Below are 438,724 nucleotides of genomic sequence, written 5' to 3' on the forward strand. Positions count from 1 at the left end.
CATATTCGAACCTTGCTTGTTCTGTTTTAGCACTTATTAACGAACAATGTCGAGACTCGCTAGAACAAATGTTTGAAAAAGCCCTGTGGCTGGCCTACGTTTGAGTCAAAGAACAACCACTTCTGTAGTTGATCAGCAGGGTCTGACATTTCAGGCCGGAAGTTCCCGGCAGCCGCAGCCACGGCGGCCGGGCGGAACGGAAAGGCGTTGGCGAACATGGCAGCACAAGCCACTGGCGGCAGGGCCACCCAGCGGGGCCCGCAGGCGGCCCGGCCACCCAAAAGCCTCACCGTCCGGCAAAAGAAGATCCTGGAAACGATCCAGCGCTCGGTCACGGACAACGGCTATCCGCCCTCGATGCGCGAGATCGGCGACACCGTCGGCCTGGCGAGCCTCTCCAGCGTCACCCACCAGCTCTCCCAGCTGGAAAAACTTGGCTACCTGCGGCGCGACCCCAAGCGCCCCCGCGCCATGGAAGTCCTGATGCCACTGACCCTCGACGAGGGAACCACAAAGAGTTCAGGGGCTGAGAAGTCCGGCGGCCTGCGCACGGTCGGCGGATTGTCCGTGTCCGAACTGGCCAGCGCCACCGACACCGCCATGGTGCCGCTGGTGGGCCGCATCGCCGCCGGCGGGCCCATCCTGGCCGACCAGGTCGTCGAGGACGTGATGCCGCTGCCCCGCCAACTCGTGGGCCACGGCGAGCTCTTTATGCTCAAGGTCGCGGGGGACTCGATGATTGACGCGGCCATCTGCGACGGTGACTGGGTGGTGGTGCGCCAGCAGGGCGACGCCGTCAACGGTGACATCGTCGCCGCGCTGCTGGACGACGAAGCGACGGTCAAGACGTTCCGCCAGCGCGACGGCCACACGTGGCTGCTGCCGCAGAACACCCAGTACGAGCCCATCCTCGGCGATCACGCCGTCATCATGGGCAAAGTCGTCTCGGTGCTGCGCTCCCTTTAGGACCGGTCAGCCGGCACGCCAACAGCTGCGAACAGGGCCCCGCTCACATCGGACGGGGCCTTTGGCGTTCCCGCCGGGCTACGTGGCGGGCTGCCTGGATTCCTTGGCGAGCCGCTCCAGGGCCGCGAGGGCGATCGCGGGGTCGGTGGTGGGCCAGAACGGCGGCAGGGCGGCGCGGAGGAATCCCCCGTAGCGCTCGGTGGAGAGCCGCGAGTCGAGCACTGCCACCACGCCCCGGTCCGTCGTGGTGCGGATCAGGCGGCCGGCGCCCTGGGCCAACCGGATGGCGGCGTGGGTCGCGGACACGCTCATGAAACCGTTGCCGCCGGCCTGGGCCACCGCACGGGACCGTGCCGTCATCAGCGGATCGTCGGGCCGCGGGAACGGGATCCGGTCGATCACGACGAGACGACACGACGTCCCCGGCACGTCGACACCCTGCCACAGCGACATGGTGCCGAAGAGGCAGGTGTCCGGTTCGTCGGCGAACTGTTTCACCAGCGCCGTCATGGTCGAATCCCCCTGGCAGAGGATGCTCAGGTCCAGCCGCGGCCGCAGGGCCTCGGCTGCGTCCTCGGCGGCGCGCCGGGACGAGAACAGGCACAGGGCACCGCCGCCGGAGGCCCGGATCAGCTTCTCGAGCTCGTCGAGGGCCTCCGGGGACGTGCCGCGGCCGGGTTTGGGCAGGTGCTTGGCCACGTAGAGGATGCCCTGTTTCGGGTACTCGAAGGGCGAGCCGACGTCGACCCCGGTCCAGCTCGGGGCACCCGGTCCGACCAGGCCCAGGCCGGCGGCGGCCGGTTCGAAGGCGGACCCGATGGCCAGGGTCGCCGAGGTCAGGATCACGGTGTGGTCCGCGAACAGGCCCTCGCGGAGCCGTCCGGCGACGCTGAGCGGGGCGATGTTGATCAGGGCCGGCGCGGATTCGTCGGGCTGGGAGTAACCCTGCTGCGGATCGAAGGTGCTGTTGCGGGAGAACCAGACCACCTCGCGGTTTTCGCGGGCGGCGAGCAGCCGTTCGCAGAGCTCCAGGATCACCATAAGGCGGGAGCGCGCGAGCTGGCGGCCGCCGTCGGCGGTGTTGGCGCTGTCCCCCTTGGAGTCCGAGAGCGCCGCGCGGCAGGCGTCCCGCAACTGGTCCACGCAGTCCAGCTGTTCGCTGTTCAGGCCGTTGGGCATGAGACCGCTGGGGACCCCTTCAATGGCAAGTTCGAGGTTGGACGCGGCATTGTTCAGGGCGTCCACGGTGATGCCCGTGTTTTTCCGGGCCCCGGACGCGGCGACGTGCACCATCGCGACGGAGAGCTGGCCGGACACGGCGCCCGTCACCCGGTCCTGCAGCTCGTGGGCTTCATCGACCACCACAACGTCGTACTCCGGCAGGACCGCGAGGCCCTCGAAGGCGCTGACGGCCAACATGGCGTGGTTGGTGACGACGACGTCGGCATCCGCGGCGTTCTGCCGGGCCAGTTCGCTGAAGCATTCGGCCGCCAGGGGGCACTTCTGCGCGCCCAGACACTCCATTGAGGTGACGGAGACCTGCCGCCAGGCACGGTCCGTGACCCCGGGCAGGAGTTCGTCCCGGTCCCCCGTTACGGTGTCCTCGGCCCATTCGCGCAGCCGGACGACCTCCTTGCCGAGCTGGGACGACGGGCCGCCCATCGCCGCGGCGAAATGCGGGACGGACGTGTCCTCGCCGAGCGAGAAGAGCTGGCCCTCAGAGGGCTCCTCGGAGGGGAAGCCGCCTTCGAGCTTGTGGCGGCACACATAGTTGGACCGGCCCTTGACGAGGGCGACCTTGACGGGCCGTTCCAGCGCCGGGGTGATGGTCTTCAGCAGCCGGGGAAGGTCCCGGCCGACGATCTGGGTCTGCAGGGCCAGCGTGGCGGTGGAGACCAGGGTGGGCTTGTCGCTGACGAGCGAATGGGCGATGAGCGGGATCAGGTAGGCCAGGGACTTGCCGGTTCCGGTCCCGGCCTGGACCAGCAGGTGGTCGCCGCTGTCAATCGCGTGCGCCACCTGCCGGGCCATCTCGTGCTGGCCGACGCGGCTCTGGCCGCCCATGCCGGACACGGCGCGGTCGAGCAGTTCGATGACGAACTCCCCGCCGGCCGGGCCGCGTGGTCCCGCCGAAGGCTCTTCGCCGGGTTCTGTCCCCGCGGCTTCAGTCATTGCTGATGAACGAATCCAGTTCAGCGGCGAATCCTTCGCGCACCATCACGACGGCGCGGGTGCCCGCTTCCTCGTGGTCGAGGCTGAGGATTTCGGCGTCGGTCTCGTGCAGCTTGCTGAGCAGGTCCCCGCGGTTGTACGGGATCATCAGTTCGAGCTTCACGCTGGGCCGCGGGATGCCCTCGCTGATGGCCTTGAGCAGTTCCGGGATGCCCTCGCCGGTACGTGCCGACACCACCACGTGGCGCGGCTCGCGCTGCTTGAGCCGTTCGATCACGAAGGGATCCGCGGCGTCGGCCTTGTTCAGGACGATGATTTCCGGGACCTTGCGGGCGTCGACCTCGCTGAACACCTTGCGGACCGCGGCGATCTGGCCTTCCGGATCCGGGTGGGAGACGTCCACGACGTGCAGGATCAGGTCCGCGTCGGCGACTTCCTCCAGGGTGGAGCGGAAAGCCTCCACGAGCTGGGTGGGGAGTGACCGGACGAAGCCCACGGTATCGGCCAGGGTGTAACCGAGCCCGTCCGAGGTCTCGGCCTTGCGGACCGTCGGGTCCAGCGTGGCGAACAGGGCGTTCTCCACCAGCACACCGGCGTCGGTCAGCCGGTTCAGCAGCGAGGACTTGCCGGCGTTGGTGTACCCGGCGATCGCCACGGACGGCACGGAATTACGACGGCGGTTGGCGCGTTTGGTCTCCCGGGCCGGCTTCATCGCGGCGATTTCACGCCGCAGCTTGGCCATCCGGGTGCGGATCCGGCGGCGGTCCAGTTCGATTTTGGTTTCACCGGGACCACGCGAGCCCATGCCGGCACCGGCGCCGCCCACCTGGCCACCGGCCTGGCGGGACATCGAGTCACCCCAGCCGCGCAGGCGCGGGAGCAGGTATTCGAGCTGGGCCAGTTCCACCTGGGCCTTGCCCTCGCGGCTCTTGGCGTGCTGGGCGAAGATGTCCAGGATCAGGGCCGTGCGGTCGATGACCTTGACCTTGACGATGTCTTCCAGGCTGCGCCGCTGGGACGGTGCCAGTTCGGCGTCGACGACGACGGTGTCGGCGCCGGTGGACATCACGATGTCCTTGAGTTCCTGGGCCTTTCCGGAGCCGAGGAAGGTCCCGGGGTCGGGCTTGGCGCGGCGCTGCACGATTCCGTCGAGGACCTCCGAGCCGGCGGTCTCGGCGAGAGCGGCGAGTTCGCGGAGCGAGTTCTCGGCATCGGCGAGGGTGCCTTCGGTCCAGAGACCGGCCAGCACAACACGCTCGAGGCGCAGCTGCCGGTATTCGACTTCGGTGACGTCTTCCAGTTCCGTGGACAGCCCGGCGGTACGGCGCAGCGCGTGCCGTTCCTCGAGGTCCTGCTGGTCGCCGTCGTAGTTGCTGTGTTCCTCGCCCTGCCGGGAAATCGCCTGCGCCTTGCCAAGCACCGACGTGGACTCGCCGGCGGCGGGGACTGCCTTCCGGGCAGGGGTGTCCTTGGAGAGGATCCGGTCGATGACAGCTTGGATTTCCGCAGGACTCATGTCCTGGGCTGCTGAATCGGGTCCGGTGTTGGGCTGACTGGTCATGGTCTCCTTCAGAGGTTCGGCAGTTTCAGAATAGTGCCGATCGGTGTTGTCTGGGGCGGTATTCGCGCTGGGCTGACGACTATTCGTCAAATGGGGGCTCCTGGAATGCCCGCGGCAGCGGTGCCGGGGCTGGGCGGGCTCCCGCGAGGGAGCGGTGAGAAAGGGAGGGAACAGGCGTGGTGAGGCCTTGAGGAGGGAGAAACTTTCCGCCAGGCCGGGCTCCATGAGCACTGCCAGACTCCAAGTAGAGGCGCCAGGGGCTGGGTCCTTTTCAGGATCATCGCGGGGTGGCGCACTGAGCGGAAGGTAACTACCTGCGTCGCTGCGGGGACGGGAGTTAACCCGTGCCGGCTACTTGAAGTTCAAGAACATGTATTTAACACTAGCAGACGGCCCTGCTGCCAGACGGTCCATCGGCCTGCGGCCCGACGCCGCGGTTTCGCCTACGGCCCGGGGTCCAACTAATCTGGGCAGTTATGGAGTCTGCACACTATTTCAGCGCCCAGCCGGCCGGGCCGTTCACCCGCAAGCCTCTGACCGTGGAGCTTGCTGGTGAGACCCGGCACCTGCAGACGTCCTCGGGCATCTTCAGCCCGGACGGCATCGACAAGGGCACGGCCGTGCTGCTTGCCGAGGCACCCGCCCCGGCCCCGCAGGGAACGCTGCTGGATATCGGCTGCGGCTGGGGTCCGATCGCCCTGACCCTGGCCCTCCGGGCTCCGCACGCCCGGGTCTACGCCGTGGACGTCAACGAACGGTGCGTGACCCTGACCAACGAGAACGCCGCGCTGTTGGGGCTGGGCAATGTCACGGCCAGCACGCCCGACGCCGTCGACCCCGGGCTCCGCTTCGACACGATCTGGTCCAACCCTCCCATCCGGATCGGCAAGGACGAGCTGCATGCCCTGCTGCTGCTGTGGCTGCCGCGGCTGGCGCCCGGCGGCTCCGCGTGGCTGGTGGTGCAGAAGAACCTGGGGTCGGATTCCCTGCAGCGCTGGCTCGCCGCGGAACTGGACAGCAGCTTCACGGTGACGCGCGAGAGCACCTCGAAGTCTTTCCGCATCCTTCGGGTCAGGAAAGCGTCCCAGTAGCGACGATCACCGCAGGGCCGCTGAGCTCGACGTGCTCGTGGCCCTCCGCCCCGAGGAAGAACTTCACTCCGACGACGCCGCCCGGGACGTGGACGCTCCACACGTCCGGGGCGCCCTGGCCGGCCCAGTGGCGGATCGCGACGGCGGCCGCGCAGGCGCCGGTGCCGCAGGACTGGGTCTCCCCCACTCCCCGCTCATGTACGCGCATGGTGATGGTTCCGACGCCGTCGTGGACCAGCGGCTCGGACGGGACGACGAACTCGACGTTGGTGCCGCGGGGCGGCGTGGGGTCCACGTGGGGTGGGGTGAACAGCTGCGTGGCTTCCAGCTCGGCCAGCTCGGCCAGCGCCACGACGGTATGCGGGTTCCCCATGCTGACGGACAGGGCGGGCCGTGCGACCTCGAGGCCCGTTGCGCTGACCAGCGAATCCATGGCCCGTGCGGTGGCCTCGCCGGGGAAGATGAACTCCCAAGGGCCCATGTCGACGGCGTAGCCGGCGGCGGTGCGGACGATCGTTTTGGCGCCGCCCCGGGTGCCGATGGTCAGCGATTCGCCGGCGGGCAGCTCGACCAGACCCTCGGCGATCAGGAAGTGCACAAAGACGCGGACGCCGTTGCCGCACATCTCGGAGAGCGAGCCGTCGCCGTTGCGGTAATCCATGAACCATGCGGCGTCCGGGTGTTCCGTCAGCAGCTCCTGGCCCTCCGGTAGCAGCCGGGACGGGACGGCGCGGATCAGTCCGTCGCCACCGATGCCGCGGTGCCGGTCACAGAGTGCCGCGACCTGTTCGGGCGTCACTGCCAGGGTGCCGTTGGGGTCCGCCAGGAGCACGAAGTCGTTCCCGGTGCCGTGGCCTTTGGAAAACTTGAGTCCGCTCAGGGCTGCAGTGTCACCGGTGGAGTTGCGGTCAGCGGCCAGGGCCAGGGTTTCATCCATGCTCCAAGGTTACCGTTCCGGGCCGGGCCGCCGGCTGACCGCCCCGGCAAGCCGCCCCGGCAGGCCACTGCCTCAGGGGTCTTTCAGCCGGCGAGGCAGAGGGCGGCGGCCCTGGCCACGAGGTCCGGGTCCTGCCAGTCGAGCCAGTGGATCCGGGGGTCGGCACGGAACCAGGTCAGCTGCCGGCGGGCGAACTGCCGGGTCGCGACGATGGTCTCCTCCGCAGCCTGCGCCACGTCGGATTCGCCGTCGAGGAACCTGAGGAACTGGGCGTAGCCGAGCGCGCGCGGGGCCGTCCGGCCGAGCCGGAGCCCGGCGGCGTCGAGGGTCCGGACCTCCTCGAGCAGCCCGCGTTCCACCATGGCGTGGACCCGGCGGGCGAGCCGTTCCCGGAGCTCCCCGCGGTCCACCTCAAGCCCGATCTGCACCGCGGGCCGGACGTACTCGCGGGTGGGCATGAAGGAGCTGAAGGGCCTTCCGGTCAGCTCGAACACCTCGAGCGCGCGGATGATCCGGCGCGCGTCGCCGAGCCGGCCGGCGGAGACCGGGTCCACGCCTTCCAGCCGGGCGCGCAGCGGCGCCGCCCCGACGGCTTCCAGTTCCGCCTCGAGCCGGTGCCTGATGGCCGGGTCCGTGCCCGGGAATTCCAGCACGTCCAGGGCGGCACGGACGTAGAGCCCGGAGCCTCCGGCCAGGATGGCGCGTTTTCCGCGGGCGTGGATGTCGGCGATGAGCGCACGGGCCTGCTGCTGGAAGTCCGAGACGCTCGCTTCCTCGGTCACGTCCAGGATGTCCAGGAGGTGGTGCGGCACTCCCCTGCGTTCAGCCTCGGTGATCTTGGCGGTACCTATGTCCATGCCGCGGTAGAACTGCATGGAATCGGCGTTGATGACCTCGCCGCCGAGCTCCAGTGCCAGCGCGACGGCGAGGTCGGACTTGCCGGAACCGGTCGGCCCGACGACGGCGATGACCGGCAGCGCCGGTCCCGCACTGTCCTGGGCTATGCCGGCCTGGGCTGCACCGGGCTGGGCTGCACCGGGCTGGGCTGCACCGGGCTGGGCTGCACCGGTGCGGGCCGCGCCGGCCGGTCCTGCGCTGGCCGGTCCTGCGCTGGCCAGGGCTGCGCCGACCCCCGTGGCCTGGGCTTGGCCCGCCGGGGCGTCCTGCGGGTCCGCCACGGGCTAGCGGCCGCGGACGGGAAGGCTGGGCATGCCCAGGGACACTCCCGTGGTTCCGGCCGCGGATCCCGGAACGGGTGCCCCGCAGGAGTCGGCCTGGGACCTGTCCCAGGCGTCACCGGCCCGGGAGCGGCGAAGGCTGTAGTCGTCCGCCGACGCCGGGTCGGCCACGAGGTGGAACGAGGCAGCCTCGGTGATGGTCACGGTGACCAGGTCGCCGGGGCGGGGCGTCGCGGCACCGGCCGGCACGGAGAAGTGGACCAGGCGCTGGTCCTGGGACCGTCCGGAGAGCCGGTGGGTTTCCCCGGCTTTGCGCCCGGACTGGGCCGTGACCATGACCTCCACGCGCCGGCCGAGCTGGCGGGCGTTCTCCTCGGCGGCGATCCTGTCCTGCAGCGCGGTGAGGCGTTCGAAGCGTTCCTGCACCACGGCCTTGGGGAGCTGGTCCGGGAGCTCGGCGGCGGGGGTGCCCGGCCGCTTGGAGTACTGGAAAGTGAAGGCGGTGGCGAAGCGGGACTTCTCCACGACGTCGAGTGTGGCCTGGAAGTCCTCCTCGGTTTCACCGGGGAACCCGACGATGATGTCCGTGGAGATGGCGGCGTGCGGGATCTTCTCGCGGACTTTGTCCAGGATGCCGAGGAACTTGGTCGAGCGGTAGGACCGCTTCATGTCCTTGAGGACCTTGTCCGAACCGGACTGCAGGGGCATGTGCAGCTGCGGCATAACGTTGGGGGTCTCGGCCATGGCGTCGATGACGTCATCGGTGAAGGCTGCGGGGTGCGGGCTCGTGAACCGGACGCGTTCCAATCCGGGGATGTCCCCGCAGGCGCGGAGCAGTTTGGAGAAGGCCTGCCGGTCGCCGAATTCGACGCCGTAGGAGTTCACGTTCTGGCCCAGCAGTGTTACTTCGATCGCGCCGTCGGCGACGAGGGCCTGGATCTCGGCCAGGATGTCGCCGGGACGCCGGTCCTTTTCCTTCCCGCGCAGGGCCGGGACGATGCAGAACGTGCAGGTGTTGTTGCAGCCGACGGAGATTGACACCCAGCCGGAATAGACCGAGTCCCGCTTGGTCGGCAGGGTGGAGGGGAAGACGTCGAGGGACTCGAGGATTTCGAGCTGGGCTTCCTTGTTGTGCCGGGCCCGTTCCAGCAGGGCCGGCAGGGCGCCGACGTTATGGGTGCCGAAGACGGCGTCCACCCACGGAGCCTTCTTCAGGATGGTGTCGCGGTCCTTCTGCGCCAGGCAGCCCCCGACGGCGATCTGCATTCCGGGGTTGGCGGCCTTGGCCGGCGCCAGCATGCCGAGGTTGCCGTAGAGCTTGTTGTCGGCGTTTTCCCGCACCGCACACGTGTTGAACACCACGACGTCGGCCAGTTCCCCGGCGGCGGGGACGTACCCGGCGGCTTCGAGCATCCCGGACATGCGCTCGGAGTCGTGCACGTTCATCTGGCAGCCGAAAGTCCGCACCTGGTAGGTGCGGGGCTGCTGCGGGGCGGTGGGCTGCGCCCCGGGCCCCGGGGTGGACGTGGCGTCCGTGGAAGGGGTGGTGCCGGCTGCTGGGGAGGGAATGGTCAAACTCACGTGTTAAGGGTACCGGGTCGGCACGGCGGCGGGGCGTCCTCAGGAATCAGCCGGGGACCCGGCCTCCGAACCGGCCACGGCGTCGTCGAGGACTTCGCCTACGATCCGGAAGGCCTGGGACGGCTGGTAGCCCTTGCGGGCGAGCATGGACGCGAGCCGGCGCGTGGTTTTGTCCCGCTCGGCGCGGTCCTCGAACCCGGTCACGCCCCGGAGTTTGCGCTGGACGAGTTCGCGGGCTGCGGATTCCTCGTCCTCGTCGCTGAGCTGTGCCAGGGCGTCGGCGGCAGCTTCCGTGCCGATGCCCTTTTCGGCGAGTTCCCGCCGCAGCGCACCCTTGGCGAGTTTGCGGCTCTGCGCACGGGACCGCACCCACATCTCGGCGAAGTCGGCGTCGTCGATCAGCTTTACTTCCTCGAAGCGGTCCAGCACGGCTTCGGCGACGTCGTCCGGGACGTTGCGCTCGGCCAGTTTGCGGGCGAGCTGCAGCCGGCTTTTGGGCGAGTTTGTCAGCTGCCGCAGGACAATGGCCCGCGCGACAGCGGCAGGGTCCGCGTCCCGGTCCAGTTCGGCGGCAGGACCCGCCCGGCGGGCGCCGTCCCCGGGCCGGTCTGCATCGTCAACGCCGGGGGCAGGATTCCTTGACGGGAATCCTGCCCCTTTGCGCCGTCGGCCGTTAGAAGCCGTCAACGGCCTTCAGCTTCGGTTCTGCTTCGGTTTCGGCGGGGGCCTTGACGCCGACGCCGAGCTTTTCCTTGATGAGCCGCTCCAGCTCGGCAGCCAGTTCGGGGTTGTCGCGCAGGAAACGGCGGGAGTTCTCCATGCCCTGGCCCAGCTGGTCACCGTCGTAGGTGAACCAGGAGCCGGACTTCTTGATGATGCCGTGCTCGACACCCATGTCGATGATGCCGCCTTCGCGCGAGATGCCCTGGCCGTAAATGATGTCGAACTCGGCGATCTTGAAGGGCGGGGCCATCTTGTTCTTGACGATTTTGGCCTTCGTGCGGTTTCCGACGGAGTCAGCGCCCTCCTTGAGGGTCTGGATCCGGCGGACGTCGATGCGGATCGAGGCGTAGAACTTCAGGGCCTTGCCACCGGTGGTGGTTTCCGGGGAGCCGAAGAAGACGCCGATCTTCTCGCGCAGCTGGTTGATGAAGATGGCCGTGGTCTTGGTCTGGCTCAGGCGGCCGGTGATCTTACGGAGCGCCTGGCTCATCAGGCGGGCCTGCAGGCCGACGTGGCTGTCGCCCATGTCGCCTTCGATTTCCGCGCGGGGAACGAGAGCGGCAACGGAGTCAATGACAATGACGTCCAGGGAACCGGAGCCGATCAGCATGTCCATGATCTCCAGGGCCTGCTCGCCGGTGTCCGGCTGGGAGACCAGCAGGGCGTCGGTGTCGACGCCGAGCCGGGCGGCGTACTCGGGATCGAGGGCGTGCTCGGCGTCGATGAAGGCAGCGATGCCGCCCAGGCGCTGGGCACTGGCGACCGCGTGCAGGGCCACCGTGGTCTTACCGGAGGATTCCGGTCCGTAGATTTCCACGACGCGGCCGCGGGGCAGGCCGCCAATGCCCAGGGCGATGTCCAGTGCGATGGAACCGGTCGGAATGACCTCGATGGGCGCACGGACCTCATCGCCAAGGCGCATGACGGAGCCTTTGCCGAACTGCTTGTCAATCTGGGCCAGCGCTGCGTCAAGCGCTTTCTGGCGATCCGGGGCTGCGGCCATGGTTCACACCTCTAATACTTTCTCGCTGTGGAGTGGCCGTTCCGGCCCTGTGTCGTGATCGGTTGTTGTGATCAGTGTCTGTGATCGGTTTTTCTGTCACTACTGAAGCTACTGGCACCCACCGACAGAGTTGCCTGCATACCCCGCCTATGTGGAAAAAGCACTAAAAAAAGCATAGTCCTACCCGAACAGATATTCGAACAATCAGTGCGGCGTGTCAGGCGCCGGCTGCCGGCAGGGCGCTGGAACGCCGCCGGCCGGAGCCGCTGCCGGGGCCTGGGTCAGCGGGGTTTGACGTCGCGGCCCAGCCGCCGCTCGGGCGGGACATCCTGGACCTCGCACAGCGCGAGCCACACCTGCCGGGGCGGCACCCCGGCGCTCAGTGCCTGGTCTGCTGTCCGGCCGCCGACCCCCGCAAGGACCAGGGAGCTGCTGAGGACCCGGGAATACCCTGCCCCGAATTCGTCGTCCATGAGCCGCCAAAAGTCACTGATTCGCACCCTTCGAGTCTCTCACGGCACGGGAGGACTCTAGAATGGTTGCCATGAGCAACCCCGCCGAAGGCCCTGGGATCCCCGGCGGCGCTGACGATTCCACCGAAACGGCACTGACCGCCGTCGAGCACCAGCTGAGCCTGCTCTGGCGGCGCGCCCGGTCGATCTCGCACCATCTCTCCCGCCAGGTTCACCCGGACATGGAACCGGCGGCCTACGGGCTGCTTTCCGTGATCCGCAAACAGGGGCCCATGCGGCTGACCGAGCTGGCCTCCAGCATCGGCGTCGGAAAGCCCTCGGTCAGCCGTCAGATCGCTTTCCTGGAGCGCCTCGGCCTGGTCTCCAAGGAAGCCGACCCGCTCGACGGACGTGCCCAGATCATCCGGCTGACGCCCACGGGCGAAGAGCGGATGCACGAGGTGCAGGACGCGCGGCGCGAAGTCTTCCGGGAACGGCTTGGCGAGTGGCCGCTGGAGGAACTGCAGACCCTGTCCCGCTACATCGCCAAACTCAACGCCACCTACGAGCGTGACGGCTTCCCCCGGGACGAACCGCAGTAGCCCTGCAGTTCCGCCGAGGCCGGCCGCCGGCAGGCGTCACCGGCAGGCGTCACCGGCAGGCGTCACCGGCAGGCAAATACAGCGCACGCAAAAGACCCCGGCACACCGCCGGGGTCTTTTGTCGAATAGTGGGTGGCGGGGCTAACGTGCCCCGGAGAGGAGGCCCTTGGCCAATTCCTCGTTCAGGTCGGAGTTCAGCTCACGGTCCAGGTCACGGCCGTAGCGCTGGGCAAACTCCTGCGGGACGGTGTCCGGAACCGCAACTCCCTCGGCGACGGCGACTCGGTCGCTGACTTCGCGGAGCATGATGGAGAGCGGAACATCGAGGGCCGAGCAGATCGAGGAGAGCAGCTCCGAGGAGGCTTCCTTCTGGCCGCGTTCCACTTCACTCAGGTAGCCCAGGGAAACACGGGCACTGTGCGAGACTTCGCGGAGGGTACGGCCTTGGCGTTGGCGGACATCGCGGAGCACATCACCGATTTCGTGACGAAGTACAACCATCTTGCGCTCCTTCTGTTCGCTCTTAGCCTGATCGGCGAGGCCCACATCCTTCCAGCGGACAACGCCGTTAACGGATACGGGCTGCTTTACCATCTGTATCGCCTTGCTCCCTCTTTGTGTCGAGCCCGCTGGTCAAAGCGGACACTGATGATGCTTTCATCCTAGGCGCCTCCCTTATTCGGAAGCGACACAATGTAACAACTATTAGGAATCAAGTTTTGTTCCCGGCAACTTTACGCCCGGTAGCTTGCGGACGCCAGAGCCTCCAGCAGGCGTTCCAGGGCGGCGGCGCAGGCCTGCCCGCGGATCTCCGGCCGGTTCCCCTCGAAGCTGTACCCGTACGACGTCGAGCCGTCCGCGGTGGCGACGCCGATATAGACGGAGCCCACGTCCTTGCCGCCGTGCGGCTCGGGGCCGGCGACGCCGGTGGTGGCGACGCCGATGTCGGCGCCGCAGATCCTGCGGGCGCCCTCGGCCATGGCCTTGGCGACCTGGCCGTCGACGGCACCGACGGTGTCCAGCAGCTCCCTGGGCACCCCGAGAACGTCGGCCTTGACCGAGTTCTGGTACGACACCACCCCGCCCTGGAGCATCCCGGACGCGCCGGGAGTGTCGGCGAGCACGGCGGCGACCATGCCCGCGGTGAGGGATTCGGCCGTGGCGACGGTCAGGCCGCGGCCGATCGCCCCGGTGACGGCCTCTTCGGCCAGGTGATGCAGGTTGATCGGACGGTGGGGATCGGTCATGACTTGCCCTCCTGGATCTTCTGTTGCTGTGCCCGCTTGCCGCTGGCGCGCAGCTTCAGGGCCTCGATGACGTATTCGCCGCCGGTCCAGACCGTGATGGCCAGGGCCACCATCATGACCGCAAATGCCACGACGCCGAGCCACGGCGCAATCGAGGCCAGCGGGAGGATGTACAGGAAGATGGCCACGGTCTGGATGACGGTCTTGAGCTTCCCGCCGCGCGACGCCGGGATCACGCCGTAGCGGATGACGAAGAAGCGCAGGGCGGTGACACCCCACTCACGGACGAGGATCAGGATGGTGACCCACCAGGGCAGCTCCCCCAGCAGCGAGAGCATCACGAGGGCCGAACCGATCAGCAGTTTGTCCGCGATGGGGTCCGCGATCTTGCCGAAGTCGGTGACGAGGCCGCGGCTGCGGGCGATGTCGCCGTCGAGCTTGTCCGTGTAGATGGCGACGGCGAAGGTCGCCGCGGCGATCCAGCGCCAGACACCGTTCTGGGCGACCAGCCCCGGTGCGTCCAGCAGGAGGAACCAGACGAAGAACGGCACCATCACAATCCGCAGCATCGTCAGGATGTTGGGCAGGTTCCAGATCCGGGACGCGGATCCGGTGCTGTTGGCTTCGGCGCTAGTCACCTTCCTAGGCTACCGTCCGGTGAGCGACCAGGCGTCCTCGGAACCCCCGTCGTCGTCGTCCGGGCCGCCGGAGCCGCCGTTGGCGCCGTCGGCGCCGTCTGCGCCGTCGTAATACTGTGTGTTCTGGCCGCGACGGTCCAGGTCCGCGGCGACGAGGTCCTCCGCGTAGCCGCCCTGGGCGACGTTCGCGTTGGCGTTCTCGCTCAGCGCCGCGGTCTGGGAATCGGCGATGGCGGGCACCTCCATGCCCTTCATGGCCGCGAGAACGGTCGCCAGATCATCCGGTTTGACCAGCACGTCGCGGGCCTTGGAGCCCTCGGAGGGGCCCACCACGCCGCGGGATTCAAGCAGGTCCATGAGCCGTCCGGCCTTCGCGAAGCCGACCCGCAGTTTGCGCTGCAGCATCGAGGTGGACCCGAACTGGGTCGTGACCACGAGCTCGGTGGCCTGCAGCAGGACCTCGAGGTCGTCGCCGATGTCGTCGTCGATCTGCTTCTTCGGCGCCTCGGGGGCGACGTCGTCGCGGTACTCGGCCTTGAGCTGGCCCTTGACGTGCTCGACGACCTTGTGGATTTCGGATTCGGTGACCCAGGCGCCCTGGACACGCATGGCCTTCGAGGCGCCCATCGGCAGGAAGAGCGCGTCGCCCTGGCCGATCAGTTTCTCGGCGCCCGGCTGGTCCAGGACCACGCGGGAGTCGGTGACGGAGGAGGTCGCGAACGCCATCCTCGAGGGCACATTGGCCTTGATCAGGCCGGTGACGACGTCGACCGAGGGCCGCTGGGTGGCGAGCACCAGGTGGATGCCGGCGGCCCGGGCCAGCTGCGTGATGCGGACAATCGAGTCCTCGACGTCCCGCGGGGCGACCATCATCAGGTCCGCGAGCTCGTCGACGATCACCAGCAGGTACGGGTACGGCCGGATGACCCGTTTGGACCCCTCGGGCGGGTGGACCTTGCCGGCGCGGACGGCCTTGTTGAAGTCGTCGATGTGCTTGAAGCCGTAGTTGGCGAGGTCGTCGTAGCGGGCATCCATCTCGCGGACCACCCACTGCAGGGCCTCGGCGGCCTTTTTGGGGTTGGTGATGATCGGGGTGATCAGGTGCGGGACACCCTCGTAGGCGGTGAGTTCCACGCGCTTGGGGTCCACCATGACCATGCGGACCTCGTCGGGGGTGGCGCGCATCAGGATGGAGGTGATCATGGCGTTCACGAACGCCGACTTGCCGGCACCGGTGGCACCCGCCACCAGAAGGTGCGGCATCTTGGCGAGGTTCGCGACGACGTAGCCGCCCTCGACGTCCTTGCCGACGCCGATCACCATGGGGTGCTCGGTCCGCCGGGCGTTCTGGCTGCGGAGCACGTCGCCCAGGGACACGGTCTCGCGGTCCGTGTTGGGGATCTCGATGCCGATCGCGGACCGGCCGGGGATGGGGCTCAGGATGCGGACGTCCGAGCTGGCGACGGCGTAGGAGATGTTCTTGGACAGGGCGGTGACACGTTCGACCTTGGTGCCCGGAGAGAGTTCGATCTCGTAGCGGGTCACGGTGGGGCCGCGGCTGAACCCGGTGACCTGCGCCTCGACGTTGAACTGGTTCAGCGTTTCGGTCAGTGAGGCGACAATGGCGTCGTTGGCTTCGGTGCGTTCCTTGGGGATGGAGCCCGGTGTCAGCACGTCCGACGGCGGCAGCGTGTACGTCACGTCGCCCGCGAGCGACAGCTGTTCGGTGCGCTGCGGAATCGGGGTGGGCAGCGGTACCGGGACGACGGGTTTGGAGGGGACCTGCGCGGCGGCCGCCACCGCGGCGGCCCCGGGTGCGGGGGCTGCCGGGTTCAGCGAACCGGCGGCGACCATGCCCGGGGTGACGAGCGGGATCGCCTCGGTGGAGTTGTCCCCGGCCGCTCCGGCGGCGCTGCCCAGCCCCTGGGCGGCCTTGATCTTCTCGACGGCGAGCTCGGCCTGGGTGGGACGGCGCACTCCCGGCGCGACGGACCTGGAACCGGTTTTGGCGCCACCGGCGGCGCGGGCGGCTTCGGCTTCCTCGTCGGCGATGAGGGCCCGTTCGAAGGCCTCGTCGCCGACGTAGCCTTCCAGCCCGGCGTCCTCGTCCTGGTCCTTGCCGAAGAGGCGGCGGCGCTTCTTTTTGGCCGGGGCCGGGGTGTCGTTTTCGTAGAGGTAGCTGCGGTCGTGGCCGTCGGTGCTGGCGTCGTGGTCCTGCAGGTCGATGCCCATGAGGTGCTCGTAGGCGCCGCGCAGCCGGCCCGGGATGGCGCCGAACGGCGTGGCGGTGACGATCAGCAGTGAGGTGAAGGCGAGCACGCCGTACACGGCCAGCGGGACGGCCGGGTGGATGGCGGCCAGCGGGGCGGCGGCGAGGTAGCCGAGCATGCCGCCGGCCTGGCGCAGCCCGTCGAATCCCTCGGCGACGCTCGGTTCCCCGCCGATGACGTGGGCCAGGCCGGTGCCGGCGAAGGTCATGATCAGGAAGCCGATCCCGATCCGGTTGTTGCCGCGGCCGTCGACGGGCTGGCGGAACAGCCGGAAGGCGCAGACAATCAGCATGAGCGGCAGCAGCAGCGACATCCAGCCGAAGGTGCCGTTGACGATTCCGTAGACCATGTCCGGGAACCAGCCCTGGAAGCCCCACCAGGCGAAAGTGGCGACGAAGACTCCGAGCGCGAGGTTGAACAGGGCTGCGCCGTCGCGGCGGTCCTCGGGGGCGAGGTCGCTGACGTCGTAGCCGATCCGGCGGATTCCCGCCCCGACGACGTGGGCAACGCCCACCCAGGCCCCGGCCACAACCCGGACCAGCCAGGGCTGTTTGGGTTCGACGGCGGCCAGCTGGCGGGTGCGCGCGGTACCCGTTGCTCCGGAGGGCTTGCCGGTTTTGGACGCAGCCGGGCCGGAGCCCCGAGCCGAAGAGCTGCCTGATTTACCGCTGGGGTTTCCTCTAGGCGCGGAGGAAGTACGTGTCGCCATACCCGCTACGGTACCTGACTCCGGCCCGAAAACCGCGGATTTCCGGGCCTCCGCGGGGACCATGTTGCCGGCCGGAGACGCAAGAACGGCCCTCCCGGTCCGCCGCGAGCAGTAGCCTGCGGCAGGCCGGGAAGGCCGTCATGGTTTGAAGCAAGGTGCCCGGGCCACCGGGGCCTGGAGACCCGGAGCTTTAGGCCTCCAGAACCACCGGGATGATCAGGGGCTTGCGGCGGAGCTTGCGGTTGACCCAGGTGCCGACCACCCGGCGGACAACCTGCTGCAGCTGGTGCGTGGTGTGGTCCGAGCGGTTGAGCACGGCTTCTTCCAGGGCGGCGTTGATCTTGGGGATGATCTCGTCGAAGACGGAGTCGTCCTCGGCCACGCCGCGGGCGTGGATCTCGGGGCCGGAGACGACCTTGCCGGTGGCGCGGTGGATCACCGTGATGATGGAGATGAAGCCTTCATCGCCGAGCGTCTGGCGGTCCTTCAGGTCCGCTTCCGTGACTTCGCCGACACTGGAGCCGTCGACGTAGACGAAACCGACCTCGACCTGGCCGACGATGTCGGCCTGGTGGTCCCGGAGGTCGATGACGGTGCCGTTGTCCGCAAGGAGGATGCTTTCCTCGGGGACGCCGGAGTCCAGGGCGATCTTGCCGTTGGCGATCAGGTGGCGGGTTTCGCCGTGCACCGGCATCGCGTTGAGCGGTTCCAGGATGTTGTAGCAGTACAGCAGCTCGCCGGCGGCGGCGTGGCCGGAGACGTGCACCTTGGCGTTGCCCTTGTGGATCACGTCGGCGCCGAGCTTGAGCAGGCCGTTGATGATGCGGAACACGGCGTTCTCGTTGCCCGGGATGAGGCTGGAGGCGAGGATGACGGTGTCGCCCTGGCCGACGACGACGCGGTGGTCACCGTTGGCCATGCGGGACAGGGCCGCCATCGGCTCGCCCTGCGAACCGGTGGACATCAGCACCACGCGGTTGTCCGGCAGGTTGTCGATGTTCTTGATGTCGACCAGGATGCCCGGGGGAACCTCAAGGTAGCCGAGCTTCTCGGCGATGGCCATGTTCCGGACCATCGAGCGGCCGACGAAAGCCACCTTGCGGTTGTGGTTGGCCGCGGCGTCGAGGACCTGCTGGACGCGGTGGACGTGCGAGGAGAAGGACGCGACGATCAGCCGCTTGGAGGCCTGGCCGAAGAGCCGGTCCAGCGTGGGTCCGATTTCCTTCTCGGCGGTGGTGAAGCCCGGCACGTCGGCGTTAGTGGAGTCCGACATGAACAGGTCCACGCCTTCTTCGCCCAGCTTGGCGAAGTGGCGGAGGTCGGTGATCCGGCCGTCCAGCGGAAGCTGGTCCATCTTGAAGTCGCCGGTGTGCAGCACGGTGCCGCCGGAGGTGCGGAGGAACACGGCGAGGGCGTCGGGGATCGAGTGGTTGACGGCGACGAATTCGCATTCGAACGGTCCGAACTTCTGGACCTGTCCCTCGGTGACGGTCTGGGTGACCGGCTTGATCCGGTGTTCCAGCAGCTTCGCCTCGATGAGGGCCAGCGTCAGCCGGGAGCCCACCAGGGGAATGTCGGCGCGCAGGCGCAGCAGGTACGGGACGGCGCCGATGTGGTCCTCGTGGCCGTGGGTCAGAACGACGGCGACGATGTCATCGAGGCGGTTCTGGATGTAGGAGAAATCGGGCAGGATCAGGTCCACGCCGGGCTGGGTTTCCTCCGGGAAGAGGACGCCGCAGTCGACAATAAGCAGCTTGCCGTCGATTTCGAAAACGGTCATGTTGCGGCCGATCTCCCCCAGGCCGCCGAGCGGAACGATCCGCAGGGTGTCCTTGAGCAGTTTCGGCGGCGTGACAAGGCCGGGAAGGGCGGTTTGGGTCATAATGCACTACTTTCCAGGCGGTGACCGGCCTGGTCTCTACTCATCAGAAGGAACACCTGATCAGGAAAAGACCATGCCGGCTTCCGCCAAGTCCTCGCGGATGGTTTCGATCTCAGCTTCGTCCGGCTCCACGAGGGGCAATCGGACAACCGAGTTGGGCAGGACTCCCTGCCACTTAAGAACTTGCTTCGCAGCAACAGCACCCTGAATGTGGGTCATCACTGCACGGACCAGAGGGTCCAGTTCGAAATGTATGGTGCGGGCGGTGGCGAAGTCGCCCGCAAGTGCGGCATCGATCATGGCGCGGAACTGCCGCGACGCGACGTGCGCGGAGACGCTGACGAGCCCGACGGCGCCCGCTGCCATCCACGGCAGGGTCAGCCCGTCGTCGCCGGAGTACACGTCCAGGTCCGTGTTCGCGAGGACCCGGGTCACGGCGGCGAAGTCGGCCTTGGCATCCTTGAGCGCCACGATGTTCGGGTGGTCCGCGAGCCGGATCATGGTTTCGGGCAGGATCGGCACGCAGGAACGGCCCGGGATGTCGTAGACCATCACCGGAAGATCGGCGGCGTCGGCGACGGCTTCGATGTGCGCCTGGATGCCCGCCTGGCTCGGCTTGTTGTAGTACGGGGTGACGATCAGCTGGCCGTGCGCTCCGGCTTTGGCGGCGCGCTTGGCCATTTCGATCGAGTGGGACGTGTGGTTGGTGCCGGTTCCGGCGATGACCTTGGCCCGGTCCCCGACGGCCTCCACGATAACGCGGAAGAGCTTTTCCTTTTCGTCGTCTTCCAGCGTGGAGGTCTCCCCCGTGGTGCCGGAAATGACGAGGGCGTCGTTGCCGTCGTCGACGAGCTTGTTGGCCAGCTCGGCGTTCTGCTGGTAGTCGACCTCACCGTCGGAAGTGAAAGGCGTGACCATGGCGGTCACGAGGGTTCCGAACGTGTAAGAGCGGGTATCAGAGTCAGCCATATGAAAAACGTTACCCTGTCCCCGGCGTGAACCGACAATGGCGGCAACGTGATGAAGATCAAACCCGGCCCCGCTGCCTCATCCGGCGGCCGGCCCGCGGGAGGAAGGGGCAGGGCGATTCCGGGCCGGGCGTTCCCGGGCATAGCGGTCCAGGGCGCTGTAGTGCAGGGTCGCGGTCAGCACTTCCGTCCCCGTGCCGGCCGCCTGCCGGATGGGAAGTCCGTCCGGTCCCCAGAAACCGCTGCCGCCCGCCGAAGGACCGGATTCGGTGGTGCCGCCGAGGTTGGCCAGCACGCTGAACATCCGGTTGTCCATGGCCCGCGCTCCCAGGTGCAGGGCCAGCCGGTGGTCCTCGCCGGCGGTGTAGAGGGCCGAGACGGCATAGATGTCCGCACCGGCTGCCGCGGCGTCTCCGGCGTGAACCGGGCGGGCGGCGTCCAGGCAGATGGCAAGCGCGATCCTCCAGTCGTCCAGGTCCAGGATGACCGCCTGGTCTCCGGCGCGGAAGACCTGCTGCTCCGGGCCGTGGAGCGACACCTTGAAGCCGGCGTCCAGCCCGCCGTTGGGATGCAGCGCGAGCGAGGCCAGCCGGGGCGTGCCGTCCGCTTCCCGGAACGGGGCGCCGACGACCGCGGTGATCCCGGTGCGCCGGCAGATTTCCCGCAGTCCGTCCAGCCGCGGGTCCGCGGCGGTCACCCACCGCTCCGGGTCCGCCAGCCCCGTGAGGTCATAGCCGGTCAGGGACAGCTCGGGGAACACCACGAGCCGGGCGCCGTGGTCATCCGCGTCTTCGATGAGCCGGATATGTTCGGCAACGTTGGCGGGAATGCCGCCGTCGAGGGCCGTGTACTGGATGGCGGAGAGCGTCAGCGCGGTGGTCACCCTGCCATCCTAGGCACCGTGCCGCGCCAACGGCAGGCCGCCCGGGAGGAGGAGGAGGAGGAGGAGGACGAGGAGGACGACAGGCCGCAGCCGCTGCGTCAGGCCGCCGGGGCATCACCGCCCGGCGGGGCGGTGCAGTAGCGGCCCACCGCGGTTTCGCGCAGGGACTCGGCCCAGGCCGCGAGGCGCTGCGCGGCCCGCACGTAATGGAACAGCTCGGTGGGGGTCAGGGATTCGAGGTCGGTCTCGGCGAGCCGGCGGGCAAGTTCGGCCCCCGGGGCCTGCGCGGACAGGACGGTGCCTTCGCGCTGCCATTGGACGTCCTCGGCGGCTTCGCCGGCCACCAACTGCCGGAAGAGGAAGTCCACGACGCCGGGGCTCAGCGCCTTGAGGACACCGGACCCCGCGTCCGGGACGCGCTGCTCCCGACTGGTGGAGCGGCGCGTCCCGGATGCGGGGAAGACGGGCTCTGGTGTGTTGTTCATGGGCCCATGCTATTCGAACATATATTCGAATACAAGAGGGCCGCAGCCCCACAGCTTAGGGCAGGCTGCCGCACAGGCGGATATGAGACGATCGAGATATGACCCCGCGCGGAACAGCCTCCTCAGCCAGGACCGCCCGGGGCCGGGCCGGGAGCAGGACCGGAGCCGGTAAAACCGGCAGCCCCGGAGCACGACTGTCGGGCATCGACGCCGCCCGCGGGCTGGCCCTGCTGGGCATGATGGCCACGCACGTCTTTCCCACCTTCGAGTCCAATGCCCAGCTCTCCCCCACCTGGGTGGGGCTCGTGTTTTCCGGACGGGCCTCGGCCTTGTTCGCCGTCCTCGCCGGAATCGGGCTGGCCCTGTCCACCGGCAAGCAGCAGCCGCTGCAGGGTCCGCAGCTGTGGGCGGCCCGCCGGGGCATCGCTCTCCGGGCACTGGTGATCGGCGCCGTCGGGCTCTCCCTGGGCGGGCTCGAAGTGAACATCGCCATCATCCTGGTCCACTACGCCGTGTTGTTCCTGTGCGTGCTGCCGTTCCTCGGCCTGGACGTCAAACACCTGCTGGTGCTGGCCGCCGGCTGGGTGCTCGTGAGCCCGGCGCTCGCCTTCCTGCTGCGGCCCTGGCTCCTCGTGGCCCAACCGCCGCTGCAGCTCGGCCACAACCCCAAGTGGGAGGATCTGTCCACCCCCGACGTGCTACTCGGGGACCTGTTCCTGACCGGCTACTACCCGGTCCTCCAGTGGATCACCTATCTGCTGATCGGCCTCGCAATCGGCCGGCTGGCCCTCACGGCCGCCGCGGTCCCGGTCCTGCTGGTGGCGGTGGGAACCGCGGTGGCGGTCCTGGCCAAGTGGTTCAGCGTGGTGATGATGGAGGACTGGGGCGGCCGGGCGGCGCTGCAGGAGACCCTGCTCGATCCCTCGTATCCGCTGGAGAGCCTCCTGCAGGTCAACCTGGCCGGTGTGGACCAGACCGGCTCCGCCTGGTGGCTCGCCTCCAGCGCCCCGCATTCGGGCACCACGCTGGATCTGCTGCACACTTCCGGGGTGGCGGCCGTCGTCGTCGGCGTCTTCCTGCTGCTGGGCCGGCTGGTCCAGCGGATCGGGCTGGACGTGCTGCTCCCGCTGCGCGGTGCCGGCGCCCTGACCCTGAGCTTCTACACGGCCCACCTGTGCGTGATGGCCGCGCTGTACGGCCAGCCGCTGCCGTCCGGGTGGACGGTCGAGGGCGTCTACTGGGCGCAGGCCGTGGCGATCCTGGTCCTGGGCGGAATTTTCGCGGCCCTGGCGTGGCGGGGGCCGCTGGAGTGGGTGGCGCACGCCGCCAACCAGCTCGGCCGCTACCAGCCGGCCCGCATCCGGTAGTTCAGCCGGCGCCGGCCCGCGTCCGGCAGCCCGCTATCTGCGGCTCAAGCCTGGCGGGATCCCGTGCGGTACAGCCGGACGGCGTCGCGCATCGAGGCGCGCGCCCGCTTGCGGTCGCCCGCGGCGTCATAGGCGCAGCTCAGCCGGAACCAGGAGCGCCAGTCCTCCGGCGCAGCTTCCGTCTCAGCCCGGTACTTCTCGAATTCCAGGTCCGCGGCTTCGCGGATGATCCTTCCGGCGGGGGTGCGCGGCAGGTTGTCCTCCGGCAGGCCGCCCTCGGCTTCGAGGATTTTCGCCAGCTTCTCGGTGCGGGCGCCGAAGAGCAGCTCGCGGACCAGGGCCCACGCTCCGATCACCGGCAGGAGCAGGTACGCCACGCCGAGGGCCTGGGCCACCGGGTTGGCGTCCGTCATCAGCAGCACCGCGCGCTGGAAGGACACCACGAGGTAGAAGACCAGCAGGAGGGTGACGGCGCCGACCCAGATCTTGGTGCGGTTGGCTTTGAACGCGGTCAGGACGTTGGCCACGGCGCTCAAAGCCCCAGGTCCAGGTAGCCGTCCAGGCCCACGGTGAGGCCCGGCCGGGAGGCGATGTTGCGCACACCCAGCAGCACTCCGGGCATAAACGAGGCGCGGTCGAAGGAGTCGTGCCGGAGGGTCAGCTGCTCCCCCGGCCCGCCCAGCAGGACTTCCTGGTGCGCCACGAGGCCGCGGAGCCGGATACTGTGGACCCGGACGCCGTCGACCTCGCAGCCGCGGGCGCCGGCGAGCTCGCTTGTGGTGGCGTCGGGGCTGGCCGGGAGGCCGGCGGCGGCACGTTCGGCGGCGATCAGCTGTGCGGTGCGCACGGCCGTTCCGGACGGGGCGTCCACCTTCTCCGGGTGGTGCAGTTCGATGATTTCCACCGATTCGAAATAGCGCGAGGCCTTGGCCGCGAACGCGGAGGCCAGGACCGAGCCGAGGGCGAAGTTCGGTGCGATCAGGACTCCGACGCCGGCCTGGCCGGCGAGGAGCTCCTCGAGCCTGGCCAGCCTGTCGGCGTCCCAGCCGGTGGTCCCGACGACGGCGTGCATGCCGTGTTCGACGGCGAAGCGGACGTTCGCCTCGGTGCTCTCGGGGACCGTCAGGTCCACCACGATCCGGGCTCCGGCGTCGACGAGGGTGTCCAGGGAGTCGTTCCGGCCCAGCGCGGCGACAAGTTTCAGGTCCGCGGCGGCCTCGACGGCGGCCACCGCTTCGGCGCCCATGCGCCCGTTCGCGCCCAGCACGGCGACTGCGAGTTGTTCGGTCATGCCCTCAACCCTACCGCCGGGGCGGGTGCCGGCCGGAACCGGCGGCCCTGCGTTACAGGCCCGCCGCGGGCGCTGATTCCCGTGTTTAGGGCCCGGGTTTGTTGGGCCGGATCAGGCGCCCGCACCGACCCACTCGACGGTGCCGTCGGTGAAGAACTGTTCCTTCCAGATCGGAACCTGGGCCTTGACCCGGTCCACGAGTTCCGAACAGACCGCGAAGGCCTGGCCCCGGTGCGCGGCGGAGACGGCGCAGACCAGGGCGGGGTCACCGATCTCCAGCATCCCGATCCGGTGGGCCACCCAGATCCGCACCGGCTGGGCCGGAACACTGCCGGTTTCGCCGGCCGTCCCGGCGGCCGTCCCGCCGGATCCTGCGGCGGCCTGTTCGGCGACGAGCTGCGCGACGACGTCGGCCATCACCTGGTGCGCCGTCGGGTGCGCGCTGTAGCTGAGCCGCTGGACCGGTTTGCCGCCGTCGTGGTTCCGGACCACGCCGCTGAAGCTGACCACGGCGCCCGCAGTGTCGGATTCGACCGCGGCGATGGCCTGGTCCACGGAAATGGGGTCGGCGCTGAGCACCGCGTTCACCACGTCAAAGGTCGAGTCAGTGGCCATGGCTGCCCTCCAGCTGGTCGCAGAGGTGCCCGAGGATGGGATCCAGCACGCTGAGGCCGTCCATCACACCCTTCGGGGATCCGGGGAGGTTGACGATGAAGGTCTGGCCTGCGGCGCCGGCGTGGCCGCGGCTGAGCATCGCCAGCGGCGTCTTGGCGGTCCCGGCCCCGCGGATGCCTTCCATGATGCCCGGAATCTCCCGGTCCAGCAGGGGCAGGGTCTGTTCCGGAGTGGCGTCGGTGGGGCTGAGGCCGGTGCCGCCGCTGGTGATGATGACGGCCGGCGCCTGGGTCAGGAGCGCGCGCAGGGCGGCGCCCACGGCCTCGCCGTCCGGGACGACGAGGGCCGGGTAGGTCTCGAAGCCGTGTTCGGTGAGCCAGTCGATGATGACGGGTCCGGTCAGGTCCTCATAGACGCCGGCCGCGGCCCGGGTGGAGGCAATCACGACGCCGGCCTTGCGCCCCGTGGCTTCGCCGTGCCGGTGTGGTTCGGGCATGCTCATCGTGTCCAGTCCCCGCTCTTGCCGCCGCTTTTGGCCAGCACTTTGATATCCGTCAGCACCGCGTGTTTGTCCACGGCCTTAATCATGTCGTACACGCTCAGTGCGGCCACCGAGGCCGCGGTCAGCGCTTCCATCTCGACGCCGGTGAGCCCTCGGGTCTTGACCGTGGCGAAGACGGTGACCGTGTCGGTGTCGAGCTCGAAGTCGACCGTGACTTTGGCGATCGGCAGCGGGTGGCATAGCGGGATCAGCTCCGCGGTCCTTTTGGCTGCCATGATGCCGGCGACCCGGGCGACGGCGAGGGCATCGCCCTTGGGCAGGTCGCCCGCGCCGAGCAGGGCCAGGACCTCGGCGGTGCTGCGGACCGTGGCGGTGGCGGTGGCCTCGCGGGTGCTCTCCGCCTTGTTGGACACGTCCACCATCTGGGCGGTGCCGTCCTGCCGGAGGTGGGTCAGGCCTGGGGTTCCCGTTGCGGGGTTTTCTTCGTTCACAGCATCCATACTTCCACCTCGGAGCCCTCGGCGAGCGCGGCAATTCCTTCCGGGACCTGGATCAGGGCATTGGAGTGCGCCAGGGCGCTGACGAGGTGCGAGCCGGCTCCGCCTTCCAGCCGGACCGTGCCGTCGGGAAGGACGGTGCCGCGCCGGACCTGGTGCTTGCCGGCCGGGGACGCCAGCGCCTCGGCCAGCCGTGCCCTGACCACCGGGCGGGGCGCCGGCGAGCCGAAGAGGCTGCCGAGCGCGGGCCGGAGGAACATCTCGAAGGAGACGAGGCAGCTCACGGGGTTCCCCGGGAAGCCGAGGACCGGGACGCCGTCGAAGGTTCCGATCCCCTGCGGGCCGCCGGGCTGCATCGCGACGCCGAAGAAGTCGACGTTGTGGCCCTCCATCGCCTGCCGGACCACCTCGTAGGCGCCCTTGCTGACACCGCCGGTGGTCACGATCAGGTCCACGTCCGCCGCGTGCCGGCGCAGCAGGCCGGCGAGTTCCTCCGGGCGGTCGGTCGAGATCCCGGTCCGGGTGACGTGGAGGCCGGCCTGGCGCATGGAGGATTCCAGCAGCGTGGCGTTGGAGTCGTAGATCTTGCCCGGCCCCAGGGGGCTGCCCGGTTCCACGACCTCGTCGCCGGTGGTGGCCAGCAGGATCCGCAGCACCCGGTAGACGGGGACCTCGGTGAAGCCCAGGGCGGCCAGCAGTCCCAGCTGTCCGGGTCCCAGGTGGGTTCCGGCGGCCAGGGCCAGCTCCCCGGTGCGGATGTCGCTGCCTGCGTCGCGGATGAAGTTCCTGGCCGGAACGGCCGGCAGCCGGACCGTGGCCGGCACGCCGGGCGCGGGGAAGACCGCGGGCAGTGCCTGTTCAATCGGTACGACGGCGTCCGCCCCGGGCGGCAGCATGGCGCCGGTCATGATCGGGGCGGCTGTCCCGTGGGCCAGTTCAGGGGGTGCGGCACCGGCCGGCACGGGGGCGACCACGCGCAGTTCGGTGCCGCCTTCGGGCACGTCGGCGCTGCGGATGGCGAAGCCGTCCATCTGCGAATTCGCGAACGGGGGCAGGTCCAGCGGCGCCACGACGTCCGCGGCGAGTCCCCGGCCCAGTGCCGCGAGGAGCGGGAGCACTTCGATCCGGTCCGGGCTCCGGAGCGGGGCCAGCAGCTGGCGGACGGACTCGCGGTGCGCTTCCACGGTGACGTGCCGTGTCTGGGTGCGGTGCATGCGTTGGTGACCCCTCGTCGTGAGCCATTGGCGTGGCTCGCCGGCCCGGCTCCCCGGCCCGGCGTGGTGGCCGGCCGGTTAGGACTTCACGTCAACTCTAACTGTGTGAAAGCCGGTGGCCCCGTTGGGCACCACCGGGGCGCGTTCCTCCACCTGCGCGGCACCGTTGAGGTCCGTGGCGCGGACCTGGACCTCGTACTGGCCGGGCGTCAGCGGCAGCTCGAGTTTCCACTGGTACCAGGTGTCCCGGGAGATCCCGGGGGCCAGCTCGGCCTCCTGCCACGCGCCGCGGTTGACCCGGAGCTCCACCCGGCCGATCCCGATGTGCTGGGCCCAGGCGACGCCGCCGAAAGCCACCGTCCCGGCGTTCACCGGGCGGCCGTCCCGGGGCACATCGATCCGGGAGGAGGTCTTGATGGGTCCCCGCTCGCTCCAGCCGCGGGGTGTCCAGTAGCCGACGTCGTCCGCGAAGCGCGTCACCTTGAGCTCGGTGACCCACTTGGTCGCCGAGACGTAGCCGTAGAGGCCGGGAACGATCAGCCGGGCCGGGAAGCCGTGCTCCAGCGGCAGCGGTTCGCCGTTCATCCCGACGGCCAGGAGCGCGTCCCGGTTGTCCGTCAGCACCTCGAGCGGGGTGCCGGCGGTCCAGCCGTCCGCGCTGCGGGACAGGACCATGTCCGCGCCGTCCTTCGGGCCGGCGAGGGCCAGGAGGTCCCGGACCGGCCAGCCGAGCCAGCGGGCGTTGCCGATCAGGTCCCCGCCCACCACGTTGGAGACGCAGGCGATGGTGACGTGCCGTTCGACCAGCGGTTTGGCCAGCAGCGTGGCGAAGTCCAGGGAGATCTCGCGCTCCACGAGGCCGGTGACCTTCAGGGTCCACTGGCCCGGGTCCACCACCGGGACGCGCAGGGCGGTGTCGATCCGGTAAAAGTCCTTGTTGGGGGTCACCAGCGGGCCCACCCCGTCCAGCCGGACCTCGGCTCCGGCCGGGATCGGCGGGGCCGGCGACACGGGGACGGGGAGCGCGAGTTTGCTGCGCACTTCATTCACGACGGCGGCGGCTCCCCGGAATGTCGCGGCGAGCACAGCGGCGGCCGCGGCGACGGCGGCAGTTCCGCCGAGCGCCTGCAGGAAACGGCGGCGGGACGGTGGCGGCGCCGTGGGGCCGGGTCCGCCGCGCGGCGGTCCGGCGCCAAGTCCTGCCTCACGTCCGGCGTCGGGCCCGGCATCAAGTCCGGTTCCGAGCCCGGCTTCGGGCCCCGCTTCGGGTCCGGCGTCAGGCCCGGCGTCGGTCTGCCACTCCCCCAGCTTGCCTATCAGCCAGCGCAAAAGGATCATGCCCACGGCGGCGGCGAGCAGCGGGGCCGGGATCGCGCCCCCGGTGAGTTCGGACCGGCCCAGGACGGCAGCCAGTCCCGCCGCCCCAAAGACGGCAATGACGGCCACCCCGGCGAAGCGGCGCCGCAGCTCCACGATCCCGGACAGGGCAGCCAGCGCGGCGATGAGGAGCCCCATGCCGACCAGCAGCGCGGCCTTATCCGCCGTGCCGAACAGGGAAATGGCCCAGTCCTTCACACCCGGCGGGACCACATCGATCACGGCGCCGCCGACAGCGGTCACCGGGGAGAGCGAGGGGCTCAGCAGTCCTGCCGCGAGTTCCCCCAAAGCAAGTCCCGTCCCGACGGCCACGACACCGGCGGCAGCCGCCCAGCCGGTCGCTTGCCGGTCCGTCATCCGCGGCACAGGGGTTTGCGGGCCGGGGCCTGTTAGTGTGCCCGGCTGCCCGTGCTGGGAGGTGTTCACTCCTCCAGCATAGGTTCGCCAGCACAGGTTCGCGCCGTCCCGCCCGTATGACCAAGGCGTGGCCAACGGCACCGGGAACGCAACCGGACGCAACGGAACCCCCACGACGCAATCCCGGGGCCAACAGGAGTGATGCCGGCGCCGAGGTGGCGTAGCCTGACTTTATGAGTGTTCAGCTTGGTATGCCCCAGCCCCGCGCGGAGGACAGTTCCGGCGCGGGCACCTCCGGCCCGCAGCCGTCCGGTCGCCCCGCCGGAATGCCCGCCGGCCTGGTCGACCGCTACGGCCGCCGTGCCACGGACATGCGGCTGTCCCTGACGGACAAATGCAATCTGCGCTGCACCTACTGCATGCCCGCCGAGGGCCTGGAGTGGCTGTCCAAGCAGGCGGTGATGTCCGCGGCGGAAATTGTCCGGATCGTCCGGATCGGCGTTGACATGCTGGGCGTGCGCGAGCTGCGGCTCACCGGCGGTGAACCGCTGGTCCGGGCCGACCTGCTGGACATCATTTCGGCGCTCCGCCAGGCCCACCCCGACCTTCCGATCTCCATGACCACCAACGCCGTCGGACTCGACAAGAAGGCCGCCGGACTCAAGGCCGCCGGACTGTCCCGGATCAACGTCTCGCTGGACTCCCTCCACGAGGAAACGTTCACCCAGCTGACCCGCCGCCCGTTCCTGAACAAGGTCCTGGCCGGCGTCGACGCCGCCTGGGCCGCCGGGCTGGGCCCCGTGAAACTCAACGCCGTGCTGATGCGCGGCATCAACGACGCCGAGTCCCCTGCCCTGCTGGCCTGGGCGCTGGACCGCGGCTATGAGCTGCGGTTCATCGAGCAGATGCCGCTCGACGCCGACCACGGCTGGACCCGCCGGAACATGATCACCGCCGCGGAGATCCGTGAGCTGCTCTCGGTCGACTACGTGCTGAGCGCCGACCCGCGGGACCGCGACGGCGCGCCGGCCGAACGCTTCGAGGTCCGGGCCCGCGTGCCCGGCACGGCCGAGGCGACCGGACCCCTGCTGGGAACCGTGGGGATCATCGCCTCCGTGACCGAACCGTTCTGCTCCGATTGCCGCCGCACCCGCATCACGGCCGAGGGCAAGATCATGAGCTGCCTGTTCTCCCGCGAGGAAGTGGACCTGCTGGGGCTGCTCCGCGACGGCGCCAGCGACGAACAGCTCGCCGAGCGCTGGCAGGACGCCATGTGGATCAAGCCCAAGGCCCACGGCATGGACCACGTCGGACTGGACGCCCCGGACTTCGTCCAGCCGGACCGCAGCATGAGCGCCATCGGAGGCTGAACCACCCGTGAACGTACGTTATTTCGCTGCCGCGCGCGCTGCCGCCGGCGTCGACGAGGAACGCTTTGAGCTCCCCGCGGGAGCCACCGTCGCCGCGCTGCTGGAGGCGATCCTCGCCGTCGAGCGCCAGGAACCCCCGGCCGGAACGCCGCCGCTGGCGCGCCTGCTGTCCCGGAGCAGCTTCCTGCTCAACGAGGTGGCCGTGCGGAACCGTGCGGCGGCGCTGAAGCCGGACGACGTCGTCGACGTGCTGCCGCCGTTCGCCGGCGGTTAGGCGGTATCAGCCGGCACTGCCGCGGTGCCAAGGGCCAGGCCCAGCAGCGCACCCCGGCTCCGGACCCCGCAAGCGGCAAAGATGAGCTTGAACTGGTCCTGCACGGTGTAGGGGCGGATCCGCAGGGCCGTCGCGAGTTCCGCCGTGTTGAGTCCGGCCGCGGCGAGGCCCAGGAGCCGGTGCTGCTGCGGGGTGAGGGCAAAGCAACGGGCGAACACCTCCAGCCGTTCCACCGCCGGGCATTCCTGGATGGTCACCGCGAGCGGAGGGGATGCCCCCGGCCGCCCGGTGTCCATCCGGGTGGAGCGCAGCAGCGCCCAGGCGCCGAGGCCGACGGGGACACGCGACATGGCCGGGTGGGAGTCCACGCCGGCTTCGCGCGCCAGCAGCTGGGCGGCGACATTGAGCACCTCCGCCGGAATGCCCTCATACGGCCGGGGGCCGCGCTGCAGCAGCCCTAGCCAGTCGCTCGCCGAGGCCGTCTGTCCCACGACGGCCAGCCCCTCGTCCAGGGTCAGCACCGCCTGGGGTGGCAGGGGCTTCCGCACGGCCTGCCACGCGGGACCGCTCCCTTCCGCCTCCCGTCGGCACTGTGCCGCGCGGCTCCGGCGAAGGCCGGCAGCCAGCAGCGGCGCCGCGGTGGCGACATAGTCGGTCTCCGGCTCCGAGAAGGTTCCGTCCTCCGCTGCCCGCCACAGGTCCAGCCAGCCCCAGCAGCCGTGTTTGTCGGCGAAGACCGTGGAGAGCACGTCCGTGACCCCGTAGCGGACCAGCAGCCCGTTCCACAGCGGACTGCGCTCCGGACGGCCGCCCGTGGCCATCAGCAGGGTCGTGGCCGGCCGGGCCTGTCCCATCAGGGCCGTCCAGCGGCACTCGGGCGTCAGATACTTGAGCCGGATCAGCTCCGGCAGCTCTTCCGGGCAGGGAATCCGGGCCATCGGGGAGGTGCCGGTGGCCGATCCGGGGTCCGCCAAGGGCCAGGCGAAGGCGCTGAACGGCACCATCCGGCCCAGCTCGGCCAGCACTCCCCGACGCAGTTCCCTGTCGTCGGGCACGTCCCGGCAGAGTTGCCCGATGCGTTCCAGACTCCGGCTCAGCGCCCAGCTGGTGGTCATGAATTCAGTATGCCCCCCGCCAGATTTCTGGGATACCGCCCGCTTCCCGGCCGCGCCTACCGTGGAATATCCCTGCAGGCAGGGAGCCGGCAGCTCATAGGAAACGGAAGGACTGAGTGCGATGTTCACCCTGCAGATAGAACACGAAATCACGGATTTTGACCTGTGGAAGTCAGCGTTCGACCGCGATCCGGTGAACCGTGCGGCGTCGGGGGTCACCGCGCACCGGATCAGCCGCCCGGTGGACGATCCGCACTACGTGGTGGTCGAACTCGATTTCGAGCGCCGCGCCCAGGCGGAAGCGCTCCTGGCGAACCTGCACGCGAAGGTCTGGAATTCCGCCGCCGCGGCCCCCGCGCTCCGGGGTGCCCCGAAGACCCGGATCCTGGAATCCGCCGCCTGACACACCGGCGGGCGGCCATCCGCGGCTGGATTGCGGCTGCTACGCGACCGCCAGCGCCTCCCGCACCGTGTCAGCGACGGCGGCAGCGCCCGCCGCGCCCATGATGATCGTGTAGTGGTTGACGTCCGGGATCTCGCGGACGGTCAGGGCCGGCAGCTTTTCCGCCCAGGCATCCAGATAACCGGGCCCGTACAGGCCGCCGGGTTCGTCCAGCAGGCCGCGGGGCGCCCGCAGCACCAGGGTCTCCACCGCCAGCTCGTCCAGGGCCTTCAGGAGGGAGGGGCCGCGGTGCAGTTCGGCGGTGTCGTCCGCCATCGCCTGGTACCGGGTGGCCGGCCGGAGCACGGGTTCCTCGCCGGTGAGGTCGTAGTCCACGTAGTCCTCCACCAGCGGACCCCAGTCCGCGCTGAAGGCCGGATGCTGCTTCCAGTAGCTGCGGTAGGCCTCCCGGCTGGGGAAGGTGGCGTTCAGCCGCTCGGCCGCCGGCCCCAGCACGGTGGCGATGACCTGCTCGTCACTGAGTTCGGCCGGCACCTGCAGCGGCAGTCCGCCGTCGACCAGCACGAGGGACCGCACGCGCTCCGGGAACAGGTTCGCGAGCACCACGGACACGAAGGCGCCCATCGAATGGCCCACCACGACCACCGGCCCGCCGCTGAGTGCGCCCAGCACGGCCGCGAGGTCTTCGGCGTGCGAGGGCATCCCGTACGGCGCTGGCAGGGCGTTGCTGCGGCCCCGGCCCCGCAGGTCCGGGGCGATGATCCGAACCTCCGGCAGGGCCTCGGCCAGCGCCGGCCAGGCCTTGTGCGACGCCGTCACCCCGTGTACGGCGAGGATGGTCAGCGCCGCCGGGTCCTCGGGACCCCAGAGGGCGGTGTGCAGGGTTCCGCCACGGACCTGGACCTCGGTGGTCCGGTAACCGGAGGTGCTGGCTGGATTGGTCATGGGGCTTTCCCTTCCAGGGGCTCAGTGGGTCTGGCGGCGGGGCCGGAAGCGGGGCCGGGTCCGGGGGCGGGGGCCGGCGCGGGGGCGAGCGCGCGTTCGATGAACTGCATCATTTCCTCAAAGACTTCCTCCGGGACGTCCGGCCGGGCACCCTGCGCGGGAACAGCGCCTTCCTCATCCCACAGCACCCAGCGCATGCCGATCAGCTCGCCGATGCCCATCAGGGCCCAGGCCGCGACAGTGGGATCCATGTCCCGGACCTCCCCGCTGAGCTGCGCGGCTTTGAGCCCTTCGATGTAGCCGTTGACGATCCGGGTGTAGTGCAGCCGCAGGGCCCCGGGCGAGACGAACTCGGCCTGCCGGATGATCCGGTACAGCGCGGGGTGTTCCGCAGTGAACCTGAAGAAGGCCCGGAATCCGGCACGTTCGGCCTCGAGCCGGGTGCCGGCAGAGCCGGCGGCTTCCGCCATGGCGTGACGGACGCGCCGGTTCAGGTCCTCGACGACCTCATCGAAAATCGCCTGCTTGCCCTCGAAGTAGAGGTAGAAGGTGCCGAGGCCGACGCCGGCCTCCTCGGTGATTTTCACGATCGAGGCCTCGTGGTAGCCCACCGAGGCGAACACCGTCTCGGCTGCCTGCAGCAGCTTGGCCCGGGTCCGGGTGCCCCTCGCGGTGCGCGGCGCGGCGCTCACCGCCGGCCCCCGTCCGCGGGCAGGGACGCGACCTTGCCGTCGGGTCGTCCCGCCCGACCGCGCCCGTCCAGTTGCTGCCGCAGCCGGCCGCGCAGCACCTTGTTCAGCGCAGTGCGCGGCAGCGCCCCGACGGTCTCGATCCGTCCGGGAACCTTGAACCGCGCCAGCCGGGCCGCGCAGTGTTCCAGGAGTTCCTGTTCATCGGTGGCCATGCCGGGCCGGATCACCACAAAGGCGACGCCGGTTTCGCCCCAGCGCTCGTCCTCCACCCCGACGACGGCGGCCTGCGCCACCGCCGGATGGGCCAGCAGCGCCGCCTCGACCTCGGCCGGGGCGACGTTTTCGCCGCCGGAGATGAAGATGTCCTTGAGCCGGTCGACGACCTTGATGTAGCCCTCGGCGTCGCGCTCCACCAGGTCGCCGGTGCGCAGCCAGTCCCCGACGAGGACGGCGGCCGTCGCGGCGGGGTCGCGGAAGTAGCCGGCGAAGACCCCCGGGCCGCCCACCAGCAGTTCCCCGGAGGCGGCACCGTCCAGAATGTCCCCGGTCACCGGGTCGGCGACCGCGACGGCCACATGCGGGTACGGTTTGCCCGAGTACCCCACCATCCGGGCGGCATCCTCGTTGGCCAGGCAGAGCACGTTCGGCGACGCCTCGGTCAGCCCGTAGCCCTGGCTCAACGCCACTCCCCTGCGGTGCCAGATCCGCAGCAGGGGCGCCGGCATCGGCGCCCCGCCCACCACGGCGTGGCGGAGGCTGCCGAGCTCGGCGGTGGCGAAGTCCGGGTGTTCGGCGAGCATCAGATACTGGGTGGGGACGCCCATCAGCATGGTGACCCGGCGCTCCGCGATCAGCTGCAGCACCCGGCCGGGCTCGAAGCCGCGTTCCAGCACGACGGTCGCGCCGGTCCACCAGGCCAGCAGCGGCTGGATATTCCAGCCGCCAACGTGGAACTGCGGCAGCACGGCCAGCACAACGTCGGTGCTGCCCAGATCCATCGTCCGGGACAGTGAGAGGTTGGTCCAGAAGCAGTTGGCATGGGTCAGCACGGCGGCCTTGCTGGCCCCCTCGGTGCCGGAGGTGAAGATCATCAGCAGGGGGTCGTCGTCGCGCACTTCCCGCGGCGCTTCGAGCAGACGCATTTCAGGCCCGCGTATTTCAGGCCCGCGGACGTACACCCCCGCGGCGCCCGCATCGGGCACCGCGGCGGCCAGCACCCGGGACGGCGGGGGCACGGACTTTTCGATGCCGCCCGGGCCCAGCGCGGCGGTCCGGGGCCGGTGCGCCAGCAGGGTGCAGGCGCCCGCGGCGAGGGACTCCAGCTCGTCCTCCACAAGCAGCAGCTGGGGATCGGCGAGCTCAAGCTGCGCGGCGAGTTCCCGGGGTGAGAGCCGCCAGGACAGCGGGACGAGGACCAGCCCCGCCTTGGCGCAGGCGAAGAACACCACGACGTGGTCCGAGCTGTTGCCGGTCAGGGTCGCGATCCGGTCCCCCGTCACGTAGCCGGCAGCCGCCAGGCCGACGGCGAGGCCGGCCGCCCGGCGTTCCAGTTCGCCGTAGCTCAGCGTGCAGCCGCGGTCATCGACGGCGATCCGATGCAGGGTGGCGAGGCTGCGGTCGGTGGTCCAGCGGCCCAGGGTGTGCAGTCCGTCAGCGGGGGTCATGCCGATTCCTCCAGAATCTCGCGGGACGTCGCGGTGCTCTCATGCCCGGTCCTGTCCGGACCGGTCCTGTCCGGACCGGTGCTGTCATTGCCGGTGCCGTCGTGTCCGGTGGACCGGCCGCGCCGGTTGCGGCGCTGGGCGAGCCGCTTCGCGGCGCCCGTCAGGCCGCCCGGCAGGAAGAGCACCACGAGGATGAACAGGGTGCCCAGGATGAACAAGGGCTCCGACAACGGTATCCGCAGGATGTCCGGCAGCGCATCGATGGCGTCGGAGTTCGCGAGGGTCGTGAGGCGCTGGTCCAGGATGGTGTAAAAGATGCCGCCGATCACGGCGCCCCAGCGGGAGCCGACGCCGCCCAGGACCACCATAACGAGCAGGGTGATGGTCAGGTCGGCGGAGATGGCCCGCGGGACGGCGCCGCTCTGCAGGAGCAGGAACACCATGCCGATGATGCTGACCAGAACGGCGGAGACCACGAAAATCAGCAGCTTCACGAGGTACGGCTGCAGGCCCAGGACGCGGACGCGGAGTTCGTTCTCGCGGACCGCGGCGGCGAGGTGTCCGGCGCGGGAGGACTCCACCCAGGTGACCACAACGAAGACCACCACCAGCACCGCCAGCGCCAGCCAGTAAAGGTTCCGGGTGTTGACCACCCCGACGAGGAAGTCGGGCAGGTTGTCCGTGCGCAGCGTCAGGCCTTCGTCTCCGCCGGTGGTGCCGTCCGGGTTGCGCCCCACGATCACCGATCCGGCCTGGGCGAACGCGAGCGTGACCATGGCGAAGGGGATGCCGCTGACCCGCAGGCTGATGCTGCCCACCACGTGGGCCAGCACAATCACGACCAGCAGGGTCAGGCCCATCGCGGGCAGCAGCGGGATGTCCAGGTTCTGCAGGATGATCGCCAGCCCGTAGACGCCGGCGCCGAAGTAGAGGGCATGGCCGAAGGAGAGCAGTCCGGCGACGCCGAGCAGCAGGTGGTAGGTCAGGGCCGCGGCGGCCATCAGCATGCACATTGCCAGCAGCTGCAGGGATCCCGGGGTGTAGGTGGGTCCGGGCAGCACCCCGGGCAGGGACAGGTTGAGCAGCGGCAGCAGGATCAGGAGCACGAATCCGGCGAGCCCTGCGGCGGCGCCGGCGGCCGTCCGGCGGGTCAGGCGGGGATGGGGACCGGCCGGCGGTGTGGAACCGGCGGCAGCCGCTGTCCGGCGGGGCCCCGCGGGGTTCCCGGACCCGCCGTCCGCGGCTGTGGTGCTGGCGGCTGTGCTGTTGCTGTCTGTGCCGGCGGCGGCGGTGCCGTTCGTGTCGGCGGCGTCGGTATCGGTGGTCATGAGGTTCTCCCGAGCAGGCCGGAGGGACGGAACAGCAGCACGAGCGCCAGGGCCAGCACGACGACGAAGTCGCCGGTGCCGCCGAGGTAGAAGTTGGCGAACTGCTGCAGGACGGCGACCGCGACGGCGGCAATGGCCGCGCCGGTCAGCGAGCCCAGTCCGCCGATCACGGTGACGATGAAGGCGAAGATCAGCAGCGAACCGCCCAGCATCGGCGAAACGTAGCCGAAGTAGTGCGAGGCCAGGACCCCGCCGAGGCCCGCGGCGGCCCCGCCGATCGTGAAGACGAGGGTGAAGGCCTTCCGGACGTCGATGCCAAGGGCCGTCACCATGGACCGGTTCTCGACGCCGGCCCGGATGATCATGCCGTAGCGGGTGTTCTTCAGGAAGAACACCATGGCGAGCAGCACCAGGACGGCGGCGATGATGCAGACAAACCGGTCGTTCGGGACACGGGCGCCCAGGATCTCAGTGGTGTCCTTGAACCAGGCAGGTCCCTGGATGAACACCGGGTCGGTGCCCCAGATGCCGTCGAAGAGGGCGACCGCGGCGAGCGACAGGCCCAGGGTGATGAGGAGCTGCTCGATGTGCCGCTGGTACAGCCGGCGGATCAGCACGAACTCGGTGAAGGCGGCAAAGGCGGCTCCGGCCGCGGCCCCGACCAGCAGGGAGAGCAGGAACGTCCACCAGTCGTCCGAGCCGGCACGGCGGGCGACTTCCCAGCCGGCGAAGGCCCCGAGGGTCAGGAAGGCGCCGTGCGCGAAGTTCAGCACACCCATCAGGCCGTAGATCAGGGACAGCCCGGCGGCGACGAGGAAATACAGGGCGCCAAGGCCCAGGCCGGTGAAAAGGAGCAGGACGACGGTGCTCACAGGGCGGCACCTTTCCCTGAGGTTTCCCGGGCTGTGTTATCCCGGGCGGGGCTGTCCCCGGCGGGGCCCTCGGCGGAGACACCCAGCAGCCGCTGGGTCAGCTCGGCGTCGTCGAGGAATTTCAGGGCGCTGCCCGTGTGGACCACGCGGCCGCCGGAGAGGACAACTGCGCCTTCGGCGAGCTGGCGCACAACGTGCAGGTTCTGCTCGACCAGGAGGATGGGGACGGTCTTCGCTGCTTCGGCGAGGGTCTCGGCGACCTCGGCGACGATTTTCGGGGCCAGGCCCTTGGTGGGTTCGTCGACGAGCAGGATCTTGTTCGTGTTCAGCAGCGCGCGGGCCAGCGAGACCATCTGCTGCTGGCCGCCGGAGAGGGTCCCGGCCATCTGGGCGGACCGGGCCAGCAGGTCCGGGAAGAGCTCCTCGACGAGCTGGCGCCGGGGTGCGTCGTCGCGTTCGGCGAGCCGGAGGTTCTCCGCCACGGTGAGCTTGGAGAACACTTCGCGGTCCTCGGGCACGTAGCCCACGCCGCTGCGGATGATCTTGAACGTCGGCTCCTTCTCGATCCGCACGCCGCCGAGCTCCACGGTTCCGGTGCGGTCGATCAGGCCGATGATGGCTTTGATGGTGCTGGTCTTTCCGACGCCGTTGCGGCCCAGCAGCGCGGTGATGCCGGTGGCAGGGACGGTGAAGGTGACATCCTCCACGACCTGCTGACCGGCGATATGGGCGTTGAGTCCCTCAATCCTGAGGATGGGTCGGGCGTCCGCTGCGGCGGTCATACGGGCTCTCCAAGGTAGGCACTCTGGACGGTCGGGTCCGACATCACGGCCTCCGGGCTGTCCAGGGCGAGCAGGCTGCCGTGGTGCATCACGGCCACCCGGTCCACGAGGCCCAGGACCACGTCCATGTGGTGCTCCACCATCATCACGGTGCAGCCGCGGTCCCGGTGCATTCCCCGGATGATCGCGGTGAGGGACGGGACGTCCCCCGACGCCACCCCGGCCATGGGCTCGTCCAGGAGGACGACGGCGGGATCCGTCGCCAGCAGGACGGCGATCTCCACCTTGCGCTTCTCGCCGTGCGAGAGGTCCCCCGCCGCCGTAGTGAGCTGGCCGGTGAGCCCGACCTCCGCGATGGTGCCGCGGGCAATCCGGGTGGCCTCGTCGGAGGCGGAGGGGAAGCGCAGGATGCTGAAGCTGCCGCCGAGTTTCGCCTGGGCGGCGAGCCGGACATTTTCCAGCACGCTGAGCCGGGGAAACAGGTTGGAGGTCTGGAAGGTCCGTCCCAGCCCTGCCTTGGCCCTGCGGTGGACCGGCGCGGACGTGATCTCCTTGCCGTTCAGCGTGATGCTGCCCGTGGTCGGCCGCATCACGCCGGAAATCAGGTTGAACAAGGTGGTCTTGCCGGCACCGTTGGGGCCGATGACGCCGACCATTTCGCTGGTGCCGACCGCGAAGCTCACATCCTGGAGGATACGGGCACCGCCGATCTGCAGACCAAGGCCGTCCACCGCAAGGGCGGGCAGGGCTGGGGAATTCATTCGGATCCTTTGTGTCTCGCTGGGGCCGTGGGGGTGATGCGCGGCGCTGTGCTGTCTTGTCCGGAAGATGTCCTGTGGTTTCCGGACCTGCCCGGCACAGCGCCGCGCCGGGTTACTTCTTTTCCGGCGGGGCGATGGTGTCGCCCGCAACCACCTTGATGAGCTCGGGGGCCCAGCTGCCGCCCGTCTGGACGAGCTTGACCTGGTACATGTCCTGGACCAGGGCGTGGTCCGAAGCGCGGACCGTTTCTTTGCCCTTGGGGCCGTCGAAGCTGAAGCCCTCGAGCGCCTTGACCATGGCGTCGGCGTCGGAGCCGCCTTCCTTGATGGCCTGGACGATCATCTGGCCGGCCACGAAGCCGTCAGGGGTGAAGAGGTCCGCCTTCTGTCCGGCCTTCTCGACCGCGGCGATCATCTTCTTCTCCACCTCGGTGCCCGCGGCGCCCGGGAAGTAGTGGTTCAGGAAGCTGATCTTGGAGGTCGCCTCACCGTAGGCGCCGAAGGTGGCGGCGTCGCCGAGCCCGGTGACGACCGGGGCGGCGTCAAAGGCGCCCTGCTGGCTCAGGGTCTGCCACATGGTGCCGGACGTGGCCCCGGCCCATGCTACGAAGACCATGTCCGGCTTCGCGTCGATGAGCTGGCGGGCAAAGGGGGTGAGCTCCTGTCCGTCCGGCACCAGGACGGCCTCCACGGTGGCGCCCTTGCCTCCGAGGACGGCCTTGACGGCGGCAACGTTGCCCTGGCCGAAGGCGTTGTCCTGCGCGAAGACGACGACCTTCTTGCCGTTGGTGTCGATGAACGAACCGGCCGTGGCGACGTCCTGCAGGCTCTGGCGGCCCGAACGGAACGTGTACTTGTTGATGCCCTGGATCGCGTCGGTGGCCGCCGGCCCGGAGATGTACAGGACCTTGTTCTGCGCGGCCTGTTCCGCCAGCTTGAGCGCGATGCCGGAGCTGACCGTGCCACCGATGATCTTGTAGCCCTTGCCGATCATGTCCTTGGCGGCCGTCACGGCCTTGTCCGGATCCCCGCCGTCGTCGGCGTAGGTGAGGTTGATCTTGGCACCGTTCACGGCGCCGGTCCCGCCGGTCGCGTGGTCGATGCCCGCCTGCAGGCCCTCGTAGTAGGTGGCACCGTAGGCCGCCAGCGGTCCGGTCTTGGAGTAGATGATGCCGACGTCGACCGGCTCGGCGGCTTTGGTGCTGCCCGACTCGGCCGGCGCTGCGGTGCCGGCAGTGGGGGCACAGGCGCTGAGGGCGAGCCCGGTGGCCATCACGGCGGCCATCAGGAACTTCTTTGTATCCTTCACGGGATGCCTTTCGTTGAAACTCCCGCGGAAGCTGAGCAGGAGATCTGAGCAGGAGAGCTGACTGGAACTGCGCTGAACCTGAAAGGTGATTCAGATTACGGCAAATCTATGGTTCGGCTCACAGTGTGTCAACGGATTTCAAGGGCGGCTTTACAACGTTATGGCAACGGTTTGGGGCGCGACGTGGGGCAGTCCATGGCTGTGCGGGAGCGTCCGGCGGCGCGTCGGATCAGCTGCGGGAGCGTGTGTCGCTACGTGGGATCAGCTGCGGGAGCGTCAGGCGGGGACGGCGGTGTCCTGGGTTACGCGCCGGCAGACCGTGGTCATAAACGGCGTGAATTCGCTCGCGGAACCCAGCCGGAGTCCGGCCGTGTGCGTCAGCACGCCGTCGTCGACCCGGAAGGTATGCCGGGAGGTGCCGCGCTCGCTGCGCCGTTCCATGGTGAGCGTGCCCTCCTGCCAGTTGGCGCGCGCGGGCGCTTCCGGGGGCAGTCCCATGCTGTTGACGTGGTACCAGAGGGTGTCCGGGCGGTCCGGGTCCATGGTGAAGACCCCGTGACCCTCAAAGCGGGTGCCGTCGGCTTCCGTGTGCCGGTAGCTGTGGGTGACGGCCAGTCCGGCGGCTGCGCGGGCGAATGTCAGTTCGACGGCGGCGGCCCGCGCCGGCCCCCACGGCGTGGCCTCCCACCGCGTGGTGCCGGTCCAATGCCCGAGGAACGCCTCAAGCGCCTCGTGTGCACTGCCTGGCAGCGGCCGGTCCATATTTTCCTTCCAGGGGTTCCTTCCAGATAGGGTCCTCCCGAGTGACCCGTCCCCATCATCACGCGGCGCCGCCTGCCCTGTCTAGGTGCGCGCAGGCCACCCGGGCGAATGCAGGCCCAGTTCAGCGGCCTGCAGGCCCGATTCAGCGGCCTGCGGGGCCGGTCCTCAGAGGCCGAAGGTCTCGGTTTCCTCGAAGGGGCCCACCACCGTGACGGTCCGCGGGGCGGCGGCGAGTTCGCGGGCGAGTTCCTGGACTTCGGCGGCGGTGACGGCCTTGATCTGGCGCAGCGTCTCGTCGATGTCCTGGTATTCACCGGAGACAAGTTCGGCCCGGCCTAGCCGGGACATCCGGGAGCCGGTGTCCTCCAGGGCCAGGACGATTCCGCCGCAGAGCTGTCCGACGGCCTTGCGGAGTTCCTCCTCGGAGATGCCGCCCCCGGCCAGGTTGTCCAGTTCGGCGCCGAGCAGTTCAAGGACCTGCCGGACCTTCGACGGCGTGCAGCCGGCATACATGCCGAAGTAGCCGGCGTCGGCGTAGGAGGAGGCGAAGGAGTACGTCGAGTACACCAGTCCGCGCTTCTCGCGGACCTCCTGGAACAGCCGGGAGGACATGCCGCCGCCGAGCACGGCGTTGAGCACGCTCATGACGAAGCGGCGGTCGTCGGTGGCGACGATGGTGGGGCAGCCCATGATGATGTTGGCCTGCTCCACCGGGCGCTTGACGACGTGCAGGCCTGCGGTGCCGGTGATGGCGGCACGGTCGGTGGAGCGGCGCTGCACGGGGGCTGCGTCGGGTTCAAGGCTCCAGCCGGCGGAGTGCAGGGCGTCGACGACGAGGCCGCAGACGACGTCGTGGTCCAGTCCCCCGGCGGCGGTGATGACGAGCTCGTCCGGGCGGTAGTAGCGGCGGTAGTGGTCCCAGACGGAGTCGCGGGCGACGGCCCGGATGGCGTCCGGGGTTCCGCCGATCGGCCGGCCCAGCGGGTGGGTGCCCAGCACGGCGGCGACGAAGTGTTCGTGGGCGACGTCGGTGGGGTCGTCGCTGTCCATGGCGATCTCCTCGAGGATGACGTCGCGTTCCTGCTCCATCTCCTGCGGGTCCAGCACGGCGCCGGTGATCATGTCCGCGATAACGTCGATGGCCATCGGGAGGTCGGTGTCCAGTACCCGGGCGAAGTAGCAGGTGCTTTCCTTCGCCGTGGCGGCGTTGGATTCCCCGCCGACTTCGTCGAAGGCCGAGGCGATCTCGAGGGCGGTGCGCCGCTTGGTGCCTTTGAACAGCAGGTGCTCCAGGAAGTGGGTGGAGCCGTGCTGTCCGGGGGCCTCGTCGCGGGAGCCGACGCCGACCCAGAATCCGATGGTGGCCGAGCGCTGGCCCGGCATCGCTTCAGTGAGCACGCGGACGCCGCCGGGCAGGACCGAACGGCGCACCTCGGAACCGCCGTCGGCGCCGTGGATCAGGGTGTCAGCGTGCTGGTTCTGCTCTAGCGGCAGGGGGACGACAGTCATCAAGGCCTTTCAGTAAACACGTGCCAAATCTGCCTGCAATCGTACCAGCGGCACACCGCCCCTCTCGTCGGGCGGCGGCATCGGGGAGCCACTGACGACGGCGGCCGGCATCGCCGCCGCCGTTAACGGCGGCGGGGCCGGTGGATGATCCACCGGCCCCGCCCCTTGATTCAGCTCAGACTACTCTGCGGTCTCCAGGGAGACCTCAGCGTTGTCGGCGTTCTCTGCGCCGGCCTCGTCAGCCACAACGGGTGACAGGGAGAGCTTGCCGCGGTCATCGATCTTGGTGATTTCCACCTGGATCTTCTGGCCGACGGAGACGACGTCATCGACGTTGTCCACGCGCTTGCCGCCGGCGATCTTGCGCAGCTCGGAGATGTGCAGCAGACCGTCCTTGCCCGGAGTCAGGGAAACGAAGGCGCCGAAGGTCGTGGTCTTGACGACCGTGCCCAGGTAGCGCTCGCCGATTTCCGGGATCTGCGGGTTGGCGATGGCGTTGATCGCGGACCGTGCTGCGTCGGCAGACGGGCCGTTCGTGGCGCCAATGTAGACAGTTCCGTCGTCCTCGATCGAGATGTCGGCTCCGGTGTCTTCCTGGATCTGGTTGATCATCTTGCCCTTCGGGCCGATGACCTCGCCGATCTTGTCTACCGGGATCTTGACCGCGATGACGCGCGGCGCGAACTCGGAGAGCTCGTCCGGGGTGTCGATCGCGGAGTTCAGGACGTCCAGGATGTGCAGGCGGGCTTCGCGGGCCTGCTTCAGGGCGGCTGCCAGGACGGAGGCCGGGATGCCGTCGAGCTTCGTGTCCAGCTGGATGGCCGTGACGAACTCAGCGGTACCGGCGACCTTGAAGTCCATGTCACCGAAGGCATCTTCGGCGCCGAGGATATCGGTCAGGGCGGCGTAACGGGTCTGGCCGTCGACCTGGTCGGAGACCAGGCCCATGGCGATACCGGCAACGGCGGCCTTCAGCGGCACACCTGCGTTGAGCAGGGACAGCGTGGAGGCGCAGACGGAACCCATCGACGTCGAACCGTTGGAGCTGAGAGCCTCAGACACCTGGCGGATGGCGTAGGGGAATTCCTCGCGGGACGGCAGCACCGGCATGATGGCGCGCTCGGCGAGGGCGCCGTGGCCGATTTCGCGGCGCTTCGGGGAACCGACGCGGCCGGTCTCGCCGGTGGAGTACGGCGGGAAGTTGTAGTTGTGCATGTAGCGCTTGCGTGTCACGGGAGACAGCGAGTCGATCTGCTGTTCCATCTTGAGCATGTTCAGCGTGGTGACACCCATGATCTGGGTTTCGCCGCGCTCGAAGATGGCCGAGCCGTGGACGCGGGGCAGAACCTCAACCTCGGCAGTGAGCTGGCGGATGTCCGTCAGGCCGCGGCCGTCGATGCGGATCTGGTCCGTGAGGATGCGCTGGCGCACAACGTGCTTGGTGACGGAGCGGAAGGCTGCGGACAGCTCCTTCTCGCGGCCTTCGAACTGGCCGGTCAGGGAAGAGGTGACCTCGTCCTTGAGCTCGTCGGAGGCGGTGTCGCGCTCCTGCTTGTCGGCGATCTGGAAGACAGCGGCCAGCTTCTCGGCGGCAGCGGACTCAACAGCGGCGTAGACGTCGTCCTGGTAATCCAGGAAGACCGGGAACTCGACGGTCGGCTTGGCGGCGCGGGCCGCCAGGTCGGACTGCGCCTCGCAAAGGGCCTTGATGAACGGCTTGGCAGCCTCGAGGCCTTCGGAGACAACTTCTTCGGTCGGGGCGGTGGCGCCCTGTTCCTTGATGAGGTTCCAGGAATTGTCGGTGGCTTCAGCTTCAACCATCATGATGGCGACGTCGTCGTTCTTGACGCGGCCGGCGACGACCATGTTGAAGACGGCGTTCTCAAGCTGGGAGTGCTTCGGGAACGCAACCCACTGCGGGCCGTGCTCGTCCTGGACGAGGGCAACGCGGACGCCGCCGATCGGGCCGGAGAAGGGCAGGCCGGAGAGCTGGGTAGACATCGAGGAAGCGTTGATCGCGACCACGTCGTAGAGCTCGTCCGGGTTGATGGACAGCACGGTGACGACGATCTGGACCTCGTTGCGCAGGCCCTTGACGAAGGCGGGGCGCAGCGGGCGGTCCATCAGGCGGCAGGCCAGGATGGCTTCAGTGGAGGGACGGCCTTCGCGGCGGAAGAACGAGCCCGGGATGCGGCCGGCGGCGTACATGCGCTCTTCGACGTCAACGGTCAGCGGGAAGAAGTCGAAACCTTCACGCGGGTGCTTGCCGGCGGTGGTGGCGGACAGCAGCGCGGTCTCTTCGTCGATGTAGACCATCGCTGCGCCGGCTGCCTGCTTGGCAAGGCGGCCGGTTTCAAAGCGGATTACACGCTTGCCGAAGCGTCCATTGTCAATGACTGCTTCTGAGAACTGGATTTCGGGACCCTCCATAGAGAGTCACCTCCGTTTCATGGTTCACGGAGTCCAGCCGCATCAACCCAGTCCAGCATCTGTCGGCTGGCCTGCACTGCACCCGGTCATCGATCGAGACCCACGGGCTAAGGCTTCATTCCTTGAAGCCGTTCCCGGAGATCACTACCGAAGACCGCGAATGCGTGATGCGGTTGATCCTCCTGTTGAGTTTTGTGTGAAGAAGGCGGCCCTTTCCGTCACGGAAGGGGCCGCCCCTTAAAGCTGACTAGCGGCGCAGGCCGAGACGCTCGATGAGCGCACGGTAGCGGGTGATGTCAGTGTTCTTGAGGTAGGTCAGCATGCGCTTGCGACGACCGACCATGGCCAGCAGACCGCGCTGGGTGTGGTAATCGTGCTTGTGCACCTTCATGTGCTCAGTGAGATCCTTGATCCGCTGAGTCAGGACTGCAACCTGGACCTCCGGCGAACCGGTGTCGCCCTCGGACGTTGCGAAATCCTTGATGATGGACTGCTTTACAGCGGCTTCAAGTGCCACGATAACTCCTAGAGATGTGCCGTGAGGCCCGAATCAGTAACTCACTGCCGGGGGTGCCGCGCCGGAGATTCCTCCTCCGAAGAGGGGTTGCCCGTACACAACAAGAGCCAGCCGCCACGGACTGCAGCCGGATCCAACGTTTAGTTTACCGGCACGCCGCTAATCTTGTCGAAACGGCCGGTCCTGTTCCCCGGAAGGGCCCTGCGCCAGCCGTTCGCGGATGGCGGCCATCCCGCGGTACAGCTCCGCGAAGGATGTGCTCAGCGGGGACAGCCCGATCCGGATGCCGTGCGGTGCGCGGAAATCCGGAATGACGTCCTGCTCCCACAGCGCCGCGGTCATCTCCCGGAACGCCGGGTGGTCGACCGTGATGTGGCTGCCCCGCAGTTCCGGGTCCCGCGGCGTCGAGAGTTCCACACCCGCCGGGGCGAGCCAGGCGTCGTGGAGTTCGACGGCGAACGCGGTCAGCAGCCGGGACTTCTCCCGCACGGCGGCCATGCCCACCTCCTCCAGCAGGTCCAGGGTGCCGCGCATGGCGAGCATCCCGAAGATCGCGGGGGTGCCGCTGAGGAAACCGCGGATTCCCGCCGCGGCCTCATAGCCGGGCCCCATTTCGAAGGCGTCCTTGCGGCCCATCCAGCCCCAGATCGGCTGCTGGAGTCCCGGCAGGTGCCGGGCGTTGACGTAGGCGAACGCGGGTGAGCCCGGTCCCCCGTTGAGGTACTTGTAGGTGCAGCCGGCGGCGAAGTCGACGTCGGCGGCGTCCAGGGCGATCTCCACCGACCCGGCGGAATGGCACAGGTCCCACACGACCAGCCCGCCGGCGTCGTGCACGGCCGCGGTGATGCCGGGCAGGTCCGCGAGGAACCCGGAACGGTAGGCGATCTGGCTCAGGACCACGACGGCGGTGGCCGGGCCGGTGGCGGCCCGCACCTGCTCGACGGTCACGCCGGAGGAGGGATCGGCGTCGATCCAGCGCAGCGTGAGGCCCTCCTCGCGGGCGATGCCCTCGACGAGGTACCGGTCAGTGGGGAAATTGTCCGTGTCCAGCACGATCTCGGTGCGTGCCGGGTCCGTGACCGCGGCCAGCGCGGCCCGAATCAGCTTGTACAGGACCACCGTGGTGGAGTCGGCGATGATGGTCTGCCCCGCAGCGGCGCCGAGGACGGCCCTGCCGAGCTGGTCGCCGATGGCCTGCGGCAGTTCCAGCCACTCCTCGTCCCAGCCGCGGATCAGCCGCCCGCCCCAGCTGTCCTGGATGAAGCTGCTGATGTCCGTGACGGCGCGCTTGAGCGGGCGGCCCAGGGAGTTGCCGTCCAGGTACGACAGCGCGGTGTCGGCGCCGACGAAGTGATCGCGGTAGGCGGCCAGCGGGTCGGCGGCGTCAAGATCGCGGGCGCGCTGCAGCAGGGCTGTGTCGCTGCCGGCGGCGGCCCGTGCCGCGGGCCCCGCGGTTTCCGGCTGAAGGGCGCTCACTGGCCGATCTCCGTCCGGACGGCGAAGAGCTCCGGGAAGAAGGTCAGTTCCAGGGCCTTCTGCAGGAAGGCGGCGCCGCTGGAGCCGCCGGTGCCGGACTTCATGCCGATGGTGCGCTGCACCGTGCGCAGGTGCCGGAATCGCCAGAGCTGGAAGTTGTCCTCGAGGTCCACGAGTTCCTCGCAGGCCTCGTAGGCGCCCCAGTTGTCCGCGGCGTTCTCGTAGATGTACTTGAAGACCGGGACCAGCTCGGCGCAGAACTCGTGCGCCTGGGTGACGTCCCGCTCCAGCAGCGAGGCGGGCACGTCGAAGCCCTGGCGCTTGAGGTAGGCGAGGAAGTCGTCGTAGATGCTCGGGGCTTCGAGGAGCTCCAGCAGCATCGCGTGGGCCTCGGGGTCGGATTCGAAGACCGGCAGCATTTTGCGGTTCTTGTTGCCGAGCAGGAATTCGACCGCGCGGTACTGGCTGGACTGGAATCCGGAGGAATTGCCCAGGAAGCCGCGGAACTGCGAGTACTCGGTGGGGGTGAGGGTGGCCAGCACGGACCACTGCTCGGTGAGGGTTTTCTGGATGTGCTTGACCCGGGCGATGGCTTTCAGGGCCGAGCCGAGATCGTCGGAGCGGAGCCAGGCGGCGGCGCTGCGGAGCTCGTGCAGGACCAGCTTGAGCCACAGTTCCGTGGTCTGGTGCTGAATGATGAACAGCATCTCATCGTGGTGCTCCGGGGCGCTGACCGGCTGCTGGGCGCTCAGGAGCGTCGGCAGCTGCAGGTAGGACGCGTAGCTCATCTTTGAGCTGAAGTCCCGGACAATATCCTTGTCCAGCTCCCTGGTGTTTTTCTCAATCGTCACGTTTATTGCCTTCCTTGCCCAATGGCGGTGCATCAGTGCGCGGAGCCGCCGGCGAAACCGCCCGCACGGACCGCGGATTAGCCGCGCGGTTCAGCGCGGCGGTTCGGCGCAGCGACTTAACCTGGCGGTTCAGCGCGCGAACAGAATGTTGTGGGCCTGGACCACGTCCAGGCGCATCTGGTCCACCAACGCTTCAGGGCCACGGTACGCCACCATCCCCCGCAGCCGGGCGACGAATTCCACTACTACTGTCTGGCCGTACAGATCGAAGTCCTCGACAGCCTCTTCCGGGCGGTCGATCACGTGCGCCTCCACCTGCCGGCTGACGCCGTCGAAGGTGGGGTTGGAGCCCACGGAGATGGCCGCGGGCCAGCGCGTACCGGCCTGGTCGACGAGCCAGCCGGCGTAAATGCCGTCGGCCGGGATGTAGCCGCTCGCGTTGGGGGCGAGGTTGGCGGTCGGGAAGCCGAGGTCGCGGCCGCGCGCGGCGCCGTGGACCACCTCGCCGCGCATCCGGTGCGACCTGCCCAGGACGGCGGCCGCCGTGGCGACGTCGCCCTCGCGCAGTGCCTCGCGCACCCAGGTGGAGGAACAGCGGCGGTCCGTGCCGCCGTCGTCGTGCGCATCGCCGTGCAACGGGAAGCCTTCGGAGCCGAACTCGCTGATGACCAGGACCTCGAAGCCGAGCTTCCGGCCGAGTTCCTGCATGGTGTTCAGGTCCCCGGAGTTGCCCCGGCCGAACCGGGCGTCGTGGCCGATCACGACATGGCTGGCCTTGAGGGCACCGACCAGGACGTCGGCGACGAATTCTTCGGGGGTGAGGCTGGCCAGTTCGAGGGAGTACTTCATGACCAGCACGGCGTCGAGGCCGAGTTCGCCGAGCGCGACCAGCTTGTCTTCGAGGCCCATGATGAGCTCCGGGGCGGATTCGGGGCGGTGGACCTGCGCCGGATGCGGGTCGAAGGTGATGGCGACGGCCCGGGCGTGGTTCAGGCGCGCGATGCGGATCAGCTGCGAGAGCACCTGCTGGTGGCCGCGGTGGACACCGTCGAAGTTGCCGAAGGTAACGACGGAAGGACCGAAGTCCGCCGGGACTTCGGACGGATCGTTCCAGATGTGGACCATCAACCTCGCCTTTTGCTGCCTGCCGTGTGCACCTCCGGAGAATCCTGCCGGCTCCGGAACTCTCCTAGATTACCCGCAAACGCGGTCCGGCACCGACGGGCGCCGCCGGCCTCGGGCAGGGTCCTTTCGCGTCCGGGGCACCCGGACTACGATGCAAGGGCAACCCGTCCGGCGGCGCCTGCGCGAACGCCGCTTTCCAGCGAGGCCCGCACCGAGCTGCGGCTGAAGGAGAACCCCATGACCGAGCTCCACGACATCCTGCGGCAGATCCCGGTAGAGCAGATTGCCGGCATGCTCGGCACCGACCGGCAGACCGCCCAGGCCGCAGTGGAAGCTGCCGTGCCCACGCTGCTGGCCGGCATGCAGAACAATGCACAGGCCTCCGACGGCGCCGCCTCGCTGGAGTCGGCGCTCGGCCAGCACCAGGACGGGCTGCTGGAGGGCGGGGTCGATGCCTCGCAGGTGGACACCGCGGACGGTGAAAAGATCGTGAGCCACGTCTTCGGCGGGCAGCAGGATCAGGTCGCCAGCCAGCTGGCCGGAGCGTCCCAGCTCGGCGGCGTGGGCGGCGACCTGATCAAGAAGCTGCTGCCGATCCTGGCCCCGATCGTGATGTCCTACCTTGCGAACAAGGTCCTCGGGGGCCGCGGGCAGTCGTCCGGGGCCGGCGGCGCGGGCGGGTCCGGCCAGGCCGGGGGCATCGACCTCGGCGCAATTTTGGGCGGGATCCTGGGCGGCGCCGGTGGCGCTGCCGCCGGCGGTGGCGCTGGCGGGATGGGCGGGCTTGGCGATCTGCTGGGCGGGCTGCTCGGCGGCGGCCAGCCGTCGTCGCCGGCAGCGGTTTCTACTGCGGTTCCGGATGAGCGGGACGCAACGCTGGAGCCGAAGGCCCACCCGCAGGGCCGACCCACCGGCGGCCCGCCGCGCCCCGGTGAAGTGATCGACGTCGATCTCCCGGAGAGCCGGCCGGTGTAGCGGAAAAATGACGATGGCGGGTCCGGCGGGATCCTGGGCGACCTGTTCGGGAAGAAGTAGGCCGGAACAATGAACCGGAGGATCAACGACGCCGGGCGGCCCACCCTCATCACCGATGTTCCCTATGCGGTCCCGGCGACGTGCCGGTCAACGGTTCGCTGCGACGTGCCGGTCAACGAGGCGGGGCGTGATGCACTGTGGTATGGCTCGCGGCTCGGTGGTTCCGCCAGTGCAGCAACACGGCGGCCAGGATCAGTGGAACGTGGATACCCGGGAGATTCCGCGCAAACCACTGTGGCAGGTAAATGTCGGTGACGGAGCCCGTCTCGTCGCCCAGGTCCCTGGCCACTGCAGTGAGCGGGCAGTGGAAGCCGTTGGCGGCAAAGACCAGGGTTTCGGCGGTGACGACGCCCGCGGCCAGGCCCACCCTCCGGTCCGTGCGGCCCCGGGCACCGGCATACAGAACGTAGACCATGCAGGCCTCGATCGTGAACCAGGCGAAGGTGTGGAATGCTTTCACGGCCCGCAGCAGGGACGCACGTTCGGCCTCCGCCAGCTCCCCTGGGGCTTTCAGTGCTGCCATGCGACCAGCGTAGCCGCCGTCCGCCGTCGTCCGGTCAGAGGCTTTCGGCCCGCCCGGTCCCAGCTCCCCCGGCGGTCAACCGCGCGAGCCAGGCGTCGAGCTGGCGGGGATGGCGGAACAGGATCGGGGGAGGCAATGCTGGATCCGATTGGATACTGCGCATCACCTGCAGTTTCCGTGTGAACGACCGGAAATGCCACCGGATGATCGAGTCCTGGATGAAAAGCCGGGCAAGGGGTTCCTGGTTGCCGTTGCAGACCGGTTCCCGGGCCACGGCGGGCCGCAGCGTGCATACCCAGGCTCACTCCAGCCGGAAATAGCGGTTTCGCCGTGGCACCTGGCGCGGATCGACGTGCGGAGGCGGGATGAACCACGGGACGCCGTTGCGCAGCTGAATGGTCCACTGTTCCTTGTGGATTACGTGATGGTGATGCGAGCAGAGCAGCGTTCCGTTGCCTGCCCCTGTGCTACCGCCGCGGGACCAGTAGCTGATGTGGTGGGCCTCGCACCACGGCGCCGGGATGGTGCACTGGGGAAAGGCGCAGCCCTGGTCCCGCGCCGCGATGGCCTTGCGGATGTGCGGCGGGAAGACCCGCGAGGCGCGACCGATGTCCAGGATCCGGCCTTGTCCGCCCAGCACAACCGGGATGATGTCGGCGTCGCAGGCGATCTTGCGCACGGTCGACGCCGTGACAGGGCCGGTGAACATCATTGTCCCGGCGTTGGAGCCCGGGGCGCGGGTCTCCGTGTCGGCGCCGCAGAGCCGTTCCAGCAGGTCACGGTAGTCGACTGTGACCATCACCTGCGGGCGCAGCCCTCCCGCGGCGGGCAGGTCCCCGGCGGCGAGGGCCGCTTTGCAGCCACCGACGAGGCCGTCGAGGAGCCGCTGCGGCCGGGTGCGCTGATCCAGCCGTTCCGCTGCAGCCGGGTCGTCCGCATCGCCGTCGACGGCGGAACTATCCCCGGGCCCGGTTTGGGAGGCGGCATCCTTGCTGGCGTCGGGCCCGGATGCGATGCCGACCCGCGGGTTGGTGGCGGTGTTCATGACAGTGAGCAGGTGCTCGAACTGGTCGGTCGTGGCGAAGATTTCCACATGCTGCAGTCCGCGGTGTGCCCGTCGTATGAAGGCGCCCTGGCGGTGGCGCAGCTCCTGCTCGTCGGGTTCCTCGCCGTCCTGGTCCAAGGCGTCCGTCCAGCGTTTGGCGATCCTGGTCAGGAAGTCCGGGTCGTTCTCAACCGCTGTCCGGGTGAGGGCGTGCTCCATCCGGGCGGCATCTTCCGGTGCGGACACGTGCCGAATCCTGTCCAGGGAAAGGCTGACAATGGTCGCCGCCCGTGAGGCGACGTCCCCGGCGGCGACCGCAGCCGCGAGTTCTTCTTTTGCGGCCGGCAGCGGCTGGCCCAACAGGCCCGCGCGCGGCAGGACGTCGGCGGCGAGGGCCAGACGGCGTCGGGCTTCCGGGGCACTGATCCGCAACCGCGCCCGCAGGAATTCCGCGGTGTTCCGGTACCCGTCGTCCACCCATCCCGGGCAAGGAGCAGCGCCTTCCGGCTCGTTCCAGATCGGGTCGGACGGAGTACTTTTCGGCGCACCCGCCTCCGTATTCCAGCCAGTCAACCAGCCGGCAGGCGCGTTGGAACCAAACTTCGCGGCGGCAGTCCTGGCTCCAGCCGCTGCCTGGCTTCGGGTCCGGTCGACCGCCGCCGCGGCCACAAGCTGGAAGTAATCGACCATGCGGGACAGCTCCTCCACGCGGTCAGCGAAGTCCGCGGCTTCTGCCACTCCGAACAGCGCCGCGTCAGGCTCAGCCGTCCCGTTGCAGGAGCGGAGCAGGGCAAGCGCCGCATCAAGGGCACGGTCCACGCACTCGGGAGGAACGGACTCGAGCCGGGGAAAGCCGGGAAGGATCACGCCGTGAGGCCGGGTGGCCTGCAGCGGGATGAAATCTTCGCTGGCTTCCATAGATAAATTCCACCACGAGGCTGTGACATTTTCGGGGCCTGGGTCTTTGGAGACTTCTCGGGGTACTGCCGGACACGCTGCACTGCTACGGCTGCCGGGGAGCTACCCGACGCCGCCCAGTTCCAGCCGCGTATACCCGGATAGGCCCCACATGCGGACAGCTGGAGTTCTTGCCTGGGAGTTCCGCTCGGGGAGCCCTCTACGGCACTCTTCCCGCCGGATCGCTCGGTGGCGCACTCCCGGATTTAGTGTTGCGCCCGGCGGTGGCTACGCTCGCGCTAAATAGGTCTTTTCCTGCTTCATGTAACCAAAGTGGGCGTGCCGGAAACTACCAGAATGAACGGCACACCAGCCTTCGGAAATCGATTAGGGACAAAAATAAACATGAACTACCGGGCCAGTTCTGTCAGAAACGCAACACTCACTGCTCTTGCGTTAGGTCTTACTCTTTCTGCCTGTGCCCCTGCCAATCAAGAAGCAGCCCCGTCAGCATCTCCCTTCACCTCGGTCACCGCGACTGAGACCGTCACTTCCACAGCCACAGCAGCCCCTACCGCAGCCGCAACGCCGACACCCAGCCCTACGGCAGTGGGAGGGCCAACGGTGGCTCCCGTGGTTCCAGTGGCTCCAGCCCCTGAGCCAGTCGCCCCGAAACTGGCAACCTTCACTTTCCCTGACGGGCACATTTCCTTTGCGCACCCTGCCAACTGGACCATCAAAACCCAGCAAGGTCCGTACCTTGACTATGTGAATGAAACAGACAAGGCAAAGTCAGTAGAAGCTCACATCTACGATGAAAAAGGCAACAAGGTTTCAGTGATCGCAAGCGGTGGATATGGCGGCGGTGCAGCAGGACCATCCTTGCTGACAGTTCTGGACACTCAGCAGGTCCCGAATTTCCCGGCTAGGGATGGTGACACGGTTTTTGCCTTCATTAAGTATGAGAATCCTGTTGACCACTCAGTCTTCTACCGCATGGGCAACATGAGCGCAGAGTTTGTCACTAATGGCGAGGGTACCTCCGGGAGCTATGTTCGCATTGTAGAAAATGGTGCATCCGAAGCATATGTTGAATTTGACAGTCCTGCATTCAACTCTCTGGAGAGTGCAAAAGCATGGATGAAAACCGAGCAATACAGCCAGCTCAAAGCAATGCTGACCAGTATGCGCTACGTCTAGCCCGGGGCATTTTTTGTCACGATCTCCGCGGCTGCAGCTGTGCCGCCCCGGCGACTGGCTCAGGGGCCATCGGCCGGCCGGGCGGAGCACACTCCGGCCGGTACGGGCAGTGCCGTGGGAAACTGGGGGCATGGACAGCCCTGTTGCCCCGACCTCCAGCCCGGCACTGCCCCACGTCGCGCGGCCCGGCGAACCTCAGCCTCCCGCCGCACAAACCGAGCTCCCTATCGAGCTGCGCCGGCCCCACGGTCCCCGTGACCCCGGTGACGCCTGGGTTGAAGGCGACCGCGGCCGGTTCTGGGGCCGCTTTGGCTCGGCGGGCCTCCTCGTCCACGACTCCGCCAAGGGCATCCTGCTCCAGCACCGGGCCCTGTGGAGCGATCAGGGCGGCACCTGGGGGCTCCCGGGCGGAGCCCTGCACCAGGGCGAAGAGGCAGTCCACGGCGCCCTTCGCGAGGCAAAGGAAGAAGCTGCCGTCCCGCCGGAAAACGTCCGCGTCCTGTTCACCTCGGTCTTCGACGTCGGCTACTGGACCTACACGACGGTCGCTGTCGAGGTCGTGGACGCGTTTGAACCGGAGATCAGCGACCCGGAGAGCCTGGAGCTGCAGTGGGTTCCGGTTGCGCTCGTCGGCGACAAGGAACTGCATCCCGGCTTCGGAGCGGCCTGGCCGGTCCTGCGCGAAAGGCTGTTGGGGCTCGACGCCGGAACGGACTAAGCTCCCGACGCCGGCCCGGGCGGCGGGCAGCATCAGTTGCAGCCAGCACAGGTGGCCGGAGCAACAGCGGCATTCCGCTCTGGAACTGTCCGTCCTAAGGTTCGGTTATGACGACCGAAAATCACACCCCACCCCCTGTCCGGCAACTGCGCCTCGTCGTCGAGACGGAGGACTACGACGCCGCCCTGACGTTCTACCGGGACGTGCTGGGACTCGTGGAACGTGAAGTGGTTCCCAGCGAGGGCGACGCACGCATCACGATCCTCGAAGCTGGCCGCGCCACCCTGGAGCTTTCCAACCCGGCGCAGGTCAAGTACATCGACCAGGTGGAAGCCGGCGGGCAGCCAAGCGCCAGGATCCGAGTCGCCTTCGAGGTTGACGATACGGAAGAAGCCACGCGGGACCTCGTGGAGGCCGGCGGCACGCTCATCGCGGAACCACGGGAAACGCCGTGGCGCTCGGTGAACTCACGGCTCACCGGCCCGGACGGGCTGCAGATCACACTGTTCCAGGAACTGGACCGGCCAGCTGGCTAGGGCGCTCAGGCCTTCTTCGGGGCGGGACGGCGGCGGTACAGCCAGATGAGGCCCAGGATCGGCAGCAGCAGCGGGATAAAAGCGTAACCGCGGCCAAACAGGGACCAGACCGTCTCATGCGGGAAGTTGACCGAGTCGAACAGGCTGAGCGCCCCGACCACCAGCACGCCCACCAGTTCCACCAGCACCGCCGCAACCGAGACCTTGAACCAGGTGCGACCGGACTTGGCGAGCGACACTGTCGCCACCAAATAGACGACGGCGGCGAAGGCCGACAGCAGGTACGCCAACGGCGCTTCGGAGAACTTGGTGAGGATCTGGAATCCCGCCCGGGCCGTTGCGGAAATCGCGAACACCGCGTAAACAGCGATCAGCAGCCGGCCGGGGCCGGTGTTGCGGGTGTCATTTGCCGGGGCCAGCGCCGCAGCCGGAGCCGCGTCCACAGGAGCACCCGCCGCCGGGGCCGCCGTCGTTCCGATGTCCTCGTGCGAAGGTTTCGCCGTCACGTTTTCTGCCTCTTCCACGTCAGTACCAAATCTGATTCATTCGGGCCGCCATCACCAGGGCGGTGACGCCGACGGCGGCCAGCACAAAGTTGCTCCAGCGGGTGCGTTCCAGGATGGCCCAGTACACCGCGCCGACCGGCAGCAGGAGGGCCGTCAGCAGGTAACCCCAAAACTCCCACGGCTCCCCCGCCATCTGCTCCCCGCCCGCGACCCGGACGATCGACCCGACCAGGTACACCAGCAGGGACAATTCGACGGCGGCCACCGAGAGGATCGTCGTGTCGTTCGGGGCCTTCTTGAGGATGCCGGCGCCCAGGCAGATGACGGTGGAGACCAGCCCGACGACCAGGATGATGTAGAAATACGCGTCCACTACTGTCCGGCCTGCTGTTCCGCCGTCGGCTGCTTGGGCGGGCGCTTCTCGTTGTCCGGCGCGAACACCAGCACCGGTTTGGCGTAGCTGCCCTTGTCCGCGAGCAGGGCCACGAGCGTCCCGTCCGGGGCGAAGCCTGCGGCCGGGTTCTCCGGCGTCGCTGCGCCCGGGGTACCGGCGGCCGCCCCGGCGGCGATCCTGCGGCCGAAGGAGATCTCGGTGGTCTCCTCGTCGCTGAGTTCGCGGTTGGGCATGAGTGCCCGGGCGGCCTGGGACATTTCCAGCACGTCCAGCTCTTCGGCGAGCTGCTCCAGGGTGTGGGCCTGGTCCAGTGTGTACGGGCCCACCTGGGTGCGGCGCAGCGCCGTCAGGTGACCGCCGACGCCGAGCGCGTCGCCGAGGTCGCGGGCCAGGGCCCGGATGTAGGTGCCGGAGGAGCATTCCACGGTGACGTCCACGTCCAGGGCCTCGCCGTCGCGCACCGGACGGAACCCGTGGACCTCGAAGCGGTGGATGGTGACCGGCCGTGCGGCCAGCTTGACCTCTTCGCCGGAGCGGACCCGGGCGTAGGCGCGTTCTCCGTTGACCTTGATGGCGCTGACGCTGCTCGGAATCTGCTGGATCTCACCGGTCAGCGCGGCGACGCCGGCCCGGACGGCTTCCTCGGTGACCGCTGCGGCGCTGTGCGTCGCGGTGACCTCACCTTCGGCGTCGTCGGTGACCGTGGATTCGCCCAGGCGGATGGTGGCCGTATAGGTCTTGGAGGTGCCCACAATGTAGGTGAGCAGCCGTGTGGCCTTGTTGATGCCGACCACCAGAACGCCCGTGGCCATCGGATCCAGCGTTCCGGCGTGGCCCACTTTTCGGGTACCGGCGAGCCGCCGCATCCGTCCAACCACATCGTGGCTGGTCCAGCCTTGCGGCTTGTCCACTATTACCAGTCCAGAAAGCACGCTCCCCAGTATATCTGCGCCAGTTAGGATGGCAGACATGCCCGAGCTTGCCCCCCACGTCCGCGACGTTCCCATCAACCAGATCCGCGAAATCACCGAAGCCGCCTGGGGCACCCCCGGTGCGATCGTGCTGAGCATCGGCGAACCGGGCTTTGCCGTCCCGCGCCATATCCTCGAAGCCGGGATGGCCTGCCTGGACCGCGACGAAACGAACTACACACCCAACGCCGGCATTCCGGCCCTGCGCGAGGCCTTCGCGGCCAGGTTCCGGGAGCACAACGCGACGCCGGTCGGCACGGACCGCGTCTACGTCGTCGACGGCGCCCAGCAGGGCCTGCACTTCGCGATGAGCCTGCTGCTCTCCCCCGGAGATGAAATCCTGATCCCCAATCCGGGCTACCCGACGTTCGCCATGACCAGCAGCCTGCTGCACGCCGTCCCGGTGCGGTACCCGCTGTATCCCGAGCATGACTTCCAGCCCCGGATCGCGGACATCGAGGAGCTCATCACACCGCGGACCAAGGTGCTGATCCTGAATTCGCCGTCCAATCCGCTCGGTGCCGTCCTGGGCGAGGAGCTAACCCGCAGCCTCGTGGCCCTGGCCGTCCGGCACGATCTGTGGATCATTTCCGACGAATGCTACGAGGCGTTCACGTACGACGTCCCGCATGTGAGCCCCGCCCGCTTCGACAGCGATGTCCCGGGGGAAGCTCGCGTGTTCACCTCGCTCACGCTCTCCAAGACCTACGGCCTGACCGGGCTGCGGATCGGCGCCCTGATCTGCCCGCCCGGCCTGGAACAGAAGATGAACAACGTGATGGAGGCCATCGTCTCCTGTGTCGCCGCGCCCTCCCAGTACGCGGCGCTGGCCGCGCTGACCGGCCCGCAGGACTACGTCAGTCACGCCCACGCGCACTACCGGGCCAACCGCGACGCCGCCTCCGCCGTCCTGGCCGCCAAGGGGATCCCGTTCCTCACCGCGCAGGGGGCCTTCTACCTCTGGGCGGATGTGTCCCACGCCAGCGGCGGGGATGTGCGGTCCTGGGTCCGGCGCTTTCTGGCCGATTCCGGAGTGTCCTTCGCCCCCGGCACCGCGTTCGGCTCGATCGGCGAGGGCTGGATCCGGATTGCCCTCTGCAGCAGCCACGCTGACCTCGTCGAAGGCCTCGGCCGGCTCCCGGCGCGGATCGCGGCGGAGGGCTGACAGCCCGGGCACAGGGTCCCTGTCCCCTACCGCCGTGGCACTGCAACGCCTAACCTGAGCGCAACGCGCGGTCTTCGCGTGCGTCACGGGGCGTGCCGTTCCGGGACTGGTGTGTCGGGGTTCCGTCAGGGAGGTTCACATGTGGTGGCAGGACTTGTTATGGGGCATCTGGAACGGGCTCACGGCATGGATTGTGCTGATCGCGCACGTCTTCGGCCAGTGGAGTGAATTCCCGTTCTACAACTCGGCCCGCACCGGAAACTGGTACGACTTCGGCTTCCTGCTGGGGGTCGGCTCGCCCTTCCTGGGCGGCCTGGGCGCCCAAGGCGCGCGGAGCCGGCGCCGCTGAAGACCTGGCCCCGCGGGCTAGCCCCGCGCCGCCGCCCGCGCCGGGCCGGACGGCCTCACAGCATGATCTCTTCCTCCGGCGACAACTGTGCCGAGGGCCTGTGGGCGAACGACAGCTTGAGGATAAAGTGGGCCTCGGAGCAGTTCTGCGCGATGATGGCCCCTGCCTCACCGGCCAGCTTCACGCCAAACTGCAGCTCCAGGTGCTCCGCGCCGACTTCCTTCAAGACCTCCGCCGCCGCGTTGGCCGCCGGCCGGATGGCGGCGAGGGCATCTTCCAGCCGCCGCCCGGCGTCGGTGATTCCCTGCTCGTTCCGCGCGGGGCGCTCCACGCCGAAGCTGTCATCGGCCACTTCGACCAGCACCGTCCCGGAACCTACTTCGTAGCGCAGTATCTCGGTCATTGCTACCTCCAGTTCGCCCGCGGGACGGTCACGGTTTGGCCGCCGCCAGGGCACCGTCGAGCCATTGGCGCAGGGCCGCCGCCGGCGGAGCACCCGCCTGCCGGGCCACCACCTTGCCGTCCCGGATAAGCAGCATGGTCGGAATGGCCTGGATGTCGAAGCGCCGTGAGAGCGCCGGTGACTTGTCGACGTCGACCTTGACGAGCTTGACCCGGCCGGCCCGCTCGTGGGCCAGCTTGTCCAGCACGGGGCTGACCATGCGGCAGGGCCCGCACCAGGCTGCCCAGAAATCGATCAGGGCGGGCGTTGAGGACTGTTCGGCGATGACCGCGAAGTCGGCGTCGCCGGCCTCGACAATCCAGGGCAGGTCGGCGCGGCAGTTGCCGCAGCGCGGATGGCCGGCCGCCGCCGTCGGAATCCGGTTGGTTTTCCCGCACTGGGGGCATGCGATCAGGCTGGAGCCCACCGACCGCCGCCTTCCCGAGTCCCCGCAGTCATGGTTCCATACGACGCCCCCGCGCGGAGCGGGCATAGAGTCCAAAGTCCCCGGCCAGGCCGTGGATCCCGGCCGGAGCCGCCGTCGTCAGTATTCAACGCGGTCCGGGTTATCGTGCCAGGCCTGGAAGGGAACGTCCGACGCCGGGACGGCCGTTTGGCGGACCGGCATCAGGTCCGGCCGGGTGCCGTCGAAATACTGATAGAACAGCGCATCGTCGAAACCGGCGGCCGCAGCCGCGTGGCGGTCCGCGGCGAAGTGGACCTGGTCAACGCGGGCCCAGAGGGCGGCGGCGAGGCACAGCGGGCACGGTTCGCAGCTGGCATAGAGCACGGCGCCGCTGAGATCGAAAGTGGCGGACGCGGCGGCGGCCGTGCGGATGGCCACCACCTCGGCGTGGGCTGTGGGATCGTTGTCGCGCGTGACCTGGTTGACGCCCTCGTGGACCCGCCCGTCGGGAGTCACCACCAGCGCCCCGAACGGTCCGCCGCCCGCGGCCACATTGGCGGCCGCGAGCCGGATGGCCTGATCCAGGAAGCGGTTGATGTCGGAAGCTGAGGGTGCCGTGACCATGGTCCGATCATAGCCAGCAACTCCGTCCGCAGTGGCAGATCCGTGGCCGCCGCGCAGGCATCGACTTTGCGTCGCCGAAGGCTTAATATCCGCTTGGGGGCCGTGAATACGCCAGCTACCTTAACACCGGTCTCAAGGGTCTCAACGATGTGGATTCCTCATCACTCGCCCCGGGAGCCAACCATGAGAAAGAAATTGTCATTGCTCGCCACGGCCGCCACCGCCGCCGTGTTCCTCGCGGCCGGGTCAACTGCCGGCGCAGCCCCGGACGGCCCATCGGGTGGGGACACCGGGGACGCGGCACCGGTTCTGCTCATCGGCGGGCTGGTGGGCCCGCTGCATGTCAACGCCGGCCGCGACGGCTCCGTCACGGTGAGCGAATCCTTTGCGGGCCGGCTGACCAGGGTCGACTCCGACGGGAACCGCGACGTCCTCTACGAATCCCCTGACTGGAGCGTTGCGGGCAACGACCGGCGGGATGATCGGACGTATTTCCTGGAGAGCCAGGGCGCCGGACCCCATCCGGCCGAGCTGGCCGGCCACGTCCGCATCATCGACGAGGACGGGAGCCAGCGGACCCTGGGCGATTTCGCCGCCCTGGAATCGGGGGAGAACTCCGACGGCGAGACCCGGTACGGCTTCCGTGACCTGCCGGAAGGCTGCGAGGCCGAGCTGCCGGCCAACATGCCGGCCAGTTACAAGGGTGAAGTTGATTCACACCCGTACGGTATTGCCGTTACCGACCGGACCATCTACGTCGCCGATGCCGGGGCGAACAGTGTGGTCTCGGTTGATACCCGGAGCGGCAAGACCGAGACCGTGGCTGTGCTGCCGCCGCGGCCCTACAAGATCACCCCGGAAGCTGCGGCCTCCAACGGGCTGCCCGACTGCGTCGTGGGAACGACGTATGACTTCGAGTCCGTCCCGACCGATGTCGCCGTCGGGCGGGATGGCTGGCTGTATGTCACGTCGCTCCCCGGCGGGCCTGAGGATCCTGCGCTGGGAGCCCGCGGGGCGATCTTCAAAGTGGACCCCGACGACGACGAGGTGGACCTCGTGGCCGATGACATCATGACGCCCACGGGACTTGCCCTCGGCGAGGACGGCGAGCTCTATGTCGCCTCGCTGTTCGGCGAGGGTGTGCTCCGGATCGACCCTGAATCGGGCGACCAGACGGTGGTCCTCGAGGCCGGATTCGCCGCCGACGTCGACCTCCGCGGCGACACCCTGTACGCCACGGTCAACGCCCTGCCCGGACCCGACGGTGAGCCAAACGGCCAGGTGATGTACCTGGACCTGCGGGACGGGCACCATGACGGCGGCTGACTCCTGACAGGACAGCCCTGTTGCCACACAGAAACGGCCGGCCCCTTACCGGGGCCGGCCGTTTCCGTGCAGAACTTCATTGTTTCAGGACTGCGCTGTCGCTTGCTGCGTGCCGCTGTTACTTGTTGCTGTCCTCGTCGACGTCGTCTTCGTTGGTGAGGTCCTGGTCCTCTTCGTCGAAGTCGTCCTCGTCGAGCTCCACGTCCTGCGGAGTGTCGCTCTTGTAGGGGTCGGCGTCACCGGCGTGCTTGGCGCTGGCGGCCAGTGCGGCCACCTCGGCGTCACGTTTCTTTGCAGCCCGGAGCAGTTCCTCCAGGTTGGAGGCGTTGACCGGGATCTGGTCCGCCACGAACTCCAGCGTCGGGGTCAGCCGGACGGTGACGTTCCGCCCGACTTCCTGCCGGAGCACGCCCTTGGCTTTCTCAAGCCCTTTGGCGGCCTCGGCCTGGACCAGCTGGTCACCGAACACGGTGTAGTAGACCGTGGCGTGCTGCAGATCATTGGTCACACGCGCATCGGTAACAGTGACGCCCTCAAGCCGGGGATCCTTGACCCTGCGGCCCAGGGCCTCAGCAACAACAACCTTAATCCGCTGCGCCAACTTGGCAGCCCGTGCGGGATCAGCCATTTCCACTCCTAAAAATTTGGATGTACGACGGCGCAATGGCGGTCTGTGTACACACGTTGGGTTTTAATGCCACGCGCCTAAGGCGAGTCTACGACGGACCCGTTGGGTTTTTTCCGGCGGCCTGGGAGTGGCATCGGGCCTGCCGAAGCTGGGCGGCGAAGGATCGCAGATCCTTTGCCGCCCAGCGAAGGGGCGGGGCCGCCGGAAAAAATCCAACGACCCCGCACCTTGTCACGCTAGGACACTTTAGACGCGCGGCTTTTCGCGCATCTCGAAGGTCTCGATGATGTCACCTTCGTTGATGTCGTTGAACGAGCCAAGACCGATACCACACTCGAAGTCCGTGCGGACCTCGGTGGCGTCGTCCTTGAAGCGCTTGAGCGTCTCAACCGTGAGGTTGTCACCGATAACCTTGCCGTCGCGGCTGACACGGGCCTTCGCGTTGCGTCGGATAACACCCGAGCGCACGATCGAGCCTGCAATGTTGCCGAACTTGGAGGAACGGAACACTTCGCGGACCTCGGCGGTGCCAAGCTGGACCTCTTCGTACTCCGGCTTGAGCATGCCCTTGAGGGCTGCCTCAATGTCATCAATTGCTGCGTAGATGACGGAGTAGAAGCGCATGTCCACGCCTTCGCGGTCTGCCAGTTCGGCAACACGCTCGGCGGGCTTGACGTTGAAGCCGATGATGACGGCGCTGTCGACCGTAGCCAGGTTGACGTCGTTCTGCGTGATCGCACCGACACCGCGGTGGATAACGCGGAGCTGGACACCCTCGCCGACGTCGATCTTGAGCAGCGCGTCTTCGAGGGCTTCCACGGCACCGGACACGTCACCCTTGAGGATGAGGTTGAGGGTGTCGATCTTGCCATCGGCGACGGCCTGGTCGAAGTCTTCCAGGCTGATGCGCTTGCGGCGCTTGGCCAGTGCGGCGTTGCGGTCCGCAGCTTCACGCTTCTCGGCGATCTGGCGGGCGGTGCGCTCGTCGGCGGTCACGAAGAACGTGTCGCCGGCGCGCGGGACGTTGGACAGACCCAGTACCTGCACGGGGCGGGACGGGCCGGCCTCGGTCAGGGAACTGCCGTCGTCGTCGAACATCGCACGGACACGGCCGTGGGCCGTGCCTGCCACGATGGTGTCGCCGATGTGCAGGGTGCCGGACTGAACCAGGACGGTAGCGACCGCGCCGCGGCCCTTGTCCAGGTTGGCTTCAATCGCGATACCGCGGGCGTCCTTGTTCGGGTTGGCGCGCATGTCCAGGGCAGCGTCTGCGGTAAGCAGGACGGCCTCGAGCAGTTCGTCGATGTTCAGGTTCTGGCGGGCAGAAACCTCCACGAACATGGTGTCGCCACCGTACTCTTCCGGAACCAGTCCGTACTCGGTCAGCTGGCCGCGGACCTTCTCCGGGTTGGCGCCTTCCTTGTCGATCTTGTTCACGGCCACGACGATCGGCACGTTGGCCGCCTGCGCGTGGTTGAGGGCTTCAATGGTCTGCGGCATAACGCCGTCGTCCGCTGCGACCACGAGGATGGCGATGTCGGTGACCTTCGCACCACGGGCACGCATGGCGGTGAACGCCTCGTGGCCCGGAGTATCGATGAAGGTGATCTTGCGATCGATACCCTCGTGAGCGTGGGTGACCTGGTAGGCACCGATGTGCTGCGTGATGCCGCCGTGCTCGCCCGCCATAACGTCGGACTTGCGGATGGCATCAAGCAGGCGGGTCTTACCGTGGTCAACGTGACCCATGACGGTGACAACCGGAGGACGTGCCTCGAGTTCCTCATCGCCTTCGGCTTCCAGCTCGGCGTCGAAGTCGATGTCGAAGCCCGAGAGCAGGTCGCGCTCCTCGTCCTCCGGGGACACAACCTGGAGCTTGTAGCCAAGCTCCTCGCCAAGCAGGGCGAAGGTCTCTTCATCCAGCGACTGCGTGGCGGTAGCCATTTCGCCGAGGTGGAAGAGCACGGTCACCAGTGCTGCGGGGTTCGCCTCGATCTTGTCGGCAAAGTCCGTGATGGACGAGCCACGGCGAAGCCTGACTACGGTGTTGCCGTCGCCGCGGGGCACACTGACGCCACCCAGCGACGGAGCACTCATCTGCTCGAGTTCCTGGCGCTTGGCACGCTTCGACTTGCGCTGCTTGCCGCGGCCTGCACCGCCCTTACCGAAGGCACCCTGGGTGCCACCGCGACCGCGGCCACCCTTGCCGAAGCCACCGCCGGCCGGAGCGCCGCCACCGGCACCGGGAGCACCGGTACCTGGAGCGCCACCCGGACGGCCCGGACCACGGGCTCCGCCGCCGGGACGGCCTGCACCAGCGGGGGCGGGACGTTCGGTGCGGTTCGGCATCATGCCGGGAGTCGGACGGTTGCCGCCGGCCCCTGCCGGACGGCCAGCGCCCGCTGCGCCGGCCGGACGCGGTGCGCCCGGACGTGCACCCGGAGCGCCGCCGGTGCGGGGAGCACCCGGACGGGGACCACCAGCGCCTGCTGCGGGACGGGGGCCGCCGGGGCGTTCGCCCTCGGTGCGGCTTCCGCCCGGACGCGGCATGCCCTGGGAAGGAGCGAACGGGTTGTTACCCGGACGCGAGGGACGTTCGTTGTCGCCGCCGCGGCCACGGGGCATGCCCTGGGACGTAGCGAACGGGTTGTTGCCGGGACGGGGACCGCCCGGGCGGGGTGCCGAGCCACCCTGGCGTGCCGGAGCAGCCGGGGTTTCAGCCTTGGGGGCCGGACGCGCGCCGGGCTTGGCGCCCGTCGAGGGCGCAGCCGGAGCCTGGGCGGCGGGAGCCGCCGGAGCGGCCGGTGCTGCCGGTGCCGAGGCAGCTGCCGGGGCGGCACTGGCTGCCGGAGCAGCTGCTGCCGGAGCCGGAGCTTCAGTCTTGGTTACTGCAGCCGCCGGCGCTGTGGGTGCAGCCGGAGCCGGCGCGGGCGCCGGACGGTTTGCCGAGGGGCTGGCGGGTGCCTTGGGGGCGGACGCAGGCGCTTCGGACTTCGAAGCTGCTGCTGCGTCGGGGAACGCGTTGCGGAGTTTCCTCACAACGGGGGCCTCAATGGTGGAAGAGGCAGAGCGAACGAATTCGCCCAGTTCCTGCAGTTTGGTTACTGCATCTTTGGAAGTAATACCGAGCTCTTTAGCAAGCTCATGTACGCGGACCTTGGCCACATTTCTCCTGTCTCGGTCCGCACCGAGCCAGGCACGAACCGTCTACTTCTTACTGCGGACCTCCGCCGCGAGTGCAGCTGAAAGGTCCATTGCAGAGCGCAACAAAGTTGTCATCGTTGCGCACTCATCGCTGGGAACTCATCGGGTTTCCATCAGTTTTCTGACCCGCTTTCAGGTTGGACGGTTGTTGCTGCGGCCACCGGGGTGTCCACGGCTTGCGTGCCCGCCAGGATCCGGCGTTCGACGTCGGCTGTTCCGGTAGCGCCGTTAAGGGCGCGACCGAACGCTCGACGTTTGACCGCCAGTGCCAGGCACTTTTCGCTGGGGTGCAGCCATGCACCCCGGCCAGCCATCCGGCTTCGTTCATCCACTACGACGGCGGATGAACCGCTGCCGTCGGCGACGAGCCGGAGTAGCTCTGACCGCGACCCCTTTTTCCGGCATCCGATGCAGGTACGCTGCGGCTGATTCTCGAGGTGTTGCACGTGTGCCACTTACGAGTATCTTCCTGCCAGTACATATCTGCCGGTCCCAGGCATCCGGAACCGGTCTGGCCAAGGGTTGTCTTCAACACCTTCGCCGGACGCAAAACCCGGACGCGTGAGGGACACGCGGATACCGGCCGTCAGGCGCGGTCATGTCTATTCTAGCCCCTCAATTGCCCGGGCCCCGAACTTGCGGGGACACGGACGCTGACGGGCAGGCCCGAACCAGGGCCTTGTGTTGCGGCCCTCTTGCCGGGGGCCACCGAATTGGAAGCTATTTGTCGCGGCTGACCGCGGCGTCCGAGACGATGTCGATGCGCCAGCCGGTGAGCTTGGCGGCGAGGCGGGCGTTCTGGCCTTCCTTGCCGATGGCGAGGGAGAGCTGGTAATCCGGGACCACGACGCGGGCCGAGCGGGTTGCCTCGTCCGTGATGGTAACCGAGTTCACCCGCGACGGGGAGAGGGCGCTTGCGATGAAGGTCGCCGGATCGTCGCTGTAATCGACAATGTCGATTTTTTCGTCGTTCAGTTCGTTCATGACCGCACGGACGCGCGAACCCATTTCGCCGATGCAGGCGCCCTTGGCGTTGATGCCGGGGTTGTTGGCCTTGACCGCCATCTTGGTGCGGTGCCCGGCTTCACGGGCGAGGGCGACGATTTCCACGGAGCGGTCCGCGATTTCCGGAACTTCCATTTCGAAGAGCTTCCGCACGAGGCCCGGGTGTGACCGGGACAGCGTGATGGAGGGTCCCTTGGTGCCGCGGTGCACGTCGATCACGAATGCGCGGAGCCGGTTGCCGTGGATGTACTTCTCCCCCGGCACCTGCTCGGGCGGCGGCAGCAGCGCCTCCACCGAGCCCAGGTTGACCTGGATCATGTGCGGGTTGTTGCCCTGCTGGATCGTGCCGGCCACCAGCTCGCCCTCACGGCCCTTGAACTCGCCGAGGACGTTGTCGTCCTCGACATCGCGCAGGCGCTGCAGGATGATCTGCCGTGCGGTGCTGGCGGCGATGCGGCCAAAGCCGGCGGGGGTGTCCTCGAATTCGCCGATGGGGGCGCCGTCGTCGTCGATCTCCGTGGCCCAGATCGTCACGTGCCCGCTCTTGCGGTCCAGTTCGGCCCGGGCCTTCTCGAAGGCTCCCGGCGTCTTGTGGTAGGCCACCAGCAGGGCCTGCTCGATGGTCGGAATCAGGAGATCCAGCGGGATTTCACGCTCACGCTCCAGGAGTCTCAGTGCGCTCATGTCAATATCCATTAGGCCTCCTCAGAAGGTCCATTGTTTGCGTTCTCCAGGCCTGCCTCTTCGAGGTGGCTGAACTCTATTTCGACTTTTCCGCTGCGAATCTTGTCGAAAGGAAGCTTGACGGGCTCGCCCTGCTTGGGCTTCATGCCCTTCTTTACGGCGATTTCCGGGACCAGGGTGACACCGTCGTCGTCGACGGACTGAACCCGGCCGGTGACGTTCTCGCCCTGCAGGACATTGACCTTGACCATCCGGCCGCGGGCACGGTGCCAGTGCCGCTCTTCGGTGAGGGGACGGCCGACGCCGGGCGAGGAAACCTCGAGCTCGTAAGGGCGCGCGTCGGTGCTGGGATCGTTGTCCAGGATGTCGGAGAGGGTCTTGGAGATCTCCGCGATGACGTCGAGACCGACGCCGCCGGTTTCCTCCTGCGGCAGGTCCACCACAACGTGGACGACGCGGTTGGCTCCGGCGACGTGAATGGAAACGTCCTCCAGGTACAGCCGGTTGGCCAGGACTTCGGGTTCGAGGAGGGCATGCAGCCGCTCGGCCTCAAAGTTGTGAGCGGGTGCGGCTTCAGCCTTACCCGTCCCGGTCCGGTCTGCTGAAGTCGTGGCTTCTGCGTTGGTCATGATGCCGGCCGCCTCCCGTTAGATGATGTTGTTGTACTAGCCTAGCGATTTTACAGTCACCGTGGTGCACCGAGTTCCTGGCCGGCATGACAACATGGTCTGTTGTGGAAGACGACAGCGGGGAAAAGCAGCGGTGGAAGCTCATTCCCCGCATCGCGTTGCTGGCCTGCCTCGCCCTCGTCATCGTGAGCCTCGGGATCGCGTTGAGTCCCGGACGTCCCGAGGAGCCTGCCGAGCCGCCGTTTTCGGAACAGGCGAGGTCCGCCGCGCTGGCTGAGGCGATGCGGCTGCGGGCCGCCGGTGAGGAACTGGGCGGGTCCACGTCCGGCGACGCGACGCCCGCCGTGGCGCGGACTGTGAGTTTGCTGACAAGCCAGGCCCGGGCCCTCCTGCTGCCGGGCCAGGACGAGCCGGACTCTATTCTCCCGGCGGGTCCGGCCTCCCCGTCGGATGGCCCGTCTACAGCTCCTTCGGCCGTTCCGTCTGCTGCCCGGTCTGGCGCTGAGTCTGGAGCTGCGACTGCAGCTCCGCTGCCCTCTTCGGCGGCCGCGCTGGCAACCGCGCTGGCGGACAGCGCCGCCCAACGGCTCGCCGACGCTGCCGTGGCCGACGGCGGGATGGCCCGCCTGCTCGCCGCTGTCGGGACCGCCCAACTCCTGCAGGCGTCCTCCCTCGCGGCGGCTGCCGGTGCGCCGGCCCCGGTGGTGCCCGACCCTGCCGCACCCCAGCTCTCCGGCGCGTGCCCGAGCGCTGCGGCATCGGAGTCGTCTTCCCCTGCCGGCGCGTCGGCCACGTCCGCCGTTTCGGCGGCTCCGGCAGCGTCGGCGGGACCGGTAGCCTCGGCGGGAGCTGAGGCCAATGCCGCCACCCTGCCCGGAGCGCTGGCGGCGACCTTCAGGACCGAGCTGGAGACGGTGTACGGCTACCAGGTGGCCCTGACCCGGCTGGGTGGCACTGCGGCCGCCCGGGCGTCAGAACAGCTCGCCCAGCATGAGGCCCTCGCCGCCGGTGCGGAAACCCTGAGCCGGGTGCATTGCGCCCCCGTGCCGCAGCGCGAAGCCGGGTACACCATGGAGCAGGATTTCCTGGCCTCGCCTGCCGCCGGTCTCGGCGGGTTGGAGGCCTCGGCGCTGCCGGTCTACGGCGACCTGGTGGCCCTAGGCGAGGGCCAGACCCGTCAATGGGCGATCGCCGGCCTCGTCGGTGCCGCACGCCGGTCCGCCGTTTGGGGTGCAGAGACAGGAGCCCTTCCCGGCCTGGCGGCAGACCCGGCGGGCTTCCCCGAGCTGCCTTCCCTGAGCCCCTAGCCTGCTGCCTGCGGGTAGACCGGGTACGTGGACCGGGTACCAGGAACCGCGGCGGCGAGGACGCGCTTACTTAGGCTCGTCATACTGGCTGGCCGTGGGCGCCGGTGCTTTGCTGTAGTCATGGACAGTCAAGCCGCCCCAATCCAGCACGACAACGAGCCGCACCGCAACGACATCGCGCACCGCCTCAACTGGCTGCGTGCGGGTGTGCTGGGCGCCAACGACGGCATCGTCTCCGTCGCCGCGATTGTGGTCGGCGTCGCCGGCGTCACCACCGAGTCCGGCCCCATCCTCATCGCCGGTACCGCCGGCGTGGTCGGTGGCGCGATCTCGATGGCCCTGGGCGAATACGTCTCGGTGAGCAGCCAGAAGGACAGCCAGCGGGCCCTGATCGAGAAGGAACGCCGGGAACTGGAGGAACAGCCCGAAGAGGAGCTCGAGGAACTAGCAGCGATCTACCAGGGCAAGGGCCTCAGCGCGGACACCGCCCGGACAGTGGCCAAGGAACTCACCGCCCACGATGCCCTCGGCGCCCACCTGTCCGCGGAACTGCACATCGACGAGACGGACATTGTCAGTCCGTGGAACGCCGCGTTCGCCTCGGCAGCGGCGTTCCTGGCCGGCGCAGTCCTCCCGATGCTTGCCATCCTGCTGCCGCCGGAGAACATCCGTGTTCCGCTGACCTTCGTGGCCGTGCTGGTCGCCCTGGCCCTGACCGGGGCCGTCGGGGCATGGATCGGTGGCGGCTCGAAGATGAAGGCCGCCGTGCGCGTGGTGATCGGCGGCGCCGCGGCGCTCATCGCGACCTTCCTGATCGGTAGCTGGCTCGGAGCCAGCGGCATCACCATCTGATAAGCCTGATGCGCCGGCAGGCTGCTGCCCGGCCGGCCAGGTAGGCCCGCCGGAATCAGCAGTACCGGAGCGCCCCAGCAACTACGCTGGATCCGATGAGTGAGCCAGCAGACATCCCGATCCCGCCCGACCTCAGCCGCCGCTACGGCGGCAGCGCAGCCGGCCGCGACTGGCTTGCCTCCCTGCCCCGGCTGGTCCGGCACTGCCTGGACCAGTGGCAACTCGAGCTGGACCTCGCCCCCGGCGCGATGCCGTGGAACGGCCACGGGGCCATCGTGGTCCCGGTCCGGCTCCGCACCAACCCCAGCACCGGTCTCGGCGATGGAAGCCTGGGTGCTGCACGCCGGGTCGCCGTCCTGAAGATCGCCTATCCGCACAACGAAGCGCTCGTGGAACCGCGGGCCCTCGCCCTGTGGGACGGGCACGGAGCGGTCCGGCTGCTGGCCAGCGACACCGGTGCGGGCGCACTGCTGCTGGAGCGCCTGGATGCCGTCTGCTCCCTTCAGGACGTGCCCCTGGCCGAGGCGGTCCCGGTGTGGGGCGCACTGGTCCGTCAGCTGAGCCTGGTCCCGGACGGTCGGCCGGAATGGCAGGATTTCGACCACGTGGCGGCCCGGGCCGAGCAGTGGAGTGATGAGTTGCCGGAGAGCTGGGAACGGCTGGGCCGGCCCTTCCCGCGCTGGCTGCTGGAAGCCGCGCTGGAGGTCTGCCAGACCCGCGGGGCCGTCGGGCGGCGCTCCGGGCGGGATGTCCTGGTCCATACCGACCTGCACTATCTGAACATCCTGTCCCGGCTCCCCGCGGCGGAACCGGCGAGCGGCGGCAGTGAACCGGCCGGCGGCTGGGCCGCGATCGATCCGCAGCCCATGATCGGCGAGGCGGAATTTGCGGTGGCACCGTTGCTGTGGAACCGGATCCGTGAGCTGTCGCGGGCGGATCCGGAACGGGGCCTGCGGGAGCGCTGCCGCGACTTCAGCATGGCCGCCGGGCTCGACGCCGAGGTGGCCCGGCAGTGGAGCCTGGCCCGCGAGGTCGAGAACGCGCTCTGGTACGCCTCTAAGCCCCGGCACGAAGGCGACCTCGCCCGGTCGCTCTGGGTGGCCAGCACGCTCACGGGCCGCACGCTCCCGGAGCTCCCCGCGCCCCACGCGCTGCCGGCACCGGGGGAAGCCGCCAGCTAGCTCCTCTGTGCGCGGACCGCCGCCACGGCGTCCCGGACGGCGGCGACGGCGACTGCCACGTCGGCGTCGTCCGTGCTCCAGTTGCTGACGGAGATCCTGAGGATGTCGCGGTCCCGCCAGCGCGACCCGGACATCCAGACCCGGCCGTCGGCGATGATCCGCGCCGTCACCGCACGGGTCGTGGCGTCGTCGCCAAAGGCCAGCGAGACCTGGGTGTAGTCGACGTCGTTGAGCACCTCGACCCCGTCCAGCGCGGAGAGCTGCTCCGCCAGTTGCCGGGCGCGCAGCACCAGCCCGCGGACTTGGGCGACGACGCCGTCCCGGCCCAGTGATTTCAGCGCCGCCCACACCGGAACCCCGCGGGCCCGGCGGGAGAGCTCCGGCACCGACTCGAAGGGGTCTGCGCTGCCGGCATCCTGGATCAGGTAGCTGGTGTGCAGGCCCATGGCCGCCCGCAGCGCCCGGGCATCCCGGACCACAGCGACCCCGCAGTCGTAGGGCACGTTGAGGGTCTTGTGCGCGTCGGTGCCCCAGGAATCGGCGCCCTGCAGCCCGGCGGTCAGCGCGGCGAGCTCCGGGACGGCGGCGGCCCAGAGCCCGAACGCGCCGTCCACATGGACCCAGGCGCCGCGTGCCTTGGCGATGGCGATGGCCTCCACGAACGGATCAAAGGCTCCGGAGTGCAGGTTTCCGGCCTGCAGGCAGACCAGCAGCGGGGCCGGGCCGGGTCCGGCGGCGGACGCCTGGTCAACGGCGCTGGCCAGGGCCCGGTCCAGCTCCCAGGGGTTGATGCGGCCCTGCCGGTCCGCGGGGACCACGGTGGGCCGCCCCAGCCCCAGATACCGCAGGCCGAGGTCGATCGAGTCGTGCCGTTCCTGGCCCACGAAGCAGCGGATCAGCGGGGCGCCGAAGAGGCCGTCGCCGTCGAGGTCCCAGCCGGCGTCAGCCATCAGCCGCCATCGGGCGGCCGCGAGCCCGGCGAAGTTGGCCATCGTGGCGCCGGTGGCAAAACCGACATCGGATTCTTTGGGAAGCCCCAGCAGCTCCAGCAGCCACTGGCCGGCGGCCTCCTCGATGGCCGCCGTCGCCGGGGTGGCCAAGCGGAGCACGGCGTTCTGGTCCCAGGCGCTGACCAGCCAGTCCGCGGCCAGCGCTGCCGGCAGCGTGCCGCCGATGACCCAGCCGAAGAACCGTCCGGAGGGCATGGCCATCAGCCCGGGTTCGGCCTTCGTGGCGAGGTAGTCCACCACCTCCGCCGCCGGCGTTCCTTCCCGGGGCAACGGACCGCCGAAGTCGGCTGCGAGGTCCGCGGCCGTCTTGCGCGGGCCCACGTGCCGTGTTTCCTGGCTCTCCAGCCACTGGCGGGCGTGCCGCGCCGCAGCCTCCAGGGCATCGCTGTAGCGTTCTTCAGGTGCTGACATAGCTGCATGCTACGCCCGCGGCCAAGGGACGGGCAGGGCCTAATGGAGGGCAGCGTTCCTGGAAAGGGGACCGTTCCAGGGAGGGCAACTTTCCAGGACGGACGCCGGGGACCGTGTCCGGCGGCCGGCGCGTATCAGGCGAAGCTCTCCTGCCAGATGTCCGAGCCGAGCTTGATGATCAGGGCACCCACCACGGCGAGGAACACGATGCGGATGAACTTGTTCCCCTGCCTGACGGCGGTCCGGGCCCCGAGGTAGCCGCCGGCCATATTCGCCAGGCCCAGGACCAGCCCGAGGCCCCACAGCACGGCACCATGCGGCACAAAGAACAGCAGGGCCCCTGCGTTGGTGGCCATGTTCACGATCTTGGCTTTGGCGCTTGCTTCGAGGAAGGCGTACCCCATCGCCGAGACAAGCGCGATGATCAGGAAGGACCCGGTGCCGGGGCCGATCAGTCCGTCATAGAACCCGATCACGCCGCCGATCAGGCACGCCAGCACATAGTGCCGGTGGCCGTTGTGCCGCAGCCGGGTCAGCTCCCCCACGTTCGGGCGGAAGGCCGTGAACAGCGCGACGGCGACAAGGGCCACCACGATGATGGGCTTGAACACGCTCGCCGGGAGGTTCGCGGCGAGCACCGCCCCGCCGAAGCTGCCGGCCATGGCTATCACCGCCATGGGCAGCGCGGTCCGCAGATCCGGCCGGACCCGTCCGTAATAGGTGACGGCGCTGGTCGTGGTGCCGAAAATCGACCCCATCTTGTTCGTCGCCAGCGCCTGCACCGGGCTGATGCCCGGTACCAGCAGCATCGCCGGGAGCTGGATCAGTCCCCCGCCGCCGACGACGGCATCGACCCAGCCCGCGGCGAAACCGGCGACCACGATCAGGATCAGTGTGCTGAGCTCGATCGACTCGAGTCCGGAGACCACGCCTGGGACGGACTGCGGTTAGCTGTTGCGGACGGCGGCGACCACGTAGTCGACAGCCTTCTCAACGGCGATGTTTTCGGCGTTGCCGCTGCGGCGGTCCTTGATCTCGACGACACCGTCCACGAGCCCGCGCCCGACGGCGAGGATGGTCGGCACGCCGACGAGCTCGGCGTCGCCGAACTTCACGCCCGGGGACACCTTGGGACGGTCGTCATAGATCACGTCGAGGCCGGCGGCCTCCAGTTCGAAAGCCAGCTTCTCCGCGGCGGCGAAGATCTCCTCGCCGCGGCCGACAGCCACCACGTGGACATCGGCCGGGGCGACGGCACGCGGCCAGATCAGGCCCTTGTCGTCGTGGTTGGATTCGGCCAGGGCCGCGACAGCGCGGGTGACGCCGACGCCGTAGGAACCCATGGTGACCACGACCTGCTTGCCGTTCTGGTCCAGGACCTTGAGCTCCAGGGCTTCGGCGTATTTGCGGCCGAGCTGGAAGATATGGCCCATTTCGATACCGCGGGCGGTTGCCAGCGGGCCGGATCCGTCGGGGGCCTCGTCGCCGGCGCGCACGTCGGTGCACTCGATGACGCCGTCCCAGCCGAAGTCGCGTCCGGCGACCAGACCGAAAACGTGCTTGCCGGCCTCGTTGGCGCCGGTGACCCAGGCGGAACCGCTGACGACGCGCGGGTCCACCAGGTAGAGGAGCTTGGCGGCCCCCTCGGTGCCCAGCAGGGGCGCGTCCAGGGACAGGCCGGGGCCGAGGTAGCCCTTGACGATGAGGGGCTGCTTCTTGAGGTCCTCGTCGCTGGCGGCCTCGAGGATGATTTCGCCGGCGATCGGCAGGAAGGACCCGATGTTCGCTTCCACGCGCTTGAGGTCGACGCCGCGGTCGCCCGGCAGGCCGATGACGACGATCTGGCGTTCGCCGGTCGGCAGGGTGACGGCGAGAACGACGTTCTTGAGCGTGTCAGCGGCCGTCCAGGCGCCGCCGTCGGCCTCGGCGCGGGGCACCAGGACGTTGGCGGCGTCCACCAGGGTCTCGATCGTGGGGGTGTCCGGGGTGTCCCGGACCTCGGCGGCCGGGGCGTTGCTGAAGTCGATGTCCGCGGGGACCACGGTGGTGACCGCCTCGACGTTGGCGGCGTAGCCGCCGGCGGAGCGCACGAAGGTGTCCTCGCCGATCTCGGTGGGGTGCAGGAATTCCTCGCTCTTGGAGCCGCCCATGGCCCCGGCGGTCGCGGCAACCGGGATGACCTCGAGGCCGAGGCGCTCGAAGATCTTCAGGTAGGCGCCGCGGTGCGCCGCGTAGCTGGCGTCCAGGCCGGCGTCGTCGACGTCGAAGGAGTAGGAATCCTTCATGATGAACTCGCGGCCGCGCAGCAGGCCTGCCCGGGGACGTGCCTCGTCGCGGTACTTGTTCTGGATCTGGTAGATGCTCAGCGGCAGGTCCTTGTAGGAGGAGTACAGGTCCTTGACCAGCAGGGTGAACATTTCCTCGTGGGTGGGCGCCAGCAGGTAGTCGTTGCCCTTGCGGTCCTTGAGCCGGAAGATGCCCTCGCCGTACTCGGTCCAGCGGTTGGTGACCTCGTAGGGTTCCTTGGGCAGCAGCGCCGGGAAGTGCACTTCCTGGGCGCCGATGGCGGCCATTTCCTCACGGATGACCGTCTCCACCTTGCGCAGCACACTCAGCCCCAGCGGAAGCCACGTGTAGATGCCCGGCGCAGCACGGCGGATGTAACCGGCGCGGACCAGGAGCCGGTGGCTGGCCACCTCGGCGTCGGCGGGATCTTCACGCAGGGTGCGCAGGAACAGCTTGGAGAGTCGAAGGACCACTGGGTATCTATCCGTTTCTGGGAAGGTGCGGGCAAAGCAGCAAAGCTGTGAATCAGTAGCACCGGAGAAACCGGCACACGCGTACGTACTAATCTACCGTCAGCCCGGACACGGAAGAGCCACGCCATAACTGACGGAAGCCCCTGGCCGTCTCCGGCTGGTCATCCTGTCATGGCGTGGCTCTGCGGCCCCAGCACCGCCAACGAATTGGCCGTGAGTTCCGTTGTGTTGCCCTCAAGGGCGTCTGCATCCCCGGCTGCTGCTCCCGCGGAAACACGTGCCCATGCGACACGGTTAGCTCGAACCTATGTGACCCGCGGCACTAAAACAAGAGTCCGCATCCAGATATTTTTCCCGTGATGCCGGTGTTACTGCTGGTTCAGAAGAGCACTGGAGTGAAATGAGCGATGCCCCTGCTGAAGCTTTGCCTAAAACAGCACGGTGGCAAACGTGCCGACCTGGCGGAAGCCGACCCGCTCGTAGGTGGCACGGGCCCGGGTGTTGAAATTGTTCACGTATAGGCTCGTGACCGGGGCGAGAGTCTGGGCCAGGACAACGGCGGCGGCCATGTACCCAGCGCTGAGGCCGTGGCCGCGGAACTCCGGGTTCATCCAGACCCCCTGGACCTGCGTCACCTCAGGAGTAACCGCACCGAGCTCGGCTTTGAAGACCACTTCGCGTGCGGGGTTCAGGTGGACCATGGAGTGGCCTTCGCGGATGAGGCCCTTGACCCGGCGGCTGTAGTACTCCCGGCCGCCAAGGTACGGCGAATAGCCCACTTCCTCTTCGAACATCGCCGCGCAGGCGGGGAGGATCTTGTCGAAGTCCGCCAGCTGGCCGAAGCCCAGCTGCGGGTTCGGGGCCACGGCGGGAGGCCCGGAGATCGTCATCAGCGGCTGGTCGTCGCGGATCTCATGGGCCGTCTGACCGAATTGTTCCAGCCCGGAGTACAGTGCCAGGACCGTCTCGGCCGGGCCGAAGATCGAGGCGTACCGGCGCCCGGATCGGTGCGCGGCCGCGGCCACGGCACCGGTGAGTCCGGGGTCCAGCTGCACCGGGACCAGGTTCGCACCGGCCCAGCAGGCACCGAGGAGGGTGTCGCCGTCGAACACGCCCAGAATGCTGGCGCCGCCGGTGGTGGGTGCCGCGGAACCGGCGGTGGCCAGATGCGACAGGATAAAGACATTCGCGACGTCGTCCTGCCGCGCCAGGTCCACCAGCTGGGATGTGTCCGAGCCCCCCAGGGTCCGGACCGCGACGCCGGGAGCGGCGCCGTCCTTACGAGACGCTAACCACGGGGCTACCCTTGACAGCATCTTCGCCATCGGCCTCCCCCATCTCTTCAGCGATACGCATGGCCTCTTCGATCAGTGTCTCAACAATCTGGTCCTCGGGCACAGTCTTGATGACCTCGCCCCTGACAAAGATCTGTCCCTTGCCGTTGCCCGAGGCGACGCCGAGGTCGGCTTCGCGGGCTTCGCCCGGTCCGTTGACGACGCAGCCCATCACGGCAACGCGCAGCGGGATCTCCATGCCTTCGAGTCCTGCCGTGACCTGCTCGGCCAGGGTGTACACGTCCACCTGGGCGCGGCCGCAGGACGGACAGGAGACGATCTCGAGTTTGCGCGGGCGCAGGTTCAGCGACTGCAGGATCTGGTTGCCGACCTTGATTTCCTCCACCGGCGGGGCGGAGAGGGACACGCGGATGGTGTCACCGATGCCGCGGGACAGCAGGGCGCCGAAGGCCGTGGCCGACTTGATGGTGCCCTGGAAGGCGGGGCCGGCCTCGGTGACGCCGAGGTGCAGCGGCCAGTCGCCCTGTTCGGCGAGCATCTCGTAGGCGGCGACCATGATGACCGGGTCATTGTGCTTGACCGAGATCTTGAAGTCGTTGAAGCCGTGCTCCTCGAACAGCGACGCTTCCCAGACCGCGGACTCCACGAGGGCCTCCGGGGTGGCCTTGCCGTACTTCTTCAGGATTCCGGGCTCCAGCGATCCGGCGTTGATGCCGATCCGGATGGACGTGCCGTGGTCCTTGGCCGCGCGGGCGATTTCCTTGACCTGGTCATCGAATTTGCGGATATTGCCGGGGTTCACCCGGACGGCCGCGCAGCCTGCCTCGATCGCGGCGAAGACGTACTTGGGCTGGAAGTGGATGTCCGCGATCACGGGGATCTGGGACTTCCGGGCGATGATCGGGAGGGCCTCGGCGTCGTCCGCGGACGGGCAGGCGACCCGCACAATGTCACAGCCGGAGGCCGTGAGCTCGGCGATCTGCTGCAGGGTGGCGTTGATGTCCGTGGTGGGCGTTGTGGTCATCGACTGCACGCTGATCGGCGAATCGGAGCCGACGCCGACCGAACCCACCTTGATCTGGCGGGTCTTGCGGCGCGGGGCGAGGACGGGGGGCGGTGCTGACGGCATTCCCAGGCTGACCGAGGTCACATGGACTCCTTGTATCGAAGTAGGTCTGGCGGGGACGGCTAGGCGGCGTGGCCGGCCAGAAGGCCGGTCAGGGGTGCCCAGACCGTCGTGCGGGTGCCGGAGATGGCCCCGGCGGCGTTGAAGGGATCCTGCTTGAGGACCTCGTTCAGGGCCTGCTCGTCGGCAGCCTTGAAGATCAGCAAGGCACCGGCGCCGTCACCGTAGGGGCCGCTGGCGAGCAGCGTTCCGTCCTGGGCCAGTCCAGCGGTCCATTCGCGGTGCGCCGGGCGGGTGGCGTCGCGGACTTCGGAGGATTCGGCATCGTATACGTACTCAACAGCAAAAACAGTCATATAGATACACTATCGCCCCGTCGGCCTGCTACCCATCCGGGCGGCCGCCCGGGCGGCGTCAGCCGAGGAAGAACACTTTGGCCAGGGCGGCGACGCCGGCCGCCCACAGCAGGGAGGTGAGGGTGCCAATGATGAACCGCTCCGCGGCGACCGGCGTCTCCTTCAGCTCGGCGAAGCGGCCCAGTCCCTTGATCGCAATGACGTAGGCGATGGCGACCGGTTCGCCGGCGAGGACCGCGACGCAGACTGCCAGGCGCTCCAGCACGCCGATGATCGCGCCTCCGCGCAGGATCCTGACGCTGCTGACCGAAAGGGCCGCAGCGCCCGCCTCCGGGGCAGCCGCGCCTGGCGCGCCGGCGGCGGATGCGGTGCCGGTCGTGACAACGGGATCAACGGTGACGTCCGCCGCGGGGTCGTTTGCCGGGTCAGTGGCTCCGGCACCTGCGTCCTGCCGGTCATCGATGGTCCGGGCGAGCCGGAAGACCAGGGCCGTCACCGGCCATCCGACGAAACCGGCGGTGAGCAGGGTCAGGGTGATCCAGAGCGCGTCCACCGGTCTCCTTCCGTGCTGTCCCGGGGGCGGGTATCCGGGTGCTGGTGCCCGCCCGTGTCCGGGGTTCGGTCCGCGGGCCGCCCGCGGGCGTCGTCGTTGGCGGCGATGACTCCGTGGGCGAAGGCCAGCAGCATTTCCGCCGCAGGCCTCGCAGCCCATTCTTCCTGCCAGCCGGAGCGCAGCAGCGCGCGGCTCACCGACTGTTCCGTGATTCCCAGTTCCTGGGCCGCGATTTTCTGGGTGCCGTGCGTGCCGGCATGGCCGTGCTGCACCGAGCGCAGCACGTCAACGACCTTCCACTGGGCGGCCGTCCGGTCCTGGACCAGCCGTCCGATCAGCCGCAGCACCGCCTCGGCGTTGGCACAGGCGCGCGCGCCGGCGGACCCGGCGGGCGAGGGAGCAGCCTCTCCCCTGCGCAGACCGCCGGAGACGACGGCGATGGGCACGTGCGCGGCGCCGGACTTGGCCTTCTCGACGGCCACGCGCGCCGCCACGAAGGCGGGCCCGGATCCTTCCCGCGGACTGGCCGGCAGCGGCTGGTCCACCGCCCCTACCCCGATTCCCACGTACCAGCGTCCGCTGCGCAGGGCATGGAGTGCGATGTCAACGACTTCGTCCGGGCGTTCCACGACTCCCTGGACTTCGTCGCCGACGGACCGCTCGAAGCGCCCGGCAGTGGAGAGCCCGGCCAGCTCCGCCAGGAGTTCCGGGACACGGTCGACGTCGGCGCTGCTGCCGCGCTGGTCGATGGTCATCACGTACATAGCCCCACCCTAAAGGGCTGATCCGGCAGAATCAATCACTTTCAACTGATTACTAAAAATAAGCCAAAATAAGCTGATAATGATGAATCAGCGATATCCGGTTTGCCGGCGACCCAGGCGGCCGGGGTCGTCGGGGCGGGTGTCCGGCCATCCGGCGGCAACTCCGGGGCTGGCGCGGGTACCGGCCGTCCGGGGGCACTTTGGCACGAAAACTCAGGGCACAGCACGAAAACTCAAGGAACGGTAGTCCATCTCGACGCCGGACCGCGGCAAAGTGCCTCCGGACTGCAGAGCGATGCCGGGCGACGCCGGGTGGAACGGCGGTCACGCCCAGGGCGCTGAACCTCAGGGGGGCATTTCCGCAGGCCCGCAGGCGGCCGCGTCAGCCGAAGAGGTTGACCGGCTTGACGATGTCCGCGTAGATCAGCAGGGCGCCCATGCCCATCAGCAGCACCGCCACCACGTAGGTGACCGGGAGCAGCTTGGCGATATCGAACGCGCCGGGGTCCGGGCGGCCGAAGAGCTTGGCGATCCTGCGGCGGGCCCCTTCGTACAGCGCGCCGGCCACATGGCCGCCGTCGAGCGGCAGCAGCGGAATGAGGTTGAAGACGGCCAGCGCGAAGTTCAGTCCGGCCAGCAGCCCCACCAGGGTGGCCACCCGGGACTGCATCGGCACCTGCTCCATCGCGGCGACCTCCCCGGCCACGCGGCCCACCCCGACCACGCTGATGGGCCCGTTGGGGTCGCGCGGTGCTTCGCTGAACGCTGCCTCCGCCACGCCGGCCACCCGGGCCGGCAGGTTCAGAACGACGCCGGCGATCTGCTTGATGTTCTCGCCCGCCATCGGCAGGACGGTCGACGCCGGCTGCGGCACGAGCGCTGTCTGCGCCCCGATGCCCAGGAAGCCGACGTCCTGGTAGAGGAGGGTGCCGTCGGCGCTCTTGGCCTGGCGGCCGTCGTCGCCCACCACGGGACGCGCGGAGAGGACCGGGGTGACGGTGGTGGTGACCGGGACGCCGTCGCGCTCCACCGTGATGCTGACCTGCCGGTCCGCGGAGGCGCGGATCCAGCCGGTGAGTTCATCCCAGTTGGTCACGGCCTTGCCGTCGAAGGAGGTGATGACATCATTGGGCAGCAGGCCCGCGGCGGCGGCAGGCGTGAGCCGGCAGTCGGCGGAGTCCGGGTCCACGGTTTCGCCGGCCTTGACCTGGCATTTGGAGACGTCGGCGATGGTGGTGGTCTGGGTGGCGATGCCGAAGCCCATCAGCAGCACGGCCGTCAGCCCGAGTCCGATGAGCATGTTCATGGCCGGCCCGCCGAGCATCACCACGATCTTCTTCCAGACCGGCAGCCTGTAGAACACCCGGTCCGCGTCGGCGGGGCCGACTTCCTCGTGCGCCAGCGAGCGGGCGTCCGAGGCGAGGGACTGGAACATCCCGGTGCTGGAGGTGCGCACGGTGCCGTCGTCCTTGTTCGGCGGGTACATGCCGATCATGGACACGAAGCCGCCCAGCGGGATGGCCTTGAACCCGTATTCGGTCTCGCCCTTCTTGCGGGACCAGAGCGTGGGCCCGAAGCCGATCATGTACTTGGTGACCCGGACCCTGAACAGCTTGGCCGGCAGCAGGTGGCCCACCTCGTGCAGGGCAATGGACACGGCGATGCCGATCGCCACGAAGACGACACCGAGGATAAAGAGGAGGACGGGACTCATGCTTGGATCTGCTGCTTCCTAGACGCTTCTGACGGCTAAACGTTCGTGTGTGCGGGCGCGTGCCCATCTTTCAGCATCCAGCACGGACTCCACCGTCAGCCCGGAGGACCCTGTGTGTTCGCTGAGCACTGCTTCGATGGTATCGACGATGTCGGTGAACCGGATCCGGCCGGCGTGGAAGGCCGTCACGGCTTCCTCGTTCGCGGCGTTGAAGACGGCCGGGTAGGTGCTCCCCTGCCGGGCGGCATGCTTTGCCAGTCCGACGGCGGGGAACGCCCCGGTGTCCAGCGGCTCGAAGGTCCAGCTGGTGGCCTGGGTCCAGTCGCACGGCCGGGCCGAGCCGGGGACGCGGTCCGGCCAGCCCAGGCCCAGGGCGATCGGCAGGCGCATGTCCGGCGGCGAGGCCTGGGCGATCGTGGAACCGTCGATGAACTGGACCATCGAGTGGACCACGGACTGCGGGTGGACGACGACGTCGATCTTCTCCAGCGGGATGTCGAAGAGCAGGTGCGCCTCGATGACTTCCAGGCCCTTGTTGACCAGGCTGGCGGAGTTGGTGGTGACCATCAGGCCCATGTCCCAGGTGGGGTGGGCGAGGGCGTCCTGCGGGGACACCCCGTGCAGCTCATCCCGGGTCATGCCGCGGAACGGGCCCCCGGAGGCTGTGAGGATCAGCCGGTCCACCTCGGCCGCGGTGCCCGAGCGCAGGCACTGGGCGATGGCGGAGTGTTCGGAATCCACCGGGACGATCTGGCCCTCGCGGGCCGCGGCCTTGACCAGGGCGCCGCCGACAATCAGGGATTCCTTGTTGGCCAGGGCCAGGGTCGCGCCGGATTTGAGCGCGGCCAGGGTGGGCGCCAGGCCGATGGAGCCGGTGATGCCGTTGAGCACCACGTCGGCCTCGATCTCCGCGATCCGGGTGGACGCGTCAGGGCCGGTGATGATCTCGGGACGGTAGCCGGTCACGCCGGCCGCGCCGGCGGCGTCGTCGATCAGCGTCTGGAGGGCGCCGGCGTCGCCGGATGCCACGCCGATGGCCCGGGCCCGGGTGTGGACGGCCTGCTTGGCGAGGAGCTCAGGGTTGCCGCCGCCCGCGCTGAGCGCCACGACCTCGAAAAGGTGCGGGGCGCCGTCGACGACGTCAATCGCCTGCGTGCCGATGGAACCGGTGGACCCGAGGAGGACGATCTTGCGCGGCTGCATGGTTCCAGTATCCCGCACCGCGTTCGGTGCTCGGGTTGCCGTGGGCGCGGCCCAGCCCGGCCGTCCGGGGGCACATTGCGCCGGGACGCGCCGTCGGATGGCCGGAAACCCCTCGTTGGCGCCTCAAAGCCGCCCCGGACGGAGGCCGGACCGGTGACGGATGTTGCCCCACATTGACGCCGCGAGGCGCAGGCGTAACGTGGGGATCGTGGAGTGGACGGCCTGGTTTGACGCGCCGGAGTACGAGTTCGCCCGGCAGGTGCTGCAGCGCGGCATCGCCGCCATCTACTTCGTGGCCTTCCTGTCCTCGCTCAACCAGTTTCCGGCCCTCCTCGGCGAGCGCGGGCTGTTGCCGGTGCCGGAGTTCCTGGCACGCACCAGCCGCCTGCGTCGGCCCACCCTGTTCAGCTGGCGCTACTCGGACCGGCTGCTGCGGGCCGTCTGCTGGGGCGGCCTGGCGATTGCCGCCACGATCGTGCTGGGCCTGCCGCAGCTGGGCCCGCCGTGGGTTCCCATGCTGGCGTTCCTGGCGCTGTGGCTGCTGTACATGTCGATCGTCAACGTGGGGCAAACGTTCTATGGCTTCGGCTGGGAAATGCTGTTGCTCGAGGCCGGGTTCATTGTGGCCTTCCTTGGCTCCAACCAGACTCCCCCGCCGCGGACCATCCTGATCCTGCTGGCCTGGCTGGTGTTCCGCCTTGAGTTTGGTGCGGGCATGATCAAGATCCGCGGCGGCCAGGAGTGGCGTGACCTGACAGCCCTGTACTACCACCACGAGACCCAGCCGATGCCGGGGCCGCTCAGCCGGCAGGCGCACCTGCTGCCCAAGGCGTGGCACCGGGTGGAGGTCCTGGGCAACCATTTCGCCCAGCTGGTGGTGCCGTTCTTCCTCTTTGCCCCGCAGCCGCTGGCCAGCGTGGCCGCCGGAATCATCATCTTCACGCAATTCTGGCTGGTGGCGAGCGGGAACTTCGCCTGGCTCAACTGGATGGCAATCCTGCTCGCCTTCGCCGCCGTCAGCGACCCGGTGGCGCATGCCCTGGTCCCGGCGATCCCGCTCGACTGGCACCCTGCGACAGGCACAGCTGCGGAAACCGCCGCTGGAGGCGCTGCCGGCGTCTCCGGCGCGGCGACAAGCGCGGCCGGCAGCCAGGCGCCGGTCGCGTGGCTCGTGGTGGTCCTGGTCGCCACCGTGCTGCTCGTGGTGCTCAGCTACCGCCCGGTCGAGAACCTGTTCTCCCACTACCAGCTGATGAACGCCGCCTTCAACCGCTGGCAGCTGGGGAACACCTATGGCGCCTTCGGCACGGTCACGAAGCAGCGGATCGAAATCGCCGTTGAAGGGACGCTCGCCGCGGAGCCCGACGACACTGCGGACTGGCGGGAGTACGGCTTCCGCGGAAAGCCCGGAGACGTCCGCCGGATCCCGCGCCAGTGGGCGCCCTACCACCTGCGCCTCGACTGGCTGATGTGGTTCCTGCCGCTGCGCACCGTGCACGAGCAGTGGTTCTACGCCTTCCTGGCCAAGCTCCTGGAGGCCGACCGCCCCACCCTGCGCCTGTTGCGGCATGATCCGTTCGACGGCGGCCGGCCCCGCTGGGTGCGGGCGCGCAGCTACCTGTACCGCTTCGCCACCCGGAAGGAATTCCGCGCCACGGGCCAGCGCTGGATCCGGATCCCGCTGGGCGAGTCCATTCCGCCGCTGTCCCTGCCCCCGGAAGGGTGAGAACCGGACGACTGAGAGCAGGACGGATTTGAGCCGTTGGACGCGGACGGCCGGAATGGTAGTCACCATTCCGGCCATCCGGATCGAATCAGTGGAGCACCCTGCCTACACGGACAGCTCGTCCTTCACCGGCGCGGCCTCCAACGCGGCCTGACGGCGGCGAAGCCACCAAGAGCCCACGAAGATCAGGGCCATGGAGACGTACACGACCACCGCGAACGGCGAGGAGAACAGCGCCGTGGGGTCGTTCTGGGAGAGCTGCAGCGAGCGCCGCAACTGCACCTCGAACATCGGCCCGAGGATCATCGCGACCACCAGGGGCGCCACGGGGTAGCCGTAGCGGCGCATGAAGTAGCCCAGGATGCCCACCACCAGCAGGATCCCGACGTCGGCCGCGGCGAAGTTCACCGAGAAGGCGCCCAGTGCCGCGAAGACCAGGATGCCCGCGTAGAGGTAGGGCCGCGGAATCTGCAGGATCTTCACCCAGAGGCCGACCAGCGGCAGGTTCAGCACCAGCAACATCAGGTTCCCCACGTACAGGGAGGCGATCAGGGTCCACACCAGCGCGCCCTGGTTCTCGAAGAGCAGGGGCCCGGGCTGGATCTGGTAGCGCTGGAACGCGGTGAGCATCATGGCAGCGGTCGCCGTCGTCGGAATTCCGAGCGTCAGCAGCGGGACCAGGACGCCGGCGGCAGCGGCGTTGTTCGCCGCTTCCGGACCGGCCACGCCCTCGATGGCGCCCTTGCCGAACTGTGCTTTGTTCTGGCCCTTGGCCAGTTTCCGCTCCGCGGCGTAGGACAGGAAGGTGGACACGTCCGCGCCACCCGCCGGGACCGTGCCGATGGGGAAGCCGATGAAGGTGCCCCGCAGCCACGGCTTCCAGGACCGCTTCCAGTCCTCCTTGGACAGCCAGGCGTTCTTGCCCTTGCTGACCGGGATAACCTCGACCGGCCCGTGCCGCAGCTTCGAGGCCACATACAGGGCCTCCCCAAGGGCGAAGAGGCCCACGGCCACCAGGACCATGTCGACGCCGTCGACCAGGGTGGGGTTGTCGAAGGTGAAGCGCTGTTGTGCGGTGCTGTCGTCGATGCCGATCATCCCGATGAACAGCCCCAGGCCCAGTGACGCGAGGCCGCGCAGCACCGAGGCGCCCAGCAGGGCACCGACGGTGAGGAACGCGACGATCATGAGTGCCACGTAGTCCACGGGCCCCAGGCCGACGGCGAGTTCCGCAACGACCGGCGCCAGGAAGGTCAGCAGCACCGTGGCGATGGTGCCGGCGACGAACGAGCCGATCGCCGCCGTCGCCAGGGCCGCCGCGCCGCGGCCGGCCTTGGCCATTTTGTTGCCCTCCAGCGCCGTGACGATCGAGGATGACTCGCCCGGCGTGTTGAGCAGGATGGAGGTGGTCGAGCCGCCGTACATGCCGCCGTAATAGATGCCGGCGAACACGATCAGGGCGGCCGCGGGATCCAGCGCGTAGGTGATGGGCATCAGCAGCGCCACCGTCATCGCCGGACCGATGCCGGGAAGCACGCCGACGGCGGTGCCGACGAAGACGCCGCCCAGGGCGTACAGCAGGTAGACCGGCTGCAGCGCCGTCGAGAAGCCCTCGAGGAGCATCATGAAGCTATCCATTGAAGAACGGCACCCCCTCAAGCAGCGGGCCCGGCGGCAGGGAGACGCCCAGCAGCCCGCCGAAGACGTACTGCAGCACGAGCGCCAGCACCACGGAAATGATGACCGCCTTCCAGAGCGGCTTGGCCTCAAGGGTCCAGGCCGCACCGCTGAACAGCACGGCGGCGGCAACGGGCCAGCCGGCCGGTTCGATCAGGAAGATGTGGAGCACCACGAAGCCCGCGAGTTTCGCGAGGGCCAGCCAGTCGGTCTTGGCGTTAACGTCGAGGTCTTCGCTTTCCTCGGCCTGGCCCACCTTGCCGCGGAACACCTGGGCGACGATGCCGCTGCCAACGAGCACCAGCATGGTGCACACGATGTAGGGGAAGGCCCGCGGGCCGATGCCGGTCTCCGACGGCGGGATCGGAATGGACCCCGCCGTCAGGAGGCCCGCTGCGCCCACGCTCACGAACACCAGGGCGAAGAGGATCTCCCCCGTGGGCCGTTTGGCGGGCGTGCTGACTTGGGTGGACATTGTTACTTGACCAGGCCGATCTCAGTCAGCGTGGTCTTGACCTTGGTGATGTCCTCGGTCAGGAAGGTCTTGAACTCGTCGCCGGCAAGGAAGGCGTCGTCCCAGTTGTTCTTGGCCAGGGTGGCCTTCCAGGCCTCGGTGGCGTGCAGTTTGGTGACGACCTCGGTCAGCTTCGCCTTCTGCGCCTCGTCGATGGAACCCGGTGCCACAACGCCGCGCCAGTTGGTCAGGACGACGTCGATGCCCTGGTCCTTCAGCGGCTTGACGCCGGGCAGGGCCGGTGCCTCGGAGGTGCCGGAGACGGCGAGCGCCCGGACCTTGCCGGCCTTGACCTGCTCGGCGTACTCGCCCACGCCGGAGATGCCGGCCTGGACCTTGTTCCCGAGCAGGGCGGCGATCGATTCGCCGCCTCCGGAGTAGCCGATGTAGTTCAGCTTGTCGGATTCGACACCCTGGGACTTCAGGATCTGGCCGGCCAGGATGTGGTCCGCGCCGCCGGCCGAGCCGCCGGTGATCGCCACGCCCTTGCCGTTGGCCTTGATGTCATCCACGAGGTCCTGGACGGACTGGTACTTGGACGACGCCGGGACGACCAGGACCAGCGGCTCTTCGGTCAGGCGAGCGATGGGGGTGGTGTCCTCCAGCCGGGTCTTGGCGGCGTTGGTCTCCACAGCCCCCACCATGACGTAGCCCATCACCATGAGCGTGTTGACGTCCTTTTCGGTGGCGAGCTTGGCCAGGCCGTTGGTGCCGCCGCCGCCGCCGATGTTGCTGACCTGCGCGGAGGTGACAAGTTTGTTGGACTGCAGATCCTGCTGCATGGCCCGGCCCGTCTGGTCCCAGCCGCCGCCCGGGTTCGCCGGAACGATGATGCTCAGCTTCTTGATCGGCTCCGCGGCGGAGCTCTGGCCAGCTGTTGTGCCGGTGGCACCGCCGGCACAGGCCGACATGGCAAGGACGACGCCGGCCGCCCCTGCAGCGAGCGCAGCACGGCGGGTGAAGTTGGAGTGGGAAGTCATTGTTTCTCCTGTATGAATGTGACGCACGTCATCGGAATCACTTCCCAGAGACTAGGAGCCACACGGCCGGGGGGCCAGAATTTGGCCGTAGAGGTAGTAGTGGTCATATTGGTCACGGTTCCGGGCCCGGGATTGGCCGGTGCGCGGCGGCCAGGATGGGAAACTTGTGACATGGTTCACAGGATCCCCTTACGCTTCCAGCTGGTCGCGCTGCAGCTCGGCATCGTGCTGGCTGTCCTGACGGCGGTGGGGGCCGTGACCATCCGGATGCAGGAGCAGCAGCTTAGGGACGCGTACAAGGGCCGGCTGATCGGCGTCGCCGAAAGCGTGGCCCGGCTGCCCTCCGTGGTGAATGCCTTCGGGACAGCGGAGCCGGCCCAGACCATCCAGCCCATCGCCGAAGTCATCCGGCAGGCCTCAAATGTCACCTATGTGGTGGTGACGGACCGCAACGGTGTCCGCCAGTCCCACCCGAACCCGGCGGAAATCGGCCGGCCCGTGTCCACTGACCCGTCCGTGCCGCTGTCCGGGGAGATCTATGTCGGCACCCAGACTGGAACCCTGGGTAAGTCCTGGCGGGTCAAGGTTCCCATCTTTGACGGTGCCGGCACCGTGATCGGCTCGGCCTCGGTGGGCGTGCTGGAAAGCACCCTGGCTGAGGACCTGTATGAGGACCTGCCGCAACTGTTCGGCTGGCTCCTCGGGGCCGCGCTGCTGGGGTCGCTGGGGGCGATGTATATCTCCAAGCTCGTGTGGCGGCGGATCTACAAGCTGGAGCCGGAGGACATTGCGGCGCTGCTGGAGACCCGCGACGCGATGCTCCACGGCCTGGGCGAGGGGCTCGTCGCCGTCGACGCCGAGGGGAAGGTCGCGCTCGTCAACGACGAAGCCCGCCGGCTCCTGGGCGTGGGCGAGGAGATCACCGGGAAACCCGCCGGCGATTGCCTGGAACCCGGGATCCGCCGGATGCTCGCCGCCGGATCAGCCACTGAGGAGCTGGTGCTCTCCGGGGAACGGATCCTGCTGGGCAAGGTCAACGCCGCCACGGTGGACGGCCGGGAGGTGGGCAAGGTCCTCATCCTGCGGGACCGCACCGAGCTCCACTCGATCCTGCGCGACCGCGACGGCGCCCTGGACGTGACGCAGGCGCTGCGGGCCCAGGCCCACGAATTCGCCAACAAACTGCACGTGATCTCGGGTCTCCTGGAGCTCGGCGAGCAGGACAAGGCAGTGGAATACCTGGGCCGCAGCCACAGCGACGCCGCCTTCGTCAACCGCCCGCTGGCGGCAGGAATCACCGACCATGACGTCCGGGCGCTGCTGATTGCCAAGTCCACGGTGTGCGCCGAGCGCGGCATCGAGATCCTGGTGAGCCCGGATTCGGTCTGCACCCCGGACGGTACCGGCGACGTCATCACGGTCCTGGGGAACCTGATCGACAACGCGGTGGACGCCGCGGGCTACGACAGCACCGTCGCCGTCCGGCTGGATGAGACACCCGGCGGCGAACGCACCATCACGGTCGAGGACGACGGGCCCGGCGTCCCCGAGCCGGAACGCGCGGCTGTGTTCGAGGCCGGCGTCACCACCAAACTGGCGGAAGGCATCAACAGCCGGGGTTTCGGGCTGGCCCTGGTCCGGCGCGTGGCCCGGCGCCGGGGCGGCGCGGCGTCGGTCTCATCCTCCGCGCTGGGCGGCGCCTGTTTCACCGTAAACCTGAAAACAAAAGAGGCGGAACTACAAAAGCAATGAGCTCCATACGCACCCTCATCATCGACGATGACGTGGCAGTGGCCGGTATCCACCATGGTTTCCTGCTGGCCCGCGGCGGCTTCGACGTCGTCAGTCTGGCCCACACCGGGCAGCAGGGCCTCGACCTGGCGGCGGAGCTGCGGCCGGAGCTGGTCCTGCTGGACATCCACCTCCCGGACATGTCAGGCCTGGACGTCCTCCAGCAACTCCGCGGCCGCCAGCAGGCCCTGGACGTCCTGGTCATCACGGCCTCCCGGGAGCTGGACACCGTCCGCGGCGCCATGGCCGGCGGCGTGCTGCACTATCTGGTGAAGCCCTTCACGTCCCAGGCCCTGAACGAACGGCTCGACGAGTACCTGCTCCTGCGCCGCGAACTCGCCGCGGGCGGGGCCGCCGGGCCGCTGGACCAGGACAGCATCGACCGTCTCGTGGCGCCGTCGCGCCGGGCCACAGCCGCGGATCCCGCGGCGGAACAGGTGGCAAGACTGCCCAAGGGGCTCTCCCGGCCCACACTGGATGCTGTCATCGAGGCGCTCAAGTCCAGCCCGGAGGACGTCTCGGCGGCCGGGATGGCCCTTCAGCTCGGACTCTCGCGGGTCAGCGCACGGCGCTACCTCGAGTATCTGGTCATCCACGGCTTCGCCCGGCTCACGCCCCGCTACGGTGCTGCCGGGCGGCCGGAGAACCGGTACTTGTGGAAGCGCTGAGCATGTCCAGTCTTCAAGGGCGGCACGGACCATGCCCAGCTTTGATGGGTAGCGCGGAGCATCCGGTCCGTAGCCGCGGGTCACGGTGGACGCCAGGGCCGGATCGCGCACGATCAGTCACCCATCTGACGCAAATGGTCGCCACCGTGCACCCATCTGACGCAAGTGGCCGCTATAGGACCCGTCATAGCGGCCATTCGTGACGAATCGATGAGGTCCATACACGCGGAACCCCTCCGGCCGGTATTGGGCTGCACCCATCTGACGCAAATGGCTGCCACCGAGCACCCATCTGATGCAAATGGCCGCTATAGGACGCGCCATAGCGGCCATTCGTGACGAATCGATGAGGTTCGGGCCGGAACCTCGCGCGGCTAGTGCCCGGCCCGCCGCAGGGTGGATTCGGCGTGCTTGAGGATTGGCCCGTCGATCATCTTGCCCTGGTGCTGGAACACACCCGAGCCTGAGGCGGCTGCTGCTGCCAGCAGTTCGGTGGCTGCGGTGACCTCGGACTCGGACGGCGCGTAGGCCCCGCGCACCACGGCCACCTGGCTGGGGTGGATGCAGGCCTTGGACCCGAAGCCCGAGGCGACGGCGTCGCGGGCTTCGACGGCGAGCCCGGCAAGGTCGGGGATGTTAACGTACACCGAGTCGACGGCTTCCTTGCCGAAGGCCCGGGCGGCGAGCAGGACAGTGGAGCGGGCGTGCAGCGCAACCGCGCGGTAGGCGCCGTCGTCCGTCCGGCTCGAGGTGCCGCCGAGCGAGGCGATCAGGTCCTCGGCGCCCCACATCAGCCCGACCACGTTGGGTTCGGCGGCGATGGCGGCGGCGTTGACGACCCCCAGCGCCGTCTCGCAGAGCGCGATCACGCTGTAGCCCTCCAGCTCCCTGAGCTGCTCCGCGCTTTCGGCCTTCGCGAGCATGATGTGCCGGTACGGGGTGTGCTTGAGGCAGTGCAGGTCCTTCTCGAATTCCTCCGTGCCGGCCGGGTTGATCCGGATGATGGTGCTGCTGGGGTTCAGCTCGGGAACGTCCCCGGTGGCGCCGAGCTGGGCGAGGATGGCGCCGCGGGCACGCTGCTTGTCCGCCGGCGCGACGGCGTCCTCCAAATCCACGATCACGGCGTCGGCGCGCTCGGCGGCCTTCTGGTAGCGCTCGGGGCGGTCGGCAGGACAGAACAGCAGGGCAGGGCCCATCAGAAAGCTCATGTGTCTATTCTCCCCTTTGCGGCGGGTTCTTTCCCGGCTGTCTCTGCCTGTTGCAGGTTCTTTCCGGACGGGTGCGCCTGCTGCGCGGTGTGCGCGTCCCGGGTCCACATCAGGCAGCTGCGGGTGGCGAGGGCCACGACCTCGCCGTGCTGGTTCCGGCCGGTGTGTTTCATGGTCACAATCCCCTGGCCCGGGCGGGAGGAGGACAGCCGCTTCCCGGTCACGACAGTCTCCGTGTACAGGGTGTCGCCGTGGTACATCGGGTGCGGGAAGGACACGTCGGTGAGCCCCAGCTGGGCGATGATGGTGCCCTGGGTCAGCTGCGGAACGGACTGCCCCACCACCGTGGCCAGGGTGAACATGGAGTTCATCAGGCGCTGGCCGAACGGCTGCTCAGCGCTCCAGGCGGCATCGAGGTGCAGGGCCTGGGTGTTCATGGTCATGGTCGTGAAGATGACGTTGTCCGCCTCGGTCACGGTCCGGCCGGGCCGGTGCGCGTAGACCACGTCCTCCTCGAGCTCGTCGAAGTACAGCCCGCGCTGTTCAATGACACGGGGTCCGGTGGCGCGCTCCTGCAGCGGTTCGGTCGTCATACGGTCAGTTCCTGATCTTCCTCGAAGAGTTCGGCGCCGGTGGCCGCGGCCACGTCCTCGACGGTCACGTTGGGGGCGAGTTCACGCAGGACCAGCCGGGACGTGCTCCCCTCGGTCACGACGTCGATGACCGCCAGGTCGGTGATGATGCGGTCCACGCAGCCTTTGCCGGTCAGGGGCAGCGTGCACTGTCCCACAATCTTGGGCCTGCCGTTCCGGTCCACGTGCTCCATCATCACGATCACCTTCTTGGCGCCGAACACCAGATCCATGGCGCCGCCCATGCCTTTGACCATCTTGCCCGGGATCATCCAGTTGGCCAGGTCACCGTTCTGCGCCACCTCCATCGCGCCGAGCACGGCAACATCCACGTGCCCGCCGCGGATCATGCCAAAGGACGTGGCCGAGTCGAAGAAGGCGGCGCCCTTGTTGACCGTGACGGTTTCCTTGCCGGCGTTGATCAGGTCCGGATCCACCGCGTCCTCCGCCGGGTACGGCCCGACGCCGAGGATGCCGTTCTCGGAGTGCAGGACCACCTCGACGCCGGCGGGGATGTAGTTGGGAATCAGCGTGGGCATGCCGATGCCGAGGTTGACGTACTGCCCGTTGTGCAGTTCCCGCGCCACCCTGGCGGCCAGCTCGTTGCGCGTCCAGCCCTTGCTCTCCACCCCGGCAGGGTGTTCGACGGCGGGCGGCCGGTACTCGTGGCGGACCGCTTCGGGACGGGGCGGCGCCCCCTGCAGGCTGTTGGATTCCATGACCTAGGCTCCTGACTGGTTTGCTGCTGTAGCTGCGGTGCCGGCTGAATTATCGCCGGCGTTGCCGGGCGCGGACGGAGCAGCCAGGGCCACCGTCCGCTTCTCGATCCGCTTCTCGACGCCGGGCGCGAGCACCACGCGCTGGACGAAGATGCCGGGGATGTGGACGTGTTCGGGGTCCAGTTCTCCCGGCTCCACGAGTTCCTCGACCTCGGCGATGGTGATCTTCCCGGCCATGGCGCAGAGCGGGTTGAAGTTCATCGCGGTGGCGTGGAAGACGAGGTTGCCGTGGCGGTCGCCCTTCCAGGCGTGCACCAGGCCGAAGTCGGGGGTCAGCGACTCCTCGAGGACATAGTCGGCGCCGTGGAAGCCGCGCACCTCCTTCGCCGCGGAGGCGATCGCGACGTTGCCGTCGGCGTCGTACTTCTGCGGCAGGCCGCCGTCGGACACCTGGGTGCCGACGCCGGCCGGCGTGTAGAACGCGGGGATGCCGGCGCCGCCGGCGCGCAGCTTCTCGGCCAGCGTGCCCTGCGGGGTGAGGACCACTTCGAGCTCACCGGCGAGGTACTGCCGGGCGAACTCCTTGTTCTCCCCCACATACGAGCTGATGGTGCGGCGGATCCGGCCGTCCTTCAGCAGGATCCCGAGTCCCCAGTCGTCGACGCCGCAGTTGTTGCTCACGGTTTCCAGGTTCGTGGCACCGCTTTGGTGCAGGGCCTCGATCAGGGCCACCGGGATGCCACAGAGCCCGAACCCGCCGACGGCGAGCGAGGCGCCGTCGGGGATGTCCGCCACGGCCTCGGCGGCGCTGGCAACAACTTTGTTAATCATCGTTGATCCTTCTCTCGGCGGGTGCGGCCAGCGGGCCCGCTAGAGCCCCAGTTCGCGGGCGATCAGCATCAGCTGGACCTCCGTGGTGCCCTCGCCGACTTCAAGGATCTTGGAGTCGCGGTAGTGGCGTGCCACGGTGAACTCGTTGATGAAGCCATAGCCGCCGAACACCTGGGTGGCGTCCCGCGCGTTGTCCATGGCTGCCTCGCCTGCGACCATCTTAGCGATGGCCGCCTGCGTCTTGAACGGCTTCCCGGCGAGCATCCGCGCGGCGGCGTCGTAGTAGGCCAGGCGGGCGGTGTGGGCGCGTGCTTCCATCCGGGCGATCTTGAAGGCGATGGCCTGGTACTTGCCGATGTTCTGCCCGAATGCGCTGCGTTCCTTGGCGTATTTCACCGACTGGTCCACGCAGCCCTGGGCCGCGCCGACGGCCAGCGCGGCGATCGCAATCCGGCCCTCGTCGAGGATCGAGAGGAAGTTGGCGTAGCCGCGGCCCTCGGTGCCGAGCAGGTTCTCCTCGGGGACGTGGACGTTGTTGAGCGTCAGCGGGTGGGTGTCCGAGGCGTTCCAGCCGACCTTGTTGTAGGCCTTCTCGGCCTTGAAGCCCGGAGTGTCGGTGGGCACCAGGATGGTGGAGATTTCCTTCTTGATGCTGCCGTCCGGGCGCTCCTGCTGGCCGGTCACCGCGGTGACGGTGACGAGCCGGGTGATGTCGGTGCCGGAGTTGGTGATGAATTCCTTGTTGCCGTTGATGACCCACTCCCCGCCGCCGCGCTTGGCGGTGGTCTTGGTGCCGCCGGCGTCCGAGCCGGCTTCCGGCTCGGTCAGGCCGAAGCCGGCGAGCGCCTTGCCGGACGCCAGCAGCGGCAGCCACTCCTCCTTCTGGGCGGCGTTGCCGAAGCGGTGGATCGGCATGGCGCCGAGGGAGACGCCGGCCTCCAGGGTGATGGCGACGGACTGGTCCACGCGGCCGAGCTGTTCCAGGGCGAGGGCCAGTGCGAAGTAGTCGCCGCCCATGCCGCCGAACTCCTCCGGGAACGGCAGGCCGAACAGGCCCATGTCCGCCATCTGGGAGACGATCTCGTAGGGGAAGCTGTGCTCCTCGTCGTGCTTGGCGGAGACCGGGGCCACGACCTGGTCGGCGAATTCGCGGACGGTGTCACTGAGGTCCTGGTAATCCTCGCTGAGTTCAAAATCCGGCATGGTGACTCCTTCGTCTGTGGTGCTTGTAGGTGAAATGGTGCTGAAGCTGCTGGGTACTACTCCGCCGCGCCCATGGCGATGACGGCTTCCTCGATGGTGTCCTCGGCCTTGGAGGGCTCGGCCGGGTGGACGGGGTGGATGGTGGCGAGGACCTGGTCTGCCTTCACGAGGTCTCCGGAGGCGATGCTGATGTGCACGGTTCCGTCCAGGGGCGCCACGAGCTGGTGTTCCATCTTCATGGCCTCCACGGACAGCAGCACCTGGCCGGCCGCCACAATGTCGCCGTTGCTGACGGACACCGACACCACGGTGCCCGGCATCGGCGAGCGCACGGCCGGGTCGGCGGCGCCCTCCTCGCGTTCAATCGCCGCGAGGACCCGGGCCAGCCGGGTCTCACGGGTGAGCAGCTCAAGCCGGCAGGACCAGCCTTCGTTGCCGACGTAAACGAACTGCGGCAGGCCGGCCGGGGGGAAATCCTGCCAGGCGGGAGCCTGCGCGAACCGGAGTTTCTCGCCGTCGAGTTCCAGGTAGACGTCGTCACTGGACAGCCCCAGGACCTTCAACTGGTGCACCGGGCCGTTGTCGACCCGCACGGTGCCGTGACCGAGGTCAAGATTGCTCAGCCAGGTGACGGCCACCGTGGCCAGTCCCCCGCCGGGAACACCGAAACTCATGGTCCAGGCCGCCGGTGCGCCCAGGCGCCAGCCGGTGGTGGTGTCCCAGGGGGAACCGACCTTCGCCGTCCCACCGGCCAGGACCCAGAACGGCAGGGCCGCGGCGATGAGCTCGGCGTCGCCGATACGGCGGAAGGAAAAGTCCGGCATCTTCCGCTCGATCAGGCCGGTGTCGAGCCGGCCGGCGCGGACGTCGGCGTCGTTGATCAGCAGGCGCAGGTATTCGACGTTGGTGTCGATCCCCAGCACCGTGTAGCGGGCGAGGGCCGTGTCGAGCTTGTCCAGGGCGGCCGTGCGGTCCTGGCCCCAGGCGATGACCTTGGCGACCATGGGATCGTAGTCGCTGGAGATTTCCAGGCCCTTCAGGAGCGAGGAATCGATCCGGATGTCCGGGTCGGCGGAGGCGGGGGTGAAGGCGTCCAGATCGTCCATCGCGGTGAAGATTTCGCCCCGCTCGTCCAGCAGCAGCACCTCTCCACCCGAGGGCATGAAATTCTTCTCCGGGACCTCCGCGTAGACGCGCGCCTCCACCGAGTGTCCGGTGAGCACGACGTCGTCCTGGCGGACGGTGAGTTCCTCGCCGGCGGCGATCCGCACCTGCCATTCGACGAGGTCGACGCCGGTGACCATTTCGGTGACCGGGTGTTCGACCTGCAGTCGGGTGTTCATCTCCATGAAGAAGAACTCGTCCGGGGCGTTGTCGGAGACGAGGAATTCCACGGTGCCGGCACCGCTGTAGTTGACGCTGCGGGCGGCGTTGCAGGCGGCCTCGCCCAGACGCGCCCGGATTGCCGCGCCGTCGGGCAGGGATTCCAGGAGCGGGGACGGGGCTTCCTCGATGACCTTCTGGTGTCGGCGCTGCAGCGAGCATTCGCGTTCGCCGAGGTGGATGACGTTGCCGTGGTTGTCCGCGAGGACCTGGACCTCGATGTGCCGCGGGGTCAGGACGAGGCGTTCCAGGAAGAGGGTGTCGTCGCCGAAGGCGCTGGCCGCGACGCGGCGGGCGGTCACCAGGGTGTCTGCCAGGTCTTCGGGGCGTTCGACGATGTGCATGCCTTTGCCGCCGCCGCCGGCGGAGGGTTTGATCAGCAGCGGGAACCCGACGCCGGCCGCGGCCTCGAGGAGCTGCGCGTCCGTCATGCCGGGTTCGGCGATGCCCGGGACCACGGGGACGCCGTAGCCGGTGACGTGGTTCTTGGAGCGGATCTTGTCGCCCATGACGTTGAGGGATTCGACGCCGGGGCCGATGAACGTGATCTCGGCTTTTTCCAGCGCGCGGGCGAAGTCGACGTTCTCGCTCAGGAACCCGTAGCCGGGGTGCACGGCGTCGGCGCCGGTGTCGCGGCAGGCCTGGATGATGGCCTCGATCTTGAGGTAGCTCTCCGCGGCGGCGGCGGGGCCGATCCGCACGGCGAGGTCGGCCTCGCGCACGTGCCGGGCGTCGGCGTCGGCGTCGGAATAGACGGCGACCGAGCGGATGCCCAGCGCACGCAGGGTGCGGATGACGCGGCAGGCGATCTCGCCGCGGTTGGCGACCAGCACGGTGCCGAACAGGGGGTTCTGTGAGGTGGCAGTCGACGAAGAAGTAGTCATGGGTGGCTCACATCCGGAATAGGCCGAAGGAGGTCTCCGGCAGCGGGGTGCGGGAGACGACGTCGAGCGCCAGTCCCAGGACGGTGCGGGTGTCCGCGGGGTCGATCACGCCGTCATCCCAGAGGCGGGCGGTGGAATAGTAGGGGCTGCCCTGGTCCTCGTACTGCTGCTTGATCGGGGCCTTGAACGCTTCCTCGTCCGCGGCGGACCATTCCTCGCCGCGGGCCTCGTACTGGTCCCGCTTCACCGTGGCCAGCACGCCGGACGCCTGGTTGCCGCCCATCACCGAGATCCGGCTGGCCGGCCACATCCACAGGAACCGCGGCGAGTAGGCCCGCCCGCACATGGAGTAGTTGCCGGCGCCGAAGGACCCGCCGATCACCACGGTCAGTTTGGGCACCCGGGCGGTGGCGACGGCGGTGACCATCTTGGCGCCGTTCTTGGCGATGCCGCCCTGCTCGTAGTCCTTGCCGACCATAAAGCCGGAGAGGTTCTGCAGGAAGAGCAGCGGGATGCCGCGCTGGTCGCAGAGCTCGATGAAGTGGGCCCCCTTGAGCGAGGATTCGCTGAACAGCACCCCATTGTTCGCGACGATGCCCACAGGGTGGCCGTGGAGTTTCGCGAATCCGGTGACCAGGGTGGTGCCGTAGTTCTTCTTGAATTCGTGGAAGCGACTGCCGTCCACCAGCCGGGCGATGACCTCGCGGACGTCGTACTGGGCGTTGACGTCGGTGGGGACGGCGCCGTACAGCTCCTCCGGATCCGCCAGGGGTTCGACGACGGTGTCGATCTCCCAGGCGGGGGCGGCCGGCCGCGGCAGGGTCGAGACGATGTCGCGGACGATCTGGAGGGCATGCTCATCGTTCTCGGCGAGGTGGTCGGTGACCCCGGAGATCTTGGCGTGCACGTCGCCGCCGCCGAGCTCCTCGGCCGTGACGATCTCGCCGATCGCGGCCTTCACGAGCGGCGGACCGCCCAGGAAGATGGTGCCCTGGTTGCGGACGATCACGGTCTCGTCGCTCATCGCGGGGACGTAGGCTCCGCCGGCGGTGCACGAGCCCATCACGGAGGCGATCTGCGGGATCCGGGCCGCGGACATCTTGGCCTGGTTGAAGAAGATCCGGCCGAAGTGCTCCTTGTCCGGGAAGACTTCGTCCTGTTTCGGCAGGAACGCCCCACCCGAGTCGACGAGGTAGATACAGGGCAGCCGGTTCTCCAGCGCGATTTCCTGCGCCCGGAGGTGCTTCTTCACCGTCAGCGGGTAGTAGGTGCCGCCCTTGACCGTGGCGTCGTTGGAGATGACCAGGACCTGGCGGCCGTGGACCAGGCCGATCCCGGCAATGACACCGGCGCCGGGCGAGTCGTCGTTGTACATGCCGTTGGCAGCGAGCGGGGCGATTTCGAGGAACGGGCTGCCGTCATCCAGCAGCCGGTCGATGCGTTCGCGGGGCAGGAGCTTGCCGCGGGCCACATGGCGTTCCCGGGACTTCTCCGGCCCGCCCAGGGCGGCCGTGGCGAGGCGTTCCTTCAGCTCGCGGGCCAGCCCGAGCTGGGCCTCGCGGTTCGCGGCGAAGGCGGCGCTCGTGGCGTCCACCTGGCTGGCGATTGTCTCCATTGACTGCTTCCGTTCCTGGCCTTCATGCTGGGGGCCTGCAATGCGCCCGCTCCAGCCATTTCGGTTAGTACCGCATAACTGAGATTTAGGTTAGTCTCTATTAACTGTGATGTCCACCACGGCGCCACGGAACGGCTGGATTTTTGAGATGAGGGATGTGCCGGTGACCGAGACCAGCGAGACGAACACCACCGGCACGCAGCCTCCGGCGCCGCTGCTGGCTCCTGCGACGCTGGCCTCCGCGACCGTGCCCTCCGCGGCACTGCCTTCTCAGGCCGCGCCTTCTCCGGGCGCGCCGCCAACGACGCTGCGCAGCCAGGCCAAGGAGAACCGCCGCCAGGCGCTGCTGTCCTCGGCGGCCGCGCTCTTCGCCGTCGACGGGTTCAACCGTGTCTCGCTCGAGGACCTTGGCGCGGCGGCCGGTGTCAGCGGGCCTGCGGTGTACCGGCATTTCGCCGGCAAGCAGGCCGTCCTGGGGGCGCTGCTGCTGAGCGTCAGCCAGGAGCTGCTCGACGGCGGCCGGCGTGTGATCGCCGATTCCGACGGCGCCGCCGTGGCACTGCACCGGCTGGTGGAGTTCCATGTGGACTTCGCGCTCAGCAACCCCGACGTCATCCGCGTGCAGGACCAGGACTTCAGCAACCTCGCCGACGAGGACCAGGCCGAGGTCCGCACGCTGCAGCGAAACTACGTGGAGCTCTGGGTCGAGGTCCTCGCCGGGCTGCACCCGGGAACCGAGGATACCGAGCTCCGGATGCGCGCCCACGCCACCTTCGGCCTGATCAACTCCACCCCGCACTCGGTGCGCAGCCACGGGCGGCGGATTGCGGTCAAGCGGGCCCGGCCGCTGCTGCAGAGCATGGCGCTGGCGGCCCTGATGGCCCCGGCCGTCCCCGAACCGCTCGGCTGACGGCTTCCCACCCTCGCCCTCGCCCGGCTCCTCCCGCGGCATCCACTGAGCACCCCCCCGGGCCGGCCGTACCCTGAGCACCCGCCAGGGGCAGCGCTCCGGGGGCACTTTGGCGCGCAATCGCCGGCAGCCGGGCCGCCGACGTCGAACGTCTCACCCAAAGTGCCCCCGGACGGCAGACCCGCGCAGAACAAACCCCGAGAGGGACCCCGCGCAGGGCCACCAGCGGAGAAGAAACTCCCTGAGGACCACCAGCCGCAAGACAAAGCTGCCGGCTGCTCCCCCAATAGAGGGTGCAGCCGGCAGCCGTGAGTGAGCCCGGGGTCGCTAGACCATGGCGAGGGCCATGCCCGGATCGGACAGCATGGCGCCGAGATCCTGCAGGAACCGCGAGCCCTGCTCGCCGTCGACCAGGCGGTGGTCGAAGGACAGGCTGAGCGTCATGACCTGGCGCAGCGCCACCTCATCCTGGTACTCCCAGGGCATCTTCCGCACGGCACCGAGGGCCAGAATGGCGGCCTCGCCCGGGTTGAGGATGGGCGTGCCGGCGTCGATGCCGAAGACACCGATGTTGGTGATGGAGATGGTGCCACCGGACAGATCGGCCGGAGCGGTTTTGCCCGCACGCGCCGTGTCCGTCAGTTCGGTCAGCGCCGTGGAGAGCTCCAGCAGGGACTTCCGGTCGGCGTCCTTGATGTTCGGTACGGTCAGGCCGCGCGGGGTGGCGGCGGCGATGCCCAGGTTGACGTAGTTGTACTGGACGATCTCCTGCCGGGCTTCATCCCAGCGGGTGTTGAGCGTGGGGTGGTTCTTCAGTGCGATGAGCACCGCCTTGGACACCAGCGTCAGCGGCGTGAGCTTGTAGCCGGCAAACGCGCGGCTGGCCTTGAGCTTTGCCAGCAGCTCCATGGTCGGTGTCACGTCAACGGTCAGGAACTCGGTGACGTGAGGAGCGGTGAACGCGCTGGAGACCATTGCGGCGGCGGTGAACTTGCGCACGCCCTTGATCGGCGTCCGGGTTTCCCGCTCGGCCTGCGCCGCGGCGGGAGCCTGTGCAGGCACGCCGGCCAGGTCCCGGGGTGCGACCGGGAGGTCTCCCCCGCCGACGAAGTTGCGGACGTCGTCCCGGGTGATGAGTCCGAACTCTCCGGTGCCGGTGACCAAGGCGAGGTCGACGCCGAGATCTTTGGCGAGCTTGCGCACTGGCGGCGTGGACCGCGGGCGTTCCGCGGATTCGGACCCAGTCAGGGTCTCAACATGCCCGGCCTCCGGAACCGAGGGAGCGGCGACGGGTCGGGCCACCGGGGCCGCTTCGACGCGCTCAGCCACGGGTGCCGGTGCAGGCGGGGCCGCCGTCACAGCCGTTGCTGCCGGCGCTGTCGCGGCCGCTGGGGCCGCGAAGCTGCGGGCGCGGCGGGCCGGGCGGCCTGAGGTCTCGAGGACGGCGCCGTAGCCGACGAGGTTCGGCTCGCGTTTGGCGGGCGCGTCCACGCCCCCACTTCCGGCGATTCCCGAGCCGCCGTCGGAGCCGCCGTCAGGACCGCCGTCGTCGCCCTCCACCTCGAAGGAAACGATCGGCTTGCCGACCTCCACGACGGTGCCGGGCTGTTCGTGCAGGGCCGCGACCACACCGGCGAACGGTGAGGGGAGTTCGACGACGGCCTTGGCTGTTTCGACTTCGGCGATGATCTGGTTGAGCGTGACGGTGTCCCCCACCGCGACCTTCCAGGCGACAATTTCCGATTCGGTCAGCCCTTCACCAAGGTCCGGCAGCCTGAATTCCTTGATCATGGTGGCGCTCATCCTTCCAGCCCGCTCAGGGAGTTGGGGCGGCCCAGGGCGCGGTCGACGCCGTCCAGGATGCGGTCCAGGCCCGGGAGGTGGTGCATTTCAAGCTTTGAGTACGGGTACGGAACGTCGAAGCCGGTGACCCTGACCGGGGCGGCCTCGAGGTGGTAGAAACAGCGTTCGGTGATGCTGGCGGCCACCTCGGCGCCGATGCCGCCGGTCTGGGAGGCTTCATGCGTGATGACCAGCCGGCCGGTCTTCCGGACCGAGTCCTCCAGGGTGGCGAAGTCCAGCGGGGCGAGCGAGCGCAGGTCGATGACCTCGATCGACACGCCCTCGTCGGCGGCGGCGAGCGCGGCGTCCTTGGCCGTCTTGACGAGCGGGCCGTAGGCCACGAGCGTCACGTCGGTGCCTTCGGTGACGACGCGGGCCTTCTCCATGGACAGGGCGGCGCTGAGGTCCAGGGTCTCGTCCACCTCACCCTTGTCGTGGTAGCGGCGCTTGGGTTCGAAATAGAGCACCGGATCATCGGAGGCGATGGCCTGCTGGATCATGGTGAAGGCATCCTGCGGGTTGGAGACGCTGACCACGCGCAGGCCTGAAGTGTGGGTGAAGTAGGCCTCCGGTGACTCGGAGTGGTGTTCGGGGGATCCGATGCCGCCGCCGAAGGGCACGCGGATGGTGATGGGCATCTTGACCGCGCCTTGGGTGCGGTAGTGCATCTTGGCGACCTGGCTGACGATCTGGTCGAACGCCGGGTAGATGAAACCGTCGAACTGGATCTCCACGACCGGGCGGTACCCGCGGTAGGCCAGGCCGACGGCGGTGCCCATAATGCCTGATTCGGCCAGCGGGGTGTCCACAACGCGGTGCTTGCCGAAGTCCTTCTGCAGGCCGTCCGTAACGCGGAAGACACCGCCGAGGGCGCCGATGTCCTCGCCCATGAGGATCACCTTGGGATCGTTTTCGAGGGACTTGCGCAGGCCCGAATTGATGGCTCGGGCAAAGGTCATCTTCGTCATCAGCGTGCACCTTCTTCAGAAGCGGCTTCCGCGGGATCGCCGAAGGAAGCCAGGTAACGGGAATAGTGGTCCTGCTGGCGGTCCAGCGGGGAATGCGGCGTGCTGTAGACGTGCTTGAAGATGTCCATCGGCTGCGGCTCGGGCATGTTGATGGTGCCGGCCCGCAGTGCCTTGGCGACGGCGTCCGCTTTGGCGGCGACGGCGGTTTCGAGCTCCTCGGTGAGCAGTCCCTTGCGGTCCAGCAGCGACTTCAGCCGGGAGATCGGGTCCTTCGCGGCCCAGTCCTCGAGTTCGTTCGCGTCGCGGTAGCGGGTGGGGTCATCCGCCGTGGTGTGCGGGCCCATCCGGTAGGTGACGGACTCGATGAAGGTGGGGCCGCCGCCGTGGCGTGCGCGGTCGATGGCGATCCGGGTGGCCGCCATCACGGCCAGGACGTCGTTGCCGTCCACCCGCATGCTGGGGATGCCGAAGCCTGCCGCGCGGTCCGCGATCTGGATGTGCGACTGCAGCCGGACGGGCTCGGAGATGGCCCAGTGGTTGTTCTGGCAGAAGAAGACCACCGGGGACTGGAAGCTGGCGGCGAACACCAGGGCCTCGTTGACGTCGCCCTCGCTCGTGGCGCCGTCGCCGAAGTAGGCCACGGCGACCGAGTCGGCGCCGTCGTTCTGGATTCCCATGGCATAGCCGGTGGCGTGCAGCGTCTGGGCGCCGATGATGATCTGCTGGGTTGCGATGTTGACCGTGTAGGGGTCCCAGCCGGCCAGGGCGTTGCCCCGCCAGGCTTTGACGATGTCCTCGGGGTTCACCCCGCGGCAGTAGGCCACACCGTTGTCGCGGTAGCTGGGGAAGACGAAGTCGTCGTCACGCAGGGCCCGGGCCGAACCGATCTGCGAGGCCTCCTGGCCCAGCAGGGGCGGCCAAAGGGCCAGTTCACCCTGGCGCTGCAGGGCGGTCGCCTCGGCATCGATCCGGCGGATGACCACCATGTCTTCGTAAAGCGCGCCAAGCTGTTCGTCGCTGACGTCCTGGACCCAGGGATCGAACTCGGGATGGCTTACGCGTTCACCCCCGGGGGTGATGAGCTGGACGAGATCTCCGCCCGTCCGCCTGTTTGATCCTGCACTGTTCCCGGGGCCCCCGGCGGAAATGCCGCCCTTGCCCGCGTCGTCGGTAAACACAGTAGTACGCACCTTCTGACGTCGTCTGACCAGTGCCCGCGGGACTCGTGATCCCGGTGCGCGCCGGCCGCCCGGGCGCCGTTGCCCCGGATATCTGTGACCCTACTCACAATGCCCATTGGGTACAACCACCTGCGGATAAATTGAGCATTCTGCACTGTCTGGCGCCTTGGCACCGTGCTAATCTTGCGCATTATGCAACCCTTGGATGGCACCGACACCCGCCTGCTTTCGGCGATGGCCGGGGACCCCCGCCGGACCGTGGTGGCACTGGCCCAGAAGCTGGGCCTGTCACGGAATACCGTGCAGGCCCGGATGGCCCAGCTGGAGAAAAAACACGTCTTCCTGTCCTTTGAGCGGCGCATCAATCCGGCCTCGCTGGGCTACCCGCTGATGGCCTTCATCTCGGTGCACGTCCAGCAGCAGAAGCTTGGCACGCTGGCGGGGGAACTGGCCGACATTCCGGAGATCCTGGAGGGCTACGGGCTGACCGGATCGGCGGACCTGCTGCTTCGGGTGGTGGCGCTCGACGCCGAGGATCTGTTCCGGATCAACGGCAAGATTCTGGCCTGCGACGGCGTGGACCGGACGGACACCGCCCTGGCGATGAGTGAGATGATCCCGTTCCGGATCCAGCCGCTGCTGGAACGCGGTTCCGCCGAGGGGTAGGGGTCCCCCGCCGCAGTTCAGCCGCGGGTCGCGGCGCGCGAAGCCCGCGACGCCAGAACGGCAGGAGCCCCCGTGCGGTTGCACGGGGGCTCCTGCCGTTGTAGCCGGTGGGATCACCAGCGGTTGGTGCTTAGTGGTCGGTGGCCTTTTCGGCGCCCACACCCGTGAGGGAGCGGACTTCCATTTCGGCCTGCTTGGTGGTGTCTTCCAGCCGCTTGTCCAGCACCGAACCGAGCCAGCCCAGGAAGAACGCGAGCGGGATGGAGACGATGCCGGGGTTGCTGAGCGGGAAGATCGCGAAGTTGGCGCCCGGGATCATGGACGTCTTGGCACCCGAGACCACCGGGGACAGCGCGATCAGCAGGATCGCGGAGCCGAGGCCGCCGTACATGCTCCAGATGGCGCCCTGGGTGGTGAACTTGCGCCAGTACAGCGAGTACACGATGGTGGGCAGGTTGGCCGAGGCCGCCACCGCGAAGGCGAGGGCCACCAGGAACGCCACGTTCTGTCCGTTGGCGAAAATGCCGCCGATGATGGCCAGCAGGCCGATAACGACCACGGTGCGCCGCGCCACCTTGACCTCGGTGGCGGCGTCGGCCTTGCCCTTGGCAATGACGCTGGCATAGATATCGTGGGCGAACGAGGCCGCCGCGGTGATCGTGAGGCCGGCGACGACGGCCAGGATGGTCGCGAACGCCACCGCCGAGATGAAGCCGAGCAACAGCGGCCCGCCGAGGTGGAACGCCAGCAGCGGTGCGGCGGAGTTGACGCCGCCCGGGGCACTCTTGATCGTGTCAGCGCCAACCAGCGCTGCAGCACCGAAGCCCAGGACCAGGGTGAACAGGTAGAACAGGCCGATCAGCCAGATAGACCAGACCACGGACTTGCGGGCTTCCTTGGCGGTCGGAACCGTGTAGAAGCGCATCAGGACGTGGGGCAGGGCCGCGGTGCCAAGCACGAGGGCCAGGGCCAGGGACATGAAGTCGATCTTGGAGGTTTCTGTCTTGCCGTACTGCAGGCCCGGGTTCAGGAGGTTCTGGTTGCCGGAGGCTTCCACCGCGCCGCCCAGCAGGGAGGAGAGGTTGAAGCCGTAGATGGCGAGGACCCAGAGGGTCATCACGGCTGCTCCCGCAATCAGGAGCACGGCCTTGATGATTTGGACCCAGGTGGTGCCCTTCATGCCGCCGATCAGTACATACATGATCATCAGGGCGCCGACGACGATGATGACCAGCGCCTGTCCGCCCCAGTCGCTGATGCCAAGGAGCAGGGAGATCAGGGTGCCGGCTCCGGCCATCTGGGCCAGGAGGTAGAAGAAGCAGACCACGAGGGTGGAGATGGCCGCCGCGATGCGCACGGGGCGCTGCTTGAGCCGGAAGGAGAGGACATCGGCCATGGTGAACTTGCCGGTGTTGCGCAGCAGTTCGGCCACGAGCAGCAGGGCGACGAGCCAGGCGACCAGGAAGCCGATGGAGTACATAAAGCCGTCGTAGCCGTTGATGGCGATGGCGCCGGTGATGCCCAGGAACGAGGCCGCCGAGAGGTAGTCGCCCGCGATGGCGGTGCCGTTCTGAGATCCGGTGAAGGACCGTCCGGCGGCGTAGTAGTCAGCAGCCGTCTTGTTGTTTTTGCTTGCCTTGACCACGATGACCATCGTGATCGCCACGAACAGGCCGAAGATGGCCATGTTCAGCAGGGTGGTTTCCTTGAGATCCGCAACGTTTACTGCGGGAACCATAAACGTCGTCATTTTTTAACCCCGGTGATCTGGTTGCCGTCTTTGTCGAATTCGTGGCCCTCGATTTCGTGGCGGATTTCCGCTGCGATCGGGTCAAGCTTCCGGTTCGAGTAGCTGACGTACCAGCCGGTGATGGCGAACGTGGTCACGAACTGAAGCAGGCCCATAATCAGGCCGACGTTGATGTTGCCCCAGACCTTGGTGGACATGAATCCCACCGCGTAGTCGGCCAGCAGGACGTAAGCGAAGTACCAGAGCAGGAATGCAATGGCCATCGGAAAGACAAAGCTGCGGTGACGCTTGCGCAGTTCCTGGAACCGCGGCGTCGACTGGACTTCCTTGAAGTCCACGGCCGCCGTGGCGTCCGTTTCTTGGGCTTCGTGACCCATCGTTCCTCCTCATTGAGACTTTTGCGTCCACACCGGCCGCCTTGGCCTGCTCCAAACAGCCCTCCGGCCAATGTGACTACAATCACTGTCTCCCGTGACGCGGCCAACATCCATGTCCGCCCGGCCCTGCGTCGCTCAGCGGTCGGAATGCTGCGGTCAGCGGTGCCTCCAGCACGGTTCGGCGACCCTTCGGCCCCCGCCCGGCGGGTGCCGCGATACGCTGGGCCCATGCCCGACTCTCCCCTGTTCACCGCCGCCGCCATCGCCGTGATCGCGGCCGCGATCGCCGTCGTCGTCGCCGTCGGACTCAAGGTACTCCGCTCCTTCCGGGAGCTTGGCACGGACGCCGAACGGGCCACGTACAAGACGCTGCACGCGGCGTCGCGCGCCGGCCAGCACCTGCGGACCGGCCTGAATCCTGCCGGTGCCGCCAAGGCCAGCCGGCAGCTGCGCAGCCTGCTGGGCTGCGACGCGCTGGCGATCACGGATACGAACGGCGTGCTGGCCTGGGACGGTGCCGGGGAGGAGCTCAAGCCGCTGCTGATGGAGCTCGCGGCCGGAGTGCTCGACGGCGGCCATACCGCCGTCATTCCGGCCGGCGAAGTGCAGGAACTCGCCCAGGGCCAGGGCGCGGTGGCGACCCGCACGGACGTGGAACGCGCCGCGGTGATCGCCCCGATCAAGGCCGGGACCCGGGTGGTCGGCGTCGTGGCGGCCTTCGCCCCGGCGGCCGGTGCCGGGCTGGTCCGGGCCACCAGCGAGGTGGCCGACTGGGTGGCAACGCAGGTGGAACTGGCCGAACTCGACGCGTCCCGCACGCTGCTGATGGAGGCCGAGGTGCGTGCGCTCCGGGCCCAGATCAGCCCGCACTTCATCTACAACTCCCTGAACGCGATCGCGTCCTTCATCAACACCGATCCGGTCCGGGCCCGGGAGCTGGTGGTGGAGTTCGCCGACTTCACCCGCTATTCCTTCCGCCGGCACGGGGACTTCACCACCCTTGCCGAGGAGCTGCGCTGCATCGACCGCTACCTGCTGCTGGAGCGGGCCCGGTTCGGCGACCGTGTGCAGGTGAGCCTGCGGATCGCCCCCGAAGTGCTCAGCACCGTGATCCCCTTCCTGAGCCTGCAGCCGCTGGTGGAAAACGCGGTCCGGCACGGCCTCGAGGCCAAGGAGGGCCCCGGCCACATCTCCATCACGGCCAACGATGCCGGCGCCTTCGCCGAGGTGACCATCGAGGACGACGGCGTGGGCATGGATCCGGAACAGCTGCAGGCTGTCCTTGCCGGGCACGGCGACGGCGAGCATGTCGGGCTGCGCAACGTCGATGCCCGGCTGCGGCAGGTCTACGGCGACGAGCACGGCCTGGTGATCGAGACGGCGCCCGGCGAAGGCACCCTGATCACGATGCGCGTCCCCAAGTCCCAGCCGCGCCACGATGCCTGATAGGGGCCCAACGCCTCCGGCGTTAGTCTTGGACCATGATTAACGTCCTCGTCGCCGACGACGAGCTGCCCGCCGTGGAGGAACTGGCCTTCCTGCTCGGCCGGGACGACCGGATCGGCATCATCCACCGCGCGTCCTCCGGGGCCGAGGCTCTGCGGGCCCTCGAGGTCGAGGAGGTCGACGCCGTGTTCCTCGACATCCACATGCCCGCACTCTCCGGCCTGGACATCGCCCGCGTCATCGCGCGCAGCAGCAAGCCGCCCGCCGTCGTCTTCGTCACCGCCGATGAGGACTGCGCCCTGGAAGCGTTCGACCTGGCCGCCGTGGACTACCTGCTGAAGCCGGTCCGGGCCGAGCGGCTGGCGAAGTCGATCGGCAGGATCAGCGAGCTGCTCAAGGACGGCGCCCCGCGGCCGGAAATGATCACCGTGGACCTCGGCGGCACCACCAAAATGATCCGCCGCGAAGACGTCACCTACGTCCAGGCCCAGGGCGACTACGCCCGGCTGCACACCGCGGACGCCAGCTACCTCATCCGGGTCCCGCTGGCCGATCTGGAACAGCAGTGGGCCGAAGCCGGGTTCCTACGGATCCACCGCTCCTACCTCATCGCGCTGAACCATGTCAGCCACATGAAGCTTGCCGCCGCCCGGCCCAGCGTCACCGTGGCGGGGGCCGAACTGCCCATCAGCCGGCGCCACCTGCCCGCCGTGCGGGAGAAGCTCGAGACGACCCGGATCCGGCCGCAGGCATGACCCGTGTCCGCGTCACCGCCCCCCGCACCATTCTTCCGGGAAGCGGGGCGCTGCCGGCCGCGCGCTCGGCCGCCGATTCGCGCGACGCCGCCGAGGAATCAGACGCCGGCCAGGTGTTTGTCCGCTCGCTGATCCGCTCCCAGCTGCGGCTCGCCGTGGTCGTGGCCGCGGGATTCCTGCTGATCCTGGTCGCGTTCCCGCTCATGCTCGGCCTGGTCCCAGGCCTCGCGGAGTCAACCATTGCGGGCCTGCCCTTCGACTGGGTGCTGCTCGGCGCCGGGATCTATCCGGTGATCGGGCTCAGCGCCTGGCTGTACATCCGGACCGCGGCCCGGAACGAGGCCCGCTACCGGGATCTGGTCGGGGACAAGTGAGGCGACCGTGAACCCGGTCGTCGGCGTCGCGGCGTTCGCCGCCGTCTCGCTGGCCACGGCCGTCATCGGTTTTTACGGGCTGCGGATCTCGCGCACCACCGGGGACTTCTACGTGGCGTCACGGACGGTCCGGCCCTGGTGGAATGCCTCCGCGATCGGCGGCGAATACCTCTCGGCGGCGAGCTTCCTCGGCGTCGCCGGGCTGATCCTGCTCTCCGGCACGGGCGCCCTGTGGTTCCCGGTGGGGTACACCGCCGGCTACCTGATGCTGCTGCTCTTCGTCGCCGCCCCGCTCCGCCGCTCCGGCGCCTACACGATTCCGGACTTCACCGAAGCGCGGCTGGACTCCCGGGTGGTCCGACGCGTGACGAGCGTCGTCGTCGTGATGGTCGGCTGGCTGTACATCGTCCCGCAACTCCACGGCGCGGCGCTGGCGATCCGGATCACCACCGGGCTGCCGGCCTGGGTGGGGATGGTGGCCGTGGTCGCCGTCGTCTGCGTCACGGTGGTGGCGGGCGGCATGCGCTCGATCACCTTTGTCCAGGCGTTCCAGTACTGGCTGAAACTGACGGCGCTGGCGGTGCCGATCCTCTTTATCGTCTTCGTGCTGGCGGACTCCGGAACGCCGCCGGTGGCGGAAGCGTCCGTGAACCCGACGGGTGCGGCTCCGGCGGGGATGTACCAGAACATTTCCCTGCTGGTGGCACTGCTGTTCGGGACACTGGGGCTGCCGCACGTGCTGGTGCGCTTCTACACGAACCCGGACGGGCAGTCGGCCCGCCGGACCACCCTGATCGTGCTGGGCCTGCTGTCGGTCTTCTACCTGTTCCCGACGGCATACGGGCTGGTCGGCCGGATGTTCGCCCCCCAGCTGGCGCAGAGCGGGCAGTCCGATGCGCTGGTGCTGCTGCTCCCCGGGGAGCTGGTGGGCGGGATGGCGGGCGATCTGCTGTCCGCCCTGGTGGTGGCCGGGGCGTTCGCCGCGTTTCTGTCCACCACATCCGGGCTGGTGGTCTCGCTCGCCGGGGTGATCAGCCAGGACCTGTTCGGCGGCAGCGTGAAGGGCTTCCGCCGGGCGGCCGTGATCTCGGCGCTGGTCCCGCTGGGCCTGGCGTCCATGACGGGTTCGCTCGCGCTGGCAGGCAGCGTGGGGATGGTGTTCGCGTTTACCGCATCCACACTCTGCCCGGTGCTCCTGCTGGGCATCTGGTGGCGCGGTCTGACCGACACCGGGGCGATTGCCGGCATGGCGACCGGGGCGGTGCTGTGCGGCGGGGCCATGGTCTTAGGCGCCATGCTGGGTGCCGGCGGAACGCCGTCGTGGCTGGCGCAGCCCGCCGCGTGGACGGTGCCGGCCGCGTTTGCGGTGATGGTCCTGGTATCGCGGGCCACCAGGACCCGCGTGCCGCGGGGCATCACCCGGCTCATGACGCGGCTGCACACCCCGGAACGGCCGCTCGTCACCGAGCGCTGAGCATGCTCAGTCGATCGCGGCCATGAGCTCGACGACGCGGTCCATGAAGGCGTCCACCTGGTTTTCCTCGTAGCCGTCCTTGCCGACGGCGGGACGGAAGACGGCGCGGCGGACATTGTCCACGCTCAGCGGCTTGTCCTCTTCGAGGTATCCGATCAGGTCGTGGCAGAGGTCATCCACATCCGTGGTGTTGTAGCTGCGGGCCTTGGCCTTGGCGGGGCGCCGGAAACGCTGCCCGTCGGGGCGGTGCAGACGCCCGCGGAGCACGCCGGCGAGCCGGCCGATCTCGCGGAGCCAGGCTTCCTCGCCGCGTTCGGCCACGAGTTCATCGCGTTCCCGCAGGGCAAGGGCATCCTCCAGCCGGTCCAGTGCCGCGTCCACGCCGGCCGCTGCGTAGCCGCCTTTGATGGGGTCGAAGGAGACCGCCCTGACGTCCCCGCTCTTGACCGGCCGGGCGGCGGACTGGGGCGCCTCAAATGACACCCGTGCGCGCCGCATGAACTCGTCGACCTGCTTGGCGTTGTAGCCGTACTCGTTCCGCTGCACGCGGTCAAAGGACGCAGGAATCTGCCGTTGAATGTCCAATGTACTGTTGTTTCCTTCAATGCCGTTCGACTGGTTTGCCCGGCACCATTGTAGGGGCCGGAAGGTGGAAGAGACGCTGTCTTACGCGCCGGCGAAGACGGAATAGAGGATGAAGGCCACCGGGCACGCGAAGACAATCGAGTCCAGCCGGTCCATCACCCCGCCGTGGCCCGGCAGGATGCTGCTCATGTCCTTGATCCCGAGTTCGCGCTTCACCATGGATTCGGAGAGGTCTCCGGCAGTGGCCGCGGCCACCATGCCCACGGCCAGGACGACACCGACCCACCAGGGCCTGTCCAGCAGGAAGACGGCGGCGAGCACTCCGACGACCGTGGCGCCGCCAATCGAGCCGGCGAAGCCTTCCCAGCTTTTCTTGGGACTGATCTTCGGCGCCATCGGGTGCTTGCCGAGGGAGGCCCCGACGAGGTAGCCGAAGGTGTCGTTGGCGACCACCAGCAGCAGGAGGGTGGCGATCTGCCACGCCCCGGGGGGAGCCACGCCGTCGGGCCACAGCCCCACCGGGGTCTCCCCCACAAAGGTGTGCAGCGGCAGCACGGCGAAACTGATCAGGAACGGGATCCAGGCCAGGGTGAAGACACCGGCGAAGATGCTGCGCGCGGAACCGGCGGCACCTTCCAGGGACCGCCAGATCAGCGCCGCGACGCTGCTGAGCAGCATCGCGAACAGGAGGCTTTCGGTGCCGCCGAAGTAGGCGGCGGCCGGCATCGCAACGGTGCCGGTCATCACCGGAACAATCGGCAGCCGGGTGCCGGTGGTTTCCAGGGCCCGGAAGACTTCCCAGACACCGAAGACCGCGAAGGCGGTGACAATGAGCACGAACCCCAGCGGAAAGAACAGCAGTCCGCCGAGGACAATCACGAGCATGCCAACGCCCACCGCCGTAGCTGCGGGCAGGTTCCTGCCGGCCTTGGGCGTCGGATTCCTCCGCTGCTTCCCCCGCACCCGGACGTCCGGTCCGGGTTCCCCCTGTTCCTGCGCCATCAGACCTCTAGCAGCTCGGCTTCCTTGCGCTTGAGCAGCTCATCGATCCCGTCGACGTGAGCCTTGGTCATGGCATCCAGTTCCTTTTCGCCACGGCTGCCCTCGTCCTCGCCGGCCTCGCCGTCCTTGACCAGCTTGTCCAGGGTTTCCTTGGCCTTGCGGCGGATGTTGCGGATGGACACCTTGGCGTCCTCGCCCTTGGACTTGACGATCTTGACGTATTCCTTGCGGCGTTCCTGCGTCAGGTCCGGGATGGTGATCCGGATGACGTTGCCGTCGTTCGACGGGTTGGCGCCGACCTCGGAATCGCTCAGCGCGCGCTCGATATCGCGCAGGGCGGTCTTGTCGAAGGGCGTGATGAGGATGGTGCGGGCGTCCGGCACGGCGAAGGAGGCCAGCTGCTGCAGCGGCGTCGGGGAGCCGTAGTAGTCCACCAGGACCTTGTTGTACAGGCCCGGGGTGGCGCGGCCGGTCCGGATCGAGGCGAAGTCTTCCTTGGCTACTTCAACCGCCTTGTCCATCTTTTCCCCGGCTTCGAGCAAGGTTTCTTCGATCACGGTCTCTCCTCAGAAATTGGTGCACCCGCCGCTGGCGGGATGCTGCACGGTCTTGGTTGTGTTCCGTAGGCCTGCCCCGGGTCCGGGGAGCGGAACTGTCCTGAAAACATCCTAGCCGTTGCTAGGGGGTGACGACGGTGCCCAGTTCCTCGCCCAGAATGGCGCGGGTGACGTTGCCTTCGCCTTCCATGCCGAACACGACCATGGTGAGGTTGTTGTCCTTGCACATGGTCATGGCGGTCTGGTCCATCACGCGGATGTCGCGGCGCAGGGCGTCGTCGTAACTGAGGTGGTGCAGTTTCTCGGCCGTGGGGTCCTTCTTCGGGTCCGCGGTGTAGACGCCGTCGACACCGCTCTTGGCCATCAGGACGACGTCGGCGTGGACCTCCATGGCACGCTGGGCGGCCACGGTGTCGGTGGAGAAGTACGGCAGGCCGGCGCCGGCGCCGAAGATGACGACACGGCCCTTCTCCATGTGGCGGATGGCGCGGCGCGGGATGTACGCCTCGGCGACCTGGCCCATGGTGATGGCGCTCTGGACACGGGTTTCGACGCCGGCCTGTTCCAGGAAGTCCTGGAGGGCCAGGCAGTTCATGACCGTGCCGAGCATGCCCATGTAGTCGGCGCGGGAACGGTCCATGCCGCTCTGGGACAGTTCGGCGCCGCGGAAGAAGTTCCCGCCGCCGACGACGATCGCAACCTCGACGTCGGGGACTGCTGCGGCGATCTGCTTGGCCACGCCGCGGACGGTGTCAGGATCAACGCCGAGCTTCCCGCCGCCGAAGACCTCGCCCGATAGCTTCAACAGGACTCGGCGCCGGCTCTTCTTTGGCTGGACTGAAGTAGTGACGGTTTCCATGGTGCCTTCCCGTTGGTGAACTCTGAAAAAGGGTATCGTGCCGGGGCCCAAAGGCGTCATTCCGCCCGGACCCAGTGCTGCCCCCGGGATGGCCTCCCGGTCCATGATGCTGCAGACCTGCCTTGCAGGCATACCCTGTGCGCACACCCCGTGTGCATGCAAAAGGGGCGGCCACCGCAGTGACCACCCCCTCAGCGTGTCTGACTAGTGTCTGACTGGTGTCTGGCTAGGAACCGACGCGGAAACGCGCGAATCCGGTGCCCTTGACGCCGGCCTCTTCGAGGACCTGCGCGACAGACTTCTTGGCATCCTTGGCGAATGCCTGGTCGAGGAGAACCTCGCCCTTGTAGAAGCCAGTGACACGGCCTTCCACAATCTTGGTCATGGCAGCTTCGGGCTTGCCTTCAGCCTTGGCAGTCTCCTCGGCGATGCGACGCTCGGACTCGACGAGATCGGCCGGAACGTCCTCGCGGGAGAGGTAGTTCGGGGACATCGCAGCGATGTGAACGGCGACGTCGTGGGCTGCGGTGGCAGCTGCTTCGCCTTCGCCGTCAACAGCGAACAGGACGCCGACCTGGGCCGGGAGATCCTTGGAGGTCTTGTGCAGGTAAGCGTCGACCGTGGCGGCTTCGAGGCGGGCGATGCGGCGGACAACAACCTTTTCGCCCAGAACGGCGCCCTCTTCGACGACGACCTCGGACAGCGGCTTGCCGTCGACCTCGGTGGCGAGCAGGGTCTCGAGATCGGCAGCGCCGGACTCGACGGCGACGGCCAGGACCTTGTCGGCGAGCTGGATGAACTTGTCAGCCTTCGCAACGAAGTCGGTCTCGCAGTTGACTTCGATCATCACGCCAACGCCGCCGGCGACCTTGGCGGCCACCAGGCCTTCCGCGGTGGAGCGGCCCTCGCGCTTGGTAGCGCCCTTGAGGCCCTTAATGCGGATGATTTCGATGGCCTTCTCGGCGTCACCGTTGGCCTCGTCAAGAGCCTTCTTGACATCCATCATGCCGGCGCCCGTGCGCTCGCGCAGAGCCTTGATATCAGCGGCAGTGTAGTTCGCCATGTGAACCCCTCTGTCTAGAAATTTTATGTGGTGTACGGACTGACAGGACAGCAGCTCACCCGGTGAGCGGCCATCCTGTCAGTTCCCCTTACGCGCAGGGCGTGCGGGGAGATCCGGATTTATTTGTCAGCTGAGAAAGCAGTCTGACTGACTACTTGGCTTCGCCGGCGGCGTCGTCGGCAACCGGAGCGGCCTCGGCAGCGGCGGGTGCCTCGTCAGCAGCCGGAGCGGCTTCTGCGGCGGGTGCCTCGTCAGCAGCCGGAGCAGCTTCCGCGGCCGGAGCGGCAGCAGCCTCTTCGGTCTTGCTGCCTTCGAGGAGCTCGCGCTCCCACTCGGCCAGCGGCTCTTCCGGAGCTTCCGTGGTGCCGGTGGCGCGCTGGTTGCGGGCGATGAGGCCCTCAGCAACGGCGTCAGCAACAACGCGGGTCAGCAGGTTGACGGAGCGGATGGCGTCGTCGTTGCCCGGGATCGGGAAATCGACTTCGTCCGGATCGCAGTTGGTGTCCAGGATGGCAACAACCGGGATGTTCAGCTTCTTGGCTTCGTCGACAGCGAGGTGTTCCTTCTTGGTGTCAACGATCCACAGCGCGGAAGGCGCCTTCGTCAGGTTGCGGATACCACCGAGGTTGGTTTCCAGCTTCGTGAGTTCGCGGCGAAGAAGGAGCAGTTCCTTCTTCGTGTACGCGGAACCGGCGACGTCGTCGAAGTCGATCTCTTCGAGTTCCTTCATGCGCTGGATGCGCTTGGAGACCGTCTGGAAGTTGGTCAGCATACCGCCGAGCCAACGCTGGTTGACGTACGGCTGGCCAACGCGGGTGGCCTGCTCGGCGATGGATTCCTGCGCCTGCTTCTTGGTGCCAACGAAGAGTACGGTGCCGCCGTGTGCAACGGTGGCCTTCACGAACTCGTAGGCGCGGTCGATGTAGGACAGCGACTGCTGCAGGTCAATGATGTAGATGCCGTTGCGCTCCGTGAAGATGAATCGCTTCATCTTCGGGTTCCAACGGCGGGTCTGGTGTCCAAAGTGGACGCCGCTGTCAAGCAGCTGGCGCATAGTTACGACGGGCATGCCGGCGCTCCTTCCGGCAGGTCATTCATGAGAGAGCCCATGGGCTGTCTTACCCTGCCAATAGTTGACGGTTAAATAGCAACACCCAGGCGGGCGGTGCTCCTGGCATCCACTGCGCTTCTCCACCGGGCCACAGGCCCGGACCGAAAGAAGCACAGTCCTCCGCACCCTGAAGAGTTCAAGCTTCGAATGAGGAGGGCTGGATACGCGTAGTCAGCCGCTGCTCCCCCGCACCCCTGAATGAGGCGTGCCGGCTTAGACAAATACCTTGCTAGCACAAAGACAGTGATCAAGCGTGAGGGCACAGCAAACTGCTCCACCAAGTGTACTACAGGGGCGGTGCCGGATTGGACGGTTTCCGGGGGCCTGCGGTGGGGTCGCGGAGGGCGTAGCGGAGGGGTGGCGGCGCAGTCGCGGAGGGCCGGCCGAGCGCCGGCGAAGGCCGGAGCGGAGGGGTGGCGGAGGGCCGGAGAGGGACCGGGCCGAGACCCGACGGGGCCTCCCCGTTCCTGCGGCGGAGTCCTTGCCGGGCCTCTGCCCCGGAGCCGCGGCATTGTTGTCCACATACGCCGGTGGGGTGCCTCCGCCGACGAGGTGGCAACAGCAGGCTGGGTTCATGAAGACTCCGGCGTATGCGGCCGTCCTGGCTGCCTCACTGCTTCTAGTGCTCTCACGTGTGACGGCATCCGCCGGTCCAGCAATGGTTCCCGGTCCCCCGACGGACCCCTCGGCGGGCGCCGGAACGGTAGCTGCCGGGTGGAGCTGGCCGCTGAGTCCCCGGCCGGGTGTGCTGCGCGCCTTTGAACCGCCGGCAAGACCCTGGCTGAGTGGGCACCGCGGCGTGGATCTGCGGGCAGCACACGACGGCGCCCCGGTCATCTCGCCGGCATCCGGCACCGTGAGCTTTGCCGGCGTTGTGGTGGACCGTGGTGTCATCACCCTCGACCACGGCAGCGGATTGCGGAGCAGCTTCGAGGCCGTTCGCAGCGATCTCAGGGCGGGCGACGCCGTCGCCCAGGGGGATGTCCTGGGCTGGATCCAGCCCGGCCACTGCACGCCGGCGCCCTGCGTCCACTGGGGCGTTCGCCGCGGCCCGGACTATCTCAATCCGCTGGCCTTCGTGACAGACCTGCGGCCCTCCGTCCTGCTTCCTCCCCTCGATCCCGCACCCGGGTAGGGGCGCGGAGGGCGGATCAGGACGAAGGGCCGCGGGCGGTGGCGCCGGGCGCCAGGCGTCTTGGGGCCGCCGTGCGCCCTGGGGCCGTTTCCTAGACGATCGCGGAGATGCCCGTGATCGCCCGGCCTGTGACGAGGGTGTTGATCTCGTGGGTGCCCTCGTAGGAGTAAATGGCCTCGGCATCCGAGAAGACCTTGGCCATCTCGTAGTCCGTGACGATCCCGTTGCCGCCAAGGATGCCGCGGCCCAGGGCAACACTCTCGCGCATGCGCGCCGTGGTGAAGGCCTTGGCCAGTGCCGACTGCTCGTCCTTCGCCTGGCCAAGGTCCTCCAGCTGGGAGAGCCGCACCATCATGCCCATCGAGCTGACGGCGTTGCCGAGGATCTGCACGAGCTGGTGCTGCACCAGCTGGAAGGAGGCAATCGGGCGTCCGAACTGGCTGCGCTCCACGGCGTAGCGGCGGGCAACGTCAAACGCGGCGAGCTGCTGGCCGACGGCCTGCCAGGCAACGGAAAGGCGGGTGACCTTGAGGACCTTGTTCGTGTCGCGGAAGCTGTTGGCGTGGGCGAGCTTGAAGAACTCGGGCACCACGACGTTGTCGAGGGTGATGTCGGCGTTCTGCACGGTGCGCAGCGAGATCTTGTTTTCGATCTTGGTGGCGCTGTAGCCCTCGGTCTTGGTGTCGACGAGGAACCCCTTGACCTGGTTGTCGGCGAGGTCGCGGGCGTAGATGACGACCCAGTCGGAGAACGTGGCGTTGCCGATCCAGCGCTTTGCTCCGTTCAGGATCCAGCTGTCCCCCTCCTTGCGGGCGGTGGTGCGGGTGCCGCCGGCGACGTCGGACCCGCCGAGGGGTTCGGTAAGGCCGAACGCACCGATTTTCTTCAGCGAGTAGATGTCCGGCAGCCACGCTTCCTGCTGCTCCTGGGAGGCCAGCGCCTCGATGGATCCGGTGAAGAGTCCGTCATGGACGCCGATGAAGGTGGCAATGGAGGTGTCGGCTCGGGTTGCCTCGGCGTGCATGATGCCCGCGAAGAGGTTTGAGTAACCCTGCCGCCGGACAGGGCTGACCAGGTCGATCTCGGCAAGCTTCGGAATCAGGTCCATCGGGAACTCGGCGCGGTTCCAGCAGTCAACGGCGATCGGCTTGACCTCCCGGGCCAGAAACTCGCGGACCTCCGCGAGCCGGTCCTGCTCCTTGCCGCTGAGCAGCTGCTCGAATGAAAAGAAGTCGCCATCGGCGTACGGGAGGTTGTTGATGTCGATGTCAGCTTTGGACATGGTGTTCCTTCACGGGAGATCAGCAGCGACCAGGAGAACGCGGTTGTTGCGCCGGCAGAATGTTACTCATGAGTAACTTACAGCAGTTGGGAAGGGCATCGCAAGTGACGGAAGACATACGGACGGGGCAAGAACAGGTCGAAATCCCCCGCGGGGCTATGAGGACCGGCGCCGGGTCGGACATCGCGCGGTCGGATGAATCAAGCAGCCGGATAAACCAAAAGAAGCCGGGCCGGCGTCCAACGTCGGCCACGGCTCCCGTGGAGGCGGTTCCCTCATAGGGTTCCGCGGAAATGTAGGGCTACTCGGACTTGAACCGAGGACCTTAGGATTATGAGTCCCGCGCTCTAACCAGCTGAGCTATAGCCCCTTGCGCCCGGAAATCGTTCCTGCCCGCACGGGGCCGGACGGTTTCCGGGCGAAAATCACTCTAACAATAGTAGTGCCCCGGTTCAGACAACGAGGTCGTCGTAGCTGGCGCCGCGGTACAGATCCTCAAAGGCCTGCAGGGTGTGCTCGAGGCTGTGGTTCTCCACCAGGCCGCGGCTCGCTTTGCCCATCGCCGCCAGCTCATCGGCGGGGAGCGACAGCACGCGGACAATCTTGGCTGCGAGGTCATCGCTGTCATTGGGTGTGAACAGGTAGCCGTTTTCGCCGTCGTGCACCAGATGAGGGAGCGCCATGGCGTCCGCCAGCAGCACCGGCGTGGACGCCGACATGGCTTCCAGGGTCACGAGCGACTGCAGTTCCGCCGTGCCGGGCATGCAGAACAGGTCCGCGGCCAGGTAGGCCTGGCGGAGATCGGCGTCGCTGGCCAGTCCCAGGAACGTGACCCGGTCCTGCAGCCCGAGCCTGGCGACCTGGTCCTCCAAGGCCGGGCGCACTTCGCCGCCGCCGACGATCTCGAGGTGGACGTCCAGCTCCCGGGGCGTCTTGGCGACAGCGTCAACCAGGACATCAATGTGCTTTTCCTCGGCGAGCCGGCCAACGAACAGCACGGTGGGGCTCGGGTGGCGCTCCAGCTCCTCCCCGGGGTTGAGCTCGTAAGCCGCGGAGTCGATGCCGTTGGACAGTGGCAGGACCTTGCGGAGGAAGGCGTGTTGGTGCATCGCCTTGGCCGCCAGCGGCGTCGGGGTGGTGACGACATCGGCCTGGCCCATGACCTTGCCCATGTCCTTCCAGGAAATGCGTCCCACAATGTCCTTGAACCACTGCGGGAACGGCAGGAACGGGTTCAGGTTCTCCGGCATGAAGTGGTTGGTCGCCACGATCCGGATACCGCGCTTCACGGCCTCGTAGAGCACGTGCTCGCCGATCATGTAATGGCTCTGGATGTGCACCACGTCAGGCTGGATCCGGTCGAACAGCAGGCTGATTTCCTTCTTGATTTCCCAGGGGAAGGTGATCCGGAAGTACTCGTGCGTGGGAACTGAGTGCGAGCGGATCCGGTGGACCGTGCCTTCGTCGCTGAACTCGGTGTAGCTCTTGCCTTTGTCCGGCCGGCAGGCCAGCACGTGAACATCGTGTCCGCGCGCTTTCATGCCTCGAGCCAGGCGGTAGCCGAACATGGCCGCGCCGTTGACGTGGGGCGGGTACGTGTCCGCGGCAATCAGAATGGTCAGCGGATGCTGGTTGTCAGGCATGGTCACGTGGAGGGCTCCTGGTGGTCACGGTGCGGGCAGCGGGGACTTGTGGTGGCCGGCTGGCTGCCGGCGCGGGCGTGCCGGGCCTGCTGCTGAGTGGTGTTGACGTCCTACGACACCCGCCCAGCGGCCTTCCGCGCGTCCTTCTTGCGCTTCGTGACCTCGGGATGGTGCCTGGACAAGGCGATCACTCCCACGATAGCAAGCAAACCGGCCGCCCCCATCGCAATTGCCGTCACGGCATGGACATCCGGGCGCAGCTCGCCGAGGATCGTGATGCCGATCCCGATGCCCACGATCGGGTCGATCACGGTCAGCCCGGCAATCACAAGATCCGGCGGGCCGCCGGAGTAGGCGTTTTGGACGAACCACGAGCCAAGGACGCCGGCTGCGACGATGGCGACCACCGAGTACCACGGCACATTCTGGATGCCCAGGCCGTTGGGGTCCAGCAGGTGCTTGCCGATGATGCGGGTCAGGACGGCGACGAAGCCGAACAGGATTCCCGCGCCCAGGATATAGATGAAGGCGCTCATCCGTTGCCGGAACACCAGGGCGAGCGTCCCGAAGAGTCCGACAACCAGGGCCAGCAGCAGCACAACGGTCAGCTCATCGGAGGAGCTGACCTGGTGGGTTTCCTGGGTCACGGTGACCGCCAGGATCACGAACAGGGCCGAGCCGGTGACACAGGCGGAGATGGCCACCACCGTGGCCCGGTTGATGGTCAGCCCCTGGTCCTTGGCGTTGACGATTGTGGTGATGACGAGGGCAATCGCCCCGATCGGCTGCACCACCGTCAGCGGCGCCAGCACCAGGGCGACGGAGTTCAACGCCATGCCCGCACACAGCAGCAGCAGACCGAACACCCAGCGCGGGTTGCGGATCAGCCGGACCATGCCGTGGTTGCTGAGCGCCAGTCCCCCGGTGTCCGCCTTGACAGCGCTGCCCTGGCGCTGGGCGCCGAATGCGAGGCAGAACGCGCCCAGCACCGCGAGCAGGACGGCGAACCACACCATCAGCGGGTGTCGCCGTCGACGTCGGGCTCGTGGCTCTTGAGCAGTTTGCCCTTGCGGATGATGGCCCAGAAATAGTTGTATCCGGCGATCCAGTGCCCCACGAGCCCCAGCCCCAGGAAGATCCAGGCGGCGGTGAGGTAGACCTCGGTGCCCGGGATGGGGAGTTTCGAGAGCACGAGCAGCGGCGTGCCGACCAGCAAGAGGGCAGTCCGGATCTTGCCGATCCGGCTCACGGGGAGGTCGGGGTGGCCGTGGAAGTAGTAGAGCGACAGGGCGAGCAGGATGGCGTCCGGGATCAGCAGCGCCGCGAGGTACCACCACTCGACGACGCCGGCGATCACCAGCGTCACGGCAACCGCGATCAGCGAAAGCCGGTCCGCAATGGGGTCCATGACCCGCCCGAGGTTGGACATCTGGTCGTACCGGCGGGCGACGTAGCCGTCCACCCAGTCGGTGCTGCCCATGATGGCCAGGACGAGGGCGGCATAGCCGTATTCCTGCACCCCGAGCACGAGCCAGATGAAGAGCGGGACGCCGAGGAACCGCACGACGGTCAACACGTTGGGGATGGTGAAAACCCGGTCGTGGTGGATCTGGGGCTGACCAGGCCGGGAACCAGCGCCGATGAATTTCATCCAGTCCCCCTTTCCGTGGCCGGCAACGATCGGGCGTCGCAGTTCAGCGGGCTGCCTAGCCCTTGATCAGTTTGCGCAGCAGGAACACGAGGGCTGCGGCTGAGGCGGTGAGTGCGACGAGCGGCTTCCACCGCTGGCCCAACTGGCCTGCCACGTCCGCGCCGTCGGTACCGGCACCGCCGGACTCTGCTGGCCGCTTCGCGCGGCGGCTGGCCGCGGCGCGGACCTCGGCAACTTTGCCGCTGAGCTGTTCCTTGCCGTCCTGCAGCTTCACCTGGGCCACGGCCAGGAGGGCCTGCGCCTGGGTCTTGACGTCCAGTTCATTGTTCAGTTCGTCGCGGACGCCGGTGAGGTGGCTGCGGCGCTCGTCCAGCCGGCGTCGCAGTTCCGCTTCGGTGGGCGGCGGACCGTAGTCCGGCTCGGCGGCCTTCTTGGCTTCCTTCTCCGCCTGGGCCTTGGCGGCGGCTTCGGCCTTGGCGGCCTTCGCGGCTTTGTACTGCTCGGATTCCGGATCCAGCACGGCAGGATCGAACGCGGAGCCCTCCTTGGCGATGCCGAGGTCGTACTTCAAGCCCCGGATGGTGTCTTCGGGGACCAGCGGCAGGGCCTTCTTGAACTTGCCGACGCCGACCAGGCCGGCGATCAGGGCGATGATGAGGAAGACGCCGCAGACCAGCAGGGCCGCGAGCCAGGCGGGCATGATCGTGGCGAGTCCCATGATGGCGGCGACGATGAGACCGGTGACCAGGAAAGCGACGAAGATCAGCCCGACGGCGAGGAAGGCGGAGGCAACGCCGACCTGGATGCCCTTGCGCTTGAGCTCGACCTTGGCGAGGGCAATCTCGTCGTTGAGCTGCCGCGGAGCCAGTTTGAAGATCAGTTTTAGGGTCTTCGGGAGCGCGGAGATGCGCAGCCCCCCGTTTGTCCCGCCGCTGTGACGTCCGCTCATCGGTCCCGCCTAACTGGTTACGTCTTTGATTCCGCTTCCGCGGGCTTGCCGGTCTGCGCAGCTTCACGCACACCCCGGTGTCAAAACTACCATTCAGGCTCCGTGCCGCCGCGCGGGCGCGGGCTGTGGCGCGCCCTGCGCTGCAGACCTGGCCGGGTGGCCGTGCGCCCTAGGATTGACCTCTGTGACTACACCCACCAATCCCGGCGATTCCCTGAGCCGCCGCCGCAAGCTCCTCTACATTCTGATGCTCGGCGCCCTGACCGCTCTGGGTCCCTTCACCGTGGACCTGTACCTTCCGGCCTTCCCGGCCCTGGAAGAAAGCCTGGCCGTCTCGGAGGCGGCCGTGCAGCTGACTCTGACCGGCACCACGCTCGGCTTTGCGCTCGGCCAGTTGGTGGTGGGGCCGCTGAGCGACAAGTTCGGCCGGCGGATGCCGCTGATCCTTGCGACGGCGGTGCACATTGTGGCCTCCCTGGGGGCGGCCCTGTCGACCGACATCACGACGCTGGGCTTCTTCCGGGTGCTGATGGGCATCGGAGCCGCGGGCGGCGGCGTGGTGGCCATGGCGATGGTGCGGGACCTGTTCAGCGGTTTCGCCATGGTGCGGATGTTCTCCCGGATGGCCCTGGTGAACGGCCTGGCGCCGATCCTCGCTCCGGTGATCGGCTCTCAGCTGCTGCTGTTCATGCCGTGGCCGGGGATCTTCTTCTTCCTGGCCGGCTACGGCATGTGCGTCCTCATCGCCGCGATCTTCGTGGTGCGCGAGACGCTGCCCCGGGAACTCCGCGGAAAATCCGGCATGACTGCCCGGCAGCGTTACGGTGTGCTGTTCAGGGACCGGATCTTTGTGGGGCTGTTGCTGGTGGGCGGAATGAACTTCGCCGGGCTGTTCACGTACCTGTCCGCGTCGCCGTTCCTGTTCCAGGACGTCTACGGCTTCAGCCCGCAGCAGTACGGCCTGCTCTTCGGCGTGAATTCCCTGGGCATCGTCGCGGGCGTGCAGACCAGCTCCAGGCTCATCCGCAAGGTCCCGCCGCAGTGGATCCTGGCGTGCTCCACGGCGTGGATGTTCCTGATGGCTTTGTTGATCGTGCTCTTCGACCAGCTCGGCTTCGGCCTGTGGGGCGTGATGGTGCCCCTGTGGTTCTACATCCTCGGCGCCGGCTTCACGTTCCCCTGCGTCCAGGTGCTGGCGCTCGCCAAACACGGCGCCCAGGCCGGGACCGCGGCCTCCCTGCTCGGCGCCGCCACCTTCCTGATGGCGGGCCTCATCTCGCCGGTGGTGGGCTGGCTCGGTGTCACGTCATCCACCCCGATGGGCGCCGTCCAGGCCGCGTGCATCTTCCTGGCCGCGGCCGCCCTCTGGCTGGTCGTCAGGCCCAGCACGGTCCCACCGATCCAGTAGCCACCCCGCGCGCCCCACCACCCCCGTGGGACATGCCCATTCTTGGCGCGCAGGAGTGGGCATATCGGCCCTATGTCCACGCACACACCCCACCACGGGGCATGTCCCCCGGGCGACATGGTGCGGCCTGCTCTCATGCGGGAGGACATGCCCAGCCTTCGCAGCCATGGGTGGGCATATGGGCACTATGTCCACGCACACACCCCAGCGCGGGGCATGTCCCCCGGGGGTTCGGTGCACAAAGTGGGCATGTTCCCCTCGGGGCGGGGCCGCGCAGTTGTCCGCGGGCCCTGTTGCCGCTCCACGGCGGGCGATAAAGTTGTGATGTGCCCCACTGGCAGGATCCTCCGCCCAAACCGGCCACGTGGCAGCGGTGCGACACCGGAATCCTGCCTCTGTGGTGGGATCGCCTGTGCAGCCAGACCAGCCAGCAGTCGGCGGCCCTCTTCGCGGCCGGCCTGTTCACCGAGGACCGCCGGCGCCCGATCGCCCAGTGGTACAACCCGGCCTTCGATTCAGCGCTCCTGGTCGCACCCGAGACGTCCCCGGAGTGGCCCGTGCAGCGCTTCGGGATCTTCTATGCCCCGCCCGGCGGCGGCTTCACCCAGGTGCACTCCGCACCGCACGAATGGCACCCCCGGGAACCCCGCAAGTCCCCCACCGAACTCGAAGCCTTCCGCGCAGCCGTGGCGGAGGCGGAGCGGTTCCTCCAGGTGGAGATGTATTTCGTCTGAGCACACAGTAGGCCGCCGTAAGAGGGCACAAAAAAGGTCCCGCAGCCGGTTATACACCGGCTGCGGGACCTGTCCGCTCCTCCTGCTGGACTTGAACCAGCAACCCTTCGATTAACAGTCGAATGCTCTGCCAATTGAGCTAAGGAGGAATGAAGCAGGTACGACATTAGCAAAGGTTTTGCCGCTTAGGAAATCGGCCCGCCGCCCTCCCCGTCGTTGCCCGCGAATACCCCCTCCGGGTATAAAAAAGTCCCCGCCCCGGTGACCCGGGACGGGGACTGCGCGCTCCTCCTGCTGGACTTGAACCAGCAACCCTTCGATTAACAGTCGAATGCTCTGCCAATTGAGCTAAGGAGGAATGAAGCGGATATAAGCCTAGCAAACACCGGGCCGGGAAGTGAAATTGCCCGCTGCGGGACACCGCGGCGGCACGGCCAAGCCTCGACGATCGGGCTCTACGATCAGGCCTCCGCGCGCAGGGACCGCCGCTGCATCTCCAGCTGCATGAGCTCGCGGTTCAGCCGCTGGAACTCCTCCGGGTCGGCTGTCGCGTCCAGCCGCTGCAGCTGTCCCATCTTGTCGGCCTTGACCCGGGTGATCTGCAGCTCGAACAGGCGCGCCAGGATGTCCTTGCAGTAGCGCAGGACGCCGTCGGCGGTGCTGGCTGGCAGCGGGACAACCGCCAGCTCGGACACGAGCGGGCGCAGCGGCTCGGGTACCTCCTGCAGCAGCTGCTCCACCCAGCGCACCGGGTCGCCGGCAAACGCCAGGCCGGTGGCCCGGATGGCCTCGTGGATGGCCAGGTACGCCGGCGTTGAGAACCTCGCGTCGGTGAAACGCTGCCAGGTCTCGCCTTCCAGCATCCCGGGCTGCTGGAGGGCAACCTCCAGCGCCTGCCGTTCCATCGCCGCCACGGGGTCGCGCGGGTCGGGACGGTTGAAGGACGGCAGCGCGGCCGACGCCGAGAAGGGAGCCACGCCCGGGGCGGATCCCCCGCCGGTCACCGTAACGAACCCGGAGCCCTGGCCGCGGCCCTGGCCCTGGTACGTGCCGGATCCGGCTCCGCCCGCCGGCGCCTGGGCGGCACGCTTGGCGGCAGCGCCCACGGCCCGGCTGACTTCCTCGACCGGCATGCCCAGCCAGCCGGACAGTTCCCGGGCGTAGGCGGGACGGATGCCGGCGTCGCGGATCTGCGCGACGACCGGGGCGGATTCCCGCAGGGCGGCGATCCGGCCCTCGACCGTGTCCAGGTTGTGCCGCTTCAGGGCGGCACGGATGGCAAATTCGAACAAGGGACGGCGGGTGGCGATCAGGTCCCGGACGGCGGCGTCGCCCTTGGACTGGCGCAGCTCACAGGGATCCGCGCCGTTGGGCTCCACGGCCACGTAGGTCTGCGCCACGAACCGCTGGTCCTCCTCGAAGGCCCGCAGGGCCGCCTTCTGGCCGGCGGCGTCGCCGTCGAAGGTGAAGATGACTTCGCCGCCGCTGCCGTCGTCGGAGAGCAGGCGGCGGGCAATCTTGATGTGTTCGGTGCCGAAGGCCGTGCCGCAGGTGGCCACCGCGGTCGTGATCCCGGCGAGGTGGCAGGCCATCACGTCGGTGTAGCCCTCCACCACAACGAGCTGCCGGTCCTTGGCGATGCTGCGCTTGGCGAGGTCGATGCCGTAGAGCACCTGGGACTTTTTGTAGAGCGCGGTTTCGGGAGTGTTGAGGTATTTGGGGCCCTGGTCGTCCTCGTAGAGCTTGCGGGCGCCGAAGCCAATGGTGTCCCCCGCGATGTCGCGGATGGGCCAGATCAGCCGACCGCGGAACCGGTCGTAGATCCCCCGCCCGCCTTCGGAGAACATCCCCGTGAGTTTGAGCTCGGGATCCGTGTAACCCCGGCCGCGGAGGTGCTTGAGCAGCGAGTCCCAGCCCTGCGGGGCGTAGCCGACGCCGAACTGGTCGGCTGCGGCACGGTCGAAGCCGCGGTCATGCAGGAAGGTGCGGCCCTCGGTCGCTCCGGGGGTCAGCAGCTGGGCTCGGAAAAACTCGTCCGCGACCTTGTGGGCATCGATGAGCCGCTGTCGGCGGCCGACGTCCTCGCGGTTCGGTCCGGAGCCGCCGTCCTCGTACCGGAGCTCGAAGCCGATGCGGGCGGCCAGCTTTTCGACGGCCTCGTGGAAGGAGGTGTGGTCCAGTTTCTGCACGAAGGAGATGACATCGCCGTCCTCGCCGCAGCCGAAGCAGTGGTACCTGCCCACCTGGGGGCGGACGGTGAACGAGGGCGAACGCTCGTCATGGAAGGGGCACAGGCCTTTGAAGGAGCCCAGCCCCGCCCCCTTGAGGGTGACGTAGCCGTCGACAACTTCCTTGATGTCCGTGCGCTGGCGTACTTCGTCGATATCTTCACGTTTGATCAGGCCGGCCACAGTGCCATCCTAGTACCGCGCCCCGTCAGGAACGGCGCATAGCAGGGCACTGCGGGCAACGTCACCAAGACGGTCACCACAGTGACGGCAGGCTGCCGACGAGCCGCTCGTACATGGCCAGCGCGGAACCGTCGGTCAATGACGCCACCTGGTCGATCACGACACGCAGCCGCGCGCCGTCGTCCTCCGCGTCGCGCCAGTCGGCGGCGAACATCGGCTCCAGGTGGCGGTCCCCGGTGGCGCTCAGGGCCGTCACGAGGGCGTGCAGGACCTCGCGCTGGCGTTCGTAGATGGGCCGCCGGTGTTCGGTGGTCATCACGAAGGTGGTGGCCAGGCCCTTCATCACGGCTATTTCCATCACGGTCTCGTCCGGAACGATCAGCTCCGCGTTGTAGCGGGTCAGGTTCTCCGGGCCGTACACAGCGCGGGTGGACGCCAGCGCACTCTGGCAGAACCGGCCGATCAGCTGGCTGGTCATGTCCTTGAGCGCCGCCATCGACTTGCGGCTGCCGTCGGCCTCGCGCACCCAGACGCTGGTCGCTTCCAGCCGGGCCAGGGCCGCATCAATCGCGGCCGGGTCGTTCTGCGGCAGGTACCACTGCTTGGCGTAGCCGACCACCCGGGCGCGGTGGTCCGGATTGTCCATCCAGCGCAGCTGGAAGTGCCCGGCGACGATGGCGTCCTCGACGTCGTGCACGGAGTAGGAGATGTCGTCGGCGAGGTCCATGACCTGCGCTTCGAGGCAGGAGCGCCGCTCCGGGGCGTCCTCGCGGATCCAGTCGAAGATCGGCAGGTCATCCTCATAGGCGCCGAACTTGCTGGTCCGCTCGCCATGGATGACGGGCGCGTTCGCCGCCGACCACGGGTACTTCGCGGCGGCGTCAAGGCTGGCGCGGGTGAGGTTAAGCCCGGCAGGGCTTCCGTCGGCGGTGAGGACCTTGGGCTCCAGCCGGGTCAGCAGGCGCAGCGTCTGGGCGTTGCCTTCGAAGCCGCCGACGGCGTGGGCGACCTCGTTCAGCGCCGATTCGCCGTTATGGCCGAACGGCGGGTGGCCGAGGTCGTGGCTGAGGCAGGCGGTGTCCACGACGTCGGGGTCGCAGCCGAGGGCACGGCCCAGTTCGCGGCCCACCTGCGCCACTTCGAGGCTGTGGGTGAGGCGGGTCCGGACGAAGTCGTCGGTGTCGGGGGCCACGACCTGGGTTTTGGCACCGAGCCGGCGCAGGGCCGAGGAGTGCAGCACCCGGGCCCGGTCGCGTTCGAAGTCGGAGCGGTACGTGGACTTGGGCGGTTCCTCGACCCAGCGGGCGGTGTCCCGGGCGACGTAACCGTCGAGCACGGGGGCGGTGGTCCTGGTTTCAGCCACCGGACACGTCCAGTTCCGCGTGGCTGATCTCACGCGACTGGTCGGCGTCCATGTTGCGGTCCAGCAGCCAGTCCTTGGGCAGGGCGGGCTTCTTCGGCGAGCCGGCGCGTCCACGGGGGCCTTCGGCGTCCACTCCGGGGTACGGCGAGTCCAGGTCCAGCTGGTCCAGGGTCTCGCGCAGGACCTCGAGGCTGGTCACCATGGCCAGTTTGGTCCGCAGTTCACTGCCGACGACGTAGCCCTTGAAGTACCAGGCCATGTGCTTGCGGATCTCCCGGAGCGCCTTGCCTTCATCGTTGCCGAATGTCTCGACCATCAGCTGCGCGTGGCGGTACACGCCTTCCGCCACCTGCCGGAGGGCCGGCTTGTGGCGTGCGTCGCTGCCCTCGAAGGCCGCCATGAGGTCCCCGAACAGCCACGGGCGGCCCTGGCAGCCGCGGCCCACCACAACACCGTCGACGCCGGTCTCGCGGACCATGCGGATGGCGTCCTCGGCGGACCAGATGTCGCCGTTGCCGAGCACCGGGATGTCCGGCAGCGCCTCACGCAGCCGGGCAATCGCGGACCAGTCGGCCTGGCCGGAGTAGAACTGCGCGGCGGTGCGGCCGTGGAGCGCGACGGCGGCGACACCGGAATCGCGGGCGATCCGGCCGGCGTCGAGGTAAGTCAGGTGGTCCTCGTCAATGCCCTTGCGCATCTTGATGGTCAGCGGGACGTTGCCCCGGGACGCTTCCTTGACCGCGGTCTGCACGATCGAGGTGAACAAATCGATCTTCCAGGGCAGGGCCGAGCCGCCGCCACGGCGGGTGACCTTGGGCACAGGGCAGCCGAAGTTGAGGTCGATGTGGTCCGCCCGGTCCTCCTCGACGAGCATCCGGACGGCCTGGCCGACGGTGACCGGGTCCACCCCGTAGAGCTGGACGGACCGGACCTTCTCGTCGTCGTCGTGGGCGATGATGCGCAGGGATTCCGGCGTGCGCTCCACGAGGGCGCGGGACGTGACCATCTCCGCGACGTACAGGCCGCCGCCGTATTCACGGCAGAGCCGGCGGAACGCGGAGTTGGTGATGCCCGCCATGGGAGCCAGGATCACGGGGGTGTCCACCGTGATGGGACCCAGCTTCAGGGGCGGGAGTTCCAGCTTGGCGGCGGGAGGGGTAGCTACAACAGTCACCCGTTCATTGTCTCAAATCCGGGCAAATCGGCAGGATCCGCGCCTGCTATGTGGAAACCCGGGGTCAATCCCGTGCCGCTGCGCGCCGCCCGCGGCGCCCTGCCGGAGCCGCTGCGAAGGCATCGTCGGAGTCGACGTCGGGGTCGGCGTCGGGAACGACGGCGGTGCTGCCGCCGGTGCCGCGGGCCGTGCCCGCCACCCCGCCCAGGGCTTTGATCCCGGTTGCCTTCACCACGAGGACCGCGATCAGCGTGGTGACCGGGATCGCCAGGACCAGTCCGACGGAGCCGACCAGGGTGCGGATCACTTCCTCGGAGAGCTCGGCGCTGGTGAGGGCGTCACCGAGCGGCCGCTCGTAGAGCATCACCAGGATCAGCACCGGCAGGGCCGCGCCGGCGTAGGCGAACGCGATGGTGTAGACGGTCGAGGCAATGTGGTCCCGGCCGATCCGCATCGCGGAGGTGAAAAGCTGGCGCGCGGAGGTTTCCGGGGCCAGTTCCCACAGTTCCCAGACGGCCGAGGACTGTGTGATGGTGACGTCATTGAGGACGCCCAAGCCGGAGATGATGAGCCCGCACAGGATGATGCCGGAGATGGAGATATTGCCCGAGATGTTCGCGAGGGTGGCGGAATCGTGGCTACCGACGCCGGCGAGGTTGGCGGCGTCGGTGGCCCAGGCCGCCAGCAGCGCGGTAATCGCCAGGCCGAACATGGTCCCCAGCAGCGCCGTGGAGGTCCGGGCGGAGAAGCCGTGGGCGAAGTAGAGCACCCCGATCATGATCACCGTGGACCCCACCAGCGCCAGCAGCAGCGGCGGTTTGCCCTCCACCAGCCCCGGGAGCATAAAGGACACCAGCACACCGTAGGCGCCGACCAGCCCGATCAGCGCGCGCAGCCCGCGCCAGCGCGCCACGGCGATCACGACGGCGGCGTAGAGCACCGCGAGGAAAATGATCGGCAGGGTCCGGACAAAGTCGACGAAGACGTAGGCCGGTGTGCCCTGGGCTTCGGCGCCCTGGACCTTGGAGAGGTTCAGGTAGCGGATGTTGTCGCCGGCTTTCACGCCGTGGGATTTGGCGACGTCGGGGTTGATGACGACTTTGACGGGGTTACCGCCCTTGTCCGGGTCCGTGAACGCAAAAGTGCATTCCGATCCCTGCTGCGGGGCCGCGTCCGTCCCGGCCTGCTCCGGCGCGAGGGCGTCCATGCAGCTGCCGGTGACAACGCGCTGGATCTTGCCGGTGTCGAACGTGACGCCCGGCGCGGCCGCGTAGGGGCTCGCGAGCGTGATCCCCTCTTTGCTGCCCGAGGGCCACAGCAGCGCCATCGCCACGAGGGTCAGCAGCGTCAGCGGGATCAGGATGGCGGCCAGGATGAGGTTGGCCTTCTTCCGTGCAACGAGCGCCTGGGGCGTCGGATCCGCGTGTCCTTGCGGGGTGTGTGAATGTCCGGCGCCCATCAGCAGTTCAACCTCATGCCGAAAACATTACGGCGTTTCCCGGCCCCGGCCTGACTCATGACGTGCCGGGGGCGCCCGCCGCGGCGGCGGGCGCCGTTAAGACGCACGACGTCGGGCCGGCGCCGGTGTCCCCCGGCGACGCCCCCGGCCGCGCCCGGTCCGGTCAGGCCGGGGTGATGTTCTGGTTGACGTGGAAGAGGTTCTGCGGATCGTACTTGGCTTTGACCTCCCGCAGGCGCTGGTAGTTCGGCCCGTAATTCTCCGCGACCCTGCTTTGATCGTCGCCATCCATGAAGTTGATGTAACCGCCGGGAGCCGAGTAGGGCCGCAGCGCCTGCGCATATTCCCGCACCCAGGCGACTTTGGAATCACTGTCGGCCGGATCCTGCCAGAAGGCGGCAATGACCGGCGCGAACTTCATGTTCCGGTTGGCGAACGCTGTTTCCGTCTGACCCACCCGCTGCACGGCTCCGTCAATGGGGTAGACGTGCACGGCGGTTTGGACGGTGGGAATCGTTGCCCCGAAGCGGATATGCTCCGCGATGGCGCCGTCGCTGAGCTCCGGCAGGAAGTCAGCTTTCCAGTAGCTCAGGATGCCTTTGGGCTGCAAGGCGTCGAAGGCTTGGTTCAGGGCAGGGTAGGGCATCGGCCCCACCATGGAGCCGGCCACCGGTGCGACGTCGAGGAACGGCTGCCAGCGGGCAGCGCCCTCAGCCGGGTCTCCGGTCCACATCCCCACCACCACGCACACCGGTTTGCCATGCCATTCCTCGGGCAGGAACGGTACGGGAGGTCCCAGGGCGAAAGCCAGGAAGGCTCCCAGCTCTTCGGGCGCAGACGCCAAGTGGTCCCGATAGAACTTCGACACCGTTTCCGCATGTTCCAACGGGTAGACGACGACGCCGGCATGGACCGTGTCCACGGGGTGCAGCCTGTATTCCAGCGAAGTCACGACACCGAAGTTCCCGCCACCGCCGCGGAGTGCCCAGAAGAGGTCGTCATTCTCGCTTTCACTGGCCGTCAGGAACTTCCCCTCGGCCGTGACGACGTCTGCCGAGAGGAGGTTGTCGCAGCTGAGCCCGTACTTGCGGGTCAGATAGCCGATGCCTCCGCCGAGGGTGAGCCCTGCGACCCCGGTCGTACCAACGATCCCGCCCGTGGTCGCCAGCCCGAACGCGTGAGTGGCGTGATTGAAGTCCGCCCACGTTGCGCCGGCTTCGGAGCGGGCCGTGCGGCTTGCCGGATCCACCCGGACCCCCTTGGTGTTGACGAAGTCGATGACCAGGGCGTCATCCCAGGTTCCGAAGCCCGGAGCGCTGTGCCCACCGCCACGGATGGCCACGTCCAGGGAATTGTCCCGGGCGAAGTTGACGCTGGCAATGACATCGGCCACCTGGGATACCCGGACGACCGCCGCCGGTTTCTTGTCGATCATGCCGTTGTGGACTGCACGCGCGGCGTCGTAGTCCGCGTCGCCTGGGGTGATGACCTGCCCGCGGACCTGGTCGCGCAGGCTATCGAAGCTGTTTCCGTTCATTTCCTGTACCGTCTCATTTTCTGTATCGGGAGAATGTGTCATGAGACCCGATCCGGACGGTGGCCCGTGCTCCCAGCCGGCAGGAGTCCGGAGGTTCACGAGCACAGGCCTACTCTTCCGGCCCTGCTCCGTCAAGAGGTTCCCGGCCGTCGCCCGAAGCGCTCCGGGCCCCCGAAGAGCCCCGCGGTCCGGCCCGCCGGTCCCATCCCCGGGCGGCGCCGCTCCGAATGTTCAATGGGCATGTCCCCCGGAACCCGGGGCGCCCGCCGGCCGGCAGCTGAGCTGCGGAACTTGAACTGCGGGCACCGCGCCCTATGGTTGGAATTGACGGACAAGAAGTGGAGGATTGGCGTGGCCATACGCAAGATCGACGACCGCGAGCCTGTGCCGGCGGGTCCCGGGGCGGACGCCAGGGCCGTGTTGAGCATTGCCCGGGCCAGCGGGGAAACCCGGGGAGTCGCCCTGGTCCTGCACGGCGGGCGGTCCAAAAGCTTCGAATCCGTCCGCGGCAGGCACCTGAGTCCCGCCCGGATGCTGCCCTTCGCCCGGGCACTGCACAACGGCGGTGCACGCGACGGGCTGGCCGTCTGGACACTCCGGAACCGGTACCGCGGCTGGAACGGGAAGGACATGTCCCCCGTCCAGGACGCCCGCTGGGCGCTCTCCCACATCAGCCGCGAGCACCCCGGCGTCCCCATTTACCTCCTCGGCCACTCAATGGGCGGCCTGACCGCGCTTTGCGTCGCGGACCACCCCCAGGTGGAAGCCGTCGTCGCCCTGGCGCCCTGGCTCGATGCCCAGACCCCGGTGAAGCCCGTGGCCGGCCGCCGGGTCCTGATTGTCCATGGCACCAAGGACCGCTGGACCAGCCCCGCGAACTCGCTCGCCTACGCCCGCCGGGCCGACGGCGTCGCCAAGACCGTGGACTACGTCGCGCTCAAAGGTGCCGGGCACTTTATGTTCCGCCGGGTGGGCCTGTGGAACTCGCTGGCCAGCGGCTTCATCCTCGACACCTTTGCCGCCAGTTCAGGCCACGCCCCCCGGGGCGGCGCCGACGCGTTCCGCAGCCTCCTGCCCGCCTCCGCCGGCCTCCCGGTGGTGCTGTGATGCCGGACTTTCCGCTCGGCGTTTTCCCGTTGGGGGCTTTCCCGTTGGGGGCTTTCCTGGCCAGCCTTCCGTGGGTGGCGGCCGGCCTCGTGGTGCTGCTGGCCGGCACCTTCGCCATCGCCGTCCGCCAGAGCCGTCATTCCGTCATCGACACCGTCTGGGGCCTGGGGTTCGTCGTCGTGGCCGCCATCTCCTGGTTCCTCTCGGCCGGACAGGGCGACGGCGGCCGCCGCCTGCTGCTGCTGGCGCTCGTGGCGGTGTGGGGCGTCCGCCTCGCCCTCCACATCGGTCTCCGGGCCCGTGGTGGTCACGAGGATCCACGGTACGTGGACCTGCTCTCCCCGGCCCCCGGGTCCCGGAACGTCTACGCCCTGCGCAAGGTTTACCTGCCGCAGGGCGTGATCCTGTTCTTCGTCTCGCTCACGGTCCAGGTGGGCATGTTCAGCACCGGGAGCCTCGGCTGGCTGGCCTGGCTGGGCGTGCTGCTCTGGGTGGTCGGCTTCGTCTTCGAGACGGTCGGCGACCGGCAGCTGGCACAGTTCAAGGCCGATCCGGCCCGGCGCGGCACCGTGCTGGACACCGGCCTCTGGCGCTACACCCGGCACCCGAACTACTTCGGCGACGCCGCCGTCTGGACCGGGATTTTCCTTGTCGCCGCTGATTCCTGGCCGGGAGTGCTGACTGTCCTCTCCCCGGTCCTGATGATCTGGCTGCTCGCCGGCAAATCCGGCAAGCCGCTCACCGAGAAGGCCATGTCCGCCCGCCCGGGCTACCAGGACTACGTGGAATCCACCTCGGGCTTCCTGCCCCTGCCGCCCCGCCGGCCGCGCGGCGGCGGACACCAGCCCGGCGGTCACGAGCCCGACCGACACCACCCCGGCGCACACCAGCCCGATCGACACCGGCAGGGCGGCCGCTAGGATGCCGTGGCGGCCCCGGCCCAGTGAGCGTTTCTACCGCGTCATCGTCCGCACCGGGCTGGCGCTAATCCGGCTGTTCCGGATCCGGGTCATCGTCACCGGACGCGGGCACCTCCCGGCACCGGAGCCCCTCGACGATGCCCCGCGCGGCTCGTCCCGCCCCGTCGTCCCCGGCCGGGGCGCCGTCGTCGCCATTACGCACTTCGGGTACCTCGACTTCGCGTTCGCCGAGCTGCTGCTGTGGTGGCATGCGAGGGCACAGATGCGCTTCCTGGTCACCCAGGCGGCCGCCGATCACTGGTTTGCCGGGCCCGCGGTCAGCGCCGCCGGGCATGTCGCGGTGGGGTACGACTCGGGGTCACACGCCTATGACAACGCCGTCGCCCGGCTCCGCGAGGGCGAGTACATCGCGATCCTGCCGGAGGCGGGGGTGAGCCGCAGCTTCCGGGTGCGTGAATGCAAGACCGGTGCCGTGCGGATGGCCGCCGAGGCCGGAGTGCCCATCATCCCCGTGTCCGTCTGGGGCGCCCACCGGCTGATGACCCGCCGCCACGGCTTTTCCCCGGCCCGCGCCTGGCGCGCCCCAGTTCGGATCCATGTCGGCGACCCGGTCGCCGTTGACCCGGCCCAGGACCCCCAGCAGGCCACCGAGGCGCTGCGCGGGGTCCTCCAGGCCGGGATCGACGCCTGCATCGCCGACTTTCCCCTCACCTCGGCCCCGGGCGCGTGGTGGATGCCGGCGGACCTCGGCGGCGGAGCACCCACCGACGAGGAACGGCAGCGCCTGGATGATGCCGAGGGTCCGCGGCGCGCCGGCGGCCGGCGCAGATAAGCCCGGTTACCGCGATCGTCTTGACTAAACTCTCCCGGGTACAAAATCGCACTCAATGGAGAGGTACCCCTCTGTGGCAAACACAGTCCTGACGAAAAGCGGAATCGGCGAAGAACGCGGTCTCGCCCGCATAGCCCAACGGATGGCGGCGTGGACCGAGAAGTGGTTCCCGGACGCCTACATCTTCGCCCTGGCCGGCGTCATCATCATCGCGGTGGCCGCCCTGGCCATCGGCGCCTCGCCCCAGTCGATCGCCGATTCCTTCGGCAACGGGTTCTGGGACCTGACCGCGTTCACCCTGCAGATGGCCATGGTGGTGCTGACCGGCTACGTCGTGGCCACCTCCCCGCCCGTTGCCAAACTGATCAACCGGCTGGCCCTCATCCCGGCCACCGCCCGCACCGCCGTGAGCTTCGTGGCGCTGATGTCCATGTCGGTGTCGTTCCTCAACTGGGGCCTCAGCCTCATCTTCGGCGGCCTGCTGGCCCGCGCCATCGCCCGCCGCAAGGACCTGACCGTGGACTACCGCGCGCTCGGCGCGGCAGCCTTCATGGGCCTCGGCGCGGTCTGGGCGCTCGGCCTGTCCTCCTCCGCGGCTCAGCTGCAGGCCACCGCGGCCTCGCTGCCGCCGGCGCTGCTGAAGATCACCGGCATCCTGGACTTCGGGACCACGATCTTCACCTGGCAGTCGCTGCTCACCCTGGCCATCTTGATGGCACTCACCACGGTGATCGCGCACTTCTCGGCCCCCGAGGGCGGCTCGATCCGCACCGCGGAGGACCTCGGCGTCGACCTTGACGACGAACCGAGCGAATCTGAGCCGCGCTCCCGCCCGGGCGAATGGCTCGAATACAGCATGATCCTGCCGATCCTGGCCGGCGTCCTGACGCTCGGCTGGCTGGTCTCGCAGTTCCTGACCAAGCCCTTCCTGACCGTGGTGAGCAGCCTCAACGGCTACCTGCTGGTCTTCCTGATCCTGGGCCTGGTGCTGCACGGCACCCCGCGGAACTTCCTGCAGGCCGTCACCAAGGCCGTCCCGGCGACGGCCGGCATCCTGGTCCAGTTCCCGCTCTACGCCGCGATGGCCGCGATCCTGACCAAGGCCACCGGCCACGGCGGCATGACCATCTCCGCGCATCTGGCCGAGTTCTTCACCGAGATCGGCAGCGGCGGCGGTTTCGCCGTCGTGATTGCGCTGTACACGGCCCTGCTGGGCCTGCTGGTCCCCTCCGGCGGCGGCAAGTGGCTCGTGGAGGCGCCGTACGTGATGCAGTCCGCGACCGACGTGCAGATGAACCTCGGCTGGACCGTGCAGATCTACAACATTGCCGAGGCCCTGCCGAACCTGATCAACCCGTTCTTTATGCTGCCGCTGCTGGCAGTGCTGCGGCTGCGGGCCCGCGACCTGGTCGGCTTCACGTTCCTCCAGTTCGTCTTCCACCTGCCGGTGGTGCTGCTGCTCGTCTGGCTGCTGGGGATGACGTTCGACTTCGTCCCGCCGGTGATGCCCAAATAGCTGCGTCGAACGCAAACTGACCCGCAGCTGTGGCCGTTTTCACGCTTCATAACGGCCGCAGCTGCGGGTCAGTTGGGTTAAGCGGGCCTAGGCCGGGTCGGAGACGACCAGGGTCTCGGCGCCCAGGACGCGGGCCTTGCCGCTTTCCAGCAGCGGCTCGACGACGGCGCGCAGCGCCTCCATCGAGTCGTCCAGTTCCAGCAGCACGGGGTGCTGGAACGCAATCAGCGCCAGCAGGTCCCGGACGGCGGCCTGGGCCTCCTCCGCGGAGAGCTTCGGCTCGTGGCCCAGGAACACGTCGGTGGGCTGGCCTGCCGGGGCAGCTGCCTCCGTGTTGTCCCCGGCGGGGGCCAGCTCGGCGTAGCTGATGGCGAAGGCCTGGAGCCGGCCCTTCCTGCTGGCCGCCACGCCCTGGCCGAAGGCGCTGGCCTTCGGCGCCCGCAGCACGATGGCGCCGTGGGCGCCGCTGAGTTCGTCGAGGAAGAGCCGCTGGACCGTGGCGATGCTGAGGTCCCCGGGGCTGTCCCAGCCGTGCACGGACGTGTAGTACCGGCCGACGACGTCGCTGAGTTCCACCGACCCGGTGGCCAGGTCCTCGACCTGCTCGGAGGCGGCAGCCTCTGAACCGTCGCCGAAGACCGGCAGGCGGAGGGCACCGGGGTCGACGACGACGAGCCGGGAGCGCTGGATCGGGGCCAGCCCCGCCGCCTCGGCGAAGGCCGCCCCGGGCGTGCCCGGTTCCACCTTGGTCCGGAGCCGGGAAACGCCCGACGGCGACTGCGCCGCCTCGTGCCGGAGCATGGTCAGCAGCGTGGAGCCGACGCCGGCGCGGCGGTGCTGCCGGTCGACCTCGATGTAGGCCCAGAGCCGTTCCGGGTGCAGCGAGGCCTCGTGGACCACGCCGGCCGCGACCGGGATGGCCACGCCGTCGACGACGTCCTCGGCCACGATGCAGCGGCGCCACGGCTTGTTGCCCGAGGGTGCCAGGGTGCCGCGGAACTGCCGGGCCTGCTCGGTTTCGGGCCCGCCCCAGATTTCCAGCAGCGCCAGGTCATCGCCGTCGCGCCATTGACGGTATGCGATCGCCACGATCAGGCGCCGATCAGCCGTGCGGCCAGGTAGCCCTCCACCTTGTCCAGGGACACGCGGTCCTGGCTCATGGTGTCGCGTTCGCGGATCGTGACGGCCTGGTCGTCCAGGGTCTCAAAGTCCACGGTGATGCAGAACGGGGTGCCGATCTCGTCCTGGCGGCGGTAGCGGCGGCCGATGGCGCCGGCGTCGTCGAACTCGATGTTCCAGCTCTTGCGCAGCTGGGCGGCGAGGTCCTTGGCCTTCGGGGACAGGTCCTCGTTGCGGCTCAGCGGCAGCACGGCTGCCTTGACCGGGGCCAGGCGCGGATCGAGCTTGAGCACGGTGCGGATGTCGACCCCGCCCTTGGCGTTGGGCGCCTCGTCCTCGGTGTACGCGTCGATCATAAACGCCATGAAGGAGCGGGTGAGGCCGGCGGCGGGCTCGATCACGTACGGGGTGTAGCGCTCGTTGGTGGCCTGGTTGAAGTAGCTCAGGTCCGCGCCGGAGGCCTTGGAGTGCGTGGACAGGTCGAAGTCCGTGCGGTTGGCGATGCCCTCGAGCTCGCCCCACTCGGAGCCGTGGAACCCGAAGCGGTACTCGATGTCCGTGGTTCCCTTGGAGTAGTGGCTGAGCTTGTCCAGCGGGTGTTCGAAGAAGCGCAGGTTGTCTTCCCGGATGCCGAGGCCGGTGTACCAGGACATCCGTTCCTTCATCCAGTACTGGTGCCACTGCTCGTCGGTGCCGGGCTCGACGAAGAATTCCATTTCCATCTGCTCGAACTCACGGGTGCGGAAGATGAAGTTGCCCGGGGTGATCTCGTTGCGGAAGGACTTGCCGACCTGGCCGATCCCGAACGGGGGCTTCTTGCGCGAGGTGGTGAGCACGTTGGAAAAGTTGACGAAGATGCCCTGGGCCGTTTCGGGGCGCAGGTAGTGCAGGCCCTCTTCGCTGGCCACCGGGCCGAGGTAGGTCTTGAGCAGGCCGGAGAATTCCTGGGGTTCGGTCCATTCGCCGCGGGTGCCGCAGTTGGCGCAGGCGATGTCCTTGAGGCCGTTCTCGGCGGGACGGCCCTTCTTCTCCTCGAACTCTTCCACGAGGTGGTCGGCGCGGTAGCGCTTGTGGCAGGAGAGGCACTCGACCAGCGGGTCGGAGAACACATCGACGTGGCCGGACGCTTCCCAGACCTGGCGCGGCAGGATGACGGAGGAATCCAGGCCGACGACGTCTTCGCGGCCGCGGACCACGGACTGCCACCACTGGCGCTTGATGTTTTCCTTCAGCTCAGCACCCAGGGGCCCGTAATCCCAGGCAGAACGCGAGCCACCATAGATTTCACCGGCCTGGAATACGAAACCCCGGCGCTTGGCGAGGGAAATGATCTGGTCGAGGACGGATTTTGCTGCCATGGGAACTCCACTTTCTACAGGGCCGCTGGGTGCGGTCCGCGGTTTCAGCCCCGGAACCCCGGCTGGTTGCCGGACGGGGCACTACAAAACGCAAATTTTAGACACGAACCCTGCACACGCACCAAGCCCACATCCCGGGACGGGTGCTGACTGTTGGCGGTGCAGGAAGCTGCGCCTCCTAGCCTACCGGCCTGTCGGCTCCCGGCGCCGCCGTGCCAGGGCACCCCTGGGCCAGGGCAGGCTGGCGAGCACAATCGCGGCAAGGGTCAGCAGGGTCCCGAGCACGGTGGGCAGCGCCACCACGGTGCCGGGCGCCGGGAACACCAGGTCCAGCCCCAGCGAGCCCAGCAGCTGGCCCGCGATCATGCCGAGTCCGGTCACCAGCACGCCCAGGCTGCGGACCAGCACGGCGCCGACGCCGATAAAGACACACCCCATGGCCCCGCCCAGGTAGTACCACCACTCCCCCGGCAGCGGGTTGCCCGGTCCCGCGACGGCGATCTTGACCAGCCAGGCGGCCCAGAGCATGACCGCGCCGGCGACAAAGTTCATCAGGGTCGCGGCGATGGGCGTGCCGTAATGCACGGCGGCGGTGCCGTTCATAGCCTGCTGGAAGCTCATCAGGAAGCCGGCAATCACGGGTAGGAGCACCGGAACGAGCAGCTCCGCCGCCCCTGGCCCGGCGTCGGAGAACCGCGGCGATACCGCCCAGGCGACGGCGGCGACGGTCAGGATACTGCCGATCACCCGGATGCCGGTGATGGATCTCCTGCCGGCCGGGCCGATCCCCATCCGGTCCACTAGGAGCCCGCTGAGGGTCTGCCCGGTCACGGTGGCGACGGTAAACAGGGCAACCCCCAGCAGACCCACCGTGAAGGACTGTGCGAAGACGAAGAACCCGCCGATGCAGCCGGCCAGGATGTAGTAGGGCGGGAACTTCCGCTCCCGGACCGCCGGCAGGATCGCCCGCAGCCCGGCCCGGCCCCGCGGCAGCGCCAGCGACACCACGATCATCAGCACCAGCCCGGTGGTGAAGCTCACCACCGCGGCGGCGATCCCGTCCGCGAGCGCCACGCCGAGCGCGCCGTTGATCCGGCCCTGCACCGGCATGAGCAGCCCCGCAGCCACGGCGAGGGGCAACCCGGCGAGGAACGGAAGCCGCGGCTCGTGCGTCATTACTGCCACCTTCTGTCAGGCATCATTGCTTGTATGAGCAACCCGGAAATTGAAGAGATCCCCATCCGCGACGACATGATCCGGCTCGGCCAGCTGCTGAAGCTGGCCAGCCTGGTCGAGGACGGGGTGGAGGCCGCGGAACTGATCAAGAGCGGGCTCGTGAAGGTCAACGGTGAGATCGACGAGCGCCGCGGCCGCCAGCTCCACCACGGCGACACCGTCACGGTGAACAACCGGACCGTCCGGATCAGCACGCCCGCCGGGGCCTGACCCCGACGCCCGACACCATCGACTGGCGCCGGGCGGTTGGACGCCGGACGGCCGGCCGCCCGGCGTCGTGCGGCTACTTGTTCAGCACCCCGTGGGTGAGGAACTCGGAGACGTGCCCGATTTCCTGCTGGTTGATGCCGTGCCACATCCCGGTGTAGAGCACCTTGGTGAGCTTCACGTGCTTGCGTACCCAGCCCATGGTGAAGTCGATCTTGTCCGGCGTGATCACCGGATCCTGCTGGTCGCGGCCCCAGAACAAAGGCACCGTCCCGTCCAGTTCGGCGTCGTGGAAGCTGGGGTCATTTCCGGCGTCGACGGCAAAACCGGAGAGCCCGACGACGGCGGCATAGTCCGCGGGCCGCCGCCGCAGCAGGGTGGTGGCCAGCGCCATGCCCATCGAGAAGCCCAGCAGCGTCACGGACGGGTGGTTCGGCCGGACCGAATCCAGCCAGTCCTCCACGTACGAGGCGGACTCCTTGACCGCCTCCAGGGAATAATCGATGGATGCGGTCAGCGGAAACCAGGTGAATCCTGCGCCGGACACCATCGGGGCGCGCACCGAGGCCACCGCAAATTCCTGCGGCAGCATGTCCGCCAAGCCCAGGAGATCCTCTTCGTTGGCCCCGTAGCCGTGCAGCAGGAGCAGGAGCGGCTTTCCCGCACGCTCCTCCTCGGGCTTGGACCATAGGACAACAGGGGCGGGGAAGGCAGCGGGTTGAGTCATGGCTCCATTCTTACAGTTACCCGCAGGTAACAACCTACGGTGGCGTAGCTTTGCAGGAAGAGTGCACGATAAGAAGGTGAGCGAAACCGAAGCCATGGAGAACTCTCCAGACAACGCCGTGACCCACCCCTGGACCCGCTATGTGGCCATGGGAGACTCCTTCACGGAAGGCATCGGCGATCCCGAACCGGCGAGTCCCGGGGGATACCGCGGCTGGGCGGACCGGGTGGCCGAGGAGCTGAGCCGCGGGCACGAGGACTTTGCCTACGCCAACCTCGCCGTCCGGGGCCGGCTGCTGCAGCAGATCGTGGACCAGCAGCTGGCCCACTGCCTGTCCCTGAGGCCCGACCTTGTGACGCTGTCCGCCGGCGGGAACGACCTGATCCGCCCCGGCGGGGATCCGGATGCCCTGGCCGAGAAGCTGGACTCGGTGGTGCAAATCCTTAGCCTGGCCGGGGCCACGGTGGTCCTGTTCAACGGTCCCGACACCGGCTCGTCCGTGCTGGGCCGGGTGCGCAGCAAAGTGGCCATCTACAACGAGAACCTCCGCACCATCGCGGCCCGCCACGACGCCGTCATCGCGGACATGTGGTCCCTGCGGCAGCTCAATGACCCGCAAATGTGGGACGCGGACCGGCTGCACTTCTCGCCGCTGGGCCACCACACCATCGCGGCCATGGTCCTGGATTCCCTCAACGTCGAGCACACCCTGGAACCGCTCTCCCCCAAGCCCCTCCCGCAGCGCAGCTGGCGGCAGGCGCGCTCCGGCGATCTGGTCTGGGCGCGCGAATACTTCGTGCCCTGGGTGGTCCGCCGGCTCCGGCACCGTTCCTCCGGCGACGGCGTCACGGCCAAGCGGCCGCTCCCGGGCCCGGTTTTCGGCCCCGGAATGCCGCTCGGTTCGGGCGAGGGGCCCCCCGGCGCCGAAGAGCCCGTGCGCTCCTGACCGCCGCTGCCGTGTGCAGGCTGATGTGATGGACCCCGACGACGTGGTGCGGTTGCGGCTCCACAGCCAGAGGTTGCGCGAGCCTTTCGCGTCGACGGCGGAGGACGCACTAAAGAACCTGCTGGCCGTGCAGTCCCAGGAGTTCGCCTACGCCCGCTGGACCCTGGCCCAGCGGAGCGCGGGAGCCACAGCCGCGGCCGTGGAGACCGCCGTGTCCGAGGGCACCATCCTGCGCACCCACATCCTGAGGCCCACTTGGCACTTTGTGCACCGGGACGATCTGCGCTGGCTGCTGGCGCTCTCCGCACCGCGGCTGCATCAGGGGAACTCGGGGATGTACCGCCGGACCGGGCTGGATGCCGCGGAGGGCGCGAGGAGCAACCGGGTGCTGGCCGGTGCCGTGGCCGGCGGCGCCCACAAGACCCGGGAGCAGCTCGCCGAGGAGCTGCGGAAGGCTGGCCAGGCTTCCGAGGGCCTTGGGCTGGCCTACCGGATCATGTTCGCCGAGGCCAGCGGTGTGCTGGTCAGCGGCAGGCCGGTGCGGAGCGCGGGAGGTGCGCTGAAGCAGAGTTACGCGCTCTTCGAGGAGCGGGTCCCCGCTGCCCCGGCGGGGCTGATGGATCGCCCGGCCGCCCTGGCCGAGCTGGTCCGGAGGTACTTCGCCAGCCGCGGCCCGGCGACGGAGAAGGACTGCGCGGACTGGTCGGGGCTGACGCTGGCGGATGTCCGGGCAGGGCTGCGGCTGGTGCGGGACAGCACTCCCGGGACGCTCGAAACCGTGCGGATCGACGGCGTGGAGTTCCACTTCGGGCCGGAACCGGCCATCACCACTGCAGCCGGCGGTCCGCCCCGGATTGACCTGATCCAGTGCTATGACGAATACGTCATGGGGTACTCCGTGTCGCGGCACTATTTGGGTGGAGAAGCCCCCAGGGCCCCGGTCGCCGGCAACCCGGTACACGTGGTCCTCCGGGACGGCCGGCTCGCCGGCGTGTGGCGGCACCGCTTCACCGGCGGCCGCTGCGAGCTCGCGGTTCGGCTGCACGCCCGGACAGATCCCGAGGCGGAACCCGGGATCCGCCCGGCGGTAGCCTCGTACGGCAGTTTCCTGGGGATGCCGACTGTCCTCGTCGCCTAACGGAGCCGCTGCCACGGTCCGGGCACCACGGCCCGGGTGTGGGCGTTAAGCTGGAAGAACACTTCCTGAGAGGCCCGGTACCGTGAACAATCTGTTCCTATGGATCATCATTTTGTCATTCCTGATCCCGATCGCGATGCGCTACTACAAGAAGTCGGTGCGCGGCCGGAACCAGAACCAGGGCATGCCCGGCGGCCCGGACCAGTTCGGGCAGTTCCCCGGCGACGCTCCGGGCCAGTACCCGGGGCAGCAGAACAAGCAGCCGCGTGACGGTTTTACCCAGCGGGACTACTACGGCGCCTTCGGCCAGCTCGGCGCTCCGCAGCAGCCCGCGCCGCCGGCCAACCAGCAGTACCCCGGCCAGCCCTACCCCGGCCAGCAGGGCTACCAGCCCCCCGTCCCCTATGAGGACAGCCCGAATTACCCCGGCAACCAGCCCCAGCCCTTCCCGCAGCGGGACGCGCAGCAGTTCAACGCGCCGCAGTCCAACACTCCCCGGTCCAACACCTGGCAGCCCGACAGCCAGCAGCCGTCGGGCCCCGCGGTGCCCCCGCCGCCGCCGGCCCCGCAGGGCTTCCGGGCGCGCAAGCTCGCGGAACTGGACCAGCGGTACAGCGAGGGCGAGCTGTCCATGGAGGACTACATGGCCCAGCGCACGGAGATCATGAAGGGCTAGCCCCGCCACACAGCAACGCGGGGTCACTCCGCGCCCAGGATCCGGTACCGGATGGGCGCGGAGTGACCCCGCGTTGTTTTGTTTGAAGCGGGCCGGGCCGGGCGGCCGGGACAGGCTGACCCGGGCCGGCCGGCTGGTCTAGTCGACCTGGGGGAAGCCGAGGTCGATCACCGAGGTGGACGGGTCCGGCCAGCGGGTGGTGACGACCTTGCCGCGGGTGTAGAAGCGGATGCTCTCCGGGCCGTACATGTGCGTGTCGCCGAAGAGCGAGTTCTTCCAGCCGCCGAAGGAGAAGGTTCCCACCGGAACCGGGATCGGCACGTTGACGCCCACCATGCCGGCCTCGACGTCGAACTCGAATTGCCGCGCGGCGCCGCCGTCGCGGGTGAAGATCGCCACGCCGTTGCCGAACTCGTTGTCGTTGACGAGCTTGACGGCGTCGGCGTAGGTCTCGACGCGGACCACGGACAGGACCGGGCCGAAGATCTCGTCGTCGTAGACCTTCATGCCGGGCTTGACGTGGTCAATGAGGCTGACGCCGATGAAGAAGCCGTTGGAGTCGAACTTCTGCTCCCGGCCGTCCACCACCACGGTGGCGCCTTCCTGGGCCGCGCCGGCGACGTAGGAGGCGACCTTGGCGCGGTGCTCGGCGGTGATCAGCGGGCCCATCTGCGACGCCGGGTCGGTCCCGGGGCCGATCTTCAGGGTGCCCATCCGGGTGGTGATGGCCCCGACCAGCTCATCGGCGATGTTCCCGACGGCGACCAGGACGCTGACGGCCATGCAGCGCTCGCCGGCGGAGCCGTAAGCGGCGGACACGGCGGCGTCGGCGGCCATGTTCAGGTCCGCGTCCGGCAGGACCACCATGTGGTTCTTGGCCCCGCCCAGGGCCTGCACGCGCTTGCCGTGGTCGGCGGCGCGCTTGTAGATGGACTGGGCGATCGGCGTCGAGCCGACGAAGCTGATGGCCTTGACGTCCGGGTGTTCGAGCAGCACGTCAACGGCCTCCTTGTCGCCGTGCACGACGTTGAGGACGCCGACGGGCAGGCCGGCCTCGGCGAAGACCTGCGCGATAAAGATGGCCGAGGACGGGTCCTTTTCGCTGGGCTTGAGCAGCACGGTGTTGCCGCAAGCCAGGGCACTGCCGATCATCCACAGCGGCACCATGGCCGGGAAGTTGAACGGGGTGATGCAGGCGACCACACCGACCGGCTGGCGCACCGAGTGGACGTCGACGCCGGTGGCCACCTGCTCGGAGCGCTCGCCCTTGAGGGCGTGGGACAGCCCGGTGGCGAACTCGATGTTCTCCAGGCCGCGGGTGATCTCGCCCTCGGCGTCGGAGAGGACCTTGCCGTGTTCGCTGGTCAGCAGGGCGGCGAGTTCGGGCCGGCGTTGCATCAGCAGTTCGCGGACCTTGAAGAAGATGTTGGTGCGCTTGCCCAGGCTGGTGGCGCGCCAGCCGGGCAATGCGGCGCGGGCGGCCTGGACGGCTTCCTCGACGCGGGCGGCGGAGGCCAGGGCGACCTCTTTCTCCTGCTCGCCGGTGGCCGGGTTGAAGACCGGGCCGTAGCGCTCGGCGTCGGAAATCAGGGCGCCGTTGATGAAGTGCGGAATGCGTTCCATGGTGTGGTCTCTTTCGTGTGGTGCAGGTTCAGGGGGTGCGGCCGGCTGCGGGGCAGGGCTACTTGGACGTGTCGAGGGTGCCGTCGACCAGCTTGACGATCGCGGAGCAGTCCATGCCGGCCTTGCCGGAGTCGATGAGGCGCTGGAAGAGCTGCTGGACGTGCTCGCCGATTTCCAGCGGGGTGCCGGTGTCCCGGGCCGCGCTGATGGCCAGCCCGATGTCCTTGTTGGCCAGCTCGGTGGTGAAGGTCGGGGCGAAGTCGTTGTTGGAGGCCGCGGTGGGGACCACACCGGCGACCGGGTACCAGGTGCGCAGGGCCCAGCTGTCGCCGGAGGACACGGACGCGATGTCCCAGAAGACCTGTTTGTCCAGTCCGAGCCGGTCGGCCAGCACGGCGCCTTCCGCGGTCGAGGCCAGGTTGATGAAGAGCATGAGGTTGTTGCAGATCTTCGCGGCCTGGCCGGTGGTGGCGCCGCCGGTGGGAATGATGTTCGCCGCCATCGGCCTGATGTACTCCGTGGCCTCGGCCACCGCACCTGCCTCGCCGCCGATCATGAAGGTCAGGGTGGCGGCCTTCGCGCCGCTCATCCCGCCGGAAACCGGGGCGTCGACGAAGCGGAAGCCGGCGGCAGCGGCGGCGTCGTGCAGGGCCTGGGCGGAGGCGATGTCGATCGTGGAGGAATCCACCAGCAGGGTGCGCGTGTCCGCGTGGGCCAGGACGCCGTCCTCGCCGAGGTAGACGGCGCGGGCGTGCTCGCCCTTGGGGAGCATCGAGAAGACGACGTCGGCGCCGTTGACCGCGTCGGCGATGCTTCCGGCGGGCTTGACGCCGCCGGCGACCGCGGCGGCAACGGCCTCGGCGTTAAGGTCGAAACCGCGGACGTCGTGGCCGGCCTTGACGAGGTTTACTGACATGGATCCGCCCATGTTCCCCAGTCCGATCCAAGCGATTACAGCCATGGCATAAGCTCCTTTGCTTTGCGTCGTGCGCGTGATCCGGCCAGTCGCCGGATGTTCCGTGTCAAGCATCACACCCTGTTACAGTGCAATCAAGGGAAAAAACTACAGATGGTATGTGCATGGATGCACATACCCGAATCCAGGGGAGTTCTTGTGGACCTGCGGCGGCTTCCGAGTCCGGACGATCTGCTGATCCTGCTGACCGTGGCACGGCTGGGCAGGTTCAATGCGGTGGCGGAGACCCTCGGCACCACGCACACCACCATCTCCCGCCGGATCCTGGCGCTGGACAAACAGCTGGGCGGACGCACCCTGGAGCGGAGCCCGCACGGCTGGGAGCTGACGGACCTGGGCCAGGACGCCGTGGCGGCCGCCGAGGCGATCGAGGGCACCCTCGGAGCGCTCACGAACCGGATCGCGCACTCCGAGGACGTGCTCTCCGGACTGGTCCGGATCAGCACCCCGGACGGCTTCGGCGCCGAATTTGTCGCGCCGGCGCTCGTCCGGCTGCAGCAGGGCCATCCGCAGCTCAACGTCGAAATGCTCAGCGCCACCCGTAAGGTCAGCCAGAACCGGTCCGGGGTGGATCTTGAGGTGGTGGTGGGCAATCTGGACGTCAGCAATGCGCAGACCATCTTCCTGTCCAACTACTTCCTCCGGCTGTACACCAGCCCGCAGTACGCCCGCGAACACGGCCTGCCGGCGACGCTCGACGACGTCCGGCAGCACGGCTTTGTCTCCTACGTGGAGTCGGCGCTGCAGGTCGCCGAACTGGGCCACCGCTCCACCCAGCTTCCCGTGCCGCGCTCCAGCTTCCAGGCCACCAGCATCTTCGCCCAGCTGGAGGCTGTCCGGCACGGCGCCGGGATCGGCCTGCTGCCCAACTTCCTGGCGGTCGGCGACCCCGATTTCGTGCCGGTACTGCCGGACGACTTCCAGCGGCAGCTTCCGATCTGGGCGGTGGCCCGCGCGGAATCGCTGCGGTCGGCCCCCGTGCAGGCCGTCCTCGCAGCGGTCCGGACCGAAATTTCCGACCGCCAGGAGGTCCTGGCAGGCTGAGCCGCTCTGGCCGGTCGAGCCTCTCCAACGGCAACAGCCCGGCCCCCGCGTTGCGGGGACCGGGCTGTTGCTGGTTCTCATAACTTTTCTAGCGGTTACTTCCTGCTGTTACTTCTTGCTGGCGGCCAGCAGGTCCGCGGTGCCCTGGGCATCGGCGGCATCAACGTCGTGCAGCGAGATGCCGCGGGTTTCCTTGAGGAAGAACACCGCCACCATCGTGACCACACAGGCGCCGAGGAGGTAGATGGCCACCGGAGTGGACGACTTGAACTGGCTTAGCAGGGCGACGGCGATGATCGGGGCCAGCGAACCGGCGACGATCGAGGTGACCTGGTAGCCCAGCGAGACGCCGGAGTAGCGCATCCGGGTCGGGAACATTTCGGCCATGAGGGCCGGCTGGCCGGCGTACATCAGGGCATGGAAGAGCAGGCCGATGGTGATCGCCGCGAGGATGATGAGGTCGTTCTTGGTGTCCATCATCGGGAAGGCGAAGAAGCCCCAGGTGCCGCCGAGGATAGCGCCGGCCATGTAGACGGGCTTGCGGCCGAAATGGTCGGACATGCGGCCGACCATCGGGATCACGGCGAAGTGGATTGCGTGCGCCACCAGCAGCAGGAGCAGGATGCGGGAGGTGTCCGTCTGGACGATGACCTTCAGGTACGTGATGGAGAAGGTGACCACGAGGTAGTAGAGGATGTTCTCCGCGAACCGCAGACCCATGGCGGTGAAGACGCCACGCGGGTAGCGGCGGAAGACTTCGGCGACGCCGTAGCCCTTGTTCTCAACGGTGACCTCTTTGCGGGCCTCCAGGAAGATCGGGGCGTCCTGGACCTTGGTCCGGATGTAGTAACCGACGACCACGATCACGGCGGAAAGCCAGAAGGCCACACGCCAGCCCCAGCTGAGGAAGTCGGCGGAGGACAGCGTGGCGGACAGGGTGAACAGCACACCGGTGGCGAGCAGGTTGCCCATCGGGACGGCGGACTGCGGCCAGGAGGACCAGAAACCGCGGGACTTGCTGGGGCTGTGCTCGGCAACGAGGAGGACGGCGCCGCCCCATTCGCCGCCGACGGCGAAGCCCTGGACAAAGCGCAGGAACACGAGGAGGGCCGGTGCCCAGTAGCCGATCTGCTCGAAGGTCGGCAGGCAGCCCATCGCGAAGGTTGCAACGCCGACCAGGACGATACTCAGCTGGAGCAGCTGCTTGCGGCCGAACTTGTCGCCGAAGTGGCCAAAGACGATGCCGCCGATCGGGCGGGCGACGAAACCAACGGCGTACGTGACGAAAGCGGCAATAATGCCGTCCAGTTCCGTGCCGGAGTTCGGGAAGAACAACTTACCAAAGACAAGGGTGGCGGCCGAGGCGTAGAGGAAGAACTCATACCATTCGACAACGGTGCCGGCCATGGAGGCCGTTACTACCTTCTTCAATCCGGACGACTTGACGTCTTCCTCTTCCGGGCGCCTGGCGGCGTTTTGTGTACTCATTTCGACTCCTTCGATGTCTCCGTCGACACCCTATGGACCTCTGGGCAATGGACGCCTGTGATTTGTGACACGCGGCATCATTCTCAATGAGTATGGGCGCTCCCGCCCTGAGCCTCAACGGCCATTAGTGCAGAGCGTATCTGCAAAATTGCACAATTGGTCTCTTTTCCCGAGCTTTCGTCCACGGATTCGTGCAGGAGATCGGCATGGCCGTTGTGCCGGGCAGAAGACAGGCCGAAGGATCTAGCCGAAGAAGTGCCGTCGGAGCTGACTGTTGAGCTGGCCGATCTCGGTCAGGAAACCGTCGTGCCCGATCGGCGCCTCGATGGTGTGCACGACGACGTCGCCCGGCAGGGCAGCGGCGAGCGCGTGGGACTGGGCCGGGAAATACAGCCGGTCCGAGTCGACGGCCGCCAACAGGAACTCCGCCGTGGCCGGAGCCAGGGCCTCGGCGAGGGCGCCGCGGCCCCGGCTGATGTCATGGCTCATGAGCGCTTCGGTGATGGCGATGTAACTGTTCGCGTCGAAGCGGCGGACCAGTTTGTTGCCCTGGTGGTCGAGGTAGCTCTCCACCTGGTAACGGCCGCGCCCGGCGAGGGATCCGGCTTCCAGCGGCGCCTCGGCGTCCTGGGCGTTCCGGCCAAAGCGACCGTCCAGCTCCGCGGCCGAGCGGTAGGTGATGTGCGCAATCCGCCGGGCCAGGGCCAGACCCGCTTCCGGCTCCGGGCCTCCGTAGTAGTCCCCGCCGTTGAAGTTGGGGTCCTGCCGGATGGCGAGGGTCTGCGCCTGGGCGAAAGCGATCTGTTCGGCGGTGCTGGCGGCGCCGACCGAAATCACGGCGCAGTGCCGGACCCGGTCCGGATAGCTGACGGCCCATTCCAGGGCGCGCGCCCCGCCCAGGGAACCGCCAAGCACGGCGTACCAGCTCCGGATACCCAGGGCGTCCGCGAGCCTGGCTTCGGCCTCGGTCGTGTCCCGCAGCGTGACGAGCGGGAACCGCGAGCCCCAGGGCTTTCCGTCGGGCGCCTGCGTCGAGGGTCCCGTGGAGCCGTAGCAGCCGCCGAGGATGTTGATCGAGACGACGAAGTACCTGTCCGTGTCCACGGGGGCACCGGGGCCGGCGAGCTGCTCCCACCACCCCGGCTCCTCGCTGGCGCCGCGCGTGACGTGGGTGTCCCCTGTCAGCGCGTGCTCGATGAGCACGGCATTGGAGCGGTCCTCGTTGAGGGTCCCCCAGGTCTCGTAGCCGAGGGTGACGTCCGGCAGCCGGGCCCCGGATTCGAGCTCGAGGTCTCCGATCCTGAGGTACCGGACCGTTCCGTCCGGGGCAGCCCCGTCCGGGACAACCCTGTCCGGGACAGCGCCGTCTGGCGCCGTGTCCCCCGGGGCATGCGGGTGGGAGGTCTTGTTTACAGGTACACCCTGGCGGGTGACGGCAATCGTCATGTGAGGACCTAACTTCGCGCTTGCCCGCCGTCAGCTGACCGGCAGGCCAGGTCTTCACCCGGGGCACCCCGCCGCAAAAGGAGGGTTGCCGGCCAGCAAGCCGGGGCTGTCGCTGGCACTCATGACCTTCACTGAGTCTACGAAATGCGGCGGCCCGGTGGCGAAGATTGTGACGAACTTATGACTCCCCGCCTACTTTCCGGTGTTAGTCCGGGCCCCGGCGCCCGGCCGCGGGGCCGGGACGCCGGGGGCGGGGGTGCTCAGGCGGTTTTGGCCGCGCGGAATCCGGCGTCGAGGTCGGCGAGGATGTCATCGATGTGCTCCAGGCCCACGGAGAGCCGGACGAGGCCGGGGTTCACCCCGGCGACGGTCTGCTGTTCCGGGGACAGCTGGCTGTGGGTGGTCGACGCCGGGTGGATGACCAGCGAGCGCACGTCGCCGATGTTGGCCACATGCGAGTGCAGCTCGAGGGCGTCGACGAAGCGCTTGCCCGCTTCCGCTCCCCCGGCGATGTTGAAGGCGACGACGGCGCCGGTCCCCTTCGGGCCGTACTTGCGGCCGCGCTCGTACCAGGGGCTGGACGGCAGCCCCGCGTAGGCGACCGATTCGACGTCGTCCCTGGCCTCGAGCCATTCCGCCACCGTGCTGGCGTTGGCGACGTGCCGCTCCACGCGCAGGCTCAGGGTCTCGAGGCCCTGGGCGATGAGGAAGGCGTTGAACGGGGAGACTGCTGAGCCGAGGTCGCGCAGCAGTTGGACGCGCGCCTTGAGGATGTAGGAGAGGTTGGCGCCGAGGGCGCCGTCCTTGCCGAGGTCCCGGGCGTAAACCAGGCCGTTGTAGGTGGGGTCGGGGGTGTTGAAGCCGGGGAAGCGCTCCGGGTCCTTGCCGAAGTCGAAGTTTCCGGAATCCACGATCACGCCCGCGATCGCGGTCCCGTGGCCGCCCAGGTACTTGGTGGCGGAGTGCACCACAATGTCCGCCCCCCATTCGATCGGCCGGATGAGGTACGGCGTGGAGAGGGTGTTGTCCACGATCAGCGGGACGCCGGCCTCGTGAGCCACCCGCGAGATGCCCTCGAGGTCCAGCACGTCCTGGCGCGGGTTGGAGACCACTTCGCCGAAGAACAGCTTGGTGTTGGGCTGCACGGCGTCGCGCCACTGGGCCAGGTTGTCCGGGTCCTCCACGAAGGTCACGGAGATGCCGAACTTCTTCAGGGTGTGCGCCAGCAGGTTGTACGTGCCGCCGTACAGGCTGGGGCTGGCCACTACATGGTCGCCGGCCTCGGCGACGTTCAGGATCGCGAAGGTCTCCGCGGCCTGCCCGGAGCTCAGCAGCAGGGCAGCGAGCCCGCCCTCCAGGCTGGCCACCCGCTGTTCCACGGCATCCTGGGTGGGGTTGCCGATCCGGGTGTAAATGGGGGCGAGTTCGGCGAGGGCGAAGCGGTTGGCGGCGCTTTCGGCACTGGGGAAGACAAACGACGTCGTCTGGTAGATCGGCAGCGACCGGGCGCCGGTGGCGCTGTCCGGCTCCTGGCCGGCGTGGATCTGGCGGGTTTCGAAGGACCAGGCACTGGACATCGGGACACTCCTTAGGGGACCGGGCACAGGCCGCACCGGGGCCTCTGGGCCCGGGTCAGCACTGGAGCCGCGCTTGCCCTCCGGCGGGTGCCGGACGGCCAGGTCTGCACCCGGGGCACCCCACCGCGTGACGAGGGTTGCCGGCCAGCAAGCCGGGGCTGTGTGCTGGCACTCATGACCTGAGCCCAGTCTAGGAACCGGTTCCGGGCTCTGGATAGCTTTGTGACGAAGATGAAGTCGCGCGCCCGCAGGGGTCCGGATGGCCCTACCGTTCCACGCGGTGATAGGGGATAGTGCCCCGCGGAGACCCCCTAAAAATGACATCCCACCACGGTTAGGAGACCCTAAGCTGAGAGGGGCATCACAAAGTGTCAAGATGAGGGCATGCGCATGGATCACGTCTCTTACGCCTGTGAACAAGATGGCCTCGCTGCCACCACCGAACGAATTGCGTCTGCCCTCGGCGTCGAAGCCGTGAAGGGCGGAGTACATCCCAGATTCGGGACCCGCAACATGATCATCCCGCTCGCGGGACACAAATATGTCGAGGTCGTGGAGGTCCTGAACCACCCCGCCTCCGACAAGGCCCCCTTCGGACAAGCCGTCCGCGCCCGCTCCGAAGCAGGCGGCGGCTGGATGGGCTGGTGCGTCGAAGTCGACGACCTCGCCCCGTTCGAGGAGCGGCTCGGCCGAGCCGCCGTCAACGGCAACCGGAAGTTCCCGGACGGCCGCGAGCTGGTCTGGAAGCAGATCGGCATCCTGGGGCTCATCGCCGACCCCCAGGTCCCCTACATGCTCAAGTGGGAAGGCGATCCGGACCTCCATCCGTCGAAGGCCTACGAGAGCAACGTCAAGATGTCCGCCCTCACGATCGCCGGCTCGGCAGAGCGTGTCACCGAATGGCTCGGTGTCCCGGTCGAGAAGCCGCTGGAAGACGTGGCCGTGAACTGGCTCGCTCCCCGCGGGACGCCCGGCATCCTCTCCGTGACGTTCGAGACGGCCTCCGGCGCCGTCACCATCTAACGCTTCACCGCCCCACACTTCGGCCGCCATCAGCGGGTGCCAATGACGTCACCCACCGATGGCGGCCGAAACTTTTTAAGGCCCGTCCTTGCCCGGGGCCCCGATTCTAGGGCAACGCGGGGTCACTTCCGGCCCGTCCGGAGTCTCCGGACGGGCCGGAAGTGACCCCGCGTTGCTTTGTGCAGGCTCAGCCGAGGCCGATGGACTTGCCGAAGAGGCTGAAGCCGACGAAGGCGACAACGTCCAGCACGGCGTGCGCGATGACCAGCGGCATCAGGCGCCGGGTTTTGGTGTAGACCAGCGCGAAGATGACGCCCATGATGGCGTTGCCGATGAAGGGCCCGAAGCCCTGATAGAGGTGGTAGCTGCCGCGCAGCATCGAACTGGCAAAGATCGCCATCGGCAGGCTCCAGCCGAGCTTGGGGAGACGGTCCAGCAGGTAGCCCACCACGATCACCTCCTCGACGATCCCGTGCCGGATCGCGGAGAGGACCAGCACGGGCACGGTCCACCAGTAGGAATCCAGCGCGCTGGGGATGATCGCCGTCGTGATGCCCATCGCCCGGCCGGCGGCGTACAGGCCCAGGGACGGGATGCCGATCAGCGCCGCCAGGCCGAATCCCTGCAGCAGGTCCCTGCCGGGGCGCGCGAAATTGAGGCCGAGCTTCTGGAACGCCGTGGCGCCGCGGCTGCCGCCTCCGGAGAGGCCGGATGTCCGGTGGTCGGTGAGGAAATAGAGCGCCAGGACCACCGGCACCAGGGCGAAGAGGATATCCAGCAGCTGGTAGGTCAGATCGAAGTATTCGCGGCTGCTTTGCGAACGGTTCAGGGTGGAAGTGCCCTCCGCCAGCGGCGCCCGCGTCATCTTGTCCAGCAGCTGAACCACCGAGTACACGGCGGACTGCCCCAGGGACAGGCCCAGGACGATCCAGACTTCTAGCCGCAGGCGGCGGCGGGAGGGAACCAGCATGTTTCTATCTTGCCCGGTCTTGGCCTGCCCGGCTTACCCGGCGCTGCCGCCTATGCTGGGGTTTATGAGTGCGCCCGGGAAAATCATCATGATCCGGCACGGCCAGTCCGCCGCCAACGCCGACACCTCGATCTACAACCGGGTGCCCGATTACCGGATTCCGTTGACCGACCTCGGTGTGGAGCAGGCCCGGGCGGCCGGGGAGCAGGTCCGGCGGCTGCTGGACGGCCGGCCGGTGTGCGTGTACGTCTCCCCTTACCTGCGGGCCTACCAGACCCTGGAGGCGCTCAACCTCGGTCCGCTGGTGGAGCGGGTGATCGAGGAACCGCGGCTGCGGGAGCAGGACTGGGCCAACTTCCAGATCGCCGGTGAGATCGAGGACCAGAAGGAACTCCGGAACGCCTACGGCCACTTCTTCTACCGCTTCCGGGAAGGCGAGTCCGGCTCGGATGTCTATGACCGGATCTCCTCCTTTATGGAGACCCTGTACCGGCACTGGTCCAGGCCGAGCTACGCCCCCAACGCGCTGTTTGTCACCCACGGGCTCACCATGCGGCTGTTCTGCATGCGCTGGTTCCACTGGTCGGTGGAGTACTTCGAGTCGCTCAACAACCCGGACAACGCCGAGGTCCGCACCCTGTACCGCACCGGGGAGGGCAAGTACGAGCTGGACAAGCCGTTCAGCCAGTGGGAGGCCCGGCGCGTCGATGAGACGGTGCTGGACGCCCCGCCGATGTTCTTCTAGCCGCCGCGGCTCCGTCCGGAACCAGGGCGGTCACTTAGCGGGCGCGGACCCCCGCACGCCAGACGGCGTGGGTCAGCGGCATGCCCGGCCGGTAGGCCAGGTGCGTGGCGGACGGGGCGTTGAGCAGGTGCAGGTCCGCGCGGTGGCCGACGGCGATCGAGCCGACGGCGCGTTCGCCGTCGACGTCGGTCCCGGATTCCCGGCCGAGGGCCAGCGCCCCGCCGTACGTCGCGGCACGCACGGCCTCGTGGACGCTGAGGCCCATCTGGAGCACGGCGGTGGTGACGCAGAACGCCATCGAGCTTGTATAGGAGGTGCCCGGGTTGCAGTTGGAGGCAAGCGCGAGCTGCACACCGGCGTCGAGCAGTTCCCGGCCCGGCGCCAGCGGCTGGCGCGTCGACAGATCGCAGGCCGGCAGGCACGTCGCGACAGTGCCGCGCCCGGTTCCTTTACTGCTGTCCCAGCCGGACCAGCTGTCCGCGAGGGCGTCGACGTCGGCGGCGGACAGGTAGTTCACGTGGTCCACGCTGGCCGCGCCGAATTCCACCGCGAGCCGCACGCCGGGGCCTTCGCCGAGCTGGTTGCCGTGCACCCGCAGGCCCAGCCCCGCATCCTTGCAGGCCCGGAGCACGCGCCGGGACTGGTCCTCGTCGAAGGCGCCGCGCTCGCAGAAGACATCGGCCCAGCGCACGAACGGCCGGACGGCGGAGAGCATGGGGCCGCAGACGAGGTCCGTGTACTCCTCGGCGTCCATCCCGGCGGGCACCAGATGCGCACCGAGGTAGGTGACCTCGTCCACCACGGTCGAGGCGATCCGGGCGCTGCGGGCCTCGTTGTCGGTGTCCAGGCCGTAGCCGGTCTTGGTTTCCAGGTACGTGGTGCCCTGCGAGACGGCCTCGGCCACCCGGCCCAGCGCGAGCCGGGTGAGGTCGAAGTCGCCCGTGGCCCGGGTGGCACCGGTGGTCACGGCGATCCCGCCGGCGCTGTAGCTCTCCCCCGCCATCCGGGCCTCGAACTCGGCGGTCCGGTCCCCGGCGAAGATCAGGTGGGTGTGCGAATCGACCCAGCCCGGCAGCAGGGCGCGGCCGCCGGCGTCGACGGCCTCGTCGGCGGCCGGCGCGTCCGCCGCCTGCCCCAGCCAGGCGATCCGTTCGCCCTCGACCAGCACCGCTGCGTTCTTCAGGACCCGGTGCTCCGGGTCCTGGGTCATCAGCTCGGCGATGTTGGTGATCAGGGTGCTCATGAGTCCATTCTTCAGCGCCGGATGGACCAGCGCGTCGCCGCCAGCGCCTCCACTGTCCGGGATGCCGGACCCGGGGCTGTGTTGCCGCCTGCGGCAGAGGCGGCGCCCTGGCCGGCGAGGATCAGCCCGGCCGCGAGTTCGGCGATGCCGGAGGAGGTCTGGAGGCCGTAGCCGCCCTGGCCGGCGAGCCAGAAGAACCCGGGGGCCTCGGCGTCGAACCCGACGACCGGGACGCCGTCGGCCGCTTCCGTCCGCAGCCCTGTCCAGGCCTGGCGGACGCCGCGGATGCCCAGGGTGGTGAGGGTGTTGAGCCGGGCGATGAGCCGTTCGATGTCCCCCGGGTGCGGCTGCGCGTCCTCGGGCCCGCTCGGTTCGTGTTCCGAGGGCGAGATCAGGATCTGGTCGCCGTCGCGGCGGAAGTAGAAGGAGTCGTCCGCGGCGGCCACCATGGGGCTGCTTTCCGGGAGGGGGTGCTCGACGTCGACGATCGCCGCGGTGCGCCGGTACGGCTGCAGCTGGACCTTCTCGACGCCGCTGAGGACGGCGAGTTCGTCGGCCCAGGCGCCGGCTGCGTTGACCACAACGGCGGCCTGGAAGCCTTCCTGTCCGGCGCCGAGTTCCCAGCCGGAGCCCAGGCGCTGGGCCGAGTGGACGCGGGCGCCGGTGATGATGTCCACGCCGTTGGCTTCGGCATGCCGGCGGAGGTCCTCGAGCAGCAGGGGCGCGTTGCAGGCGAAGGAGCCGGTGTCCAGGCCGGCGGCGGAGAAGGAGTCCGGGACCAGGGCCGGGCAGAGTTCGAGGGCCTCGGCGTGGCTGATCGGCCGCATGTGGCCGCTGGCCTGCTCCCGGACGGTGGCGTCGTCGCCGATCAGCATGAAGCTGCGCGGCGAGAGCACCGGTTGGGGCCGGTTGGCGTCCTGGGCGGCGATCAGTTCGAGGGTGCGGAGGGTGAGCTCCTGCACCACGGGAGGGCCGTAGCTGGGGATCAGCTGCCGGGCCGAGCGCGAGGAGGCGTGGTACGCCAGGGTCTGCTCGGCTTCCACGAGCGCGACGCTGCACTTTCCGGCAAGGGCTGAAGCAAGGGACAGGCCGGCGATACCGCCGCCGACAATCACGACATCGTAATTAGCTGACATTGGTCCATCCTTGCAGACGGAAGGGTTGCGGCGCCGTTTGTGGCGCCGCAACCTCGGTTCCGCTGTGCCTATGAAGCCCCGCTCAGCCGGCGACGGCGGCGCGGCTGCGCACGAAGGCCTGCACGCAGGCCTCCACGTCCTCGGCGCTGTGCGCGGCGGAGAGCTGGACGCGGATCCGGGCCGCGCCCTTGGGGACGACGGGGTAGCTGAACGCCGTGACGAAGACGCCGTTGTGCAGCATGGCGTCGGCCACCTGGGCGGCCATCACGGCGTCGCCGAACATCACGGGAACAATGGCGTGCTCGCCCGGGAGCAGCTCGAAGCCCTCCCCGGACATCCGGTTCCGGAACAGCGCGGCGTTGGCGAAGAGCTTGCTGCGCAGTTCGGCGGAGCTCTCGACGAGGTCCAGGGCCTTGAGCGTCGCCGCGACGATGGCCGGGGCCAGCGAGTTGGAGAACAGGTACGGGCGGGCCTTCTGGCGGAGCATCGCGACGACTTCGCGGCGGCCGGAGACGTAGCCGCCGGAGGCGCCGCCCAGGGCCTTGCCGAAGGTGCCGGTGAAGATGTCCACGCGGTCCGAGACGCCGGCGTGTTCCGGGGTGCCGGCGCCGCTGGCGCCCATGAAGCCCACGGCGTGCGAGTCGTCCACCATGACCATGGCGTCGTATTTTTCCGCGAGGTCGCAGATCGCCTCGAGCGGGGCGAGGTAGCCGTCCATCGAGAAGACGCCGTCCGTGACGATGATCTTGCGGCGGGCCGGGTTCTCCTGGGTGGTGGCCTCGATCAGCTTCGATTCGAGGTCCGCCATGTCCTGGTTGGCGTAGCGGAAGCGCTGGGCCTTGCAGAGCCGGATGCCGTCGATGATCGAGGCGTGGTTCAGCGCGTCGGAGATGACGGCGTCTTCCGGGCCGAAGAGCGATTCGAACACGCCGCCGTTGGCGTCGAAGCAGCTGGAGAACAGGATGGTGTCCTCGGTGCCGAGGAACCTGGAGACGCGCTCCTCGAGGGCCAGGTGCAGGTCCTGGGTGCCGCAGATGAACCGGACGCTGGCCATGCCGAAGCCGCGGTCGTCCATCGCGGCCTTGGCGGCGGCGATGATCTCCGGGTGGTCCGCGAGGCCCAGGTAGTTGTTGGCGCAGAAGTTCAGCACGTCCGCGGTGGACTCGCCGATCTGCCCGGCTTTGATGTGGTTGGCCTGCGGCGAGTCGATGTGCCGCTCGGTCTTGAACAGGCCGGCGCTGCGGATCTCGTCCAGCTCGTGCTGCAACTGGTCCTTGATGGCTGAATACATGGGTAGTGCTCCTCAGCTGGTGGGGTCGGTGGGCCGAATCGGGGGCGGGTTAGAAGCAGGTCCAGTCGAGGACCACTTTGCCGCCCACGCCGGCGCGGGCGATCTCGAAGCCCTTTTCCCAGTCGGTGGCGGGAAGGGTGTCCGTCACGACGGCGGAGATGTTGGCGTGCAGGACCGGGTTGGAGGAGAGCATGGCGCTCATCGCATACCAGGTCTCGAACATTTCGCGGCCGTAGATGCCCTTCATAGTGAGCATGTGCGTGACCACTTTGCCCCAGTCGATGTCGATCGACTGGCTGGGCAGTCCCAGCATCGCGATCCGGCCGCCGTGGTTCATGTTGTCGATCATCTCAGGCAGCGCCGTGGGGTGTCCCGACATTTCCATTCCGATGTCGAATCCCTCGCGCATGCCCAGTTCGCGCTGGGCGTCCTTGACGCGCATCTTCGAGACGTCGATCGCCAGGTCAACGCCGAGCTTACGGGCCAGTTCCAGCCGCGGGGCGGAGACGTCGGTGATCGCGATCTTGCGGGCGCCGGCGTGGCGGGCGACGGCGATCGCCATCAGTCCGATGGGCCCGGCACCGGTGATCAGCACGTCCTCGCCGACGAGGGGGAAGCTGAGCGCGGTGTGGACGGCGTTGCCGAAGGGGTCGAAAATGGCGCCGAGTGCCGGCGTCACGGACGGGTCCTGGTGGACCCACACGTTGGTTTCGGGGATCACGACGTACTCGGCGAAGGCGCCGTCGCGCTGGACGCCGACGCTGACGGTGTGGATGCACATCTGCCTGCGGCCGGCGCGGCAGTTGCGGCAGATCCCGCAGACGATGTGGCCCTCGCCGGAGACGCGGTCGCCGGCCTTGACGTCCAGGACGTCCTCGCCGGTCTCGACGACCTCGCCGTAGAACTCGTGGCCGGCGATCAGGGGGGCGTTGATGATGCCCTGCGCCCACGCGTCCCACGACTGGATGTGCAGGTCGGTGCCGCAGATTCCGGTGGTCATGACGCGGATCTTGACGTCGCCCGGTCCGGTTTCCGGTTCGGGACGGTCCACGAGTTCGAACCCTGCGTGGGCGCCGGCCTTGTAGAGAGCCTTCATGGGCCTTCCTTCCTGACTGTGCCTTCGTCAGGCACGGGTAGATCCGCTGCCCGGGGCAGCTCGTGTGGGTCAACTCACCCCATTAGAGCCGCTGCAAAGCGTTAGCACAACCGTATTTTTCTCAATCGACGATTTAGCTTGGCCTTGCGCATAGACTGGTCGGCATGGAAATCCACCAGCTGGAGATGCTCCGCGAACTCGGGGCCCTCGGCAGCGTCAAAGCCGTCGCCGAAACCCTGCTCGTGACGCCCTCGGCGGTATCGCAGCAGCTGGCCGCCCTGCAGAAATCCGTGGACGTCCCGCTGACCCGCAAGGAGGGCCGGAACCTGGTCCTGACCGAGGCCGGGCAGGTCCTCGCGGACGCCGGGGCCGCCGTCGTCAGCGCCATGGCGGACGCACGCACGGCGATCGGCGCGTACCACGGCTCGCCGGTGTCGCCGGTGACCCTGAGCGGGTTCCACAGCGCAGGCCAGGCCCTGTTCGCCCCGCTCGCCCGGCTGCTGGCAGGGCCGGGTCAGCCGCGGATCCTGCTCTCCGACGAGGACGTCGCCCAGCAGGACTTCCCCGCGCTGACCGCCCGGTATGACCTCGTGCTCGCACACCGGATGGACCACAGCGCGGCCTGGCCCGGGGAGCGGGTGGCGGTGATTCCGCTCGCGCACGAGCCGCTGGATGTCGCGCTGCCGGCCGGGCACCGGCTGGCCGGGCAGCGCGCGGTGACGGCGGACGACGTCGTCGGGGAACCCTGGGTGACCAGCCGCACCGGTTACTCCCCCGCGGACGTGCTCTCCGCCGTCGCGGCCGTCTCCAGCCGGGAACTGAACATCGTGCACCGGATCAACGACTACTCCACGGTCGCGGCGCTCGTGGCGACCGGAAACGTGGTCGGGCTGCTGCCGCGGTACACGGCGCGGCCGGTACTGAATCCGGGCATTGTGCTGCGGCCGCTCGAGGGCATCAGCACCCGGCGCCGGATCGACATCCTGGCCCGCCCGGAGAACCTTAAACGCAGATCGGTCATGATGGTCTGCGAGGCGCTGCAGACCATCATGACCGAGCTGGTCACGGACCGGCCCTAGGGAGCCCGCCCCGCCGCTTTGTCCTTCCAGTGCCCGTTTCCGAGGTGCTTGCCCCATCCGTTGCCCAGTCCCCTGCCCACTCCGTTACCCGGCCCCTGAACGCCCGGGGCTCCGGCAACAATGTGCCCGGCAGTGATGCCGGACCCGTCCTTGACGCCAGTGATCCGCACCTGTTCCCCGGTCCTGAGGTCCGCTGCGGTGGCGGCGGCGGGCTTGAGCCGCTTGCCCGCACTGTCTCTCGGTATGGTGCCGTCAGCGGCAGGAGGGGGCAGTTTCGTGATTTTTGTTCCGGCGTTGATGGCGTAGGTCTGGCTAAAGCCGTCCTCGCTCTTGACGGTGATCGACGCACTGCCAACGGCCTCGATGGCGCCCTGCTGCGTCAGCCGGGTCTCGAATCCGCCGTCGCCCTTTTTGACCACACCTTCGCCATGCAGTGGCATGGCACGGTTCTTCTTCTTGTGGGCCTGCACTTCTGCGGGCGGATTACCGGGTGGCTGGACCGCCGACGTCGTGGGGCTGGTTAGCGGGGTCACGGACTGTGCGGTGCCGGCCCAGACCGCAGCCGTCCCGGCCCCGCTGAGGGCGACGACGATTCCGCCCGCCAACACAACACTTTTCCATCCGGTGCGCTGTGGAACCGCCATCGGTTCACCCTTCCCCCTGTGCCCGGCCGGTCACCGGAACCCTTGGGCACCAGCATAGGGCCGCAACGGCCGGCTGAACATGGCCCCCGTTAACCCAAGTAGCTCGCAGCAGGGACCGTTCTGAGCGCTCAGAACGGCCACAACTGCGAGCCAGTTGGGTCCGGCGTTGGACCTAGCCTTCGACGCCGAGGCGCTGGAGGATCAGTTCCTTGACGCGGCCGGCGTCGGCCTGCCCGCGGGTCGCCTTCATGACGGCGCCGACGATAGCCCCGATCGCCTGGACCTTGCCGCCGCGGATCTTGTCCGCGACGCCGGGCTGCGCCGCGAGGGCCGCGTCGATGGCTTCGAGCAGGGGTCCGTCGTCGGAGACCACGGCCAGGCCGCGCTTGGCGACGATTTCCGCCGGGGTGCCTTCGCCGGCGAGCACGCCGTCGAGGACCTCGGTGGCCATCTTGTTGTTGATCTTGCCGTCCTCGACCATCGTGTTCAGTTCCACGATGGTCGCCGGGGCGACGCCGAGCTGGCCGGGGTCGACGTCGGCGATCTTGGCGCGTCCGACGATTTCGCCCATCCACCACTTGCGGGCCACCGTGGCGGTGGCGCCGGCGGCGATGGTTTCCTCGATCTCGTCCATGACGCCGGCGTTGACGACGTCGCGGAATTCCAGGTCGGAGTAGCCCCAGTCGGCCTGCAGCCGCTTCCGGCGGGCGGCCGGCGGCTCGGGCAGCGTGGCCCGGAGTTCCTCGACCCACTCGCGGGAGGCGACGATCGGCACCAGGTCCGGTTCCGGGAAGTAGCGGTAGTCGTCGGCGTCGGACTTGGGCCGGCCCGACGTCGTGGAGCGGGTGTCCTCGTGCCAGTGGCGCGTCTCCTGGATGACCGGCTCGCCGGAGTCCAGCACGGCGGCGTGCCGCCGGATCTCGTAGTGGACGGCGTGCTCGACGGCGCGCAGCGAGTTGACGTTCTTCGTCTCGGAGCGGATGCCGAAGCGTTCGCGGCCGTGCGGGCGGAGCGAGACGTTGGCGTCGCAGCGGACGTTGCCGCGTTCCATCTTGGCGTCCGAGACGCCGAGGTTCTTGACGATCTCCCGGACCGCGGCGACGTAGGCCTTGGCGAGCTCGGGCGCGCGGCTGCCGGCGCCCTCGATCGGCTTGGTGACGATCTCCACGAGCGGCACGCCGGAGCGGTTGTAGTCCACGAGGGAGTAGTCCGCGCCCTGGATGCGGCCGGTGGCGCCGCCCATGTGGGTCAGCTTGCCGGCGTCCTCCTCCATGTGCGCGCGCTCGATTTCGACGCGGAAGACGGTGCCGTCGGAGAGCTCGATGTCCAGGTAGCCGTCGTACGCGATGGGCTCGTCGTACTGGGAGGTCTGGAAGTTCTTCGGGGTGTCCGGGTAGAAGTAGTTCTTCCGGGCGAAGCGGCACTTCTCGGCGATCTTGCAGTTGAGCGCCAGGCCGATCTTGATCGAGGACTCGATCGCGGTCCGGTTCACCACCGGCAGCACGCCGGGCATGCCCAGGTCCACCTCGTTGACGTTGGTGTTGGGCTCGTCGCCGAACACGTTCGGGGCGGAGGAGAACATCTTCGTCTCGGTGTTGAGCTCCACGTGGACCTCGAAGCCCAGGACGGGATCGTACTTCTCCATCGCCTCTTCGAAGCTGAGGGTTGCGTCAGGCATTAGTGGGAACCTCCGTGGCTCGCGACGGTGTCGTTAAGGGCAGGGTCCGTCAGGGCAGGCGCCGCCGGGGACGGGTCCGTCAGTGACGGGGCCTTGTCCAGCAGCGGGCCGCCCCACTGGGCCTCGAGCAGGGATTCCAGCACCGCGCCGACGCGGTAGAGCCGGGCGTCCTGGCGGGCCGGGGCCAGCAGCTGGACGCCGACCGGCAGCCCGTCCTCGTCGGCCAGGCCGCCGGGCAGGGAGAGCCCGGGGACGCCGGCCATGTTGGCGGGGATGGTGGCGACGTCGTTGAGGTACATCGCCAGCGGGTCGTTGAGCTTCTCGCCGAGCTTGAACGCCGTGGTCGGCGCCGTCGGGGAAATCAGCACGTCGGCCTTGGCGAACGCGGCGTCGAAGTCGCGCTGGATCAGGGTGCGCACCTTCTGGGCCGAGCCGTAATAGGCGTCGTAGTATCCGGCGCTCAGGGCGTAGGTGCCGAGGATAATGCGGCGCTTAACCTCGTCGCCGAAGCCGGCGGCGCGGGTGGCACCCATGACGCGTTCAATCGTCATCGGGCCGTCTTCGGGCAGCACGCGCAGACCGTACCGGACGCCGTCGAACTTGGCCAGGTTGGAGGAGGCCTCCGAGGGCATGATCAGGTAGTAGGCGCCCAGGGCGTACTTGAAGTTGGGGCAGGACACCTCCACGATTTCGGCGCCGGCGCCCTTGAGCAGCTCGAGGGATTCGTTGAAGCGGTTCTCGACGCCGGTCTGGTAGCCCTCGCCGTGGAGTTCCTTGATGATGCCGATCTTCATGCCGCGCACGTTGCCGATCGACGCGGCGGCCACGAGGTCCTCCAGCGGGTCCGGCAGCGAGGTGGAGTCGTGCGGATCGTGCCCGCCGATGACCTGGTGCAGCAGGGCGGAGTCCAGCACGGTGCGCGAGACGGGGCCGATCTGGTCCAGCGAGGAGGCCATCGCGATCGCGCCGTAGCGGGATACGCCGCCGTAGGTGGGCTTCACGCCGACCGTGCCGGTGACGGCGCCGGGCTGGCGGATGGAGCCGCCGGTGTCGGTGCCGAGGGCCAGCGGGGCCTCGAAGGCCGCGACGGCGGCGGCGGACCCGCCGCCGGAGCCGCCGGGGATCCGGTCCAGGTCCCAGGGGTTGTGGGTGGGGCCGAAGGCGGAGTGCTCGGTGGAGGAGCCCATCGCGAATTCGTCCAGGTTGGTCTTGCCCAGGATCGGCATCTTCGCGGCGCGCAGCCGCTTGACCACGGTGGCGTCGTAGGGGCTGTGCCAGCCTTCGAGGATTTTCGAGCCGGCCGTGGTGGGCTGGCCGACGGTGACGATCAGGTCCTTGACGGCGATCGGCACCCCGGCGAGGGCGTGCAGTTCCTGTGCCGCGGCGCCGCCGGCGGCGCGGATCGCGTCGACCTCGGCGGCGACGGCGAGCGCCTCGTCCGTGTTGACGTGCAGGAAGGCGTGGACCCTGCCGTCAACGGCGGCGATGCGGTCCAGGTGCGCCTGGGTGACCTCGACGGCGGAAACTTCGCGGGCGGCGAGCTTGCCGGCGAGCGTCGCGGCGGAGGAGCGGATCAGTTCGTTGTTCTCAGTCATGTTCTTAGCCCTCATCCAGGATTGCCGGGACCTTGAAGCGGCCTTCGTACGCGTCCGGGGCGCCGGAGAGTGCCTGCTCGGCGGTGAAAGTGTGGCCCACAACGTCCTCGCGGAACACGTTCGTCAGCGGGATCGGGTGGGACGTGGCCGGCACGTCATCACCGGCGGCTTCACTGACGGATTTCACTGAATCGACGATGACGGCGAGTTCGCCGGCCATCCTGTCGAGCTCTTCAGCACTCATCTCGATGTGCGCGAGACGCGCGAGATGCGCGACGTCGTCGCGGTTGATCGCAGCCATGGATCTCCCCTGCAAGTTCGGATTATTTTCCGTCCCAGTCTACGTGGGTTCCCCTGCGCTTACTTCCCGGCGGACCCCCTGCGGCAAGGGCGTTAACGCCGAAGTGACAGTTCGCGCCGATGTTTTAGGAAAACACCGGCGCGAACTGTCACCTCGAGGTTTGTTAGCCGATGCCGATGGCTCCGGTCAGCACTCCCACGGCGAGCATGACGAGGGAGATGACTGCGGTGCGCCAGAGGACCTTCTTGTGGTGGTCGCCCAGGTCAACCTTGGCGAGGGACACAAGGAGCAGGATCGCGGGGACCAGCGGGCTCTGCAGGTGGAACGGCTGGCCGGTGATGGATGCGCGGGCCATGTCCGCGGCGCTGACGCCGTAGTGTGCCGCGGTCTCGCTGAGGACCGGCAGGACGCCGAAGTAGAAGGCGTCGTTGCTCATGAAGAACGTCATCGGGATACTCAGCACACCGGTGATGATGGCCATGAACGGGCCCATGTCGGCCGGGATGATCGCCACGAGCCATTCGGACATGGCCTTGACCATGCCGGTGCCGTTCAGGACGCCGGTCAGGACGGCTGCGGCCATGACCATGCTGACGACGGCGACGATCGAGGGTGCGTGGGCGATCAGCTGGGCGCTCTGTTCCTTGACGTTCGGGAAGTTGACCAGCAGGGCGATGGCAGAACCCACCATAAAGACGTACGGGAGCGGAACAACGTTGGCAACGAGCGTCACCATGACTGCCACCGTCAGGCCGAGGTTGAACCAGAACAGCTTGGGCCGCAGGGTGGAGCGGTTGGGGTCCAGCGCGGTGTCGGCCATGGCCGAATCGTGGTCGTCCACGAGGTCCTCGGTGCGTTCCAGGACGGCGACGGAGGATCCTCCGGTGGCGGGGCTTCCGACGGCGGGGACTCCCCCGGCAGGGGCGGAGCCCTTGCCGCCGAAACCGAAGCGGCCGGTGCCGCTGCCGCCGGTGGCGGTGCCGCCGTCGAACGTACCAGCGGGGTCCCAGATCTCCGGGGCGACGGCGCGGAGCCGGTTGCGCTCCTGCAGGCCCAGGAGCCAGGCGAAGACGAACACGACCACGAGGCCGGCGATCAGCGAGGGGATCATCGGGACGAAGACGTCGTTGACGTCGAGCTTCAGCGCGGTTGCGGCACGGGCGGTGGGGCCGCCCCAAGGCAGGATGTTCATGGTGCCGTTGGCGAGGCCCGCCACACAGGTCAGGACCACGGGGCTCATCTTGAGGCGCAGATAGACCGGCAGCATGGCGGCGGTGGTGAGGATGAAGGTGGTGGAGCCGTCGCCGTCGAGCGATACCGCGGCGGCGAGGATGGCCGTGCCAAGGACGACCTTTGCGGGGTCGTTGCCGAGCTTGCGCAGGATGAACCGGACCAGCGGGTCGAAGAGCCCGACGTCGATCATCAGGCCGAAGTAGATGATGGCGAACATCAGCAGGGCCGCCGTGGACGTCATCGACTTCATCGAGTCCATGACCATCGGGCCGATGCCGAGGCCTGCGCCGGCGAAGAGTCCGAAGACGGTGGGGACGATGATGAGCGCCAGCACGGGCGTCAGCTTCTTTGTCATGATCAGCACCATGAATACCGCGATCATGGCGAATCCTAGTAATACCAGCACGGCCGGCTCCTTCTTCCTTGAATCGCACCACCCCGGTGTGATGCGTACTACAGACGTTAGAGTGGCCCGCGTCACGGCTGGGTCTTTGCCTCATTTGATTGGCATACTGCTTATTGGACGCATTTTGCGCATTGTGCTCACATTCGAAGGAGGACCGCCGTGCCACGCTCAACCGGCCGGGCTCCCCTGCGGTTCTCCACGCAGACCCTGCTGCTGCAGCTGGGGGTCGTGGCGCTGGTGGTGCTGCTGACGAGCGCCGTGCACGGCTGGCTGACCTTCGACCGGCTGGGGCGCGAGGCGGAGAACCAGGCCCTGACGCTGGCCCGGACCGTGGCCTCGGACCCTGAGGTCCGTGCCGAGGTGCAGCAGATCAGCGCCCAGCCCGGCACTCCCCCGGCCGCCGAACTGCTCGCCGGGCCGCTGATGGCCGCCGCCGAGGGTGCCCGCACCCGCACCGGCGCCCTGTTCGTGGTCATCACCGACGAGGCCGGCCTGCGGCTCGCGCACCCCGATCCGGAGCGGCTCGGCGAACGGGTCAGCACGGACCCGACCGAGGCCCTGGCCGGCAAGGAAGTCACCACCCGGAACACCGGCACCCTGGGCCCCTCCGCCGGGGCCAAGGTTCCGGTGTTCGCCCCGGGCTCTGACACCGTCGTGGGTGAGGTCAGTGTGGGCTACTCCACGGAATCCATCAGCCAGAGTCTCTCCCGGGACATCGTCCCGATCGCCCTGATCGCCGCCGGCGCCCTGCTGGTCGGTGTGCTCGCCTCCTTCCTGCTCCGGAGCCGGCTCCAGCGGCTGACCCTGGGCCTGGAGCCGGAGGAAATCAGCACCCTGGTCCACGACCAGGTCGCGGTCCTGCAGGGCGTCGACGACGGCGTGATCGGCGTCGCGGCGGACGGCCGGATCAGCGTGTTCAACTCCGCGGCCCAGCGCCTGCTGGGTCAGCCCGATCTGACCGGGACGCCGTGGGCCGACGCCCCGGTACCCGCCCAGCTGCCCGCCCTGACCCGGGCCGACGCCGCGGAAGGCGACGCGGTCGAACTGGTCGCCGGCGGGCGCGTGCTGGTGGCGAGCGCCCGGAAGGCGCTGCACGGCCGCGAGGACCTGGGCTGGGTGGTGATGCTGCGGGACCGGACCGAGCTCCAGCAGCTGACCCGCCAGCTGGACGCCGTGGGCACCATGTCCACCGCGCTGCGGGCCCAGCGGCACGAGTTCGCCAACCAGCTCCACACCATCGCCGGCTTCATGAGCATCGGCCAGCACCAGCAGGCCCGCGACTACCTGGCCCGGCTGGCCGCCACCGGGCCGCTGAAGTTCCCGGTGGACCAGGCCGAGCTGCTCCAGGACCCGTACCTGCAGGCCTTCCTCGGCGCCAAGGGCGTGGAAGCGGACGAACGCGGCGTGACCCTGCGGCTCGGCCCGGAAACCCTGGTTCGGGGCCAGGTCACCGAGCCGCAGGAAGTCACCACGGTCCTGGGCAACCTGATCGACAACGCGGTGAACGCCGCCGTCGCGGGCTCCGCGCCGGAGCGCTGGGTCGAGGTGGAGGTGCTCGACGAGCCCGGCACCGGGGGCGGCGGCGGGACGCTGCTGATCGTCGTCGGGGATTCCGGCGACGGGCTGCCTGCCGCCGGGGCCGGCGGTACCGCCACATCCGGTGCTGACGCGGTGTTCGCGGAAGGATTCACGACGTCGGAGCGCCCGGCCCGGGCGGGGGCCGGCCAGGGCCTGGGCCTTGCGCTGGCCCGGCAGCTGGCGCGCCGCCGCGGCGGGGACGTGAAGGTGCTGGACGCCGGCTCCCCCGGCGGCCCCGGCGCGGTGTTCATGGCGACCCTGCCGGGGACGACGGCGCCCAATGCGACAGCGCCCAATGCGACAAAGCCCAACGCGACGGCGCCCAACGAAAGGGACAACGATGTCTGAGGATTTCCGGGTGCTGATCGTCGACGACGATTTCCACGTCGCCAAGCTGCATGCGGCCTATGTGGACTCGGTGGCGGGATTCCTGGCCCTGCCCCCGGCCGGCTCGGCGTCGCTGGCACTGCAGGCCATCCACAGCCTGCGCCCGGACCTGGTGCTGCTGGACGTCTACCTGCCGGACGCATCGGGCCTGGACCTGCTGCACCAGCTGGACGTGGACACGATGATCCTGAGCGCCGCCTCGGACACGGCCTCGCTCCGGCTCGCGTTCCGGCGCGGGGCGCTGGGCTATCTGCTCAAGCCGTTCACGGCCGAGTCGCTGTCCCAGCAGCTGCGCTCCTATGCGCGCTACCGGCGGATCCTGGCCCAGCCGGGGAACGTCACGCAGGACACGGTGGAACGGGCCAAGCGCGCGCTGATCCCCGGGGACGTCATTCCCTCCGCCAAGCCCCGGTCCGCCACGGAGGCCGCAGTGCTGGAATCGCTGGTGCCGGGCGAGCAGTACTCGGCGGCCGAGGTGGCCACCCGCGTGGGCGTCTCCCGGGCTACCGCCCAGCGGTACCTCTCAGCGCTGGCCGACGACGGCGCCGTCGACATCCAGCTGCGCTACGGCACCACCGGCCGGCCCGAGCACCGCTACGGGCTGCCGCCGTCAGCAGGCGCCTGATCCCCGCCCCTAAAGTAACGCGGGGTCACTTACGGCCCATCCGGACCCCCGAGATGGGCCGGTAGTGACCCCGCGTTGGGGTCAGCGGGTGCTTTTCTGGGCGACGAGTTCGATTTCGACCAGCATCTTGGGATCCAGGAACGGCAGCACGTGGACCAGGGCCAGGGTGGGGCGGATCTCGCCGAAGACTTCACCGTGGGCGCGTCCGGCTTCCTCCCACTGGCTGATGTCCGTCAGGTACAGCTTGGACTGCACCACGTCGGCGAAGCCGAAGCCGGCGTCGGCCAGGACGGTGCCGAGCTTGTCCAGGATGTAGCGGGTCTGGGTGCAGAAGTCCTCCCCGACGACGCCGTCCTCGCCACTGGCGGCGGTGGCGGAGATGTAGAGGGTGTTGTCCACCTGGACCGCCCGGGAGTAGCCGACCTTCTGTTCCCAGACGGAACCGGTGCCGAATGTCTTGCGCATGGAGGTGCCTTTCGCAGTGTGCCGTGGAGTCGGCACCACTTTAGGGCGGCGGGCGGCGCTGCCGGTAAACCGGCGCAAATGTGTCGGGTGGGTTGGGTTCTTGCCGGGCTGCACCCCGCTGCCGGGGCTTTCGGCACTCCGGGGGCACATTGGCGCGGAGGCGCCGTCAACTAAAGCGCCGGCGTCGAACATTGTGCCCAAAGTGCCCCCGGACGGAGACTGCCCGGCACTTTGACGGGCTACGTGGTGATATCCCGGCTCTTGCGGAAGGCGTTGCTGCGGGCGTGCTCGTGGACGCGGCTGAGGGCCTCGATCTGGGACCGGGCGTCGTCGCCAAATTTCCTGAAGGTCGCCGGGTCTAGTCCGAGCTCGGGGGCCAGCTCTTCCAGGGTCTGCCAGCCGCCAAGCTTTCCCAGGATCGCGGCGCGCATCAGCTCGGCCTCCAGCACCATGGTCATCGGGGACCGGCGCACGATCCGCCCGTTCAGCTTGAGCCGGCCGGCGTGCTCGGCAAGCCAGGCGGCGGCCTGGCGGTGCGGGCGCCGCCGCACGCCCAGATCCCGGATCAGCCCGGAGAGCACGTCGCGCTCCCGGGTGATTTCTGCATTGACCCGGGACAGCTCGGCGGCCACCGGGGTGTCGGCGAAGGCCTCGGCCATGCGCTGGATCCGGGAGACGCCGGCGGTGGCGCCGGTCAGGTGGTCCGAGAGGTACAGACCGAGGAGCTTCTCGTCGATCGAGCCGGGGATGTGCGGTGCCATGGATCCTCCAGGTTGGGCGTTTCGATTGTCCCAAACCCTACCCCAACGGGAGCGGAGGCCGTCCGGTTCCGGCCGTCCGGCGGGCCTACAGCTCCTGGCGGTACACCAGCAGCCGAATGTCGGTGTTCGGCACGATCCAGTCACGCTCGGGCGCCCGCTGGAAGCCGGTCTTCTGGTAGAGCCCGTGGGCGCTTTCCCACGTCAGGCCCGTGGTCAGCGCCACGGCATTGATTCCGGGCAGCGACCGGGCATGGTCCAGGATAGCGTGGACCATGGCTTTGCCGGCACCGCTGCGCTGTACGGCCGGGTCCACGACGAGCATCCGGAATTCCAGCTCGTCGGTCTCGGCGATGTCCGCGTAGGGTTCCCCGGCGACGGCGAGGGTCACGGAGCCGATGACGCTTCCCGCGCGCTCCGCCACCCAGATGGTGGCTTTCGCGGCCCGCCGGGCCACGTCCTGGATCTGCCGCATGTACGGGTGGTCGGCGTTCTCAAAGTAGCCTGCGGCCAGATAGGCGTCCCGGGTGATGCGCGCGATGGCGTCGTAGTCGGCCGGAACTGCGGGGCGGATGAGGATCTGAGGATGCACCTGTCCATGGTACGGGCGGGCTCCCGCGCCTGATCACGGAACAGCGGTTTCCGTGACTGAACTATCAGAACGGCGCTGCCCGCAAAGGCCGGGGGTCGAGGTGCTGCCGTCAAGGGGCCGGGTCAGAGCGGGAACTTGCCCGAGAGTTCCAGCGTCCCGGCGCAGGTCCAGGCCGCGAGGCGTTCGTCGTCGGAGGGGCCGCCGTCCAGCGGGCTGGTCAGCCGCGGGCGGCGCACCCAGCAGCCGGCCTCCTCGGCGATCAGGGCGCCGGCGGCGAAGTCGTGTTCGTTCAGGCCCCGTTCACCGTAGGCGTCGTGGGTGCCGTCCGCCACGAGGCAGAGGTCCAGGGCGGCGGAACCGAGCCGGCGGACGTCGGCGAAGCCGTCCATGATGCTGCCGAGGCCGGCCGCCTGCTCGGCACGCACGTCCGGATCGTAGCTGAAACCGGTGGCCAGGATCTGCCCGGCGCGCCCCGCGACCGGCCCGAACAGCTGCGTCAGCCTGCCGTCTTCCTCGAGCCAGGCGCCCTGCCCGCGGAGCGCGTAGTACCTCCGGCCCAGGGCCGGGGCGTGCACGACGCCGGCCAGCCAGACGCCGTCGGGGTCCGCCACGGCGACGGAGGTGCCGTAGTAGACGATGTTGCGGATGAAGTTGGTGGTCCCGTCGAGGGGGTCGATGGACCAGCGGTAGCCGCTGGGCGACGCCGGAAGGACGGTGCCGCCTTCCTCGCCGGTGATGGTGTCGAACGGCCTCGCCGCGGTGATGACGTTCCGGACGGCGGTTTCCGCGGCCAGGTCGAACGCGGTCACCCAGTCCCCGGAGTCGCCCTTGTTGGTGACCTCCAGCCCGGCGGTCTTCCGGCCGGCCAGCACCGCAGCCCCGGCCGCTGCCGCCTGCTGCGCGAGTTCCAGCAGCGCGGCCGGCAGGGAACCGGCGGACGGTTCGGGGGTGCCGGCGCTCATTCGGCCACGACTTCCTGGTGGTCCTCTTCGGCGTCCTCGACAGGTCCGTCGCCGGCGTCGTCCCGGTCCACGGCGGCGTGCGGTTCCGCGGGACTTCCGGCCGAAGGACCGGCCGCGCCGTCCGCCGGGCCGTTGGCCAACAGAGCGCGGAAGCCGTCCTCGTCCAGGACCGGCACGCCGAGCTGTTCGGCCTTGTCCAGCTTGGTGCCCGCGTTCTCGCCGGCCACAACGTAGTCCGTCTTCTTCGAGACCGAGCCGGAGGCCTTGCCGCCGCGGATCAGGATGGCTTCCTTCGCCTCGTCCCGGCTGAAGCCCTCCAGGCTGCCGGTCACCACGATGGTCAGTCCCTCCAGGGTCCGGGGCGTGGACTCGTCGCGGTCGTCCTGCATCCGGACGCCGTCGGCCGCCCAGGTGTCGACGATCTCGCGGTGCCAGTCCTCGGTGAACCATTCGGTCAGGGCCGCCGCGATCACCGGCCCGACGCCGTCGACGTGGGCGAGCTCCTCCTCGGAGGCCTGCCGGATGTTGTCCATGCTGCCGAAGGCCGTCGCGAGGGCGCGGGAGGCCCGGGGGCCGACGTGCCGAATGGAGAGCGCCACGAGGACCCGCCAGAGCGGCTGGGTCTTGGCCTTCTCCAGTTCGCGGAACAGCTTCTCCGTGGTGGCCGTGGGTTTGGATGGGGTCTTGGCGGTGCCCTTGCTGAAGAAGTACGGCACCAGCTCGAACTCTCCGGTGGCCACGCCCTTGGAGCGCTTTTCCCGCCGGATGCGGACGTCGGCCAGGTCCGCGGGGGTCAGCCGGAACAGGTTCGCCTCGGTGGTCAGCGGCGGGGTTTCCGGCTCGGCCGGCTGGGTCAGGGCGATGGCGGCTTCCCAGCCGAGGGCCTCGATGTCGAAAGCGCCTCGGCCGGCGAGGTGGAACACGCGTTCGCGCAGCTGCGCTGGGCAGGAGCGGGCGTTGGGGCAGCGGATGTCCACGTCCCCCTCCTTGGCCGGCGCCAGCGGGGTGCCGCAGGCGGGGCATTCGGTGGGCATAACGAAGTCCCGGACCGGCGGATCCTGCTGCTCGCGCAGGGCCAGGACCGGCCCGACGATCTCCGGGATGACGTCCCCGGCCTTGCGCAGCACCACAATGTCGCCGATTTTGACGCCCTTAGCCTTAACGACTTCCTGGTTGTGCAGCGTGGCCATCTCCACGGTGGAGCCGGCCACCTTGACGGGCTCCATCACCCCGTACGGGGTGACCCGGCCGGTTCGGCCCACATTGACCGCGATGTCCAGCAGCTTGGTGTGCACTTCCTCGGGCGGGTACTTGTAGGCGACGGCCCAGCGCGGAACCCGGGAGGTGTAGCCGAGCGCGCGCTGGGTGGCGAAGTCGTCGACCTTGACTACGATGCCGTCGATCTCGTGGGTGAGGCTGTGGCGTTTGTCGCCGTAGCGGGTGATGAATTCCAGCACGTCCTTCAGCCCGGGCAGGACCTCGAAGTACGGGCTGGTGGGCAGACCCCACTCGGCGAGCCGACGGTAGGTCTCCGACTGGCTGGCCGTGTCGAGTCCTTCGCGGGCGCCGATGCCGTGCACGTACATCCGGAGCGGGCGCTTGGCGGTTTCCGCCGGGTCCTTCTGGCGCAGCGAGCCGGCGGCGGCGTTGCGGGGGTTGGCCAGCGGCGCCTTGCCGGCCTCGATCAGCGCCTCGTTGAATTCGGCGAAGGCCTGCGAGGGGATAAAGACCTCGCCGCGGACTTCCATCTCCGCCGGGAAACCGGTGCCGCTGAGCTGCTGCGGGATTTCCTTGATGGTGAGGACGTTGTGGGTGATGTCCTCCCCCGTGGTGCCGTCGCCGCGGGTGGCGGCCCGGATCAGCACGCCGTCGCGGTAGAGCAGGTTGACGGCCAGGCCGTCGATCTTGAGTTCGGTGAGCCAGGCCGGGGTCCCGTTGCCGAGCCTGGCGATGTTCGCTTCCGCCTTGGCGATCCACGCCTCCAGCTCCTCGAGGGAGAAGACGTCCTCCAGGCTGTACATCCGCTGCAGGTGTTCGACGGCGGTAAAGGCGGCGGACACCTCGCCGCCCACCTCCTGGGTCGGGGAATCGTTGGCCACCAGTTCCGGGTGCATGGCCTCGATCGTTTCCAGGCGCCGGTAGAGCTCGTCGAACTCGGCGTCCGAAATGATCGGCGCGTCCTCCTGGTAGTACGCGAAGCGGTGTTTACGGACCTCCTCGACGAGGACCTCGTACTCCTCGCGCACGGCCTCGGAGGGGGTCTGTGTTTCGGCTTCTGCTGCAGTGTTCCCTGTGCTCACAGACCTATCCTGCCCTAGATCCCCGACAATGTCCGGTCAGGGATCGGGTGCCGCCAAACCGGCAGCGGCCGCCGCGGCGCCTGCGGCACCCGAGCCGACGGGCGCCGCAGCGGCCACCGGGCCGTGGGCCTTTACTCGTACATCGCGATGAAGCGCCCGACCACGCCGCCGGCGCGCAGCTTCTCGATCGCGCCGGGGATCTCCACCTGCGTGATGAGGTTCATGGGCGGGTTCAGCTGGTCCGATTTCATCAGCTCGTAGATCCCTTCCAGGTCTTCCCGAGTGCCGGACTTGGAACCTTTTATGGTGAGCTGCTTGATGATCAGGGGGTAGGTGTTGATAGTGGACTCGAGCCGGCCCATGCCGACCTGCACCAGGGTGCCGCACTCGGCGTGCGTCTCGGGATTGACCTCGGCACCGTACACCTCGGCCCCGGCCAGCACCGCGACCCGGTCGCCGACCTTCCACTGCTCCATGCCGTCGCCGACCTCGATGATGACACCGGCGTTCTCATGTCCCATGGTCCGCGGCAGGTGCGGGAAGAGCGGCATCCAGCCGGCATCATCCAGGGCGGTCACGTCCGAATGACACACCCGGCGGCTTTGACCTCGACGACGACCTGACCCGGACCAGCGGGCGGCGTAGACACTAGTAGCGCACCCCCTTCCTTCAGGAGCTGGTGTCGCCCTTAGTACATTGGCGACATGGACATCGACGCCGAGATGGCCAACGACGAGCGCGTCGCCGATGAGCTCGACGAGCGCATGGCCCACGTCAAGGCGGTCGCCACCGGCGTCTGATCCAGATTTCCCCAACCGATCTTGACCGCAAATGGACCAATCGGTTGGGAAGATGATCGGGTCAGTCGCAGGACCCTGCGACGGTCATGGCGCCCGCTGGAAGTAGTGGTCGCTGAGCCAACACGCCACCTCGTTGCCGAGCTCGGCGCCCTGTACGTCGGCGGTGCGGAAGTGGATGCCGCCCCAGACGCGGGCATCAATGATCTCGTGTATCGCCGCTGAGAATGCGTCGAAGTGCCGTGGCTCGCCGGGGAAGCGACCGGAGTTCACGTCGAAGGCGACCTCGTCCGTGCCGAAGAACTCCTGCGCCGCGTAGAGAGCAGCGCCGCTGACGCAGCCGTGACCGGACGGGTGCTCCGGGAACGGCGGTGTGCCGAGCGGCGGGACGGTCGCTGTCGATGGATCGAAGAGCGGTTTCCATGTCGGATCGGCTTCCGTCTCCGGGTTGTCGTCGGTGTCGGCTTCGCGGATCGCCGCCATCGGGCGCCAGAAGTTCCAGTAGTACTTGTCGTACCAGCAAGCGACCGCGCCATCAGCGGCGGCGAGGTTGGTCATCGCGAAGAGCCGAGCCGCATCGGCCACGTCGAGTCCGTGCTCCACGGCGAGGCTGCGGAACACTCCGTTCCAGACTGCCACCGGCGTGGCTTGCCAGAAGATCGCCGCAGTGGTCTGGTCGTCGGTTCGAGTGAAACTCGCGAGCGCACCGATCTCCTTGACCTCGTTGAAGTCCGCTGCGTACTCGGCACTCGTCAACGGATTGGGTCCCCTCGAGCGGAATTGGTCGGGACTCTCGATGATGAACGGTTGGAGATTGGCCACCCAGGCGTCCGGATCGAGCGCATCGGGCGCGACGGGCCGCCAATCGCCGGGATCAGGTCCGATGTCGAACTCGAACGGGGCCAGGAACCCGTCATCGGTGCGCGCGAGGATCATCGCCGCCGCGGCGGCCTCACCGGAGGCGACGCCTTCGACCTTGTTCGGGCCGTCGGTGACGCCCGCGAGTGTCGCTTCGTACGCAGCGTCGAGGCCAGCTACTTGCGCCGACGGGACCAGAGTGACGAGCACGTGGTGTGCGGCGGTCGAGATCGCTGCATCGAGCGATGCCTCCGGCCCGACGCCGTCGACGTCGAGCAGATACGGCTGGTACCCGCGGTCGATGGCGTTCACTGCGTCGTACACCGCGCCTTGAACCATCGCCATGCCGCGGAGCTGGCCGTGAGCCGTGGGACGCAGTGGGATGACATGGTCTTGGGCGATGATGTTCCACTCGATGAGGACGTCCGTGTTCGCCGGCGCCGCGTTCCGGGCGTTCGAGGTGCCGGCGCTCGGCACCGCCGGCACAACGAGTGCGGCGGTCAGGGCCGGGATCAACCAGAGCGCCCACCGTCGGCGCGGTCCGTTCCTCGAAGTCCGCGGTGTTCGCCTGCGATGATCGTAAGCGTTGCTGTTCGTCATGTCGCCGGACCTCCAGTCGCGACGGAGCCATGTTCAAGCGAACCCGACGGAGCGGACATCTCATGGGTGCCCGACACCGGCGGCACGCGACCGCCCGAGGTGAGCGTGATGCGCCGTCGGTACGGTTAACTCCAAGGGTGATCCTCTGCGGGCGGGTTGTCCAGTGGAACCGGGCCCGGCAGCCTTGGAGGTCGCGGGCAAGGCCTGGGCCACACCACCTATGACACTGCGGCTGCCTTCAACGGACGTGGGTTATGCGCCAATGCGTCCCGTGTCACTGTGTCGGGGTGAAGTCCACATCAATGCAAGCCAGGCGGGTGCCGGCGGTTCCCGCCTTGCCGGCTTCGGTCATGGTGTGATTCTCATGAATGATGATCGACTGCGCTTCGCCGCTTCGGGCCTTCCAAGCAACGCTGGATTCCACGGACGCATTGCCTTCGGCATCCGTGAGGAAATCCAGCTAAATTTCGTTCTTGGCATTCGCGTACGCGGGATCCACGGAGGGCGAAACCGGATCAATCCGGTCCTGGTAATGCGGTCCTGCGGCGGCTCCGTCGACCCCGCACGGCTTCACATGGGCGTGGGCGTGGGCTCCATAGTGGCGGTTCGGGATCAAAGCTTGGACCATCAGTTTCGTTTCGGTCCCCTCGCCCCGGACTGGCACGGTGGCCTCCGCCTTGGCTCCGATGGGGACGAGGTCGGGGTTGTAGGTGTTTGCAACATTGCCCTCGGCCCAGGCTGCGAAGTTGCCTTCCGCTTTGGATGCCACCGGGGCTTCGGCCGGCGAGGCAGACGCGGACGGCGTGCCGGCCGGAGAGGTTCCCGAACATGCGACAAGGAAAGCGCCCAGGGCTGTCAGACCGATAGCTGCACGGGCATGCTGCTGTTTCATTTTGTGTTCCTCCAATTCTGCTGGCTGAAGCGGCTGTGTGAGGATGCACCGCGTAGGCGGGGTCGCCTTTCAGTAAACAGATTGACGCAGCTGCTGCCGCCGGCTATCACGTTCGCGCCGACCTCCAAGGCCGGGGCTACGCGAGTGAGGCAGCAGCCGCCTGTCGCGAGTTCGCCCGTGGGCTAGGGGAATCCATCTGGAAGCGGTCATTGACCCCGCAAACATTGCCTCCCGCCGTGTCGCTGAAAAGATCGGGCTGACGTTCGAGCTCACGGCAGCCGTCTTCGCTCAGCCTTCGTAGCCGACATTTAGACTGCGCGCCCGTTGGAAGCGATGTCATACGAGTCGACCTTTGCTAAGGGGTCGCATGGCGCACACCTTGACGCTTTCGCACAATGGATATCTGCCCTCTCCTCGTTCTCGAACGCCCGGTAGAGGGTCGTTCACCCGGCAGCTCATTGACACGCGGACCGACGGCTAATGGCATCCAGATCATGGGCAGTTATGGTGGCTCCATGAGGGACAGGATGCTGCCGATTATCTGCGTGACGACAGAGTTCAATGACGCCCTCGACCACTACGAGACGGAAGGCTGGCGCCGTGCGGAAACTGATCTACGGCATGAATCTGACCTTGGACGGCTACATCGCCGCGGCAGGCGACGACATCGGCTGGAGCGGGCCGAGCGACGAACTGTTCCAGTGGTGGCTCGACCAGGAGCGGGCTAGCAGCCTGTCGCTGTACGGCCGCAAGCTGTGGGAGACCATGAGCTCCTACTGGCCGACCGGGGACCAGCAGCCCAACGCCACCCCGGCGGAGATCGAGTTCGCGCGGAACTGGCGGGACACTCCGAAGGTGGTGTTCTCCTCGACGATCGACAAGGTGGACGACTGGAACACCCGCCTGGTGACCGGCGACGCGATCGCCGAGATCGCCCGGCTCAAGGCCGGGGACGGCGGCCCGATGAGCGTCGGCGGCGCAACGCTCGCCGGTGCGGCCATGCGGGCCGGTCTGATCGACGAATACGCGCTAGCCACCCATCCGGTCCTGGTGGGCGGCGGCACTCCGTTCTTCACCTCGCTGGACAGCTGGCTGAACCTGAACCTGGTGGAGACGCGGACGTTTCCCGGCGGCGTGGTCATGACCAGGTACGAGACGAGGCGCTGACCGCGATTCCTCCGCGCGGTCGGGGAAGTAGTTGAGGGCAGCCGATCGCACCCAGCTTTAGTTCCGTATCAGCTTAGTTCCGGTTCTCGGGCGGCAGCGCGACCTGGAGCTTGCGGACCTTGCCGCGGCCGACGATGTAGCCGCGGCCCGGGATGAAGTCCGTGCTGACCCGGCCCAGCGACGTGCTGAGCAGGCTGTCGCCCTCGATGTCGCCCGGGTTGAGCAGCAGGCCCCGGCGGCCGGATTTGAACGGCTGCGCGAGGGACCAGGCCGAGGACCAGGTGGACGTCTCGGATTCGCCCACCACCCACTGTTCGGCCTTGATCGAGGCGGTGACGAGCCGTTCGATCCCGGATTCCGCTCCCGTGTCCGTGAAGTCGGTCAGCCCCTCGATGAAGATCGCGAGCTTGCCCGGCGTGCCGGTGGAGTAGTCCACCAGCTCATCGATGGCTGCCTCGACGTCGTCCGCGCCCACTACGGACCGGTCCCAGAGCTTCAGGGACGCCGCGGCGGAGCGGCGCGCGCCGATGTACAGCAGTTCGACGCCGGGGTTGGAGCGGCGCAGCGCGTAGGCCAGGGTCACCAGGGCCACGGTTCGGCCGGAGCCGGGCGGGCCGGCCAGCAGCAGCGGGCCCTTGGCCAGGATCTCGGCGGGCTGGAGCGTCTCGTCGTCGACGCCGATCACCGGCAGGTCCGGGCTGCCGGCGGGCAGGATGTCGAGGTCGATCTGGTCCGGCAGTCGCTCGATCTGCGGGGCGCGTTCGACGCCCTGGCGCAGCATGGCCTCGGTGAGTTTGTGCACCTCGCGGGCCTGCACGGCCAGGTTGGAGTTGCCGCCGAGCACCGCGAGCTGCACCTCCAGGTTTCCCAGCAGGCCGCGACCCGGAGGCGAGGCCTGGCCCAGGACGTCCTTGGGCACATCCATCGACAGGTAGTCGTCCTCGGAGGAGAGGCGCAGCACGAGCCGGCGCTGGATCGAGGCCAGCAGCGACGCCGGCACGGAGTTGGGCCGGTCCCCGCTGACCACGAGGTGGATGCCCAGCGGACGGCCGTCGGTGGCCAGCTGCAGGAAGATGTCCCACAGCGCCGAGAGCTTGCTGTATTCGTAGGCCTCGCGGAACGCGGACATGCCGTCCACCAGCACAAAGATCCGTTTTTCCTCCGGCCGCTCCGCGAGCGTCCGGTACTCCACGATGGTCGACGCGCGGACTTCCGAATAGCGGGCCGCGCGGTCGTCGGCGAGGTCCCGGAGCCAGCGCAGCAGCCGGCCGACGCGTTCGACGTCGTCGCCGTTGATGATCTCCCCGACGTGCGGCAGCTCATCGAGCATCTTCAGCCCCGAGGAGCCGCAGTCGATGCCGTAGACATTCACCGGCCCGCCGCGCGGGGTGACCGCGGCGGCGATCGCGATGCCGCGCAGGGCCGCGGACTTGCCCGAGCCGCCGGTGCCGTAGATGGCCATGTTGCCGTCCCGGTCCGGCTCGTAGAAGACCGTGGGCTGGTCCTGGTGCGCCGGGTCGTCCGCCACTCCGAGGAGGAGCCGTTCGTCCGTGCGCGGGTTCGGCAGCCGGGAAAAGTCGTAGGTGGTGGCGAGTTCATCCAGCCAGGGCTTGCGCGGCGGGTCGATGGAGAGCACGTCGGCGGCCCTGATGATGTTGGCCGTCATCCGGGCGATGTCGTTCAGGCCCGCCGCCTCTTCCTTCACCGGGGTCTCGGGCGCCGGGGCGGCCCAGGCCGGGCCGGAGCCGAATGCCATCTCGACGATCTCGATCTGCGGCCGCTGCGGCTTCTCGGTGGTCCAGCCGCCGGCGTATCCGGTCTGGAAACCCTGGATCCGGCCGGGGCCGGTCTTGGCGGCGCCGCGTCCGGGAATGGACGGGTCGAAGTAGGCAGCCGTCGGCACGCCGAGGATGTCGATCGCATCATCCACGTCGGCCATCCGCAGCGCCACGCGCAGGTTGGTGTTGGCGCGCAGGCTTTCCTTGATCACGCCGGCCGGGCGCTGGGTGGCCAGGATCAGGTGCAGGCCCAGGGACCGACCGCGGGCGGCGACGTCCACCACACCGTCGACGAACTCCGGCACCTCGGTGGCGAGGGCGGCGAACTCGTCCACGATGATGATCAGGTACGGCGGGGCCTCCGGATCCGCTTCGCGCTGGAGTTCCAGCAGGTCCTTGGCCTTTTTCCGGTTCAGCAGCCGTTCCCGGTGGTGCAGCTCGGCCCGCAGCGAGGTCAGCGCGCGGCGGACCAGGTGCGGGGAGAGGTCGGTGACCAGGCCCACGGTGTGCGGCAGGTGCAGGCAGTCCGCGAACGCGGCGCCGCCCTTGTAGTCGACGAAGAGGAAGCTCACCCGGTCCGGGCTGTAGGCCGCGGCCATGCCCATCACCCAGGACTGCAGGAACTCGGACTTGCCGGCGCCGGTGGTGCCGCCGACCAGGGCGTGCGGGCCCTCGTTCTTGAGGTCGAGGTAGAGCGGTTCGATGCCCTTGGAGCCGACCAGGGCCCGGAGCGTGCCGTTGTCCTTGCGGTTGGGCACGGCGGAGGCCCGGACCGAGTTGTTTTCGGTCCAGCGCTCGGCCACGGCCGCCGGGTTGTCCAGGAAGTCCTTGCCGATCAGGGTCGCGTAGGACACGGCGCGCGGCAGGTCGGAGTCGTCCTCCAGCGGCTTGCCGACGTCGACGACGGGTGTCAGCATGCGGGCCAGCTGGGCGGCGAGGCCGGCGTCGAGGCTTTCGCAGCTCACCGGGAAGGTGTGACGGCCGAGCCGGACCTGGCCGGTGGTGGTGCCGTGGTCGCCGTCGACGGCCATAAAGTCCCGGCAGGCGGCCGGCAGCTGCTGCACCGAGGACGCCACCCACATCACATGCACGCCGGAGTCCGGGCCCCGCTCAAGGACCCGGGTGAGCCGCCCGCGGTCCACCGGGGCGTCGTCCTCGACGACGACCAGCACGGTGGGCAGCAGCGGTTCCGGAAGGTCCGTGCCGAGCGGGTCGACGCCGGGCCGCAGGGCCGGGCGCGGGGTCTGGGAGCCGGCCTCCCGCTGGTCGATCAGGTCTTCCAGCCGGGACAGCAGGGCCGAGCCGCCCGCGGGGCCGGCGGCGAGGTGGTCGCCGCTGAGCGGGCTGTGGCCGGAGCCGACGTGCGGGAGCCACTGCAGCCATTCCCAGCGTTCCTTCGACTGCGCCGAGGTGATGGCGGCCAGGACCACTTCCGCGGGCGAGTGCAGGCCGACGAGCTGCAGGACCATGCCGCGGGCGACGTCGTCGACGAGCCCCCGGGTTCCGGCGAGGCCGAAGGACCCGGCGGAGCGCAGCTGCGAGACGACCGGCACGCCTTCGATGTCCCGGAACTGCGCCATGCACTCCTGGATTTCGGTCATGTATTCGGCCTCGGTGTCGTTGCTGTTGGGCTCCTCGAACTGGATCCGCGAGGGCGAAGTGCCCAGGCCGAAGCGCAGGCCCAGGAAGCCGGTGTGCTCGGGCCGGTGGGTCCAGAGCAGCGGGCCGAGCTTGTAGATCGAGTCGACCGTGTCGCTGACCGAGGGTGCTTCCTGCAGCCGGACGGAGCGTTCCACGTTCTGCAGCCGGGTTATGTCGGTCCGGAAGGCGGCCATGGACTCGCGAAACTGCTTGAGCTGTTCCTTTTTCTCCCGCTTGGCCTGCAGCTTCTGGTCCACGTAATGGCCCACGATGAACAGCGGCATCATCAGCATGAACACGACCGAGAGCACGTTCTGCGTGACGGCGAACAGGATGCCGCCCATCATCAGCGGCGCGAGCAGCATGATGTACGGGAACGCGTGGTGCTCCTGGCGTTTGGGCCCGGCCGGGAGCATCCGTTTCTGCAGCTCGAACCGGGGCACCACGCGCGGCGAGCGGTTGAAGTCGATCAGCGGCGAGCTCGGGGCGGAACTGTGTCCGGTGCCGAGTGAGACCACCGAGACGGTGGTGTCGCCCAGGGCCACGGTGTCCGAGGAGTTCAGTGTGGCGCGGGTGACCGGCAGCCCGTCCATCAGCAGACCGTTGGCCGAATTCGTGTCCACAATCTCGACCGTCTCGCCGACCGTGATGCGGGCGTGCCGCTTGGAGGTCAGCGGGTCCGTGAGCCGGATGTCGACGTCGCGGTCACGGCCGATGTAGCTGGTGCCCGACGGCAGCGAGAATTCGCGCCCGACGTCGGGCCCGGACAGCACGCGCAGCGTCGCCGCCGCCGGTCCCCGGGTCGCGCCGGGCGTCGCGAACTGCTCACTGAGCTGGGTCAGGGAGACGATGGAGCCCGGCCGCAGCCCGGATTCGAGCAGGTTGTCCGTGCGGTCCAGGATGCTGCCCTTCATGCCGCCGGCGGCGAAGGCTTCCTCGATGCTCAGGGACAGATTCGACGGCGGAGGGGTCCCCCGCCGTGCCGGATCGGCCGCCCAGAGCTGGGTGGCGATGTCCGCCACGGTGGCGAGCCCGTCAACGGTGACGGCGAGGTCTTTGGCCTCGGCCGGGTCGCGGCGCAGCGTCAGTCGGATTCTCACGCTTCGTCGGCTCCAGTCAGTTCTTCGGTGTGCTTTTCAGCGGGCTGCTTTACAGCGCTCTGCTTTTCAGCGGTCTGCTCTACGGTGTCGTGCTTTTCAAGCAGGTAAAGGTCCGCGGGGGTCACCAGGTGCGACGTGACGGCGTGTTCCACGAGCCGCGCGCGGCGGTTGGTGGCAAGTTTCCCGCCGCCGCCCCGCAGGCCGGCGACCCCCACCTTGTCGAGCTTGTCGCACACGTTGTCCAGCTTTCTGTTGAACCGGGTCAGTGCCCAGCCCAGGGTTTTGGCGGCGTCGGCCGAGGACGGGATGGCGCTGAAGCCGGTCCCTTCCCGGCGCAGCATGGGTTCGGCGAGGGCCACGATCAGTGCCTTCTGCGAGGTGGTGAAGAGCACGGGGCCGATCGTGGTGTCACCGCCGCTGTCCTCGTCGCGGGCTTGTTGCCGGAAGGCGGGGGTCCGCAGGTGCGCGGCGAACTCGTAGGTGGTGGGGCCCGCGGTGAAAATGACGTTGGTGTGGCTGAAGACCAGCGGAATCCGGGCGCCCGGAGCCAGCCACGCCTGCATCCCACCGGAAGCATCGGCGATGGTCGCGGAGAGCATGCTGCCGACGTTGCTCAGCCACCAGATGCCGTCGTACCGGGCGATCTGCAGGAACTGCCGGTGCAGGTACGGGTTGTCGTCCACCTCGAGGTCGCCTTCGCGGCCGATGCTGAAGATGTCCTCGTCCGAGGGTTCATGCCACTCGCCGCAGAAATCTATTGCCAGATCCCCCATAATCCGTGCCTTTCTGGAAAGTCGTTGGTGCTGCTAGTTCGGGACGCAGGCGATGGAATCCGGGCCCAGCGGCGAGGAAGCCCCGTCGCTGCGGACGATCATGACCTGGATGCAGCTGGGTTCGGCCGGGTTCGCCGCGATCTCAGCGGCCGGCCCGGCGGACGACTGGTACTCTCCTCCGCCTTTGAGCGTGTGGACCCGCCATTTATAGCTGTCGCCGGTTTTCGGCTGCGGGTTGGTCCAGGTGAAGCTGACCTTCCCGGCCGGACCGGCAGCCCCGGCGAGCCCGGTGACGTCCGGCACGGTGCCGTTGTCCAGGGCGTCCGCGGGCGGTTTGCTGACCTGGTCCATGGCTTTCGGCGCCGGCTCGGGCCGGGTGGTGCCGGCCACAACCCCGAGGGCGACGGCGGCCACCAGGATGGTGCCGCCGACAATGGAGAGCAGCAGCTTGCGGCGGCCGTGGCCCGCCGGCTGCTCCCCCGCACCCTCGTCCCCGTCGCCGGCGGGAGCCGCCGCGCTGGAACGGTTGACCGTGGCCGCCAGGTCGTCCTCGGGTGCGGTGTCACGGATGGCGGGATTCCGGCCGCCGGCCGGGGCGCCTGCGGTCCGGCCGCCGGGGGCAACGAAGCCGGGCAGCGCCGGGCGCTGGACCGTTGAATCATTGGAAGCGGTTGCCTGGTTGTGAGCAGTTGCGTTGTTGAAAGGGGCGCCGTTGTTGAAGGTCGTGGCGTTGTCGGGAGTGGAACCCGTGTCCGTGCCGGGGAACCTGGCCGGGAAGGTGGGGGCGTTGCCGGTGGCGTCCGGATCGATCGCGGCGACGCTGCGGACCCTGGTTTCCTCGAAGCCGTCGTCCGGCTGGTTGTCCTCGGTCCGCGGCTCCTCCAGGACTTCGAACGACGTCACGGAGAGGTTCAGTTCGGCCTGGATCCGCTGCAGGGCCAGCGCGAAGGCGTGCGCCGAGGAGTAGCGGGAGGAATCGGACTTGGCCATCGCCGTCGAGAGCGCCAGTTCCAGGGATTCCGGCACGTCGGCGCGGCCCAGTTTCGGCACCGGCAGATTGGTGATCCGTGAGATCAGCTCACGCTGGGAGTTGTCCGCCCCCGGCAGCACAAACGGGGACCGTCCGGCCAGCAGGGTGTAGAGCGTGGCGCCGAGCGCCCAAACGTCCACCAGGACCCCGTCGACATGGTGGCCGGTGAACTGCTCCGGCGGGGACCACGGGATGGACATGCCCGCGTCCTCGTCCGTGTCCCCGGCCAGGGTGCCGGAGATGCCGAAGTCCGTCAGGGCGGGCCGGTTGTAGTCCGTGACCAGGATGTTGGCGGGCTTGATGTCCCGGTGGGCGATCCCGGCCCGGTGGGCGGTCTCGACGGCGGACGCCACCTGGATTCCGATGGCCAGGACCTCGTCCACGCTGAAACGCTGCCGCCGGTAGCGGACGTCCAGGCTGGGCCGGGAGCAGTACTCCATGGCGAGGTAGGAATGCCCGGAATCGGTGATCTCGGCTTCGAAGATCGTCACGATGTACGGGTGCGAGGACAGCTGCGCCATGAGGTTGGCTTCAGATTCGAAGCGGCGGCGGGCGCCTTCGGTTTTCAGATCCGAGAGCAGCACCTTGACGGCCACCTTGCGGCGCGGCCGGTCCTGTTCGTAGAGATAGACATCGGAGAAGCCGCCGGAGCCGAGCAGGCTGATGTAGGTGAAGCCCGGGATGACTGGCGGCGGGGCTACGGGCCGTTTTGAACTCACGGGATCTCCTCAAAGCGCAGCGAGATGCCGTCGCCGACTTCCGCGATGTCGCCGTCGAGCAGGATCGCCATCTCGCCCTGGGCCAGCCGGCGCGGGGGCTGGCCCTCGCGGACCAGCACGGTGCCGTTGGTGGCCTTGAGGTCGCACAGCATGACGTGCCAGCCTTCGAGCCGGACCTCCACATGCGAGCGGGAAATGTCCCCGCTCGGGCTTGCCACCTGGATCAGTTTGGGCATCACGGCGCCCTGGACGCGCGAGACCGAGGGCTGGCGTCCCACGATGAGTGACTGGTCCAGATCGATCAGCTCGCCGGTGGACAGGCGCATCCGGCCCAGGCGGGGCCGCCGGACCTGGACGCCGTCGCCGGGCAGCGGCTGGCCGCAGCGGCCGCACTGGGAGTAGGTGGAGGGGTTGGCGTGGCCCTGCGGGCAGACCCGGGCCAGCACCATGGGCCCGGTGGCCGGTTCGGTTGCCGTTCCGGTGGACGGGCGCTGGGCGCCGGCCGGCCGCGGACCTGCCCCTGCGAACTCGCTCTTCATGATCGTCTGGCCGTCGTGGTCGGCATCCGCTTCGGGCTGCGGGTCAGACAGTTGCAGGGCAGGACGTTGCAGGACAGGCGGGTGCAGGGCAGGCGGCTGCGGAGCCGACGGCGGCAGCGCCGCGACCGCCGCGGGCACAGGCGCCAACGCCGGCGGGGACGCCTGGGACGCCTGGGACATCTGGGACGCCTGGGTCGCTTGGGACCGTCGGTCGCCGCCGGTGTGCCAGGGGACGGAGTCGATCAGCCCGGTGGGCAGCGCCGGGCGCGGCGGTCCTGACGGTTCCGGCGCGGGCGGTTCCGGCGCGGGGGCGGGGGCGGGTTCGGGTTCTGCGGCCTCCTGCGCGTCGGCCGGAGCCGGCTCTGCGCCGGCGGGCTCGGTGCTGGCGGAGCCGGTGCTGGTGGAGCCTGCGGCGGACTCGACGGCGGGTTCGGCGTCGGGGTCCTCGCGGACGGCGGCGTCTTCGATGTTGCGCATCACCGTCTGTTCCCAGAGGTGGTCGTAGCTGCCGGTGGGCTCCTGTTCGGCTGGCTCCGGTGCCGCGGCCGGCTGCTCCGCGGACGGTTCTGGTTCCCTCACGGCTGTTGCCGGTTCGGCGTCGTGCGCCGGTGCCGGTTCAGGTTCGGGGACTGGTTCCGGTTCACCGTGCAGGGTTCCGTCCAGCTCGAGGTCCCCATCGGGGAACTCCAGCACGGTCTCCGCGGAGGCGCCGTGCTCGCTGAGCTCGGCCGCGATGTCTGCTTCGGCGGCCGCGAGGACTTCGTCGTCCACCGCAGCGTCGTCTGTCGCTGCTGCTTCGGCCACCGCCCCGGCGTCCGAAGCAGCCGGATCGGCCACAACGGCAGTGGCCGCCGTGGCAGGGATCGAAGGAACCGCCGGCACGGCCGCACCGGTGAAGTCCACCCGCAGGCTTTGGAGCAGGACAACCCCGTCAGCCAGGGGCAGGTCCGCCGCGGCGCCGGAGGTCCGTGCGGCGCCGGAATTCCCTGCGGTGTCGGCAGCGGGGACGGTCAGGCTGAATCCGTTGGCCGCCGCGAAGCGCCGTTCCGCCCAGGTGGTGACCTCCCGGCCGCTCAGTTCCAACGGGCCGGAGGGCAGGTCCACGGTGAGGTCGATCTCGCCGCGCAGGAACACCTGGATGGGGCCCCGGCGTGCCACGATCGCGAACCACGGCAGCCTGGCGAGCGAACCGCCCGAGGCCGACGACACGGCGTCGAGCACCTCGTGTGCCTCGGGGCCGGTGGCCAGCAGCTCCCACAGTGAGTCCACCAGGGCCGGCGCGGTGTCCGGGCGCAGCAGCACCACGGTTCCGGAGCGCACCACACCGAGCCAGCTGCCGGGTGTGTAGCGCGCAGCAGCGGCGGGGTTACTTGCCATCATTCGGGTCCTTGCCCTGTCCTTCAGAAACCTGCCCATCAGAAACCTGTCCTGCGGAATCCTGTCCTTCGGAAGCCGGTCCTTCAGCAACGGCTCCCTCAGCAGCCGGCGCTTCAACCGGTGTCGCACCGGCCCCGGAAATCTGTTCCCCGTTGGGCGCCAGGTCCAGGGCATCGGTCCGCGGCAGGGTGTCCTCGTCCTCCGCGGCGGCGGCGCTGCGCGGCGCGGTCCGGGCGGCGCCGTCGTCGTTATTGACATTCGTGGCGTCCACGACGATGCAGGTGACATTGTCCCGGCCGCCGCTGCGCAGGGCCGCCTGGATAAGTTCATCCACGGCCGCCTGCGGGTCGGTCCGGGAGCGCAGGATATTGGAGATGTGCTCGTCGTCGAGTTCGCCGTTGAGCCCGTCGGAGCAGACCAGGATCCTGTCCCCCTCTTCGATGGGCAGCAGCCAATAGTCGGCCTCGATCTCGTCGCCGGTGCCCAGGGCCCGGGTGACGACGTGGCGGCGCGGGTGCACGGCGGCCTGCGCCTGGCTGATCTGTCCGGCGTCCACGAGTTCCTGGACCTCGGAGTGGTCGACGCTGACCTGCTTGAGCTTGCCCTGGCTGAGCCGGTAGGTCCGGGAGTCTCCGATGTTGAGGACCAGCCAGTACGGGACCCCCATCTGCTCCACGACCACAACGCCGGACAGTGTGGTCCCGGCGCGGGCGCCCGTTGCCTCGCGGATGCTTTCGTCGGCCATCAGCAGGTGCTCCTGCACGACGCCGGCGGTTGCGTCCCGCCCGCCGCTGGCCAGTTGCGGGATCCGGGCGAGCGTGCGGACGCAGATGCCGCTGGCAATCTCACCGGCCTCGTGCCCGCCCATGCCGTCCGCGACAGCGAAGACGGGATCGGAGGCAATAAAGGAATCCTCGTTCATTTCGCGGCGCAGGCCGCGGTCCGTGCCGTAGCCGGCGTTCAGCCGCAGGCCCGGGGGGCTGCCCGGGGCCGGCACGGGGGCAGCATCGGAATTCGCTGGGGTGGGAACGGCGGCCGGCTGGGGAATCATGCCTGTCCTAAGTAGAAGGAGCGGTCACCGAAGTGCACGGTGGACCCGGGGCGGACGTGGGTGGGTTCCCCCGCCGCGAGGGCGGTACGGATACCGTCCGGGGTGGTGACGGAGCTGCCGTTGGTGGAGTCGCGGTCGGTGACCCAGATTCCCCCGTTTCCGGCAAGCAGGTGCAGGTGGGTCTTGGAAATGGACCGGCCGGGGTCGGCGACCGGGACGAGCTGCGCGGTGTCCTCCCCGAGGTGTCCGGCGGGGTTCCGTCCGATCAGCACGCTGCGGTCCAGCTCGATGTCGCGGCCGTCGTCCAGCCGGATCCGGAGCATCGCGACGGTGACCGGGGCGTGCGTGTCGCCCCGGACCTGGGTGCGGTCGTGGTCGTCGTCGGGGTGCGTGCCCGGCTGGAGGGCCGCGGCGGGCGGCGCGAACGAGGCGGCGTGGGGAACCGGCTGCTGTCCGGCGACGGGCCGGGGTTCGACGGCGGGCGCGGGCGCCGCGGCGGGCTGCCACTGGTTGGGATCGAGCGCCGCCGGAGCCGCCGGCGCAACCGGCGCAACCGGCGCAACAGTGGCGGCGGCAGGAGCGGCGGCTGCGGCGGCCGATCCCGCCGCCAGCGGCGACAGGACCTGCTGCACCGGAGGGAGGTCCATCGGCGCGAAGCTGTACGGGCCCTGGATGCCGCCGGTGGTGATCGGATTGCGTCCGGCTTTGACATCGAAGACGAGGGTCTTGGCGGCGGTGTCGTGCCAGCCGCGGAGGCGGCCGTTGCGGTCCCACGTGTTGGAGAGCACTACGAGGACAGCCCAGGCCGCGCCCAGGAACAGGAGCGGTCCCAGCACCAGGAGTGCGACGCCGAACCATTGGAAGATCACGACCGCGGCGGCGGCGGCCACGGCGAGCAGCACGCCGGCGCCGGTGATGAGGCCGCGGAGGAACACCGCTCCCCCGCCCGGGGCGAAGCCGTCGGCATCCGTGCTGCGGATGCCCATCAGCCGGTTGCCGGGGGTCGCGCCGGAACGGGCCTCGAGTGGGGCGGCAACCGCTGTGTAGACCAGGGTGAGGCCCGCGCCGACGCCGCCGAACAGCACCAGGGACGAGGTGTCGTAGACGATGAAGCCCCCGCTTTGCCTCCTGGTGACTCCGGCGAAACCGATCGCCAGCAGGATGGCCAGGATGGTGACCGGCGGGAGCCAGTCCAGCACGGCGGCCCCCAGCCGCTTTCCGGCAGCGGCAGGAACCAGTTCAAGCTTGTTCCGCATGGCGGGTCCTCCCCCTGGTCCGCGGCCCGTGGCTGGGCCCCGCGTTACCGGGATACTACCGGGGATCAGGCCGGGGTGCCCGACGGCGGGGTTCCGGGCGTCCGCGCCGCCGGGACCCCGCGGGTGGATCTCCTGCGGGTCCCGGGCCGCGGGAAGCTCCCGCACATTGCGGACGTTCCGCGCGGAACGGTTGCTCAGTGGCGTCCCGCAGGAGGTGCAGAAAGCGGCCCCGCGGCGGAGCGGCTGCTGGCAGCGCGGGCAGAGCTCGGCGTCGTCGGTCATGGCTTGTTGCGGTTCTTCCTAGCGGTCTGGCTGGCGTCGGCCGGGGTGCCGGCAGCATCAAGGCGCGCCGCCGGCGGCGGACCGGACTCCACTGTACCGGCAGGGTTTTCCGGAGCGGCGGGCGCCGCGCGCTTCCGGCCGGGCTGTCCGGTCCGGCCCGGCTGGAGGCCCCGCAGTGTGAGCGCGGCCCGGCCGTCGGCCAGCAGGGAGCGCGGCGAGAACCGGGCCCGCTGCCGGCCCCAGAAGCCGAGCGTTCCGGTCATTTCCTTGAGCGAGCCGTCCACGGTCTCCCAGTACTGCCGCACCTGGTCCTCGCTCGGCTGGCCGGCGCCGAAGATCGCCGCATCGGCCCGGTGGGCGAGCAGCGTGGTGCTTCCGCCGGCGGCCGGGAACGCACCGGCGAGCACGACGGCGGACTCGCGCCGGGTGGCGCGGCTGTCCACCCCGGCGCCGAGGTCCGTCGCGAGGCTGACCACTTCGTTCCAGCCGCCGCCGACGCGCTGCGCCGGCGGGCCCTCGCTGAAGCGGGCCTTCCGGCGCCGGGACTTGAGCAGGGCGATCAGCAGCAGCGGCAGCGCCAGGACCGCGATCGGGATGAGTGCCAGGCCGACCGCCGTGAGGAGGGGGCCCCAGAAGAGCCAGGGGTTGTTCTTCTTCTCGTCGGCATCGAGCGCATCCGGTGAGGAGTCGGGCGGAAGGTCCGCGGGCTCCTGCGGCGGCGGCGGCGGTTGCAGCACCTGCGGCTTGGGCTTGGACTTGTTCTCCGGATCCGGCGGGATCGGAACATTGTCCTTCGGCGGGGTGGGATCGAAGGACACCCAGCCCACGCGGTCGAAGGCGACCTCGACCCAGGCGTGGACGTCCTTGCCGGTGATCTTGACCTCGCCGGCGCCGTTTTCCGGGCTCTTGGGATCCGGGTAGAAACCCATCACCACGCGGGAGGGGATGCCGAGGTGGCGCAGCATGAGCGACATCGCCACGGCGTACTGCTCGTCGTCGCCCAGCATTTGTTTGGCGGTGAGCAGGCTCCGGACGCGGTTGGCGCCGTGGCCGGAGACGCTGGGCAGCTGGCCGTCGGCGATCAGGCCGTTGCTGAAGGCGCCCTTTTTCTGGAAGTGCGCCTCGATCTGGCGCACCCGGTCAATGGCGGTAGGGGCATCGGCGGCGAGGTCGTTCGCCTGGGACCCGACGACGGGAGGCACCTCGGCGGGGTCCGGGAGGGACATCGGCGCGAAGCCGTACTGCGTCAGCTGACCGTGCTCCAGGGTGGCGGGATCGGCTACCTGGACGCGGTAGGCATCGCCCTTCGCCAGGCCCTTGGTGGTCACGGCCGTGTCCGTGCCGGCGTTGAAGTACAGGCCGGACGCGGCGCCGGAGCCGTCGCGGGCGAAGCTGATGCCGGTGGTCTTGCGGCCGCCAGGCAGGAAGTAGCCCTGGTAGTCCTCGATCGTGATGTCCAGGGTGTAGTTGTTGCTGGGCACAATCCCGGTGGAGTCGGCCAGGGTGTTGAGGGATTTCGCGTCGCCCACCTTGCTAAAGCTGCCGGAGCCGTTCGGGTCCATGTTGTAGTTGGTGCCGTTGAAGGAGTCGAGCGCAGCCAGGCGCACCCGGGCATCCCTGGGCAGGCCCTTGACGACGAAGAGGCTGTCGTCCTTTTTGTCCTTGACGAAGTTGCGGAAGCTCGCCAGCGGCGTCACGTAGTCCTTGGGGTCAAACGGCGGGACGATCGTGTTGCGCAGCACGCGGCGGTCGTCGCTGGCGGTGACCAGCGGGGACGCGACGGCGGTGACCGCCACGGCGACGGCGATCACCGCGGCGGCGGTGCCCAGCCGGCGGAGCGTGGCCGCCCGGGCGGTGGCCTCGTCCGTCTCCAGCCGGTTGACGGAGACCTTGCGGGTGTCGCTGCGGCGGAGCGCGTCGCGGCGGAAGGTGGCCCAGGCGATCGCGACCACGGTGAGGGAGATGCCGCGTTCGACCGTGAGGAACCCGGCGTTCGTGCTGAAGGCGATGCCGGTGACGAACAGGACCAGCACCGGCAGCAGCGGCCAGTACGGGCTCTTGAGCCGCCAGATCAGCAGCCCGGCGGCCAGTGCGGTGAGGAGCGAGCTCAGGAACGGCACAATCAGGGTGCCGCCGGCGGTGCCGACCGGCACGCCGACGGTGAGCATGTCCTTCCAGGCGAACACCACGCCGAGCAGCAGGGTGCGCAGCGAATCGAGGGTGGGCAGCACCCCGGCGAAGGAGGCTTCCGGGACGGCAAGGGCGGTGCCGAAGACGAGGTATGTCCCGAGGGTCAGGGCTGCGGTGATCAGGAGCCCGAGCCGGAAGTGCACCGCGGCCGCCGCCAGGGCCAGGCCGAGCAGGATGCCGCCGAAGCCCGCGACGAGGTAGTAGGGGTCGCCGCCGAAGCTGAGGCTGAAGCCGAGCACGCCCAGGCCGAGGAGCACGGTGAGGGCACCGGCGTCGAGCCCGAGGTGCCAGAGCGGCTGGCCGCCGGTGAAGCCGGAACGCTTCGCAGCTGCCGCGCGGTTGCGGGAGCGGAGCGGGGTTGCGGTGCTCATGCTGCCGCCTTCTTCAGCACGATGGCCAGGTCTGAGAGGTCGCCGAGGGTCAGCACGGTAAGGTCCCCGATGGCGGCCCGGGCCGGGGCGGCGCCGGACTGGAGCCGGACGGCGAGGGTGCGCACGCCCAGCGGCACCGCGGCCGAGGCGGAGCGCAGCTGCGTGGCGGTGACGTTGCTGCCCACGATCAGGAACACCACGGAGGCGTTGGGGACGGTGTCCGCAAGGCTCCGGGCGAGGTCGACGGCGGTCTTGCGCTGCGGCGCGCCGACGATCCGCGTCATGTCATCGAGCATGTTGCGGCCGGTTTCGCAGCGCAGCGGGCCCTTCTGGGTGAGCACATCGAGGTCACGCTGCTCGCGGATGGCCTGCCGTCCGATCGAGGCGGCGGCGGAGATGGCCAGTTCGAACTCCTCTTCGGAGGCGTATTCGTCCGTGTTGATGGACAGCGAAACGGCCAGGTGCGCGCGGCGGGTTTCCTCGAACTGGCGGACCATGAGCTTGTTGGTCCGGGCCGTGGTCTTCCAGTGGATGTGCCGCCGGTCATCGCCCGGCACGTAGTCGCGCAGCGCGTGGAAGGACACGTCGGCGCTGGACAGGTCCGTGGTGGGCATGCCCTCGAGGTCGCGGATGAATCCGGCGGCCGAGCCGGCCAGCGCCGTGGTTTTCGGGTGCACGAACAGGTCCTCGGGTTCGGTCCAGAGCACCTGGCGGCGCAGCAGGTGCAGCGGGTCGGCGCGGACCGAACGGACCGGACCGACCACAATCACGGCCCGGCGCGCGGTGGGGATGGTGAACAGGTCCTCATGGACCTGCCCGGGTTTCATCCGGGGCAGGTGGAACACCGCCGTGGCGGCCCCGACCGGGAGTTCCAGGTCCGCGGCCAGCAGGGGCCGGGCGGAGGTGTTGGAGACCGCGATACTGCCGACGGCGCTGTCCCCCACCGCCACCCGCGTCCGCGCCAGATCCAGGACGACGCCGTAGGAGGAGCGGCCCAGGATGAAGCCGACGGCGAGCACGAACAGGACGAACGCGGCGATCGCTGCCGCCTTGGCCTCCTGCCAGCCGAACGCCTGGCCGACGGTCCAGAGCAGGATCGAGGCGGCCAGCACGAACCAGCCCAGCAGGCTCACCACGGACAGGACAGGCCACACGTAGCGCAGCCACAGCGCCCGGGCGGCGCGCCAGGCCGGGGCGAGGGCCAGGCCTGCCGTGCTTCCGGCCTCGGTCCAGAGGGAGCCGGGATGCAGCCGGGTGGGCCTGCCGTCCCGGTGGAAGGGCCGTTGCAGGCGTTCAGCAAGCCGGGTCAGCGGAGTGCTGGAGGACATATGGGTGCCTTTGTTCGTGCTGGGTGTTCGGGGTGCCGGTGTGGCAGGCGGTGCTGCCGGGCGGTGCTGCTGGCGGCCTGCTAGCCGGTGCTGGGAGACCCGGTGTTTTGAGACCCGGTGCTAGGAGACAAGGGCGGCACGCTGCTGCGGCGCGGCGACCGCGGCGAGGACGCGAGTCAGCACCGCCTCGGGGGTGGCGCCGGAGAATTCGGCTTCCGGGTCCATCACGAAGCGGTGGGTCCAGACGACGGCGGCCAGGTCCTTGACGTCGTCCGGCAGCACGAAGTTGCGTCCCTGGCTGGCGGCCCAGACCTTGGCGGCGCGGACCATGGCGAGGGCGCCACGGACGGAGACGCCGAGGCGGGTTTCCGGGGCGTTGCGGGTCTCCTCGCACAACCGGGCGATGTATTCGAGCACGGCGGTGTCCACATGCGTCGTGGCGGCGAGGTCGGCCATGTCCGCGATCGCCTGGGTGGTGATGACCGGTGTGAGGACCTTGGAACGGTCCTTGAGGTTGGCGCCGCCGAGCAGCTGCACCGTGGAGGCGTGGTCCGGGTAGCCGATGGAGGTCTTGATCAGGAAGCGGTCCAGCTGGGCCTCGGGCAGCCGGTAGGTGCCGGCCTGCTCGATCGGGTTCTGGGTCGCCATCACCATGAACGGCCGGCCGGCCTCGTAGGTGGTGCCGTCCACCGTGACGCGGGATTCCTCCATGACCTCCAGCAGTGCCGACTGGGTCTTCGGCGAGGCGCGGTTGATTTCGTCGGCGAGGACGATGTTGTTGAAAATCGGCCCCTTGTGGAACTCGAACTTCTGCGTCTTCTGGTCGTAGATGGTCACGCCGGTGACGTCCGAGGGCAGCAGGTCCGGGGTGAACTGGATGCGGTTGTTGGAGCCTTGGACGGTGGCCGCGAGGGCCCGCGCCAGCATGGTCTTGCCGGTGCCCGGGGCGTCCTCGAAGAGGACATGCCCCTCGGCGAGCATCGCGGTGAAGGTCAGCCGGATGACGTGGGTCTTGCCCAGGACGGCCTGGCCCACGTTGGCGACGAGCTTCTCGAAGGTGCCGGAAAACCATTCGGCCTGTTCGGTGGTCATGGTCATGGGGTGGTCCTCTTCTGGTCTGGGTGATTCTGTGCTGGATGAATCTGTACTGGGTGAACTTGCTGGGTGTGCCGCCGGCGGGGGGTCCCGCTGTCTCCGGGGGTCAGTCTCGGTGCCCGCATCAGCAGCCGCCCGGCCGGGTTCCATAAAGATCCACGGTGGTGGACTTGACGAACCAGCCCGGGTGGCTGCCTTCGGTGACACGGAACCAGGGGGTCCCGTTGCCGTAGATGTCCTTGGTGCAGTTGATGGTGAGCCTGCCTTCGGTCCGTTCGACCCAGCCGACGCCGCACGACGGGCCGCTCGGATTGTAGGTGTCCGGTTCGCCGGGTTTGCCGGGGCACGTGCTGTTGTGCGCCTGGATCTGGGACGTCGGAACCGGCGGCGGCGGCTCCGCACCGCTGCGGGAGGTGTCTTGGCCGATCCGCCCGTTCTGGCCGCCGCTGATGGCGCGGACTTCCAGGGTGTGTGTCTCGCTGAAGCCCACGCCTTTGGAGAAGGAGCGCTGCTGAGTGTCCTGCCAGCCTCCCGCGCCGTCGAGGCGGTACTGGTAGCCGGTGACGGGGCGCCCGTTGCCGTTGGGCTGGGTCCAGGTCCAGGAGACGGTCTTGTCTCCTACGCCACTGCTTTTCGCTCCGGTGACGGCCGGCGCGAAGGCGAGTCCGTAGGGGTTCACCGACGCTGAGGCGGGGCTGGCGTCGCCGGTGCTGGAGCTGCGCGAGGAGACCGCCCAGACCACCACGGCGGTGGCGGTCCCGTTGGGGGCGGCCACCACCGCGCCTCCGGCCGGGATGTTACCGCTGCCGGCGCCGGAGGTGAGCTTGTATTTGTAGGTGATTTCACCGGCGCTGGAACCGTTGCGCTGCTCGGCGGTGAGGGCGGTGAAGCGGACGTCGATCTTGCCGCCGTCGCCGCCGGTATCCACCAGGGTCGCCGACGGCTGGCTGACCATCGCCGGTTTGCCCACGGCGCGCACCGCGGCGGACTGGGCGCTCGTTCCGGAGGTGCCGGCCTTGTTCGTGCCGGACACGGTGAAGGTGTAGCCCGCCTCCGAGTTGTCCACGGTCACGTTCTGGGTGGTGCCGGATACCTTCTGCGTTGCCACGGCGGCCCCGCCGCGCAGGGTGGTGAGCGTGTAGCTGGAGATGGCGTCGCCGTTGCTGTTCGGGGCCGTCCAGTTCACCTTGAGCTGGCTTTGGCTGCCCACCGAGCCCGCCGCCGTCGCGTTCGGTGCCGCCGGGGTGGCGGGCACCCCGGCGGGGATTTCCGCCGCCGAGTAGGCGCTCCATTCGGAGGGTTCCTTGGCGTCATTGCGGGCCAGGACGCGCACCTTGTAGGCCACGCCGTTCTTGAGGCCCTTCCAGACGTAGCTCACTGAGCCCAGGTTCTGGATCTGGGCGTTCTGCCCGGCCGGTGCCGGGGAGATCTCCAGGTCGTAGGACTTGACCGGTGAGCCCTTGGACGCCGGGGCCGCCCACGTGACCGTCAGCTGGGTGTCGCCGAACTTCACGGCCGGCGCGGCCGGCGTGTCCGGCTTGACGTCCGGGCGCACCTCGGCCGAGGCCGGGGACCGCTCGGATTCGCCCAGGGCGTTGGTGGCCGTGACCTGGAAGTGGTACTTGGAGTTGTTGGCCAGCCCGGTGAGGGTGCAGGAATTGGCCGGGCAGTCCTGGCGGTAGCCGCCCTCGCCGTAGACCGTGTACCGGGTGATGGCCGAACCGCGGTCGGCAGGGGCCGCCCAGTTGAGCAGGGCGGTGCTGTCCCCCACGCTCCCGGCCTGCGGCGTGGTCGGGGCCAGCGGCTTGTCCTTGACCGTCAGCCGGATCCGGGCCGTCGCATAGCGGGACGCGTCCCCGGTCTTGTCCGCCACGGTGTAGGCCACGATCATGGTTCCGGAGAACCCGTCGGCCGGTGTCACGGTCACGGTGTCCCCGGTGACGGCGGCGGAGCCCTGGCCGGTTTCGGTCGAGGCCGAGACGATCTTCAGCGCCGTCTCGGGGAACGGGTTGGCGTCGTTGTCCAGCACCCGCACGGTGACGGGCTTGCCGGCGGCGGCGTTGGCTTCGGCGTCGTCGTTGGCCACGGGCTTGGGCCGGTTGGAGGCGGTGACGGTCAGCTGGTAGGTCGCGGTGGCTTCGAGCCCGCGGGGGTCCGTGGCCTTGATCTGGACCGCTCCTGTGGCTCCGGCGGCGGTGCCGTCCTTGGCGGAGGTCTTCAGGGACGTGCCGTCGATGCTGGCGTCGAATCCTGCCGGGACTCCGCCCGCCAGTTCGTACTTCATCCGGTCCACGTCGCCGTCGTCCGGGTCGGTGGTCAGTCTGGCGAGGTCGGTGGTGGTGGAGTCCGCCTTGGGGACCTCCACCGGGCTGCCCAGCAGCACCGGCGGGTTGTTCCGGTTGGGGTCCGGGAGCACCCTGGTGCGGATGCTGAGGGTGGACTTCAGTCCGGCAGGATCATCCGGGCCGGAGCCGTCGGTGACCTCGAAGCTGAGCGAGCCGGGGCCCACGTAGTCCTGGCCTGCGGTGTATTTGAGGGCGGTGCCGTTGCCGGCCACGGGGTCTGACCCGTCGGCGCCGATCAGTTTGATCCGGTCGGTCTGGGTCAGGCGCGGCGAGCGTCCCTCGCGGACCTTGACCCATTCCTTGAGGTCAACGGTGACGGACTGCCCGGCGACGAGTTCGATCACTTCGTCCTTGGCCAGGGTGGGGACCTGCTGGCCGACACCCGGCACCCAGATGATGGCGGTGGATTTCTGGCCGTCGAGGTCCTCGACCGTGTACGGGATGAGCTGCGGCTGTTCGGTCAGTTCCACGATCATGGTGCCCTCTGCGCCGGGCCGGGCGGTTTTGGCGTCGGTGGCGATCTTGAGGTTCTCGCCCACGCCGTCGGGGTCCTCGTCGTTCTTCAGGACGGGGACGTCAACGGCGGTCTTGCCCAGGGTCTGGGCGGAGGTCACCCGGTCATCCCGTGCGATCGGGGCCTGCAACGGCACGTCCTGCTGCACCTTGACGGCGATGGCGGCCTGCGCCATGGCGCCGCGGTCATCCGCCACGGAGTAGCGCACGTTGACGGTGCCTTCCTCGGCCGGGGCCAGCAGGATGATGCGGGAAGACTGCTTGCTGACGGTGGCCTGCAGTTCCGGAGCGGCTTCGATGCCGTCGCTGATGAGCCGGATCGGGTCGCCGTCGGGGTCGGTGTCGTTGCCGGTGGCGTCCACGGCGATCTGCCGTCCCGGGCGGACCTTGACCTCGTCGTCCACCGGGGTGGGCAACTGGTTCGTGTCCCCGCGCGGGGCGATGCCGACGGTCACTGTGCCGGTGTTGACGGCGCCCTGCCGGTCGACGACCTTGTAGCGGAAGGTGTCCGTGCCGGCGCCGTCGCCGGCTGCCGTGAAGTCGATGAAGTTGCTGCCCACGGTGGCGGTGCCCATCGCCGGGGTGCTGTCGATCCCGGTCAGCTGGACGGAGTCGCCGTCGGGGTCGATCCCGTCGAGCTCCACCGGAATCCGCACGGACCCGGCCGCCACGACACGGGCGGTGAGGTTCCTCGGCTGCGGGCGGGAGTTTTCCGCGCCCTCCAGCGGCAGGATGTGGATGGTGACGGCCGCGGCGCTCTTCTGGCCCTGCGGGTCGACGGCGTTGTAGATCGCCCGGACGGTCCGGGGTTCCGCGCCGGCGATGAAGCGGAGGGTGTTTTCGGAGACGAAGCTCTTGCCGTCCGTTTCGGGGACGGGCTGCGGAAGGACGGGATCCACGCTGAGCTTCTCGCCCTGGGGGTGGGTGTCATTGGCCAGCACCGGGATGGTGACGACGTCGTTGACCCGCACGTTCACCTCGTCCGGTTTGGGCTGCGGGGCCTCGACGACGGCGGGCGCCGGGACGGGGACCACGGAGACGCTGCCGGTGGCCGATTTGGTGCCGTTGGACATGGTGTAGCGGAAGGTGAACGGGTCCTTGGTGCCGATGACGTCGGTGATCCGCAGGACGCTGTGGTCGATCACGCTGACCGAGGCGGTCGCGTTCTCGGGCAGCTGGACGGACTGCAGCACCAGCACGCCGCCGGACGGGTCCGAGTCGTTGGCCAGCGGATCCAGGAGCACGCTGCCGCCGACCGGCATCAGGGCGACATCATGCACGGCCACGGGGTTGCCGGCGTCCTTGCCGGACTCGACGTCCACCCGGATCAGGCCCTGGCTGCTTTGCGGGCCGTTGCTGGCGATGTACGTCAGGTAGATGGGGCCGGGGGTGCTGCTGCGGAATGTGAAGGTTCCGCCGTCGGTCACGGGACCCAGTTCGGCGGTGCCGGCGGCTTCGACCTGGGCCAGGCGCAGCGCGCCGCCGTTGGGGTCGACGTCGTTCTTGAGCGGCGCGATCACGAGGTCCTGGCCGACGACGGCGGTGACGTGGTCGGCGTTGACCACGGGCTGCAGGGCACCGGGGGGCTGGACGTTCACGGTCACCTTGCCGGTGCTGGTGGCGCGGCCGTCCCAGACGGTCACGGTGACGGACTTCTTGCCCGGCGCGGCGCCGGAGTCCTGGTAGGTGAGCAGGCCGTCGCGGCGGACCTTGACCTGGTCCTGGTCGTTGTCGGCCTTGGCCTCCATCAGCACGAGGTCGTCGCCGTCGGGGTCGGTCCAGTCGGTGAGGATGTTCTGGCTGACGGTTTTGCCCTGCTCCACCAGCATGGTGGTGGGCTCGCCGCGTTTGAACAGGGGAGGTCTGTTCTCGTCGGGGCCGACGACGTTCAGGGTGATGCTTCCGGCGGCGGAGAGGCCGCGGCCGTCGGCGGCGTTGTAGCCAAAGTTTTCGGTGCCCGGCTTCGCGTCGGCCGGGACCGTGATCTGGAAGGCGGTGCCGCCGTAGATGTTCTCCAGGCTGCCGGACGCCGGGCCGTTGTCGCCCACCGAGGCGGTGAGGACGTCGCCGTCGGGGTCCGAATCGTTGTCCAGTACGGACAGGATGGTGGTGCGGCCCGGGCGGACGCCGACGGCGTCAGGCTTGGTTTCCGGCGGCCGGTTGGGTTTGGTGCGGTCCGGCAGGACGTTGACGGTGTTGGTGTCCGCCGACTCCTGGTCCTGGTCATCGGACTGGTTCTTGGGCGGGACGACGTCGTCCCAGTTGTTGACCAGCTGCATGTTCTGGTTGACCAGCCAGACATTGCCGGAATTCACATCATTGAGGACCACCAGGTCCCGGTTCACCCGGAACGCATACGACGGCGACGCACTGGCCTTGGGCACATCCACCGTCTTGTCATCGGCATCATTGACGCACTCACGGACATACTTGTTCGCCCCCGACCACGCCGCATGCACACACCCGGCCAGCTGCACCGGCGCCGCCGGCACACCCTGCCCGCCAAACGTCACCGTCTTCGCCGTCGAACCATCCAGCGGCTGATGCAGCAGCGCCTTCGGCGTCGCGACCGCCACCGCGTCCGCCGCCGGACCCGAGAGCTGCAGCTTCGCATCCCGCGCCTCCGCCAACGCCAACTCACGCCCGCCCGGCAGGAACAACTTCCCCCGGCCCGCATCCAGCACCACCGGCTGGTCCCCCACCACCGCCAGCTGCAGATCCCCGGCACCCCTGAGCCCGTCCCAGGAACTCACCGTCGAATCCGTAACCGCACCCCCGGCATCCACCCCCGTCACCGTGACCTGCCCGGACTTCGGATCCGCACTGTAAATCCGGTCATCGGCCCCGACCGCCGACACCGTCCCGGCCGAGCCCGTCAACACCGGCTCGGAACTCTCCTCATCAAAACCATTCACCGTCGAGGGCGAGAGCGCCCACACCGTCCCCTTCGCCGCATCCGTCACCGACATGACCTGCGACCCGAAACTCACCGCCGCGGACCCCGGCAGCTTCTTATCCCCACCCAAACGCATGTTCGCCGCCGACACCTGATTCAACGTCGAACCAGCACTGTCATCCACAAACACCGTCCCGGCATCCTGCAGCACATCAAACGTCGTACCCGCCGGCGTCACCGCCCCGTCCAACACCCGCGACGGATAATTCAACCGCCCCACCGCATTCTTCGACTTCGACACCACCCACACCCCACCATCGTTCAACTCCACCTCAGTGGTCTTAAACCCCGGATAAATGACGGCAGCCGTGACCAGCACCGCGGCAGCGGAGATGGAGGCGGTGACGGCGATGAACTTGTTGCGCCGTTTGTGGAACCCCGGATGATCAGAGCCCGGCTTCCTGGACCCCAGCGTGGCGAAAAGACGTGTCACAGCTTCAGATTTCCTTCAGAACGGCGTTGTGATTCCCGTGGCGGACCCGAGACCAGGCCCTCACTTCCCGCGACAGCCTACCGAACATGCCGGGGGCGTGCGATGGGCAGGACTTCCCTGCCGCGCTCGGGGAAGTCCTGCTTCGCCCTCCGCCAGTCAGCCGCATTGCGGGATCCCATGCCCCTCGGGCTCACCCAGGGTTGTGTTGCCGACCTGGATGGTCCGGCCCACAAAGCGGCCGTCGGAATGCGAGTTGATGCGGTACCACTTGTAGGTGCCGCGGGCATCCGGCACGGTGCGCCATATGAAGCAGTTGACGGTGAAGGACCCGTCGGAGCCGTAGGCCCACGGATAGTTCCGGATCACGCCATCGCACGTGTGTTCCGCGCCAATCGGCGACCGCCACGAGGTCTGCCCGGAGGCAGGGGCGTCCGTGCACGTGCGGTAGCCGTTGACCGCTGCGTCCCAGTTCGTCTTGGCCGGCCCGGACTGCGCCGTGGCCGTGGCAACGGCCCCGCCGGTCCCGACGGAGTTGACCGTCTGGACCTGGATGGTGTGCCGTTCGTCGAAGCCGCCGGTGTTCACCGTCCGGCTTCCTGATGCGGCGACGTTTTCCCAGCCCCGTCCGTCGATGTTGATCCGGGTGGAGGCGACGTCGTTGGTCGAGCTTGACGGCGAGCTCCAGCTGAAACTGAGTGACTTCTGGTTCTGGCCGCCGTTCTGGCCGGACGCCGAAGGGGTTCCGGGCGCGCCGTACGGCGTGGCGCCGGCCCCGGTACTGGCGTCCGAGCTTGGCGCCACGGTGGAGTTCGCGGTCACGGTGACGGTCGTCGCGGCCCCGTTCGTGAACCCGCCCACGGTCTGCCCGGGCCTGATCGGGCCGGACTGGCCGGTGCTGGCCCGGTACGTGTAGCTGACCTCATTGGCCGCCGAGCCGTTGCGCTCCGCGTCGGTGAGTTCCCGGAAGTCGATGGTCACGGCCCGGCCCGCTCCGCCGGTGTTGGCCTCGGTGGCGCTCACGCCGGAGACCGCCGAGAGCTTGCCGGTGGCGCGGCGCGGTGCCGACGCTGCGCTGACGGCGCCCTTGCCGGCCTTGTTCTCGGCCTGGACGGTGAACGTGTAGGACGCCTCGGAGTTGTTCGCGGTGAAGTTCGCGGTCCGGACCGTCCCGGCCACCATCTGGGTCTGGGTGGCCCCGCCGCCGCCGCTCATGGTGACGTAGTAGTTCTTGATCGCGTCGCCGTTGGTGTTCGGTTCGGCCCAGTTCACCTTGAGCTGGTTTGAGGTGCCCACGGCGGAGGCCACCGCCGTCGTGGGTGCCGCCGGGGCTGCCGGGACCCCGGCGGGGTTGTCCTCGGCGGAGTAGATCCCCCACTCGGACGGGCCAAGCTCGTTGACGGCCTGGGCACGCACCTTGTACCGCACGCCGTTGGTCAGTCCCGGCCAGGTGTAGTTCAGTCCGGTGACGCCGTTCTTCACGCCGATTCCGGTGGCCGGCGGCGGGGAGATCTCCAGGTTGTAGCTCTTGACGGCCGAGCCCTCGGTCTTGGCCGGGGCCCAGTTGATCACCATGTTCTTGTCGCCGGCCTTGACTGTCGGGGCCTCCGGCGGGGACGGCTTCTCATCGGGCCGGATTTCGTTGGACGCCGCCGAGGGCGCTGACTCCCCCACCTCATTGGTGGCGGTGACGGTGAAGACGTACTTGACATCGTTGGTCAGGCCGCTGAGCGTGCACGTGGTGGTGGCGCAGTCCTGGCTGAAGCCGCTCGAACTGACGGTGTATTTGCTGATGGCAGCGCCGTTGTCCGAGGGCGGGGCCCACTTGAGCACGGCGGTGCGGCTGCGGACGTCCGTCGCGGACGGCGCCGAGGGGGCGTCCGGTTTGTCCCGGACCGTGATGCGCACCCTGCCGCTCGCCTGCCGCGTGGGGTCCTCGGTTTTGTCCAGCACGGTGTAGCGGATCACCATCACGCCCTTGGAGCCCTCGGCGGGAGTGACCGTGATTGAGTCCCCGTTCACGGCCGGGGCGCCTGCGGCGGAGCCGGTTTCGACCGTCGCCGAGATGATCTTCAGCGGAGTCTCGCTGAAGGGGTTGAAGTCGTTGGCCAGGACGTTGATGGTCTCGGTCCTGCCCGCGTTGGCACCCTCGATGACGTCCTCGTTGGCCGTCGGGAGGGGTCGGTTGGAGGCGACGACAGTGGTAGCCACCGTGGCCGTGACCGGTTCGGAGCGGCCGTCGGTGACCTTCAGCGGGATGGTCCCCTGGCGTCCCGCGGTGATGGTGGCCTCCGCGGTGACCTTGAGGGTCTGGCCTTCAATCGTGGCCCGGAACCCGTCCGGCAGGGTGCCGTCGAGCTCGAACTTGAGCTTTTCCTGGTCCCCCGAGTCCACGTCCTTGGCGAGGTTGCCGAGCTCCAGGCTGACGGATTCGGCCTTCGGCACCTCGAGATCGGTGCCGCTGAAGGTGGGCTGGTGGTTCGCGTTCGGGTCCGGAATGACCTTGGTGATGATGCTCAGGGTCGAGGTGAGGCCCTGCGGATCGTCCGGGCCGGTCCCGTCGGTGACTTCGAAGGTCACGGAGCCGGGGCCGACGTAGTCCTTGAGCGCGGCGTAGCGCAGCGCGGAGCCGTTCCCGGCCACGACGTTCTCCGTCGCGGCACCCTGCACGCGGACCTTGTCCACCTGCGTGATGCGCGGGGTGCGCCCGTCCCGGACCCGGACGTACTCGTTCAGGTCGAGGGTGATTTCCTGGCCGGCCATCACTTCCACGACGTCGGTGCGCGCCAGGCTGGGGTGTTGCTCGCCCTGCCCGGGAACCCAGATGACCGCCGTCGCGCTTTGGCCGTCCACGTCGGTGACGGTGTACGGGACCAGCTGGTCCTTCGGGCCCAGGGCCACGACGACGTTGCCGTCGCCTCCGACGCGCGCGTTCGGGTTGCCGTCCGGCAGGGAGACCTTGAGTTCGGAGGCGACGCCGTCGGGGTCCGAGTCGTTCTTCAGGACCGGGACGTCGACGGCGGACTTGCCCAGCGTCTCCGCGGGCGTGACCACGTCGTCCTTGGCGATCGGGAGCTTGAGGGCTGCGTCCGGGCTGATCCGGACGCGGATCACCGCGCTGCCCTGGGCTTTCTTGTCGTCCTGGATCTTGTAGCTGACGCTCTCGTTGCCGGCGGTGCCGGGTGCCGTGAGGAGCACCTTGCCGCCGTCGGCTGCCTCCACCTGCAGTTCCGGGCGGGCCTCAAAGGCGTTGGAGACCAGGCTGATCGGGTCCCCGTCGGGGTCCGAGTCGTTGCTGAGGGCGTCGACGGCGATCTTGCGCCCGGGGCGGACGTCGACGGCGTCGTCGATCGCGATGGGTTTCTGGTTGTTGGCTTCCGGCGGGGCGATGCCGACAATGACGGTTCCGGTGTTTTCGGCGCCGATCCGGTCCCGGACGCGGTAGCTGAAGGTGTCCGTGCCGGCGGCGTTGCCGGTGGCGGTGAATTCGAGGTAGCCGTCCTTGACCACGGCCGTTCCCATGGCGGGGGCCTTGTCGACGCCGATCAGCTGGACGGAGTCGCCGTCGGAATCAATGCCGTCCAGGGGCACGGGGATGCGGACCACCATGCCGGCCACGACGCGGGCGGTCAGGTTTTTCGGTTCCGGGCGGGTGTTGCGCTCGTCGTCGCGGGCCTGGATCCGGATCGTAAGCTGCTGGGAGTCCGACTGTCCGGAGTCGTTGGTGACCTTGTAGATCGCGTACACGGTTTTGGGCGCTTCGCCGGCGATGAAGCGCAGTGTGTTGCCGGAGGGGAAGATGCGGCCGTCGGCGGCGTCGGGCTGCTGCGCGAGGACCGGTTCGAGGGTCAGCTTCCCGCCGTTCGGGTCTGTGTCGTTCTCGAGGACGGGGATGGTGACGACGTCGCCGGCCCGCACGGTCGCTTCGTCCGGTTTGGCCTGCGGGGCCTGGAGTTTGGCGGGGGCCGGGACCACGAGGACGGCGATCTCGCCGCTGGCCGAGGACTTGCCGTTGGAGATGGTGTAGGTGACGTTGAGCTGGCCCTGCGCGCGGATGTCGGTGATCCGGACCACCGAGTGGTCCAGGACGGAGACGCTCACGGGCTGCCCGTCGGCGGCGGTGACGGACTGGACCACCAGCACGCCGCCGGAGGGGTCGGAGTCGTTGCCCAGGACATCCACGAGGACGCTGCCGCCGCTGGGGAGCAGGGCGGTGTCCCGCACCGCCACCGGGGCGCCGTCGCCGTTGCCGGGCACGACGTCGACCCGGACCAGCTGCTGGGCGCTGGCCGGGCCGTTGGTCACGAGGTAGGTGACGTAGTGGGCGCCCTGGGCGGTGGAGTTGAACGTGAAGGTCTGCTGGTCCGCGCCAATCGTGGCGGTGGAGTTGCCGTCGGGAGTGACCTGGGCGAGGCGCAGGGCTCCGCCCTGGGGATCGGAGTCGTTCTTGAGCGGGGCGATGACGGTGTCCACGCCGGCGACGGCGACGAGGTGGTCCGCGTTGGCGATCGGTGGCAGGGCGCCGGGTGCCCGGACGTCGACGGTGATCTTGCCTTCGGTGCTGGACTGGCCGTCGGAGACCGTGACGGTGACGATCTTGCGGCCGGGCTCGGCGCCGGCATCCTGGAAGCTGAGCAGGCCGTCGGGACGGGCCTTGACCTGGTCCCGGGGGTCGCTGCTGGTGGCGGAGACGACGTAAAGGTCGTCGCCGTCGGGGTCGATCCAGTCCGGGAGGATGTTCTGGGTGACGAGCTTGCCGGACTGCACCACGAGGGAGGTGTTCCGGTTGGGTTTCTGCCGCGGCGCGGAGTTCTCCCCCGCGGGGATGACGGTGAGCGTGACGTCGGCGGAGGCGGAGAGCCCGCGCCCGTCGTCCGCCGAATATTTGAAGGTCTCCGCGCCGGTCTGGTCCGCCGGGACGCTGACCTGGAAGCCGGTGGAGCCGTAGATCGGTGCCAGGAGTCCGGATTTGACCGGGTCGGGGGCCCGGACGGTGAGGATGTCGCCGTCGGGGTCGGTGTCGTTGTCGAGCACGGGGAGGATCGTGGTCTTGCCGGCGCGGACGCCGAAGCTGTCCGGCTTGGCCTCGGGGGCGCTGTTGGGTTTGGTGCGGTCCGGCAGGACGGTTTGCTGGACCTCATCGGCGGAGTCTTTGTCCGCGTCGTCGGAGGTCTGCTTGGGCGGGATGACGTCGTCCCAGTTGTTGACCAGCTGCATGTTCTGGTTCACCAGCCAGACATTGCCGGAATTCACATCATTGAGGACCACCAGGTCCCGGTTCACCCGGAACGCATACGACGGCGACGCACTGGCCTTGGGCACATCCACCGTCTTGTCATCGGCATCATTGACGCACTCACGGACATACTTGTTCGCCCCCGACCACGCCGCATGCACACACCCGGCCAGCTGCACCGGCGCCGCCGGCACACCCTGCCCGCCGAACGTCACCGTCTTCGCCGTCGAACCATCCAGCGGCTGATGCAGCAGCGCCTTCGGCGTCGCGACCGCCACCGCGTCCGCCGCCGGACCCGAGAGCTGCAGCTTCGCATCCCGCGCCTCCGCCAACGCCAACTCACGCCCGCCCGGCAGGAACAACTTCCCCCGGCCCGCATCCAGCACCACCGGCTGGTCCCCCACCACCGCCAGCTGCAGATCCCCGGCACCCCTGAGCCCGTCCCAGGAACTCACCGTCGAATCCGTGACCGCACCCCCGGCATCCACCCCCGTCACCGTGACCTGCCCGGACTTCGGATCCGCACTGTAAATCCGGTCATCGGCCCCGACCGCCGACACCGTCCCGGCCGAGCCCGTCAACACCGGCTCGGAACTCTCCTCATCAAAACCATTCACCGTCGAGGGCGAGAGCGCCCACACCGTCCCCTTCGCCGCATCCGTCACCGACATGACCTGCGACCCGAAACTCACCGCCGCGGACCCCGGCAGCTTCTTATCCCCACCCAAACGCATGTTCGCCGCCGACACCTGATTCAACGTCGAACCAGCACTGTCATCCACAAACACCGTCCCGGCATCCTGCAACACATCAAACGTCGTACCCGCCGGCGTCACCGCCCCATCCAACACCCGCGACGGATAATTCAACCGCCCCACCGCATTCTTCGACTTCGACACCACCCACACCCCACCATCGTTCAACTCCACCTCAGTGGTCTTAAACCCCGGATAAATGACGGCGCCGGTGATGAGGACCGCGGAGGCGGCAGCAACGCCGGTTCCGGCCAGGAAGCGTTTGCGGCGGGCGGTGAGAGGGCGTGCCGCACCCGGTCGGCGGGTTTTTGGCCGCAGTGCTGACAGAAAGGTCTTCATGTGTGCGGTGTCCCCCAGAGTCACGGCATCCAAGCATGGGGCATCGGCCTTGGCTGGTGTCGGATAGCTTTGACTATCGCATATTAGCTATCGATTAGAGAAACCCCGGGCGCGTCGCGTCGAGGGGAACGGCATCGGCGCAGTTCAGGGGCCCGTTAGTCCAGAACGAGTCCGCGGCCGCTGCCGCGCTGCAGCTGCACCGGGTGGATTTCGCCGAAGCCCCGGACGTCCTCGGCCGGCCGCGGATGCAGGACGAAGCGGTCGTCCTGTTCCAGCGCGGCCGCGGTCATCGAGTCCACCAGGACCGTCCCGGGATCCGCCAGCGCGGTGAGCCGCGCCGCCAGGTTTACCGTCGGACCGTAGATGTCGCCCAGCCGGGAGAGGATGCGGCCCCACACCATGGCCACCCGGGCCTGCGGCAGGATTTCGTCGTCGGTGAAGGCCTGGCAGAGGGCGAGGGAGATTTCGGCACCGGCCGCAGGGGTCTCGGCGATGTACAGGACCTCGTCGCCGACGGTCTTCACCAGGCGCCCGCCGCCCACCGAGATGATCTCGGCACACTTGTTCTCAAAGCGCTGCACCAGCTGCGCGAGGGTCTTTTCGTTCATCCGGCGGGACAGGCTCGTATAGGAGACGAGGTCCGCGAAGCCGACGGCCCGTGCCAGCGGCAGCGGGGCGTCATCCTCGTCGCCTTCGCGGCCTTCCTCGCTGGACGCCAGCCCGGCCTCGGCGCGCACGGCCAGGCGCTGGACGCCGGCGTTGAGCTGGCGGCGCCAGGAGTAGAGCAGCATTTCCTCGAGCGCGTCCACGAGGGACGGCAGTTCGCCGACCAGCCGCTTGCGGGCCACGGCGTCGGTGACGCCCTGGTTCTGGACCATGTCCTCGACGAGGGCCTCGATCTGCCAGACCACCATGCGGTCCGTCATCTGGCCGATGGCGCGGGTCACGGAGATGGCGGCTTCCTCGGTGAGTTTGCCGGCGCGGACCAGGTCCACGATCGTGTTCAGCGCAGCCTGGTCGCGTTCGGTGAAGGCAACGTCCTCGTCCCCGATGTTGGGGAAGCCCAGGGCCCGCCAGAGTTTCCGGGCGGAGAGCAGGGACAGTCCGGCGCCGGCCGCGACTTCACGGCGGCGGAGCTTGCGTTCCCCGCCGAGCAGCCGCTGTTCGAGGGCTTTCAGGGCAATGCGTTCGGCGGACATGGTTCCGGTGGGCGGCGCGGCGGCAGCCGTGCCTGCGGTGCTTGCGGGTCCGGCGTCGGTAGCGACACTGGTTTCCGTCTCGAATCCGGCGTCGGCCGGGTCCGAGTCGGTGTCCACGGAATCGGCGTCGTCGGGTTCAGCCGGTTCCGCGCGGGTCTGCTCACCGGCGGCGGAGTCCGCGGCGTAATCCGTGCCTTCGGCGATGGAATCGAGGACGGCTGCTTCGAGGCTGGCGGTTTCGACGAAGGCATCAGAAACGTGTGACGGCTCCTCGGCCAGCAGTCCTGCTTCGCGGCGTACGTTCTCAGCGCTCATCTCTTCCACCTTCTCTCGTCTCGTCAGGCCAGGCCCCGTCGGCGTTGTACGGCCCTCCCCCGGCGCCCAGGACCCCGCCCTGCGGCAGGTCGTCAATGGCGTCGAGGATGAAGTTGCGGAACGTTGCCGCTTCCGGAACGTCGGGGACCACCGTGCTGGAGGGGTACCCGGTATCCAAGGATATATTCCCGGACCGCAATACGCGTTGTAGCAACGACTGATGGATGACCACATTACGAATGGTGGCCAGGGAGACCTGCAGGTCGCGCCGCCGCAACATGCCGTACCGGACCACCAGCCGCTGGCTCGTCAGGATGTATTTGGTGGCGTGCCAGCTCATGACTCTCGGCAGGCAATAGCCCAGCAGCACCCAGGCTGCCAGCGTAATGCACGCCCCGATCAGCCACGGCGTCCACTCCCTGGTGGACTCCTTGATCAGCGGGGCCAGCCGGGCGGGGCCGCCCTTCACAACCCAGGCGCTGGCGTAGGCGGCCAGCGCCGGAACCACGATGAACATCAGCGCCGGGACAATCAGGGTCCTGGGCTGCGGCCGGGTCACCACAATCACCTGCTCGCCCGGGAAGAGCTCTTTACGCATAACCGCTTTCGTGACCCGAACTCTGGCCGGGAGGAGTCCAGGGCCGCAGGTGCACCACATCGCCGGCCGTCACCACGTGCTCGTGTCCCCCGGAGTCGACCACCATGAGTGAGCCGTAGTCATCCAGGCGGGTGGCGTGACCGATAAGTTCGTGGTCGCCGGGAAGCTGGGCGCGGACCTGCTTGCCCAGCGTCGTCAGCAGGTGCTCAACCCGCTTGTGCAGCGAGGGGCCGCCGGCCATCCCGGCGGCGGGATCGCCGTCGGCGTTGCAGAAGCTGCGGTAGAGCGTGGCGAACCGGGACAGGTAGCTCTTGAGCAGCTCGGTCCGGTCCACCGTCGTCGGGTGTTCCAGCAGGACGGACGTGGCGGTGGGCACCGGGAGCTCGGCCTCGGTGAGGGTGACGTTCAGCCCGGTCCCCAGCACGACGGGCGGCACGGCGCCGCCGGCCATCGGGCCCAGCTGGGCCAGGATGCCGGCGATTTTCCGGCCGCGCACCAGAACGTCGTTGGGCCACTTGAGCTCCGCCGGGATGCCGGCCGTCTCCAGCAGCGCCTCGCGCAGCGCCAGTGCCGCCAGCAGCGAGAGCCAGGAATAGCTCTGGGTCGGCAGGGGGCGTCCCTCGGCGTTGACCGGGCGCAGCACCAGCGAGACGGAGACCGCGCTCTTGGCCGGCGATTCCCAGTGGCGGTCCAGGCGGCCGCGGGCGGCGCTCTGGTATTCGGCGGTGAGCACGGTGAGGTCCGGGTACGCGGCGGGATCCTCGGTGACACCGCGCAGCAGGTCCGCGTTCGTGGAGCCGGTGGAGTCCACCACCGTCAGCCGCGGAATGCCGTTGGCGGAGAGGAACACCTCATCACTGAGGGCGTTCACATCAAGGGGCGGACGGTCCGGGGATTCCTGCGCGGCTTCCATGCCTTGAATCCTACCGAGTTACGCCGCCGTCGGCTCCGACACCGGCCCGAAGGAGCGTCCCCACTTCTGAATGCCCCCAACGGCGGGTTGGACCGAAACGCCGCGGATTTCCGGCGTCGAACCCGCAATAGTGGGGAATTTCAGCGGCGCCGGCCGTCCACTGGAACACCGGAAGCCGCAGGAAACTCAGAGGAAGATGTCAGGAATCAGCTTCTCTTCCGGGGCGCCCAGGCTGTAGGGGGTGAAGTCCGTGACGCCGGCGGCCGCGAGGACCTGCTCGTCGGTGTAGAAGTTCCCGCTCCAGCTGCCAGATTCCGGGATCGCGTTGCTGCTGGTCAGGACGGCGTGGGCCGCATCTGCCATGATTTCGGGGCCGCGGGCGCCCCGGACGATCTTTTCGCCGCCCGGCATGTTGCGGATGGCGGCCGTGTTGATCAGGGTGCAGGGCCACAGCGAGTTCACGCTGATCCCGTCGACCTTCAGTTCCTCGGCCAGGCCCAGGGTGGTCAGGCTCATGCCGTACTTCGCCATGGTGTAGGCCAGGTGCATGCCGGCCCATTTGGGGTCCAGGTTCAGCGGCGGGGAGAGCGTCAGGATCTGGCCGGCGTCGGATTCGCGCAGCGCGGGCAGGGCGAGCTTGGAGAGCAGGAACGTGCCGCGGACGTTGATGTCCTGCATCAGGTCGTAGCGCTTCATGTCGACGTCGTCGGTTTTGGACAGGTCGATCGCGGAGGCGTTGTTGATGACGATGTCGATCCCGCCGAAGCGTTCGACGGCGGCGGCCACCGCGCCGGCGACATCGGCGTCGTTGCGCACATCCCCGACCAGCGGCAGGGCCTGGCCGCCGGCTTCCTCGATCTGTTCGGCGGCGGAGTAGACCGTGCCTTCGAGCTTGGCGTGCGGCTGGCCGGTCTTGGCCATCAAAACAATGTTGGCGCCGTCGCGCGCGGCGCGGGTGGCGATGGCCAGGCCGATGCCGCGGCTTCCCCCGGAGATGAGGATGGTGCGGCCCTGGAGGGACCCGGCGGCCTGGTAGGGCCCTGGCTGCTGGGACTGCGGGGCGGTGCCCGAAGCGTCGTTGCTCAAAGTCATGAGGACACTCTAGCCCATGTTACTGATGAGTAACATAGGCTGCGCTGCGCCCGTCCGGACAACCGCCGCCCGGGCCCGCGTGGTGCTTCCGGTGAGAGTTGGGGTGAATCTTGTAGGTTTTCTACAGCGGCGTGGGCCAATGGCGTCACTAGACTTGCCATCAAGGCCCGGCTTTTGTGGATACCAGCTAAAGCGCCACGCGGGACAGGGCCGGCGCACCACAGCAACGCCAGCACCACACGATTCAGCAGAACATCAGCGACAGAGCCGGAGACACTTGATGAGCCACGATCTGACCACGACCGCGGGAAAGATTGCCGATTTCCGCGACCGCCAGGCCCGTGCTGAGCAGCCCTCCGGCCCGGAAGCGATCGAGAAGCAGCACGCCCGCGGCAAGAAGACGGCCCGCGAGCGCATCGACCTGCTGCTGGACGCCGGCTCCTTCGTCGAGTTCGACGCGCTCGCCGTGCACCGCTCCACCGCCTTCGGCATGGAGAAGAAGAAGCCGCTGGGCGACGGCCTGGTCTCCGGCTACGGCACCGTGGACGGCCGTCCCGTGGCCGTGTACAGCCAGGACTTTTCCGTCTACGGCGGCTCGCTGAGCCAGGTCAACGGCGAAAAGATCGTCAAGGTCCAGGAATTCGCGCTGCGCAACGGCTGCCCCGTGGTCGGCATCCTCGACGGCGGCGGCGCCCGCATCCAGGAAGGCGTCGCCTCGCTCGCGATGTTCGCGGACATCTTCCGCAACAACGTCCATGCCTCCGGCGTGGTCCCGCAGATCTCCCTCATCATGGGCCCCTCCGCCGGCGGCGCGGCCTACTCCCCGGCCCTGACCGACTATGTGGTCATGGTGGACAAGACCTCGCACATGTTCATCACCGGCCCGGACGTGATCAAGACCGTCACGGGCGAGGACGTGGACATGGAGACCCTCGGCGGCGCCCGGCAGCACAACTCCAACACCGGCACCTCCACCTACCTCGCCTCCGACGAGGCCGACGCCATCGAGTTCGTGCGCGAACTCCTGGACTTCCTGCCCTCCAACAACCTCGCCGAGGCCCCGGTGCTGGAGCACACCCAGGAGCTGGAGCTCGACGACGACGACCTCGCCCTGGACGCGCTGATCCCGGATTCGGCCAACCAGCCGTACGACATGCGCAAGGTCATCGATCAGATTGTGGACGACGCGCACTTCCTGGAGATGCAGTCCCTCTACGCCCCGAACGTGATGATCGGCTACGGCCGGGTCGAGGGCCACACCGTGGGCATCGTGGCCAACCAGCCGATGCAGTTCGCCGGCACCCTGGACATCGCCGCCTCGGAGAAGGCAGCCCGCTTTGTCCGGCACTGCGACGCCTTCAACATCCCCATCATCACGCTCGTGGACGTGCCGGGTTTCCTGCCGGGCAAGGACCAGGAGTTCCAGGGCATCATCCGCCGCGGCGCGAAGCTGCTCTACGCCTACGCCGAGGCCACCGTGCCGAAGCTGACCGTCATCACGCGCAAGGCCTACGGCGGGGCGTACATCGTGATGGGCTCCAAGAAGCTCGGCGCGGACCTCAACCTGGCCTGGCCCACCGCGCAGATCGGCGTGATGGGCGCCCAGGGCGCCGTCAACATCCTGTACCGCCGCGAACTCGCCGCGGTCGCGGCGGACGGCGGCGACGTCGAGGCCAAGCGCGCCGAGGTCATCCGGCAGTACGAGGAAGAGCTGCTCAACCCCTACCAGGCGGCCCAGCTCGGCTACGTGGACGCGGTCATTGCCCCGTCCGAGACCCGGATCCAGATCATCAAGGGCCTGCGTGCCCTGCGGGACAAGCGCGCCAGCCTGCCCGCCAAGAAGCACGGGAACATCCCGCTGTGATCCCCACCGGCTCCCAGCCTTCGCAAGTCCCCACCGGCTCCCAGCCTTCGCAAGCTCAGTCCGGGTCCCCCGCCGGTGTGGGCCCCCAGGCCGGGTCCCTCGCCGGCGTGGGCCCATCCACCCACCCCGCGGTTGAGCCCGGGGACGAGTCCGGGGTTGGGGCCGGGGAGACGCTGGCGGCCCAGCCGCTGTTCGCCGTCGTCAAGGGCGAGCCCACTCCCGAGGAGCTCGCGGCGCTGGCCGCCGTCGTGCTCTCCGTGGGCAGCGGCGAACCGGCTGAGCCGCAGCAGCCGAGCGCCCGGCACTGGATCCGCCGGCAGCAGCTGCAGCTGGCACCGAAGCCGGGACCCGGTTCCTGGAAGCGCAGCCGCGGCTGACGCCTCCGGGCCACCGCACCCGCCCGGCCCCGAAAAAAGTGCAGCAACCCTTTCATAACGGCCCCGGCCCGGCTAATGTCTTTCGGGTGACTACCGAACCCACTGACAACACTGCCGCCAACAACACCGTTCCGGCGCGCCCGCACACCGCCATCGATGCCGTCGCCGATGCCTTCACGGACACGCTGATCCGGCTTAACCCGAGTTTCGCCACCGAGCTCGGGATCCCCGGGCACGAGACTGAATACCAGGACTTCTCCCCCGCCGGGATTGAGGAGTTCGCGGCCGCCGCGCGCGAGACGCTGGCGGCGCTGGAGGGCCTGGAGCCTGCGGACGACGTCGACGCCGTCACCCTGGATGCCATGCGCGAGCGCCTGGGACTGCAGCTGGAACTTCACGAATCCGGCTGGGACCTGGCCGAGCTGAACAACATCGCCTCCGCGCCGCAGGAGATCCGCGCGATCTTCGACCTGATGCCGACGGACACCGCGGCGCAGTGGGAGCACATCGCGGGCCGTGCGCACAACGTCCCCGCCGCGCTGGACGGCTACATCGCGTCGCTGCGCACCGCCCTGGGGGCCGGCAAAGTTGCCGCCGCGCGGCAGGTGAAGATCGTGATTGAACAGACCACCAAGCACGCCGCGGAGGACGGCTTCTTCGCGAAGCTGGCGGCCAACGCCAAAACCGCGGACGGCCCGCTGCCCGGGGACGTGCAGTCCGCGCTCGACGCCGGCGCCGCCGCCGCACGGGTGGCCTACTCCCGGCTGGCCGGCTTCCTGGAGTCCGAACTGCTGCCTGTCGCGCCGGAGAAGGACGCCGTGGGCCGCGAGCGATACGCGCTGGCCTCCCGCGTGTTCCTCGGCGCCGCCGTGGACCTGGAGGAAACCTACGCCTGGGGTGTGCAGGAACTCGACCGCCTGATCGCCGAACAGCAGCGGGTGGCCGAGGAAATCCGCCCCGGCGCCACGATCGAGGAAGCCAAGGAAGTCCTGGACAACGATCCCGCCCGGCAGCTCAAGGGCACCGAGGCCCTCCGGGTGTGGATGCAGGAGCTCTCCGACCGGGCCGTGGCCGACCTTGCCGGCGTGCACTTCGACATCCCCGACGTCATGAAGACCCTGGAGTGCAAGATCGCCCCGACCGACGAGGGCGGCATCTACTACACCGGACCCTCGGACGACTTCAGCCGGCCGGGCCGCATGTGGTGGTCCGTGCCGCCGGGCGAGGACACCTTCACCACCTGGGCCGAGACCACCACGGTCTACCACGAGGGCGTCCCGGGCCACCACCTGCAGGTAGCGACCGCCACCTACCGCCGCGAGCTGCTCAACAAGTGGCGCCGGAACGTCTGCTGGACCTCCGGGCACGGCGAAGGCTGGGCACTCTACGCCGAGAAGCTGATGCAGGAACTGGGCTACCTCAAGGATCCCGGTGACCACATGGGCATGCTGGACATGCAGCGCATGCGGGCCGCCCGCGTGGTGTTCGACATCGGCGTCCACCTGGAGCTGGAGATGCCCGAGCGGTGGGGGTCTGGCACCTGGACTCCGGACAAGGGGTACGGGTTCCTCAAGCAGAACCTCGCGATCAGCGAAGGCCAGCTGAACTTCGAGTTCACCCGCTACCTCGGCTGGCCGGGCCAGGCGCCGTCGTACAAGGTGGGCCAGCGGCTCTGGGAGCAGATCCGCGCCGAGCTCGAATCCCGTCCCGGCTTCGAGCTGAGGGAGTTCCACACCAAAGCCCTCAACATCGGCTCGGTCGGCCTGGACACCCTCAAGCGCGCGCTGCTGGCGTAGCACCGCCGGTCAGCGCGCGCTGCCGGTGCAACCGCCGGTGCAACTGCCGGCAAGCGCGCTGCCGGACCCGGGCTAACCACCGCCGAGAAGCGCGCGGCGCACGGCCGCACCGCCGAGGTGACAGTTCGCGCCCATGATGTGCCAGCGCATGGGCGCGAACTGTCACCTCGGCGTAAATCCCGGGGCGGACGGGAGACAATCGCCACAACCGGCCCGGGAATAACTTCACAATCGAGGTGTCCTCCGGCGTGTTTCCGGGGATTCTGCGAGCGGGGCCGGAAATCTGCCACGTCATATTTCTCAACATCCGTTCGCCGTGATAGTTGCGCCGGACCTAGCGTGATCCGGTGAGCACTCAGACAAACACCCCCGCACCCGCCGGAAAGACCGGCTTCCAGTTGCCCAAGTGGGCCGGCTCGTTCGGCTTCCAGATCATCGCCGCCCTGATCGTGGGCCTGGGACTTGGCCTGCTGGCCAAGTACACGGGCAGCACCAAGGCGAACCCCAACGCCCTCGGCGCCACCCTGCAGACCATCGGCTCGAGCTACGTCTCGCTGCTGCAGACCGCCGTTGTGCCCCTCATCTTCACCGCCGTGGTCAGCTCCATCTCCAACCTGCGCGCCGTCTCCAACGCCGCCCGGCTGGCCTGGAACACGCTGCTCTGGTTCGCCATCACCGCGCTGATCTCTGTGCTGATCGGCATCGGCCTGGGCGTGTTCCTGCAGCCCGGCGCCAACACCGGTATCACCCAGGAGGCCAAGTACGCCGGCAAGTCCGGTGACTGGTGGGCGTTCCTGACCGGGCTGTTCCCGAAGAACTTCCTGGGCCTCGGCGCCAGCACCACCGTCACCGAGGGCGTCGCCACCACCGCGGTGAGCTTCAACGTCCTGCAGATCCTGGTGATCGCGGTCGCCGTCGGCATCGCGGCGCTCAAGGTGGGCAAGGCGGCCGAGCCGTTCCTGAACCTCAACGCCTCCGCCCTTGCCGTGATCCAGAAGGTCCTCTGGTGGATCATCCGGATCGCCCCGATCGGCACCGTCGGCCTGATCGGCAACGCTGTGGCGATCTACGGCTGGGACACCATCGGCTCCCTGGGCAAGTTCACCTTCGCCATCTACGTGGGCCTGGCCCTCGTGCTGTTCGTTGTCTACCCGGTCCTGGTCCGCGCCCATGGCCTGTCGATCAAGCAGTACTTCTCCGGCGTCTGGCCGGCCGTCCAGCTGGCCTTCGTGTCCCGCTCCTCGGTGGGCACCCTGCCGCTGACCCAGCGCGTGACCGAACGCAGCCTCGGCGTCCCCCGCGCCTACGCCTCCTTCGCCGTACCGCTGGGCGCCACCACCAAGATGGACGGCTGCGCCGCGATCTACCCCGCCATCTCGGCGATCTTCGTGGCCCAGTTCTTCGGCATCCAGCTCGACTTCACCCAGTACCTGCTGATTGCCCTCGTTTCCGTGCTCGGCTCCGCCGCGACCGCCGGGACCACCGGCGCAGTCGTGATGCTGACCCTGACGCTCTCCACGCTGGGACTGCCGCTGGCCGGCGTCGGGCTGCTGCTGGCGATCGACCCGATCCTGGACATGGGCCGCACCGCGGTCAACGTGGCCGGGCAGGCCCTGATCCCGACGATCGTGGCCAAACGCCAGGGCATCCTCGACGAGTCGCTGTACAACGCACCGCGCACCGGTGACCCGTTCAGCGACGAAGTCGACAACACAGTCGACACGGCAGCCGGCACAGCCAACGCCGCCGCCGTCGACCCCTCTGCAGCCGCTCCCGCGGCGCCGCCGGAAGGCCGCGCGCTGGCCGGCACCAGGGCGTAGCCGACTGCACCAGCATTGAACGGCGCCAGCCTTAACAGGGGAAGTCCCCGGGAAAACTCCCGGGGACTTCCCCTGTTAAGGCGCGGCTGAGCCACGTCTATCGACGGTTGTGCGGTGACGCCTAGTGTCCTCCCCGGCCTCCGCCGATCACGCCCTTCTCGACGGCCTTGGCGACAGCGTCTGCCTCGGCCTGGGTCAGTGTGCCGTCGGTAACCGCCGCATCCAGCTTGGTCTTCAACGCCGCGGCACGGTCAGCCTGGGCCGCGGTCTGCAGCTCCTCCAGGGCGGCGGTGACCTTGGATTCCTCAATGCCCAACGACTCCGCCAGCGACTTCGCCAGGGCCGCTTCCCTGATGGCGCGGTCCGGCTTGGTGCCCTCGGCCGGCGGGGTGGTCGGCTTGTTGGCTTCGCGGAAAGCCTGCAGTGCCTCGGTCACCTTGGCCTCATCGACGCCGAGCTTGGCAGCCAGTTCGGCAGCCTGGGCGGCACCGTGCACTCCGCCCTTGCCGTGGCCGCCGCGCATGCCCTGACCGTCGGTGGTCCCGGGCGTTGCCTCTGCCGACGCGCTGGAGCTGGGAGTGGGGGTCGGAGTCGTGGCTGCTGACGCCATCCCGGTAACTCCGAGGCCGGCACCCAGGGCCAGTGCCCCGGCCGAGATGGCGAGCGTCATTCTCTTGGTACGTGACATGTGCTGTCTCCTGGTCTGCAGCTGGTGACGGCTGCGGTTGGTGGTTGTCTCTTCCAAGACGTAGCTCCAGTCTCCGCCGGACCCTTCAGCGGGAGCTGTTCGGAACCTTTCATCTTGCTGTGAAGGTTGGCGATGGTCATCGGGCGGAGATTTTGGGGATTCGGGATGCGGCCGACTCCCCCGGCACCGGTCCCCCGGCACCAAATTCCCACAGCCGGCGCCCCTGCGCCAAAAAAGTTGCCCAGAGTGCAAACATGCACGTAGTGTAACCGTGTGCCCGCTACCCCGCCCTCCAGCGCAGACGCCCCGTCGGCGTCCCACCCGCCAGCTGACGGACCGTCGCGCCGCGAGCTGAACAAAGCGGCCACGCGCCAGGCCATCACCGACGCCGCGCTGGCTCTGCTCCGGTCCAACGGCCCCGGCAATTTCACGGTCGAGGACATCGCCGACGCCGCCGGCATCTCACGCCGCACCTTCTTTAACTACTTCAGCAGCACCGAGGCGGCCATTGCCGCCGTCACCTTCGGCTTCCTGGACAAGGCACTCCAGCAGTTCCGGCTGCGCCCGGCCGGGGAACCCTTCCTGGAATCGGCCCGGGCGGCCCTTGTGGAACTCGCAGACCCGATGACGGTCGCTCCACTGGCCGAGCTGTACAGCCTGGGCCAGGCCAATCCGCAGCTCAGCCGGTCCGAGCTGGAAGCCTGGGACCACTGCACCGTCGAGATCATTACCGCCGCCCGCGAGCGCCTCAGCGAGGGCGCCGAGCTGGACGAGCTGTACCTTCGCGCCCTGGCCGGCTCGGTCATCTCATGCGGCAAAGCCGCCATGGACGTCTGGTTCCTGCAGTGCGGCGGATCCCTCACCCCGGAATCCCTGTCCACCCTGCGGCAGCTCCTGATCGATTCCATGGGCCTGCTGGGCTCCGGATTCGCCCGCCCCGACCCCGCCCCTACAACGACCCAGGCCACCACCCCGGCCGACGCCTCCACCGCCACCCCTTCCCCAGATCGGCACTGACATGGCCCTGATGCTCTACCGCCTCGGCAAATTCTCCTACCGCCACCGCTGGCTCGTCATCTCCCTGTGGCTCGCCGTTATGGTGGCCGTCGGTGGTGCGGCAGCCGCCTTCCACGGCACCTTGTCCAACAACTTCCAGATCCCCGGCACCGAGACCCAGCAGATGGCAGACAAGCTCAAGACCGAGCTTCCCTCGTCCTCCGGCGGCTCCGCCAGCGTGGTGTTCGAAGCCAACGACGCCCAGTTCAGCCAGGCGGGCAAGGACGCCGTCACCGCCGCGCTTACCAAGCTCGAAACCCTCCCGGACGTTCAGGGCACCGTTGACCCGTTCGCCACCCAGGCGCAGCTGGACCAGGCCGTCACCGATCTGGCCGCCGGCAAGGAGCAGTCCGCTGCCGGCAAGGCCCAGCTTGAGACGGCCGCTGCCGAGCTCGCCGCCGGAAAGGCCCAGCTGGACGCTGCCGAACAGCAGATGGCGGCCGCCGGCATGCCGGCCGCTGCAATTGAGGCACGGCTCGGCCAGCAGAAGGCGGCCCTCGCCGAGGGTCAGGCAAAGCTCGACGCCGGCACCCAGGAACTGGAAGCCGGCGAGGCCAAGCTGGCACTTGGCGCCCGGCAGCTGGAGGCCTCGAAGGGCCTCCGCTTCGTCTCCGAGGACGGCAAGGCCGCGATCGCGCAGGTTCAGTTCAAGACCTCCATCAACGGCCTCAACCCGGAGGTCCGCCAGGAAGTCCAGGACATCGTCAAGGAGGTGTCCGCCGCCAACGTCAGCGCGCTGCCCAGCAAGGAAATCAGCGAGGACATCTCCGAGCTCTTTGGCGCCGCCGAGATTATCGGCATCGCGGTTGCGGCCCTGGTCCTGATCATCATGCTCGGGACGCTGATCGCTGCCGGACTTCCGCTGCTGATGGCCGTCGTCGGCGTGGCCGTCGGTGTGGGCGGCACCTTCGCCCTCAGCGGCGCCACGGACATGAGCTCCATCTCCCCGATGCTGGCGCTGATGCTCGGCCTCGCCGTAGGAATCGACTACTCGCTGTTCATCGTGAACCGGCACCGCGGCCAGCTGCTCTCCGGCATGGACCCCGAGGAGTCCGTGGCGCTCGCCACCGGCACGTCCGGCAACGCGGTGCTCTTCGCCGGCCTCACCGTCATCATCGCCCTCGCGGCCCTGGTTGTCCCGGGCCTTCCGTTCCTGGCCGTCATGGGCCTCTCCGCCGCCGCAACGGTGGCCGTCGCCGTCGTCGTGGCCCTGACCCTGACGCCGGCTGTGCTCTCCCTCATTGGCCGGAAACTGATCTCCAAGCGGGCCTGGGCCAAGGCGGACCGGCACAACGCCGCGCCCGGCCACGAAACCGACGACCGCGCCAGGGACGAATACCGCAGCAGCCACGGCTGGGGCGGCATTGTCACCAACCACCCGTGGCTGGCCCTGCTGTCCGGTGTGGTCCTGCTCGGTGTCGTGGCACTGCCCGCCGCCCAGCTGCGGCTCGCACTGCCGGACGCCAGCTCCGAGCCGGTCGCCTCGCAGGCCTTTCAGGCCTATGACGTCACCAAACGGAGCTTCGGCGAGGGCATGACCGGCCCCATCATTGTGGTGGGCGACCTCCCCGAGGGACTCAGCGAGGCCGAGGCCCAGACCACCCAGTTCGACGTGGCGGACATCCTGCGCGAGACCGAGAATGTCAGCGCCGCCGTGCCGCTGGCCCTGAGCGAGGACCGCCGCACCGCGGTGTTCCAGGTCATCCCGAACGAGGGTCCGGCCAGCGCCAGCACCGTCCAGGTGGTATCCGAACTCCGCGCCGAAAAGGGCCAGATCAAGGACACCACCGGCGTCAGCATCGGGCTCACCGGACAGACCGCCGGCAACGTCGACGTGTCCACGAAACTCGGCGACGCCCTGCCGCCGTACCTGGCGATAGTGGTCGGTCTCTCGCTGCTCCTGCTGCTGCTGGTCTTCCGCTCCATTTGGGTGCCGCTGCTGGCCACCGGCGGATTCCTGCTCTCGCTCGCCGCCGCCTTCGGTGCAGTCGTCGCTGTCTACCAGTGGGGCTGGCTCGGGCCCATCTTCGGCGTCGAGAATCCGGGCGCCGTGCTGAGCTTCCTGCCGATCATCCTCATCGGCGTGCTGTTCGGCCTGGCCATGGACTACCAGGTGTTCATTGCGTCAGGCATGCGCGAGTCGTACATGCACGGCGAATCGGCCAAACACGCCGTCCGCTCGGGGTTCAGCCACGCCGCCGCCGTGGTCACCGCGGCCGCGATCATCATGGTCAGCGTGTTCTCGGGCTTCATTTTCTCCCACCTGAACATGGTCCGGCCGCTCGGCTTCGCCATGGCCTTCGGCGTGCTGATTGACGCCTTCGTGGTCCGGATGACGATCGTCCCGGCCGTGATGTACCTGCTCGGCGAAAAGGCCTGGTGGCTGCCGCGCTGGCTGGACCGCATCCTGCCGGACGTGGACGTCGAAGGCGCCAGGCTGCGCAAGCCCGCGGCTGCCGTCCCAGGTCCTGTGGCCGAAGCCGCCGGGGCCACCGCCCGGTAAGCCGTCACCGGCTGCCAACCGGCCGCCTTGTAGGTTCCACGAGCCGCCCGCCGATCATTGCGATCGGCGGGCGGCTTTGTTGTCGCCGCGTTCGGCGAGACTGGCGTCCGACGACAACGTCACCGCGGCGAACTACTCGGACGCCGACGGCGGCACCATCCAGACAGGCCGGCCGCGGTGCAGGCAGCCGGCTATTTGTTCGGGCTGTCGGCCCTTTGTTCAGGCCGCGGCGATCCACGGTTATTCATTCAGGCTGCGATTTGGCTTTGCCTGCGGGTGCGGTGGAGGTCGTTGGCTCGGCGGTGGCGTTGGCGGCGGTGGTCCGGGCTCTTTGCTGCGGCCAGGTCCGGTTCCGGCTGGCGGGCCGGGGTTCCGGGCAGGGGCGGGGTTCCGGGCAGGGGCGGGGTTCCGGGCAGGGGCGGGGTTCCGGGCAGGGGCGGGGCGGTGGCTTGGTAGGTGTGGCCGGTGGGGGTGGTGACGTCGAGGGTGTGTCGGGGTCCGGGGCGTGGTCTGGAGGACCAGCCTGGGGTTTCTTTGGTGTGGTTGCAGGCTTCGCAGAGACCGGCCCCGTTGTCCTGGGTGGTGGTGCCGTTGTGGTGCCAGGGGATGATGTGGTCGAAGTGGCGGATGGGGGCGTCGCAGTAGGGGGTGCGGCAGGTGTCATCGCGGGCGGTGAGGAAGCGGCGGAGCCCGGGCGGGAAGAGCCGTGCACGGGAATCCATTGCGGTGAGCTCGCCGGTGCCGGGGGCGGTGTAGAGCCGGCGCAGCCAGACGTTCATGGCATTGTCCCCGGTGCTGTTCACGGCGGTGCCGCCGGCGGCGGTGTCCCCGGCGTGGGCGTCTGTCCCCGCCGCACCCTGTGTCGCCGCGCGCGCCGCTCCGGGTCCCACCGCGGCGGTTCCCGCGTCTTTTCCGGCGTTGGTGAGGAGGTCCCGGGCCCAGCCGGCGGGGACGATGCCGTAGCCGGGGAGGCGTGCGGGTTCGCTGTCGGCCTGGAAGAGGGTGCGGTCGGTCATGACGAGCTGGATCTCGATCCCGCTGATCCCGCCGGCCTTGCCGGTGGTGCGTTCGACCAGGGTGTCGGCCATGAGCTGGCCTCGGGTCCGGGGGTCCCCGGCGGCCCGCAGGGTGTCGGCGTGCCGGGTGAGGCCGGCGTAGACGGCGACCCCGGCGGCGACGGGGAGCAGGGCGGTGAGGTAGCACATGGTGTCCGGGGCCGGGCGGAGGCTGACGTGCCGTTCGGTGCTCGCGTGGCTGGCGCGCTGGGTGACCGAGCGCGGGTCCCGCCGGTACGCGGCGGTGCGGGCCGCGGCGATGATTCCCCGGTCCCCGGCGCCGTCGAAGGTCCCGGTGTCGGGGGCGAGTTCGGCGTCGACGGCGGCCCGGTCCTCCGCGGAGAGGCAGGCGGTTTCCTTCACGAGCAGGGTGGCGCGCCATTCGTTGAGCTGCCCGGTCTCCAGGGCCGCGAGGGTGTGGGGCATTTCGGTGACGAGGGCCTTCGCCAGGCCCAGGAGCCGGCCGCCGCGGGCCGGGGATTCCCGCCGGGCCAGGGCGATCTGCGCGCCGACCCCGGAGCCCAGCTCCGCGGCCGGCATCCCACGGTCCCGCTGTTCGCGGCGCTGGAGCAGGTCGAAGGCGACGGACAGCCGGGCCTGACGGGCAGCCAGGGCAGACTTTTGGTCTTCCAGGGTCCGGATTTCAGCAATCAAACGCGCACCGTCCGGCTCAGGCACGGCCCCGGACGGCGTTGTGCCTGCATCTTCGGTTGCCGGCCTTTTCCCGCAACTACAGGCGCAGTTGCACCCCTCTGATGCCAGAGCCCCCGCGACTGACTGAGTACCGTCCATGGCTCAAGTGTCCCGGAAGGCTAAGACATTAATGAGGGCCAACAGAAGCCGGTCAACCGCTTCGGAGGCTATAGGGGAGGTCCCCACACCGGACGTAGATCTCGGCACACGGTCTAGGACCAGCGCCACTTCAAAACGCGTCCTGACCGTGGCCACCGCGGAGCTCAGTTCCTCCAACCGCCGCCGGAATTCAATCCGTCCTGCGTTGCTCTCGGGCAAAGTAACCTCCTCAAGCGCACGGGCGCACATCACCAACACGCTGCGGTGTCTGTCTTCCGGTCCGTGGTTCCCGTCCATAAACCAACGCTCCCACCGACCTCTGACGGTAAAGGGCACGGCGACGACGAGCCCTAGGAACTAGGCTGGAGCGGTGATCCGCCTTATTCTTGCCTCCCAGTCCCCCGCCCGCACCAAGCTGCTCACCGACGCCGGCATCCGGCACGAGATCCTCGTTTCGGATGTCGACGAGGACGCCGTCCAGGCCCGCTACGGCGTCACCGACCCGCACGACACCGCCCTGCTGCTGGCCCGGGCCAAGGCCGAGGCCGTCGCCTCCCTGCCCGAGGCCGACGGCGCCCTGGTGGTCGGCTGCGATTCGGTCTTCGAGTTCGACGGCGAGGCGCACGGCAAGCCGTACACGGCCGAGGTCGCCAAGGAGCGGATGCTCCGGATGAGCGGCAGCAAGGGCGTGCTGCACACCGGACACTGGCTCGTCGACTGCCGCGACACCGAGGACACCGATGAATCCGGGGCTGCCGGCTCCGGCGCAACCCTCGGGCACGTCACCTCCGCCGAGGTCCACTTCATGGAGATGAGCGTCGAGGAAATCGACGCGTACATCGCCACCGGTGAGCCGTTGCAGTGTGCCGGCAGCTTTACGATCGACGGCTACGGCGGGGCCTTCATCCGCAAGGTCGACGGCGACCCGCACGCCGTCGTCGGGCTGTCCATTTCCACCCTCCGCGGGCTGCTGAACCAGGCGAAGGTGGGCATCACGGAACTGTGGACCACCGGTGCTGCGGATCCCGCACTGCTCCGGGCCGAGTGAGCTAATTCGCAGAGCTTTGTAGCAACCCTACAAAGCTGGGGCGCTTTGACCGCGGAATCCGCAAGTAATATCGGCGGAACCCACAAAACCGCGCTAGGCTCCCTGAAGGAAAGAAGGAGACGCCTTGTCAGCAAATTCGGAGCAGTCCGCAAACCCCGCGCAGCGATCAGCCCAAGAAGGCACCGCCGCAGTCACCCATCCGCTGAGCAAGGTGCTGATCGCCAACCGCGGCGAAATCGCCGTGCGCATTATCCGCGCCGCCCGCGATGAGGGCATCGCCTCCGTGGCGGTCTACGCGGATCCGGACCGCGACGCGCTGCACGTCAAGCTCGCCGACGAGGCCTACGCCCTGGGCGGCAACACCGCCGCCGAGTCCTACCTCGTGATGGACAAGCTGATCGAGGTGGCCCACCGCTCCGGTGCCGACGCCATCCACCCCGGCTACGGCTTCCTGGCCGAGAACGCCGAGTTCGCCGCCAAAGTGATCGACGCCGGCATCACCTGGATCGGCCCCTCCCCCGCCGCGATCTCCGCCCTGGGCGACAAGGTCCAGGCGCGCCACATCGCCGAAAAGGTCGGCGCCCCCCAGGTTCCCGGCACCGCCGACCCGGTCGAGTCCGCCGAGGAAATCCTCGAGTTCGTGGACAAGTTCGGCCTGCCGATCGCCATTAAGGCAGCCTTCGGCGGCGGCGGCCGCGGCATCAAGGTGGCCCGCACCCGCGAGGAAATCCCCGAACTGTTCGAATCCGCCGTCCGCGAAGCCGTCGCCGCCTTCGGCCGCGGCGAGTGCTTCATCGAACGTTTCCTGGACGCCCCGCGCCACGTCGAGACCCAGTGCCTCGCCGACGCCTATGGCAACGTTGTGGTGGTCTCCACCCGCGACTGCTCGCTGCAGCGCCGCAACCAGAAGCTCGTCGAGGAAGCACCGGCCCCGTTCCTCACCGAGGAACAGAACCGCCGGCTCTACGAATCCTCCAAGGCCATCCTCAAGGAAGCCGGCTACCTCGGCGCCGGCACCTGCGAGTTCCTCGTGGGCCAGGACGGCACCATCTCCTTCCTCGAGGTCAACACCCGCCTCCAGGTGGAGCACTGCGTCTCCGAGGAAGTCACCGGAATCGACCTCGTCCGCGAGCAGTTCCGGCTGGCCCGCGGCGAGGAACTCGGCTACGGGGACCCGGAAATCCGCGGCCACTCGATCGAGTTCCGCATCACCGGCGAGGACCCGGGCCGGAACTTTATGCCCGCCCCGGGCACCATCACGCTCCTAAAGAACCCGACCGGCCCCGGCGTCCGGATCGACTCCGGCGTGGAGCAGGGCGACGTCATCAGCGGCAACTTCGACTCGATGCTCTCCAAGCTGATCGTCACCGGCGCCACCCGCCCGCAGGCCCTGCAGCGCGCCCGCCGCGCCCTCGAGGAGATGGTGGTGGAGGGCATCCCCACCGTCATCCCGTTCGACCTCGCCGTCGTCACCAACCCCGATTTCGCCCCCGCCGAGGGCCCGTTCAAGGTCCACACCCGCTGGATCGAGACGGCTTTCGTCAACGACATCCCCGCCTGGACGCCGACCGGCGCCGAGGCGGAAACGCCCGACGCCGGCGAACGCCAGCGCGTCGTCGTCGAGGTCGGCGGCAAGCGCCTTGAGGTCGTCCTCCCGGCATCGCTGGGCACCGGAGGCGGCTCAGGGGCCGTCAAGCCGGCCAAGGCCAAGAAGCGTTCCCGCACCGGCGGCGCCGTCGCGGCCGCCAGCGGGAACGCCCTGACCTCACCGATGCAGGGCACTATCGTCAAGGTGGCCGTCCTCGAGGGTGACCTTGTTGCCGAGGGCGACCTGGTGGTGGTGCTGGAGGCGATGAAGATGGAGCAGCCGCTCACCGCGCACCGCGCCGGAATCGTGATTGGACTGTCCGCCACGGCCGGCGAGACCGTCTCAGCCGGCGCCATCATCGCACTGATCGAGGACGAGGCCGCCGAGTAGCTGTCAGACGGGCGGGACGCAGGCGCGCCTCTGGCGCCCCTGCGTCCCGCCCGTGCAGACTTGGTCTGTGAAACCATTTCTGCTCCTCGCCTCCCGGGCCGAGGACGCCGCCGCCGAGGACGAGTACGAAGCCTACCTGCGCTACGGCGGCCTCGAACCCTCGCAGCTGCGGCGCATCCGGCTGGAAGCCGCGCCGCTGCCCCGGCTGGACCTGTCTGATTACTCCGGGGTTATCGTGGGCGGCAGTCCGTTCACCTCCAGCGACCCCGCCGAGGAAAAGAGCGACGTCCAGCACCGGGTGGAGCATGAGCTCGCGGCCCTGCTCGACCGGATCGTGCCCGAGGACTTCCCTTTCCTGGGCGCCTGCTACGGGGTCGGCACGCTGGGCCGGCACCAGGGTGCCGTGATCGACCGGACCTACGGCGAGGGGCTCGGCGGTGTGACCATCAAGCTGACGGAAGAAGGCTTGGCGGACCCGCTGCTGCGCGGGCTGCCGGACAGCTTCACGGCCTTCACCGGCCACAAGGAAGCCTGCACCCTGCTCCCCGCCCACGCCGTGCTGCTGGCCAGCTCCGCCGCCTGCCCGGTGCACATGTTCCGGATCAAAACCAACCTGTACGCCACCCAGTTCCACCCCGAACTCGATGCGGAGGGCTTGGTCACCAGGATCGACATCTACCGTCATGCCGGCTATTTCCCGCCGGAATCGGCCGAAATGCTGATGGAGGACGCCCGGCGGTTCACGGCCACGGAACCCATGAAGATCCTGCGGAACTTCGTGGAACTCTACGCGCGCTAAGTCGGGCCCGGGCCTGCCGGTCCGCGTTCCGGCGCTAAGCCGGGCCTTCCGGTCCGCGTTCCGGCGCTCCTACCCAGTTACTTTCCCGGTTCCTCTGTCCGACACGGAAATGCCCGGCGTGTTCAGTGAACACGCCGGGCATTTCTCTCGGTAACCGGGCTGGAGCGTCAGCCCCGGCCCGGGAACCAGGGTCAGGCGACGTTGTTGGTGTACTCCAGGTCGCGGGTTTCCTTGCTGACGAACAGTGCGATCAGCGTCAGCACCGCCATGGAGGCGAGGTAGACGCCGACCAGAGCCGGGCTGCCCTTGCCCATTTCCCAGAGCCAGACGGCGATGAACGGCGCCACGGCCGCACCGAGGATGCTGGAGAAGTTGTAGCTGATGGCGGAGCCGGTGTACCGGACGTTCGTCGGGAACAGCTCCGGCAGCAGCGCACCCATGGGCCCGAAGGTCAGCCCCATCAGGGAGAAGCCGATGATCAGCAGGGCCATCGTGCCGACGAAACCGAGGCTGAACAGCGGAACAAAGAGCAGTCCGAAGGCGAAGATGCCGAGGGTCACGGCGATCAGCATCTTGCGGCGGCCGTACTTCTCAGCCAGCGGGCCGGAGACCAGGGTGAAGATACCGAAGAACACGACGCCGGCAATCAGCATCCAGAGGAAGTCGTTGCGGGTGTAGCCCAGGCCGGGGACGAACGCGGCGGCCGCGGCCTCGGTCATCGGCTTGCCGGCCTTCTCCGCTGCGGCCTTCGCGGCATCCAGGCTGGAGGCGCGGGTGCCGTAGGTCAGCGTGAAGGTGGTCATCAGGTAGAACAGCACGTACGTGGCGAGCATGATGAACGTGCCCAGGATCAGCTTGCGCCAGCTGGTGTTGAAGACCCGGGCCAGCGGCAGCTTGGCGACCTCATTGGACTCCAGGACCTTGGTGAAGGCCGGGGTCTCGATCAGCTTGAGCCGGACGTAGAGCCCGATGATGACCATGACGGCACTGAGCAGGAATGGCACACGCCAGCCCCATGCCATGAAGGCCTCGGGTGACAGGGCGTAGCTGAAGACCAGGAAGATCACGTTGGCGATGATGAAGCCGATGGGCGCACCCAGCTGCGGGAACGTGCCGTAGATGGCACGCTTGTTCGCCGGGGCGTTCTCGGTGGCCAGCAGGGCGGCCCCGCTCCATTCGCCGCCGAGGGCAAGGCCCTGGGCGAAGCGCATGACGACGAGCAGTGCCGGCGCCCAGAACTCCCAGCCCGGGACAAGCGCCGTCGGGAGGCAGCCGATGAGGAAGGTGGCAATACCCATCGTTAGCAGCGACGCCACGAGGGTGCCCTTGCGCCCGAACTTGTCACCGAAGTGGCCGAAAATGATGGACCCGAGCGGACGGGCGATGAACGCTACGCCGAACACGGCGAACGAGCTCAGCAGCTGGGTGGTCTCGCTCTGGCCGGGGAAGAACAGCCGCGGGAAAACGAGCACAGCGGCGGTGGCGTACACGTAGAAGTCGTAGAACTCAACGGTGGTGCCAACCAGGCTGGCGACGATAACGCGGCCGCGCGAGTTCACCGGTTGGGCGGACCCATGCTCCGCGGAGGTGGCAGTGGATGACATGTAGTTGCGCTTTCATGAAGACCGGGCTGGGCCTGCTTGAGGCCGCCCGGAAGAGGATACGTATGCTTACATAATACTTTCCGGCGTCCAGTCAATGGACAAATGTTCCACTATTTGGACGCCGGGATTTGTCTCACGTGGTGGTCATCACACTACGCCTAACTGAGACCCTCACCCCGCCACCAACGCGCCGATAGGCAAACGTCACAGCACGTTAACAAACGGCGAGGCTCCCGGAAACGCGGATTACCTACCGTGGAAGGACAACATCCCCCAAGGAGGTCCCCGTGACTGCTGAACGCACTGCAGATGCCCCAACCGGCATTTCCCCCACTCTTAACACCGGCACCACCCTCGGCGGTCCCGCCCTTGAATACCGCCCCGGCCGCTGGATTGCCAACTGGGATGCCGAGAACAAGGAACAGTGGGAGTCCCAGGGACGCACCATTGCCCGCCGCAATCTGAACTGGTCCATCTTCGCCGAGTTCCTCGGCTTCGTCGTCTGGCAGCTCTGGTCCATCGTGGTGGTCCAGCTGCCCGCGGCCGGCTTCACCTTCACCACCTCGGAAATCTTCTGGCTCATCTCGATGCCCAGCCTCGTCGGCGCCACCCTTCGGATCCCGTACACCTTTATGGTCCCCCGCTTCGGGGGCCGCAACTGGACCATCGTCTCGGCCCTGCTGCTGCTGATCCCCTCGATCGGCCTGGCCATGTGTGTCTCCAACCCGGAGACCCCGTTCGGCACCATGCTGTTCGTCGCCGCCCTCGCCGGCTTCGGCGGCGGCAACTTCGCCAGCTCGATGGCGAACATCACCTTCTTCTACCCGGCCCGTGAAAAGGGCTGGGCGCTGGGCCTGAACGCCGCCGGCGGAAACCTCGGTGCCGCCGTCGCACAGCTTGCCGTCCCGATTGCCATCACCCTGCTGGCCGCCGGCACCGTGAACCTGCCCATGGCCGGCTGGATGTGGGTCCCCTTCATCCTGATCGCCGCCTTCGGCGCCTGGAAGTACATGGACAACCTCACGAGCGCCAAGGGCGACGTCGCGGGCTCCCTCGCCGCGCTCAAGGAACCGCACCTGTGGATCATGGCGCTGCTGTACATCGGCACCTTCGGCTCCTTCATCGGCTTCGCCGGTGTGTTCCCCAAGCTCATCAAGGACTACTTCCCGGCGTTCTCCTCGATCGGAGTCGGCACCGTGGCCCTGTCCCTCGCCTTCCTGGGCCCGCTGGTCGGCTCGCTGGCCCGCCCCTACGGCGGACGCATGGCGGACCGCATGGGCGGCGCCCGGATGACCGTCGCAGCGTTCGCCGCGATGGCCGTCATCACCCTGACCATGGTCTGGACCCTGCCGCTGAAGAACTTCTGGCTCTTCCTGGGCCTGTTCCTGCTGCTCTTCACCGCCAGCGGATTCGGCAACGGTGCAACGTACCGAATGATCCCGATCATCTTCGCCACCTCCAGCCGGGCAGCCAAGGCCGGCGCCAGCACGGTCACCACCCAGCGCCTCGCCTCCTCGGCCCTCGGCCTGATCTCGGCCATCGGCGCCTACGGCGGCTTCGTCATCCCGCAGGTGCTCAACGCCTCCAACAGCGCCAGCGGCTCCTACACCCCCGCGTTCTACGGCTTCGTCGGGGCCTATGTCCTGATGCTGGCCGTGTGCTGGTTCTGCTACATCCGCAACGCCAACCGAAACGCGATGGGACACGTCTAACATGACCAACGGCGCCGACACGCACTGCCCCTACTGCGCTCTGCAGTGCGCCATGACGCTCACCACCCCAGCGGCGCTGACCCCGGCTTCACGGCCGGGGTCAGCCCCCGTGCCGGAGCAGCCCGCCGCCGCCCTCCTGGACGTGGCCGGGCGGGATTTCCCCACCAACCGCGGCGGGCTCTGCCGCAAGGGCTGGACCTCGGCGTCGCTGCTGAACCACCCCGGCCGTGTCACCGAACCGCTGCTGAAGGGCGCCGACGGCGTCCACCGCCCGATCGGCTGGGACGAGGCGCTGGAGCGCATCACCACCGCGGTGAAGTCCACCCGCGCCCGCCACGGGGCGGACGCCGTCGGCGTCTTCGGCGGCGGCGGGCTCACCAACGAGAAGGCCTACCAGCTGGGTAAGTTCGCCCGGCTGGCGCTGGGCACCTCGCGGATCGACTACAACGGACGGTTCTGCATGTCCTCCGCCGCCGCGGCCGGTATGCGCGCCTTCGGCCTGGACCGCGGCCTGCCCTTCCCGCTGGAGGACCTCGATTCCGCCAGCACCATCCTGATGCTCGGCTCCAACGTCGCCGAGACCATGCCGCCGTTTGTGCAGCACCTGCAGGGCGCCCGCGACGCCGGCGGCCTGATCGTGGTGGACCCCCGACGTTCCGCCACCGCGGCATTCACCTCCGACGGCGGCGGCCTGCACCTGCAGCCGCTGCCCGGCACCGACCTCGCCCTGCTGCTGGGCCTCGCCCACGTCGTGATCCACGAGGGGCTGGCCGACGCCGGCTACATCGCGGCCCGCACCGCCGGGTACGACGCCGTCGTCCGCAGCGTCGCCGCCTACTGGCCCGAGCGCGTGCAGTCCCTCACGGGCGTCCCGGCCGTGCTGATCCGCGACACCGCCCGCCGGCTCGCCGACGGCTCGCGCCGGGGCGGCAGCTACATCCTCACCGGCCGCGGCGTGGAACAGCACGTCGACGGCACGGACACCGCCACCGCCGCCATCAACCTCTCCCTGCTGCTGGGCCTGCCCGGCTCCGCGCGCAGCGGCTACGGCACCCTCACCGGCCAGGGAAACGGCCAGGGCGGCCGCGAACACGGCCAGAAGGCGGACCAGCTCCCCGGCTACCGCAAGATCACCGACCCCGCCGCCCGCGCCCACATGGCCGAGGTCTGGGGCGTGCCGGAATCGCTCATTCCCGGCCCCGGCCTTCCCGCCGTGCAGCTCCTGAAGTCCCTGGGACAGCCCGACGGCGTCCGCTGCCTCTTCGTGCACGGCGCCAACGTGGCCGTTTCCGCGCCGGACGCCAACGCCGTGATCGCCGGACTGCGAAGCCTGGACTTCCTGGTGGTCTGCGATTTCTTCCTCTCCGAGACCGCCGCGGAGGCGGACCTGATCCTTCCGGTCACGCAGTGGGCCGAGGAGGAAGGCACCCTGACCAACCTTGAGGGCCGGGTGCTCCGCCGCCGCCGGGCCCTCGCTCCCCCGCCCGGGGTGCGCAGCGAGCTGTGGATCATGACCCGGCTGGCCGAGGCCCTGGACGCCCCCTCGATGTTCAGCGAGGACCCCGAGACCGTCTTTGAGGAACTCCGGCTCGCGTCCTCCGGCGGCCTGGCTGACTACTCCGGGATTGACTACGCCATGCTGGACCGCGGCGAGGCCGCCTACTGGCCCTACCCCGCCGGCAGTACTGGCACCCCGCGGCTGTTCCTGGACTCCTTTGCCCATGCGGACGGGCGGGCCGTGCTCACTCCGGTGACGCCCCGCCGTCGTGCTGCTTCGGCTTCCGATGCTGCCGACGCCGCGGACCGTGCCGGGAAGCCGATGACATTGATCACCGGGCGGCTGATGGAGCATTACCAGTCCGGCGCGCAGACCCGGCGGGTGGCCGCGCTGGCCGCGGCCCAGCCGGAAGCGCGGCTGCAGATCCATCCGGCGGCCGCCGCCGCGCAGGGCATCGCCGAGGGCGACGTCGTTTCGATTTCCAACGGGCGCGGCGAGGTGTCCTGCCGCGCCGAGCTGAGCACGGATATCCGGCCCGAAACGGTGTTCCTGCCGTTCCACTTTCCGGAACTGGAGAGCGCCAACCGCCTCACGGAGGCGGCAACGGATCCGATCTCCGGAATGCCGGAGTTCAAGTTCAGCAAGGTCTGGGTCAAGCCCGGCGCCGCCAATCTCCGCGCCAATGAACTGCAGAAGGAAGGTGCGTCATGACTGAGCGCATTGTTGTTGTGGGCTTCGGGCCGGTGGCCGCGCGGCTGGTCGACGAGCTGCTGCCGGCGGTCCAAAGCGGACTCGCGCACCTGACGGTGGTCGGCGAGGAGGCAGAGGCCGCGTACAACCGCGTGCTCGTGGCGGATCTCGGCGTCGGGCGGACCACGGCGTCTGCCCTGGCGCTCTCCGACGCCGCCGCGCTGATTGCCGACGGCGTCGACGTCCGGCTGGGCGTCCGGGTCCGCCGCGTGGACCGCGCCCGGCAGCAGCTGGTCCTCAGCGACGGCACCTCCCCCGGTTACGACCGGCTGGTCTTCGCCACCGGCTCCCGCCCGGTGATCCCCAACCTCACCGGGCTCAACCCGGACCCGGCGGCGCCTGTCCTGCCCGCTGGCGTCACCGCACTCCGGGACCTGCGCGATGCTTCGGTGCTGCACGCGGCGGTGGCCGGCGGCAAGCGCGTGGTGGTGTTGGGCGGCGGCGTCCTGGGCCTGGAGACGGCCCTCGCCGCAGCCGAAGAAGGCGCCACGGTAACCGTCGTGCACAACGGCCCGCATCCGCTGGGCCGCAACATCGACCGCGGCGGCGGCGCTGTGCTCGCGGCTTCACTGCGGAACTGCGGCGTGCGGGTGGCCGGCAACGCCCGGTCCACAGGGGTTGAGCACAACGCGCCCGACGGCGGCTTCTCGGCGCTGCTGCTCGATGACGGATCCGCGATCGACGGCGACCTGCTGGTGCTCTCGTGCGGCGTGCGGCCGCGGACCGAACTCGCTGAGGGATGCGGGCTTTCCACCGGCGCCGGGATCCTGGTGGACCACAAGCTCCGGGCACACCACGAGCCGCACATTTTCGCGATCGGAGACTGCGCCGAGGTCCGCTGCCCCGAGCCGGACTGCACTGAATGCCGGACCGCGCGCGGTCCGTCGGGGCTGGTGGGCCCGGGCTGGCGCCAGGCCGAATGGCTCGCCGAGTACCTGACACTGCTGGCGTCCGGGGCTCCGGACGCCGAGTTGCTGCAGGCGCTTCCGCCGGAGCTGCCGGGTGTGGTTGTCCTCAAGGCTCGGGGCATGAACATGGCCGTGGCCGGGGATGTATCCGCCGACCCGTGGGACGAGGAAGCTCTGACCGCCGGTGCCGTGAACGGCCGGGCCAGGCTGCAGATCGCCCAGTGGGCGGATCCCGAGCACGGCCGCTACGTCAAGATGACCACGCGCGCCGGGGTCCTCGAGGGCCTGGTGGCGGTAGGCATGCCCCGCACCGGGGCCGAGCTGGTGCAGCTCTTCGAACGCGGCGCCGAGCTTCCGGCGGACCGGTCCCTGCTGCTGCGCCTCGACGGGCCGGACCAGGCGGCCGCTGCGGGCGCCGCCGACCCTGAGCGCACCGTGTGCCGGTGCGCCGGGGTTAGCGGGACCAAAATCGCCGCTGCGGTGACCGACGGCTGCGGGACGGTGGCCGAAGTCTCGGGTGCCACCCGCGCCGGGACGGGGTGCGGCGGCTGCCATGACGACATCAAGGGACTCATCGAAAAGCACTTTCAGGGGGCCGTGGCCTGACGCTGAGCTGCCCTGAAGTACCCCGTTGTGGACCTGGGGCCCGGCGCGGTCCTACTGCCCTGCGTTGTCGAACGTCTCCTGCCACTGGGCATGCTCGCGGCCGGTATCCAGCCGGCGGCTGGCAGTCCACCTGGGCAGGTAGTCCGGCGAGGGCAGCTCGCGGACGGGCTCGGGCTTCTTGGGCCTGGACGCAGGCCGGGTCTGGACAGGCCTGGCCACCGGGCGGGACTGGACAGGCTTGGCCACCGGACGGGTCTGGACAGGCCTTCGGGAGTGGCTCGGCCTCGCCACCGCGAACGCGATCCACCACCTGATGCAGGCCACAAACGCCCACAGGACGAGCCCGGCTAGGATGACCTGCCAGAGAGCGACCACTACCCCGATGACGAGCAGCACGACGATCCACATGGCGACACCATGGCATATGCGGCCTGCCCGGAGATAGGGTCTTATTCCTCTATCCGAATCGCTCCAATACCTGGCTCCACAGGAGCGCCAGTGTCGGGCCGGAGACCGCCAGAAGTACCGCGATCAAAGCCGCCGAAATCAGGGCGATGATCACCCACATCTTCGCTTCTCCACGCTCGCGATTGTCGTCCCCGGAAACGTTCTGCTGTGATCGCCACGGCGACGCGGCGGACGGCCTTGGCAACTTGCCGAAGGCCAAAGCCAGAAGAGTCACTATGATTCTGATGCTCTTCACGTTGCACCTTCTTCCTTACGTCTTAGCCCCTCACGGCCCGTGCACATGCCGCGCCTCGCATCGTCGCCTATCGAGCTTTGGTTTTCCTTGGGTGCACGGGCTTGGGCTTAAGACACCCAGAATGCCCACATCTCAGGCAGCCCGGACTTTGCTGAAACACAGTGCACCGCTGAAGTGCGCTGACTAAGTCCCTCCCAACACTTAGCGGGACGTTAAGACGGGATGTATCAGATTATGTTGAGGACCTAAGTTGAGCGGGCGTATCGCACCCGCAGAGTCCAGGCACTGACGGGACAAAGAACCAGCCATTGTGCCAGCTCAACCGGGCCTTTCGCTGGCTGATGCTGGTCCTGCCGGACGTTTTCTTGGCGCCAAGGTCGGCAGGCTCGTGGCCGCCGACCTCACCAAGCCGAACCGGCTCGTCACGCTGGGGGCGAGCCTGTTCTTCCGTGTCGCCCCCAGTCCGCGGCCCCCAGGTTCGCCGAACGACTGGTCGCGCCGTAGCCGGCGAACAGGGACGCTTTCAGGCTTCTTCAGGGGTGACTAGGCCGGCGAACAACGTCCCCACGATCAGGAGGAGACTGGCAATAAGTGCGTCGTAAATGTTAAGCGCCACCGGAGCCGCCACCAGCGCGTATACCCACACCAAAAAGGCAGTCGTTGACACAGCAGCCTGCCGCTTCCACGCCTTCTTTTCCTGTAGTGCCGCGCCTTCCTTCTTCGCCAAGCGTTTGAGGTAGAACGGATTGAGCGCGGCCAGGATTACAATCATGGCCAGGAACGCCCATGTTTTCTGATTCGCAGGGTTGTTACTCGCGGTAATTACCGTTTGGGCTGCCAGATAGGCAGCAACAATCTCGCCAGGAATGTACTTAGCTACTTTTGCAGAATAGGTGTCGCCCGGTTTGACCGTCCCATTAAGGATCCCCTGTGGGTGACTGGGCGCTTCAGCAAGCCTCGACATTGTCTCTCCTGTCCCGTACTTCACAGGGCCCATGCGCAGGCCGTACTTCGCATTCTCGTCCAGCATGCTTGGATTTTCCTTGGATGCTGGCCCAGGCGGGTACGGCACCTGGAATGCCTACAGGGCGGTAAGGCCAGACATATCTCATGCACATTCCAAGAGAATCCAATGCGCTGAGAGTAAGGCGCTGTTTTAGTTTCAGTCCTTCGTTCAGCCAGCGAGCCGATTCCCTCAACATCAGGCGCAGGCTCTAAGGTTCACCCAGGGCGGCGGCTCATCTGCCACCGGTTCGAGCTTCTGAGGAACGGATAAGGATGCAAGGCAACGTAGAAGTCGGCGGCTCTCCGGAGGGGCCGCCGCCAGCGCGAGCCAACGGTAGCGGCAGTACGGTGAGAATTTTCGGCGTCGTGCTCAGCGCCCTAGTTTTCAACTGGCTATCGGCACTCTGGTCGCCCAGCACTCCCCTGTTGATGGTGCTGGTGGTCGTGAGCCTGGCACTCTTGGCAATGAGCGATTCGGACAGATTCAAGAACATCCCCGCACTGAGTTGGATCACCTCCCTCAAAGGACACGGCTTAGTTGAACTCGGCCTATTAGCCACAATCATTGGGTTCGCCTGCGGCCTGATTACGCTTATTCCGCTATGGCCAACGGCATCCTTTAGCTTGGACGTGCCAGCCGAGATCCCGTTCTTTAACGGCACTGGTGGTGTCAGGGTTCATACCTATGAGGTCGGAGCTGTTGCAGCCATCGTCCTCATGGTCGCCATATCTGCTTACAGAGCACCGAACTTACGGAAGCAAGCCGTATTTCTGGGAACAGCCGTGTACGGACTGGCTCTTGCTTTGAGTTACTTGCGCCCGTACGAGAACGAGTTTTTCAGGACTTTCGTCGGCTGCCTCATGGCCGCTGCGGCGGCTGCAACCCTATTCGTTGCCCTACCTCGCATGTTCCGCACACTCAAGGAGTTTTGGGCCATCGATAACACAAGGGGGCGCGGCAGCCGCCAGCAAGAAGACTCCACCGAGCAGGACTCCACCGTCTAGGACTCGGGGACAAATCACGCCCGGATTTCGTCCAAGAGCCTCTGCGCTGTTTGCTCAGCGTGCCATGAGTGTTGTTCGGGGAGCCCGGACATGTGGGCAATCAGCGTCCCCCGGCCCGAAGCGGGCCTTTTTCCCCTTGGCCAGCCCGCCCCTTCCGGCGTGTACTGAAGCTAGGTTCCGTTCATCCGCAGGAGGCACCCCATGGACGTCCCCATCATCCTGGCCCTCGGCGCGATCGTAGTGGTCGCCGTCGTGCTGGGCATTGTCTTCGCACGAGAAAAGGATCCGCTGCGGCGGGCCACGGCGCTGCAGCGCACCGGGGCGGCGGTCATGGCGGTGTTCACGGTCCTCGCGGGGATCTTCATCGGCGGCTACGCCATGCAGGATCCCGGAGGCAACACCGGGCTGCTGATCACGCTCGCCTGGGTGCTGCCGATGCTTATCCTCGCGGTCGGAGCCTGGTTCTGGCCGGCCCCCACCGCTCCCCTGCTGCTCGCGCTCGCGTCCTCCTTCATCGCGGCGTGTGTGTGGCTCGCCTTCGACCCTGCCGCCCTGCGTGAATTCATCAGCGAGAACGGGCCGGTCATCGCCGTCAGCGTCGTCGCCCTCTCATTCCCGGCCGCCGTGCTCGGCCTGAAACGGACCGCCCTGGCGGGCTGGCTGCTCGTCGCCCTTGGAGTGCTGCCGCTGCTGATCACGATCATCGGCAGGTCGGGCCCGGTCGCGTCGCTCACGGCTGCAAGCGTGGTTCCCCTGATCTGCGGGATCGTATATCTCGTGTCCGTCAGGATGGCCAGCGGCAGCCAGACGTCGGGCAATCCGCGGGCCGCCGCAGCCTGAAGACGGCCGCGCACCTCCGCGTAACAGGAATCGGGCGGGGAACGGATGGCGGGTAGCATCGGGGCCATGAGCGCCGACGACGACGACATCACCGAAGAACTCCTGACCGACGCCGACAAGCTGACCGGGCTGAGCCTCGAGCTCCTCGGGCTCGACCCGCATCCGGATGACATGACGCCGGACCAACGGCTCCTGTTCGACCCGGAGGACCTGGCGGAAATGGCCGCCGTCCCGGCCGAGGACCGTCAGACCGCCGTGCGCCAGACCCGCCTGCTCGCCGGCCTGCTGTGGAACTCGTCGAGCATCCTCATCGACCAGCTCTTCCGCGATCTGGGCACCCTCAGCGCGCTGGAGTCCGCCAGCCCGTCCGATATCGCCGGAACGTCGGTGCTGTCCTCGCTGCCGCCGCAGTTCGCCGCCAGCTACGACGCGAGGTTCACCCAGAAGTTCATCGTGGTCGCCGCCGACGTCACGGCTTCCCTGGTCCGCGGCTGGACCGCTCCCGGTTGCCTCGCCGCCGAACTCGCCGTCCGCTGCCTGCTCGATCAGGCGGAAATCACCGAGGACATCTACGAACTCGACCTCCCGGAGGACTGGCGGGCGCAGGTGGAGGAAGTCCTGCTGGAGGACGCCGACAGCGAAGCGCTGTTCTCGGACAGCCTGGACGTGCTCGAGGACGACGCCGACCGGCTGGGCTTCGAGCACTGGTTCCGGCCCTACAACGCCTGGGACAGGATCCCGCCCTACGCCTGCTCCTGAGCCCTGGGTCCGATCCAAAGACCTGCCCGCTGCTAACGCGGCGGGGCAGCCAGACCGGCGAGGAAGTCCTCGGTGAACCGCTGCACGCCGTCCCATTCGGTGTAGACGTAATCGCGGGTGGTGTCCAGGTCCGGGGACCCCTTGTCCTTGGTGATTTTCTTCATGAGCTGGCGTTTGAAGAAGTTGTAGTGGGTGTAGAGCAGGGCGCCGGCGAACAACCCGACATGAGCGGGCCGCCACCCCGTTTCCTCCTCGAACTTCTCCACGTAGCCCTCCGCGCTCTCCTCGTCCCCGTGGGCGGCAAGGCTGACCGAAACCAGGGCTGAGGGCAGGCGGTCGAGCTCACCGCGGTTCTTCTTCACAAAGTCGGTCACGAACCCCTCGTGCTTGCCCATATGCACCGACGCCGCCACGATGACGGCGTCGTAGCCGCCCGGGAGGGTGTCCCCGGCGTGCTTGAGGTCCGCCGCCTCCGCCTGGTGCCCGTGGGCCCGGATCAGCTCCGCAATGTACTCGGCGATCTGGGCTGTCTGTCCTTCAACGCTCCCGTAAGGGACATAGATGTTGGCCATACTCCACTGTGCCCGCGCACGGCGGTGAAGAAGTAGGGCCGAACGTCACCGTCTCGAAAGCGCACTCCACCCTTGACGGCGGCAGCCCCGCGGCATGTGATGTACGAAGGCACCGGTCCGGTCCACGGCCGGCCGGTGCGGTACAACGGATCCCCCACGAAAGGACAGGACATGTCCCTGCTCGACGCCTCCCTCTGGGAGGGCAAGATCTACCTCAACGGCTGGCGCCCGGGAGGCGGCGGGACAGCCGACGCCGTCGAGCCCGCCACCGGCGCGACGCTCGGCAGTTATGGCCTCGCCTCCGTGGGCGATGTCCGTGAAGCAGCCACCACGGCGGCGGCCGCCCAGAAGGACTGGGCGAAACTAAACCCCGAGGACCGCGCCGCCGTGCTGCGCCGCGCGGGCATGCTCTGGGAGGAACACGCCGCCGAGATCCAGGACTGGATCGTGCGCGAGTCCGGCGGCATTCCGCCCAAGGCCGGCCTGGAAACGCACATTGCGGCCAACGAATGCTACGACGCCTCGGCGCTGCCCTCCCTCCCCGCCGGTGACGTGCTGACCTCGAACGAAAACCGCTGGTCCTTCGCGCGCCGGCGTCCGGTCGGCGTCGTTTCCGTAATTGCGCCGTTCAACTTCCCGCTGATCCTCTCCATCCGCGCGGTCGCCCCCGCGCTGGCCCTCGGCAACGCCGTGCTGCTCAAGCCCGACCCACGCACGGCAGTCTGCGGCGGCGTCACGCTGATGCGGATCTTCGAGGAGGCCGGGCTGCCGCCCGGGCTCCTGGCACTGCTGCCGGGCGGGGCCGACATCGGCGCCGCCGTCGTTGAGGCCCCCGAGGTCGGCGTCATCGCCTTCACCGGCTCGACGGCGGCCGGGCGGAAGATCGGCGAGACGGCCGGGCGGCTACTCAAGCGCGCGCACTTGGAACTCGGCGGCAACAATGCGCTGATTGTGCTGCCGGGGGCGGACCTGCCCAAGGCCGCCTCCGCCGCGGCGTTCGGCTCGTTTATGCACCAGGGCCAGATCTGCATGGCCGCCGGGCGCCACATCGTCCACGAGGACATCTACGACGACTATGTCAGCGCCCTCGCGGAGAAGGCCGGCCATCTTCCCGTCGGGGACCCGACGAGCGGGACCGTGGCCCTGGGCCCGATCATCGATGACAAACAGCTGCACCGGATCGACACGATCGTCCAGGACGCGGTGCAGGGCGGGGCCCGGCTGGCCGCCGGCGGCACGCACGACGGCAGGTTCTACCGGCCGACCGTCCTCGCCGACCTCGACGTCGCCAGCCCGGCGTGGAAGGACGAGATCTTCGGCCCCGTGGCCCCGGTGATGAAGTTCTCCACCGTGGAGGAAGCCGTGGCCCTGGCCAACGGCAACGAATACGGGCTCTCGATCGGCATCCTGGGCGATGTGGGCCTGGCGATGACCATCGCGGACCAGCTGGACTCCGGCAAGGTGCACATCAACGAGCAGACGGTCTCCGACGAGGCGAACTCCCCGTTCGGCGGGATGAAGAGCTCGGGCAACGGCTCCCGGATCGGCGGACACCACGCCAACATGGAGTCCTTCACAGAAATCCAGTGGCTCACGGTCCGGCCGGACATCGCCCCGTACCCGTTCTAAGTCCCGGCCTCACCGGCAACAGAAAGGGAGGACCCGGCGGCAGCTGCCGACGGGTCCGCCCCGCTGCTGGTTCAGTGTCCTGCGGCGAGATGGGTGGCGGGGTCGAAAGGCTCGAACACTGACGAGCCGATCATAAAGATGCCGCGCTGCGGGATCCAGAAGTCCCCGAGCCTGTCCTGGACGGGCAGTGCCGACGCCCGTCCCAGGTTGTGCCCCTGCAGGTGCGCTGTGCTCTCGCGGACGAACCACAGCTGCCGGGGGCGCGCACCAAAGGTCTGGCCGTTGGGCACCCTGCCCGTCAGCCCGATGTGCCCGGCCCCCAGCACCGGGCCGGCGACAGCGCCCATGGCGCGCAGGAAGGTCCGGTTGCGCCACAGCCTCTCCGGGACCGACCCGGCCACCGCCGACATGAGCCGGGTGATCGGGGTTGCGGCCAGCGTCACGTCCCAGCTCAGGTCCACCCCGTCGCCGGCCTCCACGCTGAAGGAGTAGTCGTCACGCCACCGGATGGAGATCCCGCCCGTCGACGCCGATCCGAGGGCGCTGCCGAAGTAGCGCGGACAGGAGGACCCGGGGGCGGCGGTGCTGTGCATCGTCCAGACGCCGGCAGGATCGCGGATCCAGACCGAGTTGTAACCGGCGCCGACGGAGGAGGCGGGAAAATGCCGCAGGGCCAGGATGTAGCCGGAGCTGAACGGAACGCCCATCACGCCGTAGCCGGCAAAGCGCTCTTCCGGGCCGGCGGGCAGCACGGGGTTGCGTTCCACCGACTCAACCAGCGTGCGGGGACTCTGCATGGCTCCGGCCTCCGTTGTGCTGCAGATTTTGCTACATATGGACGTGCAGGCGCCGGGCCGCTTCGGAGATGGACCCGCTCAGCGAGGGGTACACGGTGAAGGTGCTTGCGACGTCGTCGACGTGCAGCTTCTGGGTGACCGCGAGGGAGATCGCGAAAATCAGCTCGGACGCGTTCGGACCCACCACCACACCGCCGATCACGGTGCCCGAGCCCTTCCGGGCGAAGATCTTGATGAAGCCGTCCTTGTGGTTGCGCATCTTGGCCCGGGCGTTGCTGCGCAGCGAGAGCTTCACGACGTCGGCCTGGTACTTGCCGGATTCGATCTCGGCCTCGGAGACGCCCACGTTCGCAATCTCGGGCGAGGTGAAGATGTTGGACGCGACCTGGTGCAACTTGAGCGGGGTCACGCTGTCGCCCAGGAAGTGCGCGATCGCGATCCGGCCCTGCATGGCGGCCACGGACGCGAGCGCCAGCACGCCGGTGCAGTCGCCCGCGGCGTAGATGTTCGGCGCGGTGGTGCGGGAGACGCCGTCGACCTTGATGTGGCCGCTCTCGGTGAGCGCCACGCCGGCCTCCTCGAGGCCGATCCCGGCGGTGTTGGGGATGGAGCCGACGGCGACCAGGCAGTGGCTGCCGGTGACCTTGGAGCCGTCGCCGAGGGTGACGATGACGCCGTCCTCGGTGCGTTCCACGGTCTCGGCGCGGGCGCGGGACAGCACCTTGACGCCGCGGCGTTCGAAGACTCCCTCGAGGACCTCGGCGGCGTCGGCGTCCGAGCCGGGCAGCACGCGGTCGCGGCTGGAAATCAGGGTGACCTTGGATCCGAGACCGTTGTAGGCGGAGGCGAACTCGGCGCCGGTCACACCGGAGCCGACCACGATCAGGTCCTCGGGGAGTTCGTCCATGTTGTAGATCTGCGCCCAGTTGAGGATCCGGACGCCGTCGGGGCGGGCGGTGGGCAGCTCGCGCGGGTGGGCGCCGACGGCCAGCAGGATCGCGTCCGCCTCGATGATTTCCGTGCCGTCGGCGGTGAGGACCTCAATGGTGTGGCTGTCCAGCATTTTGCCGGAGCCGAGCATGATCCGGACTTCCTGGTTCTCGAGGCCCTTCTGGATGTCCGTGGACTGCTGCCGGGCCAGCCGCAGCAGGCGGTCGTTGATGTGCTTGAGGTCCGCGCGCATCGTCGGGGTGCAGTCGCCGCCGTCGAGGTCGAACTTGACGCCGAGCTCGCCGGCCTCGCCGACGCGGGTCATCAGGTCCGCCGTCGCGATCAGGGTCTTGGACGGCACGACGTCGGTCAGCACCGCGGAGCCGCCGAGCCCCGCCCGTTCGATGATGGTGACCTTCGCGCCCAGGGAGGCGGCGACCATGGCAGCTTCGTAGCCGCCGGGCCCTCCGCCCAGGATTGCGATGCGGGGTGAGCTGAAATCGGGATGCGTAGTCACAATCAGCCATTGTCCACCATCCGGACCGGCACCACCAAGAATCCGGACCTGCATCACACCCCGCAGAATGCAGAACCAGAATGCAGAACCAGAATGCGGGACCAGCTGCAGACCGGCTGCAGACCGGGTGCAGGACCGGTTGCTGGGCAGCACGCCGCCGGCAGGATAACTTGTACCGGTGAGTACAACAGAATTCCTGAACACGGACCCCTTCGACGCCGCCCGCGCGGCCGCCGACTACATCGCCGAGGAGACGGGGATCGACGCGCACGACGTCGCCCTGGTGCTCGGCTCGGGCTGGGGGGACGCGGCCGAACTGATCGGCGAGACCACCGCCACCCTCTCCGCGGACGAGGTCCCCGGCTTCTCCTCCCCCTCGGTGGTGGGCCACGTTGGCACCATCCGCTCCGTGCTGACCAAAGAGGGCAAGCGCGCCCTGGTGCTGGGCGCCCGCACCCACTACTACGAGGGCAAAGGCGTCCGCGCCGTCGTCCACGGGGTACGCACCGCGGCCGCGGCCGGCTGCAAGACCCTCGTCCTGACCAACGGATGCGGCGGCCTCAACGAGGACTGGACGCCCGGGACCCCCGTGCTGATCAGCGACCACATCAACCTCACCGCGACGTCCCCGCTGGAAGGCGCCACCTTCGTGGACCTCACCGACCTGTACTCCGCACGGATCCGCGGACTGGCCCGCGAGATCGATCCCAGCCTGGACGAAGGCATCTACGCGCAGTTCACCGGCCCGCACTACGAGACCCCGGCCGAGGTGCAGTACGCCAAGCGGATCGGCGCGAACCTGGTGGGCATGTCCACCGCGCTGGAGGCCATCGCCGGCCGCCATGCGGGCATGGAGGTCTTCGGCATTTCGCTCGTGACCAACCTCGCCGCCGGCATTAGCCCCGTCCCGCTGAGCCACGAGGAAGTCCTCGAAGCCGGCCACGCTGCGGGCCCGCGCATCTCCAAACTGCTGGCGGAGATCATCGCGAAGCTCTGAGGCCCTAGCCCCCCGGGGCCAGGTAGCGGAGCGCTTTTGCCTTGTCCTGCGGGAAGCGCCGTTCCATCGAGTCCGCGATCCCGGCGATCGTCTGCCGCGCCAGCGCCTGCCGCCAGGCGAGTTCGGCCTGGCGCATGGTCTGGGAGATCAGGCAGGTCCGGATGTAGTTGTGCTCCGAGTCGGCGTCCGGGACGTTGGCCAGGATGCCTTCGCAGCGGAACACCGGATCGGGGCCCTCCAGGGCCAGGACGATGTCCAGGACGGTAACGTTCTCGGGCCTGCGCGCCAGGTGGAAACCGCCGCGCGGGCCGGAGACGGAGCCGAGGATCCCGGCGCGGACCAGCGCCTGGAGTTGTTTGTTCAGATAGGCGCCGGGGAGCTTGTAATACTCCGCCAGCCGGGCGCTGTTGACCGCCTCGCCGGCCGGTGTCCACGCCATGTTGACGCAACTGTGTATGGCCCATTCCACGCCGCGGCCCATCTTCATATTCCAGACGCTACGTGTCCGGAAAATTGGCTGTCAAGGGCTGGGACCAGGACGGCGGTGATTGATCTGTGTGGCGCACTCTCGCTTGTCGGGGAGGCATCCGCGGCGAATGACGCTAGTTTGGTTCCTATGACGTCCTCTGATGCCGAACTCACCCGCCTGTTGGGCGACGCCCGGACCTGGGCCGCCCAGGACCCGGATCCCGCCACCGCCGCCGCCCTGACCAAACTGGTCCGGCTCGCCGACGACGGCGCCGCGGCGGCGCGCCAGGAGCTCTCCGACAGTTTCAGCGGCACCCTGCAGTTCGGCACCGCAGGCCTGCGGGCAGCCCTGGGCCCCGGCCCGAACCGGATGAACCGCGTGGTGGTGCGCCGCGCCGCCGCGGGATTCACCGCCTTCCTGACCGGCGCCGTCGCCCAGGCCGCCCCCGGCACCCGGCCGCGCGCCGTCATCGGCTACGACGCCCGGCACAACTCGGACATCTTCGCGGAAGAAACCGCGGCGGTCCTCACCGCCGCCGGCGTCGAGACCTTCCTGATGCCGGCCCCGCTGCCCACCCCGCTGCTCGCCTATGCGGTGCGGGCCCTGGCGTGCGACGGCGGCGTGATGGTCACCGCCAGCCACAACCCGCCGCAGGACAACGGCTACAAGGTGTACCTGGGCCGCCACGCCGTCGATGAGAGCGGACGCGGCGCGCAGATCGTGGCGCCCTACGATGCCCTGATCGCGGCGGAAATCGACGCCGTCGGCGAGCTCTCCGGCGTCGCCCTGGCCACGGAGGGCTGGACCGTGCTGGATCCGTCCGTCGCCGCCGACTATGAGGCCGCCGTCGCCGCCCTGGCCAGGCCGGAGCACTTCCCGGCCCGCGAGCTCAAGATCGTCCTGACCCCGATGCACGGCGTGGGCGGCGCAACCGCCGTGGCGGTGCTGCACGCGGCCGGTTTCACCGACGTCACCCTGGTCAGCGAGCAGGCCAAACCGGACCCCGACTTCCCCACCGTGAACTTCCCCAACCCCGAAGAGCCCGGCGCCCTGGACCTGGCCCTCGAGACCGCGGCCCGGGTGGACGCGGACCTCGTGATCGCCAACGACCCCGACGCGGACCGCGCCGCGGTGGCCGCGAAGGATCCGGACACCGGCGCCTGGCGGATGCTGCGCGGCGACGAGGTCGGCGCCCTGCTCGGCGCGCACATCGTGGCGCGACTGGCCGCAGGCAGGGGCAGCGGCGGCGGCGGGGAAACCCCGGCGGGGGTGTTCGCGAATTCGATTGTGTCCTCGCGGCTGCTCGCGCGGATTGCCGGCGCGGCGGGCTACGAGCATGAGGAAACCCTCACCGGCTTCAAGTGGATTGCCCGTGTCCCCGGGCTGCTGTACGGCTACGAGGAGGCGCTGGGTTACTGCGTCGCGCCCTCCCTGGTCCGGGACAAGGACGGGATATCCGCGGCCGTGCTGATCGCGGAATTCGCCGCGGCGGCGAAGGCCGACGGCAAGTCCATCTTCGATACGCTCGATGAGCTGTACCTGGTGCACGGGCTGCACGCGAGCGACCAGCTCAGCATCCGGGTCGCGGACCTGGGCCTGCTGGACGCCATGATGAACCGGCTGCGCGTCAGCCCGCCGGCGTCCTTTGGCGGCTCCGCCGTCGAAACCGTCACGGACCTGGCCGAGGGCAGCGCCCAGCTGCCGCCCACCGACGGCCTGCTGTACCTGACCAAGGATCTCAGCCGCATCATCATCCGCCCCAGCGGGACCGAGCCCAAGCTCAAGTGCTACCTGGAGGTCATCCGCAACGTCGACTCGGCCGCCGAACTGCCGGAGGCACGGCACGAGGCACGCGTGGCGCTCGACGCCGTCCTGGCGGACGTCCGCGAGGCGCTGGGGCTGTAACGCCCGGGGTCAGCCGCTATAGCTCGACTTCAATGTACCCGCCCACAATCCGGGTACCGAAGGTCGGGAGCCGCAGTTCCGGCGTGCCCAGGCACTCCCCCGTGCGGAGGTCGTACACTTCTTTGTGCAGCGGCGAGGCGACCGTCGGACGGGCGCCGCGGGAGCCGGTGATGCCACGGGCCATCACGTATGCGCCGGTGGCCGGATCCTCCTGGCCGACGGCGTAAACCTCACCGGACATGGTGCGGAACAACGCCACCTGGCGCCCCGCGATCAGCGCGGCCTCGCCCCAGGCCGGCTCCAGGTCCTCCACAGCGCACACCCGGTGCCAGCCGGTCCCGTAGCTGGGGTGTTGGACAAAGCTTTGTGCTGCGCTCTCAAGTACGGCAGTCATTTCGGCCCCTCTCTGATACATCTCTCGCGGGCTCAGCCGCTCCTGCGGCCACATACCCAAGCTAGGTCCCGGGTGTTTCGGCTGAATGCAGTGAATGTGTCCGGCGGGTAAAAGAGACCTCACCCTGCCGGAAACGTGTCCGTGATGCAGAAGTTAAGATCACGAAACATAAGGGAAACTGAAGCGAAACTGCGGTTGCCTAGTCTGGATGGACACCTCGATTGAGAAGGCCGCAGTGCACCGACTGCGGCCCATGCGAAAGGCCCACCGTGACCGGACAGACTTCAAGCCCCCAGAACCAGGGCGCAGAGCGCGCCACAGCACCGCGCCGCGTTGTGGTTGCCGGCGGCGGCCCTGCCGCCCACCGTTTCGCCGACGCCATGCACGCCCGGGGCCTGGACGGCTGGAACGTCACCGTCCTCACCGAGGAAGCCCACCTCCCCTATGACCGCGTCGCGCTGAGCAAGGCCCTCACCGACGCCGACGTCGACCTCACGCTCGGCAGCGCCGCGATGTGGGACCACGAGGCGCTGACGCTGCAGACCGGCGAGCGCGTGACCGGCATCGACACCGCGGGCAAGACCGTGACCACCGCGGCCGGCACCGTCTACCCGTACGACGAACTGGTCGTCGCGACCGGCTCCGACGCCGCCCGCCTGCCGATCCCGGGATCCGAACTCACCCACGTCTACCGCACGCTGGAAGATGTCTGGGCCATCAACAAGGCAATCGCGGAACTGACGGAGAAGCTGGGCCGCAAGGTCACCGCCGTCACCATCGGCGGCGGCCTGCTGGGCCTGGAATCCGCCGCCGGCACCGAGCAGCTCGGCGCCACCCCGATCGTCATCAACGGCTCCCCCTGGCTGATGAACACCCAGCTGGACCAGGGCGCCGGGCAGGCCCTGGGCCGCCTGATCGAAGCCAAGGGCTTCACCGTCCACGGCGGCGTGTTCCCCTCCGAGGTCCTGTCCGACGACGACGGCCAGGTCACCGGCGTGCTGATGGCCGACGGCCGCATCATCGACGCCGACCTCGTGATCGTCGCGATCGGCGTCAAACCCCGCGACGAGCTGTTCCGTGACGCCAACGGCCCGGCGGCCGAAGGCACCGAGTCGGAAGGCGCCGCGCCGCTGTTCGATCTCGGCCCGCGCGGCGGCGTCGTGATCTCCGACAGCTGCGAAACGCAGGTCCCCGGCATCTGGGCGATCGGCGAGGTCGCCAACTTCGGCGGCATGTGCCTGGGCCTCGTGGCTCCGGCCAACACCATGGCGGAGATCGTCGCGGACCGGCTGCACGGCGGCGACGCGACGTTCCCGGGCTTCGACACCGCCACCAAGCTCAAGCTCTCCGGCGTCGACGTCGCCAGCTTCGGCGATGCTTTCGCCCGGACCGAGCACGCGCTGGAAATCGTCTACGCCGACCCGGCCCGCGGTGTCTACCAGAAGATCGTCACCACCGACGATGCGAAGACCCTGCTGGGCGGCATCTTCGTCGGGGACGCCACCCCGTACACGTCCCTGCGCCCCATGCTGGGCCGCGAACTGGCCGCCGAACCCGGCGCCTACCTCACCGCGGCCGGCGGCGGCGACGCCCCGGAAACGGAACTCCCGGACGACGCCATTCTGTGTTCCTGCAACAACGTCTCCGCCGGAACCATCCGCGACACCGTCAACGGCTGCGGCGCCTGCGACGGCAACGCCCCCGTCCAGGAGCTCGGCGAGCTCAAGGGCTGCACCCGCGCCGGGACCAGCTGCGGTTCCTGTGTTCCGATGCTCAAGAAGCTGCTCGAAACGGAACTGACCAAGTCCGGCGTCGAGGTCTCCAAGGCCCTCTGCGAGCACATCGAGCTGTCCCGCCAGGAACTCTTCGAGACGATCCGGGTCCTCGAGCTGACCTCCTTCGAAGAGGTCATGGCCAAGTACGGCACCGGCGACGGCTGCGACATCTGCAAGCCGACCATCGCCAACATCCTGGCCAGCCAGAACAGCGCCTACGTCCTGGACGCGGGCCGCGGCACCCTGCAGGACACCAACGACCGTGCCCTGGCCAACATGCAGAAGGACGGCACCTACTCGGTGGTGCCGCGCATCGCCGGCGGTGAGATCACCCCGAAGAAGCTCGGCGTCATCGCCGCCGTGGCCGAGAAGTACAACCTCTACACCAAGATCACCGGCGGCCAGCGGATCGACATGTTCGGCGCCCGGCTGGAGCAGCTCCCGGAAATCTGGAAGGAACTGGTCGACGCCGGGTTCGAGTCCGGCCAGGCCTACGGCAAGAGCCTGCGCACGGTGAAGTCCTGCGTCGGTTCCACCTGGTGCCGCTTCGGGGTGCAGGACTCGGTGGCCATGGCCATCCAGCTGGAGCTGCGCTACCGCGGCCTCCGCAGCCCGCACAAGCTCAAAATGGGTGTCTCCGGCTGCGCCCGGGAATGCGCCGAGGCCCGCGGCAAGGACGTCGGCGTCATCGCCACCGCGGACGGCTGGAACCTTTACGTCGGCGGCAACGGCGGCGCCACCCCGGCGCACGCCCAGCTGCTGGCCAAGGACCTCGACGACGAAACCCTGCTGAAGTACATCGACCGCTACTTCATGTACTACATCCGCACGGCCGACCGCCTGCAGCGCACGGCGCGGTGGCAGGAGGAGCTCGCCGGCGGCATCAAGCACGTCGAGGACGTGGTGGTCCACGACACCCTGGGCATCGCCGCGGACCTCGAGGCCGCCATGGCCAGGCACGTCGACACCTACGTCGACGAGTGGGCCGACACGCTGAAGGATCCCGAGCGCCTCCGCCGCTTCCGCTCCTTCGTCAACGCCCCGGACCAGAAGGACGATTCGATCACCTTCGTCTCCGATGAGCGCGGCCAGATGCGCCCCGCCACGGCGGAGGAGAAAGCCCTGGCCGCCCAGCAGCCTGTCGTGATCGCCTCCAGCATCCCGGTCCGGCCCTCCGACACCCCCGCCAGGGACGACAACACAGTCCAGGAAAGTAAGGTCTAGCCATGCAGCTCAGCATCGATCTCAGCGGACGCGAAGTCCTTGTCACCGGCTCGGACACCGCTGCACGCCAGGCCGTCCGCCGCTACCGTGCGGCCGGCGCCGTCGTCACCCGGCTGAGCAGCCCGGGCGGTGCCCGGCACGACGGCCCGCTGCCCGAGCGTCCCTTCCTGGTCGCCGCCGTCGACGACGGCCAGCCCGGCTGGGAGGCGCTGCTGGACCGCTGCCGCGAAAACGGCATCCCGGTCGCCGCGGAGCCGGCCGCCGGCCCCGCCGGCCACGTCACCCTGGTCGGCGGCGGGCCCGGCACCACCGAGCTGCTGACCGTCGCCGCGGTCAAGGCCCTGCGGGACGCCGACGTTGTCTTCTACGACCGGCTCGCCCCGTACCAGGAACTGCCCGCGCTGAGCACGGCGGAGCTGGTGGATGTGGGCAAGCGCCCCGGCCACCACAAGGTCAGCCAGTCCGGCATCGAGGACCTCATGGTGGAGGCCGCCCTGGCCGGGAAGAACGTCGTGCGGCTCAAGGGCGGGGACCCGTATGTGTTCGGCCGCGGCGGCGAGGAAGTGGCCTCCTGCGTGAAGGCCGGTGTGCCCGTCCGGGTGATCTCCGGCGTGACGAGCGCCATTTCGGTCCCGGCCGCGGCCGGAATCCCGGTCACCCACCGCGAGGTCAGCCACATGTTCACCGTGGTTTCCGGCCACGCCCCGCTGACCGAGAAGGAGCACATGCACCTCGCCGGACTCGGCGGGACCATCGTGGTGCTGATGGGCATCGGGACCCTGCACCAGCTCGCCGCCGGGCTGCGCCGGGCGGGGATGCGCGCGGACATGCCGATGGCCGTCGTCGAGCGCGGCTACCGCCCCGGACAGCGCACCACCATCGCCGAGCTGGGCACCATCACGACGGCGGCTGCGGAATGCAGCAACCCCGCCGTGCTGGTGATCGGCGACGTCGTCCGTGTGGCCGAAGCCAACCGGGGCTGCGCGGAAGCCGAAGCCGACCTGGACCGCCTCGCCGCGTCCCTGATGGGAGCGTGAGGACCGTGAGCGCGCTCAACGCCATCGCCCCGTCCGGGCCGCCCGGCCCTGGCCCCGGCACTGCGCCGGCCACCGTGGCGGAGGCAGCACCGGGGACTGCCGCGGAGACCGTGGAGCTGCCGCTGGAGGGCTTCCGGATCGGCGTGACCTCGCACCGCCGGTCCCAGGACCTGATCGAGGCCCTGGAGCGGCGCGGCGCCGAGGTGCTGCATGCGCCGGCGCTGAAGATCGCCCCGGTACAGGAGGACGTGAACCTGATCGAGGACACCCGGGCCGTCATCGCCGCACGCCCCGAACTGTGCATCGCCACCACCGCCTACGGCATGCGGCGCTGGTGCGAGGCCGCCGACACCTTCGGGATCGGCGAGCAGCTGCTCGAAACCCTCGGCGCCACCCGGATGTTCGTCCGCGGACCCAAGGCCCGCGGCGCGGTCCGCGCGGCCGGGCTGGCCGACGTCGGGATCAGCAGCGACGAAACCACCGCCACACTGGTGGACATGCTCCTTGCCGAGGGGGTCCGCGGCAAGACCGTCGCGGTGCAGCTGCACGGCTACACCGATGTCCGCCAGCTCGAACGCCTCCGGATGTCCGGCGCAACCGTCCTCACCGTGACCCCGTACCGCTGGGTCAAGCCCGACGGCGCCGACCGGCTGCCGCGGCTGATCGAGGCCGCGTGCAGCGGCAACCTGGACGTGCTGACCTTCACCAGCGCCCCCGCAGTGGACGCCATGTGGAGCACCGCGCACGAGATGGGCCTGTACAAGCAGCTCGTGGAGAGCCTGAAGACCACGGTGGCGACCGCCGTCGTCGGCCCGGTCACGGCGCAGCCGCTCATCGATGCCGGACTGCAGCCGCTGGTCCCGGACCGGTTCCGGATGGGCGCCCTGATCCGGCTCGTCGTGGAGCACCTTGCCCTCAACCACGTCCGCCGCGTGGACACCGTCTCGGGTCGCGTGGAGCTCCGCGGCCGCTCGCTGCGGATCGACGGCGAGGCCGTGGAGCTGGCTCCCGCCCCGCTCCTGCTGCTGCGGGCGCTCCTGGGCGCCGGCGGCGCGGTGCTGTCCCGTGAGTCGCTGTCCGAACTGCTGGAACTCCGCGGTTCGGTCCATGCCCTGGACATGACGGTGAGCCGGCTGCGCTCCGCCCTGCCGGACGGCCGGCTCGTGGAAACCGTGGTGAAGCGCGGCTACCGGATCCGGGTGTGACTCACGGCATTACTGGCCGGTAAACATTGGCGAACGGACGGCGAAAATCCCGCAACACCGGGGAAACACGCCGGAAAGATCACCCGCCTACGCTGGGTTCATCAAGCAGTCAGGCCACACCACGGGCCACCAGCGAAAGGGCCTCACCATGTCCGCCACCCCCACCGTTTCCGCCGATTCCCAGACCCGGCCCCGGATCGTCATCGCCGGGGCCGGCCCCGCCGCGCAGGCCCTCGTCCGCCAGCTCACCCGGACTCCGTTCGCCGGCGGGATCACGGTGCTCAGCAACCGGGATGACGCCCCCGAGGAGCTGCTGGAACTCGCCGCCCTCCCCCAGGTCTCCGTCCGCTTCGGCCAGCCGGCGAGCTACATCGACCCGGACAGCCGCTACGTCACCACCTCGGACGGCCTGGAATTCAACTACGACCAGCTGGTCATCGCGACCGGTTCCTCCCCCGCCGGCCCGCCGCTGGCAGGTGAAGGCCGGTGCCTGAACTACTCCACCATCGACGACGCCGCCCGGCTGGGCGAGGCCGTCAAGGACGTCACCCGCGTCCTGGGCCGCCGGCCACTGGGCATCCTGGTCGGCACCGGAACGGCCGCGGGCCAGGCCGAGGCCGTGCTGCGCGCCCGCGGCGTCAGCCCGATCCGCACCACGCAGCGGCCGGCCGCTGTCGTTCCCACCCTCGCCGGTTCGACGCTCGCTGCCGCCGGGATTGTGTTCGAGGACGGCTCCAGCATGGCCGGGGATCTGGTGGTCCTGGCCGAGGAGCCGGTTGCCCGCGACGCCCTCGCGGTCAGCGCCGGCCTGAAGACGGCGCGCCAGGGCGGGATTGTGATCGGCCGTGACTTCCGCACCTCCGTCCCGGGGATCTGGGCCATCGGGGATGCCGCCGTGTTCGACGGCGTCCGGCTGGGGCTGCTCGTGGCCGCCTCCTCCGCCGCCTCGGTCTGCGCCTCCCAGCTGCTCCGCGCCGGCCTCGCCGAGCCGTTCGCCAACGCCGCCTGAACCACTGTCTGAACCGCGGTCTGACCCGCTGCCTGGACCGCTGCGTGGCCACAACGGGACGCCCTCCGGAGGGCGTCCCGTTGTGGCAAGATGGACACCTGAGAAGCCACGAAGGGACCCCATGAGCAACGAAGCCGCCGCGACCGCCGGAAGCACCACCCCCGCTAACATTGCCTCCTACATTGACCACACCCTGCTCAAGCCGGAGGCAAGCGAGGCCGAGATCCTCAAGGTCTGCGCCGAGGCGGCCGAGTACCGGTTCAAGTCCGTGTGTGTCAACCCGGTGTGGGTCAAGACGGTCAAGAAGGCGCTGAAAGGCTCCGGCGTGCTGACGTGTTCTGTCGTCGGTTTCCCCCTGGGCGCCACGCCCAGCGACGTCAAGGCCTTTGAGGCCCGCGGCGCGGTGCTGGACGGCGCCGAAGAAGTCGACATGGTGATCAACATTGCCGCGGCCCGGGCCAACGACAAGGGCGCCCTGGTCGATGACATCACGCCCGTCGCCGAGGCCGTGCACGACGGCGGCGCCATCCTGAAGGTCATCATCGAAACGGCCCTGCTGGACGACGCCCAGAAGGTGCTGGCCTGCGAGGCGGCCGTGGCGGCGGGCGCCGACTTCGTGAAGACGTCCACCGGCTTCAACGGCGGCGGCGCCACCGCCGAGGACGTCGCGCTGATGCGCCGCACCGTGGGCCCGGACCTGGGCGTCAAGGCCTCGGGCGGGGTGCGTTCGCTCGCCGACGCGCAGGCTATGATTGCTGCAGGTGCAACACGAATTGGCGCCAGCTCCGGCATCGCGATCGTCAAGGGTGAACAGGGTTCCTCCGCGTACTGACTGCTATCCGATAACAACCGAAGCCGCCACAGTTTTGAGCCCCACGGGGCCGAGGAGGAACGAATGTCCAGCAAGACCACCACCGCCACGACGCCGCAGAACGAGAACAGCCTCGGCTCCAGCATCATCCTGTTCGTCCTGATGATGGCCCTCTTCGCCGGATCCCTGTACTCGCTGAGCTTCCTGACGCTGGGCAACCCGTGGCCGATGGCCGCGTGCCTCATCCTGTTCGCCCTGGCGTTCTGGATTCCGCAGACCGTCACCGGCCGCTCGGATTCCGCGGGCGAATTCTAGACACCACGTCCTCAAAAGAACTGAAGCTCCGGATCTCCGGAGCTTCAGTCGTTTAAGCGGTGATCATACGCGGACGCGAGCACCCCGATGAGGCTCTGGATCAGCCCGGTCCCCAGGGCGACGGCGTCCGGCCAGTGCAGCCGGGCCAGGGCCAGGACCGCGCCGAACAGGCCAATCATGGCGTAGGCGCTGACCGGGATCAGCACGAACCATTCCCGCCGCGAGCCCGCACGGCCCAGCAGGGGGATGGAGAACGCCCCGTTGGACCTCCAGACGTTCCTGAGCAGCGGCAGTTTCCGCAGGAGCTTCGGCGGCTTGATCACGATGGGCCAGAGCAGCGGCACTCCCCCGGTGGTGATCATGTCCCCGACGATATGGACCAGCACCCCGGTCAGCATCGAGACCGGCAGCCAGGTCCACTGGTGCGGCGCGAACCAGGTCACCAGCCCGGCCATGGTGAGGGCGAAGACCCAGTTGCTGATCCAGCCGTACTTCGGGAAGAGTTTGAGCGCTTTGGCGGCGATGTTGATCATAAACATGCACAGCAGCCCGGCGCCCACCGACAGCAGCCCCCAGTCCGTCTGCAGCTGGAACTGTCCGGCCAGCGCCGCGAGCAGCACAAAGAAGGCCGCGCCGAGCAAGGAATGCGTGCCCTGCCGGTGCCCGCCGGAAACGTTCTCGATGCCGACGGCGATCACGTTCGACAGCGGCGGCAGCGAATGCGCCACCGTGCTGGAGCGGTGGTCCCAGTCGCAGACCAGGGCCGTGCCCGCCGTCGCCATCCCGCCGATCACAATCCCGGTCGCGTCCAGCGGATACCAGCCCAGCGCGTACGGCCCCGTCGAGGCAATAGCCACCCACGCCGCGGCCCCCGACGCGGCGTGGTGTCCTCCCATCACTGGTTATTTCACCGCCGGTGCTGCAGATACAGCGGCGTCGGAGAAGATGTTGCGGATGACACCGTTGGCCCACTCGAGGATCTCGGCGTCCTGCAGGTCCCGGCCGCCGATCCGGGCGGTCTTGGGCTTGGGGATGAGCACCGCGTCCAGGGCCGGCTTGGACTGCGCACCGGGGTACATCCGGGTGAGCCGCATGAGCTTGGACTCCGGCAGCTGCGCCGGGGAGAACTTGATGAAGTTCCCCTGCAGGGCGACGTCGCTGAGCCCGGCTTCGCGGGCACCCACCCGGAAGCGGGCGACGTCGATCAGGTTCTTCGCGGGCAGCGGCAGCTCCCCGTAGCGGTCCACGAGCTCCGCGAGCACCTCGTCGATCGCCTCGTAGGTGATGGCCGAGGCGAGCTTGCGGTACGCCTCGAGGCGCAGCCGTTCGCCCGGCACATAGTCGTGCGGCAGGTGCGCGTTGACCGGCAGCTCGATCTTCATCTCCGCGGCCTTCTCCTCGGCCTCGCCGCGGTACTCCGCGACGGCCTCGCCGACCAGGCGGATGTAAAGGTCGAAGCCGACGCCCTGGATGTGGCCGGACTGTTCCCCGCCGAGCAGGTTGCCGGCGCCGCGGATCTCGAGGTCCTTCATGGCCAGCTGCATGCCGGCGCCGAGCTCGTTGTGCGTGGCGACGGCCTTGAGCCGTTCCAGCGCCACCTCGCCCAGCGGCTTCTCCGAGGGGTACAGGAAGTACGCGTAGGCGCGTTCGCGGCCGCGGCCCACACGGCCGCGCAGCTGGTGCAGCTGGGACAGGCCGTACTTGTCCGCCCCGTCCACGATCAGCGTGTTGGCGTTGGAGATGTCCAGGCCGGTCTCAATGATGGTGGTGCAGACCAGCACGTCGAAGCGCTTCTCCCAGAAGTCCACGATGATCTGCTCGAGCCGGCTCTCGGACATCTGCCCGTGCGCCACCTCGACGCGGGCCTCCGGGACCAGTTCGCGGATCTTCGCCGCGGTGCGGTCGATCGTGGACACCCGGTTGTGCACGAAGAACACCTGGCCCTCGCGCATGAGTTCGCGGCGGATCGCCGCGGAGGTCTGCTTGTCCGTGTACGGGCCCACGTAGGTCAGCACCGGGTGGCGTTCCTCCGGCGGGGTGGCCAGGGTGGAGGTTTCGCGGATGCCGGTGAGGGACATTTCCAGGGTGCGGGGAATCGGGGTGGCGCTCATGGCCAGGACGTCCACGTTCGTGCGCATCTTCTTGAGCGCTTCCTTGTGCTCGACGCCGAAGCGCTGCTCCTCGTCCACGATCACGAGGCCGAGGTCCTTGAACGCGAAGTCCTTGGACAGCAACCGGTGGGTGCCGATCACGACGTCCACGGAACCGGCCTTGACTCCTTCGGCGGTCTCCTTGGCCTCCTTGCCGCCCTGGAAACGGGACAGCGGCTTGACCACGAGCGGGAAGCCGGAGAAGCGTTCGGTGAAGGTCTCGTAATGCTGCTGGGCGAGCAGCGTGGTGGGCACCAGCACGGCGACCTGCTTGCCGTCCTGGACGGCTTTGAACGCCGCCCGTACCGCGATCTCGGTCTTGCCGTAGCCGACGTCGCCGGAAATCAGCCGGTCCATCGGGATCTCCCGCTCCATGTCCGCCTTGACCTCGTTGATGGTGGTCAGCTGGTCCGGGGTTTCCACATACGGGAAGGCTTCCTCGAGCTCGCGCTGCCACGGGGTGTCGGGGCCGAAGGCGTAGCCGCGGGAGGCCATCCGGGCCGAGTAGAGCCGGATCAGCTCCCCGGCGATTTCCTTGACGGCCTTGCGGGCCCGGGACTTGGTGCTGGCCCAGTCCGCGCCGCCCATCTTGCTCAGCGCCGGGGTGTCCCCGCCGACATAGCGGGTGACCTGGTCCAGCTGGTCGGTGGGGACAAAGAGCCGGTCGCCCGGGGCGCCGCGCTTGGACGGCGCGTACTCCAGCACAAGGTATTCGCGCACCCCGTCCCCGCCCCCCGCCACCCGGCGCTGGATCAGTTCCACGAACCGGCCGATGCCGTGCTGTTCGTGCACCACGGAGTCGCCGGCGACGAGCTGCAGCGGGTCCACGGCGTTGCGCCGCTTCGACGGCATCCGGCGCATGTCCTTCGTGGAACCGGCGGAGGTCCGTCCCAGCAGGTCAGCTTCGGTCAGCAGGGCGAGCTTGAGCGGCTCCAGGACAAAACCGCGTCCGACGGCGGCCGTGGTGACCTCGATCAGCCCGGCCTGCGGGTCGTCGTCGAGGGAGTCGACCCGGGCGCAGGGGATGTCGTTGTCGTGGAAGAGTTCGGCGAGCCGCTGGGCCGGGCCGGGGCCCTCCGTGACGACGACGATGCGCCACTGTTCGCGCACGTGCGAGCCGATGAAGGCCATCATTTCGGCGACGTCGCCCTGGTAGCCGCGGGGTTCGCGGGCGTGCAGGTTCAGGACGTCGACGTCGGGCAGCAGTTCCTCGTCGGTGGCCAGGGAGGTGATCGACCACCAGGACACCTCGTGTTCGAGGGCTGCGGTGCGGGTTTCGGTGAGGGAACGGAAGCTGGCCGAGTGCAGGGCTTCGGAGGCCTGGGAGTTCAGGTCCAGAGGTGCGGTGCCGCCGTCGGACGCCGTCGACCAGGCCGCCTCGAGGAATTCCTCGTTGGTGGCGGCGAGGTCGTGGGCGCGGGTCCGGACCTTCTCGGGTTCGATCACCACCGCCATCGAACCGGCCGGGAACTGGTCCAGGAACGGCACCATGGCGTCCACCAGCACGGGAGCGAGGGATTCCATGCCTTCCACGGCGATGCCGCCGGCGATCTTCTCCAGCATGTCCGCGGCGGCCGGCAGCTGGGCTTTCAGCGTCGCGGCGCGGGACATGACGGATGGCGTGATCAGGATTTCGCGGCACGGCGGGGCGTGCAGTTCGGTGGGGTGGTGCACCCCGGGCGCGGAGAGCGAGCGCTGGTCGGCGACGGCGAACCAGCGCATCTGGTCCACTTCGTCGCCGAAGAACTCCACCCGGATGGGGTGGTCCTCGGTGGGCGGGAAGACATCCAGCATGCCGCCGCGGACGGCGAACTCGCCGCGCCGGGTCACCATGTCCACCCGGGCGTAGGCGGCGTCGGCGAGGCTCCGGACGACATCGCTGAACGGGGCGTCCTGGCCCACCGTCAGGGTGACCGGGACCAGTTCGCCCAGTCCCGCCACGATCGGCTGCACGACGGCGCGGACCGGGGCCACGACAACGCGCAGCGCGCCGCTCGCGGAGGTTTCGGGGTGCGCGAGCCGGCGCAGCACCGACAGGCGCCGGCCCACCGTGTCCGAGCGCGGGGAGAGCCGTTCGTGCGGGAGCGTTTCCCAGCTGGGGAACTCGGCGACGGCGTCGGCCGGCAGGAAGGCGCGCAGCGCCTCGGTGAGGTCCTCGGCTTCACGGCCGGTCGCGGTGATGGCCAGGACGACCGGAGCGAGGCTGCGGCCTCCCGACGGCGCGTCGGCGGCTGCCGTGTTGTCCGCGGTGCGTTCTGCCGTGTTTTCCGCTGTGTTGTCCGCTAGCGCAGCCAGCCCGTCGGCCATTTCCGCGAGCAGCGCCGAGCGCAGCCCGGCCGGGGCGCTGATCTGGTAGTCCTCGCTGCGGGCCGCGAAACCGCGGGCGGCTTCGGCCCGGACGCGGGCGTAGTTCCGGTCTTCGGCGAGGACACGGCGCAGACCGGTGAGAGAGGGGCCGTTGAGGCTCATGGCTGAAGCTCCTGAAGGGATCACGGGGATGCAGGCAACACGAATAGCCGGAATTCGTGAGAATCCCGGGTACCCCAAGCCTACCGCGCAGCCCGGAGGCGGGTCCGCACCGCGACCATTCCGGCCAGCTGGCCCCACGGACCTGCCGGCTCAGGCGGCCGCCGGACTAGGCTGGCAGGATACAGGGCCGTCCGAACGGCCTGGCGCTCCGAATGCTTCCTAGACGACAAGGAGTCACCATGACCGGCACCCCCGAATCCGCACAAACCCCGCCCGCACCCAGCGGCCATCCACGAACGGTGCTCGTTACCGGCGCGACCGGCTACATCGGCGGCCGGCTGGTCCCCCGGCTGCTCGAAGCCGGGCACACCGTGAAGGTCCTGGTCCGGACGCCCGCCAAGATCGCCGGCGTGCCGTGGCTGGCCGACGTCGAGGTCGTCCAGAGCAGCCTCGACGACGGCGATGCCTTGCGCGCGGCCCTGGACGGCGTCGATGTGCTCTACTACCTGGTCCATTCCATGGCGGCCGGATCGGGCTTCGAAGCCAAGGAGAAGGCGATGGCCGAGACCGCGGCGCGGGCCGCGGCCGACGCCGGCGTGGACAGGATCGTCTACCTGGGCGGCCTGCACCCCGCCGACGCCGAGCTCTCCACCCACATGCGGTCCCGCGAAGCCGTGGGCAAGGTCTTCCTCGACAGTCCCGTCGATGCCATCGTTTTCCAGGCAGGCGTCGTGATCGGCTCCGGTTCGGCGTCATTCGAGATGATCCGCCACCTGTCCGAGACGCTGCCCCTGATGCCCGCCCCCAGCTGGGTGCGCAACAAGATCGAGGCGATCGCCGTGCGCGATGTGCTGCACTACCTCGTCGGGGCCGCGGAGCTTGACGGCCCGATCAACCGCACCTTCGACATCGGCTGCCGCCAGGTCCTCAGCTACGGGGGCATGATGCAGGAGTACGCCGCGGAGGCCGGGCTCCCGCACCGTGTGGTCCTGGCGCTGCCCATTCCCGCGCCCAAGCTCGCGGGCGTGTGGGTCGCGCTGACCACGCCGATCCCGCTCTCGATGTCCCTGCCGCTCGTGGAGTCCCTCCAGCACGACGCCGTCTCCCGGGAACACGACATCGACGAGTACATCCCCCCGCCGGAAGGCGGACTCACCCCCTACCGCCGGGCCGTGGCCCTCGCCCTGGGCAAGGAGCGCGACGGCCAGGTGCAGACCACGTGGGCCAGCGCCGGCGCCGACGCCGACCCGCTCCCTTCCGACCCCGAGTGGGCCGGGCACCTCGTCTACCTGGATGAGCGCAGCTACTCCAGCGACGTCGATCCCAAGCACGTCTGGACCATCATCGAAGGGATCGGGGGGCAGAACGGCTGGTACTCCATGCCCCTGGCCTGGCGCATCCGCGGTCTGCTGGACAAGCTCACCGGCGGGGCGGGGCTGCTGCGCGGCCGGCGGCACCCGCACCAGCTGGCCGAAGGCGAAGTGGTGGACTGGTGGCGGGCGGAACGAATCGACCGCGGCCGGCTGCTGCGGCTGCGCGCCGAAATGCGGGCGCCGGGCCGGGCCTGGCTGGAGCTGTCGGTGGAGCCGGAGGGAACGGGCAGCCGTTACCGACAGCGGGCAATCTTCTTCCCGAAGGGTCTCAGCGGGCGCCTGTACTGGCTGGCGGTGCTGCCGTTCCACAGCCTGATCTTCCCTGCCATGTCGCGGAACATCACAGCCGCGGCGAAGGCCCTCCAGGACGAGGAATCGAAGCCGGCCGGGCACACCGCGTAGGATGTTTGGAGCCCGAAACGACCAGTTCCACCCCCACGGAGGACCCCCATGGCATTGAGTGCATCCACCAACCTTCCGCATCACGTAGACCGCGTCACCGCCGTTTTCGTCAATGAGGACTTCCTGCGCCACACGAGCGAACTCGTCGGCGGCACCCTCGAATCCTTTTCCGTCGACGGCGACACGGCCGGCGCCTTCAGCACCACGACCGTGCGGACCATCCCGACCAACCGGATGCCGGACATCGCCAGGAAGTTCGTCGGCGAAAGCCTGAAGGTGACGCAGCTCGAGAGCTGGGACGCCCCCGCTGCCGACGGCTCCCGGCTGAGCAACATCACCCTGAAAGTCTCCGGCGCGCCGCTGGACGTCAATGCTGTCCAGCGCCTCGTCTCCGACGGCGGCAGCACCCGGATCGAGCTCGAAGGCACCGTGACGTCCTCGGTCCCGTTCCTCGGCGGCAAGATCGCCGAAGCGGCCGAGCCGATGGTGGGCAAGGCCCTGAACATCCAGTCCACCCAGGCCCAGGCCTGGCTCGAAAGCCACTAGCTCATGGAGCTGCCGGCAGTCCTGCCCGTCGTCCTGATCGTGGCCGGCCTCTGGTCCCTTGTGGTCTGGCCGCAGTTCCTGCGCCGGGTCATGAAGGATCCCAGGTCCCGCGACACGAACGGCAAAGCCACCCGTTTCCTCACCGTCCACGCCGTCCTGGTCAGCATCTCCATGCTGCTGGGGGCGGCGACGGCGGCCATCGGGATTGCCGGCCTGCTCAGCTGAGGGCGTGGCCTACCGGCCCGGCCCGGCCCGGGCCGCAGGCACCGGCCAGGTTTCTACCGTTGATACCCGACAGGTTTATGGTGCCGCGGTGCTGGACGTCAGGGCCTGGGCCAGGGCGTCTTCGGCCGCAACCCAGGAGATCATGGCGCACTTCACCCGGGCGGCGTATTTCGAAACACCTTCAAAGGCGGAAGCATCGCCGAGGATTTCGGGATCCGCGGCGAGTTTGCCGCGGGACCGCAGGACGTCCCGGAAGTTGCCGATCACCGCCGTGAAGCTGCCCACGTCCATTCCTTCGGCGAGCTCGGCGAGCACCGAGGCCGAGGCCATGGAGATCGAACAGCCCTCGCCGTCCCAGCGCAGCTGGGTGACCTTCCCGTCGGAGACCGCCACGCGGACGGTGATCTCATCCCCGCAGACAGGATTGAGCTGGTGGGACTGCCCGGACGATGCCCCCGCGGGAACCGGCGTCTCCGCCAGCCCGCTGCCGGTACGCAGTTTCGCGTGTTCCAGGATGATCTGCTGGTACAGCTGTTCAAGGCTCATGCGGAAAAGTCCTTAGGCTCCAAAGTAGGCTCGGACCCCGGCGACAGCCGCGAGGAAAGCGTCCACGTCAGACGTTGTGTTGTATAGGTAGGTGCTGGCCCTCGTGCTGGCTGTCAGGCCCAGGCGCCGGTGCAGCGGCTGCGCGCAGTGGTGGCCCACGCGGACGGCAATTCCCTTGCTGTCCAGGAACTGTCCGACGTCGTGCGCGTGCACACCGGCGACGTCGAAGGAAGCGAGGCCGATCCGCTCCTCTCCGGGGGCCGGCCCGAGGACGCGGATGCCGGGAATGGATGAGAGGCCTTCGACGAGGCGCTGCCCGAGCAGGGATTCCCAGGCATGGACGCGGTCCATGCCCGTCTCGGTGAGGTAGTTCGCCGCAGCGGCGAGTGCGATGGCCTGGGAAACCTTCTGGGTCCCGGCTTCGAAGCGCTGCGGGGCGGGCAGGAAGGCGGCGCGCTCCATCGTCACCGTGGTGATCATGGATCCCCCGGTGAGGAACGGCGGCAACGCGTTCAGCAGTTCGGACCGGCCGTAGAGCACGCCGATGCCGGTGGGCCCCAGCATCTTGTGGCCCGAGAGGACCGCGAAGTCGACGCCCAGGTCCTTGACGTCCAGGGGCAGGTGCGGCGCGGACTGGCAGGCGTCCAGCACGGTCAGGGCACCGACCCGGCGGGCCATCGCCACCAGGGTCTTGACCGGGTTGATGGTGCCCAGGACATTCGAGGCGTGGCTGAAGGCAAGGACCCTGGTGGCCGGGCCGACAATGCCGGCGGCGGCGTCGAGGTCCAGCGCCCCGGCATCGTCGACGGGGATGAACCGAAGGGTCGCACCGGTACGCTCCGCGAGCTGCTGCCACGGGATGAGGTTCGCGTGGTGCTCCATCTCGGTGACGACAATCTCGTCGCCGGCCCCCAGGGCGAAGCGGGCCGCCGGCCCGGCGGCCCCGGGCAGGGACGAGTTCAGGAAGGCGTAGCTGAGCAGGTTCAGTCCCTCGGTGGCGTTGGAGGTCCAGATGATCTCGTCGGCGCCGGCGCCCACAAAGGCGGCCAAGGTCTCGCGGGCGTCCTCGAAGGACTCCGTGGCTTCCACCGCCAGCAGGTGCGCGCCGCGGTGGACGGCGGCGTTCCGCTGCTCATAGAACTCCTGCTCGGCCTCGATGACGCTGATCGGGTTCTGCGAGGTCGCCCCGGAATCGAGATAGATCAGGGGGTAGCCCCCCATGGGCCTGGAAAGAATGGGGAAGTCATTGCGGATCCGCAATACCTCGTCGTCGGTCAGGGCAGGCGAGAGCAGGGCCCGGGACTCTGACGTCGGCACAAAAGCCACGCTGGCCTCCTCGGATCGGGTGAAATGGACTACTTTCCATCATCCCACGGAACGGCGCACCCGATTCTGCCGGCGGTTCTGGCGCGCCCCGTGTTGTCCCTCCGTGTTGTCCCTCCGTGTTGTCCCTCCGGGAAGCCTCAGGGCCGGTGTGAATCGCCGCCGGTGTCGATGAGGTCGACCCGCCGGCTGACGCCCAGTTTGGCGAACACCCGGTAAAGGTGCCCTTCCACGGTCCGCTGGGACACGCAGAGCCGCCGGGCTATCTCCGCGTTGGTGGCTCCGCCGGACACGAGGTCCAGGATTTCCGTTTCCCGGGCGGTGAGTTCGGCATCCTGTTCAGGACGGACCAAGTCAATGTGCGCAGCCATGCCGGCGGCAGTCATCCGGTTCTGGATCTTACGCTGGACAGCGAGCAGTTTCCGCTTGTCGGTGCTTTCGGCGAGGCATCGTTCCGCTTGTTGCGCCGCTTCGAGTGCCAGCAGCACATAGCCGGCACGCAGCGCCTTGTCACTGATCCTGACGAGTTCGGCGTCGTCAGCATGAAGCACCGCGAGCGCGTAGTCGTGCAGCATGCCGGCCTCCCGCCCCTCAACCGCAAGGCTGCTCCGGGCAAGACCGTCCGCGGCCGCCGTGTCCCCGCGGCGCACGGCCAGTCGCCTGATGTCCGTCTCAATCCCCCGCAAACCCTGCCGTCTGGCCTCCTCCGCCAAGCCGCCTAGCCTCTTGCTGACCTCGGCGCCACCGCCCGGCACTCCGCCGGCCGCGGTCGAGTACGCCTCGGCGAGCAACGGCAGTGCCCCCGGCCCGCGGTACCGGGACAGCCGGAAAGCGGCCGCGTGCTCCTCGGCTTCCCGCGCGTGACCCACCACGGAGGCGGCGTATGCTGCGACCGAATGGGCGAAGGGCAGCAATTCCCAAGGATCGGCAATCGAGAGGTCCTCGACGCCGAAAACGAGTTCGGCAATTCCCTCCGGCATGCGCCCCTGGCGGACACGGGCGAGGCCCCTCATCAGGTGCAGGATGCCACCGCTGAGCAGCAGCCGCGAGGGATAGTCCGCCTCGTACTCATCGAGGGCCGCGGCGAGAGCGTCCCATTCCCCGGCCCAGTTCAGGCTCAGGCTGTAGCGCACCAGAAGGTCTTCATACACGAGGGGCAGCGCCAGGCTGGCGCTTCGCGCCTCCTGCCAGGCCTCGCGGGCCAGCCCCAGGCCGTCCCCGACCCGGCCCTTGGCGCAGAGCAATTCGGCGAGCAGCGACTCAGCCGGGATCCTGATCTCCTGCCGATCCCCGGCGGCCACGACGAGCCGGCTTAGCCCGCCCTCACGGTCCTCCTGGCCGCCGCTGAGTTGGCTCGCGGTCGGCTGGCTGCCGGCGGCGGTCCCCGCCGCCGCGGCGATCGCGGCCAGGTCCAGCCACGACGGCGCCGCTCGGGCGTCGCCGCGGAAGGCCCGTTGGCCGTTGCTCGGACGCCCGACGCCGGCCGGTCCGGCGGGTGTTGCGGCGGGCCCTGCTCCGGCAGGGCCTGTTCCGGCGGGACCACCGCTCCGGTCGGGTGCCGCGCCGGTCCCCGGCGTCGTTGCTCGTCCCGACAGCCGGGCCGAGAGCAGGGCGGCCAGATAGCGGGCGTTCTCGTTCGGCATGGGCTCCGCGAGCTGCAGGAATTTTGCGGACTGCTGGCGGTCGCCCAGCAGGTACCGCGCATAGGCCATTTGCAGCCGGGCCTCGGGCAGCTTCGCATCATCGGAAATAGCTTCCGCGGTCCGCATCGCGGCCCGGGCGTCGAGGGCGGCGTTAGCGGTGAGCGCCGCTTTGAGGAGCTCGTCCGGCGGCACGGCGGCTCCGCAGTCCAGCGCCCACCGAACCCGGTTCAGGAAGGCGCCCGGCGGGACTGGCCCTCCCGGAGGAAGTGAGACAAAGCTGGCCCGCAATCCGGCGCTTTTCCCCGCCGGCACCCAGCGGCGAATGATCTCTCCGATCAGCGGACTCGCGGGACGGACTGTCCGGTCAGCACCTCGTGAGATGCTGATGATCCCGGCCCGCTCCAGGGCGTCGACAGCCTTCGGGCCGCCGAACCCCAATAATTGGCCCAGCGGCAGCGGGCCCGCCAGGGCCACTATCGCGGCGGCTGTCCTTTCCTCGGGTGACATCGACCGGAGTTCGTGCCCGATCAGGTCAGCTACGGGAATGTCGGCCAGGCCGGGGGCCGAGATGAGGAACCAGATCCCGTGGCGCAGTTCCAGCGCCCCGGTGTTCCGGGCGTGTTCGATCAGGGACAGCAGCATGAACGGGTTTCCGGCCGAAGCATCAGCGAACAGCGCGCTGGCCCACGGCGAGACATCGGCGCGGAGCACCTGCTCGCAGAGCTGGTGCACCTCGGTCCGGGTGAGCGGTTCGAGGTCAAACTTCGCAACGATGCCGTCATCCCAGAGGGCCAGGAATTCCTCCGGAATCAGCAAACCCGGCCGGCACGTGGCCAGCATGTTGGCAGCACCGGTCGCGACCGCCTGCGCAACAAGCTGCGTCGTCCCGCGGTCCAGGCACTGGGCGTCATCAATCACGAAGAGCGGCTTACTGGGCTGGGACTTGATGCTGTCCGTCACGGCCTTGACGACGGCGGCAAAGGAATCCAGGTCGTGGGCGGGCAGTTCGCCGAGGTAGGGCGAGAGCGCGCCGAAGGGCACGGCAGACAGTGCCGACGTTGCCGCGAGCCGAATCACGGCGGTGTGGGGCCGCAGTTCCCGGATGACCGCCCGGGAGACGGCCGTTTTCCCGGTGCCCGGGTTGCCGACGATAAGGGCACCGGAGGTCCCGCCGTCGCGTAGGCACTTGACGATGTCCTTGACGACGCCGGCCCGGCCCACGAGGGTGGCGGACTCAGTCAGGCTCTCCACGTGTTTCCCTCCTGCGGGCGCGCGTCGGCTCCCGGACCGTCCGGAGACGAGGGCGCCGGGTCCGCCCGGAGGTGGGGGCGCCGGGTCGGTCAGCCCAGGCGGGCGTGTTCCACTGGTCCGGAGATGACATCTTTGAGTTCCGACCTGCTCGCGACGTGGAGTTTCGCATACACCTGGTAGAGGTGCCCCTCAACGGTCCGGACTGAAACGTGCATCTCGTCGGCGATCTTCCGGTTGGATGTACCCGCGGCCGCCCTGACCGCCACCTCAGATTCCCGGGCTGTCAAGGTGGAGGTCAGCAGTGAGAGCACGCCGTTCCTGGGGTTGCCGAACCGGTCTTCCAGGGACTGCTGCGTGCGCTGGGCCATCCGGAGGGAGATGCGGTTCCCGGCGTCGTTGGCACAGCTGACCGCCTTCCTGGTGACATCCCTGGCGAAGACCGCGTGGCCTGCCGCGTCGGCGTCCTTGGACGTCGCCAGCAATTCCTCGCTGTCGGCATCCGCCAGACCTTCCGCAAGCCGCGAGCACAGACCGGCGAAGTGCCCGGTGACTTGGTCCGCAAGATCACTGAGTTTCTGGCTGGCCTGGCGGTCTCCCAGCCGGGCCACTGCTGAGAGGAACTGCAGGCCGGTAGCCAGCGCCGACGCATCCGTGTCAATGTCAGCTTCCAGCTTCAGCGCGCGGAGGGCCTCGGTCTTCTGACCGATTTCCGCCTTCGCGGACAGCTCAAAGTACCGGGTGATGCGGTTCACGAGCCACGATGCCCGGGGCTGCTGCCCCTCGACGTCGACCAGCAGGGCGCCAGCTTTATCCTCATCGCCCTGGAGCGCGAATGCGTACGCACAGGCCGCGGTTGCGAGTCCGGCAACAGCGTCCGGATCGTGCACGCTGAGTTGCCAGACCCCGGACTGCAGCCGCTGGACTGCGACCGTGAGGTGGCCACGATGCAGGTCCACGATCCCCTGGCCGATCTCGAACATGCCGCCCAGCCGGGCTTGCTGGTCCCAGGATTCGGAAGTGTCGGCGAGGAAGTCTGCTGCCTCCCGGAACTTCGCGGACAACAGCAAGAGCAGCAGGAACCGCCCGCGGATTTCCCTGATCGATGTGTCGGAAAGGTCGAGGGTGCCAGCGGCCAGAATGACTTGCCTGCCAAGCCCCACCGCACCCAGGACGTCGCCGGTGACAGCCTTCGCCTCGCACAGCAGGCTCGCGGCGATGATCTTCGCCTCGCTGCCGAGGTCGTTGGCATCCGCGTCCTCGAACATCTGCAGAACGTCGCCATACCGGCCTTGGAAGGCGGCCAGCTCGGCATAGGCCAGGCGAACCCGCTCGGCGAGGGGACCCGGCGCAGCCCCGGCGTCCCCGGCGTCCCCGGAAACCGTGAGCCGCAGTTCAATCTCCTGCAGCCTTGCCAGTGCGCTGGTCGGCGCTGCAGGGCTGCGTCGGTCCAGTTCAGCCCACAGCAGCTGCAGCGAGGCCCACTCATCCAGTGGCAGTCCCTCACCGGCCCGGTGTTCAACGTCGGCCAGGATGCGGCGAGCGGCGTCGTCATTGTGCAGGGCGATGAACGCCCGGGCAGATTCGACGGCCACTTCAGCCAGTTTCTGCCCGCCCGCGATTTCCCGGGCGAACCTCAGGGCTGACTGCGGGTCGGATGCCTTGTTCGCGGCGCGGGCCGCCGCCAGGGCCAGCCTGGGATCAACCTCTTCCCCGCAGTCCAGTGCCCACGCGACCGCCGTGGACCCCGTGAATTCGTCGAGGTCCTGATCCTGGAGCACAGCTCCCAGCCGGCGGCGAAGCTCAGCACTGCGGCCTGGCGGCACGACGCTGGCAACGATTCCGGCTGTGACCGGGTTGGCGATGCTCACCATCGGCGGGTGGTCATGGCTGACGCGGATCAGCGCCCGCTCCTGCAGCGTGTCAATGTCCTGCGCCCGGGATACGCTCATCAGGGTCTGCAGGGGCAACGCTCCGGCGAGCGACAAGAGCTCGAACACATCGCGCTGGCCGGGGCTGAGGCGGTTCAGGCGGGCCTTGAGCACATCCCGGATCTCACCGGCCAGAGCCACCGGCTTGTCCCCCAAGACCCAGGAATCCTCGTGGCGGACAATTGTTCCGAGCTTGATCTGCTCCCGTGCCAGGGAGTGCAGGAAGAGCGCGTTGCCGCCGCTGGCGTTCCAGAGAGCCCGTGCCGCGGTGTGGGAGAAGTGCCCGCCGTACTCCTGGGCAAGGCTGTCGGCCGTTTCGCGGAAATCGAAGGGACCAAGGTCCACCCGGCGCAGCAGATCGTCCTTCCAGAGTCCCATGATGTCGCTGCCCAGATTGGGCAGGTCAACGCACGCTGCAAGTAGCAGGACGTGTCCGCCGGCGCAGAGCTGGGCAACCATCATGGTGGACAGCTCATCGAGGTCATGGGCGTTATCGACAAAGAGGACGACGCTGCGGCCCTGTGCCCGGGTATGAAGCAGCTGGGTCAACCCCCGCAGCACCATCAGCGGGTGTTCCAGGTGGGAGGCATCGAGTTCATTGAGCAGGACGCTCAGGGCGCCGTACGGGAGTTTGGACGAAATGGAACTGCCCCGGACCTGGACGACCAGGTAGTCATCCCCCAGCAGCTCGAGGGCCCGCTGGGCAATGAAGGACTTTCCAGCCCCGTGTTCCCCCACGATGACAGCCCCGCAGCCCGACCCCGATGTCAGCGCCGCCACCACGTCTTCCACTGTTTTGTGCCGTGTGTAGTGCTTCTCGGGCCGCCCCTTCCCCGGACGTTGGGCGGCTGACATCACATCTGTTCTGCCGATGCCCGCAGGCAGGCCGGCTTCTTGCTGAAACATGAGAGAGACCTTCGCAATCAAAGTTATGACTACCGATAAGTCCAACTTATTGACAGCAGGAAATTTGCGGATGCGTATGTGCTACTCGATTACGAGTGCGGGGGCGGAACCTGGACTACGTGGGTGTACTCAGGATCTCCGCGCCGGAAAATGTTCCAAACCAAGTAGTCGGACCCGGCCCGCAGCCGCGTCGTGCGGGGCCCTGCCGCGGAGGGCGTGCGTCTCGCCGAGAGCCTGGGAGGGCTGCCGCGCCCCGGCGCCTGCTGCGTCCCATCACAGTTCTGGCACGGCCGCCCGGCCTGCGGGCGGCCGAGCCAGGACTGGGCCACTGAAAACTAGGGAGCCGACGGCGGCTGGGGGGAGGAACCTCGGTCTCAGAAGGTTCCGACGCCGTCGGCTCCGTCAAAGGGGTTCACGCACGTGGCGGGAACCATTCGGGAGACCTATTCGGAGCGTTTTTAGTGTCTGTTGCACCAGTGCGGACCATCGTTCCCCACGCCGGCGGTCCTGGCAGCTTCATCGATCTGCCCGGGCCGCTTCCGCGTTGATGGCTCCACGTTCAAAGTCCTTTGTCGGGTGGTTTTTTCGGGTGGTTCCTGGTGCCTGATTACAATCTAGCGAACCGGACGCCAACCGCACACCGGTAGTCCGTACTCGAATTCGTGGCGGGTTCGGTTCGGACCGGTGGTCGAGGGTACTTGCCACGGCGCCCGGCTCGCGGCGCTTGTGCAGTCCGGCTACGCGGTCACCATACCCGGGCAGTCCGATGTCTACTTGCCGGCCCCCCGGAGCTACGCACGGCGGGAAGGACAGGAGGTGGCGCCTGTTGCCGGTGCCGGGCCGCTGTGGGCAGCAGGGCGGGGAACCCGGAAAACGGCAGGGCCGCTCTGCCCCGGAGCCGGCTAGCCGGCTGGCTAGGACGAGGATACTCCCGGCAACTGGTCCCTGCCTTTGACATTGAGCTTGGCGTAGCTGCGGTACAGGTGGCCTTCGACTGTCCGGATGGATACCTGCAGTTCGGCGGCAATCTGGCGGTCACTCAGGCCGCGAACTGCCAGCGCCACGATGTCGCGCTCCCGGCGCGTCAGCAGGCCAAGGGCGTCGGCTTCGGCTTCGGCTTCCTGGCCGGTGATGCTGTCTGCCCGGTCAAGGCACCGCTTCCGCTGGGACATCGCCATGCGTTCGCGCAGGGTGTCGCCGGCTGCCCGGTAGCCGATCGCAGCCGCATCATAGGCGAGCGCCGCGAAGCCCCACAGCTCGGCGTCTTCGCAGCTCTTGCCAGCCTCCAGATAGTCGGCGGGCAGATCAGTGCTAACCGCCGCCGCATAGTGGCAGATCGCGGCGGCCCTGGGGCCTTCCAGTTCCGGTTGCAGTTCCAGCAGGCGGGTGGCTGCGTCCCGGTCCCCCAGTGCCAGGCAGAAGGCAAGCGAGTCGAACTCAAGGCCTGCCGTGGAATCGTCGCCGTGGGGCCGGCCCAGCGCCCGCAACTCGTCGACGGCGCCCGGATAGTTGCCCAGGCGGGCCTTTCCGTACGTGACTGCCATCTGCGAGAGGACGCGCAGGTACCGTGACACCGCACGCGGAGCGGCTTCGTAGTCGGCGAGGAATGCCGCAGCCTTGTCCTTGTCGCCGACTTCGGCGGCGGCCGCGAAGGCCATCGAGGAGGTGAGGGCGAAGAGTTGCTGGGGATCCGCGAGCCGCAGTGATTCCAGGGCCGCGCTGAGGGTGTTCACGGCCTGGGCGGCCCTGCCTTGGTACAGCAGGATGATGCCGTGCGCCGCATGAACTCCGCCGCCGAACGAGATGAGGTTCAGTCCCGGTCCGGCGGCTACACCGGCCAGGAGGTTTTCGGCGGCTTCCCAGTCGCCGCCGTGGATCGCGGCCGCTGCTGCCCGCGCCACGAGGAATTCGGCGAGGTAATACAGTTCGTCGTATCCGGCGCCCGCGCTTTCCAGGGCCTCGGACACCGCAGCGAACGACTGGACCGCTTTGCCCTGCACGAGGAGCCTTTCCGAGGTCAGCGCCAGCCGGAACGCAGCCTCCAGGGCGTTACCTGGCGGCGGCTGCGCGCCGGACTCCGCTTCGGCTTCCGTGCCGGCACCGGCCGGATATTCCCCCGCCAGCGCGAACACCATGGCGTGAATCGTCGCATAGCGTTCCCGGGTTGCGGCGAGGATTCCCTCGGCATCGTCCGGGTTGTCCCGGGCCAGCTGCTCCCCTGCTTCCAGGAGGGCTCTCGCACGGTCCATGATGTCGGCAGGCGCCTGGCCCAGGGCAGCCTGCACCGCAGCCCACATCATCGTTCCGGTGAGGAGGACCGCCACGCTGAGGCCCTTGGCGAAGTCGGCATCCAGGATGTCCCGGGCGGACGCGTAGTCCGAGGTGTTGAAATAGGTCCGTGCGATCACGGCCCGCGCAGCCACCTGCAATTCGGGGTCCTTGACCAGAACGGCGGCTTTGCGTGCCAGTTCATCCTCGTGGAGCCGGCTGGCCAGCACTGCTGCCCGCAGCAGCTGCCGGTCCTCAACCTCCGCTCCGCATGCAATCGACCAGCTCACCTGGCGCAAGAGGCCCTCTGCCGACGTCGGTTCGTTGTCCATGAGCTTCAGGAGGCTCTGCCGGAGCTGGAGGCTGCGGGCCGGCGAAATCAGGTTGCGCAGCGTGTCGCCGTAAATGGAGTGCCAGAGCCTCAACTGCGGGTGCGGTGCCGGTGTCACCCGGATCATCTCGTGTTCGATGAGGGCCGCCACCGGGTCTTCGCCCACCGTGGCCTCAATCAAGTCGCGTGACACCGGCTCCGCCAGGGCAATCAGGTTCAGTGCCTGGCGCTCCTTCGGGGAACGCCGGAGCAACTGCCGGCGCACGACGTCGGTCAAGCGGTCACCGTGGCTGTTGAGCGGACGGGCGAGCAGCCACACGCCGTTGCGTTGCAGCAGCGTGCCGTCGCTCTTCGCGTCGTCAATGAGACCGCTAAGCAGCAGCGGGTTGCCCTCGGAAGCCTCCCAGAGGACTTCGGCAACACTGGGCAGGATCTGGGACCCCAGCGTGTGCTCGAGGATGTCGTAGGTCTGCTGCTGGCTCAGGGGACGGAGGTCAATGCGTTCCGCTATCCCCTCAAACCACAGCTGCAGCAGCGGTTCCGGCAACCCGGGCCTGGTGGCCGAGGCAACAAGCAGTTTCGCCCAGCCGGCAGCGGCGAGTTCCACCAGGATTCCGGCGGTCGACTCGTCAAGGTCATGGGCGTCGTCGACGACCAGCAGCAGTGGCTTCTGGGAAGTGCGGCGCTCTTCCTCCAGCCGCGACCAGAAGGTCCTGAGCACCGCCAGTTGTGAGGTGGCCTCCTGCACGGGCAGCCCGACAATAAAGGGACCCAGCACGCCGTAGGGCACATTCGCCAGCGAAGGGCTGCCGTGGATGCGGACGGGCGTCACGGCCGACTGCAGTTCGGCCACCACGGCGTCCAGAAGAGTGGATTTGCCGATCCCGCTGTCGCCGAGCAGCAGCACGGCAACGTGGGTACTCCCCTGGATGGCCTCCACCGCCGACCGCAGGTCCTCCGCCCGCCCGGTCAGGGCTCTGGGGGCCTCCGCCGGCTCGGGGGCGACCGCGCGGTTCCTAGATGAGTCCAAGCAGATCACTTCGCGAAGAAACTCCCAGCTTGGTGAACACCTGGTAAAGGTGGCCTTCCACCGTCCGCACAGAGATGCCGATGGCCAGGGCAATGTCCTTGTTGGAAACCCCGTTGCCGGCGAGGGTGGCGATCTGCCGCTCCCGGTCCGTGAGCAGCGGCCCCTTGTTCCTGGGGATGATCGGCAGCGCCGGCAGGGAATCCGCGAGGCCCTCGAGGATGGCGTGGGCGGCGCTGGCCTTCCCGCTCAGCCCCGCGGCCTTGGCAAAGTCGAAGGCGAGGGCGGCGCATCTGGCCTGGACAGCGTCGAGTTCCATGGCCGCGGCCTGGCTGGCCGCCTCAAGCATAATGGTGGCGTCCTTCTTGCGGCTGCCCACGGCAATGGTCCGGGACAGCTCCGCGAGGGGCCCCTGCCGCAACGCCGCGATGTCCTCCAGGAACTGGAAATCCTTGGTGGTGCCGTTGACCGTCGCGCCGAGCATGAAGATGCCGGCCAGAGTGTACCGGCCCGCCCGGTAATGTTCCTCGGCCGCGTGCACCAGCCGGTCCTTCGCCTCCGGGTCTCCCAGCCAGCGCGAGGCCATGTCCATGCAGAAGTCCGCGGAACTTCGGACCGCGAAACGCGCGGGGCCGTCCGCTGACCGGGCTCGGTCCAGGTAAACAGTGGCCTGCACAGAGTTCCCGGTCTGGGCGTAGGCAAAGGCGGTGGCTGCGTAGGCCTGCCGCAGCGAGTGCAGGCTGGCCCGTACTTCGAGCTGCGCGATCGCGGCCAGGAGCGGGTCCAGGGCCATGTAGCCGCGGCCCGCGTATACATAAGCGAGACCGACGGCCAGATCGGTGGGCGCGCTGCCGGAATGCAGCCCGTGGCCGGCCCGGCCGCTGGCGTCCTTGAGCATGTCGATGCTCTGGCGCCAGAATCCGGACAGGAGCAGCACGTTGAAGGACCGCCACGCATAGTTTTCCCGGATCCGCGGAACGTTGGACCATTCCCCCAGCTGTCCGCCGATCTCGCGCATCAGCCTGCGGGCCTCGACCTCCTTGCCCGTCATGCAGAGGGCTTCCATCAGGATGATGCCGGACCTGAGCCGGTGCACCGGATCGGCGTCATCGACGTCCGAGGAGGCCGCTGCACTGAGCCGGTCCATCATGGGCGTGTAGTCGCCGACGAAGGAAAGGTAGTTGAATTCGCAGAGGTCCAGGCACAGCCGGGCCCGGGTCAGCCCTTGGGGCGAGCTCGCCGGCAGCTCCCCGGCCAGCTCGCCGAGCCGCAACCGGGCCTGCCGGAGCAGCTCAGGGACCTCACCGGCCCGGCCCGGGAGCCAGGACATGCAGTCCGCCTTCGCGGCGATCAGTTCCGCGTAAGCCTCGGCGCCGAGGGCGCCGAGCTGCGCCTCGGACACGTCGTCCAGGGCCGCCATGGCCTGCAGGGGAAGCCCCAGCTGAAGGTAGGCTGCGGATTTCTGCAGCTGGCCCTCGGTCCATTCCGGATCCTTCGGACTCAGGCTGCCAGCGCATTTGAGCGCGAACTTCGGGTCAAAGAGTTTGACGGCCGCTCCGGCGGCGGCCACGGCGTGGGCGGGCGCAAGGGGCGCATCGCAGTCGTGGGTCCAGGCCGCGTAGGCCAGCAGGTCCTCCACGGTCAGCTCGTTGAGCTCGTCCTGCTGGTGCCCCGGCACCTTGTCCCGCAACTCCAGCCTGCGCTCCACACTGAGCCAGTTGCGGACGATGTCGCCCAGATAGCGGTCCCCGAGCGAAACGAGGTGCCGGCCCGTCCGGTCGACAACGATCTGACCGGCATCTTCCATGTCGGCGATGACGCCGGGGCTGTACATCCGCGCGAGCCGTGCCAGCGGCAGGGTGCGGGCACAGGACAGGACCTCGATGAGTTCCCGGGCCACCGGGGTTTCGCGGGCGTACCTGGCCCGGACGATGTCTTCCAGTGCGGTGCGCCCGTCGAGGACCACCTCATCCACGAGGGTCCAGACGGATCCTGAGAGCACGAGGTTGCCCCGTTCGATCTGCTCCGAGACCACGGCCTGCAGCAGGGTCGGGCTGCCGCCCACCAGATTGTGCAACTGGCTGGCCAGGGCGCTGGAGACCCTGTGCCCCAGCGCTGCCTGAAGCACCTCGAGGGTTTCGACCTCCGTGAGGTTGGCGAGCCGGACCTCGGCCAGCTGTCCGGAGGTAATGAGCCAGTAGAAGTCCGGCGGAAGATCTGTTGTGCGCTGGACGGTGGCGACGAGCCGCGCGGTCCGGGTCTGCACCAGGTTGAGCAGCACTCCGGTACTCAACTCGTCCAGGGCTCCGGCGTTATCCAGCAGAATGACGCACTTGCGTCCGGCGGCGTCGTCGCGGATCAGGGACGTGATGCCGTGCAGGATGGCTGTCGGCGAACCCAGGGAGCTTTGCGGCAGGCGGGCGAGCGTGAAGGCCAGGCAACCGTAGGGCGTGGCCGAGCCCGGTCCGGAGCTGCGGAGCTGGAGGGTATAGACGTCGGGTCCGAAGCCCGCGACGGCGGCACGTCCTACCTGGGTTTTGCCGACCCCGCGGTCGCCGGTGATGACCACGCCCACGCGGTCCTCCGCGAGCAGGGCACTGCGAACCCGGTCGGCGTCGGCGCTGCGCGCGAGGCCTGACCATCTGTGCCGGTCCAGTGGACCGGCTACAGTGCCTTCTTCGGCGGGTGCCAATGTAGTGGAAACATTCCCCCAGCCCAGTGAATCCCTCGACATCTTGTTTCCTTCGTACCGCTTTGCGGACAGCAAACCTGAGACCGTCCGCTTAGAAGTAGCGTATCCCTATCCCCCGACATGAGAGTAGAGCGATCATATCGGCATTTCCGGAAGCTTGGAAGAAATTCGAGGGTCTGCGGCGGGGCGTGACGCGGTCCGCCGCGGTGAGAGCTCCCGGGTTTGTCCGGCTACGGCGTCTTCGCCGGGTGGAACTGCTGCTGCGCCGCCAACAGGCCCTCGCGGACCAGGGCTTCCGCGGCGTCTGCCGCGGAGTCGATCAGGAAGGGCAGTTCCTTCTTCTCGGAACCGGAAAAGTCCTTCAGCACGTAGTCTGCGGTGTCCATCCTGCCCGGCGGGCGTCCCACGCCGACCCGGACCCGCAGGTAGTCCTTGGTGGCGAGGGCCTTGGAAATGTCGCGCAGCCCGTTGTGGCCCCCTTCGCCGCCGCCCAGCTTCAGCTTGACCGTATTAAAGGGAATGTCGATTTCGTCGTGCACGGCGATGACGTGGCCGGGCTCGATGTCGTAGAACTTACAAAGCGCCGAGACCGCGCCGCCGGAGACATTCATGTAGCTCAGCGGCTTGGCCAGCACCACGCGCGGGCCGCCGATGCCAAGGCGGCCTTCCAGGACCTGGGCCCGGGACTTGTGCGACTTGAAGCCGCTCCCGATCCGGGAAGCGAGTTCGTCGAGGACCATCTGTCCGACGTTGTGCCGGTTGTGGGCGTACTCGGCTCCGGGGTTCCCGAGGCCTACGATCAGCCAGGTGTCAGTCATGGATCAGTCCTTCGGTGGGGCAGTCCGGGGCGGGCGGCAGGCGGGCAGGCGGCGCAGACGACGGCGGCCGGGCCCCAAAGGGACCCGGCCACCGGAAATCGCCGGAACTACTCGGCTGCTTCTGCGACCGAAGAACCTTCGGTGGTGTCGGCGGATGCTTCTTCCTCGGAGACCTCAGTGGCCTCGGAGATGTGCACGACGAGGGCCTCGGCGTCGGCCAGCAGGACGGAGCCCTTCGGCAGGACCAGGTCGGAAGCGTGGATGTGCTCGCCGGCCGTGCGGCCCTCGATGCTGACCTCGACGGCGGTCGGCAGGTGGGTTGCCTCGGCCTCGAGGGAGACGGTGTTCATTTCCTGGTTGTACACGTTGCCCGGAGCCAGCTCGCCGGTGACGTGAACGGGAACGTCGACGGTGACCTTTTCGCCGGTACGGACGGTCAGGAGGTCGAGGTGCTCGATGATCTGCTTGATCGGGTCGCGCTGGATGTCCTTGACCAGGGCCAGGTGCTTTTCACCGTTGATGTCCAGGGTCAGCAGTGCGTTGGCACGGCGGACGGCCAAGGTGGTGGACTTCGACGGCAGGGTGATGTGGATGGGCTCTGCGCCGTGGCCGTAGATGACGGCCGGGATCAGGCCCTCCATGCGGGCGCGGCGGGCGAAGCCCTTGCCGAATTCGGTGCGTACTTCTGCTGCGAGCTTCTGCTCAGACATGGGCATCTCCTAGTGGACTAGCGGTGGTCAGCAAGGGCGGAGGTCTGTTTGCGACCTTCAACGCCGGGTGGCCGTGAGGCCGCCCTTCCGAAGGGAGATTCAGACCCAGTCGATAACGGAGACCAGCAGTCCGGTGAGCCGTGATCACGGCTTACCGGCGCTCTCCCTCGCCAAGGTTTCGGTACAAGGCTACCAGCGCGGGCACGGTTTCAGGAAAACGTGCCCGCACGGGCGACCGGCCGGGCAGGGCCCGGCCGGGGGTCAGGCGTTGCCGTCGAACAGGCTGGTGACGGAGCCGTCGTCGAACACTTCGCGGATGGCGCGGGCGATCAGCGGCGCGATGGACAGCACAGTGAGCTGCGGGAAGCTCTTGCTGGCGTCAATCGGGAGGGTGTTGGTGACGACGACCTCGCGGGCGCCGGACTCGGACAGCCGCTGGGCCGCGGGATCGGAGAAGACGGCGTGCGTGGCCGCGATGATGACGTCCTTGGCCCCGGCGTTCTTGAGCACCTGGACCGCACCGGAAATGGTGCCCCCGGTGTCGATCATGTCGTCGATCAGGACGCAGGTGCGGCCCTCGATCTGGCCGACGACCGTCTTGGACACCGCCTGGTTCGGGACGGTCAGGTCGCGGCTCTTGTGCACGAACGCCAGCGGCGCGCCGCCGAGGCGCTCGGCCCACTGCTCGGCAACGCGGACGCGGCCGGTGTCCGGGGAGACCACCGTGATGTCGTCCGCGCCGACGCGGGTGCGGATGTAGTCCGCCAGCAGCGGGATGGCCATGAGGTGGTCGACGGGTCCGTCGAAGAAGCCCTGGATCTGCGAGGTGTGCAGGTCCACGCTCATGATGCGGTCAGCGCCGGCGGTCTTGTACAGATCGGCGATCAGGCGGGCGGAGATCGGCTCGCGGCCGCGGCCCTTCTTGTCCTGCCGGGCGTACGGGTAGAACGGCGACACGACGGTGATGCGCTTGGCGGAGGCCCGCTTGAGCGAATCGATCATGATGAGCTGTTCCATCAGCCAGTTGTTCAGCGGGGCGGGGTGCGCCTGGATGACGAAGGCGTCGGTGCCGCGGACGCTCTCCCCGGCCCGGACGTAGATCTCGCCGTTGGCGAAGTCGTAGGCATCCAGGGGCAGCAGCTCGGTGCCGAGCTCCTTGGCGATTTCCCTCGCCAGCTCGGGGTGCGCGCGCCCAGCGGCAAGCACCAGCTTCTTCTCGCCGCGTGCCGTAATTTCGCTCATTGTTGCTAGCCCTCTTCTGTAGATGCCGGAGTACTGGAGGAAGTCGTGGTGGCGCCGGCGGCCGCGGCCAGGGACGCGGAAATCGAATCCGGGCGGTTCGCCAGGACCCAGCCCTCGGTGTTCTGCTGCTGGGCTAGGGAAAGGACCAGGGCGCCGGGCGGCACGTCGCGGCGGATCACCGCGCCGGCACCGCTGTAGGCGCCGTCACCGACCTGGACGGGAGCCACGAACACGGTGTTGGACCCGGTGCGGACGCCCGAGCCGATGACCGTGCGGTGCTTCTTCTCGCCGTCGTAGTTCGCGGTGATGTTGCCGCAGCCGATGTTCGTGTCCTCACCGATCTCGGCGTCGCCGGCATAGCCGAGATGGGACAGTTTGGAGCCACGGCCGATGGTGACGTTCTTGGTCTCGTAGAAGGCGCCGATCTTGCCGGTCTCGCCGAGGACGGTGCCGGGGCGCAGGTAAGTGAACGGGCCGACGCTCGCCTTGGCGCCGATCGTGGAGCCGGATCCGTGCGTGCGGATCACCTTGGCGCCCTCCCCCACCTGGACGTCGGTGAGGGTGCTGTCGGGGCCGACGACGGCGTCGCGCGCCACCGTGGTGGCGCCGTGGAGCTGGGTGTTGGGCAGCAGCCGGACGTCCTCGTCGAGGGTGACGGTGGCGTCGATCCAGGTGGTGGCCGGGTCGACGACGGTGACACCGGCCCGCATCCAGGCTTCGACCGTGCGCCGGTTGAGTTCCGCGCCGAGGGCCGAGAGCTGGACCCGGTCGTTGGCGCCCTCGACCTGCCAGCGGTCTTCGGTCACGACGGCGGCGACGCGGCCTCCGGCGGCACGGGCCAGGGCCAGCACGTCCGTGAGGTACTTCTCGCCCTGGGCGTTGTCGGTGGTGACGTGGGCCAGCGAATCGCGGAGCACGGCGGCGTCGAAGGCGTAGATGCCGGAGTTGACCTCCCGGATGTCACGTTCGGCGTCGGTGGCGTCCTTGTGCTCCCGGATGCCGGTGACCGTTCCGTCCGCAGCCCGCAGGATGCGGCCGTAGCCGGTGGCGTCGGACAGGACGGCGGTCAGGACGGTGACGGCGTTGTGCCCGGCCTCGTGGCTGGCGACGAGCTCGGCGAGCAGCCCGCCGGTGAGCAGCGGGACGTCGCCGTAGGTGACGACGACCGTTCCGCTGAGCTGCCGCTGCGGGTGCAGCGCGTCCAGGGCCTCGAGGGCGGCCTCCACGGCGCGGCCGGTGCCGGGCACCTCGTCCTGGTCGACGATCAGCGCGGCCGGGTCGATGTCGGCGATGTGGGCGGCAACGAGGTCGCGCTCATGCCGGACAACGAGGGCCAGCTCCTGCGGCCGGATAGTGCGGGCGGCGTGCAGCGCGTGGCCGACGAGGGACCGGCCGCCGATCTCGTGGAGGATTTTGGGGGTACGGGACTTCATCCGGGTACCGGCACCTGCAGCTAGGACGATGACGGCGGCTGGGCCGGTGTTCTCGGGGCTCACGTACGGGCTCTCCTTGCTCAGTGGCTTAGCGCATGCCGCTGCTTGGTAAATCCGGGTGGCCGGCGGCTGAGGCCAGCTGGTGCACCTCGGTTGCCGGATCCGCACGGTTTGGGCGGGCCGGACTTCGGTCACGGCACCGGATTCATCCTACTGGACTCACACCGGGCCGCGCCCGGCGGGTGCCGTTTCCCGGCCCCCGCGACGCACGGCAGTTCCGCCCATAGGACTCGAACCTATACTCCACGGCTCCAAAGGCCGGGGTGCTGCCATTACACCAGGGCGGACCATGCCAAGGCACTGAGCCTGCGGCACGAGAGTCAATTCTGCCACACTGCGTTGCCGCCACGTGCTGGCGCCGCGGACGGGGCCCGGCGGCACCCCTCCCGGCGGATGATGTGGGGCATGATGGAGCTGTGAGCAACAGCACAGGGGCGCCCGGAGGGGCGGAGGGCCGCAACGGCAGGCCGGCACGGTCCGCCGGCTACGTACCCCGGGTCCGGATGACGGGGCCCCAGCGCCGCAACCAGCTCATCGGCATCGGCCGGGCGCTCTTCGCCCTCCGCGGGCTGGACGGGACCACGATCGAGGAGATCGCCGCCGCCGCGGGCGTGTCCAAACCGGTGATCTACGAGCACTTCGGCTCCAAGGAGGGCCTGTATACGCAGGTCGTTGACTGCGAGTTCCGGATCCTGCTGGGTTCCATCAGCGACGCGCTGTCCGAGGAGGCGAAGCCGCGCGTTTTGGTCGAGCGGGCCGCCCTGGCCCTGCTGAGTTACATCGAGGACCGCACCGAGGGCTTCCGCATCCTCATGCGCGACGCCCCGCCGACGCAGCCCGAAGGCGCCTTCTCCACCCTGCTCTCGCACGTCACGGCCCGCGTGGAGTACATCCTGGCCGACGAGTTCGCCCGGCGTGGCTTCACCTCGGCCGACGGCGCCATGTACGCGCAGATGCTGGTCGGAATGGTGGCGATGACGGGCCAGTGGTGGCAGGACAGCCGGACTCCGGACAAGCGCGAAGTCGCCGCCCACCTGGTCAACCTCGCCTGGAACGGCCTCACCGGACTCCAAAAAGACCCCGAACTCCGCAGCGACTAGTGCCCCGTCCGGCGGCCCCCCGCGGGACATGCCCTCCCCTGGGCCCAAGGACTGGACATAGCACGCCTATGTCCAACCGTCGCGTGCCGCAGGGGACATGTCCAGAGGGATTTGGGTCGCCCGAGGGGCATGTCCAGCCGTGCCGGTGAACTGGTCACGGAACACGCTGGGCATGTCCAGCCGTGCCGCAACACACCGGGCATGTCCCTCCGGGCTGGCCCGGGAGGATCCGGGCGGGCCCGGGCTGCTACTCGCCGAGGACTTCGAGTGCTCCCAGCCATTCGAGTTCGAGGGCCTCGCGTTCGACGGCGAGATCCTTGAGCTTCTTGTTGAGCTCGGCGAGTTTGCCCGCGGCGGAGCCGTCGGCGGCCGCCGCGGTCATCTGGGCGTGGATCTTGTCCTCCTGCTGCTTGAGCTTGCCCAGCTGGCGGTCGATCCGGTTCTTGGCCTTGCGGGCGTCCCGTTTTTCGGCTTCCGAGGCTCCGGCCACGGCGGGGGCGGACGGGCCGCTGGCGGCAGTGACCGGGTTGCCGCCGCCGGTGATGGTGGAGCCGGCCAGCGCCGCTTCGCGCAGTTCCAGGTACTGGTCCACACCGCGCGGCAGGGCACGGATCTTGCCGTCGCCCAGGAGCGCCATCTGGTGGTCCGTGACGCGTTCCAGCAGGTAGCGGTCGTGGCTGACGACGACGAGCGTGCCCGGCCAGCCGTCCAGCACGTCCTCGACGGCGGCCAGGGTATCGGTGTCGAGGTCGTTGGTGGGCTCATCGAGCATCAGCACGTTGGGCTCCCCCACCAGCAGGCGCAGGAGCTGCAGGCGCCGGCGTTCCCCACCGGAGAGGTCCTTGACCGGGGTCCACTGCTTCTCGTTGGTGAATCCCAGCTGCTCCACGAGCTGGCCCGCGGTGAATTCCTTGCCGCCGACGTTGAAGGAGCGCTTTTCGCGCTCGATCACTTCGATCACGCGCAGGTCCGAGACGTCATCGAGTTCCTTGACCTCCTGGGTGAGGACCGCGGTGACAACCGTCTTGCCGCGTTTGACCTTCCCGGAGCTGGGCTGGATCTCGCCGTTGAGGAGCTTCAGCAGGGTGGTCTTGCCGGCGCCGTTGACGCCGACCAGGCCCAGCCGTTCACCGGGGGCGAGCCGCAGGGTGATGTTGTCGAAGAGTTTCTGCCCGGGCTCGCCGCCGAGGAAGTCGAGGGAGACATGCTCCAGGTCCAGCACGTCCTTGCCGAGCCGGGCGGTGGCCATCTTGCTCAGGGCCGTCGAGTCGCGCGGCTCGGGGACATCCGCGATCAGGGCGTTGGCCGCCTCGATCCGGAATTTGGGCTTGGCGGTGCGGGCCGGGGCGCCGCGCCGGAGCCAGGCGAGCTCCTTCTTCACGAGCATCTGGCGCTTGCTTTCCACCACGGAAGCGGAGCGGTCACGTTCGGCGCGGGCCAGCACATAGGCGGCGTAACCGCCGTCGAACGGGTCCATGATGCCGTCGTGGATTTCCCAGGTCTTGGTACAGACCTCGTCGAGGAACCAGCGGTCGTGGGTCACGACGAGGAAGGCGCCCTGGTTGGCCCGCCACCGGGTCTTCAGGTGCCGGGACAGCCACGCGACGCCTTCGACGTCGAGGTGGTTGGTGGGCTCGTCGAGCATGATGACGTCGTGGTCCTCGATCAGCAGCTTGGCCAGCGCCACGCGCCGCTTCTGCCCGCCGGAGAGGGCGTGGACGTTGGCGTGCCAGTCGACGTCGGACACGAGTCCGCCCATCACTTCGCGGATCTGGGGATTCCGGGCCCATTCGTAGTCGGCCTGGTCACCGACGATCGCGGCGCCGACGGTAAGGTCGCCGTCGAGCACGTCGCTCTGGTCCAGGTAGCCGATGTTGACCTCGCTGCGCTTGGTCACCCGGCCGGAGTCGGGGGTGGCGCGCATTGCCAGCAGGCGCATCAGCGTCGATTTGCCGTCGCCGTTGCGGCCGACCATGCCGATCCGGTCGCCTTCTTCGAGCCCAACGGTGACGCCGTTAAGAACGGTACGGGTTGCATACGAGACCATGAGGTTCTCGCCGCCGAGCAGGTGTGCCACTGGGAACTGCTTTCCTAGAGAAAAAATTATGCCGAGCAAATGTGCCCAGGCTTGATCGGCCCAAGCCCACTGACGTCGTGCTGATCACGACAATCCTATTAAAGGAGCGTATCGGAGATGATGCGCGCCCCGTGAACCGGGCCGTGCACCGCCATGGCATCCAGGCCATGGTGCCGGAGGTCCTCCGCCAGTCCCTCGGCGGCCGCCGGGCTGTGTGCCAGCAGCGCGACCGTGGGTCCGGAACCGGACACGATCCCGGCGATCGCCCCCAGGGACTCACCGAGCCCGAGGGTGTCCCGCAGGCTTGGCGCCAGCTCAATCGAGGCGCGCTGGAGGTCGTTGACCAGCACCCGGCTCAAGGCATCGGCATCGCCCGCCCGCAGGGCCTGCAGGACCATCGGGTCCACCGCCGCGGGCTCCTCGATCTCCGCTTCTTCGGCGGCGCGGAGCCGGTCCAGGGCCCGGTAGACATCCGGGGTGGGCAGGCCGAAGTCCGCGGCCACCAGGACCCAGTCGGTCTGGGCCTTGACGAGGGCCGGCGAGAGTTCGTCGCCGAGACCGAGCCCGACGGCGGTGCCGCCCAGCAGGGAGAAGGGCACGTCGGCGCCAAGTTCCGCGGCCAGGTGCGCGAGCTCCTCGCGTGACAGCCCGCTGTTCCAGAGCGCGTCACAGGCCAGCAGGGTCGCTGCCGCGTCCGCGGAGCCGCCGCCCATGCCTCCGGCCACGGGCACCCGTTTCGTGATTTCGAGGTGGACGCCGGTGGAGTGTTCCGAGACATCAGCCATGATCGCGGCGGCTTTGTAGGCCAGGTTGCGCTCATCCAGGGGAATGTCGACGCCGTCGAGGTCGAGGGTGCTCGCCGGGCTGATGCTGACGGTTATCTGCCCGGTGTCCGTGCTGGTGGCGGCGACTTCTTCATAGAGGGACACCGCGAGGTAGACGCTGGCGACCGAATGGTAGCCGTCGGCGCGCAGGGGCCCGACATCGAGTGAGACGTTAACCTTGCCGGGGGCCTTGACCCGGACAGTCCTCGCGGCAAAGCGCCCTCTCACTGCGTTCATGGCTCCACGCTATGGCATGGCGGGGTCAGGCTCCAAGCACGGCGCCGGACCGGCATGACCGTTTCGGGGCTGCCGCCGGTGTCAGGGAGCCGGCCGCGCGTGGGCTTCGGCGATCCGGGAGAACGCCGCGATGTCGATGACCTCGCCGCGGGCGGTGGGATCGATGCCGGCGGCCCGCAGGCACCGTTCGGCCTCCGCAGCGCTCCCGGCCCATCCGGCCAGGGCGGCGCGAAGGGTCTTGCGGCGCTGTGCGAAGGCGGCATCGATGACCGCGAAAACCTGTTCGCGGGTGGCCGTGGTGACGGGCGGTTCCCGGCGGGTGAACGCCACGAGGCCGGAGTGGATCTTGGGCGCGGGCCAGAACACGTTCATGCCGATGACCCCGGCCTTTCGCATGCTGCTGTACCAGGCGGCCTTGACCGAGGGGACTCCGTAGGTCTTGGACCCCGGCCCGGCCGCGAGCCGGTCCGCCACCTCGTCCTGGACCATGACCAGACCGTGGCGGAGGCTCGGGAAGCGCTGCAGCAGGTGCAGGACCACCGGCACGGCGACGTTGTACGGAAGATTCGCCACGAGCGCGGTCGGCTCCACGGGGAGTTCGGTGACCCGCATGGCGTCGGCGAGGACCAGGTGGAAGTTCCCGACGGCGTCCGGGCGCCATTCCGTGACGGTGGCCGGAAGTTTGGCGGCGAGAACCGGATCGATCTCCACGGCGACAACCGAGCGGGCGGCGTCGAGCAGGCCCAGGGTCAGGGAGCCCAGCCCGGGCCCGACTTCCAGGACCGTCTCGTCCGGGTGGATGTCCGCGGCGGCGACAATCCGGCGGATGGTGTTGCCGTCGATGACGAAGTTCTGGCCGAGGGTCTTCGTGGGGCGGACCCCGATCTCCTCGGCCAGCCTGCGGATGTCGGAGGCCCCCATCAGGGGCGGGGGCGCGCTGGCCGGCGTACTGCTGGGGGCACTGCCTGGCGCGGAGGGGGTCGGTTCAGTCACCTAGGTATCCTATCCCGCGGGCGGGTCCGGGCATGGCGAAGGCCGGGTCCGAAAACCGGACCCGGCCTTCGCCGGGCATCCGCTGCCGTGGTCAGCCGCTGCGGAAACCCTGCGATTTGATACCTCGTCACATCACCCTCAGCCGGGGCCGGGGTGGCTCCCCTAGCTGGTAGCTCCCCTAGCTTGAGGCTGCCCAGCCGCAGCCCCAGGGCTGCAGGCCGCGCTGCGCGTAGACGCGGTTGGCGATGTCGATCTGCTGGGCCTTGGTGGCCAGGCTGGCGTTCGGGGCGTACGTGCCGCCGCCGGCTCCGAGCCAGGTCCGGATGTCGAACTGCAGTCCGCCGTAGTAGCCGTTGCCGTTGTTGATGGACCAGTTGCCGGTGGACTCGCACTGCGCGATTTTGTCCCACATGGCTTCGTTCATCATGGCAGGGGCTCCGACGCCGGTGTTGGCGCCGGCCTGGGCTGCCGGCTTCGGCTTCGGTTTGGTGCCGAGGGTGATCTTCTCGGTGACCGGCTGCGCGCTGACGGTCTGGGACACCAGGGTGCGGGAGGCTTCACGGCCGTCGACGAGGACGAGCTTGAAGCTCTTGTTGATGGTGCCGGCCACTCCTGCCTGGGTGACCTTCTTTTCCCCCGCGGTCAGGCCGGCGTCCTCCGTGGTGAGGGTTTCGAACGGCACGGCTTCGGCCGCTTCTGCCGTCTGGCTGACGTCCACGCGGGACACCTTGATGACCATGTCGTTGACGACCGGCGCGTTCCCCGGCTGCGAGACGCGGTCGCTGGCGCCCAGCGCGATGCCGGCGTCCGCGAGCAGCTGGCCGACGTTGGCGGCTGTCGTGGTGGTCTTGTCGGCCTTGCCGTCAGCAACGATGCTCACGGACTTCGGCGTCGAGATGGACACGAAGGAACCGGAGACGGCAAGCTGCGCGTCCTTCGGAACGGACAGCTCGGAGGCGCTGGCGACGCCGAGCTCGGTCACTAGCCCCTCCACCGTGGGCGAGGTGGTGCTGATGGTCCGCTCCGCGCCGTCCAGGCTGACCTTGACGGCCTTGGCGAGATTGACGTTGATGATGGAACCGTCCCGGACGTGGGAATCAGCAGCCGGCGTGATCCGGTCGGAGGACTGGAGTTCAAGGTTGGCGGCCTTCACGACCTGGCCGACAGTGCCGCCGAAGGTCTGGACTGAACTCACTTTGCCGTCGACGTTAAGGGTGACTGTCTTGTTGTTGCCGACGAAGGCGACGAGCCCCAGCACGAGGGCCACGAGCACCACGAGCTGCGTGCCGACCTTGACGAAGCTGAACTTGCCATCCGATGTAAAGAACTTGACCACGATTGCCCATATCTTTTGGACCATCCGGGCACGGGGAAAAGTGCACAGCTCCACCCGCCGCGGACAGCCCGAAGGCCGCACCGCGGGGGTGCGTTTTGTCAGCGGAAGCTGTGTGCACTGCCATAGTCACAAACGAGAGCGCGCATATGGTTCGTTCGCCACGATGCGCGCCCTGCAGGAGTGAAATTTTCCGAAGGCCTTCCCCGACCCCGGCTAATAGTTGTCCACTGTAACCGGAGCGTTATAAAGCAGCCAACAAATTGTGCATACCGGGTATCTATCCCGTTGGGGGTATTTCCGGGTCTTTAGTCCCAGGATCCGTATGCCTGCACGGTATTTCCGGCGATCCGGGAGCACATTTCCGAGAGCTCCCATCCAGTCAATTCGGCCATGGCCCGGACGGTGTAGGGGACCATATAGCTCGCGTTGGGGCGGCCCCGGTGCGGATGCGGGGTGAGGAACGGGGCGTCGGTTTCAACCAGGATCCGCTCCGGCTCCGCGATGGCGAGGGCGGCGCGCAGATTGGCGGCGTTCTTGAAGGTCAGCGTCCCGGCGAAGGACATGTACCAGCCCTCGCTGTTGCAGATCCGGGCCAGCTCCTCCCCGCCGGAGAAGCAATGGAACACCACCCGGTCGGGGGCGCCCTCCTCCCGCAGCACCTGGACGACGTCGTCGTGGGCGTCACGGTCATGGATCTGCAGTGTCAACCCAAGGCGTTTGGCGATATCGATGTGGCGCCGGAAGGAATAGCGCTGGTGGGCCAGACCCTCGCCCTCGGTGCGGTAGAAATCCAGGCCGGTCTCGCCGATGGCCCGGATCCGCGGGTGCGCTGCGAGGGCCTCGATCTCGGCCAGCGCCTCCTCCAGTTCGCCGCGGGCGGCGTAGGCAGGCGCGTCATTGGGGTGGAGGGCGACGGCGCCCAGCAGCCGCGGATCCAGCTCGACCGCCTGCACGGTGAACCGGGACGATTCCAGGTCGCACCCCACCTGCACGGCCCCCTGGACCCCCACGGCTTCGGCGGCATCCAGGGCTTCGGCGACACTGACAGTGACGTCCGCAGTGGGGAAATCCAGGTGGGTGTGGTTGTCCATGACCGGCACCGGAAGAGGTTCCGGCGCCGGCGGATATCCCTGCCTGCCGGCGCCGTCACTGCCGGGCGCGCGGAACGGGAGGGGCGTCAGGGGGGTGATCATCTTCCAACCTTATCGGCGCCGCCGCGGCCGCAGGAACCGGCCCGGCCCGCGAGTTAACATGACCGCGCTATCTCCGGTCCGCATGACCGCGCTATCTCCGGTCCGCAAGAGCGGCGGCTCCGGTCTGAAAGAGCCCCGGAGATTTCCCCGGAACTCTCTGTCAGGCCCGGCAGTTGTGTTAGTACTCTGTTGTAAAGACTGGCTTTAGGACAAGGAAATCACCAACGGCCAGAAACAGACGGCCAGCAACAGACGGCTAGGAATAAACGGTCAGGAACACAGGCACACACCCGACGAGTGGCCCGGCAGGCTCCCTGCCGAACCGTCCCGGGCAACCACCAGGGCTGAAAGGCTACCGATGGACTACCACCGCATCTCCCTAGACGAGGCCCTTCCCGAGGGGCAGGGCCGCAGGGAAGATTCCGCCGTGGCCGGGCTCCCGCTGACCCGCCGGCCGGCCCAGCCGCCCGCGGCCATGGACGCAGAGGCCTTCCGGTCCGCCAGCGAGCGGATCCTGACCGCCATCAACACGGTGATCGACGGCAAAGCCGAGGCGGCCAAGCTGGCCCTGACCGTGCTCCTGGCCCAGGGCCACCTGCTCCTCGAGGACGTCCCCGGGGTCGGCAAGACCCTGCTGGCGAAGACCCTGGCCCGCACCATCGACTGTTCGGTGAGCCGCATTCAGTTCACGCCCGATTTGCTCCCCTCCGATGTCACCGGAGTGTCCATTTACAACCAGGCGTCGAGGTCCTTCGAGTTCCGGCCCGGGGCGGTGTTCGCCAACATCGTGATCGGAGACGAAATCAACCGCGCGTCGGCCAAGACCCAGTCGGCCCTGCTGGAATGCATGGAGGAGCACCAGGTCACGGTGGACGGCACGTCCTACCGGCTCGACGAGCCGTTTATGGTGGTGGCGACGCAGAACCCGATCGAAATGGAGGGGACCTATCCCCTGCCGGAGGCGCAGCGGGACCGTTTTATGGCGCGGATCTCCATGGGCTACCCGGACAAGGAGGCCGAGATGGAAATGCTGGAAACCCATCAGGCCACGTCCCCGCTGGCAAAGGTCACTCCCGTCGTCACCGCCGGGGAGGTCGCGTCCATGATCGCCACGGTGCGGCAGGTGTACGTCTCCCAGTCGATCAAGGAATACACCGTGTCGCTGGGCCGCGCCACGCGGGAAAGCGGGATGCTCCGGCTCGGCGCGAGCCCCCGGTCCATGCTCCAGCTGCTGCGCGCGGCCAAGGCCACGGCGGCCCTGGACGGCCGGGACTTTGTGCTGCCGGACGACGTCGTCAGTGTGGCCGAGTCCGTCCTGGCCCACCGGATCATCCTGGACCGCAAAGCCGCGAGCGCGGGCGAGACCGCCCAGAGTGTGGTCCGTGCCGTGCTGGCGAAGATCCCCGTCAGCCCGGACCTGGCGGCCGCCCCGGCTGCCGCGCTGCCGAATCGCCGCTAGGGGTGGCCCGGTCGTGGCGCTGACTGATCGGTTCCCGAGGCACATCTTCACGACCCGCGGCTGGGGCCTGCTGGCCTCGGGGGCGGCGTTCCTGCTGGCAGCCCAGGTGATGGGGCGCCGGGACCTGCTGTCGTTGGCCCTGCTGCTGCTGGTCCTGCCGCTGCTCTCGCTGGCCGGGACCCGTGTGCTCAAGCCGAACTTCAGCGTCTACCGGGAGTTCAGCCCTGCCAGCGTCGAAACGGGGGCGACGACGACGGTCCGGCTGGCGGTCGCCCGCACCGGCACCGGCTCTGGCCACGCGCTGATGGAGGAGCGTCTGCCCTCCCGGTTCGGGGAATCCCCCGTTTTCCGGTTCCCGTCGCGCTCGGCCGTGGGCGGAACCAGCCGCTACGAATACCATCTGCGTTCCGGGAAACGCGGCCAGTTCCTGATCGGGCCGGTCACGGCCGAGTTCAGCGACCCCTTCGGGCTGTCCCTGCACCGCCACGCCATCGACGGCGGCGACGTCCTCACCGTGACGCCCGCCGCCGTCGAACTTCCCGCCACCGGTCTGGCCGGCGCCAGGGGGCACGACGGCGTCACCGCCACGCGCATCCGGGCCAACCCCAGCGACGACGACGTCATGACGCGGGAATACCGTCACGGTGACCCGATGCGCCGCGTGCACTGGGCCGCGACGGCACGGCACGGAGAACTGATGGTCCGCCAGGAGGAGTCCGTCACCACTCCGGAGGCGACCATCATCCTGGACCAGCGGCTCCCGGCCTTCACCCGCGGCGCCTTTTCCGCCGGCTCGGCGTCGCCCGCCCGCCGCCCCTTCGGCACCGGAACCGACCACCGCGGCGCCCCCGTTGCGGACGGCCACGAACTCCTGACCAGCGACACCTTCGAATGGGCGGTGACGGCCGCGATGTCAATCGGTGCGCACCTCGCCGAGCGCAACTACGCGCTGCGCTTCCTCGACGCCGCCGGCGAGCCCGCGTTCCGGCATTCGCAGTCCGCCCCCGAGCCGGAGGCCGACGAGTACATCGGGGCGTCCGGGCTGCAGTCCGTCGCCGAGAGCCTGGCCGCGATCCACCTCACCGGGCACCACCACAGCCGCAGGGACACCAGGGAGGCGGCCACCGCCGGGACACCCGGCCGGCGGCACCCCTCAGGCGCGGAGGCCGGCCCGCAGCCGTTCGACGACCGGCTGATGGACAAGCTGGCCGCCCACCGGTTGCGGGGCCCCGTGCTGGCCATCCTGGGAAATCTCACGCGGGCCGAGGCCCGGGCGCTGTCCCCGGCCGCCGGGTTTGCGGCAAACGCGTTTGCCCTGGTGGTCACGGAGCGGACCGGGGACGTCGATGAGGTGCTCACAGCCCTCCGGCTCGGCGGCTGGCGGGCCGTCGCCGCCTCCCCGTCGACGCCGCTGCCCGCAGCGTGGGCGGCCTTCGACGACGGCGTGGCCGCGCCGCTGGCGGCGGCCGACGATGTGCGGCGCGGATCGGGGGTCCGGCGATGACACTGGCACCGCAGCGAAGCGCCGGCACACACGCCGGACGGTCCGGCGCTGCCGGGGATTCCGGCCCGGGCCCCCGCGGTCCGGAATCCCCGGGGACGCCGAAGGCCCGGACAAAGACCGGCGCACAGCCGTGGCTGATGGCCCTCGCGGTGGCAGTCGCCGTCGCCGGTGCGGCCCTGAGCCTCAACGGCGTGCTGCGGGGATGGGCGTGGTACTCCCCCGTCCTCTCGACGGTCCTCACCGTGGCCTTCACCATGGCAGGACTTCGCGCGCTCCGGTGGCACAGCATCTTCGTCACGGCCGGTGCGCTGGCAGCACTCGCGCTGATCCTGACGTTCACTTTTTTCCGCCCGAACAGCATCCTGGGCTTCATTCCCTCCGGCGCCACCATGACGCAGTTGGGCCGTTACCTGCGCCGGGCCAGTGAGACGGTCCTCGCGGAAAGCGCCCCGGTGGCCCCCAACGCCGGCATCGTGCTGCTGGTCTGCGCCGCCCTGGGGCTGATGGTGATCCTGGTCGATGCCCTCGCCTATCCGCTGGCCCTGCCGGCGACGAGCGGGCTCGGGATCCTCGCCATCCTCATCGTCCCCGCCATGATCAAGCCGCAGAGCGTCGGCGTGCTGGGCTTCGCGGCGGCCACCGCGGGCTACCTCCTGATCCTCGGCTGCAGCCACTGGTTCGCGCCCGACCCGCGGACCGGGGCGGACACCGCACGCAATCCGGGCCAGTTCCGGCGCGGGGCCCTGACCGGGGCCGTGGCGCTGACCGTCACCCTGCTGCTCCAACTCGTGGTCCCGGGCTTCGAGCAGGGAACGTTCCCGCAGGGCTCGCGGCTGAATCCGTTCGGTCCGGCCTCGGGGCTCAACCCGATGATCAGCCTCGGCAACAGCCTGCGGAGCCCCACCGGTGACGGCCGGATCACCTTTGCCACCAACGCGGCCAGCACCCCGTACCTGCGCTCCGTCACCGTGGACAGTTTCAACGGGGACAACTGGGCCCCGGATGACCGCGACAGCACCCGCCGGCTGGGCACCGGGAGGATGGATTCGGGCTTCGAGTCCGCCGCCACCGAAGTCCGTGTGGTCACCGCAATCAACACCGGCCAGTTCACCAGCCCCTACCTGCCGGCACCCTACGCACCGGAGGCCGTCAACGGCCTCACCGGCCGCTGGAGCTGGGACCCTGCCACGCTGAGCATCAAGGGAGTCGACGCCAATTCCCGCAACCAGCAGTACGTGGTGCTCTCGGCCGCCCCCCAGCTCACCCCGGACCTGCTGGCCCAGGCCACGGGGCCGGTGCAGGATGTCCCCGACCAGTTCATCCGGACACCGGACAACGTCCCGGAGATCGTGCGCAGCACCGCCCAGACCGTGACCGAAGGAAGCACCACCCCCTACGCACGGGCCATGGCCATCCAGGCGTACCTGCGCTCCGTCGACTTCACCTACTCACTGCAGTCCCCCGTGCAGGGAGGCTACGACGGCAACGGCCTGTCCGTCCTGGCCGACTTCCTGAACCAGAAGAGCGGCTACTGCATCCATTTCGCCTCGGCCATGGCAGTGATGGCGCGGCTGGAAGGAATCCCCAGCCGCATTGCCGTCGGCTACGCCCCGGGCCGGGCCACCGGCGCGACCGTCTCGATCGGGGGCCAGGGCGCCCTGCCGGAATTTGAGGTCGATGCCCGTGACGCCCACGCCTGGCCGGAACTGTATTTCCAGGGCCTGGGCTGGGTGCCCTTCGAGCCAACCCCCTCCCGCGGTGTAGTCCCCTCCTACGCCACCGAGGGCCAGGCTCCCAGCGGCGCCAGCACTAATGAAAACAACGACGGGCTCATTCCGAGCAACGCCGCCGTCCCCACGCCGACGCCCACTGTGGCGCCGCTGCCGCTCCCGGGCGCTGCCGCCGAGCCGGCTGGGGCCAGCGTGTTGCGGCCCGTGCTGTACGGTGCCGGCGCGGTGCTGATCCTCGGGCTGCTGCTGGCGTCACCGCACCTGGCCCGCGGTGCGCTGCGCCGCCGCCGGCTGAGCGGTTCCGGCGCCGGCAGCGCGGCAGCCCCGCAGGCCTGGGCGGAACTGCGCGACCTCGCCACGGATTACGGCGTCGCGCCGCGGACCAGTGAGACACCGCGCCACTTCTCCGAACGGCTGCGCCAGGCGGGCGCCCTCGGGGAGCCGCAGGGGCTCGACGCGGACGGCCACCGGGCCGTCAGGTCCCTGACCGCGGACTTCGAGCGCCGGCAGTACGGACGGCCTCCGTCCGTGCCCGGGGTCGACGGCGTCCCGTCCGGCGCCCGGCCCGGCTCCGGCACGTCCGCCGGGAGTGCCGGGAGTGCCGCGGGTGCCGGCAGCTCCGAAGCATCGGCCGGGCCCCTGATCGCGGCGGTCCGCAGTTCGCTGCGCGCCCATGCCGGGCCGCTCGTGCGGTTCCGCGCGGAGTGGCTGCCGCCGTCGATCCTGGCTGTCTGGCGGCGGGCGGCCGCGGTGCCGTTCCGCGCCGCACGCCGCACAGCACAGCGCACCCGGCGCGGCCTCGCCGGTGCCCGGTCAGAGGTCCGCGGGGCGTTGCGGCGGGTGCGCCGGGCGCGGCGGCTGCGCCGGAGCTGAGTCGGCTCCGGCGCGGCCTGGGGGTGGTCCTAGCCGGCGTACGGGTCGGCGATGCCGATGTACTGGGTGTAGAGGTATTCCTCGATGCCTTCGAGGCCGCCTTCACGGCCCAGGCCGGACTGCTTGACCCCACCGAAGGGGGCCGCGGCGTTGGAGACCACGCCGGCGTTCAGGCCCAGCATGCCGGTCTCCAGGCGTTCGCCCATCCGGATGCCACGGTTCAGGTCCCGGGTGAAGACATAGGCGACCAGCCCGTACTCGGTGTTGTTCGCCAGCCGGATGGCCTCGTCCTCGGTGTCGAAGGTGATGATCGGCGCGACGGGCCCGAAGATTTCCTCGGACAGGATCCGGGTGCCCTCGGTGACGCCCTTGAGGATGGTGGGCTGGTAGAAGTAGCCCGGGCCCTCGACGGCGGAACCGCCGATCACCGCGACCGCACCGGCGGACACGGCATCGGAGACCAGCTCATGGACCTTGTCCCGGCTCTTCGCATCGATCAGCGGCCCGACCTTGGACTCCGCCTCGGTGCCGCGGGCCGTGGTCATGTCCTTCATCTTCGCGGCGAACTTCTCCGCGAACTCGTCCGCGACGGACTCGTGCACGATGAACCGGTTCGCCGCCGTGCAGGCCTCGCCCATGTTCCGCAGCTTCGCCAGCATCGCCCCGGCGACGGCGGCGTCCACGTCGGCGTCCTCAAAGACCACAAACGGGGCGTTCCCGCCGAGCTCCATCGAGGTCCGCAGCACGTTCTCGGACGCGTCCGAGAGCAGCCGGCGGCCGACCTCGGTAGACCCGGTGAAGGAAAGCTTGCGCAGCCTCGAGTCCTTGATCAGCGGCCCCGTCGTGGCACCGGCGGTGGAGGTCGGGATGACGTTCAGCACCCCGGCCGGCAGCCCGGCCTCCATCATCACGGCGGCGAACAGCTGGGAGGTCAGCGGCGTCAGGTTCGCGGACTTCAGCACCATGGTGCAGCCCGCGGCGACGGCGGGGGCGACCTTGCGGGTCGCCATGGCCAGCGGGAAGTTCCACGGCGTGATCAGCAGGCACGGGCCCACCGGCTTCTTCGTCACCAGCAGCCGGGACTTCCCGTCCGGGGAGACCGAGTAGCGCCCGAAGGCCCGCACGGCCTCCTCGGAGAACCAGCGCAGGAACTCCGCACCGTAGGTGACCTCACCGCGGGCCTCGGCCAGCGGCTTGCCCATCTCCAGGGTCATCAGCAGCGCGAAGTCCTCCGCGCGGGCCGTGACCAGCTCGAAGGCCCGGCGCAGGACCTCCCCGCGCTCACGGGCCGGGACCTTCGCCCAGGACTCCTGCGCGGCAGCCGCCGCGTCCAGCGCGGCCGCCCCGTCCTCGGGCCCGGCGTCGGCGATACTCAGCAGGACCTTGCCGGTCGAGGGGTCCTCCACGTCAAAGGTCTTCCCGGACGCGGCCGGGCGCCACTGCCCACCGATCAGCAGACCGGTGGGTACAGAGGCCAGCAGGGCGCTCTCGCGCTCCGCGGTAACAATGGGCTGGGCAGTTACAGTCACGGTTGACTCCCTCGTCAGCGATTCGGGGTGGATTGGATCGGGTTCAGCGCGGTTCCACAGACATTGGGCCCGCGCTGGATTTACTGCCACGGTACTGCCGCGCTCTCCGCACTGTCTACGCATGTCCGCACTACGTCAAGCGGGGTTCGCTGTGCACCTGCACAGCGACAGGCCGGCCCGGGGACCGCCCGGCCTAACGGGCCGCGAGCACCGCGGAATACAGTTCCCGCTTGCTGACCCTGGCATCCTCCGCCACGGCCGCGACGGCCTCCTTGAGCCGGATTCCCTGCGCAATGAGCGCGTTGACGGCGGCCACGTGGTCCTCCGGTGTCCCGGGCGCCCGCTCCGGGGCGCCGCCCACGACGACGGCGATCTCGCCGCGCACCTCGTTGGTCTCGGCCCACTCCAGCAGTTCGCGCAGGGTGCCCCGGATGACTTCCTCATACGTCTTCGTCAATTCCCGGCAGACGGCGGCGCTGCGGTCCGCGCCGAACCGCTCACGCAGCGCGCGGAGCATCGGTTCCAGCCGGTGGGGGGCCTCGAAGAAGATCATGGTGCGCCGCTCGGCGTCGAGGTCCGCGAGGCGGGAGGCGCGTTCCCCGGCCTTGCGGGGCAGGAACCCCTCGAAGCAGAAACGGTCGGTGGGCAGGCCGGAGAGCGCGAGTGCGGTCAGCACCGCGGACGGTCCGGGGGCGGCGGTGACGGTCAGTCCGGCGGCGACGGCCCCTTCGACCAGGCGGAAGCCGGGGTCCGAGACGGACGGCATGCCAGCGTCGGTCACCATCACGAGGGTCTTCCCGGACCGGACCTGGTCCAGGAGTTCGCCGGTCTTGGCGGCCTCATTGTGCTCGTGGTAGCTGATGATCCGGCCGGCGACCGTGATGCCCAGGTTCTGGACCAGCCGGTGCAGCCGCCGGGTGTCCTCGGCGGCGACGATGTCCGCCGTCGTCAGCAGTTCGACGAGCCGGTAGGTGGCGTCTCCGGCGTTGCCGATCGGGGTTGCCGCCAGCACGATCCGGCCGGGACCGCCGCTTTGGGGCACCGGTTCCGTCTCCGGCTGCGTGCCGGGGGAAGCGCCGGGTCCGGGACGGGCGTCATCCTCGGGGCCGTCCCCCAGGCCCGTCTCGTCGCCGGGAAGATTCGGGGAGGTACTGAGTTTAGGGTCCACATGACCAGCCTACTGCTGGGTGCGCGGACCGACGGACCGGGCCGGGCCCTGCCGGGACCTGGCCGGACCCTGGCCGGACCCTCCGGGGACGGGCCCGGCGTGCAAAGCCGGGGACCACAGCCGCAAAAGGTAGCATGGGCATCGTGACGCAGACCCCCACGCGGCCCGCCGAAGCCGGTTCCACCGGATCGGCGCCCCCAGTCCCCCGCCGCGGACGCAACCTGGAGGGGCACCGGTGGGTCAGCCGCCCGGCGGAGGCGTTCACCCCTGACGCCCTCACGGACCGCCTCATCGGCAGCATCCGGAGCTGGCGGGACTACCCGCCCTCGCTCCGGCTGTGGTTCTGGCTTATTCCGACCATCACCGCGGCCCTGGGCGGCGTCCTGCGCTTCGTCCGGCTGGATACGCCCCGGACCCTGGTCTTTGACGAGACCTACTACGTCAAGGACGGCTATTCCTTCCTGGTCAGCGGCTACGAACGGGCGTGGCCGGACAAAGCCAATGACGCGTTCATCGCGGGCAACCCCGGGGTGCTGCTGGACAGCCCCGAGTACGTCGTCCACCCGCCGGTCGGGAAGTGGATGATTGCCGGCGGGATGTGGCTCTTCGGCCCGGACAATGCCTTCGGCTGGCGGTTCGGGGCGGCCCTGACCGGCACGCTGTCCATTTTCCTGCTGGCCCTCATAGCCCAGAAACTCTTCCGTTCACTGACCCTCGGGGCCGTGGCCGGTGTGCTCCTGGCGGTGGACGGACACCATCTGGTGATGTCCCGGACCTCCCTGCTGGATATCTTCCTGATGTTCTGGATCCTCGCCGCATTCGGGGCGCTGCTGATGGACCGCGACGACGGCCGCCGCCGGCTCGCCCGGCGGCTCGGCCGGCAGGCCGCCGCCTCCCCGGACGGGCGTCCCAGCCTGCTCCAGCTGGCGTCCGGGCCCTGGCTGGGAATCCGCTGGTGGCGTCTCGCGGCCGGGGTGTGCCTGGGACTGGCGGTCGGCACAAAGTGGTCCGCCCTGTTCTTCCTGGCCTGCTTCGGGCTGCTGACGGTCTTCTGGGACCTGAGCGCGCGCCGGATCGCCGGAATCCACGGCTGGATCAGCGGCGGGATCCTCAAGGACGGGATTCCCGCGTTCCTCAGCATCGTCCCGGTGGCCGCCCTCGTCTACGCCGCCTCCTGGACCGGCTGGTTCCGGTCCACGGACGCGTACTTCCGGAACTGGGCAGGGACGGTCCCCTCGGCGGAGTGGGGCTGGCTGCCGGACGCCGTCCGGTCCCTGGCGCACTACCATCTGGAGGCCTACAAGTTCCACCAGGGGCTGAGCGCGGAGCACCCGTACGAGGCCAGCGCCTGGAGCTGGCTGGTGCTCGGCCGGCCCACGTCCTTCTTCTACGAGTCCCCCAAGCAGGGCAGCCCGGGGTGCGACACCGCCGGCTGCACCACGGCGATCCTCTCCGTGGGCAATCCGCTGATCTGGTGGGGCGCCGCCGTGTGCCTGGGCGTGCTGCTTTTCTGGTGGGCCGGGCGGCGCGACTGGCGTGCCGGGGCCATCCTCGCAGCCGTGGCGGCCGGGTACCTCCCCTGGTTCCTGTACCCGGAACGCACCATGTTCTTCTTCTACGCGGTCTCGTTCGAACCCTTCCTGGTGCTGGCCCTCGTGTACTGCCTGGGCCTCGTCCTCGGCCAGCGCACGGATCCGCCATGGCGGCGGCGCTCCGGGCTCTACCTCGTGACGCTCTTTGTGGTCACCGCCGTCGTCGTCTCGGCTTTCTTCTATCCGGTCTGGACCGCCGAGACCATCACCTACCAGGATTGGCGGTTCCGGATGTGGATGCCGTCCTGGATCTAGGGCAGGATTGCAGGGGACGTCCACCGGCACCAGGCGGACCCGGAACGGAGAAACGGCTGTGAGAGAAGCAAGCACCGGACTGCTCGTCGAGCTCGATCCGGGCAGCAACGTGACGGACCTTCTGCTGGAGCAGCACGCCAAGGATCCCGTGCATGCGCTGTACTCCCGCAAAGGACCGGCCGGCTGGGCCGACGTCTCCGCCCAGCAGTTCCTGGACCAGGTCCGGGCGCTGGCCAAGGGCCTGATCGCCGGCGGCATCACACCCGGGGAAACCGTCGCGGTTATGTCCGGCACCCGCTACGAGTGGACCGTCGTGGACTTTGCCATCTGGTTCGCCGGCGGCGTCCCCGTGCCCGTCTATGAGACGTCCTCCGCCAGCCAGATTGAATGGATCCTGCATGACTCCGGGGCCCGGCGCATCTTCGCGGAGGACGAGGCCAAGGCGGGGCTGGTCCGCCAGGTCCTGGACAGCTCCGGCCTGCTCGGCGGCACCGTGCTCCCGGTGGTGCGGATGGACTACGACGGCGCCGCCCCCAACCTCGCCAGCCTGGCCGCGGCGGGCACCGGGGTCGGCGACGCCGAACTGGAACGGCACCGGTCCACGGCCGGGCTCGCGGACGTTGCCTCCCTCGTCTACACCTCCGGCACCACCGGCCGGCCCAAGGGCTGCGAAATCACGCACGGGAACTTCGCCCTGGTCGCCCGGAACATCGTGCTGTTCCTGCCTGAGATCCTCCGGCAGCCCCGGACCCGGACGCTGATGTTCCTCCCGCTGGCCCACGTCCTCGCCCGTGCCGTCCAGGTGATCTGCCTCAGCGCCGGAACCACAGTGGGCCACACCGCCAGCGCCAAGGAGCTGCTGGAGGACCTGGCCAGCTTCAAACCCACCTTCCTGCTGGTGGTGCCCCGGATCTTCGAGAAGGTCTACGCCGGCGCCGCCCACAAGGCTGCCCTCGCCGGGAAAGAACGTCTGTTCGAGTCGGCCGCCACCGTCGCCATCGACTACTCCAGGGCCCTCGACGCAGCAGCCCGGGGCGCCGGTCCCGGCCCCGGATGGGTCACCCGCGCCAAGCACGCCCTTTTCGACCGGGTGCTGTACCCCAAACTGAGGCAGGCCTTCGGCGGCCAGCTGGGCTACACAGTCTCGGGGGCCAGCCCGCTGAGCTCCCACGATGCGCACTTTTTCCGCGGCGCGGGCATCCCCGTCCTCGAAGGCTACGGCCTCACCGAAACCACGGCCCCGTGCACGGCCAACACTCCGACGCGGACCAGGGTGGGGACGGTCGGCATCCCGGTGCCCGGCACCACCATCCGCGTCGCCGAGGACGGCGAGGTCCTGGTCAAGGGCATTGGCGTCTTCAAGGGGTACCACAACAACGCGGCGGCCAACGCGGAGGCGTTCGTGGACGGGTTCTTCCGCACCGGCGACCTCGGGTCCCTCGACGCGGAGGGCTTCCTGACGATCACCGGCCGGAAGAAGGACCTGCTGGTGACCGCCGGCGGGAAGAACGTCGCCCCCGGACCGCTGGAGGAGAAGATCCGCGAACACGAACTGGTCCTGCAGGCCGTGGTGGTCGGGGACGGCAAGCCGTTCGTGTCAGCCCTGATCAGCCTGGACCCGGAGGGCCTGGAAAACTGGTGCGCCGTCCACAAGGTTCCCGCCATGAGCCCGGCCGAGGCCCGCGGTAACGACCAGGTCCGCATAGCCCTGCAGCGCGCGGTGGACGAAGCAAACGCCCTCGTGTCCAAGGCCGAGTCCATCCGCAGCTTCGTGGTGCTGGACGCCGACTTCACGGTGGAATCCGGGCACCTGACGCCGTCGCTCAAGCTCAAGCGTGCCGCCGTCGTGCGTGACTTCGAGGCGCAGATCAACCGGATCTACGGCTGACGCCGCCACTTCAAAGAAGACACGCAGAAGCGGCCGGCACCGTGGTGCCGGCCGCTTCTGCGTGTCTGTCGTAGGGTTCAGCGACCTTAGACGGCGCTGGAGTGTCCCCGCGCGGGGGTGTCGTTTGTCCCGGTATCCCCGGTGCCGGAGCGTCCGGCGGCTGGATCCGCTGCGGCAGTCGCGGCCGTGGCCTCGCCGGCTTTGCCGGACCTGCCCCGACGGAACAGCGACCGCTTCGCGGGGGCATCCTCAGTGGGGCCAGTCTCGTCAGAGGCAGCTTCGGTGAAAACAGCTTCGGTGGAAGCAGCCCGGCTGGCGTCGGCTTCGGCGGGGTCAGTTTCGGCGGCCGTGTCCCCGGCCGTGTCCCGGACCGCTGCGCCGCGCTTCGGCAGTCCGCGGCGCTTGCGCGTCGGCCAGGTGAGGATCAGCGTGACGAGCGAGGCGAGCAGCACCAGGCCGGCGATCACAATCCCGCCGTCGACCCAGAACTGGGCCGGGAAGAGCCGGATCAGGGTGTCCTGCAGGGAGAAGGTCCAGGTGCCGCTCGCGAAGAAGACGCTGTGGAACTGGGCAAAGAACTGCTCCCAGCCCAGCACCGCCAGCACCCCGAGGCTGATGATGATAACGAGGGTGATAATCGACCCGGCGAACAGGCCCCGCCGCACTCCCCCGGGGCTGCGGCGCCGCAGGTAGATCACGGCGATCAGGCTCAGCAGGATGAGCAGGACTCCGGCGCCAAAGGCGGACAGGATAACGAGCTTGACGTCGGCCATATGGCTGACCTCGCCGTCCTCGAACAGCCGGTCGCCGCTGCGGTGGACCAGTTCGCCCAGGTACCGCGGTCCCGCCCAGTTGCTGAGGTAGTCCACAGCGTAGGAGCCGTAGGTCATGCGGTCGTCGGTGCTGAACCCGTAGCCGTCGCCCGGGAAGCCGGGACGGTTGTACTCCACCCAGAGGAACAGCGGGCTGGCGACGGCCCGGACGGCCAGCACCAGCAGGATCACCGGGAAGCACACGGCGAGCAGGACCTGCATCACGCGCGGGGCCACCGGTTTGGCGTTGAGGGCGTGTTCACGTTCTGCGTAGCGGCGCTGCACTTCCTCCTCCGGGGGCCGGACCTGCAGGGCGGCGGTGGGAAGCGGCTCGGTAAAGTGGGTGCCGTTGTCCGCGGGCGCCGGTTCGACGGCGGCTTCGGCCGCCTTCCGGTCGGCGCGCGACAGGGGCTCGGGGGTGCTGCCGGATGCCGGTGCGGTTGTGCTGCCCAGGCCTTGATTGCCGGACGCTGTGCTGCCGGAGGCAGCGGACCGCCGCTCGGCGGACTTCGGCTTCATCCAGTCGAATGCGGGCTCGTCAGCGTCACCGGCAGGATCCAGCTGCGGATCCTGCCGGTTCGGAGGGGTGGGACTTGAGTCAGTCACTGCAGCTTCGCTTCCGTAGGTGTCCGCGCCGCCGGCCGGGGCCCGGCAACGCTACATATCTGCCTCCGAGCCTACCGCCAGAGCCTCGGCGTGGGCGAGATGCCACCCCGCAGGGACGGGGATTCAGGACGGCAGTCTTCGGTGCCGCCGGCCACCGGTTGCGGTCAGCGCTTGGCGTACTGCGCCCAGGGGATGTTCCAGTCGCCGAAACCTTCGAGGGGTTCCACGGCGGGGGCCCCGGTGTTGAGGGTCTGGACGACGTCGCCGGTCTTCATGTTGTTGAAGAACCAGGCCGCGTCCGCCGGGAGCAGCCCGACGCAGCCGTGCGAGACGTTGGACCTGCCCACCGCACGCCATGCCGATTCGAGGGCCTGGTGCACGTACACGCCGGAGCTGGTCAGACGGTTGGCGTACTCCACGGTCAGGGGCGGGTAGTAGCCCTTGTCGCCGGGCTTGAGCCCGATGCTGCCGGCGTTGAAGTCGGAGTGGCGTTCCTGCTCCATGATGACGGCGTAGCCGGTTGGGGAGAGCCAGTCAGCGTCGCCCAGCGTGACCGGAGCGGTCTTGACGAGTTGGCCGTCGAAGTAGACGTTCATGGTCTTGGTGTTGTCATCAACGACGGCCAGGCGCTGCGGTCCGACCTTGAAGGAGACCTTGGTGTCGGAATTGCCGATCATCTTGTTGCCGAAGTCGACGCCGAAGAGTTTCAGGTCAACGGTGATCTCGCTGTTGGAGGCCCAGAACGCTTCGGGGCGGATCCGGACCCGGCGGTCCGAATACCAGCGCCACGCCACGGCCTGGCCGGAGGACGCCGTGACGGTGACGGCCTTCTCCATGGCCTCCTTGTTCAGGACGGGCTCGCTGAAGACGATTTCGATGGGCTGTCCGGCCCCGACCGTGGTGCCGTTGACCGGATAGACGGCGGCGTCCGCCTCGTTGGCTGTGGCCACGGTGGCGAAGGTCTGGGCCTTCTTTGTCTCACGTCCGGCCTGGTCGACGATGGTGAAGCCGTACTTGTACTTCGTGTCGAATTCCAGCGGATCCGCGGCGGTCCAGGTGGAGCCGTCCGGGCTGGTGGTGCCGGGCACGGGGTCGCCGCCGGCGGCCGGGACCAGCACGACGTCCTTCACGACGCCGTTGACTGCCTTGACTGAGGGGGCGGCGGCGGGGTTGACGCCCTTGGCGCCGTCGGTCGGGTTCACTCCGAGCTCAACGAGCTTCACGACGGGGGCGGCGAGGCCGGATACGTTCCGCATCGGCGCCGAGGCCTCGGAGGGCATGTCGGCATGGGCCCAGCCCGGTGACGTGGCGACGCCTATGCCGCCCGCCCCGACGGCTGCGCAGATGGCGAGGACGGCCAGCATTTTCCCGGTGTTGCGGGGACGGCGTCCCGGCTGCCGGCGTCGACGCCCGCTCTCTTCAGTCATGGCCACTTCCTGTGTTCCCCCACTGCGTTTGCCTTCGAGCCCACCTCCGGGCGCACGATCTCCTTATGCCAGCATAAGCGAAGCGGCCCGCCGCGCCGGCCACGGGAGCGCCACGATCAGGTCACAAACGGGGCCCCGGACACCTGGTCCGGGGCCCCTGCGCTGCGGGAACGGCGGGAACTTCGGGCGGCCTGGGCCGCCGCCCCGGCGGTTCCTAGTAGCGGTAGTGGTCCGGCTTGTACGGTCCCGATACCTCCAGGTCCAGGTACTCGGCCTGCTCCTTCGACAGCTCGGTCAGTTCGACGCCGAGGGCGTCAAGGTGCAGACGGGCAACCTTCTCGTCCAGGATCTTCGGCAGCACGTAGACCTGCTTGTCATACTCCCGCTCCCCTTCCGGCTGGTCACGCTTGGTGAAGAGCTCGATCTGCGCGATCGTCTGGTTGGCGAAGGAGTTGCTCATCACGAAGGACGGGTGGCCGGTGGCGTTGCCGAGGTTCAGCAGGCGGCCCTCGGACAGCACGATGATGGAGCGGCTGCCCTCTCCCGTGGCGGGATCTTCCGCGAAGACCCACTCGTGCACCTGGGGCTTGATTTCGACCTTCGTGATGCCGGGAATCCGTGCCAGCCCGGCCATGTCGATCTCGTTGTCGAAGTGGCCGATGTTGCCCACGATCGCCTTGTCACGCATCCCGGCCATGTGCTCGGCCATGATGACGTCCTTGTTGCCGGTCGTGGTGATGAAGATGTGGCCCTCGCTGAGGACGGATTCCAGCTTCGCGACCTGGTAGCCGTCCATGGCGGCCTGGAGGGCGCAGATGGGATCGATCTCAGTGACGATAACGCGTGAGCCCTGCCCGCGGAAGGCCTCCGCTGCGCCCTTGCCGACGTCGCCGTAACCGCAGACGACGGCGACCTTGCCGCCCATCAGGACGTCGGTGGCGCGGTTGATGCCGTCCGGCAGGGAGTGGCGGATGCCGTACTTGTTGTCGAACTTGCTCTTGGTCACGGAGTCGTTGACGTTGATGGCCGGGAACAGCAGCTTGCCCTGCTCCGCGAGCTGGTAGAGGCGGTGCACGCCGGTGGTGGTTTCCTCGGTGACGCCCAGCAGGCGGGAGCCGATCCGGGTCCACTTCTGCGGGTCCGCCTGCAGCGACGCGCGCAGCACGTCAAGGAAGACCCGTCCTTCCTCGGATTCGTCGTCGGCGGTGGCCGGGACAGCACCGAGGGCCTCGAAGTCGACGCCCTTGTGGACCAGCATGGTGGCGTCGCCGCCGTCGTCGAGGATCATGTTCGGGCCGAGGTCCGGGTTGCTGTCCGCCCCGGGCCATGTCAGGATCTGCTCCGCGGTCCACCAGTATTCCTCCAGCGTCTCGCCCTTCCAGGCGAACACCGGGACGCCCTGGGGGTTGTCGACCGTTCCGCTGCCGACCACCACGGCGGCGGCGGCTTCGTCCTGGGTGGAGAAGATGTTGCAGGAGGCCCAGCGGACTTCGGCGCCAAGTGCGGTCAGCGTCTCGATCAGCACGGCGGTCTGCACCGTCATGTGCAGGGACCCGGCGATCCGGGCACCCTTGAGCGGCTGGCTGGCGCCAAACTCCTCGCGCAGGGACATCAGGCCGGGCATTTCATGCTCGGCGAGGCGGATCTGGTGCCGGCCTGCTTCGGCCAGGGAGATGTCCGCAATCTTGTAATCGAGAGTCATATGAATCCTTTGCTGTGGCCGGCGGGCAGGTCCTTGACCTGGCTGCCTGTGACGAACGTAGAGGGGCTGATCAGTGGCTTGAGAGTACTTCGGAGCCGAACGGCGCAGCGATGGGACCGGCTGCCTAGCCGGCGGTGTGCCGGGACGCGTCGGGCTGTCCTGACTCGGGCTGGCCGGGCTGGCCGGCGTCGTGCTGGGAGGCGGGGGCCGCTGCGGCGGCGGGGAGCAGTTCCGGCGGAAGCAGCAAGGGGATGCCGTCCTCGATTGCGTAGCGCAGTTTCACCCCGGCGGGGCCGGCCGCCGTGGTGACGAGTTCCTCGCCGTCCTGCACCAACGGGGACCCGGTCACGGGGCATCTGAGGACAGATAAGAGTTCGGGACTGATCTTCGGCATGGTGAACGCTCCCTGGTGGACGCCGCAGCAGGCGCCGGTGGCTTACGGATTTTGCAGTTCCCAGCCTACCGCCAGTTGCAGCTTACGAAGGTTCGCGCAGGACGCGCAGATGCCCCCGGCGGGCGCCCTCGGTTGCGGCCGGGGCTTCGAGGGCGGGGTGGACGCTGCGCTGGCCCTGGCCGGATTCAGGCGCGGCGGGCCGTGAGGCCGCCTCCCGGACGGCGTTGGCCAGGGCGAGGAGGTCATCGGGGCCGGGACCTGCGGGGGTAGCCGGCATGGCCAGCCGCAGCACCTCCCAGCCGCGCGGGACGGTCAGGGACCCGGCGTGCTGTTCACACAAGTCGTAGCAGTGCGGCTCGGCGTAGGTTGCCAGCGGCCCCAGAACGGCGGTGGAGTCGGCATAGACGTACGTCAAAGTGGCCACCGCTGAGTTGCGGCAGGCTGACCTTGAACAAAGACGAATAGCACCCACGACATCACAGACTACTCCCCCGGGCCGCCGGACGCCGGGCGGCACGCTGACGGCGGGTCGGACTGCCCGTATCGCGTAAACCATCCGCCGGGTTTAGAGTCGAGATATGCAGTCATCGCACCAAGATCCGGGTTTTACGGTCCGCTTGGCTGAAACCGACGCCGGACGTCACGACGCCGCCTCCGCCGCGGGCGGTTCCGGCCGGGCCACGGCGCCGAGGGGCTTCCGCCAGCGGCGCAGGAACCGGCACGGCCGCGGACTCCGCGGCGAGCTGATGCTGCCCACGCTGCCCGGTTACCGCACCCGCTCGGACCGTTTCGACGACTTTGTCCTGGACTCGGCTGAGCGGCTCCACGACATCTGGGGCAAGCCGCTGGACGGGGTCCGGTTCGCCGTCGACGAGATTCCGCCGGGGCTCGAACAGCTCGTGGCGGACCGCGCTGTCGCCCCGATGGGCTCCTACTCCCCCGCCACGGCGGAGGAGGGGCCGGTGATCACCCTGTACCGCCGGGTCGTCGAGCAGGCCTGCGGCAGCCGCGAGGAACTGCAGGACCTGGTCCATGACGTGGTGGTGGAGTACACCGCCGAGATGCTGGGGGTGCCGCCCGAGTCCCTCGATCCGGTCTACCGCCGCCGCTACTAGGCCCGGTCCGACGAAACCCTGACCGTGGGCAGGCCCACAGCCTGCGGACCGCGCCGCGGCGACCCCGGGCTGCTCCCCCACCGGAACGGTCAGTAGCCGAGCGTGACCGGGACCTGCTCCTGGCCCGCTGCCCCGGGGGCAACGGCCATCGTTGAGATGTCCTGCCTGCCGTCCTGTTGCAGCAGGACCGCGCCGTAGGCGGGATCCCCCGCGGCGGACACGAGGTAGCCCACGAGCTGCGAGCCCGCGACGTCGGCCGGGACCTTGATGGACGCGGTGGTGCCGCCGGCGATGTCCGCGGCCGCGGCCGCGTGGACCTTGCCGTCCGCCGTGACCGGGGTATAGGAAATGGTGGCCCGGCCTTCGGGGGCGCCGAAAATCAGGAACCGCTCTCCTGGGCCCGGGACCGGGACAACGTGTTGGCTTCCCAGCCTCGCCGAGGCCGGTGACCACGCGAAGTCGGAGGCATCCTCGGCCGTCAGTCCCCTGGTGGCGCGCGCCGCCGCGGTGAAGGAAACGTCCGAGCTGACGGAGACCGTGTAGGGCCCGGCCGGCACCCCGGCGAGGGGGACCTCGGTGACGGATCCGGCTTTCGCCGTGACCACTCCGCCGCCGGGCAGCGCCTTCTGGCCGTCCCGTCCGAAGACCTTGATCGCGATGACGGCGTCGGCGGAACCCGGCACCGTCAGCTGCAGGGCCGGTCCTGCATCCGCGAAGCCGGGCCGGGCGGTGAGGCCCGCCAGACCGGCGGGATCCTGGATGTCGACACCGGTGATGACCTGGCGGAGGGCCGGCGCTGCGGCCGGTGCGATGAACTCGACGCCGCCGGGCGTCAGTCCCCGCAGCACGCTTTGCTGGATGTGCGCGGCCACCGGCCCGCCGGCGCTGCGCACCCGGACGCTGAGCCTCTCCTGCCCCGGGGCGAGCCCGGCCAGGATCACGGAGCGGGTGGTGCCCGGCGCGACGAGGAGTCCCCGGCTTCCCGGGGCCTGGATCAGGCCCTCGGCGCCGAAGAGTTCGAGGCTGACCGTGGCGGGGCTGCCGGAGGCGTTGCTGAGCTTCAGCACGGCGGTCCGGCCGAGCGCGGTATTGGCCCCGACCAGCCAGAGGTCGTTGCCGGGTTGCTGGCAGGCGGCGGCCGCCGAACCGCGGAGGTCGCCGTCCTCCGCGGTGTAGCGCATGGCTGCCCCCGCGGAGGGCTGGCGGTCGGCCTGGGCGTCGGCGCTCAGGACCGTCACGTCGTCGACGCCCTGCTGGGCCACGACGCCGGCCAGCGGTGCGGCGGCCGCGGGCCGGGTCGCGGCCGGACCTTCGGACACCGGTGCGGCCTTGGCCAGTTCCACCAGGGTGCTTCCGGTCAGCGAGGCGAGCCTGCTTCCGGGCAGGACTCCGGAACCGGAGCCCAGCACCACGGCGTTGACGTTGCTCCGGGCGGTGGCGGACTCCGGGCTGAACTGCGGATCGATTCCCACGGTGGCACCTTCCAGGAGCCGGGCCGGTCCGGGGCAGACGCCCACACTGCTGCCGGCGGGGACCGCCGCCAGCGGTGCAGCGACGGGCCGGCTGCTGCCGGGACCCTGCGGCGTGAGCGCCGTGGCGGAAACGAGTCCGCCGCCGGCAGCGACGAGGACGACGGCGGCGAGGACGCCGCCCAGCCGGCGGGTGCGCGGACGCGCCGCGGGAGCCGTGGGCTCCGTAGCGTCGTGCCCGGTGTCGGCGGTGTCGGGTTTGTCGGGGATGTCGGGGATGTCGTCCCTAGGCATGTTGATGTTCCTTACGCAGGGAGCCTTCGTCCCTGGAGAGGCCGGTGTTCGGCCGGCGGGCAGGCATGGGGATGGCCAGCAGGACGGTCAGGCCAATGATGACGGCCTGGGCAGCGCCGGCCCAGATGGCCCAGGGTGCTTCGTAGCGGAGACTGAATTGCCCGCCCTCGGCGGGCAGGGTGAAGGCCTGCGCCCACCCGGAGGTGGTGGCGGTCAGGCGGCGGCCGTCGAGCCAGGCGCTCCAGCCCGGATCGGCGCGTTCGGCCAGCACGACGAGCCGTCCTTCCGGCCCGTCCGGCACCGCGGCGTCGGCGGACACCGTCCGGGACGGGACCAGCCCGACGGTGGCGCCCGCGCCGTCGACGATCCGCACGCGGTGGGCGATGTCGGCGGCCGCGATGACGGGCTGGTTCAGGGGGCTGATCCGCCAGAGCCAGCCGACGTCGGTCTTGCCGACGGCGACGAGGCCGGGGACGGCGTCCATCCGGCTGGCAGTCAATTGCGCCGCGGTATCGGCGGCCCGCAGGACCACGAAGCCGACGCCGAGCTGCTCCAGCTCGGCGCGGGGATCGACGCCCTGGCCGGCCACGACGGTGGCCACGACGTTGCGCAGCGAAGCGACGACGGCGTCGTCGTCACGGACGGTCTCCTGGCCGGGCTCCCCCATGATCGGGCGGGCGGCGGCAATCGTGGACAGCGAGCCGAGGGTGGTGCCGGCGCCGCGCATGAGCGCGGCGTCGAACGTTCCGTTTTCCCCGGTGGAGATGATGAGGGTGCGGGACTGTTCGGGTCCTTCGCCGCGGTCGATGGCCGTGGCGGGGAGGGTCCTGGGCTCGGCCGGCTGCACCAGTCTCGTGACGCCCAGGGAACCGGTGCCGGCCGCTCCGGCAGCCGGCGTGGCCGGCGGCAGGACGTTTTGTGCGGCCCACACCGTCAGGCCGGCCACCGGGCCGGCCAGCAGCAGGATCATGGCGGTGACCGCGGCGCCGCGGGTCAGGATCTTGCGGCCCGTGGTTGCGGCGGCGGCCCGGTCGGCGGAGTCCAGCAGGCCGGTCGCGCCGATCAGGGACGCCCCCAGGAGGGCAAAGGCCGCGGCCGACACGGCCGGTCCGGTAAAGGGAGTGACCAGGACGTCGGCGCTGACTCCGGTGGCGACCTGGCTGCTGAGCCAGCCGCCGGCCAGCAGCAGCAGTGCCGCGGTCCAGAGGGCGCGGGCAGTCCGCGGCGGCCGGCCCGGCAGGAACAGGGCAGCCACGGCCAGGAGCAGGACGGGCAGTCCGATCAGCAGGGCGAGCAGGAGCGCCCACGGTACGGCGGAGTCCGCGCCGAACACCGGAAGGCCGGTGAGGCCGCCGTCGGAGGCGAAGCGCAGCGGCTGGCCCAGTGCCTGCTGCCACAGCGGTGCCGCGTCAAAGCCCAGCGGCAGGCCGGGGTCCGCGAGCAGGGCGCGGGGCCGGTCAATTGTGGAGGCCAGGAACGGCACGAACAACGCCAGGGTGGGCAGCAGCGCCCACCATACGGTGCGGCCGCGACGGCCCAGGAGCGTGCCGCACAGGGCCACGAGCACGACGCCGGGCAGCAGCAGTGAGGGGGCGGCCGCGGTCACGACGGCCAGGGCCAGTCCGGCCGCGGCGGCGGCGGTCCAGGAGGGGGTGCCGTTGATGCCGGGTTTCACCGGTGGCGCCTCGGTGAAAAGCCGCTCCCCGGGCGCCGGCACGGCGTAGCGGCCGCGTCCCGCGGCGGTGCCGGTGGCCCGCAGCAGGGCCAGCACCAGCAGCGGCATCATGACGTGGGCGACGAGGGCGCCGGCGCGGCCTTGGTTGAGCGCCACCTGTAGGGCCGGCGCTGCGGCCCAGAGGAGGGCGGCGGCCAGCCGGAGCCGGCGGCGCTGCGTCAGTGCGCCGGCGGCGAACCAGGCACCGAGGGCGGAGAGCGGCATGGCCAGGATGAGCAGCCCGGCGAGTGCGGTGTTGGCGTTGCCGCCGCCGAGCGCGCCCAGGGCCCACAGCACGTAGCCGAAGGGGTCGCCGTGCCCGGGTAGTCCCGCCCCGAGGGTGATCCACCAGCCGGAGGCGTGGTCCCAGGTCTCGCCCAGCCGCAGCGGGAGCGGTATGCTCGCGCCGCCGGCGACGGCTTCGGCCCGGAACAGGCTCAGCAGGCCGATGAGGGAGGCCGCGGTGGTGAGCAGGAGGGCGAGCAGCGCGCCGTTGCCCACCCAGCCCCGCTCGGAGGTGGTCAGGGCGGCGAAGTCGTCCGCGGAGTCGCCGGTGGGCTGTTCGGCCAGGGGGTCGTTGCCGCCGGGGTTGTCCCCGGAGTCGTCCGCCCCGAGGGCTTCCATGAGCGAACGGCGGTGTGCCCAGACTTCACGCCGCGGGGTCTGCAGCCCCTTGATGACGGAACGCCGGATGCGGCGTGTCCGGGCGGCGTTGCGCCGGCCCCGGGCCACGGCCGCGGGGCGTGAAAGTGCGCCGAAGGTGGCCAGGAGCTGCGAGAAACCGTGTCCCGGATCTTTGACCGCGATGCTCAGGACCAGCTTGAAGATGCTGCCCAGCAGGGCGCCGGCCGCGTGCAGCGGCACTTTCCAGGCGGGGGCGTGCTTGAGCCGCAAATGCACCTGGGCCTTGCGGGCCGCTGCCGCGTTGCCCAGGGCGTGCGGGCGGTGCGAGACGTGGAACATCCTTGCGCTGGGGACCACCACCACACGGTGTCCGGCCAGCCGGTTGCGCCAGCAGAAGTCGACGTCGTCGCCGCTGCCCGGCAGTGCCGGGTCGAAGCCGTTCAGGTCCTCCCAGACGTCGCGGCGGACCAGCATACCGGCGGAGTTGACCGCGAAGGTGTCGCTGCGTGCGTCGTATTGTCCCTGGTCCAGCTCGTCGGCTTCGATGAGGGTCAGCCGCTCGGCCCAGCGGCTGGTGGAGAGTCCGACGTCGATCAGCCGGCGTTCGGAGTGCCAGTCCAGCTGCTTGCAGCCCGCCACCGTGACCGAGGGCGCGCGTTCGACGGCACGGAGGAGTTCGGCGAGGGCCTCGGGCGCAGGGGCTGCGTCGTCGTGCAGCAGCCAGATCCACTCGGCCGCGGGGCGGCCGGCACTCCCGGCGCCGGGCCGGGCGGCGAGGGCGCTTAGCCCTGCCTGCACCGCTGCGCCCATGCCGCTGCGGGCCTGCTCGAAGACGGTGACGTTGGCGGCGCCGAACGCCTCCTCGAGGAGGGCCGCCGAATGGTCGCGGGAACCGGTATCAACCCCGATGCAGGTGTCCGCGGGCCGGCTCTGAGCCGCCAGCGCCGCGAGGGTCCTGGGGAGAAAGTCACCGCCGTCGTGGGAAACCACGACGGCGGTGACTCGTACTTCTTGAAGAATTAGATCGCTCGCTTCCTAAGCCGGCGCCGCTCGCGCTCGGAGAGGCCGCCCCAGATGCCGAAACGCTCATCGTTGGACAGGGCGTATTCCAGGCACTGCGAGCGGACGTTGCACGCCCCGCAGACCTTCTTGGCGTCGCGGGTTGAGCCACCCTTCTCTGGGAAGAATGCCTCCGGGTCGGTCTGTGCGCAGAGCGCGTCCGTCTGCCAGCCCAGCTCGCCTTCATCGTCGAAGTCCTGCTGAGAAGGCAGCCCGATCCATACCGGCTGCGTGGTGGTGCCCGCGTGGAGGGTCTGGAGCTCCATCGGCGGATCGTGAAGATCGTTGTCCTGGTCCGGACCGGACAGAAGTTCGTCGTGCGCCGCGAGGAAGGCGGTCGCCTGGTCCTGCAGCTTATCGTTGGTGTGCTCGTTGAAGCGGTCTGCCGCGTCCGGATCTGCCGGATCGACGTACCAGTCGCTCGGCACTCCGCGTGAACGGTATTTGGCCGTGGCCTGCCCAGCAACGACGGCCTCTTCATGGATACGCTCTGCTAGCCCCATTGGCGTTTCCTCTCTGATTTTGCGGCCGTTGCCTGACCCGGTGACACTCGGTTGAGTTCCGGTTTCCGCACATCGACCTTCGATACCTAATTACACGTGTGTAAGTATCTTCCGTCAAGCCACGGCGGAGATAATAATCAACCCGAGGCTCAAAGCGGGGGCACGCCACGCCCGGGATTTTTACGCCACACCCCGGAGAATGCGCGGAATAATCAGGGTGCTGAGCACTTCGGAGAAATTTTTCCTGAATTTCCGGGGAACTTCCCGGCGCGGCACCGGACGCCGGCCAACGGGCACCGGCGCGCTTATGACGGAGATCACACCCGCAGCTGCCGTGGCAAGATGAAACCATGACTATCCCGGCAATCGACCTGATGACAGCCCTGCGTTCCGGCCAATCCACCTCCCCCCGGCTCACCTGGTACGGGCCCGAATCCGAGCGGGTCGAGCTCTCCGGACGGGTGCTGGACAACTGGGTGGCGAAGACCAGCAACCTCCTGCAGGACGAGCTCGACGCCGAACCCGGGACGCGGTTGCGGCTGGACCTGCCGGCCCACTGGAAATCCGTGATCCTCGCCCTGGCCGCCTGGCAGCTTGGCATGGAGGTTGTGTTCGACGATGCCGAGGCCGAACTGCTGGCCACCGGCGATCCGGGACCCGGGGCTGCGCAGGGGGCATTCGACGCCGTCATGGCAGTGGCGCTCCCGGCGCTGGCGATGCGGTGGCCGGGCGAGCTGCCCACCGGCGTCGTGGACTACGCCGCCGAGGTGCGCTCCCACGGGGACGTCTTTATGCCGCACGTGGATCCGGAACCGTCGCGGCGGGCAGTCGCGGCCGCCGCGGGGGCGGAACACACCCACGGTGATCTGCTGGGCGGCTTCGCGGCCGCGCACGACGAGGGCGTCCGGCTGCTGGTGACCGCCGGGGACGGCCTGGAGCCTGCCCTGGCCCAGTGCCTGGGCGCTTGGAAGAGCGACGGGTCGGTGGTGCTGGTGCACCCCGACGTCACGGTAACGGAGAAGCTGCTCGCAGACGAGCGCATCAACGGCAGCTGAGCCGGGTCCCGCCGTGTCGGGCGGGGAACCTGCCGGCTCCGCCTAGGCCGGCGGCCCCGGCCGCTCCGGGTCCTGGACGGCGCGCGCCCTGACGGCGGGGTCCCTGACGGCCGGGTCCCTGACGGCGGGGACGTTCTCGACGGCGGCGCTGGGGTGCGGGTGCGGGTGCCGCTCGATGATTTCGTGGTCGTGCGAGAACTCCGGCTCTTCGTCGAGTTCCTTGTTGAAGACCAGGAAGCGGTAGGCAAAGAAGCGCACCACCGTGGCGACCAGGATGCCAACGATCCCGGCGGCGAAGAGCATGTTCTTGTCCGTGACCCCGAAGGCGTACTTGGCGAGGGCAGTGAACCCGGTGGAGATGCCGATGCCGATGCCATTGATCAAGATGAACATCCCGAACTCGCGGAGCACGTTGTCCTGGCGGCGGTGGCGGAAGGTCCAGAACCGGTTGGCAATCCAGGAGAAGATCGTTGCGATGCTGGCGCCGACAAAGCGGGCCTTGGCCTCGCTGTCGGTCATCGGACCGTGCATCAGGTAGTACGTGAGTCCGTTGTCAATGATGAACGCGACTCCGCCCACCGCACCGAATTTGGCCACTTCGCGCCAGAAGAGCGAGGCGAGCCCGCGCAAGCGCTCGCTGAGTGTAGTAATCATGACCCTCCGTGGCCTTCTTGAACTGTCGGCCATTGGGCCAAGGGCCCATTTTAGCGCCGATTACCCCGCGCTCGCCCCGGCGGCCGGTCTGCCGGCGGCAACGGCGGCGCCCGGCAGCCGGCCCGACGCCGGCCAAAATGCCCGGATCTGCCCGCGCCAACCCCGCCGGACAGGGGTCCGTGGCCGCCCGGATCCCGCACCCGGACGTCCAAAAGCCGGGATATGGCGAGGTTTTCGGTAGGCTGGGACTTGTGACTTTTCCTGTGATCGGTGTAGTTGGCGGCGGCCAGCTCGCCCGAATGATGGCCCCCGCGGCCACCGCCCTGGGCTTCGAGCTCCGCGTCCTTGCCGAAGGTGAGGACGTCTCAGCCGTCTCAGCCGTGGCCAATGCCCCGGTCGGTGACTACACCGATCTGGACCATCTCCTTGAGTTTTCCCGCGGCCTGGACGTGCTGACGTTCGACCACGAGCACGTCCCCACCGAACACCTCCGTTCCCTGCAGCGGGCCGGCGTGAACGTCCAGCCCGGACCGGACGCGCTGGTCAACGCCCAGGACAAGCTCGTGATGCGGGCGGCTATCGACAGGCTGGAGCTGCCCAATCCGCGCTGGGCCGCGGTCGACGACGTCGCCGGGCTGGTCGCGTTCGGCGAGGACATCGGCTGGCCGGTCGTCCTGAAGACCCCGCGCGGCGGCTACGACGGCAAGGGCGTGCGGATCGTGGACTCCGCGGCGGATGCCGCGGACACCGCCGACTGGTTCGCGGCGATGTCGCCGCTGCTTGCGGAGGCCAAGGTGGAATTCAGCCGCGAGCTCTCGGCCCTGGTGGCCAGGACACCGGACGGTGAGTCGCGGGCCTGGCCCGTGGTGCACACCATCCAGGTCGACGGCGTCTGCGACGAAGTCATCGCCCCGGCGCTGGACATCCCGCTGGAGGTTGCGGCGGCGGCCGAAAACGCCGCCCTCCGGATCGCCAGCGAACTCGGCGTCACCGGTGTGATGGCCGTCGAGCTGTTCGAAACCCCCGGGGTCGGGGCAGGCTTCCTGATCAACGAGCTCGCCATGCGGCCGCACAACACCGGCCACTGGACCCAGGACGGCTCGGTGACCAGCCAGTTCGAACAGCACCTCCGGGCCATCCTCAATCTGCCGCTCGGCGCCACGGACCTGCTGGGACCCGTCGTCGTGATGAAGAACTTCCTGGGCGGCGAGAACCAGAATCTGTTCTCCGCCTATCCCGCAGCCCTTGCCAGCGAACCCGCGGCGAAGGTCCACTGCTACGGCAAGGCCGTCCGGCCGGGCCGCAAGATCGGCCACGTCAACCTCGTCGGCGGCTCGGTGGCCGACGTCGACTCGGTGCGCGAACGCGCCACCACGGTCGCCAACATCATCCGGAACGGCAGGGCCCAGGCCCGGGCCGCAGCGGGAGCACACGAGGAGAACGCATGAGCAGCAGCAGCACGGCCCCGTCCACGGACGCCCGGTTCCCGGCCGCCGCGGACGCGGAGGCCGATGCCCCGATCGTCGGGCTCGTTATGGGCTCGGACTCCGACTGGCCCGTGATGGAGGCTGCTGCCGAGGCCCTCGCCGAATTCGGCATCCCCTTTGAGGCCGATGTTGTCTCCGCACACCGTATGCCGCTGGAAATGATCCGGTACGGCCAGACGGCCCACGAGCGCGGGCTGCGTGTCCTCATCGCCGGCGCCGGCGGCGCCGCCCACCTTCCGGGCATGCTCGCCTCGGTCACGCCGCTGCCGGTCATCGGCGTCCCGGTGCCGCTCAAGACCCTCGACGGCATGGATTCCCTGCTCTCCATCGTCCAGATGCCCGCCGGGGTTCCGGTTGCGACCGTGTCCATCGGCGGGGCCCGGAACGCCGGTCTGCTGGCCGTGCGGATGCTGGCCTCCGGCACGGACCCGCTGGCCGCCCAGCTCCGCGCCGAACTGGTCAACTTCGCCCAGGAACTCAATGACGTCGCCACCCGGAAGGGCGCAAACCTGCGGCGCAAGGTGAGCGAAGTCTTCGCGGACGCGAACGTCGTCACCCGGGGCAGCCGTTAAGGATCACCAGATGACCAACAGTTATGCCCCGTCCCGCCAGCCGTCGCCGCCGAACCGGACCGCTGCACCGTCCCGCACGGATCCCGTCCGCTACCCCTCGGGGGCAGCCGCTCCGGTCCTGACCAAGCGTGCCTTCCTGCTGGTCCTGATGACCCTGCTGGTCCCCGGCAGCGCCCAGATTGTCGCCGGCAACCGGCGGCTGGGGCGGATGGCGCTGCGTGTCACCCTCACCGTCTGGGTGCTGGCCGTCCTCGCAGCCGCGCTCCTGCTGGCATCCCGGTCATCGCTGATCAACATGATCACCAACCCGGTCACCGCACTGCTGCTGGTCGTCGGCCTGGCGGCGCTGGCCATCGGCTGGGCCGCCCTCTTCCTCAACACCCTGCGGCTGATCCGTCCCGTGCTGCTGGCGCCCGGCGTGCGACCCGCCGTCGTCGCCGCCCTGGTGCTGGCCATGATCCTCAGCAGCGGCTCGCTGGGCTACGCCGCGTACCTGCTCAACGTCAGCCGCGACGCCATCGGCAACATCTTCTCCAACGGACCGACGATGGAGCCCTCGGAGGGCCGGTACAACTTCCTCATGATGGGCGGCGACGCCGGGGCGGACCGCACCGGCCGCCGGCCGGACAGCCTCTCGGTCATCAGCGTCGATGCCAAGACCGGCAAGACCGCCATCATCTCGGTGCCCCGCAACCTGCAGAATGCGCAGTTCAGCGAGGACTCGCCGATGCGCAAGGTTTACCCTGACGGGTACGACTGCGGCAATGAGTGCCTCATCAACGCCATCAACACCGAGGTCACCAACGAACACCAGGACCTGTACCCCGGCGTCGCCGACCCGGGCGCGCAGGCCACAATGGAAGCCGTCTCCGGGACCCTGGGCATCAAGGTCCAGGCCTATGTGCTGGTGGACATGGAGGGCTTCGCCAAACTCATTGATGCCATGGGCGGCATCCGGATCAAGGCCGGCGGCTGGGTCCCGCTCAGCGGCGACATGGTGGACGAGGCCAACGGCATCCACGGCATGCCGACCGGCTGGATCCCCGCCGGGGAGCAGCACCTCGACGGCTATCACGCGCTCTGGTACGGCCGTTCGCGCGAGTTCGTTGATGACTACGCCCGCATCCAGCGTCAGCAGTGTGTCCAGCAGGCCATGCTGAAGCAGCTGGATCCGGCCACCCTGCTCTCCAAGTTCGAGGACATCGCCAGCGCCGGCACCAAAGTGGTGGACTCCAACGTCTCCTCCAGCCAGCTCGGCAGCTTCGTGGACCTCGCGATGAAGGCCAAGGGCCAGGACATGAGCCGGCTCACCATCGGACCGCCCGACTTCGACGCGTCCTTCTCGACAGTCCCTGACTTCGACCAGATCCACCAACGGGTCGACGCCCTCCTGGCCCCCGCCCCCACGGCGGGCCCCGCCGACGACGGCATCCGCCCGCAGGACTCGGCACCCGGACCGCTGTCGGCTGCCGGTGCGCTACCCGGCGCACAGCCCGGCACCCAGCCCGGCACCCAGCCCGCACCGTCGCCGTCGTCGGACTTCACCCCGGTGACCACCACGCCGGACGGCGAACCGATCACCGAGGAGATGCTCAACCAGTTCAAGCGCAACGGCGACGAACAGTCGATCCGGAACCTGGTGGCCACGAACGGCCAGTGCGCGCCGCTTTAGTTCCTTCCGACCAGTCTTTCCAGCAGCCTTCCGTAATAGATAGGGACACCCGGCATTGTACGAACTCGAGAATGTCCTCCGGCCGTATGCCTGGGGTTCCACAACAGCCATCGCCGGGCTCCTTGGCAGGGCGGCGTCCGGCGGGCCGGAGGCGGAGCTGTGGATCGGCGCGCACCCGGACTCCCCCTCGGTGGCACTCAGTCCGGCCGGCGCCGGATCGACGGGCGCTCACGCCGCGGTCGCGGACGACGGCGGCCGGCAGGCCCTGGATGCGCTGATCGCGGAGGATCCGGAGCACCATCTGGGCAGCGACAGTGTGGCTGAATTCGGCCCCCGGCTTCCCTTCCTGCTCAAGGTCCTGGCCGCCGAGAGCCCCCTTTCCCTCCAGGTGCACCCGACCCTCGAGCAGGCCCGGGCAGGGTTCGCCCGCGAGGAGGCCGCCGGAGTCGACCGCGCGGCCGCGGAACGCAACTACAAGGACGACAACCACAAGCCGGAGATGATCCTGGCGCTCACACCGTTCGAGGCGCTGTGCGGGTTCCGCCCGGCGGCGGAGTCCTTGGCCGTCTTCCAGGTGCTGGTGGCCGATTTTGAGCTGGCCGGCCTGGAACTGCCGCCGCTCGTTCCGCTGCTGCTCGAGGACCTGGCGCAGCGCGATGAGCCCGCGGCCCTCCGCTCGGCCTTCAAGAGGCTGATCTCCGGCGGGGAGGACGTTGCGGAGGCGACGGCCGCGATTGTGGCAGCCCTGATCTCCGGCGCCCCGACGGCGCCCTACCAGGCGGAGCTGTCCACCGTCGTCACGCTCAATGCGCAGTACCCGGGCGATCCGGGCGTGCTGATTTCACTGCTGCTCAACCGGATCTCGCTGGCGCCGGGCGAGGCCGTTTACCTGCCGGCCGGCAATGTCCACGCCTACCTTCACGGCCTCGGTGTTGAGGTCATGGCTTCCTCGGACAACGTGCTGCGCGGCGGGCTGACCCCGAAGTTCGTGGACGTGCCGGAACTGCTCCGCACCGTCTCCTTCGAGGCCGTCGGCGTGCCGATGCTCGGCCCCGAGACGACGATGCTGGGGCAGGAGGTCTTCCGGCCGCCGTTCCGGGAATTCCAGCTGCAGCGCGTCGAGCTCAAGCCCGGCGCGGGGCCCGTTCCGCTGGCGCAGTCGGGAGCGGCCGTCATCCTTGTGGTCTCCGGTTCCGTCCTCCTGGACTCCCCCAAGGGTGAACTGCGGCTGGAGCGCGGCGCGAGCGCGTTCCTGCCCGCGGCCGAGGCGCCGGTCAATGCCCACGCCGCCGCCGACGCCACCGGGACCGCCCTCGCCTTTGCCGTCACCACCGCCCTGAAAGCCTGAGACCGTGGACCACTTCCTGCAGAGCCCCGCGTGGGCCGGCTTCCAACGCGCCCTGGGCCGGACCGTGCATGAGCGCTCGGGCCCCGGCTGGAGCTTCCTGGCCATCGAGGAAAGCAACCCGGCGGGGAAACTGCTCTACGCACCCTACGGACCGGTGGCCGTTTCCCTGGCCGCGTTCGACGCCGCCCTGGCGGCCCTGACGGAGCTGGCCAGCAGCTGCGGTGCCGTGTTTGTCCGCATTGAACCGGTCGACGCCGGCTTCGCGGCCGCCGACGCCGGTGCTGTCCTGCGCACGCGCGGCCTCCGGCCCGCCCCGGCCAACCAGCAGCCGGAACGCACCTGGGTCGTGGACCTCGACCGGGACTTCAAGGACGTCCTGGCGGAGATGAAGCCGGTGAACCGCAACCTGTACCGGAACATCCACAAGAAGGGCGTGACGTTCCGCTCCAGCCAGGACCCGGCGGAAATTTCTATCCTGCTGGGATTCCTGCACCTGACGGCGGCGCGCAGCGGTTTCAAGCCGCAGAGCGACGACTACCTCGGCCAGGTCGCCCGCTCCCTGATGCCGTCCGGTGCCGCGACACTCTTCATCGCCGAACTTGAAGGCGAGCCGATTGCTGCCGCCCTCGCGTACGACTCCGCGGACACCCGCACCTATGCCCACGCCGCGCTGGATGACGCCCACCGGAAGCTCAGCGCCGGGATTCCGCTGCTGGTCACCCTGATGGCCGACGCCAAGGACAAAGGCCTGAAGCACGTGGATCTCTGGGGCGTGGCCCCCGCGGACGACCCCGACCACAAGTGGGCGGGGTTCACGTCCTTCAAAAAGTCCTTCGGCGGCCGCGAGGTCACGTATCCCGGGACCTGGGACCTGCCGGTGCGGACGGTGCGCTACAACGGATACCAGCTGGCCAGGAAGGGCGCGCAGGCGGCCCGCCGAGGCCTCGCGGCGGCCCGGACGCTGCCCGTCCGGCTGCGCGGCGCGCTCCGCCACTAGCCCTCCCCCACCGGACATGCCCCGCGTCAGCCCCGGCGGGTGGACATAGACCCACTATGTCCACTCCTGGGCCAGGGCACTGGACACGCTCCGCGGCGGCAGCGCAACCCCCGGCATCACCACCACCGGACATGCCCCGCGTCAGCACCGGCGGGTGGACATAGACCCACTATGTCCACTCCTGGGCCTAGGCACTGGACACGCTCCGCGGCGGCAGCGCAACCCCGGGCATCACCACCACCGGACATGCCCCGCGTCAGCCCCGGCGCGTGGACATAGACCCACTATGTCCACTCCTGGGCCAGGGCACTGGGCATGTCCCCCGGTGGGCTAGTGTCCGGCGGCGGCGGCTTTCTTCTGGGCCTCGTACGCGCTGGCGACCATGTCCTCGACGGAGTGCCGCATCTTCCAGTCCAGATCACGTGCGGCCAGGGAGCCGTCGGCCACAATCCGGTCCGGGTCTCCCGCCCGGCGGGGCCCGATCTCCGGCTCGAAGTCGATGCCGGTAACCGTGGCCATCGCCGTCATGATCTGTCGGACGGAGAGCCCGTCGCCGGACCCGAGGTTGTAGACGCGTTCCAGCGGCGTGCCGGCGGCGAGGGCCCGGGCGGCCGCGACGTGGGAGGTCGCCAGGTCGGCCACGTGCACGTAGTCGCGCACGCAGGTGCCGTCGGCGGTGTTGTAGTCGGTGCCGTTGATGCGGGGGGTCTTCCCTGCGGTCAGTGCGCGGAGCACAATCGGGAAGAGGTTGTGCGGGCTCGTGTCGTAGAGTTCGGGCGAGCCGGAGCCGACGACGTTGAAGTAGCGCAGCGATGTATGCTTCAGGCCCCGCGCCCTACCCTGGTCGCGGATCAGCCATTCGCCGATCAGTTTGCTCTCGCCGTAAGGGGATTCCGGCTGGGTCGGGGTGTCTTCCGTGACGATGTCCCCGGTGGGGGTGCCGTACGTCGCGGCGGAGGAGGAGAAGACCAGCTTGTCGACCTCGGCGAGTTCCATGGCCTTGAGCAGTTCGGCCGTGCCGGTGACGTTCTGCTCGTAGGTAAGCAGCGGCTCCTGGACCGAAACACCGGCGTACTTGAAACCGGCGAGGTGGATCACGCCCGTCACGCCGTGGTCGAGCATGGTGCGGGCCACGAGTTCCGAGTCGAGGATGGTGCCTTGCACGAACGGCACGTCGTCCGGGACGAACTCGCGGTGCCCGCTGGAAAGCGAATCAACCACCACTGCCTGCATCCCGGCCCCGCGCAAAGCGGAAACCACGTGAGAGCCGATATATCCTGCGCCACCTGTTACGAGCCATGTCATGGTTCCACCCTACCCAATGCCGAGCAGGCCCGGCCGCTGGGAAACGGCGGATCCCGGGGCGCGAAACGCGCCCCGGGATCCGGGTGTCCTGATTTGGGCAGCTGCTAACCCTTGCGGGCGTAGCCTTCCCACTTGCTGGCCTGGTGCTCGCCATCAACAAAGCGGATGGTCCCGGACTTGGAACGCATCACGATGGACTGCGTGAGGACCTTGTCCTTGGAGTAACGCACGCCCCTGAGCAGGTCCCCGTCGGTGATGCCCGTGGCGGCGAAATAGCAGTTGTCGCTGGAGACGAGGTCGTTGGTCGACAGCACCCGGTCCAGGTCGTGGCCGGCGTCGATGGCCTTCTGCTTCTCGTCATCGCTGGTGGGCCACAGGCGGCCCTGGATGACTCCGCCGAGGGACTTGATTGCGCAGGCCGTGACAATGCCTTCCGGCGTTCCGCCGATGCCCATCAGGGCGTCGACGCCGGTGCCCGAGCGGGCCGCGGCGATGGCGCCGGCGACGTCACCGTCCATGATGAACTTGGTCCGCGCACCCGCTTCGCGGATCTCTTCAACGAGCCCGCGGTGGCGGTCCCGGTCCAGGATCATCACATTGAGCTGGTTGACCTTGACGCCCTTGGCCTTGGCGATCAGGTGCAGGTTCTGCTTGACGGGCAGGCGAAGGTCAACCATGTCGGCCGCTTCCGGACCGGTGACGAGCTTCTCCATGTAGAACACCGCGGAGGGGTCGAACATGGAACCGCGTTCCGCGACGGCGAGGACGGCGAGGGCGTTGTTGATGCCGAGGGCAGCGAGGCGGGTTCCGTCGATCGGGTCGACGGCGACATCGCACTCGGGGCCGGTGCCGTCACCAACATTCTCGCCGTTGTAGAGCATCGGGGCTTCGTCCTTCTCGCCCTCACCGATCACGACAACACCGTTGAAGTGGACGGTCTGGAGGAAGGAACGCATGGCGTCGACGGCGGCGCCGTCGGCCTTGTTCTTGTCCCCGAACCCAACCCAGTGACCGCCGGCGATGGCGGCGGCTTCGGTGACGCGGACCAGTTCGAGAGCAAGGTTGCGGTCCGGCTCGTCAATTCCCACGGCGAGGGACGGGGAAAGTGTGGAGTACTTCTGGGTCATTGGCGGTGGTGTCACGTTAACCTCTTCTTCGAGTGGCGATCATTGAAACCGTGCGGACAGGATCGATCCGTCGCGGTGATTCTTAGTTTGTGATCTCGTCTGATACTGATCATAGTCGGGGAGGAAACCTGCGTCTTGGATTGACCATTCCGTGAACGGCCCGCCCCCGGCCCGCCCGGCACCGCCGAATGTGAGATCGGCCCGGAATGGGCGACTATAGAGGGGTGAGTGAATTGCAGGAAACGCCCCCCGCTGCCCCCGCTTCCCCCGCCGGCACCGCCGGCCGCGAAGCACCCGGCGCCGCCGGCCAGCCGCCCGTCAAGCCCGTACTGAGCGCAGGAGCGGCGAAGCGCGCGAACGCCTCGGTGATCGGTATGGGCATTGCGCTGGTCCTGAGCATCGCCGCATTCCTGCCCATCGTCCTGATGAACCCCTCGCCCAAGACCGACGGCTACCGGCCGAACATCAACGTCAGCGCCGTGGCGCAGAACGCCGCCGATGTGGCGGGATTCACACCGGCCGCCCCCGACACCGGCGACACATTCCGCGCAAATTACGCCCGCTGGGAATCCGGAGCGGGCAGCGGCGTCCCCACGTGGGAGGTCGGCTACCTCACGCCCAGGGAATCCTTCATCGGCCTGGTGCAGGCGCGGCAGTCCAATCCCACCTGGCTGTTGCAGCAGGTGAAGAGCGCGCCCGTGACCGGCACGCGCAGCGCCGGCGGACGCGACTGGGAGCTCCGCGACACCGGCAAGGGCGAGAAAAGCATGGTGCTTGCCGACGCCGGCGGCACGACCGTGATCCTGACCGGATCCGCCCCGCTGGATGAATTTGCGGTGCTGGCCGCCGCGGTGGTCAAGGACCTCGAAGACAAGTCCGGCACTGTGTCACCGGGGAGCACCTCGGGCGCAACAGTTTCGCCCTCCCCCGCCCCTTCGCCGTAAGGTACTCCCGTGGCCACCTATCTCACCCCCGCCCTTGCCTGGCGCCGTCTCCGCGAAGGCAACGAGCGCTTCGTGTCCGGCAAATCGTCCCATCCCAACCAGGACGCGTCCCGCCGCTCCTCCCTCGTGGAGAACCAGCATCCCTTCGCGGTGATCTTCGGCTGCTCGGATTCCCGGCTGGCCGCTGAGATCATCTTCGATCTGGGCCTCGGCGACGCCTTTGTGGTCCGCACCGCCGGCCAGGTGATCGACGACGCCGTCCTCGGCTCGCTCGAATACAGCGTCAGCGTCCTGGGCGTGCCGCTGATCGTGGTCCTCGGGCACGACAGCTGCGGCGCGGTCACGGCGACGAAAAAGGCCGTGGAGACCGGACAGATGCCCGTGGGCTTCATGCGCAGCCTCGTCGAGCGCATCACCCCCTCAGTGTTGACCTCGCTGCGTAACAACCAGAACGACGTCAACGACATGGTCGTGGAGAACGTCAAACAGACGTCGCAGCGGCTGGTGGACAGCTCGCGCGTGATTTCCGATGCCGTCGAGGGCGGCCGGGCGGCCGTGATCGGTCTCGCCTACAGCCTCGCCGACGGCAGGGCGGACCTTGTTTCCGGAATCGGCGAGCTCTAGGTTCCTGCCACAGCCCGGTAGCACGCACTTCACGGTTTTCGATGGGACGCCTCCGCCCAATAAGCTAGCCCCATGACTTCCACAGAAGAGTTGAACACCGAAGAGTTCCGCATTGAACACGACACGATGGGCGAGGTCCGGGTCCCCGTGAACGCCCTGTACCGCGCCCAGACGCAGCGTGCCGTCGAAAACTTCCCGATCTCCGGCAAAACCCTGGAGCGCGCCCACATCGAAGCCCTCGCCCGGGTCAAGAAGGCCGCCGCGCAGGCCAACGCAGAACTGGGAGTGCTCGACGGCGAGCTCGCCCAGGCGATCGCGGATGCTGCCGATGAGGTCGCCACCGGAAAGTACGACGGCGACTTCCCGATCGACGTTTTCCAGACCGGATCGGGCACCTCGTCCAACATGAACACCAACGAGGTCCTTGCCGAACTGGCGACCCGCGCGCTCAAGGCCGCCGGCAGCGACAAGGTCGTCCACCCCAATGACCACGTCAACGCCTCGCAGTCCTCCAACGACGTTTTCCCCACCTCGGTCCACGTGGCCGCCACGTCCGCGCTGATCAACGACCTGATCCCGGCGCTGGGCTACCTCGCGGAGTCCCTGGAGCGCAAGGCCGTCGAGTTCAAGGACGTCGTGAAGTCCGGCCGCACCCACCTCATGGATGCCACCCCGGTGACGCTGGGCCAGGAGTTCGGCGGCTACGCCGCTCAGGTCCGCTACGGCGTCGAGCGCATCAATGCCTCCCTTCCCCGCGTCGCTGAGGTTCCGCTCGGCGGCACCGCCGTCGGCACCGGCATCAACACCCCCGCCGGCTTCCCGGAGCGCGTCATCGAACTGCTGGCCGCCGACACCGGACTGCCGCTGACCGAGGCCCGCGACCACTTCGAGGCCCAAGCCAACCGTGACGGCCTGATCGAGGCCTCGAGCCAGCTCCGCAACATCGCGATCTCCTTCATGAAGATCAACAACGACCTGCGCTGGATGGGCTCCGGCCCCAACACCGGCCTCGGCGAGATCGCGATCCCGGACCTGCAGCCGGGCTCCTCCATCATGCCCGGCAAGGTCAACCCGGTGATCTGCGAGGCGTCCATCATGGTCTGCGCCCAGGTCATCGGCAACGACACCGCCATCGCCTGGTCCGGCACCAACGGCGCGTTCGAGCTGAACGTCGGCATCCCCGTGATGGCCGCCAACCTGCTCGAATCCGTGCGCCTGCTGGCCAACACCAGCCGCGTCATGGCCGACAAGATGATCGACGGCATCACCGCGAACGTCGAGCGCGCCCGCTACCTGGCCGAGGCTTCCCCGTCGATCGTCACGCCGCTGAACAAGTTCATCGGCTACGAGAACGCCGCCAAGATCGCCAAGAAAGCCGTGGCCGAGGGCCTCACCATCCGCGAAACCGTGGTGGCGATGGGCTTCCTGGAACGCGGCGAACTGACCGAGGAGCAGCTGGACACGGCCCTGGACGTTATGTCCATGACCCGTCCGCCGCACAAGGCCTAACACACGGGCCTAGCTGCCGCGCCCCGGGAGGCGGCCGCGTCCGACGGCGGCCGGCACCTTTCCAGCGAAAGGCGCCGGCCGCCGTCGTGTCCTGCCTGGACCGGCCTAGCGCGGCGGAACGCCTCCCCCGGCGGCCCGCCGCTCCTCGGCGGTGTAGGCCGCGGCGGCGGCGGCGTCCGCCATGCTGGCACCGGCCATCCGGGCCTCCCGCAGCCTGCGGGTCTTGGCCGACTGCCCGGAAAAGGCCGCGTCCACATTGCCGGCGGCGTACGTCAGCGCGTCCTCGGCCCGGATGCCGAGCCCTTCCGCCGTCAGCACGGCGTCCTGATTGGCGCCCAGGTACGTGAACTGCCAGCCCCACTGGCTCTGCTGCTGCTCCACCAGGGCTTTCACCATGGGGCCGGTCGCCTCCCTCGAGGCGTTCTCGTGCCCGTCGGTCAGCACTGCCACCAGCACCGTGCCCGGGCGCTGCTCTTCGGGCAGGGCGGCCAGTTCCTCCCCGGCTTCCCCGATCAGCCGGATCATGGCGTCGTGGAGGGCGGTGGAGCCGCGCGGCTGCAGGTCCAGCGGCGGTACATCCCGGATGTCCACGGCGGCGTAGACCCGGTCGTAGACGTCGTCGAACTGCGCCAGGGACAGCCGGCAGCGGCCCGGCACCGACTGCTGCTCCCTGACGAACGCGGCAAATCCGCCCACGGTGTCATCGGCAATGGCACTCATGGATCCGGAGCGGTCAAGAAGGACGTACACGTGCGTCAGAGCTGAATCTGTCATGTTTCCCCATTTCCGGTCCGGGCGCACCCGGACCCCCTTCCCAGCGGCTGGCTGGATTAGAAGCAGGCTACGGCGGGGCACCGACAAAAAGCGCGAAGGCCGCGTCGGCGCACATGTCCGGGCTTCCGGGCACCGGCGTCCAAGGTCCCGTCAGGCCGGCAGGAGCACCATGGCCGAGGCCGTGCCGGCCAGCATGAACGGCCCGAAGGGGATGCTCGATTGCAGCGTGCCCTGCCGCGACACCAGCAGCGCCAGGCTCCACAGTCCGCCAAAGAGGAAGGCCGCTAAGGTCCCGGCAAACACGTGCGGCCAGCCGAGGAATCCCAGGTACATGCCGAGCACCCCTGCCAGCTTGACGTCGCCAAATCCCATTCCCGGCGGATAGACCGCCCGCAGCAGGAAGTAGAAGAGCCACAGGGCCGCTCCCCCGGCCACCACCCGCAGTCCGGGCACCCCGAAGAGCCCGGCCCCGCCGTCGGGCACGGCCGCCGTGGCCGGGGCCCCCGACACCGCGTGGACCGCCACCGCACCGAGCAGCAGCACCGCGGCGACGGCGTAGGCCGGAAAGACGATCCGGTCCGGCAGCAGGTGGTGCCGGACGTCGATGACCGTGAGCCGGACGGCCACAACCGCCAGGTAGGCGCATGCCAGAAGCACCAGCCAGTAGGCCAGCGGGGTCACTTCGCCCAGTCCGCCGAGTCGTTGGATCACCCTCGGATGCTACTGGAATTTCCGGCAGCCAGGGCCGGGCCCGCGCGTAAACTGTGGATATGGCCGCATGGGACACGTCGAATCCGCGCTCGAACCCGCGCGGACCGGGCACGCCCGGGGGCCCCGCGGAACAGGCGGCCATCTTCCGGCACCTGTGCCGTTCCTCGCCGTGGAAGTGGCAGTCGCTGCGCTTTGAATATCTGGACCGGCCCCTCGCCGTCGATCCCGGCGGCACTGAAACAGCGCCACCTCCGGATCTGGTCCGCGCGTGGCTGCGCCGCCCCGGCGCCCTGCGGCTGGAGACCGCGGACGGGCTGGTCCTGCAAAGCACGACCGGCATCAATGATTCCCGAGACGTGTTTTATGTCCGCTCCACCAGAAAAACCTGGCTGCTGCCGCCCCACCTCGTCACCCCGGTCTATGACGACCGCGGCCTGGTCCGGCGCCGCCCCGAAGCGGCCTATGGCGAGCCCGGTTTCGGCAACGGCCGCTTCGCCGCCGCGCTGGACCCGGTGGAACTGGCAGGCAACGCCCCCGTGCCGCTCGAATTCCCCAACGCCAACGCCGTGGAACTGGACGGCATCACCGAAGTGATGCACGAGGGCCGCCCCGCCCTGGAAGCCACCGTCACCCCGAACCCCGGCTACCGCCCCAGCCACCCCGGCGCGCCGCTGTGCCGTCCGGGCCGCACGCTGGTGAGGGTCGACGCCGGCACGGGCGTTTGCGTCGCCAGCCGCTGGCTTGAGGGTGGTCAGGCAGTCCGCGCCAGGGAAGGCGGGGCAAGGGAAAGCGAGCCCCGGGACGGGGAGGCGCGGGAAGGGTCCGGGCCGGAAGAATACGGGCACTGGCTTCGGATCCTGGGCGTGGACGAGTACATGCTCGATGACCTGTTCCTCGCCGAGTCCATGAACCTCACGGACGTCCGCCGGCACATCAGCTGGGAACTCCCGGCCGGCTGACGGCGCGTGTGACTGGCCGGTCGCGGCCCGCGCCGCTAGGCTTCCCGGATGACTGAGCTCGCCCGCTTCTGGCCGCCCTTTGGCCTCACCCTGACCACGCCCCGCCTGGTGTTGCGGCCGATCCGCGACGAGGAGATCCCCGCGGCGGCGGGGGCGGCCCTGAGCGGCATCCACGAACCCGGCCGCAGCCCCTTCAGCAGGCCGTGGGCGGAGGCGCCGGCCGCGGAACTCGGCCCGAACATGGCGCAATGGTACTGGCGGTGCCGCGGGACCATGTCGCCGCAGGAATGGACCCTGCTCCTCGGCATCTGGCACGAGGGCGAGTTCATCGGCTGCCAGGACATCGAGGCGAAGGACTTCGCCACGCTGAAGACGGTCAGCACGGGCTCCTGGCTCAGGCAAAGCGTGCACGGCCGGGGACTCGGCACGGAGATGCGCGCCGCCGTCGCCCTCTACGCCTTCGACTGGCTCGGCGCGGAGGTCGCGGAATCCGAGGCGGCCGCCTGGAACCGGCAGTCCCTCGGCGTCTCCCGTTCCCTCGGCTACGAACTCAACGGCATCACCCGCGTCAACTGGGGCGGCAAGCTCCACGAAGCCCAAAGAGTCCGGCTCACCCCCGCCACCTTCAACCGCCCCGCCTGGCAACTGAACGTGGAAGGCCACGAAGCCACGGCAAAGTACCTCGGCATCGGGCAGCCGGGCGGGGACACGGCGTCCCCGCGCAGGTGACGACGAACGCGCAAGCCGTGCCGCGGCTCCTTCGCGTAGGAGCGCATCGCGACGTGGGTGGCCCCGAAGGTCGCCCAGCGACCGCAGCGGGTCGCCAACGTTGTGTCTAAGCGACGGCGAAGGGGACGTGGTCGGCGAAGCCAACCACGTCCCCTTCAAGAGGGGAGCCGGGAAGGGGAAGCTGCAGTAAGCCCGCCTAGATCTCAGCCCCCTCGAGCAGATCCGTCACCAGGGCCGCGATCGGCGAGCGCTCCGAACGGGTGAGGGTGATGTGGCCGAAGAGCGGATGTCCCTTGAGGGTCTCGACGACGGCGGCCACGCCGTCGTGCCGGCCGACCCGGAGGTTGTCGCGCTGGGCGACGTCGTGGGTCAGGACGATCTTGGAGTTCTGTCCGATCCGGCTCATCACGGTGAGCAGCACGTTCTTCTCCAGCGACTGGGCCTCGTCCACGATCACGAAGGCGTCATGCAGGGAGCGGCCCCGGATGTGCGTCAGCGGCATCACCTCAAGCATGCCGCGGTCCATCACTTCCTCCACGACCTCCTGGCTGACCAGGGCCCCGAGCGTGTCGAAGACGGCCTGCGCCCACGGGTTCATTTTCTCCGCCTCGGAGCCGGGCAGGTAGCCGAGCTCCTGCCCGCCCACGGCGTAAAGCGGGCGGAAGACGATCACCTTGCGGTGCTCCCGCCGCTCCAGCACGGCCTCCAGGCCGGCGCACAGGGCCAGCGCGGACTTGCCCGTGCCGGCACGGCCGCCTAGGGACACGATCCCCACGGAGGGGTCCATCAGCAGGTCGATCGCCAGCCGCTGTTCGGCCGACCGCCCGTGCAGCCCGAACACGTCGCGGTCGCCTTTGACGAGCCGGACCTGCTTGTCGGCGCCCACCCGGCCCAGGGCGGATCCCCGCTGGGAGAGGATCACCAGGCCGGTGTTCGTCGGCATCTCGGCCGCCTCCGGGATGAAGACCGGCTCGTGGCCGTAGAGGGTTGAGACCTCCTCCTCGCTCGCTTCGATTTCCGCGACGCCGGTCCAGCCCGAGTCCTTGACGAGTTCGTTGCGGTACTCGTCGGCCTGCAGCCCCATGGCCGAGGCCTTGACGCGCATCGGCAGGTCCTTGGACACCACCGTAACGTCGCGCCCCGCGTTGGCGAGGTTCTTGGCGACGGCGAGGATGCGGCTGTCGTTGTCCCCGCCGCGGAAGCCGGCGGGGAGCACGTCGGCGGAGATGTGGTTCAGCTCCACCATGAGGGTGCCGCCGTCGTGCCCGAGCGGAATGGGACGGTCGAGCCCGTTGTGCTCAACCCTCAGGTCATCGAGGAGCCTCAGCGCCTTGCGGGCGAAATAGCCGAGCTCGGGATCGTGCCGCTTGCCTTCGAGTTCGGTGATGACCACGATCGGAAGGATCACCTCGTGCTCCGCGAAGCGCAGCAGGGCCCGCGGGTCCGAGAGCAGCACCGAGGTGTCGATCACGAAGCTCCGGGCCGGTTCCTGACTTGCTGTCCCTTCCCCGGAAACAGCAAAACCGGCTGCAGCGTCAATCTCCGCTGCACCGGTCTTTGAGGTGGCTCGCTTGGCGCGAGAGGTAGCTTTCTGTCCCTGGTCGGTCACGACGTCGGGCAGTTGTTCAGAAATAGCCACATCGACTCCAGCCCCGGGGCGCATGCCCGGAATTGTTATTGGTGAGGCGGCTCGGCCTGAAGGCCGGACGCGGCCTCCCATACACCCGGTGCGAACTTCCGCTCCATGTACTGGCCTCCCCGATCAGCTGGCGGTTTGCCTGCTGATGGGATTAACGTACGTCCGGGGTGCGACGTTTCAGCGCCAATTTTTCGGCGATTCTTATTGCCATCGTGTGAACACCGGATGTCGCGTCAGGAGCCGTAGCGGCGCTGCCTGCCGGCGTAGTCGCGGAGGGCCCGGAGGAAGTCCACTTTCCGGAAGGCAGGCCACAGGGCCTCGCAGAAATAGAACTCGCTGTAGGCGCTTTGCCACATCAGGAAACCGGAGAGCCGCTGCTCCCCGGAGGTACGGATCACGAGATCCGGATCGGGCTGGCCGCGGGTGTAGAGGAAGCGCGAGATGTCATCGACGCTCAGCTCGTCGGCCAGTTTCCCGATGTCCGTGCCGCGGGTGACGGCGTCGTGCAGCAGTTCGCGGACGGCGTCGACGATTTCGCGGCGTCCGCCGTAGCCGACGGCGACGTTGACGTGGAGTTTCTCGCGCGCCGGGGTGCGGGCCGTGAGCCGGTTGAGCCGGGCGGCGAGGTAGTCAGGCAGCAGTTCCGGGGCGCCCATGGCGTGGACCGAGATTTCAGCGTCCTCGTCCAGCCTGTCCAGCGTGTTGGCGATGATCCCCATGAGCAGGTCGAGTTCCTCGCCCGAGCGGTTCATGTTGTCCGTGGAGAGCATGTAGAGGGTGACGACTTTGACGCCGAGTTCCTGGCACCAGCCGAGGAACTCGTGGATCTTGTCGGCCCCGGCCTGGTGCCCCTGGCTGGTCGGGGCGTTGAACTGCCGGGCCCAGCGGCGGTTGCCGTCCACCATCACGCCGATGTGCCGGGGAATGCGTTCCGGGTCCAGGGACCGCTGGAGTCTGCGCTCGTAGAAGCCATAGAGGAACCCGGGCATTTCCATCCGGAGATTCACCTGGCTTCCTTGTACGACTGCAGTGCACATCCTAGGCTACCCGCCGGAGCACGGGCCGGGGCGCAGGGACGCTGCGGTTTCGCCCGCCAGCCATGTTACTCGCAGGTAACTTACTGGACCGTAGGATAATATGGCGGCATGGAAAGCAACACCCACGAGCCCAGGCCGGAGCAGCCTGCGGACCGTAGGACCGGCCCGATGGACGACGCCGCGATCCGGCTGGCGGAACTCCTGATGATCAAGCCCAAATGGCGCGGCTGGATCCACACGGTGACGGCTCCGCTGGCGCTGGCCGCCGGGCTGGTGCTGGTGATCCTGGCCCCGACGCCGGACCTGAAGATCGCCTGCGCCATATACGCCTTCACCGGGGTCCTGCTCTTCGGCATCAGCGCCATCTACCACCGGGGCAACTGGTCCCCGGGAGTGAAGATCGTGCTGAAGCGGCTGGACCATACGAACATCATGCTGGTGATCGCCGGAAGCTACACGCCGCTGGCCTGGGCCCTCCTGGACCGGGACAAGGCCGAACTGCTGCTGTGGGTGATCTGGTCCGGGGCCATCCTTGGCGTGCTGTTCCGGCTGCTGTGGACCGACGCCCCGCGCTGGCTGTACGTGCCGATCTACATCGCCCTGGGCTGCGGCGCGCTGTTCTATCTGCCGGAATTCTTTGCCGCCAATGTCGCCTCCGCCGTCCTGATCTGCGTGGGAGGTGCCCTCTACATCACCGGCGCCGTGTTCTACGCGTTGAAGAAGCCGAACATCAGCTACTCACACTTCGGCTTCCATGAGCTGTTCCACGCGCTCACGGTCTTTGCCTTCGCCGCGCACTACATCGCGATTGCCATCGCCGTCCTGAGCTGAATTTCCGCCGGGACCAACTGCCTGCCTGCGCGGATTCTCCCCACCTTTGGGACAGCGTCGCCGCGACTCACCGGCACTTCTGCCCGACACACCGGGCGCCGACTTCAAAGGTGGGGAATTTCCGGGGTCAGTGTCCGCCTGTCAGTGCCGTCCGGCCTCGATAAGAGCAGGAAGCGGCGGCGTGCAGGAACAGGTCCGGGGCGGGTTTGCCGCCGGCGACTCGACCAGGACGCCGTCACAGTCGAAAACCACGAGCTCGAAACCGTCAAAGGTCATTCCGCCATGGTAGCCAGGCGCTCCCGCAGCTGGCCGGGAGAACGCACCGGAAGCCCGCAGACCATTCCGCGGCACAGATAGACCTGGGGCGCCCCGTCGGGGGCAGCCCCGCGCCCGCGCAGCAGGGGCACCACGGCCTCGTCGTCCCCGTCGGTGTCCGGCCCGGCGTTGTCCACTGATGTTTTGTCCCTTACAGGTGCTGCCTGCAGGGCAATCACCAGCCCGGGGCTCGGCGAGAGCAGCAGCTCGCGGTGCAGCGCCGCCCGCTCCGGGGTGTCCGGCCCGACGACGGCGGCCTCCACCGGGCCGGCCAGCGCCGCCTGCGCCGTGGCAAGCAGCCAGCCGGCCACCCGCGGCGCGCGGGCGGCCAGCGGCGGCAGCAGCGAAAGGATGTTGCCGGCGAGGGTGCGGTATTCCTGAGAGCCGGAGAGTGCCGAGCAGGACAGCAGCACGCCGGCGAAGGCGGCCGCCCCGCTCGGCGTGGCAGCGTCGAACAGCTCCAGCGGCGCGCGTCCGCCCTGGGCGTTGGCGACCTGGTCCGAGTCCCCCGCGGTGTCCCGGAGCGCGCCGTCGGTGGTGAACCGTGCCCGGGCTGCGGCCAGGATGCCCTCCGCCAGCCGGTACCAGTGTGTCCGGCCGGTGGCGGCATAGAGCGCGATCAGGCCCTCGACGCAGAAGGCGTAATCCTCCAGCAGCCCGCCGATCCCCCGTGCGACGCCTGCATGGGAAACCCGGATGAGGGTGCCGGGTTCACCGGCCGCACCCGGCCGCCAGTGCACCCGTTCGAGGTACGCAGCGATCCGCCCGGCTGCGGCCACCAGCAGGGGCTGCCCGAGTACCGCGCCGGCCTCGGCCAGGGCCGCGACGGCCAGCCCGTTCCAGCCCGCCACCACCTTGTCGTCCCGGGCCGGCTGGGGACGGCGGGACCGCTCTGTGAGCAGCACCGGCCTCACCCGCTGCCACAGGTCCGCCTCGCCGGCGCTCTGTGCCCGGCCGGGGTGCAGCGGGGATCCGTCCGCGGAGACGGTGCCGCGGGCCCGGACGTTCATGAGCCGGGCGACGGCGGCGCCGTCGGCCGGTCCCAGGACGGCTTCCAGCGTTGCGGGGGTCCACAGGTAGCTGGCGCCCTCTGCGTGGACGCCGTCCACGACGGTGTCGGCGTCGAGGGACGAGGCCAGCGCCTCGGGCAGCTGCCCGTGCACCGCTCCGGGAGGCGGCGTGTGGCCGGTTTCGTCGGTGCCGAGCCCCAGCGAGGCCAGCAGCCAGCCGGCCGTGCGTCCGGCGACGTCTGCTGCCTCCGCGGCGGGGAAGTCGGGCGAACCGCCGAGCCGGACCCAGTGGACGTAGACGCGCAGCAGCTGGGCGTTGTCGTAGAGCATTTTTTCGAAGTGCGGCACGGACCAGTCGCGCGTCACGGAGTAGCGGGCGAAGCCGCCGTCGAGCTGGTCAAACAGGGCCGAGCGGGACATCGCGGCGAGTGTCCGGCCCGCCAGGCCGCGAGCCTGCTTCGCGGTGACGGCCCCCGCGTCCGGTGAGGCGGCGTCCGCTGAGGCGGCATCCGCTGCGGGGACGGCAGATGCGGGGACGGCAGATGCGGGGACGGCAGATGCGGGGACGGCGGCGTGCCGGATCAGGAATTCCAGGACCGCCGAGGGCGGGAACTTGGGCGCGGTGCCGAAGCCGCCGCCGGCTGGGTCTTCGTCGGCCGCCAGCGCCTGCACGGCGAGCGCTGGCAGGGACGGGTCGAGGGGCTCCGGCGCACCGCCCAGCCGCACTGCGGCGCTGAGCTGCGAGGCGGCAAGGCCCCGGGCCAGGGTCTCGGCGTTCTGTTCCACGGCCTCGCGCCGCTCCCGCCAGGCGTCGGTCACGGCCTCCAGTATCTGGCGGAAGGAGGGTCTGCCGGGCAGCGGCCGGGGCGGATAGTAGGTCCCGGCATGAAAGGCCCGCCCGTCGGGGAGCAGGAAGACGGACATGGGCCAGCCGCCTTCACCGCTGATCGCCTGGGTCGCGGCCATGTAGACGGAATCGACGTCGGGGCGCTCCTCACGGTCCACCTTCACCGCCACGAAATTGGCGTTCAGGAAGTCCGCGGTGTCCCGGTCCTCAAACGATTCCCGGGCCATGACGTGGCACCAGTGACAGGCCGCATAGCCGATGGAGAGGAAGACCGGCACGTCGCGGGCGGCCGCGAAGGCAAAGGCCTCGTCACCGAACGGCCGCCAGTGCACGGGGTTTCCGGCGTGCTGCCGGAGGTAGGCAGAGGGTTCTCCGCCGAGGGCGTTGGCGGCCTCGGGGAAGGACGGGCGGGTGCCGCGGTCAGCGGCTTCCGGGTCCTGCATCACCGTTGGCTTCCGGGCGGGTGGCGGGCTGACCGGCGGGGTCCTGGGCCCGGGCGGTCCCCGTCCCCGTCCCGGCGGTCCGGGGATCACCCTCGAGGGAGGCTGCCTCGGCGGCCGCCGCGCGCTCCTCCTCGACCTGGGCGCGGTACCGGACGCGGCGGATGCGCCGGACCATGTCCACAATCAGCAGCGCCGTCAGCACCACGATGAAGGCGGTCAGGAGGAATCCCAGCAGGCCGGGCGTCACCTGGTCCTGGGACAGTCCGGGGCGCAGCGACGGCGTGGGGGTGGGCGCCGGGGTGGTTGCCAGGGCGAGGAGCAAGGAATGCACGGTTTGGAACCTTCTATGGGGCTGAATGGCGGCCCGGCGGGGGCTGGCCGCGGAGCTGCGTTGAACTGATTTCACAACGCCTTCTACGCGTCATAGAAATGGCCTGTTGGGTCTATCTTAGCCCGGCGAAGAAGTCCTTTTCAGGAAGTTCGACCGGGACCCTGGCCTGGATCAGCGAGTAGTCCTCCCAGGGCCAGACGCGGCGCTGCATCGCCGGCGAGACGGCGAAGAAGAAGCCCTCCGGGTCCACCTGGGTGCGGTGTGCCCGCAGTGCGTCATCGCGTGCTTCGAAGAAGTCGCCGCACTCGATCTGGGTGGTGGTCGGGTGGGTCGGCGCGGGCGGGGTGTGGCCCTCGGCGTCGGCTTCGAGCCAGACCGCGAGGCGTTCTGCATACGGCGAGCGGAGACCCGATTCCTCCAGCGCGAAGTGCAGGGCACGGAACCGTTCGGGGCTGAAGGCGCGGTCGTAGTAGAGCTTGTCCGGCGCCCAGGCTTCGCCGGTTCCGGGGTAGCGGGCCGGGTCCCCGGCGGCTTCGAAGGCCTCGACGGCGACCCGGTGCGCCATGATGTGGTCCGGGTGCGGATACCCGCCGTTCTCGTCGTAGCTCAGGATGACCTGGGGCTTGAACTCACGGACCAGCCGGACCAGCGGGGCGGCGGCCCGCTCCAGTGGCAGCGTGGCGAAGGACCCTGCCGGCAGCGGCGGCAGCGGATCGCCTTCGGGCAGCCCCGAATCGACGAAGCCCAGCCAGCACTGGCGGACGCCCAGGACCTTGGCGGCGTGCTCCATCTCCAGCCGGCGCGCGCCGGCCATGTCGCGTTTGGGGTGCGGCTCGCCTTCCACGGCGGGGTTCTGGATGTCCCCGCGGGAACCGTCCGTGCAGGTGGCGACCAGGACGTCGACGCCGGACGCGGCGTACATGGCCATCGTGGCGGCGCCCTTGCTGGATTCATCGTCGGGATGAGCATGGACAGCCAACAGCCGAAGCGGCGCTGACGGGCTGGGGGACGCTGTCATCGTGGGACGGCTCCTCTTTCATCTACAGGGACAGATTTCATCTACAGGTACAGAACTTTGGCAGGCGTAGGGGCCGGATCGGCGGCGCGGCACATACCCGTCCCGATCCACACTAAACTGGACTGGTGACTTCCAAGGATCAGCCTGCCGCGCCCGCACCTGCAGCTCCCAGCCTAGCCAATCGTTACGGCGGTCAAAAGCGGACGCTCAGCGGTAAAGCCAAACGCATCATCCTCGTCCTTGCCCTCGTGGCCGGGATCGGCTTTATGGCCTGGATCTCAACGTCGAACGCGACGGAGAGCGTCACCTTCAAGGACATCGGCTACAGCACTCCGGACGCCACCCTGGCGGAGATCGATTTCCAGGTCACCAAGGAACCGGCCACCGCCGTCAAATGCTCGGTCAAGGCGCTTGATTCCAAGTTCGCCGTCGTCGGCTGGAAGGTAGTGGACATCGCGCCCAACGCCGCCGACGCCGGCTCGGACGGCGGGCGCACTACCGCCCACCGCGCGACCGTGCGCACCGAGTCCGCGGCCGTGTCCGGCGTCGTCGACAGTTGCTGGATTCCCGACGACGGCAAATAGCACCCCGGCACCATGGTGTGATCCACGCCGCAGCCTTCTTTGGTATATCCACAGGATTGACTACAATGGATCAATACCTTTCCCCCGCTGAGCTGGTTACTGAGTCCTAAAAGTGGCCACCGTGGCGGGGTCTTTGCTTGTTTGACCACAAAGGAGAAGTCCGTGTCTACCACCAACAGCGCAACTGCAGCTTGGCTTACCCAGGAAGCTTTTGACCGCCTGAAGGCAGAGCTGGACCACCTCTCCGGCCCCGGCCGGGCGGAAATCGTCCAGAAGATCGAGGCGGCGCGCCAGGAAGGCGACCTCAAGGAGAACGGCGGCTACCACGCGGCCAAAGAGGAGCAGGGCAAGATCGAAGCCCGCATCCGCCAGCTGACCGCGCTGCTCCGGGACGCCCACGTGGGCGAGTCCCCGGCCGACGACGGAATTGTCGAGCCCGGTATGATCGTCGTCGCCAAGATCGCCGGCGACGAGGAAACCTTCCTGCTCGGCTCCCGGGAAATTGCCGGCGACTCGGATCTGGACGTCTTCAGCGAGAAGTCACCGCTGGGTGCCGCCATCGTCGGCCACAAGGCAGGCGACAAGCTCAGCTACACCGCCCCGAACGGCAAGGACATCCTGGTGGAGATCCTGTCCGCGAAGCCGTACGTCGGCTAATACCCGGCCCAACGCAACGCAAGGCACGACTCCGGCCCTCCCCAAGCGGGAGGGCCGGCGTCGTTTTGCTGCCTGCGGGCGTCGTGTGGGGCTACTGCCTGCTGCGCAGGCTTCCGGCCCGCGGCGCGCTGAGCAGCAGGGCTGCGATCACTCCGCCGATGGCCCCGCCGAGGTGCGCCTGCCAGGACACGTAGCCCGCGACCGTGGGCAGGATGCCGAACAGAATCCCGCCGTACGTCAGGAACAGCACCACCGAGAGCAGGATCTGCCACCAGTTGCGGTTGAAGAAGCCGCGCACCAGCAGGAACGCGAAGAGGCCAAAGACCAGGCCCGAGGCCCCCACTGTGATGTTGAAGCCGCCGATCAGCCACACGACCGCCCCCGAGACGAGCCAGCTCAGGGCCAGGGTGGTGAAGAACACCCGGCGCCCGGACAGCAGCACCAGGAAGCCGAAAATGATTAGCGGCAGCGTGTTGGAGAACAGGTGCGCCAGGTTGGCGTGCAGCAGCGGGAACGTCAGGATGTCCAGGATCCCGTCGGGGGTGCGCGGGCGCAGGCCGAAGGTGCCGTTGAGCGAACGCAGCATGAGGGTGTTGATGACCTCGATGACGTACAGCACCAGCACGAACAACCCCACCACCAGCAGTCCCTTGCGGGCGCGTGCCGCCGCGGTGTCGCCGGTGCGCGGCCTGCCGTTCCGGGTGGAGCCAAGCATCACGGTCCCCTAGTGCACAACGATTGGCTGGAAGCCCTCGGCCCGGAGCGCCGCGAGGACCTGCTCGCAGTGTTCGTGGCCCTTGGTCTCCAAGTTCACGGTGATGGACACATCGCCCATGCTGATCGATCCGCCCACCCGGGTGTGATCCAGGCCCGTCACATTGGCGTCGTTCTCGGCGATGATCCGGGCGATCGTGGCCAGCGAGCCGGGACGGTCGTCCAGCATCATCCGCACGGTCATGTACCGGCCCGCGGCGGACAGGCCGCGCTGGATGACCTTGAGCATCAGCATCGGGTCGATGTTGCCGCCGGAGAGCACCACCGCGACGGTGCCGGGGTTTTCGATCTTGCCCTCCATCAGGGCCGCGACGCCGACCGCGCCGGCGGGCTCGACGACCATTTTGGCGCGCTCCAGCAGGAAGATGAGCGCCCGGGCCAGGGCGTCCTCGCTGACGGTGACGACGTCGTCGACGAGCTCCCGGATGATGCTGAAGGGCAGCTGGCCGGGCCGGCCCACGGCGATGCCGTCGGCCATGGTGGAGACGCGCTTGAGCGGCACGAGGGCATCCGCGGCGAGCGAGGGCGGGTAGGCGGCCGCGTTTTCGGCCTGGACGCCGATGATCCGGATCTCCCGGCCCAGTTCCTTCGCCCTGGCCTTCACGGCCACAGCGACGCCGGCGAGAAGTCCGCCGCCGCCAACGCCCATCAGGATCGTGTCGACGTCGGGGACCTGTTCCAGGATTTCCAGTCCGACGGTGCCCTGGCCGGCGACGACGTCGACGTCGTCGAAGGGGTGGACAAAGACGGCTCCGGTCTCGTCGGCGTAGCGCTTCGCCTCGGCGAGGGCCTCGTCGACGTTGTGGCCGTGCAGGACGACTTCGGCGCCGTGGCTGCGGGTGGCGGCCAGTTTGGGCAGGGCGACGCCCAGCGGCATGTAGATCCGTGCTTTGATGCCCAGGCTCTTGGCCGCGACGGCCACCCCCTGGGCGTGGTTGCCGGCCGAGGCGGCCACGACGCCGCGTTTCTTCTCCTCGGGGGAAAGCTTGGCCATCCGGACATAGGCTCCGCGGACCTTGAAGGAACCGGCCCGCTGCAGGTTCTCGCACTTGAGGAAGACCTCGCCGCCGATCATGCTGCCCAGGGCACGGGAGGATTCAACCGGCGTCCGCGTAATAATCCCGTCGAGCAGCTTCTGCGCCTCCAGGACATTGTCCAGCGTGACGGGCAGGCTCTCAAGGGTGTTCACGAACTAGTCTCCTTTGTCGGATCAGTCTTCGGCGCAGTGTGGATCAGGGTGTGGATCCGGCACCCGGCAGTCGGGCGTCCCTCCCGGAGTTGCCGGCGGCTGCGGCCGGAACGTCCGGCCCCGCGGTCTCCAGCGCACTTTCATGTTCCCACGTTCTGCCGGCAATGTAGCGAATCGACGAGTTTGCTACGGCCAGGATGGGCACGGAGAACAGGGCCCCGGGGATTCCGGCGAGGTAGGAACCGGCGGCGACGGCCAGGATGACGGCGACCGGGTGCAGCTTAACTGCCTTGCCCATGATCAGCGGCTGGAGGATGTGGCTTTCCAGTTGCTGGACCAGCAGCACCACCCCCAGCATGATCAGGGCGTTCACCCAGCCGTTGGCGACGAGGGCCAGCAGCACCGCGACGGCGCCGGTCACCAGGGCGCCGACGATCGGGATGAACGAACCGAGGAAGACCAGGACCGCCAGCGGAAGCGCCAGGGGCACTCCGAGGATTGCCGCCCCCACACCGATGCCGACGGCGTCCACGAAGGCGACGAGCATCTGGACCCGGGCGTAGCTCACCATCGAGGCCCAGCCCACCCGGCCGGCCCCGTCCGCCGCGGTGCGGGCCTTCCGGGGCAGCAGCCGCACCAGGAAGGACCAGATGCGTTCGCCTTCCAGCAGGAAGAAGATGAGGATAAACAGCGCCAGGATCATGCCGGCAGCGAAGTGCCCGGCGGTGCTGCCGAAGGACAGCGCACCGCTGAGGATGCTGCTGCTGTTGTTCTGCAGCGCCTCGGTGCCCTCTTTCAGGTACTGGTCGATCTGGGCCGCGGTGAGGTGCAGGGGGCCGTCCGCGAGCCAGACCTGGATTTTCTGGATTCCGGTCAGCGCCTCGCTCCACAGCTCGGCGAAGCCGGACACGAGCTGCCGGCCCACGAGGGCCAGGGCCCCGCCAACCAGGCCGATGAAGCCCAGGACGGTGATGGCGACGGCGAGCCCGTTGGGCATTCGGTTCTTCCTGAACCAGTTCTTCACCGGCGTCAGCAGCCCGGCCAGCAGCGCGGCGACCATCACGGGAATCAGCAGGAAGCTGACCCTGCTGAGCAGCCACACGAGCGCGCCGGCCATCAGGATGATGAGTCCAAGGCGCCAGGACCAGGACGCGGCGATCCGCACGCCGTACGGGATGTCCTGGTCGATTTCCCGGTCCGTGACAGTCCGCCCTTGTGCGGGGACCCCGGCGGAGGCGCTGGCGGCGGGCTGTGCGGCAGTGTGGTCTCGCGGGGCGGCATCGTCAACTGGCGTCATAGCCCAATGATTCACCAGCGCCGTCCGGATAGGAAACCGCTCGCTGGCTCAGCGCCCCAGGGACGCGCTGATGCCCCACGTCATGGCGAACCGCTCCCCCGGATCCAGCCAGCGGAGGCCGTCTCCGGTGTTGAAGGCGTTGGCCGGGCCGGTCATCGGCTCGATCGCCACCGCCTTGGTGCGGCCCGGGAACTGGGTGGTGACAAAGACGTGGACGTAGCCGCAGTTTTCGTCCTGCCAGAGGCTCACGCTCCGGCCGTCCGGGGCGCTCAGCGTGTGCCGGGCGGTGCCGGCGTCGAACTCCAGGTCCGTGTAGGCCGAATCGAGGTCCAGGTCGCCCACGGTCCGCCCGGCGCGGAGGTCGAAGTCGCCGCCCACCGGTTCGGTCCGGCGTGGGATCAGGCGCTCGTCCGTCACGAGCCGGGTGCCGGCGTGCACGGTGACCGTGAGCTCCTCGCTGGGCACCTCCCCCAGCCGGAGGTACGGGTGCGCGCCGAGCACAAACGGGGCCGGCTCCTGGGAGTCGTTGATCAGCGACTGCCGGACCACCAGGCCCAGGTCCCCGGCCAGTTCGTAGCGCACGCGGTGGCGCAGCAGGAAGGGATAGCCGTGCTGCGGGAACACCGCCGCTTCCAGGCTGACCGAGAATTCGGACTCGTCGACGAGTTCGTAGGCGGCGTTGCGCAGCAACCCGTGGCTGGCGTTGTTGCGGGACACCTCCGTGATGTCCAGCTGCTGCTTCTTGCCGTTCAGGTACCAGACACCGTCCTCCACCCGGTTCGCCCACGGGGCCAGCGTGATGCCGGCGGCACCCGGGGAAATCTCCGCGTCACCGTAGCTTTCCGTCAGCTGCGTGCCGCCGCGGCTATACAGCCTCAGCCCGGCGGCCAGTTCGGTGACGACGGCCAGGGCATCGCCGCGCCGCAGCTCGTACTGCCGGCCCGTGGCATAGCGCCGGGCGGACGCGTCCGGGCCCGGGCCGTCGCTGGGTCTGTCGCTGGCAGGGGAATCCGGGGAGGCGTGGCGCGGCAGTTTCATGGTCACCACCGTACCTAGCCGCAGGCCACGGCGTATACCGTGGATCCATGACCCGCATTTCCAGGACCGCACCCGCCGGCAGCACCGCATGACCCTCCCCCTTGACGCCCGGCAACTGGCGGACCGCTTCGCTTCCGTCTTCGGCACGGCGCCCGACGGCGTGTGGCAGGCACCCGGGCGCGTCAACCTGATCGGCGAGCACACCGACTACAACGAAGGTTTCGTGCTGCCGTTCGCGATCGACAGGACCGCCAGGGTGGCGGTCCGCCGGCGTCCGGACTCCGAGATCCGGCTGCTGTCCACCTTCGGCAACCAGGGACTGACGACGGCGGATGCCGGGTCCCTGGAGCGCGGCACGGCAAAGGGGTGGACCAAGTACCCGCTGGGTGTCGTGTGGGCGCTCCAGCAGCACGGGCATCCGGTGCCCGGCCTGGACCTGCTGCTGGACTCCGATGTTCCCCGCGGGGCCGGTCTGTCCTCATCCCACGCGATCGAGTGCGCCGTCATCTCCGCCCTCAACGAGCTCACTGCGGCGGGCCTGGACGACCGGGACATGGTCCTGGCCACCCAGCGCGCCGAGAATGACTTTGTCGGCGCGCCCACCGGCATCATGGACCAGTCCGCGTCCCTGCGCGGGGCAGCCGGGCAGGCACTGTTCCTGGACTGCCGCGACCAGAGCTTCCGGCTGGTCCCGTTCGACGCCGAAGCCGCCGGACTGGTGCTGCTCGTGATTGACACGAAGGTATCGCACTCCCATGCCGGCGGCGGCTACGCCTCCCGGCGGGCCTCCTGCGAGCTGGGGGCCGAGGTGCTGGGCGTGAAGGCCCTGCGCGACGTCGGGCTCAACGACCTGGAGGAAGCCAGCGGCCTGCTGGATCCAGAGACGTTCCGCCGCGTGCGGCACGTGGTCACCGAGAATGACCGGGTCCTGCAGGTGGTCGAGCTTCTCGACGGCGCGGGGCCCGCCGCGATCGGACCACTGCTGGATGCCTCCCATGCCTCCATGCGCGACGACTTCGAGATCTCCTGCCCCGAGCTGGACCTCGCCGTCGGGGCCGCCCGTGCTGCCGGCGCGGTCGGTGCCCGGATGACCGGGGGCGGCTTCGGCGGCTCGGCGATCGCGCTCACGCCGGTGGCGGCCGAGCAGCAGGTGCGCGCCGCCGTCGAGCGAGCCTTCGCCGGGGCCGGGTACGTGGCACCGGAAATCTTCAGCGTCCGGCCCGCGGCAGGGGCGATGCGCCTGGCATAGCCGGAGCGTAGGCTGGGCGCATGCCCGATGCCGTCATAGTTTCCACCGCCAGGAGCCCGATCGGACGCGCCTTCAAAGGCTCGCTGAAGGACGAACGGCCCGACGACCTTGCGGCCGCCATGGTGGCCGCCGCCCTGGCCCGGATTCCGTCCTTCGACGCGGCGGACACCGCCGGCCGCGGCCTGGACGACCTGTACCTGGGCTGCGCCGAGCCCAGCGGCGAGGCCGGCTCCAATATGGCCCGGGTGGTCACCATCCTCGCCGGGCTGGACACCGTCCCGGGCGCCACCATCAACCGTTTCTGCGCCTCAAGCCTGCAGACCCTTCGGATGGCCTTCCACGCCATCAAGGCCGGCGAGGGACACGCGTTCATCTCGGCAGGGGTGGAGGCCGTGTCCCGGTACCGCGACTGGGCGGGCGCCGGAGAGACGGACGCCAGCACGCACAACCCGCTCTTTGACTCCGCCCGGCAGCGGACCGCCGCCCGGGCCGCGTCCAACACTCCGTGGACGGACCCGCGGCTGGGCGGCCGGATGCCGGATATCTATATCGCCATGGGACAGACCGCGGAAAACGTCGCGACCAGCTTCGGCATCGGCCGGGCGGACCAGGACGCCTGGGCGGTGCTCAGCCAGAACCGCGCCGAAGCCGCCATCGCCTCCGGCTTCTATGCCGGCGAGATCACGCCTTACACCCGCAGGGACGGCACCGTGATCGACCGGGACGACTCCCCGCGGGCCGGCGTCACGCTCGAAGCGGTCAGCGCCCTGCAGCCGGTCTTCCGCGCCGGGGGCACCGTCACCGCCGGCAACGCCTGCCCGCTGAACGACGGCGCGGCCGCCGTCGTCGTGATGAGCGATACGCGGGCGCGCGAACTCGGGCTCGAGCCGCTGGCACGGGTGCTCTCCACCGGCGTCAGCGCCCTCTCCCCCGAGCTCATGGGCATGGGTCCGGTCGAGGCGAGCCGGCGGGCACTGGCCCTGGCCCGGCTGGGGATGGAGGACATCGACCTTGTGGAGCTCAACGAGGCCTTCGCGGTCCAGGTCGTCGCCAGCGCCAGGGAACTCGGCATCGACCATAACAAGCTCAACGTCCACGGCGGCGCCATCGCGCTGGGGCACCCCTTCGGGATGACCGGCGCCCGGATGACCACCACTCTGCTCAACGGCCTACGAGAACGGGACGCCACACTGGGGCTGGCGACACTGTGTGTGGGCGGCGGCCAGGGCATGGCCGTGGTGCTGGAGCGGCTCAGCTGAGGACCCCGGCGCCGCCACCGACCTGAAGTCGCACGAAAGAAGAAGGGGAGCCCCGCCATCCGGCGGGGCTCCCCTTCTTGGTCGTGCGCTACCGGCGTGAAGCCGGCGCTGCTACTCGGCGCTGCTACTCGGCGCTGCTACTCGGCGCTGTTACTCGTCGCCGCGCAGGATCGCGAGGAGCCGGATGATTTCCACGTAGAGCCACACGAGCGTCACGGTGAGGCCGAAGGCCGCGGTCCAGGAGAAGCGCTGCGGGGCGCCGCTGCGGACGCCGGCTTCGATGCTGGTGAAGTCCATGATCAGGGCAAAGGCGGCGAGGCCGATCGCCAGGACGCCGATGAAGACGCCCAGCGGGATGCCGGCGATCTCCATCGAGGTGCGCAGGCCGAAGGGGGAATCGACGGCGCCGGTCCACATCATGGCCATGTTGATGAGCGCGAAGACGGCGTAGCCGATGGTCGCGATCATAAAGAACCGCATGGCCTTCGGGGTCGCCCGGACCTTGCCGTTCTTGAAGAGCACCAGGGTCACGGCGAAGACGGAAAGCGTGCCGATCACGGCCTGCAGGCCGACGCCCGGGTAAATGTTGTCGAGGATCCGCGTCAGGCCTCCGAGGAACAGGCCCTCGAGGGCTGCGTAGGCCAGGATCAGTGCCGGTGAGGGCTGCTTCTTGAACGTGTTGACGAGGGCGAGGACGAAACCGCCCAGCGCACCGACGATCATCAGCATGTAGGCCAGGCCCTCTGCCACCACGAGGGTGACGGCCGCACCGACGAGGACGGCGCCAAGGCAGGCGGCGGTCTTCATGATGACGTCGTCATACGTCATGCGGCCGGTGTCGGCGGGGCCGGCGGCGGGCCGGTTGTACATGTCCTGGAGCTGGTCCTGGGTCATGCCCTGCTGGGCAGGGTTCCACCCGGTCTGGGTCTGGCCGTACTGGGCCTGGCCGTACTGGCCCTGCCCGTAGCCGTTCTGACCGTAGGGGCCCTGTCCGTAAGCCTGCGGGGCAGGCGGTGCCTGGGTTGCTCCACGGAAGTTCTTTCCGTTGAAGACTGGGTTTCCGCCAAGTGCCATTGCGGGTGTCCTCCAAATAGGGGGGTGAATGATGATCCGGTAGTGAACTTACAGTGCGTGCTTACAACACGCTACCAATTCCAACAGCCGACGGGCACTGTTAGTTCCCGGGAGGTCCTTGCCGCAACCCAACCGTGACCTCTGCGCCTGGTTCCGGATCCCCGTTTCCCCACCGGGGATACCGACTGTTTAGGCATCCTCAGGATCAACAAAAGTTTACTTAAGAACAGGTAAACCGCAGTGCCGCCCCGGCTTCACGGTTGTTACCCGATCGCGACGTTAAGCCTGCTCGCGACGGCATTCATTGCCCCGAACGGGCTGTAACATGGGCCCAACAGGGTGACGGATATCACAAGCCCTACCGCTCCACCGCATCGCACCAGGCACCACCCCGTCACCCTGACTGTTCGCAGCGGTTGCAACGGCGCAACCCACACCACCCCCATGTGGAGGTTTCATTTTGAGAAGCACACCGAGAGGCCTGTCGCAGAGACGGCGCGGCAGACTGCTGAAAGTTGTGGGGGCTGTTTTTGCCGCCGTGGCCGCGCTACTGCTCATCGTCGCGCCAGCATCCCAGGCCACGAGCCCCTCGCCGACACCATCCCCGTCGGCAACCACGTTCCAAAACAGCATCAGCGGCTTCCTGCGCGGCGACGACCGCGCGCCGATCGCTGACGTCACCATCACGGCCAAGAAGGACGACTTCACCGGTACGGCCACATCGAGCGCCAACGGCTCCTGGACCATCGGGGTGCCCACCCAGGGGACCTACGTCGTCGAACTGGATGAATCCACGCTTCCGGAGGGCATCAAACTCGCCGAAGGCCAGGAAAACCCCCGTGAGGTCACCTTCAGCCAGACCTCCAACCTCTCGGTGATCTTCGCCTTCGGTGAAGGCATCGTCGTCCAGCAGCAGGATTTCGGCCAGAACCTGATCAACCGCCTCGTGGCGGGCCTCAGCTTCGGTCTTCTGCTGGCCCTCGCCTCTGTCGGCCTCTCGCTGATCTTCGGCACCACCGGGCTGACCAACTTCGCCCACGGTGAGATGGTTACCCTCGGCGCCGTCCTGGTCTTCGCCTTCAACGCCATGAACCTCCCGTTCTGGCTGGCGATCGTGCTCGCGCTGCTCGGCGGCGGTCTATTCGGCTACGTCCAGGATGCCGGCCTCTGGAAGCCGCTCCGGCGCCGCGGCACCGGCCTGGTGCCGATGATGATCGTCAGCATCGGCCTCGCCCTGGCCGTCCGCTACGTCATCCAGTTCTTCTTCGGCGGCGCCACGCAACAGCTGCCCTACGCCCAGAGCTCGGAAATCCAGCTCGGCCCGATCTCCATCTCGCCCAACAACCTCTGGTCCCTCGTGATCAGCGCGGTGGTCATTGCCATCCTCGGGATCGTCCTGCTCAAGACCCGGCTCGGCAAAGCCACCCGCGCGGTCGCCGACAACCCGGCGCTGGCCGCGGCCTCCGGCATCGACGTCGACTCCGTCATCCGGATTGTCTGGGTCACCGGCGGCATGCTCGCCGCCCTCGGCGGCATCCTGTGGGCGTACTACCGGCCCGGCGTCACCTTCGACATGGGTTCGCAGATCCTGCTGCTCATCTTCGCCGGCGTCACCCTGGGTGGCCTCGGCACAGTATGGGGCGCCCTGATCGGATCCATCATCGTCGGTATCTTCGTGGAGCTGACCACCGTGTTCGGCCTCGCCGCAGACCTCAAGTACGTGGGAGCACTGTTCATCATGATTATTGTCCTTCTGATCCGGCCCCAAGGTATCTTGGGCCGGCGCGAGCGCGTGGGTTAGGAGACAGACATGGACTTCGGATTCATATTTTCCAGCGCTGCCGGTGAACTGTTCAGCCCCACAACGGCTGCCTACGCCCTGGCCACCCTCGGCCTTGCGGTTCACTTCGGCTACGCCGGCCTGCTGAACTTCGGCCAGGCCGGCTTCATGGCGGTGGGGGCCTACGGCTTCGCCATCTCCACCCTGACGTTCGGCGTTCCGTTCTTCGTCGGTCTGCTGATCGCCGTCGTCTGCTCGGCCATCTTTGCGTTGCTGCTGGGTATCCCCACCCTCCGGCTGCGGGCCGACTATCTGGCTATCGTCACGATCGCGGCGGCGGAAATCGTGCGCTACATCGTCACCACCAACCAGCTGACCGCCATCACTGGTTCGGCCAACGGGCTCGCCGCGTTCGAGGGTGACTTCTACGCCATGAACCCCTTCCCTCCCGGTTCCTACATGGGCATGAACAACCGCGACTTCTTCATCCGGATCGTCGCGTGGGCTGTCGTGGCCTTGTTCTGCACCCTGGTGTGGCTGCTGATGCGCAGCCCCTGGGGACGTGTCCTCAAGGGCATCCGCGAGGACGAAAACGCCGTCCGCTCGCTCGGCAAGAACGTGTACGCCTACAAGATGCAGGCACTGATCATCGGTGGTGTGCTCGGCGCACTGGCGGGCATGATCTTTACCCTCCCCCGCGGCGCGGTCCAGCCGGCAAACTATGGCACCGAGCTGACGTTCTTCCTCTACACCTGCCTGCTGCTCGGCGGTCTGGGCACGGTGCTGGGGCCGGTCGTCGGCGCCATGATCTTCTGGGTCGTGCTGTCCCTCACACAAGGCATCCTCTACGGTCTCATCGAATCCGGCGCCATTACCTGGCTGAACACTGTCCAGGCCGGCCAGCTGCGTTACATCCTGGTGGGTGTCGCGCTGATGCTGCTGATGATCTTCAGGCCCCAGGGTGTCCTCGGCAATAAGAAGGAGCTGGCGTTCGCATGAGCACGCAGAGCGAAGAACCCCGCACATCTGAAGAAGTTAACTACATGACGGACACGCGTCCGATCGCCGCCGGGGAAATTGCCCCCGGCTGCAAGAAGCGCGATCCGATCGTGGTGGCAGAAAACGTCACCCGCAGCTTCGGCGGCATCAACGCCGTCGACGTCGAGTACCTTGAGATCCCGCGGCACAAGATCACCGCGCTGATCGGCCCCAACGGCGCCGGCAAGACGACCCTGTTCAACCTGCTCACGGGCTTTGACACGCCCAACTCGGGCAAGTGGCAGTTCGAAGGCAACAGCCTGGCCGGGGTGTCCTCGTACAAGGTCGCCCGGATGGGCATGGTCCGCACCTTCCAGCTGACCAAGGTCATGGGCAAGCTCACCGTGATGGAGAACATGCGCCTCGGCGCCTCCCACCAGTCCGGCGAGCGGCTCTCCAAGGCCCTCTTCAAGGGCATCTGGGGCGGCCAGGAAAAGAAGATCACCGAGGAAGCCAACGTCCTGCTGGCGAAGTTCAAGCTGGACGCCAAGAAGGACGACTACGCGGCGTCCCTCTCGGGCGGCCAGCGGAAGCTGCTGGAAATGGCCCGCTCGCTCATGGTCCAGCCCAAGCTGGTCATGCTCGACGAGCCGATGGCCGGCGTCAACCCAGCCCTGACGCAGTCGCTGCTGGATCACATCAAGAACCTCAAGGCCGAGGGCATGACCGTCTTGTTCGTCGAGCACGACATGCACATGGTCCGGCACATCGCCGACTGGGTGGTGGTCATGGCCGAGGGCAAGATCGTCGCCGAGGGCCCGCCCGCCGAGGTCATGAAGAACCCTGCCGTGATTGACGCCTACCTGGGCGCCCACCACGACGTGGACCTGGGTGACTCGGAAGGCATCAAGGAGCTGGCCGCCGAACTGGTCGCCGACAAGGAATCGATTGTCGGCACCGAAAACGCCGGGATCATCTCGCTCGACGTCGTCGCCGCGGAAACGGATGAGCCGAAGGGCCCGGGCAGCGACAGTCCGGTGCGCGGCCGGCGCAGCGCCGAGGAGCCGAACCGCGGCGAGCAGCCGCCGAGCACAGCGAAGGACACAGAATGAGCGCCACCAGCGCGGCTCCCGCCGCAAAACCCGTGCACGATGAGGATTCGGTCGTCAAGGTCACCGATCTGGTGGCCGGCTACATTCCCGGCGTCAACATCCTCAACGGCTGCAGCATCGAGGCCCGCAAGGGCGAACTGATCGGCATCATCGGCCCCAACGGCGCCGGCAAGTCCACGCTGCTGAAGGCGATGTTCGGTCTGGTCAAGGTCCACTCGGGTTCCGTGGTGGTCCGCGGCCAGGACATCACCGGGCTCAAGGCGAACAAGCTCGTCAGCAAAGGCATCGGCTTTGTGCCGCAGAACAACAACGTGTTCGCGGCGCTGACCATCGAGGAGAACCTCCAGATGGGCATGTTCCAGCGGCCCAAGGACTTCGCCGAGCGCTTCGACTTCGTCACCGGCCTGTTCCCGGAACTCGGCAAGCGCCGCGCCCAGCGCGCGGGCTCGCTCTCCGGCGGCGAACGCCAGATGGTGGCGATGGGACGGGCCCTCATGATGGACCCGGCCGTGCTGCTGCTCGACGAGCCCTCCGCGGGTCTCTCCCCTGTCAAGCAGGACGAGACCTTCCTCCGGGTCCACGAGATCAACCGCGCAGGCGTGTCGGTCATCATGGTGGAGCAGAATGCCCGTCGCTGCCTGCAGATCTGTGACCGCGGCTATGTCCTGGACCAGGGCAAGGACGCGTACACCGGCACCGGCCGGGAACTCATGAAGGATCCCAAGGTCATCCAGCTGTACCTGGGCACCCTCGCCGACACCGTCGAATAGTTCCCCGGCAACACCGCAGCAACAGAAGGGTCGTCACCAGCCGGTGGCGGCCCTTCTGCGCACCCGGGGAGCCTCCACCCCGATTCTGCCCGCCCGGGCCCTCGGCAGGACGGCGACGGCGTCACGCAGCGCAGGGTTTTAGCGGGGAGTCCGGGGCGCAGGGCCGGATTCCCGCCGTCGAGCACTCCCCTCGGCAGCAATAGCCTGCCGTGCGTGACGCGTCAGCAGCCCTACCGCCGCCCGGCTGCCTCCGTAGGGCGACGACGGCCGTCACTCGGCGCACGGCCTCGGCCAGGCTGGCGACGCTCGCGGCAGGACGACGGCGTCACGCAGCGCAGGGTTTCAGCCCGGTCGCAGGGGCGCAGGGCCGGATTCCCGCCGTCGAGCAATCCAACGCCGCCCGAAAGCCTGCCGTGCGTGACGAGTGGCCCGTGGCCCTCCTGCCGTGCGTGACGCGTTGGCCCTCCAATCTCCCCCGCACGCAAGAAACCCCCGTCCGGAGGGGACGGGGGTTTCTTGGTGGCTAGGGAAGTGCGAGCTTACAGCTTGCCGAACTCTTCCTTGGATGCCTTGTAGGTGTTGTCATCCTGGAACTCGTAGATGCCGACGTAGGCTTCCGTCGGGTCACCGGCTTCGGAGAACGTTACGGGGCCGGACTGGCCGTCGTAGTCGATGTCCTTGCCGTTGCGGAGCAGGGTGACGCAGGACGGGAAGTCGCTGCACTTTTCGCCGACCTCGGAGACTGCCTTGAGCTGGGCGGCGATGTCGACGCCCTTGGTGCTCTTGGCGGCTTCGGAGGCCAGTGCGATCAGGTTGGCGGCGTCGTAGGACTCGCCGGCGTAGCTGTAGTCCTTCAGCGCGGGATCGATGGCGAGGAGCTTCTTCTTGAAGTCCTCCTTGGCGAAGGTGCCCGGGATGGTGCCCTGGGCGCCCTTCAGGGTGCCTGCCTGGAAGTCCTTGCTGTAGTCAGACATGTTGCCGTCCACCATGAAGAGCTGAGTGGGCTTGACGCCCTTGCCCGTCATCAGCGGCACGATGCTCTTGGCCTGGTCGAAGGTGATCAGGGCGATGGCATCCGGCTTGGCGGCGATGACCTTGTCGACCTGGCTGCTGAACTGGGAATCGCCTTCGTTGAAGAGTTCCTCTGCAACAACCTTGCCGCCTGCGGACTCAAACGCGGCCTTCACGTTCTTCGCAAGGCCGGTTCCGTAGGCGTCGTTCAGGACGATCATGCCAACGGTCTGGGCGCCACAGGTGGCCATGTAGTTGCCGAGGACCTTGCCCTGGAGCACGTCCGAGGGGGCGGTGCGCCAGTAGAGGCCCTTGTCATCCCAGTCGGTGAAGTCCGGCGAGGTGTTGGCCGGGGAGAACTGGACGACGCCCGCGCCGGTGATCTGGTTGATCACGGTCTTGGAAACGCCGGAGGATGCGGCACCGATGATGGCACCGACGCCCTGGCCCAGCAACGCCGTGGTGGACTGCGTGGCAATATCCGTCTTGGTATCACCCGAGTCGCGGTGGATAACCTCTACAGGCTTGCCCAGCACGCCGCCGGCATCGTTGATTTCCTTGACGCCAAGGTTGACACCGGCGATTTCGGGCGGGCCGAGGAAGGCCAGCGACCCGGTGGTCGGCAGGAGCGAGCCGATCTTCAGGGGGGTGTCGGTGGTGCCGGTGGAAGCGGGAACCGTGCCGCCATTGGTCGCGGCTGAGGTGCCGGCTCCAGCTCCAGCGCTGGGAGCCGGGCATGCGATGCCTGCGGCGTTGGCGGAAGCGGATCCGGTTCCAGTCGCCGTCGGGGTGGACGTGCCACCACAGGCCGTAGCCAGAAGGGCGACGCCGATGCTAAGCGCTGTGAGCTTAGCGATGCGGGGCGCCACCTGGGGGAGTGAAGTCATTTACAATCTCCTCGATCTAAAGGTGCGAACGGCCTTTGATGCGAATGATCAGGTGTTCCTGATTTACTTCAAGCTAGTGCAATTCCGGCCCGATCCAAAGTGACTACGGTCACATCCTTATAACACTCGTTGCATAGAGGAAATCAGCCCGCCGGATCGGCGGGCGCCACGAAATGTGCCCCAGGTGGGACTCGAACCCACAACACGCGGATTTTAAGTCCGCTGCCTCTGCCAATTGGGCTACTGGGGCGCCCGGTCCATGGTATCCCGTCCCGAGGCTTGGCTAGGCGATGCCGAACGCTTTGGCGTAGCGAAAAGTCCCGCTGACGCCGCCCGGCCAGACGGCCAGCGGCAGCAGCTGGAAGTGCCCGCCCCAGGCCGGGTCGGGGGCGTCGACGCCCAGGGAGGTCGACGCCACGAAGCCGAAGCGCGAGTAGTACTCCGGGTCGCCCAGCAGCGCGATGCCGCGCTCCCCTTCCGCGTTGGCCCGGAGAATCGTTTCCTTCATGAGCTTGGTGCCGATGCCGTGGCGCTGCAGCCGCGGGACCACCCCGATCGGGCCCAGGCCCAGGAGCTCCAGCTCCCCCACCCAGCCGCGGGTGCTGATCACATGGCCGACGATCCCGCCGTCGAGCTCCGCGACGATGCTGAACTCCGGCAGGTATTCCTCGCCGTCAAAGAGCGCCACCAGGAGCTGCACCTCTTCGGGCTCGCCCTCGACGGGCAGGCCGGTGACCGGGGAGACCGCAAAGGCAGCGGCGGTGAGGGCCAGGATGGCGGGCCGGTCCGCGGGCTGTTCGCTGCGCAGCACCAGTTCCGGGGCGGGCTTGTGCTCCCCGCTGGCCTCAACAAGTTCGTGCAGCACCTCAAGCGCCCGGTCAGCGTCCGCGACCGGGACTAGGAGGTGGTCGTGGTGGAAGCCGGCCAGGACGTTGCAGCTGATCTTGGCCTCGGTCAGGGCGGCGCTGACAGCGGCGGTCAGGCCAATGGCCTCGAGCGAGGAGTGCACCTGGAGGGTGATCCAGGCGCCGACGAAGTCGTAGGACAGTCCGAGGCTGTCGGCTTCGGCCCGCGGCAGGACAACCGTCAGGCCTTCCGCTTCGCGCACGGCGGCTGCGATCGCCCCGGCGAGGGGACGGCCGTGCGGCCAGAGGACGTAGACGAACTCGCCGTCCCGGATTTCCGGGTGCATGGTGGCAAGCAGGGTGTGGAGGTCCTTTTCAGCGGTCATGGAGCCCAGTCTAGGCGCGGCCCCGGCCAGGCCCCGGCAGGCTGCCGGGGACGGCGTTTGGGTTAACGACGACGGCGGCCGCTCCCCCGCAAGGGAACGGCCGCCGTCGGAGGCTGCTGCAGGCTACTTGGAGTCGGCCGAAACAGCTTCCTTGTTCGCAGGCTTGCCGGCTTCTGCCGCCGGCTTCTCCGCGGCGGGGGCGGCGGGTGCCGCGGCCGGCTTGGGAGCCGGCGCCGCCGCGGCGACGAAAGCGCCACGCGGGTTGTCCAGGTCGATCAGCTGGGTGGTGTCGCGGCCCATGAAGAAGGCCAGGATCCAGCCGATGATGACCCGGATCTTGCGTTCCACGGTCGGCATGGCCATTCCGTGGTAGCCGCGGTGTGCCAGCCAGGCCAGCGGGCCCTTGAGGCCGATGCGGCCCAGCAGGTTGATGTTCGCCACACCCTTCCACTCGCCGAAGCCGGCCACGGCGCCCAGGTTTTTGTGCTTGTAGTCCTTGAGCGGCTTGTCCCAGCGGGAGGCCCACAGGTTCTTGGCGAGGAGCTTCGCCTGGCGCAGCGCGTGCTGGGCGTTGGGGACGCACGTGCCGTCCGGCAGGCCGCTGCCCGTGAGGTCCGGGACCGCCGCAACGTCGCCGGCCGACCAGGCGTTGTCGATGATGCCTTCGTCGCCGGCGATGCGCAGGTCCGCGAGGACACGGACGCGGCCGCGCGGCTCGAGCGGGAAATCGGTGGAGCGGACCATCGGGTTCGCCTGCACACCGGCAGTCCAGACCAGGGTGTCGGCCTGGAATTCCTGGGCCGCGGACTTGTCCGGAAGGTTGATGAGTTTCAGGGTGCCTTCGGCGCTGTCCAGCGAGGTGTTGAGCAGAACCTCGATGCCGCGGCTGCGCAGGTGCTCGACGACCCACTCAGCCTGGCTGGCGGTCACCTCGGGCATGATGCGTCCCATGGCCTCCACCAGGACGAAGCGGACTTCCTCCTGCTTGACGCGGGGGTTGTTCTTGACCGCGGCGCGGGCGAGATCTTCCATTTCGGTGATGCACTCGATGCCGGCGAAGCCGCCGCCGACCACAACGAAGGTCAGGGCGCGGGCGCGTTCGGCCGGATCCGTCATGAGCGAACCGGCTTCGATCCTGTCGAGGACCTTGTTGCGCAGGGCCACGGCTTCCTCGATGGTCTTGAGGCCGATGCCCTTGTCCGCGAGGCCCTTGATCGGGAAGGTGCGGGTGATCGCGCCTGCGGCCACGACGACGTCGAAGTACGGGACCTCGAAGTTCTCGCCGCCGTCGGCCGGGGCCACCACAGCGGTGCGGTTGGCGTGGTCGATCGAGGTGACGCGGCCCTGGATGAGCTCGGTCTGCTTGAGGTGCTGGCGGTGCGAGACGACGGCGTGGCGTGCCTCGATGTTGCCGCCGGCAACCTCGGGGAGGAAGGGCTGGTAGGTCATGTAGGGCAGAGGATCAACGACGGTGACGATGCCACCGGCATTCGCGATCTTCTTCTGCAGTTTGAGGGCTACGTACAGGCCGACGTACCCGCCGCCGACGACGAGTACCCTGGGACGGTCCTGGAGCTGAGGGGAGGATGCCATTCCCCAAGAATACCGTAGTTTGTGAAAAACTTCACTAACTACGGTTTCCCGCTGGAATCCGCGGAATCCAGGGCACCGGTATCCGGCGTTCGCGGGCCGCCGGGGCCTCCGGGTGGTGCCGGCCGTGCGGCACGCCGGAGCTGGAAGACGGCGGCCCCCACGATGCACAGGAGCAGCCCGCCGAAACCCAGTACCACCAGGGCCGGCACGGCGCCGTCCAGCTGTGACGGGGACTCCGCGACCGGGACGGTGGCCTCCGGAAGGGTGGGGGCCGCGCTGGAGGGGACGGCTGAGGGCGCCGCCGACGCGGTGGCCAGGTTGCCCCGCCGGTGGACCCGGATCCAGTCGGAGATCGAACCCAACGGATTGACCCGGGATTCCGGAACGTCGGCCTTCAGGGCCGCCTCGGCGTCGAGGATCCCGAACCCGTACAGCGGGTCCTTCCCCTTGGCGCCGGCGTCCTTCGCGGTGCTGACGATCCGGTTGATGACCTGATTGGCCGACATTTCCGGCCATTTGGAGCGGATCAGGGCCGCCACACCGGCCACGATGGGCGTGGCGCCCGAGGTGCCGGCCCATTCCGCGTAGCCGCCCCCGGGCAGGCCCCCGATCAGGTTCTCCGCCGGAGCCGCGACGCCGATGCTGATGCCCTGGGAAGAGGAATCGATGCTGGCGGTTCCCTCGCGGTCCAGCCCGGCGACGGTCAGCACGCCGGGGATGGTGGCCGGGGCCCCGACCTGGACGTTGCCTCCCCCGCGGTTGCCCGCGGCGGCCACGATCACAACGTCCTTCTGCTCGGCGTACAGGAACGCCGCATCCCAGCTTTGCGGCCATTCCGGCGAGGTGCTGCCCAGGGAGATGTTGATGACGCGGGCTCCGTTGTCGACAGCCCAGCGGACGGCCTGGGGTATCTGGTCCTGATCGCTCTTGCCGCCGGGGTTCGGGGATCCGAGCCAGGTGGAAACGGAGAGCAGCTGCGCTTCGGGGGCCACCCCGACAATTCCGTCCGGCGCGGCGGACGGGCCCGCGCTGGGGCTGGGCGAGGCCGTGGCGTCGGCGGGCTGATGTCCGCGGCCTGCCAGCATAGTGGCGACCAGGGTCCCGTGCTCCGGCTTCGCGCCGATGCTCTTCTGCCCGTCCGGGCTTCCCGCGCCGGACACGTCGACCCCGCCGGCCAGGACGCCGGCCAGGTCCGGGTGCTTGCCGTCCACACCGCTGTCGATCACGGCGACCTTGACGTTGGCGCCCCGGGAAACCTCCCAGGCCTTTGTGATGCCGGATTCGGCAAGCCAGTACTCCTTGTCGCGCCAGGCGTCGGCGTGCGCGGCGGGGGCTGCGGTCAGGGCGGCCGTCAGCGTGCTGCCCGCAAGGGCCAGGGCCACCAACGCGGAGGCGGTCCGGCGGCGCCGGGCTGTTGCTCTGGTCATTCGGGTCCTATCGGCGGGACAGCGGGTGGCGCTGTGGCTTCGGTGTCGCTGGGGCTGTGGTGGCGCTGGGGAACGCCGGGAGGGAACGGTGCGGCGGTGTGCGGATCGGGCACCGCCGGCGGGGCGTCCGGTGGACCCCCAGTCCGGTGGCCAGCGGCCTGGGCCTAGCCGATGCTCAAGGCAATTCCGTCAAGAATATCGTGTTCGCTGGTGACGGCCGACGCGACCCTGTGCTCGGTCACTTCGGCCAGCCGTTCAAGGATGCGCCGCCAGACGAGGGCGCCCGCTCCGATCACGTCCACTCGGCCCGGGTGCATGTAGGGCAGGGCGGCGCGTTCGGCGTGGGTCATCTCCAGCAGTTCCGTGCAGGCGCGGCGCACGGCGTCCAGCGGCAGTTCAGTGCCGTGGATTGCCGCGGCGGAGTACTCCGGCAGCGCGAGCGCGTGGGCCGTGATGGTGGTGATGGAGCCGGCGACCCCGACGACGGCGGCGCTGCGGTCCAGCGGGACCGTCCGGGCCGCCAGCTCGAGGGCGGCGTCGACGTCGGCCTCCGCCGCGGCGATCTGGTCCGCCGTGGGCGGGTCGCTGCGCAGGTGCCGTTCGGTCATCCGGACGCAGCCGATGTCGACGGATTTGGCGGCGATGACGCCGTCGGCGTTGCCGAGCACGAACTCCGTGCTGCCGCCGCCGAGGTCCACCACGAGCACGGGGTCCGCGCCACGGGAGGGCAGGACGCTGCTGGCGCCGGCGAAGGACAGGGCGGCTTCCTCGTCCCCGGTGATGACCTCGGGTTCGACGCCGAGGAGTTCGCGGATGCCGTCCACGAAGATCTGCCGGTTGTTGGCGTCGCGGGTGGCGGAGGTCGCGACGAAACGCACCTTGGTGGCCCCGTGGTCCTGGATCTGCCGCGCGTAGTCCGCCGTGGCGGCAAAGGTCCGGTCCAGGGCGTCCGGGGCGAGTTCGCCGGTGGCATCCACGCCCTGGCCGAGCCGGACGACGCGCATTTCGCGCACCACATCCTTCAGCCGGGGCGCCGCGCCGTCCACGTCCAGGTCGGCGATGAGCAGGCGGATCGAGTTGGTGCCGCAGTCCACGGCGGCCACGCGGGTCACTGGCCGGCCCCGTTGGTGCCGGCGGAACTTGTGGGCTCGGCGGAGTTTGCGGGTCCGTCCGGTCCGGCTGCTGCAGTGCCCGTGGTGCTGGTGGAACCTGTGGGTTCGGTGCGCGGCTTCCGGACCGGGGCCGGCCGTCCCACGATCTCCGGAAGCCCCTGCGGCCCGTGCCTGCTGAGGTCCTGCGAGGGGGTCTCGCCGCCGGTGTCCCAGGCGCCGCCGCAGTAGCAGCGGTCCGTGGTCCACCATTCGCCGATGGCGGCGAGGGCCTCGTCGCCGAGCGGGTTGACACCCGGACCGGCGGCCAGTGAATGCCCGACCAGGACATGCAGGCACTTGACGCGGGTGGGCATGCCGCCGGCGGAGATGCCGTCGATTTCGGGCACGGCGCCGATCCCGGACCTGGCGCCGATCTCAGCGCGGGACGCCAGGTAGGCCTCGTGGGCGGCGCGGTAGTCCGCGGCCAGGGCCTCGTCGCCGCCGAGCCGTTCGTTCATCTCGTTCATCAAGCCGGCCGCTTCGAGCCGGGACACCGCGGAGGTGATGACGGGGTGCGTGAGGTAAAAGGTGGTGGGGAAGGGGGTGCCGTTGCTCAGCCGCGGGGAGGTGGCCGCCACGAGCGGGTTGCCGCAGACGCAGCGGGCCGGGATTTCCACGACGTCACGCACGGGCCGCCCCAGTTGCCGGCTCAGGACATCCAGGTCGTGCGGCGAGGGCCGGCGGGTTTCCGCCAGGGAGCGGGCCGGTTCCGGGGTTGCCGGGTTTTCCGCGCTCGGGTTGACTGCCGTGGGGGTCTCGTCCACTTGGTTCTGGTCCACGGGGGCGGCACCTTCCTGCCCTGTCTGGTTTGTCCGGCGGACAATCCTGCGGCGGGCGCCGCTTCTAGTCTGTTGCCGAGCGCCGGATGGAGTCCCAGAGGGAGTCAACCCAGGGCAGCTCGGCCGGGTCTTGTGCTGATCCTGCACCGGCCGCGCCACTGGTGGAACCGGCAGGAAGATCGCTGCCGAAGACCCAGTAGCCCGTCTCGCCGGGCATAACCATGTTAATGCGGTCCCGGGCCTGTTGCTTCACGTAGTTCGGATCCTGCCACCGGGAGACCTGGCGCCGCAGTTCGTCTTGCTGGGCCTGTTTGTCGGAAATGTCCGCCTGGAGCGCGGCGATTTCGGCCCGTTTTTCGAAGAAGATCTTGACCGTGGGCGCCAGCATGATGGTGATGGCAATCATGACGACGAGCAGCGCCAGCATGCGGCCGGAGAAGGCCTTGGCGGGGACCGGGTCGAGGTTCTCTGCCGCCGGCGCGGCGCCGTCCTTGGACGGTTTGGCCGTCCCGTGCTTGGCCGTGCCGTGTGTGCCCGTGCCGTGCTTGGCCGTGCCTGACTTTGCGGCGTTCGGCTGGGCTGCGTTTTTCGGCGTGGCGGCGTTGGGCTGGGCTGCGTTCTTCGGGGCGGCGGCGGACGCAGGCCCGCCAGCCCGGGCGGATCCGGCGGTGCCGCTGTGCTGGCCGGCTGCCCTGCCGGGAGTCCGCGGGCCGGGGGCGGCGTTGCCGGCAGGGTGCGTTTGGGAGCCGCGGGATCCGCTGAAATCCGCCTGGATGACGTCGCCGCCGTCGCCGGTGTCCGGAGACTTCGGGGCCGCAGGCGTGGCCCGGGGAACCTTGGGTCGGCGGGTAGCCATGTCACTCCTGTAATGCCAGGTTCTCCCCCGGCTGGCTTGCTGCGTTCAGTGCTGATCCCGTGGCCTGGACCGGGCACCGACCTGGAGCTGGCGGCGCGGCGCCACTAACGGTGCCACAAAGGACGTGCCAAAAAGGACGTGCCAAAAAGGAACCGGTGGCCATGGTCTTTCAACCATAGCCACCGGTTCGCAGTTCGTGCGGTTACTAGCCCTTGAAACGCGGGAAGGCGCTCCGGCCGGCGTAGCGTGCGGCGTCGTCGAGTTCCTCTTCGATGCGCAGCAGCTGGTTGTACTTGGCCACGCGCTCGGAACGGGCCGGGGCACCGGTCTTGATCTGGCCGGCGTTGGTGGCAACGGCGATGTCAGCGATCGTGGTGTCCTCGGTTTCGCCGGAGCGGTGCGAGGTGATGGTGGTGTAACCCGCGCGCTGGGCGAGGGAGACGGCGTCCAGGGTTTCGGTCAGGGAACCGATCTGGTTGACCTTCACCAGCAGCGAGTTGGCGGTCCGCGAATCGATGCCGGTCTGCAGCCGCTCCGGGTTCGTGACGAAGAGATCGTCGCCCACGATCTGGACCTTGTCGCCGATGGCGTCGGTGAGGGTCTTCCAGCCCTCCCAGTCGTTCTCGTCCAGCGGGTCCTCGATGGACACCAGCGGGTAGTCGGCAACGAGCTCGGCGTAGTAGGCGCTCATCTCGGTGGAGCTGAGGGACTTGCCTTCGAACTGGTAGGCGCCGTCCGTGAAGAACTCGGAGGAGGCAACGTCCAGGGCGAGGGCGATGTCCTGTCCCGGGGTGTAGCCGGCGTTCCGGATGGCTTCCTGGATGAGGTCCAGGGCTGCACGGTTGGACGGCAGGTTCGGCGCGAAGCCGCCTTCGTCGCCCAGGCCGGTGGACAGGCCCTTGGCCTGCAGGACCGCCTTGAGCGCGTGGTAAACCTCGACGCCCCAGCGCAGGCCTTCGGAGAAGGTCTCGGCACCCAGCGGGACAACCATGAATTCCTGGATGTCGACGTCGGAGTCGGCGTGCGATCCGCCGTTGAGGATGTTCATCAGCGGCACGGGCAGCACGTGGGCGTTCGGTCCGCCGAGGTACTTGTAGAGCGGCAGGTCGGCGGAGGCCGCGGCTGCGTTGGCGACGGCCAGGGACACGCCCAGGATCGCGTTGGCGCCGAGCTTGCTCTTGTTGGCGGTGCCGTCCAGGTCGATCATCGACTGGTCGATGCTGCGCTGGTCGGTGGCGTCGAAACCGATCAGGGCCGGGGCGATCTGGTCGATGACCGCGTCGACGGCCTTCTGGACGCCCTTGCCGAGGTAACGGCCCTTGTCGCCGTCGCGGAGTTCAACGGCTTCGTGCTCGCCGGTGGAGGCTCCGGAGGGAACTGCTGCGCGGCCGATCTGGCCGTCCGAGAGCAGGACTTCAACTTCTACGGTGGGGTTGCCACGGGAATCGAGGATCTCGCGGGCGTGGATGGCATCGATAAGCGCCATGGATGGGCTCCTTTGGGTGAAGCGATCTGCTGGGAATCTGATGGGAAATCAAGCTGGGAATCAAGCTGAAAAACCGACGTCCTCGTCGCAACCCAGCCTAGTCGAGAGTGGGATAAGTTACAGAAACCTATCCAGTCCCCGGACGTCACTTTGGCGGATCACGGGGACGACGGCGCGGGCGGGCCCTCCTGGAAGCGGCGGTTCGCGCCGCGGAGGGCCCGTTCGGCGTCGAGCCCCCGGTCCCGGGCAGCGGCGGCGATGGCAAAGAGCAGCTCCCCGAGGTCCTCTTCCGAGGAGGGGACGTCAACCGGCCCGGTGACGGCCGGAAGGCCGGCCCGTTCGGCGCGGTCGAGGAGCTTTTGGGCCCGGGCCAACGCCGGAAGGGCGGCGGGGACACCCCTGAGGGCCCCCAGCCGGGAAGGATCAGCGCGGGCGGGTTCGCCGGTGTCGGCGGCCCCGGAATGCAGGACCTGTTCGGAGCGTTTGACGGCGTCCCACGTCTGGACGATTTCCTCCACCGTCGCCGGGAAGGATTCCTGCAGTGAGCCGTCGGGACGGAACACATGCGGGTTGCGCCGGATCATTTTGGCCGTCAGGCCGCGGGCGACGTCGTCGAGGTCGAAGGCGCCGCGCTCCTGGGCGAGCCGGGCGTGCAGGACCACCTGAAGCAGGACATCGCCGAGCTCGGCCTTCAGCTCGGCGTCGCCGCCGGCCGTCTCGATGGTCTCCGCCACCTCATAGGCCTCCTCGAGGAGGTATTCGACGAGGGACTCATGGGTGAGGGCCCCCATCCAGGGGCAGTGGACGCGCAGCTCAGCCATTGCACCGACCAGCGCGCCAACCGCGTTGGAGTCCTGGTTAGCCAAGGTCGGCGTAGGCCTCGTTGATGTACTCGACGAGGGCTTCCTTCTCCTCAAGCGGCAGGAAGGCGGCCTCGGCTGCGTTCAGCGTCAGCTCCAGCAGGTCGTCGAGATCGTAGTCGAAGGTCTCGACCAGCAGTTCGAACTCGTCGGTGAGGGTCACGCCGCTCATCAGCCGGTTGTCGGTGTTGATGGTGACGTTGAAGCCGAGCTGGTAGAGCATGTCCAGCGGGTGGCTTTCGATGCCCTCGCCGAAGCCGGAGACGGCGCCGGTCTGCAGGTTGGAGGAGGGGCAGATCTCCAGGGCGATGCCGCGGTCACGGACCCAGCTGGCGAGCTCACCCAGGGTGACCATGCCGATGTTGTCGCTGGCGTCGTCGCCGTCGGCATCCTCGTCGTCGAAGTCAACGGTGACGTCCTCGGCGATCCGGACGCCGTGGCCCAGGCGCAGGGCGCGTCCGTCGACCAGGGCGGACTGGATGCTTTCGAGTCCGGCGGCTTCCCCGGCGTGGACCGTGGCCGGGAAGTTGTGCTGGGCCAGGTAGGTGAAGGCGTCCTTGAACCGGGACGGCGGGAAGCCGTCCTCGGCCCCGGCAATGTCGAAGCCGACGGCGCCGTTGTTGCGGTGGCGGACCGCCAGTTCGGCGATTTCCTGGCCGCGGTCGGCGTGCCGCATGGCGGTGATCAGCTGGCCGACCTGGATGTCGCGGCCGGTCTCGGCGACGGCGTCGACGCCGGCCTCCAGGCCTGCCTGCACGGCCTCGACGGCGTCGTCCAGGCTCAGGCCCTGCTGGAGGTGCTGTTCGGGCGCCCAGCGCACTTCGCCGTAGACCACGCCGTCGTCGGCAAGGTCTTCGACGAATTCCTTGGCGACGCGGAAGAGGCTTTCCCTTGTCTGCATCACGGCGATGGTGTGGTCGAAGGTCTCGAGGTAGCGGACCAGCGAGCCGGAGTCGGCGGATTCACGGAACCACTCCCCCAGCGCGACGGGGTCGGTGGAGGGCAGGGTGTGTCCTGCGGCCTCGGCCAGTTCGATGATGGTGGCCGGCCGGAGTCCGCCGTCCAGGTGGTCGTGAAGGGAGACCTTGGGGAGGCCCTTCAGGTCGAAGTCGAGGTCAGGGGCAGCGTCAAGAATTATCTCAGTCACGCTCCAACCTTAGGGTTGGAGCCCCGGCAATACCAGCCGGTCAGCCGGCGGCCACGCCGGACGGCGGAATCAGGCCTCGACGTCGGCCGGTGCCGCCAGCTGTGCGGGCATCGGGAGGGTGCCGGAAGCCGGACGGGGCGCGGACACGGCGGGCGCGGCCTGCGCGGTCGTGGCGGCGGTCGTTGCCCCGGGCGTGGCCTGCGTGTTCGTGGCGTGCGCGGCCTTCGCTTCTGCCGCCATGGTGGCCGCCCGGCTCGCTGCCGCGGCGGCGCCCCGGGTGTCGCGCCAGCGGTGCAGCCAGGTCAGCGCATGGTCGATCACGATGCCGAGCACGATGGCGAAGGCGATGGCGATGCCCACCCCCAGCAGCGGGTGTTCGTGGACCCAGTTGCCGGCAATGATGCCGACGCCGGCCGAGTACGCGACCCAGGTGATGGAGGCGAAAATGTCCAGGATGACGAAGCGGCGCCGCGGGTACGCGGTGGTGCCGGCGATCCAGTTCACGGCCACGCGGCCCACCGGAATGTACCGGGCCGTGAAGATCAGCATGGCGCCGCGTTTGTCCAGCTCATAGCGCGCCCAGTTCAGGGCACGGTGGACCTTGGGTTTGCGCATCCAGCGGAAGCGCTCGACGCCGACGTGGCGGCCCAGCAGGTAGGCCATGTTGTCACCGGCGATGGCCCCGACGGCGGCGGCGGCCATGACGAACCACATGTTCGGCTCGCCGGACGTGACGGACAGTGCACCCAAGGCCACGATCAGGGTTTCACTGGGCAGAATCGGAACGAAACCGTCGATGAAACAGAAGATCGTGAGGATCGGATAAATCCACCATTGTCCCGCGGCATGGAGAATAGCCTCATTGATGAATTCCACGCGGGCTTTGCTCCTAGGAAAGTGACGAAAAGCGCTCTTTAGTGTCCCATGACCGGCAGGGATGCGCTACGGTTCCATCCGGATAAATCTGCTGTATCCAATGGCTCCGGTTTCAGGACGGTTCCGACGGCGGGACCGGGAGTTCGGCGTCCTCGGGAAGCCTGCCGCGCAGCTTGCTGATCGCGAGGTCCACCAGGATGCCCAGGCCGATCGCGCAGATGACGGCGACGATGACGCCGAGGAGATGGTTCTCTTCGAACCACTGCCCGAAAAAGAGGCCGATCGCCACGGAATATGCCCCCCACAGCACCGCGGAGAGCCCCGTCATCCCCACGAAGCGTGGCTGCGGGAAGTGGGTGGCGCCTGCCGTGAGGTTGACCGCGACCCGGCCGATCGGCACGAAGCGCGCCACCAGGATCAGCGACGCCGGCCGTTTCCGCAGCTCGGTGCCGGCCCAGCGGAAGGCACGCTGCATGCGGTGGCCGCGCATCCAGGCCCAGCGCCGGGTGCCGGTGCCGCGGCCGATCACGTACGCGATGTTGTCGCCCACGAACGCCCCGGCGGCCGCGGTCGCGGCCAGGAGCACCGGGTTGGGGAGGTCGGCGGTGGCGGCGACCGCGGCGAGCCCGACGACCACCGACTCGCTCGGAATGGGCGGAAAGAAGCCGTCGATCACACAGCACACGAAGACAAGGACGAGGACCCAGGGTTGCCCCGCTGCGGCCAGGATGAAGTCGTTGATTGCCTGCACGGTTTCCTAACAAACAACGGGGGACGGCTGTCGTGCCAGTGTACTGCGGGCGCCCCCGCGGTTTGCCCTACCACTTGTGGCGGCTAACCCTGAAGGTTGGGGACCACAAGTGATAGGGCAACGGGCGATCAGGCGATGCGGTCGATGATGAGCTGCTGCGCCGGGCGTGAGCCTTCCGGGGCAATCACCACGGCGTGCTCGAGGGCTTGCCGGGCCCGTTCGAACTTCTCCGGGGTGTCCGTCAGGAGCGTCATCAGCGGCTCGCCGGCCTTGACCAGGGCTCCGGGCTTGGCGTGCATCCGCACCCCGGCGCCCGCCTGGACCTGGTCCTCCTTGCGGGCCCGCCCGGCGCCGAGGCGCCAGGCGGCGACGCCGACAGCCATCGCATCGAGTTCCACCAGCACACCGTCGGCCGGCGCGAGGATGACCTCGGATTCCCTCGCCACGGGAAGCTTGGCGCGCGGGTCCCCGCCCTGCGCCTCGATCATGCGGTTCCAGACGTCCATGGCCCGGCCGTCCCGGAGCGCGGCCCGGGGGTCGGCGTCGTGGACGCCCGCGCAGGCGAGCATTTCCTCCGCGAGCCGGACGGTGAGTTCGACGACGTCTTCCGGACCGCCGCCGGCCAGCACCTCCACCGATTCCTCGACCTCGATCGCGTTGCCCGCGGTGAGGCCCAGCGGCGTGTTCATGTTGGTCAGCAGCGCCACCGTGTTGACGCCGGCGTCCTTGCCCAGCGCCACCATGGTCTCGGCCAGTTCGCGGGCGCGGGCCTCGTCCTTCATAAAGGCGCCGCTGCCGACCTTGACGTCCAGCACCAGCGACCCGGTGCCTTCGGCGATCTTCTTGCTCATGATCGAGGAGGCGATCAGCGGGATGGCCTCGACCGTGCCGGTGACGTCCCTCAGGGCGTAGAGCTTCTTGTCCGCCGGAGCCAGTCCGGCGCCGGCGGCGCAAATGACCGCGCCGACCTCCTGGAGCTGGGCCAGCATTTCCTCGTTGCTCAGGTTCGCGCGCCAGCCCGGGATCGATTCGAGCTTGTCCAGGGTGCCGCCGGTGTGGCCCAGTCCGCGGCCGGAGAGCTGCGGCACGGCCACGCCGAAGACCGCGACCAGCGGTGCCAGCGGCAGGGTGATCTTGTCCCCCACTCCGCCGGTGGAGTGCTTGTCGGAGGTGGGCTTCACGCTGCCGTCGGGGCGGCGCAGGCTGGAGAAGTCCATCCGCTCGCCGGAGGCGATCATGGCCGCCGTCCAGCGCGAGATTTCGGCCCGGTCCATGCCGTTGAGCAGGATCGCCATGTTCAGGGCGGCCATCTGCTCGTCGGCGATCGCGCCGCGGGTGTACGCGTCGATCGTCCAGTCAATCTGGGCGGGGCTCAGCATGCCCTTGTCCCGCTTGATGCGGATGATGTCGACGGCGTCGAACGCTTCGGTCAGCTTGGGGGTTTGGGTCACCGGGGTTCCTCCAGGTGTTGGGGGCCAAAGGCATCGGGAAGGACCTGGTCCATGGTCTTGATTCCCTGCGTGGTCATAAGCTCCATGTTGGGAGCGCGGAATTCGTAGAGCAGCTGCCGGCAGCGCCCGCAGGGCATGAGGACGTTGCCGGCGGCATCGACGCAGTAGAAGGCCCGGAGCAGGCCGCCCCCGGTCATGTGCAGATTGCCGACGAGCGCGCACTCGGCGCACAGGGTCAGCCCGTAGCTGGCGTTTTCGACATTGCAGCCGCTCACAATCCGGCCGTCCGCGGTGAGGGCTGCTGCCCCCACCGCGAACTTCGAATACGGTGCGTAGGCGTTTTTCATGGCGGCGACCGCGGCGGCCTCGAGGGCGGCCCAGTCGACCTGTGTGCTGTCCATGGTCAACCCTTGACGTACGGTATGCCGTCGGCGGCCGGTGGCCGCGAGCGGCCAACGAGTCCGGCCACGGCAAATACGGTCACGACGTACGGCAGCATGGCCATGAACTGGCTGGGCACCGGGGTGCCGATAATCGTCACGATGCTTTGCAGGTTGTCGGCGAAGCCGAACAGCAGCGCGGCGAAGAACGCCCCGATCGGATTCCAGCGGCCGAGGATCATGGCTGCGAGGGCAATGAAGCCGCGGCCGCCGGAGATTTCCTTGGTGAAGCTGTCGATCGCCACGAGGGTGAAGAACGATCCGCCGATTCCGGCGACGGCGCCGCCGAGCGTGACGTTCCAGAATCGGGTCGCGTTGACCTTGATGCCCAGGGTGTCGGCCGCCTGCGGGTGTTCGCCCACCGCACGGACACGCAGGCCCCACTTCGTCTTGAACAGCGCGATCCAGATCACAGCCACAGCCACATACATGAGGTAGCCCACCACGGACTGCTTGAACAGGATGGGCCCGATCACCGGGATGCCCGACAGGACCGGGATGTCGATGATGGGAAGCCGGCCCGGCGAGTTGTATTTCTCCGGATCCGACTGCATCACGGTGCTGAACAGGAAGCCGGTGAGCCCGGAGACCAGGACGTTGAGCACGACGCCGACGATGATCTGGTTGACCACATACTTGATGCTGAACAGCGCCAGCACCATCGAGACGAGGGCACCCGCCACCGCAGCCGCGAGCAGGCCCAGGTAGGGGTTGTGCGTCAGGCTGGCGACGAGCGCGGCCGTGAAGGCACCGCCCAGAAGCTGGCCTTCGATGGCGATGTTAACGACGCCGGCGCGTTCGCAGAGGACACCGGAAAGCGAGCCGAAAACGATCGGCACGGCGAGGGTCACGGACCCGGCGATCAGGCCGGCCAGCGAAATGCTGGGAGTCCGGGCACCGCCCACCACCCAGATCAGGAAGGCGACCACGAACACGACGGTGAACACGGCGGGCAGCCAGCGCGGCGGCCGCTGGTTCTTTTGCGCCTTCAGAACCAAGGCGTAGCCCGCGAGGCCCAGCAGGATCACGGAAAGGACAATGCCGCTGAGGAACGCGGGGGCTTCGATCGCGGGGAGCTGGAAGAAGTCACCGCCGGAGGAAACACCGAACTTGGCCGTCGACTGCGGGCCCAGCAGGCCAAAGAAGATGAACGCGACGGTCGCCAGCGCCATCAGTGTGACCGGCAGCTTCCAGGTCACGGGCTTGGCGGACACCGTCTGCTTGCGGTTCTTGTCCGCGGGCGGGGTGCCCGGCTGGGGCTTGGAGGGCTTTCCCGGGACGGGCGAGGTTGCTGTTGTGCTCATGCTGCACCTCCGGTGGCTACTGCCTTCTGGGACTTGCCGGCGGGTGCGGCTTTCTTCTTGCGCGGGTTGAGTCCGAAGATCGCCCGGATCAGCGGCGGCGCCGCGATGAACAGGACGATGAGCGACTGGACCACCAGCACGATGTCGATCGGGGTTCCGGTCTGGATCTGCATCTGGACAGCGCCTGCGCGGAAGGCTCCGAACAGCAGGCCGGCGGCAAAGGTGCCCCACGGCGACGATCGTCCCAGCAGCGCCACGGTGATCGCGTCAAAGCCGTACGTTGCCGCGACACCATCGGTCAGGACCTTTTCGGTGCCGGCAACCTGCGCCACGCCGGCCAGGCCGGCCAGGCCGCCGGCGATGGTCATCACCAGGATGGTGGCGCGGGAAACGTTAATGCCGGCGGTGAGGGCCGCCTTGGGGTTGGCCCCCACGGCGCGGAACTCGAAACCGAGCGTGGAGCGGTTCAGCAGCCACGACACAAACACGGTGGCCGCAATGGCCAGCAGGAATCCCAGGTGCAACCGGTACTGGCTGCCGAAGAGCAGCGGGTACACGGCGGACGCGTCCAGGACGGGGGAGATCGGGGTGCTCTCCCCCGGACGCTGGAACAAATCCGTGTCGAGCAGGTAGCGCAGGAGATACAGGGCGATGTAGTTGAACATGATGGTCACGATGACCTCGTGGGCGCCCGTCCTGGCTTTGAGCACGCCGACAATGCCGCCCCAGACGGCGCCGCCGACGACGCCGGCCAGGAGGACCAGCAACAGGTGCAGCCCCATCGGCAGGTCCAGCGCGAAGCCCACCCAGGAGGCCAGGATGCCGGCCATGATGATCTGGCCCTGCGCACCGATGTTGAACAGGCCCGCGCGGAAGGCCAGGGCGACGCCGAGGCCCGCGGTGATCAGCGGGGTGGCGATGGTCAGCGTCTCCATGAGCGGGGCGAACTGCCCCGCCGCTCCTACCCCGCGGGGGTTGAAGACTGCGCCTTGGAAGAGGGCGACATACGAGCCGGTGGCGGCGGACCAGACGGCGGCGAGGAAGTCGGTTGGCCGGGCGAACAAGTAGGTCGACGTGGTGCCGACCACTTCGTCCGTCAGGGCGATGAGCAGGCCGCCGAGGATCAGTGCCAGCAGCACCGCCAGGATGGTCACGATGCCGTTGCCGGTGAAGATCTTGCGCAGCAGCGACTCCTCTTCCGGGGCACCGGGAAGGGATCCGCTCTGGGCCGAGACCGGAACGGCCGAGGGCTGGTGGGCGCCGCCCGCCGTGTCCAGCGAGGTGACATAGGCGGCGTCGTCCTCAGCGGGCGTCTCAAGGTTCGCGTCCGGGTCCGGGGCCAGTGATTTGGGGGGCTGCGTTGCCGGAATCCGGTCCGGATCCGGACCAGCCGCGTGTCGCGGCTCGTTGTTTTCACTCATGGTGGTCTCCTACGGCGCCGGGGCTGCGCTCCTGCACGGGGTCGGTGGCGGGCGCGGGGTTTGTTGCCTGGGGTGCGGCGGGGTTGTCCGCGGGGCGCTGGGCTGCCAGCTTGCCCGCGGTGTCGGCGTGGGCGTCCTGCGGGGACAGCCCGGCCATCATCAGGCCCAGGACGTCGCGCCCGGTGCCGGCCGGGACGATCCCCACTAGCCTGCCCTTGTAGAGCACCGCGATCCGGTCGGCGAGTTCGATCACCTCGTCCAGTTCGGTGGAGACGATCATGACGGGCGTGCCGTGGTCCCGCTCCGCGACGATCCGCTTGTGCAGGAATTCGATGGAGCCCACGTCCACGCCGCGGGTGGGCTGGGAGGCGATGAAGAGCCGCAGCGGACGGGACAGCTCCCGGGCCATCACGACCTTCTGCTGGTTGCCGCCGGACAGGGTGCCGGCCGCGAGCGAGCCGGACGGGGTGCGGACGTCGAATTCCTCGATCCGGGTCTTGGCGTTCTCCAGGACCTTGGCCGGGCTCATGCTGATGCCCTTGGCGAACGGCGCCTGGTCGTAGCGGTCCAGGATCAGGTTCTCGGCGATGGAGAACGTCCCGATCAGCCCGTCGAGCGAGCGGTCTTCCGGCACGAATCCGACTCCGGCGTTGAGGACGTCCTTGACGCTGCGGCCGACGAGCTCTTCGCCGTCGAGCAGGATGGAGCCGTGGACGCGGTCCTGGAGTCCCAGGATGGCCTCGGTCAGTTCGGTCTGGCCGTTGCCCTGGACACCGGCGACGGCGAGGATCTCGCCGCGGGCGATGTCGAAGCTGATGCCGTCCACCACGTGCTGGCCGCTGGGCGCGATCACGGTGAGGTCCTTGACCTGGAAGGTGGTCTCCTGCGGATTGGCAGGAGCCTTGTCCAGGGTCAGGTTCACGGCCCGGCCCACCATCATGGACGCCAGCTCCGTGGTGGACGCGCCGGGATCGGCCGAGCCCACGACCTTGCCGCGCCGGATGACGGTGATGGTGTCCGAGACGGCTTTTACCTCGCGGAGTTTGTGGGAGATGAAGACGATGGAGGTGCCGTGGCTCTTGAGCTGGCGCATGATGTCCAGCAGTTCGTCGGTGTCCTGCGGGGTCAGCACGGCCGTGGGCTCATCGAGGATGAGCACCTTGGCGTCGCGGACCAGCGCCTTGATGATTTCAACGCGCTGCTGCACGCCCACGGGGAGGTCTTCGATGAGAGCGTCGGGGTCGACGTCGAAGCCGTACCGGTCGGAGATCTCGCGGATCTTCCGGCGGGTGTCGTCGAGGTCCAGGAATCCGCCGGCCTTGGTGGTCTCCGCTCCCAGGGCGACGTTCTCCGCGACGGTAAAGACCGGGACCAGCATGAAGTGCTGGTGCACCATGCCGATGCCGGCCGCCATCGCGTCGCCGGGGCCGCGGAAGGTGACCGGCTTGTCGTCGATCAGGATTTCGCCCTCGGTGGGCTCGTACAGTCCGTAGAGGACGTTCATCAGCGTGGACTTGCCGGCACCGTTCTCGCCGAGCAGACAGTGGATCTGCCCGGGTTCAACAACCACATCGATGTGATCGTTGGCTACCAGGGAGCCGAAGCGTTTTGTAATGCCCTTGAGTTCAAGTTTCAAAACTCTGACCAATCTCGAGAAGTCCGGAAGGCTTGGTCCGGACGCGTGGTGGGGGCTGCAGCACCAGCTTAGTGCCTGCGGTGTGAGGCGCAGCGGGCCGCAACGAAAAGCGCCACAGCCCGTGCGGTGGTGACCGGACGGGCCGTGGCGCTTAGCGGAGGAGGTTAGGCCTTCGGGCTGGCCGCAGATTCAACCTTCAGCTTGCCGTCGGCGATGTCCTTCTTGATTTGGTCCAGCTCGGACTTCAGTTCGGCCGGAACCTGGGCATCCAGGTCGTGGAACGGAGCCAGCTGCACGCCGTCGTTCGCGAGGGTGCCAACGTAAGGCGCGTTGCTGAACTGGCCGTCCTTGTCCTGCTTGATGACCGTCTCGACGGCCTCGCCCATCTGCTTCATGACGGAGGAGAGCATGATGTCCTTGTAATCCGGTGCCGTGAGGAAGCCGTCGGAGTCAACCCAGATGAGCTTGACGTCCTTGCCTGCCGCCTTGGCTTCCTTCAGGGCCGCGCCAGCACCCTTGCCGACCGGACCGGCGACGGGCATCACGATGTCCGCGCCCTGGTCCAGGAAGTTCTGGGTGAACTGCTTGCCCTTGTCCTGCTTTTCGAAGTCACCGGTGAAGGAGCCGTCCTGCTTGGCCTTGTCCCAGCCAAGGACCTTGACGTCGGTGCCCTTCTTCTCGTTGTAGTACTTGACGCCGTCGGCGTAGCCGTCCATGAAGATGGTGACCGTGGGGATCTTGATGCCGCCGAAGGTGGCGACCGTTCCGGTCTTGGTGGTGCCCGCGGCGAGGTAGCCGGCCAGGAAGGCGGCCTGGGCCGTGTCGTAGATGATCGGCTTGACGTTGCTGATCGGGGTCTCGTAGCCGAAGTCGATGATGGCGAAGTGGCTGTCCGGGTTGGCCGTGGCCTGCGCCTTGGTGGCGTCGCCGAGCAGGAAGCCGACCGTCACGGTCAGGTCGCAGCCGGCGGTGACCATGGCGCGGAGGTTGGGCTCGAAGTCGTTGTTGGTCTTGGACTCGGCCTCGTTCGTCTTGATGCCAAGGTCCTTCTCGGCCTTCTTCAGTCCCTCGTAGGAGGACTGGTTGAACGACTGGTCGTCGAATCCACCCGAGTCGGACACGATGCAGCCTGTGTAGTCGCTGGCCGTGGGGGTGGCCGTGCTGCTGGCCGTCGGGGCGGCCCCGCAGCCGGTCAGCAGAAGCGCAGCCGCACCGGCGGTGGCGACTCCGGCCATTGAACCGCGCTTGAAGGTTGCACGCAGAGAGTTCTTCAATTTTCCTCCAGGAAGAAAGAGATAGGCGCTACGACGGAGCTCAATGAGTGTCTGTTGGCGGGATTGCCGCTGAAACGCTGTTTTCACTGATGGATTTCGCAGCACTGCGCCGAGGCGCACTGATGCAAGCCACTTTAGTGTCCTGTGACACGTCCAAGTAGCACAGTTCACAGCGATTCCACAGATTGTTGAGAACTTGTTACCAAGCGGTAGGCGCAGAAAGCCCCGCACCGGGCGGTTCCGGTGCGGGGCGTTCTGCGGGCGGCCGGCGGAGCGGCCGGAAGGAGCCGGCGGGAGGAGCCGTCGGGTGGAGCGGCCGGCCTAGAGGCGGACCAGCATCTTGCCGGTGTTGGCGCCGTCCAGCAGGTCCATAAAGGCCTGCGGCGCGTTCTCCAGTCCATCCACGATGGTCTCGTCGTAGCGCACGGTGCCGTCCGCGAGCCAGCCGGACATGGTCTCGACGAACTCGGGCATGTGCTGCCAGTAGCCGCTGACCAGGAAGCCCTTGAGGGTCAGCTGCTTGCCGATGGCCTGCATGAGGTTGCGCGGGGCCGGCGTCGGCTCGGTGGAGTTGTACTGCGAGATCGCCCCGCACATCGCCACGCGGCCGCCGACTGTGAGGGCCGACAGCGCCGCTTCAAGGTGTTCCCCGCCGACGTTGTCGAAATACACATCGATGCCGCGGTCCCCGGCGGCCGCGGCGAGCTGCCCGGCGACGGGGCCGTCGTGGTAGTCGAACGCCGCGTCGAAGCCGAGCTCCAGCAGCCGGGCCACCTTCTCCGGGGATCCAGCGCTGCCGATGACGCGGGATGCGCCCAGGGCCTTGGCGATCTGCCCCACCAGGGAGCCGACGGCACCCGCGGCGCCGGAGACGAAGACGACTTCCCCGGCCTTGAAGCCGGCCACCTTGAGCAGTCCTGCGTAGGCCGTCAAGCCCGTCATGCCCAGCGCGCCGAGGAACGCCGGCGCGGGGGCCAGATCGGTGCGGGCCGGGGTGGTGGCCCCGGCGTCGAGCACGGCATGTTCACGCCAGCCCAGTGAGTGGACGACGGCGTCGCCCACCTGGCGGTCAGCGGACCGGGACGCGATGACCTCGCCGACGGCGCCGCCGTCGAGCGCTGCGTCCAGGGAAAACGGCGCGGAGTAGGACTTGACGTCGTTCATCCGGCCGCGCATGTAGGGGTCCACGGACATAAAGAGGTTGCGGACCAGGATCTGGCCGTCCTGGAGTACGGGCAGCTCCGTCCCGGCCAGGCGGAAGTTTTCGGGCAGCGGGCGCCCGTGCGGCCGGGATGCCAGCTGGATCTCCCGGGTGGCGGTGGGCAGGGTGGTGGTGTCGGTGCGGGTGCTCATGCGGCGACCTCCATGATGGTGATGTCGACAGTGATGTTGCCACGGGTGGCATTGGAATAGGGGCAGACTTCGTGCGCCTTGGCCACGAGGGCCTCGGCCGTTTCCCGGTCCACGGCCGGCAGGGCGATTTCGAGTTCCGCGGCGATGCCGTAGCCGGATCCGTCGCCGAGGGCGCCCAGGTGGATCCTGGCCGCGACGGCGGAATCCGTCAGGTCGGCCTTCTGCTGGCGTCCGACGAGGCGCAGGGCGGAATGGAAGCACGCCGCGTAGCCGGCGGCGAAGAGCTGTTCCGGGTTGGTGCCCTCGCCGCTACCGCCGAGTTCCACCGGGCTGGCCAGGGCCACGCTGAGCTTGCCGTCCTTGGTGACGGCGGTGCCGTCGCGGCCTTCGCCCGAAGCCAGGGCCTCGGCTGTGTAGAGAGTCTTCATGGGAGATCCAATCTGTTGCGTTGCAGGGAAGTCAGTGGAAGTAAGGGAGTCAGCGGGAGCCGTGCAGTGCGGCGGTGAGCCGGGTCAGGGTCTCGCGGAGCTGGTCGAGTTCGGCAGGCGAGAGCCCGGCGGCGTCGGCGAGACGTTGCGGGATGCCGGTGGCCCGCGCGCTGAGCGCGGTGCCGGCGTCCGTCAGGTGGACCTCAACCCGGCGCTCGTCCGCGGCGGACCGGCGCCGCTCCACGAGGCCCAGGGACTCGAGCCGCTTCAGCAGCGGGGAGAGTGTGCCGGAGTCGAGGCCCAGCTCCTCCCCCAGTTCGCGGACACTGCGCGGTTCGTCCTCCCAGAGCACCAGCATGACGAGGTACTGCGGGTAGGTCAGGCCGAGCTCGTCGAGCATCGGCCGGTACGCCGCCGTGGCGGCCCGGGAGGCCGAGTACATGGCGAAGCACAGCTGCCGGTTCAGGCGGGGGGCGTTGTCGCGGGGCGCATCGGTCATAGAAATACGATAGTACACAATTAAATTGTGCACAACTTATATGGATACGCCGATGCCACCGAGCTCAGACTTCGCGCCCATGACGCGCCCAGCGACGGGCGCGAACTCTCACCTCGGCGCGTAGCGGGGGCGCCGGCGGAGGACAAGGCGGCGGGGGCCCGGCGGCATTGCCAGCGCCGGAGATGCACGGTTCACCGCGGCCAAGCGGTTTCCAACGCCGACGTCAGACTTCGCGCCCATGACGCGCCCGGCGACGGGCGCGAACTCTCACCTCGGGGACGGCCAAGCGGTTTCAAACGCCGAAGTCAGACTTCGCGCCCATGACGCGCCCGGCGACGGGCGCGAACTCTCACTTCGGCGCGCAGGAGGGGCGCCGGGCGGCGGAAAGGGCGGCGGCGGGGTCGGCGGGAGCGGGCCGGGGGGCGGCTAGAGGTCGCGGAGGGTGCGCAGTGCTGCGGCGGTGAGGACCTTGATGCCGAGGCCCAGGGCGCGTTCGTCCAGGATGTAGTCGCCGCGGTGCAGGTCGTATTCCTCGCCGCCGGGGGTCTTGGTGCCCAGACGCATCATGGCGCCGGGGAGGTCCGCGAGGAACCAGGCGAAATCCTCGCCGCCCATGGACTGCGGAGTCAGGACCACGGCGCCCTCACCGATCTCGGCGCGGGCCGCGGCTTCGATCAGGGCCGTCTCGTGCTCGGAGTTCACCACGGGAGGCACGCCGCGGGTGTGCTCCAGGTGGACGTCGACGCCGTACGGTGCGGCGATCTGCTGGATGACCTCGTCGAGGATCTCGCCGGCGTTGTGCCAGGCGTCGCGGTCCAGGCAGCGCATGGTGCCCGCCATGTAGCCGCTGGCCGGGATCGCGTTGGGGGCGGACCCGGCGGAGATGTGGCCCCAGACGACGGACACGCCGCTGCGGACATCAACGCGGCGGGACAGCACGGCCGGGACGTTGACCGCGATCTGCGCCAGGGCGAAGACGAGTTCCTCGGTCAGGTGCGGGCGTGAGGTGTGGCCGCCGCGGCCGGTCAGTTCGATCTTGATCGTGTCCGAGGCGGAAGTGATGGCGCCAATCCGGGTGCCGATCTTGCCCACCTCGATCCGGGGGTCACAGTGCAGGGCGAAGATCCGCGGGACACCGTCGAGGACGCCCTGCTCGATGCAGCTCTGGGCGCCGCCGGGCATGGTTTCCTCGGCAGGCTGGAAGATGATCCGGACGGTACCGCGCAGCGGGGACTCCTGGTGCATCCGATGCAGGACCAGGGCCGCGCCCAGCATGGTGGCGGTGTGGACATCGTGGCCGCAGGCGTGCGTGACGCCGTGGTGCTTCGAGGCGAACGGCAGACCCGTCTCCTCGATGATCGGGAGGGCATCGATGTCCCCGCGCAGGGCGGTGGCGATCGGACCGTCGCCGATGTCCACCGTCAGGCCGGTGCCTTCGAGGCGCCGCGGCTTGAGCCCGGCGTCCTCCAGTCGCTTGGCCAGCTTGTCCGTGGTGCGGAACTCCTTGAAGGACAGCTCCGGGTGCGCATGCAGGTCCCGGCGGAACGCGATCAGCTCCGGCAGCAGGGGCTCGAGCCACGGCCCCACCAATGTGGTGGGCTCAGCTTCAGTAGAGTAGTTACGCACGGAATAACTCTAGCGAGCGCACATAAAATAGCGGCATCGCGTACGGCGCGTTACGGATAGGCGAACATTTTCCTTCCGCCCCGGTAGGGGCGGAAGGCCCTGGAGAGCGGCGCAAACGAGAGCGCGGCACGCTAGAGAACGTCGGTGTCGCCGCTGGCTTTGAGGGCGTCGACGGCCTGCTTCACGCGCTGCGAATGTTCCTTGTGCATCACGAGCAGCGCGTCCGGGGTGTCCACCACAACGACGTCCTTGATCCCGATCAGCGCGATGACGCGTTTGGTATCGGAGACCACCACGCCGCTCGCGTCCTCGGTGAAGACGCGGGCGCCCTCACCGATCACCGTGACGTCCTTGACTTCCTTGGCGCTGTTGAGCCGGCCCACCGAGGCGAAGTCCCCGACGTCGTCCCACCGGAACGTCCCGGGAACGACGGCGACGTCGCCGGCGGCGGCGGCCGGTTCGGCCACCGCGTAGTCAATGGCGATCTTGGGCAGGGTGGGCCAGACGCGGGCCTGGACCTCGTCACGCTGCGGGGTGTCCCAGGCCTTCGCGATTTCCTGCACGCCGGCGAAAAGCTCGGGCTGGTTGGCTTCGAGGTGCTTGAGCATCAGCGAGACGGGAGCCACGAACATTCCGGCGTTCCAGACATATTCGCCGCTGTCGACGTACTCCTGGGCGACCTCTTCGCTGGGCTTCTCCACGAACTCGACGACGGCCTGGGCGCTGGAGGCGCCGGCGACGCCAAGGTTCTTCCCGGCCCGGATGTAACCGAAACCGGTGGAAGGGTGGGTGGGCTTGATGCCGATCGTGACGATCTTTCCGGCCGCCGCCGCGTGGATGGCCTCCCTCACGGCGTCATGGAACAGCTCGTCCGGGCTGATCACCTGGTCCGCCGCGAAGGAACCCATGATGGTGTCCGGGTCGCGCTCGTGCAGGATGGCCGCGGCCAGGCCGATGGCGGCGCCGGAGTCCTTGGGCTCGCTCTCCAGCACCAGGTCGGCGTCGTCGATCTCCGGCAGCTGGCGGCAGACCGCGTCACGGTGGGCCTTGCCGGTCACCACGAGCATGTGCTTGCCGGCGAGCGGTTCCAGCCGGTCGTACGTGGATCTCAGCAGGGTACTGCCCGAACCCGTGAGGTCGTGCAGGAACTTGGGGGCTGCTGCCCGCGACAGAGGCCAGAGGCGGGTCCCCACACCGCCTGCCGGAATCACGGCAATAAACCGGCCCAGGGCCGAGTCGTTGAGTGAGTCCTGGCTTGTCGCTTTGTCTGTATTCATCACGGCTACTTTAGCCGAACGTACCGCGCGAGTCCCCGACCAAGGCCGGACATGGCAGTGACGCGTCGTCCCGGGGTGCGGTCACGACCCAACAGCGGCACTCCCCGGCCGGGCAGGAAATGTGGCGTTCGTCTCAAAAGTGGACGAAAACCCCGCCGGGCGCCGTCACCAACGGGTGGCTGAATTGAATAAGCTGTTAGCGAAGCCTAGATTTAGGCTTGAGCTTACGAGTGCTCTCGCAGCAGGCGTTCCCCCCGCGTGGATCCCATGCCAGCGCCGCTGTGTTGCAGGGAGGTTTATTCAGTGCCGACAAAACCAGCTGGCACCTTGTACCGCGGCCGTGAAGGCATGTGGTCCTGGGTTGGACATCGCATTACCGGTGTAGTGATCTTTTTCTTCTTGTTGGTCCACGTTCTGGACACCTCATTGGTGCGCGTGTCCCCGGAGGCCTACACCGCCGTGATCGGTGCCTACAAGAACCCCCTGATGGCCCTGGGTGAAACGGGCCTTGTCGCAGCGATCGTGTTCCACGCCTTCAACGGCCTGCGGATCATCGCCGTCGACTTCTGGAAGAAGGGCGCGAAGTACCAGCGCCAGATGCTGTGGGCGGTGCTCATTCTCTGGGCAGTCGTCATGGTGGGCTTCTCCATCCGCCACCTTTCCCTCGCCCTTGGAGGTCACTAGCCATGAGTGCAACTCAGATTGAGAGCCCGCGCAGCCCCAAGGCCGCTGCCAAGATCGGCAGCAACCGGATTGCGCCGCAGTACCGCCGCAACGGCAGCTCCAAGGGGAACTTCGAAATGCTCGCATGGCTCTTCATGCGACTCTCGGGCGTTGTACTCGTTGTCCTGATCTTCGGGCACCTGACCGTCAACCTGCTGGTGGGCGAAGGCATCCACGCGATCGACTTCGGTTTTGTGGCCGGCAAGTGGGCCGATCCGTTCTGGCAGATCTGGGACCTGGCCATGCTGTGGCTCGCCATGCTGCACGGCACCAACGGTGTGCGCACCATCATTAACGACTACGCCGAAAAGGACGCCACGCGTCTGTGGCTGAAGGTCGTGCTGTACGCGGCCACCACCGCCATCATCATCCTGGGCACCCTGGTCATCTTCACCTTTGACCCGTGCCCCGTGGTCAACGGTGTCCAGCTGCCCGGCGGGTTCTGCCCGGCGCCGTAGCGGCGCAGCCCCGGCAGCACCCGATCCCTTGCCTACCCGGTGCGGGCAAGGGATTTCCACGAGGTTTCACCGTCCTGGCTCCGCCGGCCGGTGTTGTTAGCGAATTTTGAGAGAAAGAGCGTCTGGTATGCAGGTCCATAAGTACGACGTCGTCATCGTCGGTGCCGGTGGCGCCGGGATGCGCGCGGCGATCGAATCAGGTCAGCGCGCCCGAACAGCAGTACTGACCAAGCTGTACCCCACCCGCTCCCACACCGGCGCGGCGCAGGGCGGCATGTGTGCGGCCCTGGCCAACGTCGAGGAAGACAACTGGGAGTGGCACACCTTCGACACCATCAAGGGCGGCGACTACCTGGTTGACCAGGACGCCGCCGAAGTTATGGCGAAGGAAGCGATTGACGCCGTCCTGGACCTGGAAAAGATGGGCCTGCCGTTCAACCGCACGCCCGAGGGCCGGATTGACCAGCGCCGTTTCGGCGGCCACACCCGCGACCACGGCAAGGCCCCGGTCCGCCGTGCCTGCTACGCCGCCGACCGCACCGGCCACATGATCCTGCAGACGCTCTACCAAAACTGCGTCAAGCACAACGTCGAGTTCTACAACGAGTACTACGTCCTTGACCTGCTCACGGTCGAGGAAGACGCTGTCCGCGAGGACGGCACGCCGTACAAGCAGAAGCGCGTGGCCGGCGTCGTGTCCTACGACCTTGCCTCCGGCGAGCTGCATGTCTTCCAGGCCAAGTCCGTGGTGTTCGCCACCGGCGGCGCGGGCAAGGTCTTCAAGACCACGTCCAACGCCCACACCCTCACCGGCGACGGCATGGGCATCGCGTTCCGGCGCGGCATCCCGCTGGAGGACATGGAGTTCTACCAGTTCCACCCGACAGGCCTCGCCGGCCTGGGCATCCTCCTCTCCGAGGCCGCCCGCGGCGAAGGCGCGATCCTGCGAAACTCCGAGGGTGAGCGCTTCATGGAGCGCTACGCCCCGACCATCAAGGACCTCGCCCCCCGCGACATCGTGGCCCGTTCCATGGCCAACGAGGTCCGTGAGGGCCGCGGCTGCGGCCCGAACAAGGACTACGTCCTCCTGGACCTGACACACCTTGAGCCCGCGCACATCGACGCCAAACTGCCGGACATCACCGAGTTCGCCCGCACCTACCTCGGGGTCGAGCCGTACACGGAGCCGGTACCGGTTTTCCCGACGGCGCACTACGCCATGGGCGGCATCCCCACCAACATCACCGCCGAGGTCCTCCAGGACAACGACACGGTCGTCCCGGGCCTCTACGCCGCCGGTGAGGTTGCCTGCGTCTCCGTGCACGGTTCCAACCGGCTGGGCACCAACTCGCTGCTGGACATCAACGTCTTCGGCAAGCGCGCCGGCATTGCCGCCGCGGAGTACGCCAAGACCGCCGAGTTCGTCGAGCTCCCGGTCGATCCAGAGGCCTACACGCTGGACCTGTTGGACCACGTCCGCACCTCCGACGGCACCGAGAAGGTCGCTGCGATCCGCAAGGAACTGCAGGACACCATGGACGCCAACATGCAGGTGTTCCGCACCGCCGAGACGCTGAACCAGGTCCTGAAGGACATTGCGTCCTTCGAGGAGCGGTACCAGCGCATCAGCGTCCAGGACAAGGGCAAGCGCTTCAACCTGGACCTCCTGGAGGCCGTGGAGCTGGGCTTCCTGCTGGAGCTCGCCAAGGTCATGACCGTGGCGGCCCTGCACCGCGAGGAATCCCGCGGCGGCCACTTCCGCGAGGACTTCCCCGAGCGCGACGACGACAAATTCATGAAGCACTCCATGGCGTACAAGGATGACCAGGCCCCCGCGGATGGTTCCGCGGAGGCGATAGCGGGCATCCGGCTTGCCACCAAACCGGTGGTCTTTACGCGCTACGAGCCGATGGTGAGGAAGTACTAAGATGACCGCTGAACTTGCTGAGCCAGCCTCCAAGATCGAACTGCCCGCCCACATCGGTGGCGGCGGGGACATCCCGTCCTTCGACGTCCACCTGCGCGTGCGCCGGTACAACCCGGAGGTCTCCGACGAGTCCACCTGGGATGACTTCCACGTGACCATGTACGGCACGGACCGTGTCCTCGATGCCCTGCACAAGGTCAAGTGGGAAATCGACGGCAGCGTCTCCTTCCGCCGTTCCTGTGCGCACGGTGTCTGCGGTTCCGATGCCATGCGCATCAACGGCCGCAACCGCCTCGCCTGCAAGACCCTGCTGAAGGACCTGGACACGTCCAAGCCCATCACGGTCGAGCCGATCAAGGGCCTCCCCGTGGAGAAGGACCTGATCGTGGACATGGAGCCGTTCTTCCAGTCCTTCCGCGAGGTCATGCCGTTCCTGATCAACCGCGGCCACGAGCCCACCAAGGAACGCCTGCAGTCCGCCGAGGACCGCGAACGCTTCGACGACACCACCAAGTGCATCCTGTGCGCCGCGTGCACCTCGTCCTGCCCGGTGTTCTGGACCGACGGGCAGTACTTCGGCCCGGCGGCTATCGTCAACGCGCACCGCTTCATCTTCGATTCCCGTGATGATGCCGGCGACATGCGCCTGGAGATCCTCAACGACAAGGAAGGTGTGTGGCGCTGCCGCACCACCTTCAACTGCACCGAGGCATGCCCCCGCGGCATCCAGGTCACGCAGGCAATCGCTGAGGTCAAGCAGGCCATCCTGTCCCGCAAGATCTAGCGGCTGGCTCGCCAGCACCAACAGAGCCAGACCAACAGAGCTAGAACTAAGAGAATCACGACGACGGCGCCTCTCACCTCTCGGGTGGGGGCGCCGTCGTCGTACCGCTGAACGAAAGGTCCCCGTGTCCCGCTCCGAAAAAGTCTCCTTCCAGGGTTCCACCGGCGAACTCCTCTCCGGCATCGTCGACGTCCCCGAGGGGCCGGTGAAGGGCTGGGGCGTGTTCTCGCACGGCTTCACGCTGGGCAAGGACAGCCCCTCGGCGTCGCGGATGTGCAAGGCGCTGGCGGACAACGGGGTGGGCATGCTCCGCTTCGACAACCTGGGCCTCGGCGAATCCGCCGGACTCTGGTCGGAGGGCTCCTTCAGCCACAAGGTCGCGGACACCGTGAAGGCCGCAGAGTTCATGCGCGACTCCGGCCGGCCGGTCTCGCTGCTCGTGGGCCACTCCTTTGGCGGAGCCGCCGTCCTGGCGGCCGCGCAGGAGATCCCGGAGCTCGACGCCGTCGCCACCGTGGGTGCGCCGTTTTCGCCCAAGCATGTGGCCCACGTCTTTGACGCGGCCCTGGACCGGATCCTCAGCGAGGGCAGCGCCGAGGTGGACCTGGGCGGCAAACGGGTGGAGATCCGCCGGCACTTCGTGGAGGACCTGGAGAACGCTGACCTGACCGACTGCATCCGCCGGCTGGGGAAGCCGCTGCTGGTGCTGCACTCCCCCACCGACAACACGGTCGGCATCGAGAATGCCAGCACCATCTTCCAGACGGCCCGGCATCCGCGCAGCTTCGTGTCGCTGGAGGGCAGCGACCACCTGTTGACGGCCAAGGGCCAGGCGGCCCGCGCCGCGAAGATTATTTCAGCCTGGGCCGACCAGTACCTCGACGCCACCGTGTAGCCGCGGTGGCACGGGGGCTCTCCCCAGGCTCCACGGGGGTCTTGCCGGGCTGGACGCGGCGGGCGCCCCACCCGGTCTTTTTGCCGGCCGGCGCCAGCCGGAGGTCCTGCTCCCGGACCGCCACCCACGCGGCGCAGACGACGTAGACCTGGCTGACCAGGTTGAACCAGATCAGCAGGCCGATGATGATCGCGAAGGGCGCCAGGATGGGGTTCCGTCCGGCACTGGCCAGCAGCTGGGTGCTGAAGATCTGCAGCACGGTGGTGCCCACCGCGGCGAGGACGGTTCCTTCCAGCAGGGACCGGCGGGCCACCTTCAGCCCCGCGGCGACCCGGAACATGATCAGGGCGGTGCCCCAGCCGAGCAGCAGCGGCACGAGGATCGTCACCGAGGTCGTCAGGGGCCCGGCCAGCAGCGGATCGAGGTTCAGCTGGGCGGTGACCCAGTCCGCGGCCGTGCCGAACACCAGCGAGACCGCGGCGCTGGTCACGAGCGCAACGCCGAGCAGGACCAGGGTGCCGGCGTCGCGCAGGATCTGCAGGACCGGGTTCATCCCCCGCGGGCCCAGCTGCATCATGCCCCGCACGCCGTCCCGGATGCCGCTGATCCAGCCCAGGGCCGTGAAGACCGTAATGACGCCGGCGATCACCGCTGCCCAGCCCAGGCTGGCGGGGTTCAGCAGCTCATAGGGGTCAACCAGTCCCTCGCTGCCGTCGACCTGCAGGAGGCCGGGCGCGGTCATGTTGACGCTCCTGATGATCTGGTCCAGCAGCGCGGGCTGTCCGCTCAGGAAGAGACCGGCCAGGGAGAACCCGGTAGCCAAGAGGCCCGTGACGGAGAAGAACATCCTGAACCCGATGCCGGCACTCATCAGCGGGCCGTGCTGGAGGTTGTAGTGCTGGAAGGCGCGGAGCGGACGGACGGTATTGAGCCGGGCCAGCAGCCACGGCACCATCGCCATCAGCGACGCCATGCCCCCGCCGCCGGAGCGTCGAACCTTGCTCCAGTCGACCCGCTTCCGGATGACCTCGAGTTTCAGCCCGGCCAGATCGGTGGGAAGGGGCGGCTCAGCGGGCGCCCGCGACACCGTCCTCGCCTCGGTCGTTGTCAGATTCGGTCCCAAAGTCAAGCTCTTCCCGTAACTGCCAGATGCCGTTGTCATCGTGCTCGTAGAGTCCCATGCTAGCCACCGGGAACGTGGCCCTGTAATCCTTGAGCGCCGTCTCGGCCTCATCGAGGCTCTCGGGGGCGACGTCGTGGGCGACGGTAACATGCGGGTGGTACGCAAACGGCAGGTCCCGCTCCAGCGGTCCCGTCTGCAGCTGCTCGTGCAGGCTGACGCAGTCCCCGAAGCCGTCCTCAACGTTGAGGAAGACCACGGGAGAGACCGGCCGGAAGGATCCGGTCCCGGCGATAGTCACGTTGAAGGGCTCCTGCTTGCTGGCAACGTCACGCACATGGTTGCGCGTGGCCTCCCAGTCCTGGGTCATGGTGGTGGTCACCAGCGTGATGTGGGCGGGGATGACGCCCGCCATGGGGTCACCGAAGGACGCCCGCCAGCGCTGGAGCTCCTCGGCGATCTCCGTCGGGAACCCCAGGATCACGCCGATGCTGATGCCTTCGCTGCGCTGCCCGTCGCCCCCGGCATCCTGGTTCTCTTGAGCCGTGCTGCTGCTGCCGGCTCGCGCCGTGCTGCGGGCCGGCGCGTTGGCGGTGACTTTGCTGACGGAGGACATTGCGCTAGCGGACTCCCTGGGTTCCGGCGTAGGGCAGGAACCCCACCTTGGCGTAGACGTCGCGCAGGGTGACCGAGGCGATCTCGCGGGCCTTGTCGGCGCCAAGCGCCAGCAGCCGGTCAAGCTCCGCGGGATCGGCGAGGAGCTCGTTGGCACGGTCCCGGATGGGGGTCAGCCGCTCCGCCACGACCTCGGCGAGATCGACCTTGAGGTGGCCGTACATCTTGCCCTGGTAGGCGGCGACGAGGGACTCCACGCTCTGCCCGGTGATCGCCGAGTAGATGGTCAGGAGGTTGGAAACCCCGGGCTTGGCCTCGCGGTCGAAGCGGATCTCCGTCTCCGCGTCCGTTACCGCGGATTTGATCCGCTTGGCGATGACCTTGGGGTCGTCCAGGAGGTTGATCAGCCCCGCCGGTGATTCCGCCGATTTGGACATCTTGGCGGTGGGGTGCTGCAGATCATAGATCTTCGCCGATTCCTTCTGGATAAAAGGCGCCGGAACGTTGAAGGTCTCGCCGAAGCGGGAGTTGAAGCGCTGGGCCAGGTCGCGGCTGAGCTCCACGTGCTGCCGCTGGTCCTCGCCCACCGGCACACCGTGCGGCTGGTAGAGGAGGATGTCCGCGGCCTGCAGGACCGGGTAGGTGAACAGGCCGACGCTGGCCTGGTCCGAGCCGTGCCGTGAGGCCTTGTCCTTGAACTGGGTCATCCGGGAGGCCTCGCCGAAGCCGGTGATGCAGTTCAGCACCCAGGCGAGCTGGGCGTGCTCAGGCACCTGGGACTGGACGAAGAGGGTGCACTTGTCCACGTCCACACCGCCGGCAATGTACTGCGCGGCCGTGACCCGGGTGCGGTGGGCCAGTTCGGCCGGATCCTGCGGAACCGTGATCGCGTGCAGATCCGGGATGAAGAAGATGGCGTCAAACTCATCCTGCATCCGGACCCAGTTCACCAGGGCGCCGAGGTAGTTGCCCAGGTGCAGGGAATCCGCCGAGGGCTGCATGCCCGAGAGGATGCGCTGCCGGACCCCCAGAGGGACGGCAGAGGCGGAGCCAGCGGCGGCGGCTGTGGCGACGTCGGCGGCTGTGCCGGCTTCGGCGTCAGCGTCGTTGACCGGGGTCACAGTGGAAGGAGAAGTCATTCGTGGGAGCCTTAAGACTAGAGCCGGTAGTCCACTACCAGCGGGGCGTGGTCGGAGAAGCGTGTGTCCCAGGACGGCGCCCGGTCAACAACGGCTGACACTGCCGCAGCAGCGAGAGCGGGCGTGGCCATGTGGTAATCAATGCGCCAGCCGGTGTCGTTGTCGAAGGCCTGTCCCCGCTGCGACCACCAGGTGTAGGGGCCGTCGACGTTACCCGCCAGGCCCCGGTGCACATCCTTCCAGCCGATATCCTCGCCAAAGAAACGGTCGAAGTAGGCCCGCTCCTCCGGCAGGAAGCCGGCACGTTTGACGTTGCCCTTCCAGTTCTTGATGTCCAGTTCCGTGTGGCCGACATTGAGGTCGCCCACCACGAGGGCGTGGTCGCTGTGCTTGGCCAGCTCGGGAAGCCGGTCGACCATCACGTCGAGGAAGCGGAACTTGTCGTCCTGCTTCGGGGTGCCCGCCTCGCCGGAGTGCACATAGGCGCTGGCGACGGTCAGCTGCGAGGCCTCCCCGGCCGCGTTGCGGACGATGTAGTCGGCCTCGACCCAGCGGCCGGCGGTCGCGAAGTAGTCGTCCCCGATGCCCGACCGGGTCTGCAGGGGTTCGGTCCGGGAGGCAATGGCGACGCCGGCCCGGCCCTTGGCTTCCGCTTCCGCGTGCAGGATGTACCAGCCCTCGCCGAGCAGCTCGCGGACGATCGCGTCAGGCGCGCGGACCTCCTGCAGGCAGAGGATGTCGACTTCGCGGGGCTCCAGCCATTCCGCCATGCCGTTCCGGTAGGCGGCACGAAGGCCATTGACGTTGACTGATGCGATGCGAAGGTTGTCCTTCTTCAATGCCGAACTCACCCGATCCACTCTAGTCGACAATGGTTCCGGCGACAGGTTCGTCGGTGCCGCCGGAGGACTTGATCATGTCCCGCGCGTTGGTGGCGGTGATCTCGATGGTCTCGAGCGCCCGGCGGATCGTTTCCTGGTCCGAGGCTGCGCCCTTCGCCCGTTCCTGCTCGACGACGCGGACCTGCACCTGGACAATTTTGAACGAGTGGTCGAGTTTCATGTCCCGGACCTCATCGGCTTCGCGGCGGACCTGCACGAGGCGCGTGCCGCCGTGGTCGACACTGTCCGACGACGGCGCCCGGCCGGCGGCCGCGTTGAAGGCGTTCTGCGCTTCGGTGAGCCTGGCGCCGGCCTTCCGGGCCGCCTTCTGGATGCTGAAGACCACGAAGGAGGCCAGGGCGAGCCAGAAGCCGGCGATGATCGCCACGATCCAGCCGACGACGTCGTTCTGGTTCGCGGCGAAGATGACCGCGACGACGAAGGCGATGATAAACACCATCATCCCGGGTCCGCTGATGCGGAACATGGAGAACTTGCCTGCGGCGGTGGTGTTCGCGGACGGCTTGGAAGACGCGGGGTTGCCCAGAGATTGCATGAGCCTATTATCGCAAACCCTCGCATCGGCCCGGGCCGCTTCCACCCGGGGCGAACGCGGGGCGCCCGAACCGGCGTCGGACCCGGGCCTTATTTGAGGAACAGCCGGCGCAGCCGGCCGGTGGTGAGCAGCACGCCGAAGGCGATCATCACGAGGTAATAGCCGACGTGCACCGCCGTCGCCGGGGTGAAGATGCCCACGCTGATCTGGCGGAGCAATTCCACGCCGTGCCACAGCGGCATGGCCTGGATGAGCCACTGAATGTACTGCGGGTAGACGCTGAGCGGGTAGAAGGTGGCGCTGAACAGGAACATCGGCAGCATAAAGAAGTTGATCCAGTCCATCTGCTGGAACGTCTTCATGAAGCTGGTGATGCCCATGCCGAAACTCGCGAAGCCGAACGCGATCAGCACCGCGGCCGGGATCATCAGGATCGCCCACGGCGTCGTGATCAGCCCCATCAGACCCATCACCGCGGTGAACCCCGTGGCGTACATCAGGCCCCGCAGCAGGGCCAGGAAGATCTCCCCCATCGCGACGTCGAGCGGGCCCAGGGACGTGTAGAGCATGCCCTGGTACAGCTTGGCGAAGTTCATCTTGAAGAACACGTTCCAGGTCGAGTCGTAGACCGCGCCGTTCATCGCGGACACGGCCAGCAGCGCCGGGGCGATGTAGGCGGCGTAGGAGATCTCCCCGCCGCCGGGGCCCTGCACGGTGCCGACGATCGCGCCGAGCCCGACCCCCATCGAGATCAGGTACAGCACGGGCTCGAAGAAGCCGGAGAGCATGACCATCCAGTTGCTGCTTTTGGTGGCCATCAACCCGCGGGCGACGACGGCGCGGACGTTGCGGGAATACAGCGGCCCGAACTTCCGGTTCCGGGCGGCCTCGGTCGCGCTGTGGCTGGTGGTGAGGGCGCTCATCCGCCCATCCTTTTGATGAACTGGCGCTTGGTCAGGACCCAGCCCGCCACGGTGAGCGCCAGCAGGAAGACGAGGTGCAGGATGGTCAGCAGCGGGGGCTCCTCATAGCCGTAGCTGAAGACCCGGCCCAGCTCGGTGCCGTGCCAGATCGGTGAGATCCACCCGATCCAGCGCACGGCGAGAGGCAGGGTGTCCAGCGGGAAGAAGGTGCCGGAAAACAGGAACAGCGGCATCACAATGAAGCGCATCACCATGGCGAACTGGCCCTTGTCCTCCTTGATCGAGGCGGCGTAGGCCATCAGCGGCAGCCCGAAGGACAGCCCGGAGAGGGTGGCGACCAGGATCGAGACCCAGCCCCAGCCGCTGGGCGCCGCCCCGAACAGCGCCACCACCGCGAAGTAGATGGCGGACTGCACTAGGAAGCGCACGGTCACGGCGATGATCTGGCCGAGCGCGATCTGCTCCGGCGTCAGCGGCGAGGCGTGCGGTCCGAAGTAGATCCGGCGCCACTTGAAACCGTCCATCACCGGGAAGGTGAACTCGTTTGCCGCCGTCATGACGGCGGCCGAGATCAGCAGCGCCGGCGCGATGAAGGTCAGGTAGCTGACGCCGCCGAAGCCGGCCTCGCTGTTGGTGTCGACCAGCGTCGCCAGTCCCACGCCCATGGCGAAGAGGTACGCGACGGGCTGCCCGACGCCGTACATCACGATGGTCCAGCCGTAGCTCTTCATCACCCGCAGGACGTGTTCGGCGAAGTAGAGGGACCCCCAGCGCCGGGCCCGGGCGGCCGAGACCTCCGGCGAGTGGGCGCGCAGGGCGGCAGGGGCGGTGCCGCCCGGGGCCGCGCCGGCCGCCGGTCCGGTCGCGGCCGGCTGTTCGGGCAGCCCGGCTTTCCTAGTCAACGAGGCTCCGTCCGGTCAGGCGCAGGAAGACGTCCTCGAGCGAGGACCGGCGCACCAGCGATGTCACCGGGTGCAGTCCGCGGGCGGAGACCTCCTCGAGGGCGGCCTCGCCGTCGTGGGCGTAGATCAGGACGCGGTCCGGCAGGGTTTCCAGCCGTTCGCCGATGCCTTCGAGTTCGGTGCCGACGGTGGCGTTGCGTTCCGAGCCGAAGCGCAGCTCGAGGACCTCGCGGGTGGAGTACTCGCGGATCAGGCTGGCGGGCGAGCCCTCGGCCATGATCCTGCCCTTGTCCACCACGATCAGGCGGTCGCAGAGCTGCTCGGCCTCGTCCATGTAGTGGGTGGTGAGGATCAGCGTGACGCCCTGTTCCTTGAGCCGGAACAGCCGGTCCCAGAGGATATGCCGGGCCTGCGGGTCCAGCCCGGTGGTGGGCTCGTCCAGGAGCAGGATCCGGGGTTCGTTGATGAGGGAGCGGGCGATCGTGAGGCGGCGCTTCATGCCGCCGGAGAGCGCGTCGACCTTGGATTTGGCCTTGTCCGTGAGCTGCGCGAACTCCAGCAGCTCGTCGGCCTTGGGCCGGAGGTAGCTCATGGGCAGCCCGAAGTAGCGCCCGTAGACCAGGAGGTTGTCCCGGACCTTGAGTTCCTCGTCCAGGTTGTCCTGCTGCGGGACGACGCCCAGGTGCGCGCGGACTTCCGGCCCGTTCTGGTCCGGGTCCAGGCCCATGATGCTCAGGCTCCCGGAGGTCCGCTGGGACACGCCGCCGATCATCTTCATGGTGGTGGACTTGCCGGCGCCGTTGGGGCCCAGCAGGCCAAAGGCCTCACCGGCGGGCACGGAGAAGGAGATGCCGTCGACGGCGACGACGTCGCCGTAGCGCTTCGTCAGGTTTTCGGCGGTGATCACATACTGCGGCGGGCCGGATTCGGCGGGGCTGCTCACTGAGGCGTCCTTTTGGGAGGCTTCCTTGGCTGGGGATTCTTCTTTGGAGACTAGTTCAGGCACCCGAATCACGGTAGTGGATCCCGCCGAACTATGAAAGAGTCTTTTCGCAAAAAATCCAGACGTTGGCCATTCCGTGATGTCCGGGGCGTTAAACGGCCCGGGGCGCCACCTCCGGGTGGGAGGGGGCGCCCCGGGACAGGCGGCTCAGGCGGATCAGGCGGCGCCGGAGTGGTCCGCCTCGGCCAGGTGGCGTTCCGCGGTTTCCACCACGTTGGCCAGCAGCATGGCGCGGGTCATGGGGCCCACTCCCCCGGGGTTCGGGGACAGCCAGGCGGCGACGTCGGCAGCGGCGGGGTCCACGTCTCCGGTGACCACCGCCTTGCCCGAGCCGTCGTCGACGCGGCTGACGCCGACGTCGAGCACGATGGCGCCGGGCTTGAGGTCGCCGGCCTTGATCATGTGCGGCTGGCCGGCCGCGGCAATCACGACGTCGGCCTGCCGGAGCTCGGCGGGCAGGTCGACCGTGCCGGTGTGCGCCAGGATGACCGTGGCGTTGACGTCCTTGCGGGTGAGCAGCAGCCCCACCGGGCGGCCGATGGTGACCCCGCGGCCCACCACCAGCACGCGCTTGCCGCTGAGGCTGATGCCGTGCCGGGTGAGCAGCTCCACGCAGCCCTTGGGGGTGCAAGGCAGCGGGGACTTCATCGGGCCGCTGACGTTCGCCACGAGCCGGCCCAGGTTCATCGGGTGCAGGCCGTCGGCGTCCTTGTCGGGGTCCATGGCCTCCAGGATGACGTCCTGGTCGATGTGCTTGGGCAGCGGGAGCTGGACGATGTAGCCGGTGCATTCCGGGTTCTCGTTGAGCTCCCGGACCACGGCCAGCAGTTCCTCCTGGCTGGTCTCCTCCGGCAGGTCGCGGCGGATGGAGGTGATGCCCACCTCGGCGCAGTCCTTGTGCTTGCCCCCGACGTACCAGGTGCTGCCCGGGTCGGAGCCGACCAGGATGGTGCCCAGGCCCGGGACGATCCCGCGGGTCTTGAGCGCGGCCACGCGTTCGGTCAGCTCGGCCTTGATCGTGGCGGCGGTGGCCTTGCCGTCGAGGATCCGGGCGGTTTCAGCCGTGTGTGCAGTCTCAGCAGAAGTCATGGCCTACCACTGCTCGTGCTGCGGGTACAGCGGGAAGTCGGCGGCGAGCTTGTCCACGCGGGACTGGAGCGCCTCGATGTTGGTGGCGGCACCGGCCTTCAGGGCGGTCGCGATGATCTCGGCGACCTCGGTGAACTCCTCGGCACCGAAGCCGCGGGTGGCCAGGGCCGGGGTGCCGATGCGCAGTCCGGAGGTGACCATCGGCGGGCGCGGGTCGAACGGCACGGCGTTGCGGTTGACCGTGATGCCGACCGAGTGCAGGAGGTCTTCGGCCTGCTGGCCGTCGAGCTGTGAGTCGCGCAGGTCCACCAGGACCAGGTGCACGTCGGTGCCGCCGGTCAGGACGGACACGCCGGCGTCGGACAGGTCGGACTGGTTCAGGCGGTCGGCGATGATCCGGGCGCCCTCGAGGACGCGCTCCTGGCGCTCCTTGAATTCCTCCGTGCCGGCGATCTTGAACGCGACGGCCTTGGCGGCGATCACGTGCATCAGCGGGCCGCCCTGCTGGCCCGGGAAGACGTTGGAGTTGATCTTCTTGGCCCACTCTTTCTTGGCCAGGATCACGCCGGAGCGGGGACCGGCGAGGGTCTTGTGCACGGTTGAGGTGACGACGTCGGAGTACGGCACCGGGCTCGGGTGCAGGCCGGCGGCGACGAGGCCGGCGAAGTGCGCCATGTCGGTCCAGAGCAGGGCGCCGACCTCGTCGGCGATCGAGCGGAAGGCCTCGAAGTCGAGGTGGCGCGGGTAGGCGGACCAACCGGCGATGATCACCTTCGGCTTCTCGGCGATGGCCTGCGCGCGGAGCTTGTCCATGTCGATGCGGAAGTTGTCCTGCTCGACCTGGTACGCGGCGACGTCGTAGAGCTTGCCGGAGAAGTTGAGCTTCATGCCGTGGGTCAGGTGGCCGCCGTGGGCCAGGGACAGGCCCAGGATCTTGTCACCCGGGGTGATCATCGCGGAGAGCGCCGCGGCGTTGGCCTGGGCGCCGGAGTGCGGCTGGACGTTGGCGTATTCGGCGCCGAAGAGCTCCTTGACCCGGTCGATCGCCAGCTGCTCGGCGATGTCAACGTACTCGCAGCCGCCGTAGTAGCGGCGGCCGGGGTAACCCTCGGCGTACTTGTTGGTCAGGACCGAGCCCTGGGCTTCCATCACGGCGCGCGGGGCGAAGTTTTCGGAGGCGATCATTTCCAGGGTGCCGCGCTGGCGGCCCAGCTCCTGGGCAAGGACCGCGGCGATTTCGGGGTCAAGGTCGGCCAGTGGCTGGTTGCTCACGGCGGCTGAGGAAAGGCTAAGAGAGGTGGTCACGGGGGAACTCCTGGCTAGGCAACGGGCACTGCTTAAGGTCAGGTTACCGGCTGGCCCGCGGCGGCGCCCCTAGATTACGGTCCCGGGAACCGGGGACGTGACAAGGGGCCGGCACCCGCAGTGGGGCGCCGATGCGGGCCGGCAGCGGTGTGCTGCCAACCGGAAAAACATGACCCTCGGCCCAGGCGTACGATCCGTGGTCTTCGTGAGTGCCGCTCCCTGGTGGTTAGCCACCCAACGCCAGTTGCGACCGTTCCAGACTACCGCAGTCCGGCGGCCCGGACCGAGCAGCGGGTTGACCGCGGGTAGGCTTGTCTTCCGTGACTGACGACCAGCTGACTGCCTCCTATATCCTGACCCTCTCCTGCCCGGACAGCCCCGGAATCGTGCACGCCGTGGCTGGCGCCCTGCTCGTCGCGGGCTGCAATATTACGGACTCGCAGCAGTACGGCAGCCAGAGCACGGGCACGTTCTTTATGCGCGTCGAGGCCACGACGGCGTCCTCCCAGCTGGAGCTTCAGGCCTCCCTGGAGCCCGTGGCCCAGGCCTTCGGGATGCAGTGGAGCCTCAACCCGGCCGGACGGAAGGTCCGCACCCTGCTGATGGCCAGCACGTCAGCGCACTGCCTCAATGACCTGCTGTTCCTGCAGCGCTCCGGCACCCTGCCCATCGAGATCCCGGCCATCGTCTCCAACCACAGGGACCTGGCCGGCCTGGCGGAGTTCTATGGCATCCCCTTCCACCACATCCCGGTCACCCCGGACACCAAGGTCCAGGCCGAGGATCAGCTGCGGGCGCTGATGGCCGAGCATGACATCGAGCTCACGGTCCTCGCCCGCTACATGCAGATCATCTCCGACGAACTGTGCCAGCAGCTGACCGGCAAGGCCATCAACATCCACCACTCCTTCCTGCCGTCCTTCAAGGGCGCCAAGCCCTACCACCAGGCGCACGCCCGGGGCGTGAAGCTCATCGGCGCCACCGCGCACTACGTGACGGCTGCCCTGGACGAGGGGCCGATCATCGAACAGGAAGTCATCCGGGTGGACCACCGGCGCACGGCCGAGCAGTTCGTCCAGATGGGCCGCGACGTGGAGGGCCGCACGCTGGCCCAGGCCGTACAGTGGCATGCCGAGCACCGGGTCCTGCTGGACGGGAACCGGACGGTTGTTTTCAACTGAGACCGGTTGTTTTTAGCTGACGGCGGTCATTGAATAGGGGTATGGCACTTTCCCCGGAAGACCCGCTGACCGAGTTCGTGGCCCTGCTCAAGGCTGAGGACCGCCGGGGTGTGCTGGGCCTGGACTGCGGCCAGGGCTCCGACGGGCTGCGCTTTGTCCAGTCCGGCATCCACTTCACCGGCGTCGACCCGTCCGAGGAGAACATCCATTCGGCGCGGGCCCGGGGCCTGGAAGCCTCGGTCGCTCCGGCCGGCTCGCTGCCCTTCCCCGACTCGGTCTTCCCCTCTGTGTGGGCGGTGGACGCCCTCGCGGGACTGCCCCCGGAGGAATGGGACGACGTCGTCCGGGAACTGGAGCGCGTGGCCGCACCCGGGGCGCCGATCGCCGTCGTCCTCCCCGAAGGCCGCCATCCCGAACCGGACGTCAGCGAACAGGGCCCAGGCTTCACCGTGCTCCGCTCCCCCGCCCCGCCCGCCTAAAAACACCCGTTGAGCTATCACTTTTGGTCGTTCCCAGCGCTCAGAGTGACCATATGTGATAGGTCAACGGGGTCAGGGGCGGCGCACGCTGCGCATGTACCCGCCCAGGAAACCCCCGGCGATCAGCAGGACGCCGCCCAGCCGGGCCAGCCGCACGCCCAGGTCGTGCCGGCCGCGGGAACGTGCGGCCCATGAGGCCAGGAAAATCAGCGTCGCCGTGCCGTTCGCCGCGGCATGGACGACGCCGACACGTCGGGTGGCACGGTCCGCCCGGGCCCATTCGGCCCAGCCGGTGATTCCGGTGGGGCCGGCCGCGACGACGCCGAGGGCCACCAGCCGCGCGGCCGCCCGGCGGGTCCCCTCGTCGGGGAAGAGGTCCAGGAAGATCGCCATGAACCAGGCCCCGAACGGCACATCGGTGGCGACCGCATGCGGGATGCTGCCGGTGGCGTCACCCCGGAAGAAGCTGCGCAGCCGGGGGTTGGCCACCAGTCGGCCCGCGAGCGGCTCCGCCGCCCGGACGGCCGGGTCGAGGCGGTCCCACTCCTCCAGCCGCCGCATCAGTCGTCGGAACTTCCCGCTTTCCGTCATCACGGACCACCTCCCGGACAGGGCCTTTGATGGCCCCGATCCTACGCCCGTTCAACCCCCGTTGACCTATCACTTGTGGTGGTTCTCAGCCCTGAGAACCACCACAAGTGATAGCGCAACGGGGAGGGGGTGTGTCCTAGGCTGGAGGCATGGCTCCCATTTACGCTTTCGCCGGGGACACCCCGGCCGTCCACGAATCCTCCTTCATCGCACCGAGCGCCTCGGTGATCGGCAGGGCAACGCTCGCCGAGAACTCAAGCGCCTTCTACGGCGTCTCCGTCCGGGCCGACACCGCCGCGATCAGCGTGGGCGCCGGCAGCAACCTGCAGGACAACGTGGTGCTGCACGCCGACCCGGGCTTCCCCTGCACGGTCGGCGCCCGGGTCAGCGTCGGGCACAGCGCCGTCGTGCACGGCTGCACGGTCGAGGACGACTGCCTGATCGGCATGAGCGCCACCATCCTCAACGGCGCCGTGATCGGCGCCGGCTCGCTTGTGGCCGCCGGCGCCGTCGTGCTGGAAGGCACCGTGGTTCCGCCCCGTTCGCTGGTCGCCGGCGTGCCGGCCAAGGTCCGCCGCGAACTGACCGACGAGGAGTTCGCGGGCGTCAAGCAGAACGCGGCGCACTACCAGGAGCTCGCCCGGGCGCACCGCGAACTGCACGGCTGAGGGCCTCAGTCCAGGGAGATCGGGCCCAGTTCGTCGAGCAGATCGCCGGGTCCCGGGTTCCCGGCCGCCGCTGACCCGCCCAGGTGGTTGACGACGCCCCAGACGGCGTTCAGTCCGGTGGTCACGGCGCCCTCGGCCCAGCCGGCGGTGAAGGACACGTCGTCCCCGGCCAGGAAGATCCCGCGCTGCCCCTCCGGGAGCCGGTCCTGCTTGAAGTGGCTGAAGAGGCGCTGCTGGTAGCGGTACTGTCCCGGCAGGTTGGCCTTGAAGGCCCCCATGAAGTTGGGGTCCGCCTCCCAGGAGACGGTGATGGGCTGGCCGACGATGTGGCTGGCGATGTCCACGTCCGGGTAGATCTGCTCGAGCGAGTGCAGCATCAGCTCGACCCGCTGGTCCGCGTCCAGGGACAGCCATTTCAGCGCGTCATCGTTCCAGGTGTAGGAGAGCAGGATCACCGCGGGCTGCTCGGGCCCGTTATCCAGCAGGTAGGTGGCCCGGTTCAGCCGGTCGGTCAGCGTCATGGACATGACCTCCCGGCCCGTCGCCGGGTCGATGTCCTTCCAGAAGGGCCGGTCGACCATCACGAAGGTTTTGGAGGACTGCATGTAGTGGGAGCGTTCGATCGCCGTCCACAGTTCTGCCGGGAACAGGGTTTCCTCGGTGTGGATCCGCGTCGACAGCAGCCATGACTGGCAGGTGGTGATCACGGCCGGATAGGCCGCCTCGCGGCCCCACCGCTCCCGGATGCGGAAGTCGCCGCTGCCGTCCCGGGCGATCCGGTCCACGGCGCCCCGCGGGGCACCGGCGTGCAGCGAGGCCAGCGACGTTCCCTCGGGCCAGTGGACCATGCCCGACGGCGCGTGCTGCCAGAGTGCCTCCGGGAGCCGCTGCGCCCCGCCGGCGATGAGCCGGTGCGCGTCATCGGCGTCGGTGTAAACGACGCGCAGGATCTCAAGGATGGAGTTGGGGAAGTCCGTGTCCCAGCCGCCGGTGCCGAAGCCGACCTGCCCGAACGCCTCGCGGTGGGCGAACCCGGCCTGCTTGAACGAGTCGCTGCCGGCGATGAACCCGTAGAAGGTCTGTTCATCCAGCAGCGGCAGCAGCGCGTTCCACAGCTCCTTGATCCGGGCGGTGTCCCGCGCGCGGATGGCGTCCTGCATCTCGGCGAACTTGGCGCCGTCGTTCACTGCAGCCTTCCAGGCCTCCGCGACCTCCCGGAAGAACGGCGGGAGGTCCGCCGGGGTGCGCGCGTAGTGCTTCTGCCCGGCGAGCTCGATCACCGTGCTGGAGGTCGCCGCCGCCAGCGGGTTGGGGAACTCCTGGGTCTCCAGCCCGAGCAGCTCGACGTAGTGGTAGAACGCCTTGCCGGAGACGGGGAAGCGCATCCCGCCGAGGTCGGCCACGACGCCGGCGGCGGAGGGGAAGCTCGCGGTCCGCAGCCGGCCGCCGATCTGGTCCGCCTCGTAGAGGACCGGGCGCAGGCCCAGTTTCATCAGCTCGTAGGCCGCCACCAGACCGGAGAGACCGGCGCCGACGACGGCCACTTCGGTTCCGTGGAGCCCGGCCGGGATCGCGCCCAGGCCGTCCGGATGGGCCAGGTAGTGGTCGTAGCTGAACGGGAAGTCGGGATTCAGCATGGTGATGGGGGCCTGGTCGCCGGCGCCGGGCGCTGCCGGCCGGGGGGCCGGGAGTTCTGTGGCGGTTGTCATGAGTGGTGTGCTTTCATCGGTTCGGGCGTGGGCGGGGTGTCGGAGGGGGCTGCGCCGGATAGTTCACGGTATTCCTCGTGGCTGAGCGCCGCTACCCGGGAGTGCCGGCGGCCGTAGCCGAAGTAGACGGCCAGTCCCACCAGCATCCACAGTCCGAAGACCACCCACGTGTCGGCGCCGAGATTGAGCATGAGGTAGCCGCACATGGCGGCGCCGAGGATGGGGGTCAGCGGAAACAGCGGGACGCGGAAGCTCCGGGTGAGTTCGGGCCGGTGGCGCCGCAGGTGGATGACGGCGATGTTGACCAGGGCGAACGCGAACAGCGTGCCGATGCTGGTGGCGTCCGCCAGGGCCCCGAGCGGGACGAGACCCGCGGTGAGGGCGACGGCGGTGCCCACGATCAGGGTCCCGGCCACCGGGGTGCCGGTGCGGGGCGAGACGCGGCCGAAGATTTTGGGCACCATGCCGTCCCGTGACATCGACAGCAGGATGCGGGTCTGGCCGTAGAGGACCGTCAGCACGATGCTGGCGATGGCCAGCACGGCCCCGACGGCGAACACCAGCGCAATCCAGGGCTGCCCCGTGGTCTCCTCCAGGATCTTCACGAGGGCGGCTTCGGTGCCGTCGAACCAGCCCCAGGGCCGCGCGCCGATCGCGGCGACCGCGACGAGCACGTAGATGGTGGTGACGATCAGCATGGAGAGCAGGATGGCCCGGGGCAGGTCGCGCTTCGGGTTGCGGGCTTCCTCGCCGGCCGTGGAGGCGGCGTCGAACCCGATGTAGGAGAAGAACACCCGGGAGGCGGCGGCGGAGACGCCGGCGGCGCCCATCGGCAGCAGCGGTTCGAAGTGTGCGGCATTGAAAGCGGTGAAAGCCACGGCGCAGAAGAACACCAGGATGCCGACCTTGATCACCACAATGGCCGTGTTGATCCAGGCGCTTTCCCTGGCGCCGCGGACCAGCAGCGCCATGGCCAGGACCACGATCACGATCGCCGGCGCGTTCAGCACTCCGCCGTCCCCGGGCGGCTGCGAGAGGGCATCCGGCAGGGCCAGGCCGAAGACGTGGAGGGCCTCGTTGACGTACTGGCCGGCCCCGACGGCGACGGCGGCCACGGAGACGGCGTATTCGAGCACCAGGCACCAGCCGCAGATCCAGGCCATGCCTTCGCCCATGGTCGCGTACGTGTAGGAGTAGCTCGATCCTGCCGCGGGCACCATTCCGGCCATTTCGGCGTACGAGACGGCGGAGAGCAGCGCAGCGACGCCGGCGATGGCAAAGGAGATCCAGATGGCCGGGCCCGCCAGCGGCACGGATTCACCCAGGATCACCAGGATGCCGGTGCCGAGGGTGGCGCCGACGCTGATCATCGTCAGCTGCAGCACACCGAAGCTGCGGACCAGCCGCGTGCCGCCGTGGCCGTTTTCTGCTTCGCTGACGAGCTGTCCGATCGGCTTGCGGCGAAGCAGCTGCGCGGTCAGTCCGGGACGGCCCGTGGTGGCCGGTGGCCGTTCTCCAATAAGAGTTGGCACAGTCATCGTTGACGTCCGTTCTTCAGTAGTGGTCTTTTCCCCGGTCCAGCCTAGGCTTGTGAGCCAGCTCTCACGGTTGTGCAAAATGACCTATAGTCGTCAGTCATGAGACTTAATGCACCTAAGCACTCAGCCCTGGACGTCCACGGCAACCCTGCTGACGACGCCGAGCGGCTGGGTTTCGTCACCCTGGCGCAGTTCCTGCGCCAGCTGCCGCCGGAGCTGACGGTCCTGCACGACGGCGGCAGCGGGGCCGAGCGGCTGCGCTGGGTGGAGCCCAGCGAGCTGGAGGACCCCACCCCGTACCTGCTCGACGGCGAATTCCTGCTCACCGCCGGCCTCCCGTTCCTGGGCGGGGGCGGCGCCGCGGAACTCGTGGACGCCTACGTGCGGCGGCTGGTCGGCGCGCGCGTCTCCGCCCTGGGCTTCGGCCTGGAGCCCTACTTCGACGCGGTGCCAGACGCCGTCGTGCAGGCCTGCCGGCGGCACAACCTGACCCTCGTGGCCGTCCCGAAGACCGTTCCCTTCGCCGCCGTCGGCCTGGCATTCTCGCAGCTGCTGGAGTCGGACAACGCCACGACGTTCCGGCAGCTCGCGGACACGAACCGGCAGCTGATGCGCGCGGTGCTGTCGGCACGGCCGGAACACGAGCTCCTGGCCGCCCTCGTGCAGCGGGTTCCGGTCTGGGCGGTCCTGGTGGGCGCCGACGGGCGGGTGCGTGCCCGCGGAACCGCCGGCGCAGCGGGAGCCCCCGCCACGCCGGGCGTGGATGCGGCAACGCTGCAGCCGCTGCTGGCGAGGCTGCTCTCCGGCAGCGGCCCGCGCGTGGAGCTGGACTCGTTCGCCACGGCAGGTTCGGCGCTGGTGTTCGGGTATCCCCTGCGCAGCACCCGGGACGCCAATCTGGGCGCCCTGGTCCTGGGCACCGACGCCCCGCTGACCCCGGCCCAGAACAGTGTTGTCTCCACCGCCGTCGGGCTGCTGGAACTGCTGGTGCGCCAGCGCACCAGCGGCTCTCTGGCCCCCAGCCAGCTGGCCACCGCGCTGCTGCTGCATCCGGACAGTCTGGTCTCCGGTGGCACCCGCCACCTCAACGGGCTCAAGGACCTGCTGGCGCAGAGCGTCTCCTCCACCCGGTCCGGGCAGCTGCGCGTGGTCCTGGGCCTCCGCCCGGAGGCGGCCGGGACCCCCGACGCCCCGGGAGCCGCCGCGCCGGGCCGCGCCGGCCGCCCCGTCGAGAGTCCCGTGCGGGAGCTACTGGAATGGCGGCGGATGTTTGACACCAAGCTGGTGGAGCTCACCGACTCCGGCTTTGCCGCCATCACCCGGCTGAAGGTCGACGACGCGCTGCTCGCCGGTGTGGAACGGCTCGGCTGGCGCCTCGTGGTCGGCAGCGCCACCGAGCTCTCCGGACTGGCGGAGGCGTACCAGCGGGCCTGGTCCCTCCGCGGCCGGGTCGGGACCACCGGACGCAGCGTCCGGGTGGATGACGTGACGTGGTCTGTGGCCGGGCTGCTCGGCAAGGAAGCCGGCGCCATGCTGGCCGCCCGGCTGCTGGCACCCGTGCTGGCGCTGGCACCGGAGCGGCGGGACACCCTGCTCGGGATCCTCCGCGCCTGGCTCGGCGAGAACGGCAGCTGGGATGCCACGGCCAAAGCCACCGGCCTGCACCGCAACAGCATCCGCCGGCAGATCGGCATGCTCGCGGAGCTGCTGGAGCTGGATCTCAACCAGGCGCAGGCCCGGGCCGAACTCTGGATCGCCCTGCAGTACACGGACGAGCTGCCCGGGATGCCGGCGGCGCCCGACGTCCCTGCGGCGCAGGCCGCGCCGGCCGTTCCTGCCGCGCCGGACGCCCCGGAGTCCGGAACCGGTCAGCTGCCCCAGGAGCGGTAGAGCTCCGGCCGGAGATCATCCAGGTACGCCACCTCGTGCCCGGCCGCGCCGGGCTCCGGCAGCTCGGCGAACAGCAGCTCGGCCCCGGTGCCGGCCTCGGCCAGGAGCCCGCCGTCCGGGGCTGCGATGACGCTGCCGCCCAGGAAGTCGCAGCCGTCCTCCGTTCCCGAGTGGTTGGCGTAGGCCACCGTCAGATGGTTCTCCAGGGCCCGCGCCCTGATCAGCACCTGCGGCACGGCGTCGAATCCCTCGGCGAGGGCGGTCGGCACCAGCAGCAGTTCGGCGCCGCGCACCGCGGCGGCACGGACGGCCTCCGGGAACTCCACGTCGTAGCAGATCACCAGTGAGGTCCTGACCCCAAGGAAGTCCACGACGCCGGGACTGGCCGCGGCGGGGACAAACGCCTGGCGCTCCTCCGGCCCGAAGAGGTGGACCTTGGCGTAGCTGAGGAGCTCCTCGCCGTTCTGATCGACGAGGGTGGCCGTGATCAGCCATGCCCCCGCCGGGGTGACGGCGGGGAGGCTGTAGACCAGCGCAATGCCGTTCCGGCGGGCAATTTCCGCCAGGGCCGTCCGAATGGAGGGCAGCGTCGCCGGGTCAAGCTCCGCCCGCAGCCGGAGGGGCGCATACCCCACCGGGAAAAGCTCCGGGGTGAGGAGCAGCCGGGCGCCCGCCGCGGCGGCCCTGCCGGCGGCGGCATCCACCGCAGCGCAATTGGCATCAACGTCCAGCACGGCGGCGTTCGCCTGCATCACGGCCAGTAGCACCATTACCACCTCAGCGTCCTTAGGGTCCGCCCTTGGCGGCGGACTCTCGCTCCTCCAGCGTAGCCACCCGGCGGCATCGCCGTCCCGGTGCATTTCCGCCCGGCCGCCGGGAAAGCGGGACGGAACGCCCCACCGGCCCCCGCAGGGGCCCGTCGGACACGGCGCCGCGCCCCGCACCGGCCCCGGCAGCGGGCCCCGTCCGACACGGCGCGGCGCCCCGCCCCGGCCCCGTCAGCCGACTTCCGGAGCTATCATGCGTTAACTTCTTGACTACAAGACGCGGATGGGGCAATCTTCATTGCATGCCCTCACCAACGCGCTCAACGAGGAGCCGAACCAAAAACCCCGGATCGCAATCCGCGCTCCGGCATCTGAATCAACAGCGGATCATTGAGTGCCTTCTCGCCGGGCCCTCCACGCAGGCGGAACTGGCACGGCAGACCGGCCTCTCCACGGCCACGGTCTCGAACATCGTCAAGATCATGCAGGACGCCGGGCTGGCCTCCACCGAACCGATCACGAGCTCCGGCCGGCGGGCCCTGAACGTCCGGCTCAACAGCAACGGGGCCGTCGCCGTCGGGATCGACTTCGGCCGCCGGCACCTGCGGGTTGTCCTCGCCTCCCTGAGCTACCACGTGATCGCCGAGGAATCGGTCCTGCTCCCCCTGGGCCACCACGCCGAGGAAGGCATCACCGCTGCCGTCGGACTGCTGGACCGGCTCCTGGCCAGCAGCGGCGTGGAGCGCAGCGCGGTCGTGGGGGCCGGCGTCGGCATCCCGGGACCCATCGACCGCCGCACCGGGACCGTGGCGCAGGGCGCCATCCTGCCCGAATGGGTGGGCATCAACATCCTGCAACGCCTTGAGGAGGCGCTGGATCTCCCGGTTTTCCTTGACAACGACGCCAACCTCGGGGCCCTGTCGGAGGTGACCTGGGGGCCGCACACCGGCATCAGCAACCTGCTGTTCCTCAAGATCGGATCCGGCATCGGCGCGGGACTGATCCTGAACGGGATGCCCTACTACGGCAACGTGGGGATCACCGGCGAAATCGGCCACGCGACCATCCACGAGCACGGGCTGGTCTGCCGCTGCGGGAACCGCGGCTGCCTGGAAACCATCGCCTCCACCACCACCATGATCGAGCTCCTGGGCCGCGGGGAGGACGCGCCGCTCACCCCGGAGGACATCGTCCGGAAGGCCCTCGCCCGGGACTCCGCGACCCTGCGCGTGGTGGACGACGCCGGGCTCGCCGTCGGCCGCGCGCTGGGCAACGTGGCCAACCTGATCAACCCCGAAGTGATCGTGGTGGGCGGCCCGCTGGCGGGCCTCGGCGAGCTGCTGCTGGACCCGATCCGGCGGGGCCTGGTCCGGCACGCCGTGCCCGTGATCGGCGAGACGACGACGCTCACGATGTCCTCCCTGGGGGACCGTGCCGAGGCCCTGGGCGCGACCGCTCTGGTCTTCCAGCACGCCGGAATCCGACGCGGCTGAGCTTTTCGTTATCGGGCTGTTGCGTTAAAGACTTGACGACAAGGGCCGTGATCCAGTTTACTTTTCCATCAGACGACCCTGCGGTTTGCAGGGGCGGACAACGAAGTCATGCATTGGAGGCGTAAGGGCAGATGACGTCCCTCAACACGCACAGCGATCCGATTATTCTCGAGATGCGCTCCATCACCAAAGAGTTCCCCGGCGTTAAAGCATTGTCCGAGGTGAACCTGCGGGTAAAGGCCGGTGAGATCCACGCGATCTGCGGCGAGAACGGCGCCGGCAAGTCCACCCTGATGAAGGTGCTCTCGGGGGTCTACCCCTACGGCAGTTACGACGGCGACATCGTCTACCAGGCCGAGGTCCAGCAGTTCAAGGACATCCGGGCCAGCGAGCACGCCGGCATTGTGATCATCCACCAGGAGCTCGCGCTGATCCCGGAACTGTCCATCATGGAGAACATCTTTCTGGGCAACGAACCCACCAAGCGCGGTGTGATCGACTGGGCCGAGGCCCGGATCCGCTCCACCGAACTGCTGGCCCGCGTCGGACTCCGGGAGGACCCGGAGACCCCGATCAAGGAAATCGGCGTCGGCAAGCAGCAGCTCGTCGAAATCGCCAAGGCCCTGAACAAATCGGTGAAGCTGCTCATCCTCGACGAGCCCACGGCCGCCCTGAACGAATCCGATTCCCAGCACCTGCTGGACCTGATGCTTGGCCTGAAGGGCCGCGGCATCACGTCCATCATCATTTCCCACAAGCTGAACGAGATCGAGCAGATCGCGGACTCGATCACCATCATCCGTGACGGCAAGTCGATCGAGACGCTCGACGTCAAGGCCGACGGAGTCGATGAGGACCGCATCATCAAGGGCATGGTGGGCCGGACCCTGGAATCCCGCTTCCCGGACCACGAGCCGAAGATCGGCGAGGTCTTCTTCGAGGTCAAGAACTGGAATGTGGGCCACCCGCAGGTCCAGGACCGCATGGTCTGCAAGAACTCCAACTTCTTTGTCCGCCGGGGCGAGATCGTCGGCTTCGCGGGGCTGATGGGCGCCGGGCGCACCGAGCTCGCCCGCTCCGTGTTCGGACGGTCCTACGGCCGGTTCCTCTCCGGGCAGATCCACATGGACGGCAAGGACGTCGAACTCAAGAGCGTCAAGCAGGCGATCGACGCGGGACTGGGCTACGTCACCGAGGACCGCAAGTCCCTGGGGCTGAACCTGCTGGATGACATCAAGGCCACCACTGTCTCGGCCAACCTCAAAAAGGTCAGCAAACACAACGTGATCGACGCCAACAAGGTGTTCACCGTCGCCGAGCAGTACCGCAAGTCCCTGCGGACCAAGGCGCCGTCGGTGGAGGAGGGCGTGGCCAAGCTTTCCGGCGGCAACCAGCAGAAGGTGGTGCTGGCGAAGTGGATGTTCACCGACCCTGAGTTGCTGATCCTGGACGAGCCCACCCGAGGAATCGACGTCGGCGCCAAGTACGAGATCTACGGCATCATCCAGCAGCTGGCGAACCAGGGGAAGGGCATCATCGTGATTTCCTCGGAGCTGCCCGAACTGCTGGGCCTCTCGGACCGCATCTACACCATTTTCGAAGGCGCCATTACCGGCGTGCTCAACAAGGACGAAGCCAGCCAGGAAACGCTGATGAAACTCATGACTTCGGCCCGTAAAACCGCCTGACCCGCTGTGGCCAACTGCTCCGTACCCTCCGGAAACAAGGACTGAAACAATGAACGCGCTCAAGAAGCTCTTTGGCGGCAACACCCGCCAATTCGGCATGATCTTCGCCCTGGTGGCCCTGATCATCTTCTTCCAGATTGCAACCGATGGCCGGACGCTCACCCCGGGCAACGTCATCAACCTCTTCAACGGCAACTCCTACATCCTGATCCTTGCCATCGGCATGGTCCTGGTGATCATTGCCGGCCACATCGACCTCTCCGTTGGCTCGGTTGCGGCGTTCGTGGGCGTTTGCGTGGCCCTCTTTATCCGGGACTGGGGCATCCCCTGGTACCTGGGCATCCTGATGGGGCTGGGGCTGGGAGTGCTGATCGGCGCCTGGCAGGGGTTCTGGACGGCCTATGTGGGCATCCCGGCGTTCATCGTCACGCTTTCCGGCATGCTGATTTTCCGCGGCGCCAACCAGTACGTCGGCAAGTCCAACACCATCCCGGTGCCGGCCGACTTCCAGAAGATCGGTTCGGGCTACCTGCCCGAGATCGGGCCGAACATCGGCTACAACAACCTCACCCTGCTGCTGGGCCTGCTCGGCGTCGCGTTCGTGGTCTTCAGTGAGATCCGCTCCCGCCGCAACGCCAAGGCCCTCGGCGCCGAGGTGCCCGAAGCCTGGGTCAGCATCGTCAAGCTGATCCTGATCTGCGGCGCCATCCTTTACGCGACGTACCTCTTCGCCACCGGCCGGCCGGGCACGTCCTTCCCGATCCCGGGCCTGATCCTGGCAGCGCTGGTGATCATCTACGGGTTCATCTCCTCCAAGACCGTCATCGGCCGCCACATCTACGCGGTCGGCGGCAACCGGCACGCAGCCGAGCTCTCCGGCGTGCAGTCCAAGAAGGTCAACTTCCTGGTGATGATGAACATGTCCGTCCTGGCCGGCCTCGCCGGCATGATCTTCGTGGGCCGTTCCACCGCCTCGGGCCCGTTCGACGGCGTCGGCTGGGAACTGGACGCCATCGCGGCCGTGTTCATCGGCGGCGCCGCGGTGACCGGCGGCGTCGGCACCGTGATCGGCTCGATCGTCGGTGGCCTGGTGATGGCCGTGCTGAACAACGGCCTGCAGCTGCTCGGCGTCGGCGCCGACCTGACCCAGATCATCAAGGGCCTCGTGCTCCTGATCGCCGTCGCCTTCGACGTCTACAACAAGTCCCAGGGCAAGAAGTCCATCATCGGCCTGATGTTCAAGAACTTCGGCCGCAGCAGCGAGCTGAAGGCTGACGAGACCACCTCCACCAAAGAGGTCATCTCCAGGGGCATCTAATTCGCTCCCTGGTCCGTTCCCGTAACACTCATTTCACGATTCTCCGCACACCATCTAAAGAAAGTGAACCAAACAATGCGACTGATTGGTAAAGCAGGAAAGGCAGCAGCGATCGCTGCTATTGCGGCACTGGCGCTGACAGCCTGCGGCCGCACCGACACCGGGACCACCGGCGGGTCCACCACCGGCGGGGAAGCATTCCCGAAAGACTCCCTGATCGGCGTCGCGCTCCCCCAGAAGACCAGTGAAAACTGGGTCCTGGCGGAGACGCTCTTCAACGACGGCCTCACCGCCGCCGGCTTCAAGCCGGATGTGCAGTTCGCCAATGGCGGCGTTTCGGAACAGCAGAACCAGATCAGCGCCATGATCACCAAGGGCGCCAAGGTCATCATCGTCGGCGCCATCGACGGTGCGCAGCTGGGCACCCAGCTCCAGCAGGCCAAGGAATCCGGCGCCACGGTCATCGCGTATGACCGTCTGCTCCTGAACACCGCCAACGTCGACTACTACGTGGCCTACGACAACTTCAAGGTCGGTGAACTCCAGGGCCAGGCGCTGCTGGAGGGCATGAAGGCCAAGAAGCCGGAGGGGCCGTACAACATCGAGCTCTTCGCCGGTTCCCCGGATGACGCCAACGCGAAGGTCTTCTTCGACGGCGCCATGAGCGTCCTGAAGCCGAAGATGGACGACGGCACCCTCAAGGTGCTGTCCGGCCAGACGACGTTCGAGCAGGCTGTCACCCAGGGCTGGAAGGCAGAGAACGCCCAGCGCCGCATGGACACCCTGCTCGCCGGGACCTACAGCACTGCACCGCTCGACGGTGTGCTGTCCCCGAACGACACCCTGGCCCGCGCGATCATCACCTCGGTCAAGGCCGCCGGCAAGCCGATTCCGGTTGTCACCGGCCAGGACTCCGAAGTCGAGTCCGTGAAGTCCATCATGGCCGGGGAGCAGTACTCCACCATCAACAAGGACACCAGCAAGCTCGTGGAGCACGCCATCACCATGGTCAAGGACCTCCAGGCCGGCAAGACGCCTGAGATCAACGATGACAAGTCCTACAACAACACGGTCAAGGTTGTTCCGGCGTACCTGCTGGAGCCGGTCATCGTGACTCAGGAGAACGTCTACACGGAATACGTCAACGATCCGGTGCTCGGACCGATCACCAAGCAGTAGTTCCTGTCTGGACAGCACCTCCAAGAGCCCCGGTTCCGCCTTCTGGCGGACCGGGGCTTTTTGCTGCCCGGATCTCCCGCGCAACCCTTCACAGCGGATCCATAGCTCCGCATGGCGGTCCGCACAGCAGCCCGTACCAGTGTGGGATCAGCCGCCGGCCCTTCCGGCCGGCCCAAGATCCCTAGGAGTCACGTGAGCGTCCTTGCCCGGAGTATAGGCAACGCCTTCAGAAACAAGGTCAGAACAGCGGCCGTCGTGGCCGTGCTGGCAGTTGCAATCGGCCTCGCGCTGGCCATGCTGGTGGCCAACCAGGCCGTCGCGGGAAAGGTCGCGGAGCTGAACGCCTCGGTGGGCACTGTGCTGACCGTCAATCCCGCCGGCGGCCAGGGCTTCGAAGGCGGCGGCGAGCCGCTGACCGCCGAACAGGCCGCGACGGCGGCCGCCGTGCCCGACGTGAGCACCGTCGTCGGCACCAAGGCGCTGCGCCTCCGAAACGCCGCTGCGGCCGCCGTCGACGCCGGGGCAGGAGGCCCCGGCGGGCAGGGCGGTCAAGGCAGCCAGTCCGCCACCACCGTGACCACGAGCCTGACGGCCGCCGTCGACGCCGGGACGCTCGGCACCCGCAACCAGGCCGCGGAGGGCACAACGGGAGCGACCGGCACCGCCACCGCCGCGCCGGCGTTCTCCGTGCCCGTCACGGCCACCGGCATCGGAGCCGAGGTGGACACCACCGGCAAGGCCCTGGAACTGACGCAGGGCACGGGCCTGGGCGACTACACCGTGGTCTCCACCGGCGCCCTGCTGGGCACCACCCTGGCCGAGAAGAACGATCTGACCGTCGGCTCGACGTTCACCGTCAAGGACCAGAGCTTCACCGTGGCGGGCCTGTTCGACGCCGGCACGGCCTTCGGCAACAACGCCCTCTACCTCACGCTCCCCACGGCCCAGACGCTCGCGGAACTCCCCGGCGAGCTGTCCACGATGATCGTCACGGTCAATTCCCTGGAGAACGTCGACGCCGCCAAGACGGCCCTGCAGGCCGCGCTCGGCACCGACGCGGCGGATGTCAGCCAGGGCGAGCGTAACCTCGAAACCGCGGTCAGTTCACTCGGCAGCGTCAAGAACATCTCCTTCATCGCCTTCGTGGCGGCCCTGGCCACCGCCGGCCTGATCATCCTGCTGATCATGGTCATGCTGGTCCGCGAGCGCCGCCGGGAAATCGGGGTGCTGAAGGCAATCGGCGCCCCCAACCGGACCATCGGCCTGCAGTTTGTGCTGGAGGCGCTGGTCCTCGTGGCCCTGGGCAGTGTGGTGGGTGCCGCCGTCGCGTCCTTCGCCAGCGGCGGCATCGCCTCCGCGCTGATCAGTTCCAACACCGCCACGGCCACCGTCACCACCATGGCCGGCCAGCGCGGGGGCCCGGGTATTCCCGGCGGGATGCCCGGCGCGAATCCCCTCGGCGGGGCCAGTCAGCTGCTGACCTCCGTCACCGCGAGCGCCTCCCCCGGCGTCATCGCCGCGGGCATTACCGCCGTGTTTGGCGTCGCCGTCATCGGGGCGCTGGTGCCGGCCCTGCTCACGGCCCGCATCCGTCCCATCGAAGTCCTCCGAGGAGAGTAGCCATGATCGAAGTTAAGAACCTGGTCCGCACGTTCAAGTCCGGCGACCGCACCATCAAGCCGGTCAACGATGTCAGCTTCATGCTCGAGCAGGGCACCCTGGCCTCGATCGTGGGCAAGAGCGGCAGCGGCAAGAGCACCCTGCTGTCCTTGCTCGGCGCCCTCGACAAACCAACGAGCGGGGATGTGCTGGTCAACGGCGTGAGCCTGGCCGGCCTGCCGGACGGCAAGCTCACCGAGTACCGCCGGCGGGACATCGGCTTTGTGTTCCAGCAGTTCAACCTGATCCCCAACCTCTCCGCGGTGGACAACGTCATGCTCCCGATGGAATTCGCCGGGATCCGGAAGGCTGCCCGGCTGGAACGTGCCCGGGAGTTGCTGGAGCAGGTGCAGCTCGACCCGGACAAGCACGGGCGCCGCATCAACCGGCTCTCCGGCGGCGAGCAGCAGCGGGTGGCGATTGCCCGCGCGCTGGCCAACTCCCCCAAGCTGATCCTCGCGGACGAGCCCACGGGCAACCTGGACGAGCAGACCGGCGAACACATCATCGAGCTCCTCAGCTCACTCAGCCGGGACCACAACACCACCATCCTCGTGGTCACCCATGACCGGTCGCTGGCCAACAAGACCGACCGGCGGTTCCGGCTCCAGCAGGGCCGGCTGACCGAGGAGGCAGCGCGCAGCCGGGCAGCGGCAGGCGCTCCCGCGTAACGGCCCGCCCGGCATTCCCCCACAGCCGCCGCGGATGCCGGAGGCGGGACCCCCACCCGTCCCCGGCCTCCGCGGCCCACCCCACCCCGACGCTCCCTCAGCTCCGGCGGCCACAACCAAGGACCTCAGCTCCGGCGTGCACAACCAAGGCCTCCCCCGTCCGGGTGAGAGGATGACTCCATGACCGCCCACATCGACACACCCTGGCTGTTCAGCCAGCCGGACTCCGATCCCCGCACAGCCACCGGCGCCAGGCTGCGCTGGGGCGTCATCGCCACGGGAGGCATCGCCGCGTCCGTAACCCGCGACCTGGAGCTCCTCCCCGACGCCGAGCTGTACGCGGTCAGTTCGCGCACCCAGGCGGCAGCGGACGCCTTCGCCGCGGATTTCGGCTTCGCCCGGGCCTACGGTGACCTCAACGGGCAGACCGGCTATGCACGGCTGCTCGCCAATGACGACGTCGACGTCGTGTACGTCGCCACGCCGCACGCCCACCACCACGAAATCGCACTGGCGGCCCTGAACGCCGGCAAGCACGTGCTGTGCGAGAAGGCGCTCACCGTCAACGCGCGAGAGGCCTCCGAGCTGGTCTCGCTGGCGCGGTCCAAGGGCCTGTTCCTGATGGAGGCCATGTGGAGCCGCTTCCTGCCGAGCATGCAGCGGGCCTTCGAGATCGCCGCTTCCGGCGAGATCGGCGAGGTCAAGTGGGTGGGAGCGGACCTGGGCTTCCCGGCGCCGTATTCGCCCACCTCACGCCTGTGGGCCCCGAAGGACGGCGGCGGCGCGCTGCTGGATATCACGGTGTACCCGCTGCTCTGGGCCCTGGGCACCCTGGGCTTCCCGCAGACCGTCAGCGCAACCGGCTGGCTTAACGACGACGGCGTGGACGCCCAGAACGCCCTGACCCTCGGCTACCACCACGGCGCCCAGGCGCAACTGACCTCATCCCTGCTGGCGCACGGCCCCAGGACGGCGACCGTGGCGGGCAGCCAGGGGTTCCTGCAGGCCATCGGATCGATCAACAACCCCAAGGAGCTCCAGATCCGGGTCGGCTTCGACGAGACCCGCAGCGAGTCCTTCGACGTCGTCGGCCGGGGCTACTGCTACGAACTGCGCGAGGTGACCCGGTGCATCCAGCACGGACTCACCGAGAGCCCCGTGATGCCGCTCGAGGACTCCCTGAACACCATGCGCCTGTTCGACGGCGTGCGCGCTCAACTGGGTGTCAGCTACCCGAACGACACACGGTGACGGGCGTTTCCGCCGCGTAAACCCGCCCCGTGTTACTTTGGGCTCTGGACTCGCCCCCGCGCGCGGACTTACCCTATAGGGAATCGTCGACCTATCCGGGAAATGGGGTGTGCGAGTGGACCCAGCAACAGTCCCGTTACGCTCGCGCCGTCCCCTCCGGCGGGTAATCCTGGGCGGTGCCGCCGGACTCGCGTGGCTTGCTCTCTCTGCAACGGCTGCCAGCGCGCACGATGCCCCCGCCCCCACTCCCAGCGCCGACGTCACCGTCGCCGGAACCATCACCCTCACCGCCGTCGTCCCCGCTCCGACACTTTCCGCGTCCCCAGCCCCAGCGACTGTTGAAGCCACCGTGGCGGCCGGCCTCACGCCCGGAGGAACGTCATGGGCGACTGTTCCGGCCCCCACCGGGGAGCCGACGCCGGACCCCACCGTTCTGGCGGCGTCCGCCCTGCCCACCGAGCCCGCTCCAGCACCCGCAGCGGAGGCCACCGCCCTGCCGACCACGACGGCACCCGCAGCCGAGGCCACCGCCCTGCCGACGACGACGGCACCCGCAGCGGAGGCCACCGCCCTGCCGACGACCCCGCCGGAACCCGAGCCTGTCACCGAGCCGACACCGACCCCCACGCGGACTGATTCCGGTCCCATTCCCTCGCCCGCCCCGGACCCGGCCGAAACCTACCCGGCTCCCGCACCGGATCCGACCGCCCCCGTGGTCGATCCCGTCTCCGAGCCCCAGCCAACAATCCCCGCCACTGACCCGGCCACCACTCCCACGCCGTCGCCCACCACAACGGCACCGAGCCCGTCGCCCACGACAACGGCACCCAGCCCGTCACCGACGACGACGGCACCCACGCCGTCGCCCACGACAACGGCACCCAGCCCGTCACCCACGACGACGGCACCCACGCCGTCGCCCACGACAACGGCACCCAGCCCGTCACCCACGGCAACGGACCTGCCGCTGGAACGGCCCACGGTCCCGGACACGGTTCCACCAACTGAACCGGCGGTTCCTGACCAGGCGCTCCCTGACGCGGCTCCCCCGGTCGTGCTGGCCCCGGACCCGGTATCCACCGAAGAACCTGACGTCCCAGCAGGGTGTAACGCCACCGAGGATCGTCTGACTGCGCTGCAGGAACCTGCGCCCGCACCCGACATCGAGGTCTTCGGAACCCCGCTGTACCTCCCGGCCCTGGACACCCCTGTCCGGCCGAGAGCGGACGGCCAGCAGACAGGCAGCGCTGCCCCGGCGGGCGCCACCCCGGAAGGCACCGTGCCGCCGGCACCGGCCGGCAATGACAGTCCCACACCGTGGCCCAACGGGACAGGTCTGCCCGCTCCCGACGCCCTGCCCGCGGCGCCCGGCTCCGGCTCCGGAAATACCGCTTCCTCCGGTGGCCCGGCCGGTGGGGCCGCCTGGCTTCCCAGCCCGTATCTCGTCATTCCCACAGCCGGCGCTGATCCCATCCGCGGTCCGCTGCAGCACGTGCACTCAGCCGTCGCCGCTGACCCCGGTTCATCTCCTGACTAGTTAGCCGTCTCTGCCCTCCACAGAGCACGGCCAATCGGGCTGCCTTGGGCGCCCGCCAACAGTCATTCAGGAGATCCCCAATGGACGGCACCGTCCGCTGCCGGTATTCCGGCGCACCATTATGCCCTCTCGCTTCCCCCGCCAACGTACAGGCACCTTCAGCGCCCGCAGCGCTGCACGCTGTCCCGCCCCTCCCCGCCGGATTCCCGGCGCGCCGAAAACCAGCCCCGCATTACCAGGAACGCCCGCCCTAGGTGCCGCTCCCGCCTCCGCTAAGGTCTCGTGAGGTCGGAGTGAGGTCGTTGGGTCCGCTGGGGGACTCAACGGCGTCGCAGGCTCCGGCAAGGCATTCCGTCGTTGGGTCCGCTGGGGGACTCAACGGCGTCGCAGGCTCCGGAAAAGCAATCCGTCGTTGGGTCCGCTGGGGGACTCAACGGCCTCGCAGGATGCGCGAATCCACCGCACTGCGGCCGTCGGTCCGCGGCCGCAGTGCGAGGAGCCGATACCCATCCCGGTATCATTCTTCAGGAGCGCCGCCGTGGCGCACGGGGAGAAGGAACGGGGACAACGTGGACAGTACTTCGCCTAATAGCACCACGGCAGAGCTCCTGAGCGGACGCTACCGGCTGGGGGAACTGATCGGCCGGGGCGGCATGGCGTCCGTCTACAGCGCCAGGGACGTGAACCTCGGCCGCGACGTGGCTCTCAAGCTCTTTGCCCCGCAGTCCGCCGATCCTGACGAACTCAGGCGTCAGGAAGCCGAAATTCAACTCCTGGCCACCCTCAACCATCCGAGCCTGGTCACCCTCTTCGACGCCGGCACGGACACCCGCATCCCCGAGGAACCCCGGCCGTTCCTGACCATGGAGCTGGTGGACGGGCAGGACCTCCGGGCCCGGATCCGGCACAGTCCGTTGCCGCTGGCTGACATCGCGGTCATCGGAGCCGGTGTGTCGGACGCCCTGGCCTACGTTCATTCGCTCGGCATCGTCCACCGGGACATCAAACCTGCAAACATTCTGCTCGTTCCCGTCCGTCCCGGGGAGCCCCTGCGGCCGAAGCTCACCGACTTCGGGATTGCCCGCATGATGGACGGGACCCGGCTGACCGTCACCGGCACCATGGTGGGGACCGCCGCGTACTTGAGTCCGGAACAATCCCGCGGCGCCGACCTTGGTCCGGCAAGCGACATTTACTCCCTGGGACTGGTCCTGCTCGAATGCATCAAGGGTGAGCTCGAATACCCCGGCAGTGCGGTGGAATCCGCCGTCGCGAGACTGCACCGGGCCCCGGCCGTCCCGGATTCCGTGCCCGTCGAATGGACCAAACTGATCCGGGCCATGACAGCGCTGGATCCCCTGGAACGTCCGTCCGCCGCGGACCTCGAAGTGGCGCTGCGACATGCCCTGGTCTCGCCCGAGTCACTCCCCGGGCTCGTCGCCGAAGAACGCACCCGCGTGCTGCCGGCCCCGCCGGCCCGTCCCCCGCTGCTGTCCCCGGCCGGACCCGGCTCCGACCACGGGACGCTTGCCATGCCCGTTAGCGACCCTCCTGCCGCCACAGATGCCGCCACCGGCGACGGCGGTCGCGCCAGCACCGGCGGCAGTGCCAGTACCGGTGCCGGTGCCCGGGCCGCGTACCTGCTGGACCCGGACGCCGTCACCACCCCGCGGGCCAACCGCGGCTCCTGGCTGTCCCGGACCGCCTCGCGCTTCCGGTTGGCCGGCCGCCGCACCCAAGTCCTGTTGTCCCTCGCGCTCCTGGCGCTCGTGACGGGTGCCGTCACGGCTGCCGTCGCCCTGGCAGCACCTGAACCACCCGCCGTCGTCCCCTACCCGGCCGTGACCGGGGACCTGGGGCAGCACCTCCAAGAGCTGCAGAAGAGTGTGGAACCATGAACCTGACCACCCGGCCGGCCCGGAGTGCCCGGGCCCGATTCCGTCCGCGCCGCACCCGTCCGCTCTTCGCGGGTTGGCTCCTCGGCACGGCGCTGCTCACCGGCGCCCTGGCCGGCTGTGCCGCGGCGCCGGAGCTGGACCGCGCTGCCGCCCGGGAACTGCAATCCCAGGTCCTGGCCGTGACCGAGGCCGCCGCGGCCAATGATCCGGCCGCGTCGCTGAAGCACCTCGACGAGCTCGTGCTGAAGCTGGACGCAGCGGCCGCCCGTGGCGAGGTGTCCTTTGTCCGGCACCAGAGCATCCGGAAGTCCGTCGACACTGTCCGCGTGGACCTCAACGCCCGTCAGGCCGAAGCCGCCCGGGTTGCGGCCGAACAGGAAGCGGCAGCGCAGGCCGCAGCCGCCGCCCAGGCCGAAGCAGCGGCCGCAGCGGCGGCTCCGCCCGCCGTCGCGCCCGCGCCTCCGGCCGACAGTAGCAAGGGGAAGGGCAAGGGCAAGGACGACGACAAGGACGACTAGGGCCGCCGGGAGCTAGGCCCCGGCCGCGGGGAAGCGTTCCCAGGCCCGGTGCGCAGCGAGCAGTCCGGTGAGCTGCGCCACGACGTCGTCGGGCCCGTCCCCGAGGGCGATGCCCTCGGCGTCCGGCGGGATGCTCGCACCGTCCAGGCACGTGACCGCCGGGCCCCAGCCGCCGATTGCCTTGGCGTGCCGGAACATCTCCGACAGCAGCAGCACAACACGGGGATCAAGCGACGCCCCCGGCTCACCGGCTTTGGCGTCCCGTCCCTGCGCGGCATCCGCCGCCGGCGCCCCCGACGCGGCCACCAGGACCGCGTCGAACTCGGTCGAGCGGGCGGTGAGGTAGGTCCGCTGGACCGGGATGCCGCCGTCGGGTCCGCCGAGGAAGCCTCCGGCCGGAGCGATCACGAGCGGTACGATCCCGGCGGCGTCGAGGGCGGCCCGCGCAGCGCGGACGGCGTCCAGGTCGCTGTCCTCGTCGGCGACGATTCCCACCACCCGGCCGGCCACCGGCCACGAGCCTCCGAGTTGGGAGACCGCCGGACTCGGGGCGGCGTCTTCCACGGATTCGCTGGCTTGCGGGGCGGGCATGCCGAGCCCGGAGGCCACCGCCGCGCACAGGGCGGGGTCGATGTTGGCCAGCGCCAGCAGCTGGCGCTGGCGGACGGTCTCCTCGCGGCACTTCCCCAGTTCGAAGGTGTAAGCCTGGATCACATGGTCCTGTTCCACCGGGGCCAGGCTGCGGAAGAACAGCCGCGCCTGGCTGTAGTGGTCATCGAAGGATGCGGGCGACTTCCGCTCCTTGACCGCGGCTGCGAGTTCTTCCGGGACGTCGACGAACGCCCCGAGGTCGGCTCCGGCCAGGAACGGGCAGCCGCCGTCGAGTGAGTTCGGGTGGTACGGCGCCGCTCCCCCGTGTACCGCGGTCTGGTGCATGCCGTCGCGCAGCATGTCGTTGACGGGCGCGTGCGGCCGGTTGATCGGGAGCTGGCCGAAGTTGGGGCCGCCCAGCCGGCTGATCTGGGTGTCGATGTAGGAGAACAGCCGGACCTGCAGCAGCGGATCGTTGGTCACGTCGATGCCCGGGACGAGATGGCCGGGGTGGAAGGCGACCTGCTCGGTTTCGGCGAAGTAGTTCACCGGGTTGGCGTTCAGGGTCATGATGCCGATCGGTTGCACGGGCGCCAGTTCCTCGGGGACGAACTTCGTGGGATCGAGCAGATCGATCCCCTCGAAAAACTCCTCCTCCGTGTCCGGGAAGACCTGCACGCCCAGTTCCCACTGCGGGAAGGCGCCGGCCTCGATCGCGTCGGCCAGGTCCCGCCGGTGGAAGTCCGGGTCCATCCCGTTGATCAACTGGGCCTCCTCCCAGAGCAGTGAATGAACGCCCTGCTTCGGCTTCCAGTGGAACTTCACCAGGCTGGTCGCGCCGTCGCCGTTGACGAAGCGGAAGGTGTGGACGCCGAAGCCCTCCATGGTGCGGTAGGAGCGCGGGAGGGCCCGGTCGGACATGTTCCACATGGTGTGGGCCTGGGCTTCGGTGTGCAGCGAGACGAAGTCCCAGAAAGTGTCGTGGGCGCTCTGGGCCTGCGGGATCTCACGGTCCGGGTGCGGTTTCGCGGCGTGGACGATGTCCGGGAACTTGATGCCGTCCTGGATGAAGAAGACCGGGATGTTGTTGCCGACGAGGTCGAAGGTGCCCTCGTCGGTGTAGAACTTGGTGGCGAAACCGCGGGTGTCCCGGACGGTGTCGGCCGAGCCGCGGGAGCCCAGGACGGTGGAGAAGCGGACAAAGACGGGCGTCTCGACGTCCTTGGCCAGGAACCCGGCGCGGGTGATGTTCGACGCCGACCCGTAGGACCGGAAGACGCCGTGGGCTCCGGCGCCGCGGGCGTGGACGACGCGTTCCGGGATGCGCTCGTGGTCGAAGTGGGTGATCTTCTCGCGCAGGTGGTGGTCCTGGAGCAGCACCGGGCCGCGCCGGCCGGCCTTCAGCGAGTGGTCCGTGTCGGAGAGCCGGAGCCCCTGGGCCGTGGTGAGGTACGCGCCGGACTGCGCCCGCGAGTTCACCGGGGCGCCGGTGGGGGTGCCGGTCGGCGAGACGGCTTCGGGTCCCTGCTGGTCAGGCTTGGGCGGAAGCGGTTCCCGCGGAGCGGTGGGCTCCTCCAGCGCGGGCGGTTCCACGGACACCGCACCGGGGATCTGGATGTTGCTGTCTGCTGGCATGCTGCGACTCCTCAGGTAGGCAACCTTGGCCCGGACGGCCGCCCTGTGGCGCGCCGACCGAAACTAAGCGTGCTTAGTACCTTAGGTGACGGCGTCGGCGTCGGCAACAGCCGTCCGGAGGCCGATCCCGAAAAACGCCGAACGGCGCACCGGGAATTTCCGGTACGCCGTTCGGGGTGAACGCAGCCTTGGTTAAGACTCTGCCGGCATAACGCCGGCCCGTGAAACTAGCCCAGCATGGACAGCACGCCGCTGAACTTCGCCGAGGGCCGCATGACCGCGGTGACCTTGGCCTCGTCCGGGTGGTAGTACCCGCCGAGGTCCACCGGGGAGCCCTGGACGGCGAGGAGCTCACCGAGGATGGTCTCCTCCGCGGAATCCAGCGCGCCGGAGACGGCAGCGAACGCCGCGGCCAGCTCGCCGTCGTCGGTCTGGCGGGACAGCTCCTGGGCCCAGAACTTGGCCAGGTAGAAGTGGCTGCCGCGGTTGTCTAGCTCGCCGGCCTTGCGCTTCGGGGACTTGTCCTCGAGCAGGAAGGTGCCGGTGGCGCGGTCCAGCGTGTCGGCAAGGATCTGCGCGCGGGCGTTGCCCGTGGACGTGGCCAGGTGCTCGAAGCTGACGGCGAGGGCCAGGAACTCACCCAGGCTGTCCCAGCGCAGGTGGTTCTCCTTGAGCAGCTGCTGGACGTGCTTCGGGGCGGAGCCGCCGGCGCCGGTTTCGAAGAGGCCGCCGCCGTTGATCAGCGGAACCACCGAGAGCATCTTGGCGCTGGTGCCCAGTTCCAGGATCGGGAAAAGGTCGGTGAGGTAGTCGCGCAGCACGTTGCCGGTCACCGAGATGGTGTCCTCGCCCTTGCGGATGCGCTCCAGGGTGAAGGCCGTGGCCTCCGCCGGGGGCATGATGCCGATCTGCAGGCCCTCGGTGTCGTGCTCCTTGAGGTACTCCTCGACCTTCGCGATCATCTGGGCGTCGTGGGCGCGGCCCTTGTCCAGCCAGAAGATGGCCGGCATGGCGGACGCGCGGGCGCGGGTGACGGCCAGCTTGACCCAGTCGCGGACCGGGACGTCCTTGGTCTGGCAGGCGCGCCAGATGTCGCCCGGGGCGACCTGGTGCTCGATCAGCACGGTGCCGGCGTCGTCGACTAGCTGGACGGTGCCGGCGGACTGGATCTCGAAGGTCTTGTCGTGGCTGCCGTATTCCTCGGCGGCCTGCGCCATCAGGCCGACGTTCGGGACGGTGCCCATGGTGGTCGGGTCGAAGGCGCCGTGAGCGCGGCAGTCGTCGATGACGACCTGGTAGATGCTGGCGTAGCTGCTGTCCGGGAGGACGGCGAGGGTGTCGGCTTCCTGGCCGTCGCGGCCCCACATGTGGCCGGAGCTGCGGATCATGGCCGGCATGGAGGCGTCCACAATCACGTCGGAGGGGACGTGCAGGTTGGTGATGCCCTTGTCGGAATCGACCATGGCCAGCTCGGGGCCGTCGTTCAGGCCCTTCGTGATGGCCGCCTCGACGTCGCCTCGGATCTCCTCGGGGAGGTCCTCGAGGCCGTTGAGGATGGAGGCCAGGCCGTTGTTCGGGCTCAGGCCGGCGGCGGCGATCTGGGCGCCGTAGGTGTCGAAGAGCTCGGCGAAGTACGCCTTGACGACGTGTCCGAAGATGATCGGGTCCGAGACCTTCATCATGGTCGCCTTGAGGTGGGCGGAGAACAGCACGCCCTCTTCCTTGGCGCGGGCCACCTGGGCCGCGAGGAAGGTGTCCAGGGCGGCGGCGCGCATGACGGTGCCGTCGATGATCTCGCCGGCGAGGACGGGGAAGGCCCGCTTGAGCACCTTGACCGTGCCGTCTTCCTTGACCAGCTGGATCTTGACGGTTCCGTCAGCCTTGATGACGACGGACTTCTCGTTGGAGCGGAAGTCATCGGCGTCCATGGTGGCGACGTTGGTCTTCGACTCCGCGGTCCAGGCCCCCATGCTGTGCGGGTTCTGGCGGGCGTAGGCCTTGACCGAGAGCGGTGCGCGGCGGTCGGAGTTGCCTTCACGCAGCACCGGGTTGACGGCGGAGCCCTTGATCTTGTCGAAGCGGGAGCGGATGTCCGTCTCTTCGTCCGAGGAGGGGTTATCCGGGTAGTCCGGGAGGGCGTAGCCCTGGCCCTGGAGCTCCGCGATCGCGGCCTTCAGCTGCGGTGTCGAGGCGCTGATGTTGGGCAGCTTGATGATGTTGGCTTCGGGCTTCTTGACGAGGCCGCCGAGTTCGGCCAGGGCGTCACTGACGCGCTGCTCTTCGGTGAGGTAGTCGCCGAACGCGGCGATGATTCGGCCGGCCAGCGAGATGTCGCGGGTCTCCACTTCCACACCGGCCGTCGAAGCGAAGGCTTCAACAATCGGCAAGAACGAATAGGTGGCCAGCATCGGCGCTTCGTCGGTGTGGGTATAGATAATCTTTGCCATTGCTCGGGCGTCTCCCTGAAGGTCTGGGTATTTCCGGAAATTTTGTGCCAATTCAACACCCCTAACTTACCCGAGGGAGTAGGGTTGCCGCCTACCGGCGTCGTACGCCCCAGACTCCGTGACGCCGGCAACATGCTGTGACAAGAATTGACAAGATGCTTTACACCTCCGTCAAAGTACCGTAGTTTCATTCCCATCACAGCGGCCACCACCGGAGGCCGCACCGCATTCCACCGGTTAGGACAACCATGAGAACACCCAAGACTCTGGCCACCAGCCTCCTCAGCCTCTCGGCAGCGGCACTGTTGGCTTTGAGCGCCGCGGGCGCAGCGAGCGCCGCCCCGGCACCCGGCAACGCGCCGATGGAAACGTCGGGGGTCAGCAGCCACACCGTCGTCGAGACCGGCGGGGCGGAGTACTGGACGGAAGAGCGGATGCGCAGCGCCATCCCCGGCGACGTGCTGGCCGAGAGGGCCATGCAGAAGAGCGCCAACTCCAAGGCCGCCGTGAACCGCCCGGCGGAAACTGGGGCGCCCAGCACCGTCGAGTCCCAGGCTCCGAACCTGCAGGCGAAGGAAGTCCAGAGCAAGGCGAACGCGAGCGAGACCCCGGTCAAGCACATCGGCAAGGTCTTCTTCACCCTGGGCGGCTCCAACTACGTCTGCTCCGGCAACTCGGTCTCCTCCACGAACAAGAGCACCGTCTCCACGGCCGGGCACTGCCTCAACGAGGGCCCGGGCGCCTTCGCCACCAAGTTCACCTTTGTCCCGGCCTACCTCGACGGCGCCGCCCCGTACGGCATGTGGACGGCCAAGTCCCTGCACGCCCCGACCCAGTGGAGCTCCGGCGGCGACATGACGTACGACACCGGCTTCGCCGTCATGAACCCGCTCAACGGCCAGACGCTCTCGGACGTGGTGGGCGCCTCGGGGCTGCAGTTCAACGCCGCCCGCGGCCTCACCTACAAGGCGTTCGGCTACCCCGCGGCACGGCCCTTCAACGGTGAATCCCTGAAGAGCTGCAGCGGCACCGCCACGAACGATCCCTACAACCCGCAGTTCAACTCCCAGGGCATCCCCTGCAACATGACCGGCGGATCCTCGGGCGGCCCGTGGTTCATCGGTGCCAGCTCCACCGGCTACCAGAACTCGGTCAACAGCTACGGCTACGGCAGCAAGTCCACCACGATGTACGGCCCGTACTGGGGCTCGGTCATCCAGCAGGCCTACGCCACCGCGGCCGCGTCCTAAGGCAACACCCGGCAACACCCATACCAGCGCGGGGTCACTCGAGGCCCATCTCCAGCAGTGGGGATGGGCCCAGGTGGCCCCGCGTTGACGTGTGCCCGGCGCCGGGGCGCGACGGACATGTCCCCCGCAAAGCTCAATGCGTGAACATATTCCCCATATGCCCAGCTCTCGGCTCCAAGAATGAGCATGTCCCCCGGCCGACATTGCTTACCGGGCCTGCTCCTCGTCCGCTGCACGGGACATGTCCCCCGAGGCTCTCAGCGCGTGGACATGTTCCCCATATGCCCACTCCTAGCCACGAAAAATGGACATGCCCTCCGGGAAAGGGAGGGCATGTCCATTCGTGGTGGAGCCGGGTGCGCGGAACCCCGCGCGCCCGGCTCAGCGGGACCCCTTAGTGGAAGAAGTGCCGGGCGCCGGTGAAGTACATGGTGATGCCCGCGGCGTTGGCTGCAGCGATGACTTCCTCGTCGCGGACAGAGCCGCCGGGCTGGACGACGGCGCGGACGCCGGCGTCGATCAGGATCTGCAGGCCGTCGGCGAACGGGAAGAACGCGTCCGACGCGGCCACGGCGCCGCGGGCACGCTCCGGGGCACCGGACGCGTCGGCGTTGGAGGCACCGCCGGCGCCGTCGACTTCGGACTCCACGCTCACGCCCAGCGAGTTGGCCCGCTCGACGGCGAGTTTGCAGGAATCGAGCCGGTTGACCTGGCCCATGCCGATGCCCACGGCGGCACCGTGGTTGGCCAGCAGGATGGCGTTGGACTTGGCCGCGCGGCACGCGGTCCAGGCGAATGCGAGATCAGCCAGGGTCTCGGCGTCGGCGGCGGCACCGGCGGCCAGGGTCCAGTTGGCGGGGTTGTCCCCCTCGGCGTCGACCTTGTCCGTGGCCTGCACCAGCATGCCGCCGGAGACCTGGCGGAATTCGGTCGGGTAGCGGCCGTAGCCCTCGGGCAGGGCCAGGAGGCGGATGTTCTTCTTCTTGGACAGGATCTCCACGGCCTCGTCCTCGAAGCCCGGGGCAATCACGACCTCGGTGAAGATGCCCGCCACGGTCCTGGCCATGCCGGCGGTGACCGTGCGGTTGGCCGCGATCACCCCGCCGAACGCGGAGACCGGGTCGCAGGCGTGCGCCTTGGCGTGCGCGTCCGCGATCGGATCCGCCGCGGAGGCGGACCCGACGGCCACGCCGCAGGGGTTGGCGTGCTTGATGATCGCCACGGCGGGCTCGGCGAAGTCGAAGGCCGCGCGCAGGGCCGCGTCGGCGTCGACGAAGTTGTTGTAGCTCATGGCCTTGCCGTGCAGCTGGTCGGCCTGCGCGATGCCGGCCGGGGCGGCCCGGTCCACGTAGAGGGCGGCCTGCTGGTGCGGGTTTTCGCCGTAGCGGAGCACCTCGGAGCGTTCCAGCGCCAGGCCTGCGTAGGCGGGCCAGTCGATGACGCCGTCGCCGTCCTCGTCGAGGAACTGGCTCGCGGTCCAGCTGGCCACGGCGGTGTCGTAGGTCGCGGTGTGCGCGAAGGCCTTGGCGGCCAGCCGGCGTCGGGTCTTCAGGTCAAAGCCGCCGGAAGCGGCGGCGGCCACGACGTCGTGGTACGAGGACGGGTCCACCACAATGGCGACGGCGGCGTGGTTCTTCGCGGCGGAGCGCACCATCGCGGGGCCGCCGATGTCGATCTGCTCGACGACGTCGTCCTGCGCGGCGCCCGACTTCACGGTCTCCACGAACGGGTACAGGTTCACCACCACGAGGTCGAACGGTTCGATGTTCATCGACGCGAGCGTGTCCATGTGGGCCGGGACGCGGCGGTCGGCGAGGATGCCGCCGTGGACGCTCGGGTGCAGGGTCTTGACGCGGCCGTCGAGCATTTCCGGGGAACCGGTGACTTCTTCGACTTCCTGCACCGGGATGCCGGCGGCGGCGATCCTCTTGGCGGTGGAGCCGGTGGAGACGATCTTGACGCCGGCGTCGTGCAGGCCCCGCGCGAGCTCCTCCAGACCGGTCTTGTCGTAGACCGAAATCAGGGCCCGGCGGATGGGAACACGGTCGATGGATACACGGTCAAGCTGCGTGAAGCTCACAAAAGTCTCCGTCTTATATCGCGGCGGGGCCGCGGGTGGTGGGGATGCGGCCAGTTTATCGCGTCAGCGCGCCGGGCCTTTCCGCGCGCCGGAGTATGAAGCGGACCGCACCGGCGCGCGCGGCCACGTAGAGTTTTCCCAGGAGGCTGAGATGAATACGTACACCACTGTGCCCAGCGGCGAACAGGTGGTCCAGGAACTGCCGTGGCGTTGGAAAGTGCAGGGCCGGATCTTCCTGATCGGCGGCCTGGGCTTTATGTTCGACGCCTGGGACGTCACGCTCAACGGCATCCTGATTCCGCTGCTGTCCAAGCACTGGTCCCTGACCCCGGGCGAGGCCGCCTGGATCGGGGCCTCGAACCTGATCGGCATGGCCCTGGGCGCCTTCGTCTGGGGCACCATCGCGGACACCATCGGGCGCAAGAAGGCCTTCACCGCCACCCTGCTGATCTTCTCCATCTTCACCGTGCTGGGCGCCTTCTCCCCTGATTTCCTCTGGTTCGTCGCGTTCCGTTTTATGGCCGGCTTCGGCCTGGGCGGCTGCATCCCGGTGGACTACGCGCTGGTGGGCGAGTTCACGCCCCGCAAGCAGCGCGGAAAGGTCCTCACCGCGATGGACGGCTGGTGGCCGATCGGCGCCGCGCTGTGCGGGTTCGTGTCCGCCGGGCTCGTGGCCCTGTACGGGGACTGGCGGCTGACCATGATGGTGATGGTGCTGCCGGCGCTGCTGGTGTTCTGGGTCCGCCGCAGCGTGCCCGAATCCCCGCTGTTCCTGATCCGCAAGGGCCGCCGGGAGGAAGCCGCCAAGGTCATCGATGACCTCGTCGCGGCCACCGGGGCCGAGCCCCGCGTCTACAGCCTGCCCGAGGCGCAGGACGCGCCGCGGCTCTCCGCCGGCAGCGCCTGGACCCAGCTGCGCCTGCTCTGGCAGTACGACTGGAAAATCACGACGGCGGCCTGGTCACTGTTCTTCAGCATCCTGCTGGTCTACTACCTGTCGCTGACCTGGATGCCGCGGATCCTGATCGGCGCCGGCTTCGAGGAGTACAAAGCCTTCCTCACCACCGCCTCCATGGCCGCCGTCGGACTCCTGGGCGTGGTGGTTGCCGCGCTGCTGGTGGAGCGCGTGGGCCGGAAGTGGATCCTGGCGATCACCGGCCCGCTGTCCGCGCTGACGCTGGTCATCGTGGCGATTGTGGTGGACATCCCGACGGCGGCCGTGTTCTGGCTGCTGGTGTTCGGCTTTGTGGTGCAGGTGGCCATCCCGGTGCTCTACGCCTATGTCTCGGAGCTGTATCCGACGGAGCTGCGCGGCTCGGGCTTCGGCTGGGCCTCGACGTTCTCCCGGCTCGGCGCCGGCTTCGGCCCGCTGGTCTTCGCCGCGTTCCTCTGGCCGGAGCTGGGCCTCGCGACCTCGTTCGCCATCGCCGGGGTGCTGGTGCTGCTCAGTGTGCTGTGGATGGCGTTCTTCGCCCCCGAGACCAAGCAGCGCCACCTCGCCTAAGCCGCCCGATCCCCCGTTCCCCCCTCGGATCCGTCCCGCACCGGCGGATGCGCTATCACTTTTGGTGCTTCTGGGAGCTCAGAAGCACCAAAAGTGACAGCGCAACGAGAGAGTCAGGGGCGGGAGGGGTACTTGGTGGGGGGCATGGCGGGGGTCGCCGCGGCGAGGGATGCCAGGGTCGAGACCAGGAGCCGGCGCTCGACCACCTTGATCCGTTCGTGCAGGGACTCCTCGGTCTCGCCGTCCGCGATCGCCACGGCCTCCTGCGCGATGATCGGGCCCGTGTCCACCCCGGCGTCGGCCCAGTGCACCGTGCAGCCGGTGACCTTCACCCCGTAGGCCAGTGCGTCGCGGACCCCGTGCGCGCCCGGGAACGAGGGCAGCAGGGCCGGGTGGGTGTTGAGGTATTTGCCGCCGAACGCGTCGATGAAGTCCGCGCTGACGATCCGCATGAACCCGGAGGACACGACGACGTCGGGCGCGTAGGCGGCCACGGCGTCGGTGAGCGCGGCGTTCCAGGCCGCCCGGTCCGGGTAGGCCTTGAAGTCCACCACGAACGTCGGGATGCCGGCGGCGGCCGAGCGCTCCACCCCGTAGGTGCCGGGCCGGTCCGCGCCCACGGCGGCGATCTCGACGTCGAGCCGGCCCTCTGTCACGGCGTCGATGACGGCCTGGAGGTTGGAGCCGGTGCCGGAGACGAGGACTACGATGCGCATTGTCCTAGCTTATGGGGCCGCTCGCGTAGGCTGGAAACCATGAATCCCCCGAACGACTCCGCCGGCAGCAGGGGCGGGCAGCCGCAAGGCCAGCACCCGCTGAGCGACGCGGCCAAGGCCTCGCAGGCCAAGACCCACAATCTGTTCCGCAGCTTCATTGTGGCGGTGCTGGGGTCGTTCTTCGTCTACCAGCTGGACATCAGTTACCTCTGGCTCAGCGCGCTCCTGACGGTGGCCGGCATCGTCCTGGGCATCATGGTGCTGGTCCGGTACGCCAAGTTCAAGGAATCCAAGTTGGTGCTGTTCGGGACGATCGCCGGGCTGGTGGTCCTGGCCGTGCAGGTGCTGCTGCTCCTGACCTCGGCGCTGTTCTTCAACCAGGTCCGCGACTACCAGCAGTGCAGCCGCCAGGCCCTCACCCAGCAGGCGGCCTCCAAGTGCCAGACCCAGCTGGAACAGTCGCTGCCGCAGTTCCGCTAAACGCGGAGCCGCGTCACAGGGACGCCGTCTCCAGGTCCGCTTCGCGCAGCTTCTGCTGGCGTTCCAGCCAGGGTCCCGCGGCGTAACCGATCACGACGCCGATCCCCACCTCCGCGGCCACGAACAGTGCCGTCCGGAGCGGGTCGGGTCCGATCTCGGTGAGCCGTCCGATCCCGGCGGAACCGCGGGCCAGCCAGGCCAGGCCCGCGGCCAGCAGCCCGGCGACGCTGCCGACCATCACGCCGAGCGCCAGGGTGGAGACCGTGGCGGTGAACCAGCGGGCGCGGATCTTGATCGAGAGCCATTCGTCGAAGTGGTTTTCCCCTTCGCGCAGGAACCACCAGCCAGCGAGGGTTCCGGCGAGGACCGGCACCACCAGCGCGGCCAGCGCGAAATCCAGCGGGCCGGCCGGCAGGGCCGCGAACACCGGGATCGACGGCAGCGGCCCGACGGCGGTGCCCAGCGCCCCGGCCTGGGAACCGACGCCCAGGGCAACGCCCGCACCGGAGATCCAGGCGAGTGCGAACACGACCAGGTTGGGCAGGAAGCCGAGCTGCGCGATGGTGAGCATCGCGCCTCCGGTCGCCCCGGCGTCGAGCGCTTCATAGACCGCAACCACAAGATTCCAGTGGATGAAGAAGGTGGCGGCGAGCAGCACGCAGGACATGGCCAGGCCGGCCATCAGCGCCACGAAGCCGGCTTTGACCGCGGACCCCAGGTAGGAGCCGGCCCAGCGCGAATGCTGGCTGGTGCGGGAAAGCCAGGCCACGGCGTCGACGCCGATCAGGCGGCTCCAGGAGCCGGCCTCACGGCGGGCGCCGATCACCATGCCGAGCCCGAATGGGATCAGCGGGATGAGGGCGGCGGACCAGAGGCCCACGCCGACGTCGTCCGTGCGGCAGACAAAGCCGGTGGTCAGACCGAACGCGGCGTACATCAGCCAGGAGCCAAGCAGCGCCTGCCAGAGCTGGTCCGTATAGGAGGCCCGGGCCAGCCGCCGGCCGGCACGCCAGGCCAGCAGGAACGGAATCAGGGTCAGCCCCAGCGGGGTGAGCGAGAGGACGCCGGACTGATGGGCGGCCGCGGAGCCCGTGCCGACGGTCTCCAGCAGCAGCGGGACGCCGTGGATCAGCAGCCAGGCCTGCCCTGCGAGGCGGGCCAGGGCGTCGGGTTCGGCGTTCAGGAAACCGGCGGTGGCCCACACGGCGAGGATCGGGGCGGCCACCACCAGGGCGGAAATTATGGCTGCCTGCGCCGACTCCAGGACTCCCTGCAGCCACAAGGGCATCGGAAGTCCACGTTCCCCGGTCTGATCAGCGCGCAGTTTCATCGTGTTCCATGGTGCCATGTGCGGAGGTTCCTGCCTGTTCCGACAGGCTCAACCGGCCGATTCGGCACGGATTTTCCCGGATTCCCGGCGTTCGGGGCTGAATTCAACTACCCACCCTGCAGGCGCTTTTTTCCGTACTCCGCCGTAAAATTGGAATGTCCGCAATCAGTGGTTGGAGGCAGAAAATGACTACCGCATCTCCACATGCACACGGCGTTCACTTCGGACGGACAGATGTCCAGAACGTCGGCATGGGTGTAGGTATCGTCTTGATCGTCGTGGGCATCCTGGGGTTCATCCCGGGCATCACCACGCAGTACGACTCATTGGCGATCGTTGGACCGAATTCCACGGCCCTGTTCCTGGGCCTGTTCCAGGTATCGATCCTGCTAAACATCATTCAGGCCCTCATCGGCACCATCGGCGTGGTGATGTCCCGGAACAACCCCATGGGCGCCCGGAACTTCCTCATGGGCTTTGGCCTGCTGTACATCGTCCTTAGCGTCTATTCGCTCATTGTCGGCGTGGGGTCGGTGGCCAACTTCCTGTCGATGAACGTCATGGGTGCGTGGGGCTTCATGATCTTGGGCGTAGCAATGGTAGTCGCCGGCTGGCTGTTGTCGAGGCATCTGGCTGACGACGCACAAACCCGGTAAGCAACAACCGGGACAAAGGGAGCCGCGAATGAGTAACGTTTCATAGCAATCTGAAAATTCGTACTACCTGCTGGTGCAGTCGCCTCGCGGAAACGCAGCGACTGCACCAGCTTTCTTTGTGTGCGGGGGGTGGGTGAGGCGTGCGGCGGGCGTGCGGGCGTGCGGCCGAACTCCCCATTCGCCACGAATGGCCGCTATGAGCCGGCCGCCCTCACCCGTTCGCCACGAATGGTCGCTATGAGCCGGGCGCCCTCACCCGTTCGCCACGAATGGTCGCTATGGCTCCCCGAATAGCGACCACTTGCGTCAGATCGCCGCGTGCATGTCGCGGGCCTGCAAAGATTTACGACGCCGGCGCCAGACTCCCGTGCGCCGGACGCCACGCCCCTGGCGAAGCTCACCCATTAGCTACAAGCGGCCGCCAAGCATCCTTGCTTGGCGGCCGCTTGCGTCCAATCGCCCACCTGAGGGCGGTGGCTAGAAGCGGATCTGGGAGTACGGCAGGCTCGGCAGGTTCCCCGCCGTCCAGGGGCGGTCCGATTTTTCCAGCGGAATGAGCCCGCGGCCGTCGCGAACCACCAGCACCACCGTGCCAACGATGGCGAACAGGGCAACCGCCGCCAGGATAATCAGCAGAACCACAATGGACCCGGTCATGACCAACACCTCTAAGATCAATTTTACTGCGGTCCGCGCCTGCGAGAATGGCCAGATGACCGCCATCATCCTGGGCTGGAACCCGGACCGCTGGAATGCCTGGAACTACGCCGCCGCCGTCGACCGCGTGGCCGCGACCGGGCTGCACCTTGAGCGCTGGAGCGCGGGCGGCCCGGAGAGCATCGCCGCGGGCACGGACGTCTGGCTACTCCTGCAGGGTGACCACGGCCGGGGACTTATCGGCCACGGAGTCGTGGTTTCGGAGCAGCCTGACGCCGGGCCGCACTCGATCGTTTCAGCCGGTGCCGCGCCCGATGAGGCCGGGGCGGACGAGGCCGCGGTGTCGGTGCAGGTGGCCTTCGACTCCCTGCTGCCGCACGGCGAGCAGATCGCCGTCGACGTTCTCACGGAGGCGCTGCCCGGCGTCCCCTGGGGCGATGATGATGCCGCCGGGCTGAGCGTTGAGCCGGCCGAGGAATCGGCGATCCGGGCCCTGTGGCGGGACTTCGGGCCGCTGCCCGGCCCGGACCCCACCCGGCCCGGTCCCGGCACCTACCCGCAGGACGCGGTCACCCGGGTCGTGGTGAACCGCTACGAACAGGACCCCGACGCACGGCGGGCCTGCATTGCGCTCCACGGCAGCAGCTGCGCGGCCTGCGGGTTCTCCTTCGAGCAGAAGTACGGCGAAATCGGCCTGGAGTTCATCCCGGTCCACCACCTCGTCCCGGTGTCGCAACTGGGCAGCGGCTACGAGCTGGACCCGCTCACGGACCTCATCCCGCTCTGCGCCAACTGCCACGCGATGGCGCACGTCGGGGTGGGCACTCCGCGGACCGTCGCCGAGCTGCGCCGGATCATCGCCGACGCCGGGTTCCTCCGCGGATCCACGGTCACCGACGAACAGCTCGAGGCCCAGCGGCAGGCCCGCGAGCTCCTGGGACCGCAGTAGGCCCGGCCGTTTGCCACAAATGGCGGCCACGCGGGGTGGACATGCTCATTCTTCGCCGTAACGAACGGGCATATGGGCATTATGTCCAGCCCTTGGCCCGCACAGAGCGCATGTCCAGCGGGCATACGGCATTATGTCCAGCCTCTGACCCGCACGGAGCGCATGTCCAGCGGGCGGGGCGGGCCGGCCGCAATGAGCGGAGCACATCACAAGCGGACATGCTCATTCTTCGCGGCCACGAGGGAACATATGCGTGTTATGCCCAGCCTTGGGCGTGACCGGAGGGCATGCCCAGTGGACCACGAGCAGCACGACCCCAGTCCCGGCCCACACCCCGTTAACCCACTCTTCCCTCCCCCGCCATTCGCCCACCCCCGCGCCGACAGCATTCCCCCGCACTGTTGAGGGGTGAGGATCGCAATTGTTGCTGAGTCATTCCTGCCGCTGATGAACGGGGTCACCCACTCGATCCTGCGGGTCCTGGAGCATCTGCAGGAGCGCGGAGACGAGGTGCTCGTGATCGCGCCGTCCACACAGGACACGGGCACCCCCGACGAGGTCTACGGGGCGCATGTCCACCGGCTGCCCTCGGTGCCGCTGGCCGGCTACGCGAACGTCCGGGTGGCGATGGGCGGTGTCTCCCGGGTCAAGCGAATCCTTGCCGGGTACGCCCCCGACGTCGTCCACCTGGCGTCGCCGTTCGTGCTCGGCTGGCGCGCGGCGCAGGCCGCCCACCAGCTGGGGATCCCCACCATCGCCGTCTACCAGACCGAGGTCCCGGGCTACGCCGGCCGCTACGGCGTCCCGTTCCTGGAGAACTGGGCGTGGAACCGGGTGGAGAACATCCACCTGCTGGCCTCCCGGACCCTCGCCCCCTCCAGCTTCGCGCTCAACCAGCTCCGCGGCCGCGGCCTTCCGCGGGTCGAGATGTGGCGGCGCGGCGTGGACACGGAACGGTTCTCCCCGGACAGGCGCGACGCCGGCTGGCGGGCCGCCGTCGCCCCGGCCGGCGAGCGCATCATCGGCTACGTGGGCCGGCTCGCGGTCGAAAAACAGGTGCAGGACCTCGCCGTGCTCGCCGATGTCCCCGGCACCCGGCTGGTGATTGTGGGCGACGGCCCCCAGCGCCAGGCCCTCGAGAATGCCCTGCCGGACGCGGTCTTCACCGGGTTCCTCGGCGGCGGGGAGCTGGCCCGCGCGGTGGCGTCCTTCGATCTCTTCGTGCACCCCGGCGAGTTCGAGACCTTCTGCCAGACCATCCAGGAGGCGATGGCCTCTGGTGTGCCCGTGGTCGCCACCGGCCGCGGCGGCCCGCTGGACCTCGTCGAGAACTCCCGCACCGGGTGGCTGTATGAGCCGGGGAACCTGGCCGCCCTGCGTTCCCATGTGGTGGACCTGACGGGCGACGACGCCAAGCGTCGCGCGTTCGCCGCGGCGGCCCACGCTTCGGTCCAGGGCCGGACGTGGTCCGCCCTCTGCGCCGAGCTGGTCCAGCATTACCAGGCGGTCCTCCCCGCCCGTATCCCCGCCACCACCCCTCAAGGAGTCACCCTGTGAGAATTTCCGTGATCGGCTGCGGTTACCTCGGAGCCGTCCACGCGGCCACCCTCGCCTCGATGGGCCACAGCGTGGTGGGGATCGACGTCGACGCCGCCAAGGTGGAGCAGCTGGGCCGGGGCGCGGCACCGTTCTTCGAGCCTGGGTTGGACGAACTCCTGCGCGACGGCATCGCCACCGGCCGGCTCGGCTTCTCCGCTGACTTCGCCGACACCGCCCAAGCTCAGCTGCATTTCCTCTGCGTGGGCACACCACAGGCCAAGACCTCCGACGGCGCCGACCTCAGTTACCTCGTCGCCGCCACGGAGGCGCTGCTCCCCCATCTGGCCGCACGGTCCGCCGTCGTGGGCAAGTCCACCGTCCCGGTCGGAACGGTGGACATGCTCCGCGGTGTGCTGTCGGCGCGGCCAGACGTGCTCCTGGGATGGAACCCCGAATTCCTGCGCCAGGGCACGGCGGTCAAGGACTCGCTGGTCCCGGACCGCCTGGTGTACGGCATTCCCGAGGACGGCTCCTGCGGGGTCGGCACGCCAGGCGACACCCTCCCCGACGGCGGCCCCGCCCGCACCGGCCCAGGGAACGGCAGCACACCGGGCACCGGCGCAGCGGTCACCGCCCTCCTCGATGCCGTCTACGAGCCTCTGCTGGCCGCCGGGATTCCGCGTCTGGTCTGCAACTTCGCGACGGCGGAACTGATCAAGTCGGCGTCGAACGCGTACCTTGCCACGAAACTCAGTTTCATCAACGCCATGGCCGAACTCTGCGACGCGACGGGCGCCGACGTGAAACAGCTGGGCGCGGCGATGGGCTTCGATCCGCGCATCGGCAGCCGGTACCTCCATGCCGGCCTGGGTTTCGGCGGCGGCTGCCTGCCGAAGGACATCCGCTCCCTCCGGGTCCAGGCGGCGGGCCTGGGCGTGGATTCGGTGGACCGGTGGATGGCGGTGGTGGATTCGATCAACCAGGACCAGCGTTCCCGCACCGTAGGGCTGGCCCGGGAACTGTGCGGCGGCGAGCTCTGCGGCCGCCGGGTCACCGTGCTCGGCGCGGCCTTCAAACCGGACACGGACGATATCCGGGACTCCCCTGCCCTGGCCGTTGCCCTCCAGCTGGCGTCGGCCGGCGCCCATGTCACGGTGACGGACCCTGCCGCGATCAACAACGCGTGGCTCCGCTACCCGCAGCTGCGCTTCGAGCCGTCCACGACCGCGGCCCTGGAAGGGGCGGAGCTTGTGCTGCTGCTGACCGAGTGGGACGAGTACGCCGCGCTCCGGCCGGCCGCCGCCGGGGCGCTGGTCCGGCGCCGCACCCTGCTGGACGCCCGGAACGCCGTCGACGCTGCGGCCTGGGAGGCGGCAGGCTGGACGGTCCGCGGCCTGGGACGCGGCCTGCGCCGGGGCCGCGCGACCGACCCGAGCGTAGCCGCGGGCCACCGGCTGGTCCCGGCCAGCCCGACCATCGCCGGCCCGCCCCGCTGACAGGACCCGCCGGCACGACCCCACGTCAGGACCCACCAAGGACCCGCCGGCACAACCCGCCGGCACGCCGGGCGCCGAAGCCCGGGCGCCGACACGCCGGGCGCTGAACCCGCACGCCGAAACCCGTGCGCTGAAACGCCGGGCTCACGTGGTCAGCGCCCGGCCGTGTGGCCCCTATGATTTCCTGAGGGGAGGGACTCTATATGAACTACCGGTGGTCTCAGATATGTACGGCGGTGGCACCGTGACGGCTTCCCCGCACCCGCCGCCCGGCGTCGAGTCGGTGCTGGAGTCCAGCCCCGATGCCCTCCTGGTGATCGCCGAGGACGGCACCATCCGCCTGGTCAACGCCGCCGCCGAGCGCATGTTTGGCTATACCCGCGGTGAGCTCGTGGGCCAGGACCACCGCATGCTTCTCGCCGAAGGGTTCCGCAGCGGCTTCCACCGGCTCTTCTTCGCCCTCCGCAAGGACGCCGACGCCGGCCGCACCGCCGTCAGCGGGCCCGGACCCGCCACCGCGCCGGACGCCGCCGCCGGCACCGTCCCCACAACGGCCGGCACCGCTCCAGGCACCGCCCCCACAACGGCCGCCGCCTCCGCCCTCCCCCCGGTCGAGGCCTACGGGGTGCGGCGCGACGGCACCGAGTTCCAGGGCGAAGTGGCCTGCTCGCTGCTCGTCCAGGACACCGACGGCGCGCCCCTGAGCATGGCCGTCGCCGTCCGCGACACGTCGCACCGGCGCGCCGCGGACGCGGGGCTCCGCGAGGCCCTGTCCCTGCTCAGCGCCACGCTGGAATCCACGGCCGACGGCATTCTCGTCGTCGGCGGCGACGGCCGGATCGCCAGCGTCAACAACCAGTTTGTCTCCATGTGGGGCGTCCCGCGCGAGCTGCTGGCCACCCAGGACGACGACGCCGTGATGGGCTTCGTCATGGACCAGCTGGTGGACCCCGAGCAGTTCGTCGAGAAGATCGCTGCGCTTTACGCCGATCCGGACTCCGAGAGCCACGACGTCCTGGACTTCCTGGACGGCCGCACCTTCGAACGCTATTCCCGCCCGCAGAAGGTCGCGGACCGGGTCGTCGGCCGGGTGTGGAGTTTCCGCGACGTGACCCCGGCCCGGGTCGCGCAGGACCTGATCACCCAGGCCATGGCCGATCTCGCCGAGCAGGCCGCCCTGCTCAAGGCCCTCGCGTTCCAGGACCCGCTGACCGGGCTGTCCAACCGGCAGCTGTTCAACGACCACCTCGAGGCTGCCCTGCGCGGGCCGTGCGGCACCGCCGTCGACGTCCTGCTCCTGGACCTGGACGACTTCAAGGAAGTCAACGACATCCTGGGCCACCACGCCGGGGACCAGCTGCTGATCGAGGTCGGCCGGCGCCTGCGGGAGTGCATCCGCCCGAACGACGTTGTAGCACGCCTGGGTGGTGACGAATTTGTGGTGCTGCTGGTCGGTTCACTGGACCCCGACGCGGTGGCCGACCGGATCGTGGCGTCCCTGCGGGCGCCCCTCTGGATCGACGGGACCATGCTGCGCCCGAGCCTGAGCCTGGGCCTGGCGTCGATCAAGGAGGACGCCGTGGACGCCTCCGAGCTGCTGCGCCGCGCCGACATCGCGATGTACGCGGCGAAAGCTGCCGGGAAGAACCGGTACCTGCGGTTCCGCCCGAAGATGATGAAATCCCTCGTGGAGCGCACCGAGCTGGAGGCGGGTCTGCGGCTGGCGGTGGACGCCGGCGAGATCGCCGTGCACTACCAGCCCATCGTCTCGGCCCGGAGCGGCGTCGTGGTGAAGGTGGAGGCGCTGGCCCGCTGGGAGCGCGACGGCGGCATCGTCCCCCCGGCGCAGTTCATCCCGGCGGCGGAACGCAGCGGCCTGATTGTCGAGATCGGCACGGAGGTGCTGCTGAAGGGCTGCACAGAGCTGGGACCCTGGCTGGCGGAGGACTCCGTGCGGGCCCTCGCCGTCAACGTCTCCGGGGTGCAGCTGCAGCACGGGGACTTCGCCGAACTGCTGCTGGCCGTCGCCAGGAACACCGGCGTGAAGCCGCGGCAGCTGGTCGTGGAAGTCACCGAAAGTGTCTTCTTCCACGACGACTGCCACGTGATCCAGCAGCTCACCGCGCTCCGGAACGCCGGCGTGCGGGTGGCGCTGGATGATTTCGGCACCGGCTTCTCCTCGCTGGGGCGGCTTCAGGGGCTCCCCGTGGACACCCTGAAAATCGACCAGTCCTTCACGTCCATGATCCACACCGGGGACGAAAAACTGCCGATCCTTTCCTGCATGATCGCCATGGCGCACGGCCTGGGCCTGACCGTGACCGCCGAAGGCGTCGAGACGTCAGCGCAAGCCGAATACCTGATGAAGCTGGACTGCGATTCGCTGCAGGGCTTCCTGTTCTCCCGCCCCACCGGCGGCCCGGGACTGCAGCCCGCCATTGCCCGGTCCAACGACGCGTTCGCCGCCCTTCGGGGGGAACGGGTCTCCGAGCCCCGGTGACCCGGGCCCGTTCCGCGGCCGGGTACTGGACAAGGGACCAGCGGCCCCTATGATTCAGGAACGCATTGTCCGCGGCGCCGCCGCCGGATCAGCCATCAGCACATTAACCGTCGCTTCGGGGGGCCGGTATCGCCGTGGGAACTGGGATTGAAGAAGCCCTGCTGGAGCAGGGTCCCGATGCTGTCTTGCTGCTGACCGCGGACGGGACCATCGCCTTCGTGAACGCGGCCGCCGAGCGCCTCTTCGGCTACCCGCGCGAGCAGTTGCTCGGCGCCCGGCACACCGTCCTGCTCTCCGAGGACGAGCGCGGCGGCTTCCTGCGGGTCCTGGGCCGGCTGGGCCGCGGCAGCCTGTCCGGCAGCCGGCCGTTCGCGGCGGCAGGCCGCCGTCGGGACGGCAGCGAACTGTCCCTGGAGATCACCTGCTCGCTGGTGACGCTCGACGACGGCCCGGCCATGGCAGTTTCCGTCCGGGACGGCAGCCACCGGGAAGACACCGATTCCGGGCGCCGGCTGGCCGTCTCGCTGCTCGATGCCACGCTGGAATCCACCGCCGACGGCATTGTGGTCATCTCCAACGAGGGACTCGTCACCGGCATCAACGACCAGTACCTGAAGCTGTGGGGCATGCCGCCGGAGATGCTCGCGGCGGAGGACCCGACGGCGCTGGTCACCTTCATCTCCCGGCAGCTGCGCGATCCGGACTACTTCCTGCAGAAGGTCTCGGAGCTCTACGCCGACCGGGTCAAACAGAGCCACGACGTGCTGGACTTCAAGGACGGCCGCACCGTGGAGCTCTACTCCCGGCCGCAGAAGGTCGCGGAGAAGATCGTGGGCCGAATCTGGAACTTCCGCGACATCACCTCCACCCAGCGCGCCCAGGACCAGGCCCGCCGCGCCCTGGCGGAACTCGCCGAGCAGGCCGACAAACTCAAGGAACTCGCGTTCCAGGACCCGCTGACAGGGCTGGCCAACCGGACACTCTTCACCGAACGCGTCGTGGCAGCGCTGCTAACCCTCGATCCGGTGCATGTGCTGCTGCTGGACCTGGATGACTTCAAGGAAGTGAACGACATCCTGGGCCACCACGCCGGGGATGAGATGCTGGTGAAAATCGCCGGCCGGCTGCAGCAGTGCGTCGGGCCGCACGGCACCGTGGCGCGCCTCGGCGGGGACGAGTTTGTGGTCCTGCTGATCGGCTGCAACGATTCCGACGCCGTGGCGCAGCGGATCGTGGCGACCCTGAACGCCCCGTTCTCCATCGAGGGGACGCTGATGCGGCCGGCCCTCAGCCTGGGCGTCGCCTCGCGCGGCGCCGGGGCGATGACGTCCTCGGAGCTGCTCCGGCAGGCGGACCTGGCCATGTATGCCGCCAAGGAAGCCGGCAAGAACTGCTACCTGCATTTCCAGCCGGCGATGCTGACCGAGCTGCTGGCACGGACCCAGCTGACCGCCGGGCTAAGGCGGGCCGTGGAGCTGGGGCAGATCATCGTGCACTACCAGCCCGTGGTGTCCACCGAGCTGCTGGAGGTCGTGCAGTTCGAGGCGCTGGCCCGCTGGCAGTTCGAGGGGAAGCTGATGCCCCCGGACGAGTTCATCAGGACCGCCGAACGCAGCGGCCTGATCCGGGACATCGGGGCGGAGGTGCTCCGGCGCAGCTGCGCCGAACTGCAGCCCTGGCTGGCGGAGGACCCGTCCCGGTCCCTGGCGGTGAACGTCTCCGGCGTGCAGCTGCTGCACCGGGACTTCGCCGAACGCGTCCTGGACATTGCGGCGTGGGCCCACGTGGACCCGCACCAGCTGGTGCTGGAGGTGACGGAGAGTGTGTTCTTCGATCCCCGGACCCACGTCATCGCCCAGCTCGAGAGCCTGCGCGGGGCCGGCATCCGGGTAGCCCTGGACGATTTCGGCACCGGCTACTCCTCGCTGGGCCGTCTGCAGGAGCTCCCCGTGGACATCGTCAAGATCGACAAGTCGTTCGTCTCCATGCTGCACACCGGGGCGGAGAAGCTGCCGATCCTGACCTCGATGATCCACATGGCCCGCAGCCTGGGCCTGAAGGTCACCGCCGAGGGCATCGAAACCTCGGAACAGGCCCGCTACCTCATGGCGCAGGGCTGCGATGCCCTGCAGGGCTTCCTCTTCTCCCGCCCGGAGCCGGAACACCGCCGGGAACTGGGTATCCGCAACACGGCCGCGGCGGTTGCGGCCCTGGCCGAGGTGGCCCGTCCGGGATAGCCTGCCCGGCATTCTTGGGCGCGGCATGATGCGCAGCGCCCCGCAACCGGCAACTGCGCATATGCTTCAGGGAGCGCAGCCCGCCTTGCTCTCCGCAGGAGCGGCTGCCATCCGTATCCATCGGCTTGGGGGCAGGCAAAACACATGGAAGCTGGACTCGCAGACCTGCTGCTCGAACACGGCCCGGATCCGCTGCTGCTGCTCGCTCCGGACGGGTCGATCTCCTACCTGAACACCGCCGCCGAGGAGCTCTTCGGCTACTCTCGGTCACAGCTGCTGGGCACCGACGCCGGCCTGCTCCTGGCCGCGGCCTTCCGCGCGGAGTTCCGCGCTCTCCTCGCCGGGCTGGCCAGACCGGCGCCCCGTGCCGGCGAGCCCATCGCCGGCCACGGCCGCCGGGCTGACGGCACCGAAATCCCGGTCGAAATCACGTGCTCCCTGCTGCCCGCCGCCGAGGCAGGCTCGGCCGCGCCGTCCGTCGCGCTTTCGGTCCGCGGCGCCGGGCACCGGACGGAGCCGCACCCGAAGCACCCGGACGACGGCGGCGGGACAGCGGGCGGCGCCGCGCACCGCCGTCGGACGCTGGCTGCGTCGACGGCCGCTCCCGCCGCCTTTGCCGGCCGCGATGACCAGGTGCGGGCCGGTGTGCTGCGTGATCCGCTGACGTCGCTGCCCAACGGCACCCTGTTCAACGAGCGGCTCGCCGCCGCGCTGCGCCGCCCGGACCCGGTGGATGTGCTGCTGCTGAGCCTGGATGACTTGAAGAACCTCACCGGCCTGCTGGGCCGCTCCGCCGCGGACGAACTGCTGGTGGAGGTCGCGAGCCTGTTGCGCAACTGCGTCCGCCCGCACGACACCGTGGCCCGGCTCGGCGGCGACGAGTTCGTGGTGCTGCTGACCGAATGCCAGAACGCTGACTCTGTGGCCGCGCGGATCGCCGAGTCACTGTCCGGGCCGCTGCGTGTCGGCGGGTCGCTGGTCCGGCCGGGCGTGAGCATGGGCCTGGCCTCCCGGTCGTCCCCGACGCTCGACGGCGCGGAGCTGCTCCGGCGCGCCGACACTGCCCTGACGGCGGCGAAGTCGGCCGCGAGGGACGGCGGCAGGAACGCCTGGCTGCGGTTCCGGCCGGAGATGCTGAACACCGGGGCCGACGTGTCCGCCGCGGCGGACATGTCCATCGGGGCCGACGGCCAGGCCGGGCTCCGGCAGGCGGTGGAGCTGGGCGAGGTCTCAGTCCACTACCAGCCCGTGGTGTCCCCGGGGCGCGGTGCGGTGGTGCAGTTCGAGGCGTTTGCGCGCTGGGAACGGCACGGCCGGCTGGTCCCGCCCAACCAGTTCCTGCCCGTGGCCGAGCAGAGCGGCCTGATCCGCGAGATCGGTGACGAGGTCCTGCGCCGGGCCTGCGCCGAGATCCGGCCCTGGCTGGCCGGCGATGCCGCATGCAGCGTCTCGGTGAACGTCTCCGGCCTGCAGTTCCAGAACCGGGACTTTGCCACGGAGGTGCTCGCGATCCTGGCGTCCGCCGGGGTGGATCCGCGCCAACTCAGGCTGGAACTGACCGAGAGTGCGTTCTTCGGGCCGGACTCGGCGGTGCTGCGTCAGCTGAGCGCGTTGAGGGCGGCCGGCGTGCGAATCGCGATGGACGACTTCGGTACGGGCTACCTGTCCCCGGACGGGCTCGCGGAGCTGCCGCTGGATGAGGTCAAGATCGACCGCTCCCTGGTGGCGATGATCAGGTCCGGCCAGGAACTGCTGCCGCTTTTGGGCACCATGATCGACGCAGCGCACGCCCTGGGCCTGCAGGTCACGGCCGAGGGCGTCGAAACAGCGGAGCAGGCGAAGTACCTGATGGATCGCGGCTGCGACTCCCTGCAGGGCTATTTGTTCGCCCGGCCGGCCCCGGCCGGCGGGCTGGCCGGGGCCGTGGAGAGCGCGCTGACAACGATCGACAAGGTCGACGCCGCGGGTTAGCCCGGCGCGGCTTACCTGCGCCTGCCGTGCAGCCCGGCGCCTACTGCCGGCGGTCGAGCTCGTCGAGGTCCGCGCCCACCAGCGTCGCGCTGCGCTCCCACAGCTCCCGTGCCAGCTCCGGGTCGTACGCCAGCTTGTTGGCCTTCGCCAGCGCCCGCTTGGCGTAATACGCGCCGGAGACCCAGTCCTGTCCCGGGGTGGCCGTGGCAAGCCACACGAGGGTGTCCGCGCCCTGTTCGGGGCTCAGCATGAACCGGTTGAGGAAGCTCCGGTAGAGGAACCGGAACGGGCTGGTGGTGTCCGCGGCGAAGTTGGTGGCGACGACGCCGGGGTGGAAGGCCGCCGTCGAGATCCCTGCCGCCTGGTAGCGGTTGTTCAGCTCCGCGGTGAAGAGGATGTTCGCCAGCTTGGCGTTGCCGTAGGCGAGGTTGGCGGAGTATTTGGTGGCCGTCCCGAGGTCGTCGAGGTCCAGCTTGCCGTACAGCGAGTTCGCGGCGCTGGAGGTGTTGATGACGGCGGCGCCGCTGGCGGTCAGCACGTCCATCAGCTCGGTGGTGAGCAGGAACGGGGCCAGGTGGTTGATCTGGAAGGTCTTCTCGTGCCCGTCCACGGTGAGCCCGCGCTGGCCCATGATCCCGCCGGCGTTGTTGGCCAGGACGTCGATCCGCGGGTACTTCTCCCTCAGCTGCGCGGCGAGTTGGCGCACCTGTGCCAGTTCCGCGAAGTCGCACACGAAGTGGTCCGCGCCGATCTCCCGGGCGATGCGCCCGGTCTTCTCCGCGGAACGCCCGACGACGACCACCCGTTGCCCCTGTTGGCTCAGCGTACGGGCGGCGGACGCCCCGATGCCGTCGCTGGCTCCGGTGATGACAATGGTCCGTGCGGTCATGGGGAAGTCCTTTGAACGGAAGCGGGTGGCGTTCGTAGAACGAGGCCCGGCCAGGTTATGTTCCCGGCCGTGCGCCGGCACCGCCGCGGGGGCGGCCCTTGGCGCACCGGGTCTCTCACGAACCGCCCGCGAGGATTGAACGAACCCCTGTCAGGCCTGCGACCTTGAGGGCAGCGGTCGAGTCGGTGGTGGTCCCGTTGCCTAGTTGTCCGTTCTGGTTCCTCCCCCAGGCGTAAACCGAGCCGTCGGAGGCAAGGGCATAGCCGTTGCCGCTGTTCACGGACAGCTGCTTGGCACCCTGAAGGCCCTGGACCGGCCGCGCTATGACCGTATCGGTGGTGGTCCCGTTCCCCAGCTCGCCTCTGCGGTTGTACCCCCAGCCCAGCGCGCGTCCGTCCCCGAGGACGGCGTAGGCCACCCCGTAAGCCGCGGTGATGGAGACGGCGCCGGAGACTCCCGCCACGCGGACCGGGACTGCGGAGCTCGCCGTGTTCCCGGTGCCGAGTTGTCCGAAACTGTTGTATCCCCAGGCCATCACAGTTCCGTTGCCGAGTAGAGCGTAGCCACTGTGCAAACCGGCGGCGACCGACGTCGCTCCCGTCAATCCCGGAATCTGAGCGGGCACCGGTGCCACCGCGGTGTAGCTGGTGTCGCCTGTGCCCAGGGCCATTCCGCTGTTGGATCCCCAGGACCAGACCTTCCCGTCGGTGCTGCGGGCGTACGTGGTGGATCCGGCCGGGGTCACGGCCGCGATTCCGGCCAGGCCCTTCACCTTGACGGGCACAGCGGAACCAGCCGTTGTGCCGTCGCCCAGTTGGCCGCTGGTGTTGTCGCCCCAGGCGTAGACCGTGCCGTCCGTCAGCAGCGCGTACGCGCTCGTGTCGCCGGCAACCACGGACTTCACTCCGGACAGGCCCTTGACCTGGACCGGGATCGGGGAATCCGCCGTGCTGCCGTTGCCCAGCTGGCCGTGGGCATTGGCGCCCCAGGCCCGGACCGTACCGTCGTTCAGCACGGCATAGGCCGTCTGGTATCCGGCATCGATCCCGGCCACGTTGGCCAGCCCCCTGACGGTAACGGGGTTAACGGCGTCAGAGGTCGTGCCGTTGCCCAGCTGGCCGGCGGCGTTCCCGCCCCAGGCCTTCACGGTTCCGTTCCGCAGCAGCGCATACCGGGAATAGTAGGCGGCCTTGACGGCGGTGGCGTCGATGCCCAGCACCTGCTCCGGGGTGTCGCTGCCCGCGCCGTAGCCGGTGCCCGCCTCACCGAGGTAGTCGGATCCCCACGTGTAGGCCGCCCCGTCGGTTGCGGCGCCCGGCAGGTGGTAGCCGGCGACATCGGCAATCAGCTGCGTCTTCCCAGCGGAACGGTTGAAGAGTGTCACCTTCCCGTCCGCACCGACGGGAACGGTGACCAGGTTCGGAACGGTCTGCCCTTTGGTGTAGTTCACGTTCGAGGCAGCGCTCCGGTCCGTGCCGCTGGCATAGGCGGAGACAAATCCGAAGGATTCCGTCTCTGTCACGGTCAGGTTGAACACCACCGACGCAGCCCCCACGGGAACGCCGTTGACGCCCGCGACCTGGAAGGACACCGGGGAATCGGCGCCTGCGGGGGAACTCTCGCGCGTGTCCAGCACCCGTGTCGGTGCCAGCGCTTGAAATAGCCCCGGAGCCGCGGGCTGTCCGGGCAGGAAGTAGCCCGCGACGTCGGCCACGAGCTGCACGGTACCGGAGGAGCGGTTGAACAGGCTCACTTTCCCGTCGGCACCGACCGGCACGGTGACAAGGTTCGGGACGGTCTGGTCCTTCGAATAGTTCAGGTTCGACGACGTCGGCCGCGTCGTTGCGCCCGGATATGCGGTCACGAACCCGGCGGACTGCGTCTCCGTGGCGGTCAGGTTGAAGACCACAGCCGCAGCGCTCGACGGTACGCCGTGCACACCGGCTGCCTGGAAGGACACCACCGCGTCCGCATCCACGGCGGTGTGCTTGCGCGTGTCAAGGAAGCGCGTCGGCGCCATCGGCCGGAAAGCCCCGGGCAGGGCGGCCTCGCCTTCCAGGTAGAACCCGGCAACGTCGGCGATGAGGTGCGCCGGGCCCGCCGAGCGGTTGAAGAGGGTGACCTTCCCGTCGGGTCCGACCGGCGCTGTCACGAGGTTCGCCACCGTCTGGTCGCGAGCATAGTTCAGGTTCGAGGCCGACGGCGTGTCCTCTCCGCTGGCGTAGGCGGTCACGAACCCGAAGGACTCCGTTTCTGTCACGGTCAGGTTGAACACAACCGCCGCGATACCGGTGGATGTGCCTTTGAATTCGCCCACCGAGAAGGAGACCGAGGAATCGGCACCGACCGGCGTCCCGGCGCCGGACCGTGTATCAAGGCTGCGCCGGGGAGCGATGGAACGATACGAGCCAGGGTCGCCGGGGGTGGTGCTTCCGCCCGCTAGTGCTATCGCGGAGCCTAAGACTGCAGAGGGAACCCTGGCGTGTGCCGGCTCCACCGGAGTGACTAAAACGAAGGCAAATGTACAAACCAGAAAAACTGTCAGCTTTTGAACCCAAGCATTTGAGTGCGGTGTTCGCACAGGTCCCCCCACAGGCCAGAAATGATGGCTCCATGATGAGCCTGAGACGGACTATAGCATTTGAGCAGCCATCTTCCGTTTTGGGGTTAAATGCGGGAGAGCCCCAACCGTGTGGTTGGGGCTCTCGACCGTTTAATGATGTTCCGGCGGTGACCTACTCTCCCACACCCTCCCGGGTGC

The 438,724-nt window shown here is 68.6% G+C and carries 361 protein-coding genes, 5 tRNA genes, 1 pseudogene and 3 riboswitches; of the genes and pseudogenes, 127 read left to right on the forward strand and 240 right to left on the reverse strand.

Translation table 11 applies throughout. The annotated features are described in order from the left end of the window. Positions 1 to 216: 216 nt before the first annotated feature. Positions 217 to 966 carry a transcriptional repressor LexA gene (gene lexA / locus J2W14_RS03455; RefSeq protein ID WP_307458454.1) on the forward strand — a complete coding sequence of 250 codons (750 nt, stop codon included), beginning with the start codon at positions 217 to 219 and terminating at the stop codon, positions 964 to 966. A gap of 78 nt (positions 967 to 1,044) precedes the next feature. On the opposite strand, the gene J2W14_RS03460 is transcribed toward lexA, so the two are convergent. After that, a complete protein-coding gene (locus J2W14_RS03460) occupies positions 1,045 to 3,138 on the reverse strand; it encodes an ATP-dependent DNA helicase (protein ID WP_307458457.1) in 2,094 nt (697 codons plus the stop codon). Continuing rightward, positions 3,131 to 4,699 (reverse strand): GTPase HflX, encoded by a 1,569-nt coding sequence (gene hflX / locus J2W14_RS03465; protein WP_307458459.1) that lies wholly within the window; start codon positions 4,697 to 4,699, stop codon positions 3,131 to 3,133. The genes J2W14_RS03460 and hflX overlap by 8 nt, the downstream gene beginning before the upstream one ends. Before the next feature lie 476 nt (positions 4,700 to 5,175). On the opposite strand from hflX, the gene J2W14_RS03470 reads away from it, so the two are divergent. Then, on the forward strand, positions 5,176 to 5,790 hold the full coding sequence (locus J2W14_RS03470) for a class I SAM-dependent methyltransferase (RefSeq protein ID WP_307458463.1): 615 nt from the start codon (positions 5,176 to 5,178) through the stop codon (positions 5,788 to 5,790). Here the strand turns inward: J2W14_RS03470 and dapF are convergent. From dapF to J2W14_RS03500, 6 genes are all read right to left on the reverse strand, one after another. Beyond that, on the reverse strand, positions 5,771 to 6,727 hold the full coding sequence (gene dapF, locus J2W14_RS03475) for a diaminopimelate epimerase (RefSeq protein WP_307458465.1): 957 nt from the start codon (positions 6,725 to 6,727) through the stop codon (positions 5,771 to 5,773). The genes J2W14_RS03470 and dapF overlap by 20 nt on opposite strands. An 83-nt stretch (positions 6,728 to 6,810) precedes the next feature. After that, the gene (gene miaA / locus J2W14_RS03480; protein ID WP_370871193.1) at positions 6,811 to 7,731 is read right to left on the reverse strand and encodes a tRNA (adenosine(37)-N6)-dimethylallyltransferase MiaA; all 921 of its coding nucleotides are present in this window, start codon (positions 7,729 to 7,731) and stop codon (positions 6,811 to 6,813) included. Between the two features lie 177 nt (positions 7,732 to 7,908). After that, the gene (gene miaB / locus J2W14_RS03485; RefSeq protein ID WP_307458468.1) at positions 7,909 to 9,486 is read right to left on the reverse strand and encodes a tRNA (N6-isopentenyl adenosine(37)-C2)-methylthiotransferase MiaB; all 1,578 of its coding nucleotides are present in this window, start codon (positions 9,484 to 9,486) and stop codon (positions 7,909 to 7,911) included. Between the two features lie 39 nt (positions 9,487 to 9,525). Beyond that, the gene (locus J2W14_RS03490; RefSeq protein ID WP_307459370.1) at positions 9,526 to 10,050 is read right to left on the reverse strand and encodes a regulatory protein RecX; all 525 of its coding nucleotides are present in this window, start codon (positions 10,048 to 10,050) and stop codon (positions 9,526 to 9,528) included. Positions 10,051 to 10,159: 109 nt separating this feature from the next. Next, positions 10,160 to 11,212 (reverse strand): recombinase RecA, encoded by a 1,053-nt coding sequence (recA, locus tag J2W14_RS03495; protein ID WP_307458471.1) that lies wholly within the window; start codon positions 11,210 to 11,212, stop codon positions 10,160 to 10,162. Positions 11,213 to 11,493: 281 nt separating this feature from the next. Beyond that, complete coding sequence (locus tag J2W14_RS03500) at positions 11,494 to 11,712, reverse strand: DUF3046 domain-containing protein (RefSeq protein WP_136323389.1); 219 nt, start codon at positions 11,710 to 11,712, stop codon at positions 11,494 to 11,496. Positions 11,713 to 11,756: 44 nt separating this feature from the next. Between J2W14_RS03500 and J2W14_RS03505 the strand changes: the two genes are divergently transcribed. Further along, positions 11,757 to 12,266, forward strand: a complete 510-nt coding sequence (locus J2W14_RS03505; RefSeq protein ID WP_307458475.1) for a MarR family winged helix-turn-helix transcriptional regulator — start codon at positions 11,757 to 11,759, stop codon at positions 12,264 to 12,266. Positions 12,267 to 12,407: 141 nt separating this feature from the next. On the opposite strand, the gene J2W14_RS03510 is transcribed toward J2W14_RS03505, so the two are convergent. The 8 genes from J2W14_RS03510 to J2W14_RS03545 form a co-directional block, all read right to left on the reverse strand. Continuing rightward, complete coding sequence (locus J2W14_RS03510; RefSeq protein WP_307458478.1) at positions 12,408 to 12,860, reverse strand: helix-turn-helix domain-containing protein; 453 nt, start codon at positions 12,858 to 12,860, stop codon at positions 12,408 to 12,410. Positions 12,861 to 13,000: 140 nt separating this feature from the next. Next, on the reverse strand, positions 13,001 to 13,513 hold the full coding sequence (locus tag J2W14_RS03515) for a CinA family protein (RefSeq protein WP_307458480.1): 513 nt from the start codon (positions 13,511 to 13,513) through the stop codon (positions 13,001 to 13,003). Next, positions 13,510 to 14,151 carry a CDP-diacylglycerol--glycerol-3-phosphate 3-phosphatidyltransferase gene (gene pgsA / locus J2W14_RS03520; RefSeq protein WP_307458483.1) on the reverse strand — a complete coding sequence of 214 codons (642 nt, stop codon included), beginning with the start codon at positions 14,149 to 14,151 and terminating at the stop codon, positions 13,510 to 13,512. The genes J2W14_RS03515 and pgsA overlap by 4 nt, the downstream gene beginning before the upstream one ends. Before the next feature lie 9 nt (positions 14,152 to 14,160). Then, complete coding sequence (locus J2W14_RS03525; RefSeq protein ID WP_307458487.1) at positions 14,161 to 17,130, reverse strand: FtsK/SpoIIIE family DNA translocase; 2,970 nt, start codon at positions 17,128 to 17,130, stop codon at positions 14,161 to 14,163. Between the two features lie 190 nt (positions 17,131 to 17,320). Further along, a complete protein-coding gene (locus J2W14_RS03530) occupies positions 17,321 to 19,012 on the reverse strand; it encodes a ribonuclease J (protein WP_307458489.1) in 1,692 nt (563 codons plus the stop codon). Positions 19,013 to 19,072: 60 nt separating this feature from the next. Continuing rightward, positions 19,073 to 19,981 (reverse strand): 4-hydroxy-tetrahydrodipicolinate synthase, encoded by a 909-nt coding sequence (gene dapA / locus J2W14_RS03535; protein ID WP_307458493.1) that lies wholly within the window; start codon positions 19,979 to 19,981, stop codon positions 19,073 to 19,075. Positions 19,982 to 20,059: 78 nt separating this feature from the next. Then, the gene (locus J2W14_RS03540) at positions 20,060 to 20,863 is read right to left on the reverse strand and encodes a carbon-nitrogen hydrolase family protein (RefSeq protein WP_307458495.1); all 804 of its coding nucleotides are present in this window, start codon (positions 20,861 to 20,863) and stop codon (positions 20,060 to 20,062) included. 98 nt (positions 20,864 to 20,961) lie between these two features. Beyond that, a complete protein-coding gene (locus tag J2W14_RS03545; protein ID WP_307458497.1) occupies positions 20,962 to 21,348 on the reverse strand; it encodes a hypothetical protein in 387 nt (128 codons plus the stop codon). Between the two features lie 98 nt (positions 21,349 to 21,446). Here J2W14_RS03545 and J2W14_RS03550 point away from each other — a divergent pair, with 98 nt between their 5' ends. Further along, a complete protein-coding gene (locus tag J2W14_RS03550) occupies positions 21,447 to 22,715 on the forward strand; it encodes a heparan-alpha-glucosaminide N-acetyltransferase domain-containing protein (protein ID WP_307458500.1) in 1,269 nt (422 codons plus the stop codon). A gap of 44 nt (positions 22,716 to 22,759) precedes the next feature. On the opposite strand, the gene J2W14_RS03555 is transcribed toward J2W14_RS03550, so the two are convergent. The 7 genes from J2W14_RS03555 to J2W14_RS03585 form a co-directional block, all read right to left on the reverse strand. Continuing rightward, a complete protein-coding gene (locus J2W14_RS03555; RefSeq protein ID WP_307459373.1) occupies positions 22,760 to 23,242 on the reverse strand; it encodes a hypothetical protein in 483 nt (160 codons plus the stop codon). Positions 23,243 to 23,247: 5 nt separating this feature from the next. Then, a complete protein-coding gene (dapB, locus tag J2W14_RS03560) occupies positions 23,248 to 24,006 on the reverse strand; it encodes a 4-hydroxy-tetrahydrodipicolinate reductase (protein ID WP_307458502.1) in 759 nt (252 codons plus the stop codon). A gap of 111 nt (positions 24,007 to 24,117) precedes the next feature. Further along, on the reverse strand, positions 24,118 to 24,621 hold the full coding sequence (locus J2W14_RS03565; protein WP_307458505.1) for a molybdenum cofactor biosynthesis protein MoaE: 504 nt from the start codon (positions 24,619 to 24,621) through the stop codon (positions 24,118 to 24,120). Continuing rightward, positions 24,611 to 25,123 (reverse strand): MogA/MoaB family molybdenum cofactor biosynthesis protein, encoded by a 513-nt coding sequence (locus J2W14_RS03570; protein ID WP_307458508.1) that lies wholly within the window; start codon positions 25,121 to 25,123, stop codon positions 24,611 to 24,613. The genes J2W14_RS03565 and J2W14_RS03570 overlap by 11 nt, the downstream gene beginning before the upstream one ends. Further along, positions 25,120 to 25,623: a cyclic pyranopterin monophosphate synthase MoaC gene (gene moaC / locus J2W14_RS03575; protein WP_307458509.1), complete on the reverse strand. Its 504-nt coding sequence runs from the start codon at positions 25,621 to 25,623 to the stop codon at positions 25,120 to 25,122. Before moaC ends, J2W14_RS03570 begins: the two co-directional genes overlap by 4 nt. Further along, positions 25,611 to 26,834, reverse strand: coding sequence for a molybdopterin molybdotransferase MoeA (locus J2W14_RS03580; RefSeq protein ID WP_307458511.1), 1,224 nt, complete (start codon positions 26,832 to 26,834; stop codon positions 25,611 to 25,613). The genes moaC and J2W14_RS03580 overlap by 13 nt, the downstream gene beginning before the upstream one ends. A 78-nt stretch (positions 26,835 to 26,912) precedes the next feature. After that, positions 26,913 to 28,568: a molybdopterin-dependent oxidoreductase gene (locus J2W14_RS03585; RefSeq protein WP_307459376.1), complete on the reverse strand. Its 1,656-nt coding sequence runs from the start codon at positions 28,566 to 28,568 to the stop codon at positions 26,913 to 26,915. Positions 28,569 to 28,801: 233 nt separating this feature from the next. On the opposite strand from J2W14_RS03585, the gene moaA reads away from it, so the two are divergent. Further along, positions 28,802 to 29,938: a GTP 3',8-cyclase MoaA gene (moaA, locus tag J2W14_RS03590; protein ID WP_307458516.1), complete on the forward strand. Its 1,137-nt coding sequence runs from the start codon at positions 28,802 to 28,804 to the stop codon at positions 29,936 to 29,938. 7 nt (positions 29,939 to 29,945) lie between these two features. Further along, on the forward strand, positions 29,946 to 30,212 hold the full coding sequence (locus tag J2W14_RS03595) for a MoaD/ThiS family protein (protein ID WP_307458518.1): 267 nt from the start codon (positions 29,946 to 29,948) through the stop codon (positions 30,210 to 30,212). On the opposite strand, the gene J2W14_RS03600 is transcribed toward J2W14_RS03595, so the two are convergent. Next, on the reverse strand, positions 30,209 to 31,327 hold the full coding sequence (locus J2W14_RS03600) for a helix-turn-helix transcriptional regulator (RefSeq protein ID WP_307458520.1): 1,119 nt from the start codon (positions 31,325 to 31,327) through the stop codon (positions 30,209 to 30,211). The two genes, J2W14_RS03595 and J2W14_RS03600, sit on opposite strands and share 4 nt — an antisense overlap. 121 nt (positions 31,328 to 31,448) lie before the next feature. Here J2W14_RS03600 and J2W14_RS03605 point away from each other — a divergent pair, with 121 nt between their 5' ends. After that, on the forward strand, positions 31,449 to 31,730 hold the full coding sequence (locus J2W14_RS03605) for a hypothetical protein (protein ID WP_307458522.1): 282 nt from the start codon (positions 31,449 to 31,451) through the stop codon (positions 31,728 to 31,730). A 39-nt stretch (positions 31,731 to 31,769) separates the two neighbouring features. Here J2W14_RS03605 and J2W14_RS03610 read toward each other — a convergent pair whose 3' ends face one another. The 15 genes from J2W14_RS03610 to J2W14_RS03680 form a co-directional block, all read right to left on the reverse strand. Then, positions 31,770 to 32,675 carry an alpha/beta hydrolase gene (locus J2W14_RS03610; RefSeq protein ID WP_307458524.1) on the reverse strand — a complete coding sequence of 302 codons (906 nt, stop codon included), beginning with the start codon at positions 32,673 to 32,675 and terminating at the stop codon, positions 31,770 to 31,772. Further along, the gene (locus tag J2W14_RS03615; protein ID WP_307458527.1) at positions 32,672 to 33,367 is read right to left on the reverse strand and encodes a TetR/AcrR family transcriptional regulator; all 696 of its coding nucleotides are present in this window, start codon (positions 33,365 to 33,367) and stop codon (positions 32,672 to 32,674) included. Before J2W14_RS03615 ends, J2W14_RS03610 begins: the two co-directional genes overlap by 4 nt. After that, the gene (locus tag J2W14_RS03620) at positions 33,364 to 35,031 is read right to left on the reverse strand and encodes a class I adenylate-forming enzyme family protein (RefSeq protein WP_307458530.1); all 1,668 of its coding nucleotides are present in this window, start codon (positions 35,029 to 35,031) and stop codon (positions 33,364 to 33,366) included. Before J2W14_RS03620 ends, J2W14_RS03615 begins: the two co-directional genes overlap by 4 nt. After that, positions 35,028 to 36,359, reverse strand: coding sequence for a branched-chain amino acid ABC transporter permease (locus J2W14_RS03625; protein WP_307458533.1), 1,332 nt, complete (start codon positions 36,357 to 36,359; stop codon positions 35,028 to 35,030). Before J2W14_RS03625 ends, J2W14_RS03620 begins: the two co-directional genes overlap by 4 nt. Then, on the reverse strand, positions 36,356 to 37,231 hold the full coding sequence (locus J2W14_RS03630) for a branched-chain amino acid ABC transporter permease (protein ID WP_307458536.1): 876 nt from the start codon (positions 37,229 to 37,231) through the stop codon (positions 36,356 to 36,358). The genes J2W14_RS03625 and J2W14_RS03630 overlap by 4 nt, the downstream gene beginning before the upstream one ends. After that, positions 37,228 to 38,013, reverse strand: a complete 786-nt coding sequence (locus J2W14_RS03635) for an ABC transporter ATP-binding protein (protein WP_307458539.1) — start codon at positions 38,011 to 38,013, stop codon at positions 37,228 to 37,230. The genes J2W14_RS03630 and J2W14_RS03635 overlap by 4 nt, the downstream gene beginning before the upstream one ends. After that, positions 38,010 to 38,774 carry an ABC transporter ATP-binding protein gene (locus tag J2W14_RS03640; protein ID WP_307458542.1) on the reverse strand — a complete coding sequence of 255 codons (765 nt, stop codon included), beginning with the start codon at positions 38,772 to 38,774 and terminating at the stop codon, positions 38,010 to 38,012. The genes J2W14_RS03635 and J2W14_RS03640 overlap by 4 nt, the downstream gene beginning before the upstream one ends. Before the next feature lie 112 nt (positions 38,775 to 38,886). Next, positions 38,887 to 40,083: a substrate-binding domain-containing protein gene (locus J2W14_RS03645; protein ID WP_307458543.1), complete on the reverse strand. Its 1,197-nt coding sequence runs from the start codon at positions 40,081 to 40,083 to the stop codon at positions 38,887 to 38,889. Between the two features lie 276 nt (positions 40,084 to 40,359). Then, on the reverse strand, positions 40,360 to 40,845 hold the full coding sequence (locus tag J2W14_RS03650) for a DUF1579 family protein (RefSeq protein ID WP_307458547.1): 486 nt from the start codon (positions 40,843 to 40,845) through the stop codon (positions 40,360 to 40,362). A gap of 165 nt (positions 40,846 to 41,010) precedes the next feature. After that, positions 41,011 to 42,354 (reverse strand): M16 family metallopeptidase, encoded by a 1,344-nt coding sequence (locus tag J2W14_RS03655; RefSeq protein WP_307458550.1) that lies wholly within the window; start codon positions 42,352 to 42,354, stop codon positions 41,011 to 41,013. A 180-nt stretch (positions 42,355 to 42,534) separates the two neighbouring features. Next, positions 42,535 to 44,784, reverse strand: coding sequence for a polyribonucleotide nucleotidyltransferase (locus J2W14_RS03660; RefSeq protein ID WP_307458553.1), 2,250 nt, complete (start codon positions 44,782 to 44,784; stop codon positions 42,535 to 42,537). 247 nt (positions 44,785 to 45,031) lie between these two features. After that, positions 45,032 to 45,301: a 30S ribosomal protein S15 gene (gene rpsO, locus J2W14_RS03665; RefSeq protein ID WP_226760651.1), complete on the reverse strand. Its 270-nt coding sequence runs from the start codon at positions 45,299 to 45,301 to the stop codon at positions 45,032 to 45,034. Positions 45,302 to 45,460: 159 nt separating this feature from the next. Next, positions 45,461 to 46,711, reverse strand: coding sequence for a kynureninase (locus J2W14_RS03670; RefSeq protein WP_307459379.1), 1,251 nt, complete (start codon positions 46,709 to 46,711; stop codon positions 45,461 to 45,463). A gap of 62 nt (positions 46,712 to 46,773) precedes the next feature. Further along, on the reverse strand, positions 46,774 to 47,628 hold the full coding sequence (gene kynA, locus J2W14_RS03675; protein WP_307458559.1) for a tryptophan 2,3-dioxygenase: 855 nt from the start codon (positions 47,626 to 47,628) through the stop codon (positions 46,774 to 46,776). Between the two features lie 129 nt (positions 47,629 to 47,757). Beyond that, positions 47,758 to 48,753 (reverse strand): bifunctional riboflavin kinase/FAD synthetase, encoded by a 996-nt coding sequence (locus J2W14_RS03680; protein WP_307458562.1) that lies wholly within the window; start codon positions 48,751 to 48,753, stop codon positions 47,758 to 47,760. A gap of 237 nt (positions 48,754 to 48,990) precedes the next feature. Here J2W14_RS03680 and J2W14_RS03685 point away from each other — a divergent pair, with 237 nt between their 5' ends. Continuing rightward, on the forward strand, positions 48,991 to 49,728 hold the full coding sequence (locus tag J2W14_RS03685) for a DUF937 domain-containing protein (RefSeq protein ID WP_307458563.1): 738 nt from the start codon (positions 48,991 to 48,993) through the stop codon (positions 49,726 to 49,728). Positions 49,729 to 49,900: 172 nt separating this feature from the next. Here J2W14_RS03685 and J2W14_RS03690 read toward each other — a convergent pair whose 3' ends face one another. Both J2W14_RS03690 and J2W14_RS03695 read right to left on the reverse strand, forming a co-directional pair. Next, positions 49,901 to 50,311: a hypothetical protein gene (locus tag J2W14_RS03690; RefSeq protein WP_307458570.1), complete on the reverse strand. Its 411-nt coding sequence runs from the start codon at positions 50,309 to 50,311 to the stop codon at positions 49,901 to 49,903. Between the two features lie 301 nt (positions 50,312 to 50,612). After that, a complete protein-coding gene (locus J2W14_RS03695; RefSeq protein WP_307458572.1) occupies positions 50,613 to 52,274 on the reverse strand; it encodes an HNH endonuclease signature motif containing protein in 1,662 nt (553 codons plus the stop codon). Between the two features lie 336 nt (positions 52,275 to 52,610). Here J2W14_RS03695 and J2W14_RS03700 point away from each other — a divergent pair, with 336 nt between their 5' ends. The 3 genes from J2W14_RS03700 to J2W14_RS03710 all read left to right on the forward strand — a co-directional run bounded on the left by J2W14_RS03700 (position 52,611) and on the right by J2W14_RS03710 (position 54,707). Beyond that, the gene (locus J2W14_RS03700; RefSeq protein ID WP_307458575.1) at positions 52,611 to 53,453 is read left to right on the forward strand and encodes a hypothetical protein; all 843 of its coding nucleotides are present in this window, start codon (positions 52,611 to 52,613) and stop codon (positions 53,451 to 53,453) included. 130 nt (positions 53,454 to 53,583) lie between these two features. Further along, on the forward strand, positions 53,584 to 54,171 hold the full coding sequence (locus J2W14_RS03705; protein ID WP_307458578.1) for an NUDIX domain-containing protein: 588 nt from the start codon (positions 53,584 to 53,586) through the stop codon (positions 54,169 to 54,171). A 107-nt stretch (positions 54,172 to 54,278) separates the two neighbouring features. Further along, on the forward strand, positions 54,279 to 54,707 hold the full coding sequence (locus tag J2W14_RS03710; protein ID WP_307458580.1) for a VOC family protein: 429 nt from the start codon (positions 54,279 to 54,281) through the stop codon (positions 54,705 to 54,707). Between the two features lie 5 nt (positions 54,708 to 54,712). Here the strand turns inward: J2W14_RS03710 and J2W14_RS03715 are convergent, their stop codons facing one another. From J2W14_RS03715 to truB, 3 genes are all read right to left on the reverse strand, one after another. Continuing rightward, on the reverse strand, positions 54,713 to 55,150 hold the full coding sequence (locus J2W14_RS03715; protein ID WP_307459382.1) for a hypothetical protein: 438 nt from the start codon (positions 55,148 to 55,150) through the stop codon (positions 54,713 to 54,715). An 82-nt stretch (positions 55,151 to 55,232) separates the two neighbouring features. Further along, positions 55,233 to 55,586: a hypothetical protein gene (locus tag J2W14_RS03720; RefSeq protein ID WP_282380625.1), complete on the reverse strand. Its 354-nt coding sequence runs from the start codon at positions 55,584 to 55,586 to the stop codon at positions 55,233 to 55,235. Beyond that, positions 55,586 to 56,539 (reverse strand): tRNA pseudouridine(55) synthase TruB, encoded by a 954-nt coding sequence (gene truB / locus J2W14_RS03725; protein ID WP_307458584.1) that lies wholly within the window; start codon positions 56,537 to 56,539, stop codon positions 55,586 to 55,588. Before truB ends, J2W14_RS03720 begins: the two co-directional genes overlap by 1 nt. A gap of 37 nt (positions 56,540 to 56,576) precedes the next feature. Here truB and J2W14_RS03730 point away from each other — a divergent pair, with 37 nt between their 5' ends. After that, entirely contained in the window at positions 56,577 to 57,743 is a 1,167-nt protein-coding gene (locus tag J2W14_RS03730) for a pyridoxal phosphate-dependent aminotransferase (RefSeq protein WP_307458586.1), read from the forward strand. A gap of 139 nt (positions 57,744 to 57,882) precedes the next feature. Then, positions 57,883 to 58,092, forward strand: a complete 210-nt coding sequence (locus J2W14_RS03735; RefSeq protein WP_307458588.1) for a hypothetical protein — start codon at positions 57,883 to 57,885, stop codon at positions 58,090 to 58,092. A gap of 55 nt (positions 58,093 to 58,147) precedes the next feature. Here J2W14_RS03735 and J2W14_RS03740 read toward each other — a convergent pair whose 3' ends face one another. The 3 genes from J2W14_RS03740 to J2W14_RS03750 form a co-directional block, all read right to left on the reverse strand. Next, positions 58,148 to 58,495: a CU044_2847 family protein gene (locus J2W14_RS03740; RefSeq protein WP_307458589.1), complete on the reverse strand. Its 348-nt coding sequence runs from the start codon at positions 58,493 to 58,495 to the stop codon at positions 58,148 to 58,150. 28 nt (positions 58,496 to 58,523) lie between these two features. After that, positions 58,524 to 58,961: a thioredoxin gene (gene trxA, locus J2W14_RS03745; protein WP_307458591.1), complete on the reverse strand. Its 438-nt coding sequence runs from the start codon at positions 58,959 to 58,961 to the stop codon at positions 58,524 to 58,526. A 117-nt stretch (positions 58,962 to 59,078) separates the two neighbouring features. Further along, entirely contained in the window at positions 59,079 to 59,564 is a 486-nt protein-coding gene (locus tag J2W14_RS03750; protein ID WP_307458593.1) for a nucleoside deaminase, read from the reverse strand. Between the two features lie 183 nt (positions 59,565 to 59,747). Here J2W14_RS03750 and J2W14_RS03755 point away from each other — a divergent pair, with 183 nt between their 5' ends. Next, on the forward strand, positions 59,748 to 60,890 hold the full coding sequence (locus J2W14_RS03755) for a ScyD/ScyE family protein (RefSeq protein ID WP_307458595.1): 1,143 nt from the start codon (positions 59,748 to 59,750) through the stop codon (positions 60,888 to 60,890). A 118-nt stretch (positions 60,891 to 61,008) separates the two neighbouring features. On the opposite strand, the gene rbfA is transcribed toward J2W14_RS03755, so the two are convergent. From rbfA to rimP, 5 genes are all read right to left on the reverse strand, one after another. Continuing rightward, a complete protein-coding gene (gene rbfA / locus J2W14_RS03760; protein ID WP_307458597.1) occupies positions 61,009 to 61,518 on the reverse strand; it encodes a 30S ribosome-binding factor RbfA in 510 nt (169 codons plus the stop codon). A 246-nt stretch (positions 61,519 to 61,764) separates the two neighbouring features. Further along, a complete protein-coding gene (gene infB, locus J2W14_RS03765) occupies positions 61,765 to 64,683 on the reverse strand; it encodes a translation initiation factor IF-2 (RefSeq protein ID WP_307458598.1) in 2,919 nt (972 codons plus the stop codon). A 152-nt stretch (positions 64,684 to 64,835) separates the two neighbouring features. After that, positions 64,836 to 65,177, reverse strand: a complete 342-nt coding sequence (locus J2W14_RS03770) for a YlxR family protein (RefSeq protein WP_307458600.1) — start codon at positions 65,175 to 65,177, stop codon at positions 64,836 to 64,838. Between the two features lie 265 nt (positions 65,178 to 65,442). Then, on the reverse strand, positions 65,443 to 66,423 hold the full coding sequence (gene nusA, locus J2W14_RS03775) for a transcription termination factor NusA (protein ID WP_307458602.1): 981 nt from the start codon (positions 66,421 to 66,423) through the stop codon (positions 65,443 to 65,445). Then, positions 66,423 to 67,040, reverse strand: coding sequence for a ribosome maturation factor RimP (gene rimP / locus J2W14_RS03780; RefSeq protein WP_307458604.1), 618 nt, complete (start codon positions 67,038 to 67,040; stop codon positions 66,423 to 66,425). The genes nusA and rimP overlap by 1 nt, the downstream gene beginning before the upstream one ends. 86 nt (positions 67,041 to 67,126) lie before the next feature. Here rimP and J2W14_RS03785 point away from each other — a divergent pair, with 86 nt between their 5' ends. The 3 genes from J2W14_RS03785 (at position 67,127) to J2W14_RS03795 (ending at position 70,380) form a co-directional block, all read left to right on the forward strand. After that, a complete protein-coding gene (locus J2W14_RS03785; RefSeq protein WP_307458606.1) occupies positions 67,127 to 68,347 on the forward strand; it encodes a ferritin-like domain-containing protein in 1,221 nt (406 codons plus the stop codon). Positions 68,348 to 68,467: 120 nt separating this feature from the next. Beyond that, a complete protein-coding gene (locus tag J2W14_RS03790; RefSeq protein WP_307458608.1) occupies positions 68,468 to 69,199 on the forward strand; it encodes a VIT1/CCC1 transporter family protein in 732 nt (243 codons plus the stop codon). Positions 69,200 to 69,294: 95 nt separating this feature from the next. Further along, positions 69,295 to 70,380 (forward strand): aminoglycoside phosphotransferase family protein, encoded by a 1,086-nt coding sequence (locus J2W14_RS03795; protein WP_307458611.1) that lies wholly within the window; start codon positions 69,295 to 69,297, stop codon positions 70,378 to 70,380. On the opposite strand, the gene J2W14_RS03800 is transcribed toward J2W14_RS03795, so the two are convergent. From J2W14_RS03800 to dxr, 10 genes are all read right to left on the reverse strand, one after another. Further along, entirely contained in the window at positions 70,377 to 71,801 is a 1,425-nt protein-coding gene (locus tag J2W14_RS03800) for a pyridoxal phosphate-dependent decarboxylase family protein (RefSeq protein ID WP_307458614.1), read from the reverse strand. The two genes, J2W14_RS03795 and J2W14_RS03800, sit on opposite strands and share 4 nt — an antisense overlap. Before the next feature lie 134 nt (positions 71,802 to 71,935). After that, positions 71,936 to 72,730, reverse strand: a complete 795-nt coding sequence (locus J2W14_RS03805; RefSeq protein ID WP_307458617.1) for a sulfite exporter TauE/SafE family protein — start codon at positions 72,728 to 72,730, stop codon at positions 71,936 to 71,938. An 18-nt stretch (positions 72,731 to 72,748) separates the two neighbouring features. Continuing rightward, on the reverse strand, positions 72,749 to 74,560 hold the full coding sequence (locus J2W14_RS03810; protein WP_307458619.1) for a proline--tRNA ligase: 1,812 nt from the start codon (positions 74,558 to 74,560) through the stop codon (positions 72,749 to 72,751). A 428-nt stretch (positions 74,561 to 74,988) separates the two neighbouring features. Further along, the gene (locus tag J2W14_RS03815; RefSeq protein ID WP_307459386.1) at positions 74,989 to 75,876 is read right to left on the reverse strand and encodes a GNAT family N-acetyltransferase; all 888 of its coding nucleotides are present in this window, start codon (positions 75,874 to 75,876) and stop codon (positions 74,989 to 74,991) included. After that, positions 75,839 to 77,005 carry a flavodoxin-dependent (E)-4-hydroxy-3-methylbut-2-enyl-diphosphate synthase gene (gene ispG / locus J2W14_RS03820; RefSeq protein WP_069951145.1) on the reverse strand — a complete coding sequence of 389 codons (1,167 nt, stop codon included), beginning with the start codon at positions 77,003 to 77,005 and terminating at the stop codon, positions 75,839 to 75,841. Before ispG ends, J2W14_RS03815 begins: the two co-directional genes overlap by 38 nt. 38 nt (positions 77,006 to 77,043) lie before the next feature. Then, complete coding sequence (locus J2W14_RS03825; RefSeq protein ID WP_307458623.1) at positions 77,044 to 77,337, reverse strand: YciI family protein; 294 nt, start codon at positions 77,335 to 77,337, stop codon at positions 77,044 to 77,046. 58 nt (positions 77,338 to 77,395) lie between these two features. After that, positions 77,396 to 77,890 (reverse strand): hypothetical protein, encoded by a 495-nt coding sequence (locus J2W14_RS03830; protein WP_307458625.1) that lies wholly within the window; start codon positions 77,888 to 77,890, stop codon positions 77,396 to 77,398. Continuing rightward, complete coding sequence (locus tag J2W14_RS03835) at positions 77,866 to 78,654, reverse strand: MarR family transcriptional regulator (protein WP_307458627.1); 789 nt, start codon at positions 78,652 to 78,654, stop codon at positions 77,866 to 77,868. Before J2W14_RS03835 ends, J2W14_RS03830 begins: the two co-directional genes overlap by 25 nt. A gap of 382 nt (positions 78,655 to 79,036) precedes the next feature. After that, positions 79,037 to 80,368, reverse strand: a complete 1,332-nt coding sequence (locus J2W14_RS03840; protein ID WP_307458630.1) for a M50 family metallopeptidase — start codon at positions 80,366 to 80,368, stop codon at positions 79,037 to 79,039. Between the two features lie 18 nt (positions 80,369 to 80,386). Further along, a complete protein-coding gene (dxr, locus tag J2W14_RS03845; RefSeq protein WP_307458633.1) occupies positions 80,387 to 81,571 on the reverse strand; it encodes a 1-deoxy-D-xylulose-5-phosphate reductoisomerase in 1,185 nt (394 codons plus the stop codon). Between the two features lie 208 nt (positions 81,572 to 81,779). On the opposite strand from dxr, the gene J2W14_RS03850 reads away from it, so the two are divergent. Further along, positions 81,780 to 83,297: a lipase maturation factor family protein gene (locus J2W14_RS03850; RefSeq protein WP_307458636.1), complete on the forward strand. Its 1,518-nt coding sequence runs from the start codon at positions 81,780 to 81,782 to the stop codon at positions 83,295 to 83,297. A 105-nt stretch (positions 83,298 to 83,402) separates the two neighbouring features. Here J2W14_RS03850 and J2W14_RS03855 read toward each other — a convergent pair whose 3' ends face one another. Genes J2W14_RS03855 through J2W14_RS03865 form a run of 3 tightly spaced genes read right to left on the reverse strand, consistent with a single transcriptional unit; the run spans position 83,403 to position 86,468 of the window. After that, positions 83,403 to 84,935, reverse strand: coding sequence for a tripartite tricarboxylate transporter permease (locus tag J2W14_RS03855; RefSeq protein ID WP_307458639.1), 1,533 nt, complete (start codon positions 84,933 to 84,935; stop codon positions 83,403 to 83,405). Beyond that, the gene (locus tag J2W14_RS03860) at positions 84,928 to 85,449 is read right to left on the reverse strand and encodes a tripartite tricarboxylate transporter TctB family protein (RefSeq protein ID WP_307458641.1); all 522 of its coding nucleotides are present in this window, start codon (positions 85,447 to 85,449) and stop codon (positions 84,928 to 84,930) included. The genes J2W14_RS03855 and J2W14_RS03860 overlap by 8 nt, the downstream gene beginning before the upstream one ends. A gap of 2 nt (positions 85,450 to 85,451) precedes the next feature. Beyond that, complete coding sequence (locus J2W14_RS03865; RefSeq protein WP_307458644.1) at positions 85,452 to 86,468, reverse strand: Bug family tripartite tricarboxylate transporter substrate binding protein; 1,017 nt, start codon at positions 86,466 to 86,468, stop codon at positions 85,452 to 85,454. A gap of 171 nt (positions 86,469 to 86,639) precedes the next feature. On the opposite strand from J2W14_RS03865, the gene J2W14_RS03870 reads away from it, so the two are divergent. Next, on the forward strand, positions 86,640 to 88,220 hold the full coding sequence (locus J2W14_RS03870) for an ATP-binding protein (RefSeq protein ID WP_307458648.1): 1,581 nt from the start codon (positions 86,640 to 86,642) through the stop codon (positions 88,218 to 88,220). Beyond that, positions 88,217 to 88,927: a response regulator gene (locus J2W14_RS03875; protein WP_307458651.1), complete on the forward strand. Its 711-nt coding sequence runs from the start codon at positions 88,217 to 88,219 to the stop codon at positions 88,925 to 88,927. The genes J2W14_RS03870 and J2W14_RS03875 overlap by 4 nt, the downstream gene beginning before the upstream one ends. A gap of 374 nt (positions 88,928 to 89,301) precedes the next feature. On the opposite strand, the gene J2W14_RS03880 is transcribed toward J2W14_RS03875, so the two are convergent. The 7 genes from J2W14_RS03880 to J2W14_RS03910 are packed head-to-tail and all read right to left on the reverse strand — an operon-like array spanning position 89,302 to position 97,402. After that, positions 89,302 to 90,135 carry an HpcH/HpaI aldolase/citrate lyase family protein gene (locus J2W14_RS03880; RefSeq protein WP_307458653.1) on the reverse strand — a complete coding sequence of 278 codons (834 nt, stop codon included), beginning with the start codon at positions 90,133 to 90,135 and terminating at the stop codon, positions 89,302 to 89,304. Beyond that, positions 90,132 to 90,728, reverse strand: coding sequence for a MaoC family dehydratase (locus J2W14_RS03885; RefSeq protein WP_307458656.1), 597 nt, complete (start codon positions 90,726 to 90,728; stop codon positions 90,132 to 90,134). The genes J2W14_RS03880 and J2W14_RS03885 overlap by 4 nt, the downstream gene beginning before the upstream one ends. Then, on the reverse strand, positions 90,725 to 91,486 hold the full coding sequence (locus tag J2W14_RS03890) for a CoA transferase subunit B (protein ID WP_307458659.1): 762 nt from the start codon (positions 91,484 to 91,486) through the stop codon (positions 90,725 to 90,727). Before J2W14_RS03890 ends, J2W14_RS03885 begins: the two co-directional genes overlap by 4 nt. Before the next feature lie 3 nt (positions 91,487 to 91,489). Further along, a complete protein-coding gene (locus J2W14_RS03895) occupies positions 91,490 to 92,317 on the reverse strand; it encodes a CoA transferase subunit A (RefSeq protein WP_307458661.1) in 828 nt (275 codons plus the stop codon). A 39-nt stretch (positions 92,318 to 92,356) separates the two neighbouring features. Beyond that, complete coding sequence (locus J2W14_RS03900) at positions 92,357 to 93,520, reverse strand: acyl-CoA dehydrogenase family protein (RefSeq protein WP_307458664.1); 1,164 nt, start codon at positions 93,518 to 93,520, stop codon at positions 92,357 to 92,359. A 56-nt stretch (positions 93,521 to 93,576) separates the two neighbouring features. Then, entirely contained in the window at positions 93,577 to 95,787 is a 2,211-nt protein-coding gene (locus J2W14_RS03905) for an acetyl/propionyl/methylcrotonyl-CoA carboxylase subunit alpha (RefSeq protein WP_307458667.1), read from the reverse strand. A gap of 7 nt (positions 95,788 to 95,794) precedes the next feature. Further along, positions 95,795 to 97,402: a carboxyl transferase domain-containing protein gene (locus J2W14_RS03910; protein ID WP_307458670.1), complete on the reverse strand. Its 1,608-nt coding sequence runs from the start codon at positions 97,400 to 97,402 to the stop codon at positions 95,795 to 95,797. Positions 97,403 to 97,649: 247 nt separating this feature from the next. On the opposite strand from J2W14_RS03910, the gene J2W14_RS03915 reads away from it, so the two are divergent. Next, positions 97,650 to 98,312 carry an SACE_7040 family transcriptional regulator gene (locus J2W14_RS03915; protein ID WP_370871194.1) on the forward strand — a complete coding sequence of 221 codons (663 nt, stop codon included), beginning with the start codon at positions 97,650 to 97,652 and terminating at the stop codon, positions 98,310 to 98,312. A 327-nt stretch (positions 98,313 to 98,639) separates the two neighbouring features. On the opposite strand, the gene J2W14_RS03920 is transcribed toward J2W14_RS03915, so the two are convergent. Genes J2W14_RS03920 through pdhA form a run of 3 tightly spaced genes read right to left on the reverse strand, consistent with a single transcriptional unit; the run spans position 98,640 to position 102,300 of the window. Next, positions 98,640 to 100,115, reverse strand: coding sequence for a dihydrolipoamide acetyltransferase family protein (locus J2W14_RS03920; protein ID WP_307458673.1), 1,476 nt, complete (start codon positions 100,113 to 100,115; stop codon positions 98,640 to 98,642). Beyond that, on the reverse strand, positions 100,112 to 101,122 hold the full coding sequence (locus tag J2W14_RS03925; RefSeq protein WP_307458676.1) for an alpha-ketoacid dehydrogenase subunit beta: 1,011 nt from the start codon (positions 101,120 to 101,122) through the stop codon (positions 100,112 to 100,114). Before J2W14_RS03925 ends, J2W14_RS03920 begins: the two co-directional genes overlap by 4 nt. Beyond that, positions 101,122 to 102,300 carry a pyruvate dehydrogenase (acetyl-transferring) E1 component subunit alpha gene (gene pdhA, locus J2W14_RS03930; protein WP_307458678.1) on the reverse strand — a complete coding sequence of 393 codons (1,179 nt, stop codon included), beginning with the start codon at positions 102,298 to 102,300 and terminating at the stop codon, positions 101,122 to 101,124. The genes J2W14_RS03925 and pdhA overlap by 1 nt, the downstream gene beginning before the upstream one ends. Before the next feature lie 195 nt (positions 102,301 to 102,495). Here pdhA and J2W14_RS03935 point away from each other — a divergent pair, with 195 nt between their 5' ends. Continuing rightward, positions 102,496 to 102,969 (forward strand): Lrp/AsnC family transcriptional regulator, encoded by a 474-nt coding sequence (locus J2W14_RS03935; protein WP_307458681.1) that lies wholly within the window; start codon positions 102,496 to 102,498, stop codon positions 102,967 to 102,969. A 130-nt stretch (positions 102,970 to 103,099) separates the two neighbouring features. On the opposite strand, the gene J2W14_RS03940 is transcribed toward J2W14_RS03935, so the two are convergent. Beyond that, a complete protein-coding gene (locus J2W14_RS03940) occupies positions 103,100 to 104,707 on the reverse strand; it encodes a solute symporter family protein (RefSeq protein ID WP_307458684.1) in 1,608 nt (535 codons plus the stop codon). A gap of 8 nt (positions 104,708 to 104,715) precedes the next feature. After that, a complete protein-coding gene (locus tag J2W14_RS03945; RefSeq protein WP_307458687.1) occupies positions 104,716 to 105,096 on the reverse strand; it encodes a DUF485 domain-containing protein in 381 nt (126 codons plus the stop codon). A 228-nt stretch (positions 105,097 to 105,324) separates the two neighbouring features. On the opposite strand from J2W14_RS03945, the gene J2W14_RS03950 reads away from it, so the two are divergent. The 4 genes from J2W14_RS03950 to J2W14_RS03965 are packed head-to-tail and all read left to right on the forward strand — an operon-like array spanning position 105,325 to position 109,145. Then, a complete protein-coding gene (locus J2W14_RS03950) occupies positions 105,325 to 106,542 on the forward strand; it encodes a sensor histidine kinase (protein WP_307458691.1) in 1,218 nt (405 codons plus the stop codon). 35 nt (positions 106,543 to 106,577) lie between these two features. After that, complete coding sequence (locus J2W14_RS03955) at positions 106,578 to 107,297, forward strand: LytR/AlgR family response regulator transcription factor (protein ID WP_307458692.1); 720 nt, start codon at positions 106,578 to 106,580, stop codon at positions 107,295 to 107,297. Next, the gene (locus J2W14_RS03960) at positions 107,294 to 107,671 is read left to right on the forward strand and encodes a hypothetical protein (RefSeq protein ID WP_307458693.1); all 378 of its coding nucleotides are present in this window, start codon (positions 107,294 to 107,296) and stop codon (positions 107,669 to 107,671) included. The genes J2W14_RS03955 and J2W14_RS03960 overlap by 4 nt, the downstream gene beginning before the upstream one ends. Positions 107,672 to 107,678: 7 nt before the next feature. Further along, positions 107,679 to 109,145, forward strand: coding sequence for a sodium/solute symporter (locus J2W14_RS03965; protein WP_307458696.1), 1,467 nt, complete (start codon positions 107,679 to 107,681; stop codon positions 109,143 to 109,145). Positions 109,146 to 109,151: 6 nt separating this feature from the next. Here the strand turns inward: J2W14_RS03965 and J2W14_RS03970 are convergent, their stop codons facing one another. The 6 genes from J2W14_RS03970 to rpsB all read right to left on the reverse strand — a co-directional run bounded on the left by J2W14_RS03970 (position 109,152) and on the right by rpsB (position 114,280). Beyond that, positions 109,152 to 109,730, reverse strand: coding sequence for a DivIVA domain-containing protein (locus J2W14_RS03970; RefSeq protein WP_307458698.1), 579 nt, complete (start codon positions 109,728 to 109,730; stop codon positions 109,152 to 109,154). 81 nt (positions 109,731 to 109,811) lie between these two features. Beyond that, positions 109,812 to 110,732: a phosphatidate cytidylyltransferase gene (locus J2W14_RS03975; protein WP_307458700.1), complete on the reverse strand. Its 921-nt coding sequence runs from the start codon at positions 110,730 to 110,732 to the stop codon at positions 109,812 to 109,814. Continuing rightward, the gene (gene frr / locus J2W14_RS03980) at positions 110,732 to 111,289 is read right to left on the reverse strand and encodes a ribosome recycling factor (protein WP_282380703.1); all 558 of its coding nucleotides are present in this window, start codon (positions 111,287 to 111,289) and stop codon (positions 110,732 to 110,734) included. The genes J2W14_RS03975 and frr overlap by 1 nt, the downstream gene beginning before the upstream one ends. 121 nt (positions 111,290 to 111,410) lie before the next feature. Beyond that, positions 111,411 to 112,148, reverse strand: coding sequence for a UMP kinase (pyrH, locus tag J2W14_RS03985; protein ID WP_307458704.1), 738 nt, complete (start codon positions 112,146 to 112,148; stop codon positions 111,411 to 111,413). A gap of 226 nt (positions 112,149 to 112,374) precedes the next feature. After that, positions 112,375 to 113,211 (reverse strand): translation elongation factor Ts, encoded by an 837-nt coding sequence (gene tsf, locus J2W14_RS03990; RefSeq protein ID WP_307458708.1) that lies wholly within the window; start codon positions 113,209 to 113,211, stop codon positions 112,375 to 112,377. A gap of 151 nt (positions 113,212 to 113,362) precedes the next feature. Next, entirely contained in the window at positions 113,363 to 114,280 is a 918-nt protein-coding gene (rpsB, locus tag J2W14_RS03995) for a 30S ribosomal protein S2 (protein WP_307458711.1), read from the reverse strand. Between the two features lie 616 nt (positions 114,281 to 114,896). Here rpsB and J2W14_RS04000 point away from each other — a divergent pair. Continuing rightward, positions 114,897 to 115,457 carry a M23 family metallopeptidase gene (locus tag J2W14_RS04000; protein ID WP_307458713.1) on the forward strand — a complete coding sequence of 187 codons (561 nt, stop codon included), beginning with the start codon at positions 114,897 to 114,899 and terminating at the stop codon, positions 115,455 to 115,457. 91 nt (positions 115,458 to 115,548) lie between these two features. On the opposite strand, the gene J2W14_RS04005 is transcribed toward J2W14_RS04000, so the two are convergent. From J2W14_RS04005 to J2W14_RS04030, 6 genes are all read right to left on the reverse strand, one after another. After that, complete coding sequence (locus J2W14_RS04005) at positions 115,549 to 116,739, reverse strand: acyl-CoA dehydrogenase family protein (protein WP_307458715.1); 1,191 nt, start codon at positions 116,737 to 116,739, stop codon at positions 115,549 to 115,551. A 296-nt stretch (positions 116,740 to 117,035) separates the two neighbouring features. Then, positions 117,036 to 117,109: transfer RNA gene (locus J2W14_RS04010), tRNA-Ile, on the reverse strand. Between the two features lie 82 nt (positions 117,110 to 117,191). Beyond that, positions 117,192 to 118,388, reverse strand: a complete 1,197-nt coding sequence (locus J2W14_RS04015; protein ID WP_307458718.1) for a glycosyltransferase — start codon at positions 118,386 to 118,388, stop codon at positions 117,192 to 117,194. 104 nt (positions 118,389 to 118,492) lie between these two features. Then, positions 118,493 to 119,398 carry a DMT family transporter gene (locus J2W14_RS04020; RefSeq protein WP_307458722.1) on the reverse strand — a complete coding sequence of 302 codons (906 nt, stop codon included), beginning with the start codon at positions 119,396 to 119,398 and terminating at the stop codon, positions 118,493 to 118,495. Next, on the reverse strand, positions 119,398 to 120,033 hold the full coding sequence (locus tag J2W14_RS04025; RefSeq protein ID WP_307458724.1) for a CDP-alcohol phosphatidyltransferase family protein: 636 nt from the start codon (positions 120,031 to 120,033) through the stop codon (positions 119,398 to 119,400). The genes J2W14_RS04020 and J2W14_RS04025 overlap by 1 nt, the downstream gene beginning before the upstream one ends. A gap of 55 nt (positions 120,034 to 120,088) precedes the next feature. After that, the gene (locus J2W14_RS04030; protein WP_307458726.1) at positions 120,089 to 120,982 is read right to left on the reverse strand and encodes a phage holin family protein; all 894 of its coding nucleotides are present in this window, start codon (positions 120,980 to 120,982) and stop codon (positions 120,089 to 120,091) included. 184 nt (positions 120,983 to 121,166) lie between these two features. Between J2W14_RS04030 and J2W14_RS04035 the strand changes: the two genes are divergently transcribed. Continuing rightward, positions 121,167 to 122,390: a multidrug effflux MFS transporter gene (locus J2W14_RS04035; protein ID WP_307458729.1), complete on the forward strand. Its 1,224-nt coding sequence runs from the start codon at positions 121,167 to 121,169 to the stop codon at positions 122,388 to 122,390. Between the two features lie 326 nt (positions 122,391 to 122,716). Continuing rightward, a complete protein-coding gene (locus tag J2W14_RS04040; RefSeq protein WP_307458732.1) occupies positions 122,717 to 123,124 on the forward strand; it encodes a hypothetical protein in 408 nt (135 codons plus the stop codon). 76 nt (positions 123,125 to 123,200) lie between these two features. Here the strand turns inward: J2W14_RS04040 and J2W14_RS04045 are convergent. The 7 genes from J2W14_RS04045 to J2W14_RS04075 all read right to left on the reverse strand — a co-directional run bounded on the left by J2W14_RS04045 (position 123,201) and on the right by J2W14_RS04075 (position 131,068). Then, positions 123,201 to 123,273 (reverse strand) — tRNA-Asn (locus J2W14_RS04045). Between the two features lie 136 nt (positions 123,274 to 123,409). Further along, a tRNA-Asn gene (locus J2W14_RS04050) sits at positions 123,410 to 123,482 on the reverse strand. A gap of 103 nt (positions 123,483 to 123,585) precedes the next feature. Then, positions 123,586 to 125,535, reverse strand: coding sequence for a DNA primase (dnaG, locus tag J2W14_RS04055; protein WP_307458735.1), 1,950 nt, complete (start codon positions 125,533 to 125,535; stop codon positions 123,586 to 123,588). Positions 125,536 to 125,608: 73 nt separating this feature from the next. Continuing rightward, positions 125,609 to 126,898, reverse strand: a complete 1,290-nt coding sequence (locus tag J2W14_RS04060; protein ID WP_307458738.1) for a deoxyguanosinetriphosphate triphosphohydrolase — start codon at positions 126,896 to 126,898, stop codon at positions 125,609 to 125,611. Continuing rightward, the gene (dusB, locus tag J2W14_RS04065; RefSeq protein ID WP_307458741.1) at positions 126,891 to 128,072 is read right to left on the reverse strand and encodes a tRNA dihydrouridine synthase DusB; all 1,182 of its coding nucleotides are present in this window, start codon (positions 128,070 to 128,072) and stop codon (positions 126,891 to 126,893) included. The genes J2W14_RS04060 and dusB overlap by 8 nt, the downstream gene beginning before the upstream one ends. Positions 128,073 to 128,136: 64 nt before the next feature. After that, positions 128,137 to 129,531 (reverse strand): YibE/F family protein, encoded by a 1,395-nt coding sequence (locus J2W14_RS04070; RefSeq protein ID WP_307458745.1) that lies wholly within the window; start codon positions 129,529 to 129,531, stop codon positions 128,137 to 128,139. 163 nt (positions 129,532 to 129,694) lie between these two features. After that, positions 129,695 to 131,068 carry an FAD-binding oxidoreductase gene (locus J2W14_RS04075; protein ID WP_307458747.1) on the reverse strand — a complete coding sequence of 458 codons (1,374 nt, stop codon included), beginning with the start codon at positions 131,066 to 131,068 and terminating at the stop codon, positions 129,695 to 129,697. Positions 131,069 to 131,425: 357 nt separating this feature from the next. Between J2W14_RS04075 and J2W14_RS04080 the strand changes: the two genes are divergently transcribed. The 4 genes from J2W14_RS04080 (at position 131,426) to J2W14_RS04095 (ending at position 135,443) form a co-directional block, all read left to right on the forward strand. After that, positions 131,426 to 132,175, forward strand: coding sequence for an alpha/beta hydrolase (locus J2W14_RS04080; RefSeq protein WP_370871195.1), 750 nt, complete (start codon positions 131,426 to 131,428; stop codon positions 132,173 to 132,175). Then, on the forward strand, positions 132,175 to 133,095 hold the full coding sequence (locus tag J2W14_RS04085; protein ID WP_307458752.1) for a DUF1295 domain-containing protein: 921 nt from the start codon (positions 132,175 to 132,177) through the stop codon (positions 133,093 to 133,095). Before J2W14_RS04080 ends, J2W14_RS04085 begins: the two co-directional genes overlap by 1 nt. Before the next feature lies 1 nt (position 133,096). Next, positions 133,097 to 133,927 carry a lysophospholipid acyltransferase family protein gene (locus J2W14_RS04090; protein ID WP_307458754.1) on the forward strand — a complete coding sequence of 277 codons (831 nt, stop codon included), beginning with the start codon at positions 133,097 to 133,099 and terminating at the stop codon, positions 133,925 to 133,927. A gap of 73 nt (positions 133,928 to 134,000) precedes the next feature. After that, positions 134,001 to 135,443: a short-chain fatty acid transporter gene (locus J2W14_RS04095; protein ID WP_307458757.1), complete on the forward strand. Its 1,443-nt coding sequence runs from the start codon at positions 134,001 to 134,003 to the stop codon at positions 135,441 to 135,443. 87 nt (positions 135,444 to 135,530) lie between these two features. Here the strand turns inward: J2W14_RS04095 and J2W14_RS04100 are convergent, their stop codons facing one another. From J2W14_RS04100 to J2W14_RS04110, 3 genes are all read right to left on the reverse strand, one after another. Continuing rightward, entirely contained in the window at positions 135,531 to 136,532 is a 1,002-nt protein-coding gene (locus J2W14_RS04100; protein ID WP_307458760.1) for a GNAT family N-acetyltransferase, read from the reverse strand. A 2-nt stretch (positions 136,533 to 136,534) separates the two neighbouring features. After that, positions 136,535 to 137,920, reverse strand: coding sequence for a glycine--tRNA ligase (locus tag J2W14_RS04105; RefSeq protein ID WP_307458762.1), 1,386 nt, complete (start codon positions 137,918 to 137,920; stop codon positions 136,535 to 136,537). A gap of 183 nt (positions 137,921 to 138,103) precedes the next feature. Further along, the gene (locus J2W14_RS04110) at positions 138,104 to 139,096 is read right to left on the reverse strand and encodes a DMT family transporter (protein WP_307458766.1); all 993 of its coding nucleotides are present in this window, start codon (positions 139,094 to 139,096) and stop codon (positions 138,104 to 138,106) included. A 33-nt stretch (positions 139,097 to 139,129) separates the two neighbouring features. On the opposite strand from J2W14_RS04110, the gene J2W14_RS04115 reads away from it, so the two are divergent. Beyond that, a complete protein-coding gene (locus tag J2W14_RS04115; RefSeq protein WP_282380741.1) occupies positions 139,130 to 139,366 on the forward strand; it encodes an RNA-binding S4 domain-containing protein in 237 nt (78 codons plus the stop codon). Between the two features lie 73 nt (positions 139,367 to 139,439). Here J2W14_RS04115 and J2W14_RS04120 read toward each other — a convergent pair whose 3' ends face one another. After that, positions 139,440 to 140,090, reverse strand: a complete 651-nt coding sequence (locus J2W14_RS04120; protein ID WP_307458769.1) for an alpha/beta hydrolase — start codon at positions 140,088 to 140,090, stop codon at positions 139,440 to 139,442. A 94-nt stretch (positions 140,091 to 140,184) separates the two neighbouring features. Here J2W14_RS04120 and J2W14_RS04125 point away from each other — a divergent pair, with 94 nt between their 5' ends. The 3 genes from J2W14_RS04125 to J2W14_RS04135 all read left to right on the forward strand — a co-directional run bounded on the left by J2W14_RS04125 (position 140,185) and on the right by J2W14_RS04135 (position 142,850). Next, positions 140,185 to 141,036, forward strand: a complete 852-nt coding sequence (locus J2W14_RS04125) for an SGNH/GDSL hydrolase family protein (RefSeq protein WP_307459391.1) — start codon at positions 140,185 to 140,187, stop codon at positions 141,034 to 141,036. Positions 141,037 to 141,064: 28 nt separating this feature from the next. After that, positions 141,065 to 142,174, forward strand: a complete 1,110-nt coding sequence (locus J2W14_RS04130) for a winged helix DNA-binding domain-containing protein (RefSeq protein ID WP_307458775.1) — start codon at positions 141,065 to 141,067, stop codon at positions 142,172 to 142,174. An 82-nt stretch (positions 142,175 to 142,256) separates the two neighbouring features. Further along, positions 142,257 to 142,850: a hypothetical protein gene (locus J2W14_RS04135; RefSeq protein ID WP_307458778.1), complete on the forward strand. Its 594-nt coding sequence runs from the start codon at positions 142,257 to 142,259 to the stop codon at positions 142,848 to 142,850. Between the two features lie 138 nt (positions 142,851 to 142,988). Here the strand turns inward: J2W14_RS04135 and J2W14_RS04140 are convergent, their stop codons facing one another. Together J2W14_RS04140 and mmsB (J2W14_RS04145) are read right to left on the reverse strand one after the other, a co-directional pair. After that, the gene (locus J2W14_RS04140) at positions 142,989 to 144,473 is read right to left on the reverse strand and encodes a CoA-acylating methylmalonate-semialdehyde dehydrogenase (RefSeq protein WP_307458781.1); all 1,485 of its coding nucleotides are present in this window, start codon (positions 144,471 to 144,473) and stop codon (positions 142,989 to 142,991) included. A gap of 58 nt (positions 144,474 to 144,531) precedes the next feature. Next, positions 144,532 to 145,434: a 3-hydroxyisobutyrate dehydrogenase gene (mmsB, locus tag J2W14_RS04145; RefSeq protein WP_307458784.1), complete on the reverse strand. Its 903-nt coding sequence runs from the start codon at positions 145,432 to 145,434 to the stop codon at positions 144,532 to 144,534. A gap of 123 nt (positions 145,435 to 145,557) precedes the next feature. Here mmsB (J2W14_RS04145) and J2W14_RS04150 point away from each other — a divergent pair, with 123 nt between their 5' ends. Then, a complete protein-coding gene (locus J2W14_RS04150) occupies positions 145,558 to 146,493 on the forward strand; it encodes a LysR family transcriptional regulator (protein WP_307458786.1) in 936 nt (311 codons plus the stop codon). A gap of 108 nt (positions 146,494 to 146,601) precedes the next feature. On the opposite strand, the gene J2W14_RS04155 is transcribed toward J2W14_RS04150, so the two are convergent. From J2W14_RS04155 to J2W14_RS04165, 3 genes are all read right to left on the reverse strand, one after another. Further along, positions 146,602 to 147,981 (reverse strand): MFS transporter, encoded by a 1,380-nt coding sequence (locus J2W14_RS04155; protein ID WP_307458788.1) that lies wholly within the window; start codon positions 147,979 to 147,981, stop codon positions 146,602 to 146,604. A 243-nt stretch (positions 147,982 to 148,224) separates the two neighbouring features. Beyond that, positions 148,225 to 149,427: a homoserine O-acetyltransferase MetX gene (metX, locus tag J2W14_RS04160; protein WP_307458791.1), complete on the reverse strand. Its 1,203-nt coding sequence runs from the start codon at positions 149,425 to 149,427 to the stop codon at positions 148,225 to 148,227. Between the two features lie 11 nt (positions 149,428 to 149,438). Continuing rightward, a riboswitch (SAM riboswitch) is annotated at positions 149,439 to 149,554 on the reverse strand. Positions 149,555 to 149,687: 133 nt separating this feature from the next. Next, positions 149,688 to 151,004 (reverse strand): bifunctional o-acetylhomoserine/o-acetylserine sulfhydrylase, encoded by a 1,317-nt coding sequence (locus J2W14_RS04165; protein ID WP_307458794.1) that lies wholly within the window; start codon positions 151,002 to 151,004, stop codon positions 149,688 to 149,690. 64 nt (positions 151,005 to 151,068) lie between these two features. After that, a riboswitch (SAM riboswitch) is annotated at positions 151,069 to 151,184 on the reverse strand. Positions 151,185 to 151,388: 204 nt separating this feature from the next. Here J2W14_RS04165 and J2W14_RS04170 point away from each other — a divergent pair. Next, the gene (locus tag J2W14_RS04170) at positions 151,389 to 152,027 is read left to right on the forward strand and encodes a VOC family protein (protein ID WP_307458797.1); all 639 of its coding nucleotides are present in this window, start codon (positions 151,389 to 151,391) and stop codon (positions 152,025 to 152,027) included. 187 nt (positions 152,028 to 152,214) lie between these two features. Here the strand turns inward: J2W14_RS04170 and J2W14_RS04175 are convergent, their stop codons facing one another. Beyond that, entirely contained in the window at positions 152,215 to 152,997 is a 783-nt protein-coding gene (locus tag J2W14_RS04175) for a CPBP family intramembrane glutamic endopeptidase (RefSeq protein WP_307458801.1), read from the reverse strand. Positions 152,998 to 153,061: 64 nt separating this feature from the next. Here J2W14_RS04175 and J2W14_RS04180 point away from each other — a divergent pair, with 64 nt between their 5' ends. Next, a complete protein-coding gene (locus J2W14_RS04180; protein ID WP_307458804.1) occupies positions 153,062 to 153,742 on the forward strand; it encodes a histidine phosphatase family protein in 681 nt (226 codons plus the stop codon). Positions 153,743 to 153,776: 34 nt separating this feature from the next. Here J2W14_RS04180 and hutI read toward each other — a convergent pair whose 3' ends face one another. From hutI to tdh, 4 genes are all read right to left on the reverse strand, one after another. Beyond that, the gene (gene hutI, locus J2W14_RS04185) at positions 153,777 to 154,985 is read right to left on the reverse strand and encodes an imidazolonepropionase (protein WP_307458806.1); all 1,209 of its coding nucleotides are present in this window, start codon (positions 154,983 to 154,985) and stop codon (positions 153,777 to 153,779) included. A gap of 11 nt (positions 154,986 to 154,996) precedes the next feature. Beyond that, entirely contained in the window at positions 154,997 to 156,121 is a 1,125-nt protein-coding gene (locus J2W14_RS04190; protein ID WP_307458808.1) for an NAD(P)/FAD-dependent oxidoreductase, read from the reverse strand. Positions 156,122 to 156,203: 82 nt separating this feature from the next. Then, positions 156,204 to 157,412 carry a glycine C-acetyltransferase gene (locus J2W14_RS04195; protein ID WP_307458810.1) on the reverse strand — a complete coding sequence of 403 codons (1,209 nt, stop codon included), beginning with the start codon at positions 157,410 to 157,412 and terminating at the stop codon, positions 156,204 to 156,206. Positions 157,413 to 157,461: 49 nt separating this feature from the next. Then, complete coding sequence (gene tdh / locus J2W14_RS04200; protein ID WP_307458815.1) at positions 157,462 to 158,508, reverse strand: L-threonine 3-dehydrogenase; 1,047 nt, start codon at positions 158,506 to 158,508, stop codon at positions 157,462 to 157,464. Positions 158,509 to 158,672: 164 nt separating this feature from the next. On the opposite strand from tdh, the gene J2W14_RS04205 reads away from it, so the two are divergent. Then, complete coding sequence (locus J2W14_RS04205) at positions 158,673 to 159,587, forward strand: LysR family transcriptional regulator (protein WP_307458816.1); 915 nt, start codon at positions 158,673 to 158,675, stop codon at positions 159,585 to 159,587. On the opposite strand, the gene J2W14_RS04210 is transcribed toward J2W14_RS04205, so the two are convergent. The 5 genes from J2W14_RS04210 to J2W14_RS04230 form a co-directional block, all read right to left on the reverse strand. Continuing rightward, complete coding sequence (locus J2W14_RS04210) at positions 159,584 to 160,231, reverse strand: hypothetical protein (protein ID WP_307458818.1); 648 nt, start codon at positions 160,229 to 160,231, stop codon at positions 159,584 to 159,586. The two genes, J2W14_RS04205 and J2W14_RS04210, sit on opposite strands and share 4 nt — an antisense overlap. Before the next feature lie 172 nt (positions 160,232 to 160,403). Further along, positions 160,404 to 161,909, reverse strand: coding sequence for an Asp-tRNA(Asn)/Glu-tRNA(Gln) amidotransferase subunit GatB (gatB, locus tag J2W14_RS04215; protein ID WP_307458821.1), 1,506 nt, complete (start codon positions 161,907 to 161,909; stop codon positions 160,404 to 160,406). Further along, on the reverse strand, positions 161,909 to 163,504 hold the full coding sequence (gatA, locus tag J2W14_RS04220; RefSeq protein WP_307458823.1) for an Asp-tRNA(Asn)/Glu-tRNA(Gln) amidotransferase subunit GatA: 1,596 nt from the start codon (positions 163,502 to 163,504) through the stop codon (positions 161,909 to 161,911). The genes gatB and gatA overlap by 1 nt, the downstream gene beginning before the upstream one ends. Positions 163,505 to 163,508: 4 nt before the next feature. After that, entirely contained in the window at positions 163,509 to 163,805 is a 297-nt protein-coding gene (gene gatC, locus J2W14_RS04225) for an Asp-tRNA(Asn)/Glu-tRNA(Gln) amidotransferase subunit GatC (protein WP_056432749.1), read from the reverse strand. A gap of 163 nt (positions 163,806 to 163,968) precedes the next feature. Continuing rightward, positions 163,969 to 165,444, reverse strand: coding sequence for a CitMHS family transporter (locus tag J2W14_RS04230; RefSeq protein WP_307458826.1), 1,476 nt, complete (start codon positions 165,442 to 165,444; stop codon positions 163,969 to 163,971). 159 nt (positions 165,445 to 165,603) lie between these two features. Here J2W14_RS04230 and J2W14_RS04235 point away from each other — a divergent pair, with 159 nt between their 5' ends. Next, a complete protein-coding gene (locus tag J2W14_RS04235; protein ID WP_307458828.1) occupies positions 165,604 to 167,370 on the forward strand; it encodes a sensor histidine kinase in 1,767 nt (588 codons plus the stop codon). Next, on the forward strand, positions 167,363 to 168,034 hold the full coding sequence (locus tag J2W14_RS04240) for a response regulator (protein WP_307458831.1): 672 nt from the start codon (positions 167,363 to 167,365) through the stop codon (positions 168,032 to 168,034). Before J2W14_RS04235 ends, J2W14_RS04240 begins: the two co-directional genes overlap by 8 nt. An 81-nt stretch (positions 168,035 to 168,115) precedes the next feature. Here J2W14_RS04240 and J2W14_RS04245 read toward each other — a convergent pair whose 3' ends face one another. The 9 genes from J2W14_RS04245 to J2W14_RS04285 all read right to left on the reverse strand — a co-directional run bounded on the left by J2W14_RS04245 (position 168,116) and on the right by J2W14_RS04285 (position 176,258). Then, positions 168,116 to 168,499, reverse strand: a complete 384-nt coding sequence (locus tag J2W14_RS04245; RefSeq protein WP_307458833.1) for a RidA family protein — start codon at positions 168,497 to 168,499, stop codon at positions 168,116 to 168,118. A gap of 239 nt (positions 168,500 to 168,738) precedes the next feature. After that, positions 168,739 to 169,260, reverse strand: a complete 522-nt coding sequence (locus J2W14_RS04250) for a hypothetical protein (protein WP_307458836.1) — start codon at positions 169,258 to 169,260, stop codon at positions 168,739 to 168,741. Between the two features lie 85 nt (positions 169,261 to 169,345). Then, on the reverse strand, positions 169,346 to 169,849 hold the full coding sequence (locus J2W14_RS04255; RefSeq protein WP_307458839.1) for a GNAT family N-acetyltransferase: 504 nt from the start codon (positions 169,847 to 169,849) through the stop codon (positions 169,346 to 169,348). A gap of 122 nt (positions 169,850 to 169,971) precedes the next feature. After that, entirely contained in the window at positions 169,972 to 170,811 is an 840-nt protein-coding gene (locus J2W14_RS04260; protein WP_307458842.1) for an inositol monophosphatase family protein, read from the reverse strand. Continuing rightward, a complete protein-coding gene (gene ligA / locus J2W14_RS04265; protein ID WP_307458846.1) occupies positions 170,808 to 173,111 on the reverse strand; it encodes an NAD-dependent DNA ligase LigA in 2,304 nt (767 codons plus the stop codon). Before ligA ends, J2W14_RS04260 begins: the two co-directional genes overlap by 4 nt. Positions 173,112 to 173,242: 131 nt before the next feature. After that, positions 173,243 to 173,689, reverse strand: a complete 447-nt coding sequence (locus J2W14_RS04270; RefSeq protein ID WP_307458850.1) for an alcohol dehydrogenase catalytic domain-containing protein — start codon at positions 173,687 to 173,689, stop codon at positions 173,243 to 173,245. A 306-nt stretch (positions 173,690 to 173,995) separates the two neighbouring features. Further along, complete coding sequence (locus J2W14_RS04275; RefSeq protein WP_307458855.1) at positions 173,996 to 175,366, reverse strand: vanadium-dependent haloperoxidase; 1,371 nt, start codon at positions 175,364 to 175,366, stop codon at positions 173,996 to 173,998. A 274-nt stretch (positions 175,367 to 175,640) separates the two neighbouring features. After that, the gene (locus J2W14_RS04280) at positions 175,641 to 175,790 is read right to left on the reverse strand and encodes a hypothetical protein (protein ID WP_307458857.1); all 150 of its coding nucleotides are present in this window, start codon (positions 175,788 to 175,790) and stop codon (positions 175,641 to 175,643) included. 36 nt (positions 175,791 to 175,826) lie between these two features. Further along, positions 175,827 to 176,258, reverse strand: coding sequence for a hypothetical protein (locus tag J2W14_RS04285; protein ID WP_307458860.1), 432 nt, complete (start codon positions 176,256 to 176,258; stop codon positions 175,827 to 175,829). Positions 176,259 to 176,858: 600 nt separating this feature from the next. On the opposite strand from J2W14_RS04285, the gene J2W14_RS04290 reads away from it, so the two are divergent. Then, on the forward strand, positions 176,859 to 177,425 hold the full coding sequence (locus tag J2W14_RS04290) for a dihydrofolate reductase family protein (RefSeq protein ID WP_307458862.1): 567 nt from the start codon (positions 176,859 to 176,861) through the stop codon (positions 177,423 to 177,425). Positions 177,426 to 177,498: 73 nt separating this feature from the next. Here J2W14_RS04290 and J2W14_RS04295 read toward each other — a convergent pair whose 3' ends face one another. The 15 genes and pseudogenes from J2W14_RS04295 to J2W14_RS04365 all read right to left on the reverse strand — a co-directional run bounded on the left by J2W14_RS04295 (position 177,499) and on the right by J2W14_RS04365 (position 210,646). Further along, entirely contained in the window at positions 177,499 to 181,944 is a 4,446-nt protein-coding gene (locus J2W14_RS04295) for an FtsK/SpoIIIE domain-containing protein (RefSeq protein WP_307458865.1), read from the reverse strand. A gap of 74 nt (positions 181,945 to 182,018) precedes the next feature. Then, positions 182,019 to 182,717, reverse strand: a pseudogene (locus tag J2W14_RS04300) (hypothetical protein); the annotation flags it as partial. Positions 182,718 to 182,750: 33 nt separating this feature from the next. Continuing rightward, entirely contained in the window at positions 182,751 to 184,466 is a 1,716-nt protein-coding gene (locus J2W14_RS04305; protein WP_307458868.1) for a serine/threonine protein kinase, read from the reverse strand. Further along, positions 184,463 to 186,385, reverse strand: coding sequence for a hypothetical protein (locus J2W14_RS04310; RefSeq protein ID WP_307458872.1), 1,923 nt, complete (start codon positions 186,383 to 186,385; stop codon positions 184,463 to 184,465). Before J2W14_RS04310 ends, J2W14_RS04305 begins: the two co-directional genes overlap by 4 nt. Next, the gene (locus J2W14_RS04315; RefSeq protein ID WP_307458875.1) at positions 186,372 to 187,433 is read right to left on the reverse strand and encodes a PP2C family protein-serine/threonine phosphatase; all 1,062 of its coding nucleotides are present in this window, start codon (positions 187,431 to 187,433) and stop codon (positions 186,372 to 186,374) included. Before J2W14_RS04315 ends, J2W14_RS04310 begins: the two co-directional genes overlap by 14 nt. After that, positions 187,430 to 188,971 carry an RDD family protein gene (locus J2W14_RS04320; RefSeq protein ID WP_307458877.1) on the reverse strand — a complete coding sequence of 514 codons (1,542 nt, stop codon included), beginning with the start codon at positions 188,969 to 188,971 and terminating at the stop codon, positions 187,430 to 187,432. Before J2W14_RS04320 ends, J2W14_RS04315 begins: the two co-directional genes overlap by 4 nt. Then, a complete protein-coding gene (locus J2W14_RS04325) occupies positions 188,968 to 191,532 on the reverse strand; it encodes a transglutaminase-like domain-containing protein (protein WP_307458880.1) in 2,565 nt (854 codons plus the stop codon). The genes J2W14_RS04320 and J2W14_RS04325 overlap by 4 nt, the downstream gene beginning before the upstream one ends. Further along, entirely contained in the window at positions 191,529 to 192,860 is a 1,332-nt protein-coding gene (locus J2W14_RS04330; protein WP_307458883.1) for a DUF58 domain-containing protein, read from the reverse strand. The genes J2W14_RS04325 and J2W14_RS04330 overlap by 4 nt, the downstream gene beginning before the upstream one ends. A gap of 120 nt (positions 192,861 to 192,980) precedes the next feature. Continuing rightward, a complete protein-coding gene (locus J2W14_RS04335; RefSeq protein ID WP_307458886.1) occupies positions 192,981 to 193,958 on the reverse strand; it encodes an AAA family ATPase in 978 nt (325 codons plus the stop codon). 121 nt (positions 193,959 to 194,079) lie between these two features. Continuing rightward, positions 194,080 to 200,181, reverse strand: coding sequence for an Ig-like domain-containing protein (locus tag J2W14_RS04340; protein ID WP_442512633.1), 6,102 nt, complete (start codon positions 200,179 to 200,181; stop codon positions 194,080 to 194,082). Between the two features lie 177 nt (positions 200,182 to 200,358). Next, positions 200,359 to 206,529, reverse strand: coding sequence for an Ig-like domain-containing protein (locus tag J2W14_RS04345; protein WP_307458888.1), 6,171 nt, complete (start codon positions 206,527 to 206,529; stop codon positions 200,359 to 200,361). A gap of 155 nt (positions 206,530 to 206,684) precedes the next feature. Further along, complete coding sequence (locus tag J2W14_RS04350; protein ID WP_307458891.1) at positions 206,685 to 208,043, reverse strand: adenylate/guanylate cyclase domain-containing protein; 1,359 nt, start codon at positions 208,041 to 208,043, stop codon at positions 206,685 to 206,687. After that, positions 208,033 to 208,641 (reverse strand): PH domain-containing protein, encoded by a 609-nt coding sequence (locus tag J2W14_RS04355; RefSeq protein WP_307458894.1) that lies wholly within the window; start codon positions 208,639 to 208,641, stop codon positions 208,033 to 208,035. Before J2W14_RS04355 ends, J2W14_RS04350 begins: the two co-directional genes overlap by 11 nt. Next, positions 208,634 to 209,554 carry a biotin--[acetyl-CoA-carboxylase] ligase gene (locus tag J2W14_RS04360; RefSeq protein WP_307458896.1) on the reverse strand — a complete coding sequence of 307 codons (921 nt, stop codon included), beginning with the start codon at positions 209,552 to 209,554 and terminating at the stop codon, positions 208,634 to 208,636. Before J2W14_RS04360 ends, J2W14_RS04355 begins: the two co-directional genes overlap by 8 nt. A 186-nt stretch (positions 209,555 to 209,740) precedes the next feature. Further along, positions 209,741 to 210,646 (reverse strand): SDR family oxidoreductase, encoded by a 906-nt coding sequence (locus J2W14_RS04365; protein WP_307458898.1) that lies wholly within the window; start codon positions 210,644 to 210,646, stop codon positions 209,741 to 209,743. Between the two features lie 280 nt (positions 210,647 to 210,926). Between J2W14_RS04365 and J2W14_RS04370 the strand changes: the two genes are divergently transcribed. The 4 genes from J2W14_RS04370 (at position 210,927) to J2W14_RS04385 (ending at position 216,503) form a co-directional block, all read left to right on the forward strand. Further along, positions 210,927 to 212,510 carry an acyl-CoA carboxylase subunit beta gene (locus J2W14_RS04370; RefSeq protein WP_307458900.1) on the forward strand — a complete coding sequence of 528 codons (1,584 nt, stop codon included), beginning with the start codon at positions 210,927 to 210,929 and terminating at the stop codon, positions 212,508 to 212,510. After that, positions 212,507 to 212,887, forward strand: coding sequence for an acyl-CoA carboxylase subunit epsilon (locus J2W14_RS21195; protein WP_370871186.1), 381 nt, complete (start codon positions 212,507 to 212,509; stop codon positions 212,885 to 212,887). Before J2W14_RS04370 ends, J2W14_RS21195 begins: the two co-directional genes overlap by 4 nt. Before the next feature lie 86 nt (positions 212,888 to 212,973). Then, entirely contained in the window at positions 212,974 to 214,683 is a 1,710-nt protein-coding gene (locus tag J2W14_RS04380) for a DUF885 domain-containing protein (RefSeq protein ID WP_307458902.1), read from the forward strand. Positions 214,684 to 215,030: 347 nt separating this feature from the next. Next, positions 215,031 to 216,503, forward strand: coding sequence for a dicarboxylate/amino acid:cation symporter (locus J2W14_RS04385; RefSeq protein ID WP_307458905.1), 1,473 nt, complete (start codon positions 215,031 to 215,033; stop codon positions 216,501 to 216,503). Positions 216,504 to 216,624: 121 nt separating this feature from the next. Here J2W14_RS04385 and J2W14_RS04390 read toward each other — a convergent pair whose 3' ends face one another. Further along, complete coding sequence (locus tag J2W14_RS04390) at positions 216,625 to 217,191, reverse strand: hypothetical protein (RefSeq protein WP_307458908.1); 567 nt, start codon at positions 217,189 to 217,191, stop codon at positions 216,625 to 216,627. A gap of 273 nt (positions 217,192 to 217,464) precedes the next feature. On the opposite strand from J2W14_RS04390, the gene J2W14_RS04395 reads away from it, so the two are divergent. Beyond that, the gene (locus J2W14_RS04395) at positions 217,465 to 218,208 is read left to right on the forward strand and encodes a TetR/AcrR family transcriptional regulator (protein WP_307458910.1); all 744 of its coding nucleotides are present in this window, start codon (positions 217,465 to 217,467) and stop codon (positions 218,206 to 218,208) included. A 1-nt stretch (position 218,209) separates the two neighbouring features. Then, on the forward strand, positions 218,210 to 220,750 hold the full coding sequence (locus tag J2W14_RS04400; protein WP_307458913.1) for an MMPL family transporter: 2,541 nt from the start codon (positions 218,210 to 218,212) through the stop codon (positions 220,748 to 220,750). 248 nt (positions 220,751 to 220,998) lie between these two features. On the opposite strand, the gene J2W14_RS04405 is transcribed toward J2W14_RS04400, so the two are convergent. Further along, a complete protein-coding gene (locus J2W14_RS04405; RefSeq protein WP_370871187.1) occupies positions 220,999 to 222,597 on the reverse strand; it encodes an HNH endonuclease in 1,599 nt (532 codons plus the stop codon). Between the two features lie 370 nt (positions 222,598 to 222,967). Between J2W14_RS04405 and J2W14_RS04410 the strand changes: the two genes are divergently transcribed. The 3 genes from J2W14_RS04410 to J2W14_RS04420 all read left to right on the forward strand — a co-directional run bounded on the left by J2W14_RS04410 (position 222,968) and on the right by J2W14_RS04420 (position 226,422). After that, on the forward strand, positions 222,968 to 223,645 hold the full coding sequence (locus J2W14_RS04410; protein ID WP_307458918.1) for a Maf family protein: 678 nt from the start codon (positions 222,968 to 222,970) through the stop codon (positions 223,643 to 223,645). A gap of 124 nt (positions 223,646 to 223,769) precedes the next feature. Then, a complete protein-coding gene (locus J2W14_RS04415) occupies positions 223,770 to 225,623 on the forward strand; it encodes an acetyl/propionyl/methylcrotonyl-CoA carboxylase subunit alpha (protein WP_370871188.1) in 1,854 nt (617 codons plus the stop codon). 67 nt (positions 225,624 to 225,690) lie between these two features. After that, complete coding sequence (locus tag J2W14_RS04420) at positions 225,691 to 226,422, forward strand: glutamine amidotransferase (RefSeq protein ID WP_307458922.1); 732 nt, start codon at positions 225,691 to 225,693, stop codon at positions 226,420 to 226,422. A 191-nt stretch (positions 226,423 to 226,613) separates the two neighbouring features. Here the strand turns inward: J2W14_RS04420 and J2W14_RS04425 are convergent, their stop codons facing one another. Beyond that, positions 226,614 to 228,026, reverse strand: a complete 1,413-nt coding sequence (locus J2W14_RS04425) for an MFS transporter (RefSeq protein ID WP_307458925.1) — start codon at positions 228,024 to 228,026, stop codon at positions 226,614 to 226,616. A gap of 287 nt (positions 228,027 to 228,313) precedes the next feature. On the opposite strand from J2W14_RS04425, the gene J2W14_RS04430 reads away from it, so the two are divergent. From J2W14_RS04430 to J2W14_RS04440, 3 genes are read left to right on the forward strand one after another with little or no spacing between them, the layout of a single operon-like run. Beyond that, on the forward strand, positions 228,314 to 229,738 hold the full coding sequence (locus J2W14_RS04430; RefSeq protein WP_307458928.1) for an MFS transporter: 1,425 nt from the start codon (positions 228,314 to 228,316) through the stop codon (positions 229,736 to 229,738). Between the two features lies 1 nt (position 229,739). Further along, positions 229,740 to 231,947 (forward strand): molybdopterin oxidoreductase family protein, encoded by a 2,208-nt coding sequence (locus J2W14_RS04435; RefSeq protein WP_307458932.1) that lies wholly within the window; start codon positions 229,740 to 229,742, stop codon positions 231,945 to 231,947. Then, positions 231,944 to 233,500, forward strand: coding sequence for an FAD-dependent oxidoreductase (locus J2W14_RS04440; protein ID WP_307458935.1), 1,557 nt, complete (start codon positions 231,944 to 231,946; stop codon positions 233,498 to 233,500). The genes J2W14_RS04435 and J2W14_RS04440 overlap by 4 nt, the downstream gene beginning before the upstream one ends. A gap of 51 nt (positions 233,501 to 233,551) precedes the next feature. Here J2W14_RS04440 and J2W14_RS04445 read toward each other — a convergent pair whose 3' ends face one another. The 3 genes from J2W14_RS04445 to J2W14_RS04455 all read right to left on the reverse strand — a co-directional run bounded on the left by J2W14_RS04445 (position 233,552) and on the right by J2W14_RS04455 (position 235,233). Further along, a complete protein-coding gene (locus tag J2W14_RS04445) occupies positions 233,552 to 233,908 on the reverse strand; it encodes a hypothetical protein (protein ID WP_307458938.1) in 357 nt (118 codons plus the stop codon). A gap of 49 nt (positions 233,909 to 233,957) precedes the next feature. Continuing rightward, a complete protein-coding gene (locus J2W14_RS04450) occupies positions 233,958 to 234,203 on the reverse strand; it encodes a hypothetical protein (RefSeq protein WP_307458940.1) in 246 nt (81 codons plus the stop codon). Positions 234,204 to 234,726: 523 nt separating this feature from the next. After that, positions 234,727 to 235,233 carry a hypothetical protein gene (locus tag J2W14_RS04455; RefSeq protein WP_307458943.1) on the reverse strand — a complete coding sequence of 169 codons (507 nt, stop codon included), beginning with the start codon at positions 235,231 to 235,233 and terminating at the stop codon, positions 234,727 to 234,729. Between the two features lie 248 nt (positions 235,234 to 235,481). On the opposite strand from J2W14_RS04455, the gene J2W14_RS04460 reads away from it, so the two are divergent. The 3 genes from J2W14_RS04460 (at position 235,482) to J2W14_RS04470 (ending at position 237,812) form a co-directional block, all read left to right on the forward strand. Then, positions 235,482 to 236,213 (forward strand): hypothetical protein, encoded by a 732-nt coding sequence (locus J2W14_RS04460; protein WP_307458945.1) that lies wholly within the window; start codon positions 235,482 to 235,484, stop codon positions 236,211 to 236,213. A 201-nt stretch (positions 236,214 to 236,414) separates the two neighbouring features. Beyond that, positions 236,415 to 237,053, forward strand: coding sequence for a hypothetical protein (locus J2W14_RS04465; protein ID WP_307458948.1), 639 nt, complete (start codon positions 236,415 to 236,417; stop codon positions 237,051 to 237,053). A gap of 66 nt (positions 237,054 to 237,119) precedes the next feature. Continuing rightward, on the forward strand, positions 237,120 to 237,812 hold the full coding sequence (locus J2W14_RS04470; RefSeq protein WP_307458951.1) for a hypothetical protein: 693 nt from the start codon (positions 237,120 to 237,122) through the stop codon (positions 237,810 to 237,812). A 32-nt stretch (positions 237,813 to 237,844) separates the two neighbouring features. Here the strand turns inward: J2W14_RS04470 and J2W14_RS04475 are convergent, their stop codons facing one another. After that, positions 237,845 to 238,384, reverse strand: coding sequence for a flavodoxin domain-containing protein (locus J2W14_RS04475; RefSeq protein WP_307458954.1), 540 nt, complete (start codon positions 238,382 to 238,384; stop codon positions 237,845 to 237,847). Between the two features lie 171 nt (positions 238,385 to 238,555). Here J2W14_RS04475 and J2W14_RS04480 point away from each other — a divergent pair, with 171 nt between their 5' ends. Further along, positions 238,556 to 240,013, forward strand: a complete 1,458-nt coding sequence (locus J2W14_RS04480; RefSeq protein ID WP_307458958.1) for a benzaldehyde dehydrogenase — start codon at positions 238,556 to 238,558, stop codon at positions 240,011 to 240,013. A gap of 71 nt (positions 240,014 to 240,084) precedes the next feature. Here J2W14_RS04480 and J2W14_RS04485 read toward each other — a convergent pair whose 3' ends face one another. After that, positions 240,085 to 240,810, reverse strand: a complete 726-nt coding sequence (locus J2W14_RS04485; RefSeq protein ID WP_307458961.1) for a hypothetical protein — start codon at positions 240,808 to 240,810, stop codon at positions 240,085 to 240,087. Positions 240,811 to 240,841: 31 nt separating this feature from the next. Further along, positions 240,842 to 242,257 (reverse strand): NAD(P)H-quinone dehydrogenase, encoded by a 1,416-nt coding sequence (locus J2W14_RS04490; RefSeq protein WP_307458964.1) that lies wholly within the window; start codon positions 242,255 to 242,257, stop codon positions 240,842 to 240,844. Positions 242,258 to 242,435: 178 nt separating this feature from the next. Here J2W14_RS04490 and J2W14_RS04495 point away from each other — a divergent pair, with 178 nt between their 5' ends. Beyond that, positions 242,436 to 243,254, forward strand: coding sequence for a purine-nucleoside phosphorylase (locus tag J2W14_RS04495; RefSeq protein ID WP_307458968.1), 819 nt, complete (start codon positions 242,436 to 242,438; stop codon positions 243,252 to 243,254). 4 nt (positions 243,255 to 243,258) lie between these two features. Here J2W14_RS04495 and J2W14_RS04500 read toward each other — a convergent pair whose 3' ends face one another. Then, positions 243,259 to 243,741 carry an RrF2 family transcriptional regulator gene (locus J2W14_RS04500; RefSeq protein WP_307458971.1) on the reverse strand — a complete coding sequence of 161 codons (483 nt, stop codon included), beginning with the start codon at positions 243,739 to 243,741 and terminating at the stop codon, positions 243,259 to 243,261. Positions 243,742 to 243,870: 129 nt separating this feature from the next. Between J2W14_RS04500 and J2W14_RS04505 the strand changes: the two genes are divergently transcribed. Continuing rightward, positions 243,871 to 245,628, forward strand: a complete 1,758-nt coding sequence (locus J2W14_RS04505) for a phospho-sugar mutase (protein ID WP_307458973.1) — start codon at positions 243,871 to 243,873, stop codon at positions 245,626 to 245,628. Between the two features lie 16 nt (positions 245,629 to 245,644). Here J2W14_RS04505 and nirD read toward each other — a convergent pair whose 3' ends face one another. Further along, entirely contained in the window at positions 245,645 to 246,022 is a 378-nt protein-coding gene (gene nirD, locus J2W14_RS04510) for a nitrite reductase small subunit NirD (protein WP_307458975.1), read from the reverse strand. Positions 246,023 to 246,291: 269 nt separating this feature from the next. On the opposite strand from nirD, the gene nirB reads away from it, so the two are divergent. From nirB to J2W14_RS04540, 6 genes are all read left to right on the forward strand, one after another. Continuing rightward, a complete protein-coding gene (gene nirB / locus J2W14_RS04515; protein ID WP_307458979.1) occupies positions 246,292 to 249,021 on the forward strand; it encodes a nitrite reductase large subunit NirB in 2,730 nt (909 codons plus the stop codon). Positions 249,022 to 249,023: 2 nt separating this feature from the next. After that, entirely contained in the window at positions 249,024 to 250,058 is a 1,035-nt protein-coding gene (cobA, locus tag J2W14_RS04520) for a uroporphyrinogen-III C-methyltransferase (RefSeq protein ID WP_307458982.1), read from the forward strand. A gap of 5 nt (positions 250,059 to 250,063) precedes the next feature. Next, positions 250,064 to 251,263, forward strand: coding sequence for a uroporphyrinogen-III synthase (locus J2W14_RS04525; protein WP_370871189.1), 1,200 nt, complete (start codon positions 250,064 to 250,066; stop codon positions 251,261 to 251,263). Between the two features lie 148 nt (positions 251,264 to 251,411). Continuing rightward, a complete protein-coding gene (locus tag J2W14_RS04530; RefSeq protein WP_307458985.1) occupies positions 251,412 to 252,272 on the forward strand; it encodes an FAD-dependent oxidoreductase in 861 nt (286 codons plus the stop codon). A 121-nt stretch (positions 252,273 to 252,393) separates the two neighbouring features. Next, positions 252,394 to 253,104: a deoxyribose-phosphate aldolase gene (deoC, locus tag J2W14_RS04535; protein WP_307458987.1), complete on the forward strand. Its 711-nt coding sequence runs from the start codon at positions 252,394 to 252,396 to the stop codon at positions 253,102 to 253,104. A 63-nt stretch (positions 253,105 to 253,167) separates the two neighbouring features. Next, positions 253,168 to 253,398 (forward strand): hypothetical protein, encoded by a 231-nt coding sequence (locus J2W14_RS04540; RefSeq protein WP_307458990.1) that lies wholly within the window; start codon positions 253,168 to 253,170, stop codon positions 253,396 to 253,398. A gap of 44 nt (positions 253,399 to 253,442) precedes the next feature. On the opposite strand, the gene J2W14_RS04545 is transcribed toward J2W14_RS04540, so the two are convergent. Together J2W14_RS04545 and mfd are read right to left on the reverse strand one after the other, a co-directional pair. Next, positions 253,443 to 254,294 carry a metal-dependent hydrolase gene (locus J2W14_RS04545; protein WP_307458993.1) on the reverse strand — a complete coding sequence of 284 codons (852 nt, stop codon included), beginning with the start codon at positions 254,292 to 254,294 and terminating at the stop codon, positions 253,443 to 253,445. 6 nt (positions 254,295 to 254,300) lie between these two features. Then, a complete protein-coding gene (gene mfd, locus J2W14_RS04550) occupies positions 254,301 to 258,017 on the reverse strand; it encodes a transcription-repair coupling factor (RefSeq protein ID WP_307458996.1) in 3,717 nt (1,238 codons plus the stop codon). A gap of 239 nt (positions 258,018 to 258,256) precedes the next feature. Here mfd and J2W14_RS04555 point away from each other — a divergent pair, with 239 nt between their 5' ends. Genes J2W14_RS04555 through J2W14_RS04565 form a run of 3 tightly spaced genes read left to right on the forward strand, consistent with a single transcriptional unit; the run spans position 258,257 to position 260,563 of the window. Beyond that, on the forward strand, positions 258,257 to 259,792 hold the full coding sequence (locus J2W14_RS04555) for an SDR family oxidoreductase (RefSeq protein ID WP_307458999.1): 1,536 nt from the start codon (positions 258,257 to 258,259) through the stop codon (positions 259,790 to 259,792). Between the two features lie 48 nt (positions 259,793 to 259,840). Next, positions 259,841 to 260,338 carry a DUF2505 domain-containing protein gene (locus J2W14_RS04560; protein WP_307459001.1) on the forward strand — a complete coding sequence of 166 codons (498 nt, stop codon included), beginning with the start codon at positions 259,841 to 259,843 and terminating at the stop codon, positions 260,336 to 260,338. Positions 260,339 to 260,341: 3 nt separating this feature from the next. Then, complete coding sequence (locus J2W14_RS04565) at positions 260,342 to 260,563, forward strand: SCO4848 family membrane protein (protein WP_307459003.1); 222 nt, start codon at positions 260,342 to 260,344, stop codon at positions 260,561 to 260,563. A gap of 75 nt (positions 260,564 to 260,638) precedes the next feature. Here the strand turns inward: J2W14_RS04565 and sufU are convergent, their stop codons facing one another. The 11 genes from sufU to J2W14_RS04620 form a co-directional block, all read right to left on the reverse strand. Continuing rightward, the gene (gene sufU / locus J2W14_RS04570) at positions 260,639 to 261,109 is read right to left on the reverse strand and encodes a Fe-S cluster assembly sulfur transfer protein SufU (RefSeq protein ID WP_307459005.1); all 471 of its coding nucleotides are present in this window, start codon (positions 261,107 to 261,109) and stop codon (positions 260,639 to 260,641) included. 12 nt (positions 261,110 to 261,121) lie between these two features. Continuing rightward, complete coding sequence (locus J2W14_RS04575; RefSeq protein ID WP_370871196.1) at positions 261,122 to 262,426, reverse strand: SufS family cysteine desulfurase; 1,305 nt, start codon at positions 262,424 to 262,426, stop codon at positions 261,122 to 261,124. A gap of 146 nt (positions 262,427 to 262,572) precedes the next feature. Continuing rightward, complete coding sequence (locus J2W14_RS04580; protein WP_307459011.1) at positions 262,573 to 265,326, reverse strand: helix-turn-helix transcriptional regulator; 2,754 nt, start codon at positions 265,324 to 265,326, stop codon at positions 262,573 to 262,575. Between the two features lie 89 nt (positions 265,327 to 265,415). Continuing rightward, a complete protein-coding gene (locus tag J2W14_RS04585; protein ID WP_307459014.1) occupies positions 265,416 to 268,160 on the reverse strand; it encodes a helix-turn-helix transcriptional regulator in 2,745 nt (914 codons plus the stop codon). A gap of 914 nt (positions 268,161 to 269,074) precedes the next feature. Then, positions 269,075 to 271,789: a LuxR C-terminal-related transcriptional regulator gene (locus tag J2W14_RS04590; protein WP_307459017.1), complete on the reverse strand. Its 2,715-nt coding sequence runs from the start codon at positions 271,787 to 271,789 to the stop codon at positions 269,075 to 269,077. Continuing rightward, positions 271,776 to 274,520 (reverse strand): helix-turn-helix transcriptional regulator, encoded by a 2,745-nt coding sequence (locus J2W14_RS04595; RefSeq protein WP_307459020.1) that lies wholly within the window; start codon positions 274,518 to 274,520, stop codon positions 271,776 to 271,778. The genes J2W14_RS04590 and J2W14_RS04595 overlap by 14 nt, the downstream gene beginning before the upstream one ends. Before the next feature lie 188 nt (positions 274,521 to 274,708). Next, positions 274,709 to 275,296, reverse strand: coding sequence for an aminoacyl-tRNA hydrolase (pth, locus tag J2W14_RS04600; RefSeq protein ID WP_307459023.1), 588 nt, complete (start codon positions 275,294 to 275,296; stop codon positions 274,709 to 274,711). Between the two features lie 107 nt (positions 275,297 to 275,403). Continuing rightward, positions 275,404 to 276,006: a 50S ribosomal protein L25/general stress protein Ctc gene (locus tag J2W14_RS04605; RefSeq protein WP_307459026.1), complete on the reverse strand. Its 603-nt coding sequence runs from the start codon at positions 276,004 to 276,006 to the stop codon at positions 275,404 to 275,406. Positions 276,007 to 276,267: 261 nt separating this feature from the next. After that, a complete protein-coding gene (locus J2W14_RS04610) occupies positions 276,268 to 277,248 on the reverse strand; it encodes a ribose-phosphate diphosphokinase (protein WP_307459030.1) in 981 nt (326 codons plus the stop codon). A 5-nt stretch (positions 277,249 to 277,253) separates the two neighbouring features. After that, on the reverse strand, positions 277,254 to 278,744 hold the full coding sequence (gene glmU, locus J2W14_RS04615) for a bifunctional UDP-N-acetylglucosamine diphosphorylase/glucosamine-1-phosphate N-acetyltransferase GlmU (protein WP_307459033.1): 1,491 nt from the start codon (positions 278,742 to 278,744) through the stop codon (positions 277,254 to 277,256). A gap of 212 nt (positions 278,745 to 278,956) precedes the next feature. Continuing rightward, positions 278,957 to 279,028 (reverse strand) — tRNA-Gln (locus J2W14_RS04620). 216 nt (positions 279,029 to 279,244) lie between these two features. On the opposite strand from J2W14_RS04620, the gene J2W14_RS04625 reads away from it, so the two are divergent. Further along, positions 279,245 to 279,841 (forward strand): TetR/AcrR family transcriptional regulator, encoded by a 597-nt coding sequence (locus J2W14_RS04625; RefSeq protein WP_307459406.1) that lies wholly within the window; start codon positions 279,245 to 279,247, stop codon positions 279,839 to 279,841. 247 nt (positions 279,842 to 280,088) lie between these two features. Here the strand turns inward: J2W14_RS04625 and J2W14_RS04630 are convergent, their stop codons facing one another. From J2W14_RS04630 to J2W14_RS04650, 5 genes are all read right to left on the reverse strand, one after another. Next, entirely contained in the window at positions 280,089 to 281,918 is a 1,830-nt protein-coding gene (locus J2W14_RS04630; protein ID WP_307459038.1) for an ABC-F family ATP-binding cassette domain-containing protein, read from the reverse strand. Positions 281,919 to 282,016: 98 nt separating this feature from the next. Then, positions 282,017 to 282,979, reverse strand: a complete 963-nt coding sequence (locus tag J2W14_RS04635) for a 4-(cytidine 5'-diphospho)-2-C-methyl-D-erythritol kinase (RefSeq protein ID WP_307459040.1) — start codon at positions 282,977 to 282,979, stop codon at positions 282,017 to 282,019. An 81-nt stretch (positions 282,980 to 283,060) separates the two neighbouring features. Next, the gene (gene rsmA / locus J2W14_RS04640) at positions 283,061 to 283,972 is read right to left on the reverse strand and encodes a 16S rRNA (adenine(1518)-N(6)/adenine(1519)-N(6))-dimethyltransferase RsmA (protein WP_307459042.1); all 912 of its coding nucleotides are present in this window, start codon (positions 283,970 to 283,972) and stop codon (positions 283,061 to 283,063) included. 178 nt (positions 283,973 to 284,150) lie between these two features. Next, positions 284,151 to 285,308 (reverse strand): resuscitation-promoting factor, encoded by a 1,158-nt coding sequence (locus tag J2W14_RS04645; protein ID WP_307459044.1) that lies wholly within the window; start codon positions 285,306 to 285,308, stop codon positions 284,151 to 284,153. 305 nt (positions 285,309 to 285,613) lie between these two features. Then, on the reverse strand, positions 285,614 to 286,501 hold the full coding sequence (locus J2W14_RS04650; RefSeq protein WP_307459046.1) for a TatD family hydrolase: 888 nt from the start codon (positions 286,499 to 286,501) through the stop codon (positions 285,614 to 285,616). A 358-nt stretch (positions 286,502 to 286,859) separates the two neighbouring features. Between J2W14_RS04650 and J2W14_RS04655 the strand changes: the two genes are divergently transcribed. From J2W14_RS04655 to J2W14_RS04665, 3 genes are read left to right on the forward strand one after another with little or no spacing between them, the layout of a single operon-like run. Next, the gene (locus J2W14_RS04655; RefSeq protein ID WP_307459049.1) at positions 286,860 to 287,960 is read left to right on the forward strand and encodes an AAA family ATPase; all 1,101 of its coding nucleotides are present in this window, start codon (positions 286,860 to 286,862) and stop codon (positions 287,958 to 287,960) included. A gap of 13 nt (positions 287,961 to 287,973) precedes the next feature. Further along, the gene (locus tag J2W14_RS04660) at positions 287,974 to 289,464 is read left to right on the forward strand and encodes a DUF58 domain-containing protein (RefSeq protein WP_307459052.1); all 1,491 of its coding nucleotides are present in this window, start codon (positions 287,974 to 287,976) and stop codon (positions 289,462 to 289,464) included. After that, on the forward strand, positions 289,461 to 292,067 hold the full coding sequence (locus tag J2W14_RS04665; protein ID WP_307459054.1) for a transglutaminase TgpA family protein: 2,607 nt from the start codon (positions 289,461 to 289,463) through the stop codon (positions 292,065 to 292,067). Before J2W14_RS04660 ends, J2W14_RS04665 begins: the two co-directional genes overlap by 4 nt. Positions 292,068 to 292,096: 29 nt before the next feature. Here the strand turns inward: J2W14_RS04665 and J2W14_RS04670 are convergent, their stop codons facing one another. Then, on the reverse strand, positions 292,097 to 293,596 hold the full coding sequence (locus tag J2W14_RS04670; protein ID WP_307459056.1) for an NAD-dependent succinate-semialdehyde dehydrogenase: 1,500 nt from the start codon (positions 293,594 to 293,596) through the stop codon (positions 292,097 to 292,099). Between the two features lie 193 nt (positions 293,597 to 293,789). After that, positions 293,790 to 294,638: a 16S rRNA (cytidine(1402)-2'-O)-methyltransferase gene (gene rsmI, locus J2W14_RS04675; protein ID WP_307459409.1), complete on the reverse strand. Its 849-nt coding sequence runs from the start codon at positions 294,636 to 294,638 to the stop codon at positions 293,790 to 293,792. Between the two features lie 260 nt (positions 294,639 to 294,898). Between rsmI and J2W14_RS04680 the strand changes: the two genes are divergently transcribed. Both J2W14_RS04680 and J2W14_RS04685 read left to right on the forward strand, forming a co-directional pair. Then, positions 294,899 to 296,611, forward strand: a complete 1,713-nt coding sequence (locus J2W14_RS04680; RefSeq protein ID WP_307459059.1) for a dolichyl-phosphate-mannose--protein mannosyltransferase — start codon at positions 294,899 to 294,901, stop codon at positions 296,609 to 296,611. Between the two features lie 58 nt (positions 296,612 to 296,669). Next, complete coding sequence (locus tag J2W14_RS04685) at positions 296,670 to 298,499, forward strand: AMP-dependent synthetase/ligase (RefSeq protein WP_307459061.1); 1,830 nt, start codon at positions 296,670 to 296,672, stop codon at positions 298,497 to 298,499. 86 nt (positions 298,500 to 298,585) lie between these two features. Here J2W14_RS04685 and J2W14_RS04690 read toward each other — a convergent pair whose 3' ends face one another. The 5 genes from J2W14_RS04690 to J2W14_RS04710 all read right to left on the reverse strand — a co-directional run bounded on the left by J2W14_RS04690 (position 298,586) and on the right by J2W14_RS04710 (position 303,912). Beyond that, positions 298,586 to 299,917, reverse strand: a complete 1,332-nt coding sequence (locus J2W14_RS04690; protein WP_370871190.1) for a TIGR01906 family membrane protein — start codon at positions 299,915 to 299,917, stop codon at positions 298,586 to 298,588. 164 nt (positions 299,918 to 300,081) lie between these two features. After that, positions 300,082 to 301,344, reverse strand: coding sequence for a L,D-transpeptidase (locus J2W14_RS04695; protein ID WP_307459063.1), 1,263 nt, complete (start codon positions 301,342 to 301,344; stop codon positions 300,082 to 300,084). A 214-nt stretch (positions 301,345 to 301,558) separates the two neighbouring features. Continuing rightward, complete coding sequence (ahcY, locus tag J2W14_RS04700; RefSeq protein ID WP_307459066.1) at positions 301,559 to 303,046, reverse strand: adenosylhomocysteinase; 1,488 nt, start codon at positions 303,044 to 303,046, stop codon at positions 301,559 to 301,561. Between the two features lie 124 nt (positions 303,047 to 303,170). Continuing rightward, positions 303,171 to 303,440 (reverse strand): Trm112 family protein, encoded by a 270-nt coding sequence (locus tag J2W14_RS04705; protein WP_307459069.1) that lies wholly within the window; start codon positions 303,438 to 303,440, stop codon positions 303,171 to 303,173. An 82-nt stretch (positions 303,441 to 303,522) separates the two neighbouring features. Further along, positions 303,523 to 303,912 carry a DUF3499 domain-containing protein gene (locus tag J2W14_RS04710; RefSeq protein ID WP_307459072.1) on the reverse strand — a complete coding sequence of 130 codons (390 nt, stop codon included), beginning with the start codon at positions 303,910 to 303,912 and terminating at the stop codon, positions 303,523 to 303,525. Between the two features lie 106 nt (positions 303,913 to 304,018). Between J2W14_RS04710 and J2W14_RS04715 the strand changes: the two genes are divergently transcribed. After that, positions 304,019 to 304,555, forward strand: a complete 537-nt coding sequence (locus J2W14_RS04715; RefSeq protein WP_307459075.1) for a metallopeptidase family protein — start codon at positions 304,019 to 304,021, stop codon at positions 304,553 to 304,555. An 89-nt stretch (positions 304,556 to 304,644) separates the two neighbouring features. Here the strand turns inward: J2W14_RS04715 and J2W14_RS04720 are convergent, their stop codons facing one another. Genes J2W14_RS04720 through J2W14_RS04730 form a run of 3 tightly spaced genes read right to left on the reverse strand, consistent with a single transcriptional unit; the run spans position 304,645 to position 310,218 of the window. Then, a complete protein-coding gene (locus J2W14_RS04720; RefSeq protein WP_307459078.1) occupies positions 304,645 to 306,318 on the reverse strand; it encodes a DUF5719 family protein in 1,674 nt (557 codons plus the stop codon). After that, a complete protein-coding gene (locus J2W14_RS04725; protein WP_307459080.1) occupies positions 306,311 to 309,646 on the reverse strand; it encodes a glycosyltransferase in 3,336 nt (1,111 codons plus the stop codon). The genes J2W14_RS04720 and J2W14_RS04725 overlap by 8 nt, the downstream gene beginning before the upstream one ends. Positions 309,647 to 309,675: 29 nt before the next feature. Further along, entirely contained in the window at positions 309,676 to 310,218 is a 543-nt protein-coding gene (locus J2W14_RS04730; protein ID WP_307459083.1) for a WhiB family transcriptional regulator, read from the reverse strand. Positions 310,219 to 310,568: 350 nt separating this feature from the next. Between J2W14_RS04730 and J2W14_RS04735 the strand changes: the two genes are divergently transcribed. Beyond that, the gene (locus tag J2W14_RS04735; RefSeq protein ID WP_307459086.1) at positions 310,569 to 311,273 is read left to right on the forward strand and encodes a TIGR03089 family protein; all 705 of its coding nucleotides are present in this window, start codon (positions 310,569 to 310,571) and stop codon (positions 311,271 to 311,273) included. 42 nt (positions 311,274 to 311,315) lie between these two features. On the opposite strand, the gene J2W14_RS04740 is transcribed toward J2W14_RS04735, so the two are convergent. Further along, positions 311,316 to 311,927, reverse strand: coding sequence for a GtrA family protein (locus J2W14_RS04740; protein WP_307459089.1), 612 nt, complete (start codon positions 311,925 to 311,927; stop codon positions 311,316 to 311,318). Between the two features lie 299 nt (positions 311,928 to 312,226). On the opposite strand from J2W14_RS04740, the gene J2W14_RS04745 reads away from it, so the two are divergent. The 5 genes from J2W14_RS04745 to J2W14_RS04765 are packed head-to-tail and all read left to right on the forward strand — an operon-like array spanning position 312,227 to position 318,003. After that, entirely contained in the window at positions 312,227 to 313,375 is a 1,149-nt protein-coding gene (locus J2W14_RS04745) for a 5-(carboxyamino)imidazole ribonucleotide synthase (protein WP_307459412.1), read from the forward strand. After that, positions 313,372 to 313,986 (forward strand): 5-(carboxyamino)imidazole ribonucleotide mutase, encoded by a 615-nt coding sequence (gene purE, locus J2W14_RS04750; protein WP_370871191.1) that lies wholly within the window; start codon positions 313,372 to 313,374, stop codon positions 313,984 to 313,986. The genes J2W14_RS04745 and purE overlap by 4 nt, the downstream gene beginning before the upstream one ends. A 10-nt stretch (positions 313,987 to 313,996) precedes the next feature. Beyond that, the gene (locus J2W14_RS04755) at positions 313,997 to 315,658 is read left to right on the forward strand and encodes an LCP family protein (RefSeq protein WP_307459091.1); all 1,662 of its coding nucleotides are present in this window, start codon (positions 313,997 to 313,999) and stop codon (positions 315,656 to 315,658) included. A 55-nt stretch (positions 315,659 to 315,713) separates the two neighbouring features. After that, entirely contained in the window at positions 315,714 to 317,006 is a 1,293-nt protein-coding gene (manA, locus tag J2W14_RS04760) for a mannose-6-phosphate isomerase, class I (protein ID WP_307459093.1), read from the forward strand. A gap of 4 nt (positions 317,007 to 317,010) precedes the next feature. Beyond that, positions 317,011 to 318,003: a lipid II:glycine glycyltransferase FemX gene (locus J2W14_RS04765; RefSeq protein WP_307459095.1), complete on the forward strand. Its 993-nt coding sequence runs from the start codon at positions 317,011 to 317,013 to the stop codon at positions 318,001 to 318,003. Positions 318,004 to 318,333: 330 nt separating this feature from the next. On the opposite strand, the gene galE is transcribed toward J2W14_RS04765, so the two are convergent. Together galE and glpX are read right to left on the reverse strand one after the other, a co-directional pair. Further along, complete coding sequence (gene galE / locus J2W14_RS04770; protein WP_307459098.1) at positions 318,334 to 319,308, reverse strand: UDP-glucose 4-epimerase GalE; 975 nt, start codon at positions 319,306 to 319,308, stop codon at positions 318,334 to 318,336. 104 nt (positions 319,309 to 319,412) lie between these two features. Next, positions 319,413 to 320,435, reverse strand: a complete 1,023-nt coding sequence (gene glpX / locus J2W14_RS04775; protein ID WP_307459417.1) for a class II fructose-bisphosphatase — start codon at positions 320,433 to 320,435, stop codon at positions 319,413 to 319,415. A gap of 206 nt (positions 320,436 to 320,641) precedes the next feature. Between glpX and J2W14_RS04780 the strand changes: the two genes are divergently transcribed. From J2W14_RS04780 to J2W14_RS04790, 3 genes are all read left to right on the forward strand, one after another. Continuing rightward, complete coding sequence (locus J2W14_RS04780; protein ID WP_307459101.1) at positions 320,642 to 321,379, forward strand: DUF4245 domain-containing protein; 738 nt, start codon at positions 320,642 to 320,644, stop codon at positions 321,377 to 321,379. A 9-nt stretch (positions 321,380 to 321,388) separates the two neighbouring features. Then, positions 321,389 to 322,003, forward strand: coding sequence for a carbonic anhydrase (locus J2W14_RS04785; protein ID WP_307459105.1), 615 nt, complete (start codon positions 321,389 to 321,391; stop codon positions 322,001 to 322,003). Positions 322,004 to 322,075: 72 nt separating this feature from the next. Further along, complete coding sequence (locus J2W14_RS04790; RefSeq protein ID WP_307459110.1) at positions 322,076 to 323,512, forward strand: class II fumarate hydratase; 1,437 nt, start codon at positions 322,076 to 322,078, stop codon at positions 323,510 to 323,512. Between the two features lie 105 nt (positions 323,513 to 323,617). On the opposite strand, the gene J2W14_RS04795 is transcribed toward J2W14_RS04790, so the two are convergent. Then, entirely contained in the window at positions 323,618 to 324,286 is a 669-nt protein-coding gene (locus J2W14_RS04795; RefSeq protein ID WP_307459113.1) for a vWA domain-containing protein, read from the reverse strand. 150 nt (positions 324,287 to 324,436) lie between these two features. Continuing rightward, on the reverse strand, positions 324,437 to 324,997 hold the full coding sequence (locus tag J2W14_RS04800) for a prepilin peptidase (protein ID WP_307459117.1): 561 nt from the start codon (positions 324,995 to 324,997) through the stop codon (positions 324,437 to 324,439). A 59-nt stretch (positions 324,998 to 325,056) separates the two neighbouring features. Here J2W14_RS04800 and J2W14_RS04805 point away from each other — a divergent pair, with 59 nt between their 5' ends. Both J2W14_RS04805 and J2W14_RS04810 read left to right on the forward strand, forming a co-directional pair. After that, a complete protein-coding gene (locus J2W14_RS04805; RefSeq protein ID WP_307459119.1) occupies positions 325,057 to 325,956 on the forward strand; it encodes a hypothetical protein in 900 nt (299 codons plus the stop codon). A gap of 48 nt (positions 325,957 to 326,004) precedes the next feature. Beyond that, entirely contained in the window at positions 326,005 to 326,685 is a 681-nt protein-coding gene (locus tag J2W14_RS04810) for a GNAT family N-acetyltransferase (protein WP_307459122.1), read from the forward strand. Between the two features lie 196 nt (positions 326,686 to 326,881). On the opposite strand, the gene J2W14_RS04815 is transcribed toward J2W14_RS04810, so the two are convergent. Both J2W14_RS04815 and J2W14_RS04820 read right to left on the reverse strand, forming a co-directional pair. Further along, on the reverse strand, positions 326,882 to 328,324 hold the full coding sequence (locus J2W14_RS04815) for a PhoH family protein (protein WP_307459124.1): 1,443 nt from the start codon (positions 328,322 to 328,324) through the stop codon (positions 326,882 to 326,884). A gap of 233 nt (positions 328,325 to 328,557) precedes the next feature. Beyond that, on the reverse strand, positions 328,558 to 329,319 hold the full coding sequence (locus tag J2W14_RS04820) for an isoprenyl transferase (protein WP_307459420.1): 762 nt from the start codon (positions 329,317 to 329,319) through the stop codon (positions 328,558 to 328,560). Between the two features lie 210 nt (positions 329,320 to 329,529). Between J2W14_RS04820 and trhA the strand changes: the two genes are divergently transcribed. Continuing rightward, the gene (gene trhA / locus J2W14_RS04825; RefSeq protein WP_307459422.1) at positions 329,530 to 330,192 is read left to right on the forward strand and encodes a PAQR family membrane homeostasis protein TrhA; all 663 of its coding nucleotides are present in this window, start codon (positions 329,530 to 329,532) and stop codon (positions 330,190 to 330,192) included. Positions 330,193 to 330,333: 141 nt separating this feature from the next. Here the strand turns inward: trhA and J2W14_RS04830 are convergent, their stop codons facing one another. From J2W14_RS04830 to mca, 4 genes are all read right to left on the reverse strand, one after another. Next, positions 330,334 to 330,468, reverse strand: a complete 135-nt coding sequence (locus J2W14_RS04830; protein ID WP_307459127.1) for a hypothetical protein — start codon at positions 330,466 to 330,468, stop codon at positions 330,334 to 330,336. After that, entirely contained in the window at positions 330,465 to 332,807 is a 2,343-nt protein-coding gene (locus J2W14_RS04835; protein WP_307459130.1) for a thioredoxin domain-containing protein, read from the reverse strand. The genes J2W14_RS04830 and J2W14_RS04835 overlap by 4 nt, the downstream gene beginning before the upstream one ends. Further along, positions 332,785 to 333,138 carry a hypothetical protein gene (locus tag J2W14_RS04840; RefSeq protein ID WP_307459135.1) on the reverse strand — a complete coding sequence of 118 codons (354 nt, stop codon included), beginning with the start codon at positions 333,136 to 333,138 and terminating at the stop codon, positions 332,785 to 332,787. The genes J2W14_RS04835 and J2W14_RS04840 overlap by 23 nt, the downstream gene beginning before the upstream one ends. A 112-nt stretch (positions 333,139 to 333,250) precedes the next feature. After that, positions 333,251 to 334,156: a mycothiol conjugate amidase Mca gene (gene mca / locus J2W14_RS04845; RefSeq protein WP_307459140.1), complete on the reverse strand. Its 906-nt coding sequence runs from the start codon at positions 334,154 to 334,156 to the stop codon at positions 333,251 to 333,253. A 125-nt stretch (positions 334,157 to 334,281) separates the two neighbouring features. Between mca and J2W14_RS04850 the strand changes: the two genes are divergently transcribed. After that, positions 334,282 to 334,740, forward strand: coding sequence for a DUF4307 domain-containing protein (locus tag J2W14_RS04850; RefSeq protein WP_307459143.1), 459 nt, complete (start codon positions 334,282 to 334,284; stop codon positions 334,738 to 334,740). 162 nt (positions 334,741 to 334,902) lie between these two features. Beyond that, on the forward strand, positions 334,903 to 335,397 hold the full coding sequence (greA, locus tag J2W14_RS04855; RefSeq protein WP_307459145.1) for a transcription elongation factor GreA: 495 nt from the start codon (positions 334,903 to 334,905) through the stop codon (positions 335,395 to 335,397). Between the two features lie 91 nt (positions 335,398 to 335,488). Here greA and J2W14_RS04860 read toward each other — a convergent pair whose 3' ends face one another. From J2W14_RS04860 to J2W14_RS04875, 4 genes are read right to left on the reverse strand one after another with little or no spacing between them, the layout of a single operon-like run. Beyond that, on the reverse strand, positions 335,489 to 336,112 hold the full coding sequence (locus J2W14_RS04860) for a rhomboid family intramembrane serine protease (RefSeq protein ID WP_307459148.1): 624 nt from the start codon (positions 336,110 to 336,112) through the stop codon (positions 335,489 to 335,491). A 9-nt stretch (positions 336,113 to 336,121) separates the two neighbouring features. Continuing rightward, positions 336,122 to 337,360, reverse strand: coding sequence for a threonine ammonia-lyase (ilvA, locus tag J2W14_RS04865; RefSeq protein WP_307459151.1), 1,239 nt, complete (start codon positions 337,358 to 337,360; stop codon positions 336,122 to 336,124). Between the two features lie 43 nt (positions 337,361 to 337,403). After that, positions 337,404 to 338,657 carry an AI-2E family transporter gene (locus J2W14_RS04870; RefSeq protein ID WP_307459153.1) on the reverse strand — a complete coding sequence of 418 codons (1,254 nt, stop codon included), beginning with the start codon at positions 338,655 to 338,657 and terminating at the stop codon, positions 337,404 to 337,406. 48 nt (positions 338,658 to 338,705) lie between these two features. Beyond that, on the reverse strand, positions 338,706 to 339,695 hold the full coding sequence (locus tag J2W14_RS04875) for an aldose 1-epimerase family protein (RefSeq protein WP_307459155.1): 990 nt from the start codon (positions 339,693 to 339,695) through the stop codon (positions 338,706 to 338,708). An 88-nt stretch (positions 339,696 to 339,783) separates the two neighbouring features. On the opposite strand from J2W14_RS04875, the gene galK reads away from it, so the two are divergent. Together galK and J2W14_RS04885 are read left to right on the forward strand one after the other, a co-directional pair. After that, entirely contained in the window at positions 339,784 to 340,944 is a 1,161-nt protein-coding gene (gene galK / locus J2W14_RS04880; RefSeq protein WP_307459158.1) for a galactokinase, read from the forward strand. A gap of 20 nt (positions 340,945 to 340,964) precedes the next feature. Further along, positions 340,965 to 342,203: an acetyl-CoA C-acetyltransferase gene (locus J2W14_RS04885; RefSeq protein WP_307459161.1), complete on the forward strand. Its 1,239-nt coding sequence runs from the start codon at positions 340,965 to 340,967 to the stop codon at positions 342,201 to 342,203. Positions 342,204 to 342,353: 150 nt separating this feature from the next. Here the strand turns inward: J2W14_RS04885 and J2W14_RS04890 are convergent, their stop codons facing one another. Beyond that, positions 342,354 to 343,277, reverse strand: coding sequence for a Bax inhibitor-1/YccA family protein (locus J2W14_RS04890; RefSeq protein WP_307459163.1), 924 nt, complete (start codon positions 343,275 to 343,277; stop codon positions 342,354 to 342,356). 517 nt (positions 343,278 to 343,794) lie between these two features. Between J2W14_RS04890 and J2W14_RS04895 the strand changes: the two genes are divergently transcribed. From J2W14_RS04895 to J2W14_RS04910, 4 genes are read left to right on the forward strand one after another with little or no spacing between them, the layout of a single operon-like run. After that, on the forward strand, positions 343,795 to 345,078 hold the full coding sequence (locus tag J2W14_RS04895) for a branched-chain amino acid ABC transporter permease (RefSeq protein WP_307459166.1): 1,284 nt from the start codon (positions 343,795 to 343,797) through the stop codon (positions 345,076 to 345,078). Positions 345,079 to 345,087: 9 nt separating this feature from the next. After that, a complete protein-coding gene (locus J2W14_RS04900) occupies positions 345,088 to 346,056 on the forward strand; it encodes a branched-chain amino acid ABC transporter permease (RefSeq protein WP_307459169.1) in 969 nt (322 codons plus the stop codon). Continuing rightward, the gene (locus J2W14_RS04905) at positions 346,053 to 347,147 is read left to right on the forward strand and encodes an ABC transporter ATP-binding protein (protein WP_307459171.1); all 1,095 of its coding nucleotides are present in this window, start codon (positions 346,053 to 346,055) and stop codon (positions 347,145 to 347,147) included. The genes J2W14_RS04900 and J2W14_RS04905 overlap by 4 nt, the downstream gene beginning before the upstream one ends. Next, positions 347,144 to 347,917, forward strand: a complete 774-nt coding sequence (locus tag J2W14_RS04910) for an ABC transporter ATP-binding protein (protein WP_307459174.1) — start codon at positions 347,144 to 347,146, stop codon at positions 347,915 to 347,917. The genes J2W14_RS04905 and J2W14_RS04910 overlap by 4 nt, the downstream gene beginning before the upstream one ends. Before the next feature lie 539 nt (positions 347,918 to 348,456). On the opposite strand, the gene J2W14_RS04915 is transcribed toward J2W14_RS04910, so the two are convergent. From J2W14_RS04915 to J2W14_RS05030, 24 genes are all read right to left on the reverse strand, one after another. Then, entirely contained in the window at positions 348,457 to 349,815 is a 1,359-nt protein-coding gene (locus tag J2W14_RS04915; protein WP_307459176.1) for an ABC transporter substrate-binding protein, read from the reverse strand. A gap of 176 nt (positions 349,816 to 349,991) precedes the next feature. Then, positions 349,992 to 350,065 (reverse strand) — tRNA-Leu (locus J2W14_RS04920). Between the two features lie 33 nt (positions 350,066 to 350,098). Next, positions 350,099 to 351,046 (reverse strand): N-acetyltransferase, encoded by a 948-nt coding sequence (locus tag J2W14_RS04925; protein WP_307459179.1) that lies wholly within the window; start codon positions 351,044 to 351,046, stop codon positions 350,099 to 350,101. A gap of 123 nt (positions 351,047 to 351,169) precedes the next feature. Beyond that, positions 351,170 to 352,639 carry an NAD(P)/FAD-dependent oxidoreductase gene (locus J2W14_RS04930; RefSeq protein ID WP_307459182.1) on the reverse strand — a complete coding sequence of 490 codons (1,470 nt, stop codon included), beginning with the start codon at positions 352,637 to 352,639 and terminating at the stop codon, positions 351,170 to 351,172. Positions 352,640 to 352,677: 38 nt separating this feature from the next. After that, positions 352,678 to 354,066: a S8 family serine peptidase gene (locus J2W14_RS04935; RefSeq protein WP_307459184.1), complete on the reverse strand. Its 1,389-nt coding sequence runs from the start codon at positions 354,064 to 354,066 to the stop codon at positions 352,678 to 352,680. 164 nt (positions 354,067 to 354,230) lie between these two features. Then, the gene (locus tag J2W14_RS04940; RefSeq protein ID WP_307459188.1) at positions 354,231 to 355,178 is read right to left on the reverse strand and encodes a Ppx/GppA phosphatase family protein; all 948 of its coding nucleotides are present in this window, start codon (positions 355,176 to 355,178) and stop codon (positions 354,231 to 354,233) included. Then, complete coding sequence (locus J2W14_RS04945; protein WP_307459424.1) at positions 355,175 to 355,912, reverse strand: DUF501 domain-containing protein; 738 nt, start codon at positions 355,910 to 355,912, stop codon at positions 355,175 to 355,177. Before J2W14_RS04945 ends, J2W14_RS04940 begins: the two co-directional genes overlap by 4 nt. A 148-nt stretch (positions 355,913 to 356,060) precedes the next feature. Then, entirely contained in the window at positions 356,061 to 356,852 is a 792-nt protein-coding gene (locus tag J2W14_RS04950; protein ID WP_307459191.1) for an FtsB family cell division protein, read from the reverse strand. Positions 356,853 to 357,057: 205 nt separating this feature from the next. Then, on the reverse strand, positions 357,058 to 358,338 hold the full coding sequence (eno, locus tag J2W14_RS04955; protein WP_307459194.1) for a phosphopyruvate hydratase: 1,281 nt from the start codon (positions 358,336 to 358,338) through the stop codon (positions 357,058 to 357,060). Positions 358,339 to 358,496: 158 nt separating this feature from the next. After that, the gene (locus J2W14_RS04960) at positions 358,497 to 359,129 is read right to left on the reverse strand and encodes a MazG nucleotide pyrophosphohydrolase domain-containing protein (RefSeq protein ID WP_307459426.1); all 633 of its coding nucleotides are present in this window, start codon (positions 359,127 to 359,129) and stop codon (positions 358,497 to 358,499) included. 67 nt (positions 359,130 to 359,196) lie between these two features. Beyond that, entirely contained in the window at positions 359,197 to 360,345 is a 1,149-nt protein-coding gene (locus J2W14_RS04965; RefSeq protein WP_307459197.1) for an adenosine deaminase, read from the reverse strand. 69 nt (positions 360,346 to 360,414) lie between these two features. Then, positions 360,415 to 361,221 carry a DedA family protein gene (locus tag J2W14_RS04970; protein ID WP_307459199.1) on the reverse strand — a complete coding sequence of 269 codons (807 nt, stop codon included), beginning with the start codon at positions 361,219 to 361,221 and terminating at the stop codon, positions 360,415 to 360,417. A gap of 112 nt (positions 361,222 to 361,333) precedes the next feature. Then, positions 361,334 to 361,972: a DedA family protein gene (locus J2W14_RS04975; protein ID WP_307459202.1), complete on the reverse strand. Its 639-nt coding sequence runs from the start codon at positions 361,970 to 361,972 to the stop codon at positions 361,334 to 361,336. Between the two features lie 128 nt (positions 361,973 to 362,100). Continuing rightward, entirely contained in the window at positions 362,101 to 363,423 is a 1,323-nt protein-coding gene (locus J2W14_RS04980) for a thymidine phosphorylase (RefSeq protein ID WP_307459205.1), read from the reverse strand. Beyond that, positions 363,420 to 363,824, reverse strand: a complete 405-nt coding sequence (locus J2W14_RS04985; RefSeq protein ID WP_307459207.1) for a cytidine deaminase — start codon at positions 363,822 to 363,824, stop codon at positions 363,420 to 363,422. The genes J2W14_RS04980 and J2W14_RS04985 overlap by 4 nt, the downstream gene beginning before the upstream one ends. 2 nt (positions 363,825 to 363,826) lie before the next feature. After that, entirely contained in the window at positions 363,827 to 365,167 is a 1,341-nt protein-coding gene (locus J2W14_RS04990) for an ABC transporter permease (protein WP_307459210.1), read from the reverse strand. Continuing rightward, a complete protein-coding gene (locus J2W14_RS04995; RefSeq protein WP_307459213.1) occupies positions 365,164 to 366,588 on the reverse strand; it encodes an ABC transporter permease in 1,425 nt (474 codons plus the stop codon). Before J2W14_RS04995 ends, J2W14_RS04990 begins: the two co-directional genes overlap by 4 nt. Then, entirely contained in the window at positions 366,581 to 368,224 is a 1,644-nt protein-coding gene (locus J2W14_RS05000) for an ABC transporter ATP-binding protein (protein WP_307459216.1), read from the reverse strand. The genes J2W14_RS04995 and J2W14_RS05000 overlap by 8 nt, the downstream gene beginning before the upstream one ends. A 164-nt stretch (positions 368,225 to 368,388) precedes the next feature. Then, positions 368,389 to 369,498: a BMP family lipoprotein gene (locus J2W14_RS05005; protein ID WP_442512632.1), complete on the reverse strand. Its 1,110-nt coding sequence runs from the start codon at positions 369,496 to 369,498 to the stop codon at positions 368,389 to 368,391. A 321-nt stretch (positions 369,499 to 369,819) separates the two neighbouring features. Then, positions 369,820 to 370,851 (reverse strand): NADP-dependent oxidoreductase, encoded by a 1,032-nt coding sequence (locus J2W14_RS05010; protein WP_307459218.1) that lies wholly within the window; start codon positions 370,849 to 370,851, stop codon positions 369,820 to 369,822. Next, entirely contained in the window at positions 370,848 to 371,279 is a 432-nt protein-coding gene (locus tag J2W14_RS05015; protein ID WP_307459221.1) for an organic hydroperoxide resistance protein, read from the reverse strand. The genes J2W14_RS05010 and J2W14_RS05015 overlap by 4 nt, the downstream gene beginning before the upstream one ends. Before the next feature lie 49 nt (positions 371,280 to 371,328). Further along, positions 371,329 to 371,778, reverse strand: a complete 450-nt coding sequence (locus J2W14_RS05020; RefSeq protein ID WP_307459223.1) for a MarR family winged helix-turn-helix transcriptional regulator — start codon at positions 371,776 to 371,778, stop codon at positions 371,329 to 371,331. A gap of 426 nt (positions 371,779 to 372,204) precedes the next feature. Further along, positions 372,205 to 373,404 carry an amidohydrolase gene (locus J2W14_RS05025; protein ID WP_307459225.1) on the reverse strand — a complete coding sequence of 400 codons (1,200 nt, stop codon included), beginning with the start codon at positions 373,402 to 373,404 and terminating at the stop codon, positions 372,205 to 372,207. Positions 373,405 to 373,535: 131 nt separating this feature from the next. Next, the gene (locus tag J2W14_RS05030; protein WP_307459228.1) at positions 373,536 to 374,681 is read right to left on the reverse strand and encodes a mannose-1-phosphate guanylyltransferase; all 1,146 of its coding nucleotides are present in this window, start codon (positions 374,679 to 374,681) and stop codon (positions 373,536 to 373,538) included. 303 nt (positions 374,682 to 374,984) lie between these two features. Between J2W14_RS05030 and sdhC the strand changes: the two genes are divergently transcribed. From sdhC to J2W14_RS05055, 5 genes are all read left to right on the forward strand, one after another. Next, a complete protein-coding gene (sdhC, locus tag J2W14_RS05035) occupies positions 374,985 to 375,365 on the forward strand; it encodes a succinate dehydrogenase, cytochrome b556 subunit (protein WP_144674233.1) in 381 nt (126 codons plus the stop codon). Positions 375,366 to 375,367: 2 nt separating this feature from the next. Beyond that, positions 375,368 to 375,862 (forward strand): succinate dehydrogenase hydrophobic membrane anchor subunit, encoded by a 495-nt coding sequence (locus J2W14_RS05040; protein ID WP_307459232.1) that lies wholly within the window; start codon positions 375,368 to 375,370, stop codon positions 375,860 to 375,862. A gap of 127 nt (positions 375,863 to 375,989) precedes the next feature. Beyond that, positions 375,990 to 377,789: a succinate dehydrogenase flavoprotein subunit gene (gene sdhA, locus J2W14_RS05045; protein WP_307459235.1), complete on the forward strand. Its 1,800-nt coding sequence runs from the start codon at positions 375,990 to 375,992 to the stop codon at positions 377,787 to 377,789. A gap of 1 nt (position 377,790) precedes the next feature. After that, the gene (locus tag J2W14_RS05050) at positions 377,791 to 378,573 is read left to right on the forward strand and encodes a succinate dehydrogenase iron-sulfur subunit (protein ID WP_226774031.1); all 783 of its coding nucleotides are present in this window, start codon (positions 377,791 to 377,793) and stop codon (positions 378,571 to 378,573) included. Positions 378,574 to 378,697: 124 nt separating this feature from the next. Then, the gene (locus J2W14_RS05055) at positions 378,698 to 379,468 is read left to right on the forward strand and encodes an alpha/beta hydrolase family protein (RefSeq protein ID WP_307459239.1); all 771 of its coding nucleotides are present in this window, start codon (positions 378,698 to 378,700) and stop codon (positions 379,466 to 379,468) included. Here J2W14_RS05055 and J2W14_RS05060 read toward each other — a convergent pair. The 10 genes from J2W14_RS05060 to glyA all read right to left on the reverse strand — a co-directional run bounded on the left by J2W14_RS05060 (position 379,425) and on the right by glyA (position 389,001). Continuing rightward, a complete protein-coding gene (locus tag J2W14_RS05060; protein ID WP_307459435.1) occupies positions 379,425 to 380,429 on the reverse strand; it encodes a YihY/virulence factor BrkB family protein in 1,005 nt (334 codons plus the stop codon). The genes J2W14_RS05055 and J2W14_RS05060 overlap by 44 nt on opposite strands. Positions 380,430 to 380,535: 106 nt before the next feature. Next, on the reverse strand, positions 380,536 to 381,204 hold the full coding sequence (locus J2W14_RS05065) for a 2'-5' RNA ligase family protein (RefSeq protein WP_307459243.1): 669 nt from the start codon (positions 381,202 to 381,204) through the stop codon (positions 380,536 to 380,538). Positions 381,205 to 381,208: 4 nt separating this feature from the next. Beyond that, positions 381,209 to 382,342 (reverse strand): tryptophan--tRNA ligase, encoded by a 1,134-nt coding sequence (gene trpS, locus J2W14_RS05070; RefSeq protein ID WP_307459246.1) that lies wholly within the window; start codon positions 382,340 to 382,342, stop codon positions 381,209 to 381,211. 17 nt (positions 382,343 to 382,359) lie between these two features. After that, positions 382,360 to 383,193, reverse strand: a complete 834-nt coding sequence (locus tag J2W14_RS05075) for an exodeoxyribonuclease III (protein ID WP_307459248.1) — start codon at positions 383,191 to 383,193, stop codon at positions 382,360 to 382,362. A 10-nt stretch (positions 383,194 to 383,203) separates the two neighbouring features. Further along, a complete protein-coding gene (locus J2W14_RS05080; RefSeq protein WP_307459251.1) occupies positions 383,204 to 383,779 on the reverse strand; it encodes a hypothetical protein in 576 nt (191 codons plus the stop codon). 89 nt (positions 383,780 to 383,868) lie between these two features. Then, positions 383,869 to 384,702 (reverse strand): ABC transporter permease, encoded by an 834-nt coding sequence (locus tag J2W14_RS05085; RefSeq protein ID WP_307459254.1) that lies wholly within the window; start codon positions 384,700 to 384,702, stop codon positions 383,869 to 383,871. Then, complete coding sequence (locus J2W14_RS05090; RefSeq protein WP_307459438.1) at positions 384,699 to 385,517, reverse strand: ABC transporter permease; 819 nt, start codon at positions 385,515 to 385,517, stop codon at positions 384,699 to 384,701. Before J2W14_RS05090 ends, J2W14_RS05085 begins: the two co-directional genes overlap by 4 nt. Before the next feature lie 79 nt (positions 385,518 to 385,596). Further along, a complete protein-coding gene (locus J2W14_RS05095) occupies positions 385,597 to 386,547 on the reverse strand; it encodes an ABC transporter ATP-binding protein (RefSeq protein ID WP_307459257.1) in 951 nt (316 codons plus the stop codon). Positions 386,548 to 386,763: 216 nt separating this feature from the next. Further along, positions 386,764 to 387,696, reverse strand: a complete 933-nt coding sequence (locus tag J2W14_RS05100; protein WP_307459261.1) for a bifunctional methylenetetrahydrofolate dehydrogenase/methenyltetrahydrofolate cyclohydrolase — start codon at positions 387,694 to 387,696, stop codon at positions 386,764 to 386,766. 3 nt (positions 387,697 to 387,699) lie between these two features. Beyond that, positions 387,700 to 389,001 carry a serine hydroxymethyltransferase gene (glyA, locus tag J2W14_RS05105; RefSeq protein WP_307459265.1) on the reverse strand — a complete coding sequence of 434 codons (1,302 nt, stop codon included), beginning with the start codon at positions 388,999 to 389,001 and terminating at the stop codon, positions 387,700 to 387,702. 172 nt (positions 389,002 to 389,173) lie between these two features. After that, a riboswitch (ZMP/ZTP riboswitch) is annotated at positions 389,174 to 389,259 on the reverse strand. A 62-nt stretch (positions 389,260 to 389,321) separates the two neighbouring features. On the opposite strand from glyA, the gene purU reads away from it, so the two are divergent. Further along, entirely contained in the window at positions 389,322 to 390,182 is an 861-nt protein-coding gene (purU, locus tag J2W14_RS05110; RefSeq protein WP_307459267.1) for a formyltetrahydrofolate deformylase, read from the forward strand. 41 nt (positions 390,183 to 390,223) lie between these two features. Then, a complete protein-coding gene (locus J2W14_RS05115; RefSeq protein WP_307459270.1) occupies positions 390,224 to 390,661 on the forward strand; it encodes a class I SAM-dependent methyltransferase in 438 nt (145 codons plus the stop codon). Between the two features lie 72 nt (positions 390,662 to 390,733). Here the strand turns inward: J2W14_RS05115 and J2W14_RS05120 are convergent, their stop codons facing one another. Beyond that, the gene (locus J2W14_RS05120; protein WP_307459273.1) at positions 390,734 to 391,252 is read right to left on the reverse strand and encodes a hypothetical protein; all 519 of its coding nucleotides are present in this window, start codon (positions 391,250 to 391,252) and stop codon (positions 390,734 to 390,736) included. Positions 391,253 to 391,401: 149 nt separating this feature from the next. On the opposite strand from J2W14_RS05120, the gene J2W14_RS05125 reads away from it, so the two are divergent. Next, entirely contained in the window at positions 391,402 to 391,920 is a 519-nt protein-coding gene (locus tag J2W14_RS05125; RefSeq protein ID WP_307459275.1) for a gamma carbonic anhydrase family protein, read from the forward strand. 5 nt (positions 391,921 to 391,925) lie between these two features. Here the strand turns inward: J2W14_RS05125 and J2W14_RS05130 are convergent, their stop codons facing one another. Then, positions 391,926 to 393,629: a flavin monoamine oxidase family protein gene (locus J2W14_RS05130; protein WP_307459278.1), complete on the reverse strand. Its 1,704-nt coding sequence runs from the start codon at positions 393,627 to 393,629 to the stop codon at positions 391,926 to 391,928. Then, positions 393,626 to 395,167, reverse strand: coding sequence for an amino acid permease (locus J2W14_RS05135; RefSeq protein ID WP_307459281.1), 1,542 nt, complete (start codon positions 395,165 to 395,167; stop codon positions 393,626 to 393,628). The genes J2W14_RS05130 and J2W14_RS05135 overlap by 4 nt, the downstream gene beginning before the upstream one ends. Positions 395,168 to 395,266: 99 nt before the next feature. On the opposite strand from J2W14_RS05135, the gene J2W14_RS05140 reads away from it, so the two are divergent. Then, positions 395,267 to 397,057, forward strand: coding sequence for a PucR family transcriptional regulator (locus J2W14_RS05140; protein ID WP_307459283.1), 1,791 nt, complete (start codon positions 395,267 to 395,269; stop codon positions 397,055 to 397,057). Here J2W14_RS05140 and J2W14_RS05145 read toward each other — a convergent pair. Next, a complete protein-coding gene (locus J2W14_RS05145) occupies positions 397,036 to 397,827 on the reverse strand; it encodes a nitrilase-related carbon-nitrogen hydrolase (RefSeq protein ID WP_307459441.1) in 792 nt (263 codons plus the stop codon). The two genes, J2W14_RS05140 and J2W14_RS05145, sit on opposite strands and share 22 nt — an antisense overlap. Before the next feature lie 299 nt (positions 397,828 to 398,126). Here J2W14_RS05145 and J2W14_RS05150 point away from each other — a divergent pair, with 299 nt between their 5' ends. The 10 genes from J2W14_RS05150 to J2W14_RS05195 all read left to right on the forward strand — a co-directional run bounded on the left by J2W14_RS05150 (position 398,127) and on the right by J2W14_RS05195 (position 411,036). Further along, entirely contained in the window at positions 398,127 to 399,317 is a 1,191-nt protein-coding gene (locus tag J2W14_RS05150; RefSeq protein WP_307459286.1) for an ROK family transcriptional regulator, read from the forward strand. 131 nt (positions 399,318 to 399,448) lie between these two features. Beyond that, a complete protein-coding gene (gene mmsA / locus J2W14_RS05155) occupies positions 399,449 to 401,005 on the forward strand; it encodes a multiple monosaccharide ABC transporter ATP-binding protein (RefSeq protein WP_307459288.1) in 1,557 nt (518 codons plus the stop codon). Positions 401,006 to 401,054: 49 nt separating this feature from the next. Beyond that, a complete protein-coding gene (mmsB, locus tag J2W14_RS05160; RefSeq protein ID WP_307459291.1) occupies positions 401,055 to 402,323 on the forward strand; it encodes a multiple monosaccharide ABC transporter permease in 1,269 nt (422 codons plus the stop codon). A gap of 75 nt (positions 402,324 to 402,398) precedes the next feature. Continuing rightward, positions 402,399 to 403,502, forward strand: a complete 1,104-nt coding sequence (locus J2W14_RS05165; protein WP_307459294.1) for a substrate-binding domain-containing protein — start codon at positions 402,399 to 402,401, stop codon at positions 403,500 to 403,502. A 192-nt stretch (positions 403,503 to 403,694) separates the two neighbouring features. Next, positions 403,695 to 405,122, forward strand: a complete 1,428-nt coding sequence (locus J2W14_RS05170; protein ID WP_307459297.1) for an ABC transporter permease — start codon at positions 403,695 to 403,697, stop codon at positions 405,120 to 405,122. 2 nt (positions 405,123 to 405,124) lie between these two features. Continuing rightward, a complete protein-coding gene (locus J2W14_RS05175; protein WP_307459299.1) occupies positions 405,125 to 405,832 on the forward strand; it encodes an ABC transporter ATP-binding protein in 708 nt (235 codons plus the stop codon). A gap of 180 nt (positions 405,833 to 406,012) precedes the next feature. Then, positions 406,013 to 407,083, forward strand: a complete 1,071-nt coding sequence (locus J2W14_RS05180) for a Gfo/Idh/MocA family protein (protein ID WP_307459301.1) — start codon at positions 406,013 to 406,015, stop codon at positions 407,081 to 407,083. Between the two features lie 115 nt (positions 407,084 to 407,198). Further along, positions 407,199 to 408,620, forward strand: coding sequence for a hypothetical protein (locus J2W14_RS05185; RefSeq protein ID WP_307459303.1), 1,422 nt, complete (start codon positions 407,199 to 407,201; stop codon positions 408,618 to 408,620). Between the two features lie 569 nt (positions 408,621 to 409,189). Beyond that, a complete protein-coding gene (locus J2W14_RS05190) occupies positions 409,190 to 410,518 on the forward strand; it encodes a serine/threonine-protein kinase (RefSeq protein WP_307459305.1) in 1,329 nt (442 codons plus the stop codon). Further along, a complete protein-coding gene (locus J2W14_RS05195; protein WP_307459308.1) occupies positions 410,515 to 411,036 on the forward strand; it encodes a mucin-associated surface protein in 522 nt (173 codons plus the stop codon). The genes J2W14_RS05190 and J2W14_RS05195 overlap by 4 nt, the downstream gene beginning before the upstream one ends. A 12-nt stretch (positions 411,037 to 411,048) precedes the next feature. Here J2W14_RS05195 and J2W14_RS05200 read toward each other — a convergent pair whose 3' ends face one another. Continuing rightward, entirely contained in the window at positions 411,049 to 413,262 is a 2,214-nt protein-coding gene (locus J2W14_RS05200; protein ID WP_307459310.1) for a catalase, read from the reverse strand. A 227-nt stretch (positions 413,263 to 413,489) separates the two neighbouring features. Continuing rightward, on the reverse strand, positions 413,490 to 415,709 hold the full coding sequence (locus J2W14_RS05205; RefSeq protein WP_307459313.1) for an NADP-dependent isocitrate dehydrogenase: 2,220 nt from the start codon (positions 415,707 to 415,709) through the stop codon (positions 413,490 to 413,492). 248 nt (positions 415,710 to 415,957) lie between these two features. Here J2W14_RS05205 and J2W14_RS05210 point away from each other — a divergent pair, with 248 nt between their 5' ends. Next, positions 415,958 to 416,959, forward strand: coding sequence for a trypsin-like serine peptidase (locus J2W14_RS05210; protein ID WP_307459317.1), 1,002 nt, complete (start codon positions 415,958 to 415,960; stop codon positions 416,957 to 416,959). A 394-nt stretch (positions 416,960 to 417,353) separates the two neighbouring features. Here J2W14_RS05210 and purH read toward each other — a convergent pair whose 3' ends face one another. Next, a complete protein-coding gene (gene purH, locus J2W14_RS05215; protein ID WP_307459320.1) occupies positions 417,354 to 419,039 on the reverse strand; it encodes a bifunctional phosphoribosylaminoimidazolecarboxamide formyltransferase/IMP cyclohydrolase in 1,686 nt (561 codons plus the stop codon). Positions 419,040 to 419,190: 151 nt separating this feature from the next. On the opposite strand from purH, the gene J2W14_RS05220 reads away from it, so the two are divergent. Next, complete coding sequence (locus tag J2W14_RS05220) at positions 419,191 to 420,543, forward strand: MFS transporter (RefSeq protein WP_307459323.1); 1,353 nt, start codon at positions 419,191 to 419,193, stop codon at positions 420,541 to 420,543. A 113-nt stretch (positions 420,544 to 420,656) separates the two neighbouring features. On the opposite strand, the gene purN is transcribed toward J2W14_RS05220, so the two are convergent. Then, positions 420,657 to 421,259: a phosphoribosylglycinamide formyltransferase gene (gene purN / locus J2W14_RS05225; RefSeq protein ID WP_307459325.1), complete on the reverse strand. Its 603-nt coding sequence runs from the start codon at positions 421,257 to 421,259 to the stop codon at positions 420,657 to 420,659. Between the two features lie 39 nt (positions 421,260 to 421,298). On the opposite strand from purN, the gene J2W14_RS05230 reads away from it, so the two are divergent. Continuing rightward, positions 421,299 to 421,739, forward strand: a complete 441-nt coding sequence (locus J2W14_RS05230; protein ID WP_307459328.1) for a hypothetical protein — start codon at positions 421,299 to 421,301, stop codon at positions 421,737 to 421,739. A gap of 13 nt (positions 421,740 to 421,752) precedes the next feature. On the opposite strand, the gene J2W14_RS05235 is transcribed toward J2W14_RS05230, so the two are convergent. Beyond that, the gene (locus tag J2W14_RS05235; RefSeq protein ID WP_307459444.1) at positions 421,753 to 423,069 is read right to left on the reverse strand and encodes a cell division protein PerM; all 1,317 of its coding nucleotides are present in this window, start codon (positions 423,067 to 423,069) and stop codon (positions 421,753 to 421,755) included. Positions 423,070 to 423,320: 251 nt separating this feature from the next. On the opposite strand from J2W14_RS05235, the gene J2W14_RS05240 reads away from it, so the two are divergent. Continuing rightward, positions 423,321 to 423,725, forward strand: coding sequence for a DUF4383 domain-containing protein (locus tag J2W14_RS05240; protein WP_307459331.1), 405 nt, complete (start codon positions 423,321 to 423,323; stop codon positions 423,723 to 423,725). Positions 423,726 to 424,202: 477 nt separating this feature from the next. On the opposite strand, the gene J2W14_RS05245 is transcribed toward J2W14_RS05240, so the two are convergent. After that, on the reverse strand, positions 424,203 to 424,382 hold the full coding sequence (locus J2W14_RS05245) for a hypothetical protein (protein ID WP_307459334.1): 180 nt from the start codon (positions 424,380 to 424,382) through the stop codon (positions 424,203 to 424,205). On the opposite strand from J2W14_RS05245, the gene J2W14_RS05250 reads away from it, so the two are divergent. The 6 genes from J2W14_RS05250 (at position 424,381) to J2W14_RS05275 (ending at position 435,074) form a co-directional block, all read left to right on the forward strand. After that, complete coding sequence (locus J2W14_RS05250; protein WP_307459338.1) at positions 424,381 to 425,331, forward strand: HNH endonuclease; 951 nt, start codon at positions 424,381 to 424,383, stop codon at positions 425,329 to 425,331. The two genes, J2W14_RS05245 and J2W14_RS05250, sit on opposite strands and share 2 nt — an antisense overlap. Before the next feature lie 408 nt (positions 425,332 to 425,739). Next, positions 425,740 to 426,888 carry a glycosyltransferase family 4 protein gene (locus tag J2W14_RS05255; protein WP_307459341.1) on the forward strand — a complete coding sequence of 383 codons (1,149 nt, stop codon included), beginning with the start codon at positions 425,740 to 425,742 and terminating at the stop codon, positions 426,886 to 426,888. Further along, positions 426,885 to 428,366 carry a UDP-glucose dehydrogenase family protein gene (locus J2W14_RS05260; RefSeq protein WP_307459344.1) on the forward strand — a complete coding sequence of 494 codons (1,482 nt, stop codon included), beginning with the start codon at positions 426,885 to 426,887 and terminating at the stop codon, positions 428,364 to 428,366. The genes J2W14_RS05255 and J2W14_RS05260 overlap by 4 nt, the downstream gene beginning before the upstream one ends. A gap of 226 nt (positions 428,367 to 428,592) precedes the next feature. Beyond that, positions 428,593 to 430,866 carry a sensor domain-containing protein gene (locus J2W14_RS05265; protein WP_307459447.1) on the forward strand — a complete coding sequence of 758 codons (2,274 nt, stop codon included), beginning with the start codon at positions 428,593 to 428,595 and terminating at the stop codon, positions 430,864 to 430,866. Between the two features lie 134 nt (positions 430,867 to 431,000). Further along, positions 431,001 to 433,103 carry a putative bifunctional diguanylate cyclase/phosphodiesterase gene (locus J2W14_RS05270; protein ID WP_307459346.1) on the forward strand — a complete coding sequence of 701 codons (2,103 nt, stop codon included), beginning with the start codon at positions 431,001 to 431,003 and terminating at the stop codon, positions 433,101 to 433,103. A 144-nt stretch (positions 433,104 to 433,247) separates the two neighbouring features. Continuing rightward, positions 433,248 to 435,074: a sensor domain-containing protein gene (locus J2W14_RS05275; RefSeq protein WP_307459349.1), complete on the forward strand. Its 1,827-nt coding sequence runs from the start codon at positions 433,248 to 433,250 to the stop codon at positions 435,072 to 435,074. A gap of 40 nt (positions 435,075 to 435,114) precedes the next feature. Here the strand turns inward: J2W14_RS05275 and J2W14_RS05280 are convergent, their stop codons facing one another. After that, the gene (locus tag J2W14_RS05280) at positions 435,115 to 435,963 is read right to left on the reverse strand and encodes an SDR family NAD(P)-dependent oxidoreductase (protein ID WP_307459351.1); all 849 of its coding nucleotides are present in this window, start codon (positions 435,961 to 435,963) and stop codon (positions 435,115 to 435,117) included. A 115-nt stretch (positions 435,964 to 436,078) separates the two neighbouring features. Beyond that, positions 436,079 to 438,223 (reverse strand): RCC1 domain-containing protein, encoded by a 2,145-nt coding sequence (locus J2W14_RS05285; protein ID WP_307459355.1) that lies wholly within the window; start codon positions 438,221 to 438,223, stop codon positions 436,079 to 436,081. Positions 438,224 to 438,724: the final 501 nt, after the last annotated feature.

The organism is Pseudarthrobacter oxydans (assembly GCF_030812335.1).
GTDB lineage: Bacteria > Actinomycetota > Actinomycetes > Actinomycetales > Micrococcaceae > Arthrobacter > Arthrobacter oxydans_B.

Excerpts from the sequence above, each read along its gene's own strand:
- J2W14_RS03815 (WP_307459386.1), bottom strand. The coding sequence starts at position 75,876 with ATGCTGTCAAGGGTAGCCCCGTGGTTAGCGTCTCGTAAGGACGGCGCC.
- J2W14_RS03565 (WP_307458505.1), bottom strand. The coding sequence starts at position 24,621 with ATGGCCACTGACTCGACCTTTGACGTGGTGAACGCGGTGCTCAGCGCC.
- J2W14_RS04605 (WP_307459026.1), bottom strand. The coding sequence starts at position 276,006 with ATGTCTGAGCAGAAGCTCGCAGCAGAAGTACGCACCGAATTCGGCAAG.
- J2W14_RS03735 (WP_307458588.1), top strand. The coding sequence starts at position 57,883 with ATGTGGTGGCAGGACTTGTTATGGGGCATCTGGAACGGGCTCACGGCA.
- pyrH (WP_307458704.1), bottom strand. The coding sequence starts at position 112,148 with ATGGAAACCGTCACTACTTCAGTCCAGCCAAAGAAGAGCCGGCGCCGA.
- J2W14_RS04950 (WP_307459191.1), bottom strand. The coding sequence starts at position 356,852 with ATGGCTACCCGCCGACCCAAGGTTCCCCGGGCCACGCCTGCGGCCCCG.
- J2W14_RS04000 (WP_307458713.1), top strand. The coding sequence starts at position 114,897 with ATGAAGACTCCGGCGTATGCGGCCGTCCTGGCTGCCTCACTGCTTCTA.
- J2W14_RS05275 (WP_307459349.1), top strand. The coding sequence starts at position 433,248 with ATGGAAGCTGGACTCGCAGACCTGCTGCTCGAACACGGCCCGGATCCG.
- J2W14_RS05065 (WP_307459243.1), bottom strand. The coding sequence starts at position 381,204 with ATGTCCTCCGTCAGCAAAGTCACCGCCAACGCGCCGGCCCGCAGCACG.
- J2W14_RS04740 (WP_307459089.1), bottom strand. The coding sequence starts at position 311,927 with ATGATTACTACACTCAGCGAGCGCTTGCGCGGGCTCGCCTCGCTCTTC.
- J2W14_RS03690 (WP_307458570.1), bottom strand. The coding sequence starts at position 50,311 with ATGGCAGCACTGAAAGCCCCAGGGGAGCTGGCGGAGGCCGAACGTGCG.
- J2W14_RS04110 (WP_307458766.1), bottom strand. The coding sequence starts at position 139,096 with ATGACGCACGAGCCGCGGCTTCCGTTCCTCGCCGGGTTGCCCCTCGCC.
- J2W14_RS03860 (WP_307458641.1), bottom strand. The coding sequence starts at position 85,449 with ATGTCCACCCAAGTCAGCACGCCCGCCAAACGGCCCACGGGGGAGATC.
- J2W14_RS04075 (WP_307458747.1), bottom strand. The coding sequence starts at position 131,068 with ATGAACGGAAACAGCTTCGATAGCCTGCGCGACCAGGTCCGCGGGCAG.
- J2W14_RS03685 (WP_307458563.1), top strand. The coding sequence starts at position 48,991 with ATGACCGAGCTCCACGACATCCTGCGGCAGATCCCGGTAGAGCAGATT.
- J2W14_RS04810 (WP_307459122.1), top strand. The coding sequence starts at position 326,005 with ATGACTGAGCTCGCCCGCTTCTGGCCGCCCTTTGGCCTCACCCTGACC.
- J2W14_RS04180 (WP_307458804.1), top strand. The coding sequence starts at position 153,062 with ATGAGTGCGCCCGGGAAAATCATCATGATCCGGCACGGCCAGTCCGCC.
- J2W14_RS03700 (WP_307458575.1), top strand. The coding sequence starts at position 52,611 with ATGAACGGCACACCAGCCTTCGGAAATCGATTAGGGACAAAAATAAAC.
- J2W14_RS03460 (WP_307458457.1), bottom strand. The coding sequence starts at position 3,138 with ATGACTGAAGCCGCGGGGACAGAACCCGGCGAAGAGCCTTCGGCGGGA.
- J2W14_RS03900 (WP_307458664.1), bottom strand. The coding sequence starts at position 93,520 with ATGCCGGATTTTGAACTCAGCGAGGATTACCAGGACCTCAGTGACACC.
- J2W14_RS04475 (WP_307458954.1), bottom strand. The coding sequence starts at position 238,384 with ATGGCCAACATCTATGTCCCTTACGGGAGCGTTGAAGGACAGACAGCC.
- J2W14_RS03885 (WP_307458656.1), bottom strand. The coding sequence starts at position 90,728 with ATGACGACCGAACCGCTGCAGGAGCGCGCCACCGGACCCCGTGTCATT.
- J2W14_RS05220 (WP_307459323.1), top strand. The coding sequence starts at position 419,191 with ATGAATACGTACACCACTGTGCCCAGCGGCGAACAGGTGGTCCAGGAA.
- J2W14_RS04090 (WP_307458754.1), top strand. The coding sequence starts at position 133,097 with ATGCCGTGGCGGCCCCGGCCCAGTGAGCGTTTCTACCGCGTCATCGTC.
- J2W14_RS03635 (WP_307458539.1), bottom strand. The coding sequence starts at position 38,013 with ATGACCGCCGCAGCGGACGCCCGACCCATCCTCAGGATTGAGGGACTC.
- J2W14_RS04115 (WP_282380741.1), top strand. The coding sequence starts at position 139,130 with ATGAGCAACCCGGAAATTGAAGAGATCCCCATCCGCGACGACATGATC.
- J2W14_RS03935 (WP_307458681.1), top strand. The coding sequence starts at position 102,496 with ATGCAACCCTTGGATGGCACCGACACCCGCCTGCTTTCGGCGATGGCC.
- J2W14_RS03650 (WP_307458547.1), bottom strand. The coding sequence starts at position 40,845 with ATGGACCGGCCGCTGCCAGGCAGTGCACACGAGGCGCTTGAGGCGTTC.
- glpX (WP_307459417.1), bottom strand. The coding sequence starts at position 320,435 with ATGACCCAGAAGTACTCCACACTTTCCCCGTCCCTCGCCGTGGGAATT.
- J2W14_RS03925 (WP_307458676.1), bottom strand. The coding sequence starts at position 101,122 with ATGACGAAGATGACCTTTGCCCGAGCCATCAATTCGGGCCTGCGCAAG.
- trpS (WP_307459246.1), bottom strand. The coding sequence starts at position 382,342 with ATGACTTCTCCTTCCACTGTGACCCCGGTCAACGACGCTGACGCCGAA.
- J2W14_RS04210 (WP_307458818.1), bottom strand. The coding sequence starts at position 160,231 with ATGGCGGTTCCACAGCGCACCGGATGGAAAAGTGTTGTGTTGGCGGGC.
- J2W14_RS04445 (WP_307458938.1), bottom strand. The coding sequence starts at position 233,908 with ATGTGGATCGTCGTGCTGCTCGTCATCGGGGTAGTGGTCGCTCTCTGG.
- dapB (WP_307458502.1), bottom strand. The coding sequence starts at position 24,006 with ATGACCGAACAACTCGCAGTCGCCGTGCTGGGCGCGAACGGGCGCATG.
- J2W14_RS04140 (WP_307458781.1), bottom strand. The coding sequence starts at position 144,473 with ATGGAACGCATTCCGCACTTCATCAACGGCGCCCTGATTTCCGACGCC.
- J2W14_RS04485 (WP_307458961.1), bottom strand. The coding sequence starts at position 240,810 with ATGCAGAGTCCCCGCACGCTGGTTGAGTCGGTGGAACGCAACCCCGTG.
- J2W14_RS04240 (WP_307458831.1), top strand. The coding sequence starts at position 167,363 with ATGTCTGAGGATTTCCGGGTGCTGATCGTCGACGACGATTTCCACGTC.
- J2W14_RS03960 (WP_307458693.1), top strand. The coding sequence starts at position 107,294 with ATGACCCGTGTCCGCGTCACCGCCCCCCGCACCATTCTTCCGGGAAGC.
- J2W14_RS03580 (WP_307458511.1), bottom strand. The coding sequence starts at position 26,834 with ATGCACCGCACCCAGACACGGCACGTCACCGTGGAAGCGCACCGCGAG.
- J2W14_RS03875 (WP_307458651.1), top strand. The coding sequence starts at position 88,217 with ATGAGCTCCATACGCACCCTCATCATCGACGATGACGTGGCAGTGGCC.
- J2W14_RS05210 (WP_307459317.1), top strand. The coding sequence starts at position 415,958 with ATGAGAACACCCAAGACTCTGGCCACCAGCCTCCTCAGCCTCTCGGCA.
- mmsB (WP_307459291.1), top strand. The coding sequence starts at position 401,055 with ATGAACGCGCTCAAGAAGCTCTTTGGCGGCAACACCCGCCAATTCGGC.
- mmsB (WP_307458784.1), bottom strand. The coding sequence starts at position 145,434 with ATGGCTGTAATCGCTTGGATCGGACTGGGGAACATGGGCGGATCCATG.
- J2W14_RS04860 (WP_307459148.1), bottom strand. The coding sequence starts at position 336,112 with ATGCTTGGCTCCACCCGGAACGGCAGGCCGCGCACCGGCGACACCGCG.
- rimP (WP_307458604.1), bottom strand. The coding sequence starts at position 67,040 with ATGACCAACGCAGAAGCCACGACTTCAGCAGACCGGACCGGGACGGGT.
- J2W14_RS05150 (WP_307459286.1), top strand. The coding sequence starts at position 398,127 with ATGCCCTCACCAACGCGCTCAACGAGGAGCCGAACCAAAAACCCCGGA.
- pth (WP_307459023.1), bottom strand. The coding sequence starts at position 275,296 with ATGACTGACACCTGGCTGATCGTAGGCCTCGGGAACCCCGGAGCCGAG.
- recA (WP_307458471.1), bottom strand. The coding sequence starts at position 11,212 with ATGGCCGCAGCCCCGGATCGCCAGAAAGCGCTTGACGCAGCGCTGGCC.
- moaA (WP_307458516.1), top strand. The coding sequence starts at position 28,802 with ATGAGTGTTCAGCTTGGTATGCCCCAGCCCCGCGCGGAGGACAGTTCC.
- J2W14_RS04320 (WP_307458877.1), bottom strand. The coding sequence starts at position 188,971 with ATGACCGACGACGCCGAGCTCTGCCCGCGCTGCCAGCAGCCGCTCCGC.
- J2W14_RS05235 (WP_307459444.1), bottom strand. The coding sequence starts at position 423,069 with ATGAAACTGCGCGCTGATCAGACCGGGGAACGTGGACTTCCGATGCCC.
- hflX (WP_307458459.1), bottom strand. The coding sequence starts at position 4,699 with ATGACCAGTCAGCCCAACACCGGACCCGATTCAGCAGCCCAGGACATG.
- J2W14_RS04325 (WP_307458880.1), bottom strand. The coding sequence starts at position 191,532 with ATGAGCACCGCAACCCCGCTCCGCTCCCGCAACCGCGCGGCAGCTGCG.
- cobA (WP_307458982.1), top strand. The coding sequence starts at position 249,024 with ATGCAGCTCAGCATCGATCTCAGCGGACGCGAAGTCCTTGTCACCGGC.
- tdh (WP_307458815.1), bottom strand. The coding sequence starts at position 158,508 with ATGAAGGCTCTCTACAAGGCCGGCGCCCACGCAGGGTTCGAACTCGTG.
- J2W14_RS03880 (WP_307458653.1), bottom strand. The coding sequence starts at position 90,135 with ATGAGCTTTCTGATGGGCCCTGCCCTGCTGTTCTGTCCTGCCGACCGC.
- J2W14_RS03550 (WP_307458500.1), top strand. The coding sequence starts at position 21,447 with ATGACCCCGCGCGGAACAGCCTCCTCAGCCAGGACCGCCCGGGGCCGG.
- deoC (WP_307458987.1), top strand. The coding sequence starts at position 252,394 with ATGAGCAACGAAGCCGCCGCGACCGCCGGAAGCACCACCCCCGCTAAC.
- J2W14_RS05230 (WP_307459328.1), top strand. The coding sequence starts at position 421,299 with ATGAATCCCCCGAACGACTCCGCCGGCAGCAGGGGCGGGCAGCCGCAA.
- J2W14_RS03975 (WP_307458700.1), bottom strand. The coding sequence starts at position 110,732 with ATGGCGCAGGAACAGGGGGAACCCGGACCGGACGTCCGGGTGCGGGGG.
- J2W14_RS03955 (WP_307458692.1), top strand. The coding sequence starts at position 106,578 with ATGATTAACGTCCTCGTCGCCGACGACGAGCTGCCCGCCGTGGAGGAA.
- J2W14_RS04735 (WP_307459086.1), top strand. The coding sequence starts at position 310,569 with ATGACTATCCCGGCAATCGACCTGATGACAGCCCTGCGTTCCGGCCAA.
- J2W14_RS04260 (WP_307458842.1), bottom strand. The coding sequence starts at position 170,811 with ATGAGCGCCGGCACCCCCGAACCGTCCGCCGGTTCCCTGCCGGCCGCG.
- J2W14_RS04190 (WP_307458808.1), bottom strand. The coding sequence starts at position 156,121 with ATGTCAGCTAATTACGATGTCGTGATTGTCGGCGGCGGTATCGCCGGC.
- J2W14_RS04020 (WP_307458722.1), bottom strand. The coding sequence starts at position 119,398 with ATGGTGTGGTTCGCCGTCCTGCTCGCGGTGCTGGGCGCGTTCTGCCTC.
- J2W14_RS04560 (WP_307459001.1), top strand. The coding sequence starts at position 259,841 with ATGGCATTGAGTGCATCCACCAACCTTCCGCATCACGTAGACCGCGTC.
- J2W14_RS04120 (WP_307458769.1), bottom strand. The coding sequence starts at position 140,090 with ATGACTCAACCCGCTGCCTTCCCCGCCCCTGTTGTCCTATGGTCCAAG.
- J2W14_RS05100 (WP_307459261.1), bottom strand. The coding sequence starts at position 387,696 with ATGACTTCTGCTGAGACTGCACACACGGCTGAAACCGCCCGGATCCTC.
- sufU (WP_307459005.1), bottom strand. The coding sequence starts at position 261,109 with ATGAGCCTTGAACAGCTGTACCAGCAGATCATCCTGGAACACGCGAAA.
- J2W14_RS04460 (WP_307458945.1), top strand. The coding sequence starts at position 235,482 with ATGCAAGGCAACGTAGAAGTCGGCGGCTCTCCGGAGGGGCCGCCGCCA.
- J2W14_RS04695 (WP_307459063.1), bottom strand. The coding sequence starts at position 301,344 with ATGACTGAAGAGAGCGGGCGTCGACGCCGGCAGCCGGGACGCCGTCCC.
- J2W14_RS04195 (WP_307458810.1), bottom strand. The coding sequence starts at position 157,412 with ATGTATTCAGCCATCAAGGACCAGTTGCAGCACGAGCTGGACGAGATC.
- eno (WP_307459194.1), bottom strand. The coding sequence starts at position 358,338 with ATGGCGCTTATCGATGCCATCCACGCCCGCGAGATCCTCGATTCCCGT.
- mca (WP_307459140.1), bottom strand. The coding sequence starts at position 334,156 with ATGACAGCGTCCCCCAGCCCGTCAGCGCCGCTTCGGCTGTTGGCTGTC.
- J2W14_RS03470 (WP_307458463.1), top strand. The coding sequence starts at position 5,176 with ATGGAGTCTGCACACTATTTCAGCGCCCAGCCGGCCGGGCCGTTCACC.
- J2W14_RS05175 (WP_307459299.1), top strand. The coding sequence starts at position 405,125 with ATGATCGAAGTTAAGAACCTGGTCCGCACGTTCAAGTCCGGCGACCGC.
- metX (WP_307458791.1), bottom strand. The coding sequence starts at position 149,427 with ATGACGATTGCCGTCACCCGCCAGGGTGTACCTGTAAACAAGACCTCC.
- J2W14_RS04755 (WP_307459091.1), top strand. The coding sequence starts at position 313,997 with ATGACCAACAGTTATGCCCCGTCCCGCCAGCCGTCGCCGCCGAACCGG.
- J2W14_RS04805 (WP_307459119.1), top strand. The coding sequence starts at position 325,057 with ATGGCCGCATGGGACACGTCGAATCCGCGCTCGAACCCGCGCGGACCG.
- J2W14_RS04330 (WP_307458883.1), bottom strand. The coding sequence starts at position 192,860 with ATGTCCTCCAGCACTCCGCTGACCCGGCTTGCTGAACGCCTGCAACGG.
- J2W14_RS03795 (WP_307458611.1), top strand. The coding sequence starts at position 69,295 with ATGAGTGAGCCAGCAGACATCCCGATCCCGCCCGACCTCAGCCGCCGC.
- J2W14_RS03510 (WP_307458478.1), bottom strand. The coding sequence starts at position 12,860 with ATGGTAAAGCAGCCCGTATCCGTTAACGGCGTTGTCCGCTGGAAGGAT.
- J2W14_RS04995 (WP_307459213.1), bottom strand. The coding sequence starts at position 366,588 with ATGAGTGAAAACAACGAGCCGCGACACGCGGCTGGTCCGGATCCGGAC.
- J2W14_RS05135 (WP_307459281.1), bottom strand. The coding sequence starts at position 395,167 with ATGACTGTGCCAACTCTTATTGGAGAACGGCCACCGGCCACCACGGGC.
- tsf (WP_307458708.1), bottom strand. The coding sequence starts at position 113,211 with ATGGCGAACTACACTGCCGCTGATATCAAGGCTCTGCGCGAGCGCACG.
- J2W14_RS03640 (WP_307458542.1), bottom strand. The coding sequence starts at position 38,774 with ATGAATTCCCCAGCCCTGCCCGCCCTTGCGGTGGACGGCCTTGGTCTG.
- J2W14_RS04985 (WP_307459207.1), bottom strand. The coding sequence starts at position 363,824 with ATGGACAGCACACAGGTCGACTGGGCCGCCCTCGAGGCCGCCGCGGTC.
- J2W14_RS03545 (WP_307458497.1), bottom strand. The coding sequence starts at position 21,348 with ATGAACAACACACCAGAGCCCGTCTTCCCCGCATCCGGGACGCGCCGC.
- J2W14_RS04595 (WP_307459020.1), bottom strand. The coding sequence starts at position 274,520 with ATGTCGAGGGATTCACTGGGCTGGGGGAATGTTTCCACTACATTGGCA.
- J2W14_RS03755 (WP_307458595.1), top strand. The coding sequence starts at position 59,748 with ATGAGAAAGAAATTGTCATTGCTCGCCACGGCCGCCACCGCCGCCGTG.
- J2W14_RS05240 (WP_307459331.1), top strand. The coding sequence starts at position 423,321 with ATGGGTGTAGGTATCGTCTTGATCGTCGTGGGCATCCTGGGGTTCATC.
- moaC (WP_307458509.1), bottom strand. The coding sequence starts at position 25,623 with ATGGATGCTGTGAACGAAGAAAACCCCGCAACGGGAACCCCAGGCCTG.
- J2W14_RS04465 (WP_307458948.1), top strand. The coding sequence starts at position 236,415 with ATGGACGTCCCCATCATCCTGGCCCTCGGCGCGATCGTAGTGGTCGCC.
- J2W14_RS04455 (WP_307458943.1), bottom strand. The coding sequence starts at position 235,233 with ATGCTGGACGAGAATGCGAAGTACGGCCTGCGCATGGGCCCTGTGAAG.
- dxr (WP_307458633.1), bottom strand. The coding sequence starts at position 81,571 with ATGCAGCCGCGCAAGATCGTCCTCCTCGGGTCCACCGGTTCCATCGGC.
- J2W14_RS03945 (WP_307458687.1), bottom strand. The coding sequence starts at position 105,096 with ATGGGTCACGAAGCCCAAGAAACGGACGCCACGGCGGCCGTGGACTTC.
- J2W14_RS04990 (WP_307459210.1), bottom strand. The coding sequence starts at position 365,167 with ATGAGCACAACAGCAACCTCGCCCGTCCCGGGAAAGCCCTCCAAGCCC.
- J2W14_RS04315 (WP_307458875.1), bottom strand. The coding sequence starts at position 187,433 with ATGATTCCCCAGCCGGCCGCCGTTCCCACCCCAGCGAATTCCGATGCT.
- gatB (WP_307458821.1), bottom strand. The coding sequence starts at position 161,909 with ATGCCTGACGCAACCCTCAGCTTCGAAGAGGCGATGGAGAAGTACGAT.
- J2W14_RS04935 (WP_307459184.1), bottom strand. The coding sequence starts at position 354,066 with ATGACCAGAGCAACAGCCCGGCGCCGCCGGACCGCCTCCGCGTTGGTG.
- J2W14_RS04910 (WP_307459174.1), top strand. The coding sequence starts at position 347,144 with ATGAGCGCCACCAGCGCGGCTCCCGCCGCAAAACCCGTGCACGATGAG.
- J2W14_RS04820 (WP_307459420.1), bottom strand. The coding sequence starts at position 329,319 with ATGGAAATGCCCGGGTTCCTCTATGGCTTCTACGAGCGCAGACTCCAG.
- J2W14_RS04930 (WP_307459182.1), bottom strand. The coding sequence starts at position 352,639 with ATGGCATCCTCCCCTCAGCTCCAGGACCGTCCCAGGGTACTCGTCGTC.
- J2W14_RS04250 (WP_307458836.1), bottom strand. The coding sequence starts at position 169,260 with ATGGCACCGCACATCCCCGGCTCGATCGACGAGAAGCTCCTCGGTCTG.
- J2W14_RS04345 (WP_307458888.1), bottom strand. The coding sequence starts at position 206,529 with ATGAAGACCTTTCTGTCAGCACTGCGGCCAAAAACCCGCCGACCGGGT.
- J2W14_RS04285 (WP_307458860.1), bottom strand. The coding sequence starts at position 176,258 with ATGAAACAGCAGCATGCCCGTGCAGCTATCGGTCTGACAGCCCTGGGC.
- J2W14_RS03785 (WP_307458606.1), top strand. The coding sequence starts at position 67,127 with ATGACAACATGGTCTGTTGTGGAAGACGACAGCGGGGAAAAGCAGCGG.
- galK (WP_307459158.1), top strand. The coding sequence starts at position 339,784 with ATGACCCTCCCCCTTGACGCCCGGCAACTGGCGGACCGCTTCGCTTCC.
- J2W14_RS04885 (WP_307459161.1), top strand. The coding sequence starts at position 340,965 with ATGCCCGATGCCGTCATAGTTTCCACCGCCAGGAGCCCGATCGGACGC.
- J2W14_RS03940 (WP_307458684.1), bottom strand. The coding sequence starts at position 104,707 with ATGGTTCCCGCAGTAAACGTTGCGGATCTCAAGGAAACCACCCTGCTG.
- J2W14_RS04925 (WP_307459179.1), bottom strand. The coding sequence starts at position 351,046 with ATGACCGCTGAAAAGGACCTCCACACCCTGCTTGCCACCATGCACCCG.
- J2W14_RS03895 (WP_307458661.1), bottom strand. The coding sequence starts at position 92,317 with ATGATTAACAAAGTTGTTGCCAGCGCCGCCGAGGCCGTGGCGGACATC.
- trhA (WP_307459422.1), top strand. The coding sequence starts at position 329,530 with ATGGACGACGCCGCGATCCGGCTGGCGGAACTCCTGATGATCAAGCCC.
- J2W14_RS03660 (WP_307458553.1), bottom strand. The coding sequence starts at position 44,784 with ATGGAGGGTCCCGAAATCCAGTTCTCAGAAGCAGTCATTGACAATGGA.
- J2W14_RS04720 (WP_307459078.1), bottom strand. The coding sequence starts at position 306,318 with ATGCCTAGGGACGACATCCCCGACATCCCCGACAAACCCGACACCGCC.
- J2W14_RS04435 (WP_307458932.1), top strand. The coding sequence starts at position 229,740 with ATGACCAACGGCGCCGACACGCACTGCCCCTACTGCGCTCTGCAGTGC.
- J2W14_RS04370 (WP_307458900.1), top strand. The coding sequence starts at position 210,927 with ATGAGCCACGATCTGACCACGACCGCGGGAAAGATTGCCGATTTCCGC.
- J2W14_RS03515 (WP_307458480.1), bottom strand. The coding sequence starts at position 13,513 with ATGACCGATCCCCACCGTCCGATCAACCTGCATCACCTGGCCGAAGAG.
- J2W14_RS04470 (WP_307458951.1), top strand. The coding sequence starts at position 237,120 with ATGAGCGCCGACGACGACGACATCACCGAAGAACTCCTGACCGACGCC.
- J2W14_RS03920 (WP_307458673.1), bottom strand. The coding sequence starts at position 100,115 with ATGAGCGCCACCATGATCAAGGAATTCAGGCTGCCGGACCTTGGTGAA.
- J2W14_RS05010 (WP_307459218.1), bottom strand. The coding sequence starts at position 370,851 with ATGAGCACCCGCACCGACACCACCACCCTGCCCACCGCCACCCGGGAG.
- gatC (WP_056432749.1), bottom strand. The coding sequence starts at position 163,805 with ATGGCTGCGATCAACCGCGACGACGTCGCGCATCTCGCGCGTCTCGCG.
- J2W14_RS05245 (WP_307459334.1), bottom strand. The coding sequence starts at position 424,382 with ATGACCGGGTCCATTGTGGTTCTGCTGATTATCCTGGCGGCGGTTGCC.
- J2W14_RS03905 (WP_307458667.1), bottom strand. The coding sequence starts at position 95,787 with ATGACTACTTCTTCGTCGACTGCCACCTCACAGAACCCCCTGTTCGGC.
- J2W14_RS04125 (WP_307459391.1), top strand. The coding sequence starts at position 140,185 with ATGGAGAACTCTCCAGACAACGCCGTGACCCACCCCTGGACCCGCTAT.
- J2W14_RS05205 (WP_307459313.1), bottom strand. The coding sequence starts at position 415,709 with ATGGCAAAGATTATCTATACCCACACCGACGAAGCGCCGATGCTGGCC.
- J2W14_RS04365 (WP_307458898.1), bottom strand. The coding sequence starts at position 210,646 with ATGACTTTGAGCAACGACGCTTCGGGCACCGCCCCGCAGTCCCAGCAG.
- J2W14_RS05040 (WP_307459232.1), top strand. The coding sequence starts at position 375,368 with ATGAGTGCAACTCAGATTGAGAGCCCGCGCAGCCCCAAGGCCGCTGCC.
- J2W14_RS04205 (WP_307458816.1), top strand. The coding sequence starts at position 158,673 with ATGGAAATCCACCAGCTGGAGATGCTCCGCGAACTCGGGGCCCTCGGC.
- J2W14_RS04400 (WP_307458913.1), top strand. The coding sequence starts at position 218,210 with ATGGCCCTGATGCTCTACCGCCTCGGCAAATTCTCCTACCGCCACCGC.
- J2W14_RS03600 (WP_307458520.1), bottom strand. The coding sequence starts at position 31,327 with ATGACCACCAGCTGGGCGCTGAGCCGGAGTCTGGAACGCATCGGGCAA.
- J2W14_RS03620 (WP_307458530.1), bottom strand. The coding sequence starts at position 35,031 with ATGACCCCCGCTGACGGACTGCACACCCTGGGCCGCTGGACCACCGAC.
- J2W14_RS03505 (WP_307458475.1), top strand. The coding sequence starts at position 11,757 with ATGAGCAACCCCGCCGAAGGCCCTGGGATCCCCGGCGGCGCTGACGAT.
- J2W14_RS05195 (WP_307459308.1), top strand. The coding sequence starts at position 410,515 with ATGAACCTGACCACCCGGCCGGCCCGGAGTGCCCGGGCCCGATTCCGT.
- J2W14_RS03825 (WP_307458623.1), bottom strand. The coding sequence starts at position 77,337 with ATGACTGTTTTTGCTGTTGAGTACGTATACGATGCCGAATCCTCCGAA.
- J2W14_RS04390 (WP_307458908.1), bottom strand. The coding sequence starts at position 217,191 with ATGTCACGTACCAAGAGAATGACGCTCGCCATCTCGGCCGGGGCACTG.
- J2W14_RS04005 (WP_307458715.1), bottom strand. The coding sequence starts at position 116,739 with ATGTCCAAAGCTGACATCGACATCAACAACCTCCCGTACGCCGATGGC.
- J2W14_RS04530 (WP_307458985.1), top strand. The coding sequence starts at position 251,412 with ATGTCCGCCACCCCCACCGTTTCCGCCGATTCCCAGACCCGGCCCCGG.
- J2W14_RS03705 (WP_307458578.1), top strand. The coding sequence starts at position 53,584 with ATGGACAGCCCTGTTGCCCCGACCTCCAGCCCGGCACTGCCCCACGTC.
- J2W14_RS03525 (WP_307458487.1), bottom strand. The coding sequence starts at position 17,130 with ATGGCGACACGTACTTCCTCCGCGCCTAGAGGAAACCCCAGCGGTAAA.
- J2W14_RS05165 (WP_307459294.1), top strand. The coding sequence starts at position 402,399 with ATGCGACTGATTGGTAAAGCAGGAAAGGCAGCAGCGATCGCTGCTATT.
- J2W14_RS04130 (WP_307458775.1), top strand. The coding sequence starts at position 141,065 with ATGGACCCCGACGACGTGGTGCGGTTGCGGCTCCACAGCCAGAGGTTG.
- ahcY (WP_307459066.1), bottom strand. The coding sequence starts at position 303,046 with ATGACTCTCGATTACAAGATTGCGGACATCTCCCTGGCCGAAGCAGGC.
- J2W14_RS03585 (WP_307459376.1), bottom strand. The coding sequence starts at position 28,568 with ATGACGGACCGGCAAGCGACCGGCTGGGCGGCTGCCGCCGGTGTCGTG.
- J2W14_RS04335 (WP_307458886.1), bottom strand. The coding sequence starts at position 193,958 with ATGACCATGACCACCGAACAGGCCGAATGGTTTTCCGGCACCTTCGAG.
- J2W14_RS04155 (WP_307458788.1), bottom strand. The coding sequence starts at position 147,981 with ATGAGTACACAAAACGCCGCCAGGCGCCCGGAAGAGGAAGACGTCAAG.
- J2W14_RS03790 (WP_307458608.1), top strand. The coding sequence starts at position 68,468 with ATGGACAGTCAAGCCGCCCCAATCCAGCACGACAACGAGCCGCACCGC.
- J2W14_RS03610 (WP_307458524.1), bottom strand. The coding sequence starts at position 32,675 with ATGACCAATCCAGCCAGCACCTCCGGTTACCGGACCACCGAGGTCCAG.
- J2W14_RS03740 (WP_307458589.1), bottom strand. The coding sequence starts at position 58,495 with ATGACCGAGATACTGCGCTACGAAGTAGGTTCCGGGACGGTGCTGGTC.
- J2W14_RS04360 (WP_307458896.1), bottom strand. The coding sequence starts at position 209,554 with ATGGAAGCCGCGCAGGAATCCCCGGACCGTCCGCCCCTTGATGTGAAC.
- J2W14_RS04625 (WP_307459406.1), top strand. The coding sequence starts at position 279,245 with ATGACGGGGCCCCAGCGCCGCAACCAGCTCATCGGCATCGGCCGGGCG.
- J2W14_RS04245 (WP_307458833.1), bottom strand. The coding sequence starts at position 168,499 with ATGCGCAAGACATTCGGCACCGGTTCCGTCTGGGAACAGAAGGTCGGC.
- lexA (WP_307458454.1), top strand. The coding sequence starts at position 217 with ATGGCAGCACAAGCCACTGGCGGCAGGGCCACCCAGCGGGGCCCGCAG.
- J2W14_RS04835 (WP_307459130.1), bottom strand. The coding sequence starts at position 332,807 with ATGCAGGACCCGGAAGCCGCTGACCGCGGCACCCGCCCGTCCTTCCCC.
- J2W14_RS03910 (WP_307458670.1), bottom strand. The coding sequence starts at position 97,402 with ATGGAGACAATCGCCAGCCAGGTGGACGCCACGAGCGCCGCCTTCGCC.
- J2W14_RS04030 (WP_307458726.1), bottom strand. The coding sequence starts at position 120,982 with ATGAGCGGACGTCACAGCGGCGGGACAAACGGGGGGCTGCGCATCTCC.
- purN (WP_307459325.1), bottom strand. The coding sequence starts at position 421,259 with ATGCGCATCGTAGTCCTCGTCTCCGGCACCGGCTCCAACCTCCAGGCC.
- rpsB (WP_307458711.1), bottom strand. The coding sequence starts at position 114,280 with ATGCCCGTCGTAACTATGCGCCAGCTGCTTGACAGCGGCGTCCACTTT.
- purE (WP_370871191.1), top strand. The coding sequence starts at position 313,372 with ATGAGCAGCAGCAGCACGGCCCCGTCCACGGACGCCCGGTTCCCGGCC.
- J2W14_RS03865 (WP_307458644.1), bottom strand. The coding sequence starts at position 86,468 with ATGACTTCCCACTCCAACTTCACCCGCCGTGCTGCGCTCGCTGCAGGG.
- J2W14_RS04905 (WP_307459171.1), top strand. The coding sequence starts at position 346,053 with ATGAGCACGCAGAGCGAAGAACCCCGCACATCTGAAGAAGTTAACTAC.
- J2W14_RS05200 (WP_307459310.1), bottom strand. The coding sequence starts at position 413,262 with ATGCCAGCAGACAGCAACATCCAGATCCCCGGTGCGGTGTCCGTGGAA.
- J2W14_RS04070 (WP_307458745.1), bottom strand. The coding sequence starts at position 129,531 with ATGGGCGCCGGACATTCACACACCCCGCAAGGACACGCGGATCCGACG.
- J2W14_RS05250 (WP_307459338.1), top strand. The coding sequence starts at position 424,381 with ATGACCAACACCTCTAAGATCAATTTTACTGCGGTCCGCGCCTGCGAG.
- galE (WP_307459098.1), bottom strand. The coding sequence starts at position 319,308 with ATGACATGGCTCGTAACAGGTGGCGCAGGATATATCGGCTCTCACGTG.
- J2W14_RS04790 (WP_307459110.1), top strand. The coding sequence starts at position 322,076 with ATGACTTCCACAGAAGAGTTGAACACCGAAGAGTTCCGCATTGAACAC.
- J2W14_RS04730 (WP_307459083.1), bottom strand. The coding sequence starts at position 310,218 with ATGGGGCTAGCAGAGCGTATCCATGAAGAGGCCGTCGTTGCTGGGCAG.
- J2W14_RS04540 (WP_307458990.1), top strand. The coding sequence starts at position 253,168 with ATGTCCAGCAAGACCACCACCGCCACGACGCCGCAGAACGAGAACAGC.
- J2W14_RS03835 (WP_307458627.1), bottom strand. The coding sequence starts at position 78,654 with ATGTACGTGATGACCATCGACCAGCGCGGCAGCAGCGCCGACGTCGAC.
- J2W14_RS04680 (WP_307459059.1), top strand. The coding sequence starts at position 294,899 with ATGGGCATCGTGACGCAGACCCCCACGCGGCCCGCCGAAGCCGGTTCC.
- J2W14_RS04830 (WP_307459127.1), bottom strand. The coding sequence starts at position 330,468 with ATGACCTTTGACGGTTTCGAGCTCGTGGTTTTCGACTGTGACGGCGTC.
- J2W14_RS05280 (WP_307459351.1), bottom strand. The coding sequence starts at position 435,963 with ATGACCGCACGGACCATTGTCATCACCGGAGCCAGCGACGGCATCGGG.
- J2W14_RS04890 (WP_307459163.1), bottom strand. The coding sequence starts at position 343,277 with ATGGCACTTGGCGGAAACCCAGTCTTCAACGGAAAGAACTTCCGTGGA.
- J2W14_RS04425 (WP_307458925.1), bottom strand. The coding sequence starts at position 228,026 with ATGTCATCCACTGCCACCTCCGCGGAGCATGGGTCCGCCCAACCGGTG.
- dapF (WP_307458465.1), bottom strand. The coding sequence starts at position 6,727 with ATGGATGAAACCCTGGCCCTGGCCGCTGACCGCAACTCCACCGGTGAC.
- J2W14_RS04715 (WP_307459075.1), top strand. The coding sequence starts at position 304,019 with ATGCAGTCATCGCACCAAGATCCGGGTTTTACGGTCCGCTTGGCTGAA.
- J2W14_RS03695 (WP_307458572.1), bottom strand. The coding sequence starts at position 52,274 with ATGGAAGCCAGCGAAGATTTCATCCCGCTGCAGGCCACCCGGCCTCAC.
- J2W14_RS04635 (WP_307459040.1), bottom strand. The coding sequence starts at position 282,979 with ATGAACGCAGTGAGAGGGCGCTTTGCCGCGAGGACTGTCCGGGTCAAG.
- J2W14_RS03605 (WP_307458522.1), top strand. The coding sequence starts at position 31,449 with ATGTTCACCCTGCAGATAGAACACGAAATCACGGATTTTGACCTGTGG.
- J2W14_RS04555 (WP_307458999.1), top strand. The coding sequence starts at position 258,257 with ATGACCGGCACCCCCGAATCCGCACAAACCCCGCCCGCACCCAGCGGC.
- J2W14_RS04900 (WP_307459169.1), top strand. The coding sequence starts at position 345,088 with ATGGACTTCGGATTCATATTTTCCAGCGCTGCCGGTGAACTGTTCAGC.
- J2W14_RS05125 (WP_307459275.1), top strand. The coding sequence starts at position 391,402 with ATGGCTCCCATTTACGCTTTCGCCGGGGACACCCCGGCCGTCCACGAA.
- J2W14_RS05180 (WP_307459301.1), top strand. The coding sequence starts at position 406,013 with ATGACCGCCCACATCGACACACCCTGGCTGTTCAGCCAGCCGGACTCC.
- J2W14_RS04655 (WP_307459049.1), top strand. The coding sequence starts at position 286,860 with ATGGACTACCACCGCATCTCCCTAGACGAGGCCCTTCCCGAGGGGCAG.
- J2W14_RS05015 (WP_307459221.1), bottom strand. The coding sequence starts at position 371,279 with ATGAAGACTCTCTACACAGCCGAGGCCCTGGCTTCGGGCGAAGGCCGC.
- J2W14_RS05030 (WP_307459228.1), bottom strand. The coding sequence starts at position 374,681 with ATGAATACAGACAAAGCGACAAGCCAGGACTCACTCAACGACTCGGCC.
- J2W14_RS03855 (WP_307458639.1), bottom strand. The coding sequence starts at position 84,935 with ATGGATAGCTTCATGATGCTCCTCGAGGGCTTCTCGACGGCGCTGCAG.
- J2W14_RS05130 (WP_307459278.1), bottom strand. The coding sequence starts at position 393,629 with ATGACAACCGCCACAGAACTCCCGGCCCCCCGGCCGGCAGCGCCCGGC.
- J2W14_RS03655 (WP_307458550.1), bottom strand. The coding sequence starts at position 42,354 with ATGACTGTCGTCCCCCTGCCGCTAGAGCAGAACCAGCACGCTGACACC.
- J2W14_RS05145 (WP_307459441.1), bottom strand. The coding sequence starts at position 397,827 with ATGGTGCTACTGGCCGTGATGCAGGCGAACGCCGCCGTGCTGGACGTT.
- J2W14_RS05115 (WP_307459270.1), top strand. The coding sequence starts at position 390,224 with ATGGCACTTTCCCCGGAAGACCCGCTGACCGAGTTCGTGGCCCTGCTC.
- J2W14_RS04275 (WP_307458855.1), bottom strand. The coding sequence starts at position 175,366 with ATGACGAACAGCAACGCTTACGATCATCGCAGGCGAACACCGCGGACT.
- J2W14_RS03625 (WP_307458533.1), bottom strand. The coding sequence starts at position 36,359 with ATGACCACCGATACCGACGCCGCCGACACGAACGGCACCGCCGCCGCC.
- J2W14_RS05080 (WP_307459251.1), bottom strand. The coding sequence starts at position 383,779 with ATGCAATCTCTGGGCAACCCCGCGTCTTCCAAGCCGTCCGCGAACACC.
- J2W14_RS04545 (WP_307458993.1), bottom strand. The coding sequence starts at position 254,294 with ATGGGAGGACACCACGCCGCGTCGGGGGCCGCGGCGTGGGTGGCTATT.
- J2W14_RS04665 (WP_307459054.1), top strand. The coding sequence starts at position 289,461 with ATGACACTGGCACCGCAGCGAAGCGCCGGCACACACGCCGGACGGTCC.
- J2W14_RS04175 (WP_307458801.1), bottom strand. The coding sequence starts at position 152,997 with ATGCTGGTTCCCTCCCGCCGCCGCCTGCGGCTAGAAGTCTGGATCGTC.
- J2W14_RS04565 (WP_307459003.1), top strand. The coding sequence starts at position 260,342 with ATGGAGCTGCCGGCAGTCCTGCCCGTCGTCCTGATCGTGGCCGGCCTC.
- J2W14_RS03890 (WP_307458659.1), bottom strand. The coding sequence starts at position 91,486 with ATGGAATCCAACAGCCTGCAGGGGGCGCCGCCCCGTCCCGAAGCGGTC.
- J2W14_RS03570 (WP_307458508.1), bottom strand. The coding sequence starts at position 25,123 with ATGAGCATGCCCGAACCACACCGGCACGGCGAAGCCACGGGGCGCAAG.
- J2W14_RS04875 (WP_307459155.1), bottom strand. The coding sequence starts at position 339,695 with ATGAAACTGCCGCGCCACGCCTCCCCGGATTCCCCTGCCAGCGACAGA.
- J2W14_RS03950 (WP_307458691.1), top strand. The coding sequence starts at position 105,325 with ATGCCCGACTCTCCCCTGTTCACCGCCGCCGCCATCGCCGTGATCGCG.
- gatA (WP_307458823.1), bottom strand. The coding sequence starts at position 163,504 with ATGACTGAGAACAACGAACTGATCCGCTCCTCCGCCGCGACGCTCGCC.
- J2W14_RS04355 (WP_307458894.1), bottom strand. The coding sequence starts at position 208,641 with ATGCGTAAAGAGCTCTTCCCGGGCGAGCAGGTGATTGTGGTGACCCGG.
- J2W14_RS04310 (WP_307458872.1), bottom strand. The coding sequence starts at position 186,385 with ATGATGGCAAGTAACCCCGCCGCTGCTGCGCGCTACACACCCGGCAGC.
- J2W14_RS04165 (WP_307458794.1), bottom strand. The coding sequence starts at position 151,004 with ATGTCCAGTGCCTGGTCCTTCGAAACCCGCCAGATCCACGCCGGCCAG.
- J2W14_RS04440 (WP_307458935.1), top strand. The coding sequence starts at position 231,944 with ATGACTGAGCGCATTGTTGTTGTGGGCTTCGGGCCGGTGGCCGCGCGG.
- J2W14_RS03730 (WP_307458586.1), top strand. The coding sequence starts at position 56,577 with ATGCCCGAGCTTGCCCCCCACGTCCGCGACGTTCCCATCAACCAGATC.
- J2W14_RS04500 (WP_307458971.1), bottom strand. The coding sequence starts at position 243,741 with ATGAAGATGGGCCGCGGCGTGGAATGGGCCATACACAGTTGCGTCAAC.
- J2W14_RS04150 (WP_307458786.1), top strand. The coding sequence starts at position 145,558 with ATGCACATACCCGAATCCAGGGGAGTTCTTGTGGACCTGCGGCGGCTT.
- J2W14_RS04705 (WP_307459069.1), bottom strand. The coding sequence starts at position 303,440 with ATGCCGAAGATCAGTCCCGAACTCTTATCTGTCCTCAGATGCCCCGTG.
- J2W14_RS04105 (WP_307458762.1), bottom strand. The coding sequence starts at position 137,920 with ATGGCAGCAAAATCCGTCCTCGACCAGATCATTTCCCTCGCCAAGCGC.
- J2W14_RS04350 (WP_307458891.1), bottom strand. The coding sequence starts at position 208,043 with ATGAGCGCTGAGAACGTACGCCGCGAAGCAGGACTGCTGGCCGAGGAG.
- J2W14_RS05085 (WP_307459254.1), bottom strand. The coding sequence starts at position 384,702 with ATGAGCGCCCTCACCACCAGCCACAGCGCGACCGAGGCCGCCCGGAAC.
- J2W14_RS05050 (WP_226774031.1), top strand. The coding sequence starts at position 377,791 with ATGACCGCTGAACTTGCTGAGCCAGCCTCCAAGATCGAACTGCCCGCC.
- J2W14_RS04650 (WP_307459046.1), bottom strand. The coding sequence starts at position 286,501 with ATGATCACCCCCCTGACGCCCCTCCCGTTCCGCGCGCCCGGCAGTGAC.
- J2W14_RS04170 (WP_307458797.1), top strand. The coding sequence starts at position 151,389 with ATGCGCATGGATCACGTCTCTTACGCCTGTGAACAAGATGGCCTCGCT.
- J2W14_RS05265 (WP_307459447.1), top strand. The coding sequence starts at position 428,593 with ATGTACGGCGGTGGCACCGTGACGGCTTCCCCGCACCCGCCGCCCGGC.
- J2W14_RS04585 (WP_307459014.1), bottom strand. The coding sequence starts at position 268,160 with ATGTTTCAGCAAGAAGCCGGCCTGCCTGCGGGCATCGGCAGAACAGAT.
- J2W14_RS03840 (WP_307458630.1), bottom strand. The coding sequence starts at position 80,368 with ATGAGTCCCGTCCTCCTCTTTATCCTCGGTGTCGTCTTCGTGGCGATC.
- J2W14_RS04610 (WP_307459030.1), bottom strand. The coding sequence starts at position 277,248 with ATGAGCGAAATTACGGCACGCGGCGAGAAGAAGCTGGTGCTTGCCGCT.
- J2W14_RS05020 (WP_307459223.1), bottom strand. The coding sequence starts at position 371,778 with ATGACCGATGCGCCCCGCGACAACGCCCCCCGCCTGAACCGGCAGCTG.
- hutI (WP_307458806.1), bottom strand. The coding sequence starts at position 154,985 with ATGAGCACCCTGATCACCAACATCGCCGAGCTGATGACCCAGGACCCG.
- nirD (WP_307458975.1), bottom strand. The coding sequence starts at position 246,022 with ATGACTGCCGTACTTGAGAGCGCAGCACAAAGCTTTGTCCAACACCCC.
- mfd (WP_307458996.1), bottom strand. The coding sequence starts at position 258,017 with ATGAGCCTCAACGGCCCCTCTCTCACCGGTCTGCGCCGTGTCCTCGCC.
- J2W14_RS04025 (WP_307458724.1), bottom strand. The coding sequence starts at position 120,033 with ATGAAATTCATCGGCGCTGGTTCCCGGCCTGGTCAGCCCCAGATCCAC.
- J2W14_RS04870 (WP_307459153.1), bottom strand. The coding sequence starts at position 338,657 with ATGACGCCAGTTGACGATGCCGCCCCGCGAGACCACACTGCCGCACAG.
- J2W14_RS04745 (WP_307459412.1), top strand. The coding sequence starts at position 312,227 with ATGATGGCCCCCGCGGCCACCGCCCTGGGCTTCGAGCTCCGCGTCCTT.
- J2W14_RS04480 (WP_307458958.1), top strand. The coding sequence starts at position 238,556 with ATGTCCCTGCTCGACGCCTCCCTCTGGGAGGGCAAGATCTACCTCAAC.
- J2W14_RS05120 (WP_307459273.1), bottom strand. The coding sequence starts at position 391,252 with ATGACGGAAAGCGGGAAGTTCCGACGACTGATGCGGCGGCTGGAGGAG.
- mmsA (WP_307459288.1), top strand. The coding sequence starts at position 399,449 with ATGACGTCCCTCAACACGCACAGCGATCCGATTATTCTCGAGATGCGC.
- J2W14_RS04505 (WP_307458973.1), top strand. The coding sequence starts at position 243,871 with ATGACGTCCTCTGATGCCGAACTCACCCGCCTGTTGGGCGACGCCCGG.
- J2W14_RS03680 (WP_307458562.1), bottom strand. The coding sequence starts at position 48,753 with ATGGTCCACATCTGGAACGATCCGTCCGAAGTCCCGGCGGACTTCGGT.
- J2W14_RS05060 (WP_307459435.1), bottom strand. The coding sequence starts at position 380,429 with ATGGCGATGGTGCCGTGGCTGCTGGCCCGGCTCAATACCGTCCGTCCG.
- J2W14_RS03870 (WP_307458648.1), top strand. The coding sequence starts at position 86,640 with ATGGTTCACAGGATCCCCTTACGCTTCCAGCTGGTCGCGCTGCAGCTC.
- J2W14_RS04780 (WP_307459101.1), top strand. The coding sequence starts at position 320,642 with ATGGGCGACTATAGAGGGGTGAGTGAATTGCAGGAAACGCCCCCCGCT.
- J2W14_RS04960 (WP_307459426.1), bottom strand. The coding sequence starts at position 359,129 with ATGGGGGCCCTCACCCATGAGTCCCTCGTCGAATACCTCCTCGAGGAG.
- nusA (WP_307458602.1), bottom strand. The coding sequence starts at position 66,423 with ATGGATATTGACATGAGCGCACTGAGACTCCTGGAGCGTGAGCGTGAA.
- J2W14_RS04795 (WP_307459113.1), bottom strand. The coding sequence starts at position 324,286 with ATGACAGATTCAGCTCTGACGCACGTGTACGTCCTTCTTGACCGCTCC.
- dapA (WP_307458493.1), bottom strand. The coding sequence starts at position 19,981 with ATGGCTGACTCTGATACCCGCTCTTACACGTTCGGAACCCTCGTGACC.
- J2W14_RS04915 (WP_307459176.1), bottom strand. The coding sequence starts at position 349,815 with ATGACTTCACTCCCCCAGGTGGCGCCCCGCATCGCTAAGCTCACAGCG.
- rbfA (WP_307458597.1), bottom strand. The coding sequence starts at position 61,518 with ATGGCTGATCCCGCACGGGCTGCCAAGTTGGCGCAGCGGATTAAGGTT.
- sdhA (WP_307459235.1), top strand. The coding sequence starts at position 375,990 with ATGCAGGTCCATAAGTACGACGTCGTCATCGTCGGTGCCGGTGGCGCC.
- J2W14_RS03710 (WP_307458580.1), top strand. The coding sequence starts at position 54,279 with ATGACGACCGAAAATCACACCCCACCCCCTGTCCGGCAACTGCGCCTC.
- J2W14_RS04085 (WP_307458752.1), top strand. The coding sequence starts at position 132,175 with ATGCCGGACTTTCCGCTCGGCGTTTTCCCGTTGGGGGCTTTCCCGTTG.
- J2W14_RS03750 (WP_307458593.1), bottom strand. The coding sequence starts at position 59,564 with ATGGTCACGGCACCCTCAGCTTCCGACATCAACCGCTTCCTGGATCAG.
- J2W14_RS04405 (WP_370871187.1), bottom strand. The coding sequence starts at position 222,597 with ATGGACGGTACTCAGTCAGTCGCGGGGGCTCTGGCATCAGAGGGGTGC.
- J2W14_RS03800 (WP_307458614.1), bottom strand. The coding sequence starts at position 71,801 with ATGTCAGCACCTGAAGAACGCTACAGCGATGCCCTGGAGGCTGCGGCG.
- J2W14_RS05140 (WP_307459283.1), top strand. The coding sequence starts at position 395,267 with ATGAGACTTAATGCACCTAAGCACTCAGCCCTGGACGTCCACGGCAAC.
- J2W14_RS03530 (WP_307458489.1), bottom strand. The coding sequence starts at position 19,012 with ATGACCCAAACCGCCCTTCCCGGCCTTGTCACGCCGCCGAAACTGCTC.